The organism is Streptomyces sp. MGP-P1 (genome assembly GCF_057766565.1).
In genome coordinates, this window is record NZ_JBYMEM010000007.1 from 1,422,501 (window position 1) to 1,881,208 (window position 458,708).

394 protein-coding genes, 1 tRNA gene, 3 rRNA genes, 18 pseudogenes and 2 riboswitches (2 of these 418 cut by a window edge) are annotated in these 458,708 nt (G+C 72.0%); of the genes and pseudogenes, 261 read left to right on the plus strand and 155 right to left on the minus strand.

Translation table 11 applies throughout. The features are described from left to right. Both AC3CH1_RS27855 and AC3CH1_RS27860 read right to left on the minus strand, forming a co-directional pair. Positions 1-68, minus strand: partial view of a hypothetical protein gene (locus AC3CH1_RS27855; RefSeq protein ID WP_488465424.1) — the start only. 643 nt of this gene lie to the left of the window's left edge; only the first 68 of its 711 coding nucleotides appear in the window; its start codon is at positions 66-68; its stop codon lies beyond the left edge, outside the window. Then, complete coding sequence (locus tag AC3CH1_RS27860; RefSeq protein ID WP_488465425.1) at positions 61-840, minus strand: alpha/beta hydrolase; 780 nt, start codon at positions 838-840, stop codon at positions 61-63. The genes AC3CH1_RS27855 and AC3CH1_RS27860 overlap by 8 nt, the downstream gene beginning before the upstream one ends. Positions 841-1,061: 221 nt before the next feature. On the opposite strand from AC3CH1_RS27860, the gene AC3CH1_RS27865 reads away from it, so the two are divergent. The 4 genes from AC3CH1_RS27865 (at position 1,062) to AC3CH1_RS27880 (ending at position 4,956) form a co-directional block, all read left to right on the plus strand. After that, a complete protein-coding gene (locus tag AC3CH1_RS27865) occupies positions 1,062-1,853 on the plus strand; it encodes a lysophospholipid acyltransferase family protein (RefSeq protein WP_488465426.1) in 792 nt (263 codons plus the stop codon). A gap of 33 nt (positions 1,854-1,886) precedes the next feature. Further along, the gene (gene macS / locus AC3CH1_RS27870) at positions 1,887-3,134 is read left to right on the plus strand and encodes a MacS family sensor histidine kinase (RefSeq protein ID WP_488465427.1); all 1,248 of its coding nucleotides are present in this window, start codon (positions 1,887-1,889) and stop codon (positions 3,132-3,134) included. Between the two features lie 74 nt (positions 3,135-3,208). Then, positions 3,209-3,853: a response regulator gene (locus tag AC3CH1_RS27875; protein ID WP_371627843.1), complete on the plus strand. Its 645-nt coding sequence runs from the start codon at positions 3,209-3,211 to the stop codon at positions 3,851-3,853. 107 nt (positions 3,854-3,960) lie between these two features. Beyond that, positions 3,961-4,956, plus strand: a complete 996-nt coding sequence (locus AC3CH1_RS27880; RefSeq protein ID WP_488465428.1) for a 2-hydroxyacid dehydrogenase — start codon at positions 3,961-3,963, stop codon at positions 4,954-4,956. A gap of 6 nt (positions 4,957-4,962) precedes the next feature. Here the strand turns inward: AC3CH1_RS27880 and AC3CH1_RS27885 are convergent, their stop codons facing one another. Together AC3CH1_RS27885 and AC3CH1_RS27890 are read right to left on the minus strand one after the other, a co-directional pair. Next, positions 4,963-6,915, minus strand: a complete 1,953-nt coding sequence (locus tag AC3CH1_RS27885) for an anthranilate synthase family protein (RefSeq protein WP_488465429.1) — start codon at positions 6,913-6,915, stop codon at positions 4,963-4,965. Between the two features lie 124 nt (positions 6,916-7,039). Then, complete coding sequence (locus AC3CH1_RS27890; protein WP_106431529.1) at positions 7,040-7,108, minus strand: trp operon leader peptide; 69 nt, start codon at positions 7,106-7,108, stop codon at positions 7,040-7,042. Positions 7,109-7,211: 103 nt separating this feature from the next. Between AC3CH1_RS27890 and AC3CH1_RS27895 the strand changes: the two genes are divergently transcribed. Together AC3CH1_RS27895 and AC3CH1_RS27900 are read left to right on the plus strand one after the other, a co-directional pair. Beyond that, the gene (locus AC3CH1_RS27895) at positions 7,212-8,558 is read left to right on the plus strand and encodes a class II 3-deoxy-7-phosphoheptulonate synthase (protein ID WP_488466757.1); all 1,347 of its coding nucleotides are present in this window, start codon (positions 7,212-7,214) and stop codon (positions 8,556-8,558) included. Positions 8,559-8,735: 177 nt separating this feature from the next. Beyond that, the gene (locus AC3CH1_RS27900) at positions 8,736-9,041 is read left to right on the plus strand and encodes a (2Fe-2S)-binding protein (protein WP_215104477.1); all 306 of its coding nucleotides are present in this window, start codon (positions 8,736-8,738) and stop codon (positions 9,039-9,041) included. A 48-nt stretch (positions 9,042-9,089) separates the two neighbouring features. On the opposite strand, the gene bfr is transcribed toward AC3CH1_RS27900, so the two are convergent. After that, on the minus strand, positions 9,090-9,569 hold the full coding sequence (gene bfr / locus AC3CH1_RS27905; protein WP_215104479.1) for a bacterioferritin: 480 nt from the start codon (positions 9,567-9,569) through the stop codon (positions 9,090-9,092). A gap of 158 nt (positions 9,570-9,727) precedes the next feature. On the opposite strand from bfr, the gene AC3CH1_RS27910 reads away from it, so the two are divergent. After that, entirely contained in the window at positions 9,728-10,360 is a 633-nt protein-coding gene (locus AC3CH1_RS27910; RefSeq protein ID WP_488465430.1) for a sulfite oxidase-like oxidoreductase, read from the plus strand. Here the strand turns inward: AC3CH1_RS27910 and AC3CH1_RS27915 are convergent. From AC3CH1_RS27915 to thiO, 5 genes are all read right to left on the minus strand, one after another. Continuing rightward, a complete protein-coding gene (locus tag AC3CH1_RS27915; RefSeq protein WP_488465431.1) occupies positions 10,327-11,223 on the minus strand; it encodes a deoxyribonuclease IV in 897 nt (298 codons plus the stop codon). The genes AC3CH1_RS27910 and AC3CH1_RS27915 overlap by 34 nt on opposite strands. Before the next feature lie 6 nt (positions 11,224-11,229). Continuing rightward, a complete protein-coding gene (pknB, locus tag AC3CH1_RS27920) occupies positions 11,230-13,155 on the minus strand; it encodes a Stk1 family PASTA domain-containing Ser/Thr kinase (RefSeq protein WP_488465432.1) in 1,926 nt (641 codons plus the stop codon). 130 nt (positions 13,156-13,285) lie between these two features. After that, the gene (locus AC3CH1_RS27925) at positions 13,286-14,080 is read right to left on the minus strand and encodes a thiazole synthase (protein WP_361323147.1); all 795 of its coding nucleotides are present in this window, start codon (positions 14,078-14,080) and stop codon (positions 13,286-13,288) included. Positions 14,081-14,082: 2 nt separating this feature from the next. Beyond that, positions 14,083-14,349: a sulfur carrier protein ThiS gene (gene thiS, locus AC3CH1_RS27930; protein WP_488465433.1), complete on the minus strand. Its 267-nt coding sequence runs from the start codon at positions 14,347-14,349 to the stop codon at positions 14,083-14,085. Continuing rightward, complete coding sequence (thiO, locus tag AC3CH1_RS27935) at positions 14,346-15,557, minus strand: glycine oxidase ThiO (RefSeq protein ID WP_488465434.1); 1,212 nt, start codon at positions 15,555-15,557, stop codon at positions 14,346-14,348. Before thiO ends, thiS begins: the two co-directional genes overlap by 4 nt. After that, positions 15,555-15,667, minus strand: a riboswitch (TPP riboswitch). (Overlaps the previous gene by 3 nt.) Positions 15,668-15,718: 51 nt before the next feature. Between thiO and AC3CH1_RS27940 the strand changes: the two genes are divergently transcribed. From AC3CH1_RS27940 to AC3CH1_RS27965, 6 genes are all read left to right on the plus strand, one after another. Continuing rightward, positions 15,719-16,060, plus strand: a complete 342-nt coding sequence (locus AC3CH1_RS27940; RefSeq protein WP_488465435.1) for an avidin-fold protein — start codon at positions 15,719-15,721, stop codon at positions 16,058-16,060. 67 nt (positions 16,061-16,127) lie between these two features. After that, positions 16,128-17,369: an NAD(P)/FAD-dependent oxidoreductase gene (locus AC3CH1_RS27945; RefSeq protein ID WP_488465436.1), complete on the plus strand. Its 1,242-nt coding sequence runs from the start codon at positions 16,128-16,130 to the stop codon at positions 17,367-17,369. Between the two features lie 80 nt (positions 17,370-17,449). Further along, the gene (locus AC3CH1_RS27950) at positions 17,450-17,815 is read left to right on the plus strand and encodes an Rv2175c family DNA-binding protein (RefSeq protein ID WP_488465437.1); all 366 of its coding nucleotides are present in this window, start codon (positions 17,450-17,452) and stop codon (positions 17,813-17,815) included. Between the two features lie 75 nt (positions 17,816-17,890). Then, positions 17,891-18,541 (plus strand): thiamine phosphate synthase, encoded by a 651-nt coding sequence (gene thiE, locus AC3CH1_RS27955; protein ID WP_488465438.1) that lies wholly within the window; start codon positions 17,891-17,893, stop codon positions 18,539-18,541. A 247-nt stretch (positions 18,542-18,788) separates the two neighbouring features. Beyond that, positions 18,789-19,706, plus strand: coding sequence for a methylenetetrahydrofolate reductase [NAD(P)H] (gene metF, locus AC3CH1_RS27960; RefSeq protein ID WP_488465439.1), 918 nt, complete (start codon positions 18,789-18,791; stop codon positions 19,704-19,706). A gap of 49 nt (positions 19,707-19,755) precedes the next feature. Continuing rightward, on the plus strand, positions 19,756-20,655 hold the full coding sequence (locus tag AC3CH1_RS27965) for a hypothetical protein (RefSeq protein WP_488465440.1): 900 nt from the start codon (positions 19,756-19,758) through the stop codon (positions 20,653-20,655). Between the two features lie 61 nt (positions 20,656-20,716). Here AC3CH1_RS27965 and AC3CH1_RS27970 read toward each other — a convergent pair whose 3' ends face one another. Beyond that, entirely contained in the window at positions 20,717-22,231 is a 1,515-nt protein-coding gene (locus AC3CH1_RS27970; RefSeq protein ID WP_488465441.1) for a phytoene desaturase family protein, read from the minus strand. A gap of 432 nt (positions 22,232-22,663) precedes the next feature. On the opposite strand from AC3CH1_RS27970, the gene AC3CH1_RS27975 reads away from it, so the two are divergent. Next, positions 22,664-22,879, plus strand: coding sequence for a hypothetical protein (locus tag AC3CH1_RS27975; RefSeq protein WP_488465442.1), 216 nt, complete (start codon positions 22,664-22,666; stop codon positions 22,877-22,879). Here the strand turns inward: AC3CH1_RS27975 and AC3CH1_RS27980 are convergent. Genes AC3CH1_RS27980 through AC3CH1_RS27990 form a run of 3 tightly spaced genes read right to left on the minus strand, consistent with a single transcriptional unit; the run spans position 22,866 to position 26,348 of the window. Beyond that, entirely contained in the window at positions 22,866-23,477 is a 612-nt protein-coding gene (locus AC3CH1_RS27980; protein ID WP_488465443.1) for a TetR/AcrR family transcriptional regulator, read from the minus strand. The genes AC3CH1_RS27975 and AC3CH1_RS27980 overlap by 14 nt on opposite strands. A 53-nt stretch (positions 23,478-23,530) precedes the next feature. Beyond that, entirely contained in the window at positions 23,531-25,618 is a 2,088-nt protein-coding gene (locus AC3CH1_RS27985; RefSeq protein WP_488465444.1) for a YhgE/Pip family protein, read from the minus strand. Then, positions 25,590-26,348, minus strand: a complete 759-nt coding sequence (locus tag AC3CH1_RS27990; RefSeq protein WP_488465445.1) for an ATP-binding cassette domain-containing protein — start codon at positions 26,346-26,348, stop codon at positions 25,590-25,592. The genes AC3CH1_RS27985 and AC3CH1_RS27990 overlap by 29 nt, the downstream gene beginning before the upstream one ends. A 165-nt stretch (positions 26,349-26,513) precedes the next feature. Between AC3CH1_RS27990 and AC3CH1_RS27995 the strand changes: the two genes are divergently transcribed. From AC3CH1_RS27995 to AC3CH1_RS28005, 3 genes are all read left to right on the plus strand, one after another. Then, entirely contained in the window at positions 26,514-27,041 is a 528-nt protein-coding gene (locus AC3CH1_RS27995; protein ID WP_215104536.1) for an SAV_6107 family HEPN domain-containing protein, read from the plus strand. Between the two features lie 98 nt (positions 27,042-27,139). Beyond that, complete coding sequence (locus AC3CH1_RS28000; RefSeq protein WP_488465446.1) at positions 27,140-27,898, plus strand: methyltransferase; 759 nt, start codon at positions 27,140-27,142, stop codon at positions 27,896-27,898. Positions 27,899-28,145: 247 nt separating this feature from the next. Then, complete coding sequence (locus tag AC3CH1_RS28005; protein ID WP_050358051.1) at positions 28,146-28,550, plus strand: DUF3040 domain-containing protein; 405 nt, start codon at positions 28,146-28,148, stop codon at positions 28,548-28,550. Positions 28,551-28,807: 257 nt separating this feature from the next. Here the strand turns inward: AC3CH1_RS28005 and AC3CH1_RS28010 are convergent, their stop codons facing one another. From AC3CH1_RS28010 to AC3CH1_RS28025, 4 genes are all read right to left on the minus strand, one after another. Continuing rightward, on the minus strand, positions 28,808-31,228 hold the full coding sequence (locus AC3CH1_RS28010; protein WP_488465447.1) for a transglutaminase TgpA family protein: 2,421 nt from the start codon (positions 31,226-31,228) through the stop codon (positions 28,808-28,810). Next, positions 31,225-32,592, minus strand: a complete 1,368-nt coding sequence (locus tag AC3CH1_RS28015; protein ID WP_488465448.1) for a DUF58 domain-containing protein — start codon at positions 32,590-32,592, stop codon at positions 31,225-31,227. Before AC3CH1_RS28015 ends, AC3CH1_RS28010 begins: the two co-directional genes overlap by 4 nt. Beyond that, positions 32,592-33,644 carry an AAA family ATPase gene (locus AC3CH1_RS28020; RefSeq protein ID WP_488465449.1) on the minus strand — a complete coding sequence of 351 codons (1,053 nt, stop codon included), beginning with the start codon at positions 33,642-33,644 and terminating at the stop codon, positions 32,592-32,594. The genes AC3CH1_RS28015 and AC3CH1_RS28020 overlap by 1 nt, the downstream gene beginning before the upstream one ends. A 253-nt stretch (positions 33,645-33,897) precedes the next feature. Beyond that, on the minus strand, positions 33,898-34,461 hold the full coding sequence (locus AC3CH1_RS28025) for a beta-class carbonic anhydrase (RefSeq protein ID WP_361867353.1): 564 nt from the start codon (positions 34,459-34,461) through the stop codon (positions 33,898-33,900). A gap of 428 nt (positions 34,462-34,889) precedes the next feature. Between AC3CH1_RS28025 and rsmH the strand changes: the two genes are divergently transcribed. The 16 genes from rsmH (at position 34,890) to AC3CH1_RS28105 (ending at position 52,908) form a co-directional block, all read left to right on the plus strand. Continuing rightward, complete coding sequence (gene rsmH / locus AC3CH1_RS28030; protein ID WP_488465450.1) at positions 34,890-35,855, plus strand: 16S rRNA (cytosine(1402)-N(4))-methyltransferase RsmH; 966 nt, start codon at positions 34,890-34,892, stop codon at positions 35,853-35,855. A 61-nt stretch (positions 35,856-35,916) separates the two neighbouring features. Further along, on the plus strand, positions 35,917-36,480 hold the full coding sequence (ftsL, locus tag AC3CH1_RS28035; protein ID WP_488465451.1) for a cell division protein FtsL: 564 nt from the start codon (positions 35,917-35,919) through the stop codon (positions 36,478-36,480). 4 nt (positions 36,481-36,484) lie between these two features. Next, a complete protein-coding gene (locus AC3CH1_RS28040; RefSeq protein WP_488465452.1) occupies positions 36,485-38,473 on the plus strand; it encodes a peptidoglycan D,D-transpeptidase FtsI family protein in 1,989 nt (662 codons plus the stop codon). Positions 38,474-38,513: 40 nt separating this feature from the next. Further along, positions 38,514-40,232, plus strand: coding sequence for a UDP-N-acetylmuramoyl-L-alanyl-D-glutamate--2,6-diaminopimelate ligase (locus AC3CH1_RS28045; protein ID WP_488465453.1), 1,719 nt, complete (start codon positions 38,514-38,516; stop codon positions 40,230-40,232). A gap of 4 nt (positions 40,233-40,236) precedes the next feature. Then, positions 40,237-41,658 (plus strand): UDP-N-acetylmuramoyl-tripeptide--D-alanyl-D-alanine ligase, encoded by a 1,422-nt coding sequence (locus AC3CH1_RS28050; protein WP_488465454.1) that lies wholly within the window; start codon positions 40,237-40,239, stop codon positions 41,656-41,658. Beyond that, on the plus strand, positions 41,655-42,725 hold the full coding sequence (gene mraY, locus AC3CH1_RS28055) for a phospho-N-acetylmuramoyl-pentapeptide-transferase (RefSeq protein WP_265602151.1): 1,071 nt from the start codon (positions 41,655-41,657) through the stop codon (positions 42,723-42,725). The genes AC3CH1_RS28050 and mraY overlap by 4 nt, the downstream gene beginning before the upstream one ends. Next, entirely contained in the window at positions 42,707-44,152 is a 1,446-nt protein-coding gene (murD, locus tag AC3CH1_RS28060; RefSeq protein WP_488465455.1) for a UDP-N-acetylmuramoyl-L-alanine--D-glutamate ligase, read from the plus strand. Before mraY ends, murD begins: the two co-directional genes overlap by 19 nt. A gap of 65 nt (positions 44,153-44,217) precedes the next feature. Next, complete coding sequence (gene ftsW / locus AC3CH1_RS28065) at positions 44,218-45,663, plus strand: putative lipid II flippase FtsW (RefSeq protein WP_488465456.1); 1,446 nt, start codon at positions 44,218-44,220, stop codon at positions 45,661-45,663. Between the two features lie 6 nt (positions 45,664-45,669). Continuing rightward, positions 45,670-46,758, plus strand: coding sequence for an undecaprenyldiphospho-muramoylpentapeptide beta-N-acetylglucosaminyltransferase (murG, locus tag AC3CH1_RS28070; RefSeq protein ID WP_007451369.1), 1,089 nt, complete (start codon positions 45,670-45,672; stop codon positions 46,756-46,758). Between the two features lie 61 nt (positions 46,759-46,819). Next, positions 46,820-47,614: a cell division protein FtsQ/DivIB gene (locus AC3CH1_RS28075; protein WP_488465457.1), complete on the plus strand. Its 795-nt coding sequence runs from the start codon at positions 46,820-46,822 to the stop codon at positions 47,612-47,614. 276 nt (positions 47,615-47,890) lie between these two features. Next, positions 47,891-49,114, plus strand: a complete 1,224-nt coding sequence (gene ftsZ, locus AC3CH1_RS28080) for a cell division protein FtsZ (RefSeq protein ID WP_403758115.1) — start codon at positions 47,891-47,893, stop codon at positions 49,112-49,114. Further along, positions 49,111-49,851 carry a peptidoglycan editing factor PgeF gene (gene pgeF, locus AC3CH1_RS28085; RefSeq protein ID WP_488465458.1) on the plus strand — a complete coding sequence of 247 codons (741 nt, stop codon included), beginning with the start codon at positions 49,111-49,113 and terminating at the stop codon, positions 49,849-49,851. Before ftsZ ends, pgeF begins: the two co-directional genes overlap by 4 nt. Before the next feature lie 6 nt (positions 49,852-49,857). Next, entirely contained in the window at positions 49,858-50,577 is a 720-nt protein-coding gene (locus AC3CH1_RS28090) for a YggS family pyridoxal phosphate-dependent enzyme (protein ID WP_488465459.1), read from the plus strand. Positions 50,578-50,702: 125 nt separating this feature from the next. Continuing rightward, the gene (locus tag AC3CH1_RS28095) at positions 50,703-51,326 is read left to right on the plus strand and encodes a cell division protein SepF (protein ID WP_018957487.1); all 624 of its coding nucleotides are present in this window, start codon (positions 50,703-50,705) and stop codon (positions 51,324-51,326) included. Between the two features lie 90 nt (positions 51,327-51,416). Then, positions 51,417-51,701, plus strand: coding sequence for a YggT family protein (locus AC3CH1_RS28100; protein ID WP_006123846.1), 285 nt, complete (start codon positions 51,417-51,419; stop codon positions 51,699-51,701). 49 nt (positions 51,702-51,750) lie between these two features. Further along, the gene (locus tag AC3CH1_RS28105) at positions 51,751-52,908 is read left to right on the plus strand and encodes a DivIVA domain-containing protein (RefSeq protein WP_488465460.1); all 1,158 of its coding nucleotides are present in this window, start codon (positions 51,751-51,753) and stop codon (positions 52,906-52,908) included. Positions 52,909-53,484: 576 nt separating this feature from the next. Here the strand turns inward: AC3CH1_RS28105 and ileS are convergent. Then, positions 53,485-56,628: an isoleucine--tRNA ligase gene (gene ileS, locus AC3CH1_RS28110; RefSeq protein WP_488465461.1), complete on the minus strand. Its 3,144-nt coding sequence runs from the start codon at positions 56,626-56,628 to the stop codon at positions 53,485-53,487. Between the two features lie 563 nt (positions 56,629-57,191). Between ileS and AC3CH1_RS28115 the strand changes: the two genes are divergently transcribed. The 5 genes and pseudogenes from AC3CH1_RS28115 to AC3CH1_RS28135 all read left to right on the plus strand — a co-directional run bounded on the left by AC3CH1_RS28115 (position 57,192) and on the right by AC3CH1_RS28135 (position 61,734). Continuing rightward, positions 57,192-57,923 carry a TraR/DksA family transcriptional regulator gene (locus AC3CH1_RS28115; RefSeq protein WP_488465462.1) on the plus strand — a complete coding sequence of 244 codons (732 nt, stop codon included), beginning with the start codon at positions 57,192-57,194 and terminating at the stop codon, positions 57,921-57,923. A 58-nt stretch (positions 57,924-57,981) separates the two neighbouring features. Then, entirely contained in the window at positions 57,982-58,572 is a 591-nt protein-coding gene (lspA, locus tag AC3CH1_RS28120) for a signal peptidase II (RefSeq protein WP_488465463.1), read from the plus strand. A gap of 43 nt (positions 58,573-58,615) precedes the next feature. Then, positions 58,616-59,556 (plus strand): annotated as a pseudogene (locus AC3CH1_RS28125) (RluA family pseudouridine synthase). Beyond that, positions 59,553-60,038, plus strand: coding sequence for a GNAT family N-acetyltransferase (locus AC3CH1_RS28130; RefSeq protein ID WP_488465464.1), 486 nt, complete (start codon positions 59,553-59,555; stop codon positions 60,036-60,038). The pseudogene AC3CH1_RS28125 and the gene AC3CH1_RS28130 overlap by 4 nt, the downstream one beginning before the upstream one ends. Positions 60,039-60,147: 109 nt before the next feature. Next, positions 60,148-61,734: a Na+/H+ antiporter gene (locus tag AC3CH1_RS28135; RefSeq protein ID WP_488465465.1), complete on the plus strand. Its 1,587-nt coding sequence runs from the start codon at positions 60,148-60,150 to the stop codon at positions 61,732-61,734. A gap of 21 nt (positions 61,735-61,755) precedes the next feature. Here AC3CH1_RS28135 and AC3CH1_RS28140 read toward each other — a convergent pair whose 3' ends face one another. Then, positions 61,756-62,904 (minus strand): mechanosensitive ion channel family protein, encoded by a 1,149-nt coding sequence (locus AC3CH1_RS28140; protein ID WP_488465466.1) that lies wholly within the window; start codon positions 62,902-62,904, stop codon positions 61,756-61,758. Positions 62,905-62,953: 49 nt separating this feature from the next. Between AC3CH1_RS28140 and AC3CH1_RS28145 the strand changes: the two genes are divergently transcribed. After that, positions 62,954-63,532, plus strand: a complete 579-nt coding sequence (locus AC3CH1_RS28145) for a dienelactone hydrolase family protein (protein WP_361867375.1) — start codon at positions 62,954-62,956, stop codon at positions 63,530-63,532. 159 nt (positions 63,533-63,691) lie between these two features. On the opposite strand, the gene AC3CH1_RS28150 is transcribed toward AC3CH1_RS28145, so the two are convergent. From AC3CH1_RS28150 to AC3CH1_RS28160, 3 genes are all read right to left on the minus strand, one after another. Beyond that, entirely contained in the window at positions 63,692-64,507 is an 816-nt protein-coding gene (locus AC3CH1_RS28150) for a DsbA family protein (protein ID WP_488465467.1), read from the minus strand. 66 nt (positions 64,508-64,573) lie between these two features. Next, positions 64,574-65,302 (minus strand): hypothetical protein, encoded by a 729-nt coding sequence (locus tag AC3CH1_RS28155; RefSeq protein WP_488465468.1) that lies wholly within the window; start codon positions 65,300-65,302, stop codon positions 64,574-64,576. Between the two features lie 87 nt (positions 65,303-65,389). Further along, positions 65,390-66,715, minus strand: a complete 1,326-nt coding sequence (locus AC3CH1_RS28160) for a DUF2252 domain-containing protein (protein ID WP_488465469.1) — start codon at positions 66,713-66,715, stop codon at positions 65,390-65,392. Between the two features lie 214 nt (positions 66,716-66,929). Between AC3CH1_RS28160 and dnaE the strand changes: the two genes are divergently transcribed. Next, positions 66,930-70,466 carry a DNA polymerase III subunit alpha gene (dnaE, locus tag AC3CH1_RS28165; RefSeq protein ID WP_488465470.1) on the plus strand — a complete coding sequence of 1,179 codons (3,537 nt, stop codon included), beginning with the start codon at positions 66,930-66,932 and terminating at the stop codon, positions 70,464-70,466. 106 nt (positions 70,467-70,572) lie between these two features. Here the strand turns inward: dnaE and AC3CH1_RS28170 are convergent, their stop codons facing one another. Next, positions 70,573-70,752: a hypothetical protein gene (locus AC3CH1_RS28170; RefSeq protein ID WP_488465471.1), complete on the minus strand. Its 180-nt coding sequence runs from the start codon at positions 70,750-70,752 to the stop codon at positions 70,573-70,575. A gap of 346 nt (positions 70,753-71,098) precedes the next feature. Between AC3CH1_RS28170 and AC3CH1_RS28175 the strand changes: the two genes are divergently transcribed. From AC3CH1_RS28175 to AC3CH1_RS28190, 4 genes and pseudogenes are all read left to right on the plus strand, one after another. Continuing rightward, a complete protein-coding gene (locus AC3CH1_RS28175; protein ID WP_488465472.1) occupies positions 71,099-72,364 on the plus strand; it encodes an NYN domain-containing protein in 1,266 nt (421 codons plus the stop codon). Positions 72,365-72,450: 86 nt separating this feature from the next. After that, positions 72,451-73,475: pseudogene (locus AC3CH1_RS28180) on the plus strand (ABC transporter ATP-binding protein). A gap of 91 nt (positions 73,476-73,566) precedes the next feature. After that, complete coding sequence (locus AC3CH1_RS28185; protein WP_488465473.1) at positions 73,567-74,409, plus strand: ABC transporter permease; 843 nt, start codon at positions 73,567-73,569, stop codon at positions 74,407-74,409. Between the two features lie 35 nt (positions 74,410-74,444). Next, positions 74,445-75,194 carry an ABC transporter permease gene (locus tag AC3CH1_RS28190; protein ID WP_488465474.1) on the plus strand — a complete coding sequence of 250 codons (750 nt, stop codon included), beginning with the start codon at positions 74,445-74,447 and terminating at the stop codon, positions 75,192-75,194. Between the two features lie 275 nt (positions 75,195-75,469). On the opposite strand, the gene ybaK is transcribed toward AC3CH1_RS28190, so the two are convergent. The 4 genes from ybaK to AC3CH1_RS28210 form a co-directional block, all read right to left on the minus strand. Beyond that, the gene (gene ybaK, locus AC3CH1_RS28195) at positions 75,470-75,973 is read right to left on the minus strand and encodes a Cys-tRNA(Pro) deacylase (protein WP_488465475.1); all 504 of its coding nucleotides are present in this window, start codon (positions 75,971-75,973) and stop codon (positions 75,470-75,472) included. A gap of 16 nt (positions 75,974-75,989) precedes the next feature. Continuing rightward, positions 75,990-76,754, minus strand: coding sequence for an LON peptidase substrate-binding domain-containing protein (locus tag AC3CH1_RS28200; protein WP_488465476.1), 765 nt, complete (start codon positions 76,752-76,754; stop codon positions 75,990-75,992). Positions 76,755-76,759: 5 nt separating this feature from the next. After that, positions 76,760-77,800, minus strand: a complete 1,041-nt coding sequence (locus tag AC3CH1_RS28205; RefSeq protein ID WP_488465477.1) for a hypothetical protein — start codon at positions 77,798-77,800, stop codon at positions 76,760-76,762. A 220-nt stretch (positions 77,801-78,020) separates the two neighbouring features. Next, the gene (locus AC3CH1_RS28210) at positions 78,021-79,622 is read right to left on the minus strand and encodes an oxidoreductase (protein ID WP_488465478.1); all 1,602 of its coding nucleotides are present in this window, start codon (positions 79,620-79,622) and stop codon (positions 78,021-78,023) included. A gap of 185 nt (positions 79,623-79,807) precedes the next feature. Here AC3CH1_RS28210 and hisD point away from each other — a divergent pair, with 185 nt between their 5' ends. The 10 genes from hisD (at position 79,808) to AC3CH1_RS28260 (ending at position 89,877) form a co-directional block, all read left to right on the plus strand. Continuing rightward, positions 79,808-81,130 carry a histidinol dehydrogenase gene (gene hisD / locus AC3CH1_RS28215; RefSeq protein ID WP_488465479.1) on the plus strand — a complete coding sequence of 441 codons (1,323 nt, stop codon included), beginning with the start codon at positions 79,808-79,810 and terminating at the stop codon, positions 81,128-81,130. Beyond that, positions 81,127-82,254, plus strand: coding sequence for a histidinol-phosphate transaminase (locus AC3CH1_RS28220; protein WP_488465480.1), 1,128 nt, complete (start codon positions 81,127-81,129; stop codon positions 82,252-82,254). Before hisD ends, AC3CH1_RS28220 begins: the two co-directional genes overlap by 4 nt. After that, positions 82,251-82,847 carry an imidazoleglycerol-phosphate dehydratase HisB gene (gene hisB, locus AC3CH1_RS28225; RefSeq protein WP_015607963.1) on the plus strand — a complete coding sequence of 199 codons (597 nt, stop codon included), beginning with the start codon at positions 82,251-82,253 and terminating at the stop codon, positions 82,845-82,847. Before AC3CH1_RS28220 ends, hisB begins: the two co-directional genes overlap by 4 nt. After that, on the plus strand, positions 82,844-83,011 hold the full coding sequence (locus tag AC3CH1_RS28230; RefSeq protein ID WP_003969742.1) for a hypothetical protein: 168 nt from the start codon (positions 82,844-82,846) through the stop codon (positions 83,009-83,011). Before hisB ends, AC3CH1_RS28230 begins: the two co-directional genes overlap by 4 nt. A 10-nt stretch (positions 83,012-83,021) precedes the next feature. Continuing rightward, positions 83,022-83,663 carry an imidazole glycerol phosphate synthase subunit HisH gene (gene hisH / locus AC3CH1_RS28235; protein WP_018957512.1) on the plus strand — a complete coding sequence of 214 codons (642 nt, stop codon included), beginning with the start codon at positions 83,022-83,024 and terminating at the stop codon, positions 83,661-83,663. Next, a complete protein-coding gene (gene priA / locus AC3CH1_RS28240; RefSeq protein WP_488465481.1) occupies positions 83,663-84,388 on the plus strand; it encodes a bifunctional 1-(5-phosphoribosyl)-5-((5-phosphoribosylamino)methylideneamino)imidazole-4-carboxamide isomerase/phosphoribosylanthranilate isomerase PriA in 726 nt (241 codons plus the stop codon). Before hisH ends, priA begins: the two co-directional genes overlap by 1 nt. Next, positions 84,385-84,807 (plus strand): RidA family protein, encoded by a 423-nt coding sequence (locus AC3CH1_RS28245; RefSeq protein ID WP_488465482.1) that lies wholly within the window; start codon positions 84,385-84,387, stop codon positions 84,805-84,807. Before priA ends, AC3CH1_RS28245 begins: the two co-directional genes overlap by 4 nt. Beyond that, on the plus strand, positions 84,804-85,559 hold the full coding sequence (hisF, locus tag AC3CH1_RS28250) for an imidazole glycerol phosphate synthase subunit HisF (RefSeq protein ID WP_488465483.1): 756 nt from the start codon (positions 84,804-84,806) through the stop codon (positions 85,557-85,559). The genes AC3CH1_RS28245 and hisF overlap by 4 nt, the downstream gene beginning before the upstream one ends. A gap of 200 nt (positions 85,560-85,759) precedes the next feature. Next, complete coding sequence (bdeA, locus tag AC3CH1_RS28255) at positions 85,760-86,683, plus strand: bis(hydroxyethyl) terephthalate hydrolase (protein ID WP_488465484.1); 924 nt, start codon at positions 85,760-85,762, stop codon at positions 86,681-86,683. A gap of 146 nt (positions 86,684-86,829) precedes the next feature. Then, on the plus strand, positions 86,830-89,877 hold the full coding sequence (locus AC3CH1_RS28260; RefSeq protein ID WP_488465485.1) for a LuxR C-terminal-related transcriptional regulator: 3,048 nt from the start codon (positions 86,830-86,832) through the stop codon (positions 89,875-89,877). 42 nt (positions 89,878-89,919) lie between these two features. On the opposite strand, the pseudogene AC3CH1_RS28265 reads toward AC3CH1_RS28260, so the two are convergent. Then, positions 89,920-90,443: pseudogene (locus tag AC3CH1_RS28265) on the minus strand (hypothetical protein). A 332-nt stretch (positions 90,444-90,775) separates the two neighbouring features. Here AC3CH1_RS28265 and AC3CH1_RS28270 point away from each other — a divergent pair. The 3 genes and pseudogenes from AC3CH1_RS28270 (at position 90,776) to AC3CH1_RS28280 (ending at position 94,088) form a co-directional block, all read left to right on the plus strand. After that, positions 90,776-92,055, plus strand: a pseudogene (locus AC3CH1_RS28270) (PucR family transcriptional regulator). 127 nt (positions 92,056-92,182) lie between these two features. Beyond that, positions 92,183-92,770 carry an ArsR/SmtB family transcription factor gene (locus AC3CH1_RS28275; protein WP_488465486.1) on the plus strand — a complete coding sequence of 196 codons (588 nt, stop codon included), beginning with the start codon at positions 92,183-92,185 and terminating at the stop codon, positions 92,768-92,770. Between the two features lie 31 nt (positions 92,771-92,801). Then, positions 92,802-94,088: an MFS transporter gene (locus AC3CH1_RS28280; RefSeq protein WP_488465487.1), complete on the plus strand. Its 1,287-nt coding sequence runs from the start codon at positions 92,802-92,804 to the stop codon at positions 94,086-94,088. A gap of 52 nt (positions 94,089-94,140) precedes the next feature. Here the strand turns inward: AC3CH1_RS28280 and AC3CH1_RS28285 are convergent, their stop codons facing one another. Next, positions 94,141-94,773 (minus strand): TIGR03085 family metal-binding protein, encoded by a 633-nt coding sequence (locus tag AC3CH1_RS28285; RefSeq protein WP_488465488.1) that lies wholly within the window; start codon positions 94,771-94,773, stop codon positions 94,141-94,143. 84 nt (positions 94,774-94,857) lie between these two features. On the opposite strand from AC3CH1_RS28285, the gene hisI reads away from it, so the two are divergent. From hisI to AC3CH1_RS28305, 4 genes are all read left to right on the plus strand, one after another. Continuing rightward, entirely contained in the window at positions 94,858-95,238 is a 381-nt protein-coding gene (hisI, locus tag AC3CH1_RS28290) for a phosphoribosyl-AMP cyclohydrolase (protein WP_361867406.1), read from the plus strand. Positions 95,239-95,247: 9 nt separating this feature from the next. Continuing rightward, a complete protein-coding gene (locus AC3CH1_RS28295) occupies positions 95,248-96,741 on the plus strand; it encodes an anthranilate synthase component I (protein WP_488465489.1) in 1,494 nt (497 codons plus the stop codon). A gap of 48 nt (positions 96,742-96,789) precedes the next feature. Continuing rightward, positions 96,790-97,464 (plus strand): TIGR02234 family membrane protein, encoded by a 675-nt coding sequence (locus AC3CH1_RS28300; protein ID WP_488465490.1) that lies wholly within the window; start codon positions 96,790-96,792, stop codon positions 97,462-97,464. Between the two features lie 111 nt (positions 97,465-97,575). Then, positions 97,576-97,827: an HGxxPAAW family protein gene (locus AC3CH1_RS28305; protein WP_403758222.1), complete on the plus strand. Its 252-nt coding sequence runs from the start codon at positions 97,576-97,578 to the stop codon at positions 97,825-97,827. Between the two features lie 116 nt (positions 97,828-97,943). Here the strand turns inward: AC3CH1_RS28305 and AC3CH1_RS28310 are convergent, their stop codons facing one another. Then, positions 97,944-98,393, minus strand: a complete 450-nt coding sequence (locus AC3CH1_RS28310) for a hypothetical protein (protein ID WP_488465491.1) — start codon at positions 98,391-98,393, stop codon at positions 97,944-97,946. Here AC3CH1_RS28310 and AC3CH1_RS28315 point away from each other — a divergent pair. From AC3CH1_RS28315 to lgt, 7 genes are all read left to right on the plus strand, one after another. Then, a complete protein-coding gene (locus tag AC3CH1_RS28315; protein WP_488465492.1) occupies positions 98,373-98,867 on the plus strand; it encodes a DUF2752 domain-containing protein in 495 nt (164 codons plus the stop codon). The two genes, AC3CH1_RS28310 and AC3CH1_RS28315, sit on opposite strands and share 21 nt — an antisense overlap. 114 nt (positions 98,868-98,981) lie before the next feature. Then, positions 98,982-99,791: an indole-3-glycerol phosphate synthase TrpC gene (gene trpC / locus AC3CH1_RS28320; protein ID WP_366822102.1), complete on the plus strand. Its 810-nt coding sequence runs from the start codon at positions 98,982-98,984 to the stop codon at positions 99,789-99,791. Between the two features lie 17 nt (positions 99,792-99,808). Continuing rightward, positions 99,809-100,021, plus strand: a complete 213-nt coding sequence (gene trpM / locus AC3CH1_RS28325; protein WP_488465493.1) for a tryptophan biosynthesis modulator TrpM — start codon at positions 99,809-99,811, stop codon at positions 100,019-100,021. 145 nt (positions 100,022-100,166) lie between these two features. Then, positions 100,167-101,453, plus strand: coding sequence for a tryptophan synthase subunit beta (gene trpB, locus AC3CH1_RS28330; protein ID WP_488465494.1), 1,287 nt, complete (start codon positions 100,167-100,169; stop codon positions 101,451-101,453). Then, positions 101,450-102,262 carry a tryptophan synthase subunit alpha gene (gene trpA, locus AC3CH1_RS28335; protein ID WP_488465495.1) on the plus strand — a complete coding sequence of 271 codons (813 nt, stop codon included), beginning with the start codon at positions 101,450-101,452 and terminating at the stop codon, positions 102,260-102,262. Before trpB ends, trpA begins: the two co-directional genes overlap by 4 nt. A 75-nt stretch (positions 102,263-102,337) precedes the next feature. Then, the gene (locus AC3CH1_RS28340) at positions 102,338-103,186 is read left to right on the plus strand and encodes a DsbA family protein (protein WP_488465496.1); all 849 of its coding nucleotides are present in this window, start codon (positions 102,338-102,340) and stop codon (positions 103,184-103,186) included. A 97-nt stretch (positions 103,187-103,283) separates the two neighbouring features. Beyond that, on the plus strand, positions 103,284-104,282 hold the full coding sequence (gene lgt / locus AC3CH1_RS28345; protein ID WP_488465497.1) for a prolipoprotein diacylglyceryl transferase: 999 nt from the start codon (positions 103,284-103,286) through the stop codon (positions 104,280-104,282). Positions 104,283-104,330: 48 nt separating this feature from the next. On the opposite strand, the gene AC3CH1_RS28350 is transcribed toward lgt, so the two are convergent. The 7 genes and pseudogenes from AC3CH1_RS28350 to AC3CH1_RS28380 form a co-directional block, all read right to left on the minus strand. Beyond that, positions 104,331-105,197 (minus strand): HpcH/HpaI aldolase/citrate lyase family protein, encoded by an 867-nt coding sequence (locus AC3CH1_RS28350; protein WP_488465498.1) that lies wholly within the window; start codon positions 105,195-105,197, stop codon positions 104,331-104,333. Beyond that, a complete protein-coding gene (locus AC3CH1_RS28355; RefSeq protein ID WP_488465499.1) occupies positions 105,194-106,393 on the minus strand; it encodes a CaiB/BaiF CoA transferase family protein in 1,200 nt (399 codons plus the stop codon). The genes AC3CH1_RS28350 and AC3CH1_RS28355 overlap by 4 nt, the downstream gene beginning before the upstream one ends. Then, the gene (gene rbsK, locus AC3CH1_RS28360) at positions 106,390-107,274 is read right to left on the minus strand and encodes a ribokinase (protein WP_488465500.1); all 885 of its coding nucleotides are present in this window, start codon (positions 107,272-107,274) and stop codon (positions 106,390-106,392) included. The genes AC3CH1_RS28355 and rbsK overlap by 4 nt, the downstream gene beginning before the upstream one ends. Next, positions 107,271-108,636, minus strand: a pseudogene (locus AC3CH1_RS28365) (ADP-ribosylglycohydrolase family protein). The gene rbsK and the pseudogene AC3CH1_RS28365 overlap by 4 nt, the downstream one beginning before the upstream one ends. After that, entirely contained in the window at positions 108,633-109,829 is a 1,197-nt protein-coding gene (locus tag AC3CH1_RS28370) for an ADP-ribosylglycohydrolase family protein (RefSeq protein WP_488465501.1), read from the minus strand. Before AC3CH1_RS28370 ends, AC3CH1_RS28365 begins: the two are co-directional and overlap by 4 nt. Next, a complete protein-coding gene (locus AC3CH1_RS28375; protein WP_488465502.1) occupies positions 109,753-111,093 on the minus strand; it encodes an ADP-ribosylglycohydrolase family protein in 1,341 nt (446 codons plus the stop codon). The genes AC3CH1_RS28370 and AC3CH1_RS28375 overlap by 77 nt, the downstream gene beginning before the upstream one ends. A 398-nt stretch (positions 111,094-111,491) precedes the next feature. Then, positions 111,492-112,580: pseudogene (locus tag AC3CH1_RS28380) on the minus strand (ADP-ribosylglycohydrolase family protein); the annotation flags it as partial. Between the two features lie 311 nt (positions 112,581-112,891). On the opposite strand from AC3CH1_RS28380, the gene AC3CH1_RS28385 reads away from it, so the two are divergent. The 3 genes from AC3CH1_RS28385 (at position 112,892) to AC3CH1_RS28395 (ending at position 120,091) form a co-directional block, all read left to right on the plus strand. Next, entirely contained in the window at positions 112,892-113,623 is a 732-nt protein-coding gene (locus AC3CH1_RS28385; RefSeq protein WP_488465503.1) for a VIT1/CCC1 transporter family protein, read from the plus strand. 455 nt (positions 113,624-114,078) lie between these two features. After that, positions 114,079-118,638 (plus strand): glutamate synthase large subunit, encoded by a 4,560-nt coding sequence (gene gltB / locus AC3CH1_RS28390; RefSeq protein WP_488465504.1) that lies wholly within the window; start codon positions 114,079-114,081, stop codon positions 118,636-118,638. Then, positions 118,631-120,091: a glutamate synthase subunit beta gene (locus AC3CH1_RS28395; protein WP_488465505.1), complete on the plus strand. Its 1,461-nt coding sequence runs from the start codon at positions 118,631-118,633 to the stop codon at positions 120,089-120,091. Before gltB ends, AC3CH1_RS28395 begins: the two co-directional genes overlap by 8 nt. A 277-nt stretch (positions 120,092-120,368) precedes the next feature. Here AC3CH1_RS28395 and AC3CH1_RS28400 read toward each other — a convergent pair whose 3' ends face one another. Further along, positions 120,369-121,280: a rhomboid family intramembrane serine protease gene (locus AC3CH1_RS28400; protein ID WP_488465506.1), complete on the minus strand. Its 912-nt coding sequence runs from the start codon at positions 121,278-121,280 to the stop codon at positions 120,369-120,371. A 144-nt stretch (positions 121,281-121,424) separates the two neighbouring features. Between AC3CH1_RS28400 and AC3CH1_RS28405 the strand changes: the two genes are divergently transcribed. The 11 genes and pseudogenes from AC3CH1_RS28405 (at position 121,425) to AC3CH1_RS28455 (ending at position 130,204) form a co-directional block, all read left to right on the plus strand. Then, complete coding sequence (locus AC3CH1_RS28405; RefSeq protein ID WP_488465507.1) at positions 121,425-122,174, plus strand: vWA domain-containing protein; 750 nt, start codon at positions 121,425-121,427, stop codon at positions 122,172-122,174. Then, on the plus strand, positions 122,171-122,734 hold the full coding sequence (locus AC3CH1_RS28410) for a HutD/Ves family protein (protein ID WP_488465508.1): 564 nt from the start codon (positions 122,171-122,173) through the stop codon (positions 122,732-122,734). Before AC3CH1_RS28405 ends, AC3CH1_RS28410 begins: the two co-directional genes overlap by 4 nt. Before the next feature lie 85 nt (positions 122,735-122,819). Then, positions 122,820-123,287: a GNAT family N-acetyltransferase gene (locus tag AC3CH1_RS28415; RefSeq protein WP_488465509.1), complete on the plus strand. Its 468-nt coding sequence runs from the start codon at positions 122,820-122,822 to the stop codon at positions 123,285-123,287. Positions 123,288-123,358: 71 nt separating this feature from the next. Continuing rightward, positions 123,359-123,892, plus strand: a complete 534-nt coding sequence (locus AC3CH1_RS28420; RefSeq protein ID WP_488465510.1) for a pyridoxamine 5'-phosphate oxidase family protein — start codon at positions 123,359-123,361, stop codon at positions 123,890-123,892. 10 nt (positions 123,893-123,902) lie between these two features. Further along, positions 123,903-124,238 (plus strand): annotated as a pseudogene (locus tag AC3CH1_RS28425) (SDR family oxidoreductase); the annotation flags it as partial. 30 nt (positions 124,239-124,268) lie between these two features. Next, complete coding sequence (locus AC3CH1_RS28430; protein WP_488465511.1) at positions 124,269-124,880, plus strand: TetR/AcrR family transcriptional regulator; 612 nt, start codon at positions 124,269-124,271, stop codon at positions 124,878-124,880. A 40-nt stretch (positions 124,881-124,920) separates the two neighbouring features. After that, positions 124,921-125,958, plus strand: a pseudogene (locus AC3CH1_RS28435) (acetyl-CoA C-acyltransferase); the annotation flags it as partial. A gap of 305 nt (positions 125,959-126,263) precedes the next feature. Continuing rightward, positions 126,264-126,467: a cold-shock protein gene (locus tag AC3CH1_RS28440; protein WP_003969786.1), complete on the plus strand. Its 204-nt coding sequence runs from the start codon at positions 126,264-126,266 to the stop codon at positions 126,465-126,467. A 185-nt stretch (positions 126,468-126,652) separates the two neighbouring features. After that, the gene (locus AC3CH1_RS28445; RefSeq protein WP_488465512.1) at positions 126,653-128,314 is read left to right on the plus strand and encodes a DEAD/DEAH box helicase; all 1,662 of its coding nucleotides are present in this window, start codon (positions 126,653-126,655) and stop codon (positions 128,312-128,314) included. 505 nt (positions 128,315-128,819) lie between these two features. Continuing rightward, on the plus strand, positions 128,820-129,578 hold the full coding sequence (locus AC3CH1_RS28450; RefSeq protein WP_488465513.1) for a VOC family protein: 759 nt from the start codon (positions 128,820-128,822) through the stop codon (positions 129,576-129,578). Between the two features lie 53 nt (positions 129,579-129,631). Next, positions 129,632-130,204 carry a GNAT family N-acetyltransferase gene (locus AC3CH1_RS28455; RefSeq protein ID WP_488465514.1) on the plus strand — a complete coding sequence of 191 codons (573 nt, stop codon included), beginning with the start codon at positions 129,632-129,634 and terminating at the stop codon, positions 130,202-130,204. 3 nt (positions 130,205-130,207) lie between these two features. On the opposite strand, the gene AC3CH1_RS28460 is transcribed toward AC3CH1_RS28455, so the two are convergent. Both AC3CH1_RS28460 and AC3CH1_RS28465 read right to left on the minus strand, forming a co-directional pair. Then, positions 130,208-130,963, minus strand: a complete 756-nt coding sequence (locus AC3CH1_RS28460; RefSeq protein WP_488465515.1) for an ankyrin repeat domain-containing protein — start codon at positions 130,961-130,963, stop codon at positions 130,208-130,210. 30 nt (positions 130,964-130,993) lie between these two features. Next, positions 130,994-131,896, minus strand: coding sequence for a hypothetical protein (locus AC3CH1_RS28465; RefSeq protein ID WP_488465516.1), 903 nt, complete (start codon positions 131,894-131,896; stop codon positions 130,994-130,996). A gap of 232 nt (positions 131,897-132,128) precedes the next feature. Between AC3CH1_RS28465 and AC3CH1_RS28470 the strand changes: the two genes are divergently transcribed. Beyond that, the gene (locus AC3CH1_RS28470) at positions 132,129-132,908 is read left to right on the plus strand and encodes a serine protease (RefSeq protein WP_488465517.1); all 780 of its coding nucleotides are present in this window, start codon (positions 132,129-132,131) and stop codon (positions 132,906-132,908) included. Positions 132,909-132,939: 31 nt separating this feature from the next. On the opposite strand, the pseudogene AC3CH1_RS28475 reads toward AC3CH1_RS28470, so the two are convergent. Beyond that, positions 132,940-134,837 (minus strand): annotated as a pseudogene (locus AC3CH1_RS28475) (glycoside hydrolase family 35 protein). Positions 134,838-135,081: 244 nt separating this feature from the next. Between AC3CH1_RS28475 and AC3CH1_RS28480 the strand changes: the two are divergent. The 3 genes from AC3CH1_RS28480 to pepN all read left to right on the plus strand — a co-directional run bounded on the left by AC3CH1_RS28480 (position 135,082) and on the right by pepN (position 139,315). Next, positions 135,082-135,960: an AraC family transcriptional regulator gene (locus AC3CH1_RS28480; protein WP_488465518.1), complete on the plus strand. Its 879-nt coding sequence runs from the start codon at positions 135,082-135,084 to the stop codon at positions 135,958-135,960. A 72-nt stretch (positions 135,961-136,032) separates the two neighbouring features. Then, positions 136,033-136,395: a chorismate mutase gene (locus AC3CH1_RS28485; RefSeq protein WP_488465519.1), complete on the plus strand. Its 363-nt coding sequence runs from the start codon at positions 136,033-136,035 to the stop codon at positions 136,393-136,395. Between the two features lie 322 nt (positions 136,396-136,717). Continuing rightward, complete coding sequence (gene pepN, locus AC3CH1_RS28490; protein WP_488465520.1) at positions 136,718-139,315, plus strand: aminopeptidase N; 2,598 nt, start codon at positions 136,718-136,720, stop codon at positions 139,313-139,315. A gap of 77 nt (positions 139,316-139,392) precedes the next feature. Here the strand turns inward: pepN and AC3CH1_RS28495 are convergent, their stop codons facing one another. Then, positions 139,393-139,794 (minus strand): ArsR/SmtB family transcription factor, encoded by a 402-nt coding sequence (locus tag AC3CH1_RS28495; protein WP_488465521.1) that lies wholly within the window; start codon positions 139,792-139,794, stop codon positions 139,393-139,395. A 162-nt stretch (positions 139,795-139,956) separates the two neighbouring features. Beyond that, a complete protein-coding gene (locus tag AC3CH1_RS28500; protein ID WP_488465522.1) occupies positions 139,957-140,397 on the minus strand; it encodes an ATP-binding protein in 441 nt (146 codons plus the stop codon). A gap of 579 nt (positions 140,398-140,976) precedes the next feature. Here AC3CH1_RS28500 and AC3CH1_RS28505 point away from each other — a divergent pair. Then, a complete protein-coding gene (locus AC3CH1_RS28505; RefSeq protein ID WP_488465523.1) occupies positions 140,977-142,425 on the plus strand; it encodes a pyridoxal phosphate-dependent decarboxylase family protein in 1,449 nt (482 codons plus the stop codon). Next, positions 142,422-143,848 (plus strand): annotated as a pseudogene (locus tag AC3CH1_RS28510) (lysine N(6)-hydroxylase/L-ornithine N(5)-oxygenase family protein). Before AC3CH1_RS28505 ends, AC3CH1_RS28510 begins: the two are co-directional and overlap by 4 nt. A gap of 200 nt (positions 143,849-144,048) precedes the next feature. On the opposite strand, the gene AC3CH1_RS28515 reads toward AC3CH1_RS28510, so the two are convergent. Then, complete coding sequence (locus AC3CH1_RS28515) at positions 144,049-145,869, minus strand: bifunctional metallophosphatase/5'-nucleotidase (RefSeq protein ID WP_488465524.1); 1,821 nt, start codon at positions 145,867-145,869, stop codon at positions 144,049-144,051. A 140-nt stretch (positions 145,870-146,009) separates the two neighbouring features. Between AC3CH1_RS28515 and AC3CH1_RS28520 the strand changes: the two genes are divergently transcribed. Beyond that, entirely contained in the window at positions 146,010-146,732 is a 723-nt protein-coding gene (locus AC3CH1_RS28520; protein ID WP_488465525.1) for an SIMPL domain-containing protein, read from the plus strand. Positions 146,733-146,852: 120 nt separating this feature from the next. Beyond that, positions 146,853-148,292 (plus strand): pyruvate kinase, encoded by a 1,440-nt coding sequence (gene pyk / locus AC3CH1_RS28525; protein WP_488465526.1) that lies wholly within the window; start codon positions 146,853-146,855, stop codon positions 148,290-148,292. Between the two features lie 17 nt (positions 148,293-148,309). On the opposite strand, the gene AC3CH1_RS28530 is transcribed toward pyk, so the two are convergent. Both AC3CH1_RS28530 and AC3CH1_RS28535 read right to left on the minus strand, forming a co-directional pair. After that, positions 148,310-149,086, minus strand: coding sequence for a helix-turn-helix domain-containing protein (locus tag AC3CH1_RS28530; RefSeq protein WP_488465527.1), 777 nt, complete (start codon positions 149,084-149,086; stop codon positions 148,310-148,312). Between the two features lie 109 nt (positions 149,087-149,195). Then, positions 149,196-149,270: transfer RNA gene (locus tag AC3CH1_RS28535), tRNA-Leu, on the minus strand. A 97-nt stretch (positions 149,271-149,367) separates the two neighbouring features. On the opposite strand from AC3CH1_RS28535, the gene AC3CH1_RS28540 reads away from it, so the two are divergent. Then, positions 149,368-150,024: an ANTAR domain-containing response regulator gene (locus tag AC3CH1_RS28540; RefSeq protein WP_007460230.1), complete on the plus strand. Its 657-nt coding sequence runs from the start codon at positions 149,368-149,370 to the stop codon at positions 150,022-150,024. Positions 150,025-150,112: 88 nt separating this feature from the next. Here AC3CH1_RS28540 and AC3CH1_RS28545 read toward each other — a convergent pair whose 3' ends face one another. The 7 genes and pseudogenes from AC3CH1_RS28545 to AC3CH1_RS28575 form a co-directional block, all read right to left on the minus strand. Beyond that, positions 150,113-150,829, minus strand: a complete 717-nt coding sequence (locus tag AC3CH1_RS28545; protein WP_488465528.1) for an ABC transporter ATP-binding protein — start codon at positions 150,827-150,829, stop codon at positions 150,113-150,115. Continuing rightward, a pseudogene (locus AC3CH1_RS28550) lies at positions 150,826-151,763 on the minus strand (ABC transporter ATP-binding protein). Before AC3CH1_RS28550 ends, AC3CH1_RS28545 begins: the two are co-directional and overlap by 4 nt. Before the next feature lie 4 nt (positions 151,764-151,767). Beyond that, complete coding sequence (locus AC3CH1_RS28555) at positions 151,768-153,552, minus strand: branched-chain amino acid ABC transporter permease (protein ID WP_488466758.1); 1,785 nt, start codon at positions 153,550-153,552, stop codon at positions 151,768-151,770. A 5-nt stretch (positions 153,553-153,557) separates the two neighbouring features. After that, positions 153,558-154,487 carry a branched-chain amino acid ABC transporter permease gene (locus tag AC3CH1_RS28560; protein ID WP_397916295.1) on the minus strand — a complete coding sequence of 310 codons (930 nt, stop codon included), beginning with the start codon at positions 154,485-154,487 and terminating at the stop codon, positions 153,558-153,560. Between the two features lie 114 nt (positions 154,488-154,601). Then, positions 154,602-155,813: a branched-chain amino acid ABC transporter substrate-binding protein gene (locus AC3CH1_RS28565; RefSeq protein WP_488466759.1), complete on the minus strand. Its 1,212-nt coding sequence runs from the start codon at positions 155,811-155,813 to the stop codon at positions 154,602-154,604. Positions 155,814-156,446: 633 nt separating this feature from the next. Continuing rightward, complete coding sequence (locus AC3CH1_RS28570) at positions 156,447-156,917, minus strand: PaaI family thioesterase (RefSeq protein WP_488465529.1); 471 nt, start codon at positions 156,915-156,917, stop codon at positions 156,447-156,449. 72 nt (positions 156,918-156,989) lie between these two features. Beyond that, positions 156,990-159,287, minus strand: coding sequence for an FdhF/YdeP family oxidoreductase (locus tag AC3CH1_RS28575; protein WP_488465530.1), 2,298 nt, complete (start codon positions 159,285-159,287; stop codon positions 156,990-156,992). A gap of 130 nt (positions 159,288-159,417) precedes the next feature. On the opposite strand from AC3CH1_RS28575, the gene polA reads away from it, so the two are divergent. After that, positions 159,418-162,129 (plus strand): DNA polymerase I, encoded by a 2,712-nt coding sequence (gene polA / locus AC3CH1_RS28580; protein ID WP_488465531.1) that lies wholly within the window; start codon positions 159,418-159,420, stop codon positions 162,127-162,129. Between the two features lie 66 nt (positions 162,130-162,195). On the opposite strand, the gene AC3CH1_RS28585 is transcribed toward polA, so the two are convergent. After that, positions 162,196-163,089, minus strand: coding sequence for a DUF4184 family protein (locus AC3CH1_RS28585; RefSeq protein ID WP_488465532.1), 894 nt, complete (start codon positions 163,087-163,089; stop codon positions 162,196-162,198). Positions 163,090-163,277: 188 nt separating this feature from the next. Here AC3CH1_RS28585 and AC3CH1_RS28590 point away from each other — a divergent pair, with 188 nt between their 5' ends. Next, positions 163,278-165,113, plus strand: coding sequence for a lytic transglycosylase domain-containing protein (locus AC3CH1_RS28590; RefSeq protein WP_488465533.1), 1,836 nt, complete (start codon positions 163,278-163,280; stop codon positions 165,111-165,113). Between the two features lie 251 nt (positions 165,114-165,364). Here AC3CH1_RS28590 and hrpB read toward each other — a convergent pair whose 3' ends face one another. Continuing rightward, complete coding sequence (gene hrpB / locus AC3CH1_RS28595) at positions 165,365-167,881, minus strand: ATP-dependent helicase HrpB (protein WP_488465534.1); 2,517 nt, start codon at positions 167,879-167,881, stop codon at positions 165,365-165,367. A 60-nt stretch (positions 167,882-167,941) separates the two neighbouring features. Continuing rightward, positions 167,942-168,781: a class I SAM-dependent methyltransferase gene (locus AC3CH1_RS28600; protein WP_488465535.1), complete on the minus strand. Its 840-nt coding sequence runs from the start codon at positions 168,779-168,781 to the stop codon at positions 167,942-167,944. A 410-nt stretch (positions 168,782-169,191) separates the two neighbouring features. Here AC3CH1_RS28600 and rpsA point away from each other — a divergent pair, with 410 nt between their 5' ends. Beyond that, positions 169,192-170,712: a 30S ribosomal protein S1 gene (gene rpsA, locus AC3CH1_RS28605; protein ID WP_018957589.1), complete on the plus strand. Its 1,521-nt coding sequence runs from the start codon at positions 169,192-169,194 to the stop codon at positions 170,710-170,712. A gap of 109 nt (positions 170,713-170,821) precedes the next feature. Here rpsA and AC3CH1_RS28610 read toward each other — a convergent pair whose 3' ends face one another. Next, complete coding sequence (locus AC3CH1_RS28610) at positions 170,822-171,781, minus strand: right-handed parallel beta-helix repeat-containing protein (RefSeq protein WP_488465536.1); 960 nt, start codon at positions 171,779-171,781, stop codon at positions 170,822-170,824. A gap of 274 nt (positions 171,782-172,055) precedes the next feature. On the opposite strand from AC3CH1_RS28610, the gene AC3CH1_RS28615 reads away from it, so the two are divergent. The 3 genes from AC3CH1_RS28615 (at position 172,056) to AC3CH1_RS28625 (ending at position 174,088) form a co-directional block, all read left to right on the plus strand. Further along, positions 172,056-172,994, plus strand: coding sequence for a PAC2 family protein (locus AC3CH1_RS28615; RefSeq protein ID WP_397916283.1), 939 nt, complete (start codon positions 172,056-172,058; stop codon positions 172,992-172,994). Positions 172,995-173,025: 31 nt separating this feature from the next. Next, on the plus strand, positions 173,026-173,628 hold the full coding sequence (coaE, locus tag AC3CH1_RS28620; protein WP_488465537.1) for a dephospho-CoA kinase: 603 nt from the start codon (positions 173,026-173,028) through the stop codon (positions 173,626-173,628). 91 nt (positions 173,629-173,719) lie between these two features. Next, positions 173,720-174,088, plus strand: a complete 369-nt coding sequence (locus AC3CH1_RS28625; RefSeq protein WP_488465538.1) for a tetratricopeptide repeat protein — start codon at positions 173,720-173,722, stop codon at positions 174,086-174,088. 242 nt (positions 174,089-174,330) lie between these two features. Here AC3CH1_RS28625 and AC3CH1_RS28630 read toward each other — a convergent pair whose 3' ends face one another. Beyond that, on the minus strand, positions 174,331-174,672 hold the full coding sequence (locus AC3CH1_RS28630; protein WP_488465539.1) for a DUF6343 family protein: 342 nt from the start codon (positions 174,670-174,672) through the stop codon (positions 174,331-174,333). Positions 174,673-174,846: 174 nt separating this feature from the next. Here AC3CH1_RS28630 and AC3CH1_RS28635 point away from each other — a divergent pair, with 174 nt between their 5' ends. Next, on the plus strand, positions 174,847-175,545 hold the full coding sequence (locus AC3CH1_RS28635; protein ID WP_488465540.1) for a class I SAM-dependent methyltransferase: 699 nt from the start codon (positions 174,847-174,849) through the stop codon (positions 175,543-175,545). Between the two features lie 45 nt (positions 175,546-175,590). Here the strand turns inward: AC3CH1_RS28635 and AC3CH1_RS28640 are convergent, their stop codons facing one another. Beyond that, on the minus strand, positions 175,591-175,947 hold the full coding sequence (locus tag AC3CH1_RS28640) for a hypothetical protein (RefSeq protein ID WP_488465541.1): 357 nt from the start codon (positions 175,945-175,947) through the stop codon (positions 175,591-175,593). 344 nt (positions 175,948-176,291) lie between these two features. On the opposite strand from AC3CH1_RS28640, the gene AC3CH1_RS28645 reads away from it, so the two are divergent. From AC3CH1_RS28645 to AC3CH1_RS28665, 5 genes are all read left to right on the plus strand, one after another. Beyond that, complete coding sequence (locus AC3CH1_RS28645; protein ID WP_488465542.1) at positions 176,292-179,330, plus strand: DEAD/DEAH box helicase; 3,039 nt, start codon at positions 176,292-176,294, stop codon at positions 179,328-179,330. Next, positions 179,327-180,682: an SWIM zinc finger family protein gene (locus AC3CH1_RS28650; RefSeq protein ID WP_488465543.1), complete on the plus strand. Its 1,356-nt coding sequence runs from the start codon at positions 179,327-179,329 to the stop codon at positions 180,680-180,682. Before AC3CH1_RS28645 ends, AC3CH1_RS28650 begins: the two co-directional genes overlap by 4 nt. A 43-nt stretch (positions 180,683-180,725) precedes the next feature. Beyond that, complete coding sequence (locus AC3CH1_RS28655) at positions 180,726-181,457, plus strand: DUF7873 family protein (protein ID WP_488465544.1); 732 nt, start codon at positions 180,726-180,728, stop codon at positions 181,455-181,457. Between the two features lie 458 nt (positions 181,458-181,915). Then, positions 181,916-183,160: an AAA family ATPase gene (locus tag AC3CH1_RS28660; protein ID WP_488465545.1), complete on the plus strand. Its 1,245-nt coding sequence runs from the start codon at positions 181,916-181,918 to the stop codon at positions 183,158-183,160. A gap of 233 nt (positions 183,161-183,393) precedes the next feature. Further along, positions 183,394-184,791, plus strand: a complete 1,398-nt coding sequence (locus AC3CH1_RS28665) for a VWA domain-containing protein (protein WP_488465546.1) — start codon at positions 183,394-183,396, stop codon at positions 184,789-184,791. Between the two features lie 80 nt (positions 184,792-184,871). On the opposite strand, the gene AC3CH1_RS28670 is transcribed toward AC3CH1_RS28665, so the two are convergent. Then, complete coding sequence (locus AC3CH1_RS28670) at positions 184,872-186,083, minus strand: pyridoxal phosphate-dependent aminotransferase (protein ID WP_274345581.1); 1,212 nt, start codon at positions 186,081-186,083, stop codon at positions 184,872-184,874. 85 nt (positions 186,084-186,168) lie between these two features. Between AC3CH1_RS28670 and AC3CH1_RS28675 the strand changes: the two genes are divergently transcribed. Together AC3CH1_RS28675 and AC3CH1_RS28680 are read left to right on the plus strand one after the other, a co-directional pair. After that, positions 186,169-186,861 carry a winged helix-turn-helix transcriptional regulator gene (locus tag AC3CH1_RS28675; protein WP_488465547.1) on the plus strand — a complete coding sequence of 231 codons (693 nt, stop codon included), beginning with the start codon at positions 186,169-186,171 and terminating at the stop codon, positions 186,859-186,861. A 70-nt stretch (positions 186,862-186,931) separates the two neighbouring features. Next, complete coding sequence (locus AC3CH1_RS28680) at positions 186,932-187,579, plus strand: nucleoside/nucleotide kinase family protein (protein WP_488465548.1); 648 nt, start codon at positions 186,932-186,934, stop codon at positions 187,577-187,579. Between the two features lie 55 nt (positions 187,580-187,634). On the opposite strand, the gene AC3CH1_RS28685 is transcribed toward AC3CH1_RS28680, so the two are convergent. Further along, positions 187,635-188,570 (minus strand): carbohydrate kinase family protein, encoded by a 936-nt coding sequence (locus tag AC3CH1_RS28685; RefSeq protein ID WP_488465549.1) that lies wholly within the window; start codon positions 188,568-188,570, stop codon positions 187,635-187,637. Beyond that, positions 188,567-189,535, minus strand: a complete 969-nt coding sequence (locus AC3CH1_RS28690; protein WP_488465550.1) for a pseudouridine-5'-phosphate glycosidase — start codon at positions 189,533-189,535, stop codon at positions 188,567-188,569. The genes AC3CH1_RS28685 and AC3CH1_RS28690 overlap by 4 nt, the downstream gene beginning before the upstream one ends. Positions 189,536-189,640: 105 nt before the next feature. Here AC3CH1_RS28690 and AC3CH1_RS28695 point away from each other — a divergent pair, with 105 nt between their 5' ends. Continuing rightward, a complete protein-coding gene (locus AC3CH1_RS28695) occupies positions 189,641-190,003 on the plus strand; it encodes a cupin domain-containing protein (RefSeq protein WP_018957608.1) in 363 nt (120 codons plus the stop codon). 95 nt (positions 190,004-190,098) lie between these two features. Here the strand turns inward: AC3CH1_RS28695 and AC3CH1_RS28700 are convergent, their stop codons facing one another. The 3 genes from AC3CH1_RS28700 to AC3CH1_RS28710 all read right to left on the minus strand — a co-directional run bounded on the left by AC3CH1_RS28700 (position 190,099) and on the right by AC3CH1_RS28710 (position 192,960). Continuing rightward, on the minus strand, positions 190,099-191,301 hold the full coding sequence (locus AC3CH1_RS28700) for an MFS transporter (RefSeq protein WP_488466760.1): 1,203 nt from the start codon (positions 191,299-191,301) through the stop codon (positions 190,099-190,101). Between the two features lie 142 nt (positions 191,302-191,443). Beyond that, positions 191,444-192,001, minus strand: coding sequence for a methylated-DNA--[protein]-cysteine S-methyltransferase (locus tag AC3CH1_RS28705; RefSeq protein WP_488465551.1), 558 nt, complete (start codon positions 191,999-192,001; stop codon positions 191,444-191,446). Between the two features lie 77 nt (positions 192,002-192,078). After that, a complete protein-coding gene (locus tag AC3CH1_RS28710) occupies positions 192,079-192,960 on the minus strand; it encodes a glycerophosphodiester phosphodiesterase family protein (RefSeq protein ID WP_488465552.1) in 882 nt (293 codons plus the stop codon). Positions 192,961-193,189: 229 nt separating this feature from the next. On the opposite strand from AC3CH1_RS28710, the gene AC3CH1_RS28715 reads away from it, so the two are divergent. From AC3CH1_RS28715 to AC3CH1_RS28735, 5 genes and pseudogenes are all read left to right on the plus strand, one after another. Continuing rightward, positions 193,190-194,023, plus strand: a complete 834-nt coding sequence (locus AC3CH1_RS28715; protein ID WP_488465553.1) for an MHYT domain-containing protein — start codon at positions 193,190-193,192, stop codon at positions 194,021-194,023. 39 nt (positions 194,024-194,062) lie between these two features. Then, the gene (gene uvrB, locus AC3CH1_RS28720) at positions 194,063-196,192 is read left to right on the plus strand and encodes an excinuclease ABC subunit UvrB (RefSeq protein WP_488465554.1); all 2,130 of its coding nucleotides are present in this window, start codon (positions 194,063-194,065) and stop codon (positions 196,190-196,192) included. A gap of 260 nt (positions 196,193-196,452) precedes the next feature. After that, positions 196,453-197,031, plus strand: coding sequence for a TerD family protein (locus AC3CH1_RS28725; RefSeq protein ID WP_026290465.1), 579 nt, complete (start codon positions 196,453-196,455; stop codon positions 197,029-197,031). 260 nt (positions 197,032-197,291) lie between these two features. Next, a pseudogene (locus AC3CH1_RS28730) lies at positions 197,292-199,249 on the plus strand (TerD family protein). A gap of 242 nt (positions 199,250-199,491) precedes the next feature. Further along, positions 199,492-200,520 carry a TerC family protein gene (locus AC3CH1_RS28735; protein ID WP_488465555.1) on the plus strand — a complete coding sequence of 343 codons (1,029 nt, stop codon included), beginning with the start codon at positions 199,492-199,494 and terminating at the stop codon, positions 200,518-200,520. Between the two features lie 126 nt (positions 200,521-200,646). On the opposite strand, the gene AC3CH1_RS28740 is transcribed toward AC3CH1_RS28735, so the two are convergent. Beyond that, the gene (locus AC3CH1_RS28740; RefSeq protein WP_488465556.1) at positions 200,647-201,303 is read right to left on the minus strand and encodes an MBL fold metallo-hydrolase; all 657 of its coding nucleotides are present in this window, start codon (positions 201,301-201,303) and stop codon (positions 200,647-200,649) included. A 10-nt stretch (positions 201,304-201,313) separates the two neighbouring features. Beyond that, complete coding sequence (locus tag AC3CH1_RS28745; protein WP_488465557.1) at positions 201,314-202,003, minus strand: maleylpyruvate isomerase family mycothiol-dependent enzyme; 690 nt, start codon at positions 202,001-202,003, stop codon at positions 201,314-201,316. Positions 202,004-202,178: 175 nt separating this feature from the next. Between AC3CH1_RS28745 and uvrA the strand changes: the two genes are divergently transcribed. Both uvrA and AC3CH1_RS28755 read left to right on the plus strand, forming a co-directional pair. Then, positions 202,179-205,229: an excinuclease ABC subunit UvrA gene (gene uvrA, locus AC3CH1_RS28750; RefSeq protein ID WP_488465558.1), complete on the plus strand. Its 3,051-nt coding sequence runs from the start codon at positions 202,179-202,181 to the stop codon at positions 205,227-205,229. Between the two features lie 349 nt (positions 205,230-205,578). Next, on the plus strand, positions 205,579-206,007 hold the full coding sequence (locus AC3CH1_RS28755) for a Rieske (2Fe-2S) protein (RefSeq protein WP_032790784.1): 429 nt from the start codon (positions 205,579-205,581) through the stop codon (positions 206,005-206,007). 169 nt (positions 206,008-206,176) lie between these two features. Here the strand turns inward: AC3CH1_RS28755 and AC3CH1_RS28760 are convergent, their stop codons facing one another. Then, entirely contained in the window at positions 206,177-207,103 is a 927-nt protein-coding gene (locus AC3CH1_RS28760; RefSeq protein WP_488465559.1) for a hypothetical protein, read from the minus strand. A 227-nt stretch (positions 207,104-207,330) separates the two neighbouring features. Between AC3CH1_RS28760 and AC3CH1_RS28765 the strand changes: the two genes are divergently transcribed. The 14 genes from AC3CH1_RS28765 (at position 207,331) to AC3CH1_RS28830 (ending at position 222,099) form a co-directional block, all read left to right on the plus strand. Then, on the plus strand, positions 207,331-207,939 hold the full coding sequence (locus AC3CH1_RS28765) for a papain-like cysteine protease family protein (RefSeq protein WP_488465560.1): 609 nt from the start codon (positions 207,331-207,333) through the stop codon (positions 207,937-207,939). Between the two features lie 4 nt (positions 207,940-207,943). Next, positions 207,944-208,879, plus strand: a complete 936-nt coding sequence (locus AC3CH1_RS28770; protein ID WP_488465561.1) for a hypothetical protein — start codon at positions 207,944-207,946, stop codon at positions 208,877-208,879. 142 nt (positions 208,880-209,021) lie between these two features. Next, on the plus strand, positions 209,022-211,112 hold the full coding sequence (gene uvrC / locus AC3CH1_RS28775) for an excinuclease ABC subunit UvrC (RefSeq protein ID WP_488465562.1): 2,091 nt from the start codon (positions 209,022-209,024) through the stop codon (positions 211,110-211,112). Beyond that, positions 211,109-212,086 carry an RNase adapter RapZ gene (gene rapZ / locus AC3CH1_RS28780; RefSeq protein WP_488465563.1) on the plus strand — a complete coding sequence of 326 codons (978 nt, stop codon included), beginning with the start codon at positions 211,109-211,111 and terminating at the stop codon, positions 212,084-212,086. Before uvrC ends, rapZ begins: the two co-directional genes overlap by 4 nt. After that, the gene (locus AC3CH1_RS28785; protein WP_488465564.1) at positions 212,083-213,117 is read left to right on the plus strand and encodes a gluconeogenesis factor YvcK family protein; all 1,035 of its coding nucleotides are present in this window, start codon (positions 212,083-212,085) and stop codon (positions 213,115-213,117) included. The genes rapZ and AC3CH1_RS28785 overlap by 4 nt, the downstream gene beginning before the upstream one ends. After that, entirely contained in the window at positions 213,108-214,097 is a 990-nt protein-coding gene (whiA, locus tag AC3CH1_RS28790; RefSeq protein WP_488465565.1) for a DNA-binding protein WhiA, read from the plus strand. Before AC3CH1_RS28785 ends, whiA begins: the two co-directional genes overlap by 10 nt. A 216-nt stretch (positions 214,098-214,313) precedes the next feature. Next, on the plus strand, positions 214,314-215,324 hold the full coding sequence (gene gap, locus AC3CH1_RS28795; RefSeq protein WP_361867552.1) for a type I glyceraldehyde-3-phosphate dehydrogenase: 1,011 nt from the start codon (positions 214,314-214,316) through the stop codon (positions 215,322-215,324). Between the two features lie 112 nt (positions 215,325-215,436). After that, positions 215,437-216,648 (plus strand): phosphoglycerate kinase, encoded by a 1,212-nt coding sequence (locus AC3CH1_RS28800; protein WP_488465566.1) that lies wholly within the window; start codon positions 215,437-215,439, stop codon positions 216,646-216,648. Between the two features lie 6 nt (positions 216,649-216,654). Continuing rightward, the gene (gene tpiA, locus AC3CH1_RS28805; RefSeq protein ID WP_361867555.1) at positions 216,655-217,431 is read left to right on the plus strand and encodes a triose-phosphate isomerase; all 777 of its coding nucleotides are present in this window, start codon (positions 216,655-216,657) and stop codon (positions 217,429-217,431) included. A gap of 116 nt (positions 217,432-217,547) precedes the next feature. Then, positions 217,548-217,784: a preprotein translocase subunit SecG gene (secG, locus tag AC3CH1_RS28810; protein ID WP_003969872.1), complete on the plus strand. Its 237-nt coding sequence runs from the start codon at positions 217,548-217,550 to the stop codon at positions 217,782-217,784. Positions 217,785-217,894: 110 nt separating this feature from the next. After that, a complete protein-coding gene (locus AC3CH1_RS28815) occupies positions 217,895-218,230 on the plus strand; it encodes an RNA polymerase-binding protein RbpA (protein WP_381756415.1) in 336 nt (111 codons plus the stop codon). A gap of 182 nt (positions 218,231-218,412) precedes the next feature. Beyond that, complete coding sequence (gene pgi / locus AC3CH1_RS28820) at positions 218,413-220,071, plus strand: glucose-6-phosphate isomerase (RefSeq protein WP_488465567.1); 1,659 nt, start codon at positions 218,413-218,415, stop codon at positions 220,069-220,071. 4 nt (positions 220,072-220,075) lie between these two features. Continuing rightward, positions 220,076-220,582, plus strand: a complete 507-nt coding sequence (locus tag AC3CH1_RS28825; protein WP_488465568.1) for a PH domain-containing protein — start codon at positions 220,076-220,078, stop codon at positions 220,580-220,582. Next, on the plus strand, positions 220,579-222,099 hold the full coding sequence (locus tag AC3CH1_RS28830) for a PH domain-containing protein (RefSeq protein WP_488465569.1): 1,521 nt from the start codon (positions 220,579-220,581) through the stop codon (positions 222,097-222,099). The genes AC3CH1_RS28825 and AC3CH1_RS28830 overlap by 4 nt, the downstream gene beginning before the upstream one ends. A 123-nt stretch (positions 222,100-222,222) precedes the next feature. On the opposite strand, the gene pgl is transcribed toward AC3CH1_RS28830, so the two are convergent. The 5 genes from pgl to tkt are packed head-to-tail and all read right to left on the minus strand — an operon-like array spanning position 222,223 to position 228,832. Continuing rightward, positions 222,223-223,005, minus strand: a complete 783-nt coding sequence (gene pgl, locus AC3CH1_RS28835; protein ID WP_488465570.1) for a 6-phosphogluconolactonase — start codon at positions 223,003-223,005, stop codon at positions 222,223-222,225. After that, positions 223,002-224,042, minus strand: coding sequence for a glucose-6-phosphate dehydrogenase assembly protein OpcA (gene opcA / locus AC3CH1_RS28840; protein WP_488465571.1), 1,041 nt, complete (start codon positions 224,040-224,042; stop codon positions 223,002-223,004). Before opcA ends, pgl begins: the two co-directional genes overlap by 4 nt. Beyond that, positions 224,039-225,571 carry a glucose-6-phosphate dehydrogenase gene (zwf, locus tag AC3CH1_RS28845; protein ID WP_488465572.1) on the minus strand — a complete coding sequence of 511 codons (1,533 nt, stop codon included), beginning with the start codon at positions 225,569-225,571 and terminating at the stop codon, positions 224,039-224,041. The genes opcA and zwf overlap by 4 nt, the downstream gene beginning before the upstream one ends. A gap of 5 nt (positions 225,572-225,576) precedes the next feature. Then, positions 225,577-226,695 carry a transaldolase gene (tal, locus tag AC3CH1_RS28850; RefSeq protein WP_488465573.1) on the minus strand — a complete coding sequence of 373 codons (1,119 nt, stop codon included), beginning with the start codon at positions 226,693-226,695 and terminating at the stop codon, positions 225,577-225,579. A 34-nt stretch (positions 226,696-226,729) separates the two neighbouring features. Further along, positions 226,730-228,832, minus strand: a complete 2,103-nt coding sequence (gene tkt / locus AC3CH1_RS28855) for a transketolase (RefSeq protein WP_488465574.1) — start codon at positions 228,830-228,832, stop codon at positions 226,730-226,732. Between the two features lie 287 nt (positions 228,833-229,119). Between tkt and AC3CH1_RS28860 the strand changes: the two genes are divergently transcribed. Next, on the plus strand, positions 229,120-230,073 hold the full coding sequence (locus tag AC3CH1_RS28860; protein ID WP_488465575.1) for a heme o synthase: 954 nt from the start codon (positions 229,120-229,122) through the stop codon (positions 230,071-230,073). Positions 230,074-230,166: 93 nt separating this feature from the next. Next, positions 230,167-230,544, plus strand: a complete 378-nt coding sequence (locus AC3CH1_RS28865; RefSeq protein WP_488465576.1) for a hypothetical protein — start codon at positions 230,167-230,169, stop codon at positions 230,542-230,544. Positions 230,545-230,705: 161 nt separating this feature from the next. On the opposite strand, the gene AC3CH1_RS28870 is transcribed toward AC3CH1_RS28865, so the two are convergent. From AC3CH1_RS28870 to AC3CH1_RS28880, 3 genes are all read right to left on the minus strand, one after another. After that, a complete protein-coding gene (locus tag AC3CH1_RS28870) occupies positions 230,706-231,689 on the minus strand; it encodes a COX15/CtaA family protein (RefSeq protein ID WP_488465577.1) in 984 nt (327 codons plus the stop codon). 87 nt (positions 231,690-231,776) lie between these two features. After that, the gene (locus tag AC3CH1_RS28875; protein ID WP_488465578.1) at positions 231,777-232,544 is read right to left on the minus strand and encodes an ABC transporter permease; all 768 of its coding nucleotides are present in this window, start codon (positions 232,542-232,544) and stop codon (positions 231,777-231,779) included. After that, a complete protein-coding gene (locus tag AC3CH1_RS28880; RefSeq protein ID WP_488465579.1) occupies positions 232,541-233,482 on the minus strand; it encodes an ABC transporter ATP-binding protein in 942 nt (313 codons plus the stop codon). The genes AC3CH1_RS28875 and AC3CH1_RS28880 overlap by 4 nt, the downstream gene beginning before the upstream one ends. 136 nt (positions 233,483-233,618) lie before the next feature. Here AC3CH1_RS28880 and AC3CH1_RS28885 point away from each other — a divergent pair, with 136 nt between their 5' ends. The 9 genes from AC3CH1_RS28885 to AC3CH1_RS28925 all read left to right on the plus strand — a co-directional run bounded on the left by AC3CH1_RS28885 (position 233,619) and on the right by AC3CH1_RS28925 (position 240,636). Then, a complete protein-coding gene (locus tag AC3CH1_RS28885; RefSeq protein WP_265602303.1) occupies positions 233,619-234,362 on the plus strand; it encodes a helix-turn-helix transcriptional regulator in 744 nt (247 codons plus the stop codon). Then, positions 234,359-235,780, plus strand: a complete 1,422-nt coding sequence (gene sufB, locus AC3CH1_RS28890; protein WP_030568051.1) for a Fe-S cluster assembly protein SufB — start codon at positions 234,359-234,361, stop codon at positions 235,778-235,780. Before AC3CH1_RS28885 ends, sufB begins: the two co-directional genes overlap by 4 nt. 100 nt (positions 235,781-235,880) lie before the next feature. After that, positions 235,881-237,062, plus strand: a complete 1,182-nt coding sequence (gene sufD / locus AC3CH1_RS28895; RefSeq protein ID WP_488465580.1) for a Fe-S cluster assembly protein SufD — start codon at positions 235,881-235,883, stop codon at positions 237,060-237,062. Continuing rightward, positions 237,062-237,379: a bifunctional 3-phenylpropionate/cinnamic acid dioxygenase ferredoxin subunit gene (locus AC3CH1_RS28900; RefSeq protein ID WP_265602306.1), complete on the plus strand. Its 318-nt coding sequence runs from the start codon at positions 237,062-237,064 to the stop codon at positions 237,377-237,379. The genes sufD and AC3CH1_RS28900 overlap by 1 nt, the downstream gene beginning before the upstream one ends. Before the next feature lie 7 nt (positions 237,380-237,386). Beyond that, entirely contained in the window at positions 237,387-238,151 is a 765-nt protein-coding gene (gene sufC, locus AC3CH1_RS28905; protein ID WP_007448470.1) for a Fe-S cluster assembly ATPase SufC, read from the plus strand. Continuing rightward, the gene (locus tag AC3CH1_RS28910; RefSeq protein WP_488465581.1) at positions 238,148-239,416 is read left to right on the plus strand and encodes a cysteine desulfurase; all 1,269 of its coding nucleotides are present in this window, start codon (positions 238,148-238,150) and stop codon (positions 239,414-239,416) included. The genes sufC and AC3CH1_RS28910 overlap by 4 nt, the downstream gene beginning before the upstream one ends. 10 nt (positions 239,417-239,426) lie before the next feature. After that, positions 239,427-239,882 (plus strand): Fe-S cluster assembly sulfur transfer protein SufU, encoded by a 456-nt coding sequence (sufU, locus tag AC3CH1_RS28915; RefSeq protein WP_026290469.1) that lies wholly within the window; start codon positions 239,427-239,429, stop codon positions 239,880-239,882. Beyond that, positions 239,879-240,217, plus strand: coding sequence for a metal-sulfur cluster assembly factor (locus AC3CH1_RS28920; protein ID WP_003969897.1), 339 nt, complete (start codon positions 239,879-239,881; stop codon positions 240,215-240,217). Before sufU ends, AC3CH1_RS28920 begins: the two co-directional genes overlap by 4 nt. Before the next feature lie 53 nt (positions 240,218-240,270). Then, positions 240,271-240,636: a VOC family protein gene (locus AC3CH1_RS28925; RefSeq protein WP_488465582.1), complete on the plus strand. Its 366-nt coding sequence runs from the start codon at positions 240,271-240,273 to the stop codon at positions 240,634-240,636. Positions 240,637-240,659: 23 nt separating this feature from the next. On the opposite strand, the gene AC3CH1_RS28930 is transcribed toward AC3CH1_RS28925, so the two are convergent. Then, positions 240,660-241,649, minus strand: coding sequence for a DUF7847 domain-containing protein (locus tag AC3CH1_RS28930; protein WP_488465583.1), 990 nt, complete (start codon positions 241,647-241,649; stop codon positions 240,660-240,662). A 287-nt stretch (positions 241,650-241,936) separates the two neighbouring features. Here AC3CH1_RS28930 and AC3CH1_RS28935 point away from each other — a divergent pair, with 287 nt between their 5' ends. Next, positions 241,937-242,263, plus strand: a complete 327-nt coding sequence (locus AC3CH1_RS28935) for a DMT family transporter (RefSeq protein ID WP_488465584.1) — start codon at positions 241,937-241,939, stop codon at positions 242,261-242,263. Next, on the plus strand, positions 242,263-242,820 hold the full coding sequence (locus AC3CH1_RS28940) for a TetR/AcrR family transcriptional regulator (protein WP_488465585.1): 558 nt from the start codon (positions 242,263-242,265) through the stop codon (positions 242,818-242,820). Before AC3CH1_RS28935 ends, AC3CH1_RS28940 begins: the two co-directional genes overlap by 1 nt. 85 nt (positions 242,821-242,905) lie before the next feature. Here AC3CH1_RS28940 and AC3CH1_RS28945 read toward each other — a convergent pair whose 3' ends face one another. After that, positions 242,906-245,329 carry an AfsR/SARP family transcriptional regulator gene (locus AC3CH1_RS28945; RefSeq protein WP_488465586.1) on the minus strand — a complete coding sequence of 808 codons (2,424 nt, stop codon included), beginning with the start codon at positions 245,327-245,329 and terminating at the stop codon, positions 242,906-242,908. Positions 245,330-245,760: 431 nt separating this feature from the next. On the opposite strand from AC3CH1_RS28945, the gene AC3CH1_RS28950 reads away from it, so the two are divergent. The 7 genes from AC3CH1_RS28950 (at position 245,761) to dapD (ending at position 251,151) form a co-directional block, all read left to right on the plus strand. Further along, entirely contained in the window at positions 245,761-245,982 is a 222-nt protein-coding gene (locus tag AC3CH1_RS28950) for a hypothetical protein (protein ID WP_488465587.1), read from the plus strand. A gap of 46 nt (positions 245,983-246,028) precedes the next feature. Continuing rightward, positions 246,029-246,244: a hypothetical protein gene (locus AC3CH1_RS28955; protein WP_488465588.1), complete on the plus strand. Its 216-nt coding sequence runs from the start codon at positions 246,029-246,031 to the stop codon at positions 246,242-246,244. 111 nt (positions 246,245-246,355) lie between these two features. Continuing rightward, entirely contained in the window at positions 246,356-246,919 is a 564-nt protein-coding gene (locus AC3CH1_RS28960) for a MauE/DoxX family redox-associated membrane protein (RefSeq protein WP_488465589.1), read from the plus strand. Next, the gene (locus AC3CH1_RS28965; protein ID WP_488465590.1) at positions 246,916-247,524 is read left to right on the plus strand and encodes a redoxin domain-containing protein; all 609 of its coding nucleotides are present in this window, start codon (positions 246,916-246,918) and stop codon (positions 247,522-247,524) included. Before AC3CH1_RS28960 ends, AC3CH1_RS28965 begins: the two co-directional genes overlap by 4 nt. Then, the gene (locus AC3CH1_RS28970) at positions 247,521-249,491 is read left to right on the plus strand and encodes an ABC transporter ATP-binding protein (RefSeq protein WP_488465591.1); all 1,971 of its coding nucleotides are present in this window, start codon (positions 247,521-247,523) and stop codon (positions 249,489-249,491) included. Before AC3CH1_RS28965 ends, AC3CH1_RS28970 begins: the two co-directional genes overlap by 4 nt. Further along, positions 249,488-249,958: a S26 family signal peptidase gene (locus AC3CH1_RS28975; protein WP_488465592.1), complete on the plus strand. Its 471-nt coding sequence runs from the start codon at positions 249,488-249,490 to the stop codon at positions 249,956-249,958. The genes AC3CH1_RS28970 and AC3CH1_RS28975 overlap by 4 nt, the downstream gene beginning before the upstream one ends. 194 nt (positions 249,959-250,152) lie before the next feature. After that, complete coding sequence (gene dapD, locus AC3CH1_RS28980) at positions 250,153-251,151, plus strand: 2,3,4,5-tetrahydropyridine-2,6-dicarboxylate N-succinyltransferase (RefSeq protein WP_488465593.1); 999 nt, start codon at positions 250,153-250,155, stop codon at positions 251,149-251,151. Positions 251,152-251,156: 5 nt separating this feature from the next. On the opposite strand, the gene AC3CH1_RS28985 is transcribed toward dapD, so the two are convergent. Further along, entirely contained in the window at positions 251,157-252,041 is an 885-nt protein-coding gene (locus AC3CH1_RS28985; protein ID WP_488465594.1) for a 4-hydroxy-tetrahydrodipicolinate synthase family protein, read from the minus strand. A 453-nt stretch (positions 252,042-252,494) separates the two neighbouring features. Between AC3CH1_RS28985 and AC3CH1_RS28990 the strand changes: the two genes are divergently transcribed. Next, positions 252,495-252,884 carry a DUF4232 domain-containing protein gene (locus tag AC3CH1_RS28990; RefSeq protein WP_488466761.1) on the plus strand — a complete coding sequence of 130 codons (390 nt, stop codon included), beginning with the start codon at positions 252,495-252,497 and terminating at the stop codon, positions 252,882-252,884. A gap of 30 nt (positions 252,885-252,914) precedes the next feature. On the opposite strand, the gene AC3CH1_RS28995 is transcribed toward AC3CH1_RS28990, so the two are convergent. Then, positions 252,915-253,688: a phosphodiesterase gene (locus AC3CH1_RS28995; RefSeq protein WP_488465595.1), complete on the minus strand. Its 774-nt coding sequence runs from the start codon at positions 253,686-253,688 to the stop codon at positions 252,915-252,917. Positions 253,689-253,857: 169 nt separating this feature from the next. Here AC3CH1_RS28995 and AC3CH1_RS29000 point away from each other — a divergent pair, with 169 nt between their 5' ends. Beyond that, complete coding sequence (locus AC3CH1_RS29000) at positions 253,858-254,631, plus strand: antibiotic biosynthesis monooxygenase (protein WP_488465596.1); 774 nt, start codon at positions 253,858-253,860, stop codon at positions 254,629-254,631. Between the two features lie 64 nt (positions 254,632-254,695). Then, positions 254,696-256,177: a hypothetical protein gene (locus tag AC3CH1_RS29005; protein WP_488465597.1), complete on the plus strand. Its 1,482-nt coding sequence runs from the start codon at positions 254,696-254,698 to the stop codon at positions 256,175-256,177. Positions 256,178-256,256: 79 nt separating this feature from the next. Here the strand turns inward: AC3CH1_RS29005 and AC3CH1_RS29010 are convergent, their stop codons facing one another. Next, the gene (locus AC3CH1_RS29010; protein ID WP_488465598.1) at positions 256,257-258,620 is read right to left on the minus strand and encodes a serine/threonine-protein kinase; all 2,364 of its coding nucleotides are present in this window, start codon (positions 258,618-258,620) and stop codon (positions 256,257-256,259) included. After that, positions 258,617-261,070 (minus strand): protein kinase domain-containing protein, encoded by a 2,454-nt coding sequence (locus AC3CH1_RS29015; protein ID WP_488465599.1) that lies wholly within the window; start codon positions 261,068-261,070, stop codon positions 258,617-258,619. The genes AC3CH1_RS29010 and AC3CH1_RS29015 overlap by 4 nt, the downstream gene beginning before the upstream one ends. A gap of 136 nt (positions 261,071-261,206) precedes the next feature. Between AC3CH1_RS29015 and AC3CH1_RS29020 the strand changes: the two are divergent. Beyond that, a pseudogene (locus tag AC3CH1_RS29020) lies at positions 261,207-261,464 on the plus strand (TROVE domain-containing protein); the annotation flags it as partial. 85 nt (positions 261,465-261,549) lie between these two features. Beyond that, positions 261,550-261,774, plus strand: coding sequence for a hypothetical protein (locus AC3CH1_RS29025; protein ID WP_032752687.1), 225 nt, complete (start codon positions 261,550-261,552; stop codon positions 261,772-261,774). A gap of 108 nt (positions 261,775-261,882) precedes the next feature. Here the strand turns inward: AC3CH1_RS29025 and AC3CH1_RS29030 are convergent, their stop codons facing one another. The 3 genes from AC3CH1_RS29030 to AC3CH1_RS29040 form a co-directional block, all read right to left on the minus strand. Beyond that, a complete protein-coding gene (locus AC3CH1_RS29030) occupies positions 261,883-263,148 on the minus strand; it encodes a TerD family protein (RefSeq protein WP_488465600.1) in 1,266 nt (421 codons plus the stop codon). A 75-nt stretch (positions 263,149-263,223) separates the two neighbouring features. Further along, complete coding sequence (locus tag AC3CH1_RS29035) at positions 263,224-263,445, minus strand: hypothetical protein (RefSeq protein WP_488465601.1); 222 nt, start codon at positions 263,443-263,445, stop codon at positions 263,224-263,226. A gap of 77 nt (positions 263,446-263,522) precedes the next feature. Then, positions 263,523-264,332, minus strand: a complete 810-nt coding sequence (locus AC3CH1_RS29040; protein WP_488465602.1) for an NAD-dependent epimerase/dehydratase family protein — start codon at positions 264,330-264,332, stop codon at positions 263,523-263,525. Between the two features lie 209 nt (positions 264,333-264,541). Here AC3CH1_RS29040 and AC3CH1_RS29045 point away from each other — a divergent pair, with 209 nt between their 5' ends. Together AC3CH1_RS29045 and AC3CH1_RS29050 are read left to right on the plus strand one after the other, a co-directional pair. Beyond that, on the plus strand, positions 264,542-265,546 hold the full coding sequence (locus AC3CH1_RS29045) for a 5-dehydro-4-deoxyglucarate dehydratase (RefSeq protein ID WP_488465603.1): 1,005 nt from the start codon (positions 264,542-264,544) through the stop codon (positions 265,544-265,546). Further along, a complete protein-coding gene (locus AC3CH1_RS29050; RefSeq protein WP_488465604.1) occupies positions 265,543-266,718 on the plus strand; it encodes a hypothetical protein in 1,176 nt (391 codons plus the stop codon). The genes AC3CH1_RS29045 and AC3CH1_RS29050 overlap by 4 nt, the downstream gene beginning before the upstream one ends. Here AC3CH1_RS29050 and AC3CH1_RS29055 read toward each other — a convergent pair. The 7 genes from AC3CH1_RS29055 to AC3CH1_RS29085 all read right to left on the minus strand — a co-directional run bounded on the left by AC3CH1_RS29055 (position 266,704) and on the right by AC3CH1_RS29085 (position 274,287). Further along, positions 266,704-267,990 carry an MFS transporter gene (locus AC3CH1_RS29055; protein ID WP_488465605.1) on the minus strand — a complete coding sequence of 429 codons (1,287 nt, stop codon included), beginning with the start codon at positions 267,988-267,990 and terminating at the stop codon, positions 266,704-266,706. The genes AC3CH1_RS29050 and AC3CH1_RS29055 overlap by 15 nt on opposite strands. Before the next feature lie 324 nt (positions 267,991-268,314). Beyond that, positions 268,315-269,766 (minus strand): peptidoglycan D,D-transpeptidase FtsI family protein, encoded by a 1,452-nt coding sequence (locus AC3CH1_RS29060; protein ID WP_488465606.1) that lies wholly within the window; start codon positions 269,764-269,766, stop codon positions 268,315-268,317. An 89-nt stretch (positions 269,767-269,855) separates the two neighbouring features. After that, entirely contained in the window at positions 269,856-270,518 is a 663-nt protein-coding gene (locus AC3CH1_RS29065; RefSeq protein WP_488465607.1) for a response regulator transcription factor, read from the minus strand. Further along, on the minus strand, positions 270,515-271,792 hold the full coding sequence (locus AC3CH1_RS29070) for a sensor histidine kinase (protein ID WP_488465608.1): 1,278 nt from the start codon (positions 271,790-271,792) through the stop codon (positions 270,515-270,517). The genes AC3CH1_RS29065 and AC3CH1_RS29070 overlap by 4 nt, the downstream gene beginning before the upstream one ends. Next, positions 271,789-272,760, minus strand: a complete 972-nt coding sequence (locus AC3CH1_RS29075) for a hypothetical protein (RefSeq protein ID WP_488466762.1) — start codon at positions 272,758-272,760, stop codon at positions 271,789-271,791. Before AC3CH1_RS29075 ends, AC3CH1_RS29070 begins: the two co-directional genes overlap by 4 nt. A 280-nt stretch (positions 272,761-273,040) precedes the next feature. Continuing rightward, a complete protein-coding gene (locus AC3CH1_RS29080; RefSeq protein WP_488465609.1) occupies positions 273,041-273,517 on the minus strand; it encodes a GNAT family N-acetyltransferase in 477 nt (158 codons plus the stop codon). Then, on the minus strand, positions 273,517-274,287 hold the full coding sequence (locus AC3CH1_RS29085) for an IclR family transcriptional regulator (RefSeq protein WP_381781412.1): 771 nt from the start codon (positions 274,285-274,287) through the stop codon (positions 273,517-273,519). Before AC3CH1_RS29085 ends, AC3CH1_RS29080 begins: the two co-directional genes overlap by 1 nt. 212 nt (positions 274,288-274,499) lie before the next feature. Between AC3CH1_RS29085 and AC3CH1_RS29090 the strand changes: the two genes are divergently transcribed. From AC3CH1_RS29090 to AC3CH1_RS29105, 4 genes are all read left to right on the plus strand, one after another. Continuing rightward, positions 274,500-276,020, plus strand: a complete 1,521-nt coding sequence (locus AC3CH1_RS29090; protein WP_488465610.1) for an aldehyde dehydrogenase (NADP(+)) — start codon at positions 274,500-274,502, stop codon at positions 276,018-276,020. After that, the gene (locus AC3CH1_RS29095; protein WP_488465611.1) at positions 276,017-276,628 is read left to right on the plus strand and encodes a DUF1349 domain-containing protein; all 612 of its coding nucleotides are present in this window, start codon (positions 276,017-276,019) and stop codon (positions 276,626-276,628) included. Before AC3CH1_RS29090 ends, AC3CH1_RS29095 begins: the two co-directional genes overlap by 4 nt. Positions 276,629-276,845: 217 nt before the next feature. Beyond that, positions 276,846-277,562 (plus strand): DsbA family oxidoreductase, encoded by a 717-nt coding sequence (locus AC3CH1_RS29100; RefSeq protein ID WP_488465612.1) that lies wholly within the window; start codon positions 276,846-276,848, stop codon positions 277,560-277,562. Between the two features lie 90 nt (positions 277,563-277,652). Then, positions 277,653-278,711 (plus strand): aminotransferase class V-fold PLP-dependent enzyme, encoded by a 1,059-nt coding sequence (locus AC3CH1_RS29105; RefSeq protein ID WP_488465613.1) that lies wholly within the window; start codon positions 277,653-277,655, stop codon positions 278,709-278,711. A 15-nt stretch (positions 278,712-278,726) separates the two neighbouring features. On the opposite strand, the gene AC3CH1_RS29110 is transcribed toward AC3CH1_RS29105, so the two are convergent. After that, positions 278,727-279,233: a MarR family winged helix-turn-helix transcriptional regulator gene (locus tag AC3CH1_RS29110; protein WP_488465614.1), complete on the minus strand. Its 507-nt coding sequence runs from the start codon at positions 279,231-279,233 to the stop codon at positions 278,727-278,729. Positions 279,234-279,385: 152 nt separating this feature from the next. On the opposite strand from AC3CH1_RS29110, the gene AC3CH1_RS29115 reads away from it, so the two are divergent. Further along, a complete protein-coding gene (locus tag AC3CH1_RS29115; protein WP_488465615.1) occupies positions 279,386-280,456 on the plus strand; it encodes an alkene reductase in 1,071 nt (356 codons plus the stop codon). Here AC3CH1_RS29115 and AC3CH1_RS29120 read toward each other — a convergent pair. The 6 genes from AC3CH1_RS29120 to AC3CH1_RS29145 form a co-directional block, all read right to left on the minus strand. Beyond that, entirely contained in the window at positions 280,432-281,466 is a 1,035-nt protein-coding gene (locus tag AC3CH1_RS29120; protein WP_488465616.1) for a VOC family protein, read from the minus strand. The two genes, AC3CH1_RS29115 and AC3CH1_RS29120, sit on opposite strands and share 25 nt — an antisense overlap. A gap of 102 nt (positions 281,467-281,568) precedes the next feature. Further along, a complete protein-coding gene (thpD, locus tag AC3CH1_RS29125; protein ID WP_488465617.1) occupies positions 281,569-282,462 on the minus strand; it encodes an ectoine hydroxylase in 894 nt (297 codons plus the stop codon). 6 nt (positions 282,463-282,468) lie between these two features. Next, complete coding sequence (locus AC3CH1_RS29130; RefSeq protein WP_003969937.1) at positions 282,469-282,867, minus strand: ectoine synthase; 399 nt, start codon at positions 282,865-282,867, stop codon at positions 282,469-282,471. A 90-nt stretch (positions 282,868-282,957) separates the two neighbouring features. Continuing rightward, on the minus strand, positions 282,958-284,220 hold the full coding sequence (ectB, locus tag AC3CH1_RS29135) for a diaminobutyrate--2-oxoglutarate transaminase (protein ID WP_488465618.1): 1,263 nt from the start codon (positions 284,218-284,220) through the stop codon (positions 282,958-282,960). A 157-nt stretch (positions 284,221-284,377) separates the two neighbouring features. Continuing rightward, entirely contained in the window at positions 284,378-284,908 is a 531-nt protein-coding gene (gene ectA / locus AC3CH1_RS29140) for a diaminobutyrate acetyltransferase (protein WP_488465619.1), read from the minus strand. 308 nt (positions 284,909-285,216) lie between these two features. Beyond that, the gene (locus tag AC3CH1_RS29145) at positions 285,217-286,323 is read right to left on the minus strand and encodes a pyridoxal-phosphate-dependent aminotransferase family protein (RefSeq protein ID WP_488465620.1); all 1,107 of its coding nucleotides are present in this window, start codon (positions 286,321-286,323) and stop codon (positions 285,217-285,219) included. A gap of 77 nt (positions 286,324-286,400) precedes the next feature. Here AC3CH1_RS29145 and AC3CH1_RS29150 point away from each other — a divergent pair, with 77 nt between their 5' ends. Together AC3CH1_RS29150 and AC3CH1_RS29155 are read left to right on the plus strand one after the other, a co-directional pair. Further along, positions 286,401-287,501, plus strand: coding sequence for an amidohydrolase family protein (locus AC3CH1_RS29150; RefSeq protein ID WP_488465621.1), 1,101 nt, complete (start codon positions 286,401-286,403; stop codon positions 287,499-287,501). A 313-nt stretch (positions 287,502-287,814) separates the two neighbouring features. Then, positions 287,815-288,777 carry an SCO1860 family LAETG-anchored protein gene (locus AC3CH1_RS29155; RefSeq protein ID WP_488465622.1) on the plus strand — a complete coding sequence of 321 codons (963 nt, stop codon included), beginning with the start codon at positions 287,815-287,817 and terminating at the stop codon, positions 288,775-288,777. Between the two features lie 62 nt (positions 288,778-288,839). On the opposite strand, the pseudogene cobC reads toward AC3CH1_RS29155, so the two are convergent. Beyond that, positions 288,840-290,440 (minus strand): annotated as a pseudogene (gene cobC / locus AC3CH1_RS29160) (Rv2231c family histidinol phosphate aminotransferase CobC). Between the two features lie 164 nt (positions 290,441-290,604). On the opposite strand from cobC, the gene AC3CH1_RS29165 reads away from it, so the two are divergent. Continuing rightward, complete coding sequence (locus AC3CH1_RS29165) at positions 290,605-291,336, plus strand: ZIP family metal transporter (RefSeq protein WP_488465623.1); 732 nt, start codon at positions 290,605-290,607, stop codon at positions 291,334-291,336. Between the two features lie 56 nt (positions 291,337-291,392). On the opposite strand, the gene AC3CH1_RS29170 is transcribed toward AC3CH1_RS29165, so the two are convergent. From AC3CH1_RS29170 to AC3CH1_RS29200, 7 genes are all read right to left on the minus strand, one after another. Next, positions 291,393-292,745 (minus strand): cobyrinic acid a,c-diamide synthase CobB, encoded by a 1,353-nt coding sequence (locus AC3CH1_RS29170; RefSeq protein ID WP_488465624.1) that lies wholly within the window; start codon positions 292,743-292,745, stop codon positions 291,393-291,395. Then, positions 292,739-293,338 carry a cob(I)yrinic acid a,c-diamide adenosyltransferase gene (cobO, locus tag AC3CH1_RS29175; RefSeq protein WP_026237554.1) on the minus strand — a complete coding sequence of 200 codons (600 nt, stop codon included), beginning with the start codon at positions 293,336-293,338 and terminating at the stop codon, positions 292,739-292,741. Before cobO ends, AC3CH1_RS29170 begins: the two co-directional genes overlap by 7 nt. Continuing rightward, on the minus strand, positions 293,338-295,383 hold the full coding sequence (locus AC3CH1_RS29180; RefSeq protein ID WP_488465625.1) for a putative cobaltochelatase: 2,046 nt from the start codon (positions 295,381-295,383) through the stop codon (positions 293,338-293,340). The genes cobO and AC3CH1_RS29180 overlap by 1 nt, the downstream gene beginning before the upstream one ends. Then, entirely contained in the window at positions 295,380-297,077 is a 1,698-nt protein-coding gene (locus tag AC3CH1_RS29185; protein WP_488465626.1) for a cobyric acid synthase, read from the minus strand. The genes AC3CH1_RS29180 and AC3CH1_RS29185 overlap by 4 nt, the downstream gene beginning before the upstream one ends. Before the next feature lie 40 nt (positions 297,078-297,117). After that, positions 297,118-298,110, minus strand: a complete 993-nt coding sequence (locus AC3CH1_RS29190) for a cobalamin biosynthesis protein (RefSeq protein WP_488465627.1) — start codon at positions 298,108-298,110, stop codon at positions 297,118-297,120. 138 nt (positions 298,111-298,248) lie between these two features. Further along, a riboswitch (cobalamin riboswitch) is annotated at positions 298,249-298,377 on the minus strand. Between the two features lie 151 nt (positions 298,378-298,528). Then, positions 298,529-298,759, minus strand: a complete 231-nt coding sequence (locus AC3CH1_RS29195; RefSeq protein ID WP_488465628.1) for a hypothetical protein — start codon at positions 298,757-298,759, stop codon at positions 298,529-298,531. 12 nt (positions 298,760-298,771) lie between these two features. After that, positions 298,772-300,034, minus strand: coding sequence for an inorganic phosphate transporter (locus AC3CH1_RS29200; RefSeq protein ID WP_488465629.1), 1,263 nt, complete (start codon positions 300,032-300,034; stop codon positions 298,772-298,774). 277 nt (positions 300,035-300,311) lie between these two features. Between AC3CH1_RS29200 and AC3CH1_RS29205 the strand changes: the two genes are divergently transcribed. The 3 genes from AC3CH1_RS29205 (at position 300,312) to AC3CH1_RS29215 (ending at position 303,826) form a co-directional block, all read left to right on the plus strand. Further along, positions 300,312-300,971, plus strand: a complete 660-nt coding sequence (locus tag AC3CH1_RS29205; protein ID WP_488465630.1) for a class II aldolase/adducin family protein — start codon at positions 300,312-300,314, stop codon at positions 300,969-300,971. Positions 300,972-301,164: 193 nt separating this feature from the next. Beyond that, positions 301,165-302,292, plus strand: a complete 1,128-nt coding sequence (locus AC3CH1_RS29210) for an alpha/beta hydrolase (RefSeq protein ID WP_488465631.1) — start codon at positions 301,165-301,167, stop codon at positions 302,290-302,292. A 184-nt stretch (positions 302,293-302,476) separates the two neighbouring features. Then, positions 302,477-303,826, plus strand: coding sequence for a hypothetical protein (locus tag AC3CH1_RS29215; RefSeq protein WP_488466763.1), 1,350 nt, complete (start codon positions 302,477-302,479; stop codon positions 303,824-303,826). An 83-nt stretch (positions 303,827-303,909) separates the two neighbouring features. Here the strand turns inward: AC3CH1_RS29215 and AC3CH1_RS29220 are convergent, their stop codons facing one another. After that, positions 303,910-304,320, minus strand: coding sequence for a VOC family protein (locus AC3CH1_RS29220; protein ID WP_488465632.1), 411 nt, complete (start codon positions 304,318-304,320; stop codon positions 303,910-303,912). Positions 304,321-304,620: 300 nt separating this feature from the next. Here AC3CH1_RS29220 and AC3CH1_RS29225 point away from each other — a divergent pair, with 300 nt between their 5' ends. The 3 genes from AC3CH1_RS29225 (at position 304,621) to AC3CH1_RS29235 (ending at position 307,698) form a co-directional block, all read left to right on the plus strand. Then, entirely contained in the window at positions 304,621-306,219 is a 1,599-nt protein-coding gene (locus tag AC3CH1_RS29225) for an ABC-F family ATP-binding cassette domain-containing protein (RefSeq protein ID WP_018957710.1), read from the plus strand. A 320-nt stretch (positions 306,220-306,539) separates the two neighbouring features. Further along, positions 306,540-306,761, plus strand: coding sequence for a helix-turn-helix domain-containing protein (locus AC3CH1_RS29230; RefSeq protein WP_006123601.1), 222 nt, complete (start codon positions 306,540-306,542; stop codon positions 306,759-306,761). 145 nt (positions 306,762-306,906) lie between these two features. After that, entirely contained in the window at positions 306,907-307,698 is a 792-nt protein-coding gene (locus AC3CH1_RS29235) for an enoyl-CoA hydratase/isomerase family protein (protein ID WP_488465633.1), read from the plus strand. Here the strand turns inward: AC3CH1_RS29235 and AC3CH1_RS29240 are convergent. Further along, the gene (locus AC3CH1_RS29240; protein WP_488465634.1) at positions 307,688-308,431 is read right to left on the minus strand and encodes a hypothetical protein; all 744 of its coding nucleotides are present in this window, start codon (positions 308,429-308,431) and stop codon (positions 307,688-307,690) included. The two genes, AC3CH1_RS29235 and AC3CH1_RS29240, sit on opposite strands and share 11 nt — an antisense overlap. A 93-nt stretch (positions 308,432-308,524) precedes the next feature. Here AC3CH1_RS29240 and AC3CH1_RS29245 point away from each other — a divergent pair, with 93 nt between their 5' ends. From AC3CH1_RS29245 to amaP, 5 genes are read left to right on the plus strand one after another with little or no spacing between them, the layout of a single operon-like run. After that, positions 308,525-308,995 carry an Asp23/Gls24 family envelope stress response protein gene (locus AC3CH1_RS29245; RefSeq protein ID WP_488465635.1) on the plus strand — a complete coding sequence of 157 codons (471 nt, stop codon included), beginning with the start codon at positions 308,525-308,527 and terminating at the stop codon, positions 308,993-308,995. A 44-nt stretch (positions 308,996-309,039) separates the two neighbouring features. Continuing rightward, positions 309,040-309,231: a hypothetical protein gene (locus tag AC3CH1_RS29250; protein WP_012381448.1), complete on the plus strand. Its 192-nt coding sequence runs from the start codon at positions 309,040-309,042 to the stop codon at positions 309,229-309,231. Further along, the gene (locus AC3CH1_RS29255; RefSeq protein WP_488465636.1) at positions 309,228-309,581 is read left to right on the plus strand and encodes an Asp23/Gls24 family envelope stress response protein; all 354 of its coding nucleotides are present in this window, start codon (positions 309,228-309,230) and stop codon (positions 309,579-309,581) included. The genes AC3CH1_RS29250 and AC3CH1_RS29255 overlap by 4 nt, the downstream gene beginning before the upstream one ends. After that, a complete protein-coding gene (locus tag AC3CH1_RS29260; protein WP_488465637.1) occupies positions 309,578-310,261 on the plus strand; it encodes a DUF6286 domain-containing protein in 684 nt (227 codons plus the stop codon). Before AC3CH1_RS29255 ends, AC3CH1_RS29260 begins: the two co-directional genes overlap by 4 nt. A gap of 5 nt (positions 310,262-310,266) precedes the next feature. Continuing rightward, positions 310,267-310,845, plus strand: a complete 579-nt coding sequence (gene amaP / locus AC3CH1_RS29265) for an alkaline shock response membrane anchor protein AmaP (protein WP_488465638.1) — start codon at positions 310,267-310,269, stop codon at positions 310,843-310,845. 35 nt (positions 310,846-310,880) lie between these two features. Here the strand turns inward: amaP and AC3CH1_RS29270 are convergent, their stop codons facing one another. The 6 genes from AC3CH1_RS29270 to AC3CH1_RS29295 all read right to left on the minus strand — a co-directional run bounded on the left by AC3CH1_RS29270 (position 310,881) and on the right by AC3CH1_RS29295 (position 318,848). Continuing rightward, complete coding sequence (locus tag AC3CH1_RS29270) at positions 310,881-311,636, minus strand: SDR family oxidoreductase (protein ID WP_488465639.1); 756 nt, start codon at positions 311,634-311,636, stop codon at positions 310,881-310,883. Between the two features lie 4 nt (positions 311,637-311,640). Further along, positions 311,641-313,434, minus strand: a complete 1,794-nt coding sequence (locus AC3CH1_RS29275) for a glycoside hydrolase family 15 protein (RefSeq protein WP_488465640.1) — start codon at positions 313,432-313,434, stop codon at positions 311,641-311,643. Positions 313,435-313,500: 66 nt separating this feature from the next. After that, on the minus strand, positions 313,501-314,304 hold the full coding sequence (locus tag AC3CH1_RS29280; RefSeq protein ID WP_488465641.1) for an SURF1 family cytochrome oxidase biogenesis protein: 804 nt from the start codon (positions 314,302-314,304) through the stop codon (positions 313,501-313,503). 67 nt (positions 314,305-314,371) lie between these two features. Then, on the minus strand, positions 314,372-314,605 hold the full coding sequence (locus tag AC3CH1_RS29285) for a hypothetical protein (protein WP_488465642.1): 234 nt from the start codon (positions 314,603-314,605) through the stop codon (positions 314,372-314,374). A 64-nt stretch (positions 314,606-314,669) separates the two neighbouring features. Continuing rightward, on the minus strand, positions 314,670-315,692 hold the full coding sequence (locus AC3CH1_RS29290) for a DEDDh family exonuclease (RefSeq protein ID WP_488465643.1): 1,023 nt from the start codon (positions 315,690-315,692) through the stop codon (positions 314,670-314,672). Positions 315,693-315,755: 63 nt separating this feature from the next. After that, positions 315,756-318,848 (minus strand): NACHT domain-containing protein, encoded by a 3,093-nt coding sequence (locus tag AC3CH1_RS29295; RefSeq protein WP_488465644.1) that lies wholly within the window; start codon positions 318,846-318,848, stop codon positions 315,756-315,758. Positions 318,849-318,993: 145 nt separating this feature from the next. Between AC3CH1_RS29295 and AC3CH1_RS29300 the strand changes: the two genes are divergently transcribed. The 3 genes from AC3CH1_RS29300 to AC3CH1_RS29310 are packed head-to-tail and all read left to right on the plus strand — an operon-like array spanning position 318,994 to position 321,774. Beyond that, positions 318,994-319,989, plus strand: coding sequence for a sterol desaturase family protein (locus tag AC3CH1_RS29300; RefSeq protein WP_488465645.1), 996 nt, complete (start codon positions 318,994-318,996; stop codon positions 319,987-319,989). Next, the gene (locus AC3CH1_RS29305; RefSeq protein WP_488465646.1) at positions 319,986-320,693 is read left to right on the plus strand and encodes a lysoplasmalogenase; all 708 of its coding nucleotides are present in this window, start codon (positions 319,986-319,988) and stop codon (positions 320,691-320,693) included. The genes AC3CH1_RS29300 and AC3CH1_RS29305 overlap by 4 nt, the downstream gene beginning before the upstream one ends. A 22-nt stretch (positions 320,694-320,715) precedes the next feature. Beyond that, entirely contained in the window at positions 320,716-321,774 is a 1,059-nt protein-coding gene (locus tag AC3CH1_RS29310) for a zinc-dependent alcohol dehydrogenase family protein (RefSeq protein ID WP_488465647.1), read from the plus strand. A 96-nt stretch (positions 321,775-321,870) separates the two neighbouring features. Here the strand turns inward: AC3CH1_RS29310 and AC3CH1_RS29315 are convergent, their stop codons facing one another. Next, positions 321,871-323,409 (minus strand): S8 family peptidase, encoded by a 1,539-nt coding sequence (locus AC3CH1_RS29315; protein ID WP_488465648.1) that lies wholly within the window; start codon positions 323,407-323,409, stop codon positions 321,871-321,873. Positions 323,410-323,743: 334 nt separating this feature from the next. Here AC3CH1_RS29315 and AC3CH1_RS29320 point away from each other — a divergent pair, with 334 nt between their 5' ends. From AC3CH1_RS29320 to moaA, 3 genes are all read left to right on the plus strand, one after another. Then, on the plus strand, positions 323,744-324,109 hold the full coding sequence (locus tag AC3CH1_RS29320) for a DUF485 domain-containing protein (protein WP_361867702.1): 366 nt from the start codon (positions 323,744-323,746) through the stop codon (positions 324,107-324,109). Then, positions 324,106-325,749 carry a solute symporter family protein gene (locus tag AC3CH1_RS29325; RefSeq protein ID WP_488465649.1) on the plus strand — a complete coding sequence of 548 codons (1,644 nt, stop codon included), beginning with the start codon at positions 324,106-324,108 and terminating at the stop codon, positions 325,747-325,749. Before AC3CH1_RS29320 ends, AC3CH1_RS29325 begins: the two co-directional genes overlap by 4 nt. 220 nt (positions 325,750-325,969) lie before the next feature. Continuing rightward, a complete protein-coding gene (moaA, locus tag AC3CH1_RS29330) occupies positions 325,970-326,959 on the plus strand; it encodes a GTP 3',8-cyclase MoaA (protein ID WP_488465650.1) in 990 nt (329 codons plus the stop codon). Between the two features lie 131 nt (positions 326,960-327,090). On the opposite strand, the gene AC3CH1_RS29335 is transcribed toward moaA, so the two are convergent. Together AC3CH1_RS29335 and AC3CH1_RS29340 are read right to left on the minus strand one after the other, a co-directional pair. After that, positions 327,091-327,348: a hypothetical protein gene (locus tag AC3CH1_RS29335; RefSeq protein WP_488465651.1), complete on the minus strand. Its 258-nt coding sequence runs from the start codon at positions 327,346-327,348 to the stop codon at positions 327,091-327,093. Between the two features lie 242 nt (positions 327,349-327,590). Next, complete coding sequence (locus AC3CH1_RS29340) at positions 327,591-327,968, minus strand: DUF3099 domain-containing protein (RefSeq protein ID WP_488466764.1); 378 nt, start codon at positions 327,966-327,968, stop codon at positions 327,591-327,593. A 221-nt stretch (positions 327,969-328,189) separates the two neighbouring features. On the opposite strand from AC3CH1_RS29340, the gene AC3CH1_RS29345 reads away from it, so the two are divergent. Beyond that, a complete protein-coding gene (locus AC3CH1_RS29345; RefSeq protein ID WP_402012661.1) occupies positions 328,190-328,468 on the plus strand; it encodes a GlsB/YeaQ/YmgE family stress response membrane protein in 279 nt (92 codons plus the stop codon). Positions 328,469-328,648: 180 nt separating this feature from the next. Beyond that, entirely contained in the window at positions 328,649-329,014 is a 366-nt protein-coding gene (locus tag AC3CH1_RS29350) for a cupin domain-containing protein (RefSeq protein ID WP_488465652.1), read from the plus strand. Between the two features lie 129 nt (positions 329,015-329,143). Here the strand turns inward: AC3CH1_RS29350 and tyrS are convergent, their stop codons facing one another. The 3 genes from tyrS to AC3CH1_RS29365 all read right to left on the minus strand — a co-directional run bounded on the left by tyrS (position 329,144) and on the right by AC3CH1_RS29365 (position 333,478). Further along, a complete protein-coding gene (gene tyrS, locus AC3CH1_RS29355) occupies positions 329,144-330,415 on the minus strand; it encodes a tyrosine--tRNA ligase (protein ID WP_488465653.1) in 1,272 nt (423 codons plus the stop codon). Between the two features lie 62 nt (positions 330,416-330,477). Next, the gene (locus AC3CH1_RS29360; RefSeq protein WP_488465654.1) at positions 330,478-331,872 is read right to left on the minus strand and encodes a metallopeptidase TldD-related protein; all 1,395 of its coding nucleotides are present in this window, start codon (positions 331,870-331,872) and stop codon (positions 330,478-330,480) included. Between the two features lie 82 nt (positions 331,873-331,954). Beyond that, the gene (locus AC3CH1_RS29365; protein ID WP_488465655.1) at positions 331,955-333,478 is read right to left on the minus strand and encodes a TldD/PmbA family protein; all 1,524 of its coding nucleotides are present in this window, start codon (positions 333,476-333,478) and stop codon (positions 331,955-331,957) included. Between the two features lie 216 nt (positions 333,479-333,694). Here AC3CH1_RS29365 and fabG point away from each other — a divergent pair, with 216 nt between their 5' ends. The 3 genes from fabG (at position 333,695) to AC3CH1_RS29380 (ending at position 335,745) form a co-directional block, all read left to right on the plus strand. Then, positions 333,695-334,414: a 3-oxoacyl-[acyl-carrier-protein] reductase gene (fabG, locus tag AC3CH1_RS29370; RefSeq protein ID WP_488465656.1), complete on the plus strand. Its 720-nt coding sequence runs from the start codon at positions 333,695-333,697 to the stop codon at positions 334,412-334,414. 5 nt (positions 334,415-334,419) lie between these two features. After that, the gene (gene fabI, locus AC3CH1_RS29375; RefSeq protein ID WP_488465657.1) at positions 334,420-335,187 is read left to right on the plus strand and encodes an enoyl-ACP reductase FabI; all 768 of its coding nucleotides are present in this window, start codon (positions 334,420-334,422) and stop codon (positions 335,185-335,187) included. Positions 335,188-335,373: 186 nt separating this feature from the next. Next, complete coding sequence (locus AC3CH1_RS29380; RefSeq protein ID WP_488465658.1) at positions 335,374-335,745, plus strand: hypothetical protein; 372 nt, start codon at positions 335,374-335,376, stop codon at positions 335,743-335,745. Between the two features lie 70 nt (positions 335,746-335,815). Here the strand turns inward: AC3CH1_RS29380 and AC3CH1_RS29385 are convergent, their stop codons facing one another. Further along, positions 335,816-336,490: a FadR/GntR family transcriptional regulator gene (locus AC3CH1_RS29385; RefSeq protein WP_488465659.1), complete on the minus strand. Its 675-nt coding sequence runs from the start codon at positions 336,488-336,490 to the stop codon at positions 335,816-335,818. A gap of 138 nt (positions 336,491-336,628) precedes the next feature. Between AC3CH1_RS29385 and AC3CH1_RS29390 the strand changes: the two genes are divergently transcribed. The 4 genes from AC3CH1_RS29390 to AC3CH1_RS29405 all read left to right on the plus strand — a co-directional run bounded on the left by AC3CH1_RS29390 (position 336,629) and on the right by AC3CH1_RS29405 (position 339,106). After that, positions 336,629-337,936 carry a CynX/NimT family MFS transporter gene (locus AC3CH1_RS29390; protein WP_488465660.1) on the plus strand — a complete coding sequence of 436 codons (1,308 nt, stop codon included), beginning with the start codon at positions 336,629-336,631 and terminating at the stop codon, positions 337,934-337,936. A gap of 17 nt (positions 337,937-337,953) precedes the next feature. After that, positions 337,954-338,070: an SGM_5486 family transporter-associated protein gene (locus AC3CH1_RS29395; RefSeq protein WP_007446146.1), complete on the plus strand. Its 117-nt coding sequence runs from the start codon at positions 337,954-337,956 to the stop codon at positions 338,068-338,070. A 215-nt stretch (positions 338,071-338,285) separates the two neighbouring features. Then, complete coding sequence (locus AC3CH1_RS29400; RefSeq protein WP_488465661.1) at positions 338,286-338,495, plus strand: hypothetical protein; 210 nt, start codon at positions 338,286-338,288, stop codon at positions 338,493-338,495. Positions 338,496-338,587: 92 nt separating this feature from the next. Continuing rightward, positions 338,588-339,106, plus strand: coding sequence for a SixA phosphatase family protein (locus tag AC3CH1_RS29405; protein ID WP_488465662.1), 519 nt, complete (start codon positions 338,588-338,590; stop codon positions 339,104-339,106). 276 nt (positions 339,107-339,382) lie between these two features. Here the strand turns inward: AC3CH1_RS29405 and serB are convergent, their stop codons facing one another. Next, the gene (gene serB, locus AC3CH1_RS29410; protein WP_488465663.1) at positions 339,383-340,669 is read right to left on the minus strand and encodes a phosphoserine phosphatase SerB; all 1,287 of its coding nucleotides are present in this window, start codon (positions 340,667-340,669) and stop codon (positions 339,383-339,385) included. Positions 340,670-341,079: 410 nt separating this feature from the next. Here serB and AC3CH1_RS29415 point away from each other — a divergent pair, with 410 nt between their 5' ends. Further along, complete coding sequence (locus AC3CH1_RS29415) at positions 341,080-343,713, plus strand: ABC transporter ATP-binding protein/permease (protein ID WP_488465664.1); 2,634 nt, start codon at positions 341,080-341,082, stop codon at positions 343,711-343,713. 76 nt (positions 343,714-343,789) lie between these two features. Here the strand turns inward: AC3CH1_RS29415 and AC3CH1_RS29420 are convergent, their stop codons facing one another. Continuing rightward, on the minus strand, positions 343,790-344,581 hold the full coding sequence (locus AC3CH1_RS29420; RefSeq protein WP_488465665.1) for a transglycosylase SLT domain-containing protein: 792 nt from the start codon (positions 344,579-344,581) through the stop codon (positions 343,790-343,792). Positions 344,582-345,132: 551 nt separating this feature from the next. On the opposite strand from AC3CH1_RS29420, the gene AC3CH1_RS29425 reads away from it, so the two are divergent. From AC3CH1_RS29425 to AC3CH1_RS29435, 3 genes are all read left to right on the plus strand, one after another. Then, positions 345,133-346,278: a GAF domain-containing sensor histidine kinase gene (locus AC3CH1_RS29425; RefSeq protein WP_488465666.1), complete on the plus strand. Its 1,146-nt coding sequence runs from the start codon at positions 345,133-345,135 to the stop codon at positions 346,276-346,278. Continuing rightward, a complete protein-coding gene (locus tag AC3CH1_RS29430) occupies positions 346,271-346,918 on the plus strand; it encodes a response regulator (RefSeq protein WP_488465667.1) in 648 nt (215 codons plus the stop codon). Before AC3CH1_RS29425 ends, AC3CH1_RS29430 begins: the two co-directional genes overlap by 8 nt. Before the next feature lie 144 nt (positions 346,919-347,062). Next, positions 347,063-347,314: a chaplin gene (locus AC3CH1_RS29435; protein ID WP_488465668.1), complete on the plus strand. Its 252-nt coding sequence runs from the start codon at positions 347,063-347,065 to the stop codon at positions 347,312-347,314. 713 nt (positions 347,315-348,027) lie between these two features. On the opposite strand, the gene AC3CH1_RS29440 is transcribed toward AC3CH1_RS29435, so the two are convergent. Continuing rightward, a complete protein-coding gene (locus tag AC3CH1_RS29440) occupies positions 348,028-348,813 on the minus strand; it encodes a hypothetical protein (RefSeq protein ID WP_488465669.1) in 786 nt (261 codons plus the stop codon). Between the two features lie 132 nt (positions 348,814-348,945). Here AC3CH1_RS29440 and AC3CH1_RS29445 point away from each other — a divergent pair, with 132 nt between their 5' ends. The 4 genes from AC3CH1_RS29445 to AC3CH1_RS29460 all read left to right on the plus strand — a co-directional run bounded on the left by AC3CH1_RS29445 (position 348,946) and on the right by AC3CH1_RS29460 (position 352,339). Further along, positions 348,946-349,743 carry an ABC transporter ATP-binding protein gene (locus AC3CH1_RS29445; protein ID WP_488465670.1) on the plus strand — a complete coding sequence of 266 codons (798 nt, stop codon included), beginning with the start codon at positions 348,946-348,948 and terminating at the stop codon, positions 349,741-349,743. A 132-nt stretch (positions 349,744-349,875) separates the two neighbouring features. After that, on the plus strand, positions 349,876-350,304 hold the full coding sequence (locus tag AC3CH1_RS29450; protein ID WP_488465671.1) for an NfeD family protein: 429 nt from the start codon (positions 349,876-349,878) through the stop codon (positions 350,302-350,304). 166 nt (positions 350,305-350,470) lie between these two features. Continuing rightward, on the plus strand, positions 350,471-351,487 hold the full coding sequence (locus AC3CH1_RS29455; protein ID WP_488465672.1) for an SPFH domain-containing protein: 1,017 nt from the start codon (positions 350,471-350,473) through the stop codon (positions 351,485-351,487). Positions 351,488-351,565: 78 nt separating this feature from the next. After that, positions 351,566-352,339, plus strand: a complete 774-nt coding sequence (locus AC3CH1_RS29460; protein WP_488465673.1) for a sulfite exporter TauE/SafE family protein — start codon at positions 351,566-351,568, stop codon at positions 352,337-352,339. 105 nt (positions 352,340-352,444) lie between these two features. Here AC3CH1_RS29460 and AC3CH1_RS29465 read toward each other — a convergent pair whose 3' ends face one another. The 3 genes from AC3CH1_RS29465 to AC3CH1_RS29475 all read right to left on the minus strand — a co-directional run bounded on the left by AC3CH1_RS29465 (position 352,445) and on the right by AC3CH1_RS29475 (position 354,477). Then, a complete protein-coding gene (locus tag AC3CH1_RS29465) occupies positions 352,445-352,954 on the minus strand; it encodes an HNH endonuclease (RefSeq protein WP_488465674.1) in 510 nt (169 codons plus the stop codon). Between the two features lie 138 nt (positions 352,955-353,092). Continuing rightward, entirely contained in the window at positions 353,093-353,629 is a 537-nt protein-coding gene (locus tag AC3CH1_RS29470) for a YbhB/YbcL family Raf kinase inhibitor-like protein (RefSeq protein WP_488465675.1), read from the minus strand. A 65-nt stretch (positions 353,630-353,694) separates the two neighbouring features. Continuing rightward, entirely contained in the window at positions 353,695-354,477 is a 783-nt protein-coding gene (locus tag AC3CH1_RS29475; protein ID WP_488465676.1) for a sporulation protein, read from the minus strand. 88 nt (positions 354,478-354,565) lie between these two features. Between AC3CH1_RS29475 and AC3CH1_RS29480 the strand changes: the two genes are divergently transcribed. From AC3CH1_RS29480 to rrf, 4 genes are all read left to right on the plus strand, one after another. Then, positions 354,566-355,219: a DNA-3-methyladenine glycosylase gene (locus AC3CH1_RS29480; RefSeq protein WP_488465677.1), complete on the plus strand. Its 654-nt coding sequence runs from the start codon at positions 354,566-354,568 to the stop codon at positions 355,217-355,219. A gap of 693 nt (positions 355,220-355,912) precedes the next feature. Further along, positions 355,913-357,438: ribosomal RNA gene (locus tag AC3CH1_RS29485) — 16S ribosomal RNA — on the plus strand. A gap of 307 nt (positions 357,439-357,745) precedes the next feature. Next, a 23S ribosomal RNA gene (locus AC3CH1_RS29490) occupies positions 357,746-360,871 on the plus strand. Positions 360,872-360,982: 111 nt separating this feature from the next. Then, positions 360,983-361,099: ribosomal RNA gene (gene rrf, locus AC3CH1_RS29495) — 5S ribosomal RNA — on the plus strand. Together the 16S, 23S and 5S rRNA genes form the textbook arrangement of a ribosomal RNA operon. Before the next feature lie 29 nt (positions 361,100-361,128). Here rrf and AC3CH1_RS29500 read toward each other — a convergent pair. After that, positions 361,129-362,691: a hypothetical protein gene (locus AC3CH1_RS29500; RefSeq protein ID WP_488465678.1), complete on the minus strand. Its 1,563-nt coding sequence runs from the start codon at positions 362,689-362,691 to the stop codon at positions 361,129-361,131. A gap of 30 nt (positions 362,692-362,721) precedes the next feature. Between AC3CH1_RS29500 and AC3CH1_RS29505 the strand changes: the two genes are divergently transcribed. After that, positions 362,722-363,486: a tetratricopeptide repeat protein gene (locus AC3CH1_RS29505; RefSeq protein WP_488465679.1), complete on the plus strand. Its 765-nt coding sequence runs from the start codon at positions 362,722-362,724 to the stop codon at positions 363,484-363,486. A gap of 90 nt (positions 363,487-363,576) precedes the next feature. Here the strand turns inward: AC3CH1_RS29505 and AC3CH1_RS29510 are convergent, their stop codons facing one another. Then, the gene (locus AC3CH1_RS29510) at positions 363,577-364,857 is read right to left on the minus strand and encodes a DUF1015 family protein (protein ID WP_488465680.1); all 1,281 of its coding nucleotides are present in this window, start codon (positions 364,855-364,857) and stop codon (positions 363,577-363,579) included. Between the two features lie 71 nt (positions 364,858-364,928). On the opposite strand from AC3CH1_RS29510, the gene AC3CH1_RS29515 reads away from it, so the two are divergent. After that, complete coding sequence (locus tag AC3CH1_RS29515; protein WP_488465681.1) at positions 364,929-365,960, plus strand: HAD-IIA family hydrolase; 1,032 nt, start codon at positions 364,929-364,931, stop codon at positions 365,958-365,960. Between the two features lie 237 nt (positions 365,961-366,197). Beyond that, positions 366,198-367,001, plus strand: coding sequence for an ABC transporter ATP-binding protein (locus AC3CH1_RS29520; RefSeq protein ID WP_488466765.1), 804 nt, complete (start codon positions 366,198-366,200; stop codon positions 366,999-367,001). A gap of 130 nt (positions 367,002-367,131) precedes the next feature. Here the strand turns inward: AC3CH1_RS29520 and AC3CH1_RS29525 are convergent, their stop codons facing one another. Beyond that, on the minus strand, positions 367,132-367,479 hold the full coding sequence (locus AC3CH1_RS29525; protein ID WP_488465682.1) for an SCP2 sterol-binding domain-containing protein: 348 nt from the start codon (positions 367,477-367,479) through the stop codon (positions 367,132-367,134). 42 nt (positions 367,480-367,521) lie between these two features. Here AC3CH1_RS29525 and AC3CH1_RS29530 point away from each other — a divergent pair, with 42 nt between their 5' ends. The 5 genes from AC3CH1_RS29530 to AC3CH1_RS29550 all read left to right on the plus strand — a co-directional run bounded on the left by AC3CH1_RS29530 (position 367,522) and on the right by AC3CH1_RS29550 (position 372,730). Then, the gene (locus AC3CH1_RS29530; RefSeq protein WP_488465683.1) at positions 367,522-367,806 is read left to right on the plus strand and encodes a hypothetical protein; all 285 of its coding nucleotides are present in this window, start codon (positions 367,522-367,524) and stop codon (positions 367,804-367,806) included. A gap of 7 nt (positions 367,807-367,813) precedes the next feature. Beyond that, positions 367,814-368,629, plus strand: coding sequence for a TlyA family RNA methyltransferase (locus tag AC3CH1_RS29535; RefSeq protein ID WP_361883316.1), 816 nt, complete (start codon positions 367,814-367,816; stop codon positions 368,627-368,629). 8 nt (positions 368,630-368,637) lie between these two features. Further along, complete coding sequence (locus AC3CH1_RS29540; protein ID WP_488466766.1) at positions 368,638-369,543, plus strand: NAD kinase; 906 nt, start codon at positions 368,638-368,640, stop codon at positions 369,541-369,543. A 95-nt stretch (positions 369,544-369,638) separates the two neighbouring features. Continuing rightward, positions 369,639-371,381 carry a DNA repair protein RecN gene (gene recN, locus AC3CH1_RS29545; protein WP_488465684.1) on the plus strand — a complete coding sequence of 581 codons (1,743 nt, stop codon included), beginning with the start codon at positions 369,639-369,641 and terminating at the stop codon, positions 371,379-371,381. 248 nt (positions 371,382-371,629) lie between these two features. After that, positions 371,630-372,730, plus strand: coding sequence for a glycosyltransferase family 4 protein (locus AC3CH1_RS29550; RefSeq protein ID WP_488465685.1), 1,101 nt, complete (start codon positions 371,630-371,632; stop codon positions 372,728-372,730). Between the two features lie 28 nt (positions 372,731-372,758). Here AC3CH1_RS29550 and AC3CH1_RS29555 read toward each other — a convergent pair whose 3' ends face one another. Both AC3CH1_RS29555 and AC3CH1_RS29560 read right to left on the minus strand, forming a co-directional pair. After that, on the minus strand, positions 372,759-374,384 hold the full coding sequence (locus tag AC3CH1_RS29555) for a PucR family transcriptional regulator (RefSeq protein WP_488465686.1): 1,626 nt from the start codon (positions 374,382-374,384) through the stop codon (positions 372,759-372,761). A 130-nt stretch (positions 374,385-374,514) separates the two neighbouring features. Beyond that, complete coding sequence (locus tag AC3CH1_RS29560) at positions 374,515-374,859, minus strand: MerR family transcriptional regulator (RefSeq protein WP_488465687.1); 345 nt, start codon at positions 374,857-374,859, stop codon at positions 374,515-374,517. A 59-nt stretch (positions 374,860-374,918) separates the two neighbouring features. On the opposite strand from AC3CH1_RS29560, the gene AC3CH1_RS29565 reads away from it, so the two are divergent. Continuing rightward, positions 374,919-375,725, plus strand: a complete 807-nt coding sequence (locus tag AC3CH1_RS29565) for an aminotransferase class IV family protein (protein ID WP_488465688.1) — start codon at positions 374,919-374,921, stop codon at positions 375,723-375,725. A gap of 56 nt (positions 375,726-375,781) precedes the next feature. On the opposite strand, the gene AC3CH1_RS29570 is transcribed toward AC3CH1_RS29565, so the two are convergent. Next, entirely contained in the window at positions 375,782-377,584 is a 1,803-nt protein-coding gene (locus AC3CH1_RS29570) for a glycoside hydrolase family 15 protein (RefSeq protein ID WP_488466767.1), read from the minus strand. Positions 377,585-378,025: 441 nt separating this feature from the next. Between AC3CH1_RS29570 and pyrG the strand changes: the two genes are divergently transcribed. The 14 genes from pyrG (at position 378,026) to AC3CH1_RS29640 (ending at position 393,528) form a co-directional block, all read left to right on the plus strand. Beyond that, positions 378,026-379,693, plus strand: coding sequence for a CTP synthase (pyrG, locus tag AC3CH1_RS29575; protein WP_018959665.1), 1,668 nt, complete (start codon positions 378,026-378,028; stop codon positions 379,691-379,693). An 88-nt stretch (positions 379,694-379,781) separates the two neighbouring features. Next, complete coding sequence (locus tag AC3CH1_RS29580; protein WP_488465689.1) at positions 379,782-380,408, plus strand: NUDIX domain-containing protein; 627 nt, start codon at positions 379,782-379,784, stop codon at positions 380,406-380,408. A gap of 238 nt (positions 380,409-380,646) precedes the next feature. Then, entirely contained in the window at positions 380,647-382,779 is a 2,133-nt protein-coding gene (locus tag AC3CH1_RS29585) for a tetratricopeptide repeat protein (protein ID WP_488465690.1), read from the plus strand. 143 nt (positions 382,780-382,922) lie between these two features. Beyond that, positions 382,923-384,038, plus strand: a complete 1,116-nt coding sequence (ald, locus tag AC3CH1_RS29590) for an alanine dehydrogenase (RefSeq protein ID WP_488466768.1) — start codon at positions 382,923-382,925, stop codon at positions 384,036-384,038. 368 nt (positions 384,039-384,406) lie between these two features. Continuing rightward, the gene (locus AC3CH1_RS29595) at positions 384,407-385,525 is read left to right on the plus strand and encodes a ParA family protein (protein WP_007448578.1); all 1,119 of its coding nucleotides are present in this window, start codon (positions 384,407-384,409) and stop codon (positions 385,523-385,525) included. Continuing rightward, entirely contained in the window at positions 385,522-386,082 is a 561-nt protein-coding gene (locus AC3CH1_RS29600) for a hypothetical protein (protein WP_488466769.1), read from the plus strand. The genes AC3CH1_RS29595 and AC3CH1_RS29600 overlap by 4 nt, the downstream gene beginning before the upstream one ends. An 80-nt stretch (positions 386,083-386,162) precedes the next feature. Continuing rightward, positions 386,163-387,200, plus strand: a complete 1,038-nt coding sequence (locus tag AC3CH1_RS29605; protein ID WP_488465691.1) for a segregation/condensation protein A — start codon at positions 386,163-386,165, stop codon at positions 387,198-387,200. Then, positions 387,197-387,853 (plus strand): SMC-Scp complex subunit ScpB, encoded by a 657-nt coding sequence (scpB, locus tag AC3CH1_RS29610; protein WP_488465692.1) that lies wholly within the window; start codon positions 387,197-387,199, stop codon positions 387,851-387,853. The genes AC3CH1_RS29605 and scpB overlap by 4 nt, the downstream gene beginning before the upstream one ends. Next, a complete protein-coding gene (locus AC3CH1_RS29615; protein ID WP_488465693.1) occupies positions 387,853-389,271 on the plus strand; it encodes a pseudouridine synthase in 1,419 nt (472 codons plus the stop codon). The genes scpB and AC3CH1_RS29615 overlap by 1 nt, the downstream gene beginning before the upstream one ends. 130 nt (positions 389,272-389,401) lie before the next feature. Continuing rightward, positions 389,402-390,058 carry a nicotinamide riboside transporter PnuC gene (gene pnuC, locus AC3CH1_RS29620; protein WP_488465694.1) on the plus strand — a complete coding sequence of 219 codons (657 nt, stop codon included), beginning with the start codon at positions 389,402-389,404 and terminating at the stop codon, positions 390,056-390,058. Further along, positions 390,055-391,134 carry an AAA family ATPase gene (locus tag AC3CH1_RS29625; RefSeq protein WP_488465695.1) on the plus strand — a complete coding sequence of 360 codons (1,080 nt, stop codon included), beginning with the start codon at positions 390,055-390,057 and terminating at the stop codon, positions 391,132-391,134. Before pnuC ends, AC3CH1_RS29625 begins: the two co-directional genes overlap by 4 nt. Further along, positions 391,131-391,943 carry an NUDIX hydrolase gene (locus AC3CH1_RS29630; RefSeq protein WP_488465696.1) on the plus strand — a complete coding sequence of 271 codons (813 nt, stop codon included), beginning with the start codon at positions 391,131-391,133 and terminating at the stop codon, positions 391,941-391,943. The genes AC3CH1_RS29625 and AC3CH1_RS29630 overlap by 4 nt, the downstream gene beginning before the upstream one ends. After that, entirely contained in the window at positions 391,940-392,965 is a 1,026-nt protein-coding gene (locus AC3CH1_RS29635; protein ID WP_488465697.1) for an ADP-ribosylglycohydrolase family protein, read from the plus strand. Before AC3CH1_RS29630 ends, AC3CH1_RS29635 begins: the two co-directional genes overlap by 4 nt. A 119-nt stretch (positions 392,966-393,084) precedes the next feature. Beyond that, entirely contained in the window at positions 393,085-393,528 is a 444-nt protein-coding gene (locus tag AC3CH1_RS29640; protein WP_488466770.1) for an SRPBCC family protein, read from the plus strand. On the opposite strand, the gene AC3CH1_RS29645 is transcribed toward AC3CH1_RS29640, so the two are convergent. Continuing rightward, complete coding sequence (locus tag AC3CH1_RS29645) at positions 393,494-394,237, minus strand: nucleotidyltransferase domain-containing protein (RefSeq protein ID WP_488465698.1); 744 nt, start codon at positions 394,235-394,237, stop codon at positions 393,494-393,496. The genes AC3CH1_RS29640 and AC3CH1_RS29645 overlap by 35 nt on opposite strands. A gap of 55 nt (positions 394,238-394,292) precedes the next feature. Beyond that, the gene (locus tag AC3CH1_RS29650; protein ID WP_488465699.1) at positions 394,293-394,718 is read right to left on the minus strand and encodes a Rieske (2Fe-2S) protein; all 426 of its coding nucleotides are present in this window, start codon (positions 394,716-394,718) and stop codon (positions 394,293-394,295) included. A gap of 249 nt (positions 394,719-394,967) precedes the next feature. On the opposite strand from AC3CH1_RS29650, the gene aroH reads away from it, so the two are divergent. The 5 genes from aroH to der all read left to right on the plus strand — a co-directional run bounded on the left by aroH (position 394,968) and on the right by der (position 399,446). After that, a complete protein-coding gene (gene aroH, locus AC3CH1_RS29655; protein WP_488465700.1) occupies positions 394,968-395,330 on the plus strand; it encodes a chorismate mutase in 363 nt (120 codons plus the stop codon). Further along, positions 395,327-396,412, plus strand: a complete 1,086-nt coding sequence (locus AC3CH1_RS29660; protein WP_488465701.1) for a prephenate dehydrogenase — start codon at positions 395,327-395,329, stop codon at positions 396,410-396,412. Before aroH ends, AC3CH1_RS29660 begins: the two co-directional genes overlap by 4 nt. A gap of 147 nt (positions 396,413-396,559) precedes the next feature. Continuing rightward, positions 396,560-397,255, plus strand: a complete 696-nt coding sequence (cmk, locus tag AC3CH1_RS29665; protein WP_488465702.1) for a (d)CMP kinase — start codon at positions 396,560-396,562, stop codon at positions 397,253-397,255. Further along, entirely contained in the window at positions 397,252-397,908 is a 657-nt protein-coding gene (locus tag AC3CH1_RS29670; RefSeq protein WP_488465703.1) for a lysophospholipid acyltransferase family protein, read from the plus strand. Before cmk ends, AC3CH1_RS29670 begins: the two co-directional genes overlap by 4 nt. A gap of 68 nt (positions 397,909-397,976) precedes the next feature. Next, the gene (gene der, locus AC3CH1_RS29675; RefSeq protein ID WP_488465704.1) at positions 397,977-399,446 is read left to right on the plus strand and encodes a ribosome biogenesis GTPase Der; all 1,470 of its coding nucleotides are present in this window, start codon (positions 397,977-397,979) and stop codon (positions 399,444-399,446) included. A 137-nt stretch (positions 399,447-399,583) separates the two neighbouring features. Here the strand turns inward: der and AC3CH1_RS29680 are convergent, their stop codons facing one another. Both AC3CH1_RS29680 and AC3CH1_RS29685 read right to left on the minus strand, forming a co-directional pair. Beyond that, complete coding sequence (locus AC3CH1_RS29680; RefSeq protein ID WP_488465705.1) at positions 399,584-399,925, minus strand: hypothetical protein; 342 nt, start codon at positions 399,923-399,925, stop codon at positions 399,584-399,586. Between the two features lie 137 nt (positions 399,926-400,062). After that, positions 400,063-400,845 (minus strand): hypothetical protein, encoded by a 783-nt coding sequence (locus AC3CH1_RS29685; RefSeq protein ID WP_488465706.1) that lies wholly within the window; start codon positions 400,843-400,845, stop codon positions 400,063-400,065. Positions 400,846-401,330: 485 nt separating this feature from the next. Here AC3CH1_RS29685 and AC3CH1_RS29690 point away from each other — a divergent pair, with 485 nt between their 5' ends. The 4 genes and pseudogenes from AC3CH1_RS29690 to AC3CH1_RS29705 all read left to right on the plus strand — a co-directional run bounded on the left by AC3CH1_RS29690 (position 401,331) and on the right by AC3CH1_RS29705 (position 405,185). Beyond that, on the plus strand, positions 401,331-402,614 hold the full coding sequence (locus AC3CH1_RS29690; protein ID WP_488465707.1) for a glycosyltransferase family 4 protein: 1,284 nt from the start codon (positions 401,331-401,333) through the stop codon (positions 402,612-402,614). After that, complete coding sequence (locus AC3CH1_RS29695; RefSeq protein WP_488465708.1) at positions 402,611-403,456, plus strand: transferase; 846 nt, start codon at positions 402,611-402,613, stop codon at positions 403,454-403,456. The genes AC3CH1_RS29690 and AC3CH1_RS29695 overlap by 4 nt, the downstream gene beginning before the upstream one ends. A gap of 172 nt (positions 403,457-403,628) precedes the next feature. Further along, positions 403,629-404,659, plus strand: a pseudogene (locus tag AC3CH1_RS29700) (helix-turn-helix transcriptional regulator). Positions 404,660-404,969: 310 nt separating this feature from the next. Beyond that, positions 404,970-405,185, plus strand: a complete 216-nt coding sequence (locus AC3CH1_RS29705; RefSeq protein ID WP_488465709.1) for an I78 family peptidase inhibitor — start codon at positions 404,970-404,972, stop codon at positions 405,183-405,185. Positions 405,186-405,319: 134 nt separating this feature from the next. Here AC3CH1_RS29705 and AC3CH1_RS29710 read toward each other — a convergent pair whose 3' ends face one another. After that, positions 405,320-406,348 carry a phosphatase PAP2 family protein gene (locus AC3CH1_RS29710; protein ID WP_488465710.1) on the minus strand — a complete coding sequence of 343 codons (1,029 nt, stop codon included), beginning with the start codon at positions 406,346-406,348 and terminating at the stop codon, positions 405,320-405,322. A 482-nt stretch (positions 406,349-406,830) separates the two neighbouring features. Here AC3CH1_RS29710 and AC3CH1_RS29715 point away from each other — a divergent pair, with 482 nt between their 5' ends. Both AC3CH1_RS29715 and AC3CH1_RS29720 read left to right on the plus strand, forming a co-directional pair. After that, positions 406,831-408,633: an MFS transporter gene (locus AC3CH1_RS29715; protein WP_488465711.1), complete on the plus strand. Its 1,803-nt coding sequence runs from the start codon at positions 406,831-406,833 to the stop codon at positions 408,631-408,633. Positions 408,634-408,735: 102 nt separating this feature from the next. Then, positions 408,736-409,956 carry an acyl-CoA dehydrogenase family protein gene (locus tag AC3CH1_RS29720; RefSeq protein ID WP_488465712.1) on the plus strand — a complete coding sequence of 407 codons (1,221 nt, stop codon included), beginning with the start codon at positions 408,736-408,738 and terminating at the stop codon, positions 409,954-409,956. Positions 409,957-410,023: 67 nt separating this feature from the next. Here the strand turns inward: AC3CH1_RS29720 and AC3CH1_RS29725 are convergent, their stop codons facing one another. Continuing rightward, on the minus strand, positions 410,024-410,467 hold the full coding sequence (locus AC3CH1_RS29725) for a cell division protein SepF (RefSeq protein WP_018959635.1): 444 nt from the start codon (positions 410,465-410,467) through the stop codon (positions 410,024-410,026). A 308-nt stretch (positions 410,468-410,775) separates the two neighbouring features. Between AC3CH1_RS29725 and AC3CH1_RS29730 the strand changes: the two genes are divergently transcribed. After that, the gene (locus tag AC3CH1_RS29730; RefSeq protein ID WP_488465713.1) at positions 410,776-412,017 is read left to right on the plus strand and encodes a DUF5685 family protein; all 1,242 of its coding nucleotides are present in this window, start codon (positions 410,776-410,778) and stop codon (positions 412,015-412,017) included. A 43-nt stretch (positions 412,018-412,060) separates the two neighbouring features. On the opposite strand, the gene AC3CH1_RS29735 is transcribed toward AC3CH1_RS29730, so the two are convergent. Beyond that, on the minus strand, positions 412,061-412,999 hold the full coding sequence (locus AC3CH1_RS29735; RefSeq protein ID WP_488465714.1) for an ABC transporter substrate-binding protein: 939 nt from the start codon (positions 412,997-412,999) through the stop codon (positions 412,061-412,063). A gap of 462 nt (positions 413,000-413,461) precedes the next feature. Between AC3CH1_RS29735 and AC3CH1_RS29740 the strand changes: the two genes are divergently transcribed. The 10 genes from AC3CH1_RS29740 to AC3CH1_RS29785 all read left to right on the plus strand — a co-directional run bounded on the left by AC3CH1_RS29740 (position 413,462) and on the right by AC3CH1_RS29785 (position 424,093). After that, positions 413,462-414,328 carry an amino acid ABC transporter permease gene (locus tag AC3CH1_RS29740; RefSeq protein ID WP_488465715.1) on the plus strand — a complete coding sequence of 289 codons (867 nt, stop codon included), beginning with the start codon at positions 413,462-413,464 and terminating at the stop codon, positions 414,326-414,328. Further along, positions 414,325-416,166 carry an FAD/NAD(P)-binding protein gene (locus AC3CH1_RS29745; protein ID WP_488465716.1) on the plus strand — a complete coding sequence of 614 codons (1,842 nt, stop codon included), beginning with the start codon at positions 414,325-414,327 and terminating at the stop codon, positions 416,164-416,166. The genes AC3CH1_RS29740 and AC3CH1_RS29745 overlap by 4 nt, the downstream gene beginning before the upstream one ends. 52 nt (positions 416,167-416,218) lie before the next feature. Then, the gene (locus AC3CH1_RS29750; RefSeq protein WP_488465717.1) at positions 416,219-417,136 is read left to right on the plus strand and encodes an amino acid ABC transporter permease; all 918 of its coding nucleotides are present in this window, start codon (positions 416,219-416,221) and stop codon (positions 417,134-417,136) included. Between the two features lie 17 nt (positions 417,137-417,153). Continuing rightward, entirely contained in the window at positions 417,154-417,906 is a 753-nt protein-coding gene (locus tag AC3CH1_RS29755; protein WP_488466771.1) for an amino acid ABC transporter ATP-binding protein, read from the plus strand. A gap of 39 nt (positions 417,907-417,945) precedes the next feature. Beyond that, entirely contained in the window at positions 417,946-418,920 is a 975-nt protein-coding gene (locus AC3CH1_RS29760) for an ABC transporter substrate-binding protein (protein WP_488465718.1), read from the plus strand. Between the two features lie 165 nt (positions 418,921-419,085). Continuing rightward, positions 419,086-420,162, plus strand: a complete 1,077-nt coding sequence (locus AC3CH1_RS29765) for an LLM class flavin-dependent oxidoreductase (RefSeq protein WP_488465719.1) — start codon at positions 419,086-419,088, stop codon at positions 420,160-420,162. A 14-nt stretch (positions 420,163-420,176) separates the two neighbouring features. Continuing rightward, positions 420,177-421,457 carry an NtaA/DmoA family FMN-dependent monooxygenase gene (locus AC3CH1_RS29770; protein WP_488466772.1) on the plus strand — a complete coding sequence of 427 codons (1,281 nt, stop codon included), beginning with the start codon at positions 420,177-420,179 and terminating at the stop codon, positions 421,455-421,457. A gap of 4 nt (positions 421,458-421,461) precedes the next feature. Continuing rightward, positions 421,462-422,283, plus strand: coding sequence for a DUF1684 domain-containing protein (locus AC3CH1_RS29775; RefSeq protein WP_488465720.1), 822 nt, complete (start codon positions 421,462-421,464; stop codon positions 422,281-422,283). A 230-nt stretch (positions 422,284-422,513) separates the two neighbouring features. Beyond that, the gene (locus AC3CH1_RS29780) at positions 422,514-423,413 is read left to right on the plus strand and encodes a S1 family peptidase (RefSeq protein ID WP_365541247.1); all 900 of its coding nucleotides are present in this window, start codon (positions 422,514-422,516) and stop codon (positions 423,411-423,413) included. A 200-nt stretch (positions 423,414-423,613) separates the two neighbouring features. Continuing rightward, a complete protein-coding gene (locus AC3CH1_RS29785) occupies positions 423,614-424,093 on the plus strand; it encodes a hypothetical protein (protein ID WP_488465721.1) in 480 nt (159 codons plus the stop codon). A gap of 105 nt (positions 424,094-424,198) precedes the next feature. On the opposite strand, the pseudogene AC3CH1_RS29790 reads toward AC3CH1_RS29785, so the two are convergent. Then, positions 424,199-425,124: pseudogene (locus AC3CH1_RS29790) on the minus strand (DUF4231 domain-containing protein). Positions 425,125-425,923: 799 nt separating this feature from the next. Here AC3CH1_RS29790 and fxsA point away from each other — a divergent pair. The 4 genes from fxsA (at position 425,924) to fxsT (ending at position 433,809) form a co-directional block, all read left to right on the plus strand. Next, complete coding sequence (gene fxsA / locus AC3CH1_RS29795; RefSeq protein ID WP_073805814.1) at positions 425,924-426,088, plus strand: FxSxx-COOH cyclophane-containing RiPP peptide; 165 nt, start codon at positions 425,924-425,926, stop codon at positions 426,086-426,088. Positions 426,089-426,118: 30 nt separating this feature from the next. Then, on the plus strand, positions 426,119-428,461 hold the full coding sequence (fxsBH, locus tag AC3CH1_RS29800; protein WP_488465722.1) for a radical SAM/SPASM protein FxsBH, inactivated beta-hydroxylase extension form: 2,343 nt from the start codon (positions 426,119-426,121) through the stop codon (positions 428,459-428,461). Between the two features lie 75 nt (positions 428,462-428,536). Next, on the plus strand, positions 428,537-429,877 hold the full coding sequence (fsxC, locus tag AC3CH1_RS29805; RefSeq protein WP_488465723.1) for an FxsC protein: 1,341 nt from the start codon (positions 428,537-428,539) through the stop codon (positions 429,875-429,877). Continuing rightward, positions 429,874-433,809, plus strand: a complete 3,936-nt coding sequence (gene fxsT, locus AC3CH1_RS29810; protein ID WP_488465724.1) for an FxSxx-COOH system tetratricopeptide repeat protein — start codon at positions 429,874-429,876, stop codon at positions 433,807-433,809. The genes fsxC and fxsT overlap by 4 nt, the downstream gene beginning before the upstream one ends. Positions 433,810-433,827: 18 nt before the next feature. Here the strand turns inward: fxsT and AC3CH1_RS29815 are convergent, their stop codons facing one another. Further along, positions 433,828-434,739: an alpha/beta fold hydrolase gene (locus tag AC3CH1_RS29815; protein WP_488465725.1), complete on the minus strand. Its 912-nt coding sequence runs from the start codon at positions 434,737-434,739 to the stop codon at positions 433,828-433,830. A gap of 438 nt (positions 434,740-435,177) precedes the next feature. Here AC3CH1_RS29815 and AC3CH1_RS29820 point away from each other — a divergent pair. Next, positions 435,178-436,262 (plus strand): annotated as a pseudogene (locus AC3CH1_RS29820) (S1 family peptidase). Positions 436,263-436,364: 102 nt separating this feature from the next. On the opposite strand, the gene AC3CH1_RS29825 reads toward AC3CH1_RS29820, so the two are convergent. Further along, positions 436,365-436,862, minus strand: coding sequence for a phospholipase (locus AC3CH1_RS29825; protein WP_488465726.1), 498 nt, complete (start codon positions 436,860-436,862; stop codon positions 436,365-436,367). Between the two features lie 202 nt (positions 436,863-437,064). Next, complete coding sequence (locus tag AC3CH1_RS29830) at positions 437,065-438,114, minus strand: DUF3533 domain-containing protein (RefSeq protein ID WP_488465727.1); 1,050 nt, start codon at positions 438,112-438,114, stop codon at positions 437,065-437,067. Between the two features lie 124 nt (positions 438,115-438,238). Between AC3CH1_RS29830 and AC3CH1_RS29835 the strand changes: the two genes are divergently transcribed. The 3 genes from AC3CH1_RS29835 (at position 438,239) to AC3CH1_RS29845 (ending at position 441,568) form a co-directional block, all read left to right on the plus strand. Continuing rightward, positions 438,239-438,634 carry a winged helix-turn-helix transcriptional regulator gene (locus tag AC3CH1_RS29835; protein ID WP_488465728.1) on the plus strand — a complete coding sequence of 132 codons (396 nt, stop codon included), beginning with the start codon at positions 438,239-438,241 and terminating at the stop codon, positions 438,632-438,634. 208 nt (positions 438,635-438,842) lie between these two features. After that, positions 438,843-440,441, plus strand: coding sequence for an MFS transporter (locus tag AC3CH1_RS29840; protein ID WP_488465729.1), 1,599 nt, complete (start codon positions 438,843-438,845; stop codon positions 440,439-440,441). 233 nt (positions 440,442-440,674) lie between these two features. Next, positions 440,675-441,568 carry an esterase/lipase family protein gene (locus AC3CH1_RS29845; RefSeq protein WP_488465730.1) on the plus strand — a complete coding sequence of 298 codons (894 nt, stop codon included), beginning with the start codon at positions 440,675-440,677 and terminating at the stop codon, positions 441,566-441,568. A gap of 130 nt (positions 441,569-441,698) precedes the next feature. Here AC3CH1_RS29845 and AC3CH1_RS29850 read toward each other — a convergent pair whose 3' ends face one another. Together AC3CH1_RS29850 and AC3CH1_RS29855 are read right to left on the minus strand one after the other, a co-directional pair. Further along, positions 441,699-442,736 carry a lytic polysaccharide monooxygenase auxiliary activity family 9 protein gene (locus tag AC3CH1_RS29850; RefSeq protein ID WP_488465731.1) on the minus strand — a complete coding sequence of 346 codons (1,038 nt, stop codon included), beginning with the start codon at positions 442,734-442,736 and terminating at the stop codon, positions 441,699-441,701. Between the two features lie 161 nt (positions 442,737-442,897). Next, positions 442,898-443,584, minus strand: coding sequence for a response regulator (locus AC3CH1_RS29855; protein ID WP_488465732.1), 687 nt, complete (start codon positions 443,582-443,584; stop codon positions 442,898-442,900). A 116-nt stretch (positions 443,585-443,700) separates the two neighbouring features. On the opposite strand from AC3CH1_RS29855, the gene AC3CH1_RS29860 reads away from it, so the two are divergent. From AC3CH1_RS29860 to AC3CH1_RS29875, 4 genes are read left to right on the plus strand one after another with little or no spacing between them, the layout of a single operon-like run. After that, positions 443,701-444,684, plus strand: coding sequence for a Bug family tripartite tricarboxylate transporter substrate binding protein (locus AC3CH1_RS29860; RefSeq protein WP_488465733.1), 984 nt, complete (start codon positions 443,701-443,703; stop codon positions 444,682-444,684). Next, positions 444,681-445,277: a tripartite tricarboxylate transporter TctB family protein gene (locus tag AC3CH1_RS29865; RefSeq protein WP_488465734.1), complete on the plus strand. Its 597-nt coding sequence runs from the start codon at positions 444,681-444,683 to the stop codon at positions 445,275-445,277. The genes AC3CH1_RS29860 and AC3CH1_RS29865 overlap by 4 nt, the downstream gene beginning before the upstream one ends. 3 nt (positions 445,278-445,280) lie before the next feature. Beyond that, entirely contained in the window at positions 445,281-446,810 is a 1,530-nt protein-coding gene (locus tag AC3CH1_RS29870; protein ID WP_018959606.1) for a tripartite tricarboxylate transporter permease, read from the plus strand. A gap of 13 nt (positions 446,811-446,823) precedes the next feature. Then, positions 446,824-448,317 (plus strand): methyltransferase domain-containing protein, encoded by a 1,494-nt coding sequence (locus AC3CH1_RS29875; protein ID WP_488465735.1) that lies wholly within the window; start codon positions 446,824-446,826, stop codon positions 448,315-448,317. A 296-nt stretch (positions 448,318-448,613) separates the two neighbouring features. Here the strand turns inward: AC3CH1_RS29875 and AC3CH1_RS29880 are convergent, their stop codons facing one another. Beyond that, the gene (locus AC3CH1_RS29880; RefSeq protein WP_488465736.1) at positions 448,614-449,123 is read right to left on the minus strand and encodes a ribonuclease FAU-1 family protein; all 510 of its coding nucleotides are present in this window, start codon (positions 449,121-449,123) and stop codon (positions 448,614-448,616) included. Then, a pseudogene (locus tag AC3CH1_RS29885) lies at positions 449,107-450,023 on the minus strand (GNAT family N-acetyltransferase). The gene AC3CH1_RS29880 and the pseudogene AC3CH1_RS29885 overlap by 17 nt, the downstream one beginning before the upstream one ends. Before the next feature lie 70 nt (positions 450,024-450,093). Between AC3CH1_RS29885 and AC3CH1_RS29890 the strand changes: the two are divergent. Next, positions 450,094-450,468: a GntR family transcriptional regulator gene (locus tag AC3CH1_RS29890; protein WP_488465737.1), complete on the plus strand. Its 375-nt coding sequence runs from the start codon at positions 450,094-450,096 to the stop codon at positions 450,466-450,468. A 36-nt stretch (positions 450,469-450,504) separates the two neighbouring features. On the opposite strand, the gene AC3CH1_RS29895 is transcribed toward AC3CH1_RS29890, so the two are convergent. Then, positions 450,505-451,599 (minus strand): DUF5925 domain-containing protein, encoded by a 1,095-nt coding sequence (locus AC3CH1_RS29895; protein ID WP_488465738.1) that lies wholly within the window; start codon positions 451,597-451,599, stop codon positions 450,505-450,507. A 235-nt stretch (positions 451,600-451,834) separates the two neighbouring features. On the opposite strand from AC3CH1_RS29895, the gene AC3CH1_RS29900 reads away from it, so the two are divergent. Then, entirely contained in the window at positions 451,835-452,638 is an 804-nt protein-coding gene (locus tag AC3CH1_RS29900; RefSeq protein ID WP_488465739.1) for an SGNH/GDSL hydrolase family protein, read from the plus strand. Between the two features lie 257 nt (positions 452,639-452,895). Then, on the plus strand, positions 452,896-453,159 hold the full coding sequence (locus tag AC3CH1_RS29905; protein ID WP_003970092.1) for a hypothetical protein: 264 nt from the start codon (positions 452,896-452,898) through the stop codon (positions 453,157-453,159). A 44-nt stretch (positions 453,160-453,203) separates the two neighbouring features. Here the strand turns inward: AC3CH1_RS29905 and AC3CH1_RS29910 are convergent, their stop codons facing one another. The 4 genes from AC3CH1_RS29910 to hmgA all read right to left on the minus strand — a co-directional run bounded on the left by AC3CH1_RS29910 (position 453,204) and on the right by hmgA (position 458,319). Continuing rightward, positions 453,204-454,400, minus strand: coding sequence for a CaiB/BaiF CoA transferase family protein (locus AC3CH1_RS29910; RefSeq protein WP_488465740.1), 1,197 nt, complete (start codon positions 454,398-454,400; stop codon positions 453,204-453,206). Between the two features lie 141 nt (positions 454,401-454,541). Next, positions 454,542-455,921: a type ISP restriction/modification enzyme gene (locus AC3CH1_RS29915; protein ID WP_488465741.1), complete on the minus strand. Its 1,380-nt coding sequence runs from the start codon at positions 455,919-455,921 to the stop codon at positions 454,542-454,544. Positions 455,922-455,992: 71 nt separating this feature from the next. Further along, positions 455,993-456,958 carry a GntR family transcriptional regulator gene (locus tag AC3CH1_RS29920; protein WP_488465742.1) on the minus strand — a complete coding sequence of 322 codons (966 nt, stop codon included), beginning with the start codon at positions 456,956-456,958 and terminating at the stop codon, positions 455,993-455,995. 41 nt (positions 456,959-456,999) lie between these two features. Further along, entirely contained in the window at positions 457,000-458,319 is a 1,320-nt protein-coding gene (gene hmgA, locus AC3CH1_RS29925) for a homogentisate 1,2-dioxygenase (protein ID WP_488465743.1), read from the minus strand. Between the two features lie 224 nt (positions 458,320-458,543). Here hmgA and AC3CH1_RS29930 point away from each other — a divergent pair, with 224 nt between their 5' ends. Next, a protein-coding gene (locus AC3CH1_RS29930) for a TetR/AcrR family transcriptional regulator (RefSeq protein WP_488466773.1) crosses the window boundary here: on the plus strand, positions 458,544-458,708 show its start. The gene runs 456 nt beyond the window's last position; 165 of the gene's 621 nt are visible here — the first part of the coding sequence; its start codon is at positions 458,544-458,546; the stop codon falls past the right edge of the window.

Below are 458,708 nucleotides of genomic sequence, written 5' to 3' on the forward strand. Positions count from 1 at the left end.
GCGGGCTCCGTGGGGCGCGGTTCGCGCTCCTCGTCGCTGCCTGTGCGTTCCGCGTCGTGCTCAGCCACCGGACGTGCTCCCCTTCATCCCGACGCTCGGTGCGAGACGGCCGATGAACCGGTAGCTCTCATCGAAGATCCGCTCCGCATCATGGTCCAACGTCGCCACGTGGTAGCTCTGTTCCAACAGGATCTCCGAGACGTCCGTGGAGGAGATCCGGCTCAGGATCCGCGCGCTGTCCGCGGGCGGCACGACATGGTCCTGCGGGCTGTGCAGCAGGACCACCGGCTGGGTCACCTGGGGCAGCTCCCCGTCGACCAGCCGGAAGAACTTCCGCACCGAGTGCGCGGCGTGCAGCGGCACCTTGTCGTAGCCCACCTCGTGCGAGCCCGGCAGCGCGATGTCGTCGGTCAGGCCCTTGGTCGTCCGCACCAGATGACGGGCCACCGGCAGCGCGTACGCCGAGAGGCCGTGCACCTTGTTGGCCGGGTTGACCAGCACCAGACCGCTGATCGCGTCCCCGTGCTTGGCCGCGAGCCGCAGGCTCAGCGCGCCGCCCATGGACAGACCGAAGACGAAGACCCGCTCGCACTTCTCCTCGAGGACCCGCAGCTCCCGGTCCACCTCCGCGTACCAGTCCTGCCAGCCGGTGACCGCCATGTCCTCCCAGCGGGTGCCGTGGCCCGGCAGCAGCGGCAGCGAGACCGTCAGCCCGCGCTCGGCGAGATGGTTTGCCCAGGGGCGCAGCGACTGCGGCGATCCGGTGAAGCCATGACAGAGGAGGACGCCGACCTCTCCGCCCTCGTGGCGGAACGGCTCGGCTCCAGGGAGGACCGGCACCAGGGTCTCCTGTTCGTGGGACGGGGCGGGCGGGCACCTGGGGGAGTGCTTGACGGATGACTTCACCGTACGCGACCGGACCGACACCGACCAGGGCCGTCACGCCCCCCGGGGGCCGCCCCGCACGGACCGCGCGGGCAGCCGGTCCGCCGATGCCGGGCACCGGCCGCGACGACCTCACAGGCTAAGGTCTCCACGACAGCACACAGGAGGCACAAGAGTTGATCTACGGCGCAATGAAGTTCTCCATCGGCGGCTCCCTGAAGCTCGCCTTCCGGCCGTGGGTGGAGGGCCTGGAGAACATCCCCGAGCGCGGTCCGGCGATCCTCGCGAGCAACCACCTGTCGTTCTCCGACTCGTTCTTCCTCCCGGCTGTGCTGGACCGCAAGGTCACCTTCATCGCCAAGGCCGAGTACTTCACCGCCCCCGGGGTCAAGGGCAAGCTCACCGCCGCCTTCTTCAAGGGCGTCGGCCAGCTCCCCGTCGACCGCTCCGGAGCGCGCGGCGCGGGCGAGGCGGCGATCAAGGCCGGCATCCAGGTCGTCGAGAGCGGCGGCCTCTTCGGTATCTACCCCGAGGGCACCCGCTCGCCCGACGGCCGCCTCTACCGGGGCAAGCCCGGCGGTCTGGCCCGGGTCGCGCTGGCCACCGGAGCGCCCGTGATCCCGGTCGCCATGATCGACACCGAGAAGATCCAGCCGCCCGGCCAGGTGATGCCCAAGCTGATGCGCCCCGGCATCCGGATCGGCAAGCCGCTGGACTTCAGCCGCTACCAGGGCATGGACGGCGACCGCTTCATCCTGCGCTCGGTGACCGACGAGGTCATGTACGAGATCATGAAGCTCTCCGGCCAGGAGTACGTGGACGTCTACGCCACCGCCGCCAAGCGCCAGATCGCGGACGAGGCGAAGGCCCGGGCCCAGGAGGCGAAGGCCAGGGCCGAAGAGGCCAAGCGCGCCCAGAAGCAGGCCGCCGCGGACAACGAGAACGGAACGGAACGGTCCGGCGCGTAACCGCGTCGTTCACCGTCCGGGGGGTGGGGGGCCATGGCCAAGCGTGAGCGGGTCGTACGGATGTCGGTCGAGCTGCCGCTCTGGCGCGCGCTGACGGGCTACCGCGTCCTGACGATGCTCTACGCGGTGCTGCTCGCGATCTTCGGGAAGGACAACTTCGGCCAGCAGAGGTTCGAACGCCCCTGGGTGGCCGTCGCGTATCTGGCGTTCCTCCTCGTCTGGACGCTCGCCACGCTGCCGAAGGTCCGCTCGGCCGCGAGCTGCACCAAACGCTTCCTCGTCGCGGACCTGGTCGTCGCGCTGACCGGCATCCTGCTCACCCCGCTCGCCGACTTCGACTCCCAGTCGTTCGACGGTCCGACGCTGCCGTCGATCTGGACGGCCGGCGCGGTCCTCGCCTTCGCGATCAAGGGCGGCTGGCGGTGGGCGGCCTTCGCCTCCACGTTCGTCGCCGCCGCCAACATCATCCAGCGCGGCGAGCCCAGCCGGGACACCTACCACAACGTCCTGCTGGTCTGGGTCGCCTCCATCGCCATCGGGTACGTCGTCGAGGTCGCCCGCGCCAGTGAACGCACCCTGGCCCGCGCCCTGGAGATCGAGGCCACCACCCGCGAACGCGAACGGCTCGCCCGCGACATCCACGACAGCGTGCTCCAGGTCCTCGCCATGGTCCAGCGCCGGGGCACCGCCATCGGCGGCGAGGCGGCCGAGCTGGGCCGGATGGCCGGGGAGCAGGAGGTCGCCCTGCGCACCCTGGTCTCCAGCGGCCTGGTCCCACCGACCCGGGTCTCCGAGGACGCCGCCGAGGGGGCCGTGGTCCGCACGGTCGACGTGGACGACGACGAAGGCGCCGGGGCCGCCTGCGACCTGCGCGCCCTGCTCGCCCCGCACGCGGGATCCCGCACGAGCTTCGCGGAGCCGGGCGCCCCGGTGCTGCTCCCCGCCGAGTCGGCCCGTGAGCTGGCAGCCGCCGTCAGCGCCGCCCTGGACAACGTGACCGTGCACGCCGGTCCGGACGCCCAGGCGTGGATCCTGGTCGAGGACGAGCCGGACGAGGTGATCGTCACCGTCCGGGACGACGGCCCCGGCATCCCGGAGGGGCGGCTCGCCCAGGCGGAGGGGGAGGGGCGGCTCGGCGTCGCGCTGTCCATCCGGGGCCGGCTGCGCGACCTGGGCGGCACGGCAGAGCTGATCTCGGTGCCCGGACAGGGCTGCGAGGTCGAGTTGAAGGTTCCCAAAGCACCGAAGGTCTCCCGGGGGAAGGCAGGATCGGCCCGATGAGTACACAGAACGCAGCAAACGCAGCAAACGCGGCACAGGGCGAGCAGGGGGGCGCGGACCGGCCCATCAGGGTCATGGTCGTCGACGACCACCCCATGTGGCGCGACGCGGTCGCCCGCGATCTGGCCGAGTCCGGCTTCGACGTCGTCGCGACCGCCGGGGACGGCCCGCAGGCGGTCCGCCGGGCCAAGGCCGTGAGCCCGGACGTCCTGGTCCTGGACCTGAACCTCCCCGGCATGCCCGGCGTCCAGGTCTGCAAGGAGCTCGTCGGCTCCCACCCGGGCCTGCGGGTCCTGGTCCTCTCCGCGAGCGGCGAGCACGCCGACGTCCTGGAGGCGGTGAAGTCCGGGGCCACCGGCTATCTGCTGAAGTCCGCCTCCACGCAGGAGCTGACCGACGCGGTCCGCTCCACCGCGGCCGGCGACCCGGTCTTCACCCCGGGCCTGGCGGGCCTGGTCCTCGGCGAGTACCGCCGACTCGCCTCCGACCCCGCCCCCGTGGCGTCGAACGAGCCCAAGGCCCCGCAGCTCACCGACCGGGAGACCGAGGTGCTGCGCCTGGTCGCCAAGGGACTCTCGTACAAACAGATCGCCGAACGCCTGGTCATCTCGCACCGCACCGTGCAGAACCATGTGCAGAACACCCTCGGCAAGCTCCAGCTGCACAACCGCGTGGAGCTCGTGCGGTACGCCATCGAGCGCGGCCTCGACGACGTCTGACCGGCGGGGCCGGGGGCGGAGCCGTATATTCGCGATGTCCGGCCCCCTTCGCGATGTCCGGATGTTCGCGATGTGCGGCCCCGCCCGCGGAAACAGATGGAGTACCGGTGGAAATCCTGGCCTTCGGTGTGCAGTCCGACGAGAAGCCCCTGATCGAGAAGGCCTTCGAGGGGCTGCACGAGGTCCGCTGCCTGGACGTCTTCCTGAACCGGGACACCGCCCCCATCGCGGCCGGCTACGAGATCGTCTCCACCAGCGTCAACGCCGACCTCGGCTCCCAGGTGCTCCAGACGCTCGCCGCGGGCGGCACGCAGATGATCGCCCAGCGCTCCACCGGCTTCAACAACATCGACCTGGAGGTCGCCGAGCGCCTCGCCCTGCGTGTCGCCCGGGTCTCGTACTACTCGCCGTACTCGGTCGCCGAATTCGCCTGGACGCTCGCCATGGCCGTCAACCGGCGCATCATCCGCGCCGCGAGCCGCACCCGGGACTTCGACTTCCGCCTGGACGGGCTGCTCGGCCGGGACATGCGCGGCCGGACCGTCGGGGTGCTCGGCACCGGGAAGATCGGCGAGGCGTTCACCCGGATCGCCCACGGCTTCGGCATGAAACTGCTCGGCTGGGACGTGGCCCAGAACCCGGCCTGCGTCGAGCTGGGCATGGAGTACGTCGACAAGGACCGGCTGTTCGCCGAGGCCGACCTGATCAGCCTCCATGTGCCGCTGCTGCCCAGCACCCACCACCTCCTGGACGCGGCCGCTCTCAAGGCGATGAAGGACGACGCGATCCTCGTCAACTCCAGCCGCGGCGGCCTCATCGACACCGCCGCCCTGGTCACCGAGTTGCGCGCGGGCCGCTTCCTCGGCGTAGGACTCGACGTGTACGAGGCGGAGGCCGGGCTGTTCTTCCTCGACAAGTCCCTGGAGGGCATCGACGACGACACCCTCGCCCGTCTGGTGACCTTTCCCAACGTCGTCGTCACCTCCCACCAGGCGTACTACACCGAGGACGCGGTGGGCCAGATCATCGACGCGACCGTCAAGAACGTCACCGACTACCTGGCCCGCCGCCACAGCGAGAACGTCCTCGTGCCGAGGGCGTGAAGCCCGTCAGCTCGGCACCACCGGCAGCCCCGCCAGCAGTTCCGTCACGATCACCGAGCCCCGCACCGTCAGCACCGACTCCGGGTGGAACTGCACCGAGGCGAAACCGGGACCGCGCAGCGCGTGCAGCTCACCGCTCGCCTCGTCGCGGCTCACCTCGATCCCGTGCGCGGCCAGCTCGACGGCGGCCGGACCGTCGCACCGCCCGGTGAAGCTGTTGTAGAAGCCCACCGTCTCCGGCCGGCCGAACAGCTCGATCCGGGTCTGCGCCCCCTGGTACGGCACGGCCTTGCGCACGATCTCCAGACCCAGCTCCGCCGCGATCAGCTCGTGCCCGAGGCAGACCCCCAGCAGCCCGTGCCGGTTCTCCCGCACCAGCTCCGCGGTGATCTCCCGCAGCAGCCGCATCTTCGGGTCGGTGAGATCGCCCGGATCGCCCGGCCCCGGACCCAGCACCACGGGTCCTTCGTGTGCCCGGACCACCTCGCGCAGTCCCGGCTCGTCGTAGCGGCGCACCGAGACGTCCAGACCGGAGGCCCGCAGCAGATGGGCCAGCATCGCGGTGAACGTGTCCTCGCCGTCCACCACCAGCGCGTGCCCCGAAAGATCCCGGGTCCGCTCCTGCATCCGCAGCCAGAACGGCGCGAGCCCTCCGCGCCGGTCGTCCAGCGCCGCCTGCACCCGGGGGTCGGATGCCAGCCGCGGGCGGTCCGCCTCCGCCCCGGGCCGGCCCGGCCGCACCCCCAGCGCGGCCAGCACCCCGGCCGCCTTGGCATGCGTCTCGGCGACCTCGCTCTCCGGGTCCGAGTGGCGTACGAGGGTGGCCCCCACCGGCACCCTCAGCGAGCCGTCCGGGGCGATGTCGGCCGTGCGGATCAGGATCGGCGAGTCCAGGGTCTGCGCCCCGCTCGCGTCCGTGCCCAGCAGGGCCAGCGCGCCCGCGTAGTAGCCGCGGCCCCCGGACTCGTACCGCTCGATGACCCGGCACGCGTTCTGCACCGGGGAGCCGGTGACGGTCGCCGCGAACATCGTCTCGCGCAGCACGTCCCGCACATCCAGCGAGGACTTCCCGCGCAGCTCGTACTCGGTGTGCGCGAGGTGCGCCATCTCCTTGAGCCGGGGCCCGACCACCACCCCGCCCATGTCGCCCACCGTGCACATCATCTTCAGCTCCTCGTCGACCACCATGGACAGCTCCTCGCTCTCCTTGCGGTCCCCCAGGAACGCCAGCAGGCTCTCGGCGGTGGGCCCATCGGCCGGGTAGCGGTACGTCCCGCTGATCGGGTTCATCACGACCGTCCCGCCGGACATCCGCACGTGCACCTCGGGGCTCGCCCCGACCAAGGTCCGCCCACCCGTCGCCCGCCGCCGCCCCGATACGGAGATCCCTTCGGGCTCGCTGCCTCCCGTGTGCACCACGAACGTCCAGTACGCGCCCCGCTCGCCCGCCAGCAACCGCCGGAACAGCGCCAGCGCGTCCGCCCGCCCGAACCCGGGGATCGCGCCCCGGAACGTCCGCCGGATCACGAAGTTCGCGCCCTCGCCCTGCCCGATCTCGTCCTGGATGACCCGCCGCACGATGTCCGCGTACTCCGCGTCCTCCACGTCGAAGCCCCGGTCCTCCACCCGCACGTGATGGTCGGGCAGCGCCGCCAGCAGCTCCGCGAGCTCCAGTTCGTGCGTCTCGTCGGCGACCAGCACGCTCAGCGGGGTGCCGTCGTCGCGCACGTCGAAGCCGCGCTCGGCGATCTGCCGGAACGGCACCAGGGCCAGTGCGGGCGCCGCGCCCACCGGCAGGTCGGCCAGCCGGTCGACCTCCCGCACCCCGCCGATCAACAGTTCGACGTGATCGTGGTCACGGCCGGGCGTGCGCCGGCGCAGCAGGGCGAACGGCGGGGCGTCGTCGGCCAGTAGTCGGCGGACGAGACCGGAGGCGGAGCGGGATGCGGTCTGCGACATGGGAGCAGGTTCCTTCCGGACGGCCCGTACGGCATCGCGTACGGGATTCACAGGGGGAGGAACGGCTCCGCAACGCAGAAAGGCCGCCCCTCGGGCGGCCTTCGCGAAGTGTCAGCGCGATGAATCAGCGGGCCGCCGGATGAGCGGTCCACCACCAGTTCTGGATCGAGATCTCGATCAGTCGCGTCGACATGCCCCGACCCTAGCGGACCGGTCCCGGCATCGGAGCGCGTGTCTCATCTGTTGAGCGCACGGCTGGACGCCTCTTCCGACCCCGTAATGTTGTGCTCGTGACCGTGAACGCCAATACCTCCGTCGCCGGTGGCAACACCTGGCGAGACCTTCCCGCGGCGCAGCAGCCCGAGTACCCCGACTCCGAGGCCCTGCGCGATGTACTCGCGGACCTCGCGTCGTATCCGCCGCTCGTCTTCGCCGGCGAGTGCGACCAGCTGCGCGCCCGCCTGGGAGCCGTCGCCAAGGGCGAGGCGTTCCTGCTGCAGGGCGGCGACTGCGCCGAGGCCTTCGACGCCGTGTCCGCCGAACACATCCGCGCCAAGCTGAAGACGGTGCTCCAGATGAGCGCCGTCCTGACCTACGCGGCCTCCGTGCCCGTGGTGAAGGTCGGCCGCATCGCGGGCCAGTACTCCAAGCCGCGCTCCAAGTCGACCGAGACCCGCGACGGCGTGACCCTGCCGACCTACCGCGGCGACTCGGTGAACGGCTTCGCCTTCACCGAGGAGGCCCGGATCCCGGACCCCGCGCGGCTGAAGCAGATGTACCACGCGTCCTCCTCCACGCTGAACCTGGTGCGCGCCTTCACCACCGGCGGTTACGCCGACCTGCGCCAGGTCCACGCCTGGAACCAGGACTTCGTGAAGTCGTCCCCCGCCGGCCAGCGCTACGAGGCACTGGCCCGCGAGATCGACAACGCGCTGAACTTCATGAAGGCGTGCGGCACCGACCCGGCCGAGTTCAAGGCGGTCGAGTTCTACGCCTCGCACGAGGCGCTGCTGCTGGACTACGAGTCGGCGCTGACCCGTACGGACTCGCGCACCGGCGAGCTGTACGACACCTCCGCCCACATGGTCTGGATCGGAGAGCGCACCCGCCAGATGGACGGCGCGCACATCGAGTTCGCCGCCCGGATCCGCAACCCGATCGGCATCAAGCTCGGCCCGACGACCACCGTCGACGAGGCGCTCGGCTACGTCGACCGCCTCGACCCCGAGCGCGAGCCGGGCCGGCTGACCTTCGTCGTCCGCATGGGCGCCGACAAGGTCCGCGACAAGCTCCCCGAGCTGGTCGAGAAGGTCACCGCCTCCGGCGCGACCGTCGCCTGGGTGACCGACCCGATGCACGGCAACACCTTCGAGGCCGCCTCCGGTCACAAGACGCGCCGCTTCGACGACGTCCTGGACGAGGTCAAGGGCTTCTTCGAGGTCCACAAGGGCCTCGGCACCCACCCGGGCGGCATCCACGTGGAGCTGACCGGCGACGACGTCACCGAGTGCGTGGGCGGCGGCCACGAGATCTTCGTGGACGACCTGCACCAGCGCTACGAGACGGCCTGCGACCCCCGGCTCAACCGCAGCCAGTCCCTCGACTTGGCCTTCCTCGTCGCCGAGATGTACCGCGACCAGTAGTCCGGCGGGCCGGGAGGGCTCCCGGCAGTCGCAACTGTGGGGCACGGATCCATGTGATCCGTGCCCCACAGTCGTACTCCGGGCTTTTACGCCGGTTGAGCGACGGGTAAGGTTAGGTTAGCCTCACCGTGGAAATCGGAGCGGCGCCCGTGACCGACCCGCAGGGAGGTGAACCGCATGTACGTCTGTTCCTGCTTCGGCATCACGGAAGCACAGGTCAAGAAGCATGCGGACGCCGGAGCCTGCACACCCCGGCAGATCGCCTCGGCCTGCAAGGCCGGGACGGACTGCGGCGGATGTGTACGCCGCATCCAGGCGCTGCTGGGCCGGGGCGACTGCCCCCGCCGTGAGCTGCTCGACCAGCGACAGGAACCCGCGACCGCCTCCCTCGCGCACCCGGTCGCCGCGACCGTCGCGGCATCGGCCGCCGCGGCGGCCGCCATCGGCGCGATCCGGGACGTGACGCTCTCCGACGCCGCCTGACCGCCCCGCACGCCCCGCGAACAGCCTCCGACCCGGGTGCGGCCCCGGTCAGCTCTCCGGCTGCTCGATCAGCTGGGCGATGTAGAGCGGCTCACCGAGCTTCTCGACCAGCTCCAGCTGGGTGTCGAGATAGTCGATGTGGTGCTCCTCGTCCGCCAGGATCGACTCGAAGATGTTCGCCGACGTGATGTCGCCCTTGCCGCGCATCACCTCGATACCGCGCTTGAGGCGGTCGATCGCCTCCACCTCGACCTGGCGGTCCGCCTGGAACATCTCGGTGACCGTCTGGCCCACCCGCACATGGAAGAGCCGCTGGTAGTTCGGCAGCCCTTCGAGGAACAGGATCCGGTCGGTGAGGATCTCGGCGTGCTTCATCTCGTCGAAGGACTCGGCCCGGGTGTATTTGGCGAGCTTCGTCCACCCGAAGTTGTCCTGCATCTTGGCGTGCAGGAAGTACTGATTGATGGCAGTCAATTCGGCGGTCAGCTGCTCATTGAGAAACTCAAGGACCTCGGGGTCGCCCTGCATGGCAAAGGCTCCTTCCAACCGGTGATCGATTCTGCGAGTTGGCGAGATCCTCGCACCGCGCCCGGCGGTCGTCCAGTAAGTGCATGCTTAGTACGAGTTGCCCGGATGGGATGCTCCCCTGGTCATGACCACCCCTGCCTGTCTGTCACCATGGAGGCATGGGTCAGCCGGAAAGCCGGGAAAACCGCGGGACAGAGCAGTCCGAGCTTCCGCCGGGACAGCGACTTCAACGCGGATGGCCGGTCACCCACTACGGGCCCGTTCCCAAGTTCAAGCCCGACCGCTGGGAGTTCCGGGTCTTCGGGGCCACCGCCGACGGTGACAAGCGCTGCTGGAACCACCAGGAGTTCGCGGCGTTGCCGTTCTCCTCGGTCGTCGCCGATCTGCACTGCGTGACGAAGTTCAGCATGATCGGCGCCGAATGGGGCGGGATCCCCGCCCGTACGGTCCTCGAACTGGCACCGCCCGCCCCCGACGCCACCCATGTCATGGTCTGGGCGGAGTACGGCTTCTCATCGAACCTGCGCCTCGACGACTTCGCCTCCGAGCACACCCTGTTCGCCACCCACAAGGACGGCGAACTCCTCACCGCCGAGCACGGCTTCCCGCTCCGCCTCGTCGTCCCGCATCTGTATGCCTGGAAAGGCCCCAAATGGGTCCGGGGCATCGAGTACATGACGGCGGACCGGCGCGGATTCTGGGAGGAGCGGGGCTACCACAACATCGGCGACCCCTGGGGTGAGCAGCGCTACTCCTATCAGGAGGAGCCCGGGGACGGCCCCGAGCTCTGACCCGTCTCCCGTAGCCCCTTCAGCCGGGCCACGTCCGCCGCGTGCCCGTCCTTGCCGCCGGGCGTCTCGATGATCAGCGGCACGCCTTCGGTCGCCGGATGCGCGAGCAGCTCCCGGAAGGGCTCCACCCCGATGTGACCGGCGCCGATGTTCTCGTGCCGGTCCTTGTGAGCGCCCACGACGTCCTTGGAGTCGTTGGCGTGGATCAGCTTGAGCCGCCCCTCGCCGACCGTTTCCACCAGCAGGTCGAGCGTCTGCCGCATCCCCGAGGGGCCGGCCAGATCGTGCCCGGCGGCGTAGATGTGGCAGGTGTCCAGGCAGATGCCCAGCTTCGGGTGGGAGTCCAGCGCCTCGAAGTACGGACCGAAGTCCCAGGTCCGCGAGCAGAGCGAGAAGCCCTGGCCTGCAGTCGACTCCAGCAGCAGATCCGGGGAGTCGTCGTGGGTCAGCTCGTCCAGCAGGGGGCGCATGTGCTCGCGCACCTGGGCCAGCGCCTCGGCGCGCGGCCGTCCGCCGGTCGCCGAACCGGTGTGCACCACCACGCCCAGCGCGCCGATCTCGCGGGCCCGCCGCAGTGAGTGGCGCAGGGACTCCACGGACTTCTCGACCGTCGCCTCGGTGTGCGAGCCGAAGTTGATCAGATACGGGGCGTGGACGTACGCCGGGATCGATTCCGCCGCACACGCGGCCCGGAACAGCTCGTCCTGCGCCGGGTTCCCGGCGGGCGTGGCCCAGCCGCGCGGATTGGCCACGAAGACCTGCACGGTCTCCGCCGCCAGCTCCCGGGCGTACTCCAGGCCGACCTTGGCCAGACCGCCGGCCACCGGGACGTGTCCACCCACCGGATTGCGCAGAACGTGCATCTGGTTCTAGAACCCCTTGGTCTTGATCGTGATCGTGGACCCCTCGGGGGCCTGTTCGCCGCCGTCCACGGACTGGCTCGCGACCGTGTCGCTGAAGGAGAGGAACGGCCGGTCGACCTTCACGTCGAAGCCCGCCTCCTCCAGGGTGCTCCGCGCCTCGGCGACGTCCCGGCCGGTGACGTCCGGGACGTCCAGCAACCGGGGGCCCTTGGACACGGTCAGCTCGACCGTGTCGCCCTCGGCGGCCTCGGTCCCTCCGCCGGGGGACTGCTCGGCCACATCGCCCTCGGCCTCGGCGGAGTGGACCCGGCCCGGCAGCACCTCGGCCTTCAGCCCCTCGGCCGCCAGCTCGGAAGTGGCCTCGTCGGCGGAGAGCCCGGTGACGTCCGGGACGTCGATCGGGGCGCCCTTGCTGACGACGAGCGCCACGGCCGTGTCCGGGGTGCGGTCGGTGCCCGCGCGGGGATCCGTGCGGACCACCTCGCCACGGGCCACGTCCTCGCTGAACTCCCTGGTCACCATCCCGGGGGCCAGGCCCACCTTCTTCAGGGAGCGCCGGGCGTCCGCGAGCGAGCGGCCCACCACATCGGGCACCCGCACGATCTCCGGACCCCGCGAGACGACGAGCTTCACCGAGCCGTTGCCCCGGATCCGGTCGCCCGAGGCGGGGTCGCTGCTCACGACCGAGCCCCGTTCGACGGTGTCGCTGAAGACCCGCTGCACGCCCTTGAGCCCGAGCCCCTCGTCGGAGAGCCGCTTCTCGGCGGTCTGCTGGGTCTGGCCCAGCAGCGAGGGGACCCGGGTGAACTGCCCGGAGTTGATGTACCAGACGCCCGTCCCGATGCCCAGCGTCAGCAGTACGGCGGTGAGCACCGTGATCAGCTTGCGGTGCGGCCCGCCGAAGGGGCCGCGACGGCCGGTCCCGCGCCGGGGCGCGGCGGGTCCCGCGGGCGGCATCTCCAGTCGGCTGGTGCGGTGCACGCCGTCGCCGTCCGCGGGGAGGGCCCGCGGGATCACGCTCGTACGGTCGTCCGCGCCGTCATGGGCGTCCGACAGGGCCCCCGGCGGTACGGCGTCCAGCTCGGCGTCGGTCAGCGTGGCACGGGCCTCACGCGCCTCGGCCAGCAGCAGCACCGCGTCGTGCGGGCGCACCTCGGGATTGCGGGCGGTCGCGCTCGCCACCAGGCTGTCCAGCGCGACCGGGAGCCCCGGCACGACGGCGGACGGGGCCGGGACGTCGGAGTTGAGGTGCCGGTAGATGACCTGGGCGGCGTTCTCGCCGGTGTGCGGCTTGACGCCGGTCAGCATCTCGTAGAGCACGACCCCGCAGGCGTACACGTCGCTGCGGGTGTCGGCGCCGCCGTGCTCGATCTGCTCGGGGGCCAGGTAGGACACCGTGCCCAGCAGGGAACCGGTCGTGTCGGTGGCCGTGCCGACCGCCCTGACCAGGCCGAAGTCGGCGACCTTCACCCGGCCGTCGTCCCCGATCAGGACGTTCTCCGGCTTCATGTCGCGGTGCACGAACCCGGCCCGGTGCGCGGCGCCGAGCGCGGCGAGGACCGGCTCCAGGATGTCCAGCGCCGCCCGGGGCTGGAGGGCCCCGCGCTCGCGCAGCACGTCGCGCAGGGTGCAGCCCGCCACGTACTCCATCGCGAGGTAGACGTACGCGCCCTCGGCGCCCTGGTCGAAGACCGCGACGACATTGGGGTGCGCCAGGCGGGCCACCGACTTGGCCTCACGGATGAAGCGCTCGACGAACGAGACGTCGGTGGCGAGCGCCGGGTGCATCACCTTGAGGGCGAGCACCCGGTCCAGGCGGGTGTCCACGGCCCGGTAGACCGTGGCCATCCCGCCGACGGCGATGCGCGCCTCAATGCGATACCGGCCGTCGAGCAGCTGCCCGACGAGAGGGTCCTGGAGGGTCGTGTCCACCCCGAGAGTCTACGAGCCGCCGCCGACACCCCGGACTGGCGAGGGCGCTCCCGGGGCCGTTCTGCCATTCAAGCCCCCGGCGACTGAGGAGCGGGGTTCGGGGGCGGCGCCCCCGACCACGTACCGGCGCTCAGAACGCCGGGCGCTCCGGGTCCAGCGCCGCCCGCCCGTCCACCGGCGAGGACGCCTCGGCGAAGTGGCGGCGCGGAATCCGGCCCGCCCGGTACGCGAGCCGCCCGCCTTCCACCGCGTGACGCATCGCACCCGCCATCAGCTCCGGCTCCTGGGCCCGGGTCACCGCCGAGGCGAGCATCACAGCGGCGCACCCCAGCTCCATCGCCTGCGCCGCGTCCGAGGCGGTCCCGGCCCCCGCGTCGAGGATCACCGGCACCCCGGCCCGCTCGACGATCAGCTCGAAGTTGTGCGGGTTGCGGATGCCCAGCCCGGAGCCGATGGGGGAGCCGAGCGGCATGATCGCCGCACACCCCACGTCCTCCAGCTTCCGGGCCAGGACCGGATCGTCGTTGGTGTAGGGCAGCACGGTGAACCCGTCGTCGACCAGGACCTCGGCCGCGTCCAGCAGCTCGATCGGATCGGGCAGGAGGGTCCGCTCGTCGGCCACCACCTCCAGCTTCACCCAGTCGGTGCCGAGCGCTTCCCTGGCCAGCCGGGCGGTCAGCACCGCCTCGCCCGCGGTGAAGCAGCCGGCGGTGTTCGGCAGGACCTGGATGGAGAGCCGCTCCAGCACCGAGAGCACGGAACCACGCACGGTCGGGTCCAGCCGGCGCATGGCGACCGTGGTCAGCTCGGTGCCGGACGCGATCAGCGAGCGCTCCAGCACCTCCAGGCTCGGGGCCCCGCCGGTGCCCATGATCAGCCGGGAGCGATACGTGGCGGGCCCCAGCGTGAAGACGTCGTCGGACATGCTCAGCCTCCCTGTACGGCGGTCAGGACCTCGACGCGGTCGCCCTCGCCGAGCCTCGTCGCGGCCCACTGGCCGCGCGGGACGACGCTCTCGTTGACGGCGGCGGCGACCCCGGAGCGGGCCGGGGTCAGCGTGGCGACGAGGGCGTCCAGATCCGTCCCGGTCGGAACGGCGCGGACTTCCCCGTTCACCGAGACGGAGACGGTGGCGGCGGACACCGGGACGGAGACGGTGGCGGCGGATTCCGGTACGGCGTGCTGCTGGGTCATACGGGCTGCTCCTGGAGTACGGGGGCGGCGTTCTCGAAACGGCCGGGGGCGAAGGGGCGGACCGTCTCCGGCAGCTCGCCGGTGGTCAGGACGTCGGCCATCGCGTCCCCGGTGACGGGTGTCAGCAGGACGCCGTTGCGGTGGTGACCGGTGGCGAGCAGCAGACCGGGCAGGGCGGTCGGGCCGAGCAGTGGGGCGTTGTCGGGCGAGGCGGGACGCAGACCGGCCCGGGTCTCGGTGAGCGGCAGCTCGGTGATGCCCGGCACCAGCTCGTGGGCGTCGCGCAGCAGCTCGTACACCCCGCCGGCGGTGACCGTGGTGTCCCAGCCCATCTCCTCGCTGGTGGCGCCGACGACCAGCTCGCCGTTCTCGCGCGGCACGAGGTAGACGTGACCGCCGCGGACCACGGCGCGCACGGTGCGGCTGAGGAAGGGGGCGTACGCCCGGGGCACGGTGAGCCGGAGCACCTGGCCCTTGACCGGGCGGACCGGCGGCACGAGCTCCGGCGGGAGCCCGGCGAGCCGGCCGCTGAGACTGCCCGCGGCGAGCACGACCTGATCGGCCGCGAACTCCGTACCGTCGCCGAGCAGCGCCCCGGCGGCCCGGTCCCGGGCGACGGTGAGCCGCTCGGCGGTCGTCCGGCGGAACGCGACCCCGGCCCGTTCGCACGCGGTCAGCAGCGCCGCGGCGAGGCGGCGCGGATCCACCTGGTGGTCGCCGTCGACCCGGAGCCCGCCCCGGACGCCGGGGGCCAGCATCGGCTCCAGGCGGCGGCACTCACGGCCGCTCAGCCAGACCGACTCCAGCCCCGAACGCTCCTGGAGGGCGTGCAGTTCGCGCAGATGCGCCCGGTCGTCGGAGTCCAGTGCGACGGCGAGCGTGCCGCAGGTCCGGAAGCCGGTGTCCCGGCCGCTCGCCTCCTCCAGCTCGGCGACGAACGAGGGATAGCGGGCGGCGGAGGCGAGGTTGAGCCCGAGCAGCATCTGCTCGCCGTAGTGCAGTTCGGTGACGGCGGCCAGCATGCCCGCCGCGACCTGTGCGGCGCCCTCGCCCGGTTCCGGGTCCGCGACCGTGACGCGCAGCCCCCGCTGGGCGGCCCGCCACGCCGTGACCAGCCCGATGATTCCGCCCCCGATGACGAGGACGTCGGATCCGGAGCTCCTCTTGACGAGGTCATCGGATCCGGAGCTTCTCTCCGAGACGCGCATGGGTGTCCAGCCCCTCCCTTCGCCGGCATGACCCGGAGCAGGTTCGTACGGTCGGAGGCCGGCCAGCCTCCCTCTCAGCCCGGTGCGTCCGGGCTCCCGCGAGTGTTCTACCTTGGCCACCCTAAACCCCGCCGCCCCCGGCCAGTAGAGGAGCGCCCGCCATGGCCCGTTCGCTCGACGGACTCGTCCTGTCACCCGTCGCCGACCAGGCCCCGGGCCAGGTCGGCACCCGCACCCGCTTCACGTACCACGAGCTGGACGGCCGGATCTGGGCCGAGTACGCGGGCGGCGACGTGGTCCGCGGTCATCTCGTCGGCACCCGCGACGGGGACGCGCTGGACTTCCGTTACGTGCAGCTCAAGCAGGACGGAACGACCTCGTCCGGGCACTGCCTCTCCACCGTCGTCGACCTCGCCGACGGCCGGGTGCGGCTGGAGGAGCGGTGGGCCTGGGAGTCCCAGGAGGGCAGCGGCGCCAGCGTGGTGGAACAGCTTCCTTTCTGAGCTCCTTCCTGGGTTCCTCCCCGGCACCCCTCTGACTGACGGACCGTCAGGTGATTAAGGTGGACGGGTGAGCGAGCAGACGGAACAACGAGCGGCGCGGCAGGCACAGCACGTCGTGATCGTCGGGGCGGGCATGGCGGGCGTCCAGAGCGCCGTGGCCCTGCGCGAGGCGGGCTTCACCGGGCCCGTCACCCTGATCGGCGCCGAACCCCACCAGCCCTACGACCGGCCGCCGTTGTCCAAGGCCGTCCTGCTGGGCAAGGCCGAGGACTCCGCCTTCGACGTCGACTTCGAGGCGTTGGACATCACCCTGCGCCTCGGCCTGGACGTCACCGCCCTGCGCGCCGCCGACCATGTGCTGGACACCGCCGACGGGCCCGTCTCCTACGACGCCCTGGTCCTCGCGACCGGCGCGGAGCCCATGACCCTGCCCGGCGCCGAGGGCGTGCCCGGCGTCCACCTGCTGCGTACCCTCGACGACGCCGCCCGGCTGCGGCCCGTCCTGGACCGGCAGCACGACGTGGTCGTCGTCGGGGCGGGCTGGATCGGCGCGGAGTTCGCCACCGCGGCCCGCGCCGCGGGCTGCGCCGTCACCGTCGTCGAGGCCGCCGCCCGCCCGCTCGCGGGCACCCTGCCCGCCGAGGTGGCCGCCCCGATGACCGCCTGGTACGCCGACAGCGGCGCCGAACTCCTCACCGGGACCCGGGTCGACCGCGTCGAGGAGGGGGCCGTCGCCCTCGACGACGGCCGGGTCCTGCCCGCCGGGGCCGTGGTCGTCGGCATCGGCGCGCGCCCCGCCACCCGCTGGCTCGCCGGCTCCGGGGTCGCGCTCGGCCCGGACGGCTCGGTCACCGCCGACAGCGCGCTGCGCACCTCGGTGCCCGATGTGTACGCGGTCGGGGACTGCGCCTCCTTCCCCTCGGCCCGCTACGGGACACGTCTGCTGGTCCACCACTGGGACAACGCCCTCCAGGGCCCACGCACCGCGGCCGCCGCGATCATGGCCGTACAGGACGGGGAACCGCTCCCCGTCTACGACCCCGTCCCGTACTTCTGGTCCGAGCAGTTCGGCCGCTTCGTCCAGTACGCCGGCCACCACGCGGACGCCGACACCCTGGTGTGGCGCGGCGACGGGGCGGACGCGGCCTGGTCGGTGTGCTGGCTGCGCGACGGCGCGCTGGTGGCCGTGCTCGCCGTGGGCCGCCCGCGCGACCTCGCCCAGGGCCGCAGGCTCATCGAGTCGGGGGCCGCCCTCGACCCGGAGAAGGTGGCCGACCCCGCCGTACCGCTGAAGTCCGCCGCCCTGTGACAGGCCGGTGAGCAGCCGGGCCGCCCCCGTACGGTCGGCCCGGCTACCGGCTGTCAGTCCGGGATGGCACGCTTGTCCCTGTGACCGAGATTGACGCAAAGACCGATGCTCTCGTCCCCGCCTGGCTCCACCTTCCCGACATCGCGGAAATGCTCGATGTCCAGGTGACGCGCGTACGGCAGCTGGTCAGGGATGGCCAGCTCATCGCCGTACGCCGTGGTGAGAACCGGGCGCTCCAGGTGCCCGCCGCCTTCATCGACGGCGACAAGGTGGTCAAGGGCCTCTCCGGCACCCTGACCCTCCTGAGGGACGACGGCTATTCCGACCAAGAGATGCTGGAGTGGCTCTTCACTCCCGACCCGACCCTGCCCGGCACCCCCGCGCAGGCGCTGAGCGAGAATCGCGGTACGGAGGTGAAGCGCCGCGCCCAGGCGCTCGCCGTCTGACCGACACGACAGGAAGCGGAGCACGGGCCGCCCGGCGCGGCCCGTGCACCGTCACGACCACGGGGGAGCCCACCCATGCCCACGCCTCGCGAGCAGCTGTCCGACGCCCGGCTCTACCTGTGCACGGACGCCCGCAAGCGCCAGGGTGACCTCCCCGCCTTCCTGGACGCGGTGCTCGCCGCCGGCGTCGACATCGTCCAGCTCCGGGACAAGGGCATGGAGGCCGCCGAGGAGCTGGAGCACCTCGCCGTGTTCGCCGACGCCTGCCACCGGCACGGCAAGCTCCTCGCGGTGAACGACCGCGCCGACGTCGCCCACGCCATCGGCGCCGACGTGCTCCACCTCGGCCAGGGCGACCTCCCGGTCCCCGCCGCCCGGGCGGTCATCGGCGCCGACCGCCTGATCGGCCGCTCCACGCACGCCGAGACCGAGGTCGACGCGGCGCTCGCCCAGGACGCTGTGGACTACTTCTGCACCGGCCCCTGCTGGCCCACCCCCACCAAGCCCGGCCGCCACGCCCCCGGCCTCGACCTCGTGCGCTACACCGCCTCCCTCGGCGGGTCACGTCCCTGGTTCGCGATCGGCGGGATCGACGCGGGCAATCTGGACCAGGTGCTGGACGCCGGAGCCCGCCGTGTCGTCGTCGTCCGGGCCATCACCGAGGCCGACGATCCCGCCGCCGCCACCGCCGAGCTGGCGCGACGCGTCAGGGACCGCGCGCTCTGATCCTCTGCGCGCCGACCATCGGCCGATCAGCGCGCCGATCAGCGCGCCGATCAGCGCGCCGACCTGCGCGCCGATCGTCGCGCCGACCCGCGCGTCGGCGGCCGGCGTACCGGCTCATCTGTCGGCTTGCGCGCCGATGCGGATCATCTCGGGCATGTGTCCGAGGGATGGACAACAGTCCGGCAAAACGAGACAAAGTCGGTTGCTCCGGTTGGGGGAGCACCCGCCCCCTGGTTAACCTCCCCCTATGGCCCTTGGCACACCCTCCACCAGGACGGATCACGCACTCACCGTGCGTGACCTGCTGGCGACCGGCAAGACGTCGTACTCCTTCGAGTTCTGGGCGCCCAAGACGGAGAAGGGCGAGCGGAACCTCTGGAACGCGCTGCGGCGCGTCGAGGCGGTCCGTCCCAGCTTCGTCTCCGTGACGTACGGCGCCGGCGGTTCCACCCGCGCCGGGACGGTCCGGGCCACCCAGCAGATCGCCGCCGACTCCACCCTCACCCCGGTCGCCCACCTCACCGCGGTGAACCACTCCGTCGCCGAGCTGCGCAACATGGTCGGGCAGTACGCCGACGCGGGCATCAGGAACATTCTCGCGGTCCGAGGCGACCCGCCGGGCGACCCGATGGGCGAGTGGGTCGAGCATCCGCAGGGGGTGAAGTACGCCGCTGACCTGGTCCGTCTCATCAAGGAGTCGGGCGACTTCTGCGTCGGCGTGGCGGCATTTCCCGAGATGCACCCCCGGTCGTCCGACTGGGAGACGGACATCGGCCATTTCGTGGACAAGTGCCGGGCGGGCGCGGATTATGCGATCACCCAGATGTTCTTCCGCCCGGAGGACTATCTCCGGATGCGTGACCGTGTGGTCGCCGCGGGTTGCGAGACACCGGTGATCCCCGAGGTCATGCCGCTCACCAGCGTGAAGCAACTGGAAAAGTTCTCCCAGCTCAGCAACGCGACCGTGCCCGCGTCGTTGAAAGAGCGCATCCTCGCAGCCAAGGACGATCCAGCCGCTGTACGCTCCATTGGCATCGAGTTCGCAACGGAGTTCTGCGCGAAGCTGCTGTCCGAGGGTGTGCCCGGACTGCACTTCATCACGCTCAACAACTCGACGGCTACGCTCGAAATCTACGAAAAACTCGGACTGCACAAGCAGTCGTGACCGGTCGTACCCGCCGCCGACGCGGCTACGGCCGAAGGAGGGGGCGGGCGTGGGCTGGACGGTCCTCTACATCGCTTTCGGTCTGGTGGCCCTGTGGCTGCTCGGCGAGGTGCTGTTGCAGTACAAGGCACGACTGCGCTGGCGGCTCCTCGCCTTCGGCGGCTTCCTCGGCGTGGTGGTCGGCGTGCTGCTGGCCTCCGTTCCGGTCATCGTCGTCGGGACACTGGCCTTCGCCACCGGCCAGACCTTCGTGACGCTGTCCTTCCGGCGCGGCTTCTCCACCGGCTGGGCCATAGGCGGCACTCCGGGGGAGAGCCGTCGCCGCAGGGGCGGCGGCGAGGGCGCCGCCGTGAAGGAGCCCACGCTGGAGGTCTCGGACCTGGAGGTCACGGGACCCGGGTACGACCAGCCCCCGGCCGGCCCGCCCGCCCGGTCCGTCTACGAACCGCAGCCCCTGCCCGACGACACCGGCCAGTACGGCGTGTACGGGAACACGGGCTACGACGCGAACGGCAGCGCCCGCCAGGACCACGGCCACGAGGCCGACCCCTCGGCCCAGCCGCAGTACGCCGCCTACGACCCGTACACCGGCTACGAACAGCCCCCGGCCCAGGACCCCTACGCCGGGACCTACGACTACGGCACCGACCCGCAGAGCTACGCCGCCTACTCCGACCCGTACATCGGCACCACCAACGGATCCCCCTCCTACGGCGATCACGACGCCTACGGCCAGGGCGGCGACGGTTACGACAGCCAGGGCGGGCAGCAGAGCCACCCCGACCCCTACGCCCAGGGCTACGTCGCCGACACCCCGCCCGGCGGCGTCTGGGTCCCGCAGCAGCGCGACACCGAGCAGTACCCCCCGATGCCGCCGGAGCAGCCCGCGACGCCCGCTCCGTACGTCAACGGCTACGACACCGGCCAGAACGAGCAGCACCGCTACTGAGGCCGTGCCGCTGCCGGGTGAAGGACCCATCGGCAGCGGCACACGCGCGGCGCCCTCCCGCTCAGCGTGAGCCGCGGAAGTCGTCGCCCTCCACTACCAGCCCGGCCACCAGCGCCCCCGACATCCCGGCGTGGGCCGGCCCGCCGCCCGGGTGCGACCAGCCGCCGACGAGATACAGCCCCGGCAGCCGCGTGAGGTTGCCCGGGTGCAGATACGCGCCACCGGCCCCGGCCAGCGCGGGCGGCGGCACCGCACCGCCCTCGGCCCCCGTCCCGTCCTCGGTCTCCGCGGGCGTGCGGACCTCGGTGTGCAGGATCCGCTCCCGCAGCCCGGGAACGGCCGCCGCCGCCCGTTCCACCAGGACCTCGGCGAACCGCTGCCGCACCCCGGCGTCCCGCCAGTCGACCGGCCCCTGCGGAGCCACCGTCGCGGTGAGCGTCACCGCCTCGTGCTCCGCGTCCGGACGGGTCGCCGGATCGTCGGGGCGCAGCACCGTCACCGTGGGGCTCCCCGCGACCCGCCCCCCGAACACGGCCTCCTGCTCCGCCGCCCCGCCGGCGCTGTGCACCACGGTCCGGTGCACCGCGTCCGCCTCCCGGGCCCCGCGCAGCGACAGCAGCACCGTGAACCGGCCCGCCGCGCCCGCGCCGGAGCCCGGCCGGACCGTCACATCGCCTCCGCCCCGGGTCTGCTGACCCGGCACCAGACCCGGGCGCGGCCGCACCCCGAGCACCACCCGGTCCGCCTCGGCCACCTCACCGCCCGCCAGCTCCACACCCGCCGCCCGGCCGTCCTTCTCGACGACCCGGACCACCTCGGCCCCGAAGACGAACCGCACCCTGCGGGCCACGCACCGCTCGTACACCGCCCGCGCCAGCTCGCGCATCCCGCCCATCACGTACCAGCTGCCGAAGGTCTGCTCCATGTAGGGCAGCAGCGCGGCGCTCGCGGGGGCGGTGCGCGGGTCGAGGCCGTGGGACAGCGCGTACCCGTCGAGCAGGGCGGCGAGCCGGGCGTCCGCCAGCTCCCACGCGCCGATCTCCGCGACCGTGGCCGCCTGCCGGGAACCGCGCAGCAGGCGGCGCTGCCGCACCGCCGGATAGGGATCGCGTCCCAGCACCTGGTGGTCCGCCCGCAGGGGCTCCTCCAGGAGCGGCCGCCGCGACCGGTCCCAGGCGTCCCGGGCCCGGTCCATGAAGTCGCTCCAGCGTGCCCCGGCACCCGTACCGAGGGCGTCGTCGAGAGCGGTGGCCACCCCGGCCCGGGAGGCGTTGGGCAGGGACACGGCCGTGCCGTCCGCGAAGAGATGGCGGCTCGCCGGATCGACCTGCGTCAGGGTCACGGACCGCTCCAGCGACTCCTTGCCGGTCTTCACGAAGAGGTCCCGCTGGACGGCGGGGAGATGCAGCAGCCCGGGCCCGGTGTCGAAGACGAAGCCCTCGTGCTCATGGCGACCGACCGAGCCGCCGTAACTCGCGGACCGCTCGTAGACCGTCACCGTCTCGCCCGCCACGGCGAGCCGGGCGGCCGCCGCCATCGCGCCCGTCCCGGCGCCGATCACCGCAATTCGTGCCATGCCGGTGACTTTATCGACCGGCGTCGACAGCTCAGCCGGGAGGCCGGGGTCCGCCCGCGCCGGCCAGGCTCTTCTCCTCGCGGCCCTGGGCTCAGCCGCTGGTGAACACCAGGGGGACGACCGCCACGCGGGCGATCGTGACGACCCCGCGCGGGACCCGGCTGGGGCTCGGCGGGGGGCCCTGAGTATCCGTACTCAGGGGCGGAGATGAGTAGCTACGCGGATAGGCCCCCACCTGCGGGGACGGCAGAGTGATGACCACGGAAGGGGCGCTGCGCCAGGACCGCCGGCACGGGGCGGCGGAACGGTGCGGTTCCCCCGACGCAACGGGGGTGCACGACGGGGATCCGGGGACCACGGGGGACATACGGGGTCACGGGGAACGGGTTTCCGGAGGCACGGAAGACGCCGGTCCGGTGAGGTTCGCGGGGGATGCGAACGTCAGCGGCCGGCGTCTTCGTCTTTCCCGGTACGTTTCCGGACCCGGACCCGGACCCGGACCCGGACCCGGACCCGGACCCGGACCCGGACCCGGACCCGGACCCGGACCCGGACCCGGACCCGGACCCGGACCCGGACCCGGACCCGGACCCGGACGGCCGAAACGCCCAGGACCCGGTGTGCCCGGCCGGCCTCAGTGCCCGCTGACCCGCCCGTGCAGCAGCAGGGACAGCGCCGAGTGGACCTCGTCGATCGAGCGCTCCGGCTGGAACGCCTGCCAGTCCAGCGCGGCCACCAGCACCATTCCGACCAGCGCGGCGGCCGTCAGCGGGATGTCGATCTCCTCGCTCAGCTCACCGCTGCTCACCGCCTCCCGCAGCACGTCCTCGACGACCGCGACGGCCTCCTGACGTACCACCAGCAGCGTGGACTGCCAGGCGCGGTTGGTGCGCCAGAGCTCGGCCACGTACAGCTGGGTGAAGGCCGGGTAGCGGTCGATGAAGGCGAGCCCGGCCCGGATCATCGCGTCCAGCGCCTCGACCCGGGTGCCGCCGCGCTCCTCGGACTCCTCGGCGGCGGCCCGCAGCGAGGCCGTCAGCAGCCCCACGCCGTGCCGGAGCAGCTCCTCGAACAGCTCGGTCTTGCTCTTGAAGTTGTAATAGACCGTGCCCTTGGCGACCCCGGCCCGCTCGGCGATCTCGTCGACGGTGGTCGCCGAGAACCCCTTCTCGGCGATGAGCGTCACCGCCGCCTCGTAGAGCCTCTGCCGGGTGGCCTGGCGGCGCGTGGTGCCACTGCTTTCCATGACGCCGATTCTTTCAGGCCCCGCCGCGCTCGCGGGCGCTGCTCCTGGCGCGCTCACAGGCTCAGCTCCGGGTGCAGCCGGCTCAGGCTCCACACCTGCTTGCGGCGGGCGGTGAAGGCGGTCAGGGCCAGCGCGCCGACGGTGAAGGCCCCCAGCACGGCGCAGGCCAGCCACACCGGGCCGAGAGGGCCGCCCGTGATCAGCCTGCGCAGCCCCTCGACGACGTACGTCATGGGGAGGTACGGGTGGATCGCGCCGAAGAAGCCGGGGCTGGTCTGGACGGGGTACGTGCCCCCGGCCGAGGTCAGCTGGAGCATCAGCACCACCAGCACCAGGATCCGCCCGGCCGCCCCGAAGCAGGCGTTCAGCCACTGCACGATCGCGGCGAAGCAGCAGGTCACCAGAGCCAGGAAGCCGATCGTTCCCGCGGCGTGGGCCATCTGGAGGCCGAGGCCCCAGTGCAGGACGGCCATCAGGGCGCCGACCTGGAGCGTGCCGATGGCGGCGACCGGGAGCCAGCCGGCGAGCGCGATCCGCCACGAGGAGGCCCCGGCGGCGAGCGCCCGCTTGTTGAGCGGCTGGATCAGCATGTACGCCACCATCGCGCCGACCCACAGGGACAGCGGGATGAAGTACGGGGCGAAGCCGGTGCCGTAATTGGGTGCCTCGTGCAGCGACTTGGAGGCCAGCTGGACGGGGTCGGCCATGACGTCGGTCCGCGCGTCGCGGTCCTTCTTGTCGTAGTCCGGGATCCTGTCGACGCCGTCGTTGAGGCCCCGGGCCAGCTCGGTCGAGCCGTCGCCGAGCCGGAAGAGCCCGCCGTCCAGGTTCTCCGCGCCGGTCTTCAGCCTGCCGACGCCGGTGTCCAGATCGCTGGAGCCGGTCCGCGCGCCGCCGAGCCCGGTGTGCAGCGACTGCGCGCCCTTGGCGACCTTCCGGGCGCCGGTGTTCAGCTCATTGACCTTGGCCACGGCCGACGCCAGGTCGTCGTCCAGCGTCGGCGCGCGCTTCGCGAGGTCGTCGGCCTGCCTCTGGAAGGCGGTCAGCTGGGTGCTCAGCTTCTTCAGGTCACCGTTCTGGTTCGCGACCAGGGTGTTCACGTCGGTGGCCATCTTGGCGACGTCGACGGCCGCGACCTTCGCGCGCTCCAGCGGCGGGCAGACCGCGGTGTCGGGCTCCTCGGCCTCCTCGCAACGGGTGCGGTGGATCTCGGTCAGCTCGCCGGCCGCCTCCTCGGCGCCGGCGGCGGCGGTGGGCGCGCTCTTCACCAGCAGGTCCAGGTTGTGCCGTACGGCCCCGGAGGTGTCGGCGACCAGCCGGGCCGTGTCGCGGATGGACTTCCCGTTGTCCCGGAAGAAGGGGCGCACGTCATCGGCGATCCCGTTGACCTTGTCGGCCAGGACCTGGGTGCCTCCGGCGACCTGGGCGGAGCCCGTGGTGAGATCCCGCGAGCCCTGGTTCAGCTTGACGAGGCCGTCGGAGAGCTTCTTGCTGCCCGCCTTGGAGTCCTTGAGACCGTCCGCGAGGTCCTTGGAACCCTGCTTCGCCTTCGAGATGCCGCCCTTGAGGTCGTCGGCGCCCTTGGCCGCCTCGGCGGTCTTGTCGTGCAGATCGGAGAAGTTGATGAAGATGCGGTCGAGGAAGGACCGGGAGGCGTTCGTGGATGCGGCGTCGCGCACCTCTCCGAAGACCGTCCTGGAGATCTGCCCGACGATGTAGTTGTTCGCGTCGTTCGTCCGCACCTGGAGCGCGCCGGTCTCGGGGGAGTCCCCGCCGCTGGACGCGATCTTCTCGCTGAAGTCCGACGGCATCGTCAGCGAGAGGTAGTACGTACCGTCCTCGACGCCCTTCTCGGCCTCGGCGGGGCTTACCTCCTGCCAGTCGAACACCTTGGAGTCGAGCAGCTTCCCGCTGATCTCGTCCCCGGCCGCGATGCGCTTCCCGTCACTGGTGGCCCCCTTGTCGTCGTTGACCAGGGCGACGGGCAGCTTGTCGAGTTTCCCGTACGGGTCCCAGAAGGAGTACAGGTACAGGGCGCCGTAGAGCAGGGGCAGGAGCAGCAGGGCCACCAGCGCGGCGGCCGGCAGCCTCCCCCGCCCGAACCGCTTCAACTCAAGCGCGGCCAGCTTCGGCGATCGCATCGGCCGTCTCCTCATCGGTGGTGGGTTCCTCGGCGACGGGCCCGGTACGCACGACCTGGGTGTTCTCGGGGGCCTCGCTGCACACGGCGAGCACGGTCGTCCCGGCGTCGGCCACGGCGCGCAACAGCTCCCAGGCCCGGTCGCGTTCGGCGTCCGAGAGCTTGAGATCGGTGTCATCGACGGCGAGCAGCCGCGGCTCGCCGATCAGCGCCAGTGCTATGGACAGCCGCAGCGCCTCAAGACGCTCCAGATCCCGTACGGAGGTGCGCCCCGCCTTGGGCAGCGTGGCGAGGTCGAGGCCCGCGGCCCCGAGTGCCGCGTCGACCCGGGCCCGGGCCGCTGCCCGGCGTTCGGCGCGCGGGCGCAGCAGGGTGCGCAGGGAGGCGCCGTAGCGGCCCTGGAGGAGGGCGCGCTCGCCCAGGTGCTCGGCGACGGTGAAGGCGGGGTCCAGCTCGCTGACGCCCGGGACGGGCCCCAGGGCGGCGATCCGGCGGACGGCGGCGGCCTGCTCGGGCAGTCGCAGTCCGCCGGTCTCGGCGCGGCCCCCCGTGGGGCGCATCCGGCCGGTCAGGGCGAGCAGCAGGCAGGTGCGGCCCGATCCCGACGGTCCCTCGATGGCCACCAGCGTTCCTGGCTCGGCACTGAACGTCACGTTCCGGAAGACCCGGCCGCGCGGTCCTTCCAGTCCGAAGTCCTCGGCGGCGACAGCCGCGCCGTGCGGGCTCTCCACAGACCCTCCCCTTTTAAACTGACCGGTCAGTGCAAAAAAGTAGCCCGAACGTGCGCTCGAAGCAAAACGGCAGGTCAGGGGCGTACCGAGGTCGATTGTCAGTGGGGCCCGTCACCATGGACACAGACGGCCACGAAGCCGTCACACGACGACAGGAGGTTCGTCATGGCCAGCTCGTCCGCAGCCGCCGCCCCGCGGCGCCGCGCAGGCAGCCCTGCCCCCTCACTGACCGGCCCGGCCGGCGATGTCCACCCCGTGCTGCGCCGCAGCACGGCGCCGCCCGCCGCTCTCGAACTGCTCGCCAAGGCCCGCTCCGGCCTCGACGAGGCCGCCGTGCTCCACGAGCCGAACGAGCGGTACGCCACCGCGCACCTCGCCGCCCTGCGCACCGCGGCGGCCGTGCTGGCCGCCCGAGGCCGCCCCGAGACGAACAAGCGCCGCCGCGAACGCATCCGCAGCGCCTGGGAGGTCCTCCCGGAGATAGCACCGGAACTGACCGAATGGAGCGCCCTCTTCGCCTCGGGAGCCCTGCGCCGGGCCCGTGCGGAGGCCGGCATGCCGGGAGCCGCCACCGGGCGCGACGCCGACGACCTGCTGCGCGACGCGGCCATGTTCCTGCGCCTGGTGGAACGGCTCCTGGTCCTTCAGCCGGTGCTCCCGCAACCACGCCCGGAGCGGCCGGGCGGCGGGTGACCCGAGGCGAGGCAATAGGGTGGTGACCGCTCACCGCACCACCCGCACTGTTCACGCTCCGCCGTCCCCGGCGGCACGTTGCCGAGGAGTCATCTGCCGTGTCGGACCAGCCGCGCCCCCGCGCCTCCCTCCGTACCGCCGTGGTCTGGGAGGTCCTCAAGGACGCTCTGGACCGACAGGTCAAGGCGACCGGCAGGGACGCCCTGGATGTTCTGGACACCGGCGGCGGCACCGGCAACTTCGCCGTGCCCGCGGCCCGGCTCGGCCACCGGGTCACCGTCGTCGACCCCAGTCCCAACGCGCTCTTCGCGCTGGAGCGCCGCGCGGCCGAGGCCGGGGTCGCCGACCGGGTCCGGGGAGTCCAGGGCGACATCCTCGGGCTGTTCGACGTCGTGGAGCGCGACGGCTTCGACGCGGTGCTCTGCCACGGCGTCCTGGAGTACGTCGACGAGCCCGCCGAGGGCGTGCGCAACGCGGTCGAGGCGCTGCGGCCCTCCGGTGCGCTCAGCCTGCTGGCCGCCGGCCTGGGCGGAGCCGTCCTGGCCCGCGCGCTCGCCGGTCATTTCACGGAGGCCCGCCAGGCGCTCACCGACCCGGCGGGCCGTTGGGGCGAGGGGGACCCGGTGCCCCGCAGGTTCACCGCCGAGCAGCTCTCCGACCTGGTCTCATCGGCCGGTCTGGAGATCGCCGCGGTGCACGGGGTCCGGGTCTTCGCCGACCTCGTGCCGGGCGTCCTGGTGGACACCGAGCCCGGCGCCATGGAGGCGCTCCTCAAGCTCGAAGCGGCGGTCGCCGAGCAGCCCGCGTTCCACTCCGTCGCCACCCAGCTCCACGTTCTGGGCGAGAAGCGCCGCTGATCAGCAACGCAAGCGCGGACGGAGTGGGACTCAGGACCCCCGTACCGGGCGTACGCCCCGTATGATCGGGTGACACCATCCGGCATGACGGATCGGTCGTCGGGGAATCTACGCCTCAACAGCCGAGCCGACACAGCGGTCCGGACTGGCTGAGCGCTAGAGGGCGGGTTTCACGGGGGCGAATCCCTGCCTATCCTGGAAGGGCCGCATACCGGTCGCCCCCGCGGCCGACGACGAGGAGGATCCCGTGCCGCTCTCGGAGCACGAGCAGCGCATGCTCGAGCAGATGGAGCGAGCGCTGTACGCCGAAGATCCCAAGTTCGCGACAGCGCTCGAGGGAAGCGGACTGCGTACGTACACCCGGAAAAGGGTCTATCAGGCGGTCGCTGGCTTCCTGGTGGGTATCGCGCTCCTCATGGCCGGAATGGTCGCCCAGCAGATCTGGATCAGCGTGGTGGGGTTCCTCGTCATGCTCGGCTGTGCCGTGCTCGCGGTCACCGGATGGCGCAAGGCGCCCAAGCCCGGTGAGCAACAGCCGGCTGCCGCGGGCAGCGGGGACAGCGGCGCAAGCCGCCGACCGAGACAACGCCGGTCGATGATGAACCGCATCGAGCAGCGGTGGCAGCGCCGCCGCGACGAACAGGGCCAGTAGACGCCCCGGTCCTGCTCTTCTCCACAGGACCGGGCGAAGGCGTGTGACACCGATGGGTGAGGGGCGGCCGCATTCTCTACGGCCGCCCCTCGGCCGTTGCCCGACAGCGCGCCACGTGAGCCCATGCCCACGGTGCCCCTTGCCCGACCGCACCGCCGGCAGGGGCGCCGCTGCCCACCCGACGGCGCCGAGCCTCCGGTCCCGGACCCTGCCAGGGCCGGGACCGGAGGCTCCGTCGTGCCGCGCCCCCTACCGCCTCAGCCGTGCTGACGTGTGAGGCGGCGCAGCCGGGCCGTCCAGCGACCGGCTCCCGGGCGCCCCGCCCATCGCTCCGCGAGGGCCGACCGGCGCTCGGTGAGGGCCCACACCACCCGGACGGACGATCGGGGCAGGAGCGTCGCCCGCAGCCGGGTGGAGCGGTCGGCCGATGCCCGCAGAGCCGCCCGTACCGCCTGCGCGTCCTCGGTCAGCCCCGACGCGGGGCGCGGTTCGGCGGCGTACAGCACCTGCTCCACCGAGCCCGCGATCCGGTGCACCGCCTCGGCCGCGGTGGTGTCGAGGCGGCCCAGCCGCACGATCCTGGCCGCCGCCTTCCGGGGCGTCAGCGACCCGTCCGGCGCGATGCCGTGGTCCCAGGCCACATCGGTGAGCTCCCGCCAGACAGCCAGCGTGCGCGCGGCGGCGTCCGCGGGCGTGCGGCCCCCGGAGCCCAGCCGGCGATTCCGCGTCCGGATCCGCCACAGCAGCGGCGACAACATCAGCGCCGCCACCAGCAGGACCGCCGCGTGGACCACCAGCAGCACCTTCCAGAGCGGAGTGCCCCGGTCGGTCGGCAGCGCGGCTCCCGGCTCCTGCGAGGGACCGCACCCGCCTTCCTGACGCAACTGCGGCGGGCAGCTGTCCTCGGCGGAGGGCGCCGAGGACGGCTCGTCGGAGGTGTCCGCCGAGGGCTCGGCGGCGTCGCTCGCACGGTCCGTGGGGACCTCGGGGCGGGTCCACGAGGGCGTGCTGCCCCGGCTCGGGGTGGGCTCGAACCGGGTCCACCCGACTCCCTCGAAATACAGCTCGGGCCAGGCGTGCGCGTCGCGCAGCCCGACCGACATCGCCCCGTCCCCCTGCACGGTCCCCGGGGTGAAGCCCACCGCCACCCGGGCCGGGATACCCAGCGTCCGCGCCATCGCGGCCATCGAGAAGGAGAAGTGGACGCAGAAGCCCTCCTTGTCGCGGAGGAACCGGGCGATGGCGGACGAACCCGTCCCCGAGGTGACCGTCGTGTCGTACGTGAAGCCGCCGTCGGACGCGAACCAGTCCTGGAGTCCCACGGCCTGCTCGTAGGCGTTGGACGCGCCTTCGGTGACCTGCTCGGCGGTCTCGGCGACCACCTTCGGCAGGGAGCCGGGAACCTGGGTGTACTCGCGGACCAGCTCCGGGGGCGGGGAGCCCGCGGCCGCGAGCTGGTCCGCCGTGGGTTCGACGACCAGACTGCCGACCTCGTAATTCGCGCCGCGCGTGGTCTGCCCGTCGTCGCCCACCAGGGTGCGGCCCTCGGGCTCGTACCGCCAGCGACCGCCGACGCGGACCTCGCTGGCCGGGTAGGGGAGCGGCAGATAGGTCTGCTGGTAGGAGCGCGATGCGGAGATGTTCGTCCGGACCTCGGTGACGGAGACGTCCCTGCCGAGACCGGTGGGCTGCGGGAGGCGGTCGGGAACGTCCGTCAGCCGGCGGGTGGAGGAACGCCACTCGCTGCCGTTGAACTCGTCCAGGGCCAGGATCCGGAGGTAGAGACTCTGCGGGTCCTCGATGTTGCTGCGGTACGTCATCACCTCCCGGTTGTCCGGCTGGTTGAGGTTGTTCTGCAGCGAGACCAGCGGATTCACCGCGGAGATGGTGCCGCCGCCGCTGCCCCTGCCGTTCCCCGGTCCGTCGCCGCCCAGCAGGCCGCTGTCCAGGGCGGGCAGGGCCAGGGGGGCCGCCAGGGCGATGCCGAGCGCGAACACGCCGATCCGCCGCCCGGTCCGGACGGGGGAGGAGCCGCCGCTCACCCCGGCCAGCCCGTCGGCCAGACCGCCCGAACTCCGGGTGGCGCCACCGAAGACGCGGCCCCACTGGGAGAGCCGGTCCCGGCCCTCCGCCAGCAGGAGCAGCAGATAGCCGGAGGCGGCCAGCAGGAACCACAGCCAGCTCGCCTCGCCGTCGGAGAGACCGGCCGCGACCGAATACAGGGCGAGGAGGGGCAGTCCGGCGGGGGCCGCGCTGCGGAAGGTCACCGCCAGGGCGTCCACGGCGAGACCGATCAGGAGCACCCCGCCGACCACCATCAGCTTGATGCCGTCGGTCATCGGGGCCGGGATGGCGTACGTGCCGACGTCCTCTCCGCCCGCCACGAGCAGCTCACCGAGGCGCATGAGGGCCCCCGGCCCCGGCACCACCCCGAACAGGGCGTGGTCCCGGACGAACACCAGCGTCAGCAGCAGCAGGGTGACCAGCGTCTGGACGCCGATGGTCAGCGTCCTCGCCAGCGGCGCCCGGCGCGCGAGGGCGCCCACCCCGCTCTGGACGCCGAGCAGCACCGCCGCCTGCACCAGCCAGCCGACCCCCTCCACGAGCGGGATCAGCGCCCCCGCCGCCAGCAGAGTCGCCGCATAGGCGCACAGCGCCAGCCTGGCCCGCCCGCTCATGACCATCTCCCCGTGAAACCTGTCGCGCCGCCGCTCGTGGCCGACGGCGAATCCGTGCGCATCCCGCCCGCCAGCTGCCACAGCGCGGGTAGTTCGGCCCCCGGCTCCACGGGCACCGCTGTCCAGCCCGACTCGCGCAGCCGCCGCAGCCGCTCCTCGGCCCGTCCCACGCCGTCCTCGTCGCCGGCCCAGGCGGCGCTGTCGAGGACGAAGGCGACCCCCGCCCCGGCCCGCTGCCGCATCCGGGCCGCGACCGCGGCCTGTTCCTCGTCCAGATCGCCGAAGAAGGCGATGAGCAGTCCCTCGTTGCCGCCGCGCAGCACGTCATGGGCGCGCGAGAGGCCCCCGCCGTCGGAGTGGCCGACCACCGCGAGCGTGTCGAGCATCAGGCCCGCCGAGTCCGCGGACTCCTGGGTCGAGCCCGCGTAACCGCCGGACCCCTCGCCGGGCACCGCGTTCCCGTCGTCCGTGAGCAGCCGTACGGCGAAGCCGCGCTCCAGCATGTGCACGAGCGCCGAGGCCGCCCCGGAGACCGCCCATTCGAAGGCGGAGTCGGGCCCGGCGCCCTGGTAGCCGATCCCCCGGGTGTCCAGCAGGACCGTGCACCTGGCCCGCTGCGGCTGTTCCTCACGGCGCACCATCAGCTCGCCGTGGCGGGCGGTGAGGCGCCAGTGGACCCGGCGCAGATCGTCGCCGTGCCGGTAGCCGCGCGGAATGATGTCGTCCTCACCGGCCAGCGCGAGGGACCGCTGCCGCCCGTCGCCGTATCCGGAGGCCTCGCCCGCCAGCCGCAGTACGGGCAGCGGCACCGTGCGCGGGATGACGACGAGGGTGTCGTACGCGCTGAAGGAGCGGGTCAGCTCGCACATCCCGAACGGGTCGCTGAGCCGCAGCTGCAACGGGCCCAGCGGATAGCGTCCGCGCAGGTCGGAGCGGACCCGGTAGGACACCTCGCGCCGACCGCCCGCCTCCACCCGGTCCAGGACGAAGCGGGGGCGCGGGCCGAGGACGTACGGAACACGGTCCTGGAGCATCAGCAGTCCGGTGGGCAGCCGGGAGACGTTCTCCATCCGCAGGTGTACCCGGGCCTCCGCGCCCGCGGGCACGCGCGACGGTGAGAGCCGCCGGGTGCCCGTCACCCGGTAGCGGGTGCGGTAGAGCACGGTCACGCAGACCAGGGGCAGCACGGCCAGCAGCAGCCCGACCCGCAGCAGATCGCCCTGGCCCAGGACGTACGCGCAGACGGCGGCGGCGAGACCGGCGGCCAGGAACGAGCGTCCCCGGGTGGTCAGTCCGCCCAGGGCCGCACGGAGGCCGCCCTTCCGGTCGCCGTCCTCCACGGCGCCGGGCTCGCCGGCCGCCATCACAGCCGCCGTGCCCCGGGCTGCTGCTGGTGGTACAGCGGGCGGCCCGGCTCCTGCCCGACGGGCGCGGGCGGCGCGGTGCCGCCGGCCGAGGTCGGCACGGGGATGCGCTGGATGATCTCCAGGACCACCTGCTCCGCCGTGCGGCGGTTCAGCTGGGCCTGGGCGGTGGGCAGCAGCCGGTGCGCGAGCACCGGCGTGGCCAGTGCCTGCACGTCGTCCGGCAGGGCGTAGTCGCGCCCGCTGAGCGCGGCGGACGCCTTCGCGGCGCGCAGCAGGTGCAGCGTCGCGCGCGGGGAGGCGCCGAGTCTGAGATCGGGATGGCTCCGGGTGGCCCCGACGAGCTCCACGGCGTAGCGCCGCACGGCGTCGGCGACATGCACCGTACGGACGGCGTCGATCAGCTTCACGATGTCGTGGGCGTGGGCCACCGGCTGGAGGTCGTCCAGCGGGGAGACGCCCCCGTGCACGTCGAGCATCTGGAGCTCGGCCTCCGGGCTCGGGTAGCCGATGGAGACCCGGGCCATGAAGCGGTCGCGCTGGGCCTCGGGCAGCGGGTAGGTGCCCTCCATCTCGACCGGGTTCTGGGTGGCCACCACCATGAAGGGATCGGGCAGCTCGTAGGAGTGCCCGTCGATGGTGACCTGGCGCTCCTCCATCGACTCCAGCAGCGCCGACTGCGTCTTCGGCGAGGCGCGGTTGATCTCGTCGCCGATCACGATCTGGGCGAAGATCGCGCCCGGCTTGAACTCGAACTCCCGCCGCTGCTGGTCGAAGATCGACACACCGGTGATGTCCGAGGGCAGCAGGTCCGGGGTGAACTGGATCCGTCGCACCGAACAGTCGATGGACCGCGCCAGCGCCTTGGCCAGCATGGTCTTGCCGACACCGGGGACGTCCTCGATGAGGAGGTGCCCCTCGGCGAGGAGCACCGTCAGCGATAGCCGTACGACCTCGGGCTTGCCCTCGATCACACCCTCCACCGACCTGCGTACCCGCTCTGCTGTGGTGGTCAGATCCGCGAGGCTCGCTCGATCGTCATAGGTCGTCACCCGGCCCTCCTCGGCCCTTTTGCGCAGGGGCCGTCGCGCGTACCCGCGCGGCCCACCCCGAAAAAATCGGACACTCCGCCGGAAGGCCCGGGGATGTCACACCCGCATTCTTGTTGCCGTTACCGCTTCGTGTCACTCGCCTGTGGATAAGTGGGTGTGAAATGTCAGCGTCTGTCGTGATTTCGGCACCGCGAGCCGCAGTGAGTGAGTGCGTGAGCTGCGGCGGAGGGCCGGGAGAGCGAGGTGAGCGCGTTCAGGAAACGGAGTGGATCTCGCGCAGCAGGCCGGTGGTCACGTCGAAGACGAACCCGCGCACGTCGTCGGTGTGGAGCAGGAACGGCGAGGTGCGCACCCGCTGCATCGACTGGCGCACGTCCTGGTCGGCGTCCGTGTAGGCCTCCACCGCCCAGACCGGACGCTGGCCCACCTCGCGCTCCAGCTCCTGCCGGAAGTCCTCGGTGAGGGACTCCAGGCCGCAGTTGGTGTGGTGGATGAGGACCACGCTGCGGGTGCCGAGCGCCCGCTGGCTGATGGTCAGTGAGCGGATCACGTCGTCGGTGACCACGCCGCCCGCGTTACGGATGGTGTGGCAGTCGCCGAGCTCCAGACCGAGCGCCGCGTGCAGGTCGAGACGGGCGTCCATGCAGGCGACCACGGCCACCTGGAGGACGGGGCGCGCGTCCATGCCCGGATCGCGGAAGTCCTTCGCGTACCCGGCGTTCAGTGCGACGAGCCGGTCGGTGACCTGGCCCCCCTCGCGGACCGCCGCAGCGGTGGACGTCACGGACTCGGCGGGGGAGTGAGCAGAAGTCGACATGGATACGACGTTAGCCTTCCCGTCTGGCCCGGGCGTGCTGTGAGGGCGGACAAAAAACGTCAACTCGGCTTGTTGTGAGCTAACCCACAGGACTCGCGGGGGTGCACCCGTTCGGGTGGGTTCGCCGCATCCGGACGGGTGGCGCGACTCGCTGCCCGGTTCGTTGATCGTGAATCGATCGAATGGCAGGGTGGACTAAAGTAACGCGAAGTCACCGACCACCGCCGTACCCACTGCCCCATCGCACCCCCTGCACCTCCTGCATATTCCGTATTTCCCCCGAGATGTGCGGCGTACGTGCGACCCGGCCCTCTCCCGCTCTCGGTCGGTCGACGCCCCTTCCCCGGCGCCGGCTGACCTCCCCTTCAGAGCGGGCGGGGACCAGGACGTACGTGCCGGCCGCGCGGGACAGAGCCTGAGAGGGCGCCTTGAGCCAGACCCGACACGTCCCCGTGATGCTCCAGAGGTGTCTGGACCTGTTGGCCCCGGCTCTCCAGGACCCGGCCCACCCGGAACCCGTGGTCGTCGACTGCACCCTCGGCCTCGGCGGTCACAGCGAGGCGCTGCTCGCCTCCTTCCCCACCGCCCGGCTGATCGCCCTGGACCGCGACAAGGAGGCGCTCCGCCTCTCCGGTGAACGGCTCGCCCCCTACGGCGACCGCGCCACCCTCGTCCACGCGGTCTACGACGAACTCCCCGAGGTCCTCGCGCGGCTCGGGATCCCCAAGGTCCAGGGCGTGCTGTTCGACCTCGGCGTCTCCTCCATGCAACTGGACGAGGCCGACCGCGGGTTCGCGTACGCCCAGGACGCCCCGCTGGACATGCGGATGGACCAGAGCACCGGCATGGGCGCCGCCGAGGTGCTCAACACCTATCCGCCCGGCGAACTGGTCCGGATCCTGCGCGCGTACGGCGAGGAGAAGCAGGCCAAGCGGATCGTCTCCGCCGTCGTCCGCGAGCGCGAGAAGGAGCCGTTCAGCAACAGCGCCCGGCTCGTCGAGCTGATCCGCGACGCGCTGCCGCAGGCCGCCAAGCGCACCGGCGGCAACCCCGCGAAGCGGACCTTCCAGGCCCTGCGCATCGAGGTCAACGGTGAGCTGAGCGTCCTGGAGCGGGCCATTCCGGCCGCCGTCCAGTGCCTCGACGTCGGCGGCCGCATCGCCGTGCTGTCCTACCACTCGCTGGAGGACCGGCTGGTCAAGCAGGTCTTCGCGGCGGGCGCCGCCAACACCGCGCCCCCCGGCCTGCCCGTCGTCCCCGAGCGCTACCAGCCCCGGCTGAAGCAGCTCACCCGGGGCGCCGAGCTGCCAGGCGAGGAGGAGGTCGCCGAGAACCGGCGCGCCGCCCCCGCCCGGCTGCGCGGCGCCCAGCGCATCCGCGCGGAGGAGCGATGAGCACCCGGCGGCGCCCGACGCGAAGCGGCCGCCCGGCGCCGGGCGGCAGGGGAGCCGTGCGGTGAGCAAACCGGCCGCACCGCTGAAGGGGCGGGCCGCGCGGCTCGCCCGGCTGATGCCGTCCACCGGGCCCAACACCGCGGCCCGCACCCCCTTCGTGCTGCTGGTCGTCCTGCTCCTGGGCAGCGGGCTCATCACCCTGCTCCTGCTGAACTCCGCGCTCAACGAAGGATCGTTCAGGCTCAGCGAGCTGAAGCGGGACACCACCGAGCTCACCGACGAGCAGCAGGCGCTCCAGCGTGACGTCGACAGCCGTTCCCAGCCCGACGCCCTGGAACGCCGGGCCCGGGAGCTGGGCATGGTCCCCGGCGGCAGCCCCGCCTTCCTGAACCCCGACGGCACGGTCCGCGGCAACCCCACCGAGGCCACCGCCCCGCCGTCGCCGAGCCCCGGCCCCACGCCGAGCCCCAGCGTCCCGGCCGACGCCGGGACCCCCGCCGCCGGAGCCCCGGCCGTGCCCTCCGGCTTCGCTTCAACCTCCGGATCCGCCCCCGCGACCGAGCCCTACCCCGCAACCGCCCCCGCGGCGGAGAGCACCCCGCCCCCGACGAGCCCCGGCAGGTGACGCAGTGCCGCCCAAGGAACCGCCGCGCCGGCGCGTACCCGGCCCGGCCCGCCCCCGTAGCGGGGGATCAGGATCCGGCCGCTCCGGCGCGCGCCCACCGGCCCGCCGACCCCGTTCCGCCCCGGGGCGCACCACCGCGCGCGCAGGCGCACAGCGCTCCCTGCGCCTCGGCAGCCCCCGCCCCCGGCTGCGGCTCGTCAGCCTCGGGCTGACGCTGGTCATGCTGGCCTTCGTGGCCCGCCTGCTCCAGGTCCAGGCCGTCGACGCCAGCGCGTACGCGGCCAAGGCGGAGAAGAACCGCTACCTGGAGTACACGGTCGCCGCCGAGCGCGGCGAGATCACCGACCGCAAGGGCGTCGCGCTCGCCACCAGCGTGGACGCGCACAACATCACGGCCGACCCGAAGATGTTCACGCCCGAGGACAGCAAGGCCCCCGACGCGCCCCAGCAGGCGGCGGCCCTGCTCGCCCCGATCCTCGGCAAGGACGTCGACGAGCTCGTCAAGAAGCTGTCGGCGCCCAAGTCCCGCTACACCGTCCTCGCCTACCGGCAGACCCCCCAGGTCTGGAAGCAGATCAAGGACCTCAAGTCCGTCTTCGCCGAGAAGGCGTACGAGAACAAGCTGAAGGGTGGTCCGGGAGCCGACGTCCTGGCCGGCGTCCTCCAGGTGCCCACCACCAAGCGCGTCTACCCCAACGGGGATCTCGCCGCCGGGATACTGGGATTCGTCAGCGCCGACGGCAAGGGCGGCGGCGGCCTCGAATCGCAGCTCGACAAGGAACTCGCGGGCGAGGACGGCATGATCCGCTACGCCCAGGCCGGCGGCCGTCGGGTCCCCACCGCGGGCAGCAGCGAGATCCCGGCCGTGCCCGGCTCCGACATCGAGCTGACCATCGACCGCGACATCCAGTGGGCCGCCCAGAAGGCCATCAGCGACCAGGTCGAGAAGTCCAAGGCCGACCGCGGCTACGTCATCGTGCAGAACACGCGGACCGGCGAGCTGTTGGCCATGGCCAACGCCCCCGGCTACGACCCCAACGACCTCTCCCAGGCGACCTCCGCCTCTCTCGGCAACGCCGCCCTCCAGGACGTGTACGAGCCCGGCTCCACCAGCAAGGTCATGTCCATGGCCGCCGTACTGGAGGAGAAGGCCGCCACACCCGGCACCCACGTCACCGTCCCCAACCGGTTGCACCGCGGCGACCGGCTCTTCAAGGACGACGTGGACCACCCCACCTGGTACCTCACGCTCAACGGGGTCCTCGCCAAATCCAGCAACATCGGCACCATCCTGGCGACGGGTCAGCTCGGCAGGACCCAGGCGGAGTCCAACCAGGTCCTCTACTCCTACCTGCGCAAGTTCGGCCTCGGCTCCAAGACCGGGCTCGGCTACCCCGGGGAGTCGCCGGGACTGCTGGCCCACCCCAAGGACTGGTCGACCTCGCAGCAGTACACGATCCCCTTCGGCCAGGGCCTCTCGCTCAACGCCGTCCAGGCCGCCTCGGTCTACTCCACCATCGCCAACGGCGGCGTACGGATCGCCCCCACCCTCGTACGCGGCGCCAAGGGCTCCGACGGGCGCTTCACGGCCGCCGAGGCACCCGAGGAGAACCGGGTGGTCAGCGAGAAGACCGCCAAGACCCTGGCGACGATGCTGGAGTCCGTCGTCGACGACCGGGAAGGGACCGGCACCAAGGCCGCCATCCCCGGCTACCGGGTCGCGGGCAAGACCGGCACTGCCAACCGCGTCGACCCCGTCCGCGGCGTCTACAAGGGCTACACCGCCTCCTTCGCGGGTTTCGCCCCTGCCGACAACCCACAGGTCACCGTCTACTGCGCGATCCAGAACCCCACCAAGGGCAGCTACTTCGGCGGCCAGATCTGCGGCCCGATCTACAAGCAGGTCATGGAGTTCGCGCTCAAGACGCTCCAGACCCCACCGTCCGGCAGCGAGCCGCCCCGGCTGCCGGTGTCCTTCACACCCGGCGAGTGAACACGGGGGTGCGCGAGCATCTCCTCCAAGGGAACCCTCAGTGACAACCATCACCCCCGATCCAGGGAACCGGAACGAGAACCGCCGGAACCAAGGTCCCTCGCTTCGCGAGACGCCGCACCGGCCCGGTACGCTCACCGCCGTGCCCCACGCTGATCAGTCCCAAACCTCTCAGAAGGACGCGCCTGTGACCTACCCGGGAGCGCCCCGACCGGACCGGCTCCGGCCCACCCCTCTCGGCGAGCTGGCAGACCGGCTCGGCGTAGAAACGGCCGGGACCGGTGAGGTCACCGGCATCACCCACGACTCGCGGGCCGTGCGACCCGGCGATGTGTACGCGGCCCTGCCCGGCGCCCGCTTCCACGGCGCCGACTTCGCGGCCCAGGCCGCCGGCCTCGGCGCCGTCGCCGTCCTCACCGACCCCGCCGGCGCCGAACGCGCCGCGGCCACCGGCCTGCCGGTGCTGGTCACCGAGGACCCGCGCGCCGTCATGGGCGAGCTGGCCGCCGACATCTACGGGCGGCCCGGCATCGGCCTGCTCCAGCTCGGCATCACCGGCACCTCCGGCAAGACCACCACCGCGTACCTCGTCGAGGGCGGACTGCGCGCCGCCGGACGCCCCACCGGGCTGATCGGCACCGTCGAGATGCGGATCGGCGACGAGCGCATCAAGTCCGAGCGCACCACCCCCGAAGCCACCGACCTCCAGGCCCTGTTCGCCGTCATGCGCGAACGCGGCGTCGAGGCCGTCGCGATGGAGGTCTCCAGCCACGCCCTGGTGCTCGGCCGGGTCGACGGCTGCGTCTTCGACGTCGCCGTCTTCAACAACCTCAGCCCGGAGCACATGGAGTTCCACTCCGGCATGGAGGACTACTTCCAGGCCAAGGCCCAGCTGTTCACCCCCGAACGCAGCCACCGCGGCGTCGTCAACTTCGACGACGAGTACGGCCGCAGGCTCCTGACCGAGTCCGGGGTGCCGGTCACCAGCTTCTCCGCCGAGGGCCACCCGGACGCCGACTGGCACGCCGAGGACGTCGAGGTCGGACCGCAGGACAGTACCTTCACCGCCGTCGGCCCGAAGGGCGAGCGGATCACCGCCCGCGCCCCGCTGCCCGGCCCGTTCAACGTCGCGAACACCCTTGCCGCCATCGTCACGCTGGCCGTCGCGGGCGTCGACCCGCAGACCGCCGCCGACGGCATCGCGGCCGTCCCCGGGGTCCCCGGCCGGCTGGAGCGGGTGGACGCGGGGCAGCCCTACCTCGCCGTCGTCGACTACGCGCACAAGACCGACGCCGTCGAGTCCGTACTGCGCTCCCTGCGCAAGGTCACCGAGGGCAAGGTGCACATCGTCCTCGGCTGCGGCGGCGACCGCGACACCACCAAGCGCGGCCCGATGGGCGCGGCAGCCGCCCGGCTCGCCGACACCGCCGTGCTGACCTCCGACAACCCCCGCTCCGAGGACCCCCTCTCGATCCTCGCCGCGATGCTCTCCGGCGCCGCCGAAGTGCCCGTCCACGAGCGCGGCGACGTCCTGGTCGACGCCGACCGCGCCTCGGCCATCGCCGCCGCCGTCGCCCGCGCGGAGGCGGGCGACACCGTCCTCGTCGCGGGCAAGGGGCACGAACAGGGCCAGGACATCCACGGGGTGGTACGCGCCTTCGACGACCGCAAGATCCTGCACGCAGCCATCGAGCGGTCCCTGACGCGCCCCGGCGCCCCGGACCGCGCCCCTCACCTCGAGAACAACAGTCAGGGATGACCAAGTGATCACCCTTTCCCTCGCCGAGATCGCCGAAATCGTCGGCGGGCAGTCGTGCGACATACCGGATCCGGCAGTCACCGTGACCGGACCCGTCGTCATCGACTCCCGCGAGGTCGCGCCAGGCAGCCTGTTCGCCGCGTTCGCCGGCGAACGGGTCGACGGCCACGACTACGCCCGGCGCGCCGTCGAGGCGGGCGCCGCGGCCGTCCTGGCGGCCCGCCCCGTCGGTGTTCCGGCGATCGTCGTGGACGACGTCGTCGGCGCGCTCGGAGCCCTCGCCCGTGCCGTGGTCGAACGCCTCGGCACCACCGTCGTCGGACTCACCGGATCCGCCGGCAAGACGTCCACCAAGGACCTGATCGCGCAGCTCCTCCAGCGCAAGGGCCCGACCGTCTGGACGCCCGGCTCCCTCAACAACGAGATCGGCCTGCCGGTCACGGCGCTGACCGCCACCGCCGAGACCGAGCACCTGGTCCTGGAGATGGGGGCCCGCGGCGTCGGCCACATCCACTACCTGGCCAACCTCACCCCGCCCCGCATCGGCCTAGTCCTGAACGTCGGCTCCGCGCACCTCGGCGAGTTCGGCAGCCGGGAGGCGATCGCCCAGGCCAAGGGCGAGCTGGTCGAGGTCCTGCCCGAGGACGGCTGCGCCGTGCTCAACGCGGACGACCCGCTCGTCCGCGCCATGGCCTCGCGCACCAAGGCCCGCGTCCTGCTCTTCGGAGAAGCCCCGGAAGCGGACGTACGGGGCGAGAAGGTCAGGATGACCGCCGACGGGCGGCCCGCCTTCGAGCTCCACACACCCACCGGGTGCAGCGACGTGACCATGCGCCTGTACGGTGAGCACCACGTGTCGAACGCGCTCGCCGCGGCCGCCGTCGCCCATGAGTTGGGCATGTCCGTGACCGAGATCGCCGAGGCGCTCTCGGAGGCGGGCACCCTCTCCCGCTGGCGCATGGAGGTCACCGAGCGCGGGGACGGTGTGACGGTCGTCAACGACGCCTACAACGCGAACCCCGAATCCATGAGAGCCGCACTGCGTGCGCTGGCTGCCATGGGCCAGGCCCGAGGGGCCGACGGGGGACGCACCTGGGCGGTGCTCGGTCAGATGGCCGAGCTCGGTGACGCGTCGCTCGCCGAGCACGACGCGGTCGGACGGCTCGCCGTCCGGCTCAACGTCAGCAAGCTCGTCGCTGTCGGGGGGAGAGAAGCCTCCTGGCTGCAACTGGGCGCATATAACGAGGGTTCGTGGGGTGAGGAGTCGGTGCACGTGTCCGACGCACAGGCGGCCGTCGACCTGTTGCGCAGTGAACTGCGCCCGGGAGACGTCGTGCTGGTGAAGGCGTCCCGGTCGGTCGGCCTGGAGAAGGTCGCCCAGGCACTGCTGGAGAACTCGACCGAGGGCGAGGTCGCCGGCCGATGAGGCAGATCCTCTTCGCGGGGGCCATCGGGCTCTTCCTGACCCTGGTCGGTACTCCGCTGCTGATCAAGCTGCTGGCCCGCAAGGGATACGGGCAGTTCATCCGGGACGACGGCCCGCGCACGCACGGCAGCAAGCAGGGCACGCCCACGATGGGCGGCATCGCCTTCATCACGGCGACGATCATCGCGTACCTCCTCGCGAAGGTCATCACGGGTGAGGACATCCGCTACTCCGGCGTCCTCGTGCTGTTCCTCATGGCGGGCATGGGCCTCGTCGGGTTCCTCGACGACTACATCAAGATCGTCAAGCAGCGTTCGCTCGGTCTGCGGGCCAAGGCGAAGATGGCGGGACAGCTGATCGTCGGCATCGCCTTCGCGGTGCTCTCGCTCCAGTTCCCCAACTCCGCGGGCAACACCCCGGCCTCCGACCGGCTCTCCTTCGTGGAGGACTTCGGCTGGTCGATCGGACCGGTGCTCTTCTGCGTCTGGGCGCTGTTCATGATCCTCGCCATGTCCAACGGCGTGAACCTCACCGACGGCCTCGACGGTCTGGCCACCGGCGCCTCCGTCATGGTCTTCGGCGCCTACACCTTCATCGGCCTCTGGCAGTTCCAGGAGTCCTGCGCCAACGCGGACAAGCTGACCAACCCGAGCGCCTGTTTCGAGGTACGCGACCCGCTCGACCTCGCCGTCGTCGCCGCCGCCCTGATGGGCGCCTGCTTCGGCTTCCTCTGGTGGAACACTTCGCCCGCCAAGATCTTCATGGGCGACACCGGCTCGCTCGCCCTCGGCGGCGCCCTCGCGGGTCTCGCGATCCTGTCCCGCACGGAGTTCCTCCTCGCCATCCTCGGCGGCCTCTTCGTGATGATCACCATGTCCGTGGTCATCCAGGTCGGTTCGTTCAAGATGACCGGCAAGCGGGTCTTCCGGATGGCGCCGCTCCAGCACCACTTCGAACTCAAGGGGTGGTCCGAGGTCCTTGTCGTGGTCCGCTTCTGGATCATCCAGGGCATGTGCGTGATCGTCGGCCTCGGCCTCTTCTACGCGGGATGGGCAGCCAAGAAGTGAGCAGCACCGTGGACTGGCAGGGCAAGCGCGTCACCGTCGCCGGGCTCGGCGTCAGCGGGATCCCCGCGGCCCGCGCCCTGCACGAGCGCGGCGCGCTCGTCACCGTCGTCAACGACGGCGACGACGAGCGCGCCCGCGCGCAGGCGGCCGAACTGGAGGCGCTCGGCGTCACCGTGCGCCTCGGCGACGGCGCGACCCTGCCGCCGTCCACGGAACTCGTCGTCACCGCCCCCGGCTGGCAGCCGGACAAGCCGCTCTTCCTGGCTGCCGCCGAGGCGGGCGTCCCGGTCTGGGGCGACGTCGAACTGGCCTGGCGACTGCGCGGGACCAACGGCCGCGAGGCCGCCCCCTGGCTCGCGGTCACCGGCACCAACGGCAAGACCACCACCGTACGGATGCTGGCCTCGATCCTTCAGGCCGCGGGCCTGCGCACCGCGGCCGTCGGCAACATCGGCGTATCGCTGCTGGACGCGGTGCTCGGTGAGACCGAGTACGACGTCCTCGCCGTCGAACTCTCCAGCTACCAGCTGCACTGGGCGCCCTCCCTGCGCGCCCACTCCGCAGCCGTCCTCAACCTGGCCCCGGACCACCTCGACTGGCACGGCTCGATGGAGGCGTACGCCGCCGACAAGGGCCGCGTCTACGAGGGCAACACGGTCGCCTGCGTCTACAACGCGGCCGACCCGGCCACCGAGGACCTGGTGCGCGAGGCGGACGTCGAAGAGGGCTGCCGGGCCATCGGCTTCACCCTCGGCGCCCCCGGCCCCTCGCAGCTCGGCGTGGTCGACGGCATCCTCGTCGACCGGGCGTTCGTCGCCAACCGCCAGAAGCAGGCCCAGGAACTGGCCGAGGTCACCGACGTCAACCCGCCGGCCCCGCACAACATCGCCAACGCACTCGCCGCCGCCGCCCTCGCCCGCGCCTTCGGCGTGGAACCGGCGGCGGTCCGCGACGGACTGCGCGCCTTCCGGCCGGACGCCCACCGCATCGAACACGTCGCGGACATCGGCGAAGTCGCCTACGTGGACGACTCGAAGGCCACCAACACCCATGCCACCGAGGCCTCCCTCGCCGCCTACGACTCGATCGTCTGGATCGCGGGCGGACTGGCGAAGGGCGCCACGTTCGACGAGCTGGTCACCGGCGCGGCGAAGCGGCTGCGCGGGGTCGTGCTGATCGGCGCCGACCGGGCGCTGATCCACGAAGCCCTGACGCGACACGCCCCCGAAGTCCCGGTGGTCGACCTCGACCGGACCGACACTGGGGCGATGTCCGAAGCGGTCGCGCGGGCGGCCGAGCTCGCCCGGCCGGGCGATACGGTACTGCTGGCCCCGGCCTGCGCCTCGATGGACATGTTCACCAACTACAACAAGCGGGGCGAGGCGTTCGCGGACGCGGTCCGCGCACGCGCCGACGAGAGCGCCTGACCGACCGGGCCTCCGCGCCCGGGGTTCACGGCCCCCGGGCACGAGCAGTGGAGGGGACAGCGACAATGCCGGCCGACGAGAGATTCGCCGTACGGCGGGACCGCGCGCGGGCCTCGGTTCCCCGCCCCCTCACCGCGACCCCCGCCCCCTCCGGAGTACCCCTGTCCGACGGACTCGCCCTGCGAGGGCGTCTCGCCACCGGAGCGCGGCGCCCCGAGAAGCCCCGCGGCTCCGGACGCGGCGGCTCGGGACCCCGCCCCCCGCGCACCGGGCGCGGCGGTGGGCCCCGCCGCGCCTACGAGCGGGCGCGAAGGGCCTGGGACCGGCCCCTGACCGCCTACTACGTGATCCTGGGCTCCAGCCTCCTGATCACGGTGCTGGGCCTGGTGATGGTCTACTCCGCCTCGATGATCAAGGCGCTGGACATCAGCAAGCCCGCGACCTACTTCTTCGGCAAGCAGTTCCTCGCCGCCGTCATCGGTGGCACGCTGATGCTGATCGCCGCCCGGATGCCGGTGAAGCTCCACCGGGCGCTGGCCTACCCGATGCTGATGGTCACCGTCTTCCTGATGGTCCTGGTCCAGGTGCCGGGGATAGGGATGTCGGTCAACGGCAACCAGAACTGGCTCTACCTGGGCGGCCCGTTCCAGCTCCAGCCCAGCGAGTTCGGCAAGCTGGCCCTCATCCTGTGGGGGGCGGACCTGCTGGCCCGCAAGCAGGACAAGCGGTTGCTGGCGCAGTGGAAGCACATGCTCGTGCCGCTCGTGCCGGTCGCCTTCATGCTGCTCGGACTGATCATGCTCGGCGGCGACATGGGAACCGCGATCATTCTCACGGCGATCCTGTTCGGTCTGCTCTGGCTGGCGGGCGCTCCCACCCGGCTGTTCGCCGGGGTGCTCGGCTTCGCCGCCGTCATCGCGTTCCTGCTGATCAGGATGAGCCCGAACCGGATGTCCCGGCTCGCCTGCATGGGCGTGAGCGAGCCCGATCCGGAGGGCGGCTGCTGGCAGGCCGCACACGGGATCTATGCTCTGGCGTCCGGCGGATGGTTCGGTTCCGGACTGGGTGCGAGTGTGGAAAAATGGGGTCAACTCCCGGAACCTCACACCGACTTCATCTTCGCCATCACCGGTGAGGAACTGGGTCTGGCGGGGACGCTGTCCGTGCTCGCCCTGTTCGCGGCCCTAGGCTATGCGGGTATCCGCGTGGCCGGACGCACGGAGGACCCCTTCGTGAGGTTTGCCGCGGGAGGCGTGACCACGTGGATCACGGCCCAGGCCGTGATCAACATCGGTGCGGTGCTCGGCCTGTTGCCGATCGCCGGGGTGCCGCTCCCGCTGTTCTCCTACGGGGGGTCGGCCCTGCTGCCGACGATGTTCGCGGTCGGGCTGATGATCGCCTTCGCACGGGAGGACCCCGCCGCCAAGGCGGCCCTGGCCATGCGGAAGCCCGGGGTGAGATGGAAGACGATGAGACGGCGCGTCAAGAAGCGTCCGTCCGGAGAGCGGTGAATTTCGGTGCATGTCGTACTCGCCGGCGGGGGGACCGCCGGACACATCGAGCCCGCGCTTGCCCTCGCAGACGCCCTGCGCAGGCAGGACCCGACCGTGGGAATCACTGCCCTCGGCACGGAACGCGGACTGGAGACCAGGCTCGTGCCCGAGCGGGGGTACGAGCTGGCGCTCATTCCCGCCGTGCCGCTGCCCCGTAAGCCCACACCCGAACTGATCACCGTCCCGGGCCGGCTGCGCGGCACCATCAAGGCCGCCGAGCAGATCCTGGAGCGCACCAAGGCGGACTGCGTGGTCGGCTTCGGCGGCTACGTCGCGCTGCCCGGCTACCTGGCGGCCAAGCGGGCCGGTGTGCCGATCGTGGTCCACGAGGCCAACGCCCGCCCGGGCCTGGCCAACAAGATCGGCTCGCGGTACGCCCACGGGGTCGCCGTCTCCACCCCCGACAGCAAGCTGCGGGGCGCCCGCTACATCGGCATCCCGCTGCGCCGCACCATCGCCACCCTGGATCGCGCCCGGGTCCGCCCGGAGGCCCGCGCCTCCTTCGGACTCGACCCCAACCTGCCCACGCTGCTGGTCTCCGGCGGCTCGCAGGGCGCGCGCCACCTCAACGAGGTGGTCCAGCGGGTCGCGCCGCTGCTCCAGCGCTCCGGGATCCAGATCCTCCATGTGGTCGGCCCGAAGAACGAATTGCCGCGCATCGACAACATGCCCGGGATGCCGCCCTACATCCCGGTACCGTACGTGGACCGGATGGACCTCGCGTACGCCGCGGCCGACATGATGCTCTGCCGCGCGGGCGCGATGACCGTCGCCGAGCTCTCCGCCGTCGGGCTCCCCGCCGCCTACGTCCCGCTGCCCATCGGCAACGGCGAACAGCGGCTCAACGCCCAGCCGGTGGTCAACGCCGGCGGCGGCCTCCTGGTGGACGACGCGGCCCTCACCCCGGAGTGGGTGCAGGGCAACGTCCTGCCGGTACTGTCGGACCCCCACCGGCTGTACGAAATGTCCCGCGCCGCAGCCGAGTTCGGCCGGCGCGACGCCGACGACCTGCTCGTCGGCATGGTGTACGAAGCGATTGCCGCGCGCCGCTAGGCGCCCGGCGCGATGCGGTGCGGACCCGGGGCGGGCGCCCGGGTCCGTCGAAGGAGCGAGCGTGGCCGGACCGACGACCGCCCAGCGCGGCGCACCCGGGCGGGCGGACACCCCCGCCGGTCCGCCGCACAGCGACCCGGAGGGGCCCCGGATCGGCCGCCGCACCCTGCTGATCCTGATCGGCGTCGCGGTCGCCCTGCTCGCCGCGTTCGTGATCTGGGTGCTCTACGGCTCCTCCTGGCTCCGTGTCGAGAAGGTCAGCACGAGCGGCGTCGAGGTACTGACCCGCGAAGAAGTGGAAGCGGTTGCCGCCACCCCGATCGGCGCCCCGCTGGTCTCCGTGGACATCGGCGCCATGGAGCGCCGGTTGCGCCAGAAGTTGCCTCGTATCGACACAGTTGATGTCGTTCGGTCCTGGCCGGACGGCATCGGCCTTAAGGTGACCGAACGGAAGCCGGTCCTGCTGGTCGAGAAGGGCGGCGCGTTCGTGGAAGTGGACGCCGAGGGCGTGCGCTTCGCCACCGTGGACAAGGCGCCGAAGGGCGTGCCCCTGCTGGAGCTGACTCCCGAACCGTCCCCGAGCCTTCGCCGCTTCGGCGGTGACGGTCTGTTGCGGGAAGCGGTCCGGGTCGCCGGCGACCTTCCGGCAGGTGTGGCCGAGGACACCGAGGTCGTACGGGTCACCTCGTACGATGCGATCTCCTTGCTGCTCACCCGGGACCGTGTGGTGACCTGGGGGAGTGGTGAAGACGGGGTGGTGAAGGCGCGCGTCCTCATCGCACTCATGAAAGCGGCACCCAAAGCGGGACAGTTCGACGTAAGCGCTCCCACCGCCCCGGCGGTATCAACGAGTTGACGGGTATTTGCGCTGGCCAGCACCCTGGTTGGTCAGCGCTACGGGTGATCACATAGGGTGAAAAGAAAAACGGGAGGTTCGGCGTGTTCGTTGAACGTGCGCCACTTGTCGACTTAGTGTCCTGTTCGGAAGAGTCCAGGAAGCAGACACACTGGTAACCCTAAACTTCAACGTTAGGGTTTGGGTCGGCGTTCGGACCGTCCCCATCGACATCAGTCGTCGCCGCGGAGCTACCGCAGAGCGACGACACGTAACTCGAGGCGAGAGGCCTTCGACGTGGCAGCACCGCAGAACTACCTCGCAGTCATCAAGGTCATCGGTGTCGGCGGCGGTGGTGTCAATGCCATCAACCGAATGATCGAGGTCGGTCTCAAGGGCGTCGAGTTCATCGCGATCAACACGGACGCACAAGCCCTGTTGATGAGCGACGCCGACGTCAAGCTCGACGTCGGCCGCGAACTCACCCGGGGCCTCGGCGCCGGGGCGAACCCGGCCGTCGGTCGTAAGGCGGCAGAGGACCACCGTGAGGAGATCGAGGAGGTCCTCAAGGGGGCCGACATGGTCTTCGTCACCGCCGGAGAAGGCGGCGGCACCGGCACCGGCGGCGCACCCGTCGTCGCCAACATCGCGCGCTCGCTCGGCGCCCTGACGATCGGCGTGGTCACCCGCCCGTTCACCTTCGAGGGCCGGCGACGCGCGAACCAGGCGGAGGACGGCATCGCCGAGCTCCGCGAAGAGGTCGACACCCTCATCGTCATTCCCAACGACCGTCTGCTGTCCATCTCGGACCGCCAGGTCAGCGTGCTCGACGCGTTCAAGTCGGCCGACCAGGTGCTGCTCTCGGGCGTCCAGGGCATCACCGACCTCATCACCACCCCGGGTCTGATCAACCTCGACTTCGCCGACGTCAAGTCGGTCATGTCCGAGGCCGGATCGGCGCTCATGGGCATCGGCTCGGCGCGCGGCGACGACCGCGCGGTGGCGGCCGCGGAGATGGCGATCTCCTCGCCGCTCCTGGAAGCCTCCATCGACGGTGCCCGCGGTGTCCTCCTCTCCATCTCCGGCGGCAGCGACCTCGGTCTCTTCGAGATCAACGAGGCCGCCCAACTGGTGAGCGAGGCCGCGCACCCCGAGGCCAACATCATCTTCGGCGCCGTCATCGACGACGCCCTGGGCGACGAGGTGCGGGTCACCGTGATCGCGGCGGGCTTCGACGGCGGACAGCCGCCGGCCCGCCGGGAGAACGTCCTCGGCGCGAACAGCAACAAGCGCGAGGAGCCGGCCGCCCCGGCCAGGTCCTCCGCCGAGTCCACGCGCCCGACGGGCGGACTCGGGTCCGTACCTCCGCGCGAGGAGAGCCCGGCTCCGGCCGAGCCCGCCCCCGCGTCGGCTTCGAGCGAGAGCGCGCTCGGGCCGGTCTCGCCGCCGCACGTCCCGCCGGCCCGTCCCTACCAGGACACCCAGGCCGAAGAGCTGGATGTTCCGGACTTCTTGAAGTGATAACCCAGCACCGGGCGGCACCCGTCACGGGCAGCGCTCATTTTGCCTTCACCGACCGGTGGGGCGGAGTGAGCGCAGCTCCGTACGGTGAGCTCAACCTCGGCGGCGCGGTCGGCGACGACCCCGCCGCCGTCGGCGCGAACCGGGAGCGCGCGGCCAGGCGCCTCGGTCTCGACCCGGCCCACGTCGTCTGGATGAACCAGGTGCACGGCCGGGACGTCGCGGTGGTGGACGGGCCCTGGGGTGCGGACGCGGAGATTCCGGCCGTGGACGCGGTGGTGACCGCCCGGCGCGGCCTGGCGCTCGCGGTCCTCACCGCCGACTGCACTCCCGTTCTTCTCGCCGACCCGGTCGCCGGGGTCGTCGGGGCGGCGCACGCCGGGCGGCCGGGACTGGTCGCCGGAGTCGTTCCGGCGGCGGTCGAGGCCATGGTCGCGCTCGGCGCACACCCTTCCCGGATCACCGCGCACACCGGACCGGCCGTCTGCGGACGGTGCTACGAAGTGCCGGAGGCGATGCGGGCCGAGGTCGCCGAGGCCGTACCCGGCACCTGGTCCGAGACCAGCTGGGGAACCCCGGCGGTCGACGTCACCGGCGGAGTCCACGCCCAGCTCACCGCCCTCGGGGTGACGGACCGGCACTCCTCGCCGTACTGCACCCTGGAATCGGGCGACCACTTCTCGTACCGCCGCGACCGCACCACCGGGCGGCTCGCCGGATATGTCTGGTTGGACTGATAGGGCATGACGGATCGTAAGACTGAACTCGCGGCGAATCTGGCACAGGTGGAGGAAAGGATCGTCTCCTCCTGCGCCGCGGCCGGCCGCAAGCGCGAGGAAGTGACCCTGATCGTGGTCACCAAGACCTACCCCGCGAGCGATGTGCGGATCCTGCATGAACTCGGTGTACGCCATGTCGCGGAGAATCGTGACCAGGACGCCGCCCCCAAAGCCGCCGCTTGCGCGGATCTTTCGCTGACATGGCACTTTGTCGGGCAATTGCAGACGAACAAGGTTCGTTCTGTGACCAGTTATGCCGATATCGTGCAGTCGGTGGACCGCGCCAAGCTGGTCACCGCCCTCTCCGCCGCCGCGGTGCGTGGGGAGCGTGAGCTCGGCTGCCTGATCCAGGTCGCCCTGGACGCGGAGAGCGGTGAGCGCGGAGAGCGCGGTGGCGTCGCGCCGGACGGGATCGAGGAGTTGGCGGCCGCGATCGGCGCGGCCGACGGACTCCGGCTCGACGGGCTGATGACCGTGGCGCCGCTCGCCGGGGAGTACGCCGGCCGGCGACGAGCCGCGTTCGACCGGCTGTTGGAAATCTCATCCCGCCTGCGCGCAGGTCATCCGACTGCGAACATGGTCTCCGCAGGTATGAGCGGGGACCTGGAGGACGCGGTGGCGGCCGGAGCGACACATGTACGCGTCGGTACGGCGGTACTCGGAGTCCGACCCCGGCTCGGGTAACGTCGCGAAGCAAGTCGGACCACAGCAGAAAATATGGTCATTACCGCTCACAGCGGGCAGACCACAGTGGATCGCGGGCACTTGGTGACGAATGCCGATCCACCACAGAGCGGAGGACTCGGAGCATGGCCGGCGCGATGCGCAAGATGGCGGTCTACCTCGGCCTCGTGGAGGACGATGGGTACGACGGTCCGGGGTTCGACCCCGATGACGAATTCGAACCTGAGCCGGAGCCCGAGCGTGATCGGCGGCGGCATCAGCCCCCCCACCAGGTGGAGCGGGAACGCGAGCGCGAAAGGGACGAACCGGTACGAGTAGTGCAACCGCCCGCCCAGCGCGAGCCGGTTCAGCTCCCCGCGGAAAGCGTGCGACCCGCCCGGATCGCGCCCGTGGCATCCATCACACCTGAACGCCCGAACATGGAGAAGAACGCACCGGTGATCATGCCCAAGGTCGTGTCCGAGCGGGAGCCGTACCGCATCACCACGCTGCACCCCAGGACCTACAACGAGGCCCGTACCATCGGGGAACACTTCCGTGAGGGCACTCCGGTGATCATGAATCTCACGGAGATGGACGACACGGACGCGAAGCGACTTGTCGACTTTGCCGCGGGACTCGTCTTCGGTCTCCATGGCAGCATTGAACGCGTGACGCAGAAGGTGTTCCTGTTGTCGCCTGCTAACGTCGATGTCACGGCGGAGGACAAGGCCCGCATCGCAGAGGGCGGATTCTTCAACCAGAGCTGAGAACACGACACCGGGAACAACCCGGCCGAGAGGCCGGTGCCGGCCACGAGGCCGGAGCTGACGAGAGCCAGGGAGAGGGAACCGCGGGACATGGGCGTCGCACTGGATGTGGTCTATATCGCGCTGATGTGTTTCCTCATCGTGCTGATCTTCCGGCTGGTCATGGACTATGTCTTCCAGTTCGCACGTTCATGGCAACCCGGCAAGGCGATGGTGGTCGTACTTGAGGCCACCTACACTGTCACCGATCCACCGCTCAAGCTTCTGCGGCGGTTCATTCCGCCGCTGCGTCTCGGGGGCGTGGCACTCGACCTGTCCTTCTTCGTTCTGATGATCATCGTCTACATCCTGATCAGCGTTGTGGTCAGGTTGTGAGCGATACGGTCTTGCCGACTGCCGACGACTACGTAGAGGTGAAGAAGAGATGCCGTTGACCCCCGAGGACGTGCGGAACAAGCAGTTCACGACCGTCCGCCTCCGAGAAGGCTATGACGAGGACGAGGTCGATGCCTTTCTCGACGAGGTCGAATCGGAGCTGACCCGTCTGCTCCGCGAGAACGAGGACCTGCGCGCCAAGCTGGCCGCCGCGACGCGTGCCGCCGCGCAGAACCAGCAGCAACAGCAGCAGCAGGGTATGCGCAAGCCTCCGGAGCAGCAGGATCGCCCGGGTGCGCCCGTTCCCGCCGCCATATCAGGACCGCCGCAGCAGCAGCAGCCCCCGCAGATGGGTCCGCCCCAACTGCCCGGCGGCGCGCCGCAGCTGCCCGCAGGTCCCAGTGGCCACGGCCCCCAGGGCGGCCATGGTCCCGGTCCGCAGGGCCCGCACGGCCCCGGCCCGATGCAGGGCGGTCCCATGGGCGGCCCGATGCAGGGTGGCCCCATGGGTCAGCACCCCCAGCAGCAGCAGATGCAGCAGATGCAGCCGCCGCAGATGCAGCAGCAGGGGCAGGGCCCCGGTGGCGACAGCGCCGCGCGTGTCCTCTCGCTCGCCCAGCAGACCGCCGACCAGGCGATCGCGGAGGCCCGTTCCGAGGCCAACAAGATCGTCGGCGAGGCGCGCAGCCGCGCCGAGGGTCTGGAGCGCGACGCGCGTGCCAAGGCCGACGCTCTGGAGCGGGACGCGCAGGAGAAGCACCGCGTGGCGATGGGCTCGCTGGAGTCGGCCCGCGCGACGCTGGAGCGCAAGGTCGAGGACCTGCGTGGCTTCGAGCGCGAGTACCGCACGCGGCTGAAGTCCTACCTGGAGAGCCAGCTGCGTCAGTTGGAGACCCAGGCGGACGACTCGCTCGCCCCGGCACGGACTCCGGCAGCCGCTTCGCTGCCGCCGTCCCCCTCGCTGGCCCCGGCCGGTGCGGGTGCGATGGGTCACTCCATGGGCGGCTCCAACCACGGTGGCCACGGCGGCCAGCAGATGGGTGGCGGCCCGTCCACGATGGGCGGCGCGCCGTCCTACGGTGGCCAGCAGCAGATGTCGCCCGCGATGACGCAGCCGATGGCGCCGGTGCGGCCGCAGGCGCCGCAGCCGATGCAGCAGGCGCCTTCGCCGATGCGCGGGTTCCTGATCGACGAGGACGACAACTGAGCGGTTCGCGCTCGCTGAGCGCGTAGCCGTCGGCAGGCAGAGGGCCGGGCCCCGGGGAATCCCCGGGGCCCGGCCCTTTGGCGTGGGCCCGGCCGCGTCTGCCGGGGCCGCGTCTGCCGGGTGCGGGTGGGGCGCCTGCGGCGGGCCTGTTCCCCGCCCCGCCCCTTCCCGAAACCGGGGCGCTGCCCCGGACCCCTCTGCCCTCAAGCGCCGGGCGGGCTGGAACTCGGGGCGCTGCCTCGGGCTTCTCTGCCCTCAAGCGCCGGGCGGGCTGCAATTCGGGGCGCTGCCCCGGACCCCGCTCCTCAATCGCCGGAGGGGCTGGAGAGCGGGGCGCTGCCCCGGGCCCCTCTGCCCTCAAGCGCCGGGCGGGCTGGAATTCGGGGCGCTGCCCCGGACCCCGCTCCTCAACCGCCGGAGGGGCTGATCGACCCAGCCCGTCCGGCGATTGAGGACATCTTGCAGCCTCGCCGGCGCTTGAGGCGCGGGGGTTCGGGGGCGGAGCTCCTGAGGGGGTACGCGGAAGGGCCCGCCGGAATCCGTTCCGGCGGGCCCCTCTGGTGCTGCGGGCTACCGCTACCGCTTGCGCAGGCGGAACGTGAGCTCCAGGCTCTCGTCCTCGAACACCTCGCCGTAACTCTCGTCCGCCTCGCCCTCCGCGTAGTCCAGGGCGAGCACCTCCTCGGAGATCAGCGGGGTGTGCTCGGTGAGCGCCTCCACCGTTGCCGGGGACGTCGAGGTCCAGCGGACGGCGATGCGGTCCGCGACGTCCAGGCCGCTGTTCTTGCGGGCCTCCTGGATCAGGCGGATCGCGTCACGGGCCAGGCCCGCGCGGCGCAGTTCCGGGGTGATCTCCAGGTCCAGGGCGACCGTCGCGCCCGAGTCCGAGGCGACCGACCAGCCCTCACGCGGGGTCTCCGTGATGATGACCTCGTCGGGGGAGAGGGTGATCCGCTCGCCCTCGACCTCCACCGATGCCGTGCCCTCGCGCAGGGCCATGGACAGCGCGGCCGCGTCCGTGTTCGCCACCGCCTTGGCCACCGCCTGGACGCCCTTGCCGAACCGCTTGCCCAGGGCGCGGAAGTTGGCCTTCGCCGTCGTGTCGACCAGGGAGCCGCCCACCTCCGAGAGCGAGGCCAGCGATGTGACGTTCAGCTCCTCCGTGATCTGCGCGCGCAGTTCGGGGGAGAGGCCCGGGAAGCCCGTCGCCGCCACCAGCGCACGCGACAGCGGCTGACGGGTCTTCACGCCCGACTCGGCGCGCGTGGCCCGGCCCAGCTCCACCAGGCGGCGCACCAGCGCCATCTGCGTGGAGAGCGTCGGGTCGATCGAAGAGAGGTCGGCCTTCGGCCAGGAGGACAGGTGGACCGACTCCGGGGCGTCGGGAGTGACCGGCGCCACCAGGTCCTGCCAGACCCGCTCGGTGATGAACGGGGTCAGCGGGGCCATCAGCCGGGTCACCGTCTCGACGACCTCGTGCAGCGTGCGCAGCGCCGCCTTGTCGCCCTGCCAGAAGCGGCGGCGCGAGCGGCGTACGTACCAGTTGGAGAGGTCGTCCACGAACGCCGAGAGCAGCTTGCCGGCGCGCTGGGTGTCGTAGCCGTCCATCGCGAGGGTCATCTGGTCGACCAGCGCGTTCAGTTCGCTCAGCAGCCAGCGGTCCAGGACCGTGCGGTCCGCCGGGGCCGGGTCGGCCTCCGAGGGGGCCCAGCCCGACGTGCGCGCGTACAGGGCCTGGAAGGCGACCGTGTTCCAGTAGGTGAGGAGCGTCTTGCGCACGACCTCCTGGATCGTGCCGTGGCCCACGCGCCGTGCCGCCCACGGGGAGCCGCCCGCCGCCATGAACCACCGCACCGCGTCCGCCCCGTGCTGGTCCATCAGCGGGATCGGCTGGAGGATGTTGCCCAGGTGCTTGGACATCTTGCGGCCGTCCTCGGCGAGGATGTGGCCCAGGCAGACGACGTTCTCGTAACTCGACTTGTCGAAGACCAGGGTGCCGACCGCCATCAGCGTGTAGAACCAGCCGCGGGTCTGGTCGATGGCCTCCGAGATGAACTGCGCCGGGTAGCGGCTCTCGAAGACTTCCTTGTTCTTGTACGGGTAGCCCCACTGCGCGAACGGCATCGAACCCGAGTCGTACCAGGCGTCGATGACCTCCGGGACGCGGTAGGCCTCCAGTTGGCAGTTCTCCTGCGTGCAGGTGAAGGTGATCTCGTCGATGAACGGGCGGTGCGGGTCGAGGGCTGACTGGTCGGTGCCCGTGAGTTCCGTCAGTTCGGCGCGTGAGCCCACGCAGGTGAGGTGGTCGTCCTCGCAGCGCCAGATCGGCAGCGGCGTGCCCCAGTAGCGGTTGCGGGAGAGCGCCCAGTCGACGTTGTTGTTCAGCCAGTCGCCGAAGCGGCCGTTCTTGACCGAGTCCGGGAACCAGTTGGTCTTCTCGTTCTCCTCGAGGAGCCGGTCCTTGATCGCCGTCGTCCTGATGTACCAGGACGGCTGCGCGTAGTAGAGCAGCGCCGTGTGGCAGCGCCAGCAGTGCGGGTAGCTGTGCTCGTACGGGACGTGGCGGAAGAGCTTGCCGCGCGCGTCCAGGTCCGCGGTGAGCGCCTCGTCGGCCTTCTTGAAGAAGACGCCGCCTACCAGGGGGAGGTCTTCCTCGAACGTGCCGTCCGGTCGGACCGGGTTGACCACCGGCAGGCCGTACGCACGGCAGACCGCGAGGTCGTCGGCGCCGAACGCGGGGGACTGGTGGACCAGACCCGTACCGTCCTCGGTCGTGACGTACTCGGCGTTCACGACGTAGTGGGCTTCCGCGGGGAAGTCGACCAGGGTGAAGGGGCGCTCGTAGCTCCAGCGCTCCATCTCCGCACCGGTGAACGACTGGCCCGTCACCTCCCAGCCCTCGCCGAGGGCCTTCTCCAGGAGCGGCTCGGCGACGACGAGCTTCTCCTCGCCGTCCGTCGCGACGACGTAGCGGACCTCGGGGTGGGCGGCGACCGCCGTGTTGGAGACCAGGGTCCAGGGGGTGGTCGTCCAGACCAGGAGGGCCGCCTCACCGGCCAGCGGGCCCGAGGTGAGGGGGAAGCGGACGAATACCGAGGGGTCGACGACCGTCTCGTAACCCTGGGCCAGCTCGTGGTCGGACAGGCCGGTGCCGCAGCGCGGGCACCAGGGGGCGACGCGGTGGTCCTGGACCAGCAGGTCCTTGTTGAAGATCTCCTTGAGCGACCACCACACGGAGTCCACGTACTCCGGGTCCATCGTGCGGTACGCGTCGTCCAGGTCGACCCAGTAGCCCATGCGGGTCGTCAGCTCGGCGAACGCGTCGGTGTGCCGGGTCACCGACTCACGGCACTTGGCGTTGAACTCGGCGATGCCGAACGCCTCGATGTCCTTCTTGCCGTTGAAGCCCAGTTCCTTCTCGACCGCGAGCTCGACCGGCAGGCCGTGGCAGTCCCAGCCGGCCTTGCGGCCGACGTGGTAGCCCTGCATGGTGCGGAAGCGGGGGAAGACGTCCTTGAAGACGCGGGCCTCGATGTGGTGGGCGCCCGGCATGCCGTTGGCGGTGGGCGGACCCTCGTAGAAGACCCACTCGGGGCGGCCCTCGGACTGCTCCAGGCTCTTGGCGAAGACCTTGCTCTCGCGCCAGAAGTCGAGCACGGCGTGTTCGAGCGCGGGCAGGTCGACCTGGGCGGGTACCTGGCGGTACTGCGGCGATGTCATGTGCGGCTTCCTCCGGCGGACGTCTTCCACTTCCGTCGGAGGGACGAGAGCGTCTCGGCTCCCGCGGTACCACCCTCCTTGGCCCCGGGCGCAGGCCCGTGGCCCCCTCATTGGGGTCGCGACGCCGGGTCTAGTGGCCTTGCGTCGGTGGGCGGGGCCCATCGGTCAAGGCGTTCTTCCGGCGGCTCCGGGGTGATCTTCACGGCGCGCTCGCCCCCGGGCTCCCACCGTCCCCGGGTCGCTTCTGGCTGCGTACGACGCTACTCGTCCCATCCAAGCCTCTCGCTGGGGCCAGTGTACGGGCCCGTACGGGCGACGGCCGACCGGTTATCCACGGCTCAAGGGCGTGACCCGGGTGGCGGGACGGGGTACAAGGACTTCCCGGCGGGGCCCGAGGGCCGGATTACCGGACGGGGAGCTGGGAACAACGGAGGCAGGCGCGCCACGACCGGACACGGGGAGGGGCGAGAAGGCGGCGTGCCCCGTTGCCGCGGGGCTGGAGTCGATTTATCGTCCCAGCACGACTCGCGAGCAAGATCACAATATGTGAAGGGGCCGCGGCCATGGTGGCGAAGAAGACGGCGGAAGAGACCGCGGCCGAGCACGACGGCAGCCACGAGTCGCCGGCCGAGCGGGCGCCCGCGCCCGCGAGGAGCACGGCGAAGAAGGCCGCCGCCAAGAAGGCGTCCGCGAAGAAGACGACGGCGAGGAAAACCGCCGCCGAGAAGAGCACCGCCAAGAAGAGCGCGGCCAAGAAGGCCTCGGAGAAGGCCACGGAGGCGGCACGGGCCGCCGAGCAGACGGGAGCCCACACGGTGGTAGCCAAGAAGAGCGCGAGTCGTCCCGCAGCAGGCGCACAGGCCACGGCCCCCGTGCCGCCGGCCCGCGCCGCCGCCCCCGACGAGCTGGCCGTCCGGCCCGGGGAGGACCCCTGGACGCCGGAGGAGGTCACCGAGGCGCGCACCCTGCTGACGAGCGAGACGCTGCGGCTCCGCAGCGAGCTGGAGGCCTCCGGTGCGGCGCTCGCCGGGCTGATGCGGGACTCCGGCGACGGTGCGGGCGACGACGAGGCCGACACCGGCACCAAGAACATCACCCGCGAGCACGAGCTGTCGCTGGCCGCCCACGCCCAGGAGACGCTGGAGCAGACCGAGCGGGCGCTCGCCAGGCTGGAGGCGGGGACGTACGGGCTCTGCGAGGTCTGCGGCAAACCGATCGGCAAGGCGCGGATGCAGGCCTTCCCCCGGGCCACCCTGTGCGTCGAGGACAAGCAGAAGCAGGAGCGGCGCGGCTGATCCGCACAGGTGTGTCGTACCCTCATCCTCAGGCAGGCACCTAGGTTGAGGGACTCACGTGGCAGAGGCGGAGCGCATCATCGGTACGCCGGACGATCCCGAGGCCGAGGGCACGGACGAAGGCGGCGGCACGGCCGCCGACGCGGCCGTGAACGCGGGCAGGGGCAAGCGGAAGGTCCTCGTTCTCCTGAGCGTGGCCGTCGTGGCCTATCTGCTGGATCTGGTCACCAAGATGATCGTGGTCGCGAAGCTGGAGCACCAGCCGCCGATCGACATCATCGGCGACTGGCTCCAGTTCCGGGCGATCCGGAACGCGGGCGCCGCGTTCGGGATCGGCGAGGCGTTCACGGTGATCTTCACCATCATCGCCTCCGGGGTGATCGTGGTGATCATCCGGCTGGCCCGCAAGCTCTACAGCCTGCCGTGGGCCATCGCCCTGGGCCTCCTCCTGGGTGGTGCGCTCGGCAACCTCACCGACCGGATCTTCCGGGCGCCCGGCGCGTTCGAGGGCGCGGTGGTGGACTTCATCGCCCCCAAGCACTTCGCCGTCTTCAACCTCGCCGACTCCGCCATCGTCTGCGGCGGCATCCTCATCGTGATCCTCTCCTTCAAGGGCCTGGACCCCGACGGGACCGTGCACAAGGACTGACCGTCCGGCGCGGGGACCTGCGGGCGCAAGGCATACTCGACAGGTGAGTACGCACCCCGAGATCCGCACCCTGCCCGTACCGGACGGCCTGGAAGGCGAGCGCGTCGACGCCGCCATCTCCCGGATGTTCGGTTTCTCCCGCACCAAGGCCGCCGAGCTGGCCGCAGCCGGGAAGGTCCAGGTGGACGGTTCGGTGGCCGGGAAGTCCGAGCGGGTCCACGGGGCGCCTGGCTGGAAGTGGAGATGCCGGGGGCACCCGCTCCCGTCCAGATCGTCGCCGAGCCCGTCGAGGGCATGGAGATCGTCCATGACGACGACGACATCGTCGTCATCATGAAGCCGGTCGGCGTCGCCGCCCACCCCAGCCCCGGCTGGACCGGCACCACCGTCATCGGCGGCCTCGCCGCCGCCGGCTACCGGATCTCGACGTCCGGCGCCGCCGAGCGCCAGGGCGTCGTCCACCGCCTCGACGTCGGCACCTCCGGCCTGATGGTCGTCGCCAAGTCCGAGCGCGCCTACACCCTGCTCAAGGCCCAGTTCCGCGACCGGGTCGTCGACAAGAAGTACCACGCGCTCGTCCAGGGCCACCCGGACCCCATGAGCGGCACCATCGACGCCCCCATCGGGCGCCACCCCAACCACGACTACAAGTGGGCGGTCACCGCCGAGGGCAAGCCTTCGGTGACCCACTACGACCTGATCGAGGCCTACCGCGCCGCCAGCCTCCTCGACATCAAGCTGGAGACCGGCCGCACCCACCAGATCCGGGTCCACATGTCCGCCCACCGCCACCCCTGCGTCGGCGACCTCACCTACGGCGCGGACCCGACCCTGGCCAAGCGCCTCGGGCTGACCCGCCAGTGGCTGCACGCCGTGCGCCTGGGCTTCGAGCACCCGAGCGACGGCAGTTGGGTGGAGTTCTCCAGCACCTACCCGGCCGACCTCCAGCACGCCCTCGACACGATCTCGGCGGAGAGTCAGTGACCGCGGTCCCCGCCCCGTACAGCACCCGCAGGGCCGTCGAGGAGAGCGACCTCCAGGCCTGCTTCCAGGTCCGCAAGGAGGTCTTCGTCGGCGAGCAGAACGTGCCCGAGGAGCTGGAGTACGACGTCTACGACGCGACCGCGGCGCATGTCCTGGCCGTCGCGGCGGACGGCACCGCGCTCGGCACGGGCCGGCTGCTGCACGGCGCGGACGCGGCCGGGAAGACCGGCGGCGACCCGGCCGTCGGCTCGCTGGGCCGGCTCGCCGTCAGCCGGGAGGCCCGTGGCCTCGGGGTCGGCGCCGCCCTCGTACGGGCCATCGAGGACGAGGCGCGGGCGCTGGGCCTGGCCGCCGTCGACCTGCACGCCCAGACGCACGCCCTCGGCTTCTACGAGCGGCTGGGATATGTCGCGTACGGCCCCGAGTTCCCCGACGCGGGCATGCCGCACCGGGCCATGCGGCGGGAGATCCGCCCGGCCTGAGTCCTGGTAGCGGGGGGTATCGGCCGAATCGCGCACCCCGCGTGGCAGGGTGGGAGCCCTGTTCGGCAGCTCGTGGTGTGCCGGACCCGCGCGCTCCGGAAGGCACCTCGTGGAACAGATGTCCCTGCTGCTCCTGCTGCTGCTCGGAGCCGTGGTCACGGTGCCGCTCGGCGACCGGCTGGGGCTGCCCGCGCCGGTGCTGATGACCCTCATCGGCGTCGCGATGGCCTTCATGCCGTTCGTGCCGAACGTCGACATCCCACCGGAGATCATTCTCCCCGCGCTGCTTCCGCCGCTGCTCTACGCCTCCGTGCAGCGCACCTCGTGGCGGCAGTTCGCCGCCAACAGACGACCGATCTTCCTGCTGGCCGTGGCCCTCGTCTTCGTCACCACGGCCGCCGTCGCCGCGGTCGCGAACTCGATCGTGCCGGGGCTGCCCATCGCCGCCGCCGTCGCCCTCGGAGCTCTCGTCGCCCCGCCCGACCCGGTCGCGGCGACGGCCGTGGCGGGCTCCGTGGGACTGCCGCGCCGACTGGTGTCGATCCTGGAGGGCGAGGGGCTCTTCAACGACGTGACCGCCATCGTGCTCTACCACGTGGCCATCGCCGCCGCCGTCAGCGGCACCTTCTCGCTCCCCGAGGCCTTCGGGCTGCTGGTCCTCTCCGCCGTCGTCGCGGTCGCCGTCGGCCTCGCCCTCGGCTGGCTCACCATCAAGCTGATGAACCTGCTGGGCGACGCCACCCTCCAGGTCGGGCTGACCCTGCTGGTGCCGTTCGTCGCCTACGTCCTCGCCGAGGAGCTGATGGGCTCCGGTGTGCTGGCCGTCCTGACCGTCGCGCTGTTCCTCGCCGAGCACACCGCCGACGCCGACGACGTGCTGGGTCGGCTCACCGGACGTACCTTCTGGGACATCGTCGACACCCTGGTGACCGGCGTGGCCTTCGGGCTGATCGGCCTGGAGCTGCACAGCGTGTTCGGCACCGCCGACGGGCACGCCCTGGAGATGGTCGGCTGGGGGCTCGCGATCGTCGCGGTCGTCGTCGGCGTACGGCTGCTGTACCTGCTGCCGGCGACCTGGCTGGCCAAGCGGCTCCACACCCGCCGTGACGTCAGCGAGGAGATCCCCACCAGCTGGCGGGAGACCGTCGTGATGTGGTGGGCCGGGATGCGCGGGGTGGCCTCGGTCGCCCTGGCGCTGGCGATCCCGCTGGAGACCGACGACGGGCAGCCCTTCCCCGGCCGCGACGAGATCATCTTCATCGCGTTCGCCGTGATCATGGCCACACTGGTCTTCCAGGGGCTCACCCTGCCCTGGCTGGTGCGCAAGCTGAGGGTCCGGGCCGACACCGACGCCGAAGAGGCGCTGGAGCGGGACCTCGCCGTCCGGGCCGCCAAGGCCGCCAAGTACCGCCTCAAGGAGATCCAGGAGATCGAGGAGTTCCCCGAGGAGGTCATGGAGCGGCTCCAGCGCGCCGCGTACGACATCGGAGCCCGGATCAGCCCGGACATGGTCGACGAGGAACGGCGCGAGGCCTACGCCCAGCGCGCGGAACGCTTCAAGGCGATCAGCCGTGTCCAGCGCGAGATGATGTCGGCCGCCCGACACGAGGTGCTCTCCGCGCGCAGCGAGCCCGGCTCCGACCCGGAGGTCGTGGACCGGGTGCTGCGGTATCTGGACTTCCGCTCGCTGCGCTGAGGAGCCGTCACGGGGGCTGCCTCAGCCGCGGCCCGTGCGCGGGGCCCTGGCGTCGACCCCGTCGGTGGGCGCCGCCTTGTCGAGGCCCACCCGGCCCCCCGCACCCGTCAGCTCCGCCCACTGTTCGCCCGGCGGCAGTACGGCGGGCGAGGTGGCGACCCGCGGCAGCGCGTACGGGTGGTGGTCGCGCAGCCAGCCGATCAGCTGCTCGCGCACCGCGCAGCGCGCCGTCCAGATGTCGTCCGCGTCCTTCGCCGTGACCACCGCGCGCACCTCGATCGTGGTCGGCGTGGTGTCGGTGACCGCCAGCGACCAGTCCCGGCCGTCCCAGGCGGCGATGTCCCCGAGGAGGTCCCGCAGCTTCGTCCGCATCGCCGCGATGGGAGCGGAGTGGTCGAGGTGGAAGTAGACCGTGCCGGTCATCTGCACCCCGCCGCGCGACCAGTTCTCGAACGGCTGGCTGGTGAAGTACGAGACCGGCATCGTGATCCGCCGCTCGTCCCAGGTCCGTACCGCCAGGAACGTCAGGGTGATCTCGTCGATCGTGCCCCACTCGCCGTCCACCACCACGGTGTCGCCGAGCCGCACCATGTCGCCGAACGCGATCTGGAATCCGGCGAAGAGATTCCCGAGCGTCGACTGGGCGGCGACCCCCGCGACGATGCCGAGCAGACCGGCCGAGGCGAGCATCGACGTGCCGACCGCCCGCATCGGCGGGAACGTCAGCAGCATCGCCGCGACGGCGACCACCATCACCACCGCGATGACCACCCGCTGGATCAGCGTGACCTGCGTACGGACCCGGCGGACCCGGGCCGGGTCGCGGCCGGCCGTCGCGTACCGGGCGTAGCTGGCCTCCACGACCGTCGCCGCGACCCGCACCACCAGCCAGGCGGACGCGCCGATCAGCACCAGGGTCAGCACCTGGCCGATCCCGGCCCGGTGCTCCCACACCCAGGAGATCCCCATCTGGCGATAGCTGCCGCGGAGCAGCGCCGTGATGATCACCACCTGGAGCGGAGGCCGGCAGCGCCGCAGCAGCCCCCACAGCGGGGTCTCGTGGTGACGGCTGTCGGCCCGCCGCAACAGTCGGTCGACCAGCCAGCCGACCAGCAGGGTGATCACCACGGAACCGCCGATGACGATCAGCGGGCGCAGCACGCTCTCCATTCCCTCGTCCTCCAAGCTGTAGGGCGGGCCCCAGGGCACAAATGGCACCATGGGCCTCATGAACATCATGCTTTTCCACTCGACGTACGGGCTCAGGCCCGCCGTGCACGCCGCGGCCGCGCGCCTCAGGGACGCCGGCCACGAGGTGCGCGTGCCCGATCTGTTCGAGGGGCACACCTTTGACACGGTGGAAGAGGGCATGGCGTACAAGGACGAGATCGGCAAGGAGGAGCTGCTGAAGCGCGCCGTGCTGGCCGCCGCGCCCTACTCCGACCAGGGTCTCGTCTACGCCGGCTTCTCCCTCGGGGCGGCGACCGCGCAGACCCTGGCGCTCGGCGACGCGAAGGCCCGCGGGCTGCTGCTGTTCCACGGCACCTCGGACCTCGCCGAGAACGCCTCGGTGGACGAGCTCCCCGTGCAGCTGCACGTCGCGGACCCGGACCCCTTCGAGTCCCACGACTGGTTGAACAGCTGGTACCTCCAGATGCAGCGCACCGGCGCGGACGTCGAGGTCTACCGCTATCCCGGGGCCGGGCACCTGTTCACCGACCCCGACCTGCACGATTACGACCAGGCGGCGGCCGAGCAGACCTGGAAGGTCGCGCTCGGCTTCCTGGCGACCCTGTAGACCCGGCGACGCCGTCCCGCCCGGTGACCCTGTGGACCCGGCGACCCTGTGGACCTGGTGACTCCGTAGACCCGGTCACTCCGTGGAAACGCGCGACACCTGGCGCGTCCGGGCGGTCGGCCCGCCCGGTGCGCCGGGTGTCGCGGAAGGCGGCGGCCGTTACGCCTTGAGCGCCTTGTCGATGGCCTTCGTGAACTCGTCGGCCGTCATCGGGGCGTTCTCGCTGCCCTCGGCCGTGATCTTCTTGTCGTCCATCTTCAGCGTCGGCGTGCCCTGCACACCGCTCTTGTCGAACGCCTTGGACATCTTCACGGCCCAGGCGTCGTACGTGCCGTCCTCGACGTCCTTCCGGAAGTCCTTGTTCCCCTTCAGCGCTTCGACCGAGTCCGCGACCTCGACGAGGTAGCTGTCCTTGGCGAACTTGTCGTCGCTCTCCTCGGGGTGGAACTTCGCCGAGTACAGCGCGGCCTTGTACTCCATGAACGCCTCGGGGCTCACGTCCAACGCCGCACCGAGCGCGCTCAGGGCGTTCTTGGAGCCCTCGCCGTTGTCCGTGTTGTCGATGAAGGTCGCGCCGACGAACTTGACCTTGTACTTGCCGGCCGCGACGTCCTTCGAGACCGTCTCGCCGACGCCCTGCTCGAACGTGGCGCAGACGGGGCAGCGCGAGTCCTCGTACAGCTCCAGGGTCTTCTTCGCGCCCGGCTCGCCGATCACCACGGTGGTGCCGTCGTCGCCCGAGGTGTTCTTCGGCGCGGTGACGTTCTTCGCGTCGGCGGCGGTCTCCCAGGCGTCCGGCTTGTTCAGCTGCATCACGCCGTAGCTGATGCCGCCGACCACGGCGAGGGCAGCGACGACCGAGACCGCCACGACGAGCTGCTTGCGGGTCTTGGCCTTCTTGGCCTGGGCCTCGCGCTCGGCGCGCAGCCGCTCGCGGGCCGCTGCCTTGTTCGCCTGGGTGTTGCGCTTGCTCATGATCGTTCTCCGTGAGTACGTGTGTGGGGGTGGGCGGGGTGCTGCCGTCGTCGTGCGGCCGTGCCCTCAGGCAGCGGCGTACGTCGCGAGCGGCGGGCCCCTGCGTCCCACACAGTGCACGAGGAAGCGGGCGGTGAGCGGCGGGTGCGGACGCCCGGCGGGCCGGGAGCGGCGGGCCGCGGCCCGGACGCCCGCGCGCACCACGGCGACCGCGACCAGCAGCGGCCGGAACGCCAGCAGGGCCGCCGCGCGCAGCAGCCCGGCCAGGGCCGCCTCGCCGCGCCGCAGCCAGGCCGCGGCGAGCAGCCCGACCGCCACATGGGCGACGAGCAGCAACCAGGGCACGGCCGGTCCCGGCTGCGCCAGCAGCGCCGCCGCACGGTCGCCCGCCCCGGCCACGTCGGCCAGCGGGGTGCCCACCGCGCCGACGCCCGCGATCCGGGCCCCGCCCGCGCCGACCTCGCCGCCGCCGCACAGGACGTCGAAGCCCACCGCGCGCAGTGTGCCCGCGACCGGGCCGCCGGCCGCCCCGTAACAGAGGTGCTGGCCTGTGGTGAAGACGGTGTCGGCGGCCAACTCCAGCGGGACGAGCAGGCCCGCGATCGCCCCCAAGCCGCGCTCCCGGCCGGCCAGTGCGTACGCCACCGCGAAGACGGCACCGGCGAGCAGCGCGACCGCGGTCAGCGGCAGCGGGACCCCGGAGAGCAGCACATGGGACGCCGTGGACAGGGTGACGACGAGCGCGGTGAAGAGCGCCGCGCGCGCGACCCTGAGCTGCGTCCCTGAGATGTCCATCGCCGGAAATTGTGTCATGCGCCGAGGTAGGCGGACCTTAAAAGAGGCTGAGAGTCCCCGGGGGTGGCTCCCCGGGGCTCCGGCGCCCTACAGGCCCGGGATCCGGCCGTTGCGGAAGAGGTCCACGAAGATCTGGTGGTCCGCGCGGGCTCTCGCCCCGTAGCTGTGGGCGAAGTCGACCAGCATCGGCGCGAAGCTCTCCTCGTCGGCCGCGATGGCGGCGTCGATCGCCCGCTCGGTGGAGAACGGCACCAGCGAGTGCCCGCTCTCGTCGTCGGCGGCCGCGTGCATCGTGGCCGTCGCCCGGCCCAGATCCGCGACGACCGCCGCGATCTCGTCCGCCTCGTCGATGTCGGACCAGTCCAGGTCGACCGCGTACGGCGAGACCTCGGCGACCAGCTGGCCCGAGCCGTCCAGCTCGGTCCAGCCCAGCCACGGGTCCGCGTGTGCCTGGAGCGCGCGCTGCGAGATCACCGTGCGGTGCCCCTCGTGCTGGAAGTACTCCCGCACGGCGTCGTCCGTGATGTGCCGGGAGACCGCCGGGGTCTGCGCCTGCTTGAGGTAGATCACCACATCGTTCTCCAGGGCGTCGCTGTTGCCCTCCAGGAGGATGTTGTACGAGGGCAGCCCGGCGGACCCTATGCCGATGCCCCGGCGGCCCACCACGTCCTTGACCCGGTAGGAGTCGGGGCGCGTCAGGCTCGACTCGGGGAGCGTCTCCAGATAGCCGTCGAACGCGGCCAGCACCTTGTAGCGCGTCGCGGCGTCCAGGTCGATCGACCCGCCGCCGTCCGCGAACCGGCGTTCGAAGTCCCGGATCACCGTCATCGAGTCCAGCAACGAGAAACGCGTGCGCGACCGGGCGGCGCGGAGCGCGCCCAGCAGCGGGCCGTCCGCCGTGTCCAGCGTGAACGGCGGCACCTCGTCGTTCTTCGCGCCCGTCGCCAGCGCGTGGATCCGCTCGCGGTAGGCGATGGCGAAGATCGTCACCAGCTCGCCGATCTGCTCGTCGGCCAGCGCCTTCGCGTAACCGATCAGCGCCACGGAGGCGGCGAAGCGCTTCAGGTCCCAGGTGAAGGGGCCCACGTACGCCTCGTCGAAGTCGTTGACGTTGAAGACGAGGCGGCCGTTGGCGTCCATGTAGGTGCCGAAGTTCTCCGCGTGGAGATCGCCGTGGATCCACACCCGGCCGGTGCGCTCGTCGAGGAAGGGGCCGCCGTGCCGCTCCCGCTCCAGATCGCCGTAGAACAGGCAGGCCGTGCCCCGGTAGAAGGCGAAGGCCGAGCCCGCCATCTTGCGGAACTTGACCCGGAAAGCGGCCGGATCGGCGGCCAGCAGCTCCCCGAAGGCGGTGTCGAAAACGGCGAGAATCTGCTCCCCGCGCTGCGCTGCGCCGGTCTGCGTTTCCGACATTTCTTGCTGCCTCCTGCTGTAGCTGGCGTGTCCGGCCGGACCGGGGGTCCGCCCGATCGGGTCCTGACTGAGTGCATGACAAAACGGACAGGTGTCCCGCCTTCTCCAACGCTCGGCGGAAGCCGGGAGTGCCCGTCGTCCGACTCCGTCACGTCGTAGACTTCCACGCTGTCCCCCCGTCCGTCATCGCCCGACTTCCCGGAGGCCCGACGCCGTGACCAAGCCGCCCTTCACGCACCTGCACGTTCACACCCAGTACTCGCTGCTGGACGGTGCGGCGCGGCTCAAGGACATGTTCGAGGCCTGCAACGAGATGGGCATGTCGCACATCGCGATGACCGACCACGGCAACCTCCACGGGGCCTACGACTTCTTCCACTCGGCGACGAAGGCGGGCGTCACGCCGATCATCGGCATCGAGGCGTATGTCGCCCCGGAGTCGCGCAAACACAAGCGCAAGGTGCAGTGGGGACAGCCGCACCAGAAGCGCGACGATGTGTCCGGATCCGGTGGTTACACCCACAAGACGATCTGGGCGTCCAACAAGACCGGACTGCACAACCTCTTCCGGCTCTCCTCCGACGCGTACGCCGAGGGCTGGCTCCAGAAGTGGCCCCGGATGGACAGGGAGACCATCTCCCAGTGGTCCGAGGGCCTCATCGCCTCCACCGGCTGCCCCTCCGGCGAGGTGCAGACCCGGCTGCGGCTCGGCCAGTTCGACGAGGCGGTCCAGGCGGCCTCCGACTACAAGGACATCTTCGGGGCGGACAAGTACTTCCTGGAGCTGATGGACCACGGCATCGAGATCGAGCGCCGGGTCCGCGACGGGCTGCTGGAGATCGGCAAGAAGCTCGACATCCCGCCGCTCGTGACGAACGACTCCCACTACACGTACGCCCACGAGGCCACCGCCCACGACGCCCTGCTCTGCATCCAGACCGGCAAGAACCTCTCGGACCCCGACCGCTTCCGCTTCGACGGCACGGGCTACTACCTCAAGACGACGGACGAGATGTACGCCGTCGACTCCTCCGACGCCTGGCAGCAGGGGTGCGCCAACACGCTCCTGGTCGCCCAGCAGATCGACACCACCGGCATGTTCGAGGCGAAGAACCTCATGCCGAAGTTCGAGATCCCGGACGGCTTCACGGAGATCACCTGGTTCCAGGAGGAGGTCCGGGTCGGCATGGGCCGCCGCTTCCCCAACGGCGTCCCCGACGACCGGCAGAAGCAGGTCGAGTACGAGATGGACATCATCATCCAGATGGGGTTCCCGGGGTACTTCCTGGTCGTCGCCGACTTCATCATGTGGGCCAAGAACAACGGCATCGCGGTGGGCCCCGGCCGTGGTTCCGCCGCCGGATCGATCGTCTCGTACGCGATGGGCATCACCGACCTCGACCCGATCGAGCACGGACTGATCTTCGAGCGGTTCCTCAACCCCGAGCGCGTCTCCATGCCCGACGTCGACATCGACTTCGACGAGCGCCGGCGCGTCGAGGTGATCCGCTACGTCACCGAGAAGTACGGCGCCGACAAGGTCGCCATGATCGGCACCTACGGCAAGATCAAGGCCAAGAACGCCATCAAGGACTCCGCCCGCGTGCTGGGCTACCCGTACGCGATGGGCGACCGGCTCACCAAGGCCATGCCCGCCGACGTCCTCGGCAAGGGCATCGACCTCAACGGCATCACCGACCCCAAGCACCCGCGCTACAGCGAGGCGGGCGAGATCCGGGGGATGTACGAGAGCGAACCGGACGTCAAGAAGGTCATCGACACCGCCAAGGGCGTCGAGGGCCTGGTCCGGCAGATGGGCGTGCACGCCGCCGGCGTCATCATGTCCAGCGAGCCGATCGTCGACCACGCGCCGCTCTGGACGCGGCACACCGACGGCGTCACCATCACGCAGTGGGACTACCCGCAGTGCGAGTCGCTCGGCCTCCTCAAGATGGACTTCCTGGGCCTGCGCAACCTGACGATCATGGACGACGCCATCAAGATGGTGAAGTCCAACAAGGGCGTCGACCTGGAGATGCTCTCCCTCCCGCTGGACGACCCCAAGACGTACGAACTGCTCTGCCGCGGCGACACGCTCGGCGTCTTCCAGTTCGACGGCGGGCCGATGCGCTCCCTGCTGCGCCAGATGCAGCCCGACAACTTCGAGGACATCTCCGCCGTCTCGGCCCTCTACCGGCCGGGCCCGATGGGCATGAACTCGCACACGAACTACGCGGAGCGCAAGAACGGCCGCCAGGAGATCACCCCGATCCACCCGGAGCTGGAGGAGCCCCTCAAGGAGGTCCTCGGCCTCACCTACGGCCTGATCGTCTACCAGGAGCAGGTCCAGAAGGCCGCCCAGATCGTCGCCGGGTACTCGCTGGGCGAGGCCGACATCCTGCGCCGCGTGATGGGCAAGAAGAAGCCCGAGGAACTGGCGAAGAACTTCGTCCTCTTCGAGGCGGGAGCCAAGAAGAACGGCTTCTCCGACGCCGCGATCAAGGCGCTGTGGGACGTACTGGTCCCGTTCGCCGGGTACGCCTTCAACAAGGCGCACTCCTCCGCGTACGGGCTGGTCACCTACTGGACCGGATACCTCAAGGCGAACTACCCCGCCGAGTACATGGCCGCCCTGCTGACCTCGGTCAAGGACGACAAGGACAAGTCCGCGGTCTACCTCAACGAGTGCCGCCGCATGGGCATCAAGGTGCTCCCGCCCAACGTCAACGAGTCGCTGTCCAACTTCGCCGCCCAGGGCGACGACGTGATCCTCTTCGGCCTGACCGCCATCCGCAACGTCGGCCAGAACGTCGTCGACTCGATCATCCGGTCCCGCAAGGCGAAGGGGAAGTACAGCACCTTCCCCGACTTCCTCGACAAGGTCGAGGCGGTCGTCTGCAACAAGCGCACCGTGGAATCGCTCATCAAGGCCGGCGCGTTCGACGAGATGGGTCACACCCGAAAGGGCCTCGTCGCCCACCACGAACCGATGATCGACAACGTGGTGCAGGTCAAGCGCAAGGAGGCCGAGGGGCAGTTCGACCTCTTCGGGGGCGGCGAGGAGGAGAGCGGCGAGCCGGGATTCGGGCTCGACGTGGAGTTCTCCGACATCGAGTGGGAGAAGGCCTACCTGCTCGCCCAGGAACGGGAGATGCTCGGCCTGTACGTCTCCGACCACCCGCTGTTCGGCCTGGAGCACGTGCTGTCCGACAAGGCCGACGCCTCGATCTCCCAGCTCATGGGCGGCGACTACAGCGACGGCTCGATCGTCACCGTCGGCGGCATCATCTCCGGCCTCCAGCGCAAGATGACCAAGCAGGGCAACGCCTGGGCCATCGCCACCGTGGAGGACCTGGCGGGCTCCATCGAGTGCATGTTCTTCCCCGCCACCTACCAGCTGGTCTCCACCCAGCTCGTCGAGGACACCGTCGTCTTCGTCAAGGGACGCCTCGACAAGCGCGAGGACGTGCCCCGGCTGGTCGCCATGGAGATGCAGGTCCCCGACATCTCCAACGCCGGGACCAACGCGCCCGTCGTCCTCACCATCCCCACCGTGAAGATCACCCCGCCCATGGTCACCCGGCTCGGCGAGGTGCTCAGCCACCACCGGGGCGACACCGAGGTGCGCATCAAGCTCCAGGGCCCCCGCAAGACCACGGTGCTCCGGCTCGACCGGCACCGGGTCAAGGCCGACTCGGCCCTCTTCGGCGACCTGAAGGTGCTGCTCGGCCCGGCCTGCCTGGCCGGCTGAGCAGACGCGCCACCGGCGACGCGAACGGCCAGAGGGGCGTCCCGCACGTGCGGGACGCCCCTCTCGCTGTCCTCAGCGCCTGTCTCCACCGCGAGCGGCCGACGGGTCAGTTGTGGCCGAAGCGTCGCTGATGCTTGCGCGCCACGTCGGACGGGCTGCCCTGGGCCTGCGCCTGCGGCTGGTTCTGCGACTCGTACGCCGTCGACTTGGCCTGCTCCGCGCTCCGCTCCGACGCGGACGCGCGGTCGTTCTGGCTGCCCTGCTTGCGGTTCTTGTTCTTGGCCATGGTGAATGCCTCCTGTGGGGAATCCTGGGGGGCCAGGACCGCTGTCAGATTCACATAGCGCCGCAAACGCCGCATGTTGGATCATTACCGTGCGTAGTGGTTTCCGCAGTGGTGCCCGGTTCCGCCGCTCTCGCCCGGCCTTTCCGCGTCTTCGCGGCGCCTCGCGCGACGCGTCCCTGTTTCCCTTCTCCCCCTCCCCCCCTCTTCCCTTCCCGATCCGCCACGCCGATGATCCAGTTCCGGCCGTTAACCCCCGCGCGGTCGGGCAGACTCGAAGGAAACCCTGGGTAAGCGGACCCGGTCATCGAGGAGCGGGCCGCTGAACCGTTCCCGAATTCGGAAGAGGGTGGAACGCGTGGACCGTTGCGTCGTCCTGGTGGACGCCGGCTACTTGCTGGGCGCAGCCGCGAGTCTGCTGGCCGGAGAGCCCGCCCGTTCCCGCATCACCGTCGACCACGCGGCCCTCATCCAGGGGCTGCGCGAGCGCGCCGAGGCCGACACCCAACAGCCCCTGCTGCGCATCTACTGGTTCGACGGCGCCCCCGACCGGGTGCCCCAGCCCGAGCACCGCCGGCTCCGCGTGATGCCCCGCGTGACCGTCCGGCTCGGCGCCCTGACCCGCAGCGACGGGCGCTGGGCGCAGAAGGGCGTCGACGCGGCGATGCACGCCGAGCTGACCGAACTGGCCAGGAACCGGGCCTGCTCGGACGTGGTCCTGGTGACCGGTGACGGTGATCTGCTGCCCGGTCTGATGTCCGCCAAGGAACACGGGGTCGCCGTCCACCTCTGGGCCGTGCAGGCCGCCGACGGCGACTACAACCAGTCCGAGGACCTCGTCGCCGAGGCCGACGAACGGCGGGTCCTGGACCGGGCCTGGATCACCAAGGCCGTACGCGCCAAGGACCTCGGCGGCACCTGTGCCCCGCCGCCCGTCCCGCGCCCCGAGATCGCCGCGATCCTCTCCGCACCGCTGCCGGAGGCGGCCATCGCCGCCTCCGCCGAACGCGCCTCCGAGGCCCAGGCCGCCGCCGCCCGCAGCGGTGCCACCGCTCCCGCGGAGAACACCGGCGCTTCGTCGTCCGACACCCCCTCCGCCCCCGGACACAAGACCGTTCCCACGCCCAAGGACCTGGCCGCGCTGCGCGCCCACGCCACCCACCCGGACCGCCAGCACCCGCCCCAGCCCGCCAACGCCACGCTCCGCTGGTCCTCCGACAAGGGCTGGGTGGAGCGCGGCGGGCCCCTCGGCGAGCCGGCGGAGACCGCGTCCCTGCCGACCCTCGCCCAGGTCACCAGCGCCGAACAGCGCTGGGCGGACCGGGAGGAGGACATCACCACCGTCGGCGGCGACCCCTTCGAGGTGGGCCAGGTCTTCGCCCGCCGCTGGATGGAGCGCCTGCCGGAAACCGTCCACCTGCAGAAACTCTCCACCATGTACCCGCGCATCCCGCACCGGATCGACGGCGAACTGCTGCGTTACGCGGCCCGCTTCGGGCTCCTCGCCCACAAGGACGACCAGATCGACGAGCACGACCGGTACGCGATCCGGGCCGGCTTCTGGCGGGAGATCGACGTGCGGGCCGCCGCCGAGCACGTACCGGCGGGGGAGTAGCCGTCCCGCACCGTCCCGTGCCGCCCGGCGACGCGGGGTGGCCCCGGACGTGAACCGGGGCGTGTGACCCCGTACCCTCATACCTCGTGAGTACGGGCACTGCACAGGCGCAGAGGGACACCGGCACCGTGTGCGCGGTGCGTGATCTGGTCAAGACCTATCCCGCCGTCCGAGGCCGCCGGGGCGCCCCGCGACGCCCGAGATCCGCGCCACCGACAGCATCAGTCTGGACGTCGAGCGCGGCGAGATCTTCGGACTGCTCGGCCCCAACGGCGCCGGCAAGTCCACCCTGGTCCGCCAGCTCACCGGGCTGATGCGGCCCGACTCCGGCAGCGTCGAGGTGCTGGGCCACGACCTCGTACGCCACCCCGAGCGGGCCTCCCGGCTGATCGGCTACCTCGGGCAGGAGTCCACCGCCCTCGACGAACTGACCGTCTCGCTCGCCGCCGAGACCACCGGGCGGCTGCGCGGTCTCGCCGTCCGGGACGCGCGCGCCGAGCGCGACGCGGTCCTGGAGGAGCTGGGCCTCACCGCGATCGCCGGGCGGCCCCTGAAGAAGCTCTCCGGCGGTCAGCGGCGGCTCGCCTGCTTCGCCGCCACCCTGGTCGGCGACCGGCCCGTCCTCGTCCTCGACGAACCGACCACCGGAATGGACCCGGTCGCCCGCCGCGCCGTCTGGGCCGCCGTCGACCGCCGCCGGGCGGAGCGCGGGGCCACCGTCCTGCTGGTCACCCACAACGTGATCGAGGCCGAGACCGTCCTCGACCGGGTCGCCGTCCTCGAACGCGGCCGGGTCATCGCCTGCGACACCCCCGCCGGGCTCAAGGAACAGGTCGCCGGGGAGGTGCGCGTCGAGCTGGTCTGGCGCGAACGGGCCCCGCTGGATGTCCCCGAGGTGGCGGCCCTGCGGCCGTCCGCCCAGGAGTCCGGGCGGCGCTGGGTGCTGCGACTCGGGCCGGACGAGGCACGGGCGGCGGTCGCCGCGGTGACGGGCGGCGCGGCCTTCGCCGCGCTCGACGATTTCACCCTGGCCACGCCCAGCCTGGAGGATGTCTATCTCGCGCTCGGGGGAGACGCGGCCAATGCGACCAAGGGGCTGGTCAAGGCGTGAACGGCGTGATCGGCACGAGAGACGGCGTGGGCAGCGTGAACGCGATGTACGCAGGTGGCAGTTCGGACATGTCTCAGGGGGGCAGCCGCAGGTGACGAGCATCATTCCGGCCAGGACCGCACCGCCGAGCGTCCGGCCCGCGCCCGGCGCCACCGGTACGGGCCCCGCCCGTACCGTCGCCGCGCCCCTCGCGCCGCGCGCCCGGCTGCTGCCGTCGCTGGCCGCCGTCTACCGCGCCCAGCTCTCCCGGGCGCGCGTCGCCCGGATCCCGCTGCTCTTCGTGGCGACCTTCCAGTCCGTCGGGATCATGGTCCTGATGCGGGGCGTCGTCGACGGCGGTGCGGAGGCCCGCGCGGTGGTCGCGGGATCCAGCGTCCTGGTCGTCGCGTTCGTCGCGCTCAACCTGCTCGCCCAGTACTTCGGGCAGCTGCGGGCGGGCGGCGGGCTCGACCACTACGCCACCCTGCCGGTGCCGCCCGCCGCGGTGGTGCTCGGCGCGGCCGCCGCCTATGCCTCCTTCACCGTGCCCGGCACGGTCTTCACGGCGATCACCGGCAGCGTGCTGTTCCAGCTGCCGATGACCCATCTCTGGGTCCTGGTGGCCGTCGTCCCGCTCTCCGGGGCGGCCCTGGCCGGTCTCGGCGCCGCCCTCGGGCTGCTCGCCCCGCGCCCGGAGCTGGCGACGCTGCTGGGCCAGCTGGGGATGTCCGCCGCCCTGCTCCTCGGGGTGCTGCCGGCCGACCGGCTGCCGGAGCCGGTGGGGTGGGCGCGTGACCTGCTGCCCTCGACGTACGGGGTCGAGGCGCTGGCCCGGTCCTTCGACGCCCGCCCGGACTGGGGGCTCATCGCGTTCTTCCTGGCGATCTGCGCGGCGGTGGGGGTCCTCTCGCTGGCCGTGGCGACGTGGGCGTACCGGCGGGCCGCTGTACGGTAGGCCCGGGTGCGGCATCCGGTGAGGCGCCTCACCGGGTGGCCTGGCACGATGGCACGGTGACCGCACCTCTGACGCCGCCCCACCAGCCCGGCCCCCATGACCCGTGGCAGGCCCCGCCCTCGGGCTCCCACCCAGCGCCCTCGGTGGGCGGTCCGGACCACCCGGATACGGCCACGGAGCTCCGTCAGGCCGCCGTCGTCCTCGTTCTGGTCGCGCTCGCGGGCATCGTGCTCGGGCTGCTGTGGCTGTGGCTCGCGCCGCGTGTGCCGCTGGTCTCCGACGACACGGCCGTCTTCCTCAAGAACAGCGAGGGGGAGGAGGCGATCGGGGCGGACGGAACGTTCGTCCTGCTGGCCCTCGGCTTCGGCGCGCTCTCGGCCGCCGCCGTCTTCTGGCGGCTGCGTCGCGGGGGCGTCCTCGTGGTCGTGGGGCTGGCGGTGGGCGCGCTGCTCGCCTCGCTGGTGGCGTGGCGCGTCGGCATCTGGCTGGGACCGTCGTCCGACGTGGTGGCGCGGGCCCGGGAGGCCGGCCAGGGCGTGGCGTTCGACGCGCCGCTGGAGCTGCACTCGGTGGGGGTGGCGGTGCTGGCGTGGCCGTTCGCGGCGATGGGGATCCATCTGCTGCTCACGGCGGCGTTCGGGCCGCGGGATGTGGAGCCGGAGTGGGCGGGGCACTCGGGGTACGGGTCGTACTACGACGGGCCCGTGCAGGGGCCCCTGGCGGGGCCGTCTTCCGGGTCTTCGGGCGGGGGGACGCCTTCCGCGGGTGGGGGCGGGCCGGTCTAGGGGGCGCCTGCGGCGGGCTTGTCCCCTACCCGCCCCTTCCCGAGACCGGGGCGCTGCCCCGGGCCCCGCTCCTCAAGCGCCGGAGGGGCTGGAAGTGTGGGGCGCTGCCCCGGGCCCCGCTCCTCAAGCGCCGGAGGGGCTGGAAGTGTGGGGCGCTGCCCCGGGCCCCGCTCCTCAAGCGCCGGAGGGGCTGGAAGTGTGGGGCTCTGCCCCGGGCCCCGCTCCTCAAGCGCCGGAGGGGCTGGAAGTGTGGGGCTCCGCCCCCGTGACGGTGCTCAGGCGCTCCGCGCGATCTCCGCGAACACCGCCCCCGTCAGCTCCGCCAGATCCGTCGCGGCCAGTTCGACCTCCAGGCCGCGGCGGCCCGCCGACACGCAGATGGTGGCGTGGGCGCGCGCCGACGCGTCCAGCACCGTGCGCAGGCGCTTGCGCTGGCCCAGGGGGGAGATGCCGCCGCGCACGTAGCCGGTGGTGCGTTCCGCGGCGGCCGGGTCCGCCATCGTGGCGCGTTTGCCGCCCACTGCGGAGGCCAGGGCCTTGAGGTCCAGGGAGCCGGCCACCGGGACCACCGCGACCGTCAGGGTGCCGTCCACGTCCGCCACCAGGGTCTTGAAGACCCGGTCGGGGGAGACGCCCAGGGCCTCGGCGGCCTCCTCCCCGTAGGAGGGGGAGGCCGGGTCGTGGTCGTAGGCGTGGACCGTGAAGGCGGTGCCCGCCGCGGTCAGGGCGACCGTGGCCGGGGTGCCGCCCGACTGCTGCTTCTTGGTTTTCTTCGCCACCGGGGGCCGGTCCTCGTCAGTTGGGGTGGGTGGGGGCCCTGGTCAGGTCGGTCGCGGGGAGCGAGGGCAGGTACCGGATGACCGCGGTCTCCTTGCGCAGCAGCGTCAGCTCCTCGCGCAGTCGGGTCGCCGTGTCCGGGGCCTGGAGCAGCCGTTGCTTGGTGGGGACGTCCAGGACCGTCGCCGCCGCGACCAGGTAGGAGATCACGGACGGGTCGTCGGGGAGGTCGGCACCGGTCGCCAGCGACCGTTCGCTCGCCCCGGCCAGCCGCTTCTGGTAGGCGCGGAAGGCCCGCAGGACGCCCTCGGCGAGCGCTCCCGCCTCGTCCCCCTCGTCCTCGCCCGGCGGTTCCTCGGTCAGTTCCTCGACCTCGGCGGTCAGATACGGGCCGCTCGCCTCGACGGACAGCAGCCTGACCCGGGTGGTGCCGGTGGCCAGGACCTCGAAGCTGCCGTCGGCGCGCTCGCGGATCGTCGCCGCGTCGGCGACGCAGCCCACTCGGTGGAAGGTCTGGATGGGGTCGGGGCCGAAGCCCTCCGCCGGGGCGCGCTCGGGGGGAGGGGCGGCCGCGACGGTGTCCGGCATGCCGGTGGCCGTCGGGGCGGTCTCGCGGCCGTCGCGGATCGCGACCACGACGAAGCGGCGAGGTTCGTCCTCGTCGCTCTTCAGCAGTTCCCGCATCATGGCGCGATATCGCTCTTCGAAGACGTTGAGCGGCAGCACCAGGCCGGGGAACAGCACCGCGTTGAGCGGGAAAAGGGGAAGGCGGGCGGTGGTCACAACGCTCAAGCGTAATGGCCCCGGGGGCGGCCGTGGTCGGCCCGGTTGCGCAACGGGGTCAGGGAGGCCGCCTGGAGCCGTGCGCCGTCCCGCGCGTCCAGGAACCGGCCGAGCGCGTCCTCGGACACCGACGACCACGGGAACGACGTCGCGTGCAGGCCGATCAGGTTGAACTGGTGCAGCGCCTCCGCCCAGCGCCCCCGGGCCAGCAGGACGTACGCGAGGAGGTTGCGGACCTCGGCCGGCCACGGATCGCCGGGCCGGTAGGCGGCGGAGAGCCTGATCGCCAGGTCGGCCGCCGCGTCGATCCGCTCCTCCAGTACGGAGGTGGTGCGGCCCGCCGCCTGGGTGTCCAGGAGCAGCGCGAAGGCCGCCCGGGCGGGGAGCGCCTGCACCAGGGAGTCGGGCAGCGCGTCCTCGGCGGCCTGCTCGGCGAAGTCGAAGCATTCGCGGTGCGAGCCGTACCAGGCGGCGGAGAGGTAGCGCAGGGCCGCCACATGGCAGCCGTAGTGGTGCGCGGAGCGCCGTACGGCCTGCTCCCACAGCGCTTCGAAGGCGGTGTGCGTGGCGTGGGTGCCGCGTGCGTGGTCCAGGGCGAGCCGCCACGGCACGGGGTCGCGCGGGGCCGCGTCGGCGGCGGCGGTGATCAGCGGGCCGACCTCGCGGAGCCGCTCCGCGCGGGCGGGCGACTCCCAGGCCCGGCGGACCGACAGCTCCGCCTTGACCAGCAGCGCGTCCGGGTCGCGCGGGGCGGCGGCCAGCCAGTCGACGAGCCAGCCGTCCCGGCCGCGGGCGAAGGCGACGAGCCGGCCGAGGTAGCGGTCCCGGTTCTCCCAGTCGGCGGCGGACCGGGTGGTGGCGAGCAGCTCGGCGGCGGGTTCCCAGTCTCCCAGGGCAGCGGCGACCAGCGCGGGAGAGAGCCGCTCGTCCGGGGCGTCGAGCAGCACCGCGTCTTCCGCGGACAGTCCGGCGGACAGCGGAGGGCTGTGCCGGATCATGCGCGCGGTACTGAGCAGAGCGCGAAGGAAGGCCATGGTGCAGACCATTGAAAAGCGCTGGTGAGGGCCGCGCCAGGGGTGTGCTGTGAAGCTTCTGTGCCGAGTGAATGGGTTGTATCGGACCCGGTCAAGAAAGGGCAAAGGAAATGTCCTTCGCTGGCTTGATCGCACCCTCCCGTGACGCTCGCCCCTCCCTCCGGCCGCGGGGCGCGGGCGGCCGGGCCCCTGGCCCCGACCGCCCCACAGCCTGCTGAAGAGCCCTCCGCGGTCAGCCCCTGCGCAGCATCCGGGATGCCCCCGCCGCCACGGTGGTGGCCAGAACCCACCCCACCAGCACCAGACCGGCCGCGGCCCACTGCCAGGCGTCCTCCATCCGCCAGTAGCCGTCCTGCCCGAGGTTGATCACCGGGATCAGCAGATCCAGCGCGTACAGGGCGGGGTTCCACTGCGGATGCTCCTCGCCCTTGATGGAGGGCGGAACGTGCTGCGCGAACGCCGCCGTGCCCGCCGCCCACAGCACCGCCATCCACACCGCCGCCCGCCCCGGCCGGTAGCCGTACGCCACCGTCCAGTCCTGGAGGTAGCCCCACGCCTTCGCGGCGGGCGGCAGCGTCTCGCGGCGGCGGCGCTGCTTGGCCAGCAACACCTCGCGCGCGTCCGCGTCCTCGCCGCAACTGCGCATCACCGTGGCCAGCCGCTCGTACGGCTCGGGGACGTACTCCGGCGTCGCGGCCTGCACCCATTCGAGCCGCCGCGAGAGCGGGAAGTGGCCGTAGGGGACGAGGTTCTCGTAGACGAAACCGCCCATGGCCAGACCGCCCGGGCCCGGCCAGCTCGTCGACAGGTCGATCAGGGTCACCACCTTCGCGCCGTTCAGCACGACCCGGCCCTCCTCCGGGCGCTCCGCGTTGAACCGGAGCTCCGGCGTCACGATCCGGCGCAGCGACAGCTCCTCCTGCCGGGTCATGGTGAACCGGGCCTTGTGCAGGTCCACCGCGTCCCCGAACCGCCCGTCGTCGAGGCGCACCCCGCCCCGGCACTCGAAGATCTGCGAGCGGGTGCCGCGCGCCGGCGTCGGGGCGTAGACCACGCCGTACGGGGGAGTGGTGCCCTGGTTCCCCGTGTCGACGCTCACCCACGCCTCGGTCATGTAGAGCGTGCGCTCCACCGTCAGCTGCGGGGCGTTCAGCGCGCGACGGTCCTCCGCGGCGCGCAGCCGGCTGCCGCGCAGGCTCAGCGAACCGCCCACCTTCGCCCCGCGCAGGCTCAGCTCGCCGAGCGTCTCGATCATCTCGGCCTGGAGGTCCTGGGCGACCGACATGCCGTCCCCGACGATGGCCCGGCCGTGCCGGTCCGGGCCGACGCTGAGCTGGTTGATCAGCAGATCCGTCCCGATCTGGGCGTCGGTCAGCCGGATGCCCCGGTCGACCCGGCAGCGCGGCAGATGCAGATCGCCCTCCGTGCGCAGCCGCGCGGCCTCCAGCCGGGGCAGCGCGCACCCCACCAGCCGCAGGGTCGTGAAGTGGCACTCCGGGAACGACACCTCCTGCTCGAAGCGGCAACCGGTCAGCTCCACGTACGGAGCCACCCGGCCGCCCGCCAGATCCAGCTTTCCGGTGATCCGCACCCCCCGGAGCTTCAGCGCCGCCACCCGGCCGGGTCGGGCCGGCGGGCCGCTCAGCAGCAGCCGCGCCACCGTGCGCGCGCCGACGCTCCGCTCGGGCCCCCACACCTGCGGGGCGAACGGGTCGTTGTGGGTCGGGTCGTAGCTGCGTAAGTCGTAGGTGGTTCCGTTGCGGAAGGACTGCCACATGCCCAGCTCCGCTGCGCTGAGGCCGTCCGGGATATCGCCTTCGTGCGGCTCGGTCACGGCCGCTCCCTCCGTGCACACATGCTGTAGTGCTGTTCTTCCCTCCGTGTAACGCCGTGAAAGCTAGCGGTCAGCAGTGACAGTCGGACATGGCCGAGACGCGTATCGGCCAGTGGTACGGGCGACCGGTATCAGCCACTGATACGGGCGACCGGCCGCTCCGAGCGGTCTGAGAGAATTGCCGTGTGATCTCTCGAATCGATCTGCGCGGTGACGCCCTCCCCGAGGGCGCCGCCCTGCGCGACCTGCTGCCCCGTGCCGAGTTCGACGTGGAAGCCGCCCTGGAGACGGTGCGGCCCATCTGCGAGGACGTGCGCCATCGTGGCTCCGCGGCAGTGATCGACTGGGGGGAGAAGTTGGACGGCGTCCGGATCGAGTCGATCCGGGTGCCCGTCGACGCCATCTCCCGCGCTCTCCAGGAGCTGGACCCGGCCGTCCGGGCGGCCCTGGAGGAGTCGATCCGCCGCGCCCGCCTCGTCCACCGCGAGCAGCGCCGCACCACGCACACCACCCAGGTCGTCCCCGGCGGCACCGTCACCGAGAAGTGGGTGCCCGTCGAGCGCGTCGGGCTCTACGTCCCCGGCGGCCGCTCGGTCTACCCCTCCTCCGTCGTGATGAACGTGGTCCCCGCCCAGGAGGCCGGCGTCGAGGGCGTCGCCGTCGCCTCCCCGCCGCAGAAGGACTTCGGCGGGCTGCCGCACCCCACGATCCTCGCCGCCTGCGCCCTGCTCGGCGTCGACGAGGTGTACGCCGCCGGCGGCTCCCAGGCCGTCGCGATGTTCGCGTACGGCACCGAGGACTGCCTCCCGGTCAACCTGGTCACCGGCCCCGGCAACATCTACGTCGCCGCCGCCAAGCGCCTCCTCAAGGGCCGCATCGGCATCGACGCCGAGGCCGGACCCACCGAGATCGCCATCCTCGCCGACGCCACCGCCGACCCGGCGCACGTGGCCGCCGACCTGATCAGCCAGGCCGAGCACGACCCGATGGCCGCCGCCGTCCTGGTCACCGACTCCGAGGAGCTGGCCGCCGCCACCGAGGCCGAGCTGGCCCCCCAGGTCGCCGCCACCAAGCACATCAAGGACCGCGTCGAGCCCGCCCTCGCCGGCCGCCAGTCCGCCATCGTCCTGGTCTCCTCCATCGAGGACGGCCTCAAGGTCGTCGACGCGTACGGCGCCGAGCACCTGGAGATCCAGACCACCGACGCGGCCGCCGTCGCCGACCGGGTCCGCAACGCCGGAGCGATCTTCGTCGGCCCCTGGTCGCCCGTCTCGCTCGGCGACTACTGCGCCGGCTCCAACCACGTCCTGCCCACCGGCGGCTGCGCCTGCCACTCCTCGGGCCTCTCCGTGCAGTCCTTCCTGCGCGGCATCCACATCGTCGACTACAGCCGCGACGCGCTCGCGGAGGTCACCCACCACGTGGTGACCCTCGCCGAGGCGGAGGACCTCCCCGCCCACGGCGCCGCCCTCAAGGCAAGGTTCGGCTGGAAGGTCCCGCAGCAGTGAGAGACGACCACGTGCCCGGCAACCCCTGGGACGAGCTCCCCATCCGCGACGAGCTGCGCGGCCAGTCCCCGTACGGCGCGCCCCAGCTCGACGTCCCCGTACGCCTCAACACCAACGAGAATCCCTACCCGCTCCCCGAAGCCCTGGTCGACCGGATCGCCGAGCGGGTCCGCGAGGCCGCCCGCGGCCTCAACCGCTACCCCGACCGGGACGCCGTCGAGCTCCGCACCGAGCTGGCCCGCTACCTGTCCCGCACGGCGGGACACCCGGTGAGCACGGTCAACGTATGGGCCGCCAACGGCTCCAACGAGGTCCTCCAGCAGCTGCTCCAGACCTTCGGCGGGCCCGGCCGCACCGCGATCGGCTTCGAACCCTCGTACTCCATGCACGCCCTGATCTCCCGGGGCACCGGCACCGGCTGGATCTCCGGGCCGCGCAACGACGACTTCACCATCGACGTCGAGGCCGCCCGCGCCGCCATCGCCGAGCACCGCCCCGAGGTCGTCTTCATCACCTCGCCCAACAACCCCACCGGCACCGCCGTCGACGCCGACACCGTCCTCGCGCTCTACGACGCCGCACAGGCCGCCGGGCCGTCGATCGTCGTCGTCGACGAGGCGTACGGCGAGTTCAGCCACCACCCCTCGCTGCTCCCGCTGATCGAGGGCCGCCGCAACCTGATCGTCTCCCGGACCATGTCCAAGGCGTTCGGCGCCGCCGGGCTGCGCCTGGGCTACCTCGCCGCCGACCCGGCGGTGGTCGACGCGGTCCAGCTGGTACGGCTGCCGTACCACCTCTCCTCCGTCACCCAGGCCACCGCGCTCGCCGCCCTGGAGCACACCGATACGCTGCTGGGGTACGTCGCGCAGCTCAAGGGCGAGCGCGACCGGCTGGTGGCCGAGCTGCGCGCCACCGGCTACGAGGTCACCGACTCGGACGCCAACTTCGTCCAGTTCGGCCGCTTCGACGACAGCCACGCCGTCTGGCAGCGGATCCTCGACCGGGGCGTCCTGGTCCGGGACAACGGCGTACCGGGATGGCTGCGGGTCACCGCGGGCACCCCGGCAGAGAACGACGCGTTCCTCGATGCGGTACGCGAACTCAAGAAGGAGCACGACGCATGAGCCCCCGCGTAGGCCGCGTGGAACGCACCACGAAGGAAACGTCCGTGCTGGTCGAGATCAACCTCGACGGCACCGGCAAGGTCGATGTCGCCACCGGGGTCGGCTTCTACGACCACATGCTCGACCAGCTCGGCCGCCACGGCCTCTTCGACCTCACGGTCAAGACCGAGGGCGACCTGCACATCGACAGCCACCACACCATCGAGGACACCGCGCTCGCGCTCGGCGCCGCCTTCAAGCAGGCCCTCGGCGACAAGGTCGGCATCTACCGCTTCGGCAACTGCACCGTCCCGCTGGACGAGTCGCTCGCCCAGGTCACCGTCGACCTCTCCGGCCGCCCCTACCTCGTGCACACCGAGCCCGAGAAGATGGCGCCGATGATCGGCGAGTACGACACGACGATGACCCGGCACATCCTGGAGTCCTTCGTCGCCCAGGCGCAGATCGCCCTGCACGTCCACGTGCCGTACGGACGCAACGCCCACCACATCGTGGAGTGCCAGTTCAAGGCGCTCGCCCGCGCCCTGCGGTACGCCAGCGAGCACGACCCGCGCGCCGCCGGCATCCTGCCCTCCACGAAGGGCGCCCTGTGACCGGCCTCAACACCATCCTGATCGTCGTCGGCCTCTTCCTGGCCGGCGGCGTCTACTCCTTCGCGAAGCAGGGGATGCCCAAGGGCGTCATCGTGCTGCTGTCGATCGGCTCCGTGATGTGCCTGGTGGCGGGCATCCTGCGGATCCAGGGCCTGTGGGACTGAGGGGCACGCTGTGACTGACACGAAGAAGGTCGTCGTCTTCGACTACGGCTTCGGCAACGTCCGTTCCGCCGAGCGGGCCCTCGCCCACGTCGGCGCGGACGTCGAGATCACCCGCGACTACGACCGCGCGATGAACGCCGACGGGCTCCTCGTCCCCGGCGTCGGCGCGTTCTCCGCCTGCATGGACGGGCTGAAGAGGGCCCGCGGCGACTGGATCGTCGGCCGCAGGCTCTCCGGCGGCCGCCCCGTCATGGGCATCTGCGTCGGGATGCAGATCCTCTTCGAGCGCGGCATCGAGCACGGCGTGGAGACCGAGGGCCTGGACGAATGGCCCGGCACGGTCGGCCCCCTGAAGGCCGACGTCGTCCCGCACATGGGGTGGAACACCGTCGAGGCCCCCGAGGACTCCCGGCTCTTCGCGGGCCTGGACGCCGAAGCGCGGTACTACTTCGTGCACTCCTACGCCGCGCACGACTGGTCCCTCGAAGTGACCAACGCCAAGATCCGTGCACCCAAGGTCACCTGGGCCACGCACGGCGAACGGTTCGTGGCCGCCGTGGAGAACGGTGCGCTGTGGGCCACCCAGTTCCACCCCGAGAAGTCCGGCGATGCCGGCGCCCAGCTGCTGACCAACTGGATCGAGACGCTGTAATGCCGAAGCTTGAACTGCTCCCCGCCGTCGACGTCCGTGACGGCCAGGCCGTCCGCCTCGTGCACGGCGAGTCCGGCTCCGAGACCTCCTACGGCTCCCCGCTGGAGGCCGCCCTCGCCTGGCAGCGCGCCGGCGCCGAGTGGCTGCACCTCGTCGACCTGGACGCCGCCTTCGGCACCGGCGACAACCGCGCCCTGATCGCCGAGGTCGCCGGGGCCATGGACATCAAGGTCGAGCTGTCCGGCGGCATCCGCGACGACGCCTCGCTCGCCGCCGCCCTCGCCACCGGCTGCCGCCGGGTCAACCTCGGCACCGCCGCGCTGGAGACCCCCCAGTGGGTCGCCAAGGTCATCGCCGAGCACGGTGACAAGATCGCGGTCGGCCTCGACGTCCGCGGCACCACCCTGCGCGGCCGGGGCTGGACCCGCGACGGCGGCGACCTCTACGAGACCCTCGCCCGCCTCGACGCCGAGGGCTGCGCCCGCTACGTCGTCACCGACATCGCCAAGGACGGCACCCTGGAGGGGCCCAACCTGGGCCTGCTGCGGGACGTCTGCGCCGCCACCGACCGCCCGGTCGTCGCCTCCGGCGGGGTCTCCTCGCTCGACGACCTCCGCGCGATCTCCCTCCTCGTCCCCGAGGGCGTCGAGGGCGCGATCGTCGGCAAGGCGCTGTACGCGAAGGCGTTCACGCTGGAAGAGGCCCTCAAGGCGGTCGCCGCATGACCGATTCTCCTGGGTCCACCGAAGCTTCCTCCGTACGCCGGATCTCCACCGGCGCCCCCTGGGAGGAGAAGTTCGGCTACTCGCGTGCGGTCGAACTGCCCAACGGCCTCGTCCTGGTCGCCGGCTGCACCTCCGTGGTCAACGGCCAGATCTCCGCGGGCTCCCCGTACGAGCAGGCCATCACCTCCTTCGACGTCGCCTTCGCGGCGCTGGAGCAGGTGGGCCTCTCCCGCGAGGACGTCGTCCGCACCCGGATGTACATCACGCACGCCCGGGACGTGGAGGACATCGGCCGCGCCCACAAGGAGCTGTTCGACGCCGTGCGCCCCGCCGCCTCCATGATCATCGTGTCCGGTTTCGTGGACCCGAGCCTGGTCGTCGAGGTCGAGGTCGAGGCCTACCGGGGAGGCGCGAAGTGAGCCTCGCCGTACGGGTCATCCCCTGCCTGGACGTCGACAACGGCCGGGTCGTCAAGGGCGTCAACTTCCAGAACCTGCGCGACGCGGGCGACCCCGTCGAGATGGCCAAGCTGTACGACGCCGAGGGCGCCGACGAGCTGACCTTCCTCGACATCACCGCCTCCAGCGGCGACCGCGAGACGACGTACGACGTGGTCCGTCGCACCGCCGAGCAGGTCTTCATCCCGCTCACCGTCGGCGGCGGCGTCCGCACCCCCGACGACGTCGACAAGCTGCTGCGCGCCGGGGCGGACAAGGTCGGCGTGAACACCGCCGCCATCGCCCGCCCCGACCTCATCCGTGAGATCGCCGAACGCTTCGGACGCCAGGTCCTGGTCCTCTCCGTCGACGCCCGCCGCACCGCGGAGGGCACGTTCGAGGTCACCACGCACGGCGGTCGCAAGGGCACCGGCATCGACGCCGTCGAGTGGGCCCACCGCGCCGCCGAGCTGGGCGCGGGCGAGATCCTGCTCAACTCGATGGACGCCGACGGCACGAAGGACGGCTACGACACCGAGATGATCGAGGCGGTACGGGGGCACGTCACCGTCCCCGTCGTCGCCTCCGGCGGCGCGGGCCGGCTCGCCGACTTCGCCCCGGCGATCGAGGCGGGGGCCGACGCGGTGCTCGCCGCGTCCGTCTTCCACTTCGGTGACCTGCGGATCGCCGAGGTCAAGAGCGCTCTGCGGGAAGCGGGCCACCCGGTCCGCTGAGCACGTGACGAGAACCGGCGGTGTCACCGGCCCACCCGAGGCCGGTGATACCGCCGATGCGCGTTCACGGGACGCGGCGTGAGAGTGGCGACCGCCGACGGACGACGTCGGCGGCCACGCGGCGCACCCCGAGCCCCCGGACGACGGGCTTCGTGGGCCTCGCGTGGCGTGGTTCCGCCACCACCGAGAGGATCCCCCTCGTGCAGCAGCACCTCCTCCCCTCGCACCAGCACCCCCCGCGCCCGAGCCGCCCCCGGGCGCTCGCGGGTCTGCTGACCGCCGCCGCGGCCACCGCGGGTCTCCTGATGACCGCCCTGGTCCCGGGCGCCCAGGCCGCCGCCAACCCCTACGAGCGCGGGCCCGCCCCCACCAACGCCTCCATCGAGGCGAGCCGCGGCTCCTACGCCACCTCGCAGACCTCCGTCTCCTCGCTCGCCGTGAGCGGGTTCGGCGGCGGCACGATCCACTACCCGACCTCCACCGCCGACGGCACGTTCGGCGCGGTCGTCATCTCGCCGGGCTTCACCGCCTACGAGTCCTCCATCGCCTGGCTCGGCCCCCGCCTGGCGTCCCAGGGCTTCGTGGTCTTCACCATCGACACCACCACCACGCTCGACCAGCCCGACAGCCGGGGCCGCCAACTCCTCGCCGCCCTGGACTACCTGACGCAGCGCAGCTCGGTGCGGACCCGGGTCGACGCCTCCCGGCTCGGGGTGATGGGCCACTCGATGGGGGGCGGCGGCAGCCTGGAGGCGGCCAAGAGCCGCACCTCGCTGAAGGCGGCGATCCCGCTGACCGGCTGGAACACCGACAAGACGTGGCCCGAACTGCGTACGCCCACCCTCGTGGTGGGTGCGGACGGGGACTCGGTAGCCCCTGTCGCCACGCACTCCGAGCCGTTCTACGAGTCGCTTCCCGGCTCCCTGGACAAGGCGTACCTGGAGCTGCGCGGCGCCTCGCACTTCACGCCGAACAGCTCCAACACGACGATCGCGAAGTACAGCGTTTCCTGGCTGAAGCGATTCATCGACGACGACACCCGCTACGAGCAGTTCCTCTGCCCGCTCCCGCAGCCGAGCCTGACCATCGCGGAGTACCGGGGCAACTGCCCGCACACCGCGTGATCCCGGCGTCCTCCAGCCCTGCCGCGCTGTGCTCCGGCACAGCGCGGCAGGGCTCCGGCTGGGAGCGCGCACCGCACCGGGCCGTCCCCACCGGGTACCTGGACGCGGCGCTTCCACCCTCGCCGACGCGACCGTACGGTGCCGGTGTGACCCCATCGACGACCGCGCCCAGTCCGCTCCGGCTGTACGGCCGGGACGATGAACTCGCCACTCTGGCAAGTATGTTGGAGGTGCTGTGGCAGGGCGGGGGAGGTGCGCTCGTGCTGGCCGCGCCGCCCGGTCTCGGCCGTACGGCGCTGCTGCGCGCCGCCGCCGACGCACACCGGGACCGAGGCCCCGTGCTGTACGCCACGGCCGCCTCCACCGGACGGCCCGTCCCTGGTGCCGGGCCGGTCGCCCTGCTCGGCCCGTCCCTCACCGCCGGCCTGTCGCCCGCTGTCCCGTACCCGGTCATCACCCCCGAGGCGCTCGCCCGCCGGCTGCGGGAACCGGGCACCGGGCACCCCCTGTTGGTCTGCGCCGACGACGCGCACGCCTGGGACCCGGCGTCCAGGTCCGCGCTCGCCCTCGCGGCCCGCGGGCTGGGCCCGGGCAGCCGGACCGCCGTCCTGCTCTCGGCCGCCGACGGCACCGCCTTCGCCGGGCTGCCCACGCTCCACCTCGCACCCCTGGACGAGGGGGCGGCCTCGGCGCTCCTGGACCGGCTGACCGGCGGGACGACGGCCCTCGGGGCGGCTCCTGGTACGACCCCCAAAACGGCCCCCCGTGCGGCCCTCGGGTCGACTCCCGGTGCGGCGCCCGGAATGGTCCCGGGTACGGCCTCCGGTACGGCTTTCGGGTCGGCTCCCGCCATGGCCCTTGGCGCGGCTTTCGGCGCGGCGCCCGGAATGGCCCCCGGCACGGCCCCCGGCACGGCCCCCGGCACGGAGGGGATCGACCCGGTCGTGCGGGCCGAGCTGCTCCGTGAGGCGGCCGGAAACCCGCGCCTGCTCGCCGGGCTCACCGGACGCCTCACCCCGGACCAGCTCGCCGGCCGCACCCCGCTGCCCTTCCCCCTTCCCGGCGGTGAGGCGGTGCTCGCCGCCCACGCCGAACGGCTCGACGGCCTCCCGGACCGGACCCGCACCCTGCTCCTGCTCGCCGCCGCGGCCCAGGAGCACGAGCCGGAGGGCGCCGGGGCGGACGCCCTGCTCCTGCTGTGCGCGGGCACCCGCTGCGGACTGCCCCGGGACTTCCTGGACCAGGCCCTGTACGGCGCCGCAGCCACCGACGGCCTCCTCCAACGGGCGGGCAGCCGGGCCCACTTCGCCCACCGCCTCGTCGCCCGCGCCGTACTCCACCACGCCCCCCGGTCCCACCGCCGCGCCGCCCACGAACTGCTCGCCGCCCTGCTGACGGGGACCGGCGACCGGGTCCTCCCGCGAGCCTCCTCCGCGCCTCCTCCGGACGCCGCGGCCGCCACCGCACCCCCACCCGTCCCGCTGGCCGCCCTCGTCCAGCGGGCCTGTGCCGCGTCCGGGCCGGACGCCGCGCTGGCCGCCCGGCTCGAAGCGGCCGCCGGAGCCCCCATCCCGCACGCCGAACGTTCCGCCGCCCTGGTCCGCGCCGCTCTCCTCTCCACCGAACCGGCGCTGCGGGCGGCCCGCCTCGCCGCGGCGGCCGAGCAGGCGGGGCTCGCGGGCGACCCGGCCCTGGCCCGGGCCCTGCTGGCCAGGACCGGACCCCGGACGCCCGGCGCGGCGGGGCCGGCCCCCCAGCCCGCTCGGGGCCTCGCCCCCTACGTCCACGGCATGCTGGCCCTGCGCTCCGGGCCGGCGGCGGACGCCCACGAAGCGCTGCTCGCCGCGGCCGCGCTGCTCGGCCCGCACGATCCCCGCCGGACCCTCGACGCCCTCCTCGGTGCGGCCGAGGCCGCCTGGGCGGCGGGGGACGCGCTCGGCTACCTGGACGCCATGAACCGTCTCGCCCGCACCCCGCTGGAACCGGGCCTGGAGCACTACCGGGCCGGCATGTGCGCCGTGCTCGAAGGCCGCACCGCCGAGGGCCACGCCCTGCTCCGCCGCTGCCTCGACCCCGCCCAGGACCCCGGCGCCCCGGCCGCGCTGCTCCGGGCCGGGGTCGCGGCGCTGGTCCTCGGGGACGTCGCCGCCGCCTGCCGCGCGGGCGCCCGCGCGCTCGCCGCCGTACGGACCAGGGGCCCCGACGCGCTGCTGCCCCAGGCGCTCGAACACCTCGCCTACGCCGAACTGCGGGCCGGGCGCCACGCCGGTGCGCGGGCCCACGCCCTGGAGGGGCTGCACGCCGCCCGCCGTACGGGGCAGCCCAACAGCTCCGCCCATCTGCACGCCGTGCTCGCCCTCGCGGCCTCAGTGGCGGGGCCCGCCGAGGCATGCGCCGCGCACGCCGACGCCGCGCTGACCGGGGCGGGGCCGCACGGGCTGGCCCAGGCCGTCACCCTCGCCACCTGGGCGCGGGCCCGCGCGGACCTGGCCTCCGGACGGCCCGGCGAGGCGGCCGCCCGGCTGGCCCCCCTCGTCGGGACCGGCCCCGGCCGAGGCCACTTCGCCGCCCGGATGCTCGCCGTGCCCTGCTGGGTCGAGGCCGCCGTGCTGGGCGGCCGACAGCCCGAGGAGTCCCGCGAACTCCACGCTGCCGTCGACGCGTTCGCGTCCTGGGCCGACCGGACCGCCGACCCGGGGGCGCCCGCCCAACTGGCCCGCTGCCGGGCCCTGCTGGCCCCTGCCGACGAGGCCGACGCCCGCTACGCCGAGGCCCTGGCCCACCACGGCCGGGCGGGCGGCGACTTCGAACGGGCCCGCACCCAGCTGCTGTACGGGCAGTGGCTGCGCCGCCGTCGGCGCACCCGCGAGGCCCGCGGCCCGCTGCGTGACGCCCTGGTCGCCTTCCAGTGCTGCTCGGCCCGTGCCTGGGCCGACCGGGCGGCCGGGGAGCTGCGGGCGGCGGGGGAGCAGGTCGGGGCCCCACGGAGCGCGGCGGACGGACCGCTGGCGGCGCTCACCCCCCAGCAGCTGCGCATCGCCCGCTGCGTCGCCGAAGGGGCCACCAACAGGGAAGTGGCGCTGCGGCTGTCGCTCAGCCCCCGCACGGTCGACCACCACCTCCGCAACGTCTTCGCCGCCCTCGGCATCCGCTCCCGCACCGAACTGGCCCGGCTGCTGGGGCCGGTGCACTGACCCGCGGGGTTGTTCGCGCGGCCGGCCGGGGTGGGGTCGCCGTCAACGGCGAGGCAGCGGCCGCGCCTGTCCCCGTGGCCGGTGCCGCTCGGCGTACGACCAGGTCACCGCGGTCATCAGGGCCGGGATGGCGAACAGCGGAGCGAAGGCGAAGCCCCAGACCGTCTGTGCCGTACCGCTCGACAGGTACGTCTGGCTCTCGACGGTCACGGCGACCACGAGCTGCCACAACGCCACCAGGACCAGGGCGCCCGAGGCGGTCCAGGCCAGCGGGGCGAGGGCCCTCGGGGGAGCGGTCGCCACCGGTCGCTGACGAGCAGCAGCGGAGACAGTGCGGCCAGCTCGGCGAGGACGGAGAGGCCGACGACGTACGCGATGCCCCAACCCGGGATGTCGAAGACGTCGCGCAGCACCTGGTCGCTGTAGCCCACGGGGACACCGGAAGCCATGGCGATGCGCCACAGGCCGGACGGGACGGCGCACAGAGCGATCGCGTGGGCGGCGCGGCGAGCCCAGACGGGCGCGGAGGCGGGAAGGGATGGGGCCGTCGGCGTCATGACGTCCATGCTGGTCCCGAGCACGGCAGCCGCGCTTCGTCCGCTGCGGCGGACCGTCTCCGCACTGCGGATGAGGGGTGTACCCGCCGGGGAGGACCTGGAGCCCTCGGAAGGGATGAGAGCGGTCGGGGAGGAATCGGACCTGGTCGCCGGTGTGACGGGGAGCTGGACGCGGTCGGTTGCGAGACCGTGATGACGAGTTCCGCGCAGACCCCTAGGTACCGACTGGGCGGTATGTCATTCTGCGGGCGTCAGGATCGTGTCGCCGCGCTCGCGCCCCGCCCGGGCCGGGTGCCGGGCCCGCCGCTCGCGCGGCCGGTCGATTCCCGGTGGAGGCCGCCATGCCACAGGTCGTACGTTCGCGGATCGGGCGCCGCACGGCCCGTCCCCGGCAACGCCGTTGCCGCACCGTTTCCGGTCCCTGGCCGACCGCGAGGCCGTCGAGGTGCTGCATCGGGCCGCCCGGGCCCTCGTCGCCGCGCTGCCGGCCCTCACCGACCGGCTCGTCGAAGCCCTGTACGCCCAGGAGCCCGGCTACCGGGCGGCCATCGACTCCGGTCGGGCCGAGGTCTGGCAGGAGGTCCACGCCTCGCTGCGGCACAACGTAGGTTCCCTGATCCAGCCCCGGGAGTTCCGGGAGTCCGCCCACCGCACCTCCCGCTGGATCGGTGAGATCCGCGCCGAGCAGGGCGTGCCGCTCGACGCCGTCCTGCACGCCTTCCGGATGGGCGGCGCGATGGTCTGGCAGGACCTCGTGGACGAGACCGCCCGGCGCGACCCCGACGACGTGCGGCTGCTCGTCCATGTCGCAGCCGACGTGTGGAACTTCGTCGATGAGCACTGCGGGATCGTCGCGGACGCCTACCGGCAGGCCGAGCGGCGGCTGTCCTGGCGGCGCGAGAACCGGCAGCGGCTCATGGTCGCCGCGCTGCTGGACGGGACCGCCCGGATCGCGGACCTCGCCGAGGCGGCCGCGATGCTGGGCCTGCCGGAGCAGGGCCGCTACGCCGTGCTCGCGGTGGCCGCCGCCCCGCGCGGTCCGGGGCCCGCCGCCCGCCCGCCGCTGACGCTGCCCGGCGGCCCGGAAGCCCCGGCGCTCTGGCACCCGGGCCCGGAAGCCGAGTTCGCGATCCTGCCGCTGGCGGGCCCGCCCGGCGAGCTGGGGGCACTGGCCGCCGCGCTGGACGTACCGGCCGGCGTCCGGGCCGGGATCGGCTCCGCGGTCGAGGGCCTGGCCGCCCTCGGCGACGCCCGACGGCTGGCCGAGACAGCGCTGCGTGCCTGCCCCGCGACCGGGGGCGCCGTCCTGCTCGACGAGCACCTCCCGGACGCCCTGGTCGTGTCGTCCCCGGCGCTCGCCGGGGCGCTCGCCGACCGGGTGCTGGGCCCGCTGGACCGGCTGGACCCCGCCGACCGCGACGTCATCGTGGAGACCCTCACCGCCTGGCTGGACGCGGACGGCTCGGCGCAGCGGGCGGGCGCGAAGCTCTACTGCCACCGCAACACCGTCCTCAACCGGCTCCGCCGCTTCGAGCAGCTCACCGGCCGCTGTCTGTCCCGCCCCCGGGACGCGGTCGAGATCTCGCTCGCCCTGGCGGCGCGGCGGCTGCTCGGCACCTGAGGAGCGGAGGCCTGAGGAGCGGACGCCTGAAGGACTGACATCTGAAGAACTGGCACCTGGAGAACTTCGCAACAAATATTGCGCAACAAATATTGCGCAACTTTTCCTGTCCATCTACGGTCGAGTCATGCCCCGTGAAGAGCGACGCCGCGTATCCGACCTCGACACCCTCAAGGCGATCGGCCACCCCCTGCGCCTGAAGCTCTACCGCGCCCTGCACATCAAGCGCACCGCCACCGCCTCCCAGCTCGCCGACCAGGTCGACGAGGCGGTCTCCCTCGTCAGCTACCACCTGCGCAAGCTCGCCGACCACGGACTGATCGAACCGGCCGAGGGCCGCAGCACCGACGGCCGGGAGCGCTGGTGGCAGCCGTCCTCCCGAGGGCTGACCTTCAGCGACACGGACTTCGACGACGCACCGGACAAGGCGGCCGTCTACGCCGCCGCCGGCCGGATCTCCTTCGACCAGCACGTCGAGCTCTACCGGGCCCACCAGGACGCACGGCACACCTGGGACGCGCCATGGCGCGGCGCCTCCTGGAGCGCGGAGAACCTCCTGCGCCTCACCGCGGAGGAACTGGCCGCCCTCGGCCGGGAGATGGGCGCGCTGATCGACCGCTACGAGGAAGCGGGCCGCGCCCGCGAGGAAGCGGGCGACACGGAGGGCCGCGAGAGCGTCGCCCTGCACACGTACGGATTCCCCTTCCGCCCCTGAGCCCGTCACTTCGCCGGGAAGGACGAACGACATGACCGTCACCGCCGCGGAAGCCCCCGAACGCCCCGCCCACCGCGACCCCAACGTCCTGCGCTGGCTCGGCGCGTACACGGCGTCGATGATCGGCGACAGCATCTACTTCATGGCCCTCGCCTGGGCCGCCGCCCGCACCGGCAGCGCCTCCGGCACCGGCCTCGTCCTCGCCGCCGGCTCCCTGCCCCGGGCCCTCCTGATGCTCGGCGGGGGAGTGCTCGCCGACCGGCTCGGGCCCCGCCGCGTCGTCATCGGCAGCGACGCCGCCCGTGCGCTGCTCGTCCTCGGGCTCGCCGCGACCCTGGTCCTCACCGCGCCCACGGTGGGCGTCCTGGTGGTCGTCGCCCTGCTCTTCGGCGCGGTCGACGCCCTGTTCCTGCCCGCCGTCGGAGCCCTGCCGCCCCGGATCAGCACCCCGGGCCAGCTCGCCCGGATCCAGGGACTGCGCGGACTCGCCGCACGTGGCGCCTCGATCGTCGGCGCGCCGCTGGGCGGGGTCGCCGTGGCGACCGGCGGCCCCTCGCTCGCCCTCGCCGCCGCCGGAGTGCTGTTCGCCCTGTCCCTGCCGCTGCTCCTCAGCCTGCGGATCAGACCGCTGCCCGGGCCGGTCAAGGACGGCCGGACCAAGGCCGAGTCCGACGAGGCGCCCGTGGACACCGAGGCGGCACCGAACGCCTGGCAGGACCTCGTCGACGGGCTCCGGTACATCCGCCGCCACCCCGTGCTCGGCCCGCTCATGATCGTCATAGGCCTCAGCGAGCTCGGCTTCGTCGGGCCGCTCAACCTCGGGATGATCCTGCTCTCCGAGCAGCGCGGCTGGGGTGCGGCCGGCATGGGCTGGATCGTCGCCGGATTCGCCTCCGGCGCGGCCGGATCCGCCCTCCTCCTCGCCGTCCGGGGCCGGGTGCCGCGCGCCGGGCTGGTGATGTGCCTGACCGCCCTCGTCGGCGCGACGGGCATCGCCGCCCTGGCCCAGGTCCCCTCGGTGGCCCTCGCCGCCGCGGCCGCCGCGTTCGTCGGCCTCCTCGGCGGACTGGCCGCCGCGCTGTGCGGAGCCCTCGTCCAGACCACCGCCGATCCGGCGTACCTGGGCCGGGTCACCTCCGTATCGACGTTCTTCACCTACGCGCTCATCCCGCTGAGCTACCCCGTCACGGGGGCTGCCATCGCCCTCTGGGGCACCGGACCGGTCTACGCCGTCAGCGCGGCCGTGTGTGCGACCGGCGGCGCGGCGGGCCTCGCCTTCACCGCACTCCGCCGCGCCGAACTACCCCTGACCCGCTGACCCCGTACCCCCGGCACCTCCGGAGCCCCGGCGCGCCCCCCGAGCGCCGGGCCTACATGCCCAGCTCGGCCGCCCTCAGCCGCTCCACCGCCGCCTGGTCGCCCTCCACCTCGACGTCCGCCGCGTCCTGCCGGCCGAACGCGTACAGCAGCAGCTCGGCGGGCTCCCCGGTCACCGTCACCACCGGCGTCCCCTTGTGGGCCACCGCCGTCTGACCGTCCGGGCGGCGCAGCACCAGCCCCACCGGGGACCTGCGGCCCAGCAGGCGGGCCGTCTTCTCGGTCCGGGACCACAGCACGTCGGAGAAGACCGGGTCCAGCTCGCGGTGCGACCAGTCGGGCTGGGCCCGGCGCACGTCCTCCGCGTGGACGAAGAACTCCACGGTGTTCGCCGCCTCGTCGATCTGCTTGAGGGACATCGGGGAGAACCGGGGAGGGCCGGTGCGGATCAGCTGGATCAGTTCCTCGTACGGTTTCGCCGCGAACTCCGCCTGCACCCGCTCCAGCCGGGCCTTCAGCGCGCTCACCAGCAGCCCGCCCGCCGCGTCCGCGCGGCGTTCGCGGACCACCACATGGGCGGCCAGATCGCGGGTCTTCCAGCCGTCGCACAGGGTGAGGGCCTCGGGACCGGCCGCTTCCAACAGATCGGCGAGCAGAAGACGTTCACGCTTCGCATGGGTCGACATGCCCGCCAGCGTACGACCGTCACCCCTGGTCCGCCCAGTGGACGTCCGCCCGGAAAGCCCTCGCGGCCACGGCACAATGGGCCCATGACGAGCACGCCCGGCGCCACGCCGCCCGCCAGCAGCCTCGACCCGGCCATCGCCGCCCGCCTCAAGCGCGGCGCCGACGGCCTGGTCCCGGCCATCGCCCAGCAGTACGACACCGGCGAGGTGCTGATGCTCGGCTGGATGGACGACGAGGCGCTGCACCGCACCCTCACCACGGGCCGCTGCACCTACTGGTCGCGCAGCCGTCAGGAGTACTGGGTCAAGGGCGACACCTCCGGTCACGTCCAGCACGTGAAGTCCGTCGCCCTGGACTGCGACGCCGACACCGTCCTCGTCAAGGTCGACCAGACGGGCGCCGCCTGCCACACGGGCGACCGCACCTGCTTCGACGCCGACGCCCTGCCCCTCCTCGACAGCTAAGGTCCGGCCATGGATCTCGACACCTTCCGCAAACTGGCCGTCGACCGGCGCGTCGTCCCCGTCAGCCGCCGCCTCCTCGCGGACGGCGACACCCCGGTCGGCCTGTACCGCAAGCTCGCCGCCGAACGCACCGGCACCTTCCTCCTGGAATCCGCCGAGAACGGCCGGACCTGGTCGCGCTACTCCTTCATCGGCGTCCGCAGCGACGCCACCCTCACCGCCCGCGACGGCGAGGCCCACTGGCTCGGCACCCCGCCCGTCGGCGTTCCGGTCGCCGGCGACCCGCTGGACGCCCTGCGCGCCACCGTCGAGACCCTCCACACCCCCCGCGACCTGGTGAGCGACGCGGGCCTTCCGCCCTTCACCGGCGGCATGGTCGGCTACCTCGGCTACGACGTCGTACGCCGTCTGGAGAAGATCGGCGAGCACGGCGGCGACGATCTGAAGCTGCCCGAGCTGACCATGCTCCTCACCTCGGACCTCGCCGTCCTCGACCACCGGGACGGCACCGTCCTGCTGATCGCCAACGCCATCAACCACAACGACCTCGACACCGGCGTCGACGAGGCGCACGCCGACGCCGTCGCCCGCCTCGACGTGATGGAGCGGGACCTGCGCCGCCCGGTCGCCAGCGCCCCCGCCGTCCTGCCCCCGTCCGAGCTGCCGCCGTACACCGCACTGTGGGGCGGCGAGGCCTACAGGGACGCCGTCGTGGACATCAAGGAGCGCATCAGGGCGGGCGAGGCCTTCCAGGTCGTCCCCTCCCAGCGCTTCGAGACCCCGTGCACGGCGAGCGCCCTGGACGTCTACCGGGTGCTGCGGGCCACCAACCCGTCCCCGTACATGTACCTCTTCCGCTTCGACGGTTTCGACGTCGTCGGCTCCAGCCCCGAGGCCCTCGTCAAGGTCGAGGACGGCCGGGCCATGGTCCACCCGATCGCCGGGACCCGGCACCGGGGCGCCACCCCGCAGGAGGACCAGGCGCTCGCCGACGAACTGCTCGCCGACCCCAAGGAGCGCGCCGAGCACCTGATGCTCGTCGACCTCGGCCGCAACGACCTGGGGCGCGTCTGCGCACCCGGCAGCGTCGAGGTCGTCGACTTCATGTCGATCGAGCGCTACTCCCACGTGATGCACATCGTCTCCACCGTCACCGGCCGCGTCACCGAGGACCGCACCGCCTTCGACGTGCTCACCGCCTGCTTCCCCGCCGGCACCCTCTCCGGCGCCCCCAAGCCCCGCGCCATGCAGATCATCGAGGAGCTGGAACCGAGCCGCCGCGGACTGTACGGGGGCTGCGTCGGCTACCTCGACTTCGCCGGGGACTCCGACACCGCCATCGCCATCCGGACCGCCCTGCTCCGCGACGGCACCGCGTACGTCCAGGCCGGAGCCGGGGTCGTCGCCGACTCCGACCCGGTCGCCGAGGACACCGAGTGCCGCAACAAGGCGGCGGCCGTGCTCCGCGCCGTCCACACGGCCAACCGGCTCCACGACCGCTGAACCGCTGACGGCCGACCGGCTCCACGGTCGTCGGGGCGGTAGGGGATAGTGGAGGGCGTGAGTGCTGTCCCCGTACCCCAGCCCCGTGCCCGAACCGCCGACTCCGCGTCCGGCGCCGCGCCCGACTCCGCAGGGAGCCGGCGCAGTCTCGCGGCCGGTCTGCTCCTCGGCGCGGCCGGCGCGACCGTCGTCCTCCTCGCCTCCGGGCAGACCTGGGCCGAGGGCGACGCGGCCACCGGCGGCGGCGCCCTCCCGCTGAGCGTCGACGGCCAGGACGTCACCGGCGTCCCGGCCGCCCTCGCCGTCGTCGGTCTCGCCGCCCTCGTCGCCGTCTTCGCCGTACGCGGCGCCGGCCGCCGGATCGTCGCCGCCCTCCTCGCCCTCAGCGGTCTCGGAGCGACGCTCAGCGCCTGGGCCGGCGGCTCCGACAGCACGGCCCTCGACGAGGAGGCCGCCAGGACCACCGGCGACGCGGCGGCCACCATCCACGCGATCGGTCACACCGCCTGGCCCTACGTCACCGCCGCCGGCGGTCTGCTGATCCTGCTGGCCGGGCTCCTCGCCCTGCGCTACGGCAGCCGCTGGCCCGCCATGTCCGGAAAGTACGAGCGCGACGGCACCCCCCGCCCCGGCAAGGCGCCCCGCACCGCCCCCGACCCGGACCGGTCCGAGGACCTGTGGAAGGCCCTGGACCGCGGCGAGGACCCGACGCGCGAGGCCTGACCCCACGCTCACCACCCACGGTCCCGTACGGGACAATGAACCCGAGCCGTCCCCGGGCGGCGGCCACACGTACAGCGCCACCCACGGCGCAACACCAACGAGGAGCAACTCATGGCGGGCACGAGCCACGGACACACCCCGGCCGCCTGGACCGGTGTCATCATCGCCTTCATCGGCTTCTGCGTCGCAGGCGTCTTCATGGTCGCGGCCAACCCGCTCGGCTTCTGGGCCGGTATCGCCGTCATCTTCGCCGGCGGTCTCGTGGGCCTCGCCATGAAGGTGGCCGGCCTCGGCATGCCGAAGGAGTCGGCCGAGCTGGTCGAGGCCAGGGAGCGCGCCGGGCGGGCGCAGATCTCCCACTGACCCGGACGCCGGCCCGTCCCGGCGACCGACACGCCGACAGGCGCAGCCCTCACCCGGGGCTGCGCCTTTTCGCGTCGGCGGGGGACAATCAGCGGGTGGACGCCTCGCCTACCCCCTCAGCCGCCCAGCCGCCGGACCCGGAATCGGCCCCTCAGCAGGGCCCCGGCCCCGCCCGCCCGGAAGCCGCACCACAGGGCGTCGGCCCCTGGAACATGCCTCTGACGGTCTGCCCGACCCCGGACATGGCCCGGCGCACCCCAGCCGGCCCGGCACTCGAGGACGGAACCCTCGCCGAGGTGGGCCCGCACCCAGCCCGTCCGGCGATCGAGGACGGAACCCTCGCCGAGGTGGGCCCGCACCCAGCCCGTCCGGCGTTCGAGGACGGAACCCTCGCCGGGGTGGGCCCGCACCCAGCCCGTCCGGCGTTTGAGGACGGAACCCTCGCGGGGGTGGGCCCGCACCCAGCCCGTCCGGCGTTTGAGGACGGAACCCTCGCCGGGGTGGGCCCGGAGCGCACTGGCCCCTCGGGCGAAGGGCCCTCGCAGGTGCCCGGCCCCCAAGGCCACGGTTCCGTCCTCAAACGCCGGACGGGCTGGTTGGGTGCCCCGGAACGCCGGACGGGCCGGGCGGGCCGCCCGACGGGCCAGAAGATGCGCCGCCTGGCCACCCCCATCGGCATCCTCGCCGCCGTCGCAGGCGCCTTCGCGTACGTCGGCGCCGTCGACCCCAACGAGTCCGGCCACTACCCGCTCTGCCCACTGCTCAAGCTGACCGGCGTCCTCTGCCCCGGCTGCGGCGGGCTGCGCAGCGCCCACGCCTTCATCCACGGAGACCTCGGCGCGGCGCTCGAAGCCAACGCGATCGCCACCGTCGGCTACTTCCTCTTCGCCGCGGTCTGGGCCCTCTGGCTGGTCCGGGCCTGGCGCGGACAGCCCCTGCGCATCGGTCTCGCGCCCGTCTGGTGGTGGGGTGCGGGCGCCGTCCTGCTGCTCTTCACCGTGGTCCGGAATCTGCCGTTCGGCTCGGCGCTGGCCCCCTGAGTGACCAGGAAGTGGGACGCGACGTGGCCGGATGCGACCCCCGGGGCGTCCTGCGGATACCATCGGAAGGGCTGATCCAGTCCACCGTCAACCGTTCGGAAGGGGGCCGCTCGCGTGAGTGTGCTCGACGAGATCATCGACGGCGTTCGCGCCGACCTCGCGGAGCGGCAGGCGCGCGTCAGCCTCGACGAGCTGAAGGAGCGCGCGGCCCGCGCTCCCCAGGCCAAGGACGGGGTCGCCGCCCTGCGCGGCGAGGGCGTGACCGTCATCTGCGAGGTCAAGCGCTCGTCCCCCTCCAAGGGAGCCCTCGCTGCCATCGCCGACCCGGCCGCGCTCGCCGCGGACTACGAGGCGGGCGGCGCGTCCGTCATCTCGGTGCTCACCGAGGAGCGCCGCTTCGGTGGTTCGCTCGCCGACCTGGAGGCCGTCCGTGCCAAGGTCGACACCCCGATCCTGCGCAAGGACTTCATCGTCACCTCGTACCAGCTGTGGGAGGCCCGTGCCTACGGCGCCGACCTCGCCCTGCTGATCGTCGCCGCCCTCGACCAGGAGGCCCTGGTCTCCCTCATCGAGCGCGCCGAGTCCATCGGGCTCACCCCGCTCGTCGAGGCGCACGACGAGGAGGAGGCGGAGCGCGCCGTGGACGCCGGAGCCAAGATCATCGGCGTCAACGCGCGCAACCTGAAGGACCTCAAGGTCGACCGCTCCACCTTCGAGCGCGTCGCCCCCGAGATCCCCGACCACATCGTCAAGGTCGCCGAGTCCGGCGTCCGGGGCCCGCACGACCTGATCGCGTACGCCAACGCGGGCGCCGACGCCGTCCTGGTCGGCGAGTCCCTGGTCACCGGCCGCGACCCGCGCACCGCCGTCGCCGACCTCGTCGCCGCGGGCGCCCACCCGGCGCTCCGCCACGGCCGCGGCTGACCGGGGACGTAGCGACCATGACCGACCGTCCCGTGCCCCGCACCCGGCTGGGCCTCCGCCCCGCCGGGGCCTTCGCCCGGGACCCGCACGCCCCGCTGGCGCGCGGCTGCCGCCCCCGTGGCTGCCGCGCCCCCGCCCGGCGTGTGCACGGCCGACGCGTCCGGTATGTCATCGGCGACGAGCCCGGCCAGGTGAACGGCATGCGATGGCGCGTGGGGTCCGCGCTGTAGGCGAGCCCCGGCCGACGTACCGCACGACACACCGCTCTTCTCGTACGTACGACCGCACCGCCGTGACCGCACGCCGGTCGCGGCGGCACTCGCCGCTCCGCGCATACGGTGCATCCATCCGTTGCCATGCCAAGGAGCACGTCGCATGTCGTCCGACTTCTTCATTCCGGACCCCGAGGGCCTGATCCCCAGCGCCGAGGGCTATTTCGGCGCGTACGGCGGCAAGTTCATCCCGGAGGCGCTCGTCGCCGCCGTGGACGAGGTCGCCGTCGAGTACGACAAGGCCAAGAGCGACCCCGCCTTCGCCGCGGAACTCAACGAGCTCATGGTCGACTACACGGGCAGGCCCAGCGCGCTGACCGAGGTCCCGCGCTTCGCCGAGCACGCCGGCGGCGCCCGGATCTTCCTCAAGCGCGAGGACCTGAACCACACCGGCTCGCACAAGATCAACAACGTGCTGGGCCAGGCCCTCCTCACCAAGCGCATGGGCAAGACCCGTGTCATCGCCGAGACCGGAGCGGGCCAGCACGGCGTCGCCACCGCGACCGCCTGCGCCCTCTTCGGCCTCGAATGCACCATTTACATGGGTGAGATCGACACCGAGCGCCAGGCGCTGAACGTGGCCCGGATGCGGATGCTCGGCGCCGAGGTCATCGCCGTGAAGTCCGGCTCGCGGACGCTGAAGGACGCCATCAACGAGGCGTTCCGCGACTGGGTCGCCAATGTGGACCGCACGCACTACCTCTTCGGTACGGTCGCGGGCCCGCACCCCTTCCCGGCGATGGTCCGCGACTTCCACCGCGTCATCGGCGTCGAGGCCCGCCGCCAGATTCTGGAGCGCGCCGGCCGCCTCCCCGACGCGGCGGTCGCCTGCGTCGGCGGCGGCTCCAACGCCATCGGCCTCTTCCACGCCTTCATCCCCGACGCCGACGTCCGCCTGGTGGGCTGCGAGCCCGCCGGGCACGGGGTGGAGACCGGCGAGCACGCGGCGACCCTCACCGCGGGGGAGCCCGGCATCCTGCACGGTTCGCGCTCCTACGTCCTCCAGGACGACGAGGGCCAGATCACCGAGCCGTACTCCATCTCGGCGGGACTGGACTACCCCGGCATCGGCCCGGAGCACGCGTACCTCAAGGACGTCGGACGCGGCGAGTACCGCGCCGTCACCGACGACGCGGCCATGCAGGCCCTGCGCCTGCTGTCCCGCACCGAGGGGATCATCCCGGCCATCGAGAGCGCCCACGCCCTCGCCGGCGCCCTGGACCTCGGCAAGGAGCTCGGCAAGGACGGGCTGATCCTCATCAACCTGTCCGGCCGGGGCGACAAGGACATGGACACCGCCGCCCGCTACTTCGGGCTCTACGACACCGACGCCGCCGTCGAGGCGGACGCCGACAGCGACCGTGCCGAGATCGTGGGGGACGCCAAGTGAGCGGCAACATCGAGCTGTTGAACACCACCCTGGCCGCCACCAGGGCCGCGGACAGGGCGGCGCTCATCGCCTACCTCCCGGCGGGCTTCCCGACCGTCGACGGCGGCATCGAGGCGGTCAAGGCCGTCATCGCGGGCGGCGCGGACATCGTCGAGATCGGTCTCCCGCACAGCGACCCGGTCCTGGACGGGCCGGTCATCCAGACCGCCGACGACATCGCCCTGCGCGGCGGCGTCCGGATCGCCGACGTGATGCGCACGGTCCGGGAGGCGCACGAGGCCACCGGCGTCCCGATCCTGGTCATGACGTACTGGAACCCCATCGACCGGTACGGCGTCGAGCGCTTCACCGCCGAGCTGGCCGAGGCCGGCGGCGCCGGGTGCATCCTGCCCGACCTGCCGGTCCAGGAGTCCGCGCTGTGGCGCGAGCACGCCGACAAGCACGGCCTCGCGACCGTGTTCGTCGTCGCCCCCAGCAGCCAGGACGCCCGCCTCGCCACCATCACGGCGGCCGGGAGCGGCTTCGTCTACGCCGCGTCCCTGATGGGCGTCACCGGCACCCGCGCCTCCGTCGGCGCCCAGGCCAAGGACCTGGTGGGACGCACCCGCGCCACCACCGATCTCCCGGTCTGCGTCGGCCTCGGCGTCTCCAACGCGGCGCAGGCCGCCGAGGTCGCCGGGTTCGCGGACGGCGTCATCGTCGGCTCGGCCTTCGTCAAGGCCATGCTGGACGCCCCTGACGAGGCCGCCGGTCTCGCCGCCGTCCGCTCCCTGGCGGGCGAACTGGCCGAGGGTGTTCGAAAGCGCTGAGCCCTTGAATCACCCGAATGGGTGGATTGTGGACCGGGGAGGCGCGGAGGTGCCTCCCCGGTTCGTTCCCCGGGTGTGAGCGACAAGATCCCTGAGGGAAACAGAAGCGCGCGCGAGCGCCTGGCCCAGCAGCGCGAGCGGGAGAAGGGGCGCGAGAAGCGCCGCCGGACGCTGATCGTCTCCTCGGCGGTGGTCGGGGTGCTCGCCCTGGCCGCCGTGGTCGGCCTGATCGCGGCCAACGCGGGCAAGGACGACGGCGGCGACACCGCCTCCGGCCCCGCGGTCGCCCCTTCGGGCGCGATCGGCGAGGACGCCCTGACCGTGCCGGTCGGCGCCGCCGACGCCCCGTCCACCCTCACGATCTGGGAGGACTTCCGCTGCCCCGTCTGCGCCCAGTTCGAGACCGCCTTCAAGGACACCATCACGGAGCTGGCGGACGACGGCCAGGTCAAGGTGGAGTACCACCTGGCCACGATCATCGACGGCAATCTCGGCGGCACCGGCTCGCTGCGCGCAGCCAATGCCGCCGCGTGCGCCCAGGACGCCGGCAAGTTCGCGCCGTACCACGACGTGCTCTTCGCCAACCAGCCTCCGGAGCCGGACGACGCCTTCGGCAAGAACAGCCGGCTGATCGAGCTGGCCGGCGAGGTCGAGGGGCTCGACACACCGGGCTTCCGCAGCTGTGTGGAGGAGGGCGAGCACGACAGCTGGGTGAAGAAGTCCGACACGGCGTTCCGCGAGGGCGGCTTCCAGGGCACGCCGACGGTGCTGCTCAACGGGGAGTCCGTCTTCCCGAGCAAGGGCGGGGAGCAGATCTCCCCGGAGAATCTGAAGAAGTGGGTCGCCGCGGCCAACAAGGGCAAGAAGCCGGGCACGGCCACCCCGGCCGAGCCGGCCGACCCGTCGTCGGGACCCGCTTCCTGAGCGCGCCACGCCCGCCCGTGAGGGCGGTCCCCGTTACCCAGAAGTTGCCGGGGAGCTTGCCGTACCCACCGCCCGGCAAGGTAGCGTCGACCTAGCCATGAATCTTGCCTTCATCCCCAGTCCGTCGACCGGCGTGATCGAGCTCGGCCCGATCCCGCTCCGCGGCTACGCGTTCTGCATCATCATCGGTGTCTTCGTCGCCGTCTGGTTCGGCAACAAGCGCTGGGTAGCCCGGGGCGGCAAAGCCGGCACGGTGGCCGACGTCGCCGTCTGGGCGGTGCCCTTCGGCCTCGTCGGCGGCCGGATCTACCACGTGATCACCGACTACCAGCTGTACTTCAGCGACGGTGAGGACTGGGTCGACGCATTCAAGATCTGGGAGGGCGGCCTCGGCATCTGGGGCGCCATCGCCTTCGGCGCGGTCGGCGCCTGGATCGCCTGCCGCCGCCGGGGCATCCCGCTGCCCGCCTGGGCCGACGCACTGGCCCCGGCCCTCGCCATCGCCCAGGCCATCGGCCGCTGGGGCAACTGGTTCAACCAAGAGCTGTACGGCAAGCCCACCGATCTCCCCTGGGCGCTGGAGATCAGCGAGGGCCCGAACCGGCTCGCCGGGACGTACCACCCGACCTTCCTGTACGAGTCGCTGTGGTGCATCGGCGTCGCGCTCCTGGTCATCTGGGCCGACCGCCGCTTCCGGCTCGGCCACGGACGGGCGTTCGCGCTGTACGTCGCCGCCTACTGCGCGGGACGCGGCTGGATCGAGTACATGCGGGTCGACGAGGCCCACCACATCCTCGGCCTCCGCCTGAACGTGTGGACCGCGATCATCGTCTTCGTCCTCGCCGTCGTCTACATCGTGATCTCCGCGAAGATCCGTCCGGGCCGCGAGGAGATCGTCGAGCCCGACCGGGACGCCGCCCCCGCGAAGAAGGACGGCCCCGCCGACGCGGACGGCTCCGACGAGGACGGCCCCGCGAAGGCGGACGCCGCCGAGAAGGACGCCGGGGCGAAGAAGGACCCGCTCACGAAGGACGAGCCCGGCAAGGCCGCCACCGCGGAGAACGCCGGAGCGACCGGAGCAGCCGAGAAGAGCTGACCGGCCGCATCCCCGCACACCTCCCGCTCGCCGGGTGGGCCCGCTCTCTCAGGCCCGCCCGGCGAGCGCGATCGTTCTGCGGGCGGACGCCACCACCGCCGCGTCCACGAACCTCCCGTCCGGCAGCGCCAGCGCCCCCGCCTCCACCGCCGAGGCCGCGACGATCTCCTCGGCCGCCTCGATCTCCTCGGCCGTCGGCCGGAACGCCCGCTCGATCACCGGCAGCTGCCGCGGGTGGATCGCCGCCCGGCCCAGCAGCCCGAGCGCCCGCCCCCGCCCGCACGACGTCCACAGTCCGTCCAGGTCCCGGACGTCCGGGAACACCGACTGGGCGGGCGGGGGAAGGGCCGCCGCCCGGGCCGCCACCACGACCCGGCTGCGCGGCCAGTCGAGCCCGGCGTCCTCCCGTACGCCCAGATCCGCCCGCAGGTCCGCCTCGCCCAGGGCGATACCGGCCACGGCGTGATGGGCCGAGGCGATCGAGTACGCGTGCTCGACCGCGAGCGCCGACTCCAGCAGCGGATACAGCGGTACGCCCGGGGCCACGGCCGCCACATGGTGCACCGAGACCGCGTGGGTGATTTTCGGCAGCCGGAACGCGGCCAGCCCAGGCAGCCCCGCCAGCGTCCGGATGTCGTCCTCGCCGTGCACCCGGACATGGACCGGCACCGCGTCCGGGGCCGCCGTGACCTGGTCGCCGAGGAGTTCGGCGGTGGCGGAGCGCGCGTACTCCTTACGGGCCGGCGCGACGGCGTCCTCCAGATCGACGATCACCACGTCCGCCCCGCTGCCCAGCGCCTTGGCCACCACCTCCGGCCGGTCCCCGGGCACGTACAGCCAGGTCAGCGGCGGCCGTCCGACGGGTGGCGGCGGGCCCTCGGGCAGCGGAGGGGCGGGGATCGGGCGGCCGGTCACAGCGCCCCCTGGTCCCGCAGCGCCGCGATCCGCGTCTCCGAGAGGCCGAGGCCGGCCAGGATCTCCTCGGTGTCCGCGCCGTGCGGGCGGCCCGCCCACCGGATCCCGCCCGGGGTCCCGGAGAGCCGGAAGAGGACGTTCTGCATCCGCAGCGGCCCCAGCTCCGGGTCGTCGACCTCGGCGATGGTCCCCAGCGCCCGGTACTGCGGGTCCTCCATCACCTCCCGTACGTCGTGGATCGGCGCGACGGCCGCCTCCGCCTTCTCGAAGCGGTCGAGGATCTCGTCGCGGCCGTGGCGGGAGATCCAGTGCCCGACCGCCGCGTCCAGCTCCTCGGTGTGCTCGGCCCGGGTGGTGCCCGCCCCGAACCACGGCTCGTCGATCAGCTCCGGGCGGCCGACCAGCCGCATCACCCGCTCGGCGACGGACTGGGCGGAGGTGGAGACCGCGACCCAGTGGCCGTCGGCGGTGCGGTAGGTGTTGCGCGGGGCGTTGTTGCGCGAGCGGTTGCCGGTGCGCGGCTGGACGTAGCCGAGCTGGTCGTACCAGAGCGGCTGCGGGCCCAGCACGGTGAGGATCGGCTCGATGATCGCCAGGTCCACCACCTGCCCCTCGCCGGTCTTGTCCCGCCCGGCGAGCGCGGCCATCACCGCGTACGCCGTGGCCAGCGCCGCGATGGAGTCCGCGAGCCCGAACGGCGGCAGCGTCGGCGGCCCGTCCGGCTCCCCGGTGATCGCCGCGAAGCCGCTCATCGCCTCGGCGAGCGTGCCGAAGCCGGGGCGGTGGGCGTACGGCCCGAACTGGCCGAAGCCGGTGACCCGGGCCAGCACCAGACGCGGGTTCACGGCGTGCAGCTCCTCGGGTCCCAGGCCCCAGCGCTCCAGGGTCCCGGGCCGGAAGTTCTCGATGATCACATCGGTCCCGGCGGCCAGCTCCAACAGCACGTCCCGGCCGCCGGGCGCGGACAGGTCGAGGGTCAGGGTGCGCTTGTTGCGGCCGAGCAGCTTCCACCACAGGCCGATCCCATCCTTGGCGGGCCCGTGCCCGCGCGAGGGGTCCGGTTTACGGGGGTGCTCGACCTTGATCACGTCGGCGCCGAAGTCCCCGAGCATGGTGGCCGCGAGCGGTCCGGCGAAGAGGGTGGCCAGGTCGATGACCTTGAGCCCGGTCAGGGGTCCTGCTGCGGTGGCGCTCATGAGCCCTCGATCTCGCTGCGGTAGGGCATGGACGTGGACGCGCCGGGCTTCTGGACGCAGAGCGCGGCGGCAGAGGAGGCGAACGCCACGGCCTCGGCCACCGGCCGCCCCTCGCCGAGCGCCACGGCCAGCGTCCCGACGAAGGTGTCCCCGGCCCCGGTCGTGTCGACGGTGTTCACCGAAGGCGCCGCGAAGAGCACCGGCTCGCCGCCCCGGGCCGCGTACAGGCAGCCCTTCGCGCCGAGCGTGACGATGACCTCGGGCACCCGGCGGAGCAGGATCTGGGCGGCGGCGTGCGGTTCGTCCTGCCCGGACAGCTCGGCGGCCTCGTGCTCGTTGGGCACCAACAGGTCGATGTGGTCGAGGAGTTCATCGGGCAGGGGCTGTGCGGGGGAGGGGGTGAGGATTGTCCGCACGCCCTGGGCCCTGGCCGCGCGGGCTCCCTCGACGACGGCGGGCAGGGGGAGTTCGAGCTGCATCAGCAGCAGATCGGCGGCGGCGATCGCGGCGATCTCCCCGGGCCCCAGCGCGGTGAGCACGCCGTTCGCACCGGGGACCACCACGATCGCGTTGGCCCCGGTGTCGTCCACCACGATGTGCGCGGTGCCGCTGGGGCCCTCGGCGGTGTGCAGGAGGTCGGTGTCCACCCCCGCGTGTTCGAGTCCGTCGCGCAGCAGGGCGCCGTAGGCGTCGTCGCCGACCGCGCCGATCATCGTCACCTCACCGCCCGCGCGGGCGGCGGCGACGGCCTGGTTGGCGCCCTTGCCGCCGGGGATCGTCCGGAACTCCCGGCCGGTGACGGTCTCGCCGCGCCCGGGGGCGCGTGCCGTGTAGGCGACGAGGTCCATATGGGTGCTGCCGAGCACCGCGATGCGGGTCATGGGCGCAGAGCCTCCTGCTGGGTCAGTGCGGCGAGGGTGTCGAACCCGGTCCGGTCGAAGCCGGGTACGGAGGTGGCGAGCCGGTTCTTGAGCGGAGCCGTCCAGTGCTCGGGCAGGGCGTCCGGCCCGCCTGCCAGGAGTCCGGCCAGCGATCCGGCGGTCGCCCCGTTGGAGTCGGTGTCCCAGCCGCCGGAGACGGCGAGGCCGATCGACCGGGAGAAGTCCCCGTCGGCGTGGCTGAGGGCGGCGGCCAGCAGCGCGGCGTTGGGCAGCACGTGCACCCAGTGGTGGGTGTCCCCGTAGACGGCGTGCAGCCGGTCCACGACGGTGTCGAACTCCCCTTCCGTACGGGCCGTTTCGATGCCGAGGCGAATCGCGCGGGCGTACCGCGAGTGAGGCGGCACCACCCGCAGCCCGGCGGCGAGACAGCCGTGCACATCGCTCTCGCCGCCGGCCGCGACGGCGAGAGCCGCCGCCGTGAACATCGCGCCGTAGACCCCGTTGCCGGTGTGGGTGAGGACCGCGTCGCGGTGGGCCTGGGCGGCGGCTCCGGCCGGGTCGCCGGGGTGGGTCCAGCCGTGCACGTCGGCCCGGATCTGCGCGCCGATCCACTCCCGGAACGGGTTGCGGCGGCGGGCGGTCTCCGGGGGCTCGACGCCCGCGAGCAGGTTGCCGTACGCGATGCGCTCGGCGGTGAATGTACGGCCCGCCGGGAGTTCGTCCAGCCAGAGCCGGGCCAGGTCGGCGGTGGTGAAGGAGCGGCCGTGCCGCTGGAGCAACAACAGGGTGAGCAGCGGGTGGTTGAGGTCGTCGTCCTCCGGCATTCCGTCGATGTTCTCGGCCAGGGACGTGGGGGCCGAGCGGCGGTTCCAGGGGTGGGCGGCCAGCAGTTCGGCCGGTACGCCGCGTGCGGTGAACCAGCTGGTCGGGGGCCAGTTGCCGGTGGCGCGGGCCAGGGCGCGGATGCCCTCCAGCGGCAGCTTCTCGACGGGTTTGCCGAGGAGGCAGCCCGCCGCCCGGCCGAGCCACGCCGCGTGCAGCCGGTCCCGGCCGACGGCGGGCACCCTGTCCACCGGGCCCGGCCAGTGCGGGCAGGCGGCCACGATCTCGTCCAGCCCGGTCGGCTCGTCGGCCGCCAACGGTGAATCCAGCAGGGCGAGTTCGTCGAGAAGTCGTTCGGCCAGCGCACGCAGGCGCGGCGGTGCGGGCGGCCCGGACGCGCCTGCCCGGGCCGGGGCGGGGCGCCCCGGCCGCGTACCACCGCTCCTCGATCTCCCGGGCGTCCCGGCCGTCCTGCGCGGCCTGCCGCAGCTCGTGACCGACCAGGTCCTCGGGCTGGACCCAGGTGAGGCGGACGTTCACCGCTCGCCGGCCAGCGCGCCGAAGGCCTGCTCATGGGCCCGGCGGCGCTCCAGGTCCCGGGCGAAGACCTCCCGGGCCACCTGTGCCAGCACCCCCGCCGGGGCGTCCAGATCCAGCCGGCTCGCCTCCGCTACCGCGGCGGCCCAGTCGGCGGGGACCTCGCCGCCCAGCGCGCCCACGATCGCCCCGCTCATCGTCGCGATGGAGTCGCAGTCCCGCCCGTAGTTCACCGAACCGAGCACCGTACGCCGGTAGTCGCCGCCCCCCACCAGCAGCATCCCGAGCGCGATGGGCAGCTCCTCGATGGCGTGCAGCCGGGAGGGGCGGCGTGCGCCGAGCGAGGGGTTGCGGTAGTCGGGGCCGACGGTGTCGAACGGCTCCACGGCCGCCCGCAGCGGGGCGAGCGCTGACTCGAACTCCTCGTGGCGCACGGCCACTTCGGCGACCGCCTCGATCGCGGACCGGGTTCCGTCCCTGGCCGTGGAGAGGACCGCGTCGACCACGGTGCCGGGGGTGGCGCCCGGGCGGCAGGCGGCGGCGACGGCGGCGGCGAAGACCCCGGCGGCCTCCCGGCCGTAGGAGGACTGGTGGGGGGCCGCGACCTCCAGCGCCTCGGCGTACGCGGCCTCCGGGTGACCGGCGTTGACCAGCCCGACCGGCGCCATGTACATCGCCGCCCCGCAGTTGACGATGTTGCCCGCACCGGCCTCGCGCGGGTCGACGTGCCCGTAGTGCAGCCGGGCCACGATCCACTTCTCCGCCAGGAAGATCCGCTGGAGCGGGAGGGCCTGCGCCTCCAGCTCCGGGATCCAGCGGGGCGACAGCAGGTCCGGGACGAGGTGGTCCGCGACGGCGTACGCGTCGAGGTGGTCGCGCACCCGGTCGTAGACCCGGATCAGGGCGTGGGTCATCAGGGTGTCGTCGGTGACGTGTCCGTCGCCCTTGTGGTACGGGGCGATGGGGCGCGCGGTGCGCCAGTCCTCGCCGTACCAGGGGCCGACGATCCCGGTCACCCGGCCGCCGTGGCGCTCGGCGATCTGCTCGGGGGTCCAGCCCTCGACCGGGCCGCCGAGGGCGTCGCCGACGGCGGCTCCGACGAGGGCCCGGCGGATGCGTTCATCGAGTCCGGGCGTGGTGGGGAAGGAGGGGCGCGGGGCCGAGGGGGCGGCTTCCATGGCCGTTGTGGGTGTCATGTCGGAATTGTCTACCCGGGGTGGCCGGTTCCGTGGCTGCCAGCAGCCCGGCGAGTTCGATCAGGTCCGTGCCCGCGAGCCGGGGCAGCGCACAGCCCGCAAGTGTCCGGCACGCCTCGCGCCAGCCCGCGGGGACGGCGGTGATCGAGCCGATCGCCCCGGTCAGCGCCCCGGCCAGGGCGGGCGCGGAGTCCGCGACCCGGGACAGGCAGGCGGCGGCCGGGACCGCCTGGGCGATCTCGCCCCGGGCCGCCGTGGTGAGGGCCAGGGCGACCGGCACGGTCTCCGCCGCCGCGATCCCGTAGCTGTAGACGTGGTCCACGATCTGGTGTTCCACCACCGGGACCAGGGCGAACGCCCCGGCGGGCTCGTCCGCGAACTCCCGGGCCAGGCGGACGGCGTGCGCGGCGTTGCGGGCGATCTCGGTGCCCTCGGGGAGCTGGGCGAGGGCCGCGTTCACCACGGTGTCGACGTCCGCCCCGGCCAGTGCCACGGCGATCGCGGCGGCCACGGCCCGTGCCCCGTGCACCCCGTCGCCGTCCTGCGTGTAGCGGGCGTCGAACTCGGCGAGCGCCGCCGCCTCTTCGGGGTCGCCCGGGTGGACCACGGCGAGGACGGCGGCCCGTACGCAGGCGGCGTCGTCGAAGTAGTGCGGGTTGTCGTGCCCGGTGGCGGGCGGCCGCAGCCCGGCGGCCAGGTTGCCGAGCCCGGCCCGCACCGAGATCCGGGCCCGCAGCGGGAGGACCGCGGCCTCGACCTCGGGGGCCCGGGCGCTGGCGGCGGCGACGGTGGCGGCCAGCGCGTTCCAGGCCCGGTCGACCGCGTCCCGCATCCGGCGGCCGGGGGCCAGTCCCACCGCGTCCTCGGCCGCGGCCAGCACCGTACGGGCGGCGAACGCGGCCCACTCGGCGTCGTCGGACGGGCCGAGCCGCAGCGGCTCGGGAGGCTGGTTCAGGGCGATGGGCACCGGGAGCGTGGTGGTGGCGTTCTGCTCGGCGAAGGTGTCCAGCTCCCGGGTGAGCCGCCGGGTCCACTCGGGCATCCGGGCCGCCCGGTGCCGGGCGGCGGGCCACCCGGCGGCGTCGCCCGCCGCGAGCCCGAGCAACAGCCCCTCGATCCGGGCGCGGCGGGAGGGGGCCGGGGCCCCGGGGACGGCCGTCGGTCCGGCCGCGTCGCGTGCCGTCTCCGCCGGGCCACCCACGGGTCCTCCGCGTGGTGTGGTCAGGGCCGGTCCGCCTCCGGTCGCCCCGCCCGACGTGGTCATCGCCGGTCCTCGTGGGCGGGTACGGGGGAGGCTGTCGCGGACGCCATGTTCCGTGCGGGCTCGGGGGAGGCTGCTGCGGAAGCCGTGTTCCGTGCGGGCACGGGGGAGGCCGTCGCGGAAGCCGTGTCCCATGCGATGTCGAAGAAGGCCGCCGCAGAAGCCGTGTCCCGTACCGGCTCGATGGAGGCTGGTGCGGACGCCATGTTCCGTACGGGCTCGATGGAGGCCGGTGCAGAAGCCGTGTTCCGTGCGGGCTCGGGGGAGGCCGTCGCGGACGCCGTGTCCCCTGCGGGCTCGAAGAAGGCTGCTGCGGAAGCCATGTCCCGTGCGGGCTCGGGGGAGGCCGCCACGGAAGCCGTGTCCCGTACCGGCTCGGAGGAGGCCGCTGCGGACGCCACGTCCCGTCGTACGGGCTCGAAGGGAGCCGCCACAGACGCCAGGCCCCGTACGGCCGACGGCTCGCCGCAGCCCCGCTCCTGTGGGGGCCCCGCGGCCCCCGTCCCGTCCGGGTCCTCCGGGGTCAGCAGTTCCGCGATGTCCAGCACGTGGTAGCCGCGCATCGAGGGCAGGCAGCTGCCCCGGACCGGGCCGATCGCGCCCGCCCAGTCGGGTGGGATGGCGCTCTCGCCGTTCAGCGCCCCGGCCAGGGCGCCCGCCACCGCCGCCGTCGTGTCCGCGTCGCGGCCCATGTTGACGGCCGTGAGCACCGCCGTCCGAAAGTCCCCGCGCGCCGCCGTGAACGCCCCGAACGCCAGGCCCACCGCCTCCGGCGCGAGGTCCGTCCACGGGTAGCCGGCGATCACCACCGCCGAGCGCACCGCCCGCTCCATCGTGAGCCGGTCGGGGTAGGGCCGCTGCGCCGCCGCCACCGCCCGGCGCAGCGACCGGGCCGTCCAGGAGTCCATCGGGACCACCGAGAGCGCGGCCGCGATCACCGAGGCGAGGCCCGAGCCGACCATGGCCGCCGCCACCCCGGCCGCGACCGCCTGGCCCCCGTAGATCCCCTCGCCCTCGTGGCTGACCCGGCCGTCCACCGCGACCAGCCGGGCCGCTTCGGTGGGGCAGCCGGCCGCGAAGACCCCGAAGGGGGCGGCACGCATCGCGAGCCCGTCGCTCCAGGCGTGCCGGTGCTGGGCCGAGATCGGCGCGGCCAGGCCCCGGCGCAGGTTCTCCAGCGTGCCGCGCTCGCTGAACCCGGCCCCCCGGAACGGGCCCTCGTCCAGATCGGCGATCCAGTGGTGCCAGGCCCGCTCCACATGGGAGACGTCGAGCGCCGAACCGTGCCGGGCCAGCAACAGCCCGGAGAAGATCGCGTACTCCGTGTCGTCGGTGCCCGCCGGATCATCGCTCACGAAACCCTCGATCCGCCCCCAGCGGCGGCGGATCTCGGAGGGCCGCAGGTTCTCCGCCGGGGCGCCGAGCGCGTCCCCGACCGCCAGTCCCAGCAGCGCACCCCTGGCCCGGTCATTGCCGACGGCCGTGTTCATCGCGTCGCCCTTCGCTCGTCCGGCGGTGTGCATCCGCATCCGGGTCCGGATCCGCTTCCGTTTCCGGGCCCTGTCCGCATCTGTGCCACGCGGAGGGCGAAGGGAGGCGGGAAACACGAGGAAAGGGGCCAGGCGGATGACGGCCCAGATAGCTAAGGCTGGCCTTTCTTTGCAGGTCAGAGGGGTGGTTAGCCAGGCCTGGCTTGCTGGCGGAGGTCGCCCGGACGGCGTAGTTTGGACTTTGTCGAAAATTGTATTCAGCGGGGAACGGCGGGGTGACGGCCTGCCGGAGCGAAGGGGAGAAGCACGCCGTGGCCATCATCGAGACCGAAGCCGTCCTGCACGAGGCGCACCGGGACAACCACACCCACCGGGATGTGAACGGCGGCTGGCTGCGCCCCGCCGTCTTCGGCGCGATGGACGGTCTGGTCTCCAACCTCGCCCTGATGACCGGGGTCGCGGGCGGCGCGGTCTCCCAGCAGACCATCGTGATCACCGGTCTGGCGGGGCTCGCGGCCGGGGCCTTCTCCATGGCGGCGGGTGAGTACACCTCCGTCGCCTCCCAGCGTGAGCTGGTCGAGGCCGAGCTCGACGTCGAGCGCCGCGAGCTCCGCAAGCACCCCAAGGACGAGATGGCCGAGCTGGCCGCCCTCTACGAGTCCCGCGGCGTGGACGCCCCGCTGGCCGCCGAGGTCGCCCGGCAGCTGTCGCGCGACCCGGAGCAAGCGCTGGAGATCCACGCCCGCGAGGAGCTCGGCATCGACCCCGGCGACCTGCCCTCGCCGCTCGTGGCCGCCGTCTCGTCGTTCGGCGCGTTCGCGCTCGGCGCCCTGCTACCTCTCCTGCCCTACCTCCTCGGCGCGAGCGCCCTGTGGCCCGCGGTGCTCCTCGCGCTGATCGGCCTGTTCGCCTGCGGTGCGGTGGTGGCCCGGGTGACCGCCCGCAGCTGGTGGTTCAGCGGGCTGCGCCAGCTCGCCCTGGGTGGTGCCGCGGCGGCGATGACGTACGGACTCGGCACCCTGTTCGGTGTCGCCGTCGGCTGACACGGGTGACGCGTTGCGGCGTTCGAGCGGCGTAACCGGACCGCCCGAACGGCGCAACGGCGCGGCAACCCGTGTGACGTACGTCTTGGCGCACCCCACTGGGCGGGACGGGCCCGACGGTCGTAAAATGGGACCCTATGCAGGGCTACACATAAGTAGCCATTTCTCGGTGGTTTCGTTCTCCTCGCCACCGGGCATGAGCCGTAGGCACCGCAGGCAACGACGCCTGCTCTCTGCGGGTCCCCGGGCGCCGATCGTTCCGACCGCGACCCACCCCCTGGTCGAGCCGGTCACCACTGGTCACCGAGTCACTTCCGGTCACCACGGTGTCCGCATGTTGGAACACGCCTTCCGCTTCTTGAGAAGCGCCCCATCATGTAACCTGCACGAAATTTCGCAGAGGGCCAACGTCGTCCCTCGGCACCGCAAATGCCACGACGACGACGGGAGAGCCGATGCGTATCGACGCCTGGTCGCCCATGGACGGTCGCCCCGCCCAGCAGGGGATGTACGACCCCCGTAACGAACACGACGCCTGTGGTGTCGGGTTCGTGGCCACTCTGACCGGTGTGGCCAGCCATGAGCTGGTCGAGCAGGCGCTGACCGTACTGCGCAACCTCGAACACCGCGGCGCCACCGGCTCCGAGCCCGACTCCGGCGACGGCGCCGGCATTCTCTGCCAGGTCCCGGACGCCTTCCTCCGCGCCGAGACCTCCTTCGAACTCCCCGAGGCAGGCTCGTATGCCGTGGGCATCGCCTTCCTCCCCGCGGACGACTCCACCGAAGCCGTCCGGACGATCGAGCACATCGCCGCGCAGGAGGGCCTGACGGTCCTCGGCTGGCGCGACGTCCCGGTCACCCCCGCGCTTCTCGGCAACGGTGCCCGCGCCACCATGCCCACCTTCCGCCAGGTCTTCGTCGCCGACGGCGAGTCCACCGGCATCGTCCTGGACCGCAAGGCCTTCGTCCTGCGCAAGCGTGCCGAACGTGAGGCCGGGGTGTACTTCCCCTCGCTCTCCGCCCGCACCATCGTCTACAAGGGCATGCTCACCACCGGGCAGCTGGAGCCGTTCTTCCCGGACCTCTCCGACCGCCGCTTCGCCTCCACGGTCGCGCTGGTCCACTCCCGCTTCTCCACCAACACCTTCCCCAGCTGGCCGCTGGCCCACCCGTACCGCTTCGTCGCGCACAACGGCGAGATCAACACGGTCAAGGGCAACCGCAACTGGATGAAGGCCCGCGAGTCCCAGCTCGCCTCCGAACTCTTCGGCCAGGCGCAGCTCGACCGCATCTTCCCCGTCTGCACCCCGGACGCCTCCGACTCCGCCTCCTTCGACGAGGTCCTGGAGCTGCTCCACCTCGGCGGGCGCTCGCTGCCGCACTCGGTGCTGATGATGGTCCCCGAGGCGTGGGAGAACCACGACTCGATGGACCCGGCCCGACGCGCGTTCTACCAGTACCACGCCACGATGATGGAGCCCTGGGACGGCCCCGCCTGCGTGACCTTCACCGACGGCGTCCAGGTCGGCGCGGTTCTCGACCGCAACGGTCTGCGCCCCGGCCGCTACTGGGTCACCGACGACGGCCTCGTCGTGCTCTCCTCCGAGGTCGGCGTCCTGGACATCGACCCCGCGAAGGTCGTCCGCAAGGGCCGCCTCCAGCCCGGCAAGATGTTCCTCGTCGACACCGCCGAGCACCGCATCATCGAGGACGACGAGATCAAGGCCTCCCTCGCCGCCGAGCAGCCCTACCAGGAGTGGCTGGAGACCGGCGAGATCGAGCTGAGCGACCTGCCCGAGCGTGAGCACATCGTGCACACCCACGCCTCGGTCACCCGCCGCCAGCAGACCTTCGGCTACACCGAGGAAGAGCTCCGCGTCATCCTCGCGCCGATGGCCCGCACCGCCGGCGAGCCGCTCGGCTCCATGGGCACCGACTCGCCGATCGCCGCGCTCTCCGAACGCCCCCGGCTGCTCTTCGACTACTTCACCCAGCTCTTCGCCCAGGTCACCAACCCGCCGCTGGACGCCATCCGCGAGGAGCTCGTCACCTCGCTGCGCTCCTCGCTGGGCCCCCAGGGCAACATCCTGGAGCCGACGGCCGCCGCGTGCCGCAGCGTCACGCTGCCCTTCCCGGTGATCGACAACGACGAGCTCGCCAAGCTGATACACATCAACGCCGACGGCGACATGCCGGGCATGACGGCCGCCACCCTCTCCGGTCTCTACCGGGTCGGCGGCGGAGGCGACGCGCTGGCCGCGCGGATCGAGCAGATCTGCACCGAGGTCGACGCCGCCATAGAGGACGGCGCCCGCCTGATCGTCCTCTCCGACCGGCACTCCGACGCCGAGCACGCGCCGATCCCCTCGCTGCTGCTCACCTCCGCCGTCCACCACCACCTCATCCGCACCAAGCAGCGCACCCAGGTGGGCCTGCTGGTCGAGGCCGGGGACGTACGCGAGGTCCACCACGTCGCGCTGCTCATCGGCTACGGCGCCGCCGCGGTCAACCCGTACCTCGCCATGGAGTCCGTCGAGGACCTGGTCCGCGCCGGCACCTTCATCGAGAACATCGAGGCCGAGCAGGCCATCCGGAACCTGATCTACGCGCTCGGCAAGGGCGTCCTGAAGGTCATGTCCAAGATGGGCATCTCCACCGTCGCCTCCTACCGCGGCGCCCAGGTCTTCGAGGCCGTCGGCCTCGACGAGGCCTTCGTCGCGACGTACTTCAACGGCACCGCCACCAAGATCGGCGGCGCCGACCTGGACGTCGTCGCCAAGGAGGTCGCCGCCCGGCACACCAAGGCGTACCCCGCCTCCGGCATCGCGGCCTCGCACCGCGCGCTGGAGATCGGCGGCGAGTACCAGTGGCGGCGCGAGGGCGAACCGCACCTGTTCGACCCGGAGACGGTCTTCCGCCTCCAGCACGCCACCCGCAACCGGCGCTACGACATCTTCAAGCAGTACACCGAGCGGGTGAACGAGCAGTCCGAGCGCCTCATGACGCTCCGCGGCCTCTTCGGCTTCGACTCCGGCCGCGAGCCGATCTCCCTCGACGAGGTCGAGCCCGCCTCCGAGATCGTCAAGCGCTTCTCCACCGGCGCCATGTCCTACGGCTCCATCTCCCGCGAGGCGCACGAGACGCTCGCCATCGCGATGAACCAGCTCGGCGGCAAGTCCAACACCGGCGAGGGCGGTGAGGACCCGGACCGCCTGTACGACCCGGCGCGCCGCTCCTCCATCAAGCAGGTCGCCTCCGGCCGCTTCGGTGTGACCAGCGAATACCTGGTCAACGCGGACGACATCCAGATCAAGATGGCCCAGGGCGCCAAGCCCGGCGAGGGCGGCCAGCTGCCCGGCCACAAGGTCTACCCGTGGGTGGCCAGGACACGGCACTCGACGCCCGGCGTCGGCCTCATCTCGCCGCCGCCGCACCACGACATCTACTCCATCGAAGACCTCGCCCAGCTGATCCATGACCTGAAGAACGCGAACCCGCGGGCGCGGATCCACGTGAAGCTGGTCTCCGAGGTCGGCGTCGGCACGGTCGCCGCCGGTGTCTCCAAGGCCCACGCGGACGTCGTCCTCATCTCCGGCCACGACGGCGGAACGGGCGCCTCCCCGCTCACCTCGCTCAAGCACGCCGGCGGACCCTGGGAGCTCGGCCTCGCCGAGACCCAGCAGACCCTGCTGCTCAACGGCCTGCGCGACCGCATCGTCGTGCAGACCGACGGCCAGCTCAAAACCGGCCGAGACGTCGTCATCGCCGCGCTGCTGGGCGCCGAGGAGTTCGGTTTCGCCACCGCGCCGCTCGTCGTCTCCGGCTGCGTCATGATGCGCGTCTGCCACCTGGACACCTGCCCCGTCGGCATCGCCACCCAGAACCCGGTGCTGCGGGACCGGTTCTCCGGCAAGGCCGAGTACATCGTCAACTTCTTCGAGTTCATCGCCGAAGAGGTCCGCGAGATTCTCGCCGAACTGGGCTTCCGCACCATCGAGGAGGCCGTCGGCCACGCCGAGCTCCTCGACACCGACCGGGCGATCACCCACTGGAAGGCGCAGGGCCTGGACCTGGCTCCGCTCTTCTACGTCCCCGAGCTGCCCGAGGGCGCGGTCCGCCACCGCATCGTCGAGCAGGACCACGGTCTGACGAAGGCGCTCGACAACCAGCTGATCAAGCTGGCCGCCGACGCCCTCGGGGCCGAGACCCCCGAGGCCGCCCAGCCGGTCCGCGCCCAGGTCGCGATCCGCAACATCAACCGGACCGTCGGCACCATGCTCGGCCACGAGGTGACCAAGAAGTTCGGTGGTTCCGGCCTGCCCGAGAACACCATCGACCTCACCTTCACCGGCTCGGCCGGCCAGTCCTTCGGCGCGTTCCTGCCGAGCGGGGTCACCCTGCGCCTGGAGGGCGACGCCAACGACTACGTCGGCAAGGGCCTCTCCGGCGGCCGGGTGATCGTCCGCCCCGACCGGGGCGCCGACCACCTCGCCGAGTACTCCACCATCGCCGGCAACACCATCGGCTACGGCGCGACCGGCGGCGAGGTCTTCCTGCGCGGCCGCACCGGTGAACGCTTCTGCGTCCGCAACTCCGGTGCGCTCGTCGTCTCCGAGGGCGTCGGCGACCACGGTTGCGAGTACATGACCGGCGGCCAGGCCGTCGTCCTCGGCGAGACCGGCCGCAACTTCGCCGCCGGCATGTCGGGCGGCGTCGCGTACGTCATCGACCTGAACCGCGACAACGTCAACGTCGGCAACCTCGGCGCGGTCGAGGAGCTGGACGACACCGACCGGCAGTGGCTGCACGACGTCGTGCGCCGCCACCAGGAGGAGACCGGCTCCACAGTCGCCGAGAAGCTCCTCACCGAGTGGGACACCTCCGTGACCCGCTTCAGCAAGATCATCCCGTCCACGTACAAGGCAGTGCTCGCCGCCAAGGACGCCGCTGAGCTCGCCGGTCTCTCGGAGCAGGAGACCACCGAGAAGATGATGGAGGCGGCGACCCATGGCTGACCCCAAGGGCTTCCTGACCACCGGACGCGAGGTCGCCCAGACCCGCCCCGTGGCCGAGCGCGTCAAGGACTGGAACGAGGTCTACGTTCCGGGCTCCCTGCTCCCGATCATCAGCAAGCAGGCCGGCCGCTGCATGGACTGCGGCATCCCGTTCTGCCACAACGGCTGCCCGCTCGGAAACCTCATCCCCGAGTGGAACGACTACGCCTACCGCGAGGACTGGACCGCGGCCTCCGAGCGGCTGCACGCCACGAACAACTTCCCGGAGTTCACCGGGCGGCTGTGCCCGGCCCCCTGCGAGTCGGCGTGCGTGCTCGGCATCAACCAGCCCGCCGTCACCATCAAGAACGTCGAAGTCTCCATCATCGACAAGGCGTGGGACAGCGGCGACGTCACCCCGCAGCCGCCCGAGCGGCTCTCCGGCAAGACCGTCGCGGTCATCGGCTCGGGCCCGGCGGGACTCGCCGCCGCCCAGCAGCTGACCCGGGCCGGCCACACCGTCGCCGTCTACGAGCGCGCGGACCGCATCGGGGGCCTGCTGCGCTACGGCATCCCCGAGTTCAAGATGGAGAAGTCGCACATCAACCGCCGCATCGAGCAGATGCGCCTGGAGGGCACCAAGTTCCGCACCGAGGTGGAGATCGGCAAGGACATCGACGCCGCGAAGCTCCGCCGCCGCTACGACGCGGTCGTCATCGCGGCCGGCGCCACCGTCTCCCGCGACCTGCCCGTCCCCGGCCGTGAGCTGGGCGGCATCCACTTCGCGATGGAGTACCTGCCGCTCGCCAACAAGGTGCAGGAGGGCGATCTGACGGTCGCCCCGATCCACGCCGGCGGCAAGCACGTCGTGGTCATCGGCGGCGGCGACACCGGCGCCGACTGCGTGGGCACCGCCCACCGCCAGGGCGCGGCCTCCGTCACCCAGCTGGAGATCATGCCGAAGCCGGGCGAGGACCGGAACGCGGGCCAGCCGTGGCCGACCTTCCCGATGCTCTACAAGGTCACCTCCGCGCACGAGGAGGGCGGCGAGCGGGTCTACTCCGTCTCCACCACCCACTTCGAGGGCGACGAGGACGGAAACGTCGCGGCCCTCCACCTGGTGGAGGTCGAGTTCAAGGACGGTAAGCTGGAGCAGAAGCCCGGCACGGAGCGGCGCATCCCCGCGCAGCTCGTCACCCTCGCCATGGGCTTCACCGGAACCGACCAGTCCAACGGTCTGGTCCAGCAGTTCGGCCTGGAGCTCGACCAGCGCGGCAACGTCGCCCGCGACGAGCACTACGCGACCAATGTCGACGGCGTCTTCGTCGCCGGTGACGCGGGACGCGGCCAGTCGCTGATCGTCTGGGCGATCGCCGAGGGCCGCTCCGCCGCTCGCGGCGTGGACCGCTTCCTGACCGGGACCAGCGCCCTGCACGCGCCGATCCGCCCGACGGACCGGTCCCTGCTGGTCTGAGCACCACCCGGGTTCCCCCTGGGCCACGCGGCCCGGGGGAGCCCCCATAAGACGTCCCGTACAACGGCGTACGGAACTGAACGCGGCGCCTGCCTGTCCCCGACCGGACTCCAGCGGGCGCCGTGGCGCGTCCGGGGCCGGGTTCCCGCCACGGGGCCCGGCTCCCGACGCCGCCCAGCCCCGTCGCCGCCCAGCCCCGTCGCCGCCCAGCCCCGTCGCCGCCCAGCTCCCTCGTCGCCCGGCCCCAGCGCCGCCCGGCCCTCAGCGCCGTCCGGCCTCAGCCGCCCGTCAGAGCCGAGGTCCGCAGGGCCACCGCCACCGCGAACAGGCCCGCCAGAACCAGCCCGCCCGCGAGCTGGACCGGCCAGACGCGCAGCCTCGCCGGTGCGAAGGCGAGCCCGTACGTCACCAGCGCCCCGGCCAGCAGCCCGCCCAGGTGCCCCTGCCACGACGTGAACGCGGCCGAGATCAGCATCCAGAGCAGGAATCCGGCCATGAAACGGTTGACGGCCGCCATGTCGCGGCCGAGCCGCCGATGGATGACCCAGTACGCGGCGGCCAGCCCGAAGACCGCGCCGGAGGCGCCGACCGTCGAGGTGTCCGGGGCCAGTAGGTACACCAGGACCGAACCGCCCACCGCCGACAGCAGGTACAGCGCCAGGTAACGGGCCCGCCCGAGCTGGCCCTCCACCGCACGGCCGATGTTCCACAGCGCGAACATGTTGAACACCAGGTGCATCACCCCGAACGAGGCGTCCGGCGGAAGGTGCAGGAAGGCCCCCGTCACCAGCCGGTACCACTCCCCGTCCGCGATGCCCGTCAGCTCGTACCCGGGATACGTGTCACCCCGGTAGTAGTACTGCTCGCCGTCCGGCCCGGTCAGCGCCGCCCCGAGCACCGCGAACCGGTCCACGATCTCCGGCCTGACCACCTCGCCGACGTAGACCAGGACGTTGAGCGCCATCAGGACGTACGTCACGATCGGCGTCGTCGCCCGGGACACCGCACCGCCGAAGACCGTGCGGGCCCGGCGCACCGAGCGCTGCCCCTCCTTCACGCACTCCACGCAGTGGTGCCCTACGGCCGCCTCCCGCATGCAGTCCGGGCAGATGTAGCGGTCGCAACGGGTGCAGCGGACATACGTCTCGTAGGACGGATGGCGGTAACACGCGGTGGCGGCGGCCTCCATGGCCGGCTCCTTCACTGGGGATGTGCAACGGGGCCGGTGGGGGCGGCGGCGATCAAGATAGCGAACCGGTGGGGCGGGCCGTGCGCCCGGGGCCCGCCGGTGGCCTACGCTCGAGGTCCGCGGAGCACAGAACGGGGGGCCGTCATGCAGGGTGCGAACACGGCCGTGGGCGCCGGCCCGGCCATCAGCCTCACCAAGGTCCGGGAGACGGCTCCGGCCCTGGTCAGCTACTACACGAGCGCCGGGATCTCGCTGGAGAAGCACGGCCTCGGCGGTCACCGCGCGGCCGTCTACCTCGTCCTCGACCACTCCGGCTCGATGAAGCCGTACTACAACGACGGCAGTGTCCAGGCACTGGCCGACCGGGTGCTGGGCCTGTCGGCCAACCTCGACGACGACGGCACGGTGCCCGTCGTCTTCTTCTCCACCGACGTCGACGCGGTCACCGACATCGCCCTCGACAACCACCGCGGCCGGATCGACGAGATCCGGTCGGGCCTCGGGCACATGGGGAAGACCAGCTACCACCTGGCGATGGACGCGGTCATCGACCACTACCTCGACAGCGGCTCCACCGCGCCCGCCCTGGTCGTCTTCCAGACGGACGGCGGCCCGATCAACAAACTCGCCGCCGAGCGCTACCTCTGCAAGGCCGCGAAACTGCCCCTGTTCTGGCAGTTCGTCGGCTTCGGCAACACCCGCAGCAGCCAGTTCGACTTCCTGCGCAAGCTCGACGAGCTGGCCGTCCCCGCGAAGCGGCCCGTCGACAACGCCGGATACTTCCACGCCGGCGAGGACCCCCGGAAGGTCCCGGACCCCGAGCTGTACGACCGGCTCGTCGCCGAGTTCCCGCTCTGGCTGGCCGCCGCCCGGGAGCGGGGGATCGTCCGATGACGGTACGGATCCTGCGCGCCGCCGACCGTACGGCCGCCCCGTGGAAGAACGGCGGCGGAACCGTCCGCGAGATCGCCACCGGCCCCGAGGGCGCCGGGACGGACGCCTTCGACTGGCGGGTGAGCCTGGCGGACGTCACCGCCGACGGGCCGTTCTCCGCCTTCCCGGGCGTGGAGCGCGTGCTGACCGTGGTCGAGGGCGCGGGCATGGACCTCGTCGTCGGCGGCGAGCACCACATCGTCGACGAGCCGCTGTGGCCGCACGGCTTCCCCGGCGACCTGCCCACCGAGGGCTTCCTGCTGGGCGGCCCCGTCGTCAATCTCAACGTCATGTACCGCAGGGCCCGTACGCGGGCGGAGACCGCCGTCGTCTGCGACACGGTCCGCCTGCTGCCACCGGAGGGCGGCGCGGTGCTGGCCGTCTCCCTGGACGACGGCGCGGAGCTGGAGGGCGGGGGCGTCCGGCTGGACCGCTACGACGCGGTGCTGGCGGCCGGGGCGTCGCCCGGGGTCCTGCGGACGATGGGCCAGGCGGTGCTGATCACCTTCTCGGACGCGTGACCGGCCTGCCCCGGCGGACCCCAGGGCCTTTCGTGGGCGGGAAACCCGGCTGCCGATCGCCCCGCCGCGGGATACGGTCGCGCACATGCCCGAAAACGCATCCGAAACCGCCGTGATCCGCCGCTATGCCGCGGGGGACGAGAACGCGGCGGTGGACGTCTGGTCCCGTGCCGGCAGCCTGGCCCACCCCTTCATCCCCGGCGAGGGCGAGGGCGAGCGCGCCCGCAAGATGCGCGAGGTCTATCTCGTCCACGCCGAGAACTGGGTCGCCGAGGCGGACGGCCGTGTGGTGGCTCTCCTGGGGCTCCTGGACACCGAGATCGGCGGCCTCTTCGTGGCTCCGGAGGCACAGGGCACCGGGGTGGGCCGACGCCTGGTCGAACACGCGGCGGCGCTGCACGGGGCGTTGACCCTGGAGGTGTACGAGAAGAACACGGGGGCCCGGAGCTTCTACGCCCGGATGGGCTTCGTGGAGGAGAGCCGCCGCGTCGACGAGGAGTACGACGAGGTCATGCTGAGGCTCACCCGGCCGGCTCCGGAGAACCACGCCTGAGGCGGTTCGCCGGAACGCGTCCGCATGTCGCGCGCAAATACCGACAGGAGCTGTCGGGTATCCGGTGTTCCATGGCATCCATGACGTCTTCAACGCCTTCGCACGCGCCTGCCTCCTGGGACGGCTTCGCCGCCGCCGAACCCGAGTTCGCCGACACCGTGCAGCGCCGCTTCCGGCTCTACAAGCACCACGTCCTGGCCACCCTGCGGAAGGACGGCTCACCCCGGGTCACCGGTCTGGAGGCCGACTTCCGCTTCGGTGAGCTGCTGCTCGGCATGATGCCGAACTCCCGCAAGGCCCTGGACCTGCGACGCGATCCGCGCTTCGCGCTCCACGCCAACCCCGGGCCCGACGCCGAGCTGAACGACGGGGACGTCCGCGTCAGCGGCCGGGCCGTGGAGATCACCGACCCACGGATGATCGCCCGCTTCATCGAGGAGGCGACCCCGCCGGAGCCCTTCCACCTCTTCCGGGCGGAGCTGACCGAGGTGGTCCGCATCGGGCTCGACGGCGAGGCGCTGGTCATCCGGTCCTGGCGTCCCGGGCAGCCGCTGCGCACCGTGCGCCGCGCCAACGACGACACCCCGCCGACCGACGTGTCCTGAACACCGACGTGTCCTGAACAGGGGCTCCGTCCTCGGCCGGCGCGCCCAGCGCGGCCAGGCCCACTACGCCGCCGCCAAAGCCGGCGTCATGACCCTCACCCGCTGCGCCGCCGTCGAGGCCGCCGACTACGGCGTACGCGTCAACGCCGTCGCCCCCAGCCTCGCCATCCACCCCCACCTGGCCAAGGTCACCTCCACCGAACTCCTCGCCGAACTCACCGCGAAGGAGGCCTTCGGCCGGTACGCCGAACCCTGGGAGGTCGCCAACGTGATCGTCTTCCTCGCCGGCGGCCACTCCTCGTACATGACCGGTGAGGTCGTCCCCGTGAGCGGCCAGCACGCGTGAACACACAGGCCGCGGGCGGACAATGGGCGGGTGCCTACCAAGAAGAAGCCTCAGGTGACCCCCACGCCGGAGCGACGCCGTGAACTGCTCGCCACCGCCGCCGAGGTCTTCGCCGCCCAGGGATACAACGCCACCACCGTCCGCCGGATCGCGGACGAGGCCGGGATGCTCGCGGGCAGCCTCTACTACCACTTCGATTCCAAGGAATCGATGATCGACGAGATCCTCTCCACCTTCCTCGACGAGCTCTGGCAGGGCTACGACACGGTCCTGGAAGCCGGCCTCGGCCCCGGCGAGACCATCGAGGCCCTGGTCACCGAGTCGTTCCGGGAGATCGACCGGCACCGCCCCGCCGTCGCGATCTACCAGAAGGAGTCCAAGCACCTCGCCACCCAGCCGCGCTTCGCCTACCTCGTCGACTCGCAGACGAAGTTCGAGAAGGCCTGGCTCGGCACCCTGGAACGCGGCGTCGCCGAAGGCGCCTTCCGCGACGACCTCGACATCCGCCTCACCTACCGCTTCGTCCGCGACACCGTCTGGGTCGCGGCCTCCTGGTACCGGCCCGGCGGACACCACAGCCCCGAGGAGATCGCCCGTCAGTACCTCTCGATGGTGCTCGACGGAATCGCCCTGCGTACGTAACCGGAAACGGTCCATCGGAGCGCACCGAGGAGCAGCAGCCATGGCCGAGGCCTACATCGTCGAAGCGGTACGCACCCCCATCGGGCGGCGCGGGGCGGCCTCGGGGCCGTCCACCCCGCCGACCTCGGCGCGCATGTGCTGAAGGAGCTGATCGCCCGCTCCGGAGTCGACCCGGCGGCCGTCGAGGACGTCGTCCTCGGCTGCCTCGCCACCGTCGGACCCCAGGCCGGCGACATCGCCCGTACGGCATGGCTCGCCGCCGGACTCTCGGAGGAGGTCCCCGGCGTCACCATCGACCGGCAGTGCGGCTCCTCCCAGCAGGCCTCCACTTCGCGGCCCAGGGCGTCGTCTCCGGCACTCAGGACCTCGTCGTCGCGGGCGGCACCCAGAACATGACCCGGATCACCGTCGCCTTCGCCGCCCGGCGGGCCGCCGAACCCCTCGGCCTCACCCAGGGCCCCTACGCCGGCAGCGAGGGCTGGCGCGCCCGCTATGGGGACGCCCCGTCGACCAGTTCCCCGGCGCCCAGCTGATCGCCGAGACGTGGGAGATCAGCCGCCGGGACATGGAGGAGTTCGCCCTCACCTCCCACCACCGGGCGATCCGCGCCATCGACGAGGGCCGCTTCGCCCGCGAGACCGTCGCCTACGGGGACGTCACCCAGGACGAGGGGCCGCGCCGCGACACCACCCTGGAGAAAATGGCCGGTCTGCGACCCGTCGTGGAGGGCGGCACCATCACCGCGGCCTGCTCCTCCCCGGTCTCCGACGGGGCCGCCGCCCTGCTCATCGCCTCCGAGCGGGCCGTCGCCGAACACGGGCTCACCCCGCGGGCCCGGGTCCACCACCTGTCCGTGCGGGGCGAGGACCCGATCCGGATGCTCTCGCCCCCGACCCCGGCCACCGAGTACGCCCTGAAGAAGACCGGCCTCACCCTCGACGCCATCGACCTCGTCGGGATCAACGAGGCGTTCGCGCCGGTCGTCCTCGCCTGGCTGAAAAAGACCGGTGCCGACCCCGAGCGGGGCAACGTCGACGGCGGAGCCATCGCGCTGGGCCACCCGCTCGGCGCGACCGGGGCCCCCGGGCCTCGCCCCCCCCAGCATCGGGGGCCGCCCGCGGACCCCGGGGGCCCCGCCCGTACACCCTCTGGTCAGCAAAGTTTTCCCTCCGGCGGTGCGGCGCGCTCGACCACCGCAGGAGAGGACGTGCTAGGGTGTTTCCCGTTGCAGTTTTGGTACCCATGAACTTTATGTGCGCCTGACGGGAATGCTTCCTCAGGCGCTTTATTGTTTTCCGGCTTTCTCCGGGTGGGGCTCAATGCGGCGACTTGGAATCCGTAAAGTGCGGATTCTCGGCACTGCACCTCTTTTAGGAGAATGACATGGCTACTGGAACCGTGAAGTGGTTCAACTCGGAAAAGGGCTTCGGCTTCATCGAGCAGGACGGCGGCGGCGCCGACGTCTTCGCCCACTACTCCAACATCGCCACCTCGGGCTTCCGTGAGCTCCAGGAGGGCCAGAAGGTCTCCTTCGACGTCACGCAGGGCCAGAAGGGCCCGCAGGCGGAGAACATCGTCCCGGCCTAATTGCCGGACGCGTACCTCGCTGACCGGGGCCCGCACCGTGAAGGTGCGGGCCCCGGTTTGTGCTGTCCGAGAAAAAACCCGTTTCGTGCGCACATCCTGGGGGCGCATCACAGACGGTCGGGCCAGCACATCGCAGTAAACCCACTCGGCAGTTGCCCAGGAATCCCCCAGGAGGGCAATTCCGTATGACCAGCTCCGAACGCCAGGACCGCACCCCCCGCTCGCGACCGGCCCGTGGCCGAGGCCGCGGCCAGGGCGCCGGCACCCAGGCACCCGCGAACGGCCGGGGCGGCGCGCCCCGCTCCAAGGTCCAGGGCGGCTCCAAGCCCCCGGCCCGCCGCCGCGCCACCCCGCCGCAGGGCGAGTTCGCCCTGCCGGAGATGGTGACGCCCGCACTGCCGTCCGTGGACGCCTTCGCCGACCTGGACATGCCCGCAGGGCTGCTGAAGACCCTCACCGCGCAGGGCGTCACCGAGCCGTTCCCGATCCAGGGCGCGACCCTGCCGAACTCGCTGGCCGGCCGCGACATCCTCGGCCGCGGCCGCACCGGATCCGGCAAGACGCTCGCCTTCGGCCTGGCGCTGCTGGCCCGCACCGCCGGACGCCGCAGCGAGCCGCGCGCCCCGCTCGCCATGGTCCTCGTGCCGACGCGCGAGCTGGCCCAGCAGGTCACCGACGCGCTGACCCCGTACGCGACCGCCGTGAACCTGCGGATGGCCACCGTCGTCGGCGGCATGTCGATCACCAAGCAGTCCGCCACCCTGCGGCGCGGCGCCGAAGTGCTCGTCGCCACCCCGGGCCGGCTCAAGGACCTCATCGAGCGCGGCGACTGCCGCCTGGACGAGGTCTCCATCACCGTCCTCGACGAGGCGGACCAGATGGCCGACATGGGCTTCATGCCGCAGGTCGTCGCCCTGCTCAAGCAGGTCGAGACGGGCGGACAGCGGATGCTGTTCTCCGCGACCCTCGACAAGAACATCGACCGGCTCGTGAAGATGTTCCTCACCGACCCGGTCGTGCACTCCGTCGACCCGTCCGCCGGCGCGGTCACCACGATGGAGCACCACGTGCTCCACGTCCTGGACGAGACCGACAAGAAGGCCGTCGCCACGAAGATCGCCGCCCGCGAGGGCCGGGTGATCATGTTCGTCGACACCAAGCGCGCCGCCGACCGCTTCGCCAAGCGGCTGCTCGCCAGCGGTGTACGGGCTGCCGCCCTGCACGGCGGGCGCTCGCAGCCGCAGCGCAACCGGACGCTCGACCAGTTCAAGAACGGTCAGGTCACCGCGCTCGTCGCGACGAACGTCGCGGCCCGAGGCATCCACGTCGACGACCTCGACCTGGTCGTCAACGTGGACCCGCCGACCGACCACAAGGACTACCTCCACCGCGGCGGGCGCACGGCGCGCGCCGGGGAGTCCGGCAGCGTTGTCACGCTGGTGCTGCCCGAGGAGAAGCGGGAGATGACCCGCCTGATGCAGGACGCGGGTATCGCGCCGCGCACCACGCGGGTCACCTCCAGCGACGCGGAGCTGGGCCGGATCACGGGGGCCCGTGAGCCCTCGGGCGTCGCGATCGTCATCGAGGTGCCGCAGCCGACCCCGCCGAAGCAGCGGACCCGGTCGGGCGGTGCGGCGGGCTCCGGCTCCGGCGGGGGCGCGGTGCGCTCCGGGAGCCGGGGTCGCGGGCGGCGCGGGGCCGGTACGGGTACCGGGACCGGCGGCGCCGGTGGCGGCGCGGCGCGCTCGGGCGGGGCTGCGCGCTCCGGTGGCGGGGCGCGATCGGGCGGCGAGTCCCGTGGCGCCGGCCGCTCCGGCGCGCCTGCGCGGGGGCGTCGGGCCGCGTAGGGCTGGGACCCGGGCAAGCCCGAGCCGTCCGGCGGCTGAGGGCCGGGCCACCCGAGCTGTCCGGTGGCTGAGGGCCGGGCCACCCGAGCTGTCCGGTGGCTGAGGGCCGGGTCACCTCAAGCCGTCCGGCGATTGAGGGCCGGGGTCCGGGGCAGAGCCCCGAAAGCCCCGGACCGGGGCTCTGTCCTCAAGCGCCGGACGGGCTGGGGTGTGGCCGGGTCTGTGTCCTCAAGCGCCGGACGGGCTGGGTGTGGCCGGGTCTGTGTCCTCAAGCGCCCGAGGGCCTGGGTGTGACGTCCGGTCGTCCGGGCTCGGGCTTTGTCCTCAAGCGCCGGACGGGCTGGATACGGCCTGCCGGTCGTTGGTGTAGGCCGAGGGGCCGGTGTGGTCGGGGTCGTGTCCTCAAGCGCCGGACGGGCTGGATACGGCCTCCCGGCGCGGGAAACCCGCTTGCGCAGCCGTACGGGCGCCCGGTATCCAGCAGGGGACACCGGAGGAGCACACGATGACGCGGCACGGCCCGATGAACGAGTTCTGCTGGATGGACCTCAAGACCCGCGACCCGTCCGGCACCGCGGCCTTCTTCTCCTCGGTGCTGGGCTGGGACTTCGCCGTGGACCAGGAGGACTGGCGGCGGGCCGTCAAGATCTCCGCGGGGGCCGACCGGATCGGCGGATTGAGCGATCTCGCCCAGCCGGTCTACCCGCCCGGTACGCCGCCGCACATCGCCTACTACCTCGCGGTCGACGACGTGGACCACCGCACGGCTCTGGCGGTGGCGAACGGGGCACAGGTCGTCGTCCCGCCGTTCGACGCGGGGGACCAGGGCCGGATCTGCACGCTGATCGATCCGGTGGGTGCCGCCGTCTCCCTCTGGCGGCCACGGGGGTTCGCCGGGTGGCCGGTGTCGGCCACGGCCGACGGCACGCCCCACCACGCGATTCTGACCTGCGAAGACCCCGAGAGGGCCCGGGAGTTCTACGCCAGGACGACAGGCACGCCTCTCGGCCGGGCGTCCTTCCGGGAAGCCGGTTCGGGTACGGCCGGCCCCGGTGCGGACACCACCGGCGACTCCGCATCCCCGTGGGAGCTGGCCCTCGCCGTGGACGATCCGGACGCGGTGATCCGCCGGGCCCGCACGCACGGGCCGGACCTCGTCACCCTCGCCGGAGAAGGCGCCCGCCGCGTCGTGCGGCTGCGCAGCCCGGAAGGGCTGACGTTCCTGATCGAGGGCCGGGACCAGGGCTCCGGCCCGGACCGTTGACGCCCGCGCATATCGGGTGGCGTGGCCCGGCCGCCGGCGGTGAGGATCGCCGTATGCGCACCTTCCTGGAGACCGACCGGCTCGTCCTCGACCCGGTCACCGACGCCGACGCCCCCGACCTGCTCGCCCTCGACAACGACCCCGCCGTCATGCGGTACATCAACGGCGGCCGGCCGACGAGCGCCGAGGACATCCGGGACCGGACCCTGCCGAGGCTCCTCCACGACCACCCGTGCACCGGAACCCGCGGCTTCTGGGCCGCGCGGGAGAAGGACACCGGAGCCTTTTTGGGCTGGTTCGAACTCCGGCCGCTGGACGACCACGACCCCGCCGTCGCCGAACTCGGCTACCGGCTGAACCGGGCCGCCTGGGGCCGCGGTTACGCCACCGAGGGCGCGCGGGCCCTGGTCGACAAGGGGTTCACCGACCTCGGGGTCCAGCGGGTCACCGCCAACACCATGGCTGTCAACACGGGATCCCGGCGCGTGATGGAGAAGACCGGGCTGACGTTCCTGCGGGCGTACACCGAGGACTGGCCGGAGGCCATCGAGGGCTCCGAGCACGGCGAGGTCGAGTACGTACTCACCCGCGAGGTCTGGGAGCGCGGCCGGCCGGGAGTCCGGTAGCGGCTACGACGGCCCGCCCAGCAGGGCCGCGATCTCCCCGTGGCCCGTGTGCTGGTCCGTGCCGGCCGCAGGCACCCCGTCCCTGAGCAGCTCCACCGCCATGGTCTCCTCGCCGTCCCTGAGGTCGCGGAGCGTCACCGTCTCGATGCCGGAGCCGTACGACTCCTCCAGCCGCCGCCGCAACTCCCGCTCCGGATCGAGGGCGGCGACGCGCCGCGCCTCGGCCAGCGCGAACGCGACCGCGGACTCCTGCCCCGCCGCCCCCGCACCGTGCGCGAGCAGCGCCCGTACCGTCCGCGCGGATCCGCGCTGCGCCGCCAGCACCAGCATCGCCTCGCCCTGCGGGCCCGGCAGCAGCGGGTCCGCGCCCCGGGCCAGGAGCACTTCCACCGTCGGGGCGTGTCCCAGACCGACCGCCCACCGCAGCGCGGTGAAACCGAACGCCTCGCGCAGGTCCGGCCGGGCCCCGGCGGACAGCAGCGCCTCCACCACCTGGGTGTGCCCGCCGCACGCCGCGCCGCACAGCGGCAGGTCGCTCGCCTCCGGGCCGCTCGCCCGGTTCGGGTCCGCCCCGACGGCGAGCAGCAGGCGCACCGCCTCCAGCCGGTCCTGCACCGACGCCAGATAGAGCGCCGTCGTGCCCTCCTCGTCGCTCGACTCGGCCGGCGCGCCCGAGCGCAGCGCCCGTACGACCGCGTTCTCGTCCTCGTACAGCGCGTCGAACAGGTGTAGTTCGTCCCTGATCGGCTCGTTCGTCATGCTTCGATCCTACGGTGGCCGGAACCACGCTCAGGTGTCGCATTCCAGGGCCGTCCGGCACAGCCCGCAGCGCGCGGTGAACCGGCCCCGGACGGGGACCCGGATGCGCTGGTGGCAGGTGGGGCAGGGGAACGAGACGCGCAGTCCCCGATCGCCGGTCTCGAAGGCGTACGGGACGTTCGGGTCCGGGCTCGTGCCGGGGTGGTCCTGGGCGTACCGCCGGTCCTTGGCGTAGCGGCGGCGGCCCGCCCAGCCCGCGGCGGTCAGCGGGGGCCTGCGCAGATCGTGCAGTGCCCGCTCCCGCCCCTTGGTGTACGCGGTGTACGCCTGGGGGCTGGTGAACCACGGGGAGGGGTCCTCACCGAAGGCGAACGCCCGCTTGGCCAGGACGTATCCGAACTCCTCGGGGGTGAGATAGCCGAGCTTCTGGCGGGACGTGGCGTCCTCCCGGAACGCGTCCAGCAGCAGCCAGCCCGTGCCGAGGTAGGCCGTCGTCGTGTCGGTCAGGATCTCGTTGGCGCGGGTGCCGGGGAACTCCAGGTCGAGCCGGTGCAGCAGCACATGGGTGACCTCGTGCGCGAGCGCCGCCCCGATGTCCCTGCGGTGGGTGCGGAAGCGGTCGTTGAGCTCGATGAAGTACTCGGGGCCGGCCGTCAGTTCCACGCTCGCCGCGTGCTCCATCGCCCGGAAGCCGACGATCATGCGGGCCTCGGGCAGATGGAGGTGCTGGACCAGGGAGCGCGCCACCCGCTGGGCGCCGAGGTGGAGATCGTCCGCGTCGGAGAAGGCGGCGTCGGCGGGGACCAGGCTGGTGCCGTAGGTGTGGACGCCGTCCGGTGAGAGCCGCCGGTACAGCGCGGTGATCGCGGACCGGACCGTGTCCAGATGCGGAAAGCCGTGGACGACCGGTGCGCCCGGACTGCCGTTGCTCACGTCCGTACCCCCATCCGCTCCGGCCGAGGCCCCGCCCGCGGCCGGTCTCCACTGTAGGCCGGGCCGCCCGAGGGGCGCGGGGATCCGCCGCGCCGAGCCTGGCCGAAAAGTGCGCCTTGTGGCAGCGGTGACCGCCTCCCGATAATCGGATGAACTTGACGGGTTCATGGCCAAATCATGGGGTCGTCCCGTCGTGGTTCCCACAGCAACCCCCCACGAAAGAAGGCTCTCCGTGAAGCAGCTTCTGCGTGCGCTGAAGAGATGTTCCGTCGTCGTCGCCACCGTCGCCGTAGCCGTCGTCGGCCTCCAGCCCGCCACCGCTTCCGCCGCCCCCAACCCCATCGTCGGCGGAACCCGCGCCGCCCAGGGCGAGTTCCCCTTCATGGTCCGGCTCTCCATGGGCTGCGGCGGCGCCCTCTACACCAAGGACATCGTCCTCACCGCCGCCCACTGCGTGAACGGATCGGGCAACAACACCTCGATCACCGCCACCGCCGGCGTCGCCGACCTCCAGTCGACGAGCGCCATCAAGGTCCGCTCCACCAAGGTCCTCCAGGCGCCCGGCTACAACGGCACCGGCAAGGACTGGGCGCTCATCAAGCTCGCCCAGCCCATCAATCTGCCCACCCTGAAGATCGCCACCACCACCGCCTACAACCAGGGCACCTTCACCGTCGCCGGCTGGGGAGCCAACCGCGAGGGCGGCAGCCAGCAGCGCTACCTGCTCAAGGCCGACGTCCCGTTCGTCTCCGACACCGCCTGCCGCTCCGCCTACGGCAGCTCATTCGTCGCCGGGGAGGAAATCTGCGCCGGCTACCTCAGCACCGGTGGCGTCGACACCTGCCAGGGTGACTCCGGCGGCCCGATGTTCCGCCGGGACAACGCCGGAGCCTGGGTCCAGGTCGGGATCACCAGCTACGGCCAGGGCTGTGCCCGACCCAACTACCCCGGCGTCTACACCGAAGTCTCGACCTTCGCCTCCGCCATCGCCTCCGCGGCCGCCGGTCTCTGACGCTCCCGACCGCCCGCACCCTCGCGGGTGATCACGGCTGAACCACCCCGGGGGTGCCCGTCCGTACGGGCGCCCCGGACCCAGCTCCACACACGGCTCGCCCGCGTCCTCCAGCTCCAGGACCCACACCTCGTTGGCGCCCTCGCGGAGCACCGGGCCCGGTACGTACAGGGTCCGCTGCGGGCCCACCGACCAGTACCGGCCGAGGCAGAAGCCGTTCACCCAGACGAACCCGCGCGTCCAGCCCGGCAGTTCGAGCCCCGCGTGATCGACACCTGAAGCGCCCGAGGTGCCGGAGGCACCGGAAGCGGCGGAAGGGGCGGAGCTGGAGGCGGCTGAAGCGCCTGAAGCGCCCGCGGTCCCCCCGATGGTGAACGTCCCCCGGAACAGGCCCGTCCGCCCCGCGTCACCCGCGCCGGCGGCGGCCTCCACCGGCCCGAACGGGACCGCGGCCCCTGCGTCCGCCGCCTCGAACGCGTCGAGCCGCAGCCCCCGGGCCCGTACCCCGTGCAGATACTGCCGCTCGTGCAGCACCCCACCCGTCACGCCCTTGGGCTCGCCGAGGCGCGGCCCGTAGTTGACCCGGCCCAGCGACTCCACCCACAGCTCGACCTCCTCCGGGCCCGCCACCGGCTCGGGCAGCGTGCCGGACTCCTCGGTCAGCACCCCGGCCCGGACCCCGTCCACGTACACCACCGCCCGGTCCCGCAGCCCCGAGACCTTCAGCGGATACGCCTGGCGCGGCCCCGGGACCGCCACCCGGTAGCGCACGAGACCCCGGTCCACGCCCAGCTCCTCGAACGTCGGCGGCACCCCCGACTCCGTCTCCGGATCGCCCAGCGCCTCCAGGACATCCCCGAGCCCGGCCCACTCCGTCAGCTCCACCCGCACCGGCCCGGCGAGCCCGACCGGCTCCGGCGGCAGCGCGGGCAACGGCCCCTCGGCGTAAGCCTCCAGGACCTCCCGGAACAGCCGGAACTTCTCCGTGGCCCGCCCGTACTCGTCGACCGGCGCGTCGTAGTCGTACGACGTCACCGTCGGCCGGAACGACTCGTCCTGATGGGGGCCCGACCGGTTCGCCCCCGCCCAGCCCCCGAAGTTCGTCCCCCCGTGCGCCATGTAGATGTTCACCGACGCCCCCCACTCCAGGATCTCCCGCAGCGCCCCGGCCGCCTGTTCCGGATCCCGGCGCACCGGCTCGGCCCCCCAGTGGTCGAACCAGCCGCACCAGAACTCCATGCACATCAGCGGGCCCCTCACCTGATGCCGGCGCAGCACCTCGAAACCCTCCCGCGCCCCCGAACCGAAGTTGGCCGTCGCGAGCAGCCCCGGCACCGAACCACCGGTCAGCATGTGGTCCTCCGGGCCGTCCGACGTGAACAGGGGAACCGTCACCCCGCACTGCCGCAACAGCCCGGCCAGCCACCCCAGATACACCGCGTCGCTGCCGTAACTCCCGTACTCGTTCTCCGCCTGTACGAGGATCACCGGGCCGCCCCGGGACACCTGCCGCTGCACCACCTGCGGCAGCAGCTCCCGGAACCACCGTTCCACCACCGTCCGGTACGCCGCGTCCCGGGTGCGCACCCGACGCCCGAACCGGCCCGTCACCCACACCGGAAGACCGCCGTTCTCCCACTCGGCGCAGATGTACGGACCCGGCCGCACGATCGCCCACAGCCCCGCCCGCCCCGCCGCGTCCAGGAACCGGCCGAGGGCCCCGACATCCCGGACCTCGCCCTCCCGGGGCTCGTGCAGATTCCACGGCACGTACGTCTCGACGCAGTTCAGCCCCATCGCGGCGAGCATCGCCAGCCGGTGCTCCCACTGCGCCTCGTGCACGCGGAAGTAGTGCAGGGCGCCCGACAGCAGTCGCACGGGCTTCCCGTCGAGCCGGAAGCAGTCGTCCCCCACGGTGAAGTCGGTCATGGTGCTCGTACGCTCCTGTGCTCGGCCGCACCCGGCGGCCCTCGGGTCGATGGGTCCGACCACCTTCACCTCTGGCGCCGCACCCGGTCCATGGACAAAGATCGCTGTTGATTGGACACAACGGGCCTGTGGGCGCCGGACACCATGGACCAGCGGGGACCGGACCGGACGCCACGGGTCTGCCGGGTCGGCACCCGGACCAGTCGGGTCGCCACCCGGACCAGCAGGGAGAGGAAGGACCGCGATGTACCACACCTGGATGCGCTTCTTCACCCCGAGCCCGCTCCACCACCGCCTGGGCCTCGTCTGCCTCGGCGTCGGACTCCAGCACGGGGCGCTGCCCACCGTCGGACCCCGCACCCTCGACCACCACGTCGCCGTGATCGTCAACTCCGGCACCGGCTGGTTCAAGGGCTCCGACGGCCGCCGCACCCCCGTCACCGGCCCCAGCCTCATCTGGCTGACCCCCGGCACCCGCCACCACTACGGCGCCGACCCCGGTACCGGCTGGGACGAGAGCTTCGTCGACTTCACCGGCCCCGCCACCACCACGTACACCGAACTCGGCTACATCGAGCCCGACCGCCCCCTCGTCCCCCTCTCCGACACCGCCGCCCCCCGTGCGGCCGTCGGACGCATCGTGCGCGCCGCCCGGCGCGGCAACCCCCTCCTGGAGGTGGAGACCGGGGCCGCCGTCCACGAACTGCTCGTCACCCTGCGCCGCGCCCGCGCCGACATCGGCCCCGACGGCGACCCGGTGCTCCAGGCGCTGGCCCGCGACGCGTACCAGCCGCTCACCGTCGCCGAGCACGCCGCCCGGCACGGCATGACCCCCGCCGAACTGCGCACCGCCGTACGGCGCGGCGCCGGCTGCAGCCCCAAGGACTACCTGCTGGGCATCCGCCTGGGCCGGGCCAAGGAACTCCTCGCGGCCACCGACCTCCCGGTCGCCGCCGTGGCCCGCCGCGTCGGCTACGACGACCCCGCCTACTTCTCCCGGCTCTTCGCCCGCCGGGTCGGCACGGCCCCCGTCCGCTTCCGCGAACAGCAGGGCCGCAGCGTTCCCGGCGGCTGGAGCGACCGGGTGCCCGACCCCGACGACCCGCCGACGATCGTCACCTGAGCGCGGCCGTCCACCACCCACTGACCACCGACGATTGGGGGGCGGCGGCGCGGGGCCCTAAGCTCGCTGACCATGAGTACGAGCGAAATCGACGCGTCCGTCCAGGCCGAGCTGAACCGGCTGCGCGAGAGCATCGACAACATCGACGCCGCCGTCGTCCACATGCTGGCCGAGCGGTTCAAGGCCACCCAGCAGGTCGGCCGCCTCAAGGCGGACCACAGGCTGCCACCCGCCGACCCCGCCCGCGAGACCCGCCAGATCGCCCGGCTCAGGCAGCTCGCGCAGAGCGCCAACCTGGACCCGGCGTTCGCCGAGAAGCTGCTGAACTTCATCATCGCCGAGGTGATCCGCCACCACGAGCGCATCGCCGACGAAGCGGGGAACGGCGACGCCGCCCGCACCGGAGAAACGAGGGGCGCCACCACCGGAGCCTGACCATCCGGGGCCCAGCCACGCGCACCGCGAAACCCGCCCGTCCGGGCCCAGCGACGCGCACCATGAAACCCGACCGTCCTGGCCCAGCCACGCGCACCGCGAAATCCGACCGCCCGGGCCCAGCCACGCGCACCCTGAAGTCCGACCGTCCGGACCGAGGACGCGCACCGCGAAGCCCGCCCGGTGAGATCCACCCGGCGAGGCCCGCCCGCCACGGGGGACGCGCCCCGCGAGACCCGCCCCGCGCGCCCTCCCGGACCGCCCCGTCCGCCCAGCGAGAACCCCGCTGCGCCCGCCGTCCCCCGTACGGCAGCATGGGAACATGTCCGTACTGACGCGCGACGAAGCGCAGACCCGAGCCCAGATCCTCGACGTGGAGCGGTACACGATCGCCCTCGACCTCACCACCGGCGAGGAGACCTTCGACTCCGCCACCGCCATCCGGTTCACCGCCCGCGCGGCCGGAGACACCTTCGTCGAGGTCAAGCCCGCCACCCTGCGCTCGATCAGTCTCGACGGACAACCCCTGGACCCCGCCCTCCTCGACGGCAACCGCTACCCCCTCACCGGAATCACCGCCGGCCCCCACGAACTGCGCGTCGACGCCGCGATGCACTACTCCCGCACCGGCGAGGGCATGCACCGCTTCACCGACCCCACCGACGGCGAGACCTACGTCTACACCCAGCTGTTCATGGAGGACGTCCAGCGCGTCTTCGCCGCCTTCGACCAGCCCGACCTCAAGTCCGTCTTCGCCATCGACGTCACCGCGCCCGAAGGCTGGACCGTCCTCGGCAACGGCGTCGCCGAACACACGGGGGAGGGGCGCTGGACCATCGCCCCCACACCCCTCGTCTCCACCTACCTCGTCGCGGTCGCCGCGGGACCCTGGCACTCGGTCACCACCGAGCACGCCGGGCTCCCCTTCGGTATCCACTGCCGCCGTTCCCTCGCGCCCTACCTGGACGCCGACGCCGACGAGATCCTCGACATCACCCGCGCCCTGTACGACCGCTACCACGAGAAGTTCGACGAGCCCTACCCGTTCGACTCCTACGACCAGGCCTTCGTCCCCGAATTCAACGCGGGCGCCATGGAGAACCCCGGACTCGTCACCTTCCGCGACGAGTTCGTCTACCGCTCCGCCGTCACCGACACCGAGCGGCAGACCCGCGCCATGGTCATCGCCCACGAGATGGCCCACATGTGGTTCGGCGACCTCGTCACCCTGGCCTGGTGGGACGACATCTGGCTCAACGAGTCCTTCGCCGAGTACATGGGCTACCAGACCCTCACCGAGGTCACCCTGCCCCGCGCTCTCGACTCCGTGCGAGCAGGGGAGACCCCCTTCCCCGACACCTGGGTCGACTTCGGCGTCGCCCGCAAGGGCTGGGGCTACGACGCCGACCAGCGCCCCTCCACCCACCCCGTCGCCCCGGACCCCGACGCCGTCCCCGACACCGCGTCCGCCCTCCTCAACTTCGACGGCATCAGCTACGCCAAGGGCGCCTCCGCACTGCGCCAACTCGTCGCCTGGCTCGGCGAGAAGGACTTCCTGGCCGGCATCAACACCCACTTCGCCCGCCACAAGTTCGCCAACGCCACCCTCGCCGACTTCATCGACAACCTGGCCTCCGCCACCGACCGCGACGTCCACGCCTGGGCCGAACAGTGGCTGCGCACCACGGGCATCGACACCCTCACCGCCGGGATCAACGCCCCCGAGCCCCCCGCCGGCCCCATCGAGCCGACCGGCAACGGCCAGTCCTGGGCCCTCACCGTCACCCGCGACGGCTCCCGCCCCCACCGCGTCACCGTCGGCGCCTACGACCACGCCCTGGGCACCCAGCCCGGCCTCGGCCACCTCGCCCTGCGCGACCGCTTCGACCTCGACGTACCCGGCGACGGAACGCCCACGATCCGCCCCGGCCACCGCCCCGCCCTCGTCGTCCTCAACGACGGCGACCTCACCTACGCCAAGATCCGCCTGGACACCGCTTCCTGGGACACCGTCCTGACCAGCCTCTCCGGCATCCCCGACGCCCTCACCCGCGCCGTCGTCTGGAACACCGCCCGCGACATGGTCCGCGACGCACAGCTCCCTCCCGCCACCTACCTCGCGACCGTCCGCACGCACCTCCCGCACGAGACCGACCTCGCGCTCGTCCAGGGCGTCCTGTCCTTCGCCGCCGGCCAGGTCGTCGACCGCTACTCCATCCCCGAGGACCTGCCCGCCGCCCGCGCCACCCTCACCGACCTCTGCCGCGACCTCATCCGCCGCACCGAGGACGGCTCACAGCCGGGCCTCCGCCTCATCGCCGTACGCCACTTCATCGACGCCGCCACCCAGCCCGACACGCTCCGGAGCTGGCTCGACGAAGGCACCGTCCACGGCGGACCCGAGCTCGACCCCGAGCTGCGCTGGCGCATCCTCACCCGGCTCGCCGTCCTCGGCGCCACCGACGAGACCACCATCGCGGCCGCGCTCGAAGCCGACCCCAGCGCCACCGGCCGCGAGGGCGCCGCCCGCTGCCGTGCCGCGCTGCCCACCGCCGAGGCCAAGGCCGTCGCCTGGGACGCCCTGTTCACCGACGACACCCTGTCCAACTACCTCTTCACCGCCACCGCCCAGGGCTTCTGGCAGCCCGGCCAGGAAGAGCTGACCGACGACTACGTGCCCCGCTTCTACCCGGACGCCATCGCCCTCGCCGAGCGCCGGGGCCCCGCCATCGCCGAAGCCGCCGGACGCTACGCCTTCCCCGCGTACGCCGTCGACCCCACGAGCCTCGGCACCGGCACCCGCGCCCTGGACGACCCGGCCCTCACCCCCGCGCTGCGCCGCAAGCTCGTCGACCAGCTCGACGACCTGCGCCGCGCCCTCGCCGTACGGTCGGCCGTCGCCGTCGCCCTCGCCGACTGACCGCCGCGCACCGCCGCGGGACGGGAACCGCTTCCCGCCTCGCGGCCGCGTGAGGGATCACCGGACGGTAAGGAGGATCAGCCGGGGCCCTCTCCGTTCCCGTCCGCGACGTCGTCCGGAGAAGCCCCGACCGGGGCGTCGTCCCCGGAGCCGCCCGTCGCCCGCAGATCGGCCAGCAGCTCCGCCTGGCCCGCCAGCACCCCGGTCAGGATCGTCCGCGCCACCCGCAGCAGCTCCGCCACCCCCGGGTCGGACAGCGTGTAGTGGACGGCCGAGCCCTCCCGCCGGGCCGTCACGAGACCGGCACGGCGCAACACGGCCAGCTGCTGCGAGAGATGGGCGGCCTCGACCCCCACCTCGTTCAGCATCTCCGAGACCGCGTGCTCGCGTTCACTGAGCAGTTCGAGCACCCTGATCCGGACCGGGTGCCCCAGCGTCTTGAAGAACTCCGCCTTCAATCGGTACAGCGGTGTGCTCACCGGCGCGGCCCCGTTCCGCACGCCGGGAATCCGTCGCACCACAGCTGACCAGAACTCTTCTCCATGGGTTCATCCTCGCGCCTTCACCCCCCACGGATGAACCCGGGGACGGCCTCCCGCCGCGAAGTCACCCGACAGCCCCGGAGCCAACCGCCGGTCCGTTCACCGGCCCCCGGGCCGCAGCGGGAGGGTGATCCAGATGCTCTTGCCGCCCTCGTCGACATCGCCCCGCACCACCGCGCTGCCGCCCAGACCGTGGGTCAGCTCCATCACGGTGGCCAGGCCCCGCCCCGGAGCCGTACCGGCGGACGCGAACAGAGCCGGCCGGTAGGGGTGACGGTCGTGCACGCCGAACGCGAACGTGCCCGGCCCGCCCGCGAACACCACCGTCACGTTCGGCGAGAGCACCGCCGCATGCCGCACGCTGTTGGCCACCAGCTCGCTGAGGATCAGCAGCGCCGGATCCCGGCACGTGTCGCCCGACGTCACCCCCCACTCCGCCAGCACCTGCTCGGCGGTCTCCCGGGCGATGCGCACGGACGCCCCCATCGCGGGCAGCGTCAGCACATGCCGGTACGGCAACGTGTCGGGCGGCGTGATCATCGGGCGGACTCCCCGGCCAGGAAACCACCGCCGCGGGCCGGAGAGCCGCGCGGGGGCCGCGCGCCGACGGCGGAACGGCCCGTACAGCATGTAGTGAATTGCTGAAATCTGCAATTCACTCATTGAGCAAGGATCGGATCAGGAAGGGCGCTGCCCCAGCCCCCGACCGGGCCGCGCCCCGAACCCCACCCCGAACCCCACCCCGAACCCCACCCCGAACCCCACCCCGAACCCGCCTCGCCCCGCCCACCCCGGCCAACTCCCCACCTCGGCCTTCCCGTCACCTCGGCCTTCCCGCCGTCTCGGCCTTCCCCACCCCGGCCGCCCCACTACCTCGGCCTTCCCCACCCCGGCCCCTCCGCCCCGGCCCCCCACGTTGCCCCCACCCCAGCCTCCCCCCGGACACGCACACCCGTCCCACAACCGCACACCCCTACCACCCCGACCCTCCCCGACCGGGCCACACCAACCGGCAGTACCCCTTTCGAGTTCAGATCGTTGGGCTCTTCGGCCGCGCCACCCGAAACCCGGGACAAGCCGGCACGCCCACCCCCGCGCACCCGAAGGACCACCTCACCCATGCCCACCCCGCCCCTCGCCGGAGGCACCGCGGGCCCCGCCGCCCTCCGCCCCCTCATCGACACCGTCCTCACCGCACTCCACGACGGCGCGACCCTCCGCGACGGCCCCCTCCCCGCCGGCGGACCCGACACCGTCACCCCCCGCACCCGCACCGCCACCCACCCCCTCATCCCCGACCATGGCACCGGACCCCACCACGCCCTCCGCAGCCTCGTCACCGCCCTCGCCGCAGGCGCCGCGGACCCCGCACACCCCCACTGCGCCGCCCACCTCCACACCCCGCCCCTCGCCCTGGCAGCAGCAGCCGACCTCGCCGCCAGCGCCCTCAACCCCTCCATGGACTCCTGGGACCAGGCCCCCGCCGCCTCCGCCCTCGAAGCCGACCTCACCACCGCACTCGCCGCCGAGATCTACCCCCACACCCGCTCACCCGACGCCGTCATCACCACCGGCGGCACCGAGGCCAACCAACTCGCCCTGCTCCTCGCCCGCGAACGCCACGGCCCCGTACAGACCATCTGCGGCGCCAACGCCCACCACAGCGTCACCCGCGCCGCCTGGCTCCTCGGCCTCCCCGAACCCGTCATCGTCCCCGCCCCCACCGGCGCCCTCGACCTCGCCGCCCTCGACCAAGCCCTCACCGAACTCCACCGCCCCCTCCTCGTCGTCGCCACCGCCGGCACCACCGACACCGGCGACATCGACCCCCTCGACGCCATCGCCGACCTCTGCACCACCCACGGCGCCGAACTCCACATCGACGCCGCCTACGGCGGACCCCTCCTCTTCAGCCCCACCCACCGCAGCCTCCTCCACGGCCTCGACCGCGCCCACAGCGTCACCCTCGACCTGCACAAACTCGGCTGGCAACCCGCCAGTGCCGGCCTCCTCGCCGTACCCGAACACCACCACCTCACCCCCCTCCACCACCACGCCCCCTACCTCAACGCCGACGACGACACCGAAGCCGGCCTCCCCGACCTCCTCGGCCGCTCCCTGCGCACCACCCGCCGCCCCGACGCCCTCAAGATCGCCGTCACCCTCCAGGCACTCGGCCGCACCGGACTCGCCGACCTCATCGACCGCACCCTCGCCACCGCCCACCACCTCGCCGACCTCGTCACCAAGAACCCCACCCTCGACCTCTACGACCGCCCCACCATCAGCACCGTCCTCCTGCGCCCCACCGACGCCGACGACCACACCGTCGCCACCGTCCGCCGCACCCTCCTCCAACGCGGCCACGCCGTCCTCGGCCGCGCCCTCGCCGAAGGCCGCCTCTGGCTCAAAGCCACCCTCCTCAACCCCCACACCACCCCCCAGGACCTCCAAGCACTCCTCGACCTCATCACCGACACCGCCACCGAACACCTCACCCACCCGCCCATCACCCCCACCGCGACCCACCCCACCCCTCACCCCACGGAAAGCGACACCCCGCGATGACCGCCCGGCCCGCCCCCGCCCCCGACCAGCCACACGACCTCGTCGGCATCGGCATCGGCCCCTTCAACCTCTCCCTCGCCGCACTCGCCCACAACATCCCCGCGAGCACCGACGACCCCCGCCCCCTCGCCGCGACCTTCTACGAACAACGCCCCGCCTTCCACTGGCACCCCGGCCTCCTCCTCGACGGCGCCAGCCTCCAGGTCCCCTTCCTCGCCGACCTCGTCACCCTCGCCGACCCCACCAGCCCCTGGAGCTTCCTCAACTACCTCCGCACCCGCGACCGCCTCTTCCCCTTCTACTTCGCCGAGCGCTTCCACATCCAACGAGCCGAATACGACGCCTACTGCCGCTGGGTCAGCGAACAACTCCCCGGCCTCCACTTCGGCCACCAGGTCGACGCCGTCCGCTGGAACACCGACCGCGCCCTCTTCGAAGTCGACTTCACCCAACTCGACCGCGACGGCGAAGCCGAAGCCCTCGGCCGCGCCTACGCCCGCCACATCGCCCTCGGCATCGGCACCGAACCCTTCGTCCCCGAACCCCTCAAACCCCTCGCCGAAGCCGAAACCGTCCCCGTACTCCACTCCGCCGACTACCTCTGCCACCGCGAACGGCTCCTCACCGCCGAACACATCACCGTCATCGGATCAGGACAGTCCGGCGCCGAGATCTTCCTCGACCTCCTGCGCGCCCGCCCCGAAGGCGCCGAGAAGATCCACTGGCTCGCCCGCACCCAGGCCTTCGCCCCCATGGAGTACTCCAAACTCGGCCTCGAACACTTCACCCCCGACTACAGCCGCTACTTCCACGCCCTCCCCGAAACCGCCCGCGACGAACTCGTCCCCCGCCAATGGCAACTCCACAAAGGCATCGACGCCGACACCATCGCCGCCATCCACGACGAGCTCTACCGCCGCACCCTCCACGGCGGCTGGCCCGACGCCACCCTCACCCCCGGAGTCCACGTCCGCACCGCCGGACGCGTCGCCAACACCCGCGTCGAACTCCACCTCGAACACACCCAGCAGGGCACCCGCTCCCGCCTCACCACCGACGCCGTCATCCTCGCCACCGGCTACCGCGAACGCCCCCTCGACGCCGTCCTCGGCAGCCTCGGCCCCTACCTCAGCCGCGACGCCTCCCACCGCCCCCGCATCGACGACCAGTACCGCCTGGTCCTCGACCCCGCCGTCACCGGACACGTCTACGTACAGAACGCCGAACGCCACACCCACGGAGTCGGCGCCCCGACCTCGGCCTCGCCGCCTGGCGCAGCGCCACCATCCTCAACAACCTCACCGACGCCAACCCCTACCCCCTCCCCGCCCGCACCGCCTTCACCACCTTCGGCCTCGCCCCCCAACCCCCGCGAATCCCCGCCCAGGCCCACGCCCTCGTCCCCCTGAGCCAATCCGTCTAGCCCCCCGCACAACGAACGGCCCGGGCCCCCACCGAAGGAGACCCGGGCCGAACGAACAACCCACCGCGCACAGCCCCACGGGAACACCGGCGTCAAAGGAACACCAGCGTTACGAGAACCAGCGATACGGGAACACCGGCACCAAGGGATCACGGCACCAACGGCGTTACGCCAACACCGGCATCACGGCGACACCGGCGTTACGGGAACACCGGCGCCCCATCACGCGTCAGCCGCCACCCCACCGAAGCGAACGCGGCCGGATCCACCGACCCCTTCTCCCGCACCCACCCGATGATCGTGTTCCGGATCTCGTCCGAATCCGCCCACACCTGCCGCGCACCCGGCACATGCGGGAAGTTCCCCCCACCACTCGCCCGATAGTTGTTCACAGCGAACACGAACCGCGCCGCCGGATCGATCGCCTTCCCCTCGAAGGACAGCCCCACGATCCGCGAACCCACCGGCCGAGCGATGTCGATGTCATACGTCACCCCCGACACCGCGTCGTAGTTGTAGTCCGGAATCCCGTCCGCGTTCGTCAACTTCGCCGTGTCCACCGGACCACCGGCGGGCGTCCGCACGAAATACCGCGCCGAATACTCCAGATACTCCTTCAACTGCGCACCCGTGAGCAGCCGAGCCTCCAGCGTGTTCTCGAACGGATACAACCCCGCCGCGTCCCTGATCGTCACCTCACCGGCCGGAATCCCCGCCGTACGCGAGAAACACGAAGCCTGCGACAACACCGGCAACGCCGCGAACTCCCCACCCGCCAGCGCCGCCTTCACCGTCTCCGCCTGCACCTGGTTGATCAGATCGATGATCGGCTCGTCCTTCCACGGCGCGTCCGCCGTCGACATCGCCACCACCGACGTACCGATCACCTGATTGACGTACTCCACCACCTTGCGGTGCTCCGACCGCAGCATCGACGTCACCTTCCGGTCCTCCGGCACCGTGTTGGAGTTCAACACCCGCGAACCGGCCCTCTCCACCGCCCAGCGGCCCTTCTCCCACACCAGATCGAAATCGAACAGCGTCAGCCGCTGACCCCACTTCGCCGGCTCCGAGAGCACGACCCGCTTCCCGGTCTCCTTGTTCGTCACGAAGTGCTCGGCGATCTCCACATGCGCGTGCCCCACCAGAATCGCGTCGATCCCCGGCACCTGCTCCGCGACCAGCGCCGCCGCGTTCTCCACGTACGGCAACTGATCCCCCCACGACGACGTCCCCGAAGAGCCCGAATGCGCCGAGACCAGCACCACGTCCGCACCCATCGACCGCAGCTTCGGCACCCACTTCGCCGCCTGCTCCTGAAGACCCGGGAACACCATCTTCCCACCCACATTCGCCTTGTCCCAGATCGCGATACCCGGATTCGTCAGCCCCAGCACCGCCACCCGCACATCACGCCCGTACGGCGTCCGCATCCGCTTGATGACATACGGGGCGAACGCCGGCCGCAACGTCCTCGCATCCAGCGCATTCGCCCCGAGCAACGGGAAGTCGCACTGCTCCTCGAATTTCCGCAGCACCGGAATGCCGTAATTGAACTCGTGGTTCCCGAGCGCCGCCGCGTCATAACCGATCGCGTTCATCGCCCGCGCCATCGGATGCACCGGACCACGCCGCGCCGTGATCGGATCGACCTTCGCGTAGTAGTACGACAACTGCGTGCCCTGGATCGTGTCACCCGCATCGATCAACAACGTGTTCCGACGGCCCTTCTCCCGGCGCACCTGCTCCACCAACGTCGAGATCTTCGCCAGACCGACATCGTTGTGCGCGGAGTCGTCGTACTCCCTGTCCGTGAAGTAGTCCCAGTTGAAGACGTTCCCGTGCAGATCGGTCGTGCCCATCACCGTGAAGGAGTACCGCTTCGCCGGACGCCCATGGCCGCCCCCGTGCCCCTTCGGCTCCGCCGCACCGGCCGAGCCGGCCACCGCACCGCCCGCCATCGCCACACCCGCACCGGCGGCAGCCGAACGGCCCAGAAACGTCCTACGGTTCAACGGCATCTCTTCACTCCTCGTTCAGTAGGGCAACGCGCGTAGATTCTGGCCCAGCACCCACCACGCACAACACCCCACGCAGGTTTCGATCCGATGACCACGCGACACACACCACGACACCCCACCCCCCGTGCCACAGTGAACACATGACCGAAATCCCCACACCCGCCTCCACGCCCCACCACCCCTACGGCACCCCCACCACCCCCCACGTCACCGTCCGAGGCGAAGCCCACCTCGAAGTCGACCCCGAAATCGCCCGCATCACCGTCACCCTCACCGCCCGAGGCACCGACCGCCGCACCACCCTCGACGGCCTCACCCACCGCAACAGCACCACCCTCGACCTCATCAAGACCTACGGCGACGCCATCGAGAAACTGGAGACCGGCACCCTCACCATCAACCCCGAACTCACCCGCCACGGCCGCGCCGAACGCATCCGCGCCTACCACGGCAACATCCAACTCACCATCATGCTGGGCGACTTCACCGCTCTCGGAGAACTCGTCACCCGTCTCGCCGACCACGACCTCACCCGCATCGACGGCCCCTGGTGGGGACTGCGCCCCGCATCCCCCCACCACGCGGCCGCCCGCCGCCAAGCCGTCCAAGAGGCCCTCCAGCGCGCCCGCGAGTACGCCGAAGCCCTCGACACCCGACTCGGCGCCCTCCTCGAACTCAGCGACACCGGAAGCGTCGGCGGAGCCACCTTCACCACCGAGACCTACGGCGGCGCAGGAGTCCTCCGCTCCGCCCGCGCGGAAACCGCCGCCGAAGCGGCCCCCCTCGACCTCGAACCCGTACGCCAGAACGTCGACGCCCAAGTCGAAGCATCCTTCACCCTCATCCCGCCGAACCTCGGATAAACGCTCATCAGAGCACCCCGCCGCACAATTCAACAGTTGTCAACAACCCTTCATGAGAAGGTTGTTGAGGTGTCATGCAGAGCCAAATACCTACCCGTAGGTAAGGTTTAGTCTCGAACCATGCGCCGAGCGAAAATCGTTTGTACCCTGGGACCCGCAACCGACACATACGACCAGATCAAAGCCCTGGTCGAAGCGGGAATGGACATCGCCCGCCTCAACCTCAGCCACGGCAGCTACGCCGAACACCAAGCGCGCTACGACCACGTCCGCAAAGCGTCCGAGGAAACCGGCCGCAACGTCGGCATCCTCGCCGACCTTCAAGGCCCGAAGATCCGCCTCGGACGCTTCCGCGAAGGCCCCGTACTCCTTGAACGCGGCGACACCTTCACCATCACCGTCGAACCCCTCGAAGGCGAAGGCACCGGCGACATCTGCGGCACCACCTACGACGGACTCGCCGCCGACGTCACCACCGGCGAACGCATCCTCGTCGACGACGGCCGCGTCACCCTCGAAGTCACCGGCGTCGAAGGCCCCCGCGTCCACACCACCGTCATCGAAGGCGGCATGGTCTCCGACAACAAGGGACTCAACCTCCCCGGCGTCGCCGTCTCCGTCCCCGCCCTCTCCGAAAAAGACATCGACGACCTCCGCTGGGCCCTGCGCACCGGCGCCGACATCATCGCCCTGTCCTTCGTCCGCACCGGACACGACATCGACGACGTCCACCGCATCATGGACGAGGAGAACCGCCGCCTCCCCGTCATCGCCAAGGTCGAAAAACCCCAGGCCGTCGACAACATCGACGACATCGTCGCCGCCTTCGACGGCATCATGGTCGCCCGCGGCGACCTCGGCGTCGAAATGCCCCTGGAACACGTCCCCATCGTCCAAAAACGCGCCATCAAGCTCGCCCGGCGCAACGCCAAACCCGTCATCGTCGCCACCCAGATGCTCGACTCGATGATCGACAACTCCCGCCCCACCCGCGCCGAAGCCTCCGACGTCGCCAACGCCATCATCGACGGCACCGACGCGGTCATGCTCTCCGGCGAGACCAGCGTCGGCAAATACGCCATCGAGACCGTCCGCACCATGTCCCGCATCGTCGAGGCCGCCGAGGAAGACCTCCTCGCCAAGGGCCTCCCACCCCTCACCGAGCGCAACAAACCCCGCACCCAGGGCGGCGCCGTCGCGAGGGCCGCCGCCGAGATGGGCGACTTCCTCGGCGCGAAGTTCCTCGTCGCCTTCACCCAGAGCGGCGACACCGTCAAGCGCCTCTCCCGCTACCGCTCACCCATCCCGCTCCTCGCCTTCACCCCCGACGAGGCCACCCGCGCCCAGCTCAACCTCACCTGGGGCGTCGAGACCTTCCTCGGCCCGCACGTCGACTCCACGGACGCGATGGTCGCCCAGGTCGACGAGGAGCTCCTGCGCATCGGCCGCTGCAAGAAGGGCGACGTCGTGGTCATCACCGCCGGCTCCCCGCCCGGCGTCGCCGGCTCCACGAACCTGGTCCGCGTCCACCACATCGGCGAGGACGACAGCCCGAAGTAGGCGGCTTGCGGATCTGCTCAGTATTTCGGCCCGACGTGCGCATCCATGAGGGCGACGGATGCCCGTCGGGCTACGGAGATGTTGAAGGGATCGCTACCCCGCGCGAGGGTCGTCCACTCGACGCCTACGGCGGTGAGCGTGTCGCTGAAGAGCTTGCGGATGTCGTCGGACTTGTTGCTGAAGAAGTACCGGGGGTACTCGTAACGCTTGCGTTCACCGCGGACGAGGCGTGTGGTCCAGTTGATGATCCGGCATCCGTCGGAGTGGATGAGGCCGCGGATGAGATCCCAGGGATAGGCGTCTACGATCTCCTGCTGCCATGGTTCGAGGGCAATCCGGCGGTTGTGTTTCTTGCCGGGACCGTGCTGAGGGAAGAGGCAAGGCCAGTGCTTGCTGAAGGAAGTGACGTACTGGCAGCCCACACTGACCACCCGGCAGACCTTGTTGTGCGGTCGCGCGATCTGTATTGCTTCGGCGCAGGCGTCAATGAGCCCAGGCCATGCGTCGGCGCACGCGATACGCAGGGAGTACACGCCTCGTTTGCCCGCGCTGATACAGCCGTCCCCGAGGTAGAGCCCCAGTAAGTAGGCGTACGCGGAGGGGTCCTCGATCGCCGCGGGCACTGCGGAGCACCTCGGGCAGGGTTTGCCCCGATTCGGGTCGAGCGGTTCGAGGCGTGTCTGCCAGGAACGAATCGCGGCGCGCGATATGCCGGTCTGCTTGCTTACAAAATTGAGGCTGCGTCCTTGCGCGACGAGAGCCAGAGCTCGCTCGCGGGTATCCACGTCGTACATGTTGACGAGTTTTGTCGCGCAAGCGGTGATCCGGCGCGAAATGGCGCGCGCGTACTCAGATCAAGTGAAGTTCACTGAATCGCCTTGCGCCTTGGAATCCAAGGAAAAGTGCCCCAGGTGGGATTCGAACCCACACTGTCCGCTGTTTGAGAGCGGCCTCTCTAACCAGTTGGAGTACTGGGGCCTTAGAAAGGAAGGGTCATTGCTGCCCTGCGCGTCACTACCTTACAGGAGCTAGGTAGGCTCGTGGCAGCAGTATCTGCCCCATACCGAGGAGCCCCGTGACCACCCCCGAGTCGCCCCAGCCCGTAGACGCCGTCGACGACGACAAGTCGCACGTCCCGCCGCTGACGACCCGCGTCGTCATCGCCGAGGACGAGGCCCTCATCCGCCTCGACCTCAAGGAGATGCTGGAGGAGGAGGGTTACTCCGTCGTCGGTGAGGCGGGCGACGGGCAGCAGGCCGTCGAGCTGGCCCGGGAGCACCGGCCGGACCTGGTCATCCTGGACGTGAAGATGCCGGTCCTCGACGGGATCTCCGCCGCAGAGAAGATCGCCGAGGAGTCCATCGCCCCGGTCCTGATGCTCACCGCCTTCTCGCAGCGCGACCTCGTCGAGCGGGCCCGGGACGCCGGGGCCATGGCGTATCTGGTGAAGCCGTTCAGCAAGAGCGACGTGGTGCCGGCCATCGAGATGGCCGTCTCCCGGTTCGCGGAGCTGAAGGCGCTGGAGAGCGAGATCGCGGACCTGTCCCAGCGGCTGGAGACCCGGAAGCTGGTGGACCGGGCCAAGAGCATCCTGCAGACGGATTACGGGCTCTCCGAGCCGGCCGCGTTCCGGTGGATCCAGAAGACGTCGATGGACCGCCGGATGTCGATGCAGCAGCTGGCGGAGGCGCTGATCGAGGACGCCGAGGAGAAGAAGAAGTCGGCCGAGTAGCCCCGTACGCATACGTACGTATGAGAGAGGCCCGCACCCGGGACGAACCGGGTGCGGGCCTCTCGTGTACGGCAGTACGGCAGGGGTGTCAGTCCTCGCCGAGGTAGGCCTTGCGGACCGACTCGTCGTGGAGCAGGTCCGAGCCCGCGCCGGAGAGGACGATCTTGCCGACCTCCATGACGTGACCCTGGTCCGCGAGGGACAGGGCGGCCTGGGCGTTCTGCTCGACGAGCAGGATGGTGGTGCCCGACGCCTTGAGCTCGACGATGGTCTCCATGATCTTCTGCATCATGATCGGGGAGAGGCCCATGGAGGGCTCGTCGAGCATGAGCAGCTTGGGCTGGGACATCATGGCGCGGCCCATGGCGAGCATCTGCTGTTCTCCGCCCGAGAGGGTGCCCGCGGCCTGCTTTCGGCGTTCCCCGAGGATGGGGAAGAGGGCGTAGGCGCGCTGGACGTCCTTCTCGATGCCTGCCTTGTCGTTGCGGAGGTAGGCGCCGAGGAGGAGGTTCTCGGTGATCGTCAGCCGGGGGAAGATGTGGCGTCCCTCGGGGGAGTGGGCGATGCCCAGGGAGACGATCTTGTGGGCGGGGATGTTGGCCAGCGGCTTGCCCTCGAAGAGGATGCGGCCGCCGAGTGGCTTGAGCAGTCCGGAGAGGGTGCGCAGGGTGGTGGTCTTGCCCGCGCCGTTGGTGCCGATGAGGGTGACGACCTGGCCGGCGTCGACGGTGAAGGAGATGCCCTTGACCGCTTCGATCTTGCCGTAGGCGACCCGGAGGTCTTCGACCTCTAGCAGTGCGGTCATCGGGTGCCCTCCTCATCGGTGCTGGTGTTGGGCGTGGTGTCCTTCGCCGGGGCGGTGGTGCCGGTGGTGGTGCCCGTGGTGGTTCCGGCGTGGGCTTCGGCTGCTTCGACCTCGGCGACTTCTTCGGCGCCGGGGCGCCTTCGAAGGGGGTGCCGAGGTAGGCGGCGACGACGCGTTCGTCGGCCTGGACGTCGCCGGGGGTGCCCTCGACGAGTTTCTCGCCCTGGACGAGGCAGGCGACGCGGTCGCAGAGGTTGAAGATGAACCGCATGTCGTGCTCGATGACGAGGACGGCGATGCCCTGGTCCCGGATGGCGAAGATGAGTTCTTCGGTGACGCGGGTTTCCTGGGGGTTCATGCCGGCGGTGGGCTCGTCCAGGAGGAGGAGGCCGGGGTCGCTGGCGAGTGCGCGGGCGATTTCCAGCTTGCGCTGGTCTCCGTAGGGGAGGTTGCGCGCGAGGTGGTCGGCCTTGTCCTGGAGGCCGATGAACTCCAGGAGTTCCATGGAGCGTTCGCGGCTGGCGTCTTCTGCCTTGTGGTAGCCGGGGAGGCGCAGGAGGGCTGACCAGAGGCCTTCCTTGGTCCGGGTGTGGCGTCCGACGAGGACGTTCTCCAGGACGGTCATGTTGGAGAAGAGCCGGATGTTCTGGAAGGTGCGGGCGATGCCGGCCTTGGTGACGAGGTGGGGTTTGGGCGGCAGGACGGTGCCCTTGTAGCTGACCTTGCCCTCGGTGGGGATGTAGAGGCCGGTGAGGCAGTTGAAGAAGGTGGTCTTGCCGGCGCCGTTGGGGCCGATGAGGCCGACGATCTCGCCGCTGTTGACGGTGAGGTCGACGCCGCGTACGGCGGTGAGTCCGCCGAAGCGCATGGTGACGCCGCTGGCGTCGAGGACGGTGGTGGCCGGGTTGGCCGGGGTGGTCGTGGTGGTGGTCATGTGGTCACGCCCCCGCCTTCGTGGTGCCGGCGGCCTGGTCGGTGAGTGGGACGTCGGGTGGGACGTCGAGTTGGCCGGTCTCGTGGAATTCGAGCTGCTTCCTGCGGTCGGCGACGAGCCCTTCGGGGCGGAAGCGCATCAGGAGGATGAGTGCGATGCCGAAGAGGAAGAGCTGGTAGTCCTGCATGAACTGCAGCTTGGCCGGGATGAGGTAGAGCAGTGCTGCGCCGACGAGGGGTCCGCTGAGGGTTCCCATGCCGCCGAGGATGACGGCGGCGAGGAGGAAGGCGGAGTTCGGGGGCACGGAGCCGGCGAACTGGTACTGCTCGGGCGTCACGGTGTAGGAGACGTGGGCCTGGACGGTACCGGCGAGTCCGGCGAGGGTGGCGCCGAGGGCGAAGGCGAGCAGCTTGAGCCGGAAGGCGTTGATGCCCATGGCGGTGGCGGCGGTCTCGTCCTCGCGGATGGCGACCCAGGCGCGGCCGATGCGGGATTCTCCGGAGCGTCGGAAGACCAGGACGACGACGGCGGTGAAGACGAGCATCAGCAGGTAGTAGTTGGCGGACCTGCCGAGGGTGAATCCGGCGATGTCGTGGCTGATGCCGAAGTCGAAGCCGAAGAGGTTGAGGTCGGGGATGCTGGGGATGCCCTGGGAGCCGTTGGTGAGGTCGGGGCCGCTGACGCCGTTGAGGGCGTTGACGGTGAGGCGGAAGATCTCGCCGAATCCGAGGGTGACGATGGCGAGGTAGTCGCCGCGCAGTCGGAGGGTCGGGGCGCCGATGACGACGCCGAAGATCAGTGAGGCTGCGGCGCCGGTGAGGACGGCGGCCCAGAAGGGGAACTGGACGCCGACGGGGGAGAGCGGGGAGCCGGAGACCAGGGCGGCGGCGTAGGCGCCGACGCCGAGGAAGGCGACGTATCCGAGGTCGAGGAGGCCGGCGAGGCCGACGACGACGTTGAGGCCGAGTGCGACGGTCGCGAAGATGAGGATGTTCGCGCCGATGAGGGCGTACTGCTCGTTCTGCTGGGTGAAGGGGAAGCAGAACGCCGCGATGAGTGCGGCGGCGAGGGTGACGTTGCGGTGCTTGGTGGTCAGCCGGGTGATGCGGGCGATGAGCCCGGCCCGGGTGAGGGCGGTGAAGCCGAACGCGACGCTGATGATGTAGCCGATGAAGAGTTCGGCGTACTCGGTGTCGATGCCGTAGGTGAAGACGTGCAGGGCGACGCCGAAGGCTCCGGCGATGATGAGGATCTCGGCCCAGTTGGGGAGGTCCTTGGCGCGCGTGGGAGCGGGGGCCCGGAGGCTGTTGACGAAGCGGTTGAGCGGGGTGGGGCGGGTGGTGTCGTCGAGTTCCTGGTCGGCGGGGAGGCCGAGGGAGGCGACGGTGGCGATGATCGCGCCGGCGAGGCTGACCCAGGCTCCGGGTTCCAGGTTGACGACGCCGCCGAGTTTGACGGTGATGGCGCCGATGGTGAAACCGATGGTGCCGAGGACGCCGAGGGCGGCGAGTCGGACGGGGCTGTTGGCGCCGCCCGGGGTGAGCCAGCGAAGTCCCTTGATCCCGTAGCCGGAGAGGGCGAACAGGAGGGTGAGGAGGGTGCTGACGAGGGTGAGGACCTGGAGGCCGCCGGGGTAGCCGGTGACGGTGAGGTCGCCGGGGAATTCGGCGGTCCAGGTCCAGGCGAGGAAGGTGCCGATGAGGGCGATGGCCGCGCCGGCGGTGGTGAGGTGGCGGGCTGCGGGCAGCGCGATGAGGGCGCTGTCGGCGGGTGTGGTCTTGGTGGTCATGGTCATCACGCCCGATCCGCGACGCGTTCGCCGAGCAGGCCCTGGGGGCGTACGAGGAGGACGATGATGAGGAGCGCGAAGGCCCATACGTCCTTCCAGGCGCCGCCGCCGAAGAGTTCCATGCCGGGGACTTCGCTCATGTAGCCGGTGGCGAGGGCTTCGGCGACGCCGAGGACGATGCCGCCGAGCATGGCGCCGTAGATGTTGCCGATGCCGCCGAGTACGGCTGCGGTGAAGGCCTTGAGGCCCATGATGAAGCCCATGCGGAAGCCGATCTGGCCGTTCTTGAGCCCGTAGGCGACGGCTGCGACGGCGGCGAACGCGGCGCCGATGGCGAAGGCCATGACGATGATGCGGTCGGTGTTGATGCCCATGAGCTTGGCGGTGTCGGGGTCCTGCGAGGTGGCCTGCATGCCGCGGCCGGCCCGGGTCTTGGAGACGAAGAGGCCGAGGGCGAGCATGCACAGGGGGGCGACGACGAGGACGAAGATGTCGCCGCGCTGGATGGTGGCGCCGAGGATGTCGAAGGCTTCGCCCTCGAACTGGGGGAAGGAGCGGTCCTTCGTGGCGTTGGGGTACCACATCCATACGGCTTGTTGGAGGGCGAGGGAGAGCCCGATGGCGGTGATGAGTGGTGCCAGGCGTGGTCCGCCGCGCAGGGGCCGGTAGGCGAAGCGTTCGGCGGCCATGCTGATGGCGACGGCGGCTATGACGCCGCCGACGATCATGAGGGGTATCGCGGCTATGAGGGAGAATCCGGACGGAAGCCCGAGGTAGACCGTGAGGGCTCCGAAGCCTCCGATCATGAAGATCTCGCCGTGCGCGAAGTTGATGAGCTGGATGATTCCGTAGACCATCGTGTAACCGATCGCGATGAGACCGTACATCGCGCCGAGGATGAGTCCATTGGCCAGCTGTTGCGGCAGTTCGTTCACCGCAGGGCCTCCGTGGAGTGGTTCGGATATGGCACCGCGCGGGAGGGCTCGTAGCGCTCCCGCGCGGTCTGGTTGCTTTGTGTGAGGGTGGCGGGGTGGTGGCCCGGCCGGTGGTTACTCGACGGTGCTGCTGAGCTTGGAGACCCACTTGCCGCCGGTGACCTGGTAGGCGGTCATCAGGGTGTTGGTGGTGTCGCCGTATTCGTCGAAGGAGACGGGGCCGGTGACGCCTTCGAACTTGACCTTGTCCATGGCCGCGAGGACCTTGGCGCGGCCGTCTTCAGCGGGGATCTTGCCGTCGTTCTCGGCGGCGACGATCTTGACGGCCTCGATGATGGACCAGGTGGCGTCGTAGGTGCCGCCGCCGTAGGCCTCGTAGGCGTCCTTGTAGCCGGCCGTCTTGTAGTCGGCGATGAACTTCTTGGCGGACTCGAGCTCTTCGACGGGCTTGCCGACGGAGGTGGCGATGTCGCCTTCGGCCTTCTTGTTGAGCTTGATGAAGTCGGCGCTGTACATGCCGTCGCCGCCCATGAAGGGGATCTTGACGCTGTCCTTGATCTGCTGGCTCAGCGGGGCGCCGGCGGGGTACTCGCCGCCGTAGTAGACGGCCTTGGCCTTGGAGCTCTTGACCTTGGTGGCGACGGAGTTGAAGTCGCGGTCCTCGGGGTTCACGTGGTCGGTGCCGACGATCTTGCCGCCGAGTTCGGTGAAGGTCGCCTTGAAGGAGGCGGCGAGACCGGCGCCGTAGGGCTTCTGGTCGTCGATGAGGTAGACGTCCTTGATCTTCGCGGTCTCGAAGAGGTACTTGGCCGCGAAGGCGCCCTGGATCTGGTCCGTGGTGGCGGTGCGGAAGTAGGAGGCGAAGGGGCGCTTCTTGTCGCCGGTCTTCCAGTCGTTGCCCTGGGTCAGCTCGGTGCCGGTGTTGGCGGGGGAGACCTGGGTCAGTTTGGCGTCGTTGAGGGGCTTCTGCATCGACTGGGCGACGCCGGAGTTCAGCGGGCCGACGACGCCGAGGACCTCTTTGGTGCCGATGAGCTTGACGGCGTTCTGCTGGCCGACGGAGGGCTGGGCCTGGTCGTCGAGCGCTTCCAGCTTGAAGGTGATGCCGGGGACGGTCTTTTCCTTGTTCGCTGTCTTGACCGCGAGGTCGGCGGAGTTCTTGATGCCGAGGCCGAGGGCGGAGAGGTCGCCGGTGAGCGGGGCGTCGAGGCCGATGACGACCGTCTGGTTGCCTCCGTCGCCGCCGCTGCTCTTGCTGTCGTCGCGCGAACCGCAGGCGGTGAGGGTGAGTGCTCCGGTGGTGAGCACTGCGGTGAGTATGAGCAAAGAACGGTGTCGCACGAAAAGTCCTTTCCCTGGCGCGGCCTCCTCTGCTTGAGGTGCCGTGACGTTCGCCGGGCCGTACTGGGTTGGTACAGGGCCGTGCAGCAGACGCGCCCGGCGGCGCGGTGACTGGCGGTGACTCTAAGCGCAGCTGGGGGCCACCGGGACTGGTCGGCGGCGGATGTGACTCTCTTGTTATGCCCTTGAGCAAGGCTTGAGGTTCCTGTGAGGACATGTGGCGGTTTCGCCTGGAGTGCGGAAGGACCACATGCTGAGAACGCGCAGCTCTGCTAAGGGGCTTGGGGTGATCTTGGTGCTGACGCGGTTCGGTGGTCGCGGTGGGCGCGGCGAAGTTCCCCGGGTGTCCGTGGCCGGGGTGCGCGGCTGGTTTCCGCATTGCCTGCACGTTACGCAGTGTTACATCGGTGCTTGGTCGGCGGGGTCGCGGGGGCTGATGTGGCTGCTGAGTGGCTCATGGAACGTGCCGTGTGGTCAAGGAAGTTGACCGAGTGTGTTGGCCAACTGTGCTTTTTTGGTGGGGATATGGCACTGCCCGGCCGGAATGCGCGGGGTGCGGTTCTGGCCGGGCAGGTGGGGTTCGCCGTGCGGGGCGAGGGGGTTGGCGGGTGGTGGGGGTCAGTCGGCTTCGGGGCGGGGGGCGTCGCGGAGGAGGCAGGTGAGGCGTGCGGTGCAGACCCGCTTGTCCTGTTCGTCGGTGATGACGATCTCGTACGTGGCGGTGGAGCGGCCCTGGTGTACGGGGGTGGCGACGCCGGTGACGAGGCCGTTGCGGGCGCCCCGGTGGTGGGTGCAGTTGAGGTCGACGCCGACGGCGAGCTTGGTGGCTCCGCCGTGGAGCATGGAGCCGATGGAGCCGAGGGTTTCGGCGAGGACGGCGGAGGCGCCGCCGTGGAGGAGTCCGTAGGGCTGGGTGTTGCCCTCGACGGGCATGGTGCCGACGACGCGGTCGGCGGAGGCCTCGACGATGGTGACGCCCATGCGCTCGCCGAGGTGGCCGGCGGAGAAGAGGGCGGGCAGGTCGACGCCGAGTGCCGCGTACTCGTCGATGACTTCCTGCGGGAAGAGGGGGGTGGTGTGCTCGCCCATGGGTCCGGCTCCGTTTCGGTGTGCTCGTTGGTTGCTGTCTGCACTGTTCTTATCAGACGGCTGAGCGGGCGCTTAGGGGGTGGCGGTCTCTCCGTCGGTCCGGGTGGTCTCGAAGCGGACGACGACCGATTTGCTGGCCGGGGTGTTGCTGGTGTCGGCCGTGGAGTCCAGGGGGACCAGGACGTTGGTCTCCGGGTAGTAGGCGGCGGCGCAGCCCCGGGCGGTGGGGTAGTGGACGACGCGGAAGCCAGCCGCGCGGCGCTCGACGCCGTCCTTCCACTCGCTGACGAGGTCGGTGTACGCGCCGTCGGCGAGGCCGAGGGCGGCGGCGTCCTCGGGGTTGACCATGACGATGCGGCGGCCGCCCTTGATGCCCCGGTAGCGGTCGTCGAGGCCGTAGATGGTGGTGTTGTACTGGTCGTGGGAGCGCAGGGTCTGCAACAGGAGCCTGCCGTCGGGGAGTTCGGGGTACTCGACGGGGGCGGCGGTGAAGTTGGCGCGGCCGGTGGCGGTGGGGAAGCGGCGCTCGTCGCGGGGGGCGTGGGGGAGGGTGAAGCCGCCGGGGCGGGCGACGCGGGTGTTGAAGTCCTCGAAGCCGGGGACGACGCGGGAGATGCGGTCGCGGATGGTGGCGTAGTCGCGCTCGAAGGCCTCCCAGTCCGTACGGGAGCCGGCGCCGAGGACGGCGCGGGCGAGGCGGGCGACGATGGCCGGCTCGGAGAGCAGGTGGGGGCCGGCGGGGGCGAGGTTGCCGCGTGAGGCGTGGACCATGCCCATGGAGTCCTCGACGGTGACGAACTGCTTGCCGCTCGCCTGGACGTCCTTGTCGGTCCGGCCGAGGGTGGGCAGGATCAGGGCGCGGGTCCCGGTCACGGCGTGGGAGCGGTTGAGCTTGGTCGAGACGTGGACGGTGAGGCGGGCGCGGCGCATCGCGGCCTCGGTGACGGCGGTGTCGGGCGTGGCCGCGACGAAGTTGCCGCCCATCGCGAAGAAGACCTTCGCCTCGCCGTCGCGCAGGGCTTGGATGGAGCGCACCACGTCCAGGCCGTGGTGGCGCGGCGAGGTGATGCCGAACTCCTTGTCGAGGGCGTCGAGGAAGGCCGGTGCGGGCCGTTCGAAGATGCCCATGGTGCGGTCGCCCTGGACGTTGGAGTGGCCGCGCACCGGGCAGACTCCGGCGCCGGGGCGGCCGATGTTTCCGCGCAGGAGAAGGAAGTTGACGACTTCGCGGATGGTGGGCACGGAGTGTTTGTGCTGGGTGAGGCCCATCGCCCAGCAGACGATGGTGCGTTTCGAGGCGAGGACGAGGGCGAGGGCCTGCTCGATCTCGGTGCGGGTGAGGCCGGTCGCGGTGAGGGTCTCGTCCCAGTCGGCGGCTTCGGCGGCCTTGGTGAACTCCTCGTAGCCGTGGGTGTGTTCGGTGACGAACGCGGTGTCGACGGCGTCGTCTGCGGCGAGGATCAGCTTGTTGAGGAGGCGGAAGAGGGCCTGGTCGCCGCCGATGCGGATCTGGAGGAAGAGGTCGTTGAGGGCGGTGCCCTTGATCATGCCCTGCGGGGTCTGGGGGTTCTTGAACCGTTCCATGCCGGCTTCGGGCAGCGGGTTCACCGAGATGATCTTCGCTCCGGCGGTCTTGGCCTTCTCCAGGGCGGAGAGCATCCGGGGGTGGTTCGTGCCGGGGTTCTGTCCGGCGACGATGATCAGGTCGGCCTGGTGCAGGTCCTCCAGGGAGACGCTGCCCTTGCCGACGCCGATGGTCTCGGTGAGCGCCGAGCCGGACGACTCGTGGCACATGTTGGAGCAGTCGGGGAGGTTGTTGGTGCCGAACTCGCGGGCGAAGAGCTGGAGCAGGAACGCGGCCTCGTTGCTCGTGCGTCCCGAGGTGTAGAAGAGGGCCTCGTCGGGGGAGCCGAGGGCGGTCAGCTCCTCGGCGATGATCGCGAAGGCCCGCTCCCAGGTGACCGCCTCGTACCGGTCGGCGCCCTCGGGGAGGTACACCGGCTGGGTGATCCTGCCCTGCTGGCCGAGCCAGTAGCCGCTGCGTTCGGCGAGGTCGGCCAGCGGGTGGGCGGCGAAGAAGGCGGGGGTGACGCGGCGCAGGGTCGCCTCCTCGGCGACGGCCTTGGCGCCGTTCTCGCAGAATTCGGCGGTGTGCCGCTTGTCGCCCTCGGGCCAGGCGCAGCCGGGGCAGTCGAAGCCGTCCTTCTGGTTGACCTTGAGGAGGGTCTGCGCGGTGCGGCGCACGCCCATCTGCTGCTGGGCGATGCGCAGGGAGTGGGCGACGGCGGGCAGGCCCGCGGCGGCGTGCGGGGCCGGCTCGACCTGCGGGGCGTCCTGGACCGGGTCACCGGTCGGCGGCTTGGTGGCCATGATGCTGCTCCCCTTCGAGCGCTTCTTCCCTGTCCGTACGTCCTCGGTACGTCCTCACCGTCGATCCTGTCACGGCCCCCGGATGTCGTGCCGGTCCGGATTGTCAGTGGGCCGTGGCAGGATCGGGGGCGTGGCTGAGACGGCATCGAAGAAGACGGCAGACAACCGACCGCGCCTGCTCCTCATGGACGGGCACTCCCTGGCGTACCGGGCGTTCTTCGCCCTGCCCGCGGAGAATTTCACGACGGCGGTGGGGCAGCCGACGAACGCCGTGTACGGCTTCATGTCGATGCTGGCGAACACCCTGCGTGATGAGGCGCCCACGCATTTCGCGGTGGCGTTCGACGTGTCCCGCAAGACCTGGCGTGCGCAGGAGTTCCCGGAGTACAAGGCGAACCGCTCGAAGACCCCCGACGAGTTCAAGGGGCAGGTCGAGCTGATCGGCGAGCTGCTGGACGCGATGCACGCGGACCGGTTCGCGGTGGACGGTTTCGAGGCGGACGACGTCATCGCGACGTTGGCGACGCAGGCCGAGGCGGCCGGGTTCGAGGTGCTGATCGTCACCGGCGACCGGGACTCCTTCCAGCTGATCACGGAGAACGTGACCGTGCTGTACCCCACCAAGGGGGTCTCCGAGCTGACCCGGTTCACCCCGGAGAAGGTCGTCGAGAAGTACGGGCTCACCCCGCAGCAGTATCCGGACTTCGCCGCCCTGCGCGGCGACCCGTCGGACAACCTCCCCGGCATTCCCGGGGTGGGGGAGAAGACGGCCGCGAAGTGGATCAACCAGTTCGGCTCCTTCGCCGAGCTGGTCGAGCGGGCCGAGGAGGTCAAGGGCAAGGCCGGGCAGAGTTTCCGCGACCACCTGGACGCGGTGAAGATGAACCGGGTGCTGACCGAGATGGTCCGGGACGTGGAGCTGCCGAAGGCCCCGGCCGAGCTGGAGCGCGCGCCGTACGACCGCACGGCGGTCACCGGTGTCCTGGACATACTGGAGATCCGCAACCCGAGCCTGCGCGAGCGCCTCCTCGCCGTCGACCCGGGCGCGGCGGAGGCCGAGCCGCCCGCGCCCGCCGCCGGGATCGAGCTGGACGGGGTCGTGCTCGGCTCCGGCGAGGTCGCCCCCTGGCTGGAGGCGCACGGCGCGCAGCCGCTCGGCGTCATGACGGTGGACACCTGGTCGCTGGGCGCCGGCACGGTCACGGAGATCGCGCTCGCCGCCGCCGACGGGGCCGCCGCCTGGCTGGACCCCACGCAGCTGGAGGAGACCGACGAGCAGGCGTTCGCCGCCTGGGTCTCGGACCCGGCCCGTCCGAAGGTCCTGCACAACGCGAAGAACGTGATGCGGGTCCTGCCCGAGCACGGCTGGCGGCTCGAAGGCGTCGCGATGGACACCGCGCTCGCCGCGTATCTGGTGAAGCCGGGCCGGCGCTCCTTCGCCCTGGACGCGCTGGCCGTGGAGTATCTCGGCCGGGAGCTGGCCCCGGCCACCGCCTCCGACGGGCAGCTGGCCTTCGGCGCGGACGACCGGGCCGAGGCGGACGCCCTGATGGCGCAGGCCCGCGCCGTGCTCGACCTGGGCGACGCGTTCACCACCCGTCTGAAGGAGGTGGGCGCGGCGGAGCTGCTGCACGACATGGAGCTGCCGACATCGATCCTCCTGGCCCGTCTGGAGCGGCACGGGATCGCCGCGGACCGGGCCCATCTGGAGGGGATGGAGCAGCAGTTCGCGGGGACCGTGCAGCAGGCGGTGAAGGAGGCGCACGCGGCGGTGGGCCGGGAGTTCAACCTCGGATCGCCCAAGCAGCTCCAGGAGATCCTCTTCGGTGAGCTGGGCCTGCCGAAGACGAAGAAGACCAAGACGGGATACACCACGGACGCGGACGCGCTGGCCTGGCTGGCCGCGCAGACCGAGCACGAGCTGCCGGTCCTGATGCTGCGCCACCGTGAGCAGGCCAAGCTGCGGGTCACCGTCGAGGGTCTGGTCAAGACGATCGCCGCCGACGGCCGGATCCATACCACGTTCAACCAGACGGTGGCGGCGACCGGCCGGCTCTCCTCCACCGACCCCAATCTGCAGAACATCCCCGTCCGCACGGACGAGGGCCGGGCGATCCGCCGGGGCTTCGTCGTCGGCGAGGGCTTCGAGACGCTGATGACGGCGGACTACAGCCAGATCGAGCTGCGGGTGATGGCGCACCTCTCCGAGGACGCCGGTCTGATCGAGGCGTTCACCTCCGGCGAGGACCTCCACACCACGGTCGCCTCGCAGGTCTTCGGCGTCGAGAAGGACGCGGTCGACGCGGAGATGCGCCGCAAGATCAAGGCCATGTCCTACGGCCTGGCGTACGGTCTCTCCGCGTTCGGCCTCTCCCAGCAGCTGAACATCGACCCCGCCGAGGCCCGGGTGCTGATGGACACCTACTTCGAGCGGTTCGGCGGGGTACGGGACTATCTCCACCGGGTCGTCGAGGAGGCCAGGGCCACCGGGTACACGGAGACGATTCTCGGTCGGCGCCGCTATCTCCCCGACCTGAACAGCGACAACCGCCAGCGCCGCGAGGCCGCCGAGCGGATGGCGCTCAACGCCCCGATCCAGGGCACCGCCGCGGACATCGTGAAGGTCGCGATGCTGCGGGTGGACCGGGCGCTCACCGAGGCGAAGCTGACCTCGCGGATGCTGCTCCAGGTACACGACGAAATCGTCCTGGAGATCGCGAAGGGCGAGCGGAAGCGCGTGGAGGAGATCCTGCGCCACGAGATGGCCCACGCGGTCGAGCTGCGCGCCCCGCTCGATGTGTCGGTCGGCGTCGGCAAGGACTGGGAGTCGGCCGCGCACTGAGCCACCGGCAGAGGGCCGGGCCCGGACCGCGTCACGGTTCCGGGCCCGGGCCTTCTGCCCGGCCCCCTACCTCCGGCCGGCGGGCGCTCCCGTACGGGCCCCCTCCGGGCCCGGCGTCCCCTCCGCTGCCCGCGTCCGCTCCGGGCCCGGCGTCCCCCGCCGCCTGCCCGGCAGCCGCATCCACGCCCCGTACAGCAGCAGCCCGGCCGCCAGCCCGGCGCCCGCGCCGAAGCAGGCCGTGGGGATGATGTCCAGCGGGCTCTCCACCCGGCCGAAGCGGTCGTACCAGCGGACGCACCGGTGGACGGCGCCGAGCAGCACGCACAGGCCCAGCAGGCCGAGAGCGCCCCACCTCTCCCGGCGGCCGAGCACCGGCACCTCCTCGGGCGCGGGGACCTTCGGGGCCGTCCGGAGCCCGGTGAAGGCGAACCAGCCGATGACCACGAGGGCCAGGGCCGAACTGCCGTACTGGACGAACTGGTACACCGGGAAGCCGCCGACGCTGCGGCTGAGCACCGGCACCAGCTCCGTCCCCCACTGGCTGTGGTGCGTGAACGCGTCCCACACCACGTGCGTGGCCGCGCCCAGCGCACCGGAGACGGCGAACCACAACCAGGCGGAAGGACCGAAGGAGGCCCGCGTCCACCGCTGCCCCCGGACGAAGGCGTGGACGCGGCCCCGTACGCGTACCGGCAACAGCGCGACCAACGGCTCCCGCAGCAGGACCCACACGGTCACCAGCGCCGCCGCGATGACCACGTTCACCGTGACGACCCCGAGGAAGGTGTGCGTGAACGACCCGAACTCCATCGCCCCGGGGACCACCGTGTCCGCGAAGTAGGTGATGTCGGGCGCGAACGAACCGGCGACGAGAGCGGAGGGGAACAGCGGCCACCGGGCCGTCCCGTTCCGGCGGATCGCCGGGAGCACGGCGGCGGCATGGCTGAGCGTGAACGGCATGGCGGCAAGTATGCGGGACCGTTCGGGCACCCTTCCGTGGCCGCCAGGACAACATGCGCCTGCGAACGTGAAAAAAGAGTAAGAAGCGGTCAGGGCTCGGTGCTCGGCCGACACAAGTTGCCGTAGGGTCGCTGGAGTCCTTGCGCTGGGGAGCGCGAGCAGCCTTCGAGGGGGAGGGACCGGAACGTATGGCAGCGCACATTCGCCGACGTCTGCGCAAGGGGGCCACGACCACCGCGGTGGCGGCGGCCGCCGTGGCGGCACTCGCGGCCTCGCAGGCGCCCGCAGCGACCCTGGCCGACGGACCCGCCGGCGGCGGTGACCCCAAGGCGGCCGGTGAGGACACCGCGAGCACCGAGGACGACGGCGCCGCGACCGGCAACTCGCCCTACTACACGGACCTGCCGCCCCTGGTCACGCCCAACAAGCCCGGAGCCTCCAGCAATCTGCCGGTGACCGGGAGCGCGGAAGCCGGCATTCCGGCGTCGATCCTGGCCGCGTACAAGCAGGCCGAGCAGACCGTCCGGACGACCGACCCCACCTGCCGGCTGCCCTGGCAACTCCTCGCGGCGATCGGCAAGGTCGAGTCCGGCCAGGCCCGCGGCGGTCGCGTCGACGCCAAGGGCACCGCCAGCCCCCCGATCCTCGGCCCGGCCCTCAACGGCCAGGGCTTCGCCCTGATCAAGGACACCGACGGCGGGGCGTACGACAGCGACGCGGTCCACGACCGCGCCGTCGGCCCGATGCAGTTCATCCCGTCGACCTGGGCCTCCTGGGGCCAGGACGCCAACAGCGACGGACGCAAGGACCCCAACAACATCTTCGACGCGGCGCTCGCCGCCGGCCGCTACCTCTGCGCCAACGACCGGGATCTGGCCATCGCCGCCGACCTCGACAAGGCCGTGCTGAGCTACAACCGGTCGAACGAGTACCTGCGCACGGTCCGCTCCTGGTTCTCCTACTACCAGCGCGGTACGCACGAGATCCCCGACGGCACCGGAACGCTGCCCACCACTCCGAGCATCCCCGCCGGCTCCACCCCGAACCCGGGGACCCCGGGCCCGGGCGCCACCCCGGGCCCGAATCCCTCCCCGGACAAGCCGGGCGGGAAGCCGGGTCCGGGCTCCTCGAAGCCCGGCGACGGCTCCACCAGCCCGACGCCGAAGCCGCCGAAGCCGCCGAAGCCGCCCACCTCCGAGCCGACGCCGGCCGAGACCTTCGGCTCCCTGGAGAACGCGGGCACCGGCCCGCTGCGCGCCACAGCGGGCCAGGCGTTCGACGAGCGGGTCACCGTCCTCGCCCGCAACGCGCTCGGCGCACCGCTCGGCAGGGTGCCCGTCACGTTCACCGTCACCGGGAACACCGGCACGCTCTTCGCCGGCGGCAAGAAGACCGTCACGGTGCGGACCGGGGCGAACGGCACCGCCACCGCGCCGCAGCTCAGGGCCGGCGAGAAGGCCGGGGAGTTCACGGTGACCGCCGTCGCGGGCACCGGCAGGCCGCGCACCCTGACCTACGCGGCGACCGTCACCGCCCGCCAGGCCGACGCGCTCGCCCGGACCGACGAGAAGGCGCTCGTCGCCGCACCCGGCGAGAAGTTCGCGGACGCCGTCACCGTCAAGGCCACGTACAAGGACGCCGCGGCGGCCGGAGTGGCCGTCACCGCCACCATGGTCAAGGACCCCCTGGGGCTCTTCGACAACGACAAGGGCCCGTACTTCAAGGACGCGGCCGGCAAGCCGGTGCGGACCCTGACCACCCTGACGACGGACGCCGAGGGTGTGCTCCGGCTCCCGGAGATCTTCGCGGACGACACCGAGGGCACCTTCAAACTGCGCCTCACCACCGGGGGCGGCGCCTCGGTCGTCGTCGAACTCACCATCCGGGCCCCGGAGGAGACCGCCCCGGAGGAGACCGCCCCGGAGGAGACGGCCCCCGAGGAGACCGCCCCCGAGGAGACCGCCCCGGAGGGGACGGCCCCCGAGGAAGCCGCTCCGAAGGAGACGGCAACCCCCGAAGCCTGACCCCACGGCACCCGCCGCACCGCACAGCCATCGCGCACAGCCCCTCGGTCATCCGGCCGAGGGGCTGTCCGCTGTGTTCTCATCTCGCGCCCCGGTTGCTCCCGGGGCGGTGGTCCGATGACGACGACCTGATGGGTCGCCGGTGACCTGATGGAGCGTCAGGGGTGGGGCGCCGGCCTTCCTCGGCCTCGGCATCGGACTGCTCGCGCTCGCCCTCCGGCTGGAGGCGCGGTCCCGGCGGGCGGAGAGTCCTACGACCGCTTGAGTCGCGCCGAGGTGAACCGCGTCGCCGGTACGGTCGCGGGGTCCTCCGGCCACGGATGCTTCGGGTAGCGGCCGCGCAGCTCCGCCCGCACCGCCTTGTAGCCCTCCCGCCAGAACGACGCCAGGTCCGCCGTGACGGCCGCGGGCCGCCCGGCGGGGGACAGCAGGTGTACCAGGACCGGCACCCCGGCCACCCGGGGCGTCTCGGCCAGCCCGAACAACTCCTGGAGCTTCACCGCCAGGACGGGCTGCTCGCCGCCGTACTCGACCCTGATACGGGAGCCGCTCGGCACCTCGATCCGCTCCGGCGCCAGCTCGTCCAGCCGGGCGGCCTCCCCGGTCGCCCAGGGCAGCAGCCGCCGCAACGCCTGGCCCGCGTCGATCCGGCCCAGGTCCGAGCGCCGCCGGGCCCGCGACAGCTCCGGCTCCAGCCACGCCCCGGTCTCCGCGAGCAGCGCCTCGTCCGAGACGTCCGGCCACGGCGCGCCCAGCACCCGGTGCAGGAACGCCAGGCGCAGCCGGAACTGCTCACTGTCCCGGGTCCACCGCAGCAGCCCGAGCCCCTCTCGCCGCAGCCCCTCCACCAGGGCCCCGCGCACCAGCTCCGGATCGGGCTGCCGCAGCGGCCGGACCGCCAGCTCCACCGCGCCCAGCCGGTCCACCGACCGCGCCACCACCTCGCCGTCCACCCACCGGACCTCCTCGCCCCGCACCCGCAGATGACCGGCGGCCAGCAACGCGGTGGGCTCGTCGACCACCGCCGCCAGCCGCACCCGCGCCGACGCCGCGTGGGAGGGCCGGTCCGCGACCGCCACTGCCAGCCAGGACGCGCTGCGCAGCCGCGAGGCGTCCCGCAGCTCCGCGCCCGTGCCCGACGCCATCAGGAAGGCCCCGTCGCCCCGGGCCCGCGCCACCCGCTCCGGGAACGCCAGCGCGGCGACGAGGCCGACGACGGCGTCGTCGCCCCGGGCCCCGCCGGAGCCGGCGCCGTCCACCTGGCCCGAGAGCCGGCGCACCTCCTGCTTCCAGCGCGCCGCGTATCCGTCCTGGCCCCGGCGGGCGGTCCGCAGCGCCGCCGCGAGATCGTCCCCGTACTCCCTGGGGGGTTCCTCGCTCAGCAGCGCCACCACCTCCGCGGCCCGCCGCGCCCCGGCCTCCCGCGCCCCGGCCTCCCGCGCGCCGTCCAGCAGGGCCCGCGCCAGCCGCGGGTGCAGTCCGAGCCGGGACATCCGGGCGCCGCGCTCGGTGACCCGGCCCCCGCCGTCCACCGCGCCGATCGCCTCCAGCACCTCCCGGGCGGCGCCCATCGCCCCGGCGGGCGGCGGGTCCAGCAGCGCGAGCGAGGAGGCGTCCGGATCGCCCCAGCACGCCGCCTGGAGCGCGAAGGCGGCCAGGTCGGCGACCTTGATCTCGGGCGAGGGGAAGCGCGCGAGCCGCCCGTCCTCGGCCTGGTCCCAGCACCGGTACACCGCCCCCGGAGCCTCCCGCCCCGCCCGCCCGGCACGCTGCCGCCCGGCCGCCCGGGAGGCCCGTACGGTGCTCAGGGCGCCCAGCCCCCGGGCATGGTCGGTGCGGGGTTCCCGGGCGAGACCCGAGTCGACGACGACCCGCACGCCCGGCACCGTCAGCGACGACTCCGCCACCGAGGTCGCCAGGACCACCCGCCGCCGCCCGGAGGACCCGGCCAGCACCGCGTCCTGCACGGCGGCCGGAGCCCGCCCGTGCACCTGGAGCACCTCCGCGTCCACGTCCGCGAGCTGCCCGGCCACCCGCCCGATCTCCCCGACGCCGGGCAGGAAGCAGAGCACGTCCCCCTCCCGCTCGGCGAGCGCCCGCCGCACGGTCGCCGCCACATGCGTCAGCAGGGCGGGGTCCACCCTCATCCCGTGCGGCGGCTTCACCGGACGGGCGGGCGGCGCCCAGAGGACCTCCACCGGATGCGAGACGCCCTGCGCCTCGATCACCGGGGCGTCGCCGAGCAGCCGCGCCCAGCCCTCCGCGTCCGTCGTCGCGGACGCCGCCACCAGCCGCAGATCGGGCCGGATCGCCTCCCGCACGTCCAGGAGGAACGCGGCGACCGTGTCGGCGTCCAGGTGCCGCTCGTGGCATTCGTCGATGATCACCACGTCCACCCCGGCCAGCTCCTGGTCCCGCTGGAGCCGCTGGAGCAGCACCCCGGTGGTCACGACCTCCACCACCGTGTCCCGACCCACCACGCGCTCGCCGCGCACCGTGAAGCCGACCCGCTCGCCCGGCCGCTCGCCCAGCAGCCAGGCCATCCGCCGCGCCGCAGCCCGCGCGGCGATCCGGCGCGGCTCGGCGACCACGACCCGGCGCTCCGGGCCCTCGCCGGTCAGCCCGGCCAGCACCAGGGGGACGAGCGTCGTCTTGCCGGTGCCGGGCGGGGCGCACAGGACGGCGACGCCCCGGTCGTCGAGCGCGCGCCGCAGGGCGGGCACGGCGGTGCGGACGGGCAGTCGGTCCAGGGCTTCGGTGCGGATCACGCCCCCAGTGTCGTACGGGAGCGTCCCCGGGCGTTCCGCGCACCCCGGCCGGTCAGCGGCTCAGCCGCGCTCGCAGACGAAGATCGCCGTGCCCGGGATCAGGTTGCCGCGCAGCGGGGACCAGCCGCCCCACTCCTGGTCGTTCCAGGCGGGCCATTCCGGCTCGACCAGGTCGACCAGCCGGAAGCCGCCCGCCACCACGTCCCGGACCCGGTCGCCCAGCGTGCGGTGGTGCTCCACATAGACGGCGTCGCCTTCCTCGTCCTGCTCCACGTAGGGGACGCGGTCGAAGTAGGAGGCGGCGACGGACAGCCCCTCGGGCCCGGGCTCGTCCGGGAACGCCCAGCGGATCGGGTGCGTCACGGAGAACACCCAGCGCCCTCCGGGCCGCAGCACCCGGTGGACCTCGCGGAAGACCCGCACGGGGTCGGCGACGAACGGCACCGCCCCGTAAGCGGAGCAGGCCAGGTCGAAGGCCCCGTCCCGGAACGGGAGCCGGCCCGCGTCGGCCTCGACCAGGGGCACGTCCCCGCCGATCCGCAGGGCGTGCTGGAGCTGGCGGTGGGAGAGGTCGAGCGCGACCGGGCGGGCGCCCCGCCCGGCCAGCCAGCGCGAGCACTGGGCGGCCCCGGCGCCGATCTCCAGGACGTCGAGGCCCTTCAGGGAGGCGGCGGGCCCCAGCAGGGCGGCGTCCGCCTCGTCCAGCCCCTCCGGACCCCAGACGAAGCGGTCGTCCCCCAGGAAGCCGCCGTGGTCGCTCTGGTACTCGTCGGCGTTCCGGTCCCACCAGCCGCGGCTGGCCCGGCTGCTCTCCGTCTCGTCCGCCGCCCGGCGGGTGGCTTCGGGCTCCTGGGGCTCTGCGGGTTCTGCGGAGCGGGTCCCGTGGATCTCTTGGCTCATCGTGCCCGTCGTTGTAGTTTGCCTTCACCCGCCGCGCGCGGTACGTACCAAGGGGCGTGCCCCGGGGGTACGGACGCGCGTCCGCGGCGCCGTGCCGGAGTGTCCTCGGGCCGATACGGCCTCGGGGAACACGAGTTGTGCCGGAATTGGGGCGATGCGCCCCGGGTGTGCGTCTTCGCGCATTGACCCTGTCCGGCTGCCCCCGTATGCTACAAGTTGCGCTGCGAGCCTGCGCGCCTCAGACCTAGCAGGCCGCGCTCGCGTCTGTTGCATGTCCCCTCGGTTGTCGAGAGCGTCTCTCCGGAAACGGATTGCGTGCTTTCCAGGCTGTCCGGCTTCTGCAGAGGCGATACGGGCTTTCGGCGTAGCAGTACCTACGACTCTCTGTCCGTACCGGAGCCCTTTCCCACATGACGAGCAGCACCGAGACCACCACCACGCCGCAGGTTGCGGTCAACGACATCGGCGACGCGGACGCGTTCCTCGCGGCGATCGACGAGACGATCAAGTACTTCAACGACGGCGACATCGTTGATGGCGTCATCGTCAAGGTTGACCGGGACGAGGTTCTCCTCGACATCGGTTACAAGACCGAAGGTGTCATCCCGAGCCGCGAGCTCTCGATCAAGCACGACGTCGACCCGAACGAGGTCGTCAAGGTCGGCGACGAGATCGAGGCCCTGGTTCTCCAGAAGGAGGACAAGGAAGGCCGCCTGATCCTCTCGAAGAAGCGCGCTCAGTACGAGCGTGCTTGGGGCACCATCGAGAAGATCAAGGAAGAGGACGGCATCGTCACCGGTACCGTCATCGAGGTGGTCAAGGGTGGTCTCATCCTCGACATCGGCCTCCGTGGCTTCCTGCCGGCGTCGCTCGTCGAGATGCGTCGCGTCCGCGACCTCCAGCCCTACGTGGGCAAGGAGCTCGAGGCCAAGATCATCGAGCTGGACAAGAACCGCAACAACGTGGTCCTGTCCCGCCGTGCCTGGCTCGAGCAGACCCAGTCCGAGGTTCGCCAGACGTTCCTCACGACCCTGCAGAAGGGTCAGGTCCGCTCCGGCGTCGTCTCCTCGATCGTCAACTTCGGTGCCTTCGTGGACCTGGGTGGCGTCGACGGTCTCGTGCACGTCTCCGAGCTGTCCTGGAAGCACATCGACCACCCCTCCGAGGTTGTCGAGGTCGGCCAGGAAGTCACCGTCGAGGTCCTCGACGTCGACATGGACCGCGAGCGCGTCTCCCTGTCGCTCAAGGCGACGCAGGAAGACCCGTGGCAGCAGTTCGCCCGGACGCACCAGATCGGTCAGGTCGTCCCGGGTAAGGTCACCAAGCTCGTTCCCTTCGGTGCGTTCGTCCGCGTCGACGAGGGCATCGAGGGCCTGGTCCACATCTCCGAGCTGGCCGAGCGCCACGTGGAGATCCCGGAGCAGGTCGTCCAGGTCAACGACGAGATCTTCGTCAAGGTCATCGACATCGACCTCGAGCGTCGTCGCATCAGCCTCTCGCTGAAGCAGGCCAACGAGTCCTTCGGCGGCGACCCGGCCTCGGTCGAGTTCGACCCGACGCTGTACGGCATGGCCGCGTCGTACGACGACCAGGGCAACTACATCTACCCCGAGGGCTTCGACCCCGAGACCAACGACTGGCTCGAGGGCTTCGAGGCGCAGCGCGAGGTCTGGGAGACCCAGTACGCCGAGGCGCAGACGCGCTTCGAGCAGCACCAGGCCCAGGTCATCAAGTCCCGCGAGGCCGACGAGGCTGCTGCGGCCGAGGGCGCTGCTGCCCCGGCCGGCGCTGCTCCGGCCGCCTCCGGCGGCAGCGGTGGCGGCGGTGGCGGCGGCTCCTACTCCTCGGAGTCGGCGGACAACTCCGGCGCCCTGGCGTCGGACGAGGCCCTTGCCGCACTGCGCGAGAAGCTCGCGGGCGGCCAGAGCTGACGCTCTGACCCCGGCGGCCCATCGGCTGCGGTAGCTGTACAGCGGTAAGTGAGGCCCGTTCCCTTCGGGGGGCGGGCCTCACTCGCGTTCAGGGGGCGGGGCGGGGCGGTTACGGGGTGACGGTGATGTTGGTCAGCCCCTGGCCGCCGGTGACGGTGTTGCTCGCGTACACCGTGGTGCGGCAACCGGAGCTGTTGTTGGTGACGTTGATGGCGAGTCGCTTGTCGCCGGTGGCACCGGAGAGGTCCGAGGCGTTGCCGCGGAAGACGGTGCCGCAGCCCCAGCCGCTCTGCTGGGTGTGGGTCTCGTAGCCGTTGTTGGTGGTGCGCGAGCCCTTGTTGTCCTCGACCAGGACGTTGTTGCCCTTCACGTCGACCCAGGAGTCGTCGTAGTTGGCGCCGGTCAGCCCGTCGCCGTCGAAGGTGTTGCCGATGATCCTCGCGCCGGTCGTGCCCTCCTTGATGTCGATGCTCTCGCCGCCGACACCGGGGCCGATGGTGTTGTTCAGGATCTGCGCGTTGTCGCTGCGATCGGAGAGGTCGCCGGCCGAACCGACGTACACGCCCTCGCCCATGCCGCGTCCGTTCTGCCCGGTGTCGTGGATCCGGGAGTTCTTCAGAACGCCGTCCTTGCTGGACCTGCGGAAGTGGACGCCTTCCATGTCGAGGTCGTGCACGGTCACCGAGTCGATGACGACGCCGTTCGCCGCGTCGGCCATGATGCCCTTCTGGCCGCCCTTGACCGTGACGCCCTGAACGGTCCAGTACGAGGCGCCGTTCAGGTGCAGCCCGTAGCCGCCGCCGGCGGTCAGGACCGCCCTGCTGGAGCCCGTGAGGGTGATCCGTGCCCCGGAGGCGCCGGGTCGGGTGGCCTTGAAGTTCCCGGTGTACGTGCCGTCGGCGAGCCGGATCGTGTCTCCCGGGGAGACGGCGGCGAGTGCCGACTTGAGCTGGGCCGCGGTGCTGACGTCGATGACCGCGGCGTTCGCGGGGCCGGCGCCGGCCAGGGTGAGACCGCCGGCGGCCAGGGCGGCGGCGAGCAGAGCGGTGAGGGGGGAGCGGGTGCGCATGGGGGGTGCCTTCCCGTGGAGAGGGCCAGGGGTTCTCGTACATGAACATGGGGCGAGTCCCTGAACGTGTTGCCCAGTGACGGTAGGGACGGTGACGGGGCGCGTCAAGGTCTGGACCAGGATCGACGGGTGATGCCGACCAGGCCGAACCGCTCCTGCGGGACCGGCAACTGACACGCCGTGAACCGTCCTCACCGGGGAAAGGTCCGGGCGCGGGGAATGCGTGTGCCGCCCTCCGTGTTCTTCTCTAGGAACACGAGGAGGAGCGGTAACCGTGCCTGATCCGCAGAGTTTGTACGAATGGGAGCCGAAGGGCCTGGCCGTCGTCGACATGGCCTTGGCGCAGGAGTCGGCCGGCCTGGTCATGCTCTACCACTTCGACGGCTACATCGACGCGGGCGAGACCGGCGAGCAGATCGTCGACGGCCTGCTCGAAACGCTGCCGCACCAGGTCGTCGCGCGCTTCGACCACGACCGGCTCGTCGACTACCGCGCACGGCGCCCCCTGCTCACCTTCCGGCGCGACCGCTGGACGTCCTTCGAGGCTCCGACCCTGGAGGTGCGGGTGGTGCAGGACGCCACCGGAGCGCCCTTCCTGCTGCTGTCGGGCCCGGAGCCGGACGTGGAGTGGGAGCGGTTCGCCGCCGCCGTCGAGCAGATCGTCGAGCGCCTCGGCGTCCGGCTCGCGGTGAACTTCCACGGCATCCCGATGGGCGTCCCGCACACCCGCCCCGTCGGCATCACCCCGCACGGCAACCGCACCGACCTGATGCCGGGTCACCGCAGCCCCTTCGACGAGGCCCAGGTGCCCGGTTCGGCCGAAGCCCTCGTCGAGTACCGACTGATGGAGGCGGGCCACGACGTCCTCGGGGTCGCCACCCACGTCCCGCACTACGTCGCCAGGTCCTCCTACCCGGACGCGGCGCTGACCGCGCTGGAGGCGATCACCGCGGCGACGGGTCTCGTGCTGCCCGCGCTCGCCCACTCCCTGCGCACCGAGGCGCACCGCACCCAGACCGAGATCGACCGGCAGATCGGCCAGGGCGACGAGGAGCTGGTCTCGCTCGTCGAGGGCCTGGAGCACCAGTACGACGCCGTCGCCGGCTCCGAGACGCGCGGCAACCTCGTCGCCGAACCGGTCGACCTGCCGTCCGCCGACGAGATCGGCCGCGAGTTCGAGCGCTTCCTCGCCGAGCGGGAGGGCGAGGGCTGAGCGCCCCCGCCCGGCCCGTAGGCTGCGGCCCATGCTGAAAGTGGGCCTGACCGGCGGCATCGGAGCCGGCAAGAGCGAAGTGTCGCGGCTGCTCGTGAAGTACGGTGCCGTCCTGATCGACTCCGACCGGATCGCCCGTGAGGTCGTCGAGCCCGGTACGCCCGGACTCGCCGCCGTCGTCGAGGAGTTCGGGCCGGACGTGCTGACCGCCGAAGGCGCTCTGGACCGCCCGGCGCTCGGCGCGCTCGTCTTCGCCGACGCCGGGCGGCTGGCCGCGCTCAACGCGATCGTCCACCCCCTGGTCGGCGCCCGCGCGGCCGAACGGGAGCGGGCGGCCCCCGAGGACGCCGTCGTCGTCCATGACGTCCCGCTCCTCACGGAGAACGGGCTCGCCCCTCTCTACGACCTGGTCGTGGTCGTCGACGCCTCGGCCGAGACCCAGCTCGACCGGCTCGTCACGCTGCGCGGAATGACGGAGTCCGACGCCCGTGCCAGGATGGCCGCACAGGCCACCCGCGACCAGCGCCGGGCCGTCGCCGACCTGATCGTGGACAACGACGGGCCGTTGGAGGCGCTGGAACCGCAGGTGCGCACGGTCTGGGACGAGTTGGTCCGCAGGGCCGCTGTCCGCTGAGTCCGCGTGCGGGACGCCCCGGCCGGGCGCAGCGGAATACCGGCTCCGGGGTGGACGTTGGAAAACCGCGAGGGAAGGGAAGGATGCGACCGTGCCCGAGAGGAATCCGGAGACCCACGTCATCGACTTCCGTGCGGCCGAGCAACTGCTCGACGCCCGGGACCCCCGGGGTGCCGTCAAGCTCCTCGACTCGGTGATCGCCGCCCATCCGGAGAACACCGCCGCCCGGCTGCTCCGGGCCCGCGCCTTCTTCGCCGCCGCCCAACTGCGCCCCGCCGAGCTGGAATTCGAGCTGGTGCTGGAGCGCGAGCCGGACAACGCGTTCGCCCACTTCGCCCTGGCCCGCACCTTCGAACGGGCCGGCCGCCCCGAGCAGGCGACCCGGCACTTCCGCCTGGCTGCGGCGCTCGACCCGAAGCCGGAGTACCTCCGGGCCGCGAAGTTCGACGAGCGGCCCTGACGGGGCGGGCCGACTGCGCGGGGACACGCCCCAGGGGCGTCCGCGCGGGCCTGCCTTCCGGATATCCCTAGGCCCTGTCGTCGAACTCCCGTCGTCGCCCGGAGGGCGGCCCTGCGGGGTCAGGTGCGTGCTCTCGGCGTGCCGGGCTCACGTCCTCGTACTGGACGTACTCGGGCGTGGGCCCGGTGCGGCGAGAGTGCGTGCATGGCGCCGCGGGGCAGACGGGAGTTTGACGACAGGGCCTAGGGGCGCCCGGAGGACGGGCCCGCGCGTCCCTCGTTCCTCCAGCCGCTGTCCGTGCCGGGCCCCGGCCGACGTGAAGGGCCGTCGCCGTGGTCCGGCTCGTACGGCGGGACGTCGCGGCCCGGCTGGTAGCGCGGGCCCTGGCGCATGCGGTACGCGATCACGCAGAGGTCCACCACGGCGAGCAGGAGCACCACCCCGCAGGCCGCCGCCCAGCCCGGCCGTCCGTTCAGGGCGAAGGCCACCAGGCCGAAGAGCGCCCATGCCATTCCCCACAGGCTGAGCCAGAGCCGCATCCGGAGTGGACTGCGGGCGGTCGCGGGTTCACTGCCGGTACGCATGACGATCACCTCACTCCACCAGCATGGACCCATCCGGCGGCGTACGGAACGGAACGCGGCGCACGGGGGAGGAGCGGGAGCACCGGCCGGGGAGGGTCGCTACGCTGCGGGCTCCGGTGCTGACCCCGCGTGATGGCCGGGGAACTGAGCCCGGCGACGGCTCGTTCGTCCTGCATGAGCGAATCACTGGTACGCGAGGGGTACGAGGGGACCGGTCCCGGAGCCATCACGCCTGACGGGTGCGCGGTGGAGCTGTATCGCCGGCTGTCCGTCGGCGACGAGCCGGACGTGATCGCGGGCGTCGCCCCCGCCGGGGCGAGCATCCTCGAACTGGGCTGTGGGGCGGGCCGGGTGACCCACCCGCTCGTGCGGCGCGGATTCCGGGTGACGGCGGTGGACGAGTCGCCGGAGATGCTGGAGGAGATCGTCGGGGCGCGCAGGGTGCGGAGCCCCATCGAAACGCTGGACCTGGACGGCGAGCGGTTCGACGTGGTGCTGCTCGGCTCGTTCCTGGTCCACGCGGGAGAGCACCGGGTGCGCGACGGGATGCTGCGCGTCTGCCGCGACCATGTGCGGGACGACGGGATCGTCCTCGTCCAGCGTGAGGGGGCGGCCCACCGCTCGGAGCTGCCGTGGGAGCGGACCGACCCGTCCGGCGGTCTGATCCGGATCGTCGCCGCGGATCCGGTGGGCGACGGTGTGCGCTCGGTGCGCGCGGAGTATCACTTCGACGACGCGCGGTGGACGCAGACCTTCCTGTCGCGGGAGCTGTCCGACGAGGACGTCGCCCGGCATCTGGCGACGGCCGGACTCACGGTGGACCGCACCCTCACCGACGACGGCACCTGGCTGCTGGCCCGCCCCGTGCTCTGAGGAGCCGCGACCGGGCGGGCCTCCAGCCGCGGTCCCCCCTGTCGCTCAGTGGACGAAGCTGTAGCTGCGCCACGGCCCGCTGCCCGGCGGCGCCACATCGCTGAACCTGGTCGGCACGTACGTCGTCCTGCCGCCCGTGCAGTCCCGTGTGCGGTAGAGGATGACGTCGACCAGCGTCCCGTTCTCCACCTCCCGGGCTCCCGCCGGGGCGATCCGGTGGCAGCCGCGTACCGACGGGCTGTTCACCTGGAGCACCGCTTCGCGCTCCGTCGTGTACGTCACCGGGCCCACCGCGGTGCGGCCGAGCCCGGAGCAGCCCGAGACGGCGAGGGCGAGGAGCGAGGCTCCGGCGGCGATCCGGAGGCGGCGTCGGCGACGGGGAACGGTGGCGGTCACGGACATGGGCGGGTCCTCGTCTGCTCGTCCGGTGCTCGTCCGGCGATTCGGTACGTCGGGAAGACGTGCTGGCGCTGGCCACCCTGCCCGCCCCGGGGCGGGCAGGCACCCGGTGCGCGGCCGACCGGGCGAGCCGCGGTGCGACGGACAGGATTCCCAACAGCCGTTCGCCCGTCACCGAGCGTGGCGGACCACGCGCGGAGCGGGGAACCCGCCCGGTCGATTCCGCCGCCGCTGACCTGGGGTGATGCGGCGGGCGTCCGCAGTGTCAGACCTCCCGCCTAGACTCGCGGAGTCAGCACATTCCGTGCCGACGGAGACCGCGGATCAGGTGGGAGGGGGTGACGGACATGACGGCACGAACCCGCGAGAGCGAGCAACGGGAGACCGAGCTGCGGGAGACCGAGGACACGGCCCGGACCGCCGACGCCGGACGCCTCCTGCGCTGCGCGGCGGTCTTTCTGCCCGGCCCGGTGCCCAGGGACGGCCGCATCGCCTTCTGGGACCCGCTCGCGAGCGCCGGCCCGTGGCACGACGACGGGGCGCGGGGGCGGAGCGGAACGCCCTTCGGGTACGCGGAGCCCCCCGGCAGTCCCGACTCCGTCCCGTGCACCACCGCCCGGCTCACGGTCGTCCGGCCGGACCCGGCGGCGGGCCCCGGAAGCGTGCGCGCCGTCGCGGTCCCCGCGGCGCTGCTGTCCGTCGCCGACGCGCTCCCCCTGCTCGTCCGGGCACGCCATCAGGCCTCCGCCCACCCCGCCACCCGCTGCTGGGGGGCGGCTGCTCTGCACGCCCTTCAGCTCGTCGCCCGCGGCAGACTCCTCCCCGGACTCACGGCGGACGGTCACGACGCCTGGCGGGCGGGCCCGAGGGACGCCGAGGACGTCGCGCACCTGCGGGCGGTCGCCGCCGCCCTGCCGCCCGAGGGGCACGCGGCGCCCGCCCCCGGTTCCGGGCCGCCCCGGCTCCCCGACCCCGAGGCACTGCTCGGGGCGTTCCTGGACGCCGTCGCCGACACCCTGCCGCGCACCCCCGCCGCCGCGTTCGCGATGGGCGCGCCGTTCGCCGCCCGCGAACCCCAGCATCTGCCCCATGTCGCGGCCTGGGCCGTGGAGGTCGCCTCGGGCCTGGACGCGGGCGTGCGGGTCTCGCTCCGCCTGGACCTCTCCGCGTACGAGCTGTTCGACACCGCCGACACCTACGCGGTCACGGCCGCCCGCGAGGAGACGGGGACCGACGGAGGATCCGCGCCGCCGGAGCACCCGGACGACCCGGCGGTCCGGCACGCCGCCGCTGCCGTCGTCCAGGTCCACAGCCTCGCCGACCCGACCTACGTGGTGGACGCGGCCGCCCTGTGGAACGGCGCGGCGGGCGAGCCGTTCGGGCCGCGTGCCCGGGTCGACGCGGTGCTGGCGCTGCGCCGCGCCGCCCGCGTCTGGGCCCCGCTGGAACGACTGCTGGGGCAGCCCGCCCCCGATGTGCTCGCGATCACCGAGGACGAGCTGTACGAGCTGCTGAGCGACGCGGGATCCCGGCTGGCCGCCGCCGGGATCGAGGTGCACTGGCCGCGCGAGCTGGCCCGTTCCCTCACCGCGAGCGCCGTCGTGCGGCCCGCGCCCGGATCGGCCACCGACGGCACGTCCTTCTTCGACGCCGAGCACCTCTTCGCCTTCGACTGGCAGCTGTCCCTGGGGGAGGAGCGGCTCACCGAGGCGGAGATGGACACCCTGGCCGAGGCCCACCGCCCGGTGGTGCGGCTGCGCGACCAGTGGGTGGTCGTCGACCCCGCCCTCGTACGCAAGGCGCGCAAGCGGGAGCTGGGACTCCTGGATCCGGTGGACGCGCTCGCCGTCGCCCTCACCGGCAGCGCGGAGGTGGACGGCGAGCGCGTGGACGCCGTCCCCGCCGGGGCGCTGGCCGCCCTCCGTACGCGCATCCTCGCCCAGGACACCACGATCGCGCCGCCGCCCGGCCTCGACGCGACGCTGCGCGACTACCAACTGCGCGGTCTGGCCTGGCTGGACCGGATGACCTCGCTCGGGCTTGGCGGCTGCCTCGCCGACGACATGGGCCTCGGCAAGACGATCACCCTCATCGCCCTCCATCTGCACCGGGCGCACCCCTCGCCCACCCTGGTGGTCTGCCCCGCCTCCCTCCTCGGCAACTGGCACCGCGAGATCAACCGCTTCGCCCCCGGAGTCCCCGTGCGCCGCTTCCACGGCACGGACCGGACCCTGAGCGACCCGGACGGCGGCTTCGTCCTCACCACCTACGGGACCATGCGCTCCAGCGCCCCCCAGCTCGCCGAGCAGAGCTGGGGCCTGGTCGTCGCCGACGAGGCGCAGCACGTCAAGAATCCGCACTCCTCCACGGCCAGGGCGCTGCGCACCATCCCCGCACCGGCCCGGGTCGCCCTCACCGGCACGCCCGTCGAGAACAACCTCTCCGAGCTCTGGGCGCTCCTCGACTGGACCACGCCCGGACTGCTCGGCCCGCTCAAGGCGTTCCGGGCCCGGCACGCCCGGATCGTGGAGAACACCGGCACCGCCGCGGGCCTGGGCAACGAGGAGGCGGTGGAGCGGTTGTCCCGGCTGGTGCGGCCCTTCCTCCTGCGGCGCAAGAAGTCCGACCCCGGCATCGCCCCCGAGCTGCCGCCCAAGACGGAGACCGACCACCCCGTCTCCCTCACCCGTGAGCAGGCCACGCTCTACGAGGCGGCCGTCCGCGAGACGATGGCGCAGATCGAGGCGGCGGAGGGCATCGCCCGCCGGGGTCTCGTCATGAAGCTGCTGACCTCGCTCAAGCAGATCTGCAACCACCCCGCCCAGTATCTGAAGGAGGAGCCGACCCGGCTCACGGGCCGCTCCGGCAAGCTCGCCCTCCTCGACGAACTGCTCGACACGATCCTGTCCGAGGACGGCTCGGTCCTGATCTTCACGCAGTACGTGGCGATGGCGAAGCTCCTCTCCGCGCACCTCGCCTCCCGCGCGATCCCCTCCCAGCTCCTCCACGGCGGTACGCCGGTGGACGAGCGGGAGCGGATGGTGGACCGCTTCCAGTCCGCCGAGGTCCCCGTCTTCCTGCTCTCCCTCAAGGCGGCCGGCACCGGGCTGAATCTGACCCGCGCCGCCCATGTCGTCCACTTCGACCGCTGGTGGAACCCCGCCGTGGAGGAGCAGGCCACCGACCGGGCGTACCGGATCGGCCAGACCCAGCCCGTGCAGGTGCACCGGATCATCGCGGAGGGCACGGTGGAGGACCGGATCGCCGAGCTGCTGGAGTCCAAGCGGGTCCTGGCCGACGCGGTGCTCGGCAGCGGCGAGAGCGCCCTGACCGAGCTCAGTGACCGTGACCTCGCCGACCTCGTATCGCTGCGGAGGCCCGCATGAGCCCGCGCCCGACCACCGGCCCGGCCGCCCGGAGGTCGGCCCCCCGCGCCCGGCCCGGCCCGGACGACCTGCGGCGCACCTTCGAGGCGGTGCCCGCCCGCACCTCCGCCGAGGGCGAGCCCTTCGCGGGCAGCTGGTGGGGCCGGGCCTGGGTGGACGCGGTGGAGTCGCTGTCGATGGACGAGGCCCGCCTCGCCCGCGGCCGCGCGTACGCCGACGACGGCCAGGTCGCCGCGATCACCGTCACCCCCGGGCGGGTCGTCGCCTATGTGCACGGCAGCCGGGCCCGCCCCTACCGCGCCGAACTGCGGCTGCGCACCTTCACCGACCCCGGCTGGGAGACCCTGCTCGACGCGGTCGCCGCCCACCCCGGCCACCTGGCCGCGCTGCTGGCCAAGGAGATGCCGCACTCCCTGGCCCCCACCGCCGAGGAGGCCGGTGTCCGGCTGCTGCCCGCCGCCGACGACCTCGACCCCAGCTGCACCTGCCCCGACCACGGGCGGCCCTGCAAGCACGTTGCCGCCCTCTGCTTCCAGACGGCCCTGCTGCTCGACGGCGACCCGTTCGTCCTGCTGCTGATGCGGGGCCGGGGCGAGCGCGAGCTGCTGGACGAGCTCGGCCGGCGCAACGCCGAGCACTCCGCCCGGGAGCGCCCCGCCGCTCCCGCCGTCCCGACGGTCGGGGCCCCGGAGGCCTTCGCCGCCCGCTTCCTGCCCCCGCTCCCGGCCCCCTTGCCCGTACCCCCGCATCCCGGCCAGCCACCGTCGTATCCCGATCTGCCCGGCGCCCGCGACCCGTTGGGCCTGGACCACCTCGCCACCGACGCCGCCGCCCGCGCCCACGCCCTGCTGACCACGGGCCGTGATCCGCTGGCCGGGCTCACCCCGTGGCAGGACGCGGTCCGCCTCGCCGCCGCCCGGCCGACCGCCGGGCTCACCGCCACCACCCGCGCGCTCTACCGGGAGCTGGCCTACGCCACCGGCCGCACCACCACCGATCTCGCCCGCGCCGTCGCCGCCTGGCGGCAGGGCGACGCCGAGGGCCTCGCGGTCCTGGAGACGCCCTGGGACCCGCCGGCCGGCCCCTTCGACCGGGCCAGGCCCGCGCTCGCCGCCGCCGACTTCCCGCGCTTCACACCCTGGCGCAACCACCTCACCCACCCGGACGGTTCGCTCCAGCTCCGCTTCGGCCACGACCACCGGTGGTACGGCTACGAATCCGATCCCGGCGCCGACGACTGGTGGCCGCGCGCCGCCCCGGACCCCGACCCGGTGGCCGCCCTGGAGGCCCTGCTGGCCGGCGACTTCGTCCCCGACGTCTCCGGCACCGACGACCCGTCGTACGTACGGTAAAACCCTTGGCCAGGGGAGAGTCGCCCCTGTTAGCGTCCACGACGTGGCGAAACTCAATCAGATCATCGCAGTGGAGAAGGGCGTCAAGTCCAAGGCACACCAGGACCTGACGGCGGCTCATCACGGCCTCCAGAAGACCGGACTGCTGGCCGGGATCTCCCGGACCTACCAGCCCAAGGACGAGGAGGGCGAACAGCTTCCGCCCGAGTCGACGCTCGTCCAGGTCAAGGCCGAGGACGTGCTGCGGGACACCGCGGTCACCCTGACCCGGCTCTTCGATGTGACCGCCACGAAGGACTGGGCGAACTGCTCGGCCCGGGCCGATGTGACGGTCGACGGCCGGGTGCTGGTGAGCGAGATGCCGGTGTCGTATCTGCTCTTCCTGGAGAAGCAGTTGACCGACCTCAACACCTTCGTCCGCAAGCTGCCCGTGCTGGACGCCGCCGAGGCCTGGGTGCAGGACCCCTCGACCGACTCCTGGAAGACCGAGCCGGTCCGCACGGTCCGCACGAAGAAGGTGCCCCGCAACCACGTGAAGGCGGAGGCCACCGAGAAGCACCCGGCGCAGGTCGAGGTGTACTACGAGGACATCCCGATCGGGTACTGGACGACGGTCAAGTTCTCCGGAGCGCTCCCGGCGCGGCGCGTCAACGAACTGCTGGACCGGATCGAGAAGCTCCAGCAGGCCGTGAAGTTCGCCCGCGAGGAGGCCAACGGCGCGGACGTCACCGACCAGCGGGTGGGTGATGCGGTATTCGGTTACCTCTTCGGGTGACCGACCATGGATTCCCCGGGCGCCGCTCAAGGCGGCCGGGGTGCGCGAGGAGCGCAAGCTGAAACTGAGGCTTGTCGTGAAGGCGCGGTTCCAGTGGAGGTTCAACTCCTCCCTCCGGCACGGGCCGGAGTAGCCCAAGCAGGCAGAGGCAGACCGCCGTCAATCTCAGACTATTGCTCCAGACTCAGCATTCGCCGCCGATCGCCGGATCGAACGGGCCCGGGCCCGCGCGCGTCGAAATGCCGGTTCAAGTCCGGCCCGCAGAGCTTCGATCTGCGGTGGTCCAAAGGCAGGACGCGACGACATCAGACTGACCCGGATCCTTAAACGTGCCGGCGTGCCCGATGGGCGGCACACTCAGGGCCCGGAGGCCGGCTACGCCTCCGGGCCCGCTCCCGTTCCCGGGCAGCGGGGGAGACCCGGAGCCGACCACAGGGGCGCGGGACCCGCAGGGCACAATGCAGGACGTGCGAGGTACAGACGTGCAAGGTGCAGGGGACGTGCAGGGCTCAGGGGACGCGCAGTCCACAGCCGCCCGGCTGCGGGCGATCTGTGACGAGGTGTCGGACCGCTTCTACGAGCGGGCCGACGTGGTGCGCACGCTGGTGGTGGCGCTGCTGGCCGGGCAGCACTCGCTGGTGCTCGGCCCGCCCGGAACGGCGAAGTCCGAGATCGCCCGGGAGCTCACCGGCAGGGTCCAGGGGGCCGCCTACTGGGAGATCCTCCTGTCGAAGTTCACCGCGCCGACGAGGATGTTCGGTCCCGTCGACGTCGCCGCGCTCGCCCGCGGGGAGTACCGCCAGGTGTACGAGGGCCGCGCCACGACCGCGCACGTCGCGTTCATCGACGAGATCTTCAAGTGCTCCACGGCGGCGCTGAACGAGACCCTGGGCTACCTCAACGAGCGGATCTACCACCCCGAGAGCGGCGGCGAACCGATTCGCTGCCCGCTGATCGGCGCCATCACGGCGAGCAACGAACTGCCGACCGGGGAGGACACGGCCGCGATCTACGACCGGCTGCTGGTGCGGATCGAGGTCGGATACCTGGCGGACCCGTCGAACTTCGCCGTGCTGGTCCGCTCCGCCGTCAGCCGCCCGGCGGCCCCCGTCCGCACCACCGTCGAACTGACCGCGTTGCAGGAAGCGGTGACCGGATCCGTCCCGGCCGTGGACGTCCCCGACGCCATCGTGGACGCCGTGTGCGCGCTGCGGGCGGCCCTGCGCCGCAAGGAGCTCATCGCCTCCGACCGCCGCTGGCGGCAGGCGGTGCGGCTGCTCCAGGCGTCCGCGTACCTCGACGGCCGCCCGACGGTCTCCGAGACCGACCTGACGGTGCTCACCCACGTGCTGTGGGACTCCCCGGCCCAGCGCCCCACCGTCGAGCGGGAGGTGCTGCACCTGGTCAACCCCGACGCCAAGGAGGCGCTCGACCTGGCCGACGCCCTCGACGAGCTGGAGGCCCAGCTCGACGCCATGGCGGGGCAGTCCCGCGAGGCGCTCAGCGACTGGGTCATCAAGAAGGCCCACAACAAGCTCGCCACGGCGGGCAAGCGGCTGGAGAAGCTGCGTGCCGAGGCGGCGGGCGCCGGCCGCTCCACCGCCGCCATCGACCGGGTCACCGGCCGTCAGCGCGCCGTCCGCGCCCGCGTCCTCACCGAGGCGCTCGGCATGGACGCGAGCATGGTCCAGGACCGGCTCTGAACACCGGGAGGAACAGCGGCGCAGGCAGGGCGCCGGCCGCGCTCGACGCACTCGCGGGCCGGGCCCGGACGTGGCTGGGCCACTCCACGGCCCTGCGGAGCACGGGGGCCGTCGTCGCGGACCGGTTCGAACGGTTCACCTGGCGCGACACCCGCGAACAGTCCGAAGGGCTGCGCGAGCTGGCCCAGGAGCTGGGCGAGCGCCACGACCACGCCGCCGACCTCCTGGCCGATGTGTTCCTGGCCGCCTACAAGGCCGGCCTGCGCCTGCGCGAGCGTACGGAGATGGAACCCTCGCGCCTGGTCAACCACCAGATCGTCACCGCCCTGGTGGAGTCGCCGGACTTCGCCGCGCTGCGCCGGGAAACCGTCGGCGACCCGTACGCCGCCGCCATGGCGGTCCTCGCCCAGTCCGGCGCTCTGCGCAGGATGCTGGAGCGCGCCCAGGACGCCCAGGGGCGGGCCGAGCGGGCGGCGAAGGCCCTCCAGGACGCCGACAGCGCTGCGACCGCCGTGGCCGAGGCGCTCCAGCGCGCCGCCGAAGAGGCCGGTGAGGACGGCGGCGTACCGGCCTCGACCGCCGACGCCGTCCACCGGGCGATCGAGGCGGCCGAGGCGACCGGAACCGCCGCGCGGCTGGCCGCCCGGGCTGCCGAGCAGGGAGCCGCGGCCGTCCCCGGCCTCCGCGCCGCCGCGCATCACGCGGCGGCGACGGCCGCCGATGCCGTCCGGGAGGAGGCCGTGCTGATGCGGGCCTGGGGTGTGGGCCCCGACGAGCTGGAGAGGATGCCGTACGCGCGTCGCGCCCGGCTCGCCGAGCGGCTGCGCGCCGGCCGTCTCGCCCGGTGGGCGGAACTGATCGGCCGCTTCCGGCAGATGGCCGACGGCGAGCGGGCCCGCAAGGTGGAGAGCACCTCCGGGGAGCTGGTCGGCGTCACGCTCGGCGACGACCTCTCCCGCCTGATCCCCTCCGAGCTGGCCAACCTCGGGCTGCCCGAACTGCGTGCCGTCTTCGCCGCGCGGTACGCCGCCGGGGAGCTGATGCTCTACGACAGCCGGGGCGAGCAGCCGACGGGGCGGGGTGCCGTCATCGCGTGCGTGGACACCTCCCACTCGATGTACGCGGCGGGGCCCGGCGGGGTCACGCGGGAGGCGTGGTCCAAGGCGTGCGCCCTGGCGCTGCTGGACCAGGCCCGCCATGCCGGGCGCGACTTCGTCGGCATCCTGTTCTCCGCCGAGGACAGGATCCAGGTCTTCCGCTTCCCGGCCGGACGGTCCGCCGGCATCGAGCGGGTGCTCGACTTCGCGGAGACCTTCCTCGGCGGCGGCACCAGCTACCAGACGCCCCTGACCGCGGCCCGCGAACTTCTGGAGGAGGAGTTCGACGACGCCGCCACCACGCGCGGCGACATCGTGATGATCACCGACGACGAGTGCGGTGTCACCGAGGAGTGGATGCGCGGCTGGAACGCTGCCAGGCGGGTGCTGGGCTTCCGCGTCTTCGGCCTCGCCGTCGGCGCCCCGGGCGCCGCCGAGGCCGGTTCGGTCCTGGACGCGCTGTGCGACAACCTCCGCTCCATCGAGGACCTCACCGACGTCCACGCCGCCGCGGACCTGTTCAGGCTCATCTGACCCCGGCGGGACCGGGCCTCAGCTGACCTGACGTCGGCAGGTGCCGTCTCGGCCGACCCCGGCCGCCAGGTGCGCGCGGATCACTGCCGGTATCCGCTCAGGAAGCGGCCGATACGGCTGATCGCCGCGTCGAGGTCGTCGGCGTACGGGAGGGTGAGGATGCGGAAGTGGTCCGGGCGCGGCCAGCTGAAGCCGGTGCCCTGCACCACCTGGATCTTCTCCCGCAACAGCAGGTCCAGCACGAACTTCTCGTCGTCGACGATGCGGTGCACCTTCGGATCGATGCGCGGGAAGGCGTACAGCGCGCCCTTCGGCTTCACGCACGAGACGCCGGGGATCTCGTTCAGCCGCTCCCAGGCCCGGTCGCGCTGCTCGTGCAGCCGCCCGCCCGGGGCGACCAGCTCCCGGATCGACTGCCGTCCGCCGAGCGCGGCCTGAATGGCGTACTGGGCCGGGGCGTTGGGGCACAGGCGCATGGAGGCCAGCATGGTGAGACCTTCCAGGTAGTTGCGGGCGTGCTGCCGCGGACCGGACACCACCATCCAGCCGGACCGGAAGCCGGCCACCCGGTACGTCTTCGACAGACCGCTGAAGGTGAGGCAGACCAGGTCGGGGGCGAGGACCGCCGCGCTGTGGTGCTCGGCCCCGTCGTACAGGATCTGGTCGTAGATCTCGTCGGCGAACACCATCAGCCCGTGCCGCCTGGCCAGATCGAGGATGCCTTCGAGGATCTCGCGCGGATAGACCGCGCCGGTGGGGTTGTTCGGGTTGATGATCACGACGGCCCTGGTCCGGTCGGTGATCTTCGCGGCCATGTCGGCGAGATCCGGATTCCAGTCGGACTCCTCGTCGCAGACGTAGTGCACGGCCTTGCCGCCCGCGAGCGTGGTCACCGCCGTCCACAGCGGGAAGTCCGGGGCCGGGATCAGCACCTCGTCGCCGTCCTCCAGCAACGCCTGCACCGCCATGGAGATCAGCTCGGAGACCCCGTTTCCGAGGAACACGTCGTCCACGCCGACCTCGGTCAGGCCCATGGCCTGGTAGCGCTGGACCACCGCCCTGCGGGCCGAGAGGATGCCGCGCGAATCGGTGTAGCCGTGCGCCTGCGGCAGCATCCGGATCATGTCCTGGACGATCTCCTCGGGGGCCTCGAAACCGAAGAGCGCGGGGTTGCCCGTGTTGAGCCGGAGCACGCTGTGGCCCGCCTCCTCCAGGGCGTTGGCGTGCTCGATGACCGGGCCCCGGATCTCGTAGCAGACCTCGTTGAGCTTGCTGGACTGCCGGAACTCCATGCGCTGCCTCCCGAGCCGAATTGCGATACTTGGTTTTACCAAGCTTCAGCTTGGAAAGTCCAACAACATGTCTAGACTGCGTCGTATGCCACGTCAGCAGCAGCCAGCAGCACGCCCCGCCCGTCGCCGGAGCTACGACCAGTTCGACGCCACCGCCCGCGCCCTCGACGCCGTCGGCGACCGGTGGACGCTGCTGATCGTCCGCGAACTGCTGGGCGGGCCGCGCCGGTACACCGACCTGCACGCCGACCTGCCCGGCGTCAGCACGGATGTGCTGGCCTCCCGGCTCAAGGACATGGAACAGACCGGACTGGCCCTGCGCCGCAAGCTGCCGCCCCCGTCGGCGGCGTCGGTCTACGAGCTGACCGCCCGCGGCCACGGCCTGCTGCCCGTCCTCGCGGCCCTCGCCGAGTGGGGAGCGCCCGCCCTCGCCGAGCGCCGCCCCACGGACGCGGTGCGGGCCCACTGGTTCGCCCTGCCCCTGCTCGGCGCCCTCGCCGGGCTCACCCGGGAGGGCGTCCTCGAAGTCCGGCTGGAGGAGGGCGCGTTCCATCTCCGTGTCGGTGGGGGAGCGGGAAGCGCGCTCATGGCCGCCGAAGCGGTCGCCGCGGTGTACGGCTACGGCCCCGCCGACCGCCCCGACGCCCGGATCGTCCTCGACGCCGAGGTGTGTCTGGAGCTCGCGCGGGGTGGGGCGACCCTCGCGGAGGCGGTGAAGGACGGCCGCGTCGAGGTGCTCGGCGAAGGCCCGCTCGCCGCCGAACTGCGGGGCGCCTGACCTTCCGCGCGGGCGGCCGGACCCCGCTCACGGGCGGCCGGACCTCCGCCACTGCGGCGATGATGGGTCCGTGCGACTCGAAGCGATCACCTGGGAACGGCTGGCCGGCGAGCTGGCCCGCTACGGCGACGGGCTGTCCGCAGCCGACGGCGGGCCCTGGCTCGCGCTCGGCATCGACGGAGCGCCGGCCGCCCACACCGGCGAGAGCGCGGAGCTCCTCGCGCGGGAGCTGCGGCTGCTCGGCCGTGCGGTGCTCGTCATCTCCACCGAGGGCTTCCTGCGCCCGGCGAGCCTGCGCTTCGAGTACGGGAAGCGGGACCCGGACGCGTACGTCGACAGCTGGTACGACACCGGGGCGCTGTGGCGCGAGGTGTTCGGGCCGCTGGAGGCGGGCGGCTCCGGCCGCGTGCTGCCCGACCTGTGGGACCCCGTGACCGACCGGGCCACCCGTAGCCCGTACCACTCCCTGCCCGAGGGCGGTGTGGTCCTCGTGCACGGCCCGTTCCTGCTGGGGCACTGGTTCCCGTTCGCGCTCAGCGTCCATCTGCGGCTGTCCCCGGGGGCGCTGCTGCGACGCACGGCGGAGCCGGAGCGCTGGACCCTGCCCGCGTTCGCCCAGTACGAGGACGAGGTGGCGCCCTCGGACCGCGCGGACGTGGTGGTCCGGGCGGACGACCCGTCGCACCCCGCCTGGTCGGGGCTGCCCGGGAGCGGGTGAACGGGGCCCGCCCCGCCACCGCCCGTCACCGTCCGCCACCCCCCGGCGTTGTCCGTCACTGGACCGGCGGCGGCCGAGGGCTCCGGACCGGCGGCCGGCCGCCCACCGTGGCCACGGCCACCGCCCCCGCCCCGCAGCCCTCGGCCGCCGCGGCCAAGTCGTCGGCCCCGGCCAGCAGCGCCGCGAGGAACCCGCCGGTGAACGCGTCACCCGCTCCCGTCGAGTCGACCGGCTCGCGCACCGGCGTGGCGGGGACGCGGCCGACGACCTCGCCCCCGGCGGCCACCACGGCTCCGCGCGCGCCCAGGGTGACGACGACGCGCGGGAACCACCGGCTCAACTCGGCCGCCGCGGCCTCCGGTCCGGGCAGCCCGGTGAGCAGGCGGGCCTCGTCCGCGTTCGGCAGCAGCAGCTCCGCACCCTCCGCGAACTCCAGGAACCGCTGGGGCCCCAGCTCGCCGAGGAACCCGGCCGACGCCGGGTCCACGCTCACCGGAATGCCCCGCTCCACGGCGGTGCGCAGGGCGAGGAGGGCGGCGGCCCGGCTCACCGCGGCGAACAGGAGGTAGCCGGAGAGGTGCAGCCGCCCGACACCGTCGAGCATCGTGGGCGCGAAGTCCTCGACGGCGAGCCGCAGCACCGCCCCGCCGTCGGTCAGGAACGTGCGCTCCGCCGCCGCGTCGACCAGGGCGATGACGGTCGCCGTCGGGAACGCGTCGTCCACCGCCAGGAACGCCCGCACCCCCACCCGCTCCAGCTCCTCCCGGTGCCAGTCGGCCGACTCCGCCCCCGCCCTGGCCAGCAGCCGCACGTCCGCGCACCCCGAACGCACCGCCCAGCAGGCGACGTTGGCCCCCGCGCCGCCCGGCAGCGTCCGGATCCGGGCCGCCGTGTCCGTACCGTGGGCGAGCGCCGATCCGTACCGCGCCACCACGTCCGTGACCACGTCCCCCACCACCAACAACCCACCGCCCGCCGCCGGACGGTTCACCGGGCGCCCGCCGCCACGGCGATCCGCGCCGCGAGCGTCACGTTTCCGCGGACGGCCGCCAGGTTCGCCTCCAGTGACGCGCCCCCGGTGCGCCGCATCAACTGGTCCAGCAGGAACGGGGTGACGCCCTGCCCCGAGACGCCCCGCTCCCGGCACGCGTCCAGCGCCTCCGCCAGCACCCGGTCGTGCAGTTCCGGATCCAACTGATCCTGTTCCGCTACGGGGTTGGCTACGATCAGCGCGGCCGGCGGGCCGCCCAGCGCCTCCTTCGCCCGGATCACCTCCACCACCTCCTCCGGGCTGTGCACCGTCCAGTCGACGGGTTCGCCGGAGCTGCTCAGGTAGAAGCCGGGGAAGTGCCCGGTGCCGTAGCCGACGACGGGGACGCCGAGGGTCTCCAGGCGCTGGAGGGTCGCTGGGACGTCGAGGATCGACTTCACCCCCGCGCAGACCACGGTGATCCCGGTGCGGGCGAGCAGCCGCAGATCGGCCGACTCGTCCTGGTTCTCGGCCCACTCCCGGTGTACGCCGCCGAGCCCGCCCGTCGCGAAGACGCCGAGGCCCGCCCGCGCCGCCAGGAACGCCGTCGCGGACACCGTCGTCGCCCCGCTCGCCCCGGCCGCGAGCGCCGGGGCGAGATCGCGGTGCCCGAGCTTGCGTACCGCCGGGTCCCCGGCGACCCACTCCAACTGGTCCTCGCCCAGGCCGACATGGGCCCGCCCGTCCAGAACGGCGACGGTGGCCGGAACAGCGCCCGCGGACCGGACGAGCCCTTCCAGCTCCCGGGCCACGGACAGATTGCGGGGGCGCGGCAGGCCGTGCGCGATGATCGTCGACTCCAGCGCCACGACGGGCAGACCGGCGCTCAGAGCGGCCCGCACCTCCGCCGAGAGCACGGGTTCGCAGGCGTTCGACCCGGGGTTCTCGCGCGGAGCGGGACGCCGGCCCGGTGGGTTCTGAGGCATGCCCCCATCCCTGTCGCGGCCGGGGGGAGCGCAAACCACGGACGGACCTCCTGGGGCGGGTCCTGGCCGCGGGTTGGCCGGAAGCGGTCGCTAAGGTGACCGGCCATGACGACAAACGACCAGGTCCCCGCCTCCTTCGCCGTACACATCCCGGACGCCGAACTCGTACCGGAACCTCTCGATCCGGCGCAGATCGTCTCGGGCGATCCCGTGGTGACGGGCAAGGTGCTGGGAGAGTCGGCCGACGGCAAGCAGCTCCGGGGGATCTGGCAGATCACCCCCGGTGTGGTCACCGACACCGAGGCGAACGAGCTGTTCGTGGTCGTCAGCGGCCGGGCGACCGTCGAGGTCGAGGGCGGGGCGACACTGGAGATCGGCCCGGGAGACGCCTGCGTCCTGCGCGAGGGCGACCGGACGACCTGGACCGTCCACGAGACGCTCCGCAAGGCGTACCACATCAGCCTCTGAGGGCCGTGGCTGCTGCCCACGGTCGCGCCGACGGCGGTTGCGGTCGTCGTGGCGGTCGCGGCCGGTCGCGGCAGTGGACGCGGTCCGGTGGTGTGTCAGCCGCTGACCGCTCCCGGCCGCCGCAGGCTCCGGTGCAGGACGAGCGCGGCGACCGGCAGCAGCAGCGCGGCGCCGATCGCGTTGAGAGGGCCGTACCCCCACTGGGCGACGATCACTCCGGCCGCCGCCCCTCCGACCGCCGCCGCCGCGTTCATGGTCAGGTCCGACAGCCCCTGCACCGCGGCGTGGGCCGACCGCGGCACCGCGTCGGTGAGCAGCGCCGAACCGGCGATCATCCCCGCCGACCAGCCGAGGCCCAGCAGGAACAGGCCCGCGGCGGTCTGCCCGTGCCGGGGCCCGGCGGTGCCCGCGAGCAGCGCGGCGCAGCTCAGCAGTCCGACGGCCAGCCCGATCACGGCGAGCCGGCCGAACCGGTCGGCCAGCCAGCCCATCACCGGTGAGAACGCGTACATGCCCGCGATGTGCCCGCTGATGACGAGCCCGATCAACTGGAGGCCGGCGCCGTGCCGGCCCAGGTCGACCGGGGTCATGACCATGATCGACACCATGGCGGTGTGCGACACGGTGACCGTCAGCAGGGCGAGCCGCGCCATCGGCGACTCCCGCACGGCCTCGATCCCGGCGCGCAGGGAACGCTTCGGCGGCCCCGCCGGGCCCTCCGGGGCCAGGGCGCGGGCGGTGAGGAGCGGATCCGGGCGCAGGGCCAGCGCCACGACCGCTCCGGCGAGCAGGAACACGACGGCCGAGCACAGATACGGCCCGGCGGCCTCGGGCACCGGCGTACCGCGGAACAGCCGGCTCGCCGGGGCGGAGATGTTGGGGCCCACGACCGAGCCGATCGTGGTGGCCCAGACGACGACGGAGATCGCCCGCCCCCGCCGCTCCGGCCCCACCAGGTCGGCCGCCGCGAACCGGGCCTGGAGTCCGGCCAGGGATCCCGCGCCGAACGCGGCCATGCCGAGCAGCAGCAGCGGGAAGCTGGGCAGCATCGTGGCGAGGACCACCAGTCCGCCGCCGAGCGCACCGATCAGATAGGCGAGCGCCAGGCCGGACCTGCGGCCCCGGGTGGTCATCAGGGCGGCCAGCGGCAGCGACAGCAGCGCCGTGCCGACGACGGACGCGGTCGGCGCCAGCCCGGACAGCGCCTCCGAACCGCTCACCTCGGCGGCCAGTATCGGAGCCAGGGCGATGCCGACGGCCACGCCGAGGCCGCCGAGTATCTGGCTGACGATGAGCACGGCCGACGTCCGGCGCTGGAGAGCGGGTATGCCGGCGGCCGTGACCTGGGAGGGGGAGAGGGGTCGCGTCACCGGCGCAGTGTGTCACCGCCCGGCCGCCGCCGTGCACCCGGACGGGTGAACGGACCCCGAGGGTCGTCCCTCAGAACAGCGGCTGCGGCAGAACCCCCTCCAGCGCCAGCAGCTGCCGCTTGGTCTCCAGACCGCCGCTGAACCCGCCCAGGCCTCCGCCGTTCTCCACCACCCGGTGACACGGCACCACCACCGGCAGCGGGTTGGCCCCCATGGCCGCGCCCACCGCCTGCGCCCCCTCCGGCCGGCCGACCCGCGCGGCCAGCTCCCCGTATCCGACGACCGTCCCGTAGGGCACCCCGGAGGCCAGCTCGCGGAGCACCTCGCGGTGGAACCCGGAGGTGAGCGACCAGTCCAGATCGAGGTCGAGATCCTGCCGCTCGCCCGCGAAGTACGCGGCGAGAGCACGTATGGGCTCGGCGAGCCGTGCGGAGCCGGGCGCCTCCACCGGCTCCGTGCCGAAACGGGTCCGCAACCGGTCGAGGACCGCGTCCCGCACGGCCGGGCGGGCGTGGAAGGAGACACTCACCAGACCGGACCCGGTCGCGGCGAGCAGCAGCGGGCCGATGCCGCTGACCACGACGGCCCACTCGACGGCCGGTTCGGCAGCGGTCCCGTAGCTGTTCATGCCGACCACCGTACGACCCGCCACTGACAGCGGCGGACCCGTCGGCCGGAAACCGACAGGCCCGCCCCCCTGCCGCGTCAGCTCGTCGCGTCGCGCACCACGTCGGGGAAGTTGGTGATGATGCCGTCGACCCCGTGGTCACGGGCCTTCACCGCGTCCGCCGCCTTGTTGACCGTCCACGTGTTCACCCGCAGACGCTTGCCGTGCGGGCCCTTGAGCCGCTGGACGGCCGCCACGTAGTCGGCGCCGATCGTCGCGTACGAGGGGTTGATCTGATCGGTGAACGCCGCGTACGAGGGCAGGTCGGCCACCGCCGGAGTGCCCAGAAAGCCGGTCGTGATGTCGGGGCGCAGGCTGTGCACGGTCTTCACGCTGTCCGCGCCGAAGCTCTGGATGACCAGCCGGCTCCGTACGTGGGAGCGGTCCAGCCACCCCGACCGGCCCAGGACCCGGATGATGTCCCGCTCGATGCCCGGGTAGGTCGCCGGGCTCTTGATCTCCAGCAGCAGCTTCTGCCGGTTGCGCTCCATGCGGTGCAGGAACTGGGTGAGCGTCGGCACACGGGCCCCGGTGAACCTCGCTCCGAACCAGCTGCCCGCGTCCAGCTTCGCCACCTCCGCAGCGGTGAAGTCCTTCACCGCCCACGGCGCCCGGTCGGGGAAGACCTGCTCGGCGTCCGTCGTGCGCTTCAGGTCGGTGTCGTGCAGCACGACGAGCACGCCGTCGCGGGTGCGGTGGACGTCGTTCTCGACCCATTCGATGCCGAGCGCGTCGGCGGCGTCGACGGCGGCGAGGGTGTTCTCCGGCGCGTAGCCCGACGCCCCCCGGTGAGCCACGACGACCGGGGCGTCCTGCCCCTGCCGCTCCGGAGCCTCGGGCCGGTCGGCGGGCAGCAGCAGGGCGCCGGCGCCGAGCAGGGCGGCGGCCGTGGTGGAGGCGGTGGCGGTGCGGACGAACACGGGGACTCCTCACGTCGGGAGTGTGCGGACACGCAGAGAGTGACAGCGGCCCGCCAACACCCGGCGGGGCGGCGATGGCCGCGAAATGAACGGAACCTTCGATCCCGGGGCCACCGCCGGAGCACGCCCCGCGGCCGTGCCGATAAAATGTGCTTTCTTTGTCTGCCTGCCGGGACTCGCCCCTTAAGGACCCTCCTCGACCCCGGGCTTTCTCGAAGGGCGTGCGCGCATGCAAGGAACAGTCGACGGATTCACCTACGGCCTGGTGACTCCGGTCGCGGCCTTCATCATGGCTGCCCTGGGAGCCGCCCTCGGACTCCGCTGCACCACCCGGTCCTTTCACGCGGCACGCTCCTGGCGGGCCGGCTGGCTGGCGCTGGGTTCGCTGTCCATCGGCTCCGGGGTATGGACCATGCACTTCGTCGCGATGACGGGCTTCACCGTCCAGGAGACCCCGATCTCCTACGACAAACCCCTCACCTTCGCAGGCCTGGCCATCGCCGTCGTGATGGTCGGCATCGGCATCTTCATTGTCGGCTACCGGGGCGCGACCCGCATGGCGTTGATCACGGGGGGCACCATCACCGGCCTCGGCATCGCCTCGATGCACTACCTCGGCATGGCGGGCATACGCATGGACGCCCGGTTCGCGTACGACACGCCCCTCGTGGTCCTCTCGGTGCTGATCGCCGGAATCGCCGCCACGGGCGCCCTGTGGGCCGCCGTCACCCTCCGGGGAGCCCGCTCCGGCCTCGGCGCGAGCATCCTGATGGCCGTCGCGGTGACCGGGATGCACTACACCGGCATGGCGGCGCTCGACGTGCACCTGCACCTGCCGCCCACCCTGCCGCCCGACCTGGCCGACGTCCTGCCCGGCGACCGGCCCGCCGAGATGATCGGCCCGATGCTGGCAGGACCCGGCTGCTTCCTGCTCCTCGCCGCGGTGGTGCTCATGTTCGACCCCAAGGCCGTGACGGGGGAGCCCGGTCCGGACCCGCGCGGTGGGCAGCGCCCGCGGAGCATCGCCCGGGAGGGGGCGGGAGGGACCGCCCGGTACCGCTGATCCGAGGCCGTTGTCAGTGGTGGGCCGTACGGTGGATGCATGCGGCCCGTTTCCAAGATCGAACGTTCGGTGGCGCCCTTCGAGGTCGTCAGTCCCTACCAGCCCAGCGGCGACCAGCCGGCGGCCATCGCCGAGCTGGAGCGGCGCATCCGCGCGGACGAGAAGGACGTCGTCCTGCTCGGCGCGACCGGCACCGGCAAGTCGGCGACCACCGCCTGGATGATCGAGAAGCTGCAGCGCCCCACCCTGGTGATGGCGCCGAACAAGACCCTCGCAGCCCAGCTGGCCAACGAGTTCCGCGAGCTCCTCCCGAACAACGCGGTGGAGTATTTCGTCTCCTACTACGACTACTACCAGCCCGAGGCGTACGTCCCCCAGTCGGACACCTACATCGAGAAGGACTCCTCCATCAACGAGGAGGTCGAGCGGCTGCGCCACTCGGCGACGAATTCGCTGCTCACCCGGCGCGACGTCGTCGTGGTCGCCTCCGTCTCCTGCATCTACGGCCTCGGCACGCCCCAGGAGTACGTGGACCGCATGGTCCGGCTCAAGGTCGGCGAGGAGATCGACCGCGATCAGCTGCTGCGCCGTTTCGTCGAGATGCAGTACAGCCGCAACGACCTGGCGTTCACCCGCGGCACCTTCCGCGTCCGGGGCGACACCATCGAGATCTTCCCGGTCTACGAGGAGCTCGCCGTCCGGATCGAGATGTTCGGCGACGAGATCGAGGCCCTGTCCACGCTGCACCCGCTGACCGGCGAGATCATCAGCGAGGACCCCATGGTCCACGTCTTCCCCGCCAGCCACTACGTCGCCGGGCCCGAGCGTCTCCAGAAGGCCGTCAGCGGCATCGAGCAGGAGCTGGAGCAGCGCCTGGCCGAGCTGGAGAAGCAGGGCAAGATGCTGGAGGCCCAGCGACTGCGCATGCGCACCACGTACGACATCGAGATGCTCCACCAGATCGGCACCTGCTCCGGCGTCGAGAACTACTCGATGCACTTCGACGACCGCGCGCCCGGCACCGCCCCCAACACCCTCCTCGACTACTTCCCGGACGACTTCCTGCTCGTCCTGGACGAGTCCCACGTCACGGTCCCGCAGATCGGCGCGATGTACGAGGGGGACGCCTCCCGCAAGCGGACCCTCGTCGACCACGGCTTCCGGCTGCCGTCCGCGATGGACAACCGGCCGCTGAAGTGGGAGGAGTTCCTGAAGCGGATCGACCAGACGGTGTACCTCTCCGCCACCCCGGGGAAGTACGAGCTCTCGCGCGGCGACGGTTTCGTCGAGCAGATCATCCGCCCCACCGGCCTCGTCGACCCCGAGGTCGTGGTCAAGCCCACCGAGGGCCAGATCGACGACCTGGTCCACGAGATCCGCAAGCGCGTCGAGCGCGACGAGCGGGTCCTGGTCACCACTCTCACCAAGAAGATGTCGGAGGACCTCACCGACTACTTCCTGGAGCTCGGCATCCAGGTCCGCTACCTGCACAGCGACGTCGACACCCTGCGCCGCATCGAGCTGCTGCGCGAGCTGCGCTCCGGCGAGTACGACGTGCTGGTCGGCATCAACCTCCTGCGCGAGGGCCTCGACCTTCCCGAGGTGTCCCTCGTGGCCATCCTCGACGCCGACAAGCAGGGCTTCCTGCGCTCCGGCACCTCGCTCATCCAGACCATCGGCCGCGCCGCCCGTAACGTCTCCGGCCAGGTCCACATGTACGCCGACAAGATCACCCCGGCCATGGCGCAGGCGATCGACGAGACGAACCGCCGCCGCGAGAAGCAGGTCGCGTACAACACCGAGCGCGGCATCGACCCACAGCCGCTGCGCAAGAAGATCAACGACATCGTCGCGACCATCGCCCGCGAGGAGGTCGACACCGAGCAGCTGCTCGGCACCGGCTACCGGCAGGGCAAGGAGGCCAAGGCGCCGGTGCCCGCGCTCGGCTCCAAGGCGGCCAAGGGCGGGGCGAAGGGCAGGGCGCCCTCGCCCGGCGCGGTGCTCAGCGACCGGCCCGCCACCGAACTGGCCGGGATCATCGAGGAGATGACCGAGCGGATGCGGGCCGCGGCCGCGGACCTTCAGTTCGAGGTGGCCGCCCGGCTGCGCGACGAGGTCGGTGAGCTGAAGAAGGAACTGCGCCAGATGAAGGAGGCGGGCCTCGCCTGATCCCGGTGGCCCGACCGGCCCGGGACCGGCGCTGATGCGCCGGTCCCGCGCCTGTTCCGGGGCGGAATCCGGCGCGGAATTCGGCACGGTCCACGGTGCGAATCCGGTGCTGTTCTCGACGCGCCGATCGGGCTGAGCCGGGTGTGTTGCAAGACCGACACGAAAACGGGCCGAGCCTGCTGTCGCCCGGGGTGGAATGCGTAGGGTGCGGGGAAACCGCACACGGATGGTTGCGGGGCAATGCCGAGAGGGGACAGCGCGTGACGGTCAACATGACCAAGGGTCAGGCCATCAGCCTGCAGAAGAGCGACGGGGGGACCCTGACCGCGGTACGGATGGGGCTCGGCTGGCAGGCGGCTCCGCGCCGTGGCCTGTTCGGTTCGCGCACGCGCGAGGTCGACCTGGACGCCTCGGCGGTGCTCTTCGCCGACAAGCAGCCGGTCGACGTCGTGTTCTTCCGCCACCTCGTCAGCGATGACGGCTCGGTCAAGCACACCGGTGACAACCTGGTCGGCGGCGCCGGCTCCGGCGGCGACGACGAGGCGATCCTCGTCGACCTCCAGCGCGTTCCGGTCCACATCGACCAGATCGTCTTCACGGTGAACTCCTTCACCGGGCAGACGTTCCAGGAGGTCCGGCACGCCTTCTGCCGCATCGTCGACGAGACCAACGGCCAGGAACTCGCCCGGTACACGCTCGACGGCGGCGGCCAGTACACCGCCCAGATCATGGCGAAGGTGCACCGCGCGGGCAGCGGATGGCAGATGACGGCCCTCGGGAACCCGGCCAACGGCCGCACCTTCCAGGACCTGATGCCGTCGATCCTCCCGCACCTGTAGGACCCTCACCGTTCCGGCACGGCCCGCACCGGAGCGGCCAGGAGCGGCTCCCGGAGGCACCCGCCGCCGGGAGCCGCCCCACTCGGCGGCACGCACGGACAGCACGGCACGGACGGCACGGCACGGACAGCAGGGCAGACACGCACGTACACGGCCGGGCACGGTACGCACGCACACGGTCATACACGGAACGGCAGAACACGGCACCGCACGGCACCGCGCCCCTCGACGCGCGGGCCGTCGTCGAGGGGGACAGGGCAATGACGGCCGAACTGGTCCGGGGGCAGAACCACACCTTGCCCCAGACCCGTCTGGAGATCCGGGTATCGGCGGGCGCGCCCGTCGTGGCCGGGGCCACCCTCGGCGACGAACGGGGCACGGTGCGCGGCGTCGAGTGGATCGCCCACCCCGGCTCGCCCCAGCTCCCCGGTCTTGAGGTCTCCCAGCAGGCGGCCGCCGATCACCGCCTCGCCGTCGACCTGGAGGCCCTGCCCGCCGGCGCCCACCGGGTCACCGTGCTGCTCGCGCTTCCCGTGGGAGCGGGCGGCCCGGCGCGGTTCGGCGCCGTTCCCGCCCCCTTCGTCGCCGTCACCGGGCTCGACGGCGCCGAGATCGCCACCTTCACGCTCACCGGCCTGGACGCCGAGTCCGCGGTCAGCGCCCTGGAGCTCTACCGCCGCCACGACGCCTGGAAGGTCCGCGCCGTGGGACAGGGATACGCCGGCGGGCTCGCCGAGCTGCTCGCCGACCAGGGCGTGGCCGAGGCCACCGGACTGGCCGGATCCATTCAGGAGGCCGTCACCCGGGGCATAACCCGTTCGGTGGCGCCGCCCCGGACCCAGGAAGGCGACCGCGTACGGCACGCGACGGGCCCCGAGGACCACCGCCCGCCCACGCAGTCCCCGGCCCCGGAGCCCACCGAGCCGCTGGCCGACCCGGCCACCACCCCCCAGCCGCACACCGCTCCGGGCCCGGCCGCCGCGGGACCCGCCGACGGCCCCATCAACTACGCGCACCCGCGCCGCAGGCACGCCGCGCCCCCGACGCCCCCGCCCACCCCGCCTCCGGCCCAGCCCGGACAGACCGCGCAGCCGGTCGCCGGGGACGCCACCGGCTGGTCGATGGACGAGCGCCTCTACAACCAGATCTGGGGCATGTTCGAGGATCTGGCCCGCACCGTCGCCGCCTACCGCAGCGCCGTGGACTTCGCCGAGTCCCGTATGGACCAGGAGCTCGACCGGTCCCTGTCCGACCCGCGCAATCGGATCGGGGAGCGGGCGACCGTGCCCGCGAGGGGGCCCGCGCCAAGCGCGACGAGCTGACCTCCCGGGCCCGGGAGGCGCTCGACCGCGATCTGGCCCAGTTGGCCGCCGAAGCGGCCGTCGTCGAGCCCGCGCTCCCGGCCGCGTACGCGGGCTGGGGCAACCCCGTCTGGCACGCCCACCGCGTCCCGATGGAGATACCGATGGCCCTGCGCGTCGGCGACCTCCACCTGCCCGAGCGCACCGACCTGCGCATCCCGCTGCTCGTCCGGCTGCCGCTGGAGCGCGGGATCTGGGTGGACAGCGGACGGACGGCGTCCGAGGCGGCCGCCCTGATGGACACGGACCGGCTGCGCCGGCTCGCCATGGAGACCGCGGTCGCCCACGCGGCGCGGCTGCTCGCGGTGTATCCGCCCGGTGAGTTCTCGGTGCACGTCATCGACCCGGCGGGCGCCGCGGCCGGCCCGCTCGCGCCGCTGGTCGAGGCGGGCGTCCTCGCCGGACCGCCCGCCGCCGGACCCGGGGGAGTGGCCTCAGTCCTGGCCCATCTCACTCGGCGGGTGGACCTGGTGCAGATGGCGGTGCGGGCCGGGGCGGCCGATGCCCTCCCGCCCGATCTGGACACCGGCGAGCAGCTCCTGGTGGTCAACGACTTCCCGCACGGCTTCGACGACCGGGCCGTCACCCAGCTCCGCTATCTCGCCGACGAGGGCCCCGCGGTCGGCGTGCACCTCCTGATGGTCGCGGACAGGGCGGAGGCCAGTGCGTACGGGCCGGTGCTCGACCCGCTGTGGCGTTCGCTCCTGCGGATCACCCCGGTAGCCGACAGCCACCTCGCCGATCCGTGGGTCGGGCATGCATGGACGTACGAGCCGTTGGCGGTCCCGCCGGGCAGCCACGTTCTGGAACAGGTGCTCGCGGCGGTGGCAGCCGCCCGTCGAGCCGCCGGACGTTGATCGGCAGGCAACCTCTGACCTGGGATTTTGACGACTTCTTTACCCTTTTCTTTACCTTTACTTGGTGATGCCTGTACTGTTTGGGGAACGGAGGGGAGTACTCCTTACGCGACGTCCCGTCAATACGGACCGTTATCGGTCCCGGGGCGCCGGTCCAGGCACGCGTAGCGCGTGCAAGGGTGGAAGAGACCTCCGGCAGCGACGACGCTGATAAGTAGCCGTAGCGAACTGCCGGAGGCGCAGTGGACGTTTCATGGACCGTATGGGTCCTGACCATCGTTGGTCTGTCAACCCTGATCGCCGTCGACTTCTTCATCGGGCGCAAGCCCCATGACGTGTCGACCAAGGAAGCCGGAATCTGGACGATCGTCTGGATCGCGCTGGCCGTGCTCTTCGGAGCCGGACTCGCGGTCCTCGGCGAGGGCAAGGCCTCCGGCGAGTTCTTCGCCGGATTCATCACCGAGAAGTCGCTGAGCGTCGACAACCTCTTCGTCTTCGTGCTGATCATGGCGAAGTTCGCGGTGCCCTCGCAGCTCCAGCAGCGCGTGCTGCTGATCGGTGTGCTGATCGCCCTGGTGCTCCGGGCGATCTTCATCGCCGCCGGCGCCGCCGTGATCGCGAACTTCTCGTGGGTGTTCTACATCTTCGGCGCGTTCCTGATCTACACCGCCTGGAAGCTCATCCAGGAGGCGCGGGCCGACGAGGAGGAGGACGACTTCGAGGAGAACCGTCTCCTCAAGTCGATCGAGCACCGCTTCGGGGTCGCCGACAAGTACCACGGCACGAAGCTGTTCATCCGCGAGAACGGCAAGCGCGTCATGACCCCGCTGATGGTGGTCATGCTCGCCATCGGTATGACCGACGTCCTGTTCGCGGTGGACTCCATCCCGGCGATCTTCGGCCTGACCCAGGACCCGTACATCGTCTTCACGGCCAACGCGTTCGCCCTGATGGGTCTGCGCCAGCTGTACTTCCTCATCGGTGGTCTGCTGAAGAAGCTGGTCCACCTCAGCTACGGCCTGTCGGTGATCCTCGGCTTCATCGGCGTCAAGCTGGTGCTGCACGCCCTGCACGAGTCCGGTGTGCACGTGCCCGTGGTGTCCATCCCGTTCTCGCTCGCCGTTATCTGTGGTGTCCTGATCGTCACCACGATCACCAGCCTCATCGCCAGTAAGAAGATGGCGGCGGCCGAGGCGGAGAAGGCCGAGAAGGACGGGACCCCGGAGACCGCCGGTCCGTCCGACGAGGAGAGCAAGAGCATCAACAGCTGACCCGGGGCCGCCCCGAGCGGCACAGGGACACACCGGCAGCGGCCGGGGCGGTACGGCGAAAGCCGTCCGCCCCGGCCGCTGCTGCGTATGCGTACGGGGGATACGCGCCGGAGAGGAGCGCGCGGCCTACCAGCCGCGGGCGCGCCACTCGGGCAGCCCGGGCCGCTCGTCGCCGAGCGTCGTGTCGTGCCCGTGGCCCGGATAGACCCACGTCTCGTCGGGCAGCCGGTCGAACAGCTTCGTCTCGACGTCGCGCAGAAGGCTCGCGAACGCCTCGGGGTCCTTGTTCGTGTTCCCCACCCCGCCGGGGAAGAGGCAGTCCCCGGTGAACAGATGCGGAGCGCCGTGCGGGTCGTCGTAGACCAGGGCGATGGAGCCCGGGGTGTGACCGACCAGATGGCGGGCGGTCAGCTCGACCCGGCCGACGGTGATCGTGTCGCCGTCCTCGACCAGGACGTCGGTCGGGACCGGGATCCCTTCGGCGTCGTAGCGGCCCGCGTACGTCCGGGCGCCCGTGGCCCCGGCCACCTGGGCCAGGGCCTGCCAGTGGTCCCCGTGCCGGTGCGTGGTGACGACGGAGGCGATCCCGTCGTCACCGATCAGCGCCAGCAGCGTCTCCGGCTCGGCGGCCGCGTCGATCAACAGCTGTTCGCCGGTCGCCCGGCAGCGCAGCAGATAGGCGTTGTTGTCCATCTCGCCCACGGCGACCTTGGAGATCATCAGATCCGTCAGTTCGTGCACGCTCGCCGGTCCGCCGACCTTCACCGCTCCGCTGTACGTCATGCGGCTCAGCCTATAGCGGGGGCAGTGCGGGCAGGGGGCCCCCGGCCACGGTGAGGGCGGCGCCGTCACGGCGGCCGCAGAGCCAGCCCAGCAGCTCGGCGGCGGGCCCCTGCACCGTCACCAGGGCGCTCGGCGGGCCGCCGCCGGTGCTCCAGGTGCGGCCGTCCAAGTCGGTCAGCGCCGTGGCGGGCACCTCCTGGTTGCCCAGGAAGCGCTCGGTCAGGAAGGCGATCTCCCGCGCGACGAACTCCGCGGGCAGGTCCTCCAGCTCGTAGCCGACGTCCAGGTCGACGTGGTGCAGCTCCACCTCGACCCAGCGCCGGAAGGGCACCCGGGCCACGGAGTCCGTCACCCCGTTGCGCAGGGTGACCGTACGGGACCAGTCGGCGGGTTCGGCGGCGGCCGCCAGGAAGCCGGCGGCGCTCTCCCGCAGGTCGGTCAGCTGCTCGGCCGCCGGGCGCGGGGCGCCGTCGGCGATGTCGGCGTCCCGGGTTTCGCTGCTCGCGTACATCGGGAGTCCCCGGAGAACATTTCCGATCGCGTCGGCGTTGCGTGACAGGTGGGCCAGAACATGGCCCCTGCTCCATCCGGGCAGCCGTGACGGCTCGGCGACAGCGGCGTTGTCCAGTTTGCCGACTGCGTCGAGCAGTCGTTCGGTCGCTTCGCGTACAGCTCCCAGGTCGTGCGCATGATCCATCATGCGGGCGAGCCTAGCTCCGCCACTCATTCGGGTGAAGGAGTCAGAGGGTGGCCGTAAATCGAATGTGCGTGCTATACGCTCGGAATCGAAAGCTTCTTACACCGCTGTGGCGCCCCCCATACCCTGGGAGAGGGGCTCAGTTCCCCCACTTCTCTCTAGAAAGGTGCGGACCGGCGTGGCCGACCGTCTCATCGTCCGTGGCGCGCGCGAGCACAACCTGAAGAACGTCTCGCTCGACCTGCCCCGCGACTCTCTCATCGTCTTCACCGGGCTCTCCGGGTCGGGCAAGTCGTCCCTCGCGTTCGACACGATCTTCGCCGAGGGGCAGCGCCGCTACGTCGAGTCGCTCTCCTCGTACGCCCGGCAGTTCCTCGGCCAGATGGACAAGCCGGACGTCGACTTCATCGAAGGTCTCTCGCCGGCCGTCTCCATCGACCAGAAGTCGACCTCGCGCAATCCGCGCTCGACGGTCGGCACCATCACCGAGGTCTACGACTACCTCCGGCTGCTCTTCGCCAGGATCGGCAAGCCCCACTGCCCCGAGTGCCGCCGCCCCATCTCGCGGCAGTCGCCGCAGGCCATCGTCGACAAGGTCCTCGGCCTGCCGGAGGGCAGCCGCTTCCAGGTCCTCTCGCCGCTGGTGCGCGAGCGCAAGGGCGAGTTCGTCGACCTCTTCGCCGACCTCCAGACCAAGGGCTACAGCCGGGCCAGGGTCGACGGGGCCACCATCCAGCTCGCCGAGCCGCCCACGCTCAAGAAGCAGGAGAAGCACACCATCGAGGTGGTCATCGACCGTCTCACCGTCAAGGACAGCGCCAAGCGGCGGCTGACCGACTCCGTCGAGACCGCGCTCGGTCTCTCCGGCGGCATGGTCGTGCTCGACTTCGTCGACCTCCCCGAGGACGACCCCGAGCGCGAGCGGATGTTCTCCGAGCACCTCTACTGCCCGTACGACGACCTCTCCTTCGAGGAGCTGGAGCCGCGCTCCTTCTCCTTCAACTCGCCCTTCGGCGCCTGCCCCGACTGCACCGGCATCGGCACGCGCATGGAGGTCGACCCGGAGCTGATCATCCCGGACGAGGAGAAGTCCCTCGACGAGGGCGCGATCCACCCGTGGTCCCACGGCCACACCAAGGAGTACTTCGGCCGCCTGATCGGCGCGCTCTCCGAAGCCCTCGGCTTCCGTACGGACATCCCCTGGGCCGGGCTGCCGCAGCGGGCCAAGAAGGCCCTGCTCTTCGGCCACAAGATCCAGACCGAGGTCCGCTACCGCAACCGCTACGGGCGCGAGCGCGCCTACACCACCCCCGCCTTCGAGGGCGCGGTGCAGTTCGTCAAGAGGCGCCACACCGAGGCCGAGAGCGACTCCAGCCGGGAGCGGTTCGAGGGCTACATGCGCGAGGTGCCCTGCCCCACCTGCGAGGGCACCCGGCTGAAGCCGATCGTGCTCGCGGTGACGGTGATGGAGAAGTCCATCGCGGAGGTCGCCGCGATGTCGATCAGCGAGTGCGCCGAGTTCCTCGGCCGCCTCAAGCTGAACGCCCGCGACAAGAAGATCGCCGAGCGGGTGCTCAAGGAGGTCAACGAGCGGCTGAAGTTCCTCGTCGACGTCGGCCTGGACTATCTGTCGCTGAACCGAGCGGCCGGCACCCTGTCCGGCGGCGAGGCCCAGCGCATCCGGCTGGCGACCCAGATCGGCTCCGGCCTGGTCGGCGTGCTGTACGTGCTGGACGAGCCGTCCATCGGCCTGCACCAGCGCGACAACCACCGGCTCATCGAGACCCTGGTCCGGCTCCGCGACATGGGCAACACGCTCATCGTCGTCGAGCACGACGAGGACACCATCAAGGTCGCCGACTGGGTCGTCGACATCGGCCCCGGCGCGGGTGAGCACGGCGGCAAGGTCGTCCACTCCGGCTCGCTCAAGGAGCTCCTGGCCAACAAGGAGTCCATCACCGGCCAGTATCTGTCCGGCAAGCGGTCCATCACGACCCCCGACATCCGTCGCCCGGTCGACCCGGCCCGCCGTCTCACCGTGCACGGCGCCCGGGAGAACAACCTCCACGACATCGACGTCTCCTTCCCGCTCGGCGTCCTCACCGCCGTCACGGGCGTCTCCGGGTCCGGGAAGTCGACGCTGGTCAACGACATCCTCTACACCCACCTGGCCCGCGAGCTGAACGGCGCCAAGTCGGTCCCCGGCCGCCACACCCGGGTCGACGGCGACGACCTCGTCGACAAGGTGGTGCACGTCGACCAGTCGCCCATCGGCCGGACCCCCCGGTCCAACCCGGCGACGTACACCGGAGTCTTCGACCACGTCCGCCGGCTCTTCGCCGAGACGATGGAGGCGAAGGTGCGCGGCTATCTGCCGGGCCGCTTCTCCTTCAACGTCAAGGGCGGCCGCTGCGAGAACTGCTCCGGCGACGGCACGATCAAGATCGAGATGAACTTCCTGCCCGACGTGTACGTCCCGTGCGAGGTCTGCCACGGAGCGCGCTACAACCGGGAGACCCTGGAGGTCCACTACAAGGGCAAGTCCATCGCCGAGGTGCTGGACATGCCGATCGAGGAGGGCCTGGACTTCTTCGAGGCCGTCCCCACGATCGCCCGCCACCTCCGTACGCTCAACGAGGTCGGCCTCGGCTATGTGCGGCTCGGCCAGTCCGCGCCGACCCTCTCCGGCGGTGAGGCGCAGCGCGTCAAGCTGGCGAGCGAGCTCCAGAAGCGCTCGACCGGCCGCACGGTCTACGTCCTGGACGAGCCGACGACCGGTCTGCACTTCGAGGACATCAGCAAGCTGATCACCGTGCTCTCCGGCCTGGTGGACAAGGGCAACACGGTCATCGTCATCGAGCACAACCTCGATGTCATCAAGACCGCCGACTGGGTCGTCGACATGGGACCCGAGGGCGGCAACGGCGGTGGTCTGGTGGTCGCCGAGGGGACGCCGGAGCAGGTCGCCTCGGTCCCCGCCAGCCACACCGGGAAGTTCCTCCAGGGCGTCCTGGACGCGGACCGCGTCAGCGAGGCCGCCGTGCCCTCCGGGCGGGGGACGACCCGTAAGGCGGCCGCCCGCAAGACCGCCCCGGCGAAGAAGACGGCCGCCGCGGCCAAGAAGGCCGCGGCGACCAGGGCGAACGCCACGGGAGCCAAGGCGGGTACGGCCAAGGCCGCCCCCAGGACGGCCGCGGCGAAGAAGGCCACCCGCGCCCGCAAGGCCTGAGCGAGGCGCGAGCGGTCGCCCGGCCCGGCAGCCGCTCGCTCCTCGGGGTTGTCCGCCCCTCCCCGCCTGGCTCGCGAAGTCCTGCGGGCCTGACGGGGAAGGTCGGGCAGGCCCTCGTCGGCGACGGCGGCCCCCACAGCACGAAGGGGGCCGCCGTCGCCCGTCCGGACAGGCGCTCCGGCCCGGTCGCGGGGCTTCCGATCCCCGCCGGTATCGTCGGTTCTGTCACCCGGCACGCGGGGCCGCCGTCGCCGCCCCGCCTGTCCGGCGACGCGGATCCGCCGTGATCCACCCCCGAACAACCAGCCCCGCCATGATCCACCCCCAACGACAACCCCGTGGAGTCCGCATGCCCGGCCTGCCCGCCGCCCGCCGTACCGTGCTGAAGGGCGCCGCGCTCGCCGGCGCCGCCGGGCTGGGAGCAGCCGCCTGCTCCACCGAGTCCAAGCTCGGCCACGCCAAGAACCCCACCCCCACCGCCCCCGTCGACCTCGGGGCCGCCTCCGAGGTGCCCGTCGGCGGGGCCAAGCTCTACCGCGAGCAGCGCGTGGTCGTCGTCTGCCCGGCGAAGGGCGAGTACAAGGCGTTCAGCGCCCAGTGCACCCACGGCGGCTGTGTCCTGGACAAGGTCGAGGGCACCGAGGGCCACTGCCCCTGCCACGGCAGCCGCTTCGACATGACCACCGGCAAGCCGGTGAAGGGCCCGGCCACCGTGCCGCTGCCCGCCGTCCCGGTCACCGCCGAGGGCGGAAAGCTCGTCGCGGGCCCCGACGCCTGACGTGGAACAGCGCCCCGACGCGTAACCGCGCCAGCGCACCCCGACGGGTCATCGCGCCCTGACGCGTAACCGCGCCCCGGCGCCGGACACGTAACCGCGTCCCGACCCCCGACATGCAGCCGCGCCCCGACGCCCGATGTCGGCGAAGCCCCGTCGTCGCGTCGAGGACTCACTCCCAGTCCCAGTCGACCCCGATCAGACCGGGCCGCACGCTCTCCTCCACCAGGTGCACGGTCCGGTGCCGGCCGGTCAGCGTGAGGTCCTCGCGGGCTCCGCGCGCCGCCCCCGCCGACGCCTGGGCGAACCGGCGGCACCGCACCGGGAGCGCCGCCTCGTCGAAGCCGACCTGGAGCACGTACTGCCCGCCCCCGAAGGTGAAGCCGCGTACGTACTCCCCGCCGGCCCCGCCCGTACCGTCCTCGAAGCCGTAGCCGAAGAGGTACGTCTCACCGGACCGCAACCGGGTGTCGAAGAGCAGCTCCGCGACCAGCACCCCCGCGTGCAGATCCCAGCGGACCCGGCCCGTCCGGCAGTTCTCCAGGGCCCGCACCGCGATCCGGGACGGGTCGCAGCCGGGGTCGCCCCGGTGGACCGCGAGATAGCGGTCCACGCCGTCCCGGTGCGCGCGCACCACGTGCTGCGACGTGCGGCCCGCCAGCTCGCGCCGCGCCCCCATCCGCACCCGCTCCTGGTGCCCCACGGTGTGCAGGCCGCCGTCCACGGGTGACTCCATCGCCGCGAGGAGCCGCTCCACCGAGCCCGACGCCTCCATGAGCGACCGGTACGAACGGGCGGCCGGACGGTCCCCGTCCGCCGGGGCGTCACCGTCGCGCAGGAGCCGCAGCAGCGAGTCGTCCGGCAGCGCGAGGACCTCCTCCAGCGCTCGAACCGCCCGCAACGACTCGGCCCGCCGGGGCCGGCGCACCCCCTGCTGCCAGTAACTGAGGCTGGTCACCCCGAGCTTGACGCCCCGGTGCGCCAGATGGTGCTGCACCCGCTGGAGCGGAAGCCCGCGCACCGACAGAGCGGTGCGCAACGCTAGATGGAACGGTCCGGTCCGCAGTACCTGCGTCAGTTCGGTCTCGGTCTGCCGCATGGCGGGCCTCCGGTGAACGTTCACGTGGGGAGTGGCGACACCGGCCCCCGGGGGACGCGGGGGAGCAGGTGACCGGGACGGAGCCGTTCACACGGACGCCGTGCCGTTCACACCGCGATGTCACCTCGCATTGAAGCGTGTTGACCTGCTCCGGACAACGCCGGATGCTCATCGTCAGCGTCCGGACGCGCTCCTCCGATCCCCACCCCCGCATTGGGAGGAACGCCATGCGCAACCGAAGAGTCAGGCCCGGAAGGTTCTCGTTCACCGCCCTCCTGGCCGTCGTCCTGCTCGCCGTCCCCGCGGTCACCGCCACCGCCGCCCAGTCCCCGGACGGGGCGGGCTCCACCGTCGCCGCCGCCCAGCGGCTCGACATCACCATGCAGGCGCAGCAGCAGAGCAACTGGTGCTGGGCGGCCGGCGGCAACACCATCGCCGCCTGGTTCGGCCGCAACTACTCCCAGAACCAGTTCTGTAACGCCGCCTTCAACCGCGGCCAGAACTCCCAGTGCCCCAACTCGCAGGCCACCCTCGGCAACGTCCAGACCGGACTGTCCTGGGCCGGGGTCAGGCCCGGCAGCTATGTCACCGGCTGGCTGCGCTACCCGACCGTGCAGGCCGAGATAGCGGCCCAGCGCCCCATCGAGACCCGCATCCAGTGGTCGTCCGGCGGCGGCCACATGCATGTCATCTACGGGTACGACGACGCCAACAGCTGGGTCTACTGGGGCGACCCGTGGCCCTCCAGCGACCGCTACAACTGGGCCTCGCACGCCTGGTACGTCAACAACAACGAGTTCTCCTGGACCCACTCGCTCTACCGGATCGGGGCGTGAGGTCATGAACTCCACCACCCGGCGCATCGCCGTCGCCACCGCCCTCACCGGCGCCGCCCTGTTCACCGCCGCCGCTCCCGCCCTCGCCGACGACGGCCGGGCGGCCCCGCCGAAACTGACCGCCGCCACCCTCGAAGCGGCCCGCGAAGCAGCCACCGAGCCCGCGACCCTGGACACCCTGTCCCGGTTCTTCGCCCGGGAGGGCGCGGTCAGCAGGGCGGCGAGCGCGCCCAGGATCGAGGGGAGGACCGTGCCCGTCCGCACGCTCTCCGCCGCCTTCGTCGCCGGAAAGCCCGGGGCCGCCCCGAGCACCGTGGACTACCTGGCCAGCACCGCCGTCTCCTCCGAAGGCCAGAAGGCCTCCCTGTGGACCGTCCCCGGCACCGACGCGGGCGACCGGTGGCAGGTGGTGAACATCGCCACCGGCGACGACGAGGCCCGCTACACCGCACAGGGGGCCCGCGCGCTCCCCGGCGGCACCGTGTTCCGCGAACCGCAGATCGACGCCTGGTACGTCCACGACGGCTCCCGGGTACTCCCGCTGGACGAGGACGCGAAGGCCGCCGTGGGCGCACGCGGCACCGCGCTCAGCGCCTACCGGACCCGGGTCCAGGAGGCGTACGGCGACAAGCTGCCCGGCTCCGGATACGCCCGCTCCGGCAAGGCGGGCGGCTACGGACCCGAGGCGGCCACCGGCACCGGGGGAGCCCCGGCGGCCGCACCGGCCCCCGGCCCGGTCTCCGGGCCGGCCGCGGACCAGGCGCCGGACACCGCCGGGAGCCCCGCGCTCGCCGGCACGGCGTCCGGGTCGCCGGACACGGCCCTGACCGCCGTGTCCACGACCGCGGGGGTCGGGGCGCTGCTCGCCCTGGCCCTCTGCGGGGCCGCCGCCGTACGCCGCCGCAGCCGTGCCGGGCGACCCCCGGCCACGGACGCCTGAGAGGCGGCTCCACCGGCCCACGGGCCCGCGCTCCGGGGTGCGAACACCCACGGCACCCCGGAGCGCGGCACCGCCCCCGGTACCGCCCCCGGCAACACCTGAGGACGACGCGCTGTCACTGCCCGCAAGTAGGGTGTGAGACATGGCAGACCCCTCCAGCTACCGCCCCAGGCCGGGACAGATCCCCGACTCCCCGGGGGTCTACAAATTCCGCGACGAGCACCGCCGGGTGATCTACGTCGGGAAGGCCAAGAACCTGCGCCAACGCGTGGCCAACTACTTCCAGGACCTGGCGGGCCTCCATCCGCGTACGCGCACGATGGTCACCACCGCCGCCTCCGTCGAGTGGACGGTCGTCTCCACCGAGGTCGAGGCGCTCCAGCTGGAGTATTCCTGGATCAAGGAGTTCGACCCCCGGTTCAACGTCAAGTACCGGGACGACAAGAGCTATCCCTACCTCGCGGTCACGCTCAACGAGGAGTTCCCCCGCGTCCAGGTCATGCGCGGCGCCAAGAAGAAGGGCGTGCGCTACTTCGGTCCGTACGGCCACGCCTGGGCGATCCGCGAGACGGTCGACCTGATGCTCCGCGTCTTCCCCGTCCGCACCTGCTCCGCCGGGGTCTTCAAGAACGCCGCGCGCACCGGCCGCCCCTGCCTGCTGGGGTACATCGGCAAGTGCTCGGCCCCCTGCGTCGGCCGGGTGACCCCCGAGGAACACCAGGAGCTGGCCGAGGACTTCTGCGACTTCATGGCCGGTCGCACGGGCACGTACATCCGCCGCCTGGAGAAGGACATGATGCAGGCGGCCGAGGAGATGGAGTACGAGCGGGCGGCCCGCCTCCGCGACGACGCCGAGGCCCTCAAGCGGGCCATGGAGAAGAGCGCCGTCGTCCTCGCCGACGCCACCGACGCCGACCTGATCGCCGTAGCCGAGGACGAGCTGGAGGCCGCCCTCCAGATCTTCCACGTGCGCGGCGGCCGGGTGCGCGGCCAGCGCGGCTGGGTCACCGACAAGGTCGAGGCGGTCGACACCTCCGGCCTCGTCGAGCACGCCCTCCAGCAGCTGTACGGGGAGGAGCGCGGCGACGCCGTCCCCAAGGAGGTTCTGGTCCCCGCCCTGCCCGAGGACGCCGAAGCGGTCTCCCAGTGGCTCGCCGAGCGCCGGGGCTCCCAGGTCAGTCTGCGCATCCCGCAGCGCGGCGACAAGAAGGACCTCATGGTCACCGTCCAGCGCAACGCCCAGCAGGCGCTCGGGCTGCACAAGACCAAGCGCGCCTCCGACCTGACCACCCGCTCCCGCGCCCTAGAGGAGATCGCCGAGGCGCTGGGCCTGGACACCGCGCCGCTGCGCATCGAGTGCTACGACATCTCCCACCTCCAGGGCGACGACGTGGTGGCCTCCATGGTCGTCTTCGAGGACGGCCTCGCCCGCAAGAGCGAGTACCGCCGCTTCCAGATCAAGGGCTTCGAGGGCCAGGACGACGTCCGCTCGATGCACGAGGTGATCGGCCGACGCTTCAAGCGCTACCTCCAGGACAAGGAGCGCACGGGGGAGTGGGAGGAGACGCCGGAAGCAGCCCCCGTCGCCCTCGGCCCTGCTCCGGTCCCCGCCGCCACGGGCCCGGTCCCCGCCGCCACCGGCCCCGTCCCCGCCCCGGACCTCACCGCCGCCTCCCCGGACGACGAGCCCGAGCCCCGGGAGGACGACGGCCGCCCCAAGCGGTTCGCCTACCCGCCGCAGCTCGTCGTCGTCGACGGCGGGCAGCCCCAGGTGGCCGCCGCCAAGCGCGCCCTGGACGAGCTGGGCATCGACGACATCGTGGTCTGCGGCCTCGCCAAGCGGCTGGAAGAGGTCTGGCTCCCCGACGACGACGACCCCGTCGTCCTGCCCCGCTCCAGCGAGGGCCTCTACCTCCTCCAGCGCATCCGGGACGAGGCCCACCGCTTCGCCATCGCCTACCAGCGCGCCAAACGCGCCAAGCGCATCCGCAGCAGCCCCCTCGACGACGTGACCGGCCTCGGCGAGACCCGGAAGCAGGCCCTCATCAAGCATTTCGGCTCGGTGAAGAAGCTCAGGCAAGCGACAATCGACGAGATCTGCGAGGTCCCCGGGATAGGGCGAAGGACGGCGGAATCGGTGGCCGCCGCCCTCGCCTCGACCACTCCCGCGGCACCTGCCGTGAACACGGCCACAGGAGAGATCATCGAAGAGGACGACGGGGGCAGCTCATGACCGAGAACAGCCACGAGAACGCACAGAGCACCGCGGACACCGACATCGACGCCGACCGAGCAGACGGAGCAGCAGACGTGAGTACGAACACCCCGAACGAGACGGGTGAGGCGGCCATCCCCGAGCTGGTGATCATCTCCGGGATGTCGGGCGCCGGCCGCAGCACCGCGGCCAAGTGTCTGGAGGACCTCGGCTGGTTCGTCGTCGACAACCTGCCGCCCGCGCTGATCCCCACCATGGTGGAGCTCGGCGCCCGCTCGCAGGGCAACGTGGCCCGGATCGCCGTCGTCGTCGACGTACGCGGCCGGCGCTTCTTCGACAACCTCCGCGAATCGCTCGCGGACCTGGAGTCCAAGCACGTCACCCGGCGGATCGTCTTCCTGGAATCCTCCGACGACGCCCTCGTGCGCCGCTTCGAGTCCGTCCGCCGCCCGCACCCCCTCCAGGGCGACGGCCGCATCGTCGACGGCATCGCGGCCGAGCGTGACCTGCTGCGCGAGCTGCGCGGCGACGCCGACCTGGTCATCGACACCTCCAGCCTCAACGTGCACGAGCTGCGGGCCAAGATGGACGCCCAGTTCGCGGGCGAGTCGGAGCCGGAGCTGCGCGCCACGGTGATGTCCTTCGGCTACAAGTACGGCCTGCCCGTCGACGCCGACCTGGTCGTCGACTGCCGCTTCCTGCCCAACCCGCACTGGGTCCCCGAGCTGCGCCCCTTCACCGGCGTCAACGAGGAGGTGTCCGACTACGTCTTCGACCAGCCGGGCGCCAAGGAGTTCCTCAACCAGTACACCGAGCTGCTCCAGCTGATCGCCGCCGGCTACCGCCGCGAGGGCAAGCGGTACGTGACCATCGCCGTCGGCTGCACCGGAGGCAAGCACCGCTCCGTCGCCATGTCGGAGAAGCTCTCGGCCCGCCTCGCCGCCGAAGGCGTCGAGACCGTCCTCGTCCACCGCGACATGGGGCGAGAGTGACCGGACGCAATCTGCGGATGCGACGCCTGAGCCGCGCCACCTCGGCGCTCTCCGGCCGCAAACGCGGTGCTCAGCCCAAGGTCGTAGCGCTCGGCGGCGGCATGGGCCTCTCGGCGTCCCTGGCGGCGCTGCGCCGGATCACCGGCGATCTCACGGCCGTGGTCACCGTCGCGGACGACGGCGGCTCCAGCGGACGGCTGCGCGAGGAGCTGGGCGTGCTGCCCCCCGGCGACCTCCGCAAGGCGCTCGCCGCGCTGTGCGGCGACGACGACTGGGGCCGCACCTGGTCCCGGGTCATCCAGCACCGCTTCGAGTCCAAGGGCGACCTCCACGAGCACGCGGTCGGCAATCTGCTCATCGTGGCCCTCTGGGAGCAGCTCGGCGACCACGTACAGGCGCTCGACCTGGTCGGCAAGCTGCTCGGCGCGCACGGGCGGGTGCTGCCGATGTCGGCCGTCCCGCTGGAGCTCCAGGCGCTGGTCAAGGGCCACGACCCCGACCTGCCCGACGCGATCGTCACCGTGCGCGGCCAGGCCACGGTGGCGCTCACCCCCGGCGAGGTGCAGTCCGTGCACGTGGTGCCGCCCGACCCGCCGGCCGTCCCGGAAGCCGTGGCAGCGGTCCTGGACGCCGACTGGGTGGTGCTCGGTCCCGGCTCCTGGTTCTCCTCGGTGATCCCGCACCTGCTCGTGCCGGAACTGCTCGACGCGCTGGTCACCACGAAGGCCCGCAAGGTCCTCTCGCTGAACCTCGCACCCCAGCCCGGTGAAACAGAAGGCTTCTCACCGCAGCGTCATTTGGAGGTTTTGGGGCGACACGCCCCTAAACTCGCCCTGGACGTGGTGCTGGCCGATGAGGCCGCCGTGCCCGACCGTGAGTCACTCGCCGATGCCGCACTACGGCTCGGAGCCGCGGTCGAGCTGGCGCCGGTGGCATCGCCCGACGGCGTTCCGGTCCATGATCAGGAGCTGTTGGCCGCCGCGTACGACCGTATTTTTCGGATGCATGGAAGGATCGGCCCATGGCGATGACGCCAGCGGTGAAGAACGAAATCTCTCATCTTCCCGTCACCCGGACCTGCTGCAGGAAAGCAGAGGTCTCGGCGATTCTTCGGTTCGCGGGCGGCCTGCACCTGGTGAGCGGGCGGATTGTGATCGAGGCGGAACTGGACACCGGCAACGCCGCCCGCCGCCTCAAGCGCGACATCCTGGAGATCTTCGGGCACAGCTCGGAGCTGATCGTGATGGCCCCCGGCGGACTGCGCCGAGGCTCGCGCTTCGTCGTACGGGTGGTGGCGGGCGGCGACCAGCTGGCCCGCCAGACCGGTCTGGTGGACGGCCGCGGCCGTCCGATCCGCGGGCTGCCCCCGCAGGTGGTCTCGGGGGCCACCTGCGACGCCGAGGCGGCCTGGCGCGGAGCGTTCCTCGCCCACGGCTCGCTCACCGAGCCCGGCCGCTCCTCCTCGCTGGAGGTCACCTGCCCGGGGCCGGAGGCGGCCCTCGCCCTGGTCGGGGCGGCGCGGAGGCTCTCCATCGCGGCCAAGGCCCGCGAGGTGCGCGGCGTGGACCGCGTGGTCGTCCGCGACGGCGACGCGATCGGCGCCCTGCTGACCAGGCTCGGCGCGCACGACGCGGTGCTCGCCTGGGAGGAGCGCCGGATGCGGCGCGAGGTCCGCGCCACGGCCAACCGGCTCGCCAACTTCGACGACGCGAACCTGCGCCGCTCGGCCCGCGCCGCGGTCGCCGCCGGGGCCCGGGTGGGGCGCGCGCTGGAGATCCTCGCCGAGGAGGTCCCCGAGCACCTGGCCGCCGCGGGACGGCTCCGCATGGAGCACAAGCAGGCCTCCCTGGAGGAGCTGGGCGCGCTCGCCGACCCGCCGCTGACCAAGGACGCGGTCGCCGGCCGGATCCGGCGGCTGCTGGCGATGGCCGACAAGCGGGCCCAGGACCTGGGCATCCCGGGGACCGAGTCGACCCTCAGCGAGGAGCTCGCCGACGGCCTGGTCGGCTGACTCGGCGACGGTCAGGGGACGTTGGCCCCGGCGGGCGAAACGGAGGTCCGTACTCCTACTCGCGAGTACGGATCTCCGGTCGTATCCGGTGGCATGCGGAGGCCCTCTCGATGTCACCCCCGGGCCCTCGGAGAGGTAGGGTCGGAAGCGGTCGGGGACATCCCTATACAACTCGCCGGCGTCGAAAACCGGCGTACCTAACGAGGAGATCGGTTCGTGACGATCCGCGTAGGCATCAACGGCTTCGGCCGCATCGGCCGCAACTACTTCCGCGCTCTGCTGGAGCAGGGTGCGGACATCGAGATCGTGGCTGTCAACGACCTGGGTGACACTGCGACCACGGCCCACCTGCTGAAGTACGACACCATTCTGGGTCGTCTCAAGGCGGAGGTCAGCCACACCGCCGACACCATCACCGTCGATGGTCACACCATCAAGGTGCTCTCCGAGCGCAACCCGGCCGACATCCCCTGGGGTGAGCTGGGCGTCGACATCGTCATCGAGTCGACCGGCATCTTCACCAAGAAGGCCGACGCCGAGAAGCACATCGCGGGCGGCGCCAAGAAGGTCCTCATCTCGGCTCCGGCCAAGGACGAGGACATCACCATCGTGATGGGCGTCAACCAGGACAAGTACGACGCGGCCAACCACCACGTCATCTCCAACGCCTCCTGCACCACCAACTGTGTGGCGCCGATGGCCAAGGTCCTCGACGAGAACTTCGGCATCGTCAAGGGCCTGATGACGACGGTCCACGCGTACACCAACGACCAGCGGATCCTGGACTTCCCGCACTCGGACCTGCGTCGCGCCCGCGCCGCCGCCGAGAACATCATCCCCACCACCACCGGCGCCGCCAAGGCCACCGCCCTGGTCCTCCCGCAGCTCAAGGGCAAGCTCGACGGCATCGCGATGCGCGTCCCGGTCCCGACCGGCTCCGCCACCGACCTGGTCGTCACCCTCCAGCGCGAGGTCACCAAGGACGAGGTCAACGCCGCGTTCAAGAAGGCGTCCGACGACGGCGCCCTCAAGGGCTTCCTGACGTACACCGAGGACCCGATCGTCTCCTCGGACATCGTCGGCGACCCGTCGTCCTGCACCTTCGACTCCTCCCTGACCATGGTCCAGGAGGGCAGCACGGTGAAGATCCTCGGCTGGTACGACAACGAGTGGGGCTACTCCAACCGCCTCGTCGACCTCACGGTCTTCGTCGGCGAGCAGCTCTGATCCTCGGGGTCGGCGGCACCACGATGTGAGCAAGGGGCTCGACCGGCGCAACGACGCGTCGGTCGAGCCCCTTAGCATGCTCATCGGTCCTTCCAAGGAGTAAACGGAACAGATGAAGACGATCGACGAACTTCTCGCCGAAGGGGTCGCGGGCAAGCGGGTATTCGTCCGTGCCGACCTCAACGTGCCGCTGGACGGCACCACGATCACCGACGACGGCCGTATCCGCGCCGTCGTCCCGACGATCGCCAAGCTCGCCGAGGCCGGCGCGCGCGTCGTCGTCGCCTCGCACCTCGGCCGCCCCAAGGGCGCCCCGGACCCGGCCTTCTCGCTGGCGCCCGCCGCCGCACGCCTGGGCGAACTCCTCGGATCCGAGGTCGCCTTCGCCACCGACACGGTCGGCGAGTCCGCCCGCGCCACGGTCGCCGGCCTGGCCGACGGCCAGGTCGCGGTCGTCGAGAACCTCCGCTTCAACGCCGGCGAGACGTCCAAGGACGACGCCGAGCGCGGCGCCTTCGCCGATCAGCTGGCCGAGCTCGCGGACCTCTACGTGGGCGACGGCTTCGGCGCCGTGCACCGCAAGCACGCCTCGGTCTTCGACCTCCCGGCCCGGCTCCCGCACTACGCGGGCTACCTCATCGCCACCGAGGTCGGCGTCCTGAAGAAGCTCACCACCGACGTGAAGCGGCCGTACGCGGTCGTCCTCGGCGGTGCCAAGGTCTCCGACAAGCTCGGCGTGATCGACCACCTGCTGGAGCGGGCCGACCGCATCCTCATCGGCGGCGGCATGGCGTACACCTTCCTCAAGGCCCAGGGCCACGAGGTCGGCGGCTCGCTGCTCCAGGAGGACCAGATCCCGGCCGTCCAGGAGTACCTGCGACGGGCCGAGGAGAAGGGCGTGGAGTTCGTCCTCCCCGTCGACGTCGTGGTCGCCCCGTCCTTCCCGGACCTCAAGACCAAGGCCCCGGCCCACCCCACCACCGTCGCCGCCGACGCCATGCCGGCCGGCCAGATGGGGCTGGACAACGGACCCGAGACCAACAAGCTCTACGCATCGAAGCTCGCCGACGCGGCCACCGTCTTCTGGAACGGCCCGATGGGCGTCTTCGAACACCCCGACTTCGCCGACGGCACCCGCGCGGTCGCCCAGGCGCTCGTCGACTCGTCGGCCTTCAGCGTCGTCGGCGGTGGCGACTCCGCCGCGGCCGTTCGCATCCTGGGCTTCGACGAGAATGCTTTCGGACATATTTCGACCGGTGGCGGCGCGAGTCTCGAATACCTCGAGGGCAAGACGCTTCCCGGCCTCGCCGCACTGGAGGACTGACCTTTCATGACCACCCGCACCCCGCTCATGGCGGGCAACTGGAAGATGAACCTCAACCACCTCGAGGCCATCGCCCACGTCCAGAAGCTCTCCTTCGCCCTGGCCGACAAGGACTACGAGGCCGTCGAGGTCGCCGTCCTGCCGCCCTTCACCGACCTGCGCTCCGTGCAGACCCTGGTGGACGGCGACAAGCTGAAGATCAAGTACGGCGCCCAGGACATCTCGGCGCACGACTCCGGCGCGTACACCGGTGAGATCTCGGGCCCCATGCTCGCCAAGCTGCGCTGCACCTATGTGGCCGTCGGTCACAGCGAGCGCCGCCAGTACCACGGCGAGAGTGACGAGATCTGCAACGCCAAGGTGAAGGCCGCCTACAAGCACGGTCTGACCCCGATCCTCTGTGTCGGCGAGGGCCTGGACATCCGCAAGGCCGGTGACCAGGTCTCCTACACGCTCGCGCAGCTCGACGGCGCGCTGAAGGACATCCCGGCCGAGCAGGCCGAGACCATCGTGATCGCCTACGAGCCGGTCTGGGCCATCGGCACCGGCGAGGTCGCCACCCCCGAGGACGCCCAGGAAGTCTGCGGTGCGATCCGTGGCCGACTGGCCGAGCTGTACTCCCAGGAGCTGGCCGACGCCGTCCGCATCCAGTACGGCGGCTCGGTGAAGTCCGGCAACGTCGCGGCCATCATGGCGCAGCCCGACGTGGACGGCGCCCTCATCGGCGGCGCCGCACTGGACGCCGACGAGTTCGTCAAGATCGTCCGCTTCCGCGACCAGTGAGTATGCGGTAGCGCGGATCCGTCGTACCCTTGCGGGGGCCGGAGGGGCGCCTCGCCCTTCGGCCCCCGGTGCACGTACACGCAGTAGTCAAGAATTCCGGAAAGTAGGGACCAGCCGTGGTTTTGGCGTTCCAGATCGCTCTGATCGTCTTCAGCCTGCTGCTGATGCTGCTGGTGCTCATGCACAAGGGCAAGGGCGGCGGCCTCTCCGACATGTTCGGTGGCGGAATGCAGTCCTCCGTCGGCGGCTCCTCGGTCGCCGAGCGTAACCTCGACCGGATCACCGTCGTGGTCGGTCTGGCCTGGTTCGCGTGCGTCGTGGTACTCGGTCTGCTCGTCAAGCTGGACAGCTGACCCGTCGTCCGCGCATACCGGTGACGGTGTGACTCCTTCCACTGGACGCGCGTCGGGCCTTACGTAGACTGGGGCATCGCTCGAGCACCATCACGCAGGGAGTTACGACCGTGGCAAGTGGCAACGCGATCCGGGGAAGCCGGGTCGGAGCGGGGCCGATGGGGGAGGCCGAGCGTGGCGAGTCCGCGCCCCGCGCCCGCATCTCCTTCTGGTGCTCGAACGGGCACGAGACGCAGCCGAGCTTCGCCCATGACGCGCAGGTGCCGGACACCTGGGACTGCCCGCGCTGCGGCTTCCCGGCCGGCCAGGACAAGGACAGCCCGCCCGCCCCGCCCCGCACCGAGCCGTACAAGACACACCTGGCGTACGTCCGCGAGCGGCGGAGCGACGAGGACGGCGAAGCGATCCTCGCCGAGGCGCTGGCCAAGCTCCGAGGCGAGATCTGAGGCTCCCTCCGACGCGGCTCCACGGAACCCCAGTCGTTCACCGGCCGGACACTCCACGGGTGTCCGGCCGTAGTGCGTTCCCGCGCCACCGCCCTCCTCCACTCCGCAGCCCTCCTCGATCAATTAGGTTGGAGGGGCAGCGGGGATGCTGAGTGACGAGAAGAAGTGGGCTGATATCCGGGATGAACGCAGCAAGCCGAACCAAGCTCAACCAGACGCCCGAGTGGACGGCTCTCGCCAAGCACCGTGAGGAGCTCGCCGCACCCCAGCTGCGCGAGCTGTTCGCGCGGCAGCCGGACCGCGGCACCGCCTACACCCTCCGGGTCGGCGACCTCCACCTCGACTACTCCAAACACCTGGTCACCGACGAGACGCTGCGCCTGCTGCGCGAACTCGCCGCCGCCACCGGGGTCGCGGAGCTGCGGGACGCGATGTTCCGCGGCGAGAGGATCAACACCACCGAGGACCGGGCGGTCCTGCACACCGCGCTCCGCGCCCCCCGCGACGCGGTGATCGAGGTCGACGGCGAGAATGTCGTACCCGCCGTGCACGCCGTCCTGGACAAGATGGCCGGCTTCGCCGAGAAGGTCCGGTCCGGGCAGTGGACCGGCCACACCGGCAAGCCCGTCAAGAACATCGTCAACATCGGGATCGGCGGCTCCGACCTCGGCCCCGCCATGGCGTACGAGGTGCTGCGCTCCTTCACGGACCGCGCGCTCACCCTCCGCTTCGTCTCCAACGTCGACGGCGCCGACCTGCACGAGGCCGTCCGCGACCTCGACCCGGCCGAAACGCTGTTCGTCATCGCCTCGAAGACGTTCACGACGATCGAGACCATCACCAACGCCACCTCCGCCCGGGACTGGCTGCTGACCGGGCTGAAGGCCGGTCAGGACGCCGTCGCCCAGCACTTCGTGGCCCTGTCGACCAATGCCGAGAAGGTCGAGGAGTTCGGCATCGACACGGCCAACATGTTCGAGTTCTGGGACTGGGTCGGCGGCCGCTACAGCTACGACTCGGCGATCGGCCTCTCGCTGATGGTCGCCATCGGACCGGACCGTTTCCGCGAGATGCTCGACGGCTTCCACCTCGTCGACGAGCACTTCCGCACCGCCCCCGCCGAGGAGAACGCCCCGCTCCTCCTCGGCCTCCTCGGCGTCTGGTACGGCAACTTCTTCGACGCCCAGTCGCACGCGGTGCTGCCGTACAGCCACTACCTGTCCAAGTTCACCGCGTACCTCCAGCAGCTCGACATGGAGTCCAACGGCAAGTCCGTCGACCGCGACGGCAACCCCGTGGACTGGGAGACCGGACCGGTCGTCTGGGGCACGCCCGGCACCAACGGGCAGCACGCGTACTACCAGTTGATCCACCAGGGCACCAAGCTGATCCCGGCGGACTTCATCGGCTTCGCCGCCCCGGTCCACGACCTGCTGCCCGGCCTGATCGCCCAGCACGACCTGCTGATGGCCAACTTCTTCGCCCAGACCCAGGCCCTCGCCTTCGGCAGGACACCCGAAGAGGTCCGGGCCGAAGGGGTGCCCGAGGAGCTGGTCCCGCACAAGACGTTCCGGGGCAACCACCCCACGACGACGATCCTGGCCGACAAGCTGACCCCCTCGGTCCTCGGCCAGCTCATCGCGCTGTACGAGCACAAGGTCTTCGTCCAGGGCGCCATCTGGAACATCGACTCCTTCGACCAGTGGGGCGTGGAGCTCGGCAAGGTCCTCGCCAAGAAGATCGAACCGCTGCTGACCGGCGACGGGGGAGCGGACGCCGGGGAGCTGGACAGCTCCACCGCCGCCCTGATCGACGCCTACCGCACGCTGCGCGGGCGCTGAGCCGATGCCGCAGGGGGAGGGGGCGGCGGTAGTGCTGCGGCCGCCGCGCAACACGTTGGACGGGCGCGCCGTCGGCTGGTGGCGGGTCCAGTGGCTGCTGCTGACGGCCGTGCCCGTCGTGCCGCTCGCGGTCCTGGGCGCGCTGATCGAGCCGGCCCGCTTCTGGCTGCTGCTGCCCGCCGCGGTCCTGGCCGCGGCGGGCACGGCGGCCGCCGTCCTCTTCCCCCTGTGGTGGTTCCGTACGCACCGCTGGGAGATCACCGGAGACGCGGTGTACGTCCGCACGGGGTTCTTCTGGCAGGAGTGGCGGATCGCCCCGATGTCCCGCATCCAGACCGTCGACACCGTACGGGGCCCACTGGAGCAGCTCTTCCGGCTCGCCACCGTCACGGTCACCACCGCCTCCGCCAAGGGCGCGGTACGGATCGCGGGCCTGGACCACGAGGTCGCCGCCGACCTGGCCCAGCAGCTCACCCGCATCACCCGCGACACCCCCGGCGACGCCACATGAGCACCGCTGCCCCGCCCGCCGACTGGCGACGCCTCGACCCCCGTACGGTCCTGGTCACCGCCCTCGTCGTGGCCGGGGTCGTCGCGGGCGCCGCCATCCCCGTCACGCTCGGGCTCACCCGCTGGTTCGGCCTCCCGGCCGCCGTGCTCCAGGTGCTCGCCGGCGCGGTCCTGGTCATCGGCGCCGCGGCGGGCGCCGACCGGGTCCGCTGGCACCGCACGCGCTACCGCGTCGGCGAGGAGCGCGTCGACCTCCACACCGGCCTCCTGATCGTCAAGCGCCGCTCGCTGGCCCGCGGCCGCATCCGCACGGTCGACCTCACCGCCAACCTGATGCTCCGTCTCCTCGGCCTGGTCACCGTCAGGATCGGCACCGGCGAACAGGGCTCCGAATCCACCCTCGAACTGGACCCGGTCACCCGCGCCGAGGGAGAACGGCTGCGCCGCCTCCTCCTGGAGCGCGCCACCGCCGCACCGTCCGGCGGCGTCCACCGCGAAGGGGAACTGGCCGTCCTGGACCCCCGCTGGATCCGCTACGCACCGGTCTCCTTCGTCGCCCCCATGCTCGGCGGGGCGGCCGCCGGGGCCGTCCTGCAGGTCAGCGACTGGGTCGGAGCCCGGGGCGACGTCATCGAGTGGATCGGGGACCTCTTCCGTGACACTCCGCTGCTCTGGATGATCGTCATCCTGGTCCTCGCCGCCCTGGTCGCCGGCGTCGTCGGTGCGCTCGGCCTCTGGATCGAGATGTGGTGGAACTACCGCCTGGAGCGCGAGCCGGGCGGCACGCTGCGCGTGCGGCGCGGGCTGTTCACCTCCCGGTCCATCTCCGTCGAGGAGGCCCGGCTGCGCGGCGTCGACCTGGTCCAGCCGCTGGGCGTACGGCTGCTCGGCGCGGCCCGGCTGGACGCCATCACCACCGGCCTTGCCAAGGACGACGAGGCCAAGAACGCCGACCACAACACCCTGCTCCCGACCGTGCCCCGGACCCGGGCCGACACCGTCGCAGCCGACGTGCTGCGCGAGGCGGTCACCCCGACCGGCGCGGCGCTCACCGCGCACCCGCGCGCCGCCCGGGGCCGCCGACTGCGCTGGTCGCTCGCCGCGGTCCTCAGCCCGGTCCTGATCCTGACCGCCCTCGGGGCGCTGTTCACGCCCGTGCTGCTGTGGATCGCGCTCGGCTGCACGGTGGTTCTCGCACCCGTGGCGGTGGCGCTCGCCCTGGACGCCTACCGGGGCCTCGGGCACGGGCTCTCCGGGCGCTACCTGGTCACCCGCTCCGGCACGGTCCGCCGCTCCACCGCAGCCCTGGAGCGAGCCGGGGTGATCGGCTGGACGGTCAGACAGTCGGTCTTCCAGCGGCGGGCCGGGCTGGTGACCATCACGGCCACCACCGCGGCCGGTGGGGGCGCCTACACGGTGTACGACGCCGACGCGGCCGAGGGCCTGGGCTTCGCCGCCGAGGCAGTCCCGGGGCTGCTGGAGCCGTTCCTGGAGCGCGCCGGGAACAGCGGGACCTGACGGACGGCACAGGCGCCCCCTGTACGGATGATGATCCGCGCCGCTCCTCGACCGGCGCGCATGCAAGCCGAAGGCCCGGACCGCTCGGTTGGAAGCGGTCCGGGCCTTCGGGGCGTACAACGCTCAGGCTGACGCCTGTGGATACAGCGCGCGCGGCAGCTGCGAGGCCGCCGCGGCGTCCAGCAGCCAGAGCGTGCGGCCGCGCCCGTACGCGCCCGCCGCCGGGGCCTGGATCTCCCCGGCCCCGGACAGCGCGATGGCCGCCGCCTCGGCCTTGTCCTCGCCCGCCGCAAGCAGCCACACCTCGCGCGCCGCGCGGATCGCCGGCAGCGTGAGCGAGACGCGGACCGGAGGCGGCTTGGGGGCCCCGCGCACACCGACGACGGTGCGCTCGGTCTCCCGTACCGCGGGAAGCTCCGGGAAGAGCGAGGCCACATGCGTGTCCGGGCCGACGCCCAGCATCAGCACGTCGAACGCGGGCACCGCCCCATGGTCCTCGGGACCCGCGGCGGCGGCCAGCTCGGCGGCGTAACCGGCCGCCGCCGCGTCCGCGTCGTCGCCGTACGGGCCGTCGGACGCGGGCATCGCGTGCACCCGGGCCGGGTCCAGTGGCACCGCGTCGAGCAGCGCCTCGCGGGCCTGGGTGACATTGCGCTCCGGGTCGCCGTCGGGCAGGAACCGCTCGTCGCCCCACCACAGGTCCAGGCGCGCCCAGTCGATCGCGTCCCGGGCGGGCGCGGCGGCGAGCGCGGCCAGCAGGCCGTTGCCGTTGCGCCCGCCGGTCAGCACCACCGAGGCGTGGCCCCGGGAGGCCTGGGCGTCCACGATCCTCGTGATCAGCCGGGCCGCCGCGGCCTGCGCCATCAGCTCCTTGTCGCGGTGGACGACCAGTTGGGGAGGGGTCACTTCGACGCCGCCTTCTTGGCCGGGGCCTTCTTCGCGGCGGGAGCCTTGGCCTCGGTGGCCTTGTCCGCCTTCTCCTCGGCGCTCTCGGCCGGCGCGGCCCTGACCTCGCCGCCCGCGTGCAGCCGGTCGACGCCGAACTTCACCGCGGAGGCGTAGGTGTTGTCCGGGTCGAGCCGCCGCAGCTCCTCGGCCAGCAGCTCGGCGGTGTCGCGCCGCTTGAGCGCCACCCCGCGGTCCGGCTGGTTGTGCATGGAGAGCGTGGCCAGCGTGCCGTCGGCGCGGTCGAGGACGATGACGCCGGTCTTCGTCTCCATCCGGACCGCCGTGAGGCCGGGGCCCTCGGAGACCATGCGCTCCACCGGGACGCCGAGCCGGTCCGCGAGCCACATGGCGAGCAGCTCGCAGCTCGGGTTGTCGCTCTCGCCCTCGACGGTCGCGCCGATGACCTCGGCGGGCTGCTGGTCCAGCGACGCGGCCAGCATGGAGCGCCACGGAGTGATCCGCGTCCACGCCAGGTCGGTGTCGCCCGGGCTGTACGTCGCCGCCCGCACCGCCAGCGCCTCGATGGGGCGCTCGGCCGAGTAGGTATCGGTGATCCGGCGCTGCGCGAGAGCCCCGAGCGGGTCCTTCGCCGGGTCGGAGGGCGCGCCCTCGGGCCACCACACCACGACCGGGGCGTCCGGCAGCAGCAGCGGAAGGACCACCGACTGGGCGTGGTTGGCCAGTTCGCCGTGCAGGCGCAGGACGACGGTCTCGCCGGTGCCCGCGTCGGAACCGACCCGGACCTCGGCGTCGAGCCGGGCGTCCCGGCGGGCCCGCGGTGAGCGGCTGACCCGCTTGATCACCGCGATGATCCGCGAGGGGTGCTCGCGGGAGGCGTCGCCGGCCGACTTGAGCGCGTCGTACGCGTTCTCCTCGTCGGTGACGATGACCAGCGTGAGCACCATGCCGATGGCGGGGGTGCCGATGGCCCGGCGGGCCGCCACCAGCGCCTGGTTGATCTTGCTGGACGTGGTTTCCGTGAGATCGATCTTCATGGCCGCCTCCAGCTCCGTCCGTCGCGTGCGAGCATCTCGTCGGCCTCGGTCGGGCCCCAGGTGCCGGCCGCGTACTTCGCGGGCTTGCCGTGCCTGTCCCAGTACTCCTCGATCGGGTCGAGGATGTTCCAGGACAGCTCGACCTCCTGGTGGCGCGGGAAGAGGTTGGCGTCGCCGAGCAGGACGTCCAGGAGGAGCCGCTCGTACGCCTCCGGGCTGGACTCCGTGAACGACTCGCCGTACGCGAAGTCCATCGTGACGTCCCGGACCTCCATCGAGGTGCCGGGCACCTTGGAGCCGAAGCGCACGGTGACGCCCTCGTCCGGCTGGACCCGGATGACCAGGGCGTTGCCGCCCAGCTCCTCCGTGGCGCCGGACTCGAACGGCAGGTAGGGCGCGCGCTTGAAGACGACCGCGATCTCCGTGACCCGGCGGCCGAGCCGCTTTCCGGTGCGGAGGTAGAACGGCACGCCCGCCCAGCGGCGGTTGTTGATCGTCAGCTTGATCGCCGCGTAGGTGTCGGTCGTCGACTTGGGGTCGATGCCCTCCTCCTCGCAGTAGCCGAGGACCTCCTGGCCGCCCTGCCACGCGTGCTCGTACTGGGCGCGCACGGTGTGCTTGCCGAGGTCGTCGGGCAGCTCGACGGCGGTGAGCACCTTGAGCTTCTCGGCGACCAAGGCCTTCGGGTGGAAGGAGCCGGGCTCCTCCATCGCGGTCAGCGCCAGCAGCTGGAGCAGGTGGTTCTGGATGACGTCACGGGCGGCGCCGATGCCGTCGTAGTAGCCGGCCCGGCCGCCGATGCCGATGTCCTCGGCCATCGTGATCTGCACGTGGTCGACGTAGGACCGGTTCCAGATCGGCTCCCACATCGTGTTGGCGAACCGCAGCGCCAGGATGTTCTGGACCGTCTCCTTCCCCAGGTAGTGGTCGATCCGGAAGACCTCGTTGGGCGGGAAGACGTCGTGCACGAGCTGGTTGAGCTCCTGCGCGCTGCCCAGGTCGTGGCCGAACGGCTTCTCGATGACGGCGCGCCGCCAGGAGCCCTCGCTCTGGTCGGCCAGGCCGTGCTTCTTCAGCTGCTGGACGACCTTGGGGAAGAACTTCGGCGGCACGGAGAGGTAGAAGGCGAAGTTGCCGCCCGTCCCCTGCGCCTTGTCGAGCTCCTGAATGGTCGACTTGAGCGTCTCGAACGCCTCGTCGTCGTCGAAGTTGCCCTGGACGAAGCGCATCCCCTGGATGAGCTGCTGCCAGACCTCCTCGCGGAACGGCGTACGGGCGTGCTCCTTGACGGCGTCGTGGACGACCTGGGCGAAGTCCTCGTCCTCCCAGTCGCGGCGCGCGAAGCCGATGAGCGAGAAGCCCGGCGGCAGCAGGCCGCGATTGGCCAGGTCGTAGACGGCGGGCATCAGCTTTTTACGGGACAAATCGCCCGTGACGCCAAAGATGACCAGGCCCGACGGCCCCGCGATACGCGGGAGCCGTCGGTCCTGTGCGTCACGGAGCGGGTTGGCTCCGGGAACAGCAGACAAAGTGGTCAGCCCTCCGAGGGGGCGAGGCGCGAGAGCTCCGCCTCGGTCGACTTGAGCAGGTCGTTCCAGGACGCCTCGAACTTCTCGACGCCCTCGTCCTCCAGCACCTGTACGACCTCGTCGTACGAGACGCCGAGCTTCTTGATCGCGTCGAGGTCGGCGCGCGCCTGGTCGTAGCCGCCGGCGACGGTGTTGCCGGTGATCTCGCCGTGGTCCGCCACCGCCTCCAGCGTCGCCTCCGGCATGGTGTTCACCGTGTTCGGCGCCACCAGGTCGTCGACGTAGAGCGTGTCCTTGAGGGACGGGTCCTTGACGCCGGTCGAGGCCCACAGCGGACGCTGCTTGTTGGCCTGAGCCTTGTCCAGGGGGGCCCAGCGGTCGGAGGAGAAGACCTCCTCGTACGCCTCGTAGGCCAGACGGGCGTTGGCCAGGGCGGACTTGCCCTTGGCCGCCTTCGCCTCGTCCGAGCCGATGGCGTCCAGCCGCTTGTCGATCTCGGTGTCCACCCGCGACACGAAGAACGAGGCCACCGAGTGGATCTTGGAGAGGTCCAGGCCCGCGGCCTTCGCCTTCTCCAGGCCCGCCAGGTAGGCGTCCATGACCGCGCGGTAGCGCTCCAGCGAGAAGATCAGCGTCACGTTGACGCTGATGCCCCGGCCGATCGTCTCGGTGATCGCCGGCAGGCCCGCCTTGGTCGCCGGGATCTTGATGAGCGTGTTCGGCCGGTCGACCAGCCACGCCAGCTGCTTGGCCTCGGCGACGGTGGCCGTGGCGTTGTGCGCCAGGCGCGGGTCGACCTCGATGGAGACCCGGCCGTCCTGGCCGCCGGTGGCGTCGAAGACCGGGCGCAGGATGTCGGCGGCGTCGCGGACGTCGGCCGTGGTGATCATGCGGAGGGCTTCCTCGACGGTGACCTTGCGGGCGGCGAGGTCGGTGAGCTGCTGCTCGTAACCGTCGCCCGAGGAGATCGCCTTCTGGAAGATGGACGGGTTGGTGGTGACGCCGACGACATGGCTCTGGTCGATCAGCTCGGCCAGGTTGCCGGACGTGATCCGCTTGCGCGACAGGTCGTCGAGCCAGATCGCCACGCCCTCGTCGGAGAGGCGCTTGAGTGCGTCTGTCATGAGTTGCATCTCCTACTAGTCGTATCTACCGGCGTCAGCGTGTTGCGGCTTCGAGAGATTCCCGCGCGGCGGAAGCCACGTTGTCGGCGGTGAAGCCGAACTCCTGGAACAGCACCTTCGCGTCGGCCGAGGCCCCGAAGTGCTCCAGCGAGACGATGCGGCCCGCGTCGCCCACGTACCGGTACCAGGTCAGGCCGATGCCCGCCTCGACGGCGACCCGCGCCTTCACCGACGGCGGCAGCACGCTGTCCTTGTACGCCTGGTCCTGCTCCTCGAACCACTCGACCGACGGCATCGAGACGACCCGGGTCGGCACACCGGCCGCCTGGAGCTGCTCGCGCGCCTCGACGGCGACGTGGACCTCGGAACCGGTCGCGATCAGCAGCACCTGCGGCGCCGTGGTCTGTCCGGAGGACTCTTCGGCCTCGAACAGGACGTAACCGCCCTTGGCCGCGTTCTCGTTCGCCTCGTACGTCGGCACGCCCTGCCGGGTTAGCGCCAGACCGTGCGGGGCGCCCTTGCCGAACACCTTGGTGTAGCGGCGCAGGATCTCGCGCCAGGCGATGGCGGTCTCGTTCGCGTCGGCCGGGCGCACGACGTTCAGGCCCGGGATGGCGCGCAGCGCGGCCAGGTGCTCGACCGGCTGGTGGGTGGGACCGTCCTCGCCGAGGCCGATCGAGTCGTGCGTCCACACGTACGTCACCGGCAGGTGCATCAGCGCGGACAGCCGCACCGCGTTGCGCATGTAGTCGGAGAACACCAGGAAGGTGCCGCCGTAGACGCGGGTGTTGCCGTGCAGCGCGATGCCGTTCATGGCGGCGGCCATGGCGTGCTCGCGGATGCCGAAGTGGATCGTGCGGCCGTACGGGTCGGCCTCCGGCAGCGGGTTGCCCACCGGGAGGAATGAGGACGTCTTGTCGATCGTGGTGTTGTTCGAGCCCGCGAGGTCGGCCGAGCCGCCCCACAGCTCGGGCACGATCTCGCCGAGCGCCTGGAGCACCTTGCCGGAGGCGGCACGGGTGGCCAGGCCCTTGCCGGGCTCGAAGACGGGGAGCTTCTCCTCCCAGCCCTCGGGCAGCTCGCCGGCGGCGATCCGGTCGAAGGAGGCGGCGCGCTCCGGGTTGGCCGTGCGCCACGCGGCGAACGCCTTGTCCCACTCCGCGCGGGCCTCGCGGCCGCGGTCCAGGGCCTCGCGGGTGTGGCCGATGACCTCGCCTGCGACCTCGAAGGTCTGCTCCGGGTCGAAGCCGAGGACCCGCTTGGTCGCCGCGATCTCGTCGTCGCCGAGGGCCGAGCCGTGCGCGGCCTCGGTGTTCTGGGCGTTCGGGGCGGGCCAGGCGATGATCGAGCGGGCCGCGATGAACGAGGGGCGCTCGGTCTCGGCCTTGGCCGTCTGGAGCGCCGCGTACAGACCCGCCGGGTCCAGGTCGCCGCTGGGGAGCTGGTCGACACGCTGGACGTGCCAGCCGTACGCCTCGTACCGCTTGATGGTGTCCTCGGAGACCGCGGTCTCCGTGTCGCCCTCGATGGAGATGTGGTTGTCGTCCCAGAGCAGGACCAGGTTGCCCAGCTTCTGGTGCCCGGCCAGCGAGGACGCCTCGGCCGAGATGCCCTCCTGGAGGCAGCCGTCACCCGCGACGACCCACACCATGTGGTCGAACGGGGAGGCGCCGGGGGCCGCCTCGGGGTCGAAGAGGCCGCGCTCGTAGCGGGCGGCCATCGCCATGCCCACGGCGTTGGCGACACCCTGGCCCAGCGGCCCGGTCGTCGTCTCGACACCGGTGGTGTGGCCGTACTCCGGGTGGCCCGGGGTCTTGGAGCCCCAGGTGCGGAAGGCCTTGAGGTCGTCCAGCTCCAGGCCGTACCCGGCGAGGTAGAGCTGGATGTAGAGCGTCAGGCTGGAGTGGCCGGCGGAGAGGACGAACCGGTCGCGACCGGTCCACTCGGCGTCCGCGGGGTCGTGCCGCATCACCTTCTGGAAGAGGGTGTACGCGGCGGGAGCCAGGCTCATCGCCGTGCCCGGGTGGCCGTTTCCGACTTTCTGTACGGCGTCCGCGGCGAGAACGCGGGCGGTGTCCACGGCCCGCTGGTCCAAATCGGTCCACTGAAGGTCTGTGGTGGTCGGCTTGATGCTCACCCTGAGTCAGGGCTCCTCTCCACTGTCGTAGGCCGGTGACTTGTTACCGCACCGGGCGCTGTCGAGCCTACCCCCGTTGACACGCACACTTTCCGAGTACTTTCCAGGGTGTGGGCGGCCCGTGGAGTTCGCCTCCCGGCGGAATGCGCATACCGGTGAACAGTCACCCCCAACACGACCCCACCCCCGCGAAGGGCGGCGTATGCGCAACGTCTAGAGTGAACGGGTTCGCGCAAGTCTTCACCGGGCCTCTCCGCCCGGAGCTTGCTGGGATTTCTCTGTCAGGGGTGTGCGTGACGGCCGTCGAGTCCCGACCCGCAGGGGTCGCCTTGACTCCCAGCCCGGGGGGCCATCGCCCGTTCGGGGCCCGCGTCAAGGCCTTCGTGGCGCTTACCAAGCCACGGATCATCGAGCTGTTGCTCATCACCACCGTTCCGGTGATGTTCCTCGCTGCCCAGGGTGTACCCGACCTGTGGCTCGTTCTCACTACCACCATCGGGGGATATCTCTCCGCCGGTGGCGCCAACGCGCTGAACATGTACATCGACCGGGACATCGACGCGCTGATGGACCGTACGTCCCAGCGCCCGCTGGTCACCGGCATGGTCAGCCCCCGCGAATGCCTCGCCTTCGGCATCGCCCTCGCGGTGGTCTCCACGCTCTGGTTCGGTCTGCTCGTCAACTGGCTCTCGGCCGCTCTCGCGCTCGGCGCGCTGCTCTTCTACGTCGTCGTCTACACGATGCTGCTGAAGCGCCGCACCTCCCAGAACATCGTCTGGGGCGGCATCGCGGGCTGCATGCCGGTCCTCATCGGCTGGTCGGCCGTGACGAACGAGCTCTCCTGGGCCGCCGTCATCCTCTTCGCCGTCATCTTCTTCTGGACGCCGCCGCACTACTGGCCGCTGTCGATGAAGGTCAAGGACGACTACGCCCGGGTCGGCGTCCCGATGCTTCCGGTGGTGGCCTCCAACCGGGTGGTCGCCCAGCAGATCGTCCTCTACAGCTGGGTGATGGTCGCGGTCTCGCTGCTGCTCACCCCGCTCGGCTACACCGGCTGGTTCTACACCGCGGTGGCGCTGCTGTCCGGCGGCGCCTGGCTCTGGGAGGCCCACGGTCTGCAGAACCGGGCCAAGTCCGGGGTGACCGGAGCCAAGCTCAAGGAGATGCGGCTGTTCCACTGGTCGATCACCTACGTCTCCCTCCTCTTCCTCGCGGTCGCGGTGGACCCGTTCCTCCGCTGAGGCACCCTCTTTCCGGGTACGGGCGGGTCGCGTGGCACAAGCCACGCGACCCGCCCGTCGCCAGTTCATCTACCCGTCGGTAGCATCCTGTTCATGGCAGAGACGGCAGCAGACGCAGCGGACACCGGACAGACCTCGCGCACGGACGCCAGGAAGGCGGCGCGCGCCGAGCGCAGGGCGGCGAAGATCGCCCACCAGATCGGCGCCTTCGCCAAGGAGCACGGCGGCGCTGAGGGACAGCTCGCCTACCTCGGCCAGGCGGGCGCCCGCATCGTCCTGGTCGGCGAGGACGGCGCCTGGGGCGACCTCGTGGCCCCGACCTACGCGGTGGCCGAGAACGCGGCGCGGAAGTCCGGGATCACGATGCACGAGGAGTTCGACGGCGAGTTCGCGCTCAAGGTCCGCACCGGCCCGTACGAGTGGTCCCGGATGGCCGGCATCCAGGTGGGCGGCCCCTCCAACGACCGCTGAGGCGACAGCCGACCGCTGAGGCGCCGGGGCCGCTCTCGGCGCCGTTGGCGCCCGCCCAGCTCGGGCTCGAAGCGCGCTGGGTACGGGCCGGAGTGGGGAACCACGGCATACGTGAGGGGCGGCGGGCCACCGGCCCGCCGCCCCTCACTCGTGTCCGTCCCTCAGACCGCGGCCGGTGTCGACTCCGACTGCGCGGTGGACGGGCCGGGCAGCGGGGCGGCAGCGTCGTCGCCGCGCTCGCGCATGCTCAGCACGAGCCGGATCACGGCGATCCACAGGATGGCCGAGCCGAACATGTGGACGCCGACCAGGATCTCGGGGACGTCGCTGAAGTACTGGACGTACCCGATCGCGCCCTGGGCGAGCAGCACGACCAGCAGGTCGCGGGCGCGGGCCCGGGCGTCGGCGGGCGCGTCGACCGCCCGCAGGGCCAGCCACATCGCGATGGCCAGGGCGCAGACGACCCAGGCGGAGACGGCGTGCACATGGGCGGCGGCCGACCAGTCCCAGGGCATGCGCGGTACGTCGCTGCTGTCACCGGCGTGCTTGCCGGAGCCGGTCACCGAGGTGCCCAGCACGATGAGGATCACCGTGGTCGCCACGATCGCCCAGGCGAGGCGCCGCACCGGCAGCGGAGCCCGGGGGCGCGGCGGACCGTCGCCCTCGCCGACCCGCACCCAGGTGATCACGGTGACCGCGAGCAGCGCGTTGGCCAGCAGGAAGTGCCCGGCCACCGTCCAGGGGTTGAGGCCCGCCCAGACCGTGATCCCACCGAGGACGGCGTTGCCCAGCACGATCCAGAACTGCAGCCAGGCCAGCCGGGCGAGCTTGCGGCGGCGCGGCTTGACCGAACTGATGGCGATGATCGCCCAGCCGACCGCGGCCGACAGGACGTAGGTCAGCATCCGGTTGCCGAACTCGATCGCGCCGTGCAGTCCCTGCTCGGGCGTCGCGAACAGGCTGTCGTCGGTGCACTTGGGCCAGGTGTCGCAGCCGAGGCCCGAACCGGTGAGCCGGACGGCCCCGCCGGTGACGATGATGAAGACGCTCATCATGACGGCGGAGAGCGCGGCGCGCTTCACCACCCTGGTGGACGGCGTCCAGCGCTTGGCGATGAGGGAGATGGGGGTTTCCACGCGGACCATCGTAGGACGGGGCTTGTGCATGATTTCACGAGGGGGTGGGTTCGTACCCGGTTGCCCGGACACGTCCAGTCGTACGGCCCCGGCGGGCTACTCCCAGCGGAAGAACCGCGCCGCCGCGCCGAGCCCCAGCACCGCCCACACCGCCAGGATCCCGGCCTGGGCCCACGGCATCGACGCACCGTGCTGGAGGACGTCCCGCAGGCCCTCGGAGAGCGCCGACACGGGCAGCAGCCCCAGCACCGACCGCACGGCGTCCGGGAACTTCTCCAGCGGCACGATGACCCCGCCGCCGACCAGCAGCAGCAGGAAGACCAGGTTGGCGGCGGCGAGGGTCGCCTCCGCCTTGAGCGTTCCCGCCATCAGCAGCCCGAGCCCGGAGAACGCGGCCGTTCCCAGCACCAGGAGCAGCAGTACCGAGAGCGGGTTGCCCTGCGGCGACCAGCCCAGGGCGAAGGCGATGGCCGTCAGCAGCACGATCTGGAGCACCTCGGTGACCAGCACCGACAGCGTCTTCGCGGTCATCAGCGCCCAGCGGGGCAGCGGAGAGGCCCCCAGCCGCTTGAGGACCCCGTAACGGCGTTCGAAGCCGGTGGCGATGGCCTGGCCGGTGAAGGCGGTGGACATCACGGCGAGCGCCAGGATGCCCGGGGCCAGGAAGTCGACCGACGCGCCCGAGCCGGTGTCCACGATGTCGACCGCGCTGAACAGCACCAGCAGCAGCGTCGGGATGATCACCGTCAGCAGCAGCTGCTCGCCGTTGCGCAGCAGCATCCGGGTCTCCAGCGCGGTCTGCGCGGCGATCATCCGGGGGAGCGGGGCGGCGCCGGGGCGCGGGGTGTACGTACCGGCGCTCATGCGCGCAGCTCCTTGCCGGTCAGCTTCTTGCCGGTCAGTTCGAGGAAGACGTCCTCCAGGGTGTGCCGCTCCACGGAGATGCCCTCGGGCATCACGCCGTGCTGGGCGCACCAGGAGGTCACCGTGGCCAGCAGCTGCGGGTCGATGGACCCGGTGATCCGGTACGTCCCCGGCAGCGGCTCGGCGGCCCCGGAGCCGTCGGGCAGCGCCTTGAGGAGCGAGCCGAGGTCGAGGCCCGGGCGTCCGGTGAAGCGCAGGGTGTTCTCCGCGCCGCCCCGGCAGAGCGCGTCCGGGCTGCCCCGGGCGATGACCCGGCCCGCGTCGATGATCGCGACGTCGTCGGCGAGCGCCTCGGCCTCGTCCATGAAGTGGGTCGTGAGCACCACGGACACCCCGTCGGCGCGCAGCTCGCGCACCAGGTCCCAGGTGGAGCGGCGGGCCCCCGGGTCGAGCCCGGCGGTCGGCTCGTCCAGGAACAGCAGCTCGGGCCGGCCGACGACCGCCATGGCCAGTGAGAGGCGCTGCTGCTGGCCGCCGGAGAGCCGTCGGTAGGTGGTGCGGCCGCAGTCGCCGAGGCCGAGGCGCTCGATCAGGGCGTCCACGTCGAGGGGGTGGGCGTGCAGCTTGGCCATGTGGCGGAGCATCTCGTCGGCGCGCGCACCGGAGTAGACGCCGCCGGACTGGAGCATCACCCCGATCCGCGGGCGCAGCCGCTCCGCGTCGGCGACCGGATCGAGGCCGAGGACCCGCACGGTGCCGGCGTCGGGGCGTCGGTAGCCCTCGCAGGTCTCGATCGTGGTGGTCTTCCCGGCGCCGTTCGGGCCGAGGACGGCGGTCACCGCGCCGGTGGCGACCACCAGATCGAGGCCGTTCACCGCGGTCTTCGTGCCGTACCGCTTCACCAGGCCCTTGACCTGTACGACGGGCTCGTTCTCCATGGCGCACCAGTCTAGGCAGCCCTCCGGGGCGGAGGGTTCCCGGGGCCAGATTAGGTAACCCTAAGTGACGAACCCCACCGTTGATCGTTCCGGACCGTGGTTGTCAGAGTCGAATGAATTACGCAACAATGGTGTTGTGAAATACGACGGACGGGCTCCACAGGAGGAACTCGCGACCGGTGAGCGCTCGACGCGCAACCGGGTCGCGCGCTCCATCCTGGACCACGGCCCCTCCACCGCCGCAGACCTTGCCAAGCGCGTCGGCCTCACCCAGGCGGCCGTCCGCCGCCACCTGGACGCCCTCGTCTCCGACGATGTCGTCGAAGCCCGCGAACAGCGGGTCTACGGGGCGCGGACCCGAGGCAGGCCCGCCAAGGTGTTCGCCCTGACGGACTGCGGCCGGGACGCCTTCGACCAGTCCTACGACAAGCTGGCCGCCGACGCCCTGCGCTTCATCGCCGAGTCCGGGGGGGACGAGGCGGTCCTCGCCTTCGCCCGCGCCCGGATGGCCGCGGTGGGCGAGGCGTACCGCGCCGTGGTCGAGGCCGCGGCGCCCGAAGGGCGCACCGAGGCCCTCGCCAAGGCCCTGTCGGCCGACGGGTACGCTGCTATGGCGCGAAGCGCGCCGGGCCCGCAGCAGGGCGAGCAGCTGTGCCAGCACCACTGCCCGGTGGCGCATGTCGCCGAGCAGTTCCCACAGCTGTGCGAGGCGGAGACGGAATTCTTCTCCAGCCTCCTCGGGACCCATGTGCAGCGTCTGGCCACCCTCGCCCACGGTGATGGCGTGTGCACGACCTACGTGCCGCGCAGTGGCCACGCTCCACCCCCACAGACCACCCATTCAGCATCTGCAAGCACGGCCGGGAGGAACCCCGCATGACGCTCCCCACGGAGACTGCCCACCCTGAGCTCGAGGGTCTGGGTACGTACGAATTCGGCTGGGCCGACTCCGACGCGGCAGGCGCGGCGGCGAAGCGCGGCCTTTCCGAGGCTGTCGTCCGCGACATCTCGGAGAAGAAGAACGAGCCCGAGTGGATGCTGAAGCTGCGGCTCAAGGGCCTCAAGCTCTTCGGCAAGAAGCCCATGCCGAACTGGGGCTCCGACCTGTCGGGCATCGACTTCGACAACATCAAGTACTTCGTGCGGTCCACGGAGAAGCAGGCGGCCTCCTGGGAGGAACTGCCCGAGGACATCAAGAACACGTACGACAAGCTCGGCATCCCCGAGGCGGAGAAGCAGCGCCTCGTCGCCGGCGTCGCCGCGCAGTACGAGTCCGAGGTCGTCTACCACCAGATCAACGAGGAGCTGGAGGCGCAGGGTGTCATCTTCATGGACACCGACACCGCGCTGAAGGAGCACCCGGAGCTCTTCAAGGAGTACTTCGGCACCGTCATCCCCGTCGGTGACAACAAGTTCGCCTCGCTGAACTCGGCCGTGTGGTCCGGCGGATCGTTCATCTACGTGCCCAAGGGCGTCCACGTGGAAATCCCGCTCCAGGCCTACTTCCGTATCAACACGGAGAACATGGGCCAGTTCGAGCGGACGCTGATCATCGTCGACGAGGACGCCTACGTCCACTACGTCGAGGGCTGCACCGCCCCGATCTACTCCTCGGACTCGCTGCACAGCGCCGTGGTCGAGATCATCGTGAAGAAGGGCGGCCGCTGCCGCTACACGACCATCCAGAACTGGTCGAACAACGTCTACAACCTGGTCACCAAGCGGGCCGTGGCCTACGAGGGCGCGACCATGGAGTGGGTCGACGGCAACATCGGCTCCAAGGTGACCATGAAGTACCCGGCCATCTACCTGATGGGCGAGCACGCCAAGGGCGAGACCCTGTCCATCGCCTTCGCGGGCGAGGGCCAGCACCAGGACGCCGGCGCCAAGATGGTCCACATGGCCCCGAACACCTCCTCCAACATCGTCTCCAAGTCGGTGGCGCGAGGCGGTGGCCGTACGTCCTACCGCGGTCTGATCGAGATCGGCGAGGGCGCGCCGGGCGCGAAGTCCAACGTGCTCTGCGACGCTCTGCTCGTCGACACGATCTCCCGCTCGGACACCTACCCCTACGTCGACGTCCGCGAGGACGACGTGTCGATGGGCCACGAGGCGACCGTCTCCAAGGTCTCCGAGGACCAGCTCTTCTACCTCATGAGCCGCGGACTCACCGAGTTCGAGGCCATGGCGATGATCGTGCGCGGCTTCGTCGAGCCGATCGCGAAGGAGCTGCCCATGGAGTACGCCCTGGAGCTCAACCGGCTGATCGAGCTGCAGATGGAGGGTTCGGTCGGCTAGGTCCTCGTCCGAGGACCACCGGGACGGCCGTTCGCGGCCGTCCCCGCACCCCACCGAACCACCCCCCTTCTTGACTGAGAAAGCGAGCACTACGACAGCCATGGCTGAGGCTCAGAACACTCCGGTGGGCTCCACCACCGCCGGCTCCATCGCGGTGGCCGCCGAGTCGACCGTCGCCACCCGCATGAGCGCACCCCCGTCCTTCGACGTCGCGGACTTCCCCGTCCCGCACGGCCGCGAGGAGGAGTGGCGCTTCACGCCGCTGGAGCGGCTGCGCGGTCTGCACGACGGCACCGCGGTCGCGAGCGGCGGCGGCGTGAAGGTCGCGATCGAGGCGCCCGAGGGCGTCACGGTCGAGACCGTCGGCCGCGACGACTCGCGGCTCGGCAAGGCCGGCACCCCGGTGGACCGGGTCGCCGCCCAGGCGTACAGCTCCTTCGAGCAGGCCTCGGTCGTCACGGTCGCCAAGGAAGCCGTGCTCTCCGAGCCGGTCCGGATCACCGTGCACGGCGAGGGCGGCGTTGCCTACGGCCACCAGCTCATCGAGCTGGGCGCCTTCGCCGAGGCCGTCGTCGTCATCGACCACACCGGTGACGCGGTGCTCGCAGCCAACGTCGACTACGTGCTGGGCGACGGCGCGAAGCTCACCGTCGTCTCCGTCCAGGACTGGGACGACACGGCCGTCCACGTCGGCCAGCACAACGCGCTGGTCGGCCGGGACGCCTCGTTCAAGTCGATCGTCGTCACCTTCGGCGGCGACGTCGTCCGCCTGCACCCCCGGGTGGCCTACGCGGCCCCCGGCGGCGAGGCGGAGCTCTTCGGCCTGTACTTCACCGACCAGGGCCAGCACCAGGAGCACCGCCTCCTGGTCGACCACAACACCCCGCACTGCAAGTCCAACGCGGTGTACAAGGGCGCTCTCCAGGGCGACGGCGCGCACGCCGTCTGGATCGGCGACGTCCTCATCCAGGCCGCGGCCGAGGGTACCGACACCTACGAGATGAACCGGAACCTCGTCCTCACCGACGGCGCCCGGGTCGACTCCGTGCCCAACCTGGAGATCGAGACCGGCGAGATCGTCGGCGCCGGCCACGCCTCGGCGACCGGCCGCTTCGACGACGAGCAGCTCTTCTACCTCCAGTCCCGCGGTATCCCGGCCGAGGAGGCCCGCCGTCTCGTCGTGCGCGGCTTCTTCGCCGAGCTGGTCCAGCAGATCGGTCTGCCGGACGTCGAAGCGCGTCTCCTCGAGAAGATCGAGACCGAGCTGAAGGCGTCCGTCTGATGTCCTTCGTCAAGGCCTGTGCGCTGAGTGAGCTGGAGGACGACACCCCCAAGCGGGTGGAGCTCGACGGCACACCCGTCTCGCTCGTCCGCACCGAGGGCGAGGTGTTCGCGATCAACGACATCTGCTCGCACGCGAACGTGTCGCTCTCGGAGGGCGAGGTGGAGGACTGCGCGATCGAGTGCTGGCTGCACGGATCGTCGTTCGACCTCCGCACCGGCAAGCCGTCCGGCCTTCCCGCGACGCGCCCCGTCCCCGTATACCCCGTAAAGATCGAAGGGGACGATGTGCTCGTCTCCGTCACCCAGGAGTCCTGAGTCACCCATGGCAACGCTTGAAATCCGCGACCTGCACGTCACCGTCGAGGCCGACAACGCCACGAAGGAGATCCTCAAGGGCGTCGACCTGACCGTGAAGCAGGGCGAGACCCACGCCATCATGGGCCCCAACGGGTCCGGCAAGTCCACCCTCGCGTACTCGCTCGCGGGTCACCCCAAGTACACGATCACCGGCGGCACGGTCACCCTGGACGGCGAGGACGTCCTGGAGATGTCCGTCGACGAGCGGGCCCGCGCCGGCCTGTTCCTCGCCATGCAGTACCCGGTCGAGATCCCCGGTGTCTCGGTCTCCAACTTCCTGCGCACCTCCGCCACCGCCATCCGCGGCGAGGCCCCCAAGCTGCGTACGTGGGTCAAGGAGGTCAAGGAGACGATGGCCGGACTCCAGATGGACCCCGCCTTCGCCGAGCGCAACGTCAACGAGGGCTTCTCCGGCGGTGAGAAGAAGCGCCACGAGATCCTTCAGCTGGAGCTCCTCAAGCCGAAGATCGCCGTCCTGGACGAGACCGACTCCGGCCTGGACGTCGACGCGCTCAAGACCGTCTCCGAGGGTGTCAACCGGGTCCGCGAGACCGGCGAGGTCGGCACCCTGCTGATCACGCACTACACCCGCATCCTGAAGTACATCAAGCCCGACTTCGTGCACGTCTTCGCCAACGGCCGTATCGCGGCCTCCGGCGGCGCCGAGCTGGCCGACCAGCTGGAGAACGAGGGCTACGAGGCCTACACGAAGGGTGGCGCTTCCGCGTGACTGACGCCCGACAGGGGCTCACCGGCCTCCTCGACACCGAGGCGATCCGCAAGGACTTCCCGATCCTGGACCGCACGGTCCACGACGGCAAGAAGATCGTGTACCTGGACTCCGCGGCGACCTCGCAGAAGCCGCGCCAGGTCCTCGACGCGCTCAACACGTACTACGAGCGTCACAACGCGAACGTGCACCGCGGCGTCTACACGATCGCCGAGGAGGCCACCGCGCTGTACGAGGGCGCCCGTGACAAGGTCGCGGCCTTCATCAACGCGCCGAGCCGCAACGAGGTGATCTTCACCAAGAACGCCTCGGAGTCGCTCAACCTCGTGGCGAACATGCTCGGCTGGGCGGACGAGCCCTATCGGGTGGACAGCGACACGGAGATCGTCACCACGGAGATGGAGCACCACTCCAACATCGTGCCGTGGCAGCTGCTCTCGCAGCGCACCGGGGCGAAGCTGAAGTGGTTCGGCATCACCGACGACGGCAGGCTCGACCTGTCGAACATCGACGAGATCATCACCGAGAAGACGAAGATCGTCTCCTTCACGCTGGTCTCCAACATCCTGGGCACCGTCAACCCGGTCGAGCAGATCATCCGCCGCGCCCAGCAGGTCGGCGCGCTGGTCTGCATCGACGCCTCGCAGGCGGCCCCGCACATGGTGCTGGACGTGCAGGCGCTCCAGGCCGACTTCGTGGCCTTCACGGGCCACAAGATGGTCGGCCCGACGGGCATCGGCGTGCTGTGGGGACGGCAGGAGCTCCTGGAGGACCTGCCTCCGTTCCTCGGCGGCGGCGAGATGATCGAGACCGTGTCGATGCACTCCTCGACGTACGCCCCCGCGCCGCACAAGTTCGAGGCCGGTACGCCCCCGATCGCCCAGGCCGTCGGCCTCGGCGCGGCTGTGGACTACCTCTCGGCGATCGGCATGGAGAAGATCCACAACCACGAGAAGGCGATCACCGAGTACGCGGTGAAGCGCCTCCTGGAGGTTCCGGACCTGCGGATCATCGGTCCGGCGACGGCCGAGGACCGCGGGGCCACGATCTCCTTCACGCTCGGCGACATCCACCCGCACGACGTGGGCCAGGTCCTCGACGAGCTGGGCATCGCCGTCCGGGTCGGCCACCACTGCGCCCGCCCGGTCTGCCTGCGGTACGGAATTCCCGCGACGACGCGAGCGTCGTTCTATCTGTACTCCACGCCCGCCGAGGTCGACGCCCTGGTGGACGGTCTGGAGCACGTCCGGAACTTCTTCGGCTGAGGGTTGACTGGTGAAGCTTGAATCCATGTACCAGGAAGTGATCCTGGACCACTACAAGCACCCCCACGGGCGCGGCCTGCGGGACGGCGACGCCGAGGTGCACCACACCAATCCGACGTGCGGCGACGAGATCACGCTCCGGGTGAAGTACGACGGCGAGACCATCGCCGACGTGAGCTACGACGGCCAGGGCTGCTCCATCAGCCAGGCCAGCGCCTCCGTGCTGAACGAGCTGCTCGTCGGCAAGGAGCTGTCCCAGGCGCGGAAGATCCAGGAGACCTTCCTGGAACTGATGCAGTCCAAGGGCCAGCTGGAGCCGGACGACGCGATGGAGGAGGTGCTGGAGGACGCCGTCGCGTTCGCCGGCGTCTCCAAGTACCCCGCCCGGGTCAAGTGCGCGCTGCTGAGCTGGATGGCGTGGAAGGACGCGACGGCCAAGGCGCTGTCCGAAGGGAAGACCGCATGAGCGACAACGAGACCGCGACCATGAAGCCGGCCTCCGAGGAGGAGGTCCGCGAGGCGCTGTACGACGTCGTCGACCCCGAGCTGGGCATCGACGTCGTCAACCTGGGCCTGATCTACGGCATCCACGTCGACGACGCCAACATCGCCACCCTCGACATGACCCTGACGTCCGCGGCCTGCCCGCTGACCGACGTCATCGAGGACCAGGCGAAGTCCGCCACGGACGGCATCGTCAACGAGCTCCGGATCAACTGGGTCTGGATGCCGCCGTGGGGCCCGGACAAGATCACCGACGACGGACGCGAGCAGCTCCGTGCGCTGGGGTTCAACGTCTGACACGCTCCGCGAGAAGCGATGAACGGCCATGCCCGCCAGGCAGACTGGCGGGCATGGCCGTCTCCATTTACCACATCGCCGTCGACGTTCACGACCTGCCGCTCATGGCCCGCTTCTGGAGCGCGGTGCTGGACTGGCAGGTGCTCTTCGAGCACGAGGAGGAGATCATCATCGGCGTGCACGAGACCGCGCTGCCGGGCATGTGCTTCCTCCCCGTGCCCGAGGGGAAGACGGTCAAGAACCGGCTGCACCTCGATCTGACGCCGGACGACCAGGACGCCGAGGTCGAGCGGATCCTCGCACTCGGCGCCCGGCGGGTGGACGTCGGACAGGGGCCGGACGCCACCTTCGTGGTGATGGCCGATCCGGAGGGCAACGAGTTCTGTGTGCTGCGCCCCAAGCGGACCCTGACCGACTGAGCCGGGGCCCGGCCCCCGCGTGCTCAGACGTGGGAAGGCGGCGGGGGGCCGTACTGCTCGGGCAGGGTCGCTGCCGCCGCCTCGGCCAGGACCGGGCCCAGGTTCTCCGTGCGCATCCGGAGGTCGACGTACAGCAGGCCGACCACCAGCGGGGGGAAGATCGCCGTGAACAGCTGGGCGATCATCTGGCTGATGAACGACAGCAGCAGCACGCCGCCGAGCATCGCGACGATCTGCCCGCCGCTCGGGTCCGCGTCCATGTCCGCCGGGTCGAACACGCCGGGGATCAGGCCGACCATCTGGAGCGGCAGCTGGATCGTGTAGCCGATCGCGGCCGCGAGTCCGACGGCGAGCAGCCAGACGCCGAAGACCCGCCACCAGCTGCCGCGCACCAGCTGCACCGAGCGGCGCAGGGCGGCGACCGGACGCTGGTGCTCGAAGACCACGACCGTCGGGGCCAGGGAGAAGCGGACGTAGAGCCACATCGCCACCGGTGCGACGAGCAGGGCGCCGAGGAAGCCGGCCACCATCAGCGGCACGACGCCGTCCTCGTCGCCCAGCGACACGGCGTAGATCATCAGCCCGGCGACGGCTCCCATCATGAGCGCCATCGGGACGACCATGATCAGCCCGGTCAGGAACACCGTGCCGAGGATCGACCAGACCCGCGACCACGCCCGCCGCCAGACCTCCCCGAAGCCGATCGGGCGGCCCAGGACGGCTTCCTGGAGGACCACCGGGACCGCTGCCTGCACCACGGCGGACGCCAGCAGGTAGACGATCATGCCGATGACCATCAGTACGCCGAACGCGACGCCCAGTGGGACCAGTTGCGCCGCGTCCGGAGACCCCGGGGAGCCGGCCGTCAGCTCGTCCCACTGGCTCGCGACGGCGGCGCCGGCGGCCACCAGTGCGGCGATCATGACGAGCGTCGCGGCACCGAACAGCGTCAGCGCGATCCCGATCAGCGGTTTCCAGTACCGCCCGAGCGTCGAGAAGGCGCCGCTGAGCATGTCCGAGACCCTCAGCGGCGCCAGGGGTATGACCCCCGGCCTGGGCGGTGCGGCCCACCCGCCGTTCCATCCCCCGCCCGGTCCCTGCGCGCCCCCGTGGAAGGGCCCCCCACCGTGGGGCGCGCCCCCGTACGGGCCGCCGCCCCACCCTGCATCCTGCGCCACTGCTTCTCCGTCGTGTCGTCGGCCCGCGTCACGGGCCGTGTGGTCGGTCGGCACACCGTAGCGCCCCCCACGTGGGCCGATGATATGTACGGTCGTACGCAACGTTGTGTACAGTCGTACACATGGGATACGCATACGGACTTCTGGCCGCCGCCATCGCGGCGGAGGTGGCCGGGACGACGGCCATGAAGTACAGCGAGGGCTTCACCCGGCTCTGGCCCTCGATCGGCACCGTGGTGGGCTACCTCATCGCCTTTACCCTGCTCGCCCAGACCCTCAAGACGCTCTCCGTGGGCACCGCCTACGCCATCTGGGCCGGCGTCGGCACCGCGGCCGTCGCCCTCATCGGGATCCTGTTCCTGGGGGAGTCCAGCGGCCTGGCCAAGATCGCGGGCATCGCCCTGATCGTGGCCGGGGTCGTCGTCCTCAACCTGGGCGGGGCGCACTGATGGCCCGGCGGTACGACCCCGGGCGGCGGACGAGGATCATCGACGCCGCGCTGCGGGTGATAGCGGCCGACGGCATGGCCGGCCTCAGCCACCGGACCGTGGCCGCCGAGGCCGATGTGCCGCTCGGCTCGACCACGTACCACTTCGGCTCCCTCGACGAGCTCCTGGTCGCCGCCCTGCGCCGGTGCAACGAGAACTTCGTGCAGGAACTGCGCGGCAGCGAGGCCCTGGCGGGACCCGTCGGGGCCGCCGATCTCGCGGAGGAGCTGACGCGGTTGCTGGGCCGGTGGTTCGCGGGCGAACGCGGGGCGATCGAGCTGGAGTACGAGCTCTACCTCGCGGCCCTGCGCCGCCCCGTGCTGCGCCCCGTCGCCGCCGAGTGGACCGAGGAGGCCGTCGAGCTGCTGTCCCGGCACACCGACCCGGAGACCGCGCGGGCGCTCGTCGCGCTGATGGACGGCGTCTGTCTTCAGGCGCTGCTCACCGGCGGCACGTTCGACGCGCCCTGCACCCGCGAGATGCTGGCCCGGATCGCGGACGGCGGCGGCAGTCGCTGAAGTTCACCGTGGGGCCGCCCCGCGCCGTCTCCCTCACCAGCGAGTTCGTGGGCGCAGTCGCCGCGCTCTGCCGGGGCGTGGTCCCTCACGCCAGGCACGGCAACGTCGGCGCGGCCCCCGCCGGTACCCGGCCCCCACCGCCCTCGCCGTCCGCACCGCCTTGTCGCGCCCCGGTCTCCACCACGGCGTACCCCGGGCGACGGCCGAGGACCGCCCGGCGGCGCCCCCCGCCGGACAGCTCGCCCCTTCCCGCTCCTGCGGCCCTGCCCCCTGCCCCGTACACCCGGCCCCGCCGCAGCACCAGGCCGTCCAGTACCAGGGCCAGCTCCCACACCACCGAGTCCCACTCCCGCCGCTCCGCCAGCCGTCGGGCGGCGGTGAGACACGCCCATTCGGCGTGGAACCACGCCCCCGCCGCACGCCGGTCGGCGGGCCGTTGCGGGGTCACCCCCGGCAGCGGCGGCCCCAGCCACACCGGCCGGTGCCCGTACGGGCCCAGCAGCCGGCGGGCCGCCCACGCCGTGTGCGCGTAGTGGTCCAGCACCCGCCGCAGCGCCCGCTCGAACGGTCCCGCTTCCCGCAGTTCGGCCGAGAACACCCGCACCAGCCCGTGCATCCGATACCGGCCGGGCCAGTGCTGCTCCAGCAGATGGACCGCCTCCAGCTCCCGCAGCACCACCCGCGCCGACACCGGGGAACAGCCCAGCAGACTCCCTGCGGCGCCCAGCCCGATGTCCGGCCCCGGCGCCGCCGACAGTAACCGGAACGCCCCGGCCGCGGCACCGCTCAGCGCCCGGTACGACAGACGCAGCGCCGTCCGGACATCCGCCGAGGGATCACCCGTGCCCAGAGCGGTCAGCCGGCCCGTCGCGTCCCGCAGCTCCTCGGCGAGGTCCGCCAGCGGAAAGCACGGCCGGGCCGCCGCCCGCGCCGCGACCACGCCGAGCGCCAGCGGCAGACCCGCGCACTGCTCCAGGACGGCCGCCGTCGACTCCGGCTCGGCCGCCAGCCGCGCCTCGCCCAACCGGTGCCCGAGGAGTTCCCGGGAGTCAGCCCGGGACAGGGTGGACAGCGACACCGCGTGCGCCCCCTGGGTGACGGCGAGCCCCGTCAGTCGACGGCGGCTGGTGACCAGTACGGCCGCCCCCGCGCTCCCCGGCAGCAGCGCCGCGACCTGTTCGGCGTCGGCTGCGTCGTCCAGCACGATCAGCACCCGGCGGTCCGCGACCAGGCTCCGATACAGCCCGGCGAGCGCCTGCCGGCCCGCCGGTGCCGCCGCCGGGTCCACGCCGAGACCGCACAGCAGCAGTCGGAGCGCCGCGGCGGGCGTCAGCGGACCGCCCGAGCGGGCGAACCCGCGCAGATCCACGTACAACTGCCCGTCGGGGAAACGGCGGAGGTTCCGGTGCGCCCAGTGCAGCGCCACCGAGGTCTTCCCCACCCCCGCACCGCCGCTGATGACACACACCGGCCCTGCGCCGGGGCCGCCGGATCCCGCCATGCCCGCCGTCATGCGCGCCGTCTCGTCCGCCGTCCCGTCCGGCGACCGGGCCAACGCCTCGTCCAGCAGGGCGAGCTCGGAGGCACGCCCGGTGAAGTGCCGTGTCGCCGAGGGCAGCTCGCGCGGCACCGTGCCGGCCCGCGGCCCACCGGGGAGCGGCCGGGAGTCCGCTTCCGTGGGTGCTCCGGACGCCGTGAAGAAGCCCGGCGCCGACGAGCCCGGCCGCCCGGCCGGCCCGAGCGCCGCATCGCCCGCCAGCACCCGTTGATGCAGCCGCCGCAGCTCCGGCCCCGGATCGCTGCCCAACTCCTCCGCCAGCGCGCACCGCACCCGCTCGAAGCAGCGCAGCGCATCCGCCGTCCGTCCGCTGCGGCTCAGCGCGATCATCAACTGGGCGGTCAGCCGCTCGTCCCAGGGGCGCTCGTCGTGGCAGGCGCCCAGGTCCGGCAACAGCGCGCCGTGACACCCCAGCCGCAGTGCCACATCGTTGCGGTCCAGGCGGCAGGCGTGCCGTTGCTCCGACAGCGCGACCCGCGCCGCGTTGAACCACGGGGTGTCCACCGCCGCGAACGGCTCGCCCCGCCACAGCGCGAGCGCCCGGTCGTACAGTTCCAGCGCCCCGCCGTCGTCGGCCAACCGCGCGCGGGCGACCAGATCGCGGAAGAGATGCACATCCACCGTGCCCGGACCGGCCGGCACCGCGTACCCGCCGGGCCGCCGCACGATCACGGGCCGCCCCGTACCAGCACCGCCCGGTACGCCGTCGTCCGGCGCGGGTCGCTCCAACGCCCGCCTCAGCCGTGACAGATAGGTGTGCACGGCCGCCGCGACCCGGCGCGGCGGGCGGTCGCCCCAGACCCGCTCCGCCAGTCCGTCCACCGGAACCACCCGGTCCACATCCATCAGCAGTGCCGCCAGGACGGTCCGCTGCCGGGCCGGGCCCAGATCCACCCGGCGCCCGTCCCGCCGGGCCTCGATCTCCCCGAGGACTCCGTACCAGATTGCCAACGCGCTCCGCCCGTCTGCCGAGTGCCGCCCCACCGGCCGCCGCCGATTTCAGATCCGATCAAGATTCCTGCAAGAGCGCCCACGGAAGCTGACGGGGTCGAAGGCGCTCCCACGCAAGCTGCCGGGAGCACACCGCGGGTCCCTCACCCACCGAGAGGATCTCCCTGCACCAGCGGTTCCAGAACCCGCCCGGCTCTTTGGCCCCACCGTCCGGGGACCCCGGACGGTCGGCCCCACCGGGCGCCGGTAGGAGAAGGCTCGCCGACCGGGCGACCCGGCTCCGCGACGGGGCCGGAACAGGCCCTCGAACGACCGTGGTCCGGCCACATCCGGGCGGGCCGCGGTCGGCTTCCCCCGCGCCACCGCTGCGAGCGCCGCACCGGCCGGCCCGCCCCGGGCCGACCGCTCACCCACTGACCGAAGGATCTGCCATGCGCGCCTGGTTCGAGAACCTCTCCGATGCCCTGATCGACCGCCTGGTCCCCAAGTCCGAGGCCGCCGCCGCCACCCAGTGCTGGACCGAGGAGGTCTGCCAGCAGGGGCCGCTCCAGCTCTGCGGCTCCACCGGCCGCTGGGGCTACTTCATCTACCAGGTGTGCGCCGACGGCACCCGCACCTTCCGGGGCGTCCGCTGCGCCCGCTGCAACGGCTGACCTGTCCCCGGCACCCCTCTCCCCGACCGAAGACGAAAGGATCTCCATGCGCGACTGGATCCGGAACCTGTCCGATTCGCTGGTCGACCACCTGGTTCCCCGAGCGCAGGCGGCTGCCGCCGTCGAGTGCTGGACCGAGGAGAGGTGCGGTTCGGTGATGGTCCCGATGTGTCACCGCACCGGTTTCAGGGCGATCTTCACCTATCGGGTCTGCTCCGACGGAACTCGGGTGTACGTGGATATGCGCTGCGCCACCTGCTGACGGCATCACCCCTGGGAGGCGACCTGACGGTGGCCTCTCGGGGGCAGCACCCCGGGTGCGTGCCGCGCTGTCGGTTCCCCTCGCTGCCGCCCCCTCAGAAAGGACACCGTCGTGGAACTCGTCGTCTGGGCGGTCCGTGGCTGTCTGCTGCTGGTGTTCGCGCGCTCCGTGCTCGGCAAGGTCCACAGCCCGGCCGCCTTCGCGGAGTTCACCGGGACCGTGCGAGCCCTGCGGCTCCCCGTCCCGTTGCCCGCCCGCCCCCTCGCCGCGCTGGTGGTGACCGCTGAGGCCGTCCTCGTACCCGCCTTCGCCCTGCCCGGCCTCCTCGCTCCGCCGACCGTACTCGTCGCCGGGTTCGGCATCGCCGCCGTGCTGCTCACCGCTTTCACCGCGCTGGCCGTCGCCGCCGCCCGTAGCGGCCGTCGGACGCCCTGCCGCTGCTTCGGCCGTACGGCGACGCCGCTCGGCGCGGTACACGCCGTACGCAACTCCATCCTGCTGGCCGCGGCGGTCACCGGCCTCGTAGCCGTGGCCGCCGGCGGCCCGGACGCGGGCGGCCCGGTGGCGGTGCTGACCGCCTCCCTCGCGGGCGCGGTCCTCGGCCTGCTCGTCACGGCCCTCGACGACCTCGTCGCGCTCTTCCGTCCCCTGCCCCGAAAGGAAACCACCCCGTGAGTCCGCTCGCCGCCGCCGTCCTCGCCGTCGGAGCCCTGGCCCTGGTCGACCTCGTACTCACCGTCGGCGTCGTCCGCCGGCTGCGAGAACACTCCGACCTGCTGCGCCAGGCATCGGCACCGGCCGCCGCCATGCCCGGAGGCATGTCCGGGATCGCGGCCGTCGGCACCCCTGTGCCCTCCTTCACCGCCGGCCCGTCCGACAGCCCCGTCACCGACCGGGATCTCACCGACGGAACCCTCGTCGCGTTCTTCTCGCCCACCTGCGAGCCCTGTCGCGACCGACTGCCCGGCTTCGTCGCCCGGTACGCGGACCGGCCCGAGGAGGCCCGGCAGGTGCTCGCCGTCGTCGTCGACGACTCCTCCAGCTCACACGAGGCGGGGGACCCGCACGGGCCGGGCCCCTCGGGCGAGGACGCCGGATCGATGGCCGCCGCCCTGGCCGCCGTGGTGCCGACCGTCCAGGAACCCTATGACGGTCCGGTGACCACGGCGTTCGCCGCCAAGGCGTTTCCCAGCTGTGTACGGGTGGGGCACAGCGCCGACGGCGGTCTCGTGGTGACGGAAGTCGGCCGGTGGCCCCGGACCCCCGTCGCCGCCCGATGACCAGGCCCGCCCCCGCCGCCCGGCCCGACGACGAACCCGGCCACTCCCCGCTCCGTACCGTCCTGGTCGCCGCGGTTCGTCTGGCCCGCCGGGCCGCGCCCGCCACCCTGACGGGCTGGCTGCTGCTCACGGTGGCCGCGTCCGCGGCCCCGGTCACCGCCGCCTGGACCCTCAAGACCGTGATCGACCGCCTGGTCACCGACCCCTTCGCCGGCGGCTCCCTCACCGGCCCGGTTCTGCTGCTGGTCGGATGCGGTGTCGCCCTCGCCGTCGTGCCCCAGTTCCTCCAGTACCTGCGGACCCAGCTCGGCCGGGCGGTCGGGTTGCGCGCCCAGATCGAACTCCACACCGCGGTCGACCGGTTCACGGGCATCGGCCCCTACGAGAACCCGCGCTTCCTGGACCGGCTGCGCATGGCCCGTCAGTACGGCGGCAGCGCGCCGGTCGACGCGGTCGGCAGCGTCATCGGCACCGTCGGCGCGGTGGTGACCCTCACCGGATTCCTCGGCGCGCTCACCCTGCTGGGCCCCTGGATGGCGGCGGCCGTCCTGACCTCCGGCGTCCTCGTCCTCGGCGCCGAGATCGCGCTCAGCCGCCGACGGGCCGCCCTCGTCTGGTCGGTGGGCCCGGTGGAGCGTCGGGAGCTGTTCTACAGCGCCCTGCTGACCGACCTGCGGGCCGCGAAGGAGATCCGGCTCTTCGGCCTGGGGCGCTTCCTCGGTGACCGGATGGTCGAGGAGCGCCGCACCTCGGATGCGGCGAAACGAAGCATGGACCGTCAGGAGCTGGCCGTCCAGGCGGGACTCGCGCTGCTCTCCGCCCTGGTCGCGGGGGCCGGACTGCTGTGGGCGGTCTCGGCCGCCCGCTCGGGACAGATCACCGTCGGCGGAGTGACCGTCCTGGTCACCGCCCTGCCCGCGGTCCAGGCGGCGCTGGCCGGACTCGCCGTCGAACTCGCCACGGGCCACCACGCCCTCCTGATGTTCCGCCACTTCCTCACCGTGACCGACGCCGGGCCCGACCTGCCCGTACCCGCCCGGCCGCGTTCCGTCCCGCCGCTGCGCCACTCGGTGGAGTTCCGCGACGTGTGGTTCCGCTACGGGGAGGACCAGCCCTGGGTCCTCCGGGGCGTCGACCTGGTCCTGCCCGCCGGACAGGCCGTGGGCCTCGTCGGTCTCAACGGCGCCGGGAAGTCCACGCTGGTGAAGCTGGTGTGCCGGTTCTACGACCCCGTCCGGGGACAGATCCTCTGGGACGGCGTCGACCTGCGCGAACTGTGCCCGCGTGAACTGCGCCGCCGGATGGGGGCCACCTTCCAGGACTTCATGGAGTACGACCTGACCGCCCGCGAGAACATCGCCCTCGGCGACCTCACCGCACTCCAGGACCGCGACCGGGTGGAGGAGGCCGCCCGCGTCGCGGGAATCCACGACCGGCTGACCGGCCTGCCTCACGGCTACGACACCCTGCTGAGCCGGATCTTCTTCAGCGAGCGGGACAAGGACGACGCCACGACCGGAGTCGTCCTCTCCGGCGGACAGTGGCAGCGGCTCGCCCTCGCCCGCTCCCTGATCCGGGACGACGCCGACCTCCTCGTCCTCGACGAGCCCGGCTCCGGTCTCGATCCCGAGGCGGAGTACGAGATCCACCGCCGGCTGCGCCGCCACCGGGCGGGCCGGACGGGACTGCTCATCTCCCACCGTCTCAACACCCTGCGCGACGCGGACGTGATCGTGGTCCTGGAGGACGGCCGGATCGTCGAACGGGGGCCGCACGCCGACCTGATGCGCCGTTCCGGGGTGTACGCCCGGTTGTTCACCCTCCAAGCCAGCGGGTACGCGCCCGACGCCGGTGCGCACGCCGCCGGGACTTCCGTACCCATCCCGCCGGCCATGGCCGGCGATGCCGGGCCGCGGCTGCCCGCCGAAGTGGTGGCCGGAACCTCCCGGAGCGGAGGCCCCGCGTGATCGTGCGCCTCGCCCGCCGTCTGCTGCGGAACCGCCTGCTGGCCGTCACCGTCACCGGCCCGAGCATGGAACCCGCCCTCCGTGACGGGGACCGCGTCCTGGTACGCCGCCGCCCGCGCCGGGTGGCCCGGGGAGACGTCGTCGTCCTTGAACCGCCTTCCGGCGCTTGGGACGAGGGGCTCAGGCGTGAGGGCCTGATCATCAAACGGATCGCCGCCGGACCCGGCGACCCGGTCCCCGCGCTCATGGCCGGGCGGCTGGACGTCCCCCCTGGCTCGATCGTGCCACCCGGTCACTACCTGGTCCTGGGCGACAACCAACCCGTGAGCGTCGACTCCCGCCGCTTCGGCTATGTCCCCCGCACTCTGCTGACCGGCAGGGTGATACGCCCCCTGCGTCGACACACCCCCGTGGTCCCGGCGGTTCCTCCCGTCCTTGAGGTGAGACCGGTGATGGATGCGAGGTGACCGTTCGGGACCGCTCCAGCCCCCGCCGCGCCCCGCTCCGGCCACCCCCCGCCGCGCCCCGCTCGCCACCGCCGCGCCCCGCTCGCCACCGCCGCGGGCTGCCCGCGCCGGGGGAGCGGGCGCGGGTGGCGGGAAAAGGGCCCCACGCCGAGACCGGTTCGCCCGAGCGGGCCCCGGCCCGTTAGGTTGCGTCCATGACCGACACGACTTCCCAGGGTTCTGCCCGCACCACCGGCGCCGTCGCCGCCGGCCTCGCCACCGTCGCCGGTGACGGCACCGTCCTCGACACCTGGTTCCCCGCCCCCGAGCTGACCTCCGACCCCGGCCCGGCCGGTACGACGCGCCTCGGCCCGGACGAGGCCGTCAACCGGCTCGGCGAGGGCGCCGCCAAGGCACTCGGCGTCGACGCCCGGCGCGGCGTGGAGGTCGTCGCCGTGTCCACGGTCATCTCCTCGCTCGACGACAAGCCGCTCGACGCCCACGACGCCTATCTGCGCCTGCACCTGCTCTCGCACCGGCTGGTCAGGCCGCACGGCCAGAACCTCGACGGGCTGTTCGGGCTGCTCGCCAACGTCGCCTGGACCTCGCTCGGCCCGGTCGCCGTCGACGACCTGGAGCGCGTCCGGCTCAACGCCCGCGCCGAGGGCCTGCACCTCCAGGTCACCTCGGTCGACAAGTTCCCCCGGATGACGGACTACGTCGCCCCCAAGGGCGTACGCATCGCCGACGCCGACCGCGTCCGGCTCGGCGCTCACCTCGCCACCGGGACCACCGTCATGCACGAGGGCTTCGTCAACTTCAACGCGGGCACGCTCGGCACCTCCATGGTCGAGGGCCGCATCTCCGCGGGCGTCGTCGTCGGCGACGGCTCGGACATCGGCGGCGGCGCGTCCACCATGGGCACCCTCTCCGGCGGCGGGAACGTCCGCATCGTCATCGGCGAGCGCTGCCTGGTCGGCGCGGAGGCGGGCGTCGGGATCGCGCTCGGCGACGAGTGCGTCGTCGAGGCCGGTCTGTACGTCACCGCCGGCACCCGCGTCACGCTGCCGGACGGCCAGGTCGTCAAGGCCCGCGAGCTGTCCGGCGCCTCCAACATCCTCTTCCGCCGCAACTCGGTCACCGGCACCGTGGAGGCCCGCCCGAACAACGCGGTGTGGGGCGGCCTCAACGAGGTCCTGCACGCCCACAACTGACCCGTTCAGCAGGGAGCGAGGAGCTCCTCGTACGCCGCCCGCAGCCCGTCGGTCGCCTCGCGCCCGGCGGGCTGCAGCGGTTCCCGGACCGGTCCCGCGTCCAGGAGCGCCTTCACGGTGACCGTTCCGGGGAGGCCGCTCGCCATCATCAGTTCGGTGAGGCGCGCCGTGAGCCCGTTGAGCCGGGCCGCCTCGTCGGTGCGGCCCGCGTCGAACGCGTCCAGCGGCGCCCGTACCTGGCGCGGGGCCACGTTCGCGACGGTGCTGACGTAGCCCGCGCCGCCCACCGCGTACAACGGCAGGTTCAGCTCCTCGCAGCCCGAGTAGTACGCCAGCGAGGTGCGGGCCAGCACCTTCGTCGAGCCGAGCAGGTCCAAGGAGCAGTCCTTCACCGCCACCACGCGCGGGTGCTCCGCAAGCCGCAGCAGGGTCTCCGGCTCGATCCGGATGCCGGTGCGGCCGGGGATGTCGTACAGCATCAGCGGCAGTCCGGTGGAGTCCGCGACCCGCAGGAAGTACGCCTCGACGGCGGCCTGCGGCGGGCGGCTGTAGTACGGGCCGACCACCAGCAGTCCGTCCGCGCCCGCCTCCTCGGCCTGACGCGCCAGGCGCAGGGTGTGCGCGGTGTCCGGGCCCCCGACGCCGGTGAGCAGCGGCACCCCGTCGCCGACCTCCGCCCGGACGGCCCGCAGCAGGGCGGACTTCTCGGCGTCCGTCGTGGTGGGGGACTCGCCCGTGGTGCCGCTGAGGACGATCCCGTCGCAGCCCTCCGCCACCAGGCGCGCGGCGTGCGCACGGGCGGCGTCCGGGTCCAGGGCCCCGGTGGCGTCGAAGGGGGTGATCATGGCGCAGAGCGTGCGGCCGAAGGGGCGCGGTGCGGTTGCGGTCATGTCCGAAGTGTCGGCTCCCGGAACCCTGTAGGTCCACTTAGATCTTCTTGGGGTGACCGGCAAGGGACGCTGAAGAGTCCGTAGGGGTGGCGGCTGCTCGACCCCCTTCTGACATGATCGAACGCACGGACGACGGGGCGCGGCGGCGGTCGTGGCGAGGGGGCATGGGGATGGGCGTACGGGGGCGGGCGCGGGTGCGGAGACGGGTCTCCGCCGTGCTGCTGGCGGCGGCGCTGACCGCCTTGACCGGCTGCTCCGGTTTTCTCGTCCCGGCCGGCGAGGGCGAGGAACCGGAGCCCGCTCCGTCCGCCTCCGCGCCCCGCTCCGGCACCGTCCGCGCCCGAGCCGCTGCCCCCGACCCCCGCCCACGGCGAGTCGGCGGGGACCGGCCCGGCCTCCACCCCGCCCGAGACCCCGCCGGAGAAGTGCCCCGCCTCCGGGGCCGTGGTGACCATGGGGGAGGTGCTGACCGCGATGATGAGCCGCGCGGTCGCCCTGACCCTGACCAACTGTGGCTCGAAGCCCTACCGGGTCGACGGTTACCCCTCGGTCCAGGCGCTCGGCGAGGACGGCGAACGCCTCCCCGTGAAGGTCAACCCGGCCGGCTCGCAGTTCGGCCGCGACCGGGGCCCCGAGGCGCTCACCCTGAAGCCGGGCGGCACCGCGCGGTCGATGCTCGCCTGGGTCTCCACCCAGGAGGGCGGCGAGCTCGTCATGGCCGACGCCCTGGAGCTGGCCGCCGCCCCCGACGCGGGGGCGCGGGTCTACCCGCTGGAGGGTCACGACATCCGGTACATGGACGAGCTGAACATCACGGCCTGGCGGGCCGAGCTGCCCGAGTGACCGCTCCCGGGGCGGGGCCCGCCCGGTCCTTCAGCCGTCGCCCACCGGCACGGTGTGCGTGACCCAGCCCGTGCCGGGCGGTCCCTCCGGCAGGACGTGCAGCAGAAAGGCCGCCGGCTCGTCGGGATAGCCGGGCGCGCCCTCCCGCAGCGCCAGCCCGCTCTGCCGGTACGTACTCGGCGCGACCGCCACCGTGCTGCCCGCGAAGGCCACCGTGACCGGGCGGTGCACATGGCCCGCCAGCACCCGCACGACCCGGGGGTGCGCGGCCACCACCTCCGCCAGCGCGGGGCCGTCCGCCAGGCGCATCGCGTCCAGGAACGGAATGCCGACCGGAACCGGCGGATGGTGCACACAGACCAGGGCCGGTACGCCGGGGTGCCGGGAGAGGTCCCGGTCCAGCCGGGACAACTGCGCGGGACCCAGCCGGCCGCCCGGCGCGCCGGCGACCCGCGAGTCCAGGACCACGACGGTGAACGCCGGGTGCTCCACCGCGTACGACGTCCACGTCCCCCCGCCCAGGAAGCGCGTCCCACCGAACGCGCCTACGAGGGCCTCCGGCACGTCGTGGTTGCCCGCCACCAGATGCAGCGGCAGCGGGAACGCGTCGACCTCCTCGCGCAGGGCCGCGTACTCACCCGGCTCCCCGCGCTCGGTGAGATCACCGGTGATCACGACGCAGCCCGGGAGCGGGTCCAGGGCGAGCACCCGGCGCAGGGCGGCCCGCAGCCCGGCGGCGGGGGCCGCCGCCCCCGGACCGGTCGTGAGGTGCGGATCGCTCAGGTGCGCCACCGAGAGGGTCATGCCCCCACCCTTCCCCGGCCGGCTTCGACCGCACCCGAGGCCGCTCACGCCCTGGGCGAACGGGACACGGGAGGTGCAAGACGGATCAATTTGACCTCAACCGGACTTGAGGTGTCACCGTAGTAGTCAGGACGCACCGACCGACGTGCGTGAAGAAGGGAACACCGCCATGACCACGCACCTCACCGACCGACCCGACCCGGCCCGCACCGACGCCCGGATCGCCAAGGCCAGCACCTGGAACGTCGGTACACCGCAGCGGCAGCGAGAGGCCGTCGACGCCATCCGGAGGGCCTGGGAGAGCCGGGAATGGCCGCACCCCGGGCTGCTCTCCCACAGCGTCTACGCGGGGGAGGACGGCGCGACCCTCCTGCACTACTCCCAGTGGACCGGCGAACAGGCCTACCAGGACTTCGTACGGGAGAGCGGCGACGCCCGCGACGCCGAGATCGACGCCGCCGTCCCCGGCATCGAACGCCACGGACCGCGCACCTACGAGCTGTACCGCTCCAGCCTCCGGGCCCTGGGCGACACCAGGGAGACCGGCTGCCTCGTCATCGTGGACGTCGAGTTCGACGGGCCCGACCCGGCCCGTCAACGCGACTGGGTGAACACGGTGTTCGAGGCGCTCGGCGAGGAGGCCGAACTGCCCGCCGGCGGCATCGCCGCGTACTTCCACGTCAGCACCGACGGCACCCGGGTCCTCAACTACGCCGAGTGGGAGAGCGCCGAAGACCACATCGCGGCCCTCGCGGCACCCGGGGAGGGCATCGGCTCTTCGTCCCCGCTCTGGGAACGTGTCCAGAACTACCCGGGCATGACCGGCGGCGGCGTGCACCGCTACACCCCGGTGCTCAGTGTCGAGCCGGGTGCGGGCGTATATGAGGGCGTGGCGGACGGTATGTGGCGAAGCGGTGGGCGGTACGCCGCGCACAGCGTCTAGGCTTGGGCGGCCGAACCGCGTACGCACTCCGTATGCCCCGAGCACGCACCGAGGAGAACCCCCGATGTCCGCAGAGCGTCCCTCCCTGCCGCCGGTGCGGCTGAACACCGAGGCCGAACTGGCACGGGACGCGCTCGCCGCTCCGCTGTTCGTCCGCGCCGTCAAGCTCGCCCGCTGGGCGGGCCCGGACACCCGGGTCGGGGCCGGCGGCGAACTGGTCGAGGACCAGCTTCCCGCAGCCGCCGAGCACCTCGCCCTCCCGGCGGACGAGGACGGCGCCGCGTACGCCGGCGAGGCCTGGCGGCTCGCCGTGGACACCGGCCTCCTCGACGTCACCGACCCCGAGGAGGGCGAGGGCGACGAGGGCGCGGACGGCGAGGGCACCGTCACCATCGGCGAGAACCTGGCCCTGCTCACCGGCGGCTCCCCGCAGGACGTCCTGTCCATCTGGCTCGACGGTCTCGACGCCGTGCACGCCGACGCCACCGCGCCCGTCCTGGACGACTTCGCGGACCTCGTCGGCGAGGACGGCTCGATCGACTTCGACGCCCTGGACTGGGACCCGGAGGCCGAGGCGGAGTTCCTCGACGGCGTCCTCGGCAACCTCTACCTGCTCACCCTCGCGGACAACGGCGCGGGCGAAGGACCGGTCCCGCTGCCCGCCCTCGCCGCGTCGATGATCGTCCCCGACGACATGGGCGAGCCCACCGACGACATCCTGGAGCAGGTGTCCGAGGCGATGATGCGCCTCGACGACCAGTTCAGGCTCCTCGAACCCATCGGGATCGTCGAATACCGCCCGGTCGACGAGGCGTTGCTGGTCGAGGAGGGCGAAGCCGCGGACGACTCCGCCGCCGGGGCCGACGACGAGGACGTCACCCGCTACGGCATGGTCAAGCTCACCCCCCTCGGCCTGTACGGCATCCGGGCCCGGATGCTGGAGGCCGGGGTGGACGCCCCCGCCGTCGGCGACCTCGCGGGCAAGGGCGCCGACGTGCTCCTCGACGGCATCGCCCACTACCCGGAGCCCGCCGCCCGCGCCGAGGTCAAGCTCTGGCTCGCGGGCCACGGCGCGGAGGGCGCGGTGGCCGCGGCGGCCGAGCTGCTGGCCGCCGCGCGCGGCACGGACGAGGGCGCGCCGCTGCGCCGCCTCCACTGTCAGCAGGCCCTCGCCCTGGCCGGCCCCGGGGCGGAGCCCGCCGTACGCGCGGTGCTCGGCGACCCGGAGCTGGGTGGCCTGGCCCGCGTCTGGCTCGCGGAGCGCGGTGCGGCCGACGTGCCCGCCCCGCCGGAGGACATGATCTTCTGGCTGGCCATCGACACGATCGCCGCCCAACTCGACGCGGACGGCGAGCTGGACGAGCTCCAGGGCCTGGTCGAGGGGCTCTCCGCGCAGCACAGCGGCTTCTTCGACGAGGTCTGGCGCGTCGACCACCCGGCCACCGCCGACGTGCTGGAGGCCATGGGCCGGCTGCACAGCGACAAGAAGGCCGCCAAGGACGCCCGCAAGGCCGCGTTCAAGGCCCGCTCGCGCGCGGGCGGTTGAGGGGCTGAACGCCGGGTTCGGAGCAGTGTTCGGCTGAAGAGCTCTGCTCCTGCCAAGCAGCCGTCAGTGGTTCGCGGCCTCAGGAGCCCCGCACCGGCGCGGCCGTGTGGTTGTACGCCCGTACCGCCTTCGTGCCGACGCGGGCGTACCAGCCGGACGGGTCCGCGGCGAGGTCCCGGACGTCGGTGACCCCCCAACCGCGCTGCACCGCACCCCGGTTCACGTCCAGGGCCCGGCACAGCTCGCCCGTCGCCGCGTACACCGTGCCCCCGGTCACCACCGGCGGCACCTGGCCGACCCCGCCGAGCGTGGCCGCCCAGCGTTCCTCGCCGCTGCGGAGGTCGAGGCACTGGAGGACCCCTGCCCGCGCCCAGTGGAGCAGCGCTCCACCGGACGTCACGGGCGCTCGGACGCCGCCCGTGCCCGCGGGCCAGCTGGTGTCCAGCCCCACCGTCCCCGCCGACCAGAGCGACCGGCCGGTGGCGGGCGCGTAGGCGTGGACCCGGCCCCCGGTGCTCAGCAGCACCGTGGAGCCGGCGGCGGCCAGCGCGCTGGAGCCGGAACTCGGCCCGTCCTTCAGCGTGCCGGTGGCCAGGCGGCCGCCGTCGCGCGCCCGGAGGAAGTGCAGGGCGCCACCGAGGCCGAGCAGGACGAAACAGCCCGCCCCCGGCACCGCCGCCAGAGATGCCACCTCACCCTCGAACTCCTCGTACGCCCAGAGGAGTTCACCGCTGACCGCGTCAACGCACCGGATGTTCCCACCGTCCCCGTCGGCCAGCAGCACCGACCGGCCCAGCACGGCGGGCGGCCGGACCTCCGCCGTGCCCCCGGTCCAGCGCCGCGCACCGGTGCGCAGGTCCACCGCGTTCAGCGTCGGCGCGCCGCCGTCCGCCGCGAGACCGGAGACCAGCACCCCCGAGGCGACGGCGAACCACAGCGGGACCGGGCGCTCCGTGGGCGTGCCGAGCGGTTCGCCGGTCGCCAGATCGAGGGCGGCCAGGCCCACATCGGCCGCCGCCAGCACCGAACCGGACACCCCCCACTGCGCGGGGGCGTTCTCCTCGGCGCCGGTCAGCCACCGGCGCCCGGCGTCGCGGACCCGCCGCGCGGTGACGTATCCGCCGCCGCTGCCGGTGGTCCCGACATCGGGTACGGCGACGCCGTGCACCAACAGCGAACTTCCGGCCGACCGCAGCGCGTCCACGGTGGTGCCCTCGAACGCGGGGGCCAGGGTCCAGCGCAGGGCGCCCTGCCGGGTGCTCCCCGGCCGGATCCTCAAGGGATCCTCGACCCGCTCCTCCCGCCCGCCGGCCCCGCTCCGGTTGAACGCGTACGTGACGAGCGAGGCGAGCCCGCCGCCCCCGGCCAGCAGCAGACCGCGCCGGGTGAGCTCTCCGCGCCGGGCCGACGGGCTCCTCACCACGGGCGGCGGTGGCAGGACGGAGAGCGGGCGGGTGCGGGCCGGAGCCGGCGCCGGGGCGGTCGGGGCCGCCCCCGGCGGGCCGGGCGGAGCGGCGGGCTCCTCGACGGGCTGCTCGGCCGCCCTGCCCAGGACCAGCGTGCGCAGCGGCTCCGTGCGCCACCACAGCGCCGGATGCGGATCCGTGGTGGCCCGTAGGACCTGGTCCACCGTCGGACGCAGGCCGGGGTCCTTCTCCAGGCAGGCCGTCACCACCTCCCGCACCCCGTCGGGTACGCCGGTGAGATCCGGCTCCTCGTGGACGGCCCGGTAGAGCAGCACCGCCGGGGTCGCCGAGCCGAACGGGCTGCCTCCGGTGGCGGCGAAGACCAGCACCGCCCCGAGCGCGAACACATCGGCCGCCCCGGTCACCGCCACGCCGCCCGCCGCCTGCGGGGAGTCCGTGTCCCCCGTGACGATGCCCCCGGTGATCTGCTCCGGGGCGATGAACCCCGGGGTGCCGACGACGTCACCCGCACCGGTCAGCCCGTGGTCGCTGATCGCGCGGGCGATCCCGAAGTCGATGACCCGGGGCCCGTCGGCGGTGATCAGCACGTTCGACGGCTTGAGGTCGCGGTGGACGAGGCCCGCCCGGTGGATGGCCTCCAGCGCCTCGGCGAGGGCCGCGCCCAGGGACCGTACGGCGGAGGGCGCCAGCGGTCCGGTCGCCGCCACCGCGTGCCGCAGCGTGACGCCCGGCAGATACGCGGTGGCGAGCCAGGGCCGGGACGACTCCGGGTCCGCGTCGAGCACCGCCGCCGTGTGCGCCCCGGTCACCGCGCGGGCGGCGGCGGCCTCGCGGCGGAACCGTTCACGGAAGTGCGGGTCGGCCGCCAGGTGTTCGTGCACCGTCTTCACCGCGACGGTCAGCCCGCCGGGCGTCCGGCCCAGATAGACGGTACCCATGCCACCCGCCCCGAGCCGGCCCAGCAGCCGGACGGAGCCGAGCCGTTCGGGATCGCCCGGGAGCAGGGGGCCGGTCACGCGGACTCCGGTCCGGTGAACGTCTGCACGGTCCCGCCGGCACAGACGTGGAGGAGACCCCCGCCGGCGGCGGCGAGGAAGGGCCCGTCCTCCTCGACGGGGACCGACCACAGGCGGCGCTCGTGGAGGGCGTCGAGGGCGTGCACCCCCCAGAACGCACCCTCCCCAAACTTCGCTTCGTGGCCCGGCTCCGGTCCGGTGGCGTACAGCGTGCCGTCCGCCACCAGCGGCGGCCCGTCGTCGACGCCGCCGCCACCGTCGTCGGAGGCGAGCCGCCCGACGTCCGTACGGTTCCAGAGGGTCCGCCCGTCCCGGGCGTCGAGCGCGGTGACCCCGCCCGCCGTCGCGGCGTGCACCACACCATGGGTCGCGGTGGGCGTGACCGTGGGCGACCCTTCGAGCGTCCTGCGCCAGGCGGTGCGCCGGGCCGCCAGATCGACCGCGAGGACCAGGCTGCCGCGCGCGTAGTACCGGGTGCCGGAGGCGCCGGGGTGGGCGTGCGGATAGGGGGCGCCGCCGGGTATCTCCGGCTCCGGCCGCGGTGCCGCGCCGGAGATCCGCAGCACGGACAACGGTTCCTCGGCGGAGGCCCCGGGGCGGGGCGGGAGGCGGAGCCCGACGGCCAGCCGGCCGCCCGCCGCGTCGATGCCGGTCACCGCGGCCCGCGTCCCCTCGTGGAACCAGAGGGCCTCTCCCGTACGGGAGTCGAACCCGTACGCACGCCAGGGGCGATCGCCCAGGGAGCGCTTCGCCCACAGGGAGGCGTCGGAGGCGTAGGAGACCAGGGCCGTCGTCCCGCCGTCGACGGCGAGGAACGCCGACTGGCCGTCTGGTGCGGTGGACGTCCGCGTCCGGGCGTTGACCGGCCGGTACGGCAGGGCCGACCAGCGCCGGTTGCCCGTCCAGGCGTCGAGGGTGAGGAGTTCCGGTGCGAAGAGCAACCCGGAGAGCAGCAGGTGCACCTGGTCCCCGAGCGGCCGGACGGCCGTGACGTCCCGTGCCGGATACCGCCAGCGCACCGCACCGGTGGCCGCGTCGAGGGCGGTCACCGCCGCCGCGTCCGTGACGAGGAGCGCGCCGCCGTGGCGCAGCACCCGGCCGGACGGGCCCAGGTCGCCGACGGTCCGGGTCCACAGCAGACGTCCCCGGGCCCAGCGGGTCTGCGGCGCCCGTGAGGCCCCCCGTCCGCCGGTCGGGCCGTCCTTCTCGGTGCGCCGGAGCAGAGCCGCGCCGCCGAGAAGACCGCCTCCCGTCAGGAGCGCCGCCCCGCCGAACGCGAGCAGCCGCCGCCTGGCCGGACCCCGGCCCGGCCCACCGTCGTACGGGACGGCGTCCCGCGGCTCGGCCACGGGACGGGTCCGGTACGGGACGGCGTCCGCCGGGGTGCGCGTGGCGCCGGTGGGGGAGGGCGCGGGTACGGCGTCGGCCGGAGCGGTACCGGCGTCCGGAGTGCCTGCCGGAGTGCCTGCCTCGTCCGCCTCGTCCGCCTCGTCCGCCTCGTCCGCCTCGTCCGGCTCGTCCGGCTCGTCCGCCTCATCCGGGGCAGCCGGGATGCCCGCGTCGTCCCGGCTGCCGTGCGTGGCGTCCGCCACCAGCGCCGCGACCCTGTTCTCGTGGTCGCGGACCAGGCCGGCCACCGGGTCCCGCTCCCACCACGCGCCGGCCGGGGACCGATCCGCGCACCAGTCCAGCACGTCGGCCACCGCGGGACGCCCGGCCGGGTCGCCCGTCAGACAGGAGGCGAGGAACGCCCGCCACTCGCCGGACGGGGACCCGTCCAGATCGGCCTCGCCCCGCATCGTCCGGTACAGCACCTGGTGCGCGGGTCCGGAGCCGAAGGGCGGTCGGCCCGTCCCCATCCGGGCGAGCAGCGCCGCGAGGGCGAACACATCGGCCGCGGGGGACGGCTCGTCGTCGGCCGTCAGCAGCTCCGGGGCGATGAACCCGGGTGATCCGACGACCTCCCCGGTGCCCGTGAGGGTCTCGTCGGCCGCCCGCCTGGCGATGCCGAAGTCCAGGACCTTCGGGCCGCTCCGGGCCAGCACCACGTTCGACGGCTTCAGATCGCGGTGGACCAGCCCGACCCGGTGGATGCTCGCCAGCGCCTCCGCGAGCGCCGCCCCCAGCCCGGCCAGCGGCCCCGCGCCCAGCGGCCCGAGCGCCCCGGCGGCCTGGGTGAGCGTCGGCCCCGCACAGAACTCGGTCGCCAACCACGGCCGTACGGCGTCGGGGCCCGCGTCCAGCACCGCGGCGGTGAACGGACCGGCGACCGCCCGCGCGGCGAGCGTCTCGCGCCGGAACCTCTCCCGGAACCGCGGGTCGGCGGCGAGGTGTTCATGGACGGTCTTCACCGCCGCGAGCCGTCCCGACGCCGTCCGGGCCAGGTGGACCCGCCCCATGCCGCCCTCGCCGAGCAGCGCCACGATCCGGTAACCCGCGACCCGCTCCATGCCTGGCGTCCCCCCTCGTGCCGTCGGGCCGGGGGCGATCACCGCGGGCCCCTCCTGTGCGACGCCCGCGCGCTCCGGTTCGGTTGCGTCCCCGGGTCCCGTCGCGCTCTCTCCGGGACCGCTGGTCGACCGGTCCGCGGTGCGACGGCACCACCGGGACCACGACCGGATACTCATCGTCACCGACGAGCAGTTCGCGTACACGCCCCGTGGCGACGCGACCCGCAGCGTTCCGGACACGGTGCCCGTCCACACCTGGGATCTGGCCGGATACCGGCTCGGCCACGCCCCGTCCGGCGAGGGAAACCGCCACACGTTCGGGGGTCTTTCCGACGCGGCGTTCCGCAGGGTTCCGCTGCTGGAGGCGGGAGGAAGCGCTGACTGGCCGTGGTGAGCGCTGATTACGAATCCGGCACGTCTGGGGCCTTGGGCACCGACGGGCATGGCGTAGGGCCCCCGCAGGGCGCATACTCGACTTAATGAAACAGTCAGCCCGGCGTCACCTGCCTTCCAGTCCCTTCAACCGCCCGGCCCAGGAGGCCCCACCGGTCGAATGCTTCGATGTGGGCGACAGGGTGTCGCACGACCAGTTCGGGCTCGGCAGGATTCTTGCTGTCGAGGGCGACAACGATGCGGTCCTCATCGACTTCTCGGGGCGACAGGGAAGGATCCTGAGCCCGTACTCCAAGTTGACCAAGCTCTGAGACGCGGAACGAGCACGAGCAGCGTCCGCCTTCTCCGGATCCGGGGCGCCTGAATCACTTCAGGCGCCCCGGACTCCGTTGCGGCCCTCCGGAGAGGGCCCACGGCGGCTACAGGGACTTGGCGGCGGGCTTCACCATGCCCCGTACGGTGCGCGACTTCACGAACTCGCCCATCCCCGTCATCTCCCACTCTCCGGTGAACTGCTTGATGAGCTTGGCCATCATCACGCCGGTCTGCGGCTCGGCACCGGTGAGGTCGAAGCGGACCAGCTCCTCGCCGGACGCGTCGTCGATCAGCCGGCAGTAGGCCTTGGCCACCTCGTTGAACTTCTGGCCGGTGAACGAGTTCACCGTGAAGACCAGGCCGGTCGCCTCGGCGGGGATCCGGCCGAGGTCCACCATGATCACCTCGTCGTCGCCCGCGCCCTCACCGGTGAGGTTGTCGCCGGAGTGCTTGATCGACCCGTTCAGGATGGTCAGCTTGCCGAAGTAGCAGCTGTCCAGGTGGTTGCGGTTGGGGCCGTAGGCGATCACCGACGCGTCCAGGTCGATGTCCTTGCCGCGGAACGCGGGCTCCCAGCCCAGGCCCATCCTGACCCGCGAGAGCAGCGGGGCGCCGCCCTTGACGAGGGACACGGTCTGGTTCTTCTGGAGGTTGACCCGGCCCTTGTCCAGGTTGATCTTCCCGGAGCCCGCGGGCGCGGCGGGGGCCGCCGGGGGAGCGGCCGGAGCAGCCGGAGCGGGCGGAGCGGCCGGAGCGGGCGGAGCGGGCGGGGCGATCCGCGGGTCCACGGGGGCGGCGACCGGAGCGACCGGGGCGGCGGCGACCGGGGCGGGGGGCGTCGGAGCCGGAGGGGCGACCGGGGCCGCGGGCTCCTCGACCGAGACGCCGAAGTCCGTGGCGATCCCGGCCAGCCCGTTCGCGTACCCCTGGCCGACCGCGCGGGCCTTCCAGGCCCCGTTGCGCAGGTAGATCTCGATGACCACGAGCGCCGTCTCCGCGCCCAGCTGCGGCGGGGTGAAGGTGGCGAGCGCGCTGCCGTCGTCCGCGTTGCGCACGGTGGCGGTGGGCTCGACGCCCTGGAAGGTCTGGCCCGCGGCGTCGGGGCTCGCGGTGACGACGATCTTCTCGATGCCCGGCGGGACGGCCGTGGTGTCCACCACGATCGCGTCGGGCGCGGAGCCCCCGCCGGAGCGGTAGGTCACGCCGGCGCCCGAGGGCTGGTTGTAGAAGATGAAGTCGTCGTCGGAGCGCACCTTGCCGTCGGCGGTGAGCAGCAGGCCCGAGACGTCGAGCCGCACCGGAGCGGCGACGTCCACCGCCACGCGGGCGGCGGAGAGAGGGATGTTCGAGCCGGGGGTCATTGCGGTCATGCACGGGGTAACGAACGACCCGGCTTTGCCGTTCCCTTACCTTCGGCCGTCCGGAGGACGGTCGTCGAAGGGCGCTCAGCGGCGGTTGCGCGGGTGGTCGCGGGCGGTGTGCTCGTTGCCGTGCTTGTACGCACCGGTCCAGCGCGCCATCACCGACTGGGCGTCGCCCGAGCCCACCTCGGCCAGGAACTTCTCCGCGCGTCCGCCGCGCAGGGTGCCCGCGGGACGGCCGTGGTGGGTGATGGTGACGCCCTGGTCGCCGTGCTGTTCGTACTGGAATCCGTCAGGTCTCGGCATGGGGCGCATCCTGCCTGCCCCGCCGCGCCCGCGTCGCCCGGATTTCCCACCGCGCCGCCCCGCCCCGCCCGGACGGCTCAGTGCGGCCAGATCGGCGGGTCGGTCGCGAAGTGGCCGCCCACGCGGGCGTGCGCCGGGTTGTCCGGGTCCAGCTCGCCCTGCTCGGCGACGAGCTTCGCCGCGTACGGCTCCGAGTCGTCCTGCGGCCGGTAGCCCAGCGCCCGCGCCGGTTCCAGGTCCCACCACAGGCGGGTGTTGGCGGAGGAGCCGTAGACGACGGTGTGCCCCACGTCCTCGGCGGTGAGGGCCGCGTGGAACAGCCGCGCGCCGTCGCCGGGGCTCATCCAGACCGACAGCATCCGTACCGACGTGGGCTCGGGGAAGCAGGACCCGATGCGCACGGAGACCGTCTCCAGCCCGTGCCGGTCCCAGTAGAGCTGGGCCAGGTCCTCGCCGAAGCACTTCGAGAGCCCGTAGAAGGTGTCGGGGCGGCGCGGGGCGTCCAGGGGGATGGGCGGATCGCCCGGAGCCGGGCGCGGGGTGTGACCGATGACGTGGTTGGAGGAGGCGGACACGATGCGCCGGACGCCCTCCTCGCGGGCTGCCTCGTAGAGATGGTGCGTGCCCTGGATGTTGGCGCGGAGGATCTTGTCGAACGTGGACTCCAGCGAGATGCCCGCCAGGTGGATGACCGCGTCCACCCCGCGCACGGCCTCGCGCAGCGCCTCCCGGTCGTTCAGGTCGGCGGTGATCGCCTCGGGCGCGCCCTCCACCGGGACCAGGTCGAGCAGCCGCAGGTCGTATCCGTACGCGGGCAGCAGCCCTCGCATCAGGGTGCCGAGGCCGCCTGCGGCGCCGGTGAGCAGGACGGTACGGGGAGCGGTCATACGGGGGTCTCCTCGGGGCGTACGCGGGGTGCTGTGCGCAATCCTGGCTGACATTCACATGCGTGGACAAGCTAGGGAGGCGAGGCGACGTGCGTCAAGAGCCCGCGTACTCCTTGACCTGCCATCGGAGGCTGTCTTAGCGTTGCGATGTTCATAAATATGGACACCGATCAGAATTGTGCACGTCTGCATCTGCTCAGGGAGCGCCCGTGACCTCAGCCCCCCTCGCCGCCCGGCTCAGCGAAGTCGCCGGGCCGCTCTTCTTCCCCGTGACCGCGTTCGGGCCGGACGGCACCGTCGACCTCGCCGTCTTCCGCGCCCATGTGCGTGCGGGGATCGACGCCGGAGCCGCCGCGGTCTTCGCCTGCTGCGGTACGGGCGAGTTCCACGCGCTGACCCCCGAGGAGTTCCGCCTCGCCGTCGCCGCCGCCGTCGAGGAGAGCGCCGGACAGCTCCCCGTCCTCGCAGGGGTGGGCTACGGCACGGCGCTCGCCGTCCAGTACGCGCGGGCCGCCGAGGAGGTAGGTGCGGACGGGCTCCTCGCCATGCCGCCCTACCTCGTCGTCGCCGACCAGCAGGGGCTGCTGAACCACTATGCGGCACTCGCCGCGGCCACCGGCCTGGAGACCATCGTCTACCAGCGCGACAACGCGATCTTCACCCCCGAGACGGTCGTCGCCCTGGCACGCACCCCCGGCATCATCGGGCTCAAGGACGGCCACGGCGACCTCGACCTCATGCAGCGCATCGTCAGCGCGGTCCGCACCCACCGGCCCGACGGCGACTTCCTCTACTTCAACGGACTGCCCACCGCCGAACTCACCGGCCCCGCCTACCGGGGCATCGGCGTCACCCTCTACTCCTCGGCTGTCTTCGCCTTCGCCCCGGACATCGCCCTCGCCTTCTACCGGGCCCTGGACTCCGGCGACGAGGCCCTGGTCAACGGGCTGCTCGACCACTTCTACCGGCCGCTCGTCGAACTGCGCGCCAAGGGCCGCGGGTACGCCGTCTCCCTGGTCAAGGCCGGAGTCCGGCTCCAGGGTCTGGACGTCGGCGAGGTACGCACCCCGCTCACCGAACCGTCCGCCGCACACGTCAAGGACCTCGTCGAGATCATCGCGAGCGGCCGCGCCCTGCTGGAGGAACGCGCGTCCCAGGAGCGGGCGTCGCAGGAACAGGGCGCCCCGGCGGGCCGGATCGGGGGCAGGGCGTGAAGGCGGGCGCGTTCCTCTACCCGTGGGACGTCGTCGGGGATCCGGGCGCCGCCGACCGGATCGCGGATCTCGGCGTCCGCCAGGTCACCCTGGCCTCCGCCTACCACTCCACCCGGGCCCTGACGCCCCGCCACCCCGCCCACCGCGTCGTCACCGCCGAACACGCCGCCGTCCTCTATCCGCCGGACCCGGACCGCTGGGCGGGGCGGACTCTCGCCCCGTACCCCCAGAGCTGGACGGCCGGCGACGATCCGTACGGGGAGGCGGCGGGCGCGCTGGCCGCCGCAGGTCTGGAGGTGCACAGCTGGGTGGTCCTCGCCCACAGCTCGCGGCTCGGCGCGGAGCACCCGGACACCTCGGTGGTCAACGCCTACGGGGACCGCTACCCCTGGGCCCCCTGCATCGCCCGCCCCGCGGTGCGCGCGTACCTCGTGGACTTGGCGGCCGAGGCCGCCGCCCGGCCCGGCGCGCACGGGACCGAGCTGGAGTCCTGCGGCTGGTACGGCTTCGCCCATCTGCACGCCCACGACAAGGTCGCCGGCGTGGGCCTCGGCGAGGCCGCGCAGTACCTGATGTCGCTGTGCTTCTGCCCGGAGTGCCGCCAGGGGTACAGGGAGGCGGGCGCCGACCCCGGCGACCTGTCCGCCGCCGTCCGCCGCGCCCTGGAACCGGCCTGGTCCGGCGGCGGCTCCCCGGAGTCGGGCCGGGACGGCATCGGGAAGCTGCTCGGACCCGAGCTCGCGGACGCCACCCTGCGGTGGCGCGGCCGGGTCGCCCGCACGTTCCAGGAGGCGGCCGTCGCGGCGGTACGGGAGGTGGCCCCGCCCGGCTTCCAGGTGCTGCTGCACGCCGACCCCGTCCCGTACCGCACCGGGGCCAACGTCGGCGTCGACGCGGACCACATCCTGGCCGTGGCCGACGGCGTGGTGCTGCCCTGCACCGGACCCGACAGCGCCCGGGACGCGGTCCTCGGCCCGTTCGCCGGCCGGGGCGGAGTGCGCGCCGCCAACTTCGGGATCGTCACCGGGATGGGCGGCAGCCCACGCACCCTGGAGCGCGACGCGGCCCACGCCGCCTCGCTCGGCGCCGACCAACTGCGCCTGTACCACGCGGGACTCGCCTCGGGCCCGGACCTGGAGGCGGTCGCCGCCGCGCTCTCACGGCTGGGGTGAGGCGGGGCCGGCCTCCCCTGCGGGGCCTGACGCCGGCGCAGGGCCGGATTCCGGCGCGGGCCCGGATGTCGACGCGGAGGCGGTGCGGCACCGTGCCGCCCCCGCCGCCAGCAGGGCCGCGGCCAGCAGCCCCGCCGCCCCGGCGGTCGCCGTCAGCACCCGCACGTCCACCACCGCGACGAGCCCCGCCCCCACCGCCAGGGCCACCGCGTTGGGCGCAGTCATCAGCGAGCCCGCCGTCGCCGCCGTCCGCCCCAGCACCGCGTCCGGCGTCTCCCGCTGCACCGCGGTCATCGTCGCGATCAGCACGCACGGCAGGCCGAACCCGATCGCCGCGCTCGCCGCCAGGGCCACCCCGTCGTGCGGCAGCGTCCGCGCGCCCACCGCCAGCCCGAACAACGCCATCCCGGCCGCCGCGAAGACCCGCTCCGGCAGCCGGCGCAGCAGCGGCCCCACCAGCAGCCCCACCGCCACGGAACCGGCGCCCTGCACCGCGTACAGGACCCCCGCGTACTCCGGCGTCCGGCCGAGCACGTCATCGACGTAACCGAACGTGACGGCCCCGTTGACCCCCGCCAGCAGCATCGTCGCCGCCCCCGCCGCCACCAGCGGGCGGAGCACGGCCGAGCCGCGGATCCGCCGCAGCCCGGCGAGGAGTTCACCGCGCCACGCACCCACCGGGGGCCTCGGAGCCTCCCGTATCCGGAGCCGGGCGAAGATCAGGGCGGCCAGGGCGCACGTCGCCGCGTCCAGCAGCGCCACGGCCGGTCCGCCGAACCGCGCGTACAGCCCGGCGCCCGCCAGCGGGGCGACCAGCTTCATGCCCTCGTTGGCCGTCGTCCGCAGCCCGTTGAAGTCCGCGAGCAGCGAGGCGTGCACGGTCCCCGCGACGAGCGCCGACTCCGCCGCGTCGAGCAGGACGCCGCTCGCCCCGTAGAGGACCAGCACCACGAAGACCAGCCAGACGGTGCGGCCCGAGTCCACCAGCACCAGCGTGACCAGCAGAGCGGCCATCGCCAGGTTGACCCGGACCAGCAGCTTCTTCCGGTCCACCCGGTCCGCGAGCGCGCCGAGCGCGGGCCCGGCCAGCACCGGGGCCCACATCGCGCCCACCGTCAGCGCCGCCAGACTGTTCGACCCGGTCAGCGACTTGACCCAGATCCCCGCCGTGAGCCACATCGCGGACGTACCGAACCCGGAGACGACCACCCCCGCCAGATACCGCCCCGCCGTCGGGTCCCGCAGGACCCGCACCACCGCCGGACCGCCCATGCCGCCCCGCCCTCCGCCTCGTGGCTCCGCGACCCGTCCGCGCGGGCCGTGCGGCTCATGCTGCGGAGTAAGGCGGCGCGGCGGCATCGGGCGGATGCCCTAGGCCCTGTCGTCGAACTCCCGTCTGCCCCGCGGCGCCATGCACGCACTCTCGCCGCACCGGGCCCACGCCCGAGTACGTCCAGTACGAGGACGTGAGCCCGGCACGCCGAGAGCACGCACCTGACCCCGCAGGGCCGCCCTCCGGGCGACGACGGGAGTTCGACGACAGGGCCTAGGCGCGTCCCCCCGGGAGGTGGGCCAGGGCGGCGCCCGTCCCTCGCGTCACCGCTCCAGCGCCGCCCGCATCGTCTTCTGCGCGATCGGCGCGGCCAGCCCGTTGCCGCTGATCTCGGAGCGCGCCGCCCCCGAGTCCTCCACGATCACCGCGACGGCGACCTCCTTGCCGCTGTCGCGGTCCTTCGCGTACGAGGTGAACCAGGCGTACGGGGTGCTGCTGTTCTCCACGCCGTGCTGCGCGGTGCCCGTCTTGCCTCCCACCTCGGCCCCGGGGATCCGGGCGTTGGTGCCGGTGCCCTCCTCGACGACCGTCACCATCGCGCTCCGCAACTGCTCGGCGGTCGACTCCTTCACCACCCGCTCGGTGTCGCCGTCGGCGGTCTCCTCCAGCACCGTGCCGTCCCCGTCGGTCACCCGGGAGACCATGTGCGGCGCGGCCAGCTCGCCGCCGTTGGCGAGGGCCGAGGTGACCATCGCCATCTGGAGCGGGGTCGCGGTGACCTCGAACTGGCCGATCCCCGTCAGCGCCGTCTGGGCCTTGTCCATACCGGTCGGGTAGACGCTCTTCGCCGCCCGTACGGGGACGTCCAGCTTCTCGGTGTCGAACCCGAAGGCGTCCGCCATCTCCTTGACCTCGTCCTGGCCGAGGTCGACGGCGGCCTTCGCGAAGACGTTGTTGCAGGAGTACTGGAGCGCGGTGCGCAGGGTCGCGTTCTCGCAGGGCGCGGACGGGTTCTCGTTGGGGAGCACGGTGGTGGTGCCGGGCAGGGTGTACGGGGTGGGGCTGTCGGTGCGCTCGTCGACCGAGCCGTACAGCCCGTTCTCCAGCGCGGCCGCCGCGACCACCAGCTTGAACGTGGAGCCCGGCGGCAGCGGCTGCCGCATCGCCCGGTTGACCAGCGGCTTGTCCGGGTCGTCCAGCAGGGCCTGCCAGGCGTCCTGGTCCGTCGTCCCGCTGATCGTCGAGGGGTCGTAGGAGGGGGTGGAGACCATGCCGAGGATCCGGCCGGTCCCCGGGTCGATGGCCACCGCCGCGCCCTTGGTGTCGCCGAGTGCCTCGTAGGCCGCCTTCTGGACGTCCGGGTCGATCGTCGTCAGTACGTTGCCGGGGTCGGCCTGCCCGCCGGTGAGCAGGTCCTTCGGGTCCTTCAGCCGGTCGTCCGTGCCGTCCAGGACGTCGCTGTAGATGCCTTCGAGCTGGTTCGCCCCGTACGCCTGCGAGCTGTAGCCGGTAACGGGCGCGTACAGCTCGCCCTGGGGGTACGTGCGCTTGTACCGGAGGTCGCCGCCACTGGTCCCCTTCGATCCGGTGACCGGCGAACCGGCCACGATGATGTCCCCGAGCGGCTGCGCGTACTGCGCGATGGTGTTCCGCCGGTTGTGCTCGTCGTCTGCGAGCGCCTTGGCCTGGTAGCCCTGCACCCACGTCGCCCGCACCAGCAGGGCGAGCACCATGAGCAGACAGAAGACCGAAGCGCGCCTGATTGTCTTGTTCATCCCGCTGGAGGGACGAGCGGGCGCGTTCCGGCCGTTCCCGATCGTGCCGCTTCTCACCGATTTCTCACTCGGCGCGCAGAGCCCGCGGCTCAGCCCGGGGTGATGAAACCGGACTCGTACGCCGCGATGACCGCCTGGGTACGGTCCCGGGCGCCGGTCTTCGCGAGGACCGCCGCCACATGGGTCTTCGCCGTCGCAGGGCCCACCGAGAGCCGCCCCGCGATCTCCGCGTTGGTCAGCCCCGCCGCCATCAGCCGCAGTACGTCCGCCTCCCGGCCGGTCAGCCTCGCCACCCACGCCGGAGCCCCGCCCGCCCGCCGCCCGGCGTGCTCGGTGGCCAGCGTGCGCACCGCCGCCGGATAGAGGAGCGAGTCGCCGTACGCCACCAGGCGCACCGCCTGCACCAGCTCCTCGGCGGCCGCCCGCTTCAGCAGGAACCCGGCCGCCCCGGCGCGCAGGGCCTCGTACACGTACGCGTCGTTCTCGAAGGTCGTCACGACGACGATCCTCGGCGGGTCCGCCAACGTGGCGAGGATCTGCTCCGTGGCCCGGATGCCGTCGATCTCCGGCATCCGCACGTCCATCAGCACCACGTCGGGCCGCAGCGCCCGCACCACGGAGACGGCCTCCGCACCGGTGGCGGCCTCCCCGACGACCTCGATGCCCTCCTCGGCGTCCAGGATCACGCGCAGCGCCGTACGCACCATCCGCTCGTCGTCCGCCAGCACCACCCGCACCGGAGCCCCGCTCATCGCCCTTCCCCCTTCCGCCCGGCCGGGCCCGGGGCCGTCAGCGGCAGCAGGGCGGTGAGCCGCCAGACGCCGTCGTCCGCGCCCGCCTCGGTCCGGCCGCCCAGCAGGACGGCCCGCTCCGCGATGCCGCGCAGTCCGCGACCGCCGCCGGGACGCAGCACGGCGGGCCCCTCGCCCAGTGGATTCTCCATCACGATCTCCAACTCCCTCTCCCGTACCGCGATCAGCAGCCGTACCGGGGACGCGCCCCCGCCGTGCCGCGACGCGTTGCTCAGCCCTTCCTGGACGATCCGGTACGCCTCCCGCGAGACCACCGGGTCCAGACCGTCCGGATCGCCCTGCCGCTCGTACGCCACCCGTACCCCGCAGTGCGCCAGCAGCCCGTCGAGCGCGTCGAGTCCCGGCCCGTACGCCCTGCCCTCGTCGTCCGGCTCCCCGTCCTGCCGCAGCAGTCCCAGCACCGAGTCCAGCTCCCCGACCGTCCGCCGCGTCGTCTCCTCGATGGCGGTCAGCGCCTCGCGGACGAACTCCGGATCGCGGTCCAGGACCCGGCGCGCCGCCCCCGCCTGAAGGGTCACCGCGCTCAACGCGTGCCCCACCGAGTCGTGCAGCTCCCGGGCGAGCCGGTTGCGCACCGCCAGATCCGCCGCCCGCCGCTCGGCGGCGGCCAGCCGGTCCTCCGGCGTCGGTCCCAGCAGCACCGGGGCCCGCCGGGCCAGCAGCTCCCCGGCCGCGGCCGCGGCCAGCGCCAGCGCCACCAGCATCGCGAGCCCGGCGATCGGGGCGAGAGCCAGGGTCCACGGCTCCCGGAACACCCGGGGGCCGTCCAGCAGCCAGGTGGAGCGCAGCCCGGGGGAGAACGGCAGCGCGGCCACTGCCACCGCGAACGGCGGCAGTGCCAGGGTGCTGCCGCTGACGATCCCGCCGAGCGCCAGATGCAGGGTGTACCAGCCGGCGGTACGCACCCGGGCCTGCCGGGTCCGGGCGGAGCCGTCGGCCAGCAGGGCGGGCGGCACCCCGCACAGGGCGCGGACGGCGGCCACGGACAGCGGCCGGACGAGCGGGAAGAGGCCGGTGGCCGCCGCGATCGGCAGGGCGATGGCGAACGCGGCGAACTGGGCGGGCAGGGAGGTGAACAGCGCTGCCCCGCCACCCGCCATGCCGACCAGGACCGTGCCGACCAGGAAGTACGGCATCAGCAGCGCGCCACCGATGATCAGATGCAGCCAGCGCAGCCGCGTCCTGCGTCCGAACACCACGGCGAGCGGCTTCATGACATCCGGCCGGCGCCGGCCGGGTCGGCGGCGCCGACGTCGGTGGGCAGCGCCGAAGCCGCCGCGCGCTCCGCGAAGAAGTAGGCGCCCAGCGTCACGACGAGCGCCCCTGCCAGCATCTGGACAGCGTAGGTCAACACCGTCGCCGTCGTCGGCCGGTCCGCCGCCTCGCCCGCGCCGATCAGCCCCGCGAGACTCAGCCAACCGCCCCAGCAGGCCATCTCCGCCGAACCGGCCCAGGCCAGGACGAGCGGCAGACGCAGGGAGAGGCGGCCGGTGCGGCGGAAGGCGAGCAGGAGCACCCCGACGACGGTGACCACCACGAAGAACAGGTTGACGGCTTCCAGGACGTAGAAGTCGCTGGTGCGGTCCGCCGCCCGGCCGGCGTGGAGCCCGGCGGTGGAACCGCTGACCCACAACAGGTGCGTGACGCCGGGGAAGAGAGCCGCCGAAGCGGCGGCGACGGCGCTCGCGCGGAGGGCGGGCGTGGTCGGACCCGCCGGCAGGTCCCGCAGCCGCCCCTGCGTCAACCTGCCCCAGCGCTTGCCGGCGTACAGCGCGAAGAGGGCGCCGAGGGCGAGGCCCTGGACGATGAAGCCGCCGTAGACGACGCCGAAGACCCAGGGGTCGAGGAACGGTTCGGAGTTGCCCTCGCCGACCGGCCGGCCGTCGCCACCGCCGAGGAACCCGACGGCCAGCTGGACCGGGAAGGCCGTCATGATCGGCAGCAGCAGGCCGCTCGCCACCCACATCGGCAGCACCAGCAGCCAGGCGGGCACCCGCAGGCCCCAGGGCCGGGTCAGCAGCAGGGCGAGGAGGATGACGGCGCCGTCCATCAGGACCGTGGCCCCGTTGGCGACGCGTAGCAGGGCGCCGCCGTCCAGCAGCGCGCTGCCCTCCGGGATGCCGAGCCGACTGCCCGCCATCCAGGCCACCTTGAGCCCGATGTAGGGCAGACAGGCCACCATGGCGACCGCCCGGAGCACGGACCGCGCCCGGCCGACGCGGTACGGGGGCGGTGCGACGCGGTACGAGGCGGCCTCGGCGCGGTGCGGTGGCGTCCCAGGGGGCCCGGGCGTCCCGGAACGGTGCGGCGGGGCGGGCGAGGGTGCCTCGGGGGGCCGGTTCGCTGTCATGGCGTCCAGGCTTCCGCGCCGACCGGCCCCGCACGTCCTGCCCGGCGACGATCCGTCTCCGCCACGCGGGGGAGAGCCGGTCACGTCCGGGCCGAGGCCGCCCGACAACCGCTCAGCCGTGCAGCGTGACCAGGACCTCGTCGATCTCCTCACCCCGGGCGCGGGCGAATCCGCGATCCTTGCCGGTGACCACGAAGCCGCACTTCTCCAGCACCCGGCGCGAGCCGAGGTTGTCGGCCGCCGCCCGCGCGTGCAGCGGGCGGGTGGGCGTCTCGTCGAGGTACGCCCGCAGTGCGGCGGTCGCCAGCCCCCGGCCCCAGTGCGCGCGGCCGATCCAGTAGGTGACCTGGCGGTCCCCGGGGTCCCCGTACTCCCCGACATGGCCCACCACCGCACCGTCGGCCACCACCGTGCGCATCACCACGCGGGTCCCCGCCCGGATCCGCGCCCAGTGGGCGTCGAACGCGGCCCGGTCGGTGGGGTCCTCGGCGGTGAAGGCGGCGACGCGGGTGGCCCCGGGGTCGCTCATCCAGGCGAAGAACAGCGGCAGGTCCCCGTCCTCGACCGGGCGCAGCGCTATCGCGGCCATCACAGTCTCCGGGTCGCGAGGGCGAGCCGGTCCCGGGCGTCGAACAGGGCGTCCTTCACCAGCTGTTCGTGACCCGGGGTGAGCCGGGCGACCGGCACCGAACAGCTGATCGCGTCGCGCGCGGGCGTCCGGTAGGGGATCGCCACGCCGAAGCAGCGCAGGCCGACGGTGTTCTCCTCGCGGTCCACCGCGTAACCCTGCTCGCGGACCAGCCGCAGCTCCTCGATGAGCTTCTCGCGGTCCGTGATGGTGTGCTCGGTCAGCGCGGGCAGCGACTCGGGCAGCATCTTGCGGACCTGCTCGTCGCTGTGGGTCGCCAGCAGCGCCTTGCCGAGCGAGGTGGAGTGCGCGGGCAGCCGGCGGCCGACCCGGGTGAAGGGGCGCAGATAGTGCTGGGACTGCCGGGTGGCGAGGTAGACCACGTTCGTCCCGTCGAGCCGGGCCAGGTGGATGGTCTCCGTGGTGTCGTCGGACAGCCTGTCCAGGGTGGGCCTGGCGGCGGCCACGACCTCGTCGCCGTCGATGTACGACGTGCCGACCAGCAGGGCGCGGACGCCGATCCCGTACCGGGTGCCCGTCGCGTCCGTCTCCACCCAGCCCAGCTCCACCAGGGTGCGCAGCAGCATGTAGAGGCTCGACTTGGGATAGCCGACGGCCTCCTGGACGGCGGCCAGCGAGTGCATGCCGGGCCGCCCCGCGAAGTACTCGAGGAGTTCCACGGTCCGTACCGCGGACTTGACCTGTGCCCCACCGGACTCGGCGACCGACATCGCCCACGCCCCCTTCTCCAGCTCATCGACTTCTCGTCCGCCTCGGCGTCCGAAAAGCCGCCACACGATTGCCAACACGGAACGCCCCGAAATAGAGTCCCAGGACATTCACGTTCAGGAACTCCGTTCAGAATACCGAACACTTGCCGATGCGCGGCCGAAGGCGGCCGGAAGTCGGCCGGAGGACGGTCGCACCACGGGAGGTAATCAGGGTGAGCGCAGCACCAGTCTGGAGTGTCGACCCCCGAACCGGGAACCCGCGCGAGCAGGTCGCGGTGGAGGCCACCGCCGAGGAGGTCGACCGGGCGGTCCGGGCGGCCCACGCCGTCCGCGACGCCCTCGCCGACCGCGTGGCGCGCGCCGCGTTCCTGCGGGCGGCGGCGGAACTGCTGGAGGAGACCGGTGAGCACATCATCGAGGCGGCCGACGCGGAGACCGCCCTCGGCCCGGCCCGGCTCACCGGTGAACTGGCCCGTACCGCAGCCCAGTTGAGGGCGTTCGCGGCGGTCGTGGACGAAGGCGCCTACCTCGACGTCCACATCGACCACCAGGACGGCTCCCGGACCCCGCCCTGGCCCGACCTGCGCCGCTACAAGATCCCGCTCGGGGTCGTCGCCGTCTACGCGGCCAGCAACTTCCCGCTCGCCTTCTCCGTCCCCGGCGGCGACACGGCCAGCGCGCTCGCCGCCGGCTGCCCGGTCGTGGTCAAGGCGCACCCCGACCACCCGGCCACCTCCGAACTCTGCGCCTCGGTCCTCCGCCGCGCCGCCGCCCGCACCGGACTGCCCGAGGGCGTCGTGACCCTGGTGCACGGCTTCGACGCGGGCGTCGAGCTGGTCCGCCACCCGCTGGTGAGCGCGGCCGGCTTCACCGGCTCGGTACGCGGCGGACGCGCCCTGTTCGACGCGGCCGCCGCCCGCCCCGCCCCCATCCCCTTCCACGGCGAACTCGGCTCCCTCAACCCGGTCGTCGTCACCGGGGCGGCCGCCGCCGAGCGCGCCGGGGAGATCGGCGCCGGGCTCGGCGGCTCGATGACCCTGGGCGCGGGCCAGTTCTGCACCAAGCCCGGCTTCGTCCTGGTCCCCGAGGGCGCGACCGGCGACCAGCTCCTCAAGACGCTCACCGAGACGGTCAGCTCCACCGGGTCCGGCGTCCTGCTGGACCACCGCATGCGGGACGCCTTCGTCGCCGGCGTACGGGAGCGGACCGCGCTGCCGGACGTCCAAGCGCCCGTCACCCCCGGCGCGGGCGGCGAGCACACCGTCTCCGCCGGATTCCTCACCGTCCCGGCCGCCCGGCTGACCGCCGAGGGCCCGCACGACGCGCTGCTGGAGGAGTGCTTCGGGCCGGTCACCGTGATCGCCCGGTACGCCTCCGTCGACGAGATCGCCGCCGTCCTCGCCCGGCTGCCCGGGAACCTCACCGCCACCCTCCAGACCGCCACCGAGGCCGACGACCCCGACGCGGCGCGCCTGCTGGCCGCGCTCGCCCCGCTCGCCGGGCGCGTCCTCGTCAACGGCTGGCCGACCGGCGTCGCCGTCGCCCCCGCCCAGCACCACGGCGGCCCCTACCCGGCCTCCACCTCCACCTCCACCTCCGTCGGCGCGACGGCGATCGAACGCTGGCTGCGCCCCGTCACGTACCAGTCCACCCCCGAGGCGCTCCTCCCCGCGGAGCTGCGCGAGGACAACCCGCTGGGCCTGCCCCGCCGGGTGGACGGACGCCGCGCATGAGCCTGAACCTGGACGCCCTTCCCTTCGCCCTGGACGCGGAGGGCCCCGACGGACGCTGGACCCACGCCGACAGCGTGCTGACGGGCCGGGCCGGACCCGGCCAGGACCTGTTCGTCTCCCCGTCCGGCGACTCCCTGGACCCGGGCTCCGACGCCCCGCGCCTGCTCGGACCGGTGGGGGAGGGCGACTTCCGGCTGGTGGCCCGGGTGCGCCCGGGGCTGCGGTCGTTCGGCGACGCGGGCGCGCTGTACCTCCACGTCGGGGACCGCGAGTGGGCCAAGCTCTGCCTGGAGCACTCCGCGGGCCTCCCGACCGTCTGCGCCGTCGTCACCCGGGGCCACTCCGACGACGCCAATGCCTTCGTCGTGGACGAGGGCGTCTGCTGGCTCCGCCTCAGCCGCACCGGCGGCGCCTACGCCTTCCACGCCTCCACCGACGGCGAGAGGTGGACCTTCGTCCGCTTCTTCACCCTGGGTACGGAGAAGGAACGGGCGGCCGCCCGCGCCGGCTTCCTGGTGCAGTCGCCCACCGGTGAGGGCTGCGGCGCGGTCTTCGACCGGATCGCGTTCCTGGCCGGGGGAGTGGAGGACCTGCGCGACGGGCGGTGACGGGCGACATGGCGGTGACGGGGGCGACGCGGCGGTGACGGGGGCGACGTTGCCGTGAAGGCGGTGACGGCGGTGACGGGGGTGACACGGCGGTCGTGGGGAGGAGGGGCGGGCGGGAAGATCCGGGAATCACCCGGTACGAATTCACGTTCGACCCACTGACCCTGTGCGGAGGACCCCTCCGCGCCCGCCGCGACCCCTGGAGAGTAGAAGAGTCATGCGCGTCGAGATCTGGAGCGACATCGCTTGTCCGTGGTGCTACATCGGCAAGGCCCGCTTCGAGAAGGGCCTCGCGGAGTTCGCCCACCGGGACGAGGTCGAGGTGGTGCACCGCTCCTTCGAGCTCGACCCCTCGCGGGCCAAGGGCGACACCGCGCTCGTGATCGACATGCTGGCCGAGAAGTACGGCCGCAGCCGCGAGGAAGCGGCCTCGATGGAGGCCAACGTCGCGGCCAACGCGCAGGCGGAAGGGCTCGGCTACCGCACCGAGGGCCGTGACCACGGCTCCACCTTCGACCTCCACCGGCTGCTGCACCTGGCCAAGGTCCGCGGCCGTCAGGACGAGCTGCTGACCCTCGCCTACCGGGCGAACTTCGCCGAGGAGCGGTCCGTCTTCGACGACGAGGTGCTGCTGGCTCTCGCCGTGGAGGCCGGACTCGACGCCGACGAGGCCCGTGCGGTGCTCGCCGACCCGGAGGCGTACGCGGACGCCGTCCGCACCGACGAGCGCGAGGCGGCCGAACTGGGCGCCAACGCCGTGCCGTTCTTCGTCCTCGACCGTCGGTACGGTATCTCCGGCGGCCAGCCGTCGGAGGTCTTCGTCCAGGCGCTGGAGCAGGCCTGGAAGGACCGCCCCGTCACCGCTCTCACCGCCGTCGGCGGGGAGGCGGCGGCCTGTGACACGGACGGGGCCTGCGAGGTTCCGCGCAGCTGAGCCATCCGGAAGCCCTTCATAAGCATCCCTTTGATGTCCCCTCGAATCTGCGTGATTGACTTTGATTCAAGGGGGCTTCAGGGTGGACGCATGACGATCCTCGCGCCCATCCAAGCGGCAGCCGTCGAATTCGCCCCCGAAGTCACCTACCTCAACACCTCCAGCTGGGGCCTGCTGCCCCGCCGGACGATCGCCGCCGTCAAGGCCCTGGCCGACGAGAACGCCGCGGGGCGCCGGGTGGGGGCGGGCAGCTTCGACGCGGTGGAGGCCGCCCGGGCCGGCTTCGCCCGGCTCGCCGGGGTCCATCCGGACCGGGTCGCGACCGGGAGTTCCGTCACCGTCCACGTCGGCCTGATCGCCGCTTCCCTGCCGCCGGGAGTCGAAGTCCTCTGCCCCGAGGGCGAGTTCTCCTCCGTGGTCAGCCCGTTCGCGCTCCGCGGCGATCTGTGCGTGCGGTACGCGCCGCTCGACGGGCTCGCCGGGGCCGTGCGCCCCTCGACCGCCCTCGTCGCCTTCTCCGCCGTGCAGTCGGCCGACGGCCGGGTGGCCGATCTCGCCGCCGTCCGCGCGGCCGCCGCTGCGCACGGCGCCCGGACCCTGCTGGACGGAACCCAGGCCGCGGGCTGGTTCCCGCTGGAGGCGGGGGCGTACGACTACACCGTGACCGGCGGCTTCAAGTTCCTGCTCTGTCCGCGCGGTACGTCGTTCCTGACCGTCACCGAGGAGGCGCAGGACACCCTGCCGCCCCTCTTCGCCGGCTGGGTCTCCGCCGGTGCTCCCTGGACGAGCAACTACGGCCCGCTGGAGCGCCTCGCCCCCACCGCCCGCGGCTTCGACGAGCCGCCCGCCTTCCTCTCGTACCACGGCGCCGAGCACTCCCTGGAGCTGCTCGGCGAAGTAGGGGCCGACGCCCTGTACGCGCACGCCACCGGGCTCGCGGCCCGGCTGCGGGCGGGTCTCGCGGAGATCGGGCACGAGACCGTTCCGGGGGAGTCGGCGATCGTCTCCGTGCCGGGTCTCGAGAGCCGCCTGCCCGAGCTGGTGGAGGCGGGCGTCGCCGTCTCCGCCCCGGCCGGGAATCTGCGGATCTCCTGCCACCTCTACAACACCGAGGCCGACGTGGACCGGGTGCTGGAGGTCCTGGCCTGATCCATGGGGGGCGGCTCAGCACCGGTCCGGGCAGTTGGCGGTCTCCCGGCAGAGGTTCTCCTCGACCTTCGCCAGCAGCCGGATCAGCTCCGTGCGCTCCGCAGGTTCGAGGCCCGCGAGTGTCTGCTCCTCCAGGCTGCCCCAGGCGTCCCGGACCGCGGTGTGCAGCGCGCAGCTCTCGTCCGTCGCCTCGACCAGCACGGCCCGCCGGTCGGCCGGGTCGGGGCGGCGGCGCACATGCCCGGTCTGCTCCAGCCGCTGGAGCATCTTCGTCACCGTGGACGGGTCCAGGTCCAGGGCCCTGATCAGCTCCGTCTGACGGACCGCGCCCCGGTCCCACAGGTGCATCATCAGCAACTCCTGCCCCGGATAGAGGTCCACCCCCTTCAGCGCCTTGCCCGCCGCCGTCCGGTGCAGCCGGGCCACCCGGGACACGGCGTGGCTGACGGGCCCGCTGAGCGCCGCCATGGGCGGCGCGTTCGTACAGGCGTCTTCCGCGGGGGTGGCGGGGCCGGTGGTCATGGCGGGCTCCTGGGGGTCCTCGGGGGTGCGGGGGGCGGCTCTCGATGATGCCCGACGGTTTCCCGCAACTTTACCTTGGTCGACCAATCAATGGGTTACAGTTGCCGTCGGCGCCGATATTTGGCCGACCATATACTTTCTTGGGAGCCCTCATGACCACCGCTTTCGACCCGATCGACCTGTCCGGCACCCAGCTGGCCAACCGCATCGCGCTGGCCCCGATGACCCGCAGCCGGGCCGGTGAGGGCGGCACCGCCACCGAGCTCACCGCCACGTACTACGCCCAGCGGGCCTCGGCCGGCCTCGTGATCACCGAGGGCATCCAGCCCTCCGTGGTGGGCCAGGGCTACCCGACGACGCCCGGTCTGCACAGCGCCGAACAGGTCGCCTCCTGGCGCAAGGTCACCGACGCCGTGCACGCCGAGGGCGGCCGGATCTTCGCCCAGATCATGCACGCGGGCCGCATCGGCCACCCGGTCCTGCTGCCGGACGGCCTCGTCCCCGTCAGCGCCTCCCCGGTCAGGGCCGAGGGTCAGGTCTACACCCACGTCGGCCCGAAGGACTTCGTCGAGCCGCGCGAGCTGACGGACGCCGAGATCCACGCGACCGTCGCCGACTTCGTCACCGCCTCCCGCAACGCCGTGGACGCCGGCTTCGACGGGGTCGAGCTGCACGGCGCCAACGGCTACCTCATCCAGCAGTTCCTGGCCCCCAACACCAACCTGCGCACCGACGCGTGGGGCGGCTCCGACGAGGCCCGCATCCGCTTCGCCGTCGAGGTCGTCAAGGCGGTCGCCGCCGAGATCGGCCCGGAGCGCACCGCCCTGCGCATCTCGCCCGGCAACCCGTACAACGACATCGACGAGCCCGCTCCGGAGGCCACGTACACCGCGCTGGTGCAGGCGATCGAGCCGCTCGGCCTCGCCTACCTGCACATCCTGGAGGCCGCCCCGATCCGGGAGCTGACGCTCACGCTGCGCAAGGCCTTCTCCGGGACCCTCGTCATCAACGTGCACACCGAGGGCGCCACCGGACCCGACGACCACACGGTGATCGACGACGGCATCGCCGACCTGATCTCCTACGGGTCGCTCTTCCTCGCCAACCCGGACCTGCCCGCCCGGCTCGAGGCGGGCGGCCCGTTCAACACCCCCGACCCGTCGACCTTCTTCGGCGGCGACGCCAAGGGCTACACCGACTACCCGGCGCTCGACGCCGTCTGACCGCTCACGGGCCGCCCGTCCCACCGCCACGAGGTGCGCCGCGGGTGGCCCGGCAGCTCGGCGCGACCGGTGGCCCACAGCAGTACGGCCCACCGGTCGCCGCCCGCCGGCGCGTCCGGGAAGAGCCGCGCCAGCACCCGGTCGCAGAGCGCCGGGGACGGCGACCAGCCCAGCCCCAGGCCCTCGGCGAGATCATGCGTGTGCACCAGGGTCTCCACCACGCCCATCGCGGCGAAGCCCTCCGGGTCGGAGATCCCGTACCCGTGGTACGAGCGCACCTCGGGCGGCGTCGTCCGCGCCATCGAGGCCAGCAGCGCCCCGCTCGCCTCCAGCGTGGCCAGCAGCCCGGCGGGACCGGCTTCACGGTCGGCGAACACCGCGTTGTGGGGCCCGCCCTGCCGTTCGGGCGCCCACCGGTAGGGCACGTCGCGGTCCAGCGGCGGCGTCCGGGGCCCCAACTGCACGGCGTACGCGAACAGATCGTCGCTCAGGTGCTCCACCGTCTCCCAGCAGGTCCAGTCGAGGCTCCCCGCGGGCGCGTCCCAGCGGTCCGCCGGGGCCTTGGCCAGCACGTCCACCGCGAGACGCACCGCAGAGGTCACATCGTCGGCGGTCACCGGCAGCCGGGTCCCGCTCAGCGCCGCCCGCTCGGCGGCGGAGCACTCCACACAGAACTCGTTGCCCTCGGGGTCGGCGAGCGTCGCCCAGCCGCGCCCGTTCGGCCTGCGGTGGTCGCCCACCATGGTCGCGCCGAGCGCGAGCAGCCGCTCCACCTCCTCGTCCCGGGAGCGGTCCTGCGGCTGGATGTCCAGGTGGACGCGGTTCTTAGTCTGTTTCCTCTCGTCCACCTGAACGAAGAGGATCGCGGTGCCAGGGGCCTCGACCAGCGCCTCCGGGTCGCCGGGGGCGTCCTCGTCGGAGAGCGGCGCGCCGAGCACCTGGGCCCAGAAACCGCCGAGGGCGTAGGCGTCTGCGCAGTCGATCGTGATGTGGCGTACATGGGAAGTCATGGCGGACACCCTCTCCGCTGACCCGGCCCCGGTCCAACGAGTTACGCGGAAGGGGCCGGGACGGCGTACCGTCCCGGCCCCTTCTCCCGCCCGTGCGTGCCGCTACTTCACCGGGGTGAAGTCCCGCGCCCCGATGAACTCGGGGCGGCGGATCGGAGCCGCGAACGGCTCCTGCGCCGCGTTCTCCACGCTGTTGAAGACGATGAAGACGTTGCTGCGCGCGTACGGGGTGATGTTGTCGCCCGAGCCGTGCATGGCGTTGCAGTCGAACCAGGTCGCCGAACCGGCCTTGCCCGTGAAGAGCCTGATGCCGTGGCGGTCGGCCATCTTCGTCAGCGCCTCGTCGGACGGGGTGCCCGCGTCCTGCATCTGGAGCGACTTCTTGTAGTTGTCCTTCGGCGTCTCGCCCGCACAGCCGAGGAACGTCTTGTGCGAACCGGGCATGATCATCAGCCCGCCGTTGGTGTCGAAGTTCTCGGTCAGCGCGATCGACACGGACACCGTCCGCATGTTCGGCAGACCGTCCTCCGCGTGCCAGGTCTCGAAGTCGGAGTGCCAGTAGAAGCCCGTGGCCCCGAAGCCCGGCTTCACGTTGATCCGGGACTGGTGGACGTACACGTCCGAGCCGAGGATCTGGCGGGCCCGGCCCACCACCCGCTCGTCGCGTACCAGTCCGGCGAAGACCTCGCTGATCCGGTGGACCTCGAAGACGGACCGTACGTTCTGCGACTGCTTCTCGACGATCGAGCGCTCGTCGGCGCGGATTGCGGGATCGGAGATCAGCCGGTTCAGCTCCGCCTGGTAGACGGCGACCTCGTCCGGGGCGATGAGCTGGTCGACGGTGAGGAAGCCGTCGTGCTCGTATCCCTGGAGGTCCTTGGCGGCGATCGGGCCCGGGGCGCCCGGCGCGGACCAGATGACCGGGTCCTGGCGGGGAGTGGTCATCTCGGCGGCGCCGCGCGAGGGGTACAGATCGGCGCGTACTTCGGTGGTCATGGTGGTTCAGGCCTCCTCGGTCAGCAGTGGGTAGACACCGTTCTCGTCATGGTCCTCCCGTCCGGTGACGGGAGGGTTGAAGACACACACGCAGCGGAAGTCCGTCTTGGGCCGCATGGTGTGCCGCTCATGCCCGTCCAGCAGATACATGGTGCCGGGCGTGATCCAGTGCGTCTCGCCGGTCTCGTCGTTGGTGAGCTCGGCCTCGCCCTCGGTGCACAGCACCGCCTCGATGTGGTTGGCGTACCACATGGAGGTCTCCGTGCCCGCGTACAGCACGGTCTCGTGGAGCGAGAAGCCCACCTTCTCCTTGGCGAGCACGATGCGCTTGCTCTCCCAGGTGCCGGACGCGGACTTCACATGCCGGTCGGTGTTCTCGATGTCACTGAACGATCGGACGATCACGGTGAACGGTTGCCTTTCTCTTCTCTCCGCAGTGTCCCGGGCCTCGCGGCCCGGGACCTCTTCTTCTCCACCTGCCCCGACGGTGCCGGGTCAGGCCGTTTCGCGGACGCAGCGGGCCAGCGTGCGCAGGCCCTCGTCCAGTTCTTCGGGGGTGATGGTCAGCGGCGGCAGCAGCTTGACGACCTCGCTCTGCGGGCCCGAGGTCTCCAGCAGGAGCCCCAGCTGGAAGGCGCGGGCGCAGACGGCGGAGGCGCGGGCCTTGTCGTCGAACTCCATGCCCCACACCAGGCCCCGGCCGCGGAACCGCGCGGTCGGCTCCTCGGCGCAGATGGCCAGCAGTGTCTGCTCGACCTGTTCGCCGCGGGCGAGGGTCTGCTTCTCCATCTGGCCGTCGGCCCAGTAGGCGTCCAGCGCGGCGGCGGCCGTGACGAAGGCCGGGTTGTTGCCGCGGAAGGTGCCGTTGTGCTCGCCCGGCTCCCAGATGTCCAGCTCGGGCTTGAAGAGGCACAGCGACATCGGCATGCCGTAGCCGCTGATGGACTTCGACAGCGTGACGATGTCCGGGACGATGCCGGCCTCCTCGAAGGAGAAGAAGCCGCCGGTACGGCCGCAGCCCATCTGGATGTCGTCGACGATCAGCAGCATGTCCTGGCGGTGGCACAGCTCCTGCAGCGCACGCAGCCACTCGACGCGGGCGACGTTGATGCCGCCCTCGCCCTGGACCGTCTCCACGATCACGGCGGCGGGCTTGTTGAGCCCGGAGCCCTGGTCCTCCAGCAGCCGCTCGAACCAGAGGAAGTCGGGGACCGTGCCGTCGAAGTAGTTGTCGAACGGCATCGGGGTGCCGTGCACCAGCGGGATGCCGGCCCCGGCCCGCTTGAACGCGTTGCCGGTCACGGCGAGCGAACCCAGCGACATCCCGTGGAAGGCGTTGGTGAACGAGACGACGGACTCGCGGCCCTTGACCTTACGGGCCAGCTTCAGCGCCGACTCGACGGCGTTGGTGCCGGTCGGGCCGGGGAACATCACCTTGTACGGCAGGTCGCGCGGGCGCAGGATCACGTTCTGGAACGTCTCCAGGAACGCCCGCTTGGCGGTGGTCGCCATGTCCAGGCCGTGGGTGATGCCGTCGCGCTCGATGTAGTCGATGAGCGCTCGTTTCAGCACCGGGTTGTTGTGGCCGTAGTTGAGCGAGCCGGCCCCGGCGAAGAAGTCCAGGTAGGAGTGGCCGTCCTCGTCGGTCAGCCGGGCGCCCTGCGCGCGGTCGAACACGGCGGGCCAGCCGCGGCAGTAGCTCCGTACCTCGGACTCCAGGGTCTCGAAGACGCTCAGGGCGGGCGGGGTGATGGTCACAGCTGATCTCCTGCGTGAGGGGGGTGTGACGGGCAGTGGTCGAGTGCTCCCCGCCGCACGGATGCGGCCGGGACCGCGCCGAGTGGTCGGACGGCGCGAGAAGTCGGTGGGTCCGGGCGTACGGGTCGGGTACGCCGGAGTGCGGGGCCGGGGCGGCTCAGGTGGTGAACGGGCCTATCCGGTAGAGCACCTCGGGCAGGTGCGTCTCCTCGGGGAACAGCGCGCCGTCGAAGAGCACCTCCTTCTCCACCGCGACGTCGTGGCGCTGGGCGTAGGAGGTGAACAGTCGCTCGGAGGCGGCGTTGTCCGGAGTGATCGTCGTCTCCACGGACGCCAGGCCCTGGTCGGCGGCGACCCGGGCGGTCAGCGCGTCCAGCAGCTTGGCGGCCAGTCCCTTGCCGCGGTGGGCCTGGTCGACGGCCACCTGCCAGACGACGAGGGTCTGGGGCCGGTCGGGCCTGATGTAGCCCGTCACGAAGGCGATGGGCTCGCCGTTCTCGCCACGGGCGACGGCGGAGGTCGCGGCGAAGTCACGGCACCACAGCAGGTAGCTGTACGAGGAGTTCAGGTCCAGGACCTTGGAGTCGCGGGCTATGCGCCAGATCGCGGCTCCGTCCTCCACTCGTGGCGCATCGATACTGAGGAATTCGCTTCGGGCACGGGCAAAATCTGCTGGTGCGGCGGTCATGCGAATTGAATTTACCCAGCAAATTTCGAAATTGCATCGACGTAGAGGGTTGGGTGGCGGGCCCTCATGTGCTATCAGGCGGGCGCGAGGTTTCCCTCGATCCGGGGGCAGTTTCCTGCACTTTGTCCAGAATTAATCGGGCATAACGCCGCTCTTGTGGAGTCGGTCACAGGGTTGTAACTCTCGCGAGATGTGTCCGGATTATGAAGTTCGAGGCCGGAAAAAACTGGCCCGTTTAGGTGACGGAAAAGCGGGCAGAAGAATGTGGGAAGCTGCTTTTAATAAAGCAGCTTCCCACACTATGAATATCAGAGGCTCGGCCAGGTTTCCGAAACAGCCCGCCGGGCAGCCTCGATATCGACCGGCGCGCCCGCGTCGGCCAGCACCGCCCCCAGAGCCGCGAGCGAGGACAGCACCACGCCCCGCGTCGCGTCCGCCCCGTAATGGTTGACCCGGATCATCTCCTTGGACAGTGCCCCGCCGCCCGCGACGAGCGGCAGCGCGGGGTCCGCCGCCAGCGCCCCCGCGACCAGCACGGCCGCGTCCGTCCCCGCCGGGGCGCGCAGCGTCGTCGCCACCGGGGCGGCGTCCCGCGCCTCGTGGACGTACGGTTCCAGCCCCCCGCCCAGGGCCACCGCCCCGGCCCGGGTCGCCGCGGCGGCCGATGCGTGGCGGGCCGTCAGCGTGTCCAGGCCCTCGTCCTCGATCCGCGCCACGCAGGCCTCCAGGCCCAGCATCTCCAGCTGCGCCGGGGCGTGCGGCAGCGCCCTGCGGCCGGCGTCGATCCAGCGCTCCTTCCAGTCCAGGAGGGAGAGGTAGGAGCGGCGCGGGGCGGCCGGGTTGGCGGCGATCCGCTCCCAGGCCCGCTCGCTCACCGACACCGCCGACACCCCGGCGGGCCCGCCCATGGCCTTCTGCGCGCCGATCACGCACAGGTCGACGCCCCAGGCGTCCGGCAGCAGCGGCTCGGCGCCCACCGAGGCGACCGCGTCCAGCATGAACAGCGCGCCGTGCGCCCGGACCACCTCGCCGATCTCCGCGACCGGGTTGGTGTTTCCGGTCGCCGCCTCCGCGTGCACCAGCGAGACGAAGTCGATCCCCGGGTGCTCGGCGAGCGCCTCGGCGACCTGGTCGGCGGTGACCGCGGCGTGGAAGGGCACCGTGAGGTCGACGACCTCCGCACCGCAGTCCCGCAGCCAGTTGCCGAAGGTCTGTCCGTAGGGTCCGGTGACCACGTTCAGCGCGGTCGAGCCGGGCCGCGCGCCGCCGCGGATGCAGCCCTCCAGCGGCAGCAGCGCCTCGCCCTGGGTGATGACGATGTCCTGCTCCGTGGCGAGGAGCCGGGCCACGCGCCGCTCGATCGCCGCGAAGCGGTCGGCGGTGAGCGGGGGAAGGTCGAGGAAGGGGTGCGTCACGGTGGGGCTCTCTTCGGGATCGTTCGACGGTCGGAATCGCACGGGCAGCCTACCGACGGCCTCGTACAGTGCCGCGTATGAGTGATCAGGAGGAGCAGCGGGTGCTGCGCGTGAAGGGGCGGGTGCTCGTCGCCCCGGACGAGGTGCGGGACGAACTGTGGGCCGTGGACGGGCGGATCACCTACGAGCGGCCGCCCGGCGCCGACGGCGCGGTGACGGTCAGGGGCTGGGCGCTGCCCGGGCTGGTCGACGCGCACTGCCATGTGGGCCTCGACCGGCACGGCCCGGTCGACGCGGCGACCGCCGAGAAGCAGGCGCTCACCGACCGGGAGGCCGGGACGCTGCTGATCCGGGACGCGGGATCGCCCTCCGACACCCGGTGGATCGACGACCGCGAGGACCTGCCGAAGATCATCAGGGCCGGTCGTCACATCGCCAGGACCCGCCGCTACATCCGCGACTACGCCCATGAGATCGAGCCCGGCGACCTCGTCGCGTACGTGGCCCGGGAGGCCCGGCGCGGGGACGGCTGGGTCAAGCTGGTGGGGGACTGGATCGACCGAGACGCCGGCGACCTGACCGCCTGCTGGCCGCGCGGCGAGGTCGAGGCGGCCATCGCCGAGGCGCACCGGCTGGGCGCCCGGGTCACCGCGCACTGCTTCGCCGAGGAGTCGCTCACCGACCTGGTGGAGGCGGGCATCGACTGCGTCGAGCACGCCACCGGCCTCACCGAGGACACCATCCCGCTCTTCGCCGAACGGGGGGTCGCGATCGTCCCGACGCTGGTCAACATCGCCACCTTCCCCGACCTCGCGGCCGGCGGCGAGGCCAAGTTCCCCCGCTGGTCGGCCCATATGCGGCAGCTGTACGACCGCCGCTACGACACCGTGCGCGCCGCGTACGACGCCGGGATCCCCGTCTACGTCGGCACCGACGCGGGCGGCTCCCTGGCACACGGACTGGTCGCGGGCGAGGTCGCCGAGTTGGTCAAGGCGGGCATCCCGCCCCTGGAGGCACTCTCCGCCACCACATGGGGGGCCAGGCGCTGGCTGGGACGCCCCGTGCTGGAGGAGGGCGCTCCGGCGGACCTGGTCGTGTACGACGAGGACCCGCGCGCCGACGTCCGGGTGCTGGCGGCCCCTCGGCACATCGTGCTGAACGGGCGGGTGATCGGATGAGAGCGGCGCGGTGCTGTGTTGACAAGCAGTGACGGAAGCGGTCCCGGACTCGTTGGTGCACCTCTGCGCATGCTCCGGCGCGAGCCCACTCCGGACGGCTCGCGCCGGGTGAAACGGGTGACACCGGCGAACGCACGTGCCGAAGAATTCGAATATGCGCGCGAAAACCCCCCTTTGGGGTGAACTCACGCCAGGTGTCCGTCAGTTCACCCTCAGTGCGTAAAGATTCACGGAGTCGAGGCCACCGGCGCAGGCGATGTCCCCCATTGGACTGTGCCGGTGGCTCCATGTCTCTTGTGGGGGTTCCACCATCTTGAACAGCAACACCTTCCGTCTCGCCGCCCTGGCGGTCGCCGCCGGCCCCGTCGCCCTGCTTGCCGCCGTCCCCGCGCACGCAGCCCCGGCGACGCCCACCGGCGGCGAGGGCAGGGCGAGCGCGGTCGTGCTCCGTACCGGGCTCGACGTCTCGCTCCTCAACAGGTCCGTCCAGGTGCCCCTCAAGGTCGCCCTCAACGAGGTGACGGCTCCGGCCAGCGCCGAGAAGACCGCGCTCAGCGTGAACGTGGACGGGGTGGAGGGCGGAGCCCCGGTCAGCGTCCTGCGCGCCGACGTGGCCACCGCGAACGCCACCGTCGACGAGCACCGGGCCGAGGGCTACACCAACCTGGCGAAGGCCAGGATCCATGTGCCCGGACTGCCGGTGCTCTCGCTCATCGAGGTCGAGAAGGTCACCTCCAAGGCGGTCTGTGAGACCGGCAGGAAGCCCGTCGCCGAGTCGAACGTGCTCGGCCATGTCGCGGTGCTCGGCAAGAAGGTGACGCTCAGCGCGGGCGGACCGACCCGGGTGGCGGTGCCGGGCGTCGGCGAGGTCTCCCTCGACCTCTCCAAGACGGTCACCACCGAGCGCACGGCGGCCGCGACGGCGCTCCAGCTCAAGGTGTCGGTCAACCCGCTGAATCTCAACGTCGCCGAGGTCGAGGGCGAGGTCACCCTCGCCGAGGCGACCTGCGAGACCCCGAAGGGGCCGAAGCCCTCCGAGAAGCCGAAGCCCTCCGAGAAGCCGGAGACCCCGCAGGAGCCGGGCGCCACGGACGGCGGCTCCACGGGCGGCGACGTGAAGCCGCAGACCGGCTCCGACCCCGCCCCCACCGAGGCCCTCGCCGAGACCGGCGGCAGCTCCACCACCCCGTACATCGCGGGCGGAGCGGCCCTGCTGCTGGCCGTCGGCGCGGGCGCGACGGTGCTCGCCCGCAGGCGTGGCAGCAGCCGGAGCTGATACGCGTGAGGGGGCGGCGTCCGCACGACGGACGCCGCCCCCGCCGGGCTCCTCGGCGCGCCTCAGCGCCCCGGTCTCGCGGGCAGCGCCTGCACGGCCTGGTCCAGGGCCTGGAGGAAACGATTGGTCGTGGCCCGGTCGCGGACCGCGAGCCGCAGCCACTGCGGCCCCAACCCCGGGAACGTGTCCCCGCGCCGCGCCGCGAAGCCCAGCAGCCGCAACCGCTCCCGGACCTCCGCCGCCCGCTCCAGACGCACCAGGACGAACGGCCCCCGGGCCGAGTCCACCACCTCCACCTCACTGAACTCGGCCAGCCCGGCGAGCAGATGGGCCCGGTCCACCGTGATCCGGTCCGCCGCCTCGGCCGCCTCCACCAGCGCCCTCGGCTCCATGCAGGCCTCCGCCGCCGCCAGCGCCGGGGACGACACCGGCCACAGCGGCTGCGCCTCGGAGAGCAGCGCCACGGTCTCCGCGGCGGCCAGGACATAGCCGATCCGCAGCCCGGCGAGCCCCCACGTCTTGGCGAGGCTGCGCAGCACCACGAGCCCCGGGACGTCCGCCCGGTCGCACAGCGCCTCGCGCTCGCCCGGCACGACGTCCATGAACGCCTCGTCGACCACCAACGTCCGCCCCGGCCGCGCCAACCGCTCCAGCAGCGCCGCCGGGTGCAGCACGGACGTCGGGTTCGTCGGGTTGCCGATCACCACGAGGTCCGCCTCCTCGGGCACCGCCTCCGGATCGAGCCGGAAGCCGTCCTCGGCGCGCAGCAGCACCCGGCCCACCGCGTGCCCGGCCGCTCGCAGAGCAGCCTCCGGCTCCGTGAACTGAGGATGCACCACGACCGGACAACGGGCCGGAAGGGCACGGGCGATCAGGACGAACGCCTCGGCCGCGCCCGCCGTCAGCAACACCCGCTCCACCGGCAGCCCGTGCCGGCCGGCGACCGCGGCACGGGCGAAGGACCCGTCCGGGTAGGAGGCCAGCGAGGTGAGCGACGCGGCTATCCGCTCGCGCAGCCACTCCGGGGGAGTGTGGGTACGGACGTTCACCGCGAGGTCGGTCAGATTCTCGCCGCGCACCTCCGCGTCGCCGTGGTGGCGCAGGTCGGGCCCTGCGCTCTCGATGTTCCGCGTGGGGGGATTCATGGCAGCCATGGTGAACGGGTGGGAGCCCGACGTCACCGGTGAGGTGGAAGTTTTCCTCCCGGAAACCTCGAAAGTCCCGACGACCGCCGGAAACCGGCGGGCCACCGCGCAGGTCGCCACCCCCCTGCCTGCGGCCTTCCCGCCCGGGGCGCGGGTCTTCGGCACCACCAGTTCGTCCGCCTCGATCAGCGCCGCCGCCTCCGCGACCGAAGGGGTCCCCACCGCGGCCCCCACCGCGCCCGAGGGGTGCGGCACCCGGACCGCGGCCAGCGCCCCCGCCGGATGGGCCCGCACCGGCACCCCGAGCCGGGCCGCCGCCCCCACGATCCCCGGCTCGTCCGCCCTGGCTTCGACCGTCGCCACCTCCAGCACGTCCGCCGCGTCCAGTCCCGCCCCGCTCAGCACCGCCTCGATCAGGGCGAACACCGCATCGCCGGGCGCGCCCGGCGTGCGCCGACCCCCACCACCAGACTGCGGGTCCCGGACTCCGGTCCGGTGCTGACGGATGCTCCGGTCATCGGCGGAGTCCTGCCTTTCAGGTCATACGTCCCGGTGGTGCGGGGAAGGAGGCGGTGGAGCCGTTCCGTATACGGAAACGGGCGGTGGGGAGGGGCCGGGCGAACGCCGCGGGTAAGGACACCCTGAGATGCGGAGAGAGGCCCCGATCGGCTAGCAAGGCCCCATGGCGGTGTTCGTCGCGCTCGGCGCGTTCCTGATGACTCTGGCCGGCGGCTGGGTCGCGCAACGCGTCACCGACCGCCGTCACCTGGTGCTCGGCCTCGCGGGCGGGCTGATGCTCGGCGTGGTCGGACTCGACCTCCTGCCGGAGGCGATCGAGGCGGCGGGCACGCCGGTGTTCGGGGTCCCCGCCGCCCTGCTCCTGTTCGTCGGCGGCTTCCTGGCGGCCCATCTGGTGGAGCGGCTGCTCGCCGGACGCCAGGTGGCACACGGGGCGAGCGGCCACCACGGCGACCGCGTGCCGCAGGTGGGGCTGACGGCGGCCGCCGCGATGGTCCTCCACAGCCTGATGGACGGCATCGCGCTGGGCGCCGCCTTCCAGGTCAGCGGCTCCATGGGCGTGGCCGTCGCGCTGGCGGTGATCAGTCATGACTTCGCCGACGGATTCAACACGTACACCCTCACCAGTCTTTACGGGAACGCCCGTCGCAAGGCGCTCCTGATGCTGTTCGCGGCTGCCGCCGCACCGGTCGTGGGCGCCGCGACGACGCTGCTGTTCACTCTTCCGGAGGAACTGCTCGGCGGCTATCTCGGCTTCTTCGGCGGAGCGCTGCTCTACCTGGCCGCCGCGGAGATCCTTCCCGAGGCGCACCACACCCATCCCGCCCGCTCCACCCTTCTCTGCACCATCGGGGGCGTGGGCTTCATCTGGTTGGTCGTCGGCATCGCCGAGTGAGCCACGCGTACGCCCGAGCGCCCCGTCATGAGGGGCGCGCCCCCCGGACGGTGGGTTCACCGCGCCCGGCAGTGCTCGACGAACCTCCGGGCCACCCCGGGCGCCGCGGCCCAGTGGGTGTGCAGATAGCTCGCGTGAACGCCCCGCTGGACGTACCCCTCGACCCGCCGCTCCGGCTGGTGCATGCCCCAGGCCGGCGTGGTCCCCGCCCCCGGCTCCAGCACCGTGCGGTGGAACTCGTGACCGCGCATCCGGGTCCCCGCCACCGCCAGCGCACTGTCCGACACGGCCACCGCCTGGCGGTACCCGAGCGTCAGCCGCTCGGACATCCGGGCCTCGGCGTCCAGCACCCCGCACATGGGCTTCCCGTCCAGCTCCCGCGCCAGATACAGCAGCCCCGCGCACTCGGCCGCCACCGGGGCGCCGCTCAGGGCCAGTTCCGTGACCGCCCGTCGCAACGGCTCGTTGGCCGACAGCTCGGGGGCGTACATCTCCGGGAAACCGCCGCCGATGACGAGCCCCGCCGTGCCCCCCGGCAGCTTCTCGTCCCGCAGCGGGTCGAAGACCACGACCTCCGCACCGGCCGCCGCCAGCAGCTCGGCGTGCTCCGCGTACGCGAAGGTGAACGCCGCCCCGCCGGCCACGGCCACGACGGGCTTCACGGCGCCGGGCCTCTGGGCGTACTCCGGCTCCCACGTCTCGTCCGGCAGCGCCGGCGCCGTCCGGGCCAGCGCCATCAGCGCGTCCAGGTCGCACCCGGCGCGCACCCGCTCGCCCATCGCCGCCACGGCGTCCACCGCATCGGAGCCCCGCTCGGCCACCGGGACCAGCCCGAGATGGCGCGAGGGCGTCGCCACCTGCGGGGCCCGGCGCAGCACGCCCAGGACCGGCAGCCCCGACTCGTCCAACGCGTCCCGCAGCAGCGCCTCGTGCCGGTCGGAGGCCACCTTGTTCAGGATCACCCCGCCGATCCGGACCTCGGGGTCCCAGGAGGCGAAACCGTGCACCAGGGCCGCCACCGAACGGGACTGCGAGGAGGCGTCCACCACCAGCACCACGGGGGCGCGCAGCAGCTTCGCCACCTGCGCGGTGGACGCCAGCTCCCCCTGCCCCGACGCGCCGTCGTACAGCCCCATCACCCCCTCGACCACGGCGAGGTCGCACCCCGCCGACCCGTGCGCGAACAGCGGGGCGATCAGATCCGTCCCGCACATGTACGCGTCGAGATTGCGGCCGGGGCGTCCCGTCGCCAGCGAGTGGTAGCCCGGGTCGATGTAGTCCGGCCCCACCTTGTGCGGGGAGACGGCGAGCCCGCGCGCGGCGAAGGCGGCCATCAGACCGGTGGCGACGGTGGTCTTGCCGCTGCCGGAGGCCGGAGCGGCGATGACCAGACGGGGCACACTCACCACTCGATGCCCCTCTGGCCCTTCTGCCCCGCGTCCATCGGGTGCTTGACCTTCGACATGTCGGTCACCAGGTCGGCGGCCTCGATCAGCGCGTCCGGCGCGTTGCGTCCGGTGATCACGACATGCTGGGTGCCGGGCCGGTTCCGCATCACCTCGACGACCTCGTCCGTGTCGATCCAGCCCCAGTGCAGCGGATAGGCGAACTCGTCGAGCACGTACAGCTTGTACGTCTCGGCCGCCAGGTCGCGCTTGACCTGCTCCCAGCCCTCGCGGGCCTTCTCCTCGTTGTCCAGCTGACCGTCGCGCTGGACCCACGACCAGCCCTCGCCCATCTTGTGCCAGTCGACGGTGCCGCCCTCGCCGCTCGCTCCGAGGACCTTCAGCGCGTTCTCCTCGCCGACCTTCCACTTCGCGGACTTCACGAACTGGAACACCCCGATCGGCCACCCCTGGTTCCAGGCCCGCAACGCCAGCCCGAAGGCCGCCGTCGACTTGCCCTTGCCGATGCCGGTGTGGACGAACAGGAGCGGACGGTTGCGCCGCTGACGGGTGGTGAGCCCGTCGTCCGGCACCGATGTCGGCTGTCCCTGCGGCATTAGGCGGCCCTCCCGGCTGCGGTGACGTCCTTGACGAGCCCGGCGATCGAGTCGGCCCGCAGCTCGTCGAGCGTGACGGCGGTGCCTCCCAGTTCCCGGGCCAACTCCCCGGCGAGACCGAGGCGTACGTACCCCGACTCGCAGTCCACGACGACGGATGCCGTCCCCTCCGAGCGGTGCAGCCGCCCGGCCCGCCCCGCGAGCGCCACCGGCTCCGGCCCGCCGGTCGCCCGGCCGTCCGTCACCACGACGAGCAACGGCCGCCGCGACGGATCGCGCAGCCGCTCCACCCGCAGCACGTCATGAGCCTTGAGCAGCCCCGCGGCCAGCGGCGTACGGCCCCCGGTCGGCAGCGACTCCAGACGGGAGGCGGCCGCGTCCACGGACGAGGTCGGCGGCAGCACCACCTCCGCCTCCTTGCCCCGGAAGGTGACCAGGCCGACCTTGTCCCGCCGCTGGTAGGCGTCCAGCAGCAGCGACAGCACGGCTCCCTTGACCGCGCTCATCCGCTGCCGCGCCGCCATCGAGCCCGACGCGTCCACGACGAACAGCACGAGGTTGCCCTCACGCCCTTCCCGGGTCGCCTGCCGCAGATCGTCCCGGCGCACCACGAGCCCCCGCCCGGAACGCCCGCGCGCCCGCTGGTGCGGGGCGGCGGCCTGCACGGTCGCGGCCAGGTGCAGCTTGGTCAGCGACCCCTGCGGGCGGCGGGCGCCGGTCGTACGCCCGTGCTCCGTACGGGCCCGGGAGCGCCGCCCCGAAGCGCCCTCGCCGAGCCCCGGCACGCTGAGCATCTTCGTCCGGAACGGCTCGGCGGACGCCACGGGCCGCTGCTCGGCCCCGGTGGAGCGGCCGGGCGCGTCGGAACTGCCCTCGGGAGCCCCGGACGGCGTGTCGTCGCCTTCCGAAGTCCCTGGCGGAGTGCGGTCGTCCCCATCGGCCTGCGGCGGCACACCACCGCCCCCACCGCCGTTGTCGTCCCCACCCCCGTCCGGATCGGGGTCGGGCCGGTCATCGCCGTCGTCGTTCTGCTGCGCACCGGCCTCGTCCAGGGTCTGGTCGAGCTTGTCCTCGTCCAGACCCGGCGCGTCGAACGGGTTGCGGCGACGCCGGTGGGGGAGCGCGAGGAGAGCGGCCTGCCGCACATCGTCGGCGGTGACCTCCTCGCGGCCCGCCCAGGCGGCCAGCGCGGTCGCGGTACGGGCCATCACGATGTCGGCCCGCATCCCGTCGACCTCGAACGCGGCGCAGGTCGCGGCGATCTGCCGCAACACGCCGTCACCGAGCACGACCCGGGACAGCAGGGCGCGCGCGGCGGCGATGCGCTCCCGCAGGGCGCTCTCCTCCGCGGCCCAGCGCGCGGCGAACCCCTCGGGGTCGTCGTCGTACGCGAGCCTGCGCCGCACGACCTCGACCCGTTCGTCGGTGTCCCGGGAGGCAGCCACCTCGACGGTCAGCCCGAACCGGTCCAGCAACTGCGGCCGCAACTCGCCCTCTTCCGGGTTCATCGTCCCGACCAGCAGGAACCGTGCCGCGTGCCGTACGGAGACGCCCTCGCGCTCGACGTACGAGGCGCCCATGGCCGCCGCGTCCAGCAGCAGGTCCACCAGGTGGTCGTGGAGCAGGTTGACCTCGTCGACGTACAGGATCCCGCGGTGCGCGTCGGCCAGCAGCCCCGGCTCGAACGCCTTCACGCCGTCCGACAGCGCCCGCTCGATGTCCAGCGCCCCCACGAGCCGGTCCTCGGACGCGCCGACGGGCAGCTCCACGGTCCGCGCGGCCCGCGACACACCGGCGGCCTCCTCGTGCGGGCCGTCGGGACACGCCGGATCGGGGGAGACGGGATCACAGGAGAACCGGCACCCCGGCACGACGGACACCTCCGGCACGAGGGCGGCGAGCGCGCGCACGGCGGTGGACTTGGCGGTCCCCTTCTCGCCCCGCACGAGCACCCCGCCGACAGCCGGACTGACCGCGTTCAGCAACAGCCCGAGCCGCAGGTCGTCCTGCCCGACGATCGCGGTGAAGGGATACGGCGTACTCACTTGGCCTCCTGGTCGACGACAACGAAATCAAGCTCCGGAGGCGCTGCCTCAGCGGACCCGGCAACATCAAGCTCCCGGAACTCCCGGGCTTCTCCCAGCGCCTCCGGGCGAGCCATTTCCAGCCCCTCCGGCGATCGAGGAGCGGGGTCCGGGGCAGCGCCCCGGCTCTCCGGAGCACCCGCGCTCGACGGCGGCGCCCCCGGCGGCACGAACGGCAACCCCGCGGGCGCCCCCTCCTCGATCAACCGCCACAACGCGTCCGTGTCCGCGTGCTCCTCCACCAGATCCCCGAGCCGATCCAGCTGCTCCTCCCGCAACACCCCGAAACTCGTGTCCGGCGCCGGCACGAACCGCCGCCCGGCGGCCCGGGCCACCTCCACCAGGAACCGCCGCCGGAACGCGTCGCTCTCCAGCGACCCGTGCCAGTGCGTCCCCCACACCGCCCCCACCCGGCACCCGTCGAGGAACGGCTCCCCGCCCCGCACATCGGCCACCCCGTGGTGGATCTCGTACCCCTCCACCGGCTCGCCCAGCGCCGAACCGACCGGCCGCGCCAGCGTCTTGTCCCGGTCGAAGCGGACGCGCACCGGCAGCAGCCCGAGCCCGTCCACGACGCCGGCCCGCGACTCCACCTCGTCCTCGATCCGCTCGCCGAGCACCTGGAACCCGCCGCAGATCCCCAGCACCGGCCGGCCCTCCGCGGCCCTGCGCACCAGCGCGTCCGCGAGGCCCCGCTCACGCAGCCAGGCCAGCGCCTTCACCGTGCCGCGCGTCCCGGGCACGATCACCAGGTCCGCGTCGGCCAGCTCCTCCGCCCGGTCCACGAACCGCACGACGACGCCCGGTTCGGCGGCCAGCGCGTCCACGTCCGTGAAGTTCGACATCAGCGGCACGGCGCAGACCGCCACCCGCAGCACGTCCTCGCCGTGCGGGGGAGCCACGACCGACTCCCGCACCGCACCCCGCAGGGACAGCCGCAGTCCGTCCTCCTCGTCGATGCCGAGCCCGTGGGCGTAGGGCAGCACCCCGTACGTCCGCCGCCCGGTCAGCCCGTACAGCATGTCGAGGCCCGGCTCCAGCAGCGAGACGTCGCCCCGGAACTTGTTCACCAGATAGCCCGCGACGAGCGCCTGGTCCTCCGCGCTCAACAGCGCCGTCGTCCCGAAGAAGGAGGCGAAGACCCCGCCCCGGTCGATGTCCCCGACCACCAGGACCGGGAACCTCGCGGCCCGCGCGATCCCCATGTTCACGATGTCCGTGCGCCGCAGGTTGATCTCGGCCGGGGACCCGGCTCCTTCGCAGATGACCGCGTCGTAGGTGGACCGCAGCTCCTCCAGACAGTCCGTCACCGTCCCGAGCAACGCTTCCTGCCGCCCCCCGTGGTACCCCCGGGCGCTCATCTCCCCCACCGGCTTGCCCATCAGCACGACCTGGCTGGACCGGTCACTGCCGGGTTTCAGCAGCACCGGGTTCATCAGGGCCGTCGGCTCCACCCGGGCGGCCTGCGCCTGCATCGCCTGGGCCCGGCCGATCTCCGCGCCCTGCCGAGTCACGAAGGAGTTCAAGGACATGTTCTGGGCCTTGAAGGGCGCGACCTTCACGCCCCGGCGCACCAGCCACCGGCAGATGCCCGCCGTGACGACGCTCTTGCCCGCGTCCGATGTGGTCCCCGCGACCAGCAGCCCGCCGCTCATACCCGCTCCCGTTCCCGTACCGCGTTCCGTGCCGGACCGTTCATGACCGCCCTCGCCCCCGACCCCGCCGCCGTCCTGCCGCCGACCGTCCCGCGACCACGCGGCCCGCGAACAGCCGCCCCGCCACGCACACGCCGAGGGCCAGCGTGCTCACCCGGCGCGACAGCCGTACCGCACGTTCGATGTCCGCGCCCCGCACGTCCCGCCCGGACTCCCCGTTCAGCACCGGCCGGTGCTCGACGCGCCCCGCGTACGCCAGGGTCCCGCCCAGCCGTACGCCGAGCGCCCCCGCGAACGCGGCCTCCACCGGCCCCGCGTTCGGGCTCGGGTGACGCCGGGCGTCCGCCCTCCAGGCGCGTACGGCCTCCCGGGGCCGCCCGCCGCCCGCCACGGCCAGCGCGGCCGTCAGCCGGGCACCGGGCCACCCCGCGAGGTCGTCGAGGCGGGCCGAGGCCCAGCCGTAACGGCGGTAGCGGGGCGACTTGTGGCCGACCATCGCGTCGAGCGTGTTCACCGCCCGGAAGCCGACGAGCCCCGGCACCCCGCCGATCGCCCCCCACACCAGTGCGCCGACGACGGCGTCCGAGGTGTTCTCGGCGACCGACTCGACGACCGCGCGGGCGATCCCCGGCCCGTCCAGGGAGTGCGGATCGCGCCCGCACAGATGCGGCAGGCGCTCCCGTGCCACCTCCAGGTCCCCGGCGGCCAGGGCGCCGCCGACGGCGCGGGCCTCCCGCCCCAGTGACGTCCCGCCGACGACGGACCAGGCGGTGACGGCGGTCAGCGCGACGGCGAGCGCGGGGCGTCCCCGGACGGCGCGCGCGGTCAACGCGGCGGCCCCCACGGCGCCTCCGGCGCAGACGAAAGTGTGCAGCGCGCCCCGGCCCCGATCGTCACGCCACAGCAGGGACTCCACCCGCGCGGCGGCGCGGCCGAATCCGGCTACGGGGTGGCCCCGGCGGGGGTCGCCGAGCAGGGCGTCGGCGATCAGCCCGGCCGTGGCGCCGTACGCGAAAACGCGGTCGGCACGCATGGCTCAGCCGGTCGCGGGGAGAGATGTTCCGGCGCGAGGGCCTGTCGTGGGGGGCACAGGAAGCGGCGCACGGCGGCCGGGCATGGCGTAGGTCCTCACTCAGGGTCCGCGCCCTGGTTCGACGTGACCGGCGACGAGAGTCTCCTGGCTTCCGGATCCGCGGTTCCCCCGGCCTTCCAGCCCGCGTGAGCGGGCCGTGACGTTCCGTGTGGGGGAGCGCTCCCCGGTGACAGTGGCGGGACCGCGCCGGATTCGCACCGGCTTCCTCTGCTGTCGCCGTAAATGGCTCCGGCAGTCCACCACGCCCCGCGAACAACCGTCAACTCACTGTTGACCTGCCAGGCTCCACTGTGCGCAGACACACATCGGGCCGGACACACGCGAGTGTGTCCGGCCCGAGGGGGTGCGGGGTGCGGGGTCAGGCGACGATCAGGTAGATCCCGTACGCGACCGCCGCCACGCACGCCGCGAAGCAGGCGTACGCGCCGGTGCGCGCCAGCGCGACCGACCCTCCGGAGGCGCTGCCTCCGGCCGTGGCGGACTGCTTGGAGAGGGCGACGATGCCCAGGGTGAAGAGGCCGACCAGCGCGACGGTGACCACGAGGCTGACACCGAAGACGGAGGCGAGAGCTGCCCAGTCGATTTTCATGCGGATCTGTCCTTACACCTTGGCCGGCGGCCGGGCCGGGTCGTCGGGCGACGGGGCCGGGGCCGGGAGGGTGGTTGCGAGGTCGGAGGCCGGGCCGCCGATGGGCGGCGGCTGGACCGCCGCCATGGCGGTGGTGACGACGCCCTGGCGCTCGCCGTCCCCGTCCGTGTCGTTGACGTTGGTGTGGTCGACCGGCTGGCGGCGCGAGGCCAGCCAGATGGCGAACGAACCGCCCACCAGGATGACCGCCGTGACGGCGATGCCCCAGGGGCCCTGCTTGGTCAGGAACTCGGCGCCCGCACCGATCAGGCCGGCCGCCGGGAGCGTCAGCCCCCAGGCGACGAACATCCGGGTGGCGGTGGACCAGCGGACCACGCCCCCCTTGCGGCCGAGGCCCGCGCCCATGACGGCACCGGAGCAGGACTGGGTGGTGGAGAGCGAGAAGCCGAGGTGCGAGGAGGCGAGGATGACCGTCGCCGCGCTGGTCTGGGCGGCGAAGCCCTGCGGCGGCTGGAGGTCGGTCAGTCCCTTGCCCATCGTGCGGATGATGCGCCAGCCGCCGAGGTAGGTGCCGAGCGCGATGGCCACACCGGCGGAGACGATGACCCACATCGGCGGGTTGGAGCCGGGGGCGAGGACGCCGCCGGTGACCAGGGCCAGCGTGATGATGCCCATCGTCTTCTGGGCGTCGTTGGTGCCGTGGGCGAGCGAGACGAGACCGGCGGAGGCGATCTGTCCGGCCCGGTAGCCCTTGGCCGTCGACTTCAGCTGTCCCTCGTCGGTGACGTTCCGGTTGATCCGGTACGTCAGCCGCGTGGCGAGCATCGCGGCGAGGCCGGCGACCAGCGGGGCGGCGATCGCCGGGAGCAGCACCTTGGTGACGACGGTGCCGCCGTTGATCGAGGACCAGCCGGCCGACATGACCGCGGCGCCGATCAGACCGCCGAACAGGGCGTGGGAGGAGCTGGAGGGCAGGCCGACCAGCCAGGTCAGGAGATTCCACAGGATGGCGCCGACGAGCGCCGCGAAGATGACCTCGGTTCTGAGGCCGTCCTCGTTGACGATCCCGCCGGAGATCGTCTTGGCGACCTCCACCGACAGGAACGCGCCGATCAGGTTGAGAACGGCGGACATCGCCACCGCTGTCTTGGGCTTCAGAGCGCCGGTCGAGATGGTCGTAGCCATCGCGTTGGCGGTGTCGTGGAAACCGTTCGTGAAATCGAACACGAGAGCTGTCACGACCACAATCGCAAGCAGCAGCGTGATGTGTTCCATTTACCCAGGCAATCGTTCGACGTCAGTGGCACGTGGACCGTAGGCAACCTGAATGAACGGAAGATGAACTGGGCAGGGCGTTGCGGTGACTCCAAACGGAGTGGGTCGCCTCCGCTTGTCCGCGGGAGGGGCTGCGCGAGGCCTGTGAGGTGGGGTGTGGGCTGTCCTCTGCCACTGGACGGCGAACGTTTTGAACGGTTGTTCGGCACTCGGAAGAGACCTCCGTCACCTCTTATGTGACGTTCCGGTTGCGCCTCTTGACCCCTACGCTCGCCCCATGAGCGAGCAGCACCCGGAATCCGTCGGCCGGACCTGGCTGGACGTCGTCGCGACCGCCCGCCGCAGCGCGGCGGACGGCCTGGTCGTCGGCACCTCGGGCAACGTGTCGGCCCGCGTCGGCGACCTGGTCCTGGTCACGCCCAGCGGGGTGCCCTACGACCGGCTCGGACCCCACGACGCGGTCGGAGTGGATCTGGAAGGCCGCCAGGTCCTCGGCGACCTCGGTCCGACCAGCGAGCTCCCCCTCCACCTGGCCGTCTACCGCTCCACCGACGCCGCCGCCGTGGTCCACACCCACGCCGTGCACGCCACCGCCGTCTCCACCCTCGTCACCGAGGTGCCGCTCGTCCACTACGCCGCCGCCATCCTCGGCGGCCCCGTCCGCACCGCCGCCTACGCCCGCTACGGCACCCCGGAACTGGCCGAGGCCATGCTCGGGGCCCTGGCGGGCCGCACCGGCTGTCTGCTGGCCAACCACGGCACCGTCACCTACGGCGACACGCTCGACCAGGCCTACGAGCGCACCGCCCAACTGGAGTGGCTCTGCCGCCTCTGGCTCACCGCGAGCTCCGTACCCGGCCGCACCCCGGCCATGCTCGACGCGGCCCAGCTGCACGAGGTGACGGAAGCGCTCAAGGGATACGGCCAGCCCGGCTGACCCGCGCCTGCCTCCGGGCACCCGCGCCTGCCCCCGTGACCCCCGCCTGCCTCCAGGCACCCGCGCCTGCCCCCGGGCACCCGCGTGAACCGCCGTGCCCGGGCCACGGCTCCGGGGCGGGCCCGGCCCCGGGCCCGGCCCCGGACGGCCCCGCCCACTGGCAGCCCGCCGCCCGCCCCGCGACACTGAAGCGGTGCGCCCGGTAACCGCGACGGCAACGGCCGTCACCACGATCCTCGGCGTCGGTGCGACAGCGGTCGCGGCCGGCCGGTACGCCAGCGGCGTCGCCCTCAAAGCGGCGCCCGGACGTCCCCTCCCCGCCGACCGCAGACTCACCGTGCACGCCACGGCGGCCGGACAGGTCACCCTGACCCGGTCCTTCTCGGCGCTCAGGCCCGGCACCTACGGCCTGTCCGGACCCGGCGTCCACGCGGTCGTCGGGCCCGTCGTCGAAGGGGCCTCCCAGGCCGCCGACACCGTGGTCCGCAGGCTGGAGAGCGTCGGCCGGGGGCTCCTCGAACCGGGCGCGAAAGTGCGGCTCACCCCCGCGCTGTACGACGGCGACCCGAGCGGCGACCTCGGACTGGACCACCAGGAGGTCGAGATCCCCGGCGAGCTGGGCACCCTCCCCGCCTGGTACGTCCCCGGCGCCCGCGACACCTGGGTCATCACCGTGCACGGCCTCGGCACCACCCGGGCCCACCCCATGAACCTGATGGGGTTCCTCCACGAGCAGGGCTTCCCCGTGCTCGACCTCGCCCACCGGGGCGACCCCGGAGCCCCCCGCTCCGCGGACGGCCTCGGCCACTTCGGCGCCTCCGAGTGGCGCGACCTCGACGCCGCCGTCCGCTGGGCCCTGCGCCACGGGGCCCGCAACGTGATCGTCCACGGCTGGTCCACCGGCGCCACCATGGCCCTGCACGCCGCGGTCGAGTCCCCGCTCCGCGACCGGATCAGCGGCCTCGTCCTCGACTCCCCGGTGCTGGACTGGCAGGTCACCCTGCGCGCCCTCGCCGCGGCCCGCGGGGTCCCGGCCGCCCTTCTGCCGCTCGCCGTCCGCGCCGCCCAGGGCAGGACCGGGATGAACGCCGCCCCGCTGCTGGAGACCTCGGCGCCCGCCTCCCTGCGCACCCCGACCCTGATCCTGCACGGCCCGGACGACACCATCGCCCCCTGGGCCGCCTCCCGCGAGCTCGCCGCCCGCCGCCCGGACGTGGTCAGCCTCCACGCCGTACCGCAGGCTCCGCATGCGTCGATGTGGAACGCCGGCCCGGCCCGCTACGAGGAGACCCTGCGACGCTTCCTCACACCCCTGATGTGAGCCGATAGGGTGAACTCTCCCGCTTGCCGCCGCACCGGGGGAACCTTTCCCGTACCGGCGAAACGCCTTCCGTTTGGGCTTTCGGGCCGTCAGGGGCAAGACTGCTCCCGTGACGTCCCGTACTCCGCGCGACTCCAGGCTGCGACTTGTCCGCCCGCGACCCCTCGCCACCGCCCGCAAGGCCGTGACGACCCGGCGCACCAGGCCGGCTCCCAGGCCCCCCGAGGGCACCCCGCCCCGTACGGAACTGGCGCGCCAGGCCCGGACGGTGCTCGCCGACGCCGTACGCATCGCCCACTGGGCGGCGGGCGCCCCGGGGCCGGGCACCACCGCCCCGCTCGCGGCCCACGCCCTCGAACGGGCGGCCACCGCTCTGGAACTCTCCCCGGCGCAGGTCCGCGCCGGCTGGGACCGGGCCCGGCTGGCCGGACTGATCGAACTGCACGGCGACACCGCCCGCCCCGGCTGGCGGCTGCGCGCCTGGGACCGGGACGACTCCGCCGTCCTGCGCGGCTGGGTGGCGCTCTTCGACGCCTGGTCGCTCGTCCACGCCGCACCCGCGGACATCGAGGCGGGGGCGGTCGCCGAAGCCGTCGAGGCCGTGCCCCAGGTGCTCTCCCTCCTCCAGCTCTCCGCGGGGCCCGTCACCGTCCCCGCCCTGCTGGACCTCCTCGGGCAGCGCGTCGCCGAACTCCAGGAGGAGCGCTGCGAAGTGCCCCTGGGGCCCGGCAGAACCGCGCCCGCCGCCCCGGCGGAGACGCCCGCCCGGGCAGCGGCGGCCGAGAACGGCGCCGGAACCGCCCGGAGCGCCGACCTCAACGCCCTGCTGCTCGACTGGGCCCTGGAGGGCCTCGCCGCCGTCGGCGCGCTGACGCTCGGCAAAGGGCACGCCACCCTCACCCCGCTCGGCAACTGGGCGGTCTGGGTGAAGCTGGAACAGATCTGCGTCGCCGCCCAGAGCCCGGCCGGAAACATCGAGCAGTCCGCCGCCGACATGCTCCTCGGCTGCGCCCGGCTCACCCCCGGCCCGGCCCGCGCCGAATACCGCGCCTGGCTCGCCGCCCGCACCGTCGGCAGCGCCGTCGCCGAACTGCTGACCGTCGCCCGGGGCGAGGACGCGCTGCTGCGCGGACTGGCCTTCGAGGCGCTGAGGGTCGTCGGCGCCCCCGCCGAACCCGAGGTCCGGGCCGTGCTCGCCGAACCCTCGCTGCGGCCCTACGCGCTGCTCTGGCTCGCCGAGTACGAGGGCAACGACCCGGACGACGCCCCGGACGTCCTCAGCCGCGAGGAGGCCACCTGGCTCTGGGTCGACACCGCGGCGGCCGTCGCCGACCACGGCGAGACCGCGCTGCTGGTGCGCCACCTCGACTCCGCGGTCCAGGGCACCGTCCCGGCCCTGCTCGACGAGGTCAGGGCCGTCGGCCATCCGCGCACCGTCCAGGTCCTGGTCGCCCTGGCCGCGGCCCACCCGGACCCGGCCCTGGCCAAGGCCGTCCGCCGGGCCGCCTTCCAGGTGCACACCGGAGGAGCCTGACCCGGGGCCCAGGCGCCCCGGGGCCCCGGAGGCGCCCGGGCGAAAACCCGACCGCCGCCGCCCCGGGGAGCCGCGCGGCCCGATCAGCCGGACCCCGGGGCGTACGTGCCGAAGCTCCACACGTTGCCCTCGACGTCCCGTGCCATGTAGTCGCGGGAGCCGTAGTCCTGGTCGGTCGGCTCCATGAGGATCTCCACGCCGAACTCCTTGGCGCGGGCACAGTGCTCGTCCACCTCGTCCACCACCACGTACACCCCCGCCGGGCCCGCGCCCGTCATCGCCCGCGCGAACAGTCCCTCGCGCCCCTTGGAGCCGAGCATCACCCTGCCGTTGCCGCAGGACAGCTCGGCATGGAGCACACTGCCGTTCTCCCCCTCGTAGACCGCCTCCTCGGTGAAGCCGAGGCCCTGCGTCAGCGTCCTGATCGCGGCCTTCGCGTCGTCGTACAGGATCGTCGGGTAGATCGTGGGAACGCCGCTCGCCCCGCCTGTCATCGCACTCACCTCTCCCGGTGTCACGTCTGCCGTCCGGACCACGTGGATGTGATCTGCGTCTCAGTCTTCCACCGGGCACTGGCAACGCCCTCCTGGATCCGGTCCTCGCCGACCACCGCCGCGTCCAGGCGGGTGCCACCCCGAGCCGGATATCGGGCGGTTCGTCCGGGCGAGCACGCGGAAAAGAAGTTGCGCACCGCCAGTAGAATGGGCCGTATGGCTTTCCTCCTTGTGCATTAGCGGCGTCGAGAGACCTCCGCCCTCGTCCCTCCGCCGTCCAAACTGCCCTGGAGTTTTTCCGTGATCACCGCTTCCGGCATCGAGCTGCGCGCCGGCGCCCGCATCCTCATCGAGTCCGCCTCCTTCCGTATCGCCAAGGGCGACCGCATCGGCCTCGTCGGCCGCAACGGAGCGGGCAAGACCACCCTCACCAAGTGCCTCGCGGGCGAGGGCACCCCCGCCGGGGGCACCATCACCAGGTCCGGCGAGGTGGGCTACCTCCCGCAGGACCCGCGCACCGGCGACCTCGACATCCTCGCCCGCGACCGCATCCTCTCCGCCCGCGGCCTCGACGCGATCCTGCGCAAGATGCGCGAGAACGAGGACCGGATGGCGAACGGACAGGGCGCCACCCGCGAGAAGGCCATGAAGAAGTACGAGCGCCTGGAGACGGAGTTCCTCACCAAGGGCGGATACGCCGCCGAGGCCGAGGCCGCCACCATCGCCGCCGCGCTCAGCCTGCCCGACCGGGTCCTCGGCCAGCCGCTGCACACGCTCTCCGGCGGTCAGCGCCGCCGCGTCGAGCTGGCCCGGATCCTCTTCTCGGACGCCGACACCCTCCTCCTGGACGAGCCGACCAACCACCTCGACGCCGACTCCATCGTCTGGCTGCGTGACTACCTCAAGTCCTACCGCGGCGGCTTCATCGTGATCTCCCACGACGTCGATCTGGTCGAGACGGTCGTCAACAAGGTGTTCTACCTCGACGCCAACCGCTCCCAGATCGACGTCTACAACATGGGCTGGAAGCTCTACCAGCAGCAGCGCGAGGCCGACGAGAAGCGCCGCAAGCGCGAGCGCCAGAACGCCGAGAAGAAGGCCGCGACCCTCAACGCGCAGGCCGACAAGATGCGCGCCAAGGCCACCAAGACGGTCGCCGCCCAGAACATGGCCAAGCGCGCCGACCGGCTGCTCTCCGGCCTGGAGGCCGTCCGGGTCTCCGACAAGGTAGCCAAGCTGCGCTTCCCCGACCCCTCGCCCTGCGGCAAGACCCCGCTGATGGCGGAGGGCCTCTCCAAGTCGTACGGCTCGCTGGAGATCTTCACCGACGTCGACCTCGCCATCGACAAGGGCTCCCGCGTCGTCATCCTCGGCCTCAACGGCGCCGGCAAGACCACACTGCTCCGCCTGCTCGGCGGCGCCGAGAAGCCCGACACCGGCGAGATCATCGAGGGCCACGGGCTCAAGCTCGGGTACTACGCCCAGGAGCACGAGACCCTCGACCCGGAGCGCACGGTCCTGGAGAACATGCGCTCCGCCGCACCCGACCTCGACCTCGTGGCCGTCCGCAAGACGCTCGGCTCCTTCCTCTTCTCCGGCGACGACGTCGACAAGCCCGCGGGCGTGCTCTCCGGCGGCGAGAAGACCCGGCTCGCCCTCGCGACCCTGGTCGTCTCCTCCGCCAACGTGCTCCTGCTCGACGAGCCGACGAACAACCTCGACCCCGCCAGCCGCGAGGAGATCCTCGGCGCGCTGCGCACCTACAAGGGCGCGGTCGTCCTCGTCACCCACGACGAGGGCGCCGTCGAGGCGCTCCAGCCGGAGCGGATCATCCTGCTCCCGGACGGTGTCGAGGATCTCTGGGGAGCGGACTACCGCGACCTCGTCGCGCTCGCCTGATCCACCGGGGATAGATCATTCGGCCTACGCGTGATCCATCATCTGCGTGAGGACGTCTCGTACTCCGGTGGTGCGCCCGGCGCTCACCCGTCGTGCGCCCCCTTTCCGGTCGCTCTTCCCCGTACGGCCCTGACCTGGCTGTTCTCCTGCCGATCCAGGCCGTGCACCCTCGCGCGCCGTGCGGAATCGAGGATTCCGCTCGTGCCGACGCGCATCGCGTCAGGGAAACCGCTCGCACCGACCTTGCCGAATGGGTGGCCAGGAAGCGCGGGAGGGGTGATCATGAGAGTCCAGAGCGCACTTCCCATGAGGAGGCACGGGTGGCCGAGACTCTGAAGAAGGGCAGCCGGGTAACCGGCGCCGCGCGTGACAAGCTCGCGGCAGACCTGAAGAAGAAGTACGACTCCGGTGCGAGCATCCGGGCGCTGGCCGAGGAAACCGGCCGCTCCTACGGATTCGTCCACCGGATGCTCAGTGAATCCGGAGTGACGCTGCGAGGACGCGGCGGCGCGACACGGGGCAAGAAGGCCGCTTCGGCCTGAGGCCTCCGCGTTTTCGGTGTCTTCGGCGTCATTCGGGCCCAACGGAATTCGGGGTGACCACCCGGCCGACCGCAAGGTCGTCCGGGTGGTTACTGTTCAGTCACTTCATACCGAGTGCTGACTGCACCCCATCCGGAGGGGCCCCATGACCTCGCTCGACACTGTGCTCGACAAGGACGGCGTACGGCTCACCGTCGACGACGCCGTCGCCACGGTGACGCTCACCAACCCGGCCAAGCGCAACGCTCAGTCTCCCGCTCTGTGGCGGGCGTTGACCGAGGCCGGAAGGGCGCTGCCCGGCACGGTCCGGGTCGTGGTGCTCCGCGGCGAGGGCACGTCCTTCTCCGCGGGCCTCGACCGCCAGGCCTTCACTCCCGAGGGCTTCGACGGCGAGCCGTCGTTCCTCGACATGGCGCGCGGCCCGGAGGCCGAGCTCGACGCGATCATCGCCGAGTACCAGGAGGCGTTCACCTGGTGGCGCCGCAACGACCTGGTGTCGGTCGCGGCGGTGCAGGGCCATGCCATCGGCGCCGGCTTCCAGCTCGCCCTCGCCTGCGATCTGCGGATCGTCGCCGAGGACGTGCAGTTCGCCATGCGCGAGACCAGCCTCGGCCTCGTCCCCGACCTCACGGGCACCCACCCCCTGGTGCACCTCGTCGGGTATGCCCGCGCGCTCGAAATCTGCGCCACCGGCCGCTTCGTGCACGCCGAGGAGGCCGAGCGCACCGGACTCGCCAACCTCGTCGTCCCCGCCGACCAGCTCGACGCGGCGGCGCGCGACCTGGCCGGGGCCCTGGTCGCGGCACCCCGCGACGCCGTCGTCGAGACCAAGGCCCTCCTCGCCGGCGCGCTCTCCCGCGACTACGAGGAGCAGCGCGTCGCCGAGCGGGCGGCCCAGGGCCGCCGGCTCCGCGACCTGGCGGGCATCACCGACTGACCACCTCCGTGACCAGCACCGACACCGGCAGCCGCTCCGCCGCGGCCGCCGCCACCGCCGCGCGCACGGACCGGGCGACATCCAGGGCCCGGTGGTCCCCGTCCGTCGCCACCTCGACCCGCACATGGTCGCGGGCGGTGTGCACGGGGTCGCCCAGGACCCGGGTCAGCGAGACGACCCCCGGCACCCCGGCGGCGGCCGTCGCCACCGGCCCCTCGGGCTTCGCGCCCGGGGCCGGCGGCGCCGTCCCCGCGGCCGTCACCTGATCGGTCGCACCGTCCTCCAGCAATGCCGTGACCGTCAGGTCCACCTCGGCGATCTCCAGACCCAGCCGGGCGGCGGCGGCCGTGAGCAGCGCCGCGCGCAGGGCGGCCGCGGCGTCGGGCAGCGGCCGGTCCGGGGTGGTGGAGAACTCCGCCTCGATCCGCAGCGGTACCGACGGGAGCGCGTTCGGCGGAGCCGGCGGCGGCGCCGGTTCCGCCGGGCCCCGCGACGCGTCGCCGCCTCCGGCCACAGCCGCCTGAAACGCCGCCTCCGTCGGGCCGATCCGCAGCTTCCCCAGCACCGTCCCGGGGCGGGCCGTCGCCCCGCGCAGCACCGCGGCGGCGGCCGTCTCGGCGATCCACGCGCCGTCCGCCGGGCCGCCGAGCGGCAGCAGTCTGCCCAGGCCCAGCCGTTGCCGTACCGCGGCGGTCCATCCGTCGTCCCTCTGCGGGTCCCGCGCTGTTGTCATCGCCCCAGCCTGCCGCATCCACGGCGCGGGATGGCGAAAGCGCACTTAACGTGGGCAAGGAAGTCCAACCCTGTTCCGAAGGGAAGATCGGCGATGACTGAGAGCTCCCAGCGCAACAACCCCGACAGCGGCCCGGGCGGCAAGAACCTCGGCAGGCGCGGCGGCGGTGACCCCGGCACCCGGGGCCGCACCACCATCGCCGACGGCGTCGTCGAGAAGATCGCCGGAATGGCGGCACGCGACGTGGCCGGCGTCCACGCGATGGGCAGCGGCCTGTCGAGGACGTTCGGCGCCGTCCGCGACCGCGTTCCCGGCGGCGGCAAGTCCGTCACCCGCGGTGTGAAGGCGGAGGTCGGCGAGTCCCAGGCGGCCCTCGACCTGGAGATCGTCGTCGAGTACGGAGTGTCCATCTCCGACGTGGCCCGCGACGTGCGCGAGAACGTCGTCGCCGCCGTGGAGCGCATGACCGGACTCGAAGTCGTCGAGGTCAACATCGCGGTCAGCGACGTCAAGCTGCCCGACGAGGAGGACGACGAGGACGAGTCCGAACAGCGGGTCCAGTAGCCCTTCCGTAGCTCCGTCGCACGGCAGTTGAGGAGAGAAACACGATGAGCATGGCTGTCGCCGGTCTTTTGGCTGGCATGGCGCTCGGGTTCGCCGGGTATTTCGGCGGGTTCGGAGCCTTCGTACTGGTGGCCGCGCTGGGCGCGGTCGGCTTCATCGCCGGCCGCTTCCTGGACGGCGACCTGGAGCCCGGCGACTTCTTCCGGAGTCGCGAGCGCGGCGACCGGCGACGGTGACGGCGGTGACCGGCCGGGTCGCCGCCGCGATGCGGGGCGAGACCCGGATCGCCGACCGCGTCGTCGCCAAGATCGCCGCCCAGGCGGCGAAGGAGGCGATCGACGAACCGCCCGCGGACGGGGCGTCGCCGCGCGCCACGGTCACCGTGCACCGCGACGCCGCCCGGGTCCGCGTCAGCCTGGAGCTCGGGTATCCCAGCGACATCGGCCGCCAGTGCGGCGCCGTACGCCGCCGGGTCGCCCAGCGGGTCAAGGCGCTGGCAGGCATGGAGGTGCCCGAGGTGGCCGTCCAGGTCGAACGGCTGCACCCCGCCGGAGCGAGCGCCGCCGCACAGGGGAGGATCCGATGACCGAACCCCGTGAACCGACCGGCTCCACCCGGCGGATGCCCACCGTCGGACAGGGCGACGCCGACGCGCGCACGCCTGCCTCCGACACGAAGGCCGAAGCCCGCGAACCGGTCCCCACCCTGGAACAGGGCGACAGCGCCGCCGGCCGTTTCTGGTCCGCCCGGCGCGTCCCGGCCGCCCTGCTCGCCCTCGTACTCCTGGGCGGGGCCGGGCTGCTGCTCTACGACATCGCCGCCGTACGGGCCGGCCACCCCGCCATGGGGTGGCGTCGCTCCCTCGCCGACGGGCTGGCCGAACAGCGGCTGGACGATGTCGCGGTGCTCATCGGAGCCGGGGTGGCGGCGCTGATCGGACTCTGGCTGATCCTGCTCGCCCTCACCCCCGGCCTGCGCGACCTGCTGCCGATGCGTCGCGACCGCGCGGACGTCCGGGCCGGACTCGACCGCACCGCCGCCGCTCTGGTCCTGCGGGACCGGTCCGTGGAGGTGTCCGGCGTGCAGTCCGTGCGGGTCAGGATGGGACGGCGGAAGGCGAAGGTGCGCGCGCTCTCCCACTTCCGGGACCTCGACGACGTGCGGACCGACCTGGACGCCGTGCTGGAGAAGACCGTCCGGGAACTGGGCCTGGCGCGTCCGCCGGCCCTCTCCGTCCAGGTGAACCGACCGGCGAAGAAGGGATGAGCCGCATGCGCTCCACCGTCAACCGGGTCCTGCTGGCCCTGGCCGGGCTGGTGCTGGTCCTCGTCGCCGGAGCGGTGCTCGCCGCCGGCCTCGGCGCCTCCGTGCCGTCCTGGTGGCCCTGGGACGGCAAGACGGACGTGCTGCTCAGCGCGGCCGACCGGCAGCGCTGGCGCGACGACGGCTGGTGGTGGCCGACGGTGATCGCCGTCCTCGCCGTCCTCGTGGTCCTCGCCCTGTGGTGGCTCCTCGCCCAGCTCCGCCGCGGCCGGCTCGCCGACGTACTGGTGGACAGCGGCGACGGCGAGGGGGCACAGCTGCGGGGCCGCGCCCTGGAGAGCGTCCTCGCCGGGGAGGCGGAAGCACTGGACGGGGTGGCCCGCGCCCAGGCGATGCTGACCGGCCGCCGCACCGCGCCCCGGGCCCGGGTCCGCCTGCTGATGGAACCGCACGCCGCGCCCCTGGGGACGCTGAACGCGGTCGCCGACGGGGCGCTGGCGCACGCACGCGACTCGGCCGGTCTGGACGGACTCCCCGCGGAGGTGCGCATCAGGGCCGTCAAGCACCGTGCGGAGCGGGTGTCCTGACGGCCCTTACGGCGCCTGGGGCGCGGTGGGACGGGTCAGAAGCCGTGCCGTGCTCCGCCGTCGACCGGGACCATGATTCCCGTCAGGTACGAGGCGGCGGGGGAGAGCAGGAAGGCCGCGGTCCTCCCGAACTCCTCGGGCGTCCCGTAGCGCCGCAGCGGGATCCGCGCCTCGTTCGCGGTGCGGGCGGCCTCCGCGTCGCCGGACAGGGCGTCCAGTTCGCGGACCCGGTCGGTGTCGATCCGGGCCGGCAGCACGCCCACCACCCGGATGCCGCGCGGGCCCAGCTCGTCGGCCAGCGACTTGGCGAAGCCGGCGAGACCGGGGCGCAGCCCGTTGGAGATGGTCAGCCCCGCGATCGGCTCATGGACCGATCCGGAGAGCACGAAGCCGATCACGCCGCCCTCGCCGAGCGCGGCCGCGGCCGTCCGGGCGAGTCGTACCGCTCCCAGGAACACCGTCTCGAACGCCGTCTGCCACTGGTCGTCCGTGTTGTCCGCGAGGAAGCCGGGGGCGGGTCCGCCGACGCTGATGAGGATGCCGTCGAGCCGTCCGAAGCGTTCCCGCGCCGTGTCCACCAGGCGCTGAGCGGCGCTCGGGTCGGCGTTGTCGGCGGCGAGCCCGACCGTGTCCGGGCCCAGCTCGGCGGCGGCCTCCACGACGGACTTCTCGTCCCGTCCCGTGATGATCAGTTTCGCGCCGTCGGCGGCCAGGGAGCGGGCCGTGGCGTTGCCGAGGCCCCGGGTCGCTCCGGTGACGATGTAGACGCGGTCCTTCAGTCCAAGATCCATGGCCCTATCCTGCCGGGTCCTCCCCGGCCAGGTCGACAGCGGAGTTCACCAGTCCGATATGGCTGAAGGCCTGCGGGAAGTTGCCCAGCTGCCGCCCCGCCGCCACGTCGTACTCCTCGGCCAGGAGGCCCACGTCGTTGCGCAGCTCCAGCAGATGCTCGAACAGCTCCCGCGCCTCGTCCGGCCTGCCGATCCGCTGCAACGCGTCCACCAGCCAGAACGAGCAGGCGAGGAAGGCCCCCTCGTCGCCCGGGAGTCCGTCCACGGAGGAGCCCTGGGTGCTGTAGCGACGGACCAGCCCGTCGCTGCCCAGCTCGGCGCGGACCGCGTCCACCGTGCCGGTCACCCGCGGATCGTCCGGCGGCAGGAACCCGGTCCGCACGATGAGCAGCGTCGAGGCGTCCAGCTCTCGTGACCCGTAGGACTGGGTGAAGGTGTTCCGCTCGGGGTCGTACCCCTTCTCGCAGACCTCGGCGTGCACGGCGTCCCGCATCGCCCGCCAGCGGTCGGCGTCGCCGGGCAGTTCGGGATTCTCCTCCAGCGAGCGCACCGCCCGGTCGGCGGCGACCCAGGCCATCACCTTGGAGTGCACGAAGTGCCGCCGGGGGCCGCGGATCTCCCACAGCCCCTCGTCCGGCTCGCGCCAGGTCGACTCCAGGAAGCCGAGCAGGCTGAGCTGGAGGTTCCAGGCGTGCGGCTTGTCGTCGAGTCCGGCGACGCGGGCGAGCCGGAGCGCGTCGATGACCTCGCCGTACACATCGAGCTGGCGCTGACGGACCGCCGCGTTGCCGATGCGCACGGGCCGCGAGTGCTCGTAGCCGGCGAGCCAGGGCAGCTCCGTCTCGGGAAGCCGCCGCTCGCCCGCCAGCCCGTACATGATCTGGAGGTCGGCCGGGTCCCCGGCGACGGCCCGCAGCAGCCAGTCCCGCCAGGCCTCCGCCTCCTCCAGATAGCCGGCCGAGACCAGCGCGCCGAGGGTCAGCGTGGCGTCGCGCAGCCAGCAGTAGCGGTAGTCCCAGTTCCGTACGCCGCCGATCTCCTCCGGCAGGGAGGTGGTCGGGGCCGCCACGATGCCGCCCGTCGGACCGTACGTCAGCGCCTTCAGGGTGATCAGGGAGCGCAGCACGGCATCGCGGTAGGGGCCCTCGTAGGTGCAGGCGCCGGTCCACTTCGCCCAGTCGTGGAGGGTGTGCCTCAGCGCCTTGTGCGGGTCGATCAGCTTCGGGCGCGGCGCGTGCGAGGGGTGCCAGGTCAGCACGAACGCCACGCTCTCGCCCTCGGCGACGGTGAACGAGGAGCAGGTGCTGAACTGCTGGCCCCACGTCTTGACCGGCGGTTCGCTGCGCAGCCATACGGAGTCCGGGCCGGCGACCGCCACCCGGTGGCCGTGCGAACGCCGCACCCAGGGCACCACCGAACCGAAGTCGAAGCGCAGCCGCAGCACCGAACTCATGTCGACGGTGCCGCTGACGCCCTCGACGATCCGCATCAGGTCCGGGGATCTGTCGCGCTGCGGCATGAAGTCGATGACCTTCACCGTGCCGGTCCGCGTCTCCCAGTAGGTCTCCAGGACCAGGGAGTCACCCGCGTACTCGCGCCGGGTGCAGGTGTCCGAGCTGTTGGCCCCCTTGGGCGCGATGCGCCAGTGGCCGTTCTCCTCGGTGCCCAGCAGGGCGGCGAAGCAGGCGCCGGAGTCGAAGCGGGGCAGGCAGAGCCAGTCGACGGAACCGTTCCTGCCGACGAGCGCGGCGGTCTGGAGATCGCCGATCAGGGCGTAGTCCTCGATGCGTGGGGTCACGCCTGGCGTTTTCCCGAACCGGGCCCTTGTCAACCAGCCATCAGGCACGAGGGTTCGCCGGAGGCCTCAGGCGCTCGCCGGTTCGGGCTGTTCGGGGGCGTCGGCCGTCGCGTTCTCGGCCGCGGCCTGCTCGCGGTCGCGCTTCTCACGACGTACGAGAATGATCCAGCCGACCGGGACGGCGGCGACGAACAGCCACCACTGGACGGCGTAGGCCATGTGCGGGCCGATCGAGCCGTCGTCGGGGGAGGCGATCTGCTCGGGCAGATCACCGGTCGGCCGGGGGGCGGTCTGCTCGATGTATCCGCCGAGGACCGTCCGGGACAGCAGCTGGGCCTGCTGGTCGCTGTTGATCAGCATCACCTGCCGGTCCGGCAGTCCCGCCAGGTCCTTGATGCCGCTGCTGCCGGTCGTCTCGTCCGCCTTGAGGCGGCCGGCGACGGTCACTTCGCCCCGGGGCGCGGGCGGCACGTCGGGGAAGGCGGTCTGGTTCGGCGCGGCCGGGACCCAGCCGCGGTTGACCAGGACGGTGCCGCCGCCCTTGAGGTCCAGCGGGGTCAGGACATGGACGCCGATGCGGTCGTCGTCCGAGGTCCGGCGGCGGACGACCACCTCGTGCTCGGTGTCGAACGTCCCCGTCGCGGTGACCGCCCGCCAGTAGTCCGGGCGCGGGACGGTGTGTCCGGGAGAGGTGAGATCGGAGACCGGGACCGGCTCCGCGTCGAGGTTCCGCGAGATCAGCGCGTTCTGCGCGACCCGGTGTTCGTGCTTGTGGAACTGCCAGAAACCCAGCTCGATCATCGTCGGAATCAGCGCGAGGCCGAGCAGGGTGAGGATCACCCACTGCCGGGTCAACAGGAAGCGGTACACCCCATGACCGTACAACCGGGGGCATGGGGTGCGGCACTCAGGGGTGGAGCTGGAGCGATCCGGTCCGTCACACTTTGTCCACGATGCCCGCCTTTCCCTCGGAACGGGCGCAGTGGGCGCCGCAGTACCAGTGCCCGTCGACCTCGACGCCCTGCCCGATCACCTGGACCCGGCAGTGCTCGCAGATCGGCGCCATGCGGTGGATGGCGCAGGAGAAGCAGTCGAAGACGTGCACCGCGCCCTGCGCGTGCACCTCGAAGGACATGCCGTAGTCGTTTCCGCAAACCTCACAACGTGCCATGCGCCACAGGGTGGGACGCCCGGCGGTCACGGGGCGAGCGGCTGCCGGGCGAGTCGTGCCCGGTTCACTCCGATGACGGTGCGGGGGCCTGGTGCGGCAGGGTCACCCCCGGGACCGGTTCGGCGGGGGCCACGTCGCGCAGCAGATGGGTGAACGCGCTCTCCTCCAGGATCGGCGTCCCGAAGGTCTTCGCCTTCTGCGTCTTGGACGTGGCGGCGTCGGGGTCGTTGGTCACCAGCAGACTGGTCAGCCGCGACACACTGGTCGCCACGTGCAGGCCGGCCTCCACCGCCCGGTCCTCCAGCAGCTCCCGGTCGATCGAGGTGTCCCCGGAGAAGGCCACCCGCATCCCCTGCTGGAGCGGCTTCTCCTTCTCGTACCGCCCCGGATTGGGATACGGGCAGGCCGGCCGCTTGCGCGAGGGCCGCCAGCTGTTCTGCTGCCGGGAGGGCTGGTAGCCGACACGCGGGGTGACGGGGGAGTCGGACCACTCGGTCAGCGGCCGGCACTCCAGCAACGGCAGCCGCACCCCGCCCCGGGCCGCGGCGTGCAGGCTCGGCCGGAACGCCTCGGCCAGCACCCGGGCGTCGTCCAGGGCGTGGTGGGCCCGCTGCTGTACGACTCCGAAGTGCGCGGCGAGGGAGGCCAGCTTGTGGTTGGGCAGCGGCAGCCGCAACTCCTTGGCCAGCGCGATCGTGCACAGCCGGTGCTCGACGGGGGCGATCACCGACGCTCGCGCGTACTCCCGGGCGATCATCGACCAGTCGAACGCCGCGTTGTGCGCGACGAGTACCCGGTCCTTGAGCCGCTCCGAGAGCTCGGCGGCCACGTCGGGGAAGAGCGGGGCGCCTTCGAGCACGTCGCTCGTCAGCCCGTGGATCCAGACGGGCCCGGGGTCCCGCTCCGGGTTGACCAGCGTGTACCAGTGGTCCTCGACATTGCCCAGGGCGTCCAGCCGGTAGACGGCGGCGGATACTATCCGGTCGTCGCGGGCGAGTCCGGTGGTCTCCACGTCGACGACCGCGTACCCCTGGGGGTAGGCGGTCGGCCATGGTGCGGCTGTCTGGCGGTCGTCGAGCATGGTCACAGAGAATACGGGCCGCGACTGACAGTCCCCTATTCGGCCGGTCACGGTGACGGGATCCCGCCGTCAGGGGAGGCGGACGATCCGTTCGGGCGGGAGGAGTTCGGCGCCGGTGACGCGGGTGTCGTGGGCCAGTCGGATGGTCAGCCGGTCCGCACCGGCCAGGGGGGCGAGGTCGAGGACCGCCTCGCCGCCGTTGAGGCTGAGCGAGGTGAGCGAGGGCAGTTCCGCCAGAGCGCCGAGATCCGAGGCGAGGTCACAGGCGACGAGCGTGAGGTCCCGCAGGCCGGTGAGGGGCTCCAGCAGGCGCAGATCGGCACCCGCCATCTTCAGCAGGCGCATCCTCTCCAGCGCGTGGAGCGACGGCATCCGGTTGAGCTGCCGGAGGTGGGTGGCGCCGGACAGGCGCAGGTCCCGCAGACCGGACCAGTTCTCCAGGCCCTCCAGGCTCAGATACCGCGTCTCGGCCAGCAGCTCCAGGGCAATCACCCTCTCGCACACGGGCAGTTCGGAGACGCGCTCCAGCAGGAAGGGGTGACCGAGCACCAGATGGCGCAGGTCCGGCATCGCGTCGAGCGGCGAGGGGTCGAGATCCAGGTGCAGCTGGACCAGGGACAGGGACTCCAGGCCGGGCCGGGCGAGCGGAGCGATGTCACGAACCTGAGGACAGCTGCTCATGCCGAGCTTGCGCAGACGGGGCATCGCCGCGAGCGGGTGCAGGTCGTCCAGCGACGAGTTGAGCCAGAGGAAGACCTGTTCCACGTCGGGCCGGGACGTCAGAGGGGTGAGGTCGTGCAGGTTTCCTGTCACGTGGACGTTGCCCAGGCGGGGGATGTGGCGCAGCGCGGAGAGCTGTGTGCTGGTCCGCACGTACGCGCTGACATCGATCCACGGGCGGTCCGCCATGACCTCCTGCGCGTACAGGTCGGGTTCGAACCCCTCCCAGGCGGCGGAGAGTTCGTAGACCACCTGGCTCCGGTCGTCGTCCCGGAACTGCTTCACCAGGTCGTACGCCAGGTCGCCGCCCACCGCCGCGGCCGTCCGCACGACGGCCGCGGCCTCGCGCTCGGTGAGCTCGTCCAGCATCGACGACAGCAGCTCCAGCGCGAGCCCGCCCACGGTGACCAGCTCGTTGATGCTCTCCTGGCTGTCCGGTGGCAGAAGCCCCTCCGTGCGTCCCTCCACCCGCTCGCGTACCTCTGGATCCAGCTCCGGCGCATGGGCGAGGCTCGCCGCCGCCAGCAGGATCAGCCGGTGCTCGTGGACGGCCTCCGCGCCGGCCCGTCGCAGGAGGGACGTCAGCAGCGAGGCCCGCTCGTCCGGCCGGGCGTGCCCCACCGCCATCTGCACCACGTCGTCCCACTGGTCCTCGTGGGCGTGGCGGACCAGGACGCCGAAGTCGCGGGCCTCCACCGCCGCCTTCGCGCCCAAATAGTCCTGGAACGTCCGGTGCACGAAGTCCACCGCGCCGGGCACCGGTTCGCGCAGCAGGCCGCTGCGGTTGAGCAGGTGTGTGAAGACCTGCTCGGGGGTGCCCCGGACCTGGGACATCGACCGCAGCCAGTCGGCGATCAGGGCGATCGCCTCGTCCCGCCCGGCCTGCACGAGATCGTTGCGGATCAGCCAGTACGCGAGGCGTTGCAGCAGGACCGTCTGCTCCTCGCGGGTCAGGTCGACGCCCTCCACGCCGACGATCTCGCGCTCGGTGTCGCGCCGGACCAGGAGCATGTCCAGCGCCGCGTCGTACAGCTCCTTGCGCGCTCTCGGCAACTGCATCCGGCGGTCCCGGTTCAGCGCGCAGAGCAGGGCGCACATCAGCGGGTTGGTGGCGAGCAGCCCCAGGTCCCGGCGGGTCCCGACCGCGCGGCGGAGCGCGTTCTCGTAACCGTCCAGCTCGGCGCGCTCCTCGTCGGACCGGCACTCCGAGCGCGCCGCCCGGTGCCAGTGCCCCAGGAAGGCGTAGATGTCCTCCCGGCCCATGGCGAGCAGCGTGTGCGCCTCGAAGCCGGAGTCGGACAGCCAGGTCTCCGGGACCGCGGAGGGGCGGGTCGTCACCACGTACCTGGCCCGGGGGTAGGCGGCGATCAGATCCTTCAGCCAGCGTTCCGTGCGTTTGCGCAGCCGGTCCGGCACCTCGTCGACGCCGTCCACCAGGACCAGTGCCCGGCCCTCCAGGAGCAGCCGGTCCGCCCAGCCGGCCGGGGCCGAGCCGTGCAACGGGACTCCGGCCGCGCGCAGGTAGTCGTCCGGAACGGGCAGCGCGTCCAGGGCCGTGAAGGCGCGCAGCCGCAGGACGAAGGGGACGCACCGGTTCCAGTCCGCCAGCTCACCGCCGAACGTCTGCCGCGCCGCGTTCAGCGCCAGCCACTGGACCAGCGTGCTCTTGCCGGAACCGGCCGGGCCTCGCAGCAGCAGCCGGTCCCGCTCGCCGAGGGCCTGCTCCACGGAGACCGTGGTCCGGACCGGGTGATCCAGCGCATGCCGTTCGGTCTCGTGGCCGTCGCTGACCGAGAGGCTGATGTAGGCCGTCTCCAGCGGCCACTCACCCGCCGACCGCCCCAGCGTCAGCCCGAACAGCCCCATCCGGCTGTTGGCCGTCGCCATGAACTTCGCGTACCGCCCCTCGAACTCCAGGTCCGCCGCGTCCGGGCGCGGCCCGACCCGGTCCCGTACCTCCTCCACCAGCTCCCGCGTCCGCCCCGTCGCGCGGACCTGCTCCACCGCCGCCCGCGCCGCGAACGACGGGTGCGCGGTCAACTGCTCGACGAGGTGCGCACAGCAGCGGCCGAGCAGGTCCTCGTACAGGTCGACGGCCCGCGCCGAGAGCCCGGCGGCGGGGGCCGACAGCTCGGCGCGCAGCCGCTCGGGGTCCAGCTCCAGGGCGAAGAGCCGTCCGGCGTCCGGCTCGTCCGCCGCCGCGAACGTGTCCTGTACGGAGGTGAGCGCGGCCAGCCGCTCGTGCTCGGGGAGGTCGGGGAAGGCGTCGGCCAGGCGGCCCGCGAGCACCTTGGCCAGCCGGTCCGGCTTCGCGGGTCGGGGGAGGGGCCGCACGGGTTCCGCGACCAGGCCCGCGCCCGGCCCGGGGGTCAGCAGCGCCTTGACCGCCGCGCCCACCACCGTCGTGGCCAGCCGTAACAGGGCAACTTCCGTACCGGACAAGTGTGTTCCCTCCCAAGAGGCCTGTAGCGGAATCCTACGGCGCGGGCGACTGGCAGAAAGCGCCAAAGACTGCTGACATCCGGTCTCGCATACTTGTGGGTAACAACGTCTAGCCCTCGCCGACCCGCGGCCCTACGGTGCTCGCATGGAGCCGAACCTGCCCGATGTCGTGCTGTGGTCGATACCGGCCTTCGTGCTGCTCACCGTGATCGAGATGGTCAGCTACCGCCTCCACCCGGACGAGGACGCCGCCGGGTACGCGACCAAGGACACCGCCACCAGCCTCACCATGGGCATCGGCAGCCTGGGCTTCGACCTGCTGTGGAAGATCCCCATCCTGGCGATCTACATGGGCGTCCACGAACTGACGCCGCTCCGGGTGCCCGTGCTGTGGTGGACCGTCCCGCTGATGCTCCTCGCCCAGGACTTCTTCTACTACTGGTCCCACCGCGGCCACCACGTGATCCGGATCCTGTGGGCCTGCCACGTGGTCCACCACTCCAGCGAGAAGTTCAACCTCACCACCGCGCTGCGCCAGCCCTGGACCTCCGCGACGGTCTGGCCGTTCTATCTGCCGCTGATCGCCTGCGGGGTGCACCCGGCGGCGCTGGCGTTCTGCCAGTCGGCCAACCTCGTCTACCAGTTCTGGGTGCACACCGAGCGCGTCGGCAAGCTCCCGCGCCCCTTCGAGTACGTCCTCAACACGCCCTCCCATCACCGTGTCCACCACGCCTCGCAAGGCGGCTACCTGGACCGCAACTACGGCGGGATCCTGATCGTCTGGGACCGGATGTTCGGCTCCTTCGCGGCCGAGACCGAGCGGCCCGTCTACGGGCTCACCAAGAACATCTCCACCCACAACCCGCTGCGCGTCGCGACCCACGAGTACGCCGCCATCGCCCGGGACGTCCGGGCCGCCGACACCTGGAGAGAGCGGGCGGGACGGGTCTTCTGCGGGCCGGGCTGGCAGTCGGCGCCGAAGGAGGGGGCCGGAGCCGGAGCCGAGACCGCGGTCCGGGCCGGGGCCGGGGCCGGGGCCGAGGCCGGGGTCGGAGCCGAGGCCGGAGCCGAGGCCGGAGCCGAGGCCGGAGAACCCGCGCCCGTGTCCATGGAGACCTCCGTCCCGGAACGCGCCCTGTGAGCGCCACCGACTCCCGCCCCGCGAGCGCCCCCGGGGCCGAGCGCTTCGCCCGTCCCGTGCTCCTCGCCTTCCTCATCGCCGCCGCGGTCGACCTGGCCGGGCTGATCGCCGGGGCCGAGACCGTCCACCTGGTCGCCAAGCCGCTGCTGATGCCGCTCCTCGCCGGGTACGCGGCGCTCCGCGGCGGACCCCGACCACTCGTCGCGGCCCTGCTGTTCGGGTGGGGCGGCGACGTCTTCCTGCTCGCCGACGACGACCTGGCCTTCCTTCTCGGCATGGGCTCCTTCGCGGTCGGCCATGTCTGCTACCTGACGTTGTTCGGCCGCGACCGGGCCCGTGCGCCGCTGGCCACGGGAGCCGGGTACGCCCTCGTCCTGGCCGTCTTCCTCGTGCTGATCCGGCCGGACCTCCCGGCGGACCTGCGCGCCCCGCTGACCGGCTACAGCCTGCTGCTCACAGCCGTGGCCTGGCGGGCCGGCGTGCTCGGCCGGTACGCGGCGGCCGGCGGGGCGCTCTTCCTGATCTCCGACGCCCTCATCGCCACCGGCATCGCGAAATGGCCGCAGGCGCCCGCCCCCGACTTCTGGGTCATGCTCACCTACATCGCAGCCCAGGCCCTGCTGACCCTCGGGGTGCTCGCGGCGGCCCCGGCCGGGGGAACCGGGCGAACCGGGGCGTACCGTGAACGGGGTACCAGCAGCTGAGACCGGCAAGGACCCCGAACGTATGCGCGCCACCGTCATCCACGCCCCCCACGACATCCGGGTGGAGGAGGTGCCGGACCCGGGGATCCAACAGCCCACCGACGTGGTGCTCAGGGTCCTGCGGTCCTGCGTCTGCGGCAGCGACCTGTGGGCCTACCGGGGCGAGTCGGCCCGGCGGCCCGGTCAGCGCATCGGCCACGAGTTCCTCGGCGTGGTCGAGGAGGCGGGGTCCGGCGTCAACGGGTTCGCCGTGGGCGATCTGGCCGTCGCCCCGTTCGTCTGGTCCGACGGCACCTGCACCTACTGTGCCGAGGGCCTCACCACCTCCTGCCCGGAGGGCGGCTTCTGGGGCTCGGTCGGCCCCGACGGCGCGCAGTCGGACGGCGGCCAGGGCGAGGCCGTCCGCGTCCCCCACGCCGACGGCACCCTGGTCAAGCTCCCGGCCGCCGCCGCATCCGACGACCGCCTGCTCACCGCCCTGCTGGCGCTCTCCGACGTCCTGGGCACCGGCCACCACGCCGCCGTCGGCGCGGGCGTCGGGCCCGGCAGCACCGTCGCGGTCGTCGGTGACGGCGCGGTCGGCCTGTGCGGGGTGCTCGCCGCCAAGCGGCTCGGCGCGGAGCGCGTCATCGCGCTCGGCCGCCACACCGCGCGCACCGACATCGCCCGTCGCTTCGGCGCGACCGACGTGGTCGCCGAACGCGGCGAGGCAGCCCTCGCCGCCGTCCGCGAACTGACCCGGGGCGAGGGCGCGCACAGCGTCATCGAGGCCGTCGGCACCGAGCAGTCGATGCGCACCGCCCTCGGCATCGTCCGCGACGGCGGCTCCATCGGCTACGTGGGCGTTCCGCACGGCAGCGCCACCGGCGTGGACCTCGGCGCGATGTTCGGCCGGAACATCGCCCTGCGCGGCGGCGTCGCCCCCGTACGCCGGTACATACCGGAACTGCTCCCCGACGTGCTGGACGGCACGATCGACCCGTCGCCCGTCTTCGACCGGTCCATCGGCCTGGACGAAGTACCCGTCGGCTACAAGGAGATGGACGAGCGGACCGCGCTGAAGGTGCTCATCACGCCGTAGGCCGTGTCCGCGAAGTCTCGTCCGGCCCGCCACAGGGCGAGGGCCCGGGGAGAACGTCCTCCCCGGGCCCTCGCTTCTCGCTCGTAGTGCCAGTGCCTACCAGCGCACCGCGTCCAGCGCGTCGACATTACCGGCCCCGTAGAAGCCGTTGTAGTTCTTGCCGCCCTCGCACACCGCGTCGATGACACCGTCACCGTTGATGTCGTACGGCTCACCGCACGCCTTCGCGTCCGCCTGGAGCGTCAGCAGCGCCTTCACCGCGGCCGGCGAGGCGTAGGGGTGCTTGGACTTGATCAGCGCCACGACGCCCGCGACGTGCGGGGACGCCATCGACGTACCGGCCTTGTAGCCGAACTTGCCGCCCGGCAGCGTCGACAGGATCAGCCCGTTGACGGCCGGCGCCTCGGGGGTCTGGTAGATCGTCGAGTCACCGCCCGGGGCGGCCACGTCGATGATGCCCTTGCCGTAGTTCGAGTACGAGGACTTCAGGCCCTTCGCACCCGTCGCGGAGACCGTCACGACACCCGGCAGCATGGTCGGGATGTCCGGGCACGCACTCGGGTCGATGGTCCGCGTGACCGGCTCGGTGTCGTTCGGGCTGGTCTTGTCCTCGATCGCGTCGAGCGCCAGGTCGTGGCGGGAGTTGCCCGCCGCCGCGACGTTGACCGTGCCCTTGCGCTCCGCGTACTTCACGGCACGGGTGAGGGCGTCGACCAGGGCGCCCTGGTCGAGGTCGTTCTTGCAGTTGAACAGCCACGGGTCGGTGTAGTAGCTGTTGTTGGTCACCTCGACGCCGTGCTCGGCGGCCCAGAGGAACCCGCAGACGACGGCCTCGGTGTAGAAGAACCCGTCCGGGTTCGACACCTTGATGCCCGACACCTTCACGCCCGGGGCGACGCCGGTGACCCCGGCGCCGTTCTTCGCCGCGGCGATGGTGCCCGCCACATGCGTGCCGTGGTCGCTCTCGCCCGCCGCCGGACGCCAGGAGCCGGCGGTGGTGTCCGGCGCGCCCGACACGCAGTTGGCCGAGGCGCCACTGTCGAAGTTCGGGGCCAGGTCCGGATGGGTGTCGTCGACGCCCGTGTCGATGACGGCGACCGTCACCCGCTTCGAGCCCAGCGACTTCTCGTGCGCCTTGTCCGCCTTGATCGCGGGCAGCGACCACTGGAGGGGCTCCAGCGGATCCTCGCCGGCCTGCGCGTCCGCGGCGGCGGCCGCCGCCTGCTCGGCGGTGAGCGGCTGCGCTATCGCGCCGACGTCCTTGGTGGCCTGCGGCACGATCGGGTTCGTGCGGGTGGCGCCCGCCGACTCCACGCCACGTACCCGGCGAATCGTTTCGCCGAAGGCCGGGTTCTGCGAGTGGACGACGATGACGCCGATCTGCTCATAGGCGATGACGACGGTGCCGCCCGCCTTGGCGATCGCCTTCTTGACGTTCTTGACGGTGCCGTGGCCGCCCCGGGTGTTGACCACGTAGGACAGCTTCGGCCCGTCGGTCCGCACACTCGCGGTGGCCTGCTCCCCGGTGGGTGCCGCCGTGGCCGTCGCCGTCGGCAGGAAGCCGAGCGAGGCGGTCAGCGCGAGCCCGACGGGCACCGCGAGCGCGCGGGTCCGTCTCGATGCCAGATGAGCCATGGGGTCTCCACATCATCCGTGCCGAACGATCCGGACACCTGGCGTGTCCGGTCGCGTACATGACGAGTGAAGCTATCGCTGATCATCCCGATGCATCAACGCTTACGGGCAAGTGAGTTCGAAGAGTGACCTGTGCGGCTGAATGCGAACGGGTAACTTCCGGGCAACCGGGCGCACCACGACACCTCCGGGAAGGCGAAAGACACGGTGAACCGCTTCGTCGCGCCCTCCGTGCCGTTGTCCAGGAGGCACATCACCGTTCCCGTCGGTAACGAGGCTTCCCTTGACACCCACCGCCCCCCAGATCACCGCACCCGCGTCGCGAGGAGATTCCGTGGCTACCGATGCACCGCCGCCCGAGGGCGGTTCGCCCACCGGCCCCGCCCAGCCCACCACCGAGGCGTTCGTCACGATGCAGGCGAGCCCGGACTTCGCCGACCTGCGCCGCTCCCACCGCTCCTTCGCCTTCCCCCTGACCATCGCCTTCGTGACCTGGTATCTGCTCTACGTCCTGCTCTGCAACTACGCGGGCGGATTCATGGCCACCGAGGTCGTCGGCAACATCAACATGGCACTCGTCCTCGGACTCGCCCAGTTCGCCACCACCTTCCTCATCGCCTGGCTCTACTCGCGGCACGCCGCCACCCAGCTCGACCCCAAGGCCGACGCGATCAAGTCCCGTATGGAGGCCGACCTGTGAGCGCCGCCCACGCCCTGTACCCCACCGTCCAGCTCGCCGCCACCGAGGGAGCGAGCGAGCACCGGCCGCTGATCATCACGCTGTTCGCCGCCTTCGTCGTGGCGACCCTCTTCATCACCGTGTGGGCAGGCCGCCAGACCAAGAGCGCATCCGACTTCTACGCGGGCGGTCGGCAGTTCACCGGATTCCAGAACGGACTCGCGGTCTCCGGCGACTACATGTCCGCCGCGTCCTTCCTCGGCATCGCCGGAGCCATCGCCCTCTTCGGGTACGACGGCTTCCTGTACTCCATCGGCTTCCTCGTCGCCTGGCTCGTCGCCCTGCTCCTGGTCGCCGAACCGCTGCGCAACTCCGGCCGCTACACCATGGGCGACGTCCTCGCCTACCGGATGCGCCAGCGCCCCGTCCGTACCGCCGCCGGCACATCCACGATCGTCGTCTCGATCTTCTACCTGCTGGCGCAGATGGCCGGCGCGGGCGTCCTGGTCTCGCTGCTGCTCGGCATCACCAGCGACGCCGGGAAGATCCTCATCGTCGCCCTGGTCGGCGTGCTCATGATCCTCTACGTCACCATCGGCGGCATGAAGGGCACCACCTGGGTGCAGATGGTCAAGGCCGTCCTGCTCATCGCGGGCACCCTGCTCATCACCTTCCTGATCCTGCTGAAGTTCAACTTCAACATCTCCGACCTGCTCGGCACCGCCGCCAGCAACAGCGGCAAGGGCGCGGCCTTCCTGGAGCCCGGTCTGAAGTACGGCGTCGACAACGTCTCGAAGCTGGACTTCATCTCGCTCGGCATCGCCCTGGTCCTCGGCACCGCGGGGCTGCCGCACATCCTGATCCGCTTCTACACCGTGCCCACCGCCAAGGCCGCCCGTAAGTCCGTGAACTGGGCGATCGGCATCATCGGCGCCTTCTACCTGATGACGATCGTGCTCGGCTTCGGCGCGGCGGCGATCCTCAAGCCGGACGACATCATCGCCTCCAACAAGGCGGGCAACACCGCGGCGCCGCTCGCCGCGCTGGAGATCGGCGGCGGCTCCGGATCCACCGGCGGCGCCATCCTCCTCGCCGTGATCTCCGCCGTCGCCTTCGCGACCATCCTCGCCGTCGTCGCCGGACTCACCCTCGCCTCGTCCTCGTCCTTCGCGCACGACATCTACGCCAACGTCATCCGCAGGGGGAAGGCCACCGAGAAGGAAGAGGTCCGCGCCGCACGTTGGGCCACCGTCGCGATCGGCATCGTCTCCATCGGCCTCGGCGCACTCGCCCGCGACCTGAACGTCGCCGGCCTCGTCGCCCTGGCCTTCGCGGTCGCCGCCTCCGCCAACCTGCCCACGATCCTCTACAGCCTCTTCTGGAAGCGCTTCACCACACAGGGGGCCCTCTGGTCCATCTACGGAGGCCTCGCCTCCTCCGTCCTGCTGGTGCTGTTCTCGCCGGTCGTCTCCTCCAAGCCGAGCTCGATGTTCCCGAGCGTCGACTTCGCCTGGTTCCCGCTGGAGAACCCCGGCCTGATCTCGATCCCGCTCGGCTTCCTGCTCGGCTGGGTCGGCTCGCTGCTCTCCAAGGAGAAGCCCGACACGGACAAGTACGCCGAACTGGAGGTCAAGTCCCTCACCGGCATCGGAGCCCACTGAGCACACCGCGAGGACCCTCCCTCGGCCCATCGCCGAGGGGCCCTCGGCTCACCGCCGCCACCCGCGGCCGGGCCGCGTCGTAGAGTCCTACGACGCGGCCCCGCCGCACCTCGTGGCAAACGAGCCCCCCCGATGTCACACGTCTCACGTAGGCTCGGAAGGAACAAGAGGCCACCAGAGCGACCGCACCACCGCGGACACCCCGGGGGAGGGACCGACTGTGCTCATCGACACCTACGACCGGGTCGCCACCGACCTGCGCGTGTCACTCACGGACAAGTGCAATCTGCGCTGCACCTACTGCATGCCCGAAGAGGGCCTCCAGTGGCTCGGCAAGAGCGAGCTGCTCTCCGACGACGAGATCGTGCGCCTGATCCGTATCGCCGTCACCTCGCTCGGCATCACCGAGGTCCGCTTCACCGGCGGCGAGCCCCTGCTCCGTCCCGGTCTCGTCTCCATCGTCGAGCAGTGCGCCGCGTTCACCCCGCGCCCCCGCATGTCGCTCACGACCAACGGCATCGGACTCAAGCGGACCGCCGCCGCCCTCAAGGCCGCGGGGCTCGACCGGGTCAACGTCTCGCTGGACACCCTGCGCCCCGACGTCTTCAAGACCCTCACCCGCCGCGACCGCCACAGGGACGTGCTGGACGGCCTGGAGGCCGCCCGCGAGGCCGGGCTCACCCCGGTGAAGGTCAACTCCGTCCTGATGCCGGGACTCAACGACGACGAGGCCCCCGAGCTGCTCGCCTGGGCCGTCGCCCACGATTACGAGCTCCGCTTCATCGAGCAGATGCCGCTCGACGCCCAGCACGGCTGGAAGCGTGACGGCATGATCACCGCCGGGGACATCCTCGCCTCGCTGCGCACCCGCTTCACCCTCACCGCGGAGAGCGACGACTCCCGCGGCTCCGCCCCCGCCGAGCGCTGGACCGTCGACGGCGGGCCGCACCGCGTCGGCGTGATCGCCTCCGTCACCCGCCCGTTCTGCCGCGCCTGCGACCGCACCCGGCTCACCGCCGACGGCCAGGTCCGCACCTGCCTCTTCGCCCGTGAGGAGACGGACCTGCGCGGGGCGCTGCGCGGGGACGCGCCGGACGAGGAGGTTGCCCAGCTCTGGAAGACGGCCATGTGGGGCAAGAAGGCGGGTTCGGGGCTGGACGACCCGTCCTTCCTCCAGCCCGACCGCCCGATGTCGGCGATCGGCGGCTGAGGCCGAGGCGCCCGAACCTCTAGGGGCCGAGAGGCCGAAGATCAGGACCTCGGCCCGGAGGGACCGAAGGGCCAAGGGCCAAGGACCAGGAGCTCGGAGGGTCGTTGCAGACCCTCCGGCGATCCACGGGGTCAGGCCTCGGTCGCCTTCCCGTCCCCGGCCGCCCAGTCCTTCAGCGCCACGACGTCCTTGAGGAAACCCCGTACACCGAGGAACGAGGACAGGTGCTCCCGGTGCTCGTCGCAGGCCAGCCAGGTCTTGCGCCGCTCGGGCGTGTGCAGTTTGGGGTTGTTCCAGGCGAGCACCCACACGGCGGCGGCCCGGCAGCCCTTGGCGGAACAGAGCGGGGCGCCGGCGGGACTCTCGGCGGACGTCTCGGGAAAGATCACGTGGCCCAGCCTAAGTCAGGAGCTCCCCGGGCCAAGTCAGGTGATCCGCGAGCTTTCTGACGCATCCCCTGCCGGAGAAAAGGCGACGCCGAGCAGCCACGGGGGGAGCTGCCCGGCGTCGGTCCGTCGCTCCGACGGGGGATGCGGAGCGCTTTCGAAGTATGTCACGGGGACCGGGGTGCGGTGCACCGGAACGTCATGATTGATCTGAGCTTTTCTTGAGCTTCGCGGGGCGCCCGGGTTCAGGTGCGCTCGTGCGGCGGCCGGGCCCCGCCGGACGCCCCCTCGGGGTCCCCGGGCTCGGCCCGGCCCGGCGCCGGAGCGGCCTCCACCGCCGGCCGCAGCGGCATCTGCACGAACGTCGTCGGCAGCGAAGTCACGTTCTCCCGGCCCGCGTTGGCGATGACCACCGCAACGTACGGCAGCAGCACCCCCAGAACCAGCGCCACGATCGCCACATGCCGCTCCACGTTCCACAGCACCGCGGCCAGTACCACCGACACCGTGCGCACCGACATCGAGATCACATAGCGCCGCTGTCGGCCGCGGACGTCGTCCGTCAGCCCCTGACGGGCGCCCGTGATCCGGATGACCTCCGTACCCGTGCTCTTCCGCAGCATGCTCCACCACCAGATCTCGTCGCCGGACGCTCCCGGACCGGACCGCATCCACGGTACGCCCGGCACCGGCCGGGCAGGAGACCGGGGCACGCCGTACGAGGAGGGTCGGGCGGTTCGCGGTGGGCGGCCGGGTCACCCGGACGGCCCAACCGGGCATGCGCCGCCCGGACAGCGGGTCGACTCTGGACAGACGCGCACTCCGCGCCGCACGAGGAGGCGAAATGAGCTGGTTGTGGGCAATCATCGTGGGACTGGTGCTGGGTGTCATCGCCAGAGCGATCCTGCCGGGCAAGCAGGACATCCCCCTCTGGCTGACGGCCGTGTTCGGCATCCTCGGCAGCATCCTCGGCAACGCCGTGGCCGGCTGGATCGGTGTCGAGGACACCAAGGGCATCGACTGGATCCGTCACCTGCTGCAACTGGCGGGCGCCGTGGCGGTCGTCGCCCTCGGCGACATGGCCTGGCAGTCCTTCCGTGGCAGCCGTAAACAGCGAACCTGACTTTACGGGGCCACACGACGCCGCGGCCGGACACGCTTTCCTCGCGTGTCCGGCCGCGGCGCTGTGCTGCGGGCGGCCGGTGAAGCGGGTGGAGCGGGGCTCGCGGTGTGCGGTTCCCGGGACCAGACTGGAGGAGAGGAGTTCTTGCCATGCCCCTCGACAGGCGAGCAAGGAGGAATCATGACAGCGACGACGCGGAAGGACACTCCTGTCGTCATCGAAGACGCCGGAGTGGAACTGCGTGTTCAGGATTTCGGCGGAGACATGTCCGTCGCCTTCGTGAAATTTCCCGAGGGCACCGACATGGGTCCGGCTCTCAAGGGCCTGGCCGACGATCTCTGCCCGTGCCCGCACTGGGGCTATCTCTTCAAGGGCCGTCTGAAGATGCGGACGCCCCGTGGCGACGAGGTCTACGAAGCGGGTGAGGCGTTCTACTGGCCGCCCGGGCACGCCCCGATGGCGCTCGAGGACTGCGAGTACATCGACTTCTCACCTGCCAAGGACTTCAAGGAGGTCCTTGAGCACATCAAGGCGCAGGCAAGCTGACGGACGTCACGTGAGAACCGGCCGGCGCCCCGTGCCGGACACCGACCCGCACGACGGCCGGACCGGACCTGCCGCGACCGGGCACACGAGGACATGCGCCCGGCCGCGGCGCTGTGACGCGGGGAGGGGTCAGCCGACCGGGCCGACCTCCACGGCCGCCAGGTTCTTCTTGCCCCGGCGCAGCACCAGCCAGCGCCCGTGCAGGAGCTCCCCGGCGTCCGGCGCGACTTCGCCGTCGAGGACCTTCACGTTGTTCACGTACGCGCCGCCCTCCTTGACCGTACGGCGCGCGCCCGACTTGCTGGGCGCCAGACCGACCTCCACCAGCAGGTCCACCAGCGGACCCAGCTCGGCGACGGTGGCGCCCGGCACCTCGGACAGGGCCGCGCTCAGCGTCGCCTCGTCCAGCTCGGCCAGGTCGCCCTGCCCGAACAGCGCCTTCGACGCCGCGATGACCGCGGCGCACTGCGCACCGCCGTGCACCAGCGTGGTCAGCTCCTCGGCCAGCGCGCGCTGCGCGGAGCGGGCCTGAGGCCGCTCCTCGGTCAGCTTCTCCAGCTCCTCCAGCTCCTCACGGCTCTTGAAGCTGAGGATGCGCAGGTAGCGCGAGACGTCCCGGTCGTCCACGTTCAGCCAGAACTGGTAGAACGCGTACGGCGTCGTCATCTCCGGATCGAGCCAGACGGCGCCGCTCTCGGACTTGCCGAACTTCGTCCCGTCCGCCTTCGTCATCAACGGCGTCGCCAGCGCGTGCACGGTGGCGCCCGGCTCCAGCCGGTGGATCAGGTCGATGCCGGCGGTGAGGTTGCCCCACTGGTCGCTGCCGCCCTGCTGAAGGGTGCAGCCGTGTCGGCGGTACAGCTCCAGGAAGTCCATGCCCTGGAGCAGTTGGTAGCTGAACTCCGTGTAGCTGATGCCCTCCTGCGACTCCAGCCGCCGGGCGACCGAGTCCTTGGTGAGCATCTTGTTGACCCGGAAGTGCTTGCCGATGTCCCGCAGGAACTCGATCGCGGACATGCCCGCGGTCCAGTCCAGGTTGTTGACCATCGTCGCCGCGTTCTCGCCCTCGAAGGACAGGAACGGCTCGATCTGCGAGCGCAGCCGGGCCACCCAGGCGGCGATCGTCTCCGGGTCGTTCAGCGTGCGCTCGGCAGTGGGCCGCGGGTCGCCGATCTGGCCCGTCGCGCCCCCCACCAGGGCGAGCGGCCTCAGCCCGGCCTGCTGGAGCCGCCGCATGGTGAGCACCTGCACCAGGTGCCCCACGTGCAGGCTGGCCGCGGTCGGGTCGAAGCCGCAATAGAAGGTGACGGGACCGTCCGCGAGAGCCTTGCGCAGTGCGTCCTCGTCAGTGGACTGGGCGAACAGCCCGCGCCACTTCAGCTCGTCGACGATGTCCGTCACGGTTCCGGTGCTCCTTATGACTGGCGGAGATGCTGGTGGATGTACGGGTCAGTCTAGGCGGGTCACACCCCCGGGCTGACCGAGCTCATGTTGAAGTCCGGGATGCGCAGCGCGGGCATCGCGGCCCGGGTGAACCAGTCGCCCCACTCGCGCGGCAGCGTCTGCTCCGTACGCCCCGCCTCCGAGGCCCGCGACAGCAGGTCCACCGGCGACTCGTTGAAGCGGAAGTTGTTCACCCCGCCGACCACCTCGCCGTCCTCGACCAGATAGACGCCGTCCCGGGTCAGCCCCGTCAGCAGCAGCGTCGCCGGATCCACCTCGCGGATGTACCACAGGCAGGTCAGCAGCAGCGCCCGCCCCGACGTCGCGGCGACCATCTCCTCCAGCGACCGCTCGCCGCCGCCCTCCAGCACCAGGTTGTCGATGGCCGGGGCGACCGGCAGCCCGGTCAGGCCCGCCGTGTGCCGGGTCGTCGTCAGCCGCTCCAGCCTCCCCTCCCTGACCCAGTCCGTCGGGGCCAGCGGCAGTCCGTTGTCGAAGACGGAACCGCTGTCGCCGGAGGAGTGCGCGATCACGAACGGCGCCGACTCCAGCCCCGGCGCGTGCGGGTCGCTGCGCAGGGTGAGGGGAAGCGGGGCGAGCGTCTCGCCCAGCCGCGTATCGCCGCCCGGCGTGGAGAACACCGTCCGGCCCTCCACGGCGTCCCGCGCGGTCGACGACCAGAGCTGGTAGATCAGCAGGTCCGCGACCGCGGCCGGCGGCAGCAGCGTCTCGTACCGGCCGGCGGGCAGCTCGACGCGCCGCTCCGCCCAGCGCAGCCGCTGCGCCAGCTCCGCGTCCATCGCCGCCGGGTCGACGTCCTTGAAGTCCCGGGTCGCCCGGCCCGCCCACGCGGAACGCGTACGGTCCGGCGACTTCGCGTTCAGCTCCAGCGTCCCGTTCGGCTGGTCGTGGCGCAGCCGCAGCCCCGTCGACGTCCCCAGGTAGGTGGAGGTCAGCTCGTGGTTCGCGAAGCCGTACAGCTCGCGGCCCCCGGTCCGGGCGCGCGCGAAGGCGTCGCCGAGCGCCGGGGCGAAGTCGGCGAAGACCTCCGAGCCGGTCTCGGCGGGCGCGTCCGTGAAGTCGGGGGAGGAGGGGGCCCCGCTCACCAGCGGCTGCGCGTCCTCCGCCGGATCGGCGCCCCGCGCGGCGGCCTCGGCGGCCCGCACCAGCGGCTCCAGATCGCCCCGGGTCACCGCGGACCGGGAGACGACCCCGGACGCCGTCCCCTTCGCCCCGTCCACGGTGGCGATGACGGTCAGGGTCCGCCCCCGGGTCACCCCGTTCGTGGTGAGCGCGTTGCCCGCCCAGCGCAGATTGGCGGAGGACTGCTCGTCGGCGATGACCACCAGGCCGTCCGTGGTGGACAGCTCCAGAGCGCGCTCGACGATCTCGTACGGCTTGCTGACGCGGCTCATCGTCCGGCCTCCTGCGTCGTATTGAGACGGTGCTGACCCGGGGGACGACCCCCGGACCCCCAGCCGGTTCCGTGGTCGCCGCTCATCGTCCGGCCTCCTGCGTCGTATTGAGGATGTTGACGCCCCGGAAGAGGGCGGAGGGACAGCCGTGCGAGACCGCCGCGACCTGGCCCGGCTGGGCCTTGCCGCAGTTGAACGCGCCGCCCAGCACATACGTCTGGGGACCGCCGACCTTCTCCATCGAGCCCCAGAAGTCCGTCGTCGTCGCCTGGTACGCCACGTCGCGCAGCTGCCCGGCCAGCCGGCCGTTCTCGATACGGAAGAACCGCTGCCCGGTGAACTGGAAGTTGTAGCGCTGCATGTCGATCGACCAGGACCGGTCGCCGACCACATAGATCCCGCGCTCCACCCCGCCGATCAGATCCTCCGTCGACAGCCCGCCCGGGTCCGGCTTCAGGGACACGTTCGCCATGCGCTGTACGGGGACGTGGCCCGGCGAGTCCGCGTACGCGCAGCCGTTGGAACGGCCGAGGCCCGTCAGCTTCGCGATGCGGCGGTCCAGCTGGTAGCCGACCAGCGTGCCGCCCTTCACCAGGTCCCACGACTGCGCCTCGACGCCCTCGTCGTCGTACCCGATCGTCGCGAGCCCGTGCTCGGCCGTGCGGTCACCGGTCACGTTCATCACGGGGGAGCCGTACGCCAGCTTGCCCAGCTGGTCGAAGGTGGCGAACGAGGTACCGGCGTACGCCGCCTCGTACCCCAGCGCCCGGTCCAGCTCGGTGGCGTGGCCGATCGACTCGTGGATCGTCAGCCACAGGTTCGACGGATCGACGACCAGGTCGTACGCCCCCGCCTCGACGCTCGGCGCGCGCATCTTCTCCGCCAGCAGCCCGGGGATCCGCTCCAGCTCGTCGTTCCAGTCCCAGCCGGTCCCGGTCAGGTACTCCCAGCCCCGGCCCGCAGGCGGCGCGATGGTCCGCATCGAGTCGAACTCGCCGCTCGTGCCGTCCACCGCGACGGCGGTGAACTGCGGGTGGATCCGCACCCGTTGCTGCGTCGTGACGGTGCCCGCCGTGTCCGCGTAGAACTTGTTCTCGTGTACCGCCATCAGGGACGCGTCCACATGCGCGACCCCCTCCGCGCCCAGCAGCCGCCCGCTCCACTCGGCGAGCAGCGCCGCCTTCTCCTCGTCCGGTACGGAGAAGGGGTCGACGTCGTACGCCGAGACCCAGGTCCGCTCACCGTGCACCGGCTCGTCCGCCAGCTCGACCCTCTCGTCCGACCCGGCCGCCGCGATCACCTTCGCCGACAGCTTCGCCATCGCGACGGCCTGCGAGGCCACCTTCGCGGCGGCGTCCATCGTCAGGTCGACGCCCGAGGCGAACCCCCACGCACCGCCGTGCACCACCCGCACCGCGTACCCGAGGTCCGTGCTGTCCGACGCGCCGGCCGGCCGGGCGTCCCGCAGCCGCCAGGAGGCGCTGCGCACCCGCTCCAGCCGGAAGTCGGCGTGGGTCGCGCCCAGCGCCCGCGCTCTGGCGAGCGCCGCGTCGGCCAGCGCGCGCGACGGCAGGGCCAGAAATGACTGATCTACCTCGTGGGGCACAGGGAGTTCCCTTCTCGATACACCACGGCAGTGAACCATGCCGGAGGGTGACCGCACCGGGGGATATCGAGGACGCGTGGGCCGACCACCTACCCGCGCGGACTGTAGGAACCCAACAGCACCCCGGACAAGCCACTGTCAGGGCCCGATTCCTCGATCGGCGTGCGGTACCGATAGGTTTTCGACGTACCAGACCGCCAAGGAAAGGGTGATCCGTTGAGCCGCTCGGTTCTCGTCACCGGAGGAAACCGGGGCATCGGCCTCGCCATCGCCCGCGCCTTCGCCGACAACGGCGACCAGGTCGCGATCACCTACCGCTCCGGAGAGCCGCCGCAGGCGCTCACCGATGCCGGTGTCCTCGCGGTCCGCTGCGACATCACCGACGCCGAGCAGGTGGAGCAGGCCTACAAGGAGATCGAGGAGAAGCACGGTCCCGTGGAGGTGCTGGTCGCCAACGCGGGCATCACCAAGGACCAGTTGCTGATGCGGATGTCGGAGGAGGACTTCACCTCCGTCCTCGACACCAACCTCACGGGGACCTTCCGGGTCGTCAAGCGCGCCAATCGCGGCATGCTGCGCGCCAAGAAGGGCCGTGTCGTCCTGATCTCCTCGGTCGTCGGCCTTCTCGGCTCGGCCGGTCAGGCCAACTACGCCGCCTCCAAGGCAGGGCTCGTCGGCTTCGCCCGGTCGCTGGCCCGTGAACTCGGATCGCGGAGCATCACCTTCAACGTCGTCGCCCCCGGTTTTGTCGACACCGACATGACCCAGGTGCTCACCGAGGAGCAGCGCAAGGGCATCGTGTCCCAGGTGCCGCTCGGCCGCTACGCGCGGCCCGAGGAGATCGCCGCCACCGTGCGCTTCCTCGCCTCCGACGACGCGTCGTACATCACTGGAGCCGTCATTCCCGTTGACGGCGGATTGGGCATGGGTCACTGATCACCATGAGCGGAATTCTCGACGGCAAGCGCATCCTGGTCACCGGGGTGCTGATGGAGTCGTCCATCGCGTTCCACGCCGCGAAGGTGGCCCAGGAGCAGGGGGCCGAGGTCATCCTGACGGCCTTCCCCCGCCCCACCCTGACCGAGCGCATCGCCAGGAAGCTGCCGAAGCCGGCCAAGGTCATCGAGCTGGACGTGACCAACCAGGAGCACCTGGACCGGCTCGCCGGTCTGGTGCGCGAGGAGCTCGGCTCCCTGGACGGCGTCGTCCACTCCATCGGCTTCGCGCCGCAGGACGCGCTCGGCGGCAACTTCCTCAACACGCCGTTCGAGTCCGTCGCCACCGCGATGCACGTCTCGGCGTTCTCCCTGAAGTCGCTCGCCATGGCCTGCAAGCCGCTGATGAGCGAGGGCGGCTCGATCGTCGGCCTCACCTTCGACGCCCAGTACGCCTGGCCGCAGTACGACTGGATGGGCCCGGCCAAGGCCGCGCTGGAGTCCACCTCCCGCTACCTCGCCCGTGACCTGGGCAAGGACGGGCTGCGCTGCAACCTGGTCTCCGCCGGACCGCTGCGCTCCATGGCGGCCAAGTCCATCCCGGGCTTCGAGGAGCTGGCCGACGTCTGGAACACCCGGGCCCCGCTGGCCTGGGACATGAACGACCCGGAGCCGGCCGGCCGCGGCATCGTCGCGCTGCTCTCCGACTTCTTCCCGCGCACCACGGGCGAGATCATCCACGTCGACAGCGGCGTGCACATGATGGGCGCCTGACCGCGCACCACCCCGCCGAACGGCCCCCGGCCGCGTACCCCCTCCCGGTTCTCCGGAGGCGGTACGCGGCCGGGGGCCGTTCACGGTCCGTGGCCTCCCGGGGGCCCTCCGGTCGAAAAGTCGGCCGATCCACCGCAGAATGTGGAGGAACCGGACTTCTTGTCAGGCTGCGGGAGGGAGATCGCCATGCGTCCCACGCGCCGCCGAACCCGTCTCCTGCTGGCCGCCCCGGTGGTCGCCGTCGCCCTCGCCGTCCCCCTGGGAGTACACGCCGCCAGGGGAGCCGACTCCGGTACGGAAGCGGAGCCCCCGAAGCCCGAACCGGCCGGCTCCGAATGCCGTACCTCCGTCGAGGGCTCCCGGGTCGTCGCCTACTGCCACAACCCCTACCCCTCCACCGACCTGGTCCGGCTGCACACCGAATGCGACCGCTGGTGGGACGTCGACGCGGACGGGGCGGCGGTCGCGGTGGAGCCGGGCCGGACCGTACGCCTGGAGGACCGCTGCTGGAAAGAGATCGCCACGGCGTGGGTCAGCCACCGTCCCGCCCCCGTCTGATCCGAGCGGGGCCCTTGCCGTACGCGGCGCCTTCGCCGTACGCCGTGCCTTTGCCGTACGCGGGCAGGGCCTAGACCCGGTCCGGCAGGCAGGTCAGCGCATGGCTCGCCGCCTCGGCCGCCGCCGTCTCCGCGTCGCCGGCCCGGATCGCCTCGACCAGCCGGCCGTGGTCCATATGGTTCTCCGGCCGCAGCTCGGGACCCACGTCGCCGCGCAGGTAGTCGCGCAGGAGATCCCCGAGGTCGGCGTAGAGCTCGGTCAGGACGTCGTTGTGCGAGGCCGCGACCACCGCCAGGTGCAGCGTCGCGTCCGCCGCCACGAACGCCTCCGCGTCCCCCGAGGCCCAGGCCTCCTCGCGGCGCGCCATCAGCGCGTCGAGCTGCCGCAGGTCCCGCTCGGTGCGCCGGGCCGCCGCCAGCCGGGCCGCCGACGACTCCAGCGTCGAGCGCAGCTCCGCGATATGACGCGGATCGGCGGCCGCGAACCTGCGGTGCATCACTCCGGCCAGCTCACTCGTCGCGATCACATAGGTGCCCGAGCCCTGCCGGATGTCCAGCAGTCCGTTGTGCGCGAGGGCCCGCACGGCCTCGCGGACGGTGTTACGGGCCACGCCCAGCTGCTCGACCAGCTCGGGCTCGGTCGGAATCCGCGAACCGACCGGCCACTCGCCCGAGGTGATCTGATTCCTCAGCTGGGCGATCACCTGGTCGGCGAGTGCCGAACGCCGTGGAGACGTCAGCGCCATGATGCTCCTTGCTCGGGGCCCGGCCCGGAGGCGCCGAGCCGAAGAGGGGGTCGGGGCCGGATTCTCCCAGGAAACCCGGGGGATCAGGGGAGAGGATCGATTGGACAATCAATCATCCCATGATTCTATGATGGCCTTATGCCGGACGACGAGACGCAGACCCCGACCCTGAACCGCGGCCCCGCCGCGCGCACCTCCCACGAACTCCGCGCCCAGAAGCTCCCCGTCGCGGGCGAGGCCCCCGCACCCTGGCTGCTGCGCCTCATCGCCGTGGGGCTCGTCCTGGCCGCCCTGAACCTCCGCCCCGCCATCACCAGCCTCGGCGCCCTCCTCGAAGAGGTCCGCGAGGGGCTGCACATGAGCGGGAGCGTGGCCGGCGTCCTCACCTCCGTACCGCCGCTCTGTTTCGCGGTCTTCGGAATCATGGCGCCGCGCCTGGCCCGCCGCTTCGGCGCGGGCACGGTGGTCTGCGCGGGCATGGTCGCCATCGCGGCCGGCCTGCTGATCCGCCCGTACATCGGCTCCACCGCCGGGTTCCTGGCCGCCAGCGCGCTGGCCCTGATGGGCATCGCCGTCAGCAACATCCTGATGCCGGTGATCGTCAAGCACTGGTTCCCCGACCGCGTCGGCACCATGACGGGCCTCTACTCCATGGCCCTGGCGCTCGGCACCGCCCTGGCGGCCGCCGTGACCGTCCCCGTCACCGGGGCGCTGGGCGGCGACTGGCAGACGGGACTCGTCGTCTGGGCCGTGCTCGCCGCCGTCGCGGTGCTGCCCTGGATCGTCCTCGTACGCGACCGGACCCCGGCCCCCGGACAGCCGGCCCTGGCTCCGGGTGCGGCCGCCGCGCCCACCGAGACGCCGGCCCTGCGGATCACCCGCAGCCGTACCGCGTGGGGCCTGGCCTGCTTCTTCGGGCTCCAGGCCACCGCCGCGTACATCACCATGGGGTGGATGCCGCAGATCTTCCGCGACGCCGGGGTCTCCGCCGGCACGGCCGGACTCCTGCTCGCGGTCACCATGGCCATGGGCGTCCCGCTCGCCTTCGTCATCCCCCGGGTCGCCTCCCGGCTCAAGCAGCAGGGCCCCATCGTCGTCGTCCTCGGCCTGTGCGGCCTGATCGGCTACGGCGGCCTCTACCTCGCCCCGGCCGCCGGCGCCTGGGCCTGGGCCGTGCTCCTCGGCGTGGCCAACTGCGCGTTCCCGCTCGCCCTCACCATGATCGGCATGCGGGCCCGGTCCGGCGCGGGCGTCGTCCGGCTCTCCGCCTTCGCCCAGTCCACCGGCTACCTGCTCTCGATCCCCGGTCCGCTGCTCGTCGGCGTGCTCTACCAGCACAGCGGCGGCTGGGGGCTGCCGATCGCACTGATGGCGGGCCTGATGATTCCCCAGATGGTGGCCGGGATCCTCGCCGGCCGGGACCGGACGATCGAGGACGAATGCTGAGATGCGACACTGACCTCATGCCAGTGCTCGATCCGAATCCCCAGAACGGCCAGAAGAAGCTTCTCCTCGTGTTCGGGGCGATGCTCCTCATCACCGTAGTCATCGGCGTGATCGCCACGATCGCCTCGCCCTGACGCCAGAGGTCCTGACGTCCGAGGGCCTGGCGCCGGAGGACCTGATGCCTGCGGACGTGTCGCCCGAGAACCCTGAAACCCCGAGGGGTGGGGCTAGCACCACCTTCCCTTAGGGGGCCAGGGTCAGGGTGAAGTGGGTGGGTCACCGGATGGGGCCGGGCGCCTTTGGTCCGTAGGTTCTTCGGTGACGACCCGATGACTTGACGGAGGCGGACATGCCGACACCGACGCACACCAGGTCCCACCGACCGGCCGCGGACGGCGTCGAGATCCGGCTGCCCTGGTGGGCCGTCGCCCTGCCCGCCGTCGCGTTCGCCGCTCTGCTGCTGATGATCCTCAGCCCCGGACAGGCCCAGGCCGCCTCCACCGGCGATCCCGCGCTCGGACAGCTGATCGAGCGGACCCTCCAGCTGCTGTCCCGTTGAGGCGAATCAGCCTCCGACCAGCACGCCGACTCTCCGGACGAGCACGTCAACACCCTGCGCCGGAGGCCGCGTTTCATGCGAAGCTGAGGTGTATGAGCGTCGAGACACCTCGCAGGATCGTCCTTCTCCGGCATGCCAAGGCGGAATGGTCACAGGCTTCCGATCATGAGCGTCCGCTGGCCGAGCGCGGCCGCAAGGACGCGCCCGTGGCCGGCCGCAAGCTCGCCGATTCCGGCATCGATTTCGATCTGGCCCTCTGCTCCACCGCCGCCAGGACGCGGGAGACCTGGAAGCTGGCGGTCCATGAATTCTCCCAGCGGCCCAGGACCGTCTACGAGGAGAGGCTGTACGAGGCCTCCCTCGGTGAACTGATCGCCCTGTTCACCGAGACCCCGGACGAGGTCCGCACCCTCCTGGTCATCGGTCACAACCCCGGGATGCACGCGGCCGCCGACGCCCTCTCGGGATCGGCCGAGGGCGATGCCCTGGCCCGGATGACCCGGGACGGCTTCCCCACCGCCGCCTACGCCGTGGTCGAGTTCCCCGGCTCCTGGAAGAGCGTGGAGCACGGGGCCGGCAAGCTCACCGAGTACTGGACGCCGAACGACTGAGCGCCGTACCGGACGCCGGACGACCCGCCGCCCGGTACCGCTCGCCCCAGGAACGCGCAGGGCCCCGGCACCTCTCCCGTGTCGGGGCCCGCCGCGTATGACCGGCCCGACCGCGTACGACCGACCCGACCGCGTACGACCGACCCGACCGCGTACGGCCGGCCCATCCGCGTACGACCGAGGCGACAGCAGGGGACCGAGGCGACGGCGTACGGCCGAGGCGACCGCGCTCGATCCGAAACCGGCGGCCGGGGTGGCGGCGGCCCGGGGTCGCCGTCAGTCGACGAGACCGTCCGCCGCCTCGACCTCTTCACGGGTGATGCCCAGCAGGTAGAGCACGGTGTCCAGGAACGGCACGTTCACCGCGGTGTGCGCCGCCTCGCGGACCATCGGCTTGGCGTTGAACGCGACGCCGAGCCCGGCGGTGTTCAGCATGTCGAGATCGTTCGCCCCGTCCCCGATCGCCACCGTCTGGGCCAGCGGCACCCCCGCCTGCTCGGCGAATCTGCGCAGCAGCCGGGCCTTGCCCGCCCGGTCCACCACCTCGCCGACGACCCGTCCGGTGAACTTGCCGTCCACCACCTCCAGGGTGTTGGCCGAGGCGAAATCGAGACCGAGCCGTTCCTTCAGGTCGTCCGTGACCTGGGTGAAGCCGCCGGAGACGACGCCGACCTGGTAGCCGAGCCGCTTCAGCGTACGGATCAGGGTGCGGGCGCCGGGGGTGAGCCGTACCTCGCTGCGGACCTTGTCCACCACCGACGCGTCCAGACCGGCCAGCAGCGCGACCCGGGCGTGCAGGGACTGCTCGAAGTCCAGCTCGCCGCGCATCGCCTGCTCGGTCACCCGGGCGACCTGCTCCTCGCAGCCCGCGTGCGCCGCGAAGAGCTCGATCACCTCGTCCTGGATCAGCGTGGAGTCGACGTCCATGACCACCAGCCGCTGAGCCCGGCGGCTCAGCCCGGCCGAGACCACCGCGACATCCACGCCGATCTCCGCGGCCTCGGTCGCCAGCGCGGTCCGCAGCTCGGCGGTCCCGGTCCCCGAGACCGCGAACTCGACGGCGGTGACCGGATACTTCGCCAGCCGGAAGATACGGTCGATGTTCCCACCGGTCGAGGTGATGGTGGCCGCTATGGCGGCGGTCGACTCCGCGGTCAGCGGGTGTCCCAGCACCGTCACATGGGAACGGCCGTCACCGCGGGGGCGGTTGTCGCCGATACCGGAGATGATCTCGGCCTGCAGCGTCAGGGAGTCGGCCCAGCTGTGCACGGTCGCCCGCAGATCGCCCTCGGTGGTCCCGCCCGCGGTGGGCGAGGTGACCAGAGCGCACAGCACGATGCGGCCCCGGGTGACGACCTGTTCGATGTCCACGACGTCGACGGCGTACGCGGCGAGGGTGTCGAAGAGCCCGGCGGTGATGCCGGGACGGTCCTTGCCGAAGATCTTGACGAGAAGCGTGGGTGCGTCGCCGCCCGGAGGGACCCCGCCTCCGGGGCCGTCGACCCGGCGGGGCCCAGTGGGCTCGGAGGACGAGAGGGGCTGAGGTGGCTGAGATGCGCTCATGGTGCTCCCACCGTATCGGTCCCACCGGCTCCTCCGGCCGCCCGTCCCGAGTGCCGGACGGAATTCGGCCCGGCGCTGTCCGCCGCGCCGAGCGGCGGTCCCCGCGGCCTCGGCCCGGGGACGTGGGACGTTGCGGATCTGGCCGGTACGGGTCTTGCGCTCGGACACACCAGCCGTCTCGTTTTCGACGTTATGCGGTCGATGAGCCTTCTTTGCGAAGTAACCGGCTCTTCATCCGCACTTCATCCGTTCCATGGCTGTTTCGCTCCCCGGTATCGGGGTGTTCGCGCAGGTCTCCGCGCGCTCTTCACCCGCCCGACTTTCGGATACGGGACTGGTCCTGGAATAGTTCCCCACGATGTTCAGCATCCCTAGACTCCCTGCGATGGGGGTAACACGGGGGACAACTAGTGGGGCGCGGAGTGCCGGAACTCGTACTGGAATTGAATGGCAACACCTGGACGCTCGACCCGTCCAGGTCGTACACCCTGGGACGTGATCCTCAGGGCGACCTGACGATCGACGATGCCAGGGTGTCGTGGCGGCATGCCACGATCAGCTGGACCGGCCGTAGTTGGTTCATCGAGGACCACGGCAGCACCAACGGCACCTATGTGCGGGGTCAGCGGATCCAGCAGGTGGAAATCGGCCCCGGCTCGGTGCTGCATCTGGGCAACGCCACCGACGGGCCCCGGGTGAGCCTCAGCTCCGCCGCGGGCGCCGGTGTCACCGGCGGGCACGCGGCCGGTGCTCGGCAGACACCCGTGCAGCAGCCCCACCACCAGCCCCAGGGGGGCGGCGCGGGCTGGCAAGGACAGCAGGCGCCCGCGCACCAGGCCCCTGCCCAGCACCAAGCTCCTGCCCAGCATCAGGCCCCTGCCCCGCAGCAGGCCTGGCAGCAGCAGCCGCAGGCACCGCAGCAGCAGGGCCCGCCGCAGCAGCCTTCGCACCAGAAGGTCCCGCACCAGCAGAGCCCGGGGCATCCGGCCGGACCGGGACAGGGCGGCGCCGCGGGGGCGCCGCCGGTCTACGGCGACCGCAGCCCGACCACGTTCCACCAGCTGGCCCTCGGACGGGTCATGCGCATCGGTCGTGCGCTGGAGAACGAGCTGGTCGTCTCCGACCTCCAGGTCTCCCGCCACCACGCCGAGTTCCACGCGACGCCCGACGGCCGCTTCGAGATCCGCGACCTCGGTTCGCACAACGGCACGTACGTCAACGGTCTGCCGCTCCACAAGTCCGGCTCCGCGCTCATCGGCGCGAACGACATCGTCGGCGTCGGCCACTCCACGTTCCGGCTGGTCGGGGACCGGCTGGAAGAGTTCGTCGACACCGGTGAGGTCTCCTTCTCCGCCCGCCACCTGACGGTGACGGTCGACGGTGGGAAGCAGATCCTCAAGGACGTCTCCTTCGGTGTCCCCGAGAAGTCGCTGATCGCGGTCATCGGCCCGTCCGGTTCCGGAAAGTCCACCCTGCTCAAGGCGCTCACCGGCTACCGGCCCGCCAACCAGGGTGACGTCCTCTACGACAACCGAAACCTGTACAAGCAGTTCGCCGAGTTGCGCCAGCGCATCGGTCTGGTCCCGCAGGACGACATCCTGCACAAGGAACTGACCGTCACCAAGGCCCTCAAGTACGCGGCCAAGCTCCGCTTCCCCGCGGACACCACCGAGGCCGAGCGCCAGTCCCGGATCACCGAGGTCCTCGCCGAGCTCAAGCTCGACATCCACAAGGACAAGAAGATCACCTCGCTCTCCGGCGGCCAGCGCAAGCGCGTCTCGGTCGCCCTGGAGCTGCTCACCAAGCCCTCGCTGATCTTCCTGGACGAGCCGACCTCCGGCCTCGACCCGGGCATGGACCGCGATGTCATGCAGCTGCTGCGCGGCCTCGCCGACGACGGCCGCACGGTGCTCGTGGTCACGCACTCGGTCGCCGAGCTGGCGATCTGCGACAAGCTCCTCGTCATGGCCCCCGGCGGTTCCGTCGCCTACTTCGGTCCGCCGGAGGAAGCGCTGAACTTCTTCGGCTACACCAGCTGGGCCGACGTCTTCTCCGCCTTCGAGAACTACCGCGACTACGACTGGGCGGGCCGCTGGCGCGGTTCGCAGCACTACCAGATGTACGCCGCCGACATCGACGCGGTCGCGGCTCAGCCGGTCAACATGCCGCCCCCGCAGCAGATGCGCCCGCCGAAGCCGCAGGGCTGGACGGCGCAGCTGTGGACGCTGATCCGGAGATACTCCTCCGTCATCGCGTCCGACAAGGGCTTCATGGGCCTGATGCTGATCCTGCCCGCCGTGCTGGGCGTGGTCAGCGTGGTCATCCCGGCGGAGTTCGGTCTCGCCGAGCCCGACCCGCCGTCCCGGTTCAACGGCAAGGCCGGAACGATCATGCTGATCCTCGCGGTCGGTATGTGCTTCTCCGGCGCCGCCAACTCCGTACGAGAGCTGATCAAGGAACGGGTCATCTACGAGCGGGAGCGGGCCACGGGCCTGTCCCGCTCCGCGTACCTGATGTCCAAGGTGATCGTCCTCGGCGTGATCACCGCATTCCAGGGCGTGATCATCTGCGGCATCGGCTTCGCCACCCGCGATCTGCCCGCGGAGGGCCTGATCATGCCGCCGGCCGTCGAGATCTGCCTCTCGATCATCGCGCTGGGCTTCACCTCGATGATGTTCGGCCTGGTCATCTCCTCGCTGGTGAAGACGTCCGAGAAGACCATGCCGCTGCTGGTCATGTTCGCGATCATCCAGGTCGTCTTCACCGGCGTGCTCTTCCAGGTGTACGGGTCGCCCGGCCTGGAACAGTTCGCCTGGCTGATGCCGTCCCGCTGGGCGATGGCCGCGGCAGGCACCACGCTGGACCTCGCGCACCTGATGCCGCCGTGGGACCCGAAGAACCCCACCGACCTCGACCCGCTGTGGGAGCACACCGCGAGCCAGTGGGGCATCAACATCGCCGTGCTGCTCGCGCTCGGCGTGATCTGCGGCATCGCGGTCGCGCGCCTGCTGCGGCGCCACGAGCCCGAGGTCATGCGCAAGTAGAGTCCCGCCGGGACGGAACGACGCCGGAGGCCGGCACCCCTCGGGGTGCCGGCCTCCGGCATGTGTACGGCTGGGCTCAGTACGCGCTGTCGACGTTGTCCATGGTGCCGTAGCGGTCGGCCGCGTAGTTGCAGGCGGCGACGATGTTGGCGACCGGGTCGTACAGGTCCTTCTTGGTGCCCGCCACGTGGTAGCGGTCGAAGGTCGGCTGGATCACCTGGAGCAGGCCCTTGGAAGGGATGCCGTTCCGGGCGTTGATGTCCCAGTTGTTGATGGCCCAGCGGTTACCGCTGGACTCCCGGATGATGTTGCGGTGGATCCCCTCGTAGGAGCCGGGGATGCCTTCCTTCTTCATGATCGCCATGGCCTCGCGGATCCAGCCGTCCAGGTTGTTCGCGTAGACGGGCTTGCGCGGGGTGGAGCGGTTCGCGGCCTCGGTGCCGCGCTTCTTCGCGTCCGCCTTGGCCTTGGCGGCCTTGTCCTTCGCTTCGGCGGCGGCCTTCGCCTTGGCGTCTGCGGCGGCCTTGTCCTTCGCCTCGGACGCTGCCTTCGCCTTCGCGGCGGCGGCCTTGGTCTCGGCGGCGGCCTTCGCCTTGGCGGCGTCGGCGGCCTTCACCAGCTGCTCGGCGGTGGAGTGCTGCTCGAGCATGCTGTTCTGCACGGTCTTGGCCTGGGCGGAGCCGGCGGCGTTGGTGAAGGCCACGGGCGCGGCGGCAGCCGCTGCCTGCGGGGCGATCTCGGCCTCGGCGTTCGACGGGACGAGCGAGAAGGTCAGGGCGGCGACGCCCAGGGCCGACACACCGGCCACGGAGATCTTCTGGACCTTGTTCAGACGACGGACACGGCTGGGTATGCGAGTCGCAGACATGTAGGGCTACCTCTTCGAATGCTCAGGGTGTCCTCACGGAGGACGAGACCGGAGGTGGTGGTGCCTACCTCCGTCGGGGACGAGAGCAATTCTTAGCGGCAGCAAAATCGTGTGGCAAAGGTGTGACGTACGAAGTCGCGTAGTGGAAGAGGGTCCTGTTCGCCCGAATTGACCCCCCTGTATGCCCGCCTAAATTGCCCTTATGCTCCCACTAGGTACGTTCGTAAGTGACGTAGGCCCTATGCCTGGGCTCACATCAGCGGGATGGCAGTCTCACCACTCGTTGCTGGAGCAATTCGGAGCGTCACGTTCCTCATCCGGTGGGATGAGGTGGATGTCCCCGAACCCGTGCCAGAGGGAGCGCTCTTGGAGCGCCGTCCCGTCCCGAGGTGCGACACCCCGCGCCCCGCCGCTTCAGCAGGGCGTACGCACCCCGGCAGTCCTACGACCTCCGGCGGAGGGGCACCGCAGCCCGGACCTAGGCCACCCGCACCTCCACCACCGACCCCGGCCCGATACGGCCGCGCGGCCCTCGCCGGTACGGTGATCCCATGAGTCATCGCCCACCGTCCGGCCTGGCCGCGGTGAGTGCCGCGCTCCTCGCCATGAGCCGGCACCTCGAAGTGGGCGACGTCCTCAAGACGATCGTCGCCTCCGTCCGTGAACTGCTCGACGCCCAGTACGCGGCCCTCGGCGTCCCGGACGACCACGGCGGCTTCGCCCAGTTCGTGGTCGACGGCGTCAGCGACGAACAGTGGAAGGCCATCGGCCCGCTGCCCCGCCAGCACGGCATCCTCGCCGCGATGCTCCACCAGGCGAAGCCCGAGCGCCTCGCCGACGTCCGCAAGGACCCCCGCTTCGAGGGCTGGCCCGACGCCCACCCCGACATGTCCGACTTCCTCGGCCTGCCCATCACGGACGGCGACGAGATCATCGGAGCGCTGTTCCTCGCCAACAAGCTGTGCCCCAAGCCCGAGGGCGGCTGCGGCTTCACCGCAGAGGACGAGGAACTGCTCCAGATGTTCGCCCAGCACGCAGCCATCGCGCTCACCAACGCCCGCCTCTACGAACGCAGCCGTGAACTGACCATCGCCGAGGAACGCTCCCGGCTGGCCCACGAACTGCACGACGCGGTCAGCCAGAAACTGTTCTCGCTCCGCCTCACCGCCCAGGCCGCCACCGCCCTCGTCGACCGCGACCCGGTCCGCGCCAAGGGCGAGCTCCAACAGGTCGCCGCCCTCGCCGCGGAGGCGGTCGACGAGCTGCGGGCCGCCGTCGTGGAACTGCGCCCCGCCGCCCTCGACGAGGACGGGCTCATCGCCACCCTCCGCACCCAGATCCAGGTCCTGGACCGGGCGCACGCCGCCGAGGTCGCCTTCGAGAGCCGCGGAGTGCGCGCGCTGCCCGCCGCCCAGGAGGAAGCGCTGCTCCGGGTCGCGCAGGAGGCCCTCCACAACGCCCTGCGCCACTCCGGCGCGGAGCGCGTGAGCGTCACCCTGGCCCGGCGCGGCACCGACACCGTCCTCCGTGTCACCGACGACGGGGCGGGATTTGACCCCACCGCCGTGCGGCGGGCGGGCCGCCACCTCGGCCTCGTCTCCATGCGCCACCGGGCGAACAGCGTCGGCGGCCGACTCACCGTTGCCTCGGAGCCCGGCAAGGGCGCCACGATCGAGATGGAGGTCCCCGGTGGCTGACAAGATCATCAGGGTGCTGCTGGTCGACGACCATCAGGTGGTCCGCCGCGGACTGCGTACGTTCCTGGAGATCCAGGAGGACATAGAGGTCGTCGGAGAGGCGTCCGACGGCGCGGAGGGCGTGGCCCGGACCGAGGAGCTCCGCCCGGACATCGTGCTGATGGACATCAAGATGCCCGGCACCGACGGCATCGAGGCCCTGCGCCGCCTCCGGGAGCTCGACAACCCCGCGAAGGTGCTCATCGTCACGAGCTTCACCGAGCAGCGCACGGTGGTCCCCGCCCTGCGCGCCGGAGCCTCCGGTTACGTCTACAAGGACGTCGACCCGGACGCCCTGGCCGGGGCGATCCGCTCGGTCCACGCCGGTCACGTCCTGCTCCAGCCGGAGGTCGCGGGAGCGCTGCTCGCCCAGGACGACGCGGGCACCGGCACGGGCCGGGGGAGCACGCTCACGGAGCGGGAACGCGAAGTCCTCGGCCTCATCGCGGACGGGCGTTCGAACCGCGAGATCGCCCGCGCGTTCGTCCTCTCCGAGAAGACGGTCAAGACGCATGTGTCGAACATCCTGATGAAGCTCGACGTGGCCGACCGTACCCAGGCGGCGCTGTGGGCGGTACGCAACGGAGCGGCGGGCGGCTGACGTCGCCGCCGACGGGTTCCCGTCCGGACTGAGATTCATACTGTCGGGTGTATGTCACCCGTACGGCGCATCCTTCCGGGCCGCACGGCGTTCTCCAGGGCGTGCTGCGACGGCTTGTCGCAGCCTCTCTAGGAGGATCCTGAAGTGAAGAACCTGAAGAAGGCCGCCGCCATCACCATGATCGCGGGCGGGCTCGTCGCCGCCGGCGCCGGAGCCGCCTCCGCCACCGGTCACAGCGGCGCCGACGCCCATGGCGTGGCCACCCACTCCCCGGGCGTCGCCAGCGGCAACCTCGCGCAGGTTCCCGTCGCCGTCCCGGTGAACCTGGTCGGCAACACGGTCAACGTGGTGGGCCTGCTCAACCCGGCCTTCGGCAACTTCGGCCTCAACCACTGACCCACCCCACCCCCAAGCCCCTCCCGAAAGCCGGACGCGCCTGCATCCCCAAGGCCCCGTCCGGCTTTCGCGGCCCCGCCCCCACCCGTCCCTCCCCAGCCCGTCCGACTTCCGCCGCCCCCCACCCGGGCCTCCCCGGCCCGTCCGGCTTCCGCCGCCCGGCCCCTCCAACCCGGCACCTCACCCGCCCGCGGCAGCCGACCCCCGGCCCTCCCCAGCCGACCCGGCGCACGCCCCCCAGCCCGTCCGGCGTTTGAGGACGGAACCCTTGCCCAAGGGGCCCCGAGACGTAGGACACCCCAGGCCGTGAGCCCTCCGCAGCCCGCGGGGCCGCCCCCGCCCGGCCGACCCGGCGCACCCACCCAGCCCGTCCGGCGCTTGAGGACGGACCCCTCGCCCAAGGGGGCCCCGAGACGTAGGACACCCCAGGCCGTGAGCCCTCCGCAGCCCGCAGGGCCGCCCCCGCCCGGCCGACCCGGCGCACCCACCCAGCCCGTCCGGCGCTTGAGGACGGACCCCTCGCCAAGGGGGCCCCGAGCCCAACGCTCCCCAGGACCGCGGATCCCCCGCCCCCGCAAGGCCGACCGCACCCACGCCCCCAGCCCGTCCGGCGCTCGAGGACGGACCCCCGAGCCGGGGACCCCGAGGCCAGGGCGCCCCGCACAGGGGACACCCCAGCCCGTCCGGCGCTCGAGGACAGAAGGCCGGCGGGCCTACCGCCGAACCTCCCCGCCCTCCACATACGCGTTGTACGCCGCCACCTGAGCCCGCCGAGCCACCCGCTCCACCGGCCGCAACGCCTCCCCCCGCGCCGCGATCTCCGACGCGCTGACCGCACCGCCGTGCCCGTTCTCGTACGCCACCGAGACCAGCAGCCCCACCCGCTGCGCCATCTCCAGCACCCGTACCGCCCGCGGCGGATACCCGGGCGCCAGCACATCGCGCCCCCGCTCCGCCCGCGCCCGGTACGCGTCCACCGCGGCCTCCGCCACCGGCCCGGAACCGGCCACGTCCAGCCGCGACAGCACCGCCGTCGCATCCCGCAACGCCTCCGCCAGCTCCCGCTCCGCCTCGCCCAGCGACGGCACGTCCGCGGGCGGCGCCTCCCGTACCGGCAGCGCCCGCCACACCACCTCGACGTGCAGATCCCCGGCCGGCCCCGCCTCGGTGACCTCCGGCACCAGCCCGTACGCCACCCCGTACGCGACCACCGCCTCCTCCGCCTCCAGCGCCCGCGCGTTGAAAGCGGGCGGACCGCTCAGCCCCAGCGGATGCCCCGGCACCGGCAGCGCCACCCGGAACCCGGTCGCCCCCAACCGCCTCAGCCGGCCGAGCGCCAGCGTGAGCCCGACCGGCCCCGCCTCACCCGGCAGTCCATCGACGCGGTGCACCGCGTCCTCCCCGACAATCGCGAGGGCCGCCTCGTCCGGCGAGACGAGTCCCGCCAGAAGCGCGTTTCCCCAAGCGGCCAACAACCCTGAACGTGGTTCGACAAGCATGCCGACAGCCTAGGCAACGCCTGGGAACGGCCCTCACGCCTGAAGCACTCGCGCGGTGGCGTAGGTTTTCCCTGGGAGCCGTGCCCACCGGCACGCGACGATCGACGAGACTGCATGGGGAGACAACGCGCCATGAGCGATGTACTGGAGCTGGTGGACGTATCCGTGGTCCGCGACGGACGCGCTCTGGTGGACGATGTCTCCTGGTCGGTCAAGGAGGGGGAGCGCTGGGTCATCCTGGGCCCCAACGGCGCCGGCAAGACGACCCTCCTCAACCTCGCCTCCAGCTACCTCTTCCCGAGCACGGGAACGGCCACCATCCTCGGCGAACAGCTCGGCGGCGTCGGCACCGACGTCTTCGAGCTCCGCCCCCGGATCGGCATGGCGGGCGTGGCGATGGCCGACAAGCTGCCCAAGCGCCAGACTGTGCTGCAGACGGTCCTCACCGCCGCGTACGGCATGACCGCCACCTGGCACGAGAGCTACGAGGCCGTCGACGAGGAGCGCGCCCGCGCCTTCCTCGACCGCCTCGGCATGACCGAGTACCTGGACCGCAGGTTCGGCACGCTCTCCGAAGGAGAGCGCAAGCGCACCCTGATCGCCCGCGCCATGATGACCGATCCCGAACTGCTGCTCCTGGACGAGCCCGCCGCCGGGCTCGACCTCGGCGGGCGCGAGGACCTCGTACGCCGCCTCGGCCGCCTCGCCCGCGACCCGCTCGCCCCCTCCATGATCATGGTCACGCACCATGTCGAGGAGATCGCGCCCGGGTTCACGCACGTCCTGATGATCCGCCAGGGCAAGATCCTCGCGGCCGGCCCCATGGAGACGGAGCTCAGCTCCCGCAACCTCTCCCTCTGCTTCGGACTGCCGCTCATCGTCGAGCACACCGGCGACCGCTACACCGCCCACGGCCTCCCGCTCTCCTGACCCCGACTCCGCGGCGTACGGCGCTCCCGCCGCGTACCGACAGGCGATCGCGCCACGATCGGCAGGCCGTGCACCGCAGTTGACCACCCGTGCGCCCTGTCGGTGACGCACCAACAGTCCTACGATGACCATGTGGACATCGACGCATGGGTGTGGTGGCTGATCGGCGCGGTGGGGCTGGGCATCCCCCTCGTCCTGACCGCGATGCCCGAATTCGGGATGTTCGCCGTCGGGGCGGTGGCCGCATCGGCCGTCGCCGCCCTCGGCGGCGGGATCGTCGCCCAGGTTCTGGTCTTCGTCCTGGTCTCGGTCGCGCTGATCGCCGTCGTGCGCCCGATCGCCGCCAGACACCGGGCCGGACAGAGCGGGCACGCCAGCGGTATCGACGCCCTGAGGGGACGCCAGGCGGTCGTGCTGGAGCGGGTGTCGGCCTCCGGGGGGCGCATCAAGCTCGCCGGCGAGGTCTGGTCGGCCCGCACGCTCGACGCCGACCAGGTCTTCGAACCCGGCAACCAGGTCGATGTCGTGGACATCGACGGAGCGACGGCCGTCGTCATGTGACCGAAGTGCGCACGGGGCGGGCCCAGGTCTGCCAGACTCCAAGTCGATCATGTCGATCACCATGCGAACCCGGCCCGGCCCGCAACGCACGGACCACGGCTCCCCACATGAGTACCGACCCCGATCACCGCGATCCACCGGCCAACCGAAGGGCACGAGAGACACCATGAACTCGATCATCATCGTTCTGATCATTCTGGTGGTGCTCGTCTTCATCGCCCTGATCAAGACGATTCAGGTCATCCCACAGGCCAGCGCCGCCATCGTGGAGCGGTTCGGCCGCTACACCCGCACCCTGAACGCGGGCCTGAACATCGTCGTCCCGTTCATCGACTCGATCCGCAACCGGATCGACCTCCGCGAACAGGTGGTGCCCTTCCCACCGCAGCCGGTGATCACCCAGGACAACCTGGTCGTCAACATCGACACCGTCATCTACTACCAGGTCACCGACGCCCGCGCCGCGACCTACGAAGTCGCCAGCTACATCCAGGCGATCGAGCAGCTCACCGTCACCACCCTCCGCAACATCATCGGCGGCATGGACCTGGAGCGGACCCTCACCTCCCGTGAGGAGATCAACGCGGCCCTGCGCGGAGTCCTCGACGAAGCGACCGGCAAGTGGGGCATCCGCGTCAACCGCGTCGAGCTCAAGGCGATCGAGCCGCCGACCTCCATCCAGGACTCGATGGAGAAGCAGATGCGCGCCGACCGCGACAAGCGCGCCGCGATCCTCACCGCCGAGGGCATCAGGCAGTCCCAGATCCTCACCGCCGAGGGCGAGAAGCAGTCCGCGATCCTGCGGGCCGAAGGCGAGTCCAAGGCGGCAGCCCTGCGGGCCGAAGGCGAAGCCCAGGCCGTCCGCACGGTCTTCGAGGCCATCCACGCCGGAGACCCGGACCAGAAGCTCCTCTCGTACCAGTACCTCCAGATGCTCCCGAAGATCGCCGAGGGAGACGCCAACAAGCTCTGGATCGTGCCCAGCGAGATCGGCGACGCGCTCAAGGGCCTCAGCGGAGCCTTCGGGAACGTCGGTGGTGGCATGCCCGGCTTCAACACCGGCGGCAACGGCGGAAACGGCAATGGCGGAAACGGCGGCGGCGGGAACGGCAACGGCGGGAACGGCCACGGCTCCATCCCCGCCCCGGCGGTGGAACGACGCGAGGAACCCCCGGTCTCCTGACCCGAAAGCCCTTTCGTGCATGATCAGTGAGGCCCCTCGACCTTGATGGCGGGGAGGCGTCACTGACCACCGAAGGAGATGGCCTTGTCCATCTGGGAAATACTCGCCGTCTTCGCGGCCGGCGTCGGAGCGGGCACGATCAACACGATCGTCGGCTCGGGCACGCTGATCACCTTCCCCGTCCTGCTCGCCACCGGCCTCCCGCCGGTCACCGCGACCGTGTCCAACGCGCTGGGTCTCATCCCCGGCTCCATCAGCGGGGCCATCGGCTACCGCAAGGAACTCGCCGGACAGCGCCGACGCATCCTCAAGCTGAGCGTCGGCGCGGCGATCGGCGGCCTCTGCGGGGCGACCCTGCTCCTCGCCCTGCCCTCCACCGCCTTCGAGACGATCGTCCCGGTCCTGGTCGCCCTGGCCCTCGTCCTGGTGATCCTGCAACCACGCATCAGCAAAGCCGTCCAGCGCCGCCGCGAACGCACCGGAGCCACGCCCCGCACCGACGGCGGCCCGCTCCTGTTCACCGGCCTGATGCTCGCCAGCGTCTACGGCGGCTACTTCACCGCCGCCCAGGGGATCATCTACCTGTCGCTGATGGGCATGCTGCTCGACGACACCATGCAGCGCCTCAACGCCGTCAAGAACGTCCTGGCGGCCGTGGTCAACACCATCGCCGCGCTGTTCTTCCTCTTCATGGCCCACTTCGACTGGACGGCCGTCGTCCTCATCGCGGTCGGCTCGGCCATCGGCGGCCAGATAGGCGCCAAGGTCGGCCGCCGCCTGAGCCCCACCGTCCTGCGCGCCCTCATCGTCGCCGTCGGCACGATGGCCATCGTCCAACTGCTGCTCCGCTGACGTACGTGGGCCCGCCCACAGGGACGGGCCCACGAATACACCACCCGACGTACGCCGACTACGTCACAGCTCCCTGCGGCCGCGTCGGACGATCACCGCAGCGCCCTACGCCGCCGCCGCCCGGTCCAGCCACTCCGGCAGCGCCGAGCGGTCGCCGGCCCCCATCGCCAGCAGCATCGCCTCGGCGGGGGAGGGGACGAACGGCTGCCTCAGCAGCGGCATCCCCGCCTGGTCCGGCGTCCGGGCGGCCTTGCGGTGGTTGTCCTCGGCACAGGAGGCCACCGTGTTCAGCCAGGTGTCCTGCCCGCCCTGGGCACGCGGCACCACGTGGTCGACGGTGGACGCCCGCCGCCCGCAGTACGCGCACCGGTGCTGGTCCCGTATCAGCACACCCCTTCTGGACCACGGCGCCTGTCTTCGGAACGGCACCCGTACGTACCGGCAGAGCCGGATCACCCGGGGCACCGGAATGTCCACGGCGGCACCGCGCATACGGAGCTCGGGATGCGACTGCTCGACGACGGCCTTGTCCGTCAGGATCAGGACCACCGCACGGTTCAGCGTCACTGTCGACAGCGGCTCGAAGCTCGCGTTGAGAACCAGCGTGTCACGCATCCTGCCCACCTCCCGTGTGCCGCCCGCCCCCTGGCAGGCCCGGATCAACTCTGGCTGGGCAGGCCGCGATGGACAACGCAATAAAAAATGCCCTGCTCTGATCTCTCCAAGACCAGAGCAGGGCAAACAGCAGACGAACTAATCGCCGGAAGGAGCCTCGTACTCACCGATCAGCCGAGCACGCCCGAGCGTGTGGAACCGAAGGTTGAATCCCGCCACCGCGGGAGACGCGTCGCTGTCGATCCCCAGCTTCTCGGTGTCCACCGCGTACACGGTGAACACATAGCGGTGGTTCTCCCCGGGCGGCGGCGCGGCACCCCCGAAGTCCTTGGAACCGTAGTCGTTACGGGCCTGGACGGCCCCTTCGGGCAGCCCCTCGAACTTTCCGCTGCCCGCACCGGCCGGAAGCTCCGTCACCGAGGCCGGGACGTCGAAGAGCACCCAGTGCCAGAACCCGCTGCCCGTCGGGGCATCCGGGTCGAAGCACGTCACGGCGAAGCTCTTGGTCCCTTCGGGAAAACCCTCCCACCGCAGCTGCGGCGAAGTGTTCCCGCCCGCAAGCACCTGGGCGTCGCCCAGCACGGCGCCCGGCGCCAGGTCGTCGCTCACCACGGTGAACGCCGGAACCTCCGGATGGAAGTCGTGCGGCAGCGGGGCCCTCTTCGACTCGGTCACGTCTCGCACCTCTCCTGATCGGTTCGTCTGCCTTCCCACCCGACTCTAAAGGGCGGCACCTTCCCCTAGCTCCAGTTGCGCTGTCCGCCGACCTGGGCGAGCCACTGGTTGAGGTAAGCGGCCCAGTCGGTCTGCTGGTAGTCCTGCAGCCCCACCTTGAACGCGCGGTAGGAGTCGCTCCCCTCGCTGAACAGCCCCGGCTTCTTGTCCATCTCCAGGACGACGTCCATCTCACGGTCGTCGGCGATGAACGTCAGCTCCACCTGGTGCAGACCGCGGTACTGCGTCGGCGGCACGAACTCGATCTCCTGGTAGAACGGCAGCCGCTGACGCGTACCGCGGATGTGACCGCGCTCCATGTCCGCGCTGCGGAAGCCGAAGCCCAGCTGCCGGAAGCCGTCCAGGATGGCCTCCTGCGCCGGCAGCGGGTGCACGTTGATCGGGTCCAGGTCACCGGAGTCCAGCGCGCGGGCGATCTCCAGCTCGGTGGTCACCCCGATGTTCATCCCCCGCAGCTGCTGGCCGCCGAACATGGTGATCGGCGTCTCCCACGGGATCTCCAGGCCGAACGGCACCACGTGCACCGCGCCCGCCTGCACCTCGAAGGCGCCCCCGAGGCTCTGCTTGGTGAACTCGATGTCCTGCTTGGTCTCCTGGTCCCCGCCCTCGACCTCGACCCGCGCCTGGAGGCCGACGGAGAGCCCCTCGATCTGCTGGGCGACCGAACCGCCCTGGATCCGCACCTCGCCCTGGACGACCCCACCGGGGACGACGTTCACCTCGGTGAGCTCGGTCTCCACCGAGGCACCGCCGGCGCCCATGCTCGCGAGCAGCCGCTTGAAGCCCATAAGTCACTCCTTCTAGGTTCTGACCCCTACATACGCGCCACGACCGTAGCCGGTTCCCTCCCGCGCGATCCCAGTACCCTCGGTCGCCATGACCAAGACCCCGGACCGCGCCCCACTGACACGACAGTTCTTCGACCGCTCCGTACTGGAAGTGGCCCCCGACCTCCTGGGCCGCACGCTCGTCCGCCGCAGCGCGGCGGGCACGATCGAGCTGCGCCTGACCGAGGTGGAGGCGTACGCGGGTGAGGTCGACCCCGGATCGCACGCCTTCCGGGGCCGCACCGCGCGCAACGGCGTGATGTTCGGTCCGCCCGGTCACGCATACGTCTACTTCACGTACGGGATGTGGCACTGCCTCAACCTGGTCTGCGGCCCGGAAGGCCGTGCGAGCGGGGTGCTGCTCCGTGCGGGCGAGATCAACGTCGGCGCCGGCCTGGCCCGCGACCGACGCGTCTCGGCCCGCAATGACAAGGAACTGGCCAAAGGCCCGGCCCGGCTCGCCACCGCCCTCGATGTGGACCGTGCCCTGGACGGCAGCGATCTCTTCGGGGGCCCCGCCCCGGCCCTGTCCGTACTGCACGGCACCCCGCCGCCGCGCGCCCTCGTGCGCAGCGGCCCCCGTACAGGGGTGGGCGGCGACGGCGCCCACCAGCCGTGGCGCTTCTGGATCGAGGGAGACCCCACCGTGAGCCCGTACCGCGCCCACGCACCGCGCCGCCGGCCGCGCACCAAGGCGACTTGACGCACCCTCGGCAGACGCCTAATGTGGTCCGAGCCGCTTGACACGGGTACAGCTCTCGGCACAGTCCATCGGACCGGGCCGAGCCACTCGAAGCGACCAAACCACTACCTACGACTCACCCTGGCGGGTGCGAATTCGGCATGCCCGTATTCGCCCTATCGACTCGATTATGAGTTGCCAAGAGAATCGGCTAACGTAGTGAACACGCCGAAAGGCAAGGCCACTCCGCAGGCCATCAGAAATCGAATTCGGACCGGAAACGGAACGAAAAAGAGTCTGGTAAAGTCGGACTCGCCGGAAAGGGAGAACGCGAAAGCGGAGGAACTGGAAAGCGAGATGCGAGACCCGCTTCGACCGGGAATCGGACACGAAAGAGTCTGATAGAGTCGGAAACGCAAGACAGCAGGACAGCGAGACAAAAGAAGTAAACGAAGGGAAGCGCCCGGAGGGCCCCGGTGAAACGGGACCGAAGGAAGCGTCCGTTCCTTGAGAACTCAACAGCGTGCCAAAAGTCAACGCCAGATATGTTGATACCCCGGCCTGCTTCGGCAGGTTGGTGGTTCCTTTGAAAGTCCTACGGGTCCACTTCGGTGGCCGGTAGGCAATTACACAGCGAGGACGCAGTGAACAACGGGTCTTATTCCGACCGGTTGTTCCGCTCTCGTGATGTGTGCACCCGATTACGGGTAAACATTCACGGAGAGTTTGATCCTGGCTCAGGACGAACGCTGGCGGCGTGCTTAACACATGCAAGTCGAACGATGAAGCCTTTCGGGGTGGATTAGTGGCGAACGGGTGAGTAACACGTGGGCAATCTGCCCTTCACTCTGGGACAAGCCCTGGAAACGGGGTCTAATACCGGATAACACTCTGTCCCGCATGGGACGGGGTTAAAAGCTCCGGCGGTGAAGGATGAGCCCGCGGCCTATCAGCTTGTTGGTGGGGTAATGGCCTACCAAGGCGACGACGGGTAGCCGGCCTGAGAGGGCGACCGGCCACACTGGGACTGAGACACGGCCCAGACTCCTACGGGAGGCAGCAGTGGGGAATATTGCACAATGGGCGAAAGCCTGATGCAGCGACGCCGCGTGAGGGATGACGGCCTTCGGGTTGTAAACCTCTTTCAGCAGGGAAGAAGCGAAAGTGACGGTACCTGCAGAAGAAGCGCCGGCTAACTACGTGCCAGCAGCCGCGGTAATACGTAGGGCGCAAGCGTTGTCCGGAATTATTGGGCGTAAAGAGCTCGTAGGCGGCTTGTCACGTCGGATGTGAAAGCCCGGGGCTTAACCCCGGGTCTGCATTCGATACGGGCTAGCTAGAGTGTGGTAGGGGAGATCGGAATTCCTGGTGTAGCGGTGAAATGCGCAGATATCAGGAGGAACACCGGTGGCGAAGGCGGATCTCTGGGCCATTACTGACGCTGAGGAGCGAAAGCGTGGGGAGCGAACAGGATTAGATACCCTGGTAGTCCACGCCGTAAACGTTGGGAACTAGGTGTTGGCGACATTCCACGTCGTCGGTGCCGCAGCTAACGCATTAAGTTCCCCGCCTGGGGAGTACGGCCGCAAGGCTAAAACTCAAAGGAATTGACGGGGGCCCGCACAAGCAGCGGAGCATGTGGCTTAATTCGACGCAACGCGAAGAACCTTACCAAGGCTTGACATATACCGGAAAGCATCAGAGATGGTGCCCCCCTTGTGGTCGGTATACAGGTGGTGCATGGCTGTCGTCAGCTCGTGTCGTGAGATGTTGGGTTAAGTCCCGCAACGAGCGCAACCCTTGTTCTGTGTTGCCAGCATGCCCTTCGGGGTGATGGGGACTCACAGGAGACTGCCGGGGTCAACTCGGAGGAAGGTGGGGACGACGTCAAGTCATCATGCCCCTTATGTCTTGGGCTGCACACGTGCTACAATGGCCGGTACAATGAGCTGCGATGCCGCGAGGCGGAGCGAATCTCAAAAAGCCGGTCTCAGTTCGGATTGGGGTCTGCAACTCGACCCCATGAAGTCGGAGTTGCTAGTAATCGCAGATCAGCATTGCTGCGGTGAATACGTTCCCGGGCCTTGTACACACCGCCCGTCACGTCACGAAAGTCGGTAACACCCGAAGCCGGTGGCCCAACCCCTTGTGGGAGGGAGCTGTCGAAGGTGGGACTGGCGATTGGGACGAAGTCGTAACAAGGTAGCCGTACCGGAAGGTGCGGCTGGATCACCTCCTTTCTAAGGAGCATCTAGATTCCGCAAGGAATCCAGAGCCACTACGTCGACAAATGTTCGACGGTGGTCAGCTCATGGGTGGAACGTTGACTATTCAGTACCTGGTGGTTCAGCCGGGACGCGAGTACTGCTCCTCGGAGCGTGGAAAGCGAACCGAATGGATTCTGGGTACTGGGCACGCTGTTGGGTGTCTGAAGGTATGGCCGTAAAGGCTGCCTTCGACGCTGGCCCCAGTGAACTCATCCGTCAGGGTGGGGTGATGGGTGGCTGGTCGTTGCTTGAGAACTGCACAGTGGACGCGAGCATCTGTGGCCAAGTTTTTAAGGGCGCACGGTGGATGCCTTGGCACCAGGAACCGATGAAGGACGTGGGAGGCCACGATAGTCCCCGGGGAGCTGTCAACCAAGCTTTGATCCGGGGGTTTCCGAATGGGGAAACCCGGCAGTCGTCATGGGCTGTCACCCGCTGCTGAACACATAGGCAGTGTGGAGGGAACGAGGGGAAGTGAAACATCTCAGTACCCTCAGGAAGAGAAAACAACCGTGATTCCGGGAGTAGTGGCGAGCGAAACTGGATGAGGCCAAACCGTATGCGTGTGATACCCGGCAGGGGTTGCGCATGCGGGGTTGTGGGATCTCTCTTTCATAGCCTGCCGGCTGTGAGACGAGTCAGAAACCGTTGATGTAGGCGAAGGACATGCGAAAGGTCCGGCGTAGAGGGTAAGACCCCCGTAGCTGAAACATCAACGGCTCGTTTGAGAGACACCCAAGTAGCACGGGGCCCGAGAAATCCCGTGTGAATCTGGCGGGACCACCCGCTAAGCCTAAATATTCCCTGGTGACCGATAGCGGATAGTACCGTGAGGGAATGGTGAAAAGTACCGCGGGAGCGGAGTGAAATAGTACCTGAAACCGTGTGCCTACAAGCCGTGGGAGCGTCGCTGTATGTGCTTGCACATGCAGTCGTGACTGCGTGCCTTTTGAAGAATGAGCCTGCGAGTTAGCGGTGTGTAGCGAGGTTAACCCGTGTGGGGAAGCCGTAGCGAAAGCGAGTCCGAATAGGGCGATTGAGTTGCACGCTCTAGACCCGAAGCGGAGTGATCTAGCCATGGGCAGGTTGAAGCGGAGGTAAGACTTCGTGGAGGACCGAACCCACCAGGGTTGAAAACCTGGGGGATGACCTGTGGTTAGGGGTGAAAGGCCAATCAAACTCCGTGATAGCTGGTTCTCCCCGAAATGCATTTAGGTGCAGCGTCGTGTGTTTCTTGCCGGAGGTAGAGCACTGGATAGGCGATGGGCCCTACCGGGTTACTGACCTTAGCCAAACTCCGAATGCCGGTAAGTGAGAGCGCGGCAGTGAGACTGTGGGGGATAAGCTCCATGGTCGAGAGGGAAACAGCCCAGAGCATCGACTAAGGCCCCTAAGCGTACGCTAAGTGGGAAAGGATGTGGAGTCGCAGAGACAACCAGGAGGTTGGCTTAGAAGCAGCCACCCTTGAAAGAGTGCGTAATAGCTCACTGGTCAAGTGATTCCGCGCCGACAATGTAGCGGGGCTCAAGCGTACCGCCGAAGTCGTGTCATTCATACACATAGGGCCAACGCCCGTATGGATGGGTAGGGGAGCGTCGTGTGCCGGGTGAAGCAGCCGCGGAAGCGAGTTGTGGACGGTTCACGAGTGAGAATGCAGGCATGAGTAGCGATACACACGTGAGAAACGTGTGCGCCGATTGACTAAGGGTTCCTGGGTCAAGCTGATCTGCCCAGGGTAAGTCGGGACCTAAGGCGAGGCCGACAGGCGTAGTCGATGGACAACCGGTTGATATTCCGGTACCCGCTTTGAAACGCCCAGTACTGAATCAGGCGATGCTAAGTCCGTGAAGCCGGCCCGATCTCTTCGGAGTTGAGGGTAGTGGTGGAGCCGATGAACCAGACTTGTAGTAGGTAAGCGATGGGGTGACGCAGGAAGGTAGTCCAGCCCGGGCGGTGGTTGTCCCGGGGTAAGGGTGTAGCCCGTGTGGTAGGTAAATCCGTCACACATATAAGGGTGAGACCTGATGCCGAGCCGATTGTGGTGAAGTGGATGATCCTATGCTGTCGAGAAAAGCCTCTAGCGAGTTTCATGGCGGCCCGTACCCTAAACCGACTCAGGTGGTCAGGTAGAGAATACCGAGGCGTTCGGGTGAACTATGGTTAAGGAACTCGGCAAAATGCCCCCGTAACTTCGGGAGAAGGGGGGCCATCACTGGTGATAGCACTTGCTGCTTGAGCTGGGGGTGGCCGCAGAGACCAGCGAGAAGCGACTGTTTACTAAAAACACAGGTCCGTGCGAAGCCGTAAGGCGATGTATACGGACTGACGCCTGCCCGGTGCTGGAACGTTAAGGGGACCGGTTAGCTGCCTTTCGGGGTGGCGAAGCTGAGAACTTAAGCGCCAGTAAACGGCGGTGGTAACTATAACCATCCTAAGGTAGCGAAATTCCTTGTCGGGTAAGTTCCGACCTGCACGAATGGCGTAACGACTTCTCGACTGTCTCAACCATAGGCCCGGTGAAATTGCACTACGAGTAAAGATGCTCGTTTCGCGCAGCAGGACGGAAAGACCCCGGGACCTTTACTATAGTTTGATATTGGTGTTCGGTTCGGCTTGTGTAGGATAGGTGGGAGACTTTGAAGCGGCCACGCCAGTGGTTGTGGAGTCGTCGTTGAAATACCACTCTGGTCGTGCTGGATGTCTAACCTGGGTCCGTGATCCGGATCAGGGACAGTGTCTGATGGGTAGTTTAACTGGGGCGGTTGCCTCCTAAAGAGTAACGGAGGCGCCCAAAGGTTCCCTCAGCCTGGTTGGCAATCAGGTGTTGAGTGTAAGTGCACAAGGGAGCTTGACTGTGAGACCGACGGGTCGAGCAGGGACGAAAGTCGGGACTAGTGATCCGGCAGTGGCTTGTGGAAGCGCTGTCGCTCAACGGATAAAAGGTACCCCGGGGATAACAGGCTGATCTTCCCCAAGAGTCCATATCGACGGGATGGTTTGGCACCTCGATGTCGGCTCGTCGCATCCTGGGGCTGGAGTCGGTCCCAAGGGTTGGGCTGTTCGCCCATTAAAGCGGTACGCGAGCTGGGTTTAGAACGTCGTGAGACAGTTCGGTCCCTATCCGCTGCGCGCGCAGGAATATTGAGAAGGGCTGTCCCTAGTACGAGAGGACCGGGACGGACGAACCTCTGGTGTGCCAGTTGTCCTGCCAAGGGCATGGCTGGTTGGCTACGTTCGGAAAGGATAACCGCTGAAAGCATCTAAGCGGGAAGCCTGCTTCGAGATGAGTATTCCCACCCTCTTGAAGGGTTAAGGCTCCCAGTAGACGACTGGGTTGATAGGCCAGATGTGGAAGCCCGGCAACGGGTGGAGCTGACTGGTACTAATAGGCCGAGGGCTTGTCCTCAGTTGCTCGCGTCCACTGTGTTGTTCCCGGGTTGCGAACAGTTATCGCACCGGTTGAACAGTTTCACTACTTAATTGAAAAGTGTGCTTGTTCGCTAGAACCCGATAGGGTTTCGGTGGTCATTGCGTTAGGGAAACGCCCGGTTACATTCCGAACCCGGAAGCTAAGCCTTTCAGCGCCGATGGTACTGCAGGGGGGACCCTGTGGGAGAGTAGGACGCCGCCGAACAATCTTTCAAGGACCCCTGGTCCCAGCGTTCAACGCTGGGACCAGGGGTCCTTTTGTTTTTCCCGAAGCGCGTCGACTGGTCGGCTGCGCGAGAATGTCTGTGGTACCCGAAGACAGGAGTCACACCCATGTCCACCAACTCTCCCGACGATCGTCCGGAGCGCGAGCCGCGTCGCCGGGACGGCGGTGACAGGGGCGGTTACCGCGGTGGTCGTGACGACCGGTCCGGTTCCGGCGCCCCTCGACGCGACAACGACCGTGGCGGTTTCCGCCGTGACGACAGCCGGCCTTCCGGCACCGGTGGCAGCACTGGCGGTGGCTTCCGCCGCGACGACCGTGACCGCGACCGCGGCCCGCGTCGTGACGACAGCAGGCCGACCGGTGGTGGTTTCCGCCGTGACGACAACCGGGGCGGTGGCGCCGGCGGCGGCGGTTTCCGTCGTGACGACAACCGGCCTTCCGGTGGCTCCTCCGGTGGTGGGTTCCGTCGTGACGACAGTCGTGGTGGGGACCGTGATCGTGGGACTCGTCGTGACGACGACCGTGGTGGATACCGGGGTGGTCAGCAGCGTGATGACCGTGGTGGCCGCCCCAGCGGTGGCTTCGAACGTCGCGACGACCGGCCGCGCGGTCCGCGCCGCGACGACGACCGGCCCTCCGGCGGCTCCTCCGGCGGCGGTTTCCGCCGTGACGACAGCAGGCCGACCGGTGGTGGTTTCCGCCGTGACGACAACCGGGGCGGTGGCTCCGGCGGTGGTTTCCGTCGGGATGACAACCGTGGCGGTGGCTTCGAGCGTCGTGACGACCGGCCCCGTGGCCCCCGTCGTGACGACGACCGGCCCTCCGGTGGCGGTTTCCGTCGTGACGACAACCGGCCTTCCGGTGGCTCCTCCGGTGGTGGGTTCCGTCGTGACGAGAGTCGTGGTGGGGACCGTGATCGTGGGCCTCGTCGTGACGACGACCGTGGTGGGTACCGGGGTGGTCAGCAGCGTGATGACCGTGGTGGCCGCCCCAGCGGTGGCTTCGAACGTCGTGATGACCGGCCCCGTGGCCCGCGCCGTGACGACGACCGGCCCTCCGGCGGCTCCTCCGGCGGCGGTTTCCGCCGCGACGACAACCGGGGCAGTGGCTCCGGTGGTGGGTTCCGTCGTGACGACAACCGGCCTTCCGGTGGCTCCTCCGGTGGTGGGTTCCGTCGTGATGACAGTCGTGGTGGGGACCGTGATCGTGGGCCTCGTCGTGACGACGACCGTGGCGGGTACCGGGGTGGTCAGCAGCGTGATGACCGTGGTGGCCGCCCCAGCGGTGGCTTCGAACGTCGTGACGACCGGCCCCGTGGCCCGCGCCGTGACGACGACCGGCCCTCCGGCGGCTCCTCCGGCGGCGGTTTCCGCCGTGACGACAGCAGGCCGACCGGCGGCGGTTTCCGCCGCGACGACAACCGAGGCGGCGACAGGGACCGGGGCGGATACCGCGGCGGTCAGCGCGACGACCGGGACCGTGGTGGTTTCCGGGGACGCGACGACCGGGGCGGCGACCGCGATCGTGAGCCGATCAAGCGGCTTCCGATTCCGGACGACGTCACGGGCCACGAGATCGACAAGGACGTACGCCAGGAGCTCATGAGCCTGCCGAAGACCCTTGCCGAGGACGTAGCGCGCAACCTGGTCATGGTGGCCCGGCTGATCGACGAGGACCCCGAGGAGGCGTACGCGTACGCCCGTATCGCCCTCCGGCTCGCGTCCCGCGTTGCCGCTGTGCGTGAGGCGGCCGGGTTCGCGGCATACGCGACACAGAAGTACGCCGAGGCGCTCGCCGAGTTCCGGGCGTCCCGGCGGATGACCGGGTCCGTGGACCTGTGGCCCGTCATGGCGGACTGCGAGCGTGGGCTCGGGCGTCCCGAGCGGGCGATGGCCATGGCCGGCGAGCCCGAGGTGCAGAGGCTGGACAAGGCCGGACAGGTCGAGATGCGCCTGGTGGCCGCCGGGGCACGTCGTGACATGGGCCAGATCGACGCCGCCATCGTGACGCTCCAGAGCCCCGAGCTCGCGTCCAACTCGGTGCAGCCGTGGACGCCGCGACTTCGCTACGCGTACGCGGACGCCCTGCTGGAGGCGGGGCGCGAGGACGAGGCGCGGGAGTGGTTCGAAAAGGCGCTGGAGGCCGACAAGGACGGTTCCACCGATGCGTCGGACCGGCTCGCCGCGCTCGACGGCGTCGAATTCGTCGATGTCCTCGGTGACGACGAGACGGCCGAGGAGGACGCGGTCCAGGAGGCCGGGTCCGGAGACCTCGACCACGAGGACGACGCCCGAGGCGACGCCGACCTCGATGACGAGCAGGACGGGGACCAGGACGGTTCCGGGGACGGTTCGGTCAAGGCTTAGCAGTTGGTGAGGAGGGGCGGCACTCCGGTCGGAGTGCCGCCCCTCCTCACGTTCCCTATCGGTCCGGCGGCCCCCGGGCAGCGTCGCGGATCAGTCGAGGGCGAGGCTTCGCATGACCAGACCCGTGGCCGGCTTCGGTCCGAACGACGTCGACTTCCTGGGCATGGTGACGCCCTGCCGGGCCAGGTCCCGGACGACCTCTTCGCGTACGGGATGCATCAGGACCGCCGTGGCGTCGAGCCGTTCCGCCTGCTCGACGGCTGCCGCGGTGTCGTGGATGTAGCCGATGTGCTCCGGCGCGTCCGGGATACGCCACACGTCGTCCAGCAGCGCGGAGTGCAGGACCGTCGCGTCCAGGGTGCGCCAGGCGTCGGGGCGGTCCGTCCGGATGGTGCGGGCCAGCAGAGCCGGGTCGGGGCGGTCCACCAGGTGGAAGCCGCCGTCGCCGGCGAGGAGGAACGCGTTGCCCCCGGCCGCCGCTTCGGCCAGTGCGTCGAGGGCCCCGGGGAGCAGCCCCTCGACTCGCCGGACGCGGAAGAGGCCGGTCAGCGCCTTCAGGGCCCGGGAGACCGGCAGCCCGCGCAGCAGCCGGTGGATGGCGCGGACCTGGAGGGGGTGGCGGGCCGTGTCGACGAGGAGGACGAGGCCGTGGTCCCACGGCCCGGGCGCGGTCTGTTCCCGCTGGAGCCGGAGGTAGGTGGCCCAGCGGTGGTGGCCGTCCGCGATGAGCGCCTGGCGCCGGGCGAGGTCGGACGCGATCGCGCTCCGTTCGGCCGGGTCCGTCACGGCCCAGAGGCGGTGCCGGAAGCCGTCCTCCGTCGTGGTGGCGAGCAGCGGTTCCCGCCGGACCGTGCGCTCGATCACCGCAGCCGCCCCGGCCGGTGCGCCCGTCCCGCCCCGGTAGGTCAGCAGCAGCGGCTCCAGATGGGCCCCTGTCGTACGCATCAGCTCCGCGCGGTCCGCGACGACGTCGTCCATGACGTCCTCGTGGGGCAGCACGATGCCCTCGGAGGCGGGGGAGAGGGCCAGGGCGCCGATCAGGCCCCGCTGGAGGATCTCGTCGTTCCGCTGCTCGTAGACGTACAGCACCGGGTCCGGGTCCGGGGCGATGACGCCCTCGGCCAGCCAGCGCTCCAGGGTGGCGGCCGCCTGCCGGTGCCGGTCCCGGGCGGTCTCGGCCTGGGGGAGGATGAGACGCACGATGTTGTGCGGATCCGCGGACTCCAGGTGGTGCAGCCCGTCGGGCCTGACGACCACGTCGTACGGGGGCGACGTCACGGCGGCGAGGCTGCCGACCCGCTCGGGGACGTAACGCAGTCCGCGGAACGGGAAAAGCCGCAGCCCCTGGTCGACGGGGCCTGAAGTGTTCATCAGGGCATCGTATGTGTGCAGAGGGCATACGCGATGATCGGGGCAGAACGCGTGGAAGAGGAGCGAGTCATATGAGCCACCAGCAGGACAGGTCCCGGCCGGCGGGGAGCGGTACGGTGCTGAGCGAGGCGTACGACACGGCTCTCCTCGACCTCGACGGGGTCGTGTACGCGGGCGGCGAGGCCATTGGCCACGCCGTGGAAGCGCTGGCTCGGGCGCGGGCCGGGGGCATGCACCTCGCGTACGTCACCAACAACGCGCTGCGCACGCCGGACGCGGTGGCCGAGCACCTGACGGAGCTCGGGGTGCCCGCCGAGGCCGCCGACGTGATCACCTCCGCCCAGGCCGTCGCCCGGCTGGTCGCCGACCAACTGCCCCCCGGGGCACGGGTGCTGGCGATCGGCGGCGAAGGGCTGCGGGTCGCGCTGCGTGAGCGCGGGCTGGTGCCGGTGGAGTCGGCGGACGACGACCCGGCGGCCGTGGTCCAGGGCTACGGCGGACCGGACATGGCGTGGGGGCGGTTCGCCGAGGCGAGCTACGCGATCCGGCGCGGGCTGCCGTGGTTCGCGTCCAACACCGACCTGACCATCCCGGGCGCCCGGGGCATCGCGCCCGGCAACGGGGCCGCGGTCGAGGTCGTCCGGATCGCCACCGGGGCCGAGCCGCAGGTCGCCGGGAAGCCGTTGCCGCCGATGCACCGCGAGACCGTGCTGCGGACGGGGGCGAAGCGGCCGCTCGTCGTCGGGGACCGGCTGGACACGGACATCGAGGGCGCGTTCAACGGGGGCGTGGACTCGCTGCTGGTGCTGACCGGGGTGACCGACGCGGCGCAGCTGCTGGCCGCCCCGCCGCAGCACCGCCCGACCTATGTGGACCGGGACCTGCGGGGGCTGCTGACCGGGCAGCCCGAGGTGACGCCTGCCGGTGAGGCCTTCCGGTGCGGGGGCTGGACGGCTGCCGTGCGCGGGGGCGAGCTGGTGCTGGAGGGCGAGGGCGAGGCGCTCGACGGGCTGCGGGCGCTCTGCGCGGCGGCCTGGGCCTTCGCCGGTCCGGGTGTGTGCGGGCTGGTGACGGGGAAGGCCCTCGCCGGGCTCGGGCTCTGAACCGGATCCCCGGCGCGGCCCGACGGACGGGCCCTGGTGCTCCCCGCGCGCACCGGGCCCCGGCGCCGTCCGACGCCCTTGGGGCGCGGAGGTGTTGAGGGCGTCGAGGGGGTGGGGCGGCGGCCCGCGACCAGTGGCGCGAAGAGGAAGATAGGTTAACCTAACTTGGTGCTGCTCGGTGGTCTGCCCGTGCCCCGCGCCGTGCCGCTCCACCTCGCCGACTCCGGGAGTACGACCATGCAGCGCCTCACCGCAGAATCGGTGACCCTCGGCTACGACCAGCGGGTCATCACCGAGAACCTCTCGGTGGAGATTCCCGACAACTCCTTCACCGTGATCGTCGGTCCCAACGCCTGCGGCAAGTCGACCCTGCTGCGCGCCCTCGCCCGGATGCTGAAGCCGAGCCGGGGGCAGGTGCTGCTGGACGGGCAGGCCATCCACCAGCTGCCGGCGAAGAAGGTGGCCCGGACGCTGGGGCTGCTGCCGCAGTCCTCCATAGCCCCCGACGGGATCACCGTCGCCGACCTCGTCGCCCGCGGCCGCTATCCCCACCAGGGGCTGCTGCGGCAGTGGTCGCCGGAGGACGAGCGGGTCGTCGACGCGTCCATGGAGTCCACCGGCGTCGCCGAGCTGGCCGATCGCTATGTCGACGAACTGTCCGGTGGTCAGCGTCAGCGGGTCTGGATCGCCATGGCGCTGGCCCAGCAGACGCCGTTGCTGCTGCTCGACGAGCCGACGACGTACCTCGACATCCAGCACCAGATCGATGTCCTCGACCTGTGCGCGGAGCTGCACGAGACGCAGGGCCGCACGCTGGTCGCGGTGCTCCACGACCTGAACCACGCGGCGCGGTACGCCACCCATCTCATCGCGATGCGGGACGGGGACGTCGTCGCGGCGGGACCGCCCTCCGAGGTGGTCGACGCGGCGTTGGTGGAGCGGGTGTTCGGGATGCGGTGCCAGGTGATCGACGATCCGGAGACGGGGACGCCGCTGGTGGTGCCCGCCGCCCGTAGGGCTCGGAAGGTCGCCGCCGCGTAAGGGGTGGGCCGGGGGTGCGGCGGCGGGTGCGGGGTGCGCCCCGGTGGGCGCTCTGTCCTCCATCGCCGGACGGGCTTGATTGTGCCGTCGCACGTCCGTGAGAGTGCGGGCCGGGACGCGCTCGAAACACCTACAGCAGCGATCTCAGTTTCAGCAGGTCGCGGAAGCCCGCCTCCAGGCGTACGCGGCCCGAGCTCCACGCCTTCGCGAAGTTCAGGTCGCCGTCCACCAGTGCCACCAGGTCGTCGCCCGTCATCGCGAGCCTGATCTCGGCCTTCTCCCGGGGTGGGCCCTCGACCGTGTCCCGCACCTGGATCCGGCCACCGGCGAGCCTGCCGGTGAACGTGATGTCGAGGTCCTTGACGTGACAGCTCAGCGAGCGGTCGAGGGCGGCTGCGCCGCGCACGTCGTCCTCGGCGGCTGCGAGGTTGTCGGAAAGTCGTGTCAGTGCGCTGCGGCACTCAGCCATGGTCGCCATCGTGCTCGACGGTACACCGGCCCGCCCATGTAGCGTTTCGGCATGAGCGACTGGACGCCGGAGGCGGGGACACCGCCCGCGAGCACGCCCGCCGAGCCCCTACCCCTGGGGGTCGTGCGCACCCCCACCGGCCATGGAGCGGTGGACGCCCGGCTGGAGCGCCTGGCCGATGCGGACCACCTCCCGGCGGACGGGCACATCGAGGTGTACGAGGATGTACACCGTGGGCTGCGGGCCGAGCTGACCTCGCTGGACGCCCGTCCGGCCGCTGTGCCCGGTCCCGTACCCACGCCTTCGCAGCACACGCATCACGACAACAGGAGCTGAACCGAACGTGGCAGGAGTGGCACGTCGCCGCCTCGACGCCGAGCTGGTACGCCGCAAGCTCGCCCGCTCGCGCGAGCACGCGAGCCAGCTGATCGCCGCGGGGCGCGTCACCGTCGGCCGCACCACCGCGACCAAACCCGCCACCCAGGTCGAGACGGCCGCCGCGATCGTCGTGACCAAGGACGACGGCGATCCGGACTACGTCTCGCGCGGCGGCCACAAGCTGGCCGGGGCGCTCGCCGCCTTCGTGCCGCTCGGGCTGACCGTGCCGGGGCGGCGGGCGCTGGACGCCGGGGCGTCGACCGGCGGGTTCACCGACGTGCTGCTGCGGGCGGGGGCCCGGCAGGTCGTCGCCGTCGACGTCGGCTACGGGCAGCTCGCGTGGTCGTTGCAGTCCGATGAACGGGTCGTCGTCAAGGACCGTACCAACGTGCGGGAGTTGACCTTGGAGGCCATCGACGGGGAGGCGGTCGACCTCGTGGTGGGGGATCTGTCGTTCATTCCGCTGGGCCTCGTGCTGCCCGCCCTCGCCCGCTGCGCCGGACCCGAGGCCGACCTGGTCCTCATGGTCAAACCGCAGTTCGAGGTGGGCAAGGAGCGGCTCGGCAGCGGCGGAGTGGTGCGGAGCCCGGAGCTGCGCGCCGAAGCCGTGCGTGAGGTGGCGCGCCGGGCCTGGGGGCTCGGTCTCGGTGTCCGGGGGGTGACGGCCAGTCCGCTGCCCGGCCCGTCGGGGAACGTCGAGTACTTTCTGTGGCTGCGGGCCGGCGCACCTGAGCTGGATCCCGCGGATGTCGACCGTGCAGTGGCGGAGGGGCCTCGTTGACGACGAATGTGACCACGAATGCGGCACGAACTGTCTTCCTTTTGGCGCACACCGGCCGGCCGGCCGCGATCCGCAGCGCGGAGCTCGTCGTGCAGGGTCTGCTGCGCAACGGGCTCGGCGTGCGGGTCTCGGCGACCGAGGCGGCCGATCTGCCGCTGCCGGACACCGTGGAGACGGTCACCGACACCAGCCCCTCCGCCGTGGACGGCTGCGAGCTGCTGATCGTCCTCGGCGGTGACGGCACCCTGCTGCGCGGCGCGGAGTTCTCCCGCGCCTCCGGGGTGCCGATGCTCGGTGTCAACCTCGGACGCGTCGGCTTCCTCGCCGAGGCCGAGCGCGACGACCTCGACAAGGTGGTCTCCCGGGTCGTCACCCGCGACTACGAGGTCGAGGAGCGGATGACGATCGACGTCGTCGTGCACAGCAACGGCGAGGTCGTGCACACCGACTGGGCGCTCAACGAGGCCGCCGTGCAGAAGGTGTCGCCCGAGCGGATGCTCGAAGTGGTCCTGGAGATCGACGGCCGACCGGTCACCGGGTTCGGCTGTGACGGGATCGTCTGCGCGACCCCGACCGGTTCGACCGCGTACGCCTTCTCGGCGGGCGGGCCCGTCGTCTGGCCCGAGGTCGAGGCGCTGCTGATGGTCCCGATCAGCGCCCACGCGCTGTTCGCCAAGCCGCTGGTGACCTCGCCCACGTCGGTGCTCGCGGTCGAGGTCCAGCCGCACACCCCGCACGGGGTGCTGTGGTGCGACGGGCGGCGGACCGTGGAGCTGCCCGCCGGGGCGCGGGTCGAGGTGCGGCGCGGTGCGGTGCCCGTACGGCTGGCGCGGCTCCACCAGGCCTCGTTCACCGACCGTCTGGTGGCGAAGTTCGCGCTGCCCGTCTCGGGCTGGCGGGGCGCGCCCCACTGACGGTTACGAGGACGCCCCACGGCCCCCGCGACCCTCGGGAGAGTGAATCCGGGAGCGGGGGTCGTCGCGCGTCCGGCCCGGGACCTCGTAAGGTCATGTCCGTGTTGGAGGAGATGCGGATACGGTCGCTCGGAGTCATCGACGACGCGGTGGTGGAGCTGTCACCCGGTTTCACCGCGGTCACGGGTGAGACCGGCGCGGGCAAGACCATGGTCGTCACGAGCCTCGGGCTGCTGCTCGGCGGGCGCGCGGACCCCGCTCTCGTACGGGTCGGGGCCAAGGCCGCGGTCGTCGAGGGCAGGATCACGGTGTCCGAGGGCGACGCGGCGGCGCTGCGGGCCGAGGAGGCCGGGGCGGAACTCGACGACGGCGCGCTGCTCATCAGCCGTACGGTCTCGGCGGAAGGACGCTCACGGGCCCATCTCGGCGGCAGATCCGTGCCGGTGGGGGTCCTGACCGAGCTGGCGGACGAACTCGTCGCCGTGCACGGCCAGACCGACCAGCAGGGGCTGCTCAAGCCCGCGCGGCAGCGGGGGGCGCTCGACCGGTACGCCGGGGACGGTGTGGCGGTCCCGCACGCCGCGTACACGGCCGCCTACCGGCGGCTGCGGACCGTCGCCGCGACCTTGGAGGAGCTGACCACCCGGGCCCGGGAGCGGGCCCAGGAGGCGGATCTCCTGCGTTTCGGCCTGAACGAGGTCGCCGCCGTCGAGCCGTTGCCGGGCGAGGACGTCGAGCTGGCCGCCGAAGCGGAGCGGCTCGGGCACGCCGAGGCGCTCGCCTCCGCCGCCTCCCTCGCGCACACGGCGCTCGCGGGGAACCCGGAGGATCCGGAGGGCGTCGACGCGACGACGGTCGTCGCCGCCGCCGGGCAGGCCCTGGACGGGGTCCGGGCCCATGACCCGGCGCTGGCCGCGCTGGCCGACCGGATCGGCGAGATCTCCATCCTGATCGCCGACGTCTCCGGCGAGCTGGCCGGGTACGCCGACCAGCTGGAGGCCGACCCGCTGCGGCTGGCCGCCGTGGAGGAGCGCCGGGCCGAGCTGACCACCCTGACCCGGAAGTACGGCACCGACATCACGGCCGTGCTCGCCTGGGCCCAGGAGGGCGCGGGCCGGCTCACCGAACTGGAGGGCGACGACGAGCGCATCGATGAGCTGACCGCGGAGCGTGACGGGCTGCGGGCCGAACTGTCGGTGCTCGGACAGGCGTTGACGGATGCGCGTACGGAAGCGGCGGCCCGGTTCGCCGAGGCGGTGACGGGCGAGCTGGCCTCGCTCGCCATGCCGCACGCCCGGGTCTCCTTCGCCATCCGGCAGACGGAGGCGGCGGACGAGGCGTCCGGCATCGACATCGGCGGGCGCGGCGTCGCCTTCGGCCCCTCCGGCGCGGACGAGGTCGAACTGCTGCTCGCCCCGCACCCCGGGGCCCAGCCCCGGCCGATCGCCAAGGGCGCTTCGGGCGGTGAGCTGTCGCGGGTGATGCTCGCGGTCGAGGTCGTCTTCGCGGGCTCCGACCCCGTACCGACGTATCTCTTCGACGAGGTCGACGCGGGCGTCGGCGGCAAGGCGGCGGTCGAGGTCGGCCGGCGGCTCGCCAAGCTCGCCCGGTCCGCCCAGGTGGTGGTCGTGACGCATCTGCCGCAGGTGGCGGCCTTCGCCGACCGGCAGCTGCTGGTCGAGAAGACCGTGGACGGCTCCGTGACCCGCAGCGGCGTCACGGTCCTGGAGGGCGAGGACCGGGTCCGGGAGCTGTCCCGGATGCTGGCGGGCCAGGAGGACTCCGAGACGGCCCGCGCCCACGCCGAGGAGCTGCTGGCCACGGCCCGCGCCGAATAGCCGATCGCGCGGCCGTACGGATACGGGCGGAGGGTCCTCCTCGGGGGTCCCTCCGCCCGTACGTGCTTCCGGCGGGCGGATCTCGACAATCTCGCGCCTCGATATTCACCCGTGAGGGTGGTGCGGTGTGGTCGGTTGTCGCCCTGAGTGCGGCAGCAACGTTACGGCGGTCCCGGAACGTGCGTACGGGCTGGCATCCTTGGCGCTGTACTTTCCGCCGACTCCGGAGCCCCGGGGAGCCAATCAACGTGTCACAACTGCGTACGGTCCAAGTCCTGGGCGGCGGCAGTGCGGGCAGTAGCGCGCACGTCGGTTCGCTGGCCGCCGGGCTGGTGGCGCGTGGGGTACGGGTGACCGTCTGCGCCCCGTCCGCGGTGGACCGCGCCTACGACTTCACGGCCACCGGGGCCCGGTTCCTTCCGGTGCCCCGGCGCAGCGACCCGGCCGCCGTCGCCGCGCTGCGAGCCGCCTGCGCGGGTGCGGACGTCGTCCACGCCCATGGACTCCACGCGGCCGCCCGCACCGCCCTCGCGCTGAGCGGCCGAGCCGTGCCCCTGGTGATGACCTGGCACACGCGGCGGTACGCGGAAGGCGCCCGTCGGCAGATCCTGCACCTGCTGGAACGGCGTGCCGCACGGGCGGCCGCGGTGGTCCTGGCCCCCTCGTCCGACCTGGTGGACCGGGCCCGCGAGCGGGGCGCCCGCGATGCCCGGTTCGCTCCCGTGGCCCTCCCGCACCCGCGCCCACGCCCCGCCGGTGACGGCGACGAGGGCAAGGCGCGGGCCGAACTGGGGGCGGTTGACCGGCCGTTGCTGATGACCGCCGGCAGTCTCGTACCGCATCACTACGACGTCCTGCTGGACGCGGCCCGCCTCTGGCGGTGTCTCGACCCCGTGCCGCTGCTCGTCGTCGCGGGGGAGGTGCGCGACCGGGGCGCTCTGCAACGGCGGATCAGGGACGAGGAGTTGCCCGTCACTCTCACCGGAAGCCGGGACGGCGTGGGGCAGTTGCTCGCCGCCGCCGACCTGGCCCTGCTGCCGAGCCGGTGGGAGGGCCGCTCCCCGCTGGCGCAGTCGGCGCTGCGCGCGGGGGTCCCGCTCGTGGCCACCGCGGTCGGCGGCGTGCCCGAACTGGTCGGTGAGGCAGCCGCATGGGTGCCCTACGGCAACGCCGAGGCCCTCGCCCGTACGGTCGTGGGGCTGCTCGGGGACCCGGCGGAGCGTGCCCGGCTCGCCGCGGCCGGGCGGGTGCAGGCGGCGGGCTGGCCCACCGAGGACGACACGATCGCCCATGTGCTCAGCGTCTACGACGAGTTGGCGCAGCCGCCGGCGGCAGGGCGGGTGCGCTGAAGCGGCCGGCTCCAGGCCCCGCCTGCTCTCAGGTCGTGTGGCGGCGGGCCCGCAGCGCCAGGCTCAGCGCCAGCACCGTCTGCGGGTCGTCCAGGTCCGTGCCCAGCAGCTCGCCGATCCGGGCCAGCCGGTTGTAGAGCGTCTGGCGGTTGAGGTGCAGCTCGCGGGCGGTCTCCGCCTTGCGGCCCGCGTGGGCCAGATACGCCTGGAGCGTCGGGAGCAGCGGCGGGCGCGAGGTGCGGTCGTGCTCGCGCAGCGGGCCGATCGCCCGGTTCACGAACGCCGCCAGGTCCGGGTGGTCCCGCAGCCGCCACAGCAGCAGGTCGATGTCGAGGCGCCGGGCGTCGTACCAGGGCCGGTCGTCCAGGCCCTGCGCGGCCGTCGCCGTCTCCGACGCGTGCCGCAGCCCCGCGCCCGCCGCGGCCCAGCCGCCCGCGACGCCGACCACGACCACCGGCGGCCGCGATCCGGCGCGGTCGAGGCCCGCCCGCTCCACCCCGGCCCGCAGCGCCGCCGCCACCCGGTCCGCGACCGCGGTGCGCTCGCCCTCCGAACGCAGCCCGACCAGCAGCGGAACCCGCCCCTCCACGGGCCGTACGCCGAGCAGCACCGGTACCCCGACCGAGGCCAGCTCCTCCAGGACCGCGCGGGCCAGCACCGCCCAGTTGCCCGACGGGGACAGCTCGGGGGCCAGCCGCATCACCACCGGGAGCAGCGGGGTGTCGCCGGGCCGGAAGCCGAGCACCCGGGCCTGGGCGGGGGCGTCCTCGGGGGCGATCCGGCCCTCCGCGAGGTCGGTGAGGAAGTCGCCCCGGCCCCGGGCCGCCAGCTCCTCCTCCTGCCGGGCCTGCATCAGCACGACGGCGAGGAGGCCCGCCGCGCGCTCCGCCGCCATCCGGTGCACGGGCGCCAGGGGCCCGGCCACCGCGAGCAGCACCAGCCGGGCCCGTACCGCACCGGTCTCGGGACCGCCGCCGTCCACGTCCACCAGCACCGCACCGGCCGGCGGGCTCTCCCGGGCCGCCCGGTCGCCGCGCATGCCCTCCCAGATCTGGAGCGGGTCCGCGCCCACCGGGGCGGTTCCGGTGGACGCCGCGTACAGGAGCCGGCCGTCGGGCGTCTCCAGGAAGACCGGGTTGGATGTGAAGTCGGCGAGGATCCCGAGGACCTGCGGCACCCCGCCGCCGTCGAGCAGCGCCCGGGTCGCGCGCCGGTGCACCTCCTCCGCCTGCTGGAGCAGCGCGTAGTGCCCGTTGACGATCTCGGTGTGCACCTCCTCGGTCACCACGACGAACGGCACCTCGCGGTGCAGCTGGACCAGCGGGAGCCCGGCCGCGCGGGCGGCGTCCACGATGGAGGCGGGCAGCCGGCCGAAGCGCGGGCCGAGCTCCACCACCAGGGCCGCGATGCCCCGGTCGGCGAGGCGGCGGACGAAGGCGCGCTGTTCGGCGGGGCGGGCGCCAAGGCCCAGACCGGTGGTCAGGAGCAGCTCGCCGCCCTTGAGGAGGGAGGCGATGTTCGGGACCTCTCCCGCGTGCACCCAGCGCACCGTGCGGTTCAGCCGGTCGGCGCCGGCCACCACCTCCGGGAGCCCGGCGCGCAGCCCCGGCAGCTCCAGCGCCCGCTGCACGGTGATTCCGCTGTGGCTCTCCACGTACCGGCCCGCTTCCTTGTGCCCTGCCCGTCGATCGGGCGGTCGTCCTGTCCAGGACGCTACCGCCCGGGCGCCGGGGCGCGCACCGCAGGGGAGGAGCGCGGACGCGTTGCCGTGCCGGGCCCGCCGGTCAGGGCGTCGTCAGCAACCCCGCGAGCGCGCCCCGGCTCAGCCGCAGCGCCTCGATCCGGTCGTCCATCACCGCCAGCTCCCCGCCGAGGATCTCCCGCAGCTCCGCGCACCAGTCGAACGCGGGCCCCTCGCCCCGGGCACACGGCAGCACCTGGGCGATCACCTCGGTGGTCAGGCCCGCCCGCAGCAGCGCGCGGATCTGCGTGACGGTCACCACGGCCTCCTCGGCGTAGGCGCGATAGCCGTTCGCGCCCCGCCCGGCCGACAACAGCCCCTGCGCCTCGTAGTACCGCAGCGACCGCGCGCTGACGCCCGTCCGCCGGGACAACTCCCCGATCAGCATGTGCCGTGCCCCGTTCTTTCTTGACCTTGTCACCAATGTCAGGCCCTAACGTCCGGACCATGAACCAGGATTCCCCGTACATCGTGCAGCTGAACGGCCGGACGGCCACCACCGGCGACCTCGCGCCGCTCGCCTTCGCGGGCCACGCCCACTTCACCGCCGTGCAGGTCACGGGCGGCCGGGTCCGCGGCCTCGACCTCCACCTGGAGCGGCTGAGATCCGCGTCGGCGGAGCTGTTCGGCCGGGCTCTCCCGGACGACCTCGTGCGCGCGCGTCTGCGTACGGCGCTCCGCGACGGACCGGCCGACCTCTCGCTGACGGCCACGGTGTACTCCCCGGCGGGCGAGTTCACCGCGGCCGACGCGGATCCCGCGCTCCTCGTGCGCACCGGCCCGGCGTCGTCCGGCCCCGCCGGGCCGCTCGCCCTGGCGGCGGTCCGGCACGACCGGTTCCAGCCGCACATCAAGCACGTCGGCGAGCCGGCCAAGACGCATCTGCTCCGCAGGGCCGTCGCCGACGGCTTCGACGACGCCGCCTTCCTGGACGGGGAGGGCCGGTTCAGCGAGGCGACGATCTGGAACCTGGCCTTCTGGGACGGTACGTCGGTGCTGTGGCCCCGGGCCGGCCTGCTGACCGGGACGACCATGGGCATCGTCCGCCGGCAGCTGGACCGGCTCGGGGTCGGACAGCGGACCGTCGCGATCACCCCCGACGACCTTCCCGCCCTCGCCGGCGCGGTCGTCATGAACTCCTGGACGCCGGGCGTGAGCGTCCACCGGATCGGCGCGGTCGAGCTGCCGGCCGCCCCGCCGTTCCTGGAGCTGCTCCACCGGGCGTACGCGGCCGAACCGCTCACCGCCCCCTGAGAACGCGCGACGGCCGCCCCGCAGAGCCCGGGGCGGCCGTCCTCACCGTCGGCGGCTCAGCCGACGTACGCGCCGCTCGCCGTCAGCCGCAGAGCCGTGTCGATCAGCGGGACATGGCTGAACGCCTGCGGGAAGTTCCCCACCTGGCGCTGGAGGTTGGAGTCCCACTCCTCGGCCAGCAGGCCCAGGTCGTTGCGGAGCGCCAGCAGCTTCTCGAACAGCTGACGCGCCTCGTCGACCCGGCCGATCATCGCGAGGTCGTCGGCCATCCAGAACGAGCAGGCCAGGAACGCGCCCTCGTCGCCCGCCAGACCGTCGACGCCCGCGTTCTCGCCTTCCGTCGGGTAGCGCAGGATGAAGCCGTCCTCCGTGGACAGCTCCCGCTGGATCGCCTCGATCGTGCCGATGACCCGCTTGTCGTCCGGCGGCAGGAAGCCCATCTGCGGGATGAGCAGCAGGGAGGCGTCCAGCTCCTTCGACCCGTAGGACTGGGTGAAGGTGTTGCGCTCCTTGTCGTAGCCGCGGTCGCAGACGTCCCGGTGGATGTCGTCGCGGAGCTGGTACCACCGCTCCAGCGGGCCTTCGACGTCCCCGGACTCGACCAGCTTGATCGTCCGGTCGACCGCGACCCACGCCATCACCTTCGAGTGCACGAAGTGCCGGCGCGGCCCGCGCACCTCCCAGATGCCCTCGTCGGGCTCCTCCCAGTGCTTCTCCAGATACTCGATCAGCTTGAGCTGGAGGCCCATGGCGTAGTCGTTGCGGGTCAGCCCGGTCATGTGCGCCAGGTGCAGTGCCTCGGTGACCTCGCCGTACACATCGAGCTGGAGCTGGTTGGCCGCGCCGTTGCCGACCCGGACCGGGCCGGAGTTCTCGTAACCGGGCAGCCAGTCCAGCTCCGCCTCGCCGAGCTCGCGCTCGCCGGCGATGCCGTACATGATCTGGAGGTTCTCCGGGTCGCCCGCCACCGCCCGCAGCAGCCACTCGCGCCAGGCGCGGGCCTCCTCCCGGTATCCGGTGCGCAGCAGCGAGGAGAGGGTGATCGCGGCGTCCCGCAGCCAGGTGTACCGGTAGTCCCAGTTCCGTACGCCCCCGATCTCCTCGGGCAGCGAGGTGGTCGGGGCCGCGACGATGCCGCCGGTCGGCGCGTACGTGAGGGCCTTCAGCGTGATCAGGGAGCGGACGACCGCCTCCCGATAGGGCCCGTGGTACGTACACTGATCGACCCATTCGCGCCAGAACAGCTCGGTCGCCTCCAGGGCCCCCTCGGGTTCGGGGAGGGCGGGCGGCCCGTGGTGCGAGGGCTGCCAGCTGATCGTGAACGCCACCCGTTCGCCGGGGCCGACGGTGAAGTCGGAGTAGGTGGTCAGGTTCTTGCCGTACGTCTCCGCCTCGGTGTCCAGCCAGACGGAGTCCGGACCGGCGACGGCGACCGTGCGGTTGTCGACCTTGTGCACCCAGGGCGTCACCCGGCCGTAGCTGAAACGCATCCGCAGCTCCGAGCGCATCGGCACCCGGCCGCTGACGCCCTCCACGATCCGGATGAGCTGCGGCGCGCCGTCACGCGGGGGCATGAAATCGGTCACCCGTACGGTGCCGCGTGGCGTGTCCCACTCCGATTCCAGGACGAGGGAGTCACCGCGATAGCGGCGCCGGTCGGCGAAGACCGGTTCCGTTCCTTCCGCTCTCGCGGGGCTCATGCGCCAGAAGCCGTGTTCCTCGGTGCCCAGAAGCCCCGCGAACACGGCGTGCGAATCGAAGCGGGGCAGGCACAGCCAGTCCGCTGTGCCGTCCCGGCAGACCAGGGCTGCGGTCTGCATGTCTCCGATGAGTGCGTAATCCTCGATGCGCCCGGCCACGTGCGTCTCCAGTCGAACGGCCATGTCGCCCTGTAAGAGGGCGCTTACTGCAGGTCAAGGGGTCGTAGGGTCTTTCACCCGGGAAGATCCGACGAGTCCTGTACCGGTGGGCGGCCTGGGTGGTGCCGCCGCCCGGCCGTCTCGGCAGCGAGTGTTTGAGCAGGATACGACGCGCCGCGAAGATCCGCGCGACGGTCTCCGCAACATCTCTGAGCTGATCGAGTGGGACGTGAAGTGCCTGGGGTGAAGGTGTGACGGCCCTGTGCGGGGTGTGGCCGGAAGCAGCCTCCCGCCGTCGCTGTTACCCTGGTAGCCCGTGGACCGGTGGTCGTTCGCGACAGCGCACGAGGCCCCCGAACCGCAGCGACGGCGCCCCCGGAATCCCCGGTTCGGTCGCCGGTACGCACCTCAGAATCGCGACCACGGGAGCCCCCTTTGGCTATGCAGCCCACATCCACGACGACCAAGCACATCTTCGTCACCGGGGGTGTCGCCTCCTCCCTCGGCAAGGGTCTGACTGCCTCCAGCCTGGGTGCCCTGCTCAAGGCACGGGGCCTGCGGGTCACCATGCAGAAGCTCGACCCCTACCTCAACGTCGACCCGGGCACGATGAACCCCTTCCAGCACGGTGAGGTGTTCGTCACGAACGACGGCGCCGAGACCGACCTGGACATCGGCCACTACGAGCGCTTCCTCGACGTCGACCTCGACGGCTCCGCCAACGTGACGACCGGCCAGATCTACTCGCAGGTCATCGCCAAGGAGCGGCGCGGCGAGTATCTGGGCGACACCGTCCAGGTCATCCCGCACATCACCAACGAGATCAAGCACCGCATCCGCCGCATGGCCACCGACGACGTGGACGTCGTCATCACGGAGGTCGGCGGCACGGTCGGCGACATCGAGTCGCTGCCGTTCCTGGAGACCGTCCGCCAGGTCCGCCACGAGGTCGGCCGGGACAACGTCTTCGTCGTCCACATCTCGCTGCTGCCCTACATCGGCCCCTCCGGCGAGCTGAAGACCAAGCCCACCCAGCACTCGGTGGCCGCCCTGCGCAACATCGGCATCCAGCCGGACGCCATCGTGCTGCGCGCCGACCGCGAGGTCCCCACCGCCATCAAGCGCAAGATCTCGCTGATGTGCGACGTCGACGAGACCGCCGTGGTGGCCTGCCCGGACGCCCGGTCGATCTACGACATCCCCAAGGTGCTGCACACCGAGGGTCTGGACGCCTACGTCGTGCGCAAGCTCGACCTGCCGTTCCGGGACGTCGACTGGACCACCTGGGACGATCTGCTGGACCGGGTCCACAACCCCGACCACGAGGTCACCGTCGCGCTGGTCGGCAAGTACATCGACCTGCCCGACGCCTATCTCTCGGTCACCGAGGCGATCCGCGCCGGCGGCTTCGCCAACAAGGCCCGGGTCAAGGTCAAGTGGGTCACCTCCGACGACTGCCGGACCGCGGCGGGCGCCGCCGAGCACCTCGGGGACGTCGACGCGATCTGCATCCCGGGCGGCTTCGGCGAGCGCGGTGTCGACGGCAAGGTCGGCGCCATCCGCTACGCCCGCGAGAACAAGGTCCCGCTGCTCGGCCTCTGCCTCGGCCTCCAGTGCATCGTGATCGAGGCGGCCCGCTCGCTCGCCGAGATCCCCGACGCCAACTCCACCGAGTTCGACGCCGCCACCTCCCACCCCGTCATCTCGACGATGGAGGAGCAGCTCGCCTACGTCGAGGGCGCGGGAGACCTGGGCGGCACCATGCGGCTCGGCCTCTACCCGGCAAAGCTCGCCGAGGGCTCCCTCGTCCGCGAGGCCTACGACGGCCAGCCGTACGTGGAGGAGCGCCACCGCCACCGCTACGAGGTCAACAACGCCTACCGCGGTGAGCTGGAGAAGAAGGCCGGACTGGTCTTCTCCGGCACCTCCCCGGACAACAAGCTCGTCGAGTACGTCGAGTACCCGCGCGAGACGCACCCCTACCTGGTCGCCACCCAGGCGCACCCGGAGCTGCGCTCCCGCCCGACCCGCCCGCACCCGCTCTTCGCGGGTCTGGTGAAGGCCGCCGTCGCGCGCCAGGTCGCCGCCGCGAAGGGCGCGGACGCGTAACACCGAGGCACTACGGTTGACCGGGGTACGGATCCTGCGCGGATCGGTGCCCCGGTTTCCGTTGGTTCGTGGGAGGACGTGGACGTACATGGGTATCCAGGACAAGCCCGAGGAGTGGCAGGTCACCGCGACCGCGACCCCCTTCACCGGCAACAAGACCAGCGTCCGCACCGACCAGGTGGTGATGCCCGACGGGTCCGTCCACGGCCGTGACTACCAGGTCCACCCCGGCTCCGTCGCCGTCCTCGCGCTGGACGACGACGACCGGGTCATCGTGCTGCGTCAGTACCGGCACCCGGTGCGCCACCGGCTCTGGGAGATCCCGGCCGGACTGCTCGACGTCCCCGGCGAGAACCCCCTGCACGCCGCTCAGCGCGAGCTGTACGAGGAGGCGCACGTCAAGGCCGAGGACTGGCGGGTGCTGACCGACGTCTACACCACGCCCGGTGGCTGCGACGAGGCCGTGCGGGTCTTCCTCGCCCGCGATCTCTCCGAGGCGGAGGGCGAGCGGTACGCGGTCGCCGAGGAGGAGGCCGACATGGAGCACGCCCGGGTGCCGCTGCCCGAGCTGGTCCGCTCGGTGATCGCGGGGGACGTGCACAACAACTGCCTGGTCGTCGGGGTGCTCGCGCTCTTCGCCGTACGCGCGGGCGACGGCGTCGACTCCCTGCGCCCCGCCGAGGCGCCCTGGCCGGCCCGGCCCTTCGAGGCCTGACGGGCCGTCGGCCCGCCCGGCCATCTGACGGGCCGTCCGCCGCCGCACAGCGCACCCTCGATCGGACGATCACAGCACCTGGTGATCGTAAAAAATGAAGAAATGCTGATCCGATCGGGGGATGTTCCTCGTGCTCCGCTCCACTCCGCAGTGATCGTCGTCACCGCTGAACTACGCTCGAAACGCACCCGACCGGAGTTCCGGCGGGCACCGCGTGCAGCGAAGTGGAGCGTGGCTCGTGACCGATCAGGCGGTGGACACCAGCGGCCCGGCGAAGGCCCCGGGGGCCGAGGAGCCGTCCGGCGCCGCCCCGCCCCGATTCTTCGGCCGCGAACGTGAGTTGAAGGCCCTGCGGGCGGACATCGAGCGGGCCGGCCTCGACACCCTGGCCGGCCGCAAAGCCCCCCGGGCCCGGGTCCTGCTCATCGCGGGCCGGCCCGGATCCGGCCGCAGCGCACTCGCCGAGGAACTGGCCGGGGCGCTCACCGGAACCGACGCCGCCGGGGCCGCCGCGACCGCCACGGGCGCACTGCCCTGGGCCGCTCCCGGTACGGGCTCCGGCGACTACCCCGACGGGGTGCTCCGGGTCGGCCTCACCGACCCCGGCGGCGGACGCGTCCCCACCGAGCGCACCGCGGGCGAGCTCCTCGGCCTCCTCGGGGTGGCGGTCCCGCCCGGCGCCGATCAGGACGAACTCTCCGAGATGGTCCGCGAGGCCCTCGCCGTACGCCGGGTCGTCCTGGTGCTCGACGACGCGGCCGACGCCGAACAGGTCGACCCGCTGCTCCCGGAGAACCCGGACTGCCTGGTCCTCGCCACCGCGACCGGGCCGCTGACCGGCATCCCCGACGTACGGCCCTGCACCCTCGGCGGACTGGAGGCGGGCGCGGCGGTGCGGCTGCTCGCCCGCGTCATCGGACAGGTCCGCATCACCGTCGACCCTCGCACCGCGGAGAGTCTGTCCGAGGAGTGCGGGGGCCAGCCCGCGGCGCTCGCCCTGATGGGCGGCCTGCTCGCCGCGCACCCCATGGCCTCGGTCGCCGACGTCGCCAAGCAGCTGCACGAGCTCCCCGACCCGGGCGAGCACCTGCCCACCGGCGCCCGCCCGCTGGCCCGCGCGTTCCGGCTCGTCCACGACTCCCTGCCCCAGGCCGCCGCCCGGATACTGCGTCTGCTGGCCCTCGCCCCCGCCGGGCTCGCCGACGCCCACACGGCCTCCGCGCTGGCCGGCTGCTCGGTCTCCGCCGCCCGCTCCACCCTCGACGACTTCGTGAAGCTGGGGCTGCTGCGGACGGACGGCGCGGCCCACCCGCAGTACGCGGTGCCCGGCTGCCTCGCCCCGCTGCTGCTGGCCCTCCTGGAGGACCGGGACCGGCCGGCCGAGATCCAGCTCGCCCGCGCCCGGATGCTGGAGCGGACCGTGCGCCGGCTCCAGTCCTGCCGGGCGGTCACCGAGCCGGAGAGTACCCCCGCCCGCCGCGGGCTCGCCGGCCTGCCCCGCTCGCTGCGCTTCCCGAACGCGGACGAGGCGGGCGCGTGGCTGCGGGTCCGCCAGCCCGCCCTGCTCGCGTCGGCCCGGCTCGCCGTGGCGGACGGTGAGCTCGACACCCTGGCGCGGCGGCTGGTGGCGGCCCTGGTGCGGGCGCTGGCCGCGCACCGGGGGACGGAGGAGGCGGCCCCCGAGCTGTACGGGCTGCACGGCCTCGTCCTGGACGTGGCGCTCCGCCGCGAGCTGCCCCGCGAGCAGGCGGCCGCCCTGCTGAACCTCGCGGACCTGGACGCCCGCACCGGCCGCACCCGGGACGCGCTGACCCGCTACCGGGCCGCGCTGGACGCCGGAAAGGCCGCGAAGGACCTGTACGCCACCGGCCGCGCGATGGAATCCGTGGGCGGCGCGTACGAGGAGCTGGGCGACTACCACCGGGCCGCCGACTGGTACGGGCGGGCGCTCGCCCAGCGGCTGACCCAGGGCGAGCACGCCGAGGAGGCCCGGCTGTACGGGCGGCTCGGGGCGGTCCACACGTACGCCGGGCGCTACGGCGAGGCGCTGCGGAACTGGCGGGCCGCCGCCTCGGGCCACCGCAGGCTCGGCGATCCGGCGGCCCGGGCGCGGGCGCTCAGCGAGGCGGCCCGGGTCCAGGAGTACGCGGGCCGGCCGCACGACTCGCTCCAGACCTGCCGGGAGGCCGTCGACCTGGCCCGGCACGCCGGTGACGTGCGGCTTCAGGCGGCGCTCCAGCTGCGGCTCGCCGACACGCTCGACCGGCTCGGGGACCCCGCGGCGGCCGGGTTGCACCGGAACGCCGCCGAGAGATTGCTGGGCGAGGAGGCTTCTGCCTACGAAATCCGTAGTGCTTCGACGGAAAGTTAATGCTTTGTAAGGCTAGACAGCGCGAAGTCCTTCATTAGACTGGCTCTGCCGCGGTCCTCCGTGGCGTCTCCATTTAAGCTGTATATATCCGGGTGTGCACCGTTCTGCCCGGATGACCCTCCGAGCCAAGGACCGTGATCGACGTGAAGGTCGGCATCCCCCGCGAAGTCAAGAACAACGAGTTCCGGGTGGCGATCACCCCCGCCGGAGTGCATGAGCTCGTCCGCCACGGCCACCAGGTCGTCATCGAGCACGACGCCGGTGTCGGCTCGTCCATCCCGGACGAGGAGTACGTCGCCGCCGGCGCGCGGATCCTCGCCACCGCCGATGAGGTCTGGGCCGCCGCCGACCTGCTGCTGAAGGTCAAGGAGCCGGTCGCCGAGGAGTACCACCGCCTCCGCAAGGACCAGACTCTCTTCACGTACCTGCACCTCGCCGCCTCCCGCGAGTGCACCGACGCGCTGCTGGCCTCCGGCACCACCGCCATCGCCTACGAGACGGTCGAGACCGCGAACCGCGCCCTCCCGCTGCTCGCCCCGATGTCCGAGGTCGCGGGCCGCCTCGCCCCGCAGGTCGGCGCGTACCACCTGATGCGCTCCGTCGGCGGCCGCGGCGTGCTGCCCGGCGGTGTCCCCGGCACCGCGGCGGGCAAGGCCGTCGTCATCGGCGGCGGTGTCTCCGGCTGGAACGCCACGCAGATCGCCGTGGGCCTCGGCTTCCACGTCACGCTGCTCGACCGCGACATCAACAAGCTGCGCGAGGCCGACAAGATCTTCGGCACCAAGGTGCAGACCGTCGTCTCCAACGCCTTCGAGCTGGAGAAGGCTGTCGTCGAGGCCGATCTCGTCATCGGCGCCGTGCTGATCCCCGGAGCCAAGGCGCCGAAGCTGGTCACCAACGAGCTCGTCGCCAAGATGAAGCCCGGAAGTGTACTTGTCGACATTGCAATCGACCAGGGTGGCTGCTTCGAGGACTCGCGTCCGACGACCCACGCCGAGCCGACCTTCCAGGTCCACGACTCGGTCTTCTACTGCGTCGCCAACATGCCCGGCGCGGTGCCCCACACCTCCACCTACGCGCTCACCAACGCGACGCTGCCCTACATCGTGGAGCTCGCGAACCGCGGTTGGGCCGACGCCCTGCGCCGCGACGCCGCCCTGGCCAAGGGCCTCAACACCCATGAGGGCCAGGTGGTTTACCGCGAGGTGGCCGAAGCGCACGGTCTCCCGCACGTCGAGCTGACCGCGCTCCTGGGCTGACGGGTCAATCCCCTCCGTCAACATCGCGCGTCCGGCCGGACCTTGCCGAGCAAGGTCCGGCCGGACGCGTATCGGGCCCTGTGGGGCCCTTGCGCAACTCGCGCCGAACGTAACCCTTTACCCGTTTCGTGCTGCGGTGAAATGTGTGGCTTGGTCGCTGTGCACCCTTGACAGCGAGGCGTTCGATTGCCGACACATCGGGCCGGGTCCGGCGGATTGTGTTGCTGCGGACCGGTGACACGCCATAGAGTCGCCAATCGTCGGCATGGTGCCACGCTGACCTATCGATAAGTTTCCTGGTCACGTCCAAGGAGGTAAGACGACTTGTGAATGAGTCGACAATTACTCCCGGGGGTGGTCAACCAGGGATGCCTGCACGGGGTCTGAGCCCGATCGGGCTCGAAGCTGTCGGCTCCGTCGCTGTCCGCACCTTCGCCACCCAACAGCACATGACGACAGCCCCCCAGATGATGGACGGCCTACACGTGAACGCCACGGCCGGCAACGAGAGCAGCCGGGACACCGACCGCTTCGCCGACTTCGCCGAGGTGCCCGAGGGGCACTTCTACGACCCCGACGCCGAGTACGAGCCCGATCCGGAGTACGCGGCCACCCTCGCGCCCGACGCCGCGCGTCAGCGCCGCGAGCGCATCGGCCCGACCGGGCGGCCCCTGCCGTACTTCCCGATCCCGGGCCCCCTGACCGACCACGGCCCCGCGAAGATCATCGCGATGTGCAACCAGAAGGGCGGCGTCGGCAAGACCACGTCGACCATCAACCTGGGCGCCGCGCTCGCGGAGTACGGACGCCGGGTCCTGCTCGTCGACTTCGACCCGCAGGGCGCCCTCTCCGTGGGCCTCGGGGTCAACCCGATGGAGCTGGACCTCACCGTCTACAACCTGCTCATGGAGCGGGGCATGACGGCCGACGACGTCCTGCTCAAGACCGCGGTCCCCAACATGGACCTGCTGCCCAGCAACATCGACCTCTCCGCGGCCGAGGTGCAGCTCGTCAGCGAGGTGGCCCGCGAGTCCACGCTCCAGCGCGCCCTGAAGCCGCTGATGGCCGACTACGACTACATCGTGATCGACTGTCAGCCCTCGCTCGGCCTGCTCACCGTGAACGCCCTGACGGCCGCGCACAAGGTCATAGTGCCGCTCGAGTGCGAGTTCTTCGCCCTGCGCGGGGTGGCGCTGCTCACCGAGACCATCGAGAAGGTCCAGGAGCGGCTCAACCCGGAGCTGGAGCTCGACGGCATCCTCGCCACCATGTACGACTCCCGTACGGTGCACAGCCGCGAGGTCCTGGCGCGCGTCGTCGAGGCCTTCGACGAGCACGTCTACCACACGGTCATCGGCCGCACGGTCCGCTTCCCGGAGACCACGGTCGCCGGTGAGCCCATCACCACCTACGCCTCCAACTCGGTCGGCGCAGCCGCCTATCGCCAGCTCGCCAGGGAGGTGCTCGCCCGGTGTCACGCCGAGTGAGTCTGCCGGGGGCCGACGAACTGTTCCGTACCACCGGAGGCGGGATGGGCCTCCAGCCGTCCTCGCCGGCGGAGCGGCGGCGCAAGGCGAACGGCGAGCCGCGGGTGCCCGCGCCCGCCGAGGAGAGCGATCCCTCCGGCCAGGCCGCCTCCGCCGACCGTCAGGAGCACGACGCGGCCGACGCGGACGGTGGCGACTCGCGCAGCCGCGCCGACGAGCGTCCCCCGTCCGCCAAGGCCGCCTCCGGCGAGCGCCCCGCGCCCTCCGCCACCCCGGCCGAGCAGCCCCCGGCGGTCCAGCAGCAGCGCAGACGAGGCGGCGGACGCGGCGCCAACCGCCGCCCCAGCGGCCGGGAACGCCACGACGAGAAGATCACGGTCTACGTCTCCGCCGAGGAGCTGATGGACCTCGAACACGCCCGGCTCGTCCTGCGCGGCGAACACGGCCTGGCCGTCGACCGCGGCCGCATCGTCCGCGAGGCGGTGGCGGTGGTCCTGGCCGACCTGGAGTCCCGGGGCGACGCGAGCATCCTCGTACGGCGGCTGCGCGGCCGCTGAGCACGGCGCGGGTAGCCTGCCCCGCAGGACCCGCCGCCAGGCGGGACCCGTCCGCGCCCCCGCCCCACCCCTGGACCACCATGCCCACGCCCGACGACCCCGTCACCCCGCGCCGCCGTGCCCTGGGGCGGGGGCCGGGCGCGGCGGCGCCGCCCGTGGAGGCGGAGGGGGCCGTACGAGAGCTTGAACCCGCACGAGAGCTTGAACCCGTACCCGAGCCGGAAGCCGTACCGGAGCCGGATCCGGAGCCGGCAGCCGGACAGGTGCCGGAGCCGGAAGCCGTACCGGAGGCGGAAGCGGACGACAAGCGCTTCACCGTGCGGCTGGTGAACTTCGAGGGCCCCTTCGATCTCCTCCTCCAGCTGATCTCCAGGCACAAGCTGGATGTGACCGAGGTCGCCCTGTCGAAGGTCACCGACGAGTTCATGGCGTACATCCGCGCCATGGGCCCCGACTGGGACCTCGACCAGACCACCGAGTTCCTCGTCGTCGCCGCCACGCTGCTCGACCTCAAGGCCGCCCGGCTGCTGCCCGCGGCCGAGGTCGAGGACGAGGCCGACCTCGCGCTCCTGGAGGCGCGGGACCTGCTCTTCGCGCGGCTGCTCCAGTACCGCGCGTACAAGCGGATCGCCGAGATCTTCCAGGGCCGCCTGGAGTCGGAGGCCCGTCGCCAACCCCGTACGGTCGGCCTGGAGGACCAGCACGCCGCGCTGCTGCCCGAGGTGGTCATCAGCATCGGGCCCGAGGGCTTCGCCCGGCTCGCGGTGAAGGCGATGCAGCCGAAGCCCAAGCCCCAGGTGTACGTCGACCACATCCACGCCCCGCTGGTCAGCGTCCGGGAGCAGGCGGGCCTCGTGGTGGAGCGGCTGCGCGAGGCCGGGGCGGCGGTGAGCTTCGCCGTGCTGACCGAGGACGCCCCGGACACCCTGACCGTGGTCGCCCGGTTCCTGGCCCTGCTGGAGCTGTACCGCGAGAAGGCCGTCACCCTCGACCAGGACGAGGCGCTGGGCGACCTGCTGGTGACCTGGTGCGGCGGGGCGGAGGCGGAGCCGGTGGTGACGGACGAGTTCGACCGGGAGCTCAACGGGGGCGCTGAAGAGGAGGACGTACGGGAATGAGCGAGCAGCCGACTCGGGAGACCGACGCGGGCGCGGTCGCCGCGCTCGATCTGAAGCCCGCCCTGGAGGCGGTCCTCATGGTCGTCGACGAGCCCGCCACCGTCGACCACCTGGCCAAGGTGCTCCAGCGGCCCCGCAGGGCCGTGGCGGACGCGTTGCGGGAGCTGGCCGACGAGTACACCGTGCAGCGCCGGGGCTTCGACCTGCGGCTCGTCGCGGGCGGCTGGCGGTTCTACACCCGTCCCGAGTACGCGGCGGCCGTGGAGGGCTTCGTCCTGGACGGCCAGCACGCCCGGCTCACCCAGGCCGCGCTGGAGACGCTGGCGGTGGTCGCGTACCGGCAGCCGGTGAGCCGCTCGCGGGTCTCGGCGGTGCGCGGAGTGAACTGCGACGGTGTCATGCGGACCCTCCTCCAGAGGGGCCTGGTGGCGGAGGCGGGCGCGGAACCCGAAACAGGTGCGATCCTGTACAGGACGACGAACTACTTTCTGGAGCGAATGGGCCTGCGCGGCCTGGACGAGCTCCCGGAGCTCGCGCCCTTCCTCCCGGAGGCGGACGCGATCGAGGCTGAGACGCTAGAGGGTGTGCCGTCGTTCGATCCGGACGCACCGGACACCCCGGATACTCACGCAGACGACAAGACGGAATTTTGATGCGAAGCAGTGGCAGGAACAGCGGAAGCGGCAACGGCGGGAGCGGCGGCCGGAGTGGCGGAGGCGCGGGCAGCGGCGGCCGCGGTGGCGGCGGCTCCTCCCGCCAAGGCCAGGGCGGCGGCGGCCAGGGAGGCCGTCCCGGCGGCCAGGGCGGCGGACGCGGCGGCGGCAGCGGCCAGGGCGGGCGGCCCGGAGCCCCGGGCGGCCGTCCCTCCGCTCAGGGCGGTCGTCCCTCCGCTCAGGGCGGGCGCGGCGGCAGTCAGGGCGGTCGTCCCACCGGCCAGGGCGGCCGTCCCACCGGTCAGGGTGGGCGTCCCACCGGCCAAGGCGGCCGTCAGGGCGCTCAGGACGGGCGTTCGAGCTACCAGGACGGACGCCCGAGCTACCAGGGCGGTCGCGACGAGGAGCAGCGTCCCCGCCGTCCTCGCCCGGAGGAGCGCCGCTACGACGTCGGCAACGACGCCCCCGGCGTCCGGGCCGAGCAGGACGGCCCCCGCAAGGGCCGCGGCTCGGCCGCCCGGGGCGGGGCCAAGGGTGGCCCGAAGCCCGCACAGGGCGGCAACCGCACCGGCGGTTTCCGCCGTGCCGCCCCCTCGCGCCCGCGTGAGCTGGACGCCAAGATCGAGCAGCGCAACCGCGACCGGTACGCGAACAAGCCCGTGATCGACCTCCCCAAGACCCACCCGGGAGCCGAGGAGGAGGGCGAGCGGATCCAGAAGGTCCTCGCCCGGGCCGGCATGGGCTCGCGCCGCGCGTGCGAGGAGCTGATCGAGCAGTCCCGCGTCGAGGTCAACGGCGAGATCGTCGTCGAGCAGGGCAAGCGCGTCGACGTGCACAAGGACGAGATCAAGGTCGACGGTCTGACCGTCGCCGCCCAGTCCTACCTGTTCTTCGCGCTGAACAAGCCCGCGGGCGTCGTCTCCTCGATGGAGGACCCGGACGGCCGCCAGTGCCTCGGCGACTACGTGACCAACCGCGAGACGCGACTGTTCCACGTCGGCCGGCTGGACACCGAGACGGAGGGCATCATCATGCTCACCAACCACGGTGAGCTGGCCCACCGCCTCACCCACCCCAAGTACGGCGTCAAGAAGATCTACCTGGCCGCCATCCAGGGCCCCCTGCCGCGCGACCTCGGCAAGCGGCTCAAGGACGGCATCCAGCTGGAGGACGGCTACGCCCGCGCCGACCACTTCCGCGTCGTCGAGAACACCGGCAAGAACTACCTGGTCGAGGTGACCCTCCACGAGGGCCGCAAGCACATCGTGCGCCGGATGCTGGCCGAGGCCGGCTTCCCGGTCGAGCGCCTCGTGCGGACGTCCTTCGGGCCCATCCCGCTGGGCGACCAGAAGTCCGGCTGGCTGCGCCGCCTCACCAACACCGAGGTCGGCATGCTTATGCGCGAGGTCGGTCTGTAGCCGCACCCGACGTCGTACGAGGGCCCGCGGCCGGTATCTGTTCGGAAAGTTCGAACAGAACCGGCCGCGGGCCTTTTGCCGTCCCCGTCCAGCCTTTATAGTCAGAGTGACTATTAAGAAGGAGGCGGGCGTGAGTCTCGCGGACGTACTCGATCCCCTGCAACAGCCCCTGGTGACGATCCTGGACACCCCGGTCAGCTGGACCGAGGTGCTGGGCTTCGGAAGCGGGGCGTTGTGCGTCTGGCTCGTGGCCCGCCAGCACCTCGCCAACTGGCCGATCGGCATCGCCAACAACGTCTTCTTCATCCTGCTGTTCGCCCAGTCCGGTCTGTACGCCGACGCCGGCCTCCAGATCGTCTTCATCACCCTCGCCGCGTACGGCTGGTGGACCTGGACCCACGGGGGTGGACCAGGAACCTCCGTCCTCCCGGTGCGCAGAACGACCCGCACCGAATGGACCTGGCTGCTCGCGGCGGGGGTGGTGGGGACCCTCGGGATCACCCTGCTGCTGTCCCGGGCCACCGACTCCACCGTCCCGTTCTGGGACGCGCTGACGACATCCCTGTCGCTGATGGCGACGTACGGACAGTGCAGGAAGCGGCTGGAGTCCTGGTGGCTGTGGATCGCCGCCGACGTGGTCTACATCCCGCTCTACGCCCACAAGGGGCTGTATCTGACCTCGCTGCTGTACGCCGGTTTCCTCGCGCTCTGCCTCGTCGGCCTGCGCAACTGGCACCGGGACCTGACCGTACGCAAGACCCGGACCCCGGAGGCGGCGGCGGCGTGAAGCGCTACGAACACGGCCTGGTCCTCGGCAAGTTCTACCCGCCGCACGCCGGCCACCACCACCTCGTCGAGACCGCCCGGGACCGCTGCGAACGGCTGACGGTGCTGGTCTGCGCCGCCTCCGTGGAATCCGTCCCGCTCGCCGACCGGGTCGCCTGGATGCGCGAGGCGCACCCCGACGTCACGGTGGTGGGCGCGGTCGACGACACGCACATGGACGTGGCCGACCCGGCCGTCTGGGACGCGCACATGGCGGTCTTCACCGCGGCCGTGCCCGAGCGGGTGGACGCCGTCTTCACCTCGGAGGCGTACGGCGAGGAGTTGGGCCGCCGCTTCGGCGCGGCGTCGGTGCTCGTCGACCCCGACCGCACCCTCTTCCCGGTCTCCGGCACCGCCGTGCGCCGGTCCCCGGCCGACTGCTGGGACTTCCTCCGGCCGCCCGTGCGGGCCGCCCTCGCCCGCCGGGTCGTGGTCCTCGGCGCGGAGTCCACCGGCACCACCACCCTCGCGCGGGCGCTCACCACCCACTACCGCGCACGCGGCGGCGTGTGGGCGCGCACCGGCTGCGTCGCCGAGTACGGGCGCGAGTACAGCGAACACAAGCTCGCCGCCCTGCGCGAACGGTGGCCGGGGGCCGCCTGGGAGGACGTCAGCTTCACCACCGACGACTTCCCGCTCATCGCGCGGGCCCAGAACGACCGGGAGGAGGCCGCCGCCCGCGCCGGGTCCCCGGTGCTCCTCTGCGACACGGACTCCTTCGCCACCACCGTCTGGCACGAGCGGTACGTCGGCGGCCGCAACCCGCACGTCGAGGAGATCGCCGACCGCGCCGTCCACCACCTGTGGCTGCTCACCGACCACGAGGGCGTCCCCTTCGAGGACGACGGGCTGCGGGACGGGGAGGAGCTGCGCCCCTGGATGACCGACCGTTTCCGCGCCGAACTCGCCCGCACGGGACGGCGGTTCATCGAGGTCACCGGCCCGCCCGAGGCGCGGCTCGCCGCCGCCGTCGCCGCCGTCGACGAACTCCTCGCCACCGGCTGGGACTTCGCCGCCCCTCTCCCGGAGAAGCGATGAGCGCCCCCGCCCCCGAGGGCTATGACCCGCACGCCTTCGCCCCGTTCGCGGTCACCGTCGACCTCGCGGTCTTCACCGTCCGCGAGGCCCGGCTGCACGTGCTGCTCGTCGAACGCGGCCAGGAGCCCTTCCGGGGCCGGTGGGCGCTGCCCGGCGGCTTCCTGCTGCCCCGGGAGTCCGCCGAGGACGCCGCCCGCCGCGAACTCGCCGAGGAGACCGGCCTCGGCCACCGCGCCGTCGGCGCCCTCCACCTCGAACAGCTGCGCACCTACACCGCCCCGGACCGCGACCCGAGGATGCGGGTCGTCTCCGTCGCGTACGCCGCGCTCCTGCCGGACCTGCCCGAACCGCGCGGCGGCGGCGACGCGGCGAGCGCCCGGTGGTGGGACGCGGACTCCACCGGACCGCTGGCCTTCGACCACGACCGGATCCTCGCCGACGCCCACGACCGGATCGGCGCCAAGCTCGAGTACAGCTGCCTGGCCACCGCGTTCTGCCCCGCCGAGTTCACGCTCGGCGAGCTCCAGCAGGTCTACGAGACCGTCTGGGGCGTCGAGCTCGACCGCCCCAACTTCCGGCGCAAGGTCCTCAACGCCCCCGGCTTCGTCCAGGCCGTTGAGGGCCCGCCGCGCCGCACCGGCGGACGGGGCAAACCGGCCGCCCTCTACCGGGCGGGCGACGCCACCGCCCTGCACCCGCCGCTCCTGCGCCCGCCACGACCGGACGCCCCCGCTGCCCCGTCGAACTCCGTAGCCCCGTCGTACGCCGCAGCCCCGTCGCACTCCGCACCGGAAGGACGAGACAGATGACCATCACCACCCCGCCCATCACCAAGCAGGCCGCCACCGGCGTGCTGACGGGACTCGCGCTCGGCGACGCCCTGGGCTTCCCCACCGAGTTCAACGACGTACCCGCCATCCTCGCCAAGTTCGGCCCCTGGCGGCAGCTTCCCCTCCTGACGCCCGCCGTCGTATCCGACGACACCCAGATGACGATCGCGCTGGGCCGGGGCATCCGCACCGCCATGGACAGCGGACTGCTCACCCCCGAACGGCTGGTGGACCCGGTCCGCGCGGAGTTCGTCGCCTGGTACCACTCGCCGGACAACAACCGGGCCCCGGGCAACACCTGCCTCACCGCCTGCCGCCTGCTCGAACACACCCGGGTCTGGCAGGAGGCCAGCCAGACGCACTCCAAGGGCTGCGGCGCCAACATGCGGGTCGCCCCCGTCGGCCTGGTCCCCGGCCTCAGCGAGGAACAGCGCGCCGGGGCCGCCCAGCTCCAGGCGGCCCTCACCCACGGCCACCCCACCGCGCTCACCGCCTCCGACCTGCTGGCCCGCGCGGTGTTCCTGCTCGCCCAGGGAGCCGAGCCCCTCGGCCTGATCGGACAGCTGCGCAGCTACGCCTACGAGAACCGGGGCCGCTACCACACCCGCTGGCTCGGCGACCTCTGGCGCCACGCGGGCGACGCCACCCCGGGGGCGTACATCCAGCGCGGCTGGGACGAGTGCCTGACCGCGCTGGGACGCGTCCAGGACGCGCTGCGCGCCCCGTCGCCGGAGACCGACCCCTGCGAGCGGACCGGGGACGGCTGGATCGCCGAGGAGGCCCTCGCGACCGCGCTGCACTGCTTCCTGCTGTTCCCCGAGGAGCCCGTCACCGTCCTGCGCAGGGCCGCCTGCACCCGGGGCGACTCCGACTCGATCGCCTGCCTGGCCGGAGCGCTCGCCGGCGCGCACCTGGGCGCGTCGGCCTGGCCCAAGGAATGGTCCGAGCGCATCGAATACCGCAGCGACCTGCTCTCCCTCGCCGCGCTCTGGGACGCCTGAGCCGTACCGGCCGCCGGGTGCGCGCCATCGTCTCGCCGACGAGGGCCGCCCTGAATGAGCCGAGGACGATCGGGTACGAGAGGGCGGACCTGTTCCCGTACGAAGGCCTGGTGGTATCCGTGTCCTCCTCACTCGTCGAGACCGTCGACATCAAGGCGCCCGTGGCGGTCGCCTGGTCCCTGTGGAGCGATGTCACCCAGTGGCCGAAATTCCTGAGCCACGTCCAGCGCGTCGATCCGATCGATGAGCGGCGCTTCGCCTGGCAGCTCTCGCTGCCCGGTGCGGAGAAGCGCTTCGTCGCCGAACTCACCGAGGTGGTCCCCGAGGACCGCATCGCCTGGAAGACGACCGAGGGAGTGCACCACGCGGGGGTGGTCACCTTCCACCGACTCGACGACACATCGAGCCGTGTCGCCCTCCAGATCGAGTACGACCCCCAGGGATTCATCGAGCACCTGGGGGCGCTGACCAACCTCGACTCCGCCCTGACCAACTACGACCTGGGCGAGTTCCAGAAGCTGGCCGAACTCACGGCCGCGTCGGGCGGTCCCCGTACGGTGTGAGCCCGGTCGGCGCCTGATCCCGTGCCGCCGAGGCCCGCCGGGCCCGGACGAGGAAGTTCTCCAGGGCCGCCCGGTCGGGTTCCGGCGGCAGCGGGGAGCGGGTCGCCGCCTCGTCGTTCTCCTTGGCGAGGCGGTTCATCCGGCGCTCCACCTCCGGCCAGGGCACCTCGCCCCGCTTCACCGCCAGCAGCTCCTCACGGGCCTCGCCGACGTCGATGCGCAGCTCGCCCGTGCGCAGCAGGTCCCGGGAGCTCGCCAGCAGCCGCAGCAGATGCATCGCGTGCTTCCAGCGCGGCGCGCCATGGACCCGTACGTCGGCCTCCAGCTTCCTCCGCTGGCCCAGCGCGTACCGGACGAACGTGTCGTGCGCGAGCCGCGACAGGAACGCCCCGCGCAGTGCCAGCAGCTCGCGGCCGGTGTCGTCCACGGACTCCACCAGCGGGGAGTGCAGGCACTCCAGCACGTTCGGGTTGGCCCGCAGCGCCAGCTCGCAGAAGCGTTCCAACTCCCAGGAGAACTGCTCCGGTGCGGGGCCCTCCACATGTGTCGGCGGCTTCTCGAAACGCCAGAACAGCGGGGTGGGCGCGAGGAACACCCCGCGCCGGTCGGTATCGCTGTCCTCCGTGGCCAGCCCGAACGCGCGCGAGCCCATCACGCAGGCGTAGACCGTGTGGTCGCGTACGAGTGCCTCGTCGTCGGCGGTGATCATGCCCGCGAGCGTACGTGCGCGGTGGCCGCGGCGCCTCGGAGATTCCGGCCCGCTCTCAACCCAGCCGGATCGCGCCCCCCGATACGGTGATCCGCTCGGCGGGCAGCGGACGGGTCGCCGGGCCGGCCTCGACCGCCGCGTCCGTGATGCTGTACTTGCTGCCGTGGCAGGGGCAGTTGATCGTGCCGTCGCTCACCGTCGAGACGAGGCAGTTCGCATGGGTGCACACGGCGGAGAACGCCCGGAACTCACCCTTCTCCGGCTGGGTCACCACCACCTTCCGTTCCTTGAGGACGGTGCCGCCGCCGACCGGGATGTCCGCGGTCCGGGCCAGCTCCGCCCCGCCCGATGCGTCCCCCGACGCGGTCGGCGTCGGGGGCGCGTCCTCGCCGCCGCCCCCGTCGGAGGATCCGCAGCCGGTGGCCAGGGCGGCGGCGCCCGCCGCACCCGCGGCCAGCACCGTCCTTCGCCGTGCGTTCATGGGCTCTCCTTCGATGGCGGTGGGTGGGCGCCATCGTGGCGGTGTTGACCCCCCGGGCGAAGCGACCGCGCGGACCGTGCGCCCGACCGAGTGGTGGATGGGACCCCGACGGCCGCGGCCCGCCCGTCTCACGGACGGAACGCGGTGATCAGGCCGGCCGCTGCCGATCTAGGCTGAGGTGAGCGTCGGCCGCGCCACGGAGCGCCGGGCCAAAGGCGCGGACGATCGGCGAAGAGCGAGGAGCACGACGTGGCGGTACGAGCGGTCCGGGGCGCCGTCCAGCTGGACCAGGACGAGGCCGGGCACATGGGCCGGCGGGTCGGCGAGCTGCTGACGGCCGTTCTGGAGCGGAACGAGTTCGTCGCCGACGACCTGATCAGCATCTGGTTCACCGCCACCCCCGACCTGCGCAGCGACTTCCCCGCCGCCGCCGCGCGCGGCCTCGGCATCGTCGACGTACCCCTGATCTGCGCCCAGGAGCTGGACATCGAGGGGGCCATGCCCCGGGTCGTCCGTATCCTCGTGCATGTCGAGACCTATCTCTCGCGCGCCGAGATCAGCCACGTCTACCTCGGCGCCACCGCCGCTCTGCGCAAGGACATCGCCCAGTGAGAACCGCCCTCGTCATCGGAACCGGGCTCGTCGGCACCTCCGCCGCCCTCGCACTGTCCGGTCGCGGAGTCCATGTGCACCTCGTCGACCACGACCCCGCGTGCGCCCGCACCGCGGCCGCGCTCGGCGCCGGTACGGACGAGGCGCCGGAAGGCCGCGTCGACCTGGCGATCGTCGCCGTGCCGCCCGCGCACACCGCCGCCGTCCTCGCCACCGCCATGCGCGACGGGGTGGCCCGCGGCTACCTGGACGTCGCCAGCGTCAAGGGCGGCCCGCGCCGTGAGCTGGAGGCGCTCGGCCTCGACCTCACCCCGTACATCGGTACGCACCCGATGGCCGGCAAGGAGCGCTCGGGGCCGCTCGCCGCGACCGCCGACCTCTTCGAGGGGCGCCCCTGGGTCCTCACCCCGACCCGGGACACCGACACCGAGGTGCTCAACCTCGCGCTGGAGCTGGTCGCCCTGTGCCGGGCCGTCCCCGTCGTCATGGACGCCGACGCCCACGACCGGGCCGTGGCCCTCGTCTCGCACACCCCGCAGCTGATCTCCTCGATGGTCGCCGCCCGGCTGGAGGAGGCCGACGAGACCGCCGTACGGCTGTGCGGACAGGGCATCCGCGACGTCACCCGGATCGCCGCGTCCGACCCCCGCATGTGGGTGGAGATCCTCTCCGCCAACCCCGGCCCGGTCGCCGATGTCCTCGCCGGGGTCGCCGCCGACCTGGCGGAGACCGTGACCGCGCTGCGCGGCCTGCACTCCGCCGACGAGGAGAAGCGGCGCGCGGGCACCGACGCCATCGAGGACGTCCTGCGTCGCGGCAACGCGGGCCGCGTCCGGGTCCCCGGCAAGCACGGCGCGGCCCCCACCGTCTACGAGACCGTGGCCGTCCTCATCGGCGACAAGCCGGGCGAGCTGGCCGCGATCTTCGCCGACGCCGACCGGGCCGGGGTCAACATCGAGGACGTCCGCATCGACCACGCCACCGGCCAGCAGGCGGGTCTCGTCCAGATCATGGTCGAGCCCAGCGCCGCCCCGGTCCTCGGAGCGGCCCTCCAGGAACGCGGCTGGTCGATCCGCGGCTGAGCCCGGTCCCGTACGACGGGGGCGGCGCCACCCCCGCCCGGGTGGCCCGCCTTCCCCGTACGGGGTACAAGGGCCCGCCCGGTACTCGGTAACCTGGTACGAGGCCGTCCTCAAGGCCCGTCCGTCCCCGCACCGTGTACCAGGAAGGTGTCCACCACCGTGGAAACCGCACGCTCCTCCGTGATCGTCGCCATCGACGGGCCCTCGGGCACCGGCAAGTCGAGCACGTCCAAGGCCGTCGCCGCCAAGCTCGGCCTGAGCTACCTGGACACGGGCGCGCAGTACCGGGCCATCACCTGGTGGATGCTGAGCAACGGAATCGACGTGGGCGACCCGGCCGAGATCGCGACCGCCGCCGCCAAGCCGGTGATCGTCTCCGGCACCGATCCCGCCGCCCCGACGATCACCGTCGACGGCGAGGACGCCTCCGGCCCGATCCGCACCCAGGAAGTCACCTCCAAGGTCAGCGCCGTCAGCGCCGTCCCCGAGGTGCGGGCGCTCATCACCGAGCTCCAGCGCTCCATCGCCGCGGCCGCGACCGGCGGCATCGTCGTCGAGGGCCGGGACATCGGCACCACCGTGCTGCCCGACGCCGACCTCAAGATCTTCCTCACCGCCTCCCCGGAGGCCCGCGCCGCCCGCCGCAGCGGCGAGGTCAAGGGATCCGACCTGACCGCCACCCGCGAGGCGCTGATTCAGCGGGACGCCGCCGACTCCGGCCGCAAGACCTCGCCGCTCGCCAAGGCGGACGACGCCGTCGAGGTGGACACCACCGAGCTGACCCTCCAGCAGGTCATCGAGTGCGTCGTCACCCTCGTCGAGGGGAAGCGGGTCGCCGCGTGAGCGATGCCACAGGCGCGCCCACGCTGCGCGGAGCGGCCGTCGGGCGAACCATCGGCATCGGCCTGATGTACGGGCTGTGGAAGCCCAGGGTCCTGGGCGCGTGGCGCGTGCCCGCCGCCGGACCCGTCATACTCGCGGTGAACCACTCCCACAACATCGACGGACCGATGCTGATGGGCACCGCGCCCCGGCCGGTGCACTTCCTGATCAAGAAGGAGGCGTTCGTCGGCCCCCTCGACCCGTTCCTGCACGGAATCGGGCAGATCGAGGTGGACCGCCGAACCGTCGACCGCACCGCCATCACCCACGCGCTCGGCGTGCTGGAGGACGGCGGCGTCCTCGGGATCTTCCCCGAGGGCACCCGCGGCGAAGGGGACTTCGCGTCGCTGCGGGCCGGACTCGCGTACTTCGCGGTACGCGGCGGGGCTCCGATCGTCCCCGTGGCCGTTCTGGGAAGCACCGAGCGCCGCGGACGGTTGATACGGGGGCTGCCCCCGCTGCGCAGCCGGGTCGACGTCGTCTTCGGCGACGCGTTCGACGCGAGCGCCGGCGACGGGCGGCGGACGCGCAGGGCGCTGGACGAGGCGACCCTGCGGATCCAGGCGAAGCTCACCGCCCACCTGGAAAGTGCCAAGCGCCTCACCGGGCGATAGGCGAGACTTGAGTAGTGGACCGCGGTGATCGCGGTCCATCGATGATGATGCAAAGAGGAACGGACTTCATGAACGACCAGATTCACTCCGACGGCTCGGGCCACGAGCACGGAGCACTTGGCGATGCCGAGTTCGCGGAGTTCATGGAGCTCGCCGCGCAGGAAGGCTTCGATCCCGAGGAGGTCGAGGGCGCCCTCGACGAGGCCGGTACCGGCCCGCTCCCCGTGCTCGCCGTCGTCGGCCGCCCCAATGTCGGCAAGTCGACCCTGGTGAACCGGATCATCGGCCGCCGCGAGGCCGTCGTGCAGGACAAGCCCGGCGTCACCCGTGACCGCGTCAGCTACGAGGCCGAATGGGCCGGACGCCGCTTCAAGGTCGTCGACACCGGCGGCTGGGAGCAGGACGTGCTGGGCCTCGACGCCTCCGTCGCCGCCCAGGCCGAGTACGCCATCGAGACGGCCGACGCGGTCGTCTTCGTCGTCGACTCGACCGTCGGCGCCACCGACACCGACGAGGCCGTCGTCAAGCTGCTGCGCCGGGCCGGCAAGCCCGTCGTCCTCTGCGCCAACAAGGTCGACGGACAGAGCGGCGAGGCCGACGCCACCGCCCTGTGGTCGCTGGGCCTCGGCGAGCCCTACCCGGTCTCCTCGCTGCACGGCCGCGGCACCGGCGACATGCTGGACGCGGTCCTGGCGGCCCTGCCCGACGCCCCGGCCCAGAAGTTCGGCACGGCGCTCGGCGGCCCCCGCCGCATCGCCCTGATCGGCCGCCCGAACGTCGGCAAGTCCTCCCTGCTGAACAAGGTCGCGGGCGAGGACCGGGTCGTCGTCAACGAGCAGGCCGGCACCACCCGCGACCCGGTCGACGAGCTGATCAAGCTCGGCGGCATCACCTGGAAGTTCATCGACACGGCCGGGATCCGCCGCCGCGTCCACCTCCAGGAGGGCGCGGACTACTACGCCTCGCTGCGTACGGCCGCCGCCGTCGAGAAGGCCGAGGTCGCCGTCATTCTGATCGACTCCAGCGAGTCCATCAGCGTCCAGGACCAGCGGATCATCACCATGGCCGTGGACGCCGGGCGCGCCATCGTCGTCGCGTTCAACAAGTGGGACACCCTCGACGAGGAGCGCCGCTACTACCTGGAGCGCGAGATCGAGACGGAGCTCGCGCAGATCGCCTGGGCCCCGCGCGTCAACGTCTCGGCCCTCACCGGCCGGCACATGGAGAAGCTGGTCCCGGCGATCGAGACCGCGATCGAGGGCTGGGAGACCCGCATCCCCACCGGCCGGCTCAACGCCTTCCTCGGCGAGATCGTCGCCTCCCACCCGCACCCGATCCGCGGCGGCAAGCAGCCGCGCATCCTCTTCGGCACCCAGGCGGGCACCAAGCCCCCGCGCTTCGTGCTCTTCGCCTCCGGCTTCCTGGAGCACGGCTACCGCCGCTTCGTCGAGCGCCGCCTGCGCGAGGAGTTCGGCTTCGAGGGCACCCCGATCCACATCTCCGTCCGGGTCCGAGAGAAGCGCGGCCGCAACAAGTAGTACCGGCGAGCGTCACGCAGCACAGCGCACGACGGAGCCCCGGGCCGCTCTCGCGAGAGCGGCCCGGGGCTCCGTCGTGCGGGCTTTCGTCGTGAGGTCTTCGCCGTGCGGCCCCGGAAGTCCCGATCCGTGGGGTCTCAGGAGTCCCGCGACCCCGGCGGCAGCGCCGCGGGCCGGGGGCGCCCCGCATGCCGCCCCACCCGCTGCCAGGAGCCGAGGCTCCCGGTGTGCGGGCTCTGCCCGCCGCTCCCGCCCTGGCCGTTGTGCCCACCGGTGCCGCCGTGCCCGGAGGGGGCGGGGTGGCCGCTCAGCGCGGTCCTGGAGGCGAAGAGACCGGCCCCGAAGGCCGGGAAACCGAGATTCTCCTCGCCGCTCCGGTCGCCCGGCAACGCCCGGAACGAGCGCCGGTACTCGGAGTACAGCGCGTCGTAGATCGGGGTGGGGGACACGCCCCCCGACGGATCCTGCGAAGGACGCATGGCAGGGATCTGACTCTGATGCTGGCGGGAGGAGTCGTATGAGTGCACGTAGGTGCCAACGACCTCACCGCCCGTCGGATGCGGCCCCGCCGGAGAAAACGCTGTTCGGCGGGGGCGTCCGAGCCGGCCGGACACGATCAGGTCCCGGCCAGCGGCATCGACGCGGCGACCAGCAGCCCGTTGACCGCGGCCTTCTCCAGGGCGTCCCGGAGCAGGTCCTCGCGCGGCTGCTGCCCGATGGTGCCGGCCGGGGCGGCGAAGACGAGGACCGTCTGCGACTTGTTGACCGCGGCACGCCAGCCGTCGGTCACCTGGAGCGGCTGGTGGGCCTGCCACCAGGCGACCGGGTTGCCGCCGCCGGCGCTCGGCTGCAGCACGGCGTGCAGCTGGCCGACCGCCAGCAGCACGGACCAGCCCGCGAGAACCTCCGGCAGCCGGTTCAGGTCGGGGGCGGGGCGGAAGCCCTGCTCCAGCAGCAGCTGGAGGAACTCGTCGCCGCCGCTGCCGTCGGTGCCGGGCCGGGCGACCGGGCCGGTCGGCTCCACGACCAGGGCCGGGCGGAGATCGTCCTCGATGAGGACGAGTCCGCTGGTGATGCCGAGGACGGCCTGTTCGGGCATGCGCCCCTCCGTATCCTTCTGCTCGCTTCCGGTGATGCTGCGCACCGCGCCCTGGAGCTGGTCCTCGGCGACCTTGACGACCTGCGAGGGGAAGCACGTCGCGTGGGCGAACGCGAGGACCGCGGTCTCGTCGCCGATGAACAGCACCGTGCTGGTGCGTTCCTGGTCGGAGTCGCCGGGGGTGCGGCAGGAGGTGCAGTCGTAACTGCCCGGGGCGTTGTCGCCGACGAGCAGCCGTTCGGCTTCGTCGTCGCCGATCTCGGCGCGTACGTCCTGGCTGACGTCGAGCATGCGCGGCACGGGGACTCCTCGAACTCGGTGCGTGGGCCGGGTGGTTCCCGGGCTCCATGAAGAGACAACGCGGGATCCGTGGCCGGGGTCACGCACCGGGGCGCACGGAAGTGCGGCACAGGTCGACACATCGGTACGTCGAGCAGTCGACGTACGGCTCCCGCGTTCCGCCGGGAAGTTTTTACCGGGGAGCAGGCAACCTCTCGGCATTCTCCTACGTCAAGCTCGGAGGAAAGTCCTGGTGAACGGGTGGCGGTAGTCGTCCGGATTACCGCAACCGGTGGCCCGCACCCGTGGTCCCGTTACTTCGGGGCCTGCGGCTATCCGGATTGAATCCCTCCGGAACCCGCAGGTCAGTGGCGGTCCGGCGGAGGTACGGGGATACCGTGAGGGATGTCGCGGATGCTCCGGGATTTCTTGGTGCATTTCGGGCGGAAAATTGCCGGGAAGCGCAGACTTGACAAGGCCGTGCCGACAGGGGAAACAGCGAAACCATGCATATTTCTTTTCTTCTGCACAATGCCTACGGAATCGGAGGAACCATTCGGACGACGTTCACGCTCGCCCGTACGCTCGCCGAGCAGCACGACGTCGAGATCGTGTCCGTCTTCCGGCACCGTGACGCCCCCGTCCTCGGCGCACCCGAGGGCGTGGCGCTGCGCCACCTCGTGGACCTGCGGAAGAAGAGTGCGACGTACGACGGCGGCGACGCCGAACACGCGCGGCCCGCAGTGGTGTTCCCGCGCGGGGACAGCAGGCACAAGCAGTACAGCAGGCTCACCGACGCCCGCATCGCCGCCCATCTCCGGGCGACCGAGGCGGACGTCGTCGTCGGCACCCGCCCCGGGCTCAACGTGCACCTCAGCCGGGGGGCCCGCCGCGGACCGGTGCGCGTCGGGCAGGAGCATCTGACACTCGACAGCCACAACTACCGGCTGCGCCGCGAGATCGCCCACCGGTACACCCTGCTCGACGCGCTCACCACCGTCACCCGTGCCGACGCGGACGACTACCGAAGGCGGCTGAAGCTGCCGGGCGTGCGGATCGAGGCCATCCCCAACGCCGTTCCCGAGGCCGCCTGTCCGCCCGCGAGCGGGGAGCTGAAGTGGGTCGTCGCGGCGGGCCGGCTGCACCGGGTCAAGCGCTACGACCTCCTGGTGCGGGCCTTCGCCCAGGTGTCCGCGGCCCGTCCGGACTGGCGGCTGCGCATCTACGGCGGCGGGGACGCGACCGGCGACGAACAGGCGTCGCTGCGCGCCCTCGTCGACGAACTCGGCCTGCACAACCACGTGTTCCTGATGGGCTCGGCCAACCCGATGGAGGCCGAGTGGCCCAAGGGGTCGATCGCCGCCGTCACTTCGGACCGCGAGTCCTTCGGCATGACGATCGTCGAGGCGATGCGCGGCGGCCTGCCGGTCGTCGCCACCGACTGCCCGCACGGGCCGGCCGAGATCGTCGAGGACGGCGTCGACGGGCGGCTGGTCCCGGTCGGCGACCCGGACGCGATCGCCGCCGCCCTGCTCCAGCTGATCGAGGACGACGAACTGCGCCACCGGATGGGCGGGGCCGCGCTCACCGCCTCGGCCCGCTTCGACCCGGCGCGGATCGCCGAACGCCACGAGAGCCTGTTCGCCGAACTGGTCGCCCGCGGCGCCCGGGGGCACGGTCACGGCGCCCTGCGCACCGCGCTGCACCGCACCCGGGGCAGCGTCCTCGACGGGGCCTACGCCCTGCGCTACAAAACCGCCGACGCGCTCCGCAAGGGAAGGGCCGCATGACCCCCGCCATAGCCACCGTACGGGCCGACTGCGTTGCCGATCCGGCCGGGACGCTCACCTTCGAGCTGACCGCCCCGGCCCCGGCCCCGCCCCCCGCCCCCGCGTCCGTGCTGCTCCTGCGGCGCCGGGGCGCGGCCGGCGGCAGACCCGGCGGCACGGTGCGGATCCCGCTCAGCGGATCCGGCCAGGGGCGGCTGAGGGCGGTGCTCCCGGCCTCCACCGAGCTGTCCGAGGGGCGCTGGGACGCCTATGTCGAGGAGCCGGGAGCCGAGACCGCCCGGACCGTGGAGCCGGGGCTGCGGGACCTGCGGGCGCTCGTCGACCGCAGCCCGGACACCGGAGCCGCGAGCGTCAGCGCCCGGGTTCCCTACCCGACCGCCGACGGCCGACTCGCCCTGCGCTGCTGGGTCCGCGCCCCGCACGCCGAGGCGGGAGACGTCGTCGTCGGCCCGGCAGGCATGACGGTCGAGGGTGTGCTGTACGGCGTCGCCGTGGGGGAGGGGGCCGCCGTGGAGGCCCGACTGCCCGGGGGCCGGGGCCGGGCGCACAGCTTCCCGCTCACCCCCGCCGACGGGCCGGCAGGCGCGTTCGCCTTCACCCTGCCCTACGGCCCGCCGGCCGAGGGGCAGGTGGACGGGGCGCAGCTCTGGCAACTGTGGCTCGTCCCGGCGGCGGGCGCGCCCGGGGTCAGGATCTCCCGCATCCTCGACGACGTCTGGTCCCGCAACAAGTCCTTCGTCTACCCGACCCGGGCGCCGGCCCCCGGCGTCCTCGCCACCCCCTGCTACACCGCCGACAACGACCTCTGCCTCCGGCTGGAGCCCGGACCGGCGGACCGCTGAGGGAGGGTCTCGCGGACGGCGGGATCGCGGGCGGACCGTCGCGAGCCGAAGATCGCGGGCGGGACGGATCGCGGGCGGAACGGATCGCGGGCCGAGGGATCGCGGGTCGAGGGATTGCGAACCCAGGGATTGCGGACCAGGGCTGTCCGCAACCCCTGGCAGACTCACCCGCATGTTGGAGACCTCGGCACGACTGCTGCGCCTGCTCTCACTGCTCCAGGCCCATCGGGACTGGTCCGGCGCCGACCTGGCCGACCGGCTCGGCGTCACCCCACGCACGGTGCGCCGGGACGTCGACAAGCTGCGCGACCTGGGCTATCCGGTGAACGCCAGCAGGGGCACCGGCGGCGGCTACCAGCTCGGGCCGGCGCCGAGCTGCCGCCGCTGCTGCTGGACGACGAGGAGGCCGTCGCGGTCGCCGTCGGCCTGCGCACCGCCGCCGGGCACGGCATCGAGGGCATCGGCGAAACCTCCGTACGCGCGCTGGCCAAGCTGGAACAGGTGCTGCCGAACCGGTTGCGCCGCCGGGTGAGCGCGCTCGGCGCGTTCACCGTGCCGATGCTCCGCGGGGCGGACGACTCCGCCGTGGACCCCGCTGTGCTCACCGAGCTGGCCGCCGCCTGCCGGGACGCGGAGCGGCTCCGGTTCGCCTACCGGACCCACGCCGGGGAGGTTTCGCGGCGGACCGTGGAGCCTCACCGACTCGTCTGCACCGAGCACCGCTGGTATCTGGTGGCCTGGGATCCGGACCGGGCGGACTGGCGCACCTTCCGGGTGGACCGGATCACCCCGACCCCGCCGCACGGCCCCCGTTTCGTCCCCCGCCCCCCGCCGGCGGACGATCTCGCGGCCTACGTCTCCCGGGGCGTCGCGGTCTCGGCGTACGCGGCGCGGGCCGTGGTCCTGCTGAAGGCCCCGAAGGCGGAGGCGGCCCGGCGGGTGTCGCCGTCCGCCGGGGTGCTGGAGGCCGTGGACGCGGACACCTGCCGGCTGGTCGCGGGCGCGCCGGACCTCACCGTGCTGGTGATCCACGTGCTGATGATGGGGATCGATTTCGAGGTGATCGAGCCGCCCGAGCTGATCGAGATCATGCGGGAGGCGAGGAACCGGCTCACGCGCGCGCTCGACGGATCCGGGACTCCGGGTGGGGCAGAGGCCCGCCGTTCCGCGCCCGGCGGGCGGGTGGGAGAGGCGTGCGATTAAGGAAAGGCCGGTTTACGGGGGCGGGAATTTCTGGTGTCCCCGCCATTCGCACGGCGCTCCCGCCGAGGGGAAAAGAAGCAGGTCATCCCATGATTCCGGAAGGCTTCCGGCACCCCCTCACGCCGTTGGACAAGGTTTCCCGATAATGCGTGCGGATGCCTCGGGTCGGGCCGTCCGAGTGAATAGGACCGCGTATACACGTGTGGGGATCCTGTGACACAAGCGTGACCGCCACGGCATGTGGAGATGCGGGGGAACGCCCTCCCGGCCCGGCCTTCCGCCACGGTCCGGGGCCGCCTACGGTGAAGGCATGGCATCTCTACCGACCCCTCCAGCCCAGCCGGACGACGCCGCCGAGTCGTACGTCGGTCTCGCCGCCGACGCCGCCGAGCGACAGGCCAGGAGCCGCGGCTGGGACACGGTCCGGGCCGTTCCCCCGGGCACGTTCCTCACCATGGAGTTCCGTCACGGCCGCATCAACTTCCAGGTCGAGGACGGCATGGTGACGCGCTGCTGGGTGGGCTGACCCACCGGCCGCACCTGACCCCGACGACCGAAGGCCCCGACCGCGGTCGGGGCCTTCGGTGTGTGCGGGCGAGGCTGTGCGCACCCCGTCCCCGCACCCCGTCCCCGCGTTCGCGGGGAAGCGGGGGAGCGGGGTCAGCCGCCGGTCATCGGACGCGCCGGGCTGCCGGTGCCGCGTGCGCCCCGTTCCGTGTGGGGCGGCGGACGACGGACGCCCGCCGGGGCGACCGGCAGGGAGCCCGGACGCACGTGCCCGCCGTGGGCCCGCGCCCTGGCGCCCGGGGCGGGATGTCCCGCGGGGAGCACCGGCTCGGCCGCGGCGGCCGCGGTCTCGGCGGCGAGGCCGTCGGCGGCCATCGACTGCGGGAGCATCACCGGCCGTGGCTCCGGTCCTGACCCGGTCCCGGCCACGGAGGCCGGGTGGGCGCCGTCGCGACGCTCGCGCCACTGCTCGCGCACCGCGAAGATCCAGGCCTCGGTCCGGGCGATCAGCGGCTCGAACCAGGGCAGCGCCAGAAGGATGAGCAGCCCGGCCGCCCAGCCCAGCACGACGTCGCTGAGCCAGTGCGTACCGATGTACACGGTGGTGAGGCCGACGCCCAGAGAGACCGTCGCGGAGACGGCCGACAGATAGCGCCTGGCGCGGGGTGTGGTGGCCAGATAGGCGAGGATTCCCCAGGTCACGACGGCGTTGGCGGTGTGCCCGGAGGGAAATATATCGCCGCCGGCGAACATCTCGGCCGAGCCGATCTGTGTCGCGTAATGCGGGCCGAGCCGCCCGAGCCCCAGCTTGACCGCGCCCACCGTCACATTGAGCAGCAGCAGGGACGTGCCGAGGACCAGCAGCGGCCGGAGCGTGTGCTGACGCCAGGAGCGCCAGCCCAGCCAGCAGGCGACCATCACCGCAGTGGGGCCGCGCTGGCCGAGCACGACGTAGTAGTCGAGGAAGGCGTGCAGTTCGGGCCACTGCTGGTAGGGCCGGAACAGCATGACCTTCCAGTCCAGGGCCACCAGCCAGGACGTGATCAGCACCGCCCAGACGATGGCGAGGTAGAACGCCAACGTCCCGCCGAAGAGGGCGATGCGGTGACGGCTCATCCGCGGTGCCACTATCTTCGGCGGTTCCGGCTCCCGGTCCAGCCGGGCAAAGATGTCGGTACGCACCCAATCGACGTTACAGCGAGTGAGTGTGCGAGCAGGCCAATCCGGGCTCTTTGTGATGACGATGTGATGTGGACTTCGTCTCGGAACGGCGTCTTTTCCGGGCACGGAGAAGAATCTCCGTGATCTTGCGGCCAATTGCCCGCCGGTTCCGTTCGTAAGCGTGTTTGATCTCTCGGAAAAAGAGGCGCACTGCAATCCGCGGCAATTGGTCCCGCCATTCGGGGGTGGCACGCGCCGTCGCGCCGCGCCCCTCGACGCCCGCCGGGACCCCCGGCGCGGCGGGCGCCGCGGCGCCCGGGACGGGAGCCCCCGGCCGGTTCCGCAAAGGCGTACGCCAGACTGTGCGGCGGAACGCGGTATGACGTGGACCACAGGTGACCTCGCCGGACTCGCGTACGCTGACGGCTCACTCGCCCGTCGACGCCGGGCCCCACGTCACCGTCGGTCCGCCGAGCGTGAGGGACTCCTCGGGAGGTACGTAGATGTCCGGGACGACCACGGCCGGGGTCCGGCTGCGCAAGGCCGCCGACGACGCCAACCGGTGGGTCGTCCTCGTCGTCCTCTGCCTCAGTCTCCTGGTCGTCGCTCTCGACGCGACCGTGCTCCACGTCGCCGTTCCGGCGCTCACCGAGGACCTGCGTCCCAGCGGCACGGCCCTCCTGTGGATCGTCGACGCCTACCCCCTCGTCTGTGCCTCACTGCTCATCCTCTTCGGCACTCTGGGTGACCGGATCGGCAGACGGCGCGTGCTGCTCCTCGGTTACGCGCTGTTCGGCGTCGCCTCCGTGCTCGCCGCGACGGCCGACACCCCGGCCGTCCTGATAGCGGCCCGCGCCCTCCTCGGCGTCGGCGGCGCGATGATCATGCCCGCCACGCTGTCGATCCTGCGCCAGGTCTTTCCCGACCGCCGGGAGCGGGCGCTCGCCATCGGCGTGTGGACCGCGGTCGCCGCGGTCGGCGCCGCCACCGGACCGGTCGTCGGCGGCTTCCTGGTCGAGCACTTCTGGTGGGGCTCGGTCTTTCTGATCAACATCCCGCTGATGGCCGTGATCCTGCCGCTGGGCCGCTGGCTGCTGCCCGAGTCGCGCGGCGGCGACGACGGCCCGTGGGACGTGCTGGGTGCGCTGACCGCCGCGGCGGGAGTGCTCGGCGTCGTCCTCGGCGTGAAGCGGCTGGGCAGCGGCGCGGGGCTCCTGGATCCGGTCTCGCTGGGCCCGCTGGCCCTCGGGCTCGCGCTCCTGATCCTCTTCGTACGCCGTCAGAAGCGCCGCAGGCATCCGCTGATCGACGTCTCCATGTTCGCCCGCCCGGCCTTCTCCACCGCCGTGGGCTGCATCGTGCTCGCCATGCTGGCGCTGGTCGGCCTCCAGCTGATCGCCGTCCAGTACCTCCAGCTGGTGCTCGGGCTCAGCCCCCTGGAGACCGGGCTGCGGCTGCTGCCGCTGACCTTCGCGGCGATGGCCGCGGGCGCCACCGGCTCGTACACCCTGCGCCGCATCGGTCCCCGCCGCATGGTCTGCTGGGGCTTCGTCCTCACCGCGACCTCGGTGCTGCTGCTCACCTCGATGGGCCAGCACGACCGGCCCGCCCTGCTGACCTGCGCGTTCGTCCTGCTCGGCTTCGGCCTCCAGACCACGCTCTTCGGGGCGTACGAGTCGATGCTCAGCGACGCCCCGCCGGAGCGGGCGGGTGGCGCGGCGGCCATAGGGGAGACCTCCTACCAACTGGGCGCGGGCCTCGGCATCGCCCTGCTAGGCAGTGTCATGAACGCCGCCTACGCCCCCGGTCTCGCCGGTCTGTACGAGAAGGGCGTGCCCGCCCGCGCCGGGGCGGAGGCCTCCCACTCGCTGGGCGAGGCCTATCAGGTGGCCGCGCAGCTGGGCGGCCCGATGGGAGACCTGCTGCGCTCCACGGCCCGGCACGCCTTCATCGGTGGACTCCACGTCACGCTGTTCGTCAGCGCGGGGCTGCTGCTGCTCGGGGCGCTGGCCGCCCTGCGGCTGCCGAAGGTCATGGAGTGTCCGCCGAAGGAGACCTGTCACCATGAGGTGGACGGCGCCGTACCCGCGGCCGCTCCCGCAGGCTCCTCCGCGTCCACGACTTCCGCGTCCACCGCTTCCGCGTACGAGACTTCCGCGTACGGGGCCGCCGTTCACGGGGCGGACGAACACCGGGTCCCCGGCGCCGCCCGACCGGCCGGGCCGGACCGCCCCGCCCCGCGCCCGATGGTGCCCGCGCGGCGCGAGCCGGCCGAGGCGACCGGCTCTGGACGAGCGGCACACTGAGCCGTAACGTCAGCACGACGCCCTGACTACCACTGCTAGTTTTCGGAGGGCGGGCGTCTCCCGGTCCCTCCGAGCACCGTGCGAGCCGCCGGAGGCACCCTCATGTCCAGCCCCGAGTCACCGAAGCCGTCGAAGCTCCCGCCGTTCGACGTGTCGGATCCCCTCGGCATCGACGACCTGCTCGGCGCGGACGACCTCGCGATCCGCGACACCGTCCGCACCTGGGCCGCCGACCGCGTCCTGCCGCACATCGCCGAGTGGTACGAGAAGGGCGAGCTGCCCGGCATCAGGGAGCTGGCCCGGGAGCTCGGCGCGCTGGGCGCGCTCGGCATGTCGCTGGACGGGTACGGCTGCGCCGGGGCGAGCGCCGTCCAGTACGGGCTCGCCTGCCTGGAGCTGGAGGCCGCCGACTCCGGGATCCGCTCACTCGTCTCCGTACAGGGCTCGCTCGCCATGTACGCGATCCACCGCTTCGGCTCCGAGGAGCAGAGGCAGCGGTGGCTGCCCGGCATGGCGTCCGGCGAGATCATCGGCTGTTTCGGACTGACGGAGCCCGACCACGGCTCCGACCCGGCCGGGATGCGGACGTACGCCAAGCGCGACGGCGAGGACTGGGTCCTCACCGGCCGCAAGATGTGGATCACCAACGGTTCGGTCGCCGGGGTCGCCGTCGTCTGGGCGCAGACCGACGAGGGTGAGGACGGGCGGGGCATCCGGGGCTTCGTCGTGCCGACGGACGCTCCCGGCTTCTCGGCCCCGGAGATCCACCACAAGTGGTCGCTGCGCGCCTCGGTCACCAGTGAACTGGTCATGGACGAGGTGCGGCTGCCCGCCGACGCGGTGCTGCCGGACGCGAGCGGGCTGCGCGGTCCGCTCAGCTGTCTGAGCCACGCGCGCTACGGCATCGTCTGGGGCGCCATGGGCGCGGCGCGGGCCAGCTTCGAGTCGGCCCTCGACTACGCGAGGAGCCGGGAGCAGTTCGGCCGGCCGATCGGCGGCTTCCAGCTCACCCAGGCCAAGCTGGCGGACATGGCCCTGGAGCTGCACAAGGGCATCCTGCTCGCCCACCACCTGGGCCGCCGCATGGACGTGGGCAGGCTCCGGCCGGAGCAGGTCAGTTTCGGCAAGCTCAACAACGTGCGGGAGGCGATCGAGATCTGCCGCACCTCGCGCACGATCCTCGGGGCCAACGGGATCTCGCTGGAGTATCCGGTGATGCGGCACGCCACGAACCTGGAGTCGGTGCTGACCTACGAGGGAACTGTGGAGATGCACCAGCTGGTACTGGGCAAGGCGCTCACCGGTCTCGACGCCTTCCGGTGAACGGGACGCGCCGGTACCCGCGCGCCGGCCGGATGCGTTGACCGGATCTTTCCGGCGAGCGCCCTGCTCAGCTCTGGTTGAAGAAGCCGCCGGCCTTGCGGCCGGCAGCTTCCCCCGCCACCACCTGGGTGTCGGCGGGAGACAGCAGGAAGACGCGGGTGGCCACCCGGTCGATCGAGCCGCGCAGGCCGAAGATCAGCCCGGCGGCGAAGTCCACCACGCGCTTGGCGTCGGCGGGGTCCATGGCCGTGAGGTTGACGATCACCGGGACGCCGTCCCGGAAGAGCTCGCCGATGGCGCGTGCGTCCCGGAAGCTGTCCGGGGTCACCGTCGCGATCCGGCGGTCCCGCTCCTCGGCCGTCTCCGCGGCCACCTGCACCCGGGGGTCGGTGACCCAGGCCTGGTTGCCCGTACCGGTCTCCGCACCCTCGGCGTACTCGTCGTCGTAGTACCGCTCGTCGTTGTCCTCTACGAGGCCCAGCCAGGCACTTGCCTTGCGCACCGATCCCATGGACGCCTCCTCTCACCGCGGTTCCTTGGTGTTCCGCATCTCTTTCGTATCCCTATGGTCGTCCATGATGCGGATACCGCGCCAAGTGGATAGTCGGCCCGCAGGCGATTCGTGACGTTACTGGTGCAGAAGATGTGGCGATTCGTCAGGGTTCGTCCTGCGCAAGAGGGCTTGTAGAAGGAAAATATGATGCTCCGGCCGTACGGGTGATCCGGGGGACGTACGGGTGAACGGGTCACTCGATACGATGCACGACGCTCCGGTGCGCGAGCGTCGCGCACCGGCTGAACGGCTCACGGGGGATCGTCGTGTTCGGAATCGTCAGGCCCTGTACCCATCGGCTCTCCGAAGGTCTCAGGATCGAGTGGATGGCTCATCTCTGCGGTCTGTGCCTGGCTCTGAGGGCGGATCACGGACAGTTCGCCCGTATCGTCACGAACTATGACGGCCTGATCGTCTCCGTCCTGACGGAGGCTCAGGCCGGCCGGGCGTCCGATGGTCGGCGCACCGCCGGTCCCTGCCCGCTGCGGGCCATGCGCACCGCGCCGGTCGCCACGGGGGAAGGGGCCCGGCTCGCCGCGGCCGTCTCCCTCGTCCTCGCCTCGGCCAAGGTCCGCGACCACGTCGCCGACCGGGACGGGCTGTTGGCACGCCGCCCGGTCGCCGCCGCCGCGCGCCGGGTGGCCGCCGGATGGGACCGGGCGGGCGCACGGACCGGGGCGGCCCTCGGCTTCGACACCGCCCTCCTGGTCGACGCGGTCGACCGGCAGACCGGGATCGAGACGCTCGCCGGGCCCGGCACCCCGCTGCTGACGGTCACCGAACCGACCGAGACCGCCACCGCGGCCGCTTTCGCGCACACCGCCCATCTCGCCGGGAAGCCCTGGAACGCCGCGCCGCTCGCGGAGGCCGGCCGGCTCTTCGGGCGGCTCGCCCATCTCCTGGACGCCGTGGAGGACCAGGAGGCCGACGCCGCGTCGGGCGCCTGGAACCCGCTCACCGCCACCGGCACCCCGCTGTCCGAGGCGCGCCGGCTCTGCGACGACGCGCTGCACGGCGTGCGGCTGGCGCTGCGGGAGGCGGAGTTCACCGACGGCAAGCTCGTCCACGTCCTCCTCGCCCATGAGCTGCGGCGCTCGGTCGACCGGGCGTTCGGCGCCTCCTCCTGCTCCCATCAGGGGCAGCAGGGGCTCCAGCTGCCCGAGGGCGCCTTCGGGCCGCCGCCGGGAAATCCCTACGGCGCACCACCCGGTCAGCCGTACGGTCCGACGCCGGGAGATCCGTACGGTCCGCCGCCCGGCGGCCCGGGCTCACCGCCCCCGCCGCGCCCGCCCCGCGACCGGCGCGGGCTGATCGCCGGATGCCTGGTCTGGGCCGGGCTCGCCTGCACCTGCCAGATGTGCTGCGGGAGCTTCGAGGACCCCTGGAGCCGGGAGCGGCGGCAGTCGCCGTGCCAGAGCTGCGGCGACTGCTGCGAGGCCTGCAGTTGCTGCGGCGACTGCGGTGAGAGCTGCTGCTGTTGCGGGGATTCCTGCGGCTGCGACTGCTGAACGGGTTCCGCCCGCCGGTGCGGCGGGCGGAACCGGCGTCAGGTCACCTCAGTTCCGGCGGCGAGATCTCCGATGCCGAGATCGCGGACCCGGTGGTGCCCCACTTCTTCAGGATGCGGTCGTAGGTCCCGTCCTCCTTGAGCCGGTTGACCGCGGCCCGGAAGGCGGGGGCCAGCGGGGTGCCCTTCTTGAACGCGAAGCCCACGTCGAGCCGCTTGAACTCGTTGAGGAAGCGCAGTCCCTCCTGGCGGCTCACCCCGTAACGCAGCCCGTTGATCGTGGACATCACCACATCGCTGCGGTTCTGCTGGAGCGAGAGCCAGACGGCCGTCTGGTCGGCGTACGTCTTGACCTCGTACGGCTTCTTGCCCTCCTCCGCGCACCGGGGCAGATTCTCCTGGAGCGTCACCTCGAAGGTGGTGCCCGCCCCGGTGGCCACGTTCAGCCCGCACAGCTGGGTGAGGTCGGTGACCTTCTTCAGCTCGCTGTCCTCGCGGACCGCGAAGCCCTGCCCGTCGTTGATGTACGTCACGAAGTCCACCGTCCTGCGGCGTACGTCGGTGACCCCGAAGTTCCCCGTGCCCAGGTCGTACTTCCCGCTGCCCAGCGCCGGCAGGATCGCCTCGAACGAGGCCACTTCGCGCTTCAGTTCCAGCCCGAGCACCCGGGCCGCCGCGTCCGCGAAATCGATGTCCGCGCCGGCCAGGGTGGTGCCGTCCTGCTCGTAGAAGGCTCCGGGCGGGGTGCCGATGGCGGCGGCGATCCGCAGGGTGCCCGCCTCCCGGACCCCGGCCGGCAGCAGTTTCGCCGCCGCCTCGTCCTTGCGGACCTTCGAGACCACGTCCGTCGTCGGGGTCTTCGCCCGAGCCGCCTTCTCGTCCGGCCCGCCGTCCGCCGCCTCCGTCGGCTCGGCGCAGCCGGTGAGGGTCAGCGCGGCCACGGTGATCAGGGCGAACAGGGCGGTATGTCGGGATCTGGGCATGGCTGTGCTCTCCGGGTTCGTCGGGATGGGCCGACCGCCCCGGGCCCTCTGCGGGCACGGGGGACGGCGGATGTGTTCAGCGGTGCGAGGGGAGGGCGGAGCGGTGTGGTGAAGGTGAAGTCACGCGAGGAACGGGGCTCGAACGCCGAAAGAACAGGCGTGAGCAGGGAAAGCCGGACAGCAGAGAGTCAGCTCAACAGGAAGAGGACCACACACGACCGAAGTCGATGTGGGAGCGGGTGACCAGCCACTGCTGCGGATGCATGGAGCAAGTGGAACAGGCATCCGAGTGCGCGTCAACCGAGGTGAGATCCCCGGCTCACAGTGTGGACAGGCTTGACAACTCCCCGCGCACGCCGCTTATCTCGGACCCATGGACCGGCGCTGAGGGGCCCGGCCCCTGTGTGGTTCCCGGTGTGAGGCACGCCCCGTGTTCGATCTGAGCATCCACGGAGCTCCCGCATGCCCCCGCAGACCGTCTCGCTGCCCCCTCCCTCCTCACGGCCGCTCGTCAAGGACGACGCCGACGCGGTCCCGCGCATCGTCCCCGTACGCCGAACAGGCCGCTGGGCAGCGGCTGTTGCCGTTCTCGTGCTGCTCGCGCTGGCGCTGAACTCGGTCATCCGCAACGACGCCTTCCAATGGGACGTCGTGCTCTCCTACTTCGGCACCGTCCCCGTGCTGCGCGGGCTCTGGCTCACGCTCTGGCTCACCGCGGTGGTCGTGGTGCTCGGCTTCGCGCTGGGAGCCGTGCTCGCGGTCATGCGCCTGTCGGGCAACCCCGTTCTGCAGGCGGTCAGTTGGGGCTACGTCTGGCTCTTCCGGTCCACACCGATCCTGGTCCAGCTGCTGTTCTGGTTCAACATCGGCGCGCTGTACCCGCAGATCCTCGGCGTCTCCACGGTCAGCCTCCTGGGCCCGGTCACCATCGCCGTCATCGGACTGACCCTGCACGAGGCCGCGTACGCCGCCGAGGTGGTGCGCGGCGGGATTCTCTCCGTCGAGCGCGGACAGGTGGAGGCCGCCCAGTCCCTCGGCCTCGGCCCCTGGCGGCGGTTCCGGCGCATCGTGCTGCCGCAGGCCATGCGCTCCATCGTGCCGCCGGCCGGGAACATGCTGATCGGCACCCTCAAGGGCACCTCCATCGTCAGCATCATCGCCGTGCAGGACCTGCTGTACTCCGTCCAGCTCGTCTACCACCGCACCTACCAGGTCATCCCGCTGCTGCTCGTCGCCACGCTCTGGTACGCGGCCGTCACGACGCTGCTGAGCATCGGCCAGCGCTATGTGGAGCGGTACTACGCCCGTGGCACGGCGGGTGCGCGATGAGCACCGTGCCCAGCCTCGTGGTGATCGGCGGCGGCCCGCGCGGCACCGGCGTCATCGAGCGCATCGCCGCCAACGCCGGTGAGCTGTACGGCGATCAGCGTCTGGACATCCATCTGGTCGACCCCTACCCGGCGGGCGGCGGGCGGATCTGGCGGCCGGACCAGTCGCCGCTGCTGTGGATGAACTCCATGGCCGAGGACGTCACCATGTTCACCGACGAGACGGTGGACCTGGCCGGCCCCGTCGTGGCGGGACCCGCCCTGGACGCCTGGGCCGAGGACGTCCGCGCGGGCCGCGTCGTCCCTTCGGCGGACCCCGCCGTGGTGGCGGAGATACACGGACTCGCCGGCGCGGACTTCCCCTCCCGGCGACTCCAGAGCGCCTATCTGCGCTGGACCTACGACCGGGCCCTGGCCGCTCTACCGCCCGGCATCACCGTGCACGAGCACCGCACCACCGCCCTCGCCGTCACCGGACCACGCGGAGGCCGCCAGCGCGTCCGGCTCCAGGACCGCGCCGAACCCCTGCTCGCCGACCTCGTCGTCCTGACCGTGGGCCACCTCGACGCCGAGAAGGAGCCCGAGCAGGAGCGGCTGAGCGCGTTCGCCCGGCGGCACGATCTGGTGCACCTGCCGCCCGACTTCACCGCCGACAGCGACCTCGACGCCCTGCGCCCCGGGGAGCCGGTCATCGTCCGGGGCTTCGGGCTCGCCTTCATCGATCTGATGGTCCTGCTCACCGAGGGGCGCGGCGGACGCCACGAGAACGGGGTCTACCTGCCGTCGGGCCGTGAACCCGTGCTGTACGTCGGATCGCGCCGCGGCGTCCCGTACCACGCGAAGATCGGCTACGGCTGGACCGGCGAACGCCTGCCACCGCCCCGGCACTTGGACCAGAGCTGGGCCGACGAGCTGCTGAGCAGGCCCGGGCCGCTCGACTTCCGGCGCGATGTCTGGCCGGCGGTCGCGAAGGAGCTCGGCCACGCCCACTACCACCGGCTGTTCACCGCCCACCCCGAGCGCACCGCCCTCGCCCACGAGGTCTTCGCCGAGAAGTACGCCGCCGCCGACCCGGACAGCCCCGAACTGGCCGGGCTGATCGCCGCAGCCGTGCCCGACCCCGCCGACCGGCTCGACCTCGACGCCCTGGACCGGCCCCTCGACGGCGTCCGCCACGCATCGCCCGAGGCACTTCAGGAAGCCCTGCGCGACCACATCACCGCCGACCTGACCCGGCGTCACGATCCGTCGCACAGCGAGGATCTCGCGGTCTTCCTCGGGCTGCTCACCGCCTACGCCCAGCTCGTCCGGCTCGGCGACATCGGCGGCTGGTGGCACGGCTTCTTCAGCTATCTGGCCTCCGGCCCGCCGGGGCCCCGGCTCCAGCAGCTCCTGGCCCTCTCCCGGGCCGGCGTCGTCCGCTTCCTCGGGGCCGGCCTCACCGTGGAGACCGACGAGGAGCACGGCCTCTTCCGGGCCACCGGCGCCACCGTCCCCGGCGCGCACACCGAGGCCCGCGCCCTGGTCGAGGCCCGCCTCCCCGACCCCTCGCTCCGGCACACCGCGAGCCCCCTGCTGCGCGCGCTGCGCGACGAGGGGGCCGCCGTCACCGACACCGGACTGCTCTCCGTGGACCCGGCCGACAGCCGGGTGCTGGACCGCGCCGGCCGCCCGCACCCACGCCGCTTCGCACTGGGCCCCTTCACCACCGCCCGCAACAGCGGGGCGTTCACCCGGCCCCGTACCGGCGGACCCGCCTTCCGGCAGAACGACGCCGCCGCGCGCGCCGCCCTCACCCTCCTGCGCGACCTCTCCTGTCGGGTCCTGCTCGCCTCCTGACCGCCCACCCCTTCCCGTACCACCGCCGCCACCGCGCCCAAGGACTCCACTCATGTCGCTGACCAGCGATCCACCCATCGACCCACCCGCCGGGACCCCCGACGGCCCACCCGCCCCGAAGACCGCCGAACCCGGCACCGACTACGGAGAGCTGACGGTCGTCCCGGCCCGCCACCCCTGGCGCTGGGTCGCCGTCGCCGTGACCGCCGTCCTGGTCGCCCAGTTCCTCAACGGGCTGGTCACCAACCCCGGCTGGGAGTGGGACGTCTTCGCGCAGTTCTTCTCCGCCCCGGTCATCCTCAAGGCGGTCTGGCTCACCCTCCAGCTGACCTTCTACGGCACGGTGCTCGGCTTCGCGCTCGGCATCGTGCTGGCGTTCATGCGGCTGTCGGCCAGTCCGTTCCTGAGGACGGTCGCGTACGGCTACATCTGGGCGTTCCGCTCGATCCCGCTCATCGTGCAACTGCTGTTCTGGTTCAACCTCGCCTATCTCTACGAGGAGTTGCAGTTCGGCATCCCGTTCGGGCCGGGCCTCTTCACCTTCGACACGATGAACCTGGTCGGCGCGGTCAGCGCGGCCGTCCTGGGCCTCGCGCTGCACCAGGCGGCGTACGCGGCGGAGATCGTGCGCGGTGGCGTACTGGCCGTCGGCGGCGGCCAGTTGGAGGCGGCGGCCGCCCTCGGCATCCCGAAACTCCGGCAGCTGCGGCGGATCGTGCTCCCGCAGGCGATGCGCTCCATCCTGCCCAACGCGGCCAACGAGATCATCTCGCTGTTCAAGGGCACCTCGATCGTCTCCGTCATGGCGATCGGCGAGCTCTTCTACCAGGTCCAGGTCGTCTACGGCCGCAGCGGCCGGGTCGTCCCGCTGCTGATGGTCGCCACCGCCTGGTACATCCTCCTGACCACCGCCCTCTCGATCGTCCAGTACTACGTCGAACGTCACTACGCCAAGGGGGCCGTGCGATGAACGCACCCAGCGATGCCATGGTCGAGATCCGCTCCGTGCACAAGAGCTTCGGCTCCCTGGAGGTGCTGCGCGGCATCGACCTCTCGGTGCGACCCGGCGAGGTCACCGTCATCCTCGGCCCCTCCGGCTCCGGCAAGTCCACCCTGCTGCGCACCATCAACCACCTGGAGAAGGTGGACCAGGGCTGGATCAGCGTGGACGGCACCCTGGTCGGCTACCGCAGGGACGGCGACAAGCTCTACGAGCTGCGCGAGCGCGAGGTACTGCGCCAGCGCACCAAGATCGGCTTCGTCTTCCAGAACTTCAACCTCTTCCCGCACCTCACCGTGGTGGAGAACATCATCGAGGCGCCCGTCTCCGCGCTGCGCCGCCCCCGCAAGGAGGCCGTCGAGACGGCGGAGAGGCTGCTGGAGCGGGTCGGACTCGCCGACAAGTCGGCGGCCTACCCCGGACAGCTCTCCGGAGGCCAGCAGCAGCGCGTCGCCATCGCCCGCGCCCTGGCGCTGGAGCCCAGGCTCCTGCTCTTCGACGAGCCGACGTCCGCACTGGACCCGGAGCTCGTCGGAGAGGTCCTCGACGTCATCAAGGACCTGGCGCACGGCGGCACCACGATGATCGTCGTCACCCATGAGATCGGCTTCGCCCGCGAGGTCGCCGACACCGTCGTCTTCATGGACGAGGGCCGCATCGTCGAGCAGGGCCCGCCCGCCGACCTGCTGGACCGCCCCACCCAGGAGCGCACCCGCTCGTTCCTCTCCAAGGTTCTCTGACCCGCCCCCATGCATCCCTCATCCGCAAGGAGTACGTACGTGTCCGTCCGCCGCAGCATCACCCTCGCCCTCGCCACGCTCACCGCCACCGGAGTGCTCACCGCCTGCGGCGACCCCGACGTCTCCACGGACGTGGCGGCGTCCAAGGACAGGAAGGACACCGGGGTCAACACCAGCCCCGACCAGGACCGCCTCAGAGGCAGGAAGGTGGACGCCGTCGCCGCCCTCGTCCCCGAGGCGATCCGCGAGCGCGGCACGCTGAGGATCGGGGCCAGCGCGGACGCCGTGCCGCCGCTCGGCTTCTACGCCACCGACGACAGGACCCGCATCGGCTCCGAGATCGACATCGCCACCCTCGTCGCCGACACCCTCGGTCTGAAGCCGCAGTTCGAGCAGGTCTCCTGGGAGAACCTCTTCGTCGGCCTGGACAGCTCCAAGTTCGACGGGGTCCTCTCCAACGTCACCGTGACCGAGGAGCGCAAGGAGAAGTACGACTTCGCCACCTACCGGCTCGACAACATCGCCTTCGAGGCCAAGAAGGGCTCCGGCTGGAAGGTGAACGGCCCCGCCGACGTCGCCGGCAGGACGATCTCGGTCTCCTCCGGCACCAACCAGGAGAAGATCCTCGTCGAGTGGAGCGAGGAGAACGTCAAGGCCGGGCGTGAGCCCGTGGAGATCAAGTACTTCCAGAAGGAGAACGACTACTACCTCCCCCTCCAGTCGGGCCGCATCGACGCCCACCTCGGCCCGAGCCCGTCCGCCGCCTACCACGTCGCGACGTCCGGCCAGAGCGAGATCGCCGGACAGATCTCCGGAGCCGGCGGCGGCCTCCAGGGCAAGATCGCCGCCACCACGAAGAAGGGCAGCGGCCTGGTCGAGGCGTACGCCGCCGCGATCGACCACATCGTCGAGGACGGCTCGTACGGCAAGGTCCTGAAGCGCTGGGGGCTCGGCGGCGAGGCCGTGGAGAAGTCGGAGATCAACCCGCCCGGCCTGCCGAAGACGGAGAGCTGACCGATCCGAACCGGGGGTCTCCTGCCGATCGGGGCCGGTCCACGCCCGGCAGGACACCCCCCGGGCCCGCCGGGTCCGCCACCCGGCCGTGCGCCCCGTCCCGCGCGCGGCCGGGTGGCGGCCTCCGCGGCGCCCCCGACCGACCGTCACCCGAGAGGTTCCCGCATGTCCGCCCCTGGCTCCCTCCACCTGGCCGCCGAGATCGGCGGCCCCCCGCACTACGACGCCGGGCACTACCTCCGGCTCGCCCGGCTCGCCGAGGACGGCGCGCTCGACTACGTCACCCTCGGCGACTCGTTCGCCCGCCCCGGACTCGACGCGCTCGCCGTCCTCGCCCGGCTCGCCCCCGCCACCGACCGCATCGGCCTCGTCCCGACCGTCACCACCACCCACACCGAGCCCTTCCACGTCTCCTCGGCCGTCGCCACCCTGGACTGGGTGAGCCGGGGCCGCGCCGGCTGGAGCGCGGACGTGTCCACCACCGAGGCGGAGGCCCGGCTCTTCGGCAGACGCCCCGCGGCACCGCCAGCCGCCCTGTGGCAGGAGGCCGGGGAAGTGGCCGACGTCTCGGGGCGGCTGTGGGACAGCTGGGAGGACGACGCCGAGATCCGCGACACCGCCACGGGCCGCTTCGTCGACCGGGACAAGCTGCACTACGTCGACTTCGAGGGCGCCACCTTCTCCGTACGGGGCCCCGCCATCGTGCCGCGCCCGCCGCAGGGCCGCCCCGTCACCGTCATCGACGCCACCACCGGCCCGGCCCGCGAGGCGGCAGCCCGGCACGCCGACGTCGTCCACATCCGGGCCACCACCCCCGAGCTGGCGGCCGCCGTCCGCGACGAGGTGCGGGCCAAGGCCGCCGGCCACGGGCGCGACCCCGGGGCGCTGCGGGTGCTGGTCGCGCTGACCGTCGACCTCGGCGACCGGGAGACCGCGCCGGAACCCGGTCTGGTGAGCGGACCGCGGCTCGCCGGGCACGGCACCTACTTCCGGGGCGGCCCGGTCGACCTCGCCGACCTCATCGCCGAGTGGCACCGGGCCGGCGCGGCCGACGGCTTCCACCTCACGCCCATCACCCCCGAGCGCGACCTCGAAAGGATCGTCAACGGCACCGTGGCCCTCCTCCAGCACCGCAGCCTCTTCCGTACCTTCCACCCGGGCGGCACCCTGCGCGAACACCTGGGACTCGTGCGCCCCGCGAGCCGCTACGCCGCCGCCAGGACCACCGCGAAGGAGGTCTGACCGTGCCCCGTCCGATGCACCTCGCCGCCCACTTCCCCGGCGTCAACAACACCACGGTGTGGGCCGACCCCCGCTCCCGCAGCCAGATCGACTTCTCCTCCTTCGAGCAGCTGGCGAGGGTGGCGGAGCGCGGGAAGTTCGACTTCTTCTTCCTCGCCGAAGGGTTGCGGCTGCGCGAGCACAACGGCCGCGTCCACGACCTCGACGTGGTCGGCCGGCCCGAGTCGCTGACCGTGCTGAACGCGCTGGCCGCCGTCACCGACCGGCTCGGCCTCGCCGCCACCGTCAACGCCACCTTCAACGAGCCGTACGAACTCGCCCGCCGGCTCGCCACCCTCGACCACCTCAGCGCGGGCCGGGCCGCCTGGAACGTGGTGACCTCCTCCGACGCCTTCACCGGGGAGAACTTCCGCCGGGGCGGCTATCTGGACCGGGCCGACAGGTACACCAGGGCCGCCGAGTTCGTCGCCACGGCCCGTGAGCTCTGGGACTCCTGGACGCCCGACGGCGTGTCACGCCCCTTCGCCCACGAGGGGCCGCAGTTCACGATCTCCGGCGAGTTCACCGTGGAGCGCTCGCCACAGGGCCACCCGGTGGTCATCCAGGCCGGGGACTCCGACGAGGGCCGGGAGTTCGCCGCCTCCGCCGCCGACGTCATCTTCACCCGGCACGGCACCCTGGAGGCGGGCCGCGCCTTCTACACCGACGTCAAGGCGCGGCTCGCGGCGTACGGCAGGGAGCCCGACGAGCTGAAGATCATGCCGGGCGTCACCGTGGTGACCGGCGACACCGACGCCGAGGCCCAGGAGCGTGCCGCCGAGATCCGCCGGCAGCAGATCTCGCCGCAGAACGCGATCCTCACCGCCGAGCAGCTCTGGGGCGCCGACCTCTCCGCGTACGACCCCGACGGGCCGCTCCCCGAGATCGACCCCGTCATCGACTCCGGCCTCGTCAAGGGCAGGGTCCTGTACGGGGATCCTTTCGCCGTCGTCGCACGCTGGCGCGCGATCGCCGAGGCCAAGGGGCTCTCGCTGCGGCAGACGGTCATCGAGACGACCACCCGGCAGTCGTTCATCGGCTCTCCGCGGACGGTCGCGGCGGAGCTGACCGCGTTCGTCGACGGACGGGCCGCCGACGGTTTCATCCTCGTCCCCCATCTCACCCCGAGCGGACTGGACGACTTCGTCGACCGGGTCGTCCCGCTCCTCCAGGAGAGCGGGGCGTTCCGCACCGAATACACCGGCTCCACGCTGCGGTCGCACCTCGGCCTCCAGGAGCCGGTATGGAAAGGTTGACCGCATGAGCACGGACGCACAGCAGCAGGAGCAGGGCGGCGGGCCGGACGCCGCACAGGACTGGCAGCGGTGGCACGAAGAGCGCGTCGTCGCGGTCGCCGCCCCGTACGGCCCGCTCTCGCTGACCGGGACCCACTGGCTCTCCGACTACCCGGAGGGGCGAATTCCGGCCGTCCCGGGGCGATGGCGCGAGGACGGCGACGAGGTGGTCCTCACGGCCGCCGCCGAGGAGGGCGTCGTCGTCGACGGCAAGCCGCTGACCGGCGAGGTCAGGCTGCGGGCGGACCGTGGGCCGATCGACGACTCCCGGATCGCGCAGGGGGAGCGGCGGCTGGTGGTGCTCCGCCGCGAAGGGCTGTGGGCGGTACGGGACTTCGACCCGGGATCACCGGCCCGGCACGCCTTCTCGACCATCGAGGCCACCCCGTACGACCCCCGCTGGGCGCTGCCGGGAACGTTCCGTCCCTACGGCGACGACCGGACCGTGCGGGTGGTCAACGCGGACGGGGTCGAGCGCGGCCTCGGGCTCGGCGGCGAGATCGCCTTCACGGTGGACGGCGACGAGCACACGCTCCAGGTCGCGGTCGAACCCGACGGGTCGCTGTGGGCCGTCTTCGCCGACACGACCAGCGGGAACGACAGCTACCGCTTCCGTTTCCTGCGGCCCGCGGCGCCCGCCGCCGACGGCCGCGTGGCGGTCGACCTCAACCGCGCGCTGCTGCCGCCGTGCGCCTTCGCCGATCACTTCATCTGCCCGTTCCCGCCCCCGGGCAACACGCTCTCCGTCGCGGTCCCGGCGGGGGAGCGGAACCGGATCGACGCCTGACCCGCGAGAGGTCCCTCCGGCCCCGGGAGCCCCACGGCTCCCGGGGCCGGAGGCGTGTGTGACCCACGTGGCCGAAAGGCATTCTTGCGCCCCCTGTCCGGGCCCCTCGATACTCCGGTCAGCGATTGTCAGGGGCACGGCAATTCCGGAATCCGGACAGGCCCCCGACTGCGCCTCACGGGCCCGCCACCCCACAGGAGGGCCCCCGATTCCCCTCGGAGGAACCCGAAGTGAGGATCAAGCGCACCAGTAACCGCTCGAACGCGGCGAGACGCGTCCGTACCACGGCCGTACTCGCGGGGCTCGCGGCCGTCGCGGCGATGGCCATTCCCACCGCGAACGCCGAAACCCCCCGGACGTTCAGTGCCAACCAGCTGACCGCGGCGAGCGACGCCGTGCTCGGCGCCGACATCGCGGGCACCGCCTGGAACATCGACCCGCAGTCCAAGCGCCTCGTCGTCACCGTCGACAGCACGGTCTCGAAGGCGGAGATCAACCAGATCAGGAAGTCGGCGGGCGCCAACGCCGACGCGCTGCGTATCGAGCGCACGCCGGGCAAGTTCACCAAGCTGATCTCCGGCGGCGACGCGATCTACTCCAGCACCGGACGCTGCTCGCTCGGCTTCAACGTCCGCAGCGGCAGCACCTACTACTTCCTGACCGCCGGCCACTGCACGGACGGCGCGACCACCTGGTGGGCGAACTCGGCCCGCACCACCGTGCTCGGCACGACCTCCGGGTCGAGCTTCCCGAACAACGACTACGGCATCGTGCGCTACACCAACACCACCATCCCCAAGGACGGCACGGTCGGCGGCCAGGACATCACCAGCGCCGCCAACGCCACCAACGGCATGGCCGTCACCCGCCGCGGCTCCACCACCGGCACCCACAGCGGTTCGGTCACCGGACTCAACGCCACCGTCAACTACGGGGGCGGCGACGTCGTCTACGGCATGATCCGCACCAACGTGTGCGCCGAGCCCGGCGACTCCGGCGGCCCGCTCTACTCCGGCACCCGGGCGATCGGTCTCACCTCCGGCGGCAGCGGCAACTGCTCCTCCGGCGGAACGACCTTCTTCCAGCCGGTCACCGAGGCGCTGAGCGCGTACGGCGTCAGCGTGTACTGACCGGTCCCACACCGGCCAGGTACGGAGCAGTCCGTACAAACGTGCCCCCGTCCGGAGTTCCGGACGGGGGCTCCCGCTCGCCGGGGAGCTCTTGAGAGGATGTCGCCACGACGGGTCGCCGCTTCGGGGCGACGGGGGCGGGGCGACGGGGCGGGCGCGCCCCCCGCCGTGCTCCGCTGGCATCAGGGGGTAGCAGGTCCGTGAACCGCATCGGAGTGACCGGTCACCGCTCCATCCCCGCCGAGGCCGAGGCCCATGTGCTCGCGGGTCTGCGGGCCGCGCTCTGCGGCCTCGACGGCGCGACGCAGGCGCTCTCCAGCCTGGCGGTCGGCGCCGACCAGCTCTTCGCCGACCTCGCCCTCGCCCGCGGCGCCGAACTGACCGCCGTGATCCCCAGCGGCGACTACGAGGCCTGCTTCGAGAACGCCGTCGACCTCGCCCGCTACCGGATGCTCAAGGCCCGCGCGGCGCGGGAGGTCCGGCTCGACTTCCCGCACTCCACCGACGAGGCGTACTACGCGGCGGGCGCCTACATCGCCGACCACTGCGACCGGCTGGTCGCCGTCTGGGACGGCCTTCCGGCCCGGGGCCTCGGCGGCACGGGCGACATCGTGACGTACGCCCGCACCCTGGGCCGCCCGGTCACCGTGATCTGGCGCGACGGAGTACTGCGCGGCTGACCGGAGGCCGCCCATGACCGGAGGCCGCCCATGACCGGCGGGCGCCCACCGAGCAGGGTCGTACGAAGAGGGCCGCTCCCGACCCCGTACGGCGGCCTCCCCGGCTCACACGCGATGTCTGACCAGCCAGTCGGTGTGCTCGGGCGACACGATCCGCTCGGTCTCGAACACCGCCGCCGGCCAGTGCCGCTCGGTGAGGGTGGTCTCCATGGCGGCCTGCATCGACTCCAGGTCCTTCTCCACGAGCGAGTGCGCCGAGATCAGCGGATGGTGCCGGCGCATCTCGTTCCAGGCGAGACAGGCCGCCGCCGCCGCGGAGAAGGCCCCCGTCAGGCCGAACGAGCGCCCCATCCCGAAGGCCTGGAACACGCTCAGCGCCAGCGCCGGGAGCGTCAGCGCGACAATGGCGCCCGACCACAGGAGCGCCCCGCGCCGGGAGGCCTGCTGGCGCCTGCGGTACCAGCGCCGCTGTTCGATGAGCCGGTCCCGTACATAGGTTTCCTTGCGCACCGTGTAGGCCTTGTTCCGTAACGCGCGCATCGATTCCGTGATGAGGCCGCCGGAATCCGGCAGTTCCTCGCGCGGGTCGGCCCAGCCCACTTTGCGCAACTCCTGGAGGCCGTCCTCCAGACGATTGGCGAACAGCGCCTCCGGGTGGTCGGACGCGCTGTCGAACGGGCGCCGTGGACCGCGTAGCGCCAGCAGTTGGACTTGATGAACTCGGCCGCCGAGCGGTTCAGTTGCCAGTGCGACTTCGCTTTGCGGTGGGAGGCGAGGAAGGTCGCGAAGAGCACGCCCAGATAGGCCAGCACCGCCGCGCCGTACAGGGCACGGGCCGCCGGACCGTCCTCGGTGTGCCAGGGCAGCGCCGCGGGCACCGTGCCCGCCACGAGCAGCGCGAGCTGCGCCCGGGTGGTGTTCACGGCCTCACGCTGACGGGCCACGGCGACCGCGTCCGTGTGGTGGAACAGCGCCGGCAGGTCGTCGTTCCTGAAGACCATGGATCTCAGCGGCTCGGGCAACGCCGTCATGGACGCCTCCGTGTGCAGTTGTCGTATGACCCGGCCGGTCGTGACGCCTGCCCCGCCCGGGCCACGAGAGTAGGGGGAGGACCGGACGCGGCAAGAGCCTCCCGGCTCCGCGGACGGTCACCACGACAGGGTTCGGCCACTCCCGCGCGGGTGACCTTCCTCACATCGCGACCCTGTGGCAGGGTTGTCCAACTGGGTTGTACCAGAGGTGAGTTGCTGCCCCCTGTGGTGGGCGCGACCACCTCCGCGCGGGGGAGGGGCCATCGAAAGCGACCGGGACGGTGGGAGTGCTCTCACCGCGGCGCGTCGAGCGGGCCGACGCACCGCGCGCCCGGTCGCGGGTCGCGGGCGCCGTGGGCGCGGGCCACGAACCCGTCCTGGACCACACGCGCGTCGCCCGGGCGGGACGCGATCTCCCTGGCGAGGCGCTGGTGAACGGGTGAACCGTGCTCCCGCCGGAGCCTCCCGGCGCCCGCCGTCCGGGGCGCGCGCGGTGCGCGCGCCCGGCACCTGTGCGAGCGCTCCGGCCGGTGTCGGGAAGCCTCTCACCTGCGCGTGCCGGCGGCGGCGGGGGCGGTCCTCGGGCCCGCCGGTTCGGCCGCTCGTCCCCCGCTCACCCGAGCGGCCGAGTGGAAGGTGTGTTTCGAGTTTCGTATGCAGGTGTGAAGGCCGCTCCGTCGGCATGTGGAAGAGCCTCCGCGGTAGTAAAGTGCGCGTGCCGGAAGGTGTGATGACACGCAATCCGGCAGCGTTTCAATGTCCGGAAACAGACCCCTTCAGGATCCCCCCTAGGACGGCCGTGAAGACCTACGGAACCACCCCCGCCTTCGCCTCTGCGAAGACCCGCGCGACCCTCTCGGCGACCGACGTTCGCAGCGCCGAGGCCGCCAGGAAGATCAACCGCGTATGCGGTGCGACAACGGCCAGGTCCACCCGGATCTCCACGTTCAATTCGGCTCTCTGAGCCGACGTCGGAAGCGGCTAGAATGACGGGATGACAGGACCCCTGGTCCCCTTCCGTGAATTCGTGCTGAAAGTGCACAGCAGGTGCGATCTGGCCTGTGATCATTGTTATGTCTACGAACATGCCGACCAGAGCTGGCTGACACGCCCCAAGACCATCTCTGACGAGGCGATTTCCTGGACTGCCCGGCGCCTGGCCGAGCATGCGACGACTCATGCGCTTCCCTCCGTAACAGTGATCCTGCACGGTGGGGAACCGCTCCTGGCGGGGCCCGCGCGACTGCGACGGGTCTGCGAGGAGCTCGGCTCGGCTCTGAACGGCATCGCTGAGCTGGACCTCAGGATCCACACCAACGGCGTCCAGCTCAGCCCCCGTTACCTCGACCTGTTCGACGAGTTCCACGTCCGGGTCGGGATCTCGCTCGACGGCGACCGCGCGGCCAACGACCGCCACCGCCGATTCGCCGATGGGCGCAGCAGCCACCCGATGGTGCTGCGAGCCGTCGAACTGCTCCGCGAGGAGCGCTACCGCCACCTGGACCTCGGCCTGCTGTGCACGGTCGACATCCACAACGACCCGGTGGCCGTCCAGGACGCTCTCGCCGGACTCCGGCCCCCGCTCGTCGACTTCCTGTTGCCGCACGCCACCTGGGACGACCCGCCCCCGCGGCCGGACGGATCGCCCACCGCGTACGCCGACTGGCTCCTGACGGTCTTCGACCGCTGGACGGAGCAGGGCCGCCCGATGCCCGTCCGCATGTTCGCCTCGGTGCTCTCCAGCCTGAACGGCGGCCCCAGCCTCACCGAGTCCCTCGGCCTGGCCCCCACCGACCTCGTCGTCATCGAGACCGACGGGCAGCTGGAACAGGTCGACTCGCTCAAGAGCGCCTACGAGGGTGCCGCCGCCACCGGGTTCGACGTCTTCCGCAACACCTTCGACGAGGTCGCGGCCCACCCCGGCGTCCGCGCGCGGCAGCTCGGTCTGGCCGGGGTCAGCGAGACCTGTCGCCGCTGCCCCGTCGTGCGCTCGTGCGGCGGCGGGCTCTACACCCACCGGTACCGCTCCGTCAGCGGCCCCGAAGGCCGCGACAGCGGCTTCGACAACCCGTCGGTCTACTGCGCCGACCTGGCCGCGCTGATCCGGGGCATCGAGGAGCGCACGGCCGCGGCCACCGAGTCGCCCGCCGTCCGGGCGCCCGACGAACTGCTCGCCGCCCATCAGGACCTGACCCGGACCCTGCTCGCGGCTCTCCACGACACCCTCGACGGGCGGGGCGGGGCCCTCTGGGACGAGGCCTGGCGGCTCGCGGCGACGCTGGAGGCGGACGCCCCGGGCGCAGAGGCGCTCGACACGGTGCTCGCCCACCCCTACACCCGCACCTGGCTGGTCGGCGCCCTGGAGGACGTCGAGGCGGGCCGCGGCCTGTCGGGGGCCGCCGCCGAACGGCTCGGCGCCACCGTGGCCGCCGCCGCCGTCCGCGCCGGACACGACCTGTCCGTGCCGGTGGCGTACCGGGACGGAGGCCTGTATCTGCCCACCCTCGGCACCGTGCTCCTCGGCGGCCCGGGGGAGCGGGGAACGGCCGTGGTGCGCGCCACGGCCGACGGATTCCTCGTCCGCCGGCCGCAGGACGCGCCCGGCACCGAGCTGCGCATCGCCCCCGACGAGCCCGAGGGCCCGCACTGGCTGCCCGTACACGTCCTGCGCCGGGCGCCCGCCCCCGTACTCCTGCTGGACGACCTCGACCCCCTCCGCGACTGCTTCGACGCCCCCGCGACCGACCGCCTGGAAGCGGAGGAGGCAGACGCCTGGGCGCACCGGGTCGGCGAAGCCTGGTCGCTGCTGGCCGACGCCGTGCCCGGCCAGGCGGCCGAGGCGGCCCGTACGTTGACCACGCTGACCCCCCTGTTCACCGGCGACGCCGAGCCGGGGCGCCACGGGCCCGGCGCGCTCGGCGTCGGGCCGTCGGCGGAGGCGAACGAGCTGGCACTCGGCCTGCTGAGCGGATTCCGCCGGGCGAAACTGCGGGCGCTCGGCGAAGTGACGGATCTTTACGCCCTGGACGGTACCTGGGAACATCGGACGCCTTGGGGGAACGAACACGTGACGTTCTCCCGACTGCTGACCGAGACATTCGAACGGGCGGGGCTCGGGCTTTACGACCCGCGCTACCTCAGGGGTGTTCCGGAAGCTCTCGACAAGATCGAAGACGCGGCGGAGGTGACGGTCGACGGAAAACAGCTGATCTCCGCTGTCCGCAAGGAGATCAGCGGAACCCGGAGTGCGACCGAGAAGAATGGCGGCAGGAGCTTCCCGCCGTCCGGTCATGCGGCGAACGTCCTGGGATCTGACCAGAAAGCGACGTTCGAATGACCGAACGGCAGGGGGGTGGAAAGCGGTCCGCTCCGGAATGATGAGTTCGCTTCCACTCCCTATCCTCCTTCCGGGATGCGAGTGCTCACACAGGACGGGGGTCGTGTGCACGCATCGACGCAACAGCGAGCGGTGGGCCATCGGCCGTATTTCTTTCTGAGTTACGCCCACACGCCGGGGTACGGCGGCGGCGCGGACCCCGATATGTGGGTCGAACGGCTTTTCCAGGACCTCTGCGGCCACGTGATGGCCATGACCGACTTACCCGCGGGCGCGCCCGCGGGCTTCATGGACCGGGAGATACGTTCCGGGGAGGGCTGGTCGGAACGGCTCGGCGACGTCCTCGCCACCTGCCGGGTCTTCGTCCCGCTGTTCTCGCCGCGCTACTTCGCCAGCGAGATGTGCGGCAAGGAGTGGTACGCCTTCGAACAGCGCGCCATCCACCACCGCGCCCGCTCCAACCAGCCCGCCGAGGCCATCGTCCCGGCACTCTGGGTACCGGTGCCGCCGAGCCAACTGCCCGGCTCCGCCGAGCGGTTGCAGTTCAACCACCGCGATTTCGGGGAACGGTACGTCAGCGACGGCCTGTACGGCCTGATCAAGCTCAGACTCTTCGCCGAGGAGTACGAACGGGCCGTCTACGAACTGGCCAAACGCATCGTGAGCGTCGCCGACTCGGTCCGCATCGACACCGGCCGACCCGTCGACTACCGCCTCGCGCCCAGCGCCTTCGGCTCCCCCAGCAGCGGAGTCGGCGCCCCCAGGCCGATGCAGATCACCATCGCGGCGCCCACCCGCCACGATCTGCCCGAGGGCCGCAACAGCGACCACTACGGCGACCATCCCCAGGACTGGAACCCCTACTACCCGGCGGCCGCGCGCCCGCTGGCCTATGTGGCGGAGGAACTGGTCCGCTCCCTCAACTACCAGGCCCACATCACCTCGTTCGACGAGGACCGGCACGACGGCAAGACCCCGCCCACCACCCCCGAGATCCTGCTCGTCGACCGCTGGGCCCTCCGGGACGAGGACCACCGCCGCAGGCTCGCCGCCTTCGACGCCGAGAACCGGCCCTGGGTGACCATGGTCGTGCCGTGGAGCCGCGACGACCACCAGAGCAGAGCGGCGGAGAGCGAGCTCACCGAGACGCTCGAAGCGACCATGCCGATCAAGATGGGCCAGGGCCGGGCCCTGTGCCGGGCCGCCGCCAAAGGAGTGCCCACCATGGAGGCGTTCGGCCAACTCCTGCCGCAGGTGGTCGAGGTGGCAGCCCAGCAGTACCTCAAGCACGCCAAGGCCTACCCTCCCGGATCCGGTGGCGGTTCCGGTGACCGGACCCGGCTCACCGGCCCCATGGGCAGTACGAGCTACATCCCCGACCCGCACGACCCTGCGACGGAAGCGGAGGACCTATGAGTGCCGGTCGTGACGGGCGCATCGTCACCTTCTACTCGTACAAGGGCGGTACCGGGCGCACCATGGCGCTCGCCAACACCGCCTGGATCCTCGCGGCCAACGGCAAGCGGGTACTGGCCGTCGACTGGGACCTGGAGGCCCCCGGGCTGCACCGGTTCTTCCACCCCTTCCTCGACCCGGCCACCCTCGGCGCCACCACCGGCGTGATCGACCTGATCACCGAGTACGCCTGGGCCGCGACCAGCCCCGCCCAGCGCCCCGAGGACTGGCACCGCGACTACGCCCGCATCCAGCCGCACGCCGTGTCGCTGACCCCGGAGTCGCTCGGCTGGGAGTTCCCGCGGGGCGGGACGCTCGACTTCGTCTCCGCCGGACGGCAGAACCGCGAATACTCCGCGACCGTCTCCACCTTCGACTGGGACAACTTCTACGACCGGTTCGGCGGCGGCCACTTCTTCGACGCGCTGCGCGACGACATGAAGGCCAACTACGACTACGTCCTCATCGACAGCCGGACCGGCCTCAGCGACATCGCCGACATCTGCACCGTCCACCTCCCGGACGTGCTCGTCGACTGCTTCACCCTCAGCGACCAGTCCATCGACGGCGCGGCCTCCGTCGCCCGCCAGATCGCCGAGCGCAACACCGGCCGCCCCATCGCCCTCTACCCCGTCCCCATGCGCATCGACGAGGGCGAGAAGGAGAAGGCGGACGCCGGGCGGGCGCTGGCCCGGCTCAAGTTCGACCGGCTGCCGCGCGACCTGTCCGGCGACGAACTCACCGCCTACTGGGGAGCGGTCGAGATCCCCTACCGGCCCTACTACGCCTACGAGGAGACGCTCGCCACCTTCGGTGACGAGGCCGGGCTCAGCAACTCGCTGCTCTCCGCCTTCGAACGGCTCGTCGCGGTCATCACCGACCGGGAGATCACCTCGATGCCCCCGATCGGCGAGGAGGTCCGCCTGCGGATCCGCGACGCCTTCACCCGGCGCAGGCCCGCCCTGCCCGCCGATCTCTTCCTCAGCTATGTGGCGGAGAACCGGATGTGGGCCGACTGGCTCGAATCGATCCTCACCCGGGCCGGTTTCCGGGTGGTCCCGCGCGACGTCTCCGCCGAACGCTCCCCCGACGAGCCCGCCGACACCACCGCTTCGAGCGCCGCCCGCACCGTCGTGCTGCTCTCCAGCGCCTACCTGAAGTCCCCGCGCGCGGTCGAGCTGTGGGAGCGGACCGCCGCGGAGGCCGTCGGCAGCGGCCGCCGCCGGCTGGTCCCCCTGCGGGTCGGGGACGTACGCCTGAGCGCCCCCTACATCGACCGCAATCCCGTCGACCTCTTCCGGCTGGACGAGGTGCACGCCACCACCGCCGTGATGCGGGCCCTGGACCGCCCGGTGCAGGTGGCCGACGGGGTCTCGCCCGGGCCCCGCTTCCCCGGCACCGTGCCGAGGATCTGGAACGCGCCGCCCCGCAACCCCGGATTCACCGGCCGCTCCCTCGTCCTGGAGCGGATGCGCGACCAGCTCGGCGGCGGCCTGGCCGTCGTCCTGCCGCAGCCGCAGACGCTGTACGGACTCGGCGGCGTCGGCAAGACCCAGGTGGCCCTGGAGTACGTGCACCGCTTCATGGCCGACTACGACCTGGTGTGGTGGATATCGTCCGAGCAGACCGACGACGTGGTCGCCTCGCTCGCCGAACTCGCGGTCCGGCTCGGCGCCCAGGGCGGCGACGACATGGCCGCCGCCTCCCAGGAGGCCGTCGACCTGCTGCGGCGCGGGGTGCCCTCGGACCGCTGGCTGCTGGTCTTCGACAACGCGGACGACCCCGAGCAGGTGCGCCGCTACTTCCCGCAGGGAGGTTCCGGCCACATCCTGGTGACCTCCCGCAACCAGAGCTGGTCCCAGCACGGGGACGCGCTGCCCGTGGACGTCTTCCTGCGCGAGGAGTCGATCGAGCACCTCCAGCGACGGGCGCCGGGGCTCAACGACGAGGACGCCGACCAGGTGGCGACCGCCGTGGGCGACCTGCCGCTCGCCGTGGAGCAGGCGGCCGCCTGGATCGCGGAGACCGCCACTCCCATCGACGCCTATCTCGAACAGCTCGCCCAGCAGGCGCCCCAGGTCCTCGGGCTCAACCAGCCGGCCGGCTACCCGGAACCGGTCGCCGCGACCTGGAACATCTCCATCGCCCGGCTGAAGGAGCGCTCGCCCGCCGCCGTGCGGCTCCTCCAGCTCTGCGCCTTCTTCGCCCCGGAACCGATCTCCGCGAACCTCCTCTACAGCAAGGAGATGATCGACGCGCTGAAGCCGTACGACTCCTCGCTCCAGGAGAAGCTGGTGCTGGGCCGGGTCATCCGGGAGATCGGCCGGTTCGCCCTCGCCAAGGTCGACCAGGTCTCCAACTCCATCCAGGTCCACCGCCTCGTCCAGGCCGTGATCAAGGCGCAGCTCAGCGAGGAGGAGCAGCGCGAGGCCCGGCACGTCGTCCACCGCATCCTGGCCGGCGCCCGGCCCGACGACGACGAGCCGATCGACAACCCGGAGACCTGGCCGCGCTTCGCGACGATCTGGCCGCACCTCGGCCCCTCCGACGCCCGCAACTGCAAGGAGCCGGAGACCCGCAGGCTCCTGATCGACCGGGTCCGCTACCTCTGGAAGCGCGGCGACGTCAGGACCGCAGGCGCGCTCGGCGACGAGCTGCGGGAGATCTGGCGGGAGAAGCTGGGGGAGCAGGATCTCCAGTACCTCTACCTCTGCTTCCACCTCTCCAACATCCTGCGCACCCGCGGTCGTTATGTGGAGGCGAAGGAGCTGGACGAGTTCACCCTGGAGCGGCAGCGGGCGGTGCTGGGACCCGAGCACCCGCACACGTACATGACCACCAGCAGCCTGGCCATCGACCTCGGTCTGCTGGGGGACTACACCCGGGCGATCGAGATGGCGACCGAGGCCCACGAGGGGTTCGGGCAGATCTTCCACGACTCCCACCCCCGGACCCTGGCCGCCGCCAACAACCTGGCCCTGAACCTGCGCAGCGTCGGCCAGTACGCCCGCGCCCGGGAGATCGACCAGGACGTCTACGACCTCCGCACCCAGGTGCTGGGACCGGAGCACCCCTACAGCCTCTCCTCCGCCATGAACCTCGCCCGCGACCTGCGGGAGGTCGGACGGTACGAGGACTCGGTGGGGCTGCTGAGCACCACGTACAACAGCTTCAAGGAGACGCTGGGCCGCAGCTTCCCCGCCACGCTGAGCGCCGCGAAGAGCCTCGCGGTGTCGTTGCGCAGGGCGGGCCGGCTGGAGGACGCCCGCCGTCTCACGGTGGCGACCCGCGCCCGCTACCGGGCGAAGTACACCACCGCCAACCCCGACTCGCTGGCCTGCGACCTCAACCTCGCCGCGGACCTGTTCGCGGCGGGCGAGAGCGTCGAGGCGAGGGACACGGCGCAGGAGGTCGTGGACCAGTTCATGAAGGTGCCGGGGGAGAGGCACCCGTACACCCTGGCGGCGCAGAACAACCTCGGCGTCTATCTGACGGGGGCCGGGGAGACGGAAGCGGCGGAGCGGGTGCTGAAACTGGTCGTCGCCTCCATGCGGGAGACGTTCGGCCGCGAGCACCCGAACACCCTGTTCTGTGTGATGAACCTGGCCAGCGCGACGGCGGACCGGGGAGAGCTGGACATCGTGCTGAAGACCGAGCGGCGGCTGGCCGGGCAGCTGCGCGAGGCGCTCGGGGCGCACCATCCGGAGACCCTGGCCATGACCTCGAACATGGCGGTCACGCTCGCCGCCGTGGGGCGGGAGGACGAGGCGGTGCAGCTGCGGGCGGAGATCGTCCCCGAGCTGTCGCGCCAGCTCGGCGACGATCATCCGCTGGTCCGGATAGCCCGGACCGAGGAGCGGTTCCGGCGGGAACTGGAACCGATGTCGGTGTGACCGCCCGGCCGGGAGGGCTCACCCTCCCGGCCGGAGCCCCCACGCGGTCCCGTCCGGGGGCTCCCGCTCGTCCAGCAGCCAGTCGAGGACGCGGGGGAGCATGGGGAACGCGTCGAAGTGGGCCGCCTCCGGTTCGAGTACGGCGGTGGCGCCCGGTATCTGCCCGGCCAGCCAGCGGGAGTGGCCGACCGGGGAGAAGACGTCCCGCACCCCGTGCCAGAGGAGAACCTTGCCGGTGATCCGCCCGGGATCGAACCCCCAGGGGCTGCAGAACGCGATGGCGTCGTCGATCCAGCCGTACGCCGAGGTGCGCAACCCCTCGCTGTAGTTGCGCAGCAGCATGGAGCGGATCCCCGCGTCGTTGACCACCACCCGGTCGGAGTCGGTCAGCTCCCGGCGCAGGTCGTCCAGGAGCCTGACCGGGTCCCGGCGGATCTGCGCCGAGCGCGTGATGAAGGACTCCGCCAGGCTCTCCGGGTCGTCGGCCGCGGTGGAGTACGCGAGCACATTGGACGCGGTCATCCCGTCGAACCAGTCGAGACCGGCCGCGTCCGGGGGCGCGAGACTGACCAGCGCCGCGGTCCGGGTGATCCGTTCCGGCATCAGCGCCGCGCAGGCCAGGGCGTGCGGGGCCCCGCCGGAGCGGCCCACCACGGCGAATCGCCTCAGGCCCAGGGAGTCGGCGATGGCCCGGACGTCCTCGACGACGTCCGCGATCCGACGGCCCTCGTGCCGGTCGCTGCCGCCGTATCCCGGGCGGTCGTAGGTGATCAGCTGCGTATGGCGCTGATAGAGCACCATGCCGCGGGGAGCGGGCCCGAGCCTGCTGCCCGGAGTGCCGTGAAGGAGGAAGACCGGTCTGCCCCGTGGGTCGCCCATCCGCTCCACCATCAGATGCCGCCCGTCCGCCGCGAGCACCCGACTGCGCACCCGTTCCTCCTCCGCTCGGTCACCCGGCCGGCCCGGGCACGGTGTGCCCGGCGTGTGCTGCCCTTTCGATGATGACCCATCAGGGGCGTTACCGGGACTGTTGGGCGACAGGAAGTGTGAAGGTACGGGGAGGCTCCCGGCGGACGATTTCCGTCGGCATCCGGACGGGTCGGTACACCATCCGGACCGGCACCGGCGAATACCGGACAGGACTAGTCCTCACCCAGGGGCTGTCGACGGTTGCACCGGGTGTTCGCGATCGGAACCGACGTGGCAAGACCCCGGGTAGGTGAACACCTCGCGGGCGAAGCGTCGCTGTCGTGTGCACGTCTGGAAGCCGACCTTGTGTGCGTTTCGCCGCGTCGGAATAGTGGGCGCCCCATCCTCCGTGTACGGGCACCCCACTTGCTCCGTGCACGGCCCCACAGGAGGTCGAAGTTGAAGCATCGACGCATATCCAGGAAGCGCGTGACGCTGGCCGGCTCGGCCGTCGTCGCCCTGGTCGCAGCGGGATTCACGTTCCAGACTGCGAACGCCAGTGACGATGTGCCGGAGTTCGCGGCCGAGACCCTAGGCGCGGACGCGGCCGGAGAACTGGCCACCGCTCTGGACCGGGACCTGGGCGCGGACGCGGCAGGCTCGTACTACGACACCACGGCGAAGACCCTCGTCGTGAACGTCGTCGACGAGGCCGCCGCCGAGCAGGTCCGCCAGGCGGGCGGCAAGGCCAGAATCGTGGAGAACTCCCTCGCCGAGCTGAAGTCGGCCCGGGGAACCCTCACCGACAGGGCGACGATCCCGGGCACCTCCTGGGCGGTCGACCCGGTGAGCAACAAGGTGCTCGTCACCGCCGACAGCACGGTCGACGGCGCGGCCTGGAAGAAGCTCTCGGCCGTGGTCGAGGATCTCGGCGGCACGGCCGAACTCAACAGGACGGCGGGCGAGTTCACGCCGCTGATCGCGGGCGGCGACGCGATCTGGGGCTCCGGCTCCCGCTGCTCCCTCGGCTTCAACGTGGTCAAGGGCGGGGAGCCGTACTTCCTGACGGCCGGCCACTGCACCGAGTCGGTCACCAGCTGGTCGGACACCCAGGGCGGCGCGGAGATCGGGGCCAACGAGGGCTCCAGCTTCCCGGAGAACGACTACGGCCTGGTCAAGTACACCTCGGACACCGCGCACCCCAGCGAGGTGAACCTCTATGACGGCTCGACCCAGGCGATCACGCGGGCGGGCGACGCGACGGTCGGCCAGGCGGTCACCCGCAGCGGCTCCACCACCCAGGTGCACGACGGTGAGGTCACCGCGCTGGACGCCACGGTCAACTACGGCAACGGCGACATCGTCAACGGGCTCATCCAGACGACGGTCTGCGCCGAGCCCGGCGACAGCGGGGCGCCCTCTTCGCGGGCGACACCGCGCTCGGTCTGACCTCGGGCGGCAGCGGCGACTGCTCCTCGGGCGGCACGACCTTCTTCCAGCCGGTACCGGAGGCGCTGGCCGCCTACGGCGCCGAGATCGGCTGACGCTCCACCGCGTCACGGCGACACGGAGAGGCCCCCGGTGTACCGGGGGCCTCTCCCTCGTGCGGCGCGGGGTGGAGCGGGTGGCGTGGCCGGGCGGGGAGGTCAGGCGGCCTTGGGCAGATTGTCGGAGTCCGCCTTGGCCGGGGAGACGCCGAAGGCTTTCACGGCCTGGTAGTAGGTCCAGGCCGTGCCGTTGCACGAGGTCTTCGTCGCGCCCGAGTAGCGGGCGCACACCCGCTTGAGGTCCTCGTGGAAGGCGGAGTCGACGCGGGCCTTGTTGGCGGAGAACGTACCGGCGGCCTTGTAGTTCCGGTAGCCGAAGTCATGGCGGGCGCAGGAGGTCTGGAAGGGGAAGCCGAACGGGTTGTCGGGGGAGCTGCTGCAGTAGTCCGTCGACCAGTTGAAGCCGTACGCGGACCAGGCGCCCTGGTTGTTGCGGGCGGCGTTCCAGGCATTGTGGCTGGAGGCGCTCGTCTGGGTCCAGGAGCTGAGCACCTGGGGTTTGTCGGCGGGGGCGGCCGCGGCGGAGGCGGCGGTGATCAGGCTGAGCGGGAGCGACAGGGCGACCGCGGCGAGCGGAAGCGTGAATCGACGACGCATGAGCGACCTCCGTGGGGGTGAAAGGAGTGGTCCCGGCCGTGCTCCTCGTCGGGTGGTACGAGGCCGCTCCAGCATGTCGCCATGCCCCTGTCATGACTAGGCGTCGCGCTGACCGGACATCAAGAATTGGTGCGCACGTCAGATGGGGCCGCCCGACAGGGCGGCCCCATGAACGTTCCACCGGGCGGAAGCGGGAGCGGCGTCAGGCAGCTGTCGATCCGCCCGCCGCGCGTGCAGTCTCCGTACCGTCCTCGTCCCGCCCCGTCCGGTGCCGCATCGACAGCAGCAGGGTCAGCGCCGTGCCGACGACCGCCCAGGCCGAGAGCACCAGCAGGGGCCCGGTGACCGCGTTGCCCCGGAAGTAGGCGATCGAGCGGGCCACCCAGGTGCCCGCGCCCGGGGGGAGGGCCGGGCCGATCGCCCGCCAGAAGTCCGGGAGCATCGGGAGCGGGAAGGCTCCGCCCGCGCTCGGGTTGCCGGCGATGACGATGATCAGGACGGCCAGGCCGATGCCGACGATGCCGGTGAGCGCCTCCAGGGCGAGCGTGATCATGCCGACGGCGAAGACGACGAGGGCTCCGAGGCCGGCCAGGCCCCAGACGCTGCCCGGCAGGGCGCCGAGGATCGGGCCGATGATGACCGCGCCGCCGATGCCGCCCGCGATCGCGTACAGGGCCATGACCAAGGTCCGGATCGTGGCCCGCTGCCGGTTGGCGGGTTTCGTGCCCGCGCTGATCGCCAGGATCGAGGCGCAGAGATAGCCGCCGACGCACCAGCCGACCACCAGGTAGAAGGACGAGAGTCCGTCGAAGTCGTCGGCGGAGGCCGGGGCCACGTCCACGGTCCGCACGGCCCGCTGCTGGGAGCCCTCGACCCGGGCGATGATCTTCTCCAGGGCGCCGGAGAGCACGGTCCCGCCCCCGGAGGCGACCAGCAGGGTGTCGGTCCGGCCCTCCGGCGAGACGATCAGGGCGCCGTCGATGTCGCGGTTCATGATCTGTTCGCGGGCCTCGGCGGCGCTGCTCACCGCACGGGGGTCGAGCGGTCCGCCGGGGAGCCCGTCCAGCCGGTCGACGAGCTGCTGGGACAGCTGCCGTGGGGCCACCACCCCGAAGGCCACGTCCGTCGGCGTGGGCTTGTGCAGCGCTCCCACGTAGGAGGCGATGAACAGCAGTTGGAGTCCGAGTACACCGATGACGAGCAGGGCGGCCCGTGGGGTGACGGCGTTCTTCACCTCGTCGACGAAGGTCATGCCCCCACGGTCCGGGTGGGGCGGCGTCCGCGCAGGCGGGGCGGGGCCGAACGGCGTAGCGCCCGGGGTGGGCGGGAATCGGGCTTTCCTTTCGTAAGGGCATGCTCTGCGGTAAGTTCCAGCCGTGGACGTGAGCTCTGAGGTCAAGGACGAGAAGGCCGTCGCGATGAGCGACGCATTCACGGCGGACTGCCCGGCCCGCACGGTGCTGAATCACGTCAGCAGCCGATGGGGCGTGCTGATTCTGGCCGCGTTGCAGGAGGGGCCGATGCGCTTCTACGTGCTGCGGGACAGGATCGGCGGCATCAGCGAGAAGATGCTGTCCCAGAATCTGCGGGTGTTCGTGCGGGACGGACTGATCGCCCGTGCGGTCGAGGCCACGGTGCCGCCCCAGGTGACCTACTCGCTCACCCCTCTGGGGCGGGAGCTGGCGGTGACGCTGGGCGGCCTGGTCGAGTGGATCACGCATCGGATCGGAGACGTCCTCGCCGCGCGCGAGCGCCATGACGACGTGAAGTGAACCCGCTGTCCGTCCGGCGCCCCGCTCCCGGTGGAGCGGGGCGCCTTTCCCTGTCGGGCGACTTCTCGAATGTTTCCCCGGGGCCGGCGGGCCGGCCTGCGCGCTATCGGCCCGGTCCGGGGCTGACCCACAGGTAAGCCCTTACCCATCGAAAGCTCAAAACCTAGGGTAAGCCCGACGGGTCGAGTGGCCCGGAAGGGAGAGTTCGGTGGATACGGAAACCGCGCCGCGCGCCGGGGTGCGCGAGTGGATCGGGCTGGCGGCCCTGGCGCTGCCCGCGATGCTCGTGATCATGGACATGAGCGTGCTCCATCTGGCGCTGCCGACCCTGAGCCGGGATCTGGAACCTTCAGGGGCGCAACTGCTCTGGATCACCGATGTCTACGGGTTCGTCATCGCCGGCGCGATGATCACCATGGGGACGCTCGGCGACCGCGTCGGCCGTCGCCGGATGCTCATGATCGGGGCCGTGGCCTTCGGCTGCGCCTCGGTGCTCGCCGCCTACGCGCCCACCGCGGAGACGCTGATCGCGGCCCGCGCCCTCCTCGGCCTCGCCGGTGCGGTGCTGGGCCCGTCGACGCTGTCGCTGATCAGCGCCATGTTCCACGACGCCAAGCAGCGCGGTTTCGCCATCACGGTGTGGATGACGAGCTTCATGCTGGGCGGCGCGGTCGGCCCGTTGGTCGGCGGTGTGCTGCTGGAGGCGTTCTGGTGGGGTTCGGTCTTTCTCGTGGCCGTGCCGGTCATGGTGTTCCTGCTGGTGGCGGGCCCGTCGGTGCTTCCGGAGGTCCGTGATCCGGAGGTCGGCCGACTTGATCCGACCAGCGCCGCGATGTCGCTGGCCGCCATCCTGCTGGTCGTCCTCGGCGTGAAGGAGTTCGCCGGGGAGGGTGTCACCTGGCCGGCGTTGCTCGCCCTGGTGGCCGGCCTCGCGATCGGCGCCCTCTTCGTCGTACGGCAGCGTCGGCTCACCGATCCGCTGCTCGACATGAGGCTCTTCGCCGACCGCGGCTTCAGCGTCTCCCTCGGAACGCTGACCCTGACCGTGGTGTTCATGCTGGGCAGTCAGTTCCTCATCGCCCAGTACATCCAGATGGTGGTGGGCATGGAGCCGCTGGAGTCGGCGGTGTGGAGCCTGCCGATGGTCGCCAGCGGAACCCTCGCGATGTTCATCGCCCAGGGTGTGGCGGCCCAGGTGGGCAAGGCGTACGTTTTCGGCGCCGGCCTCACGATCGCCGCCGTCGGCTTCGCCGTGCTCTCCCAGGTGGACAGCGGCTCCGGGATCGGAACCGTCGTCACGGCGGCGTCGCTGCTGTTCGCCGGTCTGATGCCGGTCTCGTCCCTCGGGATCGGGATGATCGTCGACGCCGCGCCGCCCGAGCGGGCGGGCTCGGCCGCCGCGGTCGGGGAGACGACCCAGGAACTGGGCGGTGCCCTCGGCATCGCGGTCCTCGGCAGCGTGCTGAACGTCGCGTACCACGGGGGGATGACCGGCTCGGTGCCGGACGGCGTACCCGCCCCCGCCCGGGAGACGGTCGCCGACAACCTGCCCGCGGCCCTTGAGGTCGCCGGTCGGATGCCCGCGGAGACAGGGGCCCAACTCGTCTCCGTGGCAAGGGACTCCTTCGCCCAGGGCCTCTCATGGATCGCCATGGGAGCCGTCCCGGTCATGCTCGCACTGGCTGTCACGGCCACGGTGCTGCTCCGGAACGTGGGGCGCGCCGACGGGGGCGCGGATCAGGAGGGGGAGGCGGGGGAAGCGGGAGAGGCCGGCAGGTCGACGTCCACGGCGGGGGCGGCGTCGTGAACTGACCCGCCCGCTCGTCATGCGGCCGGCCATGGGTCGCCCTCTTGGGGGAGACGGATGGCCGGCCGCGTGCCCGGCCGGGAGCGAGCACCCCGCCCCGCCAGTTTTTACCGACGCGTAACTTCCCTCTCCACCTTACTCGTGCGTAATTTGGCATGAGCACATAAAGCTTGTGGCCCGGGCCACAGGGCGCACCGCCATCGCACCTCCCTGAGCCGCAAGGAGACCCCACGATGCTGCCCTGGATCCGTGCTGCGCGCGTTCCCCGCACGCGCAGTCTGTTCGCCGCCCTGCTCCTCACCCTCGCCGTTCTCGTCGCCCCCGCGGCGACGGCGACCGCGGCGACCCCGGCCGCCGCCGAGGCCACTTTGCGTGGCTGGAACGACTACTCCTGCAAGCCCTCCGCCGCCCATCCCCGCCCCGTCGTCCTGGTCCACGGAACCTTCGGGAACTCGATCGACAACTGGCTGGTCCTCGCCCCCTATCTGGTCAACCGGGGCTACTGCGTCTTCTCCCTCGACTACGGCCGGCTCCCCGGCGTGCCGTTCTTCCACGGCCTCGGCCCCATCGACAAGTCCGCCGAACAGCTCGACGTGTTCGTCGACAGGGTCCTCGACGCCACCGGAGCCCCGAAGGCCGACCTCGTCGGCCACTCGCAGGGCGGCATGATGCCGAACTACTACCTGAAGTTCCTCGGCGGCGCCGACAAGGTCAACGCCCTCGTCGGCATCGCCCCGGACAACCACGGCACCACGCTGCTCGGCCTCACCAAGCTGCTGCCGTTCTTCCCCGGCGTCGAGAAGTTCATCAGCGACAAGACCCCCGGTCTCGCCGACCAGGTCGCGGGATCGCCCTTCATCACCAAGCTCACGGCGGGCGGTGACACGGTCCCCGGCGTCCGCTACACCGTCATCGCGACCAAGTACGACCAGGTCGTGACCCCGTACCGGACGCAGTACCTGGACGGGCCGAACGTACGCAACGTGCTGCTCCAGGACCTGTGCCCGCTCGACCTGTCCGAGCACGTGGCGATCGGGACCGTCGACCGCGTCGCCTTCCACGAAGTGGCCAACGCCCTCGACCCGGCACGCGCCACCCCGACCACCTGCGCCTCGGTCGTCGGCTGACCCGCCGCGCGACGACGGGCCGGGGCCCGGCGTCCGAGGTGCGGACGGCGGACCCCGGCCCGTCACGTCCTGCCGCGCCCGACGTCCCGGAGGGACGCGGCAGGGGTATGGGGGAGGGGCGCTGCGGATGTCAGCGGCTGTGGCGGCCCGCAGCGGCGGCGGCCCGCCGGCGCTGCGACGCGAACAGCACGGCCGCACCGGCCGCGAGGACTCCCGCGCCCCCGATCGCCAGATACGTGCTGCTGCTGGAACCGCCCGTCTCGGCCAGCACCTCGTCGGAGCCCGCCGCGTTGACCTCCGGGGCGTTGCCCTCAGCCTTCGTGGCCGGGGCGGCCGGGGCGGCGGCGGTGACCTTCGCCCCGGTGTTCGCGTCGTCGTCCCCGTGGCCGTCGTGCTCGACCGACGACTTCTCGGAACCCTCGGCGATGGCGTCCTCGGACGGTGCGGAGGGGACCGCCGCCGGGGCCTCGGCACCGGAGTCACCGCCGGAACCCTGCTGCCCCTCCTCCTTCTCCGCCCCACCGCCGGCCGAAGCGCCGCCGAACGTCACGTCGGAGCAGGCGTAGAACGCCTCGGGGGAGTCGGAGCGCTGCCAGACCGTGTAGACCAGCTGCCGTCCCGAGCGCTCGGGGACCGTCCCGTCGAAGACGTACGAACCGTTCTCCAGCGCCGGGTCCGTGGCCTCGGCGAAGGGCTTCGCCTCCAGGTCCGACCAGGCCAGCGGCTTCGTGGGGTCGTAACCGGGCTTGGTGAGGTACAGCTCGAACGATCCCCGGTGCGGGGCCGTCGCGCGGAACCGGAAGGTATGCTCGCCCGCCGACATCGCGGTGGCCGGCCAGTCGGCGCGCGGGAGGTCCAGTCCCTTGAACTTGTCGTTGGCCGCGCTGCACAGCTTGCCGTCCGGGATCAACTCACGGTGCTTGCCGGCCGCGTTGGCGATGTTCACCCCGTTCCAGTCGTACAGCGCCTGCGTCCCGCCCGCCGCGACCGCCGCCCGGCACGCCGCCGACGTCGGGCTCTCGGGCCCCTCGGCGAAGCACGCGGACACCCGGCTCACCGGATCGGTGAGCGAACCGTGCGCGACGGCCGGGGCGGACGCCAGCCCGGCCAGTGCGAGCGGTGCGAAACCGAGGGCGAGGACACCGGCGGCCTTGCGACGAGCGGTCATGGATGGATCTCCTTCGAGACGGCACAGCTGTGAGGGTGGCGCTCAGCAAGCTAGCCGCTCCGAAGGCCGAAAATGCCTGATGGGAGGGGGTGGTGACGATCCTTATGATCGCGTTAAGGAAGGGTTAGGCATGGGCTCAGGTAGCCCCGGCCCCCGCCGCCTCACCCCGTCCACCGGTACCGCCGCTCCGGCCGCCCCGTGCCTCCGTAGCGCAGGGTCACCTCGGCCCGGCCGGTCGCGGTGAAGTGCTCCAGGTAGCGGCGCGCGCTCACCCGGGACAGTGCGCCCACCTCGGCGCACTCGGAGGCGGACAGGCCCTCGGGGTGGTCGCGCAGGGTGCGTTCCACCAGGTCGGCCGTGGGGGCGGCCAGGCCCTTCGGCAGCTCGCGCGAGCCGGGCGGGCGGGTGCCGAAGATCTGGTCGACGTCCTCCTGGCGGGCCTCTCCCAGCCTGTCCAGGCGGGTGCGCAGCGAGGCGACGTGGCGCATCTGCTCCTGGAGCGCGGACCGGCTGAACGGCTTGATCAGATAGTGCAGGGCCCCCGCCCGCAGCGCCGCCCGGATCACCCCCGCGTCCCGGGCCGCCGTGATGAACAGGGCGTCCGCGCTGGGGCGCGAGGCGTCCCGTTCCTCCGCCGCACGCAAGGCGCGCAGCACCCCGATCCCGTCCATATCGGGCAGATAGATGTCCAGCAGCACCAAGTCGGGGCGCAGCCGCTCGGCCGCCCGCAGGGCGTCGGCACCGTTGTGCGCCACCCCGACGACCGCGAAGCCGTCCATAGCGGACACATAGTGGCTGTGCAGCTTCGCCACCATGAAGTCGTCGTCCACCACCAGCACAGTCGTCACGCCGCCACGCTAGGCGGCGACCGCAATGACCACAACGTCCGTTGATACCGGAAGAGAGACAGCTTCTTAACGCGCAGGCAACATGTGGGCCACTTCACAGTTGAAAGGCGGAACCTGTGCGACTGCGCACTCTCCTCGCCCTCTTCGGGGCCGCGTTGCTGGTGGTGGTGGGGCCACCCCTGCTGTCCACCGGTGACGGTTCCGACACCGGCACCCAGATTCCCGGGCTCCGCTTCATGGTCCCCAACACGCCCGGCGGCGGCTACGACATCACCGCGCGCACCCTGGCCAAGAACGCCGAGGACGCCGGACTCACCCACAACATCGAGGTCTTCAACCTGCCGGGCGCCGGCGGAACGGTCGGCCTGACCCGGCTCGTCGGCGAACACGGCAACGGCAAGCTCGCGCTCTCCATGGGGCTCGGCGTCGTCGGAGCCGTCCACACCAACAAGTCCCCGAGCACGCTGGCCGACACCACCCCGATCGCCCGGCTCACCGAGGAGCCGGACATCGTCGTCGTCTCCAAGGACTCCCCGTACCGGACCATCGCCGACCTGCTCGCCGTCTGGAAGAAGGACCCGGCCGGCGTCCCGGTCGGCGGCGGCTCCTCGCCCGGCGGCCCGGACCACCTCGCCCCGATGCTCATGGCGCAGGCGGCGGGCATCGCCCCGAGGACGGTCAACTACATCCCGTTCGACGGCGGCGGCGAACTGCTCGCCTCCATCCTCGGCAACAAGGTCGGCTTCGGGGTCTCCGGCCTCGGCGAATACCGCGACCAGATCGAGGCGGGCGAGCTGCGCCTGCTCGCCGTGACCGGTCCGAAGCGGGTACCGGGCCTCGATGCCCCCACCCTGCGCGAAGCCGGCCTCGACACCGAGTTCACCAACTGGCGCGGGGTCGTCGCCCCGCCCGGCCTCTCGCCGGCCGAACGCGACAAGCTCACCGGTCTGATCCGCGAACTCCACGGCACGGAGCAGTGGAAGGAGTCGATGAAGAAGAACGGCTGGGACGACGCCCTCCTCATCGGCGAACCCTTCGGCGACTTCCTCGACGAGCAGAACCAGCGCGTCGCCACCGTTCTCAAGGAGCTGGGGCTGTGACCACCGGACCCACCGGACCCACCGGACCCACCGGACCCACCCGAACCCCTGGCTCCACGGCGCAGCCGGGCGCCGAAGCCGCACAGGAGGGGAACGTCACCCTCACCTGGCTGCGCGAGCACTCCGAACTCGGCGTCTGCGTCCTGCTGTTCGCGCTCGGCGTGCTCGTGCTCACCGACGCCTTCACCATGAGCGTCGACATCGCCCAGCGCGGTCCCGTCGGCCCCCGTACGGTCCCCTTCGTCATCGGCGGTCTGTTCCTCCTCATCTCCGTCCTGCTCGCCGGCGACGTCCTGCGCGGCGGCCGGGGCGAGGCGGAGGGCGGCGAGGACGTCGACCTCGACGAACCGGCCGACTGGCGCACCGTCCTCCTGCTCACCGGGGTCTTCCTCGGCGCCGCTGTCCTGATCGGCCCCCTGGGCTTCCCGATCGCCGGGGCGCTGCTCTTCTGGGGCTCCGCCTACGCGCTCGGCAGCCGGCACCACGGCCGGGACCCGCTCATCGCGGCCGGCATCTCCCTCGCCACCTATTTCGTCTTCGACAACCTGCTCGGTGTCCCCCTTCCGGGCGGCCCGCTGATGGGGGTGCTCTGACCGATGGATTCCCTCAACTCCCTCATCGACGGCTTCGGTACCGCGCTCACCCCGATGAACCTGCTGTGGGCCGCGATCGGCGTCCTGCTCGGCACCGCGATCGGCGTGCTCCCCGGCATCGGCCCGGCGATGGCCGTGGCACTGCTGCTCCCGGTGACGTACGGACTCGACCCGACCGGCGCGTTCATCATGTTCGCCGGGATCTACTACGGCGCGATGTTCGGCGGCTCCACCACCTCGATCCTCCTCAACACCCCCGGGGAGAGCGCGGCCGTGGTCGCCGCGATCGAGGGCAACCCGATGGCGAAGGGCGGACGCGGCGCCCAGGCGCTCGCCGCCGCCGCGATCGGTCACTTCGCCGGCGGCATGATCGGCACGATCCTGCTGGTCGTCCTCGCCCCGACCGTCGCCTCCCTCGCCATCGGCATCGGCGCCCCCGACTACTTCGCCATCATGGTGCTGGCCTTCATCGCCGTCACCTCCGTCCTCGGCGCCTCCCGTATCCGCGGCATCGCCTCGCTCCTCATCGGCCTCACCATCGGACTGGTCGGCCTCGACCAGATGACCGGCCAGCAGCGCCTGACCTTCGGCTCGCTCCAACTGGCCGACGGCGTCGACGTGGTCATCGTCGCGGTCGGGCTCTTCGCGATCGGCGAAGCGCTCTGGGTCGCCGCCCACCTGCGCCGCTCCACCGGAAAGCCGATCCCCGTCGGCAGACCGTGGCTCGGCCGCGCCGACCTGAAGCGCACCTGGAAGCCCTGGCTGCGCGGTCCCGTCATCGGCTTCCCCTTCGGGGCGATCCCGGCGGGCGGCGCGGAGATCCCCACCTTCCTCAGTTACGTCACCGAGAAGCGGCTCTCCAAGCACCGTGACCAGTTCGGCAAGGGGGCCATCGAAGGCGTCGCGGGACCGGAGGCCGCCGCCTCCGCCTCCGCCGCCGGAACCCTCGTCTCCATGCTCACGCTCGGACTGCCCACCACCGCCGTCGCCGCCGTGATGCTGGCCGCCTTCCAGCAGTACGGGATCCAGCCCGGCCCCCTGCTGTTCGAACGCGAACCGGAGCTGGTCTGGGGCCTCATCGCCTCGCTCTTCGTCGGCATGGTGCTGCTGCTCGCCCTCAACCTGCCGCTCGCCCCCGTCTGGGCGAAGCTCCTGCGGATCCCGCGCCCCTACCTGTACGCGGGCATCCTCTTCTTCGCCGCCGTCGGCGCGTACGCGGTCGGCGGCGAGTCCCTCGACCTGGTGATCCTCCTGATCATCGGGCTGATCGGGTTCGGCATGCGGCGCTACGGACTGCCGGTGCTGCCCGCCGTCATCGGGGTGATCCTCGGCCCGGCCGCCGAACAGCAGCTGCGCCGCGCGCTCCAGATCAGCGACGGGAGCGTGTCCGGCCTGGTCAACACCCCGTTCTCCGTCACGGTCTACGCGATCGTGGTGCTGATCGTGGCGTGGCCGCTGATCAGCCGGCTGATCGTCCGGCTGCGCGGTGGCCGGAAGACGGCAGAGGAGTCCCGCACTGTCAGTGGCGGCTGAGAACATCGGCTCCATGACCACGATCGACTGGGACGCGGCTGCCGGATCCTTCGACGAGGAGCCCGACCACGGGCTCCTCGACCCCGCGGTGCGCGACGCCTGGGCCGGGCGGCTGGAGAGCTGGCTGCCCGGCACCCGCGCCGACGTGCTGGACCTGGGGTGCGGCACCGGCAGTCTCTCCCTGCTCGCCGCGGGCCAGGGCCACCGTGTCACCGCCGTCGACCGCTCGCCCCGCATGGCCGACCGGGCCCGTGCCAAGCTCGCGGGGACCGGCGCGGAGGTCCTCGTCGGGGACGCCGCCCGGCCCCCGGTCGGGGAGCGGGTGTTCGACGTCGTCGTGGCCCGGCACGTCGTCTGGCTGCTGCCCGACCCCGCGGCGGCCCTGGAGCACTGGTTCGGCCTGCTGAAGCCGGGCGGGCGGCTCGTTCTCGTCGAAGGGGTGTGGGGTGGCGCCGGCCTGTCCGCCACCGCGCTCACCGCCCTGCTCTCCGCCCACACCGAGCGCATCCACCACGAGGACCTGGCCCCCGACTCCCGGCTCTGGGGGAAGAAGGTCGACGACGAGCGCTATGCGCTGGTCGCCCGCGCGATGCCGCCGCACCGGCACACCGAGGTCGTCGACGTCCACCTGATCCTGCGTCGCGGCCCGGACGTCCTGCTGGCCCGCCGCTCCAACACCGGGTATGCGGACGGACTGCTCCACATGCCCTCCGGCCACGCGGAGGACGGCGAGGACGTCCGCGAGGCGATGATCCGGGAGGCCGCCGAGGAGATCGGCCTCGATCTGGAGCCCGAGGAGCTGAAGGTGGCCCTCGTGATGCAGCACCGGGGCCCCGGCGGCGGGGCGCGCATGGGCTGGTTCTTCGTCGCGGAGCACGACCCGGCCCGCCCGCCGCGCAACGCGGAGCCGGAGAAGTGCTCCGAGCTGGACTGGTTCCCGCTGGCCGCCCTGCCGGACGACATGGTCGCGTACTGCCGTGCGGGCCTGGACGGTTACCGGTCGGGCGAGCACTTCATGATCCACTGGCACCGGGACGGGGAGCCGATCGCGTACGTTCCCGGCGGAGTCGGCCGCGCCGTCCCGCTGCCCGCCGCCGGGGAGGTCACCGGGCGACTGCACCACATCGAGCTGTGGGTGGCGGACCTGGCGGAGGCGGAGCGCGGCTGGGGCTGGCTGCTGGGCCGCCTCGGCCATGTCCCGTACCAGCGCTGGGCCCACGGCCGCAGCTGGCGGCGCGGTGACACCTACGTCGTGGTGGAGCAGTCGCCCGACCTGGCCGCCGGCGACCACGACCGCCGCCGCCCCGGCCTCAACCACCTGGCGTTCCACGTCGCGGACCGGGCCGCCCTCGACGCCCTGGTCGCCGAGGCCCCGGCGTACGGCTGGCGGCTGCTGTTCCCCGACCGCCACCCGTACGCGGGCGGCGAGGGGCACCACGCCGCCTATCTGGAGGACCCGGCGGGGTACGAGGTGGAGCTGGTCGCCGACTCCCGGCCCCGCCCCTAGGCCCTGTCGTCGAACTCCCGTCGTCGCCCGGAGGGCGGCCCTGCGGGGTCAGGTGCGTGCTCTCGGCGTGCCGGGCGTACGTCCTCGTACTGGACGTACTCGGGCGTGGGTCCGGTGCGGCGAGAGTGCGTGCATGGCGCCGCGGGGCAGACGGGAGTTCGACGGCAGGGCCTAGCGGCCCGGAGGCCCGTACGAAAGCCGCGTCCGGAGTTCCGTACGCCCCCGCCGCGGTCCGTGCGAAAGCCGAGCCCGGCGGGTCCGTACGAGCCCCCGCCCGCCATCGCCGCCGGGGCCGTTCAGCCGAGCAGGGCGGTCAGCCCCTCCGTCCGGGCCAGGCGTTCCAGGTCGTCCAGGGCTCGGACCGCCGCCCCCGCCGCCGCCGGATCGTGCCCGGCCAGACCGCTCTCCTCGAACTCGTCCTCGTCCAGCCGCAGGACCGAAGCGCCGTCGGCCGAGACCCACAGGTCCAGGTCCAGGTCCTCGACCGCCAGCACCCCGTCCACCAGCACGGCGGGCCGGGTGATGTCGCAGTACCAGCCCTTGAGCCGGCCGTCGCCGGTGCGGACCTCCTTCACCGCGAACCACCGGTCCCGCCAGTAGTGCTCGGTGAAGACGTCGCCCGGCTCGAACCGGACGAAGCCGAAGTCCCGCACCCCCGGGGCGGCCCAGGGGGCCCGGACGGTGACACGGACGCCGTCGTCCCGGACCAGCTCCGCCGGATACCTGATCTTGGTGCGGCCCGCCTTGGACAGCGCGACGACGAGGCCCTTCGTACGGCCCGCGCGGGGCTCAGAGGGTGCGGACATGGCGGACCTCCGTCGCGCAGATCTCGTAGCCGAACCACTGGTTGACGGCCAGCATCGGGCCGTTGCCGGTGTCGTTGGAGGTGTAGGCGTCCGTGTACCCGGCCGCCCGGGCCCGGTGCAGCGAGTCGTTCTTCGCGAGCTTCGCCAGGCCCCGCCCCCGGAAGTCCCGCAGGGTGCCGGTCATGCCGCTCAGATACGTCCGCGCGCCGTCGGTGGTGGCCGCGCTGAACGCCGCCACCTTCCCGTCCACCAGCGCCACCGAGGTGAGCCCCTGGTCGAAGGCCGGGTGCCGCCAGGTGGTCGTCAGCCAGTCCTCGTAGTCGTCCAGCTCGGAGGTGATGTCGCCCGGCTCGTCGGCCGTCACCTCGGCGTCCGCCTCGAACAGCGGCCGGGGATCGTCGGCGAAGGCGGAGCCGGGACGCAGCTCGACGCCGACCGGGAGCTCCTGGCGCGGCGGCAGGACCCCGTCCGCGAGGTCGAGGCGCTGGAAGTGCGCGGAGCGGCTGGGCCGGTAGCCCCGCTTACGGGCGAACTCCAGGCTCTCCGCGTTGTCCAGGACCCACGCGTACAGGACCGTGGCCCCGACCTCGGCCAGGTGCTCCTCAGCCGTGCGCAGCAGCAGCGATCCCGCGCCGCGGTTCGTCCGGCCGGGAAGCGTCTGCGGGTGAAGTACCCCTGCCCCGGCTCCGAACTCTCGTGGGCGACGCCCGCCTGCGCCGTGGCGATGATCTCGCCGTCCTCCTCGGCCACCAGCAGCCGGTAGTGCCGGTCCGGATGGGCGTGGGCCAGGTCGTGGACGACCTGTTCGGGGGTGGCCACCATCCAGGGGACCGAGGCCCGGCGGGCGTTGGTCCACGCCTGAGCGTCGGACGGCCGGAAATCGCGCACGATCACAGTCATGCGGTGGACGGTATGCGCAGCCGCGCCCCGAACGCCTCCCCTTTTTTCGCCGGTGGGGGACAATCAGCCCGTGACTGACAAGATCGTCCTCGACCCGGACTCCGGCATCGCGCCGTACGAGCAACTGCGCACCCAGCTCTCCGAACTGGCCCGTTCCGGCGCGCTGCCCGTCGGCCACCGGCTCCCGACCGTACGCGGCTTCGCCGAGGAGCTGGGCCTCGCCGCCAACACCGTCGCCAAGGCCTACCGGGCCCTGGAGGCGGACGGGGTGATCGAGACCCGGGGACGCAACGGAACCTTCGTCGCGGCCGCCGGGGAAGCGGCCGAACAGCGGGCGGCGACCGCCGCGCGGCTGTACGCCGAGACCGCCGAGCGGCTCGGTCTCACCCGGCCGCAGGCCCTGGCGCTGGCCAAGGACGCGGTGCGCGCGGCGTACGGGGACTGAAGCGGCACGCGGGTATCCGCAGCGGTCGGCCGGCTGTCACAGATACAGCCCCGCGTCCGACCCCGCGTCCTGCTTCGGTACCGACGCGGGGCCGATGCCCCGGCGCAGCGCGTACAGCTCGGCGAGGGAGTTGCCCTCCCGGCTCACTCCTTCCCCCGTGCCCAGCCAGGCCACCGACTCCTGACGGGTCAACGGTCCGACCTCGATCCTGGCCAGACAGCGGCCGGGCCGGACGACCGCCGGGTGCAGCCGCTCCAGGTCCTCATTGGTGGTGACCCCCACCAGCACGTTGCGGCCCTGGCCCAGCAGGCCGTCCGTCAGGTTCAGCAGCCGGGACAGGGCCTGGCCCGCCGTGTGCTTGGCCTCGCCGCGGATCAGCTCGTCGCAGTCCTCCAGGAGCAGCAGCCGCCACCGCCCCTTCGCCGTGCCGTCGTCCTCGCCGATCGCGATGTCCATGAGATAGCCGACGTCGTTGAAGAGCCGCTCGGGGTCCAGCACACAGTCGACCTGGCACCAGTCGCGCCAGGAACGGGCCAGGGTGCGCAGCGCGGACGTCTTGCCGGTGCCGGGCGGGCCGTGCAGCAGGAGGAGGCGGCCCGCGATGTCGTCCGGCGTCACCTTCATCAGCCGGCCCATCGCCTCGGCCACCGGCGCGGTGTAGTTGGGGCGGACCTCGTCCCAGCTTCCGGCGGTGATCCGGCGGGTGGTGCGGTACGGGCCGCGGCGCGGGGAGACGTACCAGAAGCCCATGGTCACGTTGTCGGGCTGGGGCTCCGGCTCGTCCTGCGCCCCCTCGGTGGCCTGGCCGAGGACCTTCACCGCCAGTTCGTCGCTGGTCGCGGTGACGGTGACGTCCGCGCCCCGGTTCCACCGGGACGCCAGCAGGGTCCAGCCCTCGCCCTCCGCGAGCGTCGCGCTGCGGTCGTCGTCCCGGGCGGCCCGCAGCACCGTGGCGCCCGGCGGCAGCAGCGTCGCCCCGGCCCTGACCCGATCGAGGGAGGAACTGTGCGCGTACGGCTGCTCGCCCGTCACGAAGCGGCCCAGGAAGAGCGCGTCGACGACGTCGGACGGTGAATCGCTGTCGTCGACGGTGAGCCGGATCGGCAGAGCGGATTCGGGGGAGTCAGGCATGGCGCTCATGATCCGGCACCGGTTGCCCCCGTGCACCCGGGTTTCGCAGGCTCGCGTGCCGGGACTGCGGCGCGTCCGGGAAGCGACGGGGCGACAGCGGGGCGTCGGGGAGCGCCGGTTGAACGACCGGGGGCGGACGGAAGCACTCCACCTCAATTTTGGCATGAACACTTCCAGTGCGGTGTGGGTGCTGCTACTACGGAGTAGGCAGATATCCCCTGCTCAAGGAGGTCCCATGAAAATGTCCAGACTCGTGGCGTTCTCGTCCTCGCTCCTGCTCGGCGCCGCCCTCGCCCTCACCGGCGCGGGGATCGCGAACGCCGACTCGTCCGCCGCGGCCGTCGACTACGTCGCCCTCGGCGACTCGTACTCCTCCGGTGTCGGAGCGGGCAGCTACGACGGCTCCAGCTGCAAGCGCAGCAGCCGCGCCTACCCCGCCCTCTGGGCGGCCGCCAACTCCCCCTCCTCGTTCGACTTCGCCGCCTGTTCCGGCGCCCGGACCGGAGACGTCACGGGCAGTCAGCTCGGCCGCTTGAACGCCTCGACCGACCTCGTCTCGATCTCCATCGGCGGCAACGACGCGGGATTCGCCGACGTCATGACGACCTGTGTCCTCCAGTCCGAGGCCACCTGCCTCAACCGCGTCGCCACCGCCCGCGCCTACGTCGACTCCACCCTGCCCGGCAGGCTCGACTCCGTGTACACCGCCCTCCGCTCCAAGGCCCCCTCCGCGCAGGTCGTCGTCCTCGGCTACCCCCGCTTCTACCAGCTCGGCGGCGGCTGCATCGCCGGTCTGAGCGAGAAGGAGCGCTCCGCCATCAACGGGGCGTCCGACCACCTCAACACCGCCACCGCCAAGCGGGCGGCGGACCACGGCTTCACCTTCGGCGACGTCAGGACGACCTTCGCCGGGCACGAGATCTGCTCGGCCAACGCCTGGCTGCACAGCGTGAACTGGCTCAATATCGGCGAGTCCTACCACCCCACCGCCGCCGGACAGTCGGGCGGCTACCTTCCCGTCCTCAACTCCTCGCTCTGACCGGGGGCCCGGCGCTTTCGACCCAAGCGCTCCACCCCCGCCGTCCCCCACGCGGCCCGCGCGTGGGGGACGGCACGGCGACCGCTCCGAACCGCGCGAACTGTCCGAAGTCGCCCTGGAACCGCGCACATTCGGTAACGAGGCGTCAACCCCCGTATGTGTGTGCGTAATCCTGTGGCCGGGATACACGGGTGTCACCGCGGGACGATAGGGTTAACCTGCCCGGACCGGGTGCCCTCGTACGGGTGGGGAGTGACATGGAACAGATAACGGTGCGAAGCAGGCCGCGTGTGCCTGCCATCACATGCGGGAGCGGTGCGACCAGTACGCGCCTCGACCGCCATCTCGCGGTGCTCGGCGGCCCCGTCGTCCCGCAGCGCGAGTCGGCGGAAGCGACGCTGCTCATGCGCGAGCTGACCTCGCGTGACGCCGCGCACACCCGCCGGAGCAGGAGCGCACGCGTGTCGCTCTTCGCGCCGCTGCGGCGACTGCGGCGCTCGCTCTTCGGCAGCCGCCGCTGACCCATGGCGTCGCCCGTCGGGACCGGCCCGCCGCTCGGGACGGTTCAGACGATCACTCCGTCCCGGCGCAGCACCGATGTCTGCTCGTCCGTCATCCCCAGGGCTCGCAGCAGCGCATCGGTGTGCTCACCCAGCGCCGGTACGGGGCCCATCCGTGCCTCCTCGCTCCCCGGAAGCGTGATCGGCGGCAGCAGCGCCCGCAACGGCCCCACCGGTGTGCCCACCTCCCGCCACCGGTCCCGTGCCGCGAGCTGCGGATGCGCCGCCACATCGGCCACCGTGTTCAGCCGGGCACAGGCGATGCCCGCCGCCTCGAGACCGGCCAGCGCCTCGCGCCCCGACAGGCCCGCCAGCGCCCGGCCCACCGCCTCGTCGGTCCGCTCCCGGTTCGCGGTACGCGCCGCGTTCGTCGCGAAGTCCGGGTCGTCCGCCAACTCGGGCCGCCCGAGCACCTGTTCCGCCAGCCGCCGCCACTCCCGGTCGTTCTGCACGGAGAGCAGCACCTGCTCCCCGTCGGCCGTCGCGTAGGCGTCGTACGGGGCGATCACCGAGTGCGCGAGACCGGTGCGCGCCGGGGGAGCGGAGCCGTGCGTCCCCTGGTGCAGCGGGTGGCCCATCCACTCGGCCAGCGCGTCCAGCATGGACACCTCCACCGGACCGCCCCGCCCGGTGGACGCCCGCCGCAGCAGCGCCGCGAGCACCCCGGAGAACGCGTACATCGCCGCGGCGATGTCCGCCGCCGGAATGCCCGCCTTCACCGGCTGCTCGGCCGTTCCCGTCACCGAGACCAGGCCGGCCTCGCACTGCACGAGCATGTCGTAGGCCCGCTTGTGCGCGTACGGGCCCACCGCGCCGTAACCGGAGATGTCGACCGCCACCAGGCGCGGGTGCGCCGCGCAGAGCGAGGCGGCGTCGAGCCCCAGCCGGGCCGCCGCCCCCTGGGCCAGGTTCTGGACGAACACGTCGGCCCCGGCGACGAGTTCATGGACCGCCGCGAGGCCGCGCGGGTCCTTCAGGTCGACGGCGAGGGACTCCTTGCCGCGGTTGCACCAGACGAAGTGCGAGGCGAGACCGCGCGCAGCCGTGTCGTAGCCGCGCGCGAAGTCGCCGCCGTCCGGGCGCTCCACCTTGATGACCCTGGCGCCGAGATCGGCGAGCTGCCGGGTGGCGAAGGGGGCGGCGACCGCTTGCTCGACGGCCACCACGGTGATGCCGTCGAGGGGGAGTGGCAAAGTGTTCATGCCCCCGTGCTTACCCTCCGAGCGCCGCTCGTGTCATCTCCGGCCGCCCTGCGGAACCTCCCGTCCGGTCGCTCCGCCGGCTCCGGCCGCCCCGTGGGCCCCGGGCCGGGGGCTCCGGCTGCCCCGGCCCCCGGCCCGCCGCTACAGCAGCGCGAACTGCCCCTCCGGGCCCTCCTCCTGGTATCCCAGCACCGATGCGGGACGCCGTGCCGAGGGCGGCACCGGCAGCACCCCGGCCGCCCGCAGCTCGGCGGGCCCGATCAGCGGCCCCGCCTCCAGCGCCGCCCACAGCTGCTTCCGCGGCCCGGCCGTGCCGTCCAGCAGAGCAAGCACGGTGATGAGTTCGAGCAGCTCCGAGGTCCACTCCCGGGGCCAGCCGCGCGCACCGACCGCGTCCAGTCCGTCCGGGGCGACCCCGTCCGGTCCCCGGCCCGTCGCCGCCGCGGCCCGGCGCCCGAACCAGAGCTCCAGCATCCGCACCCCGCCCACCGTGAACTCCCAGGCCGCCGCGGGCACCGGCGAGATCCGGCCATCGCCGACGACCAGCGCCTCGCCCTCGGCCTCATGGACCAGCTCGGTGGGGCGGGCCGGGAGGGCCGCCCGCACATAGGGCCTGCGCCCGCCCGGCAGCCGGGGCCGCTCCCCGCCCCGGGCCCCGCGCAACTGGAGCCGCATCAGCTCCCGGCCGAGCGCCACCCCCGACGACCACACCTCCGCGTCGGCCGGCAACGGGACCCGGGGGCCGGTGGCGGAGGGCCGGGCGGCGGCCAGGACCCAGGCCAGCACCGCCTCCGGGGTGAACGCGTCCGGCTCCGCCGCGCCGCCGAGCCGCCCGCGCAGCAGGTCCGTGAGGGCGGGGGCCAGATTGGGTTCCGTGCCGCCGGGCCTGCGGTAGAGCGGCCTGATCCGGCCGGGCCGCCCGGCGGGGGAGTGCCCGTCGGGCAGCAGCGCGGTCACGGACAGGGCGGGCCCGGAATCCTCGGGGGCGCAGCTGTGCTCGACCGCGAAGAGCTGCCGCCCGTCGGCGACCCGCCACAGCTCCGGACGGGCCGCGTCGATCAGCCGGTGGTCGGGGAGCAGCCACTGTTCGTCGTAGGGGCCGTGGAGGATCCGTACGGGGTCGGGGCAGGGGCCCGGGGTCCGGGCGAAGCGGCCCGTTCCGGCGGACCGGCCGGGCAGGGCGGCGACCGAGGTGTGCGGCGTACGGGAACGGCTGGGCGCGAACAGCCGCTCCTGTTCGGCCGGTCCGGCGGCGGCCAGCCGTTCCCAGCGGGCCCGGAGCGCCACGGGGTCGGGGCCGACCACCCAGGCGCGGCCGGTCCGCAGCGGCCGTACGGACCATGGCATCAACTCGTCCAGCGCCAGCAGCCCGTCCGGCGACCGGGGCCCGTGGGGCGGGGGCCTGTCCGGCGACGGGGGCCTGTCCGGCGACAGGGATCCGTCCGAAGGCCGGGGTGTCCCCGGAGGCCAGGACCGGGCGTTCCCGTCGCCGCCGGCCGCCGCTGTCCTGTGCGCTGTCACCTGCCCGTCCTCCCCTGTCCGCCGTGACCCTTTCGCATCGTAACGGCGGGCGGCGCGCCCGTGGGGCGGGGTCAGTGGGCCTCCACCGTCACGGAGAAGGAGAACCGGTCGCCCCGGTAGCGGATCCGGGCCACGTCCACCACGCGCCCCTCCTCGTCGTACGTCACGCCCGTGTAGTGCAGGATCGGGCTGAGCAGCGGGACCTGGAGCAGCTCGGCGGTGAGGGGGTCGGCGAGCCGCGCCTCGACCGTGTCGGTGATCCGGGAGATCCTCACCCCGACGGTGTCGCGCAGGACCTTGGTCATCGGCCAGCGTTCGAGGTCGGCCACGTCGATCCGGGCGGCGATGTCGGGGCGGACCGCGTTCTCCGCCCAGTTGGTGGGCTCGTCGCTCTGCCCGTCGCGGCGCAGCCGCCGGTAGCAAGTCACCTCGGCGCAGTCCGGGAAGAACTCGGCGAGATCACCGGGCACCGCCGTCGGGCCGTGGCCGAGAACGGTCGTCGCCTCCCCGGACTGCTGGGCCACGATCGCGTCGACCGAGCCCAGCAGCCGGACCGGGGAGACCCGCCTGGCGCGCGGCTCGATGAACGTGCCGCGCCGCCGATGGCGGCTGATCAGTCCCTCCGCCTCCAGCTCCTTGAGCGCCTGGCGCATCGTGAGCACGCTGACCCCGTAGTGCGCGGCGAGCTGCTCCTCGGTGGGCAGCCGGGCGGAGGCGTCCTGGGGGCGGCCCAGTATGGAGGCCCGCAGGGACTGGGACACCTGGTACCAGAGAGGCAGCTTCCGGTTCAGGACGAGGGAGTCGGGGGCGAAGGCGGGCGAGGGCGGCGCGGGGACCGCCCGGGCGTCCCCGCCGGCCCCGGCGGTGGCGTCCCCGCCGGTCCCGGTCCCGGTGCCGGCCGTGGCGTCCCCGCCGGTCCCGGTCCCGGTCCCGGTGCCGGCCGTGGCGTTCCCGTCGGCCCCGGTGCCGGCCGTGCCCGCACCGTCGCCGACGGTCCTCCGGGTGTCCGCCCCGGCTCTCTCCTGGCTCTCCGTCATGTCGTCCCCGTCCCGTCCCGTCCCCTCCGGCCTTCCGCCGTCTACGGCCGGAAGTTGCGGCTCAGACCCTGCCATACGTCGTCGTAGCCGCGCTGGAGGTGTTCGGCGGCGGACGCCTGCGCGGTCGCCGTGACCGGCCAGCGGGTCTCGAACATGAAGGCCAGGCCGTCGTCGATCTTCTGCGGCTTCAGCTCGGCCGCGCTCGCCCGGTCGAAGGTCTCCCGGTCCGGTCCGTGCGCCGACATCATGTTGTGCAGGGAGCCGCCGCCCGGGACGAAGCCGTCCGCCTTGGCGTCGTAAGCACCGTCGATCAGGCCCATGTACTCGCTCATCACATTGCGGTGGAAGTACGGCGGGCGGAAGGTGTCCTCGCCGACCAGCCAGCGCGGGGCGAAGACCACGAAGTCCACCCCGGCCAGCCCCGGGGTGTCGGACGGCGAGGTCAGCACCGTGAAGATCGACGGGTCGGGGTGGTCGTAGCTGATCGTGCCGATCACGTTGAACCGGCGCAGGTCGTAGACGTACGGGGTGTGGTTGCCGTGCCAGGCCACCACGTCGAGCGGCGAGTGGTCGTACGTCGCCGACCAGAGGTTCCCGCAGAACTTGTTGACCACCTCCACCGGACCCTCGTGGTCCTCGTACGCGGCGACGGGCGCGAGGAAGTCCCGGGCGTTCGCCAGGCCGTTGGCACCGATCGGGCCGAGGTCGGGCAGCGCGAACGGGCGGCCGTAGTTCTCGCAGACGTATCCCCGCGCGGTCTCCCCCAGCAGCTCCACCCGGAAGCGGATCCCGCGCGGGATCAGCGCGACATGGCCCGGCTCGGCGCGCAGCAGGCCCAGTTCGGTGCGGAGCAGCAGTCCGCCGCGCTCGGGGACGATCAGCAACTCGCCGTCGGAGTCGCTGAACACGCGGTCCGTCATCGAGGAGTCCGCGTTGTACAGGTGGATCGCCATGCCCGCGCGCTGCGCGGCGTCGCCGTTGCCGCCGAGCGTCCACAGGCCGCTCAGGAAGTCCGTGCCGGGCGCGGGGTCGGGCAGCGGGTTCCAGCGCAGCCGGTTCGGATCCGGCACGGTCTCGGTGAAGGGCGCCGAGCGCAGGCCCCCGTTGTCGATGCGGGTGAACGCCGGGTGGGCGGCCGAGGGACGGATCCGGTAGAGCCAGGAGCGGCGGTTGTCCGCGCGCGGCTCGGTGAAGGCGGAGCCGCTCACCTGCTCCGCGTACAGCCCGAGCGGGGCGCGCTGGGGGGAGTTGCGGCCGTGCGGCAGCGCCCCGGGAACCGCCTCCGAGGCGTGCTCGTTGCCGAAGCCCGAGGAATACGTCAGTCCCTCGGCCGTCTTCCTCGCCTGGTCGATCGCGCTCATCCCGCACTCCCGGTGCCCAAGAAAGCCCTCGGATCCGCCGGACGACGAATCCTATGCACTACCGTAGGAATAGGAGCGGGGCACGTCAACGGCATACATCGCGCCATTCGTGGCCTGTGTCGCGCCCGTCGTGGGGGGTGCGGGGAGGGAGCCCCCGGGCGGGCGTCGTCGCCGTCCACCGGGTGGCGGGTGCGGTCCGCCAAGCCGAGCCGGGGCACGGCATCATGGGGCCCGTGCCCCAAGTCAACCCGAACCTCCGCCGCGCCCCCGTGCAGCAGCGCAGCGCCGACCGGCTGGCCCGGATACTCGACTCGTGCGCCGGCCTCCTCGACGAGACCGGCTACGAGCAGCTCACCACGCGGGCCGTCGCCGAGCGCGCCGACGTCCCC

Excerpts from the sequence above, each read along its gene's own strand:
- AC3CH1_RS28740 (WP_488465556.1), bottom strand. The coding sequence starts at position 201,303 with ATGACGTACAGCGGAGCGGTGAAGGTCGGCGGACCGGCGAGCGTGCAC.
- AC3CH1_RS29770 (WP_488466772.1), top strand. The coding sequence starts at position 420,177 with ATGCACCTCGCCGCCCACTTCCCCGGCGTCAACAACACCACGGTGTGG.
- AC3CH1_RS28935 (WP_488465584.1), top strand. The coding sequence starts at position 241,937 with ATGGGATACGCATACGGACTTCTGGCCGCCGCCATCGCGGCGGAGGTG.
- AC3CH1_RS28760 (WP_488465559.1), bottom strand. The coding sequence starts at position 207,103 with ATGCGGCAGACCGAGACCGAACTGACGCAGGTACTGCGGACCGGACCG.
- AC3CH1_RS29015 (WP_488465599.1), bottom strand. The coding sequence starts at position 261,070 with ATGGAGCGGGTCGCGGGTTACCGGATCGTGGCGCTGCTCGGCGAGGGC.
- AC3CH1_RS29755 (WP_488466771.1), top strand. The coding sequence starts at position 417,154 with ATGGTCGAGATCCGCTCCGTGCACAAGAGCTTCGGCTCCCTGGAGGTG.
- AC3CH1_RS28460 (WP_488465515.1), bottom strand. The coding sequence starts at position 130,963 with ATGACGAACGAGCCGATCAGGGACGAACTACACCTGTTCGACGCGCTG.
- AC3CH1_RS28395 (WP_488465505.1), top strand. The coding sequence starts at position 118,631 with ATGGCTGACCCCAAGGGCTTCCTGACCACCGGACGCGAGGTCGCCCAG.
- AC3CH1_RS29520 (WP_488466765.1), top strand. The coding sequence starts at position 366,198 with ATGCAGCGCCTCACCGCAGAATCGGTGACCCTCGGCTACGACCAGCGG.
- pgi (WP_488465567.1), top strand. The coding sequence starts at position 218,413 with ATGAACGCAGCAAGCCGAACCAAGCTCAACCAGACGCCCGAGTGGACG.
- AC3CH1_RS28160 (WP_488465469.1), bottom strand. The coding sequence starts at position 66,715 with ATGTCGGAAACGCAGACCGGCGCAGCGCAGCGCGGGGAGCAGATTCTC.
- AC3CH1_RS28995 (WP_488465595.1), bottom strand. The coding sequence starts at position 253,688 with ATGACCCTCTCGGTGGCGCACCTGAGCGATCCGCACCTCACGACCGGT.
- pyrG (WP_018959665.1), top strand. The coding sequence starts at position 378,026 with ATGCAGCCCACATCCACGACGACCAAGCACATCTTCGTCACCGGGGGT.
- AC3CH1_RS27940 (WP_488465435.1), top strand. The coding sequence starts at position 15,719 with ATGGCCCGTTCGCTCGACGGACTCGTCCTGTCACCCGTCGCCGACCAG.
- AC3CH1_RS28010 (WP_488465447.1), bottom strand. The coding sequence starts at position 31,228 with ATGAGCGGGCGGGCCAGGCTGGCGCTGTGCGCCTATGCGGCGACTCTG.
- AC3CH1_RS29235 (WP_488465633.1), top strand. The coding sequence starts at position 306,907 with ATGACCTCGCTCGACACTGTGCTCGACAAGGACGGCGTACGGCTCACC.
- AC3CH1_RS28545 (WP_488465528.1), bottom strand. The coding sequence starts at position 150,829 with ATGACCGCACTGCTAGAGGTCGAAGACCTCCGGGTCGCCTACGGCAAG.
- ectA (WP_488465619.1), bottom strand. The coding sequence starts at position 284,908 with ATGACCGCCGCACCAGCAGATTTTGCCCGTGCCCGAAGCGAATTCCTC.
- AC3CH1_RS29195 (WP_488465628.1), bottom strand. The coding sequence starts at position 298,759 with ATGAAAATCGACTGGGCAGCTCTCGCCTCCGTCTTCGGTGTCAGCCTC.
- trpM (WP_488465493.1), top strand. The coding sequence starts at position 99,809 with ATGACCGACCGTCCCGTGCCCCGCACCCGGCTGGGCCTCCGCCCCGCC.
- AC3CH1_RS29075 (WP_488466762.1), bottom strand. The coding sequence starts at position 272,760 with ATGGTGGCCTGTCTGCCCTACATCGGGCTCAAGGTGGCCTGGATGGCG.
- uvrB (WP_488465554.1), top strand. The coding sequence starts at position 194,063 with ATGCGGCCCGTTTCCAAGATCGAACGTTCGGTGGCGCCCTTCGAGGTC.
- hisB (WP_015607963.1), top strand. The coding sequence starts at position 82,251 with ATGAGCCCCCGCGTAGGCCGCGTGGAACGCACCACGAAGGAAACGTCC.
- ileS (WP_488465461.1), bottom strand. The coding sequence starts at position 56,628 with ATGACATCGCCGCAGTACCGCCAGGTACCCGCCCAGGTCGACCTGCCC.
- AC3CH1_RS28825 (WP_488465568.1), top strand. The coding sequence starts at position 220,076 with ATGCCGCAGGGGGAGGGGGCGGCGGTAGTGCTGCGGCCGCCGCGCAAC.
- AC3CH1_RS28695 (WP_018957608.1), top strand. The coding sequence starts at position 189,641 with ATGACGACAAACGACCAGGTCCCCGCCTCCTTCGCCGTACACATCCCG.
- rpsA (WP_018957589.1), top strand. The coding sequence starts at position 169,192 with ATGACGAGCAGCACCGAGACCACCACCACGCCGCAGGTTGCGGTCAAC.
- metF (WP_488465439.1), top strand. The coding sequence starts at position 18,789 with ATGGCCCTTGGCACACCCTCCACCAGGACGGATCACGCACTCACCGTG.
- AC3CH1_RS28500 (WP_488465522.1), bottom strand. The coding sequence starts at position 140,397 with ATGATCACGCCGCCCGACACGTTGCCGTACCGGCATGTGCTGACGCTG.
- AC3CH1_RS29240 (WP_488465634.1), bottom strand. The coding sequence starts at position 308,431 with ATGACAACAGCGCGGGACCCGCAGAGGGACGACGGATGGACCGCCGCG.
- AC3CH1_RS29200 (WP_488465629.1), bottom strand. The coding sequence starts at position 300,034 with ATGGAACACATCACGCTGCTGCTTGCGATTGTGGTCGTGACAGCTCTC.
- AC3CH1_RS29350 (WP_488465652.1), top strand. The coding sequence starts at position 328,649 with ATGACAGCGACGACGCGGAAGGACACTCCTGTCGTCATCGAAGACGCC.
- AC3CH1_RS28670 (WP_274345581.1), bottom strand. The coding sequence starts at position 186,083 with ATGGAGTTCCGGCAGTCCAGCAAGCTCAACGAGGTCTGCTACGAGATC.
- AC3CH1_RS28920 (WP_003969897.1), top strand. The coding sequence starts at position 239,879 with ATGAGCGACAACGAGACCGCGACCATGAAGCCGGCCTCCGAGGAGGAG.
- AC3CH1_RS28100 (WP_006123846.1), top strand. The coding sequence starts at position 51,417 with ATGGGCGTCGCACTGGATGTGGTCTATATCGCGCTGATGTGTTTCCTC.
- AC3CH1_RS28870 (WP_488465577.1), bottom strand. The coding sequence starts at position 231,689 with ATGGTCCGCGTGGAAACCCCCATCTCCCTCATCGCCAAGCGCTGGACG.
- bfr (WP_215104479.1), bottom strand. The coding sequence starts at position 9,569 with ATGCAGGGCGACCCCGAGGTCCTTGAGTTTCTCAATGAGCAGCTGACC.
- AC3CH1_RS28170 (WP_488465471.1), bottom strand. The coding sequence starts at position 70,752 with ATGGCCAAGAACAAGAACCGCAAGCAGGGCAGCCAGAACGACCGCGCG.
- AC3CH1_RS29080 (WP_488465609.1), bottom strand. The coding sequence starts at position 273,517 with ATGGCCGCGATAGCGCTGCGCCCGGTCGAGGACGGGGACCTGCCGCTG.
- AC3CH1_RS28745 (WP_488465557.1), bottom strand. The coding sequence starts at position 202,003 with ATGATGGATCATGCGCACGACCTGGGAGCTGTACGCGAAGCGACCGAA.
- AC3CH1_RS29715 (WP_488465711.1), top strand. The coding sequence starts at position 406,831 with ATGTCCGGGACGACCACGGCCGGGGTCCGGCTGCGCAAGGCCGCCGAC.
- AC3CH1_RS29475 (WP_488465676.1), bottom strand. The coding sequence starts at position 354,477 with ATGGGCTTCAAGCGGCTGCTCGCGAGCATGGGCGCCGGCGGTGCCTCG.
- AC3CH1_RS29060 (WP_488465606.1), bottom strand. The coding sequence starts at position 269,766 with ATGAACAAGACAATCAGGCGCGCTTCGGTCTTCTGTCTGCTCATGGTG.
- AC3CH1_RS28025 (WP_361867353.1), bottom strand. The coding sequence starts at position 34,461 with ATGTCGACTTCTGCTCACTCCCCCGCCGAGTCCGTGACGTCCACCGCT.
- amaP (WP_488465638.1), top strand. The coding sequence starts at position 310,267 with ATGCGCTCCACCGTCAACCGGGTCCTGCTGGCCCTGGCCGGGCTGGTG.
- AC3CH1_RS28015 (WP_488465448.1), bottom strand. The coding sequence starts at position 32,592 with ATGGCGGCCGGCGAGCCCGGCGCCGTGGAGGACGGCGACCGGAAGGGC.
- AC3CH1_RS28440 (WP_003969786.1), top strand. The coding sequence starts at position 126,264 with ATGGCTACTGGAACCGTGAAGTGGTTCAACTCGGAAAAGGGCTTCGGC.
- sufC (WP_007448470.1), top strand. The coding sequence starts at position 237,387 with ATGGCAACGCTTGAAATCCGCGACCTGCACGTCACCGTCGAGGCCGAC.
- tpiA (WP_361867555.1), top strand. The coding sequence starts at position 216,655 with ATGACCACCCGCACCCCGCTCATGGCGGGCAACTGGAAGATGAACCTC.
- gltB (WP_488465504.1), top strand. The coding sequence starts at position 114,079 with ATGCGTATCGACGCCTGGTCGCCCATGGACGGTCGCCCCGCCCAGCAG.
- AC3CH1_RS29005 (WP_488465597.1), top strand. The coding sequence starts at position 254,696 with ATGTCCGCAGAGCGTCCCTCCCTGCCGCCGGTGCGGCTGAACACCGAG.
- priA (WP_488465481.1), top strand. The coding sequence starts at position 83,663 with ATGCCGAAGCTTGAACTGCTCCCCGCCGTCGACGTCCGTGACGGCCAG.
- AC3CH1_RS28865 (WP_488465576.1), top strand. The coding sequence starts at position 230,167 with ATGGCAGAGACGGCAGCAGACGCAGCGGACACCGGACAGACCTCGCGC.
- AC3CH1_RS29455 (WP_488465672.1), top strand. The coding sequence starts at position 350,471 with ATGAACTCGATCATCATCGTTCTGATCATTCTGGTGGTGCTCGTCTTC.
- AC3CH1_RS27985 (WP_488465444.1), bottom strand. The coding sequence starts at position 25,618 with ATGCGATCGCCGAAGCTGGCCGCGCTTGAGTTGAAGCGGTTCGGGCGG.
- AC3CH1_RS29380 (WP_488465658.1), top strand. The coding sequence starts at position 335,374 with ATGCGTCCCACGCGCCGCCGAACCCGTCTCCTGCTGGCCGCCCCGGTG.
- AC3CH1_RS29595 (WP_007448578.1), top strand. The coding sequence starts at position 384,407 with ATGCCTGCACGGGGTCTGAGCCCGATCGGGCTCGAAGCTGTCGGCTCC.
- AC3CH1_RS28570 (WP_488465529.1), bottom strand. The coding sequence starts at position 156,917 with ATGGGCGAGCACACCACCCCCCTCTTCCCGCAGGAAGTCATCGACGAG.
- AC3CH1_RS29445 (WP_488465670.1), top strand. The coding sequence starts at position 348,946 with ATGAGCGATGTACTGGAGCTGGTGGACGTATCCGTGGTCCGCGACGGA.
- AC3CH1_RS29260 (WP_488465637.1), top strand. The coding sequence starts at position 309,578 with ATGACCGAACCCCGTGAACCGACCGGCTCCACCCGGCGGATGCCCACC.
- AC3CH1_RS28575 (WP_488465530.1), bottom strand. The coding sequence starts at position 159,287 with ATGGCCACCAAGCCGCCGACCGGTGACCCGGTCCAGGACGCCCCGCAG.
- AC3CH1_RS29360 (WP_488465654.1), bottom strand. The coding sequence starts at position 331,872 with ATGAGCCGCGTCAGCAAGCCGTACGAGATCGTCGAGCGCGCTCTGGAG.
- AC3CH1_RS27980 (WP_488465443.1), bottom strand. The coding sequence starts at position 23,477 with ATGGAAAGCAGTGGCACCACGCGCCGCCAGGCCACCCGGCAGAGGCTC.
- rbsK (WP_488465500.1), bottom strand. The coding sequence starts at position 107,274 with ATGACCCGCATCGCGGTGCTCGGCAGCACCCATATGGACCTCGTCGCC.
- AC3CH1_RS29560 (WP_488465687.1), bottom strand. The coding sequence starts at position 374,859 with ATGCTGATCGGGGAGTTGTCCCGGCGGACGGGCGTCAGCGCGCGGTCG.
- AC3CH1_RS28105 (WP_488465460.1), top strand. The coding sequence starts at position 51,751 with ATGCCGTTGACCCCCGAGGACGTGCGGAACAAGCAGTTCACGACCGTC.
- AC3CH1_RS28375 (WP_488465502.1), bottom strand. The coding sequence starts at position 111,093 with ATGACCACGTCGGGCGGGGCGACCGGAGGCGGACCGGCCCTGACCACA.
- AC3CH1_RS28925 (WP_488465582.1), top strand. The coding sequence starts at position 240,271 with ATGGCCGTCTCCATTTACCACATCGCCGTCGACGTTCACGACCTGCCG.
- AC3CH1_RS29460 (WP_488465673.1), top strand. The coding sequence starts at position 351,566 with ATGGCCTTGTCCATCTGGGAAATACTCGCCGTCTTCGCGGCCGGCGTC.
- AC3CH1_RS29515 (WP_488465681.1), top strand. The coding sequence starts at position 364,929 with ATGAGCCACCAGCAGGACAGGTCCCGGCCGGCGGGGAGCGGTACGGTG.
- AC3CH1_RS28640 (WP_488465541.1), bottom strand. The coding sequence starts at position 175,947 with ATGTCCGTGACCGCCACCGTTCCCCGTCGCCGACGCCGCCTCCGGATC.
- AC3CH1_RS29740 (WP_488465715.1), top strand. The coding sequence starts at position 413,462 with ATGCCCCCGCAGACCGTCTCGCTGCCCCCTCCCTCCTCACGGCCGCTC.
- AC3CH1_RS29040 (WP_488465602.1), bottom strand. The coding sequence starts at position 264,332 with ATGACCGCTCCCCGTACCGTCCTGCTCACCGGCGCCGCAGGCGGCCTC.
- AC3CH1_RS29720 (WP_488465712.1), top strand. The coding sequence starts at position 408,736 with ATGTCCAGCCCCGAGTCACCGAAGCCGTCGAAGCTCCCGCCGTTCGAC.
- AC3CH1_RS29120 (WP_488465616.1), bottom strand. The coding sequence starts at position 281,466 with ATGACTTCCCATGTACGCCACATCACGATCGACTGCGCAGACGCCTAC.
- thiO (WP_488465434.1), bottom strand. The coding sequence starts at position 15,557 with ATGCGCGTCTCGGAGAGAAGCTCCGGATCCGATGACCTCGTCAAGAGG.
- AC3CH1_RS29825 (WP_488465726.1), bottom strand. The coding sequence starts at position 436,862 with ATGCGTCGTCGATTCACGCTTCCGCTCGCCGCGGTCGCCCTGTCGCTC.
- AC3CH1_RS29070 (WP_488465608.1), bottom strand. The coding sequence starts at position 271,792 with ATGAAGCCGCTCGCCGTGGTGTTCGGACGCAGGACGCGGCTGCGCTGG.
- AC3CH1_RS28095 (WP_018957487.1), top strand. The coding sequence starts at position 50,703 with ATGGCCGGCGCGATGCGCAAGATGGCGGTCTACCTCGGCCTCGTGGAG.
- AC3CH1_RS29285 (WP_488465642.1), bottom strand. The coding sequence starts at position 314,605 with ATGGCACGTTGTGAGGTTTGCGGAAACGACTACGGCATGTCCTTCGAG.
- AC3CH1_RS28455 (WP_488465514.1), top strand. The coding sequence starts at position 129,632 with ATGCGCACCTTCCTGGAGACCGACCGGCTCGTCCTCGACCCGGTCACC.
- AC3CH1_RS29065 (WP_488465607.1), bottom strand. The coding sequence starts at position 270,518 with ATGAGCGGGGCTCCGGTGCGGGTGGTGCTGGCGGACGACGAGCGGATG.
- murD (WP_488465455.1), top strand. The coding sequence starts at position 42,707 with ATGGGCAGCCAAGAAGTGAGCAGCACCGTGGACTGGCAGGGCAAGCGC.
- pyk (WP_488465526.1), top strand. The coding sequence starts at position 146,853 with ATGCGCCGAGCGAAAATCGTTTGTACCCTGGGACCCGCAACCGACACA.
- AC3CH1_RS29425 (WP_488465666.1), top strand. The coding sequence starts at position 345,133 with ATGAGTCATCGCCCACCGTCCGGCCTGGCCGCGGTGAGTGCCGCGCTC.
- AC3CH1_RS28505 (WP_488465523.1), top strand. The coding sequence starts at position 140,977 with ATGCCCACCCCGCCCCTCGCCGGAGGCACCGCGGGCCCCGCCGCCCTC.
- AC3CH1_RS29775 (WP_488465720.1), top strand. The coding sequence starts at position 421,462 with ATGAGCACGGACGCACAGCAGCAGGAGCAGGGCGGCGGGCCGGACGCC.
- cobO (WP_026237554.1), bottom strand. The coding sequence starts at position 293,338 with ATGCCGCAGGGACAGCCGACATCGGTGCCGGACGACGGGCTCACCACC.
- AC3CH1_RS29085 (WP_381781412.1), bottom strand. The coding sequence starts at position 274,287 with ATGTCGGTCGCCGAGTCCGGTGGGGCACAGGTCAAGTCCGCGGTACGG.
- AC3CH1_RS27910 (WP_488465430.1), top strand. The coding sequence starts at position 9,728 with ATGGGTCAGCCGGAAAGCCGGGAAAACCGCGGGACAGAGCAGTCCGAG.
- AC3CH1_RS28115 (WP_488465462.1), top strand. The coding sequence starts at position 57,192 with ATGGTGGCGAAGAAGACGGCGGAAGAGACCGCGGCCGAGCACGACGGC.
- AC3CH1_RS29190 (WP_488465627.1), bottom strand. The coding sequence starts at position 298,110 with ATGCGTGCCGACCGCGTTTTCGCGTACGGCGCCACGGCCGGGCTGATC.
- AC3CH1_RS29095 (WP_488465611.1), top strand. The coding sequence starts at position 276,017 with ATGAGCCTGAACCTGGACGCCCTTCCCTTCGCCCTGGACGCGGAGGGC.
- AC3CH1_RS29705 (WP_488465709.1), top strand. The coding sequence starts at position 404,970 with ATGGCATCTCTACCGACCCCTCCAGCCCAGCCGGACGACGCCGCCGAG.
- AC3CH1_RS29270 (WP_488465639.1), bottom strand. The coding sequence starts at position 311,636 with ATGGATCTTGGACTGAAGGACCGCGTCTACATCGTCACCGGAGCGACC.
- AC3CH1_RS28645 (WP_488465542.1), top strand. The coding sequence starts at position 176,292 with ATGACGGCACGAACCCGCGAGAGCGAGCAACGGGAGACCGAGCTGCGG.
- AC3CH1_RS29605 (WP_488465691.1), top strand. The coding sequence starts at position 386,163 with ATGCCCACGCCCGACGACCCCGTCACCCCGCGCCGCCGTGCCCTGGGG.
- AC3CH1_RS29110 (WP_488465614.1), bottom strand. The coding sequence starts at position 279,233 with ATGACCACCGGCCCCGCCACCCCCGCGGAAGACGCCTGTACGAACGCG.
- AC3CH1_RS28150 (WP_488465467.1), bottom strand. The coding sequence starts at position 64,507 with ATGAGCAAGCGCAACACCCAGGCGAACAAGGCAGCGGCCCGCGAGCGG.
- thiS (WP_488465433.1), bottom strand. The coding sequence starts at position 14,349 with ATGACCCAGCAGCACGCCGTACCGGAATCCGCCGCCACCGTCTCCGTC.
- AC3CH1_RS28520 (WP_488465525.1), top strand. The coding sequence starts at position 146,010 with ATGACCGAAATCCCCACACCCGCCTCCACGCCCCACCACCCCTACGGC.
- AC3CH1_RS28610 (WP_488465536.1), bottom strand. The coding sequence starts at position 171,781 with ATGCGCACCCGCTCCCCCCTCACCGCTCTGCTCGCCGCCGCCCTGGCC.
- AC3CH1_RS28445 (WP_488465512.1), top strand. The coding sequence starts at position 126,653 with ATGACCAGCTCCGAACGCCAGGACCGCACCCCCCGCTCGCGACCGGCC.
- scpB (WP_488465692.1), top strand. The coding sequence starts at position 387,197 with ATGAGCGAGCAGCCGACTCGGGAGACCGACGCGGGCGCGGTCGCCGCG.
- AC3CH1_RS29480 (WP_488465677.1), top strand. The coding sequence starts at position 354,566 with ATGACCAAGACCCCGGACCGCGCCCCACTGACACGACAGTTCTTCGAC.
- AC3CH1_RS27995 (WP_215104536.1), top strand. The coding sequence starts at position 26,514 with ATGGCCAGCTCGTCCGCAGCCGCCGCCCCGCGGCGCCGCGCAGGCAGC.
- AC3CH1_RS29055 (WP_488465605.1), bottom strand. The coding sequence starts at position 267,990 with ATGGGCGGTCCGGCGGTGGTGCGGGTCCTGCGGGACCCGACGGCGGGG.
- fxsBH (WP_488465722.1), top strand. The coding sequence starts at position 426,119 with ATGACAGGACCCCTGGTCCCCTTCCGTGAATTCGTGCTGAAAGTGCAC.
- serB (WP_488465663.1), bottom strand. The coding sequence starts at position 340,669 with ATGAGCGCATCTCAGCCACCTCAGCCCCTCTCGTCCTCCGAGCCCACT.
- AC3CH1_RS29680 (WP_488465705.1), bottom strand. The coding sequence starts at position 399,925 with ATGCGTCCTTCGCAGGATCCGTCGGGGGGCGTGTCCCCCACCCCGATC.
- hmgA (WP_488465743.1), bottom strand. The coding sequence starts at position 458,319 with ATGAGCGCGATCGACCAGGCGAGGAAGACGGCCGAGGGACTGACGTAT.
- whiA (WP_488465565.1), top strand. The coding sequence starts at position 213,108 with ATGGCGATGACGCCAGCGGTGAAGAACGAAATCTCTCATCTTCCCGTC.
- AC3CH1_RS28675 (WP_488465547.1), top strand. The coding sequence starts at position 186,169 with ATGCCACGTCAGCAGCAGCCAGCAGCACGCCCCGCCCGTCGCCGGAGC.
- AC3CH1_RS28875 (WP_488465578.1), bottom strand. The coding sequence starts at position 232,544 with ATGAGCGCCGGTACGTACACCCCGCGCCCCGGCGCCGCCCCGCTCCCC.
- sufD (WP_488465580.1), top strand. The coding sequence starts at position 235,881 with ATGGCTGAGGCTCAGAACACTCCGGTGGGCTCCACCACCGCCGGCTCC.
- AC3CH1_RS28370 (WP_488465501.1), bottom strand. The coding sequence starts at position 109,829 with ATGACACCCACAACGGCCATGGAAGCCGCCCCCTCGGCCCCGCGCCCC.
- AC3CH1_RS28205 (WP_488465477.1), bottom strand. The coding sequence starts at position 77,800 with ATGGTCTGCACCATGGCCTTCCTTCGCGCTCTGCTCAGTACCGCGCGC.
- AC3CH1_RS29105 (WP_488465613.1), top strand. The coding sequence starts at position 277,653 with ATGACGATCCTCGCGCCCATCCAAGCGGCAGCCGTCGAATTCGCCCCC.
- AC3CH1_RS29510 (WP_488465680.1), bottom strand. The coding sequence starts at position 364,857 with ATGAACACTTCAGGCCCCGTCGACCAGGGGCTGCGGCTTTTCCCGTTC.
- AC3CH1_RS29735 (WP_488465714.1), bottom strand. The coding sequence starts at position 412,999 with ATGCCCAGATCCCGACATACCGCCCTGTTCGCCCTGATCACCGTGGCC.
- AC3CH1_RS29030 (WP_488465600.1), bottom strand. The coding sequence starts at position 263,148 with ATGACCGCAATGACCCCCGGCTCGAACATCCCTCTCTCCGCCGCCCGC.
- AC3CH1_RS28880 (WP_488465579.1), bottom strand. The coding sequence starts at position 233,482 with ATGGAGAACGAGCCCGTCGTACAGGTCAAGGGCCTGGTGAAGCGGTAC.
- thpD (WP_488465617.1), bottom strand. The coding sequence starts at position 282,462 with ATGACCACCGAAGTACGCGCCGATCTGTACCCCTCGCGCGGCGCCGCC.
- AC3CH1_RS28690 (WP_488465550.1), bottom strand. The coding sequence starts at position 189,535 with ATGCCTCAGAACCCACCGGGCCGGCGTCCCGCTCCGCGCGAGAACCCC.
- AC3CH1_RS29645 (WP_488465698.1), bottom strand. The coding sequence starts at position 394,237 with ATGATCACCGCCGACGACGAGGCACTCGTACGCGACCACACGGTCTAC.
- AC3CH1_RS28955 (WP_488465588.1), top strand. The coding sequence starts at position 246,029 with ATGCGCGACTGGATCCGGAACCTGTCCGATTCGCTGGTCGACCACCTG.
- AC3CH1_RS29650 (WP_488465699.1), bottom strand. The coding sequence starts at position 394,718 with ATGAACGCACGGCGAAGGACGGTGCTGGCCGCGGGTGCGGCGGGCGCC.
- uvrC (WP_488465562.1), top strand. The coding sequence starts at position 209,022 with ATGGCAGACCCCTCCAGCTACCGCCCCAGGCCGGGACAGATCCCCGAC.
- AC3CH1_RS28420 (WP_488465510.1), top strand. The coding sequence starts at position 123,359 with ATGGCATCCATGACGTCTTCAACGCCTTCGCACGCGCCTGCCTCCTGG.
- AC3CH1_RS28770 (WP_488465561.1), top strand. The coding sequence starts at position 207,944 with ATGAACTCCACCACCCGGCGCATCGCCGTCGCCACCGCCCTCACCGGC.
- AC3CH1_RS28660 (WP_488465545.1), top strand. The coding sequence starts at position 181,916 with ATGCAGGACGTGCGAGGTACAGACGTGCAAGGTGCAGGGGACGTGCAG.
- AC3CH1_RS29345 (WP_402012661.1), top strand. The coding sequence starts at position 328,190 with ATGAGCTGGTTGTGGGCAATCATCGTGGGACTGGTGCTGGGTGTCATC.
- AC3CH1_RS28405 (WP_488465507.1), top strand. The coding sequence starts at position 121,425 with ATGCAGGGTGCGAACACGGCCGTGGGCGCCGGCCCGGCCATCAGCCTC.
- AC3CH1_RS29880 (WP_488465736.1), bottom strand. The coding sequence starts at position 449,123 with ATGTCCGCACCCTCTGAGCCCCGCGCGGGCCGTACGAAGGGCCTCGTC.
- AC3CH1_RS28705 (WP_488465551.1), bottom strand. The coding sequence starts at position 192,001 with ATGAACAGCTACGGGACCGCTGCCGAACCGGCCGTCGAGTGGGCCGTC.
- AC3CH1_RS28305 (WP_403758222.1), top strand. The coding sequence starts at position 97,576 with ATGGCGGGCACGAGCCACGGACACACCCCGGCCGCCTGGACCGGTGTC.
- AC3CH1_RS29185 (WP_488465626.1), bottom strand. The coding sequence starts at position 297,077 with ATGAGCGGCGGGCTGCTGGTCGCGGGGACCACATCGGACGCGGGCAAG.
- AC3CH1_RS28280 (WP_488465487.1), top strand. The coding sequence starts at position 92,802 with ATGACCGTCACCGCCGCGGAAGCCCCCGAACGCCCCGCCCACCGCGAC.
- AC3CH1_RS28830 (WP_488465569.1), top strand. The coding sequence starts at position 220,579 with ATGAGCACCGCTGCCCCGCCCGCCGACTGGCGACGCCTCGACCCCCGT.
- AC3CH1_RS29895 (WP_488465738.1), bottom strand. The coding sequence starts at position 451,599 with ATGCCTGACTCCCCCGAATCCGCTCTGCCGATCCGGCTCACCGTCGAC.
- tal (WP_488465573.1), bottom strand. The coding sequence starts at position 226,695 with ATGACAGACGCACTCAAGCGCCTCTCCGACGAGGGCGTGGCGATCTGG.
- rapZ (WP_488465563.1), top strand. The coding sequence starts at position 211,109 with ATGACCGAGAACAGCCACGAGAACGCACAGAGCACCGCGGACACCGAC.
- AC3CH1_RS27925 (WP_361323147.1), bottom strand. The coding sequence starts at position 14,080 with ATGTCCGACGACGTCTTCACGCTGGGGCCCGCCACGTATCGCTCCCGG.
- AC3CH1_RS29830 (WP_488465727.1), bottom strand. The coding sequence starts at position 438,114 with ATGACCTTCGTCGACGAGGTGAAGAACGCCGTCACCCCACGGGCCGCC.
- AC3CH1_RS28275 (WP_488465486.1), top strand. The coding sequence starts at position 92,183 with ATGCCCCGTGAAGAGCGACGCCGCGTATCCGACCTCGACACCCTCAAG.
- AC3CH1_RS29525 (WP_488465682.1), bottom strand. The coding sequence starts at position 367,479 with ATGGCGACCATGGCTGAGTGCCGCAGCGCACTGACACGACTTTCCGAC.
- AC3CH1_RS29310 (WP_488465647.1), top strand. The coding sequence starts at position 320,716 with ATGCGCGCCACCGTCATCCACGCCCCCCACGACATCCGGGTGGAGGAG.
- AC3CH1_RS29905 (WP_003970092.1), top strand. The coding sequence starts at position 452,896 with ATGGAACAGATAACGGTGCGAAGCAGGCCGCGTGTGCCTGCCATCACA.
- sufB (WP_030568051.1), top strand. The coding sequence starts at position 234,359 with ATGACGCTCCCCACGGAGACTGCCCACCCTGAGCTCGAGGGTCTGGGT.
- AC3CH1_RS28930 (WP_488465583.1), bottom strand. The coding sequence starts at position 241,649 with ATGCTCAGCGGCGCCTTCTCGACGCTCGGGCGGTACTGGAAACCGCTG.
- AC3CH1_RS29220 (WP_488465632.1), bottom strand. The coding sequence starts at position 304,320 with ATGACAGGCGGGGCGAGCGGCGTTCCCACGATCTACCCGACGATCCTG.
- AC3CH1_RS29580 (WP_488465689.1), top strand. The coding sequence starts at position 379,782 with ATGGGTATCCAGGACAAGCCCGAGGAGTGGCAGGTCACCGCGACCGCG.
- AC3CH1_RS29440 (WP_488465669.1), bottom strand. The coding sequence starts at position 348,813 with ATGCTTGTCGAACCACGTTCAGGGTTGTTGGCCGCTTGGGGAAACGCG.
- AC3CH1_RS28950 (WP_488465587.1), top strand. The coding sequence starts at position 245,761 with ATGCGCGCCTGGTTCGAGAACCTCTCCGATGCCCTGATCGACCGCCTG.
- AC3CH1_RS29765 (WP_488465719.1), top strand. The coding sequence starts at position 419,086 with ATGTCCGCCCCTGGCTCCCTCCACCTGGCCGCCGAGATCGGCGGCCCC.
- AC3CH1_RS29745 (WP_488465716.1), top strand. The coding sequence starts at position 414,325 with ATGAGCACCGTGCCCAGCCTCGTGGTGATCGGCGGCGGCCCGCGCGGC.
- AC3CH1_RS29100 (WP_488465612.1), top strand. The coding sequence starts at position 276,846 with ATGCGCGTCGAGATCTGGAGCGACATCGCTTGTCCGTGGTGCTACATC.
- AC3CH1_RS28140 (WP_488465466.1), bottom strand. The coding sequence starts at position 62,904 with ATGGAGAGCGTGCTGCGCCCGCTGATCGTCATCGGCGGTTCCGTGGTG.
- coaE (WP_488465537.1), top strand. The coding sequence starts at position 173,026 with ATGCTGAAAGTGGGCCTGACCGGCGGCATCGGAGCCGGCAAGAGCGAA.
- AC3CH1_RS28590 (WP_488465533.1), top strand. The coding sequence starts at position 163,278 with ATGGCAGCGCACATTCGCCGACGTCTGCGCAAGGGGGCCACGACCACC.
- thiE (WP_488465438.1), top strand. The coding sequence starts at position 17,891 with ATGCCCACGCCTCGCGAGCAGCTGTCCGACGCCCGGCTCTACCTGTGC.
- AC3CH1_RS29385 (WP_488465659.1), bottom strand. The coding sequence starts at position 336,490 with ATGGCGCTGACGTCTCCACGGCGTTCGGCACTCGCCGACCAGGTGATC.
- fsxC (WP_488465723.1), top strand. The coding sequence starts at position 428,537 with ATGCGAGTGCTCACACAGGACGGGGGTCGTGTGCACGCATCGACGCAA.
- AC3CH1_RS28630 (WP_488465539.1), bottom strand. The coding sequence starts at position 174,672 with ATGCGTACCGGCAGTGAACCCGCGACCGCCCGCAGTCCACTCCGGATG.
- AC3CH1_RS29420 (WP_488465665.1), bottom strand. The coding sequence starts at position 344,581 with ATGTCTGCGACTCGCATACCCAGCCGTGTCCGTCGTCTGAACAAGGTC.
- AC3CH1_RS28715 (WP_488465553.1), top strand. The coding sequence starts at position 193,190 with ATGCAAGGAACAGTCGACGGATTCACCTACGGCCTGGTGACTCCGGTC.
- AC3CH1_RS29000 (WP_488465596.1), top strand. The coding sequence starts at position 253,858 with ATGACCACGCACCTCACCGACCGACCCGACCCGGCCCGCACCGACGCC.
- AC3CH1_RS29505 (WP_488465679.1), top strand. The coding sequence starts at position 362,722 with ATGAGCCTGCCGAAGACCCTTGCCGAGGACGTAGCGCGCAACCTGGTC.
- AC3CH1_RS29245 (WP_488465635.1), top strand. The coding sequence starts at position 308,525 with ATGACTGAGAGCTCCCAGCGCAACAACCCCGACAGCGGCCCGGGCGGC.
- AC3CH1_RS28485 (WP_488465519.1), top strand. The coding sequence starts at position 136,033 with ATGAGTACGAGCGAAATCGACGCGTCCGTCCAGGCCGAGCTGAACCGG.
- ftsW (WP_488465456.1), top strand. The coding sequence starts at position 44,218 with ATGCCGGCCGACGAGAGATTCGCCGTACGGCGGGACCGCGCGCGGGCC.
- AC3CH1_RS29205 (WP_488465630.1), top strand. The coding sequence starts at position 300,312 with ATGAGCGAGCAGCACCCGGAATCCGTCGGCCGGACCTGGCTGGACGTC.
- lgt (WP_488465497.1), top strand. The coding sequence starts at position 103,284 with ATGAATCTTGCCTTCATCCCCAGTCCGTCGACCGGCGTGATCGAGCTC.
- AC3CH1_RS28800 (WP_488465566.1), top strand. The coding sequence starts at position 215,437 with ATGAAGACGATCGACGAACTTCTCGCCGAAGGGGTCGCGGGCAAGCGG.
- AC3CH1_RS28985 (WP_488465594.1), bottom strand. The coding sequence starts at position 252,041 with ATGACCGCAACCGCACCGCGCCCCTTCGGCCGCACGCTCTGCGCCATG.
- dapD (WP_488465593.1), top strand. The coding sequence starts at position 250,153 with ATGACCGACACGACTTCCCAGGGTTCTGCCCGCACCACCGGCGCCGTC.
- AC3CH1_RS29340 (WP_488466764.1), bottom strand. The coding sequence starts at position 327,968 with ATGCTGCGGAAGAGCACGGGTACGGAGGTCATCCGGATCACGGGCGCC.
- fxsT (WP_488465724.1), top strand. The coding sequence starts at position 429,874 with ATGAGTGCCGGTCGTGACGGGCGCATCGTCACCTTCTACTCGTACAAG.
- AC3CH1_RS29725 (WP_018959635.1), bottom strand. The coding sequence starts at position 410,467 with ATGGGATCGGTGCGCAAGGCAAGTGCCTGGCTGGGCCTCGTAGAGGAC.
- AC3CH1_RS28410 (WP_488465508.1), top strand. The coding sequence starts at position 122,171 with ATGACGGTACGGATCCTGCGCGCCGCCGACCGTACGGCCGCCCCGTGG.
- AC3CH1_RS29025 (WP_032752687.1), top strand. The coding sequence starts at position 261,550 with ATGAAACAGTCAGCCCGGCGTCACCTGCCTTCCAGTCCCTTCAACCGC.
- AC3CH1_RS29115 (WP_488465615.1), top strand. The coding sequence starts at position 279,386 with ATGACCACCGCTTTCGACCCGATCGACCTGTCCGGCACCCAGCTGGCC.
- AC3CH1_RS29870 (WP_018959606.1), top strand. The coding sequence starts at position 445,281 with ATGGATTCCCTCAACTCCCTCATCGACGGCTTCGGTACCGCGCTCACC.
- AC3CH1_RS28650 (WP_488465543.1), top strand. The coding sequence starts at position 179,327 with ATGAGCCCGCGCCCGACCACCGGCCCGGCCGCCCGGAGGTCGGCCCCC.
- AC3CH1_RS28765 (WP_488465560.1), top strand. The coding sequence starts at position 207,331 with ATGCGCAACCGAAGAGTCAGGCCCGGAAGGTTCTCGTTCACCGCCCTC.
- AC3CH1_RS29695 (WP_488465708.1), top strand. The coding sequence starts at position 402,611 with ATGACCCCCGCCATAGCCACCGTACGGGCCGACTGCGTTGCCGATCCG.
- AC3CH1_RS28900 (WP_265602306.1), top strand. The coding sequence starts at position 237,062 with ATGTCCTTCGTCAAGGCCTGTGCGCTGAGTGAGCTGGAGGACGACACC.
- hisI (WP_361867406.1), top strand. The coding sequence starts at position 94,858 with ATGACGAGCACGCCCGGCGCCACGCCGCCCGCCAGCAGCCTCGACCCG.
- AC3CH1_RS27900 (WP_215104477.1), top strand. The coding sequence starts at position 8,736 with ATGTACGTCTGTTCCTGCTTCGGCATCACGGAAGCACAGGTCAAGAAG.
- AC3CH1_RS29875 (WP_488465735.1), top strand. The coding sequence starts at position 446,824 with ATGACCACGATCGACTGGGACGCGGCTGCCGGATCCTTCGACGAGGAG.
- AC3CH1_RS28530 (WP_488465527.1), bottom strand. The coding sequence starts at position 149,086 with ATGTACGACGTGGATACCCGCGAGCGAGCTCTGGCTCTCGTCGCGCAA.
- AC3CH1_RS29630 (WP_488465696.1), top strand. The coding sequence starts at position 391,131 with ATGAGCGCCCCCGCCCCCGAGGGCTATGACCCGCACGCCTTCGCCCCG.
- AC3CH1_RS29465 (WP_488465674.1), bottom strand. The coding sequence starts at position 352,954 with ATGCGTGACACGCTGGTTCTCAACGCGAGCTTCGAGCCGCTGTCGACA.
- AC3CH1_RS29300 (WP_488465645.1), top strand. The coding sequence starts at position 318,994 with ATGGAGCCGAACCTGCCCGATGTCGTGCTGTGGTCGATACCGGCCTTC.
- AC3CH1_RS27970 (WP_488465441.1), bottom strand. The coding sequence starts at position 22,231 with ATGGCACGAATTGCGGTGATCGGCGCCGGGACGGGCGCGATGGCGGCG.
- recN (WP_488465684.1), top strand. The coding sequence starts at position 369,639 with ATGTCCGTGTTGGAGGAGATGCGGATACGGTCGCTCGGAGTCATCGAC.
- AC3CH1_RS29390 (WP_488465660.1), top strand. The coding sequence starts at position 336,629 with ATGCCGGACGACGAGACGCAGACCCCGACCCTGAACCGCGGCCCCGCC.
- AC3CH1_RS28450 (WP_488465513.1), top strand. The coding sequence starts at position 128,820 with ATGACGCGGCACGGCCCGATGAACGAGTTCTGCTGGATGGACCTCAAG.
- AC3CH1_RS28940 (WP_488465585.1), top strand. The coding sequence starts at position 242,263 with ATGGCCCGGCGGTACGACCCCGGGCGGCGGACGAGGATCATCGACGCC.
- AC3CH1_RS28400 (WP_488465506.1), bottom strand. The coding sequence starts at position 121,280 with ATGGAGGCCGCCGCCACCGCGTGTTACCGCCATCCGTCCTACGAGACG.
- AC3CH1_RS28990 (WP_488466761.1), top strand. The coding sequence starts at position 252,495 with ATGGGGGAGGTGCTGACCGCGATGATGAGCCGCGCGGTCGCCCTGACC.
- AC3CH1_RS29910 (WP_488465740.1), bottom strand. The coding sequence starts at position 454,400 with ATGAACACTTTGCCACTCCCCCTCGACGGCATCACCGTGGTGGCCGTC.
- AC3CH1_RS29690 (WP_488465707.1), top strand. The coding sequence starts at position 401,331 with ATGCATATTTCTTTTCTTCTGCACAATGCCTACGGAATCGGAGGAACC.
- AC3CH1_RS28145 (WP_361867375.1), top strand. The coding sequence starts at position 62,954 with ATGGGCCTCATGAACATCATGCTTTTCCACTCGACGTACGGGCTCAGG.
- AC3CH1_RS28600 (WP_488465535.1), bottom strand. The coding sequence starts at position 168,781 with ATGAGCCAAGAGATCCACGGGACCCGCTCCGCAGAACCCGCAGAGCCC.
- AC3CH1_RS29565 (WP_488465688.1), top strand. The coding sequence starts at position 374,919 with ATGAACCAGGATTCCCCGTACATCGTGCAGCTGAACGGCCGGACGGCC.
- AC3CH1_RS29900 (WP_488465739.1), top strand. The coding sequence starts at position 451,835 with ATGAAAATGTCCAGACTCGTGGCGTTCTCGTCCTCGCTCCTGCTCGGC.
- AC3CH1_RS29635 (WP_488465697.1), top strand. The coding sequence starts at position 391,940 with ATGACCATCACCACCCCGCCCATCACCAAGCAGGCCGCCACCGGCGTG.
- AC3CH1_RS29150 (WP_488465621.1), top strand. The coding sequence starts at position 286,401 with ATGAGTGATCAGGAGGAGCAGCGGGTGCTGCGCGTGAAGGGGCGGGTG.
- AC3CH1_RS29035 (WP_488465601.1), bottom strand. The coding sequence starts at position 263,445 with ATGCCGAGACCTGACGGATTCCAGTACGAACAGCACGGCGACCAGGGC.
- AC3CH1_RS29920 (WP_488465742.1), bottom strand. The coding sequence starts at position 456,958 with ATGACGGAGAGCCAGGAGAGAGCCGGGGCGGACACCCGGAGGACCGTC.
- AC3CH1_RS28285 (WP_488465488.1), bottom strand. The coding sequence starts at position 94,773 with ATGTCGACCCATGCGAAGCGTGAACGTCTTCTGCTCGCCGATCTGTTG.
- AC3CH1_RS29850 (WP_488465731.1), bottom strand. The coding sequence starts at position 442,736 with ATGACCGCTCGTCGCAAGGCCGCCGGTGTCCTCGCCCTCGGTTTCGCA.
- pepN (WP_488465520.1), top strand. The coding sequence starts at position 136,718 with ATGTCCGTACTGACGCGCGACGAAGCGCAGACCCGAGCCCAGATCCTC.
- AC3CH1_RS29315 (WP_488465648.1), bottom strand. The coding sequence starts at position 323,409 with ATGGCTCATCTGGCATCGAGACGGACCCGCGCGCTCGCGGTGCCCGTC.
- AC3CH1_RS29395 (WP_007446146.1), top strand. The coding sequence starts at position 337,954 with ATGCCAGTGCTCGATCCGAATCCCCAGAACGGCCAGAAGAAGCTTCTC.
- AC3CH1_RS29530 (WP_488465683.1), top strand. The coding sequence starts at position 367,522 with ATGAGCGACTGGACGCCGGAGGCGGGGACACCGCCCGCGAGCACGCCC.
- macS (WP_488465427.1), top strand. The coding sequence starts at position 1,887 with ATGGCCAAGCGTGAGCGGGTCGTACGGATGTCGGTCGAGCTGCCGCTC.
- AC3CH1_RS29615 (WP_488465693.1), top strand. The coding sequence starts at position 387,853 with ATGCGAAGCAGTGGCAGGAACAGCGGAAGCGGCAACGGCGGGAGCGGC.
- AC3CH1_RS29400 (WP_488465661.1), top strand. The coding sequence starts at position 338,286 with ATGCCGACACCGACGCACACCAGGTCCCACCGACCGGCCGCGGACGGC.
- AC3CH1_RS28585 (WP_488465532.1), bottom strand. The coding sequence starts at position 163,089 with ATGCCGTTCACGCTCAGCCATGCCGCCGCCGTGCTCCCGGCGATCCGC.
- fabI (WP_488465657.1), top strand. The coding sequence starts at position 334,420 with ATGAGCGGAATTCTCGACGGCAAGCGCATCCTGGTCACCGGGGTGCTG.
- AC3CH1_RS28635 (WP_488465540.1), top strand. The coding sequence starts at position 174,847 with ATGAGCGAATCACTGGTACGCGAGGGGTACGAGGGGACCGGTCCCGGA.
- AC3CH1_RS28515 (WP_488465524.1), bottom strand. The coding sequence starts at position 145,869 with ATGCCGTTGAACCGTAGGACGTTTCTGGGCCGTTCGGCTGCCGCCGGT.
- AC3CH1_RS27875 (WP_371627843.1), top strand. The coding sequence starts at position 3,209 with ATGGTCGTCGACGACCACCCCATGTGGCGCGACGCGGTCGCCCGCGAT.
- AC3CH1_RS28970 (WP_488465591.1), top strand. The coding sequence starts at position 247,521 with ATGACCAGGCCCGCCCCCGCCGCCCGGCCCGACGACGAACCCGGCCAC.
- AC3CH1_RS28415 (WP_488465509.1), top strand. The coding sequence starts at position 122,820 with ATGCCCGAAAACGCATCCGAAACCGCCGTGATCCGCCGCTATGCCGCG.
- der (WP_488465704.1), top strand. The coding sequence starts at position 397,977 with ATGAACGACCAGATTCACTCCGACGGCTCGGGCCACGAGCACGGAGCA.
- AC3CH1_RS28155 (WP_488465468.1), bottom strand. The coding sequence starts at position 65,302 with ATGGACATCTCAGGGACGCAGCTCAGGGTCGCGCGCGCGGCGCTCTTC.
- trpB (WP_488465494.1), top strand. The coding sequence starts at position 100,167 with ATGTCGTCCGACTTCTTCATTCCGGACCCCGAGGGCCTGATCCCCAGC.
- AC3CH1_RS29165 (WP_488465623.1), top strand. The coding sequence starts at position 290,605 with ATGGCGGTGTTCGTCGCGCTCGGCGCGTTCCTGATGACTCTGGCCGGC.
- AC3CH1_RS27975 (WP_488465442.1), top strand. The coding sequence starts at position 22,664 with ATGCGAACGTCAGCGGCCGGCGTCTTCGTCTTTCCCGGTACGTTTCCG.
- AC3CH1_RS28755 (WP_032790784.1), top strand. The coding sequence starts at position 205,579 with ATGCCCGGCCTGCCCGCCGCCCGCCGTACCGTGCTGAAGGGCGCCGCG.
- AC3CH1_RS29405 (WP_488465662.1), top strand. The coding sequence starts at position 338,588 with ATGAGCGTCGAGACACCTCGCAGGATCGTCCTTCTCCGGCATGCCAAG.
- AC3CH1_RS28090 (WP_488465459.1), top strand. The coding sequence starts at position 49,858 with ATGACGGATCGTAAGACTGAACTCGCGGCGAATCTGGCACAGGTGGAG.
- AC3CH1_RS28355 (WP_488465499.1), bottom strand. The coding sequence starts at position 106,393 with ATGAGCGCCACCGCAGCAGGACCCCTGACCGGGCTCAAGGTCATCGAC.
- AC3CH1_RS29845 (WP_488465730.1), top strand. The coding sequence starts at position 440,675 with ATGCTGCCCTGGATCCGTGCTGCGCGCGTTCCCCGCACGCGCAGTCTG.
- AC3CH1_RS28245 (WP_488465482.1), top strand. The coding sequence starts at position 84,385 with ATGACCGATTCTCCTGGGTCCACCGAAGCTTCCTCCGTACGCCGGATC.
- AC3CH1_RS28480 (WP_488465518.1), top strand. The coding sequence starts at position 135,082 with ATGTACCACACCTGGATGCGCTTCTTCACCCCGAGCCCGCTCCACCAC.
- AC3CH1_RS27885 (WP_488465429.1), bottom strand. The coding sequence starts at position 6,915 with ATGTCGCAGACCGCATCCCGCTCCGCCTCCGGTCTCGTCCGCCGACTA.
- AC3CH1_RS28555 (WP_488466758.1), bottom strand. The coding sequence starts at position 153,552 with ATGACCACCAAGACCACACCCGCCGACAGCGCCCTCATCGCGCTGCCC.
- mraY (WP_265602151.1), top strand. The coding sequence starts at position 41,655 with ATGAGGCAGATCCTCTTCGCGGGGGCCATCGGGCTCTTCCTGACCCTG.
- AC3CH1_RS28295 (WP_488465489.1), top strand. The coding sequence starts at position 95,248 with ATGGATCTCGACACCTTCCGCAAACTGGCCGTCGACCGGCGCGTCGTC.
- AC3CH1_RS27915 (WP_488465431.1), bottom strand. The coding sequence starts at position 11,223 with ATGCACGTTCTGCGCAATCCGGTGGGTGGACACGTCCCGGTGGCCGGC.
- AC3CH1_RS29250 (WP_012381448.1), top strand. The coding sequence starts at position 309,040 with ATGAGCATGGCTGTCGCCGGTCTTTTGGCTGGCATGGCGCTCGGGTTC.
- AC3CH1_RS29750 (WP_488465717.1), top strand. The coding sequence starts at position 416,219 with ATGTCGCTGACCAGCGATCCACCCATCGACCCACCCGCCGGGACCCCC.
- opcA (WP_488465571.1), bottom strand. The coding sequence starts at position 224,042 with ATGAAGATCGATCTCACGGAAACCACGTCCAGCAAGATCAACCAGGCG.